Annotated in this window: 495 protein-coding genes, 2 tRNA genes, 1 other RNA gene, 3 pseudogenes, 2 riboswitches and 3 other annotated features (1 of these 506 running past the window's edge); of the genes and pseudogenes, 123 read left to right on the forward strand and 378 right to left on the reverse strand. The window is 48.1% G+C overall.

From position 1 onward, the window contains the following. Positions 1 to 539: 539 nt before the first annotated feature. Positions 540 to 635, reverse strand: a pseudogene (locus ACHA8N_RS06495) (hypothetical protein); the annotation flags it as partial. 260 nt (positions 636 to 895) lie between these two features. Between ACHA8N_RS06495 and ACHA8N_RS06500 the strand changes: the two are divergent. Together ACHA8N_RS06500 and ACHA8N_RS06505 are read left to right on the forward strand one after the other, a co-directional pair. Beyond that, positions 896 to 1135 carry a hypothetical protein gene (locus ACHA8N_RS06500; RefSeq protein WP_393965154.1) on the forward strand — a complete coding sequence of 80 codons (240 nt, stop codon included), beginning with the start codon at positions 896 to 898 and terminating at the stop codon, positions 1133 to 1135. Positions 1136 to 1150: 15 nt separating this feature from the next. Further along, positions 1151 to 2068, forward strand: coding sequence for a DMT family transporter (locus tag ACHA8N_RS06505; protein ID WP_393965155.1), 918 nt, complete (start codon positions 1151 to 1153; stop codon positions 2066 to 2068). 329 nt (positions 2069 to 2397) lie between these two features. On the opposite strand, the gene ACHA8N_RS06510 is transcribed toward ACHA8N_RS06505, so the two are convergent. Genes ACHA8N_RS06510 through ACHA8N_RS06525 form a run of 4 tightly spaced genes read right to left on the reverse strand, consistent with a single transcriptional unit; the run spans position 2398 to position 4171 of the window. Next, entirely contained in the window at positions 2398 to 2949 is a 552-nt protein-coding gene (locus tag ACHA8N_RS06510) for a hypothetical protein (protein WP_393965156.1), read from the reverse strand. 17 nt (positions 2950 to 2966) lie between these two features. Next, entirely contained in the window at positions 2967 to 3374 is a 408-nt protein-coding gene (locus tag ACHA8N_RS06515; protein ID WP_393965157.1) for a cytidine deaminase, read from the reverse strand. Next, a complete protein-coding gene (locus ACHA8N_RS06520; protein WP_393965158.1) occupies positions 3371 to 3844 on the reverse strand; it encodes a GNAT family N-acetyltransferase in 474 nt (157 codons plus the stop codon). The genes ACHA8N_RS06515 and ACHA8N_RS06520 overlap by 4 nt, the downstream gene beginning before the upstream one ends. Positions 3845 to 3883: 39 nt before the next feature. Continuing rightward, positions 3884 to 4171 carry a hypothetical protein gene (locus tag ACHA8N_RS06525; protein ID WP_393965159.1) on the reverse strand — a complete coding sequence of 96 codons (288 nt, stop codon included), beginning with the start codon at positions 4169 to 4171 and terminating at the stop codon, positions 3884 to 3886. A gap of 176 nt (positions 4172 to 4347) precedes the next feature. On the opposite strand from ACHA8N_RS06525, the gene ACHA8N_RS06530 reads away from it, so the two are divergent. Next, positions 4348 to 4584 (forward strand): hypothetical protein, encoded by a 237-nt coding sequence (locus ACHA8N_RS06530; RefSeq protein WP_393965160.1) that lies wholly within the window; start codon positions 4348 to 4350, stop codon positions 4582 to 4584. 52 nt (positions 4585 to 4636) lie between these two features. On the opposite strand, the gene ACHA8N_RS06535 is transcribed toward ACHA8N_RS06530, so the two are convergent. After that, a complete protein-coding gene (locus tag ACHA8N_RS06535; protein ID WP_393965161.1) occupies positions 4637 to 4921 on the reverse strand; it encodes a hypothetical protein in 285 nt (94 codons plus the stop codon). A 708-nt stretch (positions 4922 to 5629) separates the two neighbouring features. On the opposite strand from ACHA8N_RS06535, the gene ACHA8N_RS06540 reads away from it, so the two are divergent. Beyond that, the gene (locus ACHA8N_RS06540) at positions 5630 to 5998 is read left to right on the forward strand and encodes a DUF3784 domain-containing protein (protein ID WP_393965162.1); all 369 of its coding nucleotides are present in this window, start codon (positions 5630 to 5632) and stop codon (positions 5996 to 5998) included. A 378-nt stretch (positions 5999 to 6376) separates the two neighbouring features. Then, complete coding sequence (locus tag ACHA8N_RS06545; RefSeq protein WP_393965163.1) at positions 6377 to 6580, forward strand: hypothetical protein; 204 nt, start codon at positions 6377 to 6379, stop codon at positions 6578 to 6580. 224 nt (positions 6581 to 6804) lie between these two features. Here ACHA8N_RS06545 and ACHA8N_RS06550 read toward each other — a convergent pair whose 3' ends face one another. The 55 genes from ACHA8N_RS06550 to ACHA8N_RS06820 all read right to left on the reverse strand — a co-directional run bounded on the left by ACHA8N_RS06550 (position 6805) and on the right by ACHA8N_RS06820 (position 41090). Beyond that, positions 6805 to 7737 carry a M15 family metallopeptidase gene (locus tag ACHA8N_RS06550; RefSeq protein ID WP_393965164.1) on the reverse strand — a complete coding sequence of 311 codons (933 nt, stop codon included), beginning with the start codon at positions 7735 to 7737 and terminating at the stop codon, positions 6805 to 6807. 13 nt (positions 7738 to 7750) lie between these two features. After that, positions 7751 to 8233: a phage holin family protein gene (locus ACHA8N_RS06555; protein ID WP_393965165.1), complete on the reverse strand. Its 483-nt coding sequence runs from the start codon at positions 8231 to 8233 to the stop codon at positions 7751 to 7753. A gap of 65 nt (positions 8234 to 8298) precedes the next feature. Further along, the gene (locus ACHA8N_RS06560; RefSeq protein WP_393965166.1) at positions 8299 to 8436 is read right to left on the reverse strand and encodes a hypothetical protein; all 138 of its coding nucleotides are present in this window, start codon (positions 8434 to 8436) and stop codon (positions 8299 to 8301) included. Between the two features lie 61 nt (positions 8437 to 8497). After that, on the reverse strand, positions 8498 to 8644 hold the full coding sequence (locus tag ACHA8N_RS06565) for a hypothetical protein (RefSeq protein ID WP_393965167.1): 147 nt from the start codon (positions 8642 to 8644) through the stop codon (positions 8498 to 8500). 59 nt (positions 8645 to 8703) lie between these two features. Beyond that, the gene (locus tag ACHA8N_RS06570; protein WP_393965168.1) at positions 8704 to 8871 is read right to left on the reverse strand and encodes a hypothetical protein; all 168 of its coding nucleotides are present in this window, start codon (positions 8869 to 8871) and stop codon (positions 8704 to 8706) included. Continuing rightward, the gene (locus ACHA8N_RS06575) at positions 8872 to 10512 is read right to left on the reverse strand and encodes an Ig-like domain-containing protein (RefSeq protein WP_393965169.1); all 1641 of its coding nucleotides are present in this window, start codon (positions 10510 to 10512) and stop codon (positions 8872 to 8874) included. It lies immediately after the preceding gene. Positions 10513 to 10516: 4 nt separating this feature from the next. Next, positions 10517 to 11605, reverse strand: coding sequence for a reverse transcriptase domain-containing protein (locus ACHA8N_RS06580; protein ID WP_393965170.1), 1089 nt, complete (start codon positions 11603 to 11605; stop codon positions 10517 to 10519). A 240-nt stretch (positions 11606 to 11845) separates the two neighbouring features. After that, positions 11846 to 12202, reverse strand: coding sequence for a diversity-generating retroelement protein Avd (avd, locus tag ACHA8N_RS06585; protein WP_393965171.1), 357 nt, complete (start codon positions 12200 to 12202; stop codon positions 11846 to 11848). A gap of 34 nt (positions 12203 to 12236) precedes the next feature. After that, the gene (locus ACHA8N_RS06590) at positions 12237 to 12545 is read right to left on the reverse strand and encodes a hypothetical protein (protein ID WP_393965172.1); all 309 of its coding nucleotides are present in this window, start codon (positions 12543 to 12545) and stop codon (positions 12237 to 12239) included. Next, positions 12542 to 12823 carry a hypothetical protein gene (locus tag ACHA8N_RS06595; RefSeq protein ID WP_393965173.1) on the reverse strand — a complete coding sequence of 94 codons (282 nt, stop codon included), beginning with the start codon at positions 12821 to 12823 and terminating at the stop codon, positions 12542 to 12544. The genes ACHA8N_RS06590 and ACHA8N_RS06595 overlap by 4 nt, the downstream gene beginning before the upstream one ends. Continuing rightward, positions 12820 to 13401: a putative phage tail protein gene (locus tag ACHA8N_RS06600; RefSeq protein ID WP_393965174.1), complete on the reverse strand. Its 582-nt coding sequence runs from the start codon at positions 13399 to 13401 to the stop codon at positions 12820 to 12822. The genes ACHA8N_RS06595 and ACHA8N_RS06600 overlap by 4 nt, the downstream gene beginning before the upstream one ends. After that, positions 13394 to 14551: a baseplate J/gp47 family protein gene (locus tag ACHA8N_RS06605; protein WP_393965175.1), complete on the reverse strand. Its 1158-nt coding sequence runs from the start codon at positions 14549 to 14551 to the stop codon at positions 13394 to 13396. Before ACHA8N_RS06605 ends, ACHA8N_RS06600 begins: the two co-directional genes overlap by 8 nt. Continuing rightward, positions 14526 to 15020 carry a DUF2634 domain-containing protein gene (locus ACHA8N_RS06610; RefSeq protein WP_393965176.1) on the reverse strand — a complete coding sequence of 165 codons (495 nt, stop codon included), beginning with the start codon at positions 15018 to 15020 and terminating at the stop codon, positions 14526 to 14528. The genes ACHA8N_RS06605 and ACHA8N_RS06610 overlap by 26 nt, the downstream gene beginning before the upstream one ends. After that, on the reverse strand, positions 15008 to 15427 hold the full coding sequence (locus ACHA8N_RS06615; protein ID WP_393965177.1) for a hypothetical protein: 420 nt from the start codon (positions 15425 to 15427) through the stop codon (positions 15008 to 15010). Before ACHA8N_RS06615 ends, ACHA8N_RS06610 begins: the two co-directional genes overlap by 13 nt. A gap of 11 nt (positions 15428 to 15438) precedes the next feature. Further along, positions 15439 to 17301: an XkdQ/YqbQ family protein gene (locus ACHA8N_RS06620; RefSeq protein WP_393965178.1), complete on the reverse strand. Its 1863-nt coding sequence runs from the start codon at positions 17299 to 17301 to the stop codon at positions 15439 to 15441. Further along, on the reverse strand, positions 17294 to 17947 hold the full coding sequence (locus ACHA8N_RS06625; RefSeq protein WP_393965179.1) for a LysM peptidoglycan-binding domain-containing protein: 654 nt from the start codon (positions 17945 to 17947) through the stop codon (positions 17294 to 17296). The genes ACHA8N_RS06620 and ACHA8N_RS06625 overlap by 8 nt, the downstream gene beginning before the upstream one ends. Then, the gene (locus ACHA8N_RS06630) at positions 17944 to 21003 is read right to left on the reverse strand and encodes a phage tail tape measure protein (RefSeq protein WP_393965180.1); all 3060 of its coding nucleotides are present in this window, start codon (positions 21001 to 21003) and stop codon (positions 17944 to 17946) included. The genes ACHA8N_RS06625 and ACHA8N_RS06630 overlap by 4 nt, the downstream gene beginning before the upstream one ends. Positions 21004 to 21007: 4 nt before the next feature. Next, positions 21008 to 21139: a hypothetical protein gene (locus ACHA8N_RS06635; RefSeq protein WP_393965181.1), complete on the reverse strand. Its 132-nt coding sequence runs from the start codon at positions 21137 to 21139 to the stop codon at positions 21008 to 21010. Positions 21140 to 21189: 50 nt separating this feature from the next. Then, complete coding sequence (locus ACHA8N_RS06640; RefSeq protein ID WP_393965182.1) at positions 21190 to 21684, reverse strand: phage tail assembly chaperone; 495 nt, start codon at positions 21682 to 21684, stop codon at positions 21190 to 21192. Between the two features lie 58 nt (positions 21685 to 21742). After that, a complete protein-coding gene (locus ACHA8N_RS06645) occupies positions 21743 to 22180 on the reverse strand; it encodes a phage tail tube protein (RefSeq protein WP_393965183.1) in 438 nt (145 codons plus the stop codon). A gap of 39 nt (positions 22181 to 22219) precedes the next feature. Then, positions 22220 to 23656, reverse strand: coding sequence for a phage tail sheath N-terminal beta-sandwich domain-containing protein (locus tag ACHA8N_RS06650; protein WP_393965184.1), 1437 nt, complete (start codon positions 23654 to 23656; stop codon positions 22220 to 22222). A 3-nt stretch (positions 23657 to 23659) separates the two neighbouring features. After that, positions 23660 to 23860, reverse strand: coding sequence for a YqzN/YkzM domain-containing protein (locus ACHA8N_RS06655; RefSeq protein WP_393965185.1), 201 nt, complete (start codon positions 23858 to 23860; stop codon positions 23660 to 23662). Further along, positions 23850 to 24341 (reverse strand): hypothetical protein, encoded by a 492-nt coding sequence (locus ACHA8N_RS06660; RefSeq protein WP_393965186.1) that lies wholly within the window; start codon positions 24339 to 24341, stop codon positions 23850 to 23852. The genes ACHA8N_RS06655 and ACHA8N_RS06660 overlap by 11 nt, the downstream gene beginning before the upstream one ends. Further along, positions 24328 to 24822 (reverse strand): HK97 gp10 family phage protein, encoded by a 495-nt coding sequence (locus tag ACHA8N_RS06665; RefSeq protein ID WP_393965187.1) that lies wholly within the window; start codon positions 24820 to 24822, stop codon positions 24328 to 24330. Before ACHA8N_RS06665 ends, ACHA8N_RS06660 begins: the two co-directional genes overlap by 14 nt. After that, positions 24819 to 25178: a hypothetical protein gene (locus ACHA8N_RS06670; RefSeq protein WP_393965188.1), complete on the reverse strand. Its 360-nt coding sequence runs from the start codon at positions 25176 to 25178 to the stop codon at positions 24819 to 24821. The genes ACHA8N_RS06665 and ACHA8N_RS06670 overlap by 4 nt, the downstream gene beginning before the upstream one ends. Then, the gene (locus ACHA8N_RS06675) at positions 25175 to 25522 is read right to left on the reverse strand and encodes a hypothetical protein (protein WP_393965189.1); all 348 of its coding nucleotides are present in this window, start codon (positions 25520 to 25522) and stop codon (positions 25175 to 25177) included. Before ACHA8N_RS06675 ends, ACHA8N_RS06670 begins: the two co-directional genes overlap by 4 nt. After that, positions 25470 to 25661: a DUF7210 family protein gene (locus tag ACHA8N_RS06680; RefSeq protein ID WP_393965190.1), complete on the reverse strand. Its 192-nt coding sequence runs from the start codon at positions 25659 to 25661 to the stop codon at positions 25470 to 25472. Before ACHA8N_RS06680 ends, ACHA8N_RS06675 begins: the two co-directional genes overlap by 53 nt. A 37-nt stretch (positions 25662 to 25698) precedes the next feature. Then, positions 25699 to 26706, reverse strand: coding sequence for a major capsid protein (locus ACHA8N_RS06685; protein ID WP_393965191.1), 1008 nt, complete (start codon positions 26704 to 26706; stop codon positions 25699 to 25701). A 33-nt stretch (positions 26707 to 26739) separates the two neighbouring features. Continuing rightward, a complete protein-coding gene (locus tag ACHA8N_RS06690) occupies positions 26740 to 27084 on the reverse strand; it encodes a hypothetical protein (protein WP_393965192.1) in 345 nt (114 codons plus the stop codon). Between the two features lie 24 nt (positions 27085 to 27108). Further along, positions 27109 to 27744, reverse strand: coding sequence for a phage scaffolding protein (locus ACHA8N_RS06695; protein ID WP_393965193.1), 636 nt, complete (start codon positions 27742 to 27744; stop codon positions 27109 to 27111). A gap of 13 nt (positions 27745 to 27757) precedes the next feature. Continuing rightward, entirely contained in the window at positions 27758 to 28759 is a 1002-nt protein-coding gene (locus tag ACHA8N_RS06700; RefSeq protein WP_393965194.1) for a minor capsid protein, read from the reverse strand. A gap of 3 nt (positions 28760 to 28762) precedes the next feature. Further along, positions 28763 to 30283 carry a phage portal protein gene (locus tag ACHA8N_RS06705; protein WP_393965195.1) on the reverse strand — a complete coding sequence of 507 codons (1521 nt, stop codon included), beginning with the start codon at positions 30281 to 30283 and terminating at the stop codon, positions 28763 to 28765. Positions 30284 to 30354: 71 nt separating this feature from the next. Then, positions 30355 to 31779, reverse strand: coding sequence for a DEAD/DEAH box helicase family protein (locus tag ACHA8N_RS06710; RefSeq protein ID WP_393965196.1), 1425 nt, complete (start codon positions 31777 to 31779; stop codon positions 30355 to 30357). Continuing rightward, complete coding sequence (gene terS, locus ACHA8N_RS06715; RefSeq protein ID WP_393965197.1) at positions 31776 to 32540, reverse strand: phage terminase small subunit; 765 nt, start codon at positions 32538 to 32540, stop codon at positions 31776 to 31778. The genes ACHA8N_RS06710 and terS overlap by 4 nt, the downstream gene beginning before the upstream one ends. A 427-nt stretch (positions 32541 to 32967) precedes the next feature. Further along, positions 32968 to 33456: a hypothetical protein gene (locus tag ACHA8N_RS06720; protein ID WP_393965198.1), complete on the reverse strand. Its 489-nt coding sequence runs from the start codon at positions 33454 to 33456 to the stop codon at positions 32968 to 32970. 173 nt (positions 33457 to 33629) lie between these two features. Next, a complete protein-coding gene (locus tag ACHA8N_RS06725; RefSeq protein WP_393965199.1) occupies positions 33630 to 33767 on the reverse strand; it encodes a hypothetical protein in 138 nt (45 codons plus the stop codon). 303 nt (positions 33768 to 34070) lie between these two features. Next, complete coding sequence (locus ACHA8N_RS06730) at positions 34071 to 34661, reverse strand: 3'-5' exonuclease (protein WP_393965200.1); 591 nt, start codon at positions 34659 to 34661, stop codon at positions 34071 to 34073. Between the two features lie 142 nt (positions 34662 to 34803). Further along, positions 34804 to 34998, reverse strand: a complete 195-nt coding sequence (locus tag ACHA8N_RS06735) for a hypothetical protein (protein WP_393965201.1) — start codon at positions 34996 to 34998, stop codon at positions 34804 to 34806. A 190-nt stretch (positions 34999 to 35188) separates the two neighbouring features. Continuing rightward, a complete protein-coding gene (locus ACHA8N_RS06740) occupies positions 35189 to 35557 on the reverse strand; it encodes a YopX family protein (RefSeq protein WP_393965202.1) in 369 nt (122 codons plus the stop codon). Between the two features lie 27 nt (positions 35558 to 35584). Continuing rightward, positions 35585 to 35785 carry a hypothetical protein gene (locus ACHA8N_RS06745; RefSeq protein ID WP_393965203.1) on the reverse strand — a complete coding sequence of 67 codons (201 nt, stop codon included), beginning with the start codon at positions 35783 to 35785 and terminating at the stop codon, positions 35585 to 35587. A 21-nt stretch (positions 35786 to 35806) separates the two neighbouring features. After that, the gene (locus ACHA8N_RS06750; RefSeq protein ID WP_393965204.1) at positions 35807 to 35953 is read right to left on the reverse strand and encodes a hypothetical protein; all 147 of its coding nucleotides are present in this window, start codon (positions 35951 to 35953) and stop codon (positions 35807 to 35809) included. Next, a complete protein-coding gene (locus ACHA8N_RS06755) occupies positions 35953 to 36474 on the reverse strand; it encodes a dUTP diphosphatase (protein WP_393965554.1) in 522 nt (173 codons plus the stop codon). The genes ACHA8N_RS06750 and ACHA8N_RS06755 overlap by 1 nt, the downstream gene beginning before the upstream one ends. Continuing rightward, entirely contained in the window at positions 36369 to 36890 is a 522-nt protein-coding gene (locus tag ACHA8N_RS06760; protein WP_393965205.1) for a hypothetical protein, read from the reverse strand. Before ACHA8N_RS06760 ends, ACHA8N_RS06755 begins: the two co-directional genes overlap by 106 nt. After that, positions 36865 to 37113, reverse strand: coding sequence for a hypothetical protein (locus ACHA8N_RS06765; RefSeq protein ID WP_393965206.1), 249 nt, complete (start codon positions 37111 to 37113; stop codon positions 36865 to 36867). Before ACHA8N_RS06765 ends, ACHA8N_RS06760 begins: the two co-directional genes overlap by 26 nt. 165 nt (positions 37114 to 37278) lie before the next feature. Continuing rightward, positions 37279 to 37992 (reverse strand): hypothetical protein, encoded by a 714-nt coding sequence (locus tag ACHA8N_RS06770; protein ID WP_393965207.1) that lies wholly within the window; start codon positions 37990 to 37992, stop codon positions 37279 to 37281. 27 nt (positions 37993 to 38019) lie between these two features. Continuing rightward, a complete protein-coding gene (locus ACHA8N_RS06775; protein WP_393965208.1) occupies positions 38020 to 38367 on the reverse strand; it encodes a RyR domain-containing protein in 348 nt (115 codons plus the stop codon). A gap of 32 nt (positions 38368 to 38399) precedes the next feature. Further along, positions 38400 to 38822 carry a replication terminator protein gene (locus tag ACHA8N_RS06780; protein ID WP_393965209.1) on the reverse strand — a complete coding sequence of 141 codons (423 nt, stop codon included), beginning with the start codon at positions 38820 to 38822 and terminating at the stop codon, positions 38400 to 38402. Then, positions 38809 to 39135 carry a phage antirepressor KilAC domain-containing protein gene (locus ACHA8N_RS06785; protein ID WP_393965210.1) on the reverse strand — a complete coding sequence of 109 codons (327 nt, stop codon included), beginning with the start codon at positions 39133 to 39135 and terminating at the stop codon, positions 38809 to 38811. Before ACHA8N_RS06785 ends, ACHA8N_RS06780 begins: the two co-directional genes overlap by 14 nt. Before the next feature lie 4 nt (positions 39136 to 39139). After that, entirely contained in the window at positions 39140 to 39313 is a 174-nt protein-coding gene (locus ACHA8N_RS06790) for a DUF6011 domain-containing protein (RefSeq protein WP_393965211.1), read from the reverse strand. 1 nt (position 39314) lies between these two features. Continuing rightward, a complete protein-coding gene (locus ACHA8N_RS06795; RefSeq protein WP_393965212.1) occupies positions 39315 to 39596 on the reverse strand; it encodes a hypothetical protein in 282 nt (93 codons plus the stop codon). A 36-nt stretch (positions 39597 to 39632) separates the two neighbouring features. Further along, complete coding sequence (locus ACHA8N_RS06800) at positions 39633 to 40136, reverse strand: Holliday junction resolvase RecU (RefSeq protein ID WP_393965213.1); 504 nt, start codon at positions 40134 to 40136, stop codon at positions 39633 to 39635. After that, positions 40063 to 40251, reverse strand: a complete 189-nt coding sequence (locus tag ACHA8N_RS06805; RefSeq protein WP_393965214.1) for a hypothetical protein — start codon at positions 40249 to 40251, stop codon at positions 40063 to 40065. Before ACHA8N_RS06805 ends, ACHA8N_RS06800 begins: the two co-directional genes overlap by 74 nt. 1 nt (position 40252) lies before the next feature. Beyond that, positions 40253 to 40690 carry a hypothetical protein gene (locus ACHA8N_RS06810; protein ID WP_393965215.1) on the reverse strand — a complete coding sequence of 146 codons (438 nt, stop codon included), beginning with the start codon at positions 40688 to 40690 and terminating at the stop codon, positions 40253 to 40255. A 23-nt stretch (positions 40691 to 40713) separates the two neighbouring features. Further along, complete coding sequence (locus ACHA8N_RS06815; protein WP_393965216.1) at positions 40714 to 40872, reverse strand: hypothetical protein; 159 nt, start codon at positions 40870 to 40872, stop codon at positions 40714 to 40716. Further along, complete coding sequence (locus ACHA8N_RS06820) at positions 40848 to 41090, reverse strand: hypothetical protein (protein WP_393965217.1); 243 nt, start codon at positions 41088 to 41090, stop codon at positions 40848 to 40850. Before ACHA8N_RS06820 ends, ACHA8N_RS06815 begins: the two co-directional genes overlap by 25 nt. An 84-nt stretch (positions 41091 to 41174) precedes the next feature. On the opposite strand from ACHA8N_RS06820, the gene ACHA8N_RS06825 reads away from it, so the two are divergent. Then, a complete protein-coding gene (locus ACHA8N_RS06825) occupies positions 41175 to 41414 on the forward strand; it encodes a hypothetical protein (RefSeq protein ID WP_393965218.1) in 240 nt (79 codons plus the stop codon). Positions 41415 to 41461: 47 nt separating this feature from the next. On the opposite strand, the gene ACHA8N_RS06830 is transcribed toward ACHA8N_RS06825, so the two are convergent. The 7 genes from ACHA8N_RS06830 to ACHA8N_RS06860 form a co-directional block, all read right to left on the reverse strand. Further along, positions 41462 to 42433 (reverse strand): DnaD domain protein, encoded by a 972-nt coding sequence (locus ACHA8N_RS06830; protein WP_393965219.1) that lies wholly within the window; start codon positions 42431 to 42433, stop codon positions 41462 to 41464. 5 nt (positions 42434 to 42438) lie between these two features. After that, entirely contained in the window at positions 42439 to 42669 is a 231-nt protein-coding gene (locus ACHA8N_RS06835; protein WP_393965220.1) for a hypothetical protein, read from the reverse strand. Positions 42670 to 42730: 61 nt separating this feature from the next. Further along, positions 42731 to 42874: a hypothetical protein gene (locus ACHA8N_RS06840; protein ID WP_393965221.1), complete on the reverse strand. Its 144-nt coding sequence runs from the start codon at positions 42872 to 42874 to the stop codon at positions 42731 to 42733. Between the two features lie 102 nt (positions 42875 to 42976). Continuing rightward, positions 42977 to 43276: a hypothetical protein gene (locus ACHA8N_RS06845; RefSeq protein WP_393965222.1), complete on the reverse strand. Its 300-nt coding sequence runs from the start codon at positions 43274 to 43276 to the stop codon at positions 42977 to 42979. Positions 43277 to 43301: 25 nt separating this feature from the next. Beyond that, the gene (locus ACHA8N_RS06850; protein ID WP_393965223.1) at positions 43302 to 43574 is read right to left on the reverse strand and encodes a hypothetical protein; all 273 of its coding nucleotides are present in this window, start codon (positions 43572 to 43574) and stop codon (positions 43302 to 43304) included. A gap of 13 nt (positions 43575 to 43587) precedes the next feature. Then, positions 43588 to 44265, reverse strand: coding sequence for a BRO family protein (locus ACHA8N_RS06855; protein ID WP_393965224.1), 678 nt, complete (start codon positions 44263 to 44265; stop codon positions 43588 to 43590). Positions 44266 to 44399: 134 nt separating this feature from the next. Then, positions 44400 to 44606, reverse strand: coding sequence for a helix-turn-helix transcriptional regulator (locus tag ACHA8N_RS06860; protein WP_393965225.1), 207 nt, complete (start codon positions 44604 to 44606; stop codon positions 44400 to 44402). Between the two features lie 183 nt (positions 44607 to 44789). Here ACHA8N_RS06860 and ACHA8N_RS06865 point away from each other — a divergent pair, with 183 nt between their 5' ends. After that, the gene (locus ACHA8N_RS06865) at positions 44790 to 45200 is read left to right on the forward strand and encodes a helix-turn-helix domain-containing protein (protein WP_393965226.1); all 411 of its coding nucleotides are present in this window, start codon (positions 44790 to 44792) and stop codon (positions 45198 to 45200) included. 14 nt (positions 45201 to 45214) lie between these two features. Here the strand turns inward: ACHA8N_RS06865 and ACHA8N_RS06870 are convergent, their stop codons facing one another. After that, positions 45215 to 45406: a hypothetical protein gene (locus ACHA8N_RS06870; protein ID WP_393965227.1), complete on the reverse strand. Its 192-nt coding sequence runs from the start codon at positions 45404 to 45406 to the stop codon at positions 45215 to 45217. A gap of 255 nt (positions 45407 to 45661) precedes the next feature. Between ACHA8N_RS06870 and ACHA8N_RS06875 the strand changes: the two genes are divergently transcribed. Then, positions 45662 to 46621 (forward strand): helix-turn-helix domain-containing protein, encoded by a 960-nt coding sequence (locus tag ACHA8N_RS06875; RefSeq protein ID WP_393965228.1) that lies wholly within the window; start codon positions 45662 to 45664, stop codon positions 46619 to 46621. 114 nt (positions 46622 to 46735) lie between these two features. Continuing rightward, positions 46736 to 47374, forward strand: coding sequence for a hypothetical protein (locus tag ACHA8N_RS06880; RefSeq protein WP_393965229.1), 639 nt, complete (start codon positions 46736 to 46738; stop codon positions 47372 to 47374). Positions 47375 to 47498: 124 nt separating this feature from the next. On the opposite strand, the gene ACHA8N_RS06885 is transcribed toward ACHA8N_RS06880, so the two are convergent. Then, positions 47499 to 47690, reverse strand: a complete 192-nt coding sequence (locus ACHA8N_RS06885; protein ID WP_393965230.1) for a hypothetical protein — start codon at positions 47688 to 47690, stop codon at positions 47499 to 47501. Positions 47691 to 47958: 268 nt separating this feature from the next. Here ACHA8N_RS06885 and ACHA8N_RS06890 point away from each other — a divergent pair, with 268 nt between their 5' ends. Beyond that, entirely contained in the window at positions 47959 to 49107 is a 1149-nt protein-coding gene (locus tag ACHA8N_RS06890) for a tyrosine-type recombinase/integrase (protein ID WP_393965231.1), read from the forward strand. A gap of 71 nt (positions 49108 to 49178) precedes the next feature. Here ACHA8N_RS06890 and ACHA8N_RS06895 read toward each other — a convergent pair whose 3' ends face one another. Both ACHA8N_RS06895 and rnpB read right to left on the reverse strand, forming a co-directional pair. Beyond that, positions 49179 to 50324, reverse strand: a complete 1146-nt coding sequence (locus ACHA8N_RS06895) for a THUMP domain-containing class I SAM-dependent RNA methyltransferase (RefSeq protein ID WP_393965232.1) — start codon at positions 50322 to 50324, stop codon at positions 49179 to 49181. Between the two features lie 109 nt (positions 50325 to 50433). Continuing rightward, positions 50434 to 50807: RNase P RNA component class B (gene rnpB, locus ACHA8N_RS06900), an RNA gene on the reverse strand. 134 nt (positions 50808 to 50941) lie between these two features. On the opposite strand from rnpB, the gene ACHA8N_RS06905 reads away from it, so the two are divergent. Then, positions 50942 to 51385, forward strand: a complete 444-nt coding sequence (locus tag ACHA8N_RS06905; RefSeq protein WP_393965233.1) for a hypothetical protein — start codon at positions 50942 to 50944, stop codon at positions 51383 to 51385. 54 nt (positions 51386 to 51439) lie between these two features. Here the strand turns inward: ACHA8N_RS06905 and ACHA8N_RS06910 are convergent, their stop codons facing one another. The 4 genes from ACHA8N_RS06910 to ACHA8N_RS06925 all read right to left on the reverse strand — a co-directional run bounded on the left by ACHA8N_RS06910 (position 51440) and on the right by ACHA8N_RS06925 (position 55076). After that, positions 51440 to 52783 (reverse strand): S8 family peptidase, encoded by a 1344-nt coding sequence (locus ACHA8N_RS06910; RefSeq protein ID WP_147511356.1) that lies wholly within the window; start codon positions 52781 to 52783, stop codon positions 51440 to 51442. A gap of 61 nt (positions 52784 to 52844) precedes the next feature. Then, entirely contained in the window at positions 52845 to 53261 is a 417-nt protein-coding gene (locus tag ACHA8N_RS06915) for a hypothetical protein (protein ID WP_147511357.1), read from the reverse strand. A 59-nt stretch (positions 53262 to 53320) separates the two neighbouring features. Next, entirely contained in the window at positions 53321 to 54013 is a 693-nt protein-coding gene (locus ACHA8N_RS06920; RefSeq protein ID WP_147511358.1) for a hypothetical protein, read from the reverse strand. A gap of 67 nt (positions 54014 to 54080) precedes the next feature. Then, positions 54081 to 55076, reverse strand: coding sequence for a potassium channel family protein (locus tag ACHA8N_RS06925; RefSeq protein ID WP_393965234.1), 996 nt, complete (start codon positions 55074 to 55076; stop codon positions 54081 to 54083). A 67-nt stretch (positions 55077 to 55143) separates the two neighbouring features. Between ACHA8N_RS06925 and ACHA8N_RS06930 the strand changes: the two genes are divergently transcribed. The 3 genes from ACHA8N_RS06930 to ACHA8N_RS06940 all read left to right on the forward strand — a co-directional run bounded on the left by ACHA8N_RS06930 (position 55144) and on the right by ACHA8N_RS06940 (position 56606). Beyond that, positions 55144 to 55371, forward strand: a complete 228-nt coding sequence (locus ACHA8N_RS06930; protein WP_147511360.1) for a DUF1659 domain-containing protein — start codon at positions 55144 to 55146, stop codon at positions 55369 to 55371. 33 nt (positions 55372 to 55404) lie between these two features. Continuing rightward, complete coding sequence (locus ACHA8N_RS06935; RefSeq protein ID WP_393965235.1) at positions 55405 to 55611, forward strand: DUF2922 domain-containing protein; 207 nt, start codon at positions 55405 to 55407, stop codon at positions 55609 to 55611. 95 nt (positions 55612 to 55706) lie between these two features. Continuing rightward, complete coding sequence (locus ACHA8N_RS06940; RefSeq protein WP_393965236.1) at positions 55707 to 56606, forward strand: hypothetical protein; 900 nt, start codon at positions 55707 to 55709, stop codon at positions 56604 to 56606. A gap of 148 nt (positions 56607 to 56754) precedes the next feature. Here ACHA8N_RS06940 and ACHA8N_RS06945 read toward each other — a convergent pair whose 3' ends face one another. Further along, the gene (locus tag ACHA8N_RS06945) at positions 56755 to 57177 is read right to left on the reverse strand and encodes a hypothetical protein (protein WP_147511363.1); all 423 of its coding nucleotides are present in this window, start codon (positions 57175 to 57177) and stop codon (positions 56755 to 56757) included. 344 nt (positions 57178 to 57521) lie between these two features. Here ACHA8N_RS06945 and ACHA8N_RS06950 point away from each other — a divergent pair, with 344 nt between their 5' ends. The 3 genes from ACHA8N_RS06950 to ACHA8N_RS06960 all read left to right on the forward strand — a co-directional run bounded on the left by ACHA8N_RS06950 (position 57522) and on the right by ACHA8N_RS06960 (position 59138). Further along, positions 57522 to 58205 (forward strand): lytic transglycosylase domain-containing protein, encoded by a 684-nt coding sequence (locus ACHA8N_RS06950; RefSeq protein ID WP_393965237.1) that lies wholly within the window; start codon positions 57522 to 57524, stop codon positions 58203 to 58205. 14 nt (positions 58206 to 58219) lie between these two features. Next, positions 58220 to 58804: a DUF1643 domain-containing protein gene (locus tag ACHA8N_RS06955; RefSeq protein ID WP_393965238.1), complete on the forward strand. Its 585-nt coding sequence runs from the start codon at positions 58220 to 58222 to the stop codon at positions 58802 to 58804. A gap of 130 nt (positions 58805 to 58934) precedes the next feature. Next, the gene (locus ACHA8N_RS06960) at positions 58935 to 59138 is read left to right on the forward strand and encodes a hypothetical protein (protein WP_393965239.1); all 204 of its coding nucleotides are present in this window, start codon (positions 58935 to 58937) and stop codon (positions 59136 to 59138) included. Between the two features lie 142 nt (positions 59139 to 59280). Here ACHA8N_RS06960 and ACHA8N_RS06965 read toward each other — a convergent pair whose 3' ends face one another. From ACHA8N_RS06965 to ACHA8N_RS06995, 7 genes are all read right to left on the reverse strand, one after another. Further along, a complete protein-coding gene (locus ACHA8N_RS06965) occupies positions 59281 to 61656 on the reverse strand; it encodes a glycoside hydrolase family 31 protein (protein WP_393965240.1) in 2376 nt (791 codons plus the stop codon). Positions 61657 to 61811: 155 nt separating this feature from the next. Next, positions 61812 to 63335: a cardiolipin synthase gene (locus ACHA8N_RS06970; RefSeq protein WP_147511368.1), complete on the reverse strand. Its 1524-nt coding sequence runs from the start codon at positions 63333 to 63335 to the stop codon at positions 61812 to 61814. A gap of 103 nt (positions 63336 to 63438) precedes the next feature. Next, a complete protein-coding gene (locus ACHA8N_RS06975; protein ID WP_393965241.1) occupies positions 63439 to 64563 on the reverse strand; it encodes a GTP-binding protein in 1125 nt (374 codons plus the stop codon). A gap of 163 nt (positions 64564 to 64726) precedes the next feature. Beyond that, entirely contained in the window at positions 64727 to 65596 is an 870-nt protein-coding gene (locus tag ACHA8N_RS06980; RefSeq protein ID WP_147511370.1) for an alpha/beta fold hydrolase, read from the reverse strand. Between the two features lie 12 nt (positions 65597 to 65608). Beyond that, on the reverse strand, positions 65609 to 66055 hold the full coding sequence (locus tag ACHA8N_RS06985; RefSeq protein WP_147511371.1) for a DinB family protein: 447 nt from the start codon (positions 66053 to 66055) through the stop codon (positions 65609 to 65611). After that, complete coding sequence (locus tag ACHA8N_RS06990) at positions 66048 to 66563, reverse strand: GrpB family protein (RefSeq protein WP_393965242.1); 516 nt, start codon at positions 66561 to 66563, stop codon at positions 66048 to 66050. The genes ACHA8N_RS06985 and ACHA8N_RS06990 overlap by 8 nt, the downstream gene beginning before the upstream one ends. Positions 66564 to 66647: 84 nt before the next feature. Then, positions 66648 to 69365 carry a bifunctional 2',3'-cyclic-nucleotide 2'-phosphodiesterase/3'-nucleotidase gene (locus ACHA8N_RS06995; RefSeq protein ID WP_393965243.1) on the reverse strand — a complete coding sequence of 906 codons (2718 nt, stop codon included), beginning with the start codon at positions 69363 to 69365 and terminating at the stop codon, positions 66648 to 66650. 308 nt (positions 69366 to 69673) lie between these two features. Here ACHA8N_RS06995 and ACHA8N_RS07000 point away from each other — a divergent pair, with 308 nt between their 5' ends. Further along, the gene (locus ACHA8N_RS07000; RefSeq protein ID WP_147511374.1) at positions 69674 to 70099 is read left to right on the forward strand and encodes a hypothetical protein; all 426 of its coding nucleotides are present in this window, start codon (positions 69674 to 69676) and stop codon (positions 70097 to 70099) included. An 82-nt stretch (positions 70100 to 70181) separates the two neighbouring features. On the opposite strand, the gene ACHA8N_RS07005 is transcribed toward ACHA8N_RS07000, so the two are convergent. Further along, positions 70182 to 71579: a hypothetical protein gene (locus ACHA8N_RS07005; RefSeq protein ID WP_393965244.1), complete on the reverse strand. Its 1398-nt coding sequence runs from the start codon at positions 71577 to 71579 to the stop codon at positions 70182 to 70184. 162 nt (positions 71580 to 71741) lie between these two features. On the opposite strand from ACHA8N_RS07005, the gene ACHA8N_RS07010 reads away from it, so the two are divergent. The 3 genes from ACHA8N_RS07010 to ACHA8N_RS07020 are packed head-to-tail and all read left to right on the forward strand — an operon-like array spanning position 71742 to position 73743. After that, entirely contained in the window at positions 71742 to 72779 is a 1038-nt protein-coding gene (locus ACHA8N_RS07010) for a phosphotransferase (RefSeq protein WP_393965245.1), read from the forward strand. Between the two features lie 15 nt (positions 72780 to 72794). Then, positions 72795 to 73244, forward strand: a complete 450-nt coding sequence (locus ACHA8N_RS07015; protein WP_393965246.1) for a hypothetical protein — start codon at positions 72795 to 72797, stop codon at positions 73242 to 73244. A 19-nt stretch (positions 73245 to 73263) separates the two neighbouring features. Then, a complete protein-coding gene (locus ACHA8N_RS07020; protein WP_393965247.1) occupies positions 73264 to 73743 on the forward strand; it encodes an SMI1/KNR4 family protein in 480 nt (159 codons plus the stop codon). Positions 73744 to 73898: 155 nt separating this feature from the next. On the opposite strand, the gene adhE is transcribed toward ACHA8N_RS07020, so the two are convergent. After that, entirely contained in the window at positions 73899 to 76493 is a 2595-nt protein-coding gene (gene adhE, locus ACHA8N_RS07025; protein WP_393965248.1) for a bifunctional acetaldehyde-CoA/alcohol dehydrogenase, read from the reverse strand. Between the two features lie 333 nt (positions 76494 to 76826). Between adhE and ACHA8N_RS07030 the strand changes: the two genes are divergently transcribed. The 5 genes from ACHA8N_RS07030 to ACHA8N_RS07050 all read left to right on the forward strand — a co-directional run bounded on the left by ACHA8N_RS07030 (position 76827) and on the right by ACHA8N_RS07050 (position 82141). After that, positions 76827 to 77378 (forward strand): beta-class carbonic anhydrase, encoded by a 552-nt coding sequence (locus tag ACHA8N_RS07030; RefSeq protein WP_393965249.1) that lies wholly within the window; start codon positions 76827 to 76829, stop codon positions 77376 to 77378. A gap of 148 nt (positions 77379 to 77526) precedes the next feature. Beyond that, on the forward strand, positions 77527 to 78849 hold the full coding sequence (locus ACHA8N_RS07035) for a Na+/H+ antiporter family protein (RefSeq protein WP_147511377.1): 1323 nt from the start codon (positions 77527 to 77529) through the stop codon (positions 78847 to 78849). 217 nt (positions 78850 to 79066) lie between these two features. Then, positions 79067 to 79660 carry an undecaprenyl phosphate transporter UptA gene (gene uptA / locus ACHA8N_RS07040; protein ID WP_147511378.1) on the forward strand — a complete coding sequence of 198 codons (594 nt, stop codon included), beginning with the start codon at positions 79067 to 79069 and terminating at the stop codon, positions 79658 to 79660. 58 nt (positions 79661 to 79718) lie between these two features. Continuing rightward, positions 79719 to 80588, forward strand: coding sequence for a hypothetical protein (locus ACHA8N_RS07045; protein WP_393965250.1), 870 nt, complete (start codon positions 79719 to 79721; stop codon positions 80586 to 80588). A 191-nt stretch (positions 80589 to 80779) separates the two neighbouring features. Further along, positions 80780 to 82141: an amino acid permease gene (locus tag ACHA8N_RS07050; RefSeq protein ID WP_393965251.1), complete on the forward strand. Its 1362-nt coding sequence runs from the start codon at positions 80780 to 80782 to the stop codon at positions 82139 to 82141. Between the two features lie 189 nt (positions 82142 to 82330). On the opposite strand, the gene ACHA8N_RS07055 is transcribed toward ACHA8N_RS07050, so the two are convergent. The 6 genes from ACHA8N_RS07055 to ACHA8N_RS07080 form a co-directional block, all read right to left on the reverse strand. Beyond that, positions 82331 to 83305, reverse strand: coding sequence for a hypothetical protein (locus tag ACHA8N_RS07055; RefSeq protein WP_393965252.1), 975 nt, complete (start codon positions 83303 to 83305; stop codon positions 82331 to 82333). Beyond that, positions 83302 to 84531: a glycosyltransferase family 2 protein gene (locus tag ACHA8N_RS07060; protein ID WP_393965253.1), complete on the reverse strand. Its 1230-nt coding sequence runs from the start codon at positions 84529 to 84531 to the stop codon at positions 83302 to 83304. The genes ACHA8N_RS07055 and ACHA8N_RS07060 overlap by 4 nt, the downstream gene beginning before the upstream one ends. Further along, complete coding sequence (locus tag ACHA8N_RS07065; RefSeq protein ID WP_393965254.1) at positions 84528 to 85301, reverse strand: hypothetical protein; 774 nt, start codon at positions 85299 to 85301, stop codon at positions 84528 to 84530. The genes ACHA8N_RS07060 and ACHA8N_RS07065 overlap by 4 nt, the downstream gene beginning before the upstream one ends. Positions 85302 to 85411: 110 nt before the next feature. Next, entirely contained in the window at positions 85412 to 86179 is a 768-nt protein-coding gene (locus tag ACHA8N_RS07070; protein WP_393965255.1) for an ABC transporter permease, read from the reverse strand. Between the two features lies 1 nt (position 86180). Beyond that, a complete protein-coding gene (locus ACHA8N_RS07075) occupies positions 86181 to 87128 on the reverse strand; it encodes an ATP-binding cassette domain-containing protein (protein WP_393965256.1) in 948 nt (315 codons plus the stop codon). 92 nt (positions 87129 to 87220) lie between these two features. Then, complete coding sequence (locus ACHA8N_RS07080) at positions 87221 to 88042, reverse strand: transporter substrate-binding domain-containing protein (protein WP_393965257.1); 822 nt, start codon at positions 88040 to 88042, stop codon at positions 87221 to 87223. A gap of 202 nt (positions 88043 to 88244) precedes the next feature. Between ACHA8N_RS07080 and ACHA8N_RS07085 the strand changes: the two genes are divergently transcribed. Continuing rightward, positions 88245 to 88886: an SDR family oxidoreductase gene (locus ACHA8N_RS07085; protein ID WP_393965258.1), complete on the forward strand. Its 642-nt coding sequence runs from the start codon at positions 88245 to 88247 to the stop codon at positions 88884 to 88886. A gap of 42 nt (positions 88887 to 88928) precedes the next feature. Here the strand turns inward: ACHA8N_RS07085 and ACHA8N_RS07090 are convergent, their stop codons facing one another. The 3 genes from ACHA8N_RS07090 to ACHA8N_RS07100 all read right to left on the reverse strand — a co-directional run bounded on the left by ACHA8N_RS07090 (position 88929) and on the right by ACHA8N_RS07100 (position 91327). After that, complete coding sequence (locus ACHA8N_RS07090; RefSeq protein WP_393965259.1) at positions 88929 to 89957, reverse strand: YhgE/Pip domain-containing protein; 1029 nt, start codon at positions 89955 to 89957, stop codon at positions 88929 to 88931. Positions 89958 to 90031: 74 nt separating this feature from the next. Further along, entirely contained in the window at positions 90032 to 90454 is a 423-nt protein-coding gene (locus ACHA8N_RS07095) for a MarR family winged helix-turn-helix transcriptional regulator (protein ID WP_147511395.1), read from the reverse strand. A gap of 138 nt (positions 90455 to 90592) precedes the next feature. Beyond that, complete coding sequence (locus ACHA8N_RS07100; RefSeq protein ID WP_393965260.1) at positions 90593 to 91327, reverse strand: nuclease-related domain-containing protein; 735 nt, start codon at positions 91325 to 91327, stop codon at positions 90593 to 90595. Between the two features lie 128 nt (positions 91328 to 91455). Here ACHA8N_RS07100 and ACHA8N_RS07105 point away from each other — a divergent pair, with 128 nt between their 5' ends. Further along, a complete protein-coding gene (locus ACHA8N_RS07105) occupies positions 91456 to 91773 on the forward strand; it encodes a hypothetical protein (protein ID WP_393965261.1) in 318 nt (105 codons plus the stop codon). Positions 91774 to 91822: 49 nt separating this feature from the next. Here the strand turns inward: ACHA8N_RS07105 and ACHA8N_RS07110 are convergent, their stop codons facing one another. The 19 genes from ACHA8N_RS07110 to ACHA8N_RS07200 form a co-directional block, all read right to left on the reverse strand. Further along, on the reverse strand, positions 91823 to 92455 hold the full coding sequence (locus ACHA8N_RS07110; RefSeq protein ID WP_393965262.1) for an ABC transporter ATP-binding protein: 633 nt from the start codon (positions 92453 to 92455) through the stop codon (positions 91823 to 91825). A gap of 12 nt (positions 92456 to 92467) precedes the next feature. Beyond that, positions 92468 to 93886, reverse strand: a complete 1419-nt coding sequence (locus ACHA8N_RS07115; protein WP_393965263.1) for a hypothetical protein — start codon at positions 93884 to 93886, stop codon at positions 92468 to 92470. Further along, a complete protein-coding gene (locus ACHA8N_RS07120) occupies positions 93883 to 94641 on the reverse strand; it encodes an ABC transporter permease (RefSeq protein ID WP_393965264.1) in 759 nt (252 codons plus the stop codon). Before ACHA8N_RS07120 ends, ACHA8N_RS07115 begins: the two co-directional genes overlap by 4 nt. An 18-nt stretch (positions 94642 to 94659) precedes the next feature. Next, the gene (locus ACHA8N_RS07125) at positions 94660 to 95415 is read right to left on the reverse strand and encodes a permease prefix domain 1-containing protein (protein ID WP_393965265.1); all 756 of its coding nucleotides are present in this window, start codon (positions 95413 to 95415) and stop codon (positions 94660 to 94662) included. Further along, complete coding sequence (locus tag ACHA8N_RS07130) at positions 95405 to 95749, reverse strand: PadR family transcriptional regulator (RefSeq protein WP_014970164.1); 345 nt, start codon at positions 95747 to 95749, stop codon at positions 95405 to 95407. The genes ACHA8N_RS07125 and ACHA8N_RS07130 overlap by 11 nt, the downstream gene beginning before the upstream one ends. Before the next feature lie 145 nt (positions 95750 to 95894). Further along, on the reverse strand, positions 95895 to 96284 hold the full coding sequence (locus ACHA8N_RS07135) for a thiol-disulfide oxidoreductase DCC family protein (RefSeq protein WP_393965266.1): 390 nt from the start codon (positions 96282 to 96284) through the stop codon (positions 95895 to 95897). Between the two features lie 30 nt (positions 96285 to 96314). Beyond that, positions 96315 to 97052, reverse strand: coding sequence for a Bax inhibitor-1/YccA family protein (locus ACHA8N_RS07140; RefSeq protein WP_393965267.1), 738 nt, complete (start codon positions 97050 to 97052; stop codon positions 96315 to 96317). Positions 97053 to 97111: 59 nt separating this feature from the next. After that, complete coding sequence (locus tag ACHA8N_RS07145; protein WP_393965268.1) at positions 97112 to 97903, reverse strand: AAC(3) family N-acetyltransferase; 792 nt, start codon at positions 97901 to 97903, stop codon at positions 97112 to 97114. 10 nt (positions 97904 to 97913) lie between these two features. Further along, positions 97914 to 100922: an AAA family ATPase gene (locus ACHA8N_RS07150; protein ID WP_393965269.1), complete on the reverse strand. Its 3009-nt coding sequence runs from the start codon at positions 100920 to 100922 to the stop codon at positions 97914 to 97916. Beyond that, positions 100904 to 102025 (reverse strand): exonuclease SbcCD subunit D, encoded by a 1122-nt coding sequence (locus ACHA8N_RS07155; protein ID WP_393965270.1) that lies wholly within the window; start codon positions 102023 to 102025, stop codon positions 100904 to 100906. Before ACHA8N_RS07155 ends, ACHA8N_RS07150 begins: the two co-directional genes overlap by 19 nt. A 147-nt stretch (positions 102026 to 102172) precedes the next feature. Beyond that, on the reverse strand, positions 102173 to 102385 hold the full coding sequence (locus ACHA8N_RS07160) for a helix-hairpin-helix domain-containing protein (RefSeq protein ID WP_393965271.1): 213 nt from the start codon (positions 102383 to 102385) through the stop codon (positions 102173 to 102175). A 79-nt stretch (positions 102386 to 102464) separates the two neighbouring features. Further along, positions 102465 to 102854, reverse strand: coding sequence for a hypothetical protein (locus ACHA8N_RS07165; protein ID WP_147511403.1), 390 nt, complete (start codon positions 102852 to 102854; stop codon positions 102465 to 102467). Between the two features lie 127 nt (positions 102855 to 102981). Next, positions 102982 to 103992 carry a ThiF family adenylyltransferase gene (locus tag ACHA8N_RS07170; RefSeq protein ID WP_393965272.1) on the reverse strand — a complete coding sequence of 337 codons (1011 nt, stop codon included), beginning with the start codon at positions 103990 to 103992 and terminating at the stop codon, positions 102982 to 102984. After that, the gene (locus tag ACHA8N_RS07175) at positions 103989 to 104756 is read right to left on the reverse strand and encodes a thiazole synthase (RefSeq protein ID WP_393965273.1); all 768 of its coding nucleotides are present in this window, start codon (positions 104754 to 104756) and stop codon (positions 103989 to 103991) included. The genes ACHA8N_RS07170 and ACHA8N_RS07175 overlap by 4 nt, the downstream gene beginning before the upstream one ends. A 1-nt stretch (position 104757) precedes the next feature. Beyond that, complete coding sequence (thiS, locus tag ACHA8N_RS07180) at positions 104758 to 104961, reverse strand: sulfur carrier protein ThiS (RefSeq protein WP_028106563.1); 204 nt, start codon at positions 104959 to 104961, stop codon at positions 104758 to 104760. Further along, positions 104946 to 106037 (reverse strand): NAD(P)/FAD-dependent oxidoreductase, encoded by a 1092-nt coding sequence (locus ACHA8N_RS07185; protein WP_393965274.1) that lies wholly within the window; start codon positions 106035 to 106037, stop codon positions 104946 to 104948. Before ACHA8N_RS07185 ends, thiS begins: the two co-directional genes overlap by 16 nt. Then, positions 105947 to 106543 carry a thiamine phosphate synthase gene (locus tag ACHA8N_RS07190; RefSeq protein WP_393965275.1) on the reverse strand — a complete coding sequence of 199 codons (597 nt, stop codon included), beginning with the start codon at positions 106541 to 106543 and terminating at the stop codon, positions 105947 to 105949. Before ACHA8N_RS07190 ends, ACHA8N_RS07185 begins: the two co-directional genes overlap by 91 nt. Before the next feature lie 91 nt (positions 106544 to 106634). Continuing rightward, positions 106635 to 106737: riboswitch (TPP riboswitch) on the reverse strand. A 59-nt stretch (positions 106738 to 106796) separates the two neighbouring features. Then, a complete protein-coding gene (gene nagZ, locus ACHA8N_RS07195) occupies positions 106797 to 108044 on the reverse strand; it encodes a beta-N-acetylhexosaminidase (RefSeq protein WP_393965276.1) in 1248 nt (415 codons plus the stop codon). Beyond that, complete coding sequence (locus tag ACHA8N_RS07200) at positions 108041 to 108466, reverse strand: OsmC family protein (RefSeq protein WP_393965277.1); 426 nt, start codon at positions 108464 to 108466, stop codon at positions 108041 to 108043. Before ACHA8N_RS07200 ends, nagZ begins: the two co-directional genes overlap by 4 nt. 197 nt (positions 108467 to 108663) lie before the next feature. On the opposite strand from ACHA8N_RS07200, the gene ACHA8N_RS07205 reads away from it, so the two are divergent. Together ACHA8N_RS07205 and ACHA8N_RS07210 are read left to right on the forward strand one after the other, a co-directional pair. Continuing rightward, positions 108664 to 109857 (forward strand): MFS transporter, encoded by a 1194-nt coding sequence (locus ACHA8N_RS07205; protein WP_393965278.1) that lies wholly within the window; start codon positions 108664 to 108666, stop codon positions 109855 to 109857. A gap of 221 nt (positions 109858 to 110078) precedes the next feature. After that, the gene (locus ACHA8N_RS07210) at positions 110079 to 110576 is read left to right on the forward strand and encodes a C40 family peptidase (RefSeq protein ID WP_393965279.1); all 498 of its coding nucleotides are present in this window, start codon (positions 110079 to 110081) and stop codon (positions 110574 to 110576) included. Between the two features lie 75 nt (positions 110577 to 110651). On the opposite strand, the gene ACHA8N_RS07215 is transcribed toward ACHA8N_RS07210, so the two are convergent. The 8 genes from ACHA8N_RS07215 to ACHA8N_RS07250 all read right to left on the reverse strand — a co-directional run bounded on the left by ACHA8N_RS07215 (position 110652) and on the right by ACHA8N_RS07250 (position 115977). Then, the gene (locus ACHA8N_RS07215) at positions 110652 to 111731 is read right to left on the reverse strand and encodes a hypothetical protein (protein ID WP_393965280.1); all 1080 of its coding nucleotides are present in this window, start codon (positions 111729 to 111731) and stop codon (positions 110652 to 110654) included. Between the two features lie 10 nt (positions 111732 to 111741). Then, positions 111742 to 112551, reverse strand: coding sequence for a hypothetical protein (locus tag ACHA8N_RS07220; RefSeq protein ID WP_393965281.1), 810 nt, complete (start codon positions 112549 to 112551; stop codon positions 111742 to 111744). Beyond that, complete coding sequence (locus ACHA8N_RS07225; RefSeq protein WP_393965282.1) at positions 112548 to 113228, reverse strand: ATP-binding cassette domain-containing protein; 681 nt, start codon at positions 113226 to 113228, stop codon at positions 112548 to 112550. Before ACHA8N_RS07225 ends, ACHA8N_RS07220 begins: the two co-directional genes overlap by 4 nt. Beyond that, complete coding sequence (locus ACHA8N_RS07230; protein ID WP_147511416.1) at positions 113221 to 113601, reverse strand: GntR family transcriptional regulator; 381 nt, start codon at positions 113599 to 113601, stop codon at positions 113221 to 113223. The genes ACHA8N_RS07225 and ACHA8N_RS07230 overlap by 8 nt, the downstream gene beginning before the upstream one ends. A gap of 141 nt (positions 113602 to 113742) precedes the next feature. Then, a complete protein-coding gene (locus tag ACHA8N_RS07235; protein ID WP_147511417.1) occupies positions 113743 to 114033 on the reverse strand; it encodes a hypothetical protein in 291 nt (96 codons plus the stop codon). Between the two features lie 134 nt (positions 114034 to 114167). Continuing rightward, positions 114168 to 114356, reverse strand: coding sequence for a hypothetical protein (locus tag ACHA8N_RS07240; RefSeq protein ID WP_393965283.1), 189 nt, complete (start codon positions 114354 to 114356; stop codon positions 114168 to 114170). Between the two features lie 13 nt (positions 114357 to 114369). Continuing rightward, complete coding sequence (locus tag ACHA8N_RS07245) at positions 114370 to 115245, reverse strand: SDR family oxidoreductase (RefSeq protein ID WP_393965284.1); 876 nt, start codon at positions 115243 to 115245, stop codon at positions 114370 to 114372. 261 nt (positions 115246 to 115506) lie between these two features. Further along, a complete protein-coding gene (locus tag ACHA8N_RS07250; RefSeq protein ID WP_393965285.1) occupies positions 115507 to 115977 on the reverse strand; it encodes an NUDIX hydrolase in 471 nt (156 codons plus the stop codon). Between the two features lie 354 nt (positions 115978 to 116331). Here ACHA8N_RS07250 and ACHA8N_RS07255 point away from each other — a divergent pair, with 354 nt between their 5' ends. Both ACHA8N_RS07255 and ACHA8N_RS07260 read left to right on the forward strand, forming a co-directional pair. Further along, the gene (locus tag ACHA8N_RS07255) at positions 116332 to 117066 is read left to right on the forward strand and encodes a peptidoglycan DD-metalloendopeptidase family protein (RefSeq protein ID WP_393965286.1); all 735 of its coding nucleotides are present in this window, start codon (positions 116332 to 116334) and stop codon (positions 117064 to 117066) included. Between the two features lie 234 nt (positions 117067 to 117300). After that, positions 117301 to 118488, forward strand: a complete 1188-nt coding sequence (locus ACHA8N_RS07260; RefSeq protein WP_393965287.1) for an ISL3 family transposase — start codon at positions 117301 to 117303, stop codon at positions 118486 to 118488. A 537-nt stretch (positions 118489 to 119025) separates the two neighbouring features. On the opposite strand, the gene ACHA8N_RS07265 is transcribed toward ACHA8N_RS07260, so the two are convergent. Next, a complete protein-coding gene (locus ACHA8N_RS07265) occupies positions 119026 to 120150 on the reverse strand; it encodes an FAD/NAD(P)-binding protein (protein WP_393965288.1) in 1125 nt (374 codons plus the stop codon). A 275-nt stretch (positions 120151 to 120425) separates the two neighbouring features. Here ACHA8N_RS07265 and ACHA8N_RS07270 point away from each other — a divergent pair, with 275 nt between their 5' ends. After that, positions 120426 to 120857, forward strand: coding sequence for a hypothetical protein (locus ACHA8N_RS07270; protein WP_393965289.1), 432 nt, complete (start codon positions 120426 to 120428; stop codon positions 120855 to 120857). Between the two features lie 175 nt (positions 120858 to 121032). Here the strand turns inward: ACHA8N_RS07270 and ACHA8N_RS07275 are convergent, their stop codons facing one another. The 10 genes from ACHA8N_RS07275 to ACHA8N_RS07320 form a co-directional block, all read right to left on the reverse strand. Continuing rightward, entirely contained in the window at positions 121033 to 121449 is a 417-nt protein-coding gene (locus tag ACHA8N_RS07275; RefSeq protein WP_393965290.1) for a hypothetical protein, read from the reverse strand. A gap of 477 nt (positions 121450 to 121926) precedes the next feature. Further along, complete coding sequence (locus ACHA8N_RS07280) at positions 121927 to 123039, reverse strand: glycerol dehydrogenase (protein WP_028106580.1); 1113 nt, start codon at positions 123037 to 123039, stop codon at positions 121927 to 121929. Between the two features lie 99 nt (positions 123040 to 123138). Further along, on the reverse strand, positions 123139 to 123966 hold the full coding sequence (locus ACHA8N_RS07285; RefSeq protein WP_393965291.1) for a sugar phosphate isomerase/epimerase family protein: 828 nt from the start codon (positions 123964 to 123966) through the stop codon (positions 123139 to 123141). Continuing rightward, positions 123911 to 124912, reverse strand: a complete 1002-nt coding sequence (locus ACHA8N_RS07290; protein WP_393965292.1) for a DUF6005 family protein — start codon at positions 124910 to 124912, stop codon at positions 123911 to 123913. The genes ACHA8N_RS07285 and ACHA8N_RS07290 overlap by 56 nt, the downstream gene beginning before the upstream one ends. Next, on the reverse strand, positions 124912 to 125166 hold the full coding sequence (locus ACHA8N_RS07295) for a phosphopantetheine-binding protein (RefSeq protein WP_147511426.1): 255 nt from the start codon (positions 125164 to 125166) through the stop codon (positions 124912 to 124914). Before ACHA8N_RS07295 ends, ACHA8N_RS07290 begins: the two co-directional genes overlap by 1 nt. Continuing rightward, positions 125163 to 126371 carry an AMP-binding protein gene (locus tag ACHA8N_RS07300; protein WP_393965293.1) on the reverse strand — a complete coding sequence of 403 codons (1209 nt, stop codon included), beginning with the start codon at positions 126369 to 126371 and terminating at the stop codon, positions 125163 to 125165. Before ACHA8N_RS07300 ends, ACHA8N_RS07295 begins: the two co-directional genes overlap by 4 nt. Continuing rightward, the gene (locus ACHA8N_RS07305) at positions 126358 to 128004 is read right to left on the reverse strand and encodes an IucA/IucC family protein (protein WP_393965294.1); all 1647 of its coding nucleotides are present in this window, start codon (positions 128002 to 128004) and stop codon (positions 126358 to 126360) included. Before ACHA8N_RS07305 ends, ACHA8N_RS07300 begins: the two co-directional genes overlap by 14 nt. Further along, positions 127961 to 129688 (reverse strand): IucA/IucC family protein, encoded by a 1728-nt coding sequence (locus ACHA8N_RS07310; RefSeq protein WP_393965295.1) that lies wholly within the window; start codon positions 129686 to 129688, stop codon positions 127961 to 127963. The genes ACHA8N_RS07305 and ACHA8N_RS07310 overlap by 44 nt, the downstream gene beginning before the upstream one ends. A gap of 94 nt (positions 129689 to 129782) precedes the next feature. Further along, positions 129783 to 130700 carry an ABC transporter substrate-binding protein gene (locus ACHA8N_RS07315; protein WP_393965296.1) on the reverse strand — a complete coding sequence of 306 codons (918 nt, stop codon included), beginning with the start codon at positions 130698 to 130700 and terminating at the stop codon, positions 129783 to 129785. An 88-nt stretch (positions 130701 to 130788) separates the two neighbouring features. Beyond that, positions 130789 to 132273, reverse strand: a complete 1485-nt coding sequence (locus ACHA8N_RS07320) for a helix-turn-helix domain-containing protein (protein ID WP_393965297.1) — start codon at positions 132271 to 132273, stop codon at positions 130789 to 130791. Positions 132274 to 132377: 104 nt separating this feature from the next. Between ACHA8N_RS07320 and ACHA8N_RS07325 the strand changes: the two genes are divergently transcribed. Both ACHA8N_RS07325 and ACHA8N_RS07330 read left to right on the forward strand, forming a co-directional pair. After that, positions 132378 to 133385: a FecCD family ABC transporter permease gene (locus ACHA8N_RS07325; protein WP_034774575.1), complete on the forward strand. Its 1008-nt coding sequence runs from the start codon at positions 132378 to 132380 to the stop codon at positions 133383 to 133385. After that, entirely contained in the window at positions 133385 to 134380 is a 996-nt protein-coding gene (locus ACHA8N_RS07330; protein WP_393965298.1) for a FecCD family ABC transporter permease, read from the forward strand. The genes ACHA8N_RS07325 and ACHA8N_RS07330 overlap by 1 nt, the downstream gene beginning before the upstream one ends. 42 nt (positions 134381 to 134422) lie before the next feature. Here ACHA8N_RS07330 and ACHA8N_RS07335 read toward each other — a convergent pair whose 3' ends face one another. Then, complete coding sequence (locus tag ACHA8N_RS07335) at positions 134423 to 134740, reverse strand: antibiotic biosynthesis monooxygenase (RefSeq protein ID WP_147511503.1); 318 nt, start codon at positions 134738 to 134740, stop codon at positions 134423 to 134425. Between the two features lie 181 nt (positions 134741 to 134921). Continuing rightward, positions 134922 to 136262, reverse strand: coding sequence for a branched-chain amino acid transport system II carrier protein (brnQ, locus tag ACHA8N_RS07340; RefSeq protein ID WP_147511434.1), 1341 nt, complete (start codon positions 136260 to 136262; stop codon positions 134922 to 134924). A gap of 294 nt (positions 136263 to 136556) precedes the next feature. Here brnQ and ACHA8N_RS07345 point away from each other — a divergent pair, with 294 nt between their 5' ends. Further along, on the forward strand, positions 136557 to 137501 hold the full coding sequence (locus ACHA8N_RS07345; RefSeq protein WP_393965299.1) for a DUF2268 domain-containing putative Zn-dependent protease: 945 nt from the start codon (positions 136557 to 136559) through the stop codon (positions 137499 to 137501). 95 nt (positions 137502 to 137596) lie between these two features. Here ACHA8N_RS07345 and ACHA8N_RS07350 read toward each other — a convergent pair whose 3' ends face one another. The 9 genes and pseudogenes from ACHA8N_RS07350 to ACHA8N_RS07390 all read right to left on the reverse strand — a co-directional run. Further along, positions 137597 to 138415 carry a MetQ/NlpA family ABC transporter substrate-binding protein gene (locus ACHA8N_RS07350; protein ID WP_393965300.1) on the reverse strand — a complete coding sequence of 273 codons (819 nt, stop codon included), beginning with the start codon at positions 138413 to 138415 and terminating at the stop codon, positions 137597 to 137599. Between the two features lie 18 nt (positions 138416 to 138433). Further along, a complete protein-coding gene (locus ACHA8N_RS07355; protein WP_393965301.1) occupies positions 138434 to 139096 on the reverse strand; it encodes a methionine ABC transporter permease in 663 nt (220 codons plus the stop codon). After that, on the reverse strand, positions 139089 to 139835 hold the full coding sequence (locus tag ACHA8N_RS07360; RefSeq protein ID WP_393965302.1) for a methionine ABC transporter ATP-binding protein: 747 nt from the start codon (positions 139833 to 139835) through the stop codon (positions 139089 to 139091). Before ACHA8N_RS07360 ends, ACHA8N_RS07355 begins: the two co-directional genes overlap by 8 nt. 192 nt (positions 139836 to 140027) lie before the next feature. Beyond that, positions 140028 to 141218, reverse strand: a complete 1191-nt coding sequence (locus ACHA8N_RS07365; protein ID WP_393965303.1) for an acetyl-CoA C-acetyltransferase — start codon at positions 141216 to 141218, stop codon at positions 140028 to 140030. A 13-nt stretch (positions 141219 to 141231) separates the two neighbouring features. Then, positions 141232 to 142008 carry a 3-hydroxybutyrate dehydrogenase gene (locus ACHA8N_RS07370; protein WP_147511440.1) on the reverse strand — a complete coding sequence of 259 codons (777 nt, stop codon included), beginning with the start codon at positions 142006 to 142008 and terminating at the stop codon, positions 141232 to 141234. Between the two features lie 5 nt (positions 142009 to 142013). Further along, positions 142014 to 142676, reverse strand: coding sequence for a 3-oxoacid CoA-transferase subunit B (locus tag ACHA8N_RS07375; protein ID WP_026833328.1), 663 nt, complete (start codon positions 142674 to 142676; stop codon positions 142014 to 142016). 12 nt (positions 142677 to 142688) lie between these two features. Then, on the reverse strand, positions 142689 to 143390 hold the full coding sequence (locus tag ACHA8N_RS07380; protein ID WP_026833329.1) for a CoA transferase subunit A: 702 nt from the start codon (positions 143388 to 143390) through the stop codon (positions 142689 to 142691). A gap of 31 nt (positions 143391 to 143421) precedes the next feature. Beyond that, positions 143422 to 144129, reverse strand: a pseudogene (locus ACHA8N_RS07385) (GntP family permease); the annotation flags it as partial. 86 nt (positions 144130 to 144215) lie between these two features. Continuing rightward, positions 144216 to 144861, reverse strand: a pseudogene (locus ACHA8N_RS07390) (GntP family permease); the annotation flags it as partial. A 251-nt stretch (positions 144862 to 145112) separates the two neighbouring features. On the opposite strand from ACHA8N_RS07390, the gene ACHA8N_RS07395 reads away from it, so the two are divergent. The 3 genes from ACHA8N_RS07395 to ACHA8N_RS07405 are packed head-to-tail and all read left to right on the forward strand — an operon-like array spanning position 145113 to position 146883. Next, positions 145113 to 146234: a GGDEF domain-containing protein gene (locus tag ACHA8N_RS07395; RefSeq protein ID WP_147511442.1), complete on the forward strand. Its 1122-nt coding sequence runs from the start codon at positions 145113 to 145115 to the stop codon at positions 146232 to 146234. Between the two features lie 55 nt (positions 146235 to 146289). Then, the gene (locus tag ACHA8N_RS07400) at positions 146290 to 146466 is read left to right on the forward strand and encodes a hypothetical protein (protein ID WP_167498357.1); all 177 of its coding nucleotides are present in this window, start codon (positions 146290 to 146292) and stop codon (positions 146464 to 146466) included. A gap of 12 nt (positions 146467 to 146478) precedes the next feature. Beyond that, on the forward strand, positions 146479 to 146883 hold the full coding sequence (locus tag ACHA8N_RS07405) for a DUF350 domain-containing protein (protein ID WP_012370068.1): 405 nt from the start codon (positions 146479 to 146481) through the stop codon (positions 146881 to 146883). A 41-nt stretch (positions 146884 to 146924) separates the two neighbouring features. Here the strand turns inward: ACHA8N_RS07405 and ACHA8N_RS07410 are convergent, their stop codons facing one another. The 4 genes from ACHA8N_RS07410 to trhA form a co-directional block, all read right to left on the reverse strand. After that, on the reverse strand, positions 146925 to 147182 hold the full coding sequence (locus ACHA8N_RS07410; protein WP_393965304.1) for a hypothetical protein: 258 nt from the start codon (positions 147180 to 147182) through the stop codon (positions 146925 to 146927). Between the two features lie 30 nt (positions 147183 to 147212). Then, positions 147213 to 147911, reverse strand: a complete 699-nt coding sequence (gene rpiA, locus ACHA8N_RS07415) for a ribose-5-phosphate isomerase RpiA (RefSeq protein ID WP_393965305.1) — start codon at positions 147909 to 147911, stop codon at positions 147213 to 147215. 46 nt (positions 147912 to 147957) lie between these two features. Next, positions 147958 to 149685 (reverse strand): M3 family oligoendopeptidase, encoded by a 1728-nt coding sequence (locus ACHA8N_RS07420; RefSeq protein WP_393965306.1) that lies wholly within the window; start codon positions 149683 to 149685, stop codon positions 147958 to 147960. 127 nt (positions 149686 to 149812) lie between these two features. After that, a complete protein-coding gene (gene trhA / locus ACHA8N_RS07425) occupies positions 149813 to 150460 on the reverse strand; it encodes a PAQR family membrane homeostasis protein TrhA (RefSeq protein ID WP_026833335.1) in 648 nt (215 codons plus the stop codon). 113 nt (positions 150461 to 150573) lie between these two features. Here trhA and ACHA8N_RS07430 point away from each other — a divergent pair, with 113 nt between their 5' ends. Beyond that, positions 150574 to 151095 carry a DUF1836 domain-containing protein gene (locus ACHA8N_RS07430; RefSeq protein WP_393965307.1) on the forward strand — a complete coding sequence of 174 codons (522 nt, stop codon included), beginning with the start codon at positions 150574 to 150576 and terminating at the stop codon, positions 151093 to 151095. A 54-nt stretch (positions 151096 to 151149) separates the two neighbouring features. Then, positions 151150 to 152124: a DUF4003 family protein gene (locus ACHA8N_RS07435; protein ID WP_393965308.1), complete on the forward strand. Its 975-nt coding sequence runs from the start codon at positions 151150 to 151152 to the stop codon at positions 152122 to 152124. A gap of 46 nt (positions 152125 to 152170) precedes the next feature. Here ACHA8N_RS07435 and ACHA8N_RS07440 read toward each other — a convergent pair whose 3' ends face one another. From ACHA8N_RS07440 to ACHA8N_RS07455, 4 genes are all read right to left on the reverse strand, one after another. Next, positions 152171 to 152455 carry a hypothetical protein gene (locus ACHA8N_RS07440; RefSeq protein WP_393965309.1) on the reverse strand — a complete coding sequence of 95 codons (285 nt, stop codon included), beginning with the start codon at positions 152453 to 152455 and terminating at the stop codon, positions 152171 to 152173. Positions 152456 to 152507: 52 nt separating this feature from the next. Beyond that, positions 152508 to 154253, reverse strand: a complete 1746-nt coding sequence (locus tag ACHA8N_RS07445; protein WP_393965555.1) for a sensor domain-containing diguanylate cyclase — start codon at positions 154251 to 154253, stop codon at positions 152508 to 152510. Positions 154254 to 154283: 30 nt separating this feature from the next. Next, entirely contained in the window at positions 154284 to 155936 is a 1653-nt protein-coding gene (locus ACHA8N_RS07450; protein ID WP_393965310.1) for a sensor histidine kinase, read from the reverse strand. Positions 155937 to 156010: 74 nt separating this feature from the next. Continuing rightward, the gene (locus ACHA8N_RS07455; RefSeq protein ID WP_393965311.1) at positions 156011 to 156445 is read right to left on the reverse strand and encodes a YaiI/YqxD family protein; all 435 of its coding nucleotides are present in this window, start codon (positions 156443 to 156445) and stop codon (positions 156011 to 156013) included. 130 nt (positions 156446 to 156575) lie between these two features. Between ACHA8N_RS07455 and ACHA8N_RS07460 the strand changes: the two genes are divergently transcribed. Both ACHA8N_RS07460 and ACHA8N_RS07465 read left to right on the forward strand, forming a co-directional pair. Further along, positions 156576 to 158324, forward strand: coding sequence for an ABC transporter ATP-binding protein (locus ACHA8N_RS07460; RefSeq protein ID WP_393965312.1), 1749 nt, complete (start codon positions 156576 to 156578; stop codon positions 158322 to 158324). After that, positions 158321 to 159202 (forward strand): NAD(P)-dependent oxidoreductase, encoded by an 882-nt coding sequence (locus ACHA8N_RS07465; RefSeq protein WP_393965313.1) that lies wholly within the window; start codon positions 158321 to 158323, stop codon positions 159200 to 159202. The genes ACHA8N_RS07460 and ACHA8N_RS07465 overlap by 4 nt, the downstream gene beginning before the upstream one ends. Before the next feature lie 60 nt (positions 159203 to 159262). On the opposite strand, the gene ACHA8N_RS07470 is transcribed toward ACHA8N_RS07465, so the two are convergent. The 10 genes from ACHA8N_RS07470 to acnA all read right to left on the reverse strand — a co-directional run bounded on the left by ACHA8N_RS07470 (position 159263) and on the right by acnA (position 170708). Next, positions 159263 to 159901: a DUF975 family protein gene (locus ACHA8N_RS07470; RefSeq protein ID WP_147511451.1), complete on the reverse strand. Its 639-nt coding sequence runs from the start codon at positions 159899 to 159901 to the stop codon at positions 159263 to 159265. Positions 159902 to 160340: 439 nt separating this feature from the next. Continuing rightward, positions 160341 to 161006: a copper homeostasis protein CutC gene (locus tag ACHA8N_RS07475; RefSeq protein WP_393965314.1), complete on the reverse strand. Its 666-nt coding sequence runs from the start codon at positions 161004 to 161006 to the stop codon at positions 160341 to 160343. Positions 161007 to 161031: 25 nt separating this feature from the next. Next, positions 161032 to 161796: a DeoR/GlpR family DNA-binding transcription regulator gene (locus tag ACHA8N_RS07480; protein ID WP_147512421.1), complete on the reverse strand. Its 765-nt coding sequence runs from the start codon at positions 161794 to 161796 to the stop codon at positions 161032 to 161034. 224 nt (positions 161797 to 162020) lie between these two features. Continuing rightward, positions 162021 to 162641, reverse strand: a complete 621-nt coding sequence (gene plsY / locus ACHA8N_RS07485) for a glycerol-3-phosphate 1-O-acyltransferase PlsY (protein ID WP_147512422.1) — start codon at positions 162639 to 162641, stop codon at positions 162021 to 162023. 17 nt (positions 162642 to 162658) lie between these two features. After that, positions 162659 to 163690 carry a M15 family metallopeptidase gene (locus ACHA8N_RS07490; RefSeq protein WP_393965315.1) on the reverse strand — a complete coding sequence of 344 codons (1032 nt, stop codon included), beginning with the start codon at positions 163688 to 163690 and terminating at the stop codon, positions 162659 to 162661. A 95-nt stretch (positions 163691 to 163785) separates the two neighbouring features. Then, a complete protein-coding gene (locus ACHA8N_RS07495) occupies positions 163786 to 164220 on the reverse strand; it encodes an acyl-CoA thioesterase (protein WP_214722195.1) in 435 nt (144 codons plus the stop codon). 12 nt (positions 164221 to 164232) lie between these two features. Then, entirely contained in the window at positions 164233 to 166476 is a 2244-nt protein-coding gene (locus ACHA8N_RS07500) for an AAA family ATPase (RefSeq protein ID WP_393965316.1), read from the reverse strand. A gap of 74 nt (positions 166477 to 166550) precedes the next feature. Further along, positions 166551 to 167258 carry a hypothetical protein gene (locus tag ACHA8N_RS07505; protein ID WP_393965317.1) on the reverse strand — a complete coding sequence of 236 codons (708 nt, stop codon included), beginning with the start codon at positions 167256 to 167258 and terminating at the stop codon, positions 166551 to 166553. A 195-nt stretch (positions 167259 to 167453) separates the two neighbouring features. Beyond that, positions 167454 to 167918, reverse strand: coding sequence for a DUF3939 domain-containing protein (locus ACHA8N_RS07510; protein ID WP_393965318.1), 465 nt, complete (start codon positions 167916 to 167918; stop codon positions 167454 to 167456). Positions 167919 to 167984: 66 nt separating this feature from the next. Beyond that, positions 167985 to 170708, reverse strand: a complete 2724-nt coding sequence (acnA, locus tag ACHA8N_RS07515) for an aconitate hydratase AcnA (protein WP_393965319.1) — start codon at positions 170706 to 170708, stop codon at positions 167985 to 167987. Positions 170709 to 170963: 255 nt separating this feature from the next. Between acnA and ACHA8N_RS07520 the strand changes: the two genes are divergently transcribed. Further along, positions 170964 to 171461, forward strand: a complete 498-nt coding sequence (locus ACHA8N_RS07520; protein ID WP_147512429.1) for a hypothetical protein — start codon at positions 170964 to 170966, stop codon at positions 171459 to 171461. A gap of 69 nt (positions 171462 to 171530) precedes the next feature. Here ACHA8N_RS07520 and ACHA8N_RS07525 read toward each other — a convergent pair whose 3' ends face one another. Then, entirely contained in the window at positions 171531 to 172427 is an 897-nt protein-coding gene (locus ACHA8N_RS07525) for an IS3 family transposase (protein ID WP_483867443.1), read from the reverse strand. After that, entirely contained in the window at positions 172370 to 172879 is a 510-nt protein-coding gene (locus ACHA8N_RS17570; protein WP_483867441.1) for a transposase, read from the reverse strand. Before ACHA8N_RS17570 ends, ACHA8N_RS07525 begins: the two co-directional genes overlap by 58 nt. 459 nt (positions 172880 to 173338) lie before the next feature. Here ACHA8N_RS17570 and ACHA8N_RS07530 point away from each other — a divergent pair, with 459 nt between their 5' ends. Further along, positions 173339 to 174742 (forward strand): CAP domain-containing protein, encoded by a 1404-nt coding sequence (locus ACHA8N_RS07530; RefSeq protein WP_393965321.1) that lies wholly within the window; start codon positions 173339 to 173341, stop codon positions 174740 to 174742. Between the two features lie 215 nt (positions 174743 to 174957). Here ACHA8N_RS07530 and ACHA8N_RS07535 read toward each other — a convergent pair whose 3' ends face one another. Next, entirely contained in the window at positions 174958 to 175209 is a 252-nt protein-coding gene (locus ACHA8N_RS07535) for a hypothetical protein (protein WP_393965322.1), read from the reverse strand. Between the two features lie 258 nt (positions 175210 to 175467). Between ACHA8N_RS07535 and ACHA8N_RS07540 the strand changes: the two genes are divergently transcribed. The 5 genes from ACHA8N_RS07540 to ACHA8N_RS07560 all read left to right on the forward strand — a co-directional run bounded on the left by ACHA8N_RS07540 (position 175468) and on the right by ACHA8N_RS07560 (position 178894). After that, positions 175468 to 175830 carry a hypothetical protein gene (locus ACHA8N_RS07540; RefSeq protein ID WP_393965323.1) on the forward strand — a complete coding sequence of 121 codons (363 nt, stop codon included), beginning with the start codon at positions 175468 to 175470 and terminating at the stop codon, positions 175828 to 175830. A gap of 50 nt (positions 175831 to 175880) precedes the next feature. Next, positions 175881 to 176618 carry an alpha/beta hydrolase gene (locus ACHA8N_RS07545; protein ID WP_393965324.1) on the forward strand — a complete coding sequence of 246 codons (738 nt, stop codon included), beginning with the start codon at positions 175881 to 175883 and terminating at the stop codon, positions 176616 to 176618. A gap of 179 nt (positions 176619 to 176797) precedes the next feature. After that, entirely contained in the window at positions 176798 to 177232 is a 435-nt protein-coding gene (locus ACHA8N_RS07550; RefSeq protein WP_393965325.1) for a MarR family winged helix-turn-helix transcriptional regulator, read from the forward strand. 57 nt (positions 177233 to 177289) lie between these two features. After that, on the forward strand, positions 177290 to 178273 hold the full coding sequence (locus ACHA8N_RS07555; protein ID WP_393965326.1) for a ring-cleaving dioxygenase: 984 nt from the start codon (positions 177290 to 177292) through the stop codon (positions 178271 to 178273). 78 nt (positions 178274 to 178351) lie between these two features. Beyond that, positions 178352 to 178894, forward strand: coding sequence for an NADPH-dependent FMN reductase (locus ACHA8N_RS07560; RefSeq protein ID WP_028106618.1), 543 nt, complete (start codon positions 178352 to 178354; stop codon positions 178892 to 178894). An 88-nt stretch (positions 178895 to 178982) separates the two neighbouring features. On the opposite strand, the gene ACHA8N_RS07565 is transcribed toward ACHA8N_RS07560, so the two are convergent. Both ACHA8N_RS07565 and ACHA8N_RS07570 read right to left on the reverse strand, forming a co-directional pair. After that, entirely contained in the window at positions 178983 to 179744 is a 762-nt protein-coding gene (locus ACHA8N_RS07565) for a hypothetical protein (RefSeq protein ID WP_393965327.1), read from the reverse strand. Between the two features lie 23 nt (positions 179745 to 179767). Continuing rightward, positions 179768 to 180265: a cysteine hydrolase family protein gene (locus ACHA8N_RS07570; protein ID WP_393965328.1), complete on the reverse strand. Its 498-nt coding sequence runs from the start codon at positions 180263 to 180265 to the stop codon at positions 179768 to 179770. Positions 180266 to 180379: 114 nt separating this feature from the next. On the opposite strand from ACHA8N_RS07570, the gene ACHA8N_RS07575 reads away from it, so the two are divergent. Next, a complete protein-coding gene (locus ACHA8N_RS07575; RefSeq protein WP_393965329.1) occupies positions 180380 to 180871 on the forward strand; it encodes a GNAT family N-acetyltransferase in 492 nt (163 codons plus the stop codon). Between the two features lie 109 nt (positions 180872 to 180980). Here the strand turns inward: ACHA8N_RS07575 and ACHA8N_RS07580 are convergent, their stop codons facing one another. Both ACHA8N_RS07580 and ACHA8N_RS07585 read right to left on the reverse strand, forming a co-directional pair. Next, a complete protein-coding gene (locus ACHA8N_RS07580; RefSeq protein ID WP_393965330.1) occupies positions 180981 to 182171 on the reverse strand; it encodes an RtcB family protein in 1191 nt (396 codons plus the stop codon). Between the two features lie 75 nt (positions 182172 to 182246). Beyond that, entirely contained in the window at positions 182247 to 183059 is an 813-nt protein-coding gene (locus ACHA8N_RS07585) for a LysR family transcriptional regulator (protein WP_012370021.1), read from the reverse strand. 106 nt (positions 183060 to 183165) lie between these two features. On the opposite strand from ACHA8N_RS07585, the gene ACHA8N_RS07590 reads away from it, so the two are divergent. After that, positions 183166 to 184404, forward strand: coding sequence for a purine/pyrimidine permease (locus ACHA8N_RS07590; protein WP_393965331.1), 1239 nt, complete (start codon positions 183166 to 183168; stop codon positions 184402 to 184404). A gap of 190 nt (positions 184405 to 184594) precedes the next feature. Here the strand turns inward: ACHA8N_RS07590 and ACHA8N_RS07595 are convergent, their stop codons facing one another. From ACHA8N_RS07595 to ACHA8N_RS07605, 3 genes are all read right to left on the reverse strand, one after another. Next, positions 184595 to 185680 (reverse strand): MBL fold metallo-hydrolase, encoded by a 1086-nt coding sequence (locus ACHA8N_RS07595; RefSeq protein ID WP_393965332.1) that lies wholly within the window; start codon positions 185678 to 185680, stop codon positions 184595 to 184597. A gap of 121 nt (positions 185681 to 185801) precedes the next feature. Continuing rightward, positions 185802 to 186266 carry a hypothetical protein gene (locus ACHA8N_RS07600; RefSeq protein ID WP_393965333.1) on the reverse strand — a complete coding sequence of 155 codons (465 nt, stop codon included), beginning with the start codon at positions 186264 to 186266 and terminating at the stop codon, positions 185802 to 185804. Between the two features lie 125 nt (positions 186267 to 186391). Then, a complete protein-coding gene (locus ACHA8N_RS07605) occupies positions 186392 to 187978 on the reverse strand; it encodes a peptide chain release factor 3 (RefSeq protein ID WP_026833367.1) in 1587 nt (528 codons plus the stop codon). Positions 187979 to 188390: 412 nt separating this feature from the next. Between ACHA8N_RS07605 and ACHA8N_RS07610 the strand changes: the two genes are divergently transcribed. Next, positions 188391 to 189638, forward strand: a complete 1248-nt coding sequence (locus tag ACHA8N_RS07610; protein ID WP_026833368.1) for an MDR family MFS transporter — start codon at positions 188391 to 188393, stop codon at positions 189636 to 189638. Between the two features lie 87 nt (positions 189639 to 189725). Here the strand turns inward: ACHA8N_RS07610 and ACHA8N_RS07615 are convergent, their stop codons facing one another. Further along, entirely contained in the window at positions 189726 to 190343 is a 618-nt protein-coding gene (locus ACHA8N_RS07615) for a histidine phosphatase family protein (RefSeq protein ID WP_393965334.1), read from the reverse strand. 115 nt (positions 190344 to 190458) lie between these two features. Continuing rightward, complete coding sequence (locus ACHA8N_RS07620) at positions 190459 to 191259, reverse strand: globin family protein (RefSeq protein ID WP_393965335.1); 801 nt, start codon at positions 191257 to 191259, stop codon at positions 190459 to 190461. 140 nt (positions 191260 to 191399) lie between these two features. On the opposite strand from ACHA8N_RS07620, the gene ACHA8N_RS07625 reads away from it, so the two are divergent. The 3 genes from ACHA8N_RS07625 (at position 191400) to ACHA8N_RS07635 (ending at position 194269) form a co-directional block, all read left to right on the forward strand. Continuing rightward, complete coding sequence (locus tag ACHA8N_RS07625; protein ID WP_147512443.1) at positions 191400 to 191840, forward strand: RrF2 family transcriptional regulator; 441 nt, start codon at positions 191400 to 191402, stop codon at positions 191838 to 191840. 91 nt (positions 191841 to 191931) lie between these two features. Then, the gene (locus ACHA8N_RS07630; RefSeq protein WP_393965336.1) at positions 191932 to 192945 is read left to right on the forward strand and encodes a hypothetical protein; all 1014 of its coding nucleotides are present in this window, start codon (positions 191932 to 191934) and stop codon (positions 192943 to 192945) included. A 25-nt stretch (positions 192946 to 192970) separates the two neighbouring features. Then, entirely contained in the window at positions 192971 to 194269 is a 1299-nt protein-coding gene (locus tag ACHA8N_RS07635; RefSeq protein WP_393965337.1) for a VOC family protein, read from the forward strand. Between the two features lie 38 nt (positions 194270 to 194307). Here ACHA8N_RS07635 and ACHA8N_RS07640 read toward each other — a convergent pair whose 3' ends face one another. Beyond that, positions 194308 to 194631, reverse strand: coding sequence for a hypothetical protein (locus tag ACHA8N_RS07640; protein WP_147512446.1), 324 nt, complete (start codon positions 194629 to 194631; stop codon positions 194308 to 194310). Between the two features lie 92 nt (positions 194632 to 194723). Here ACHA8N_RS07640 and ACHA8N_RS07645 point away from each other — a divergent pair, with 92 nt between their 5' ends. Further along, positions 194724 to 195149, forward strand: a complete 426-nt coding sequence (locus ACHA8N_RS07645; protein ID WP_147512447.1) for a DUF2621 family protein — start codon at positions 194724 to 194726, stop codon at positions 195147 to 195149. A 32-nt stretch (positions 195150 to 195181) separates the two neighbouring features. Here ACHA8N_RS07645 and ACHA8N_RS07650 read toward each other — a convergent pair whose 3' ends face one another. Together ACHA8N_RS07650 and ACHA8N_RS07655 are read right to left on the reverse strand one after the other, a co-directional pair. Further along, the gene (locus tag ACHA8N_RS07650) at positions 195182 to 195664 is read right to left on the reverse strand and encodes a CcdC family protein (RefSeq protein ID WP_147512448.1); all 483 of its coding nucleotides are present in this window, start codon (positions 195662 to 195664) and stop codon (positions 195182 to 195184) included. A 15-nt stretch (positions 195665 to 195679) separates the two neighbouring features. Next, the gene (locus ACHA8N_RS07655; RefSeq protein WP_147512449.1) at positions 195680 to 196378 is read right to left on the reverse strand and encodes a cytochrome c biogenesis CcdA family protein; all 699 of its coding nucleotides are present in this window, start codon (positions 196376 to 196378) and stop codon (positions 195680 to 195682) included. Positions 196379 to 196591: 213 nt separating this feature from the next. Here ACHA8N_RS07655 and ACHA8N_RS07660 point away from each other — a divergent pair, with 213 nt between their 5' ends. After that, complete coding sequence (locus ACHA8N_RS07660) at positions 196592 to 196786, forward strand: Spo0E family sporulation regulatory protein-aspartic acid phosphatase (protein ID WP_393965338.1); 195 nt, start codon at positions 196592 to 196594, stop codon at positions 196784 to 196786. 18 nt (positions 196787 to 196804) lie between these two features. Here the strand turns inward: ACHA8N_RS07660 and ACHA8N_RS07665 are convergent, their stop codons facing one another. Then, positions 196805 to 197080, reverse strand: coding sequence for a hypothetical protein (locus ACHA8N_RS07665; protein WP_393965339.1), 276 nt, complete (start codon positions 197078 to 197080; stop codon positions 196805 to 196807). Between the two features lie 137 nt (positions 197081 to 197217). Between ACHA8N_RS07665 and ACHA8N_RS07670 the strand changes: the two genes are divergently transcribed. Continuing rightward, positions 197218 to 198105 carry an SH3 domain-containing protein gene (locus tag ACHA8N_RS07670; RefSeq protein ID WP_147512451.1) on the forward strand — a complete coding sequence of 296 codons (888 nt, stop codon included), beginning with the start codon at positions 197218 to 197220 and terminating at the stop codon, positions 198103 to 198105. A 52-nt stretch (positions 198106 to 198157) separates the two neighbouring features. On the opposite strand, the gene ACHA8N_RS07675 is transcribed toward ACHA8N_RS07670, so the two are convergent. From ACHA8N_RS07675 to yneA, 7 genes are all read right to left on the reverse strand, one after another. Beyond that, positions 198158 to 199924: an ABC transporter ATP-binding protein gene (locus ACHA8N_RS07675; RefSeq protein WP_393965340.1), complete on the reverse strand. Its 1767-nt coding sequence runs from the start codon at positions 199922 to 199924 to the stop codon at positions 198158 to 198160. Continuing rightward, complete coding sequence (locus ACHA8N_RS07680; protein ID WP_393965341.1) at positions 199914 to 201671, reverse strand: ABC transporter transmembrane domain-containing protein; 1758 nt, start codon at positions 201669 to 201671, stop codon at positions 199914 to 199916. Before ACHA8N_RS07680 ends, ACHA8N_RS07675 begins: the two co-directional genes overlap by 11 nt. Before the next feature lie 120 nt (positions 201672 to 201791). Next, positions 201792 to 202022 carry a YneF family protein gene (locus ACHA8N_RS07685; protein ID WP_012370001.1) on the reverse strand — a complete coding sequence of 77 codons (231 nt, stop codon included), beginning with the start codon at positions 202020 to 202022 and terminating at the stop codon, positions 201792 to 201794. Positions 202023 to 202130: 108 nt separating this feature from the next. Continuing rightward, on the reverse strand, positions 202131 to 204101 hold the full coding sequence (gene tkt, locus ACHA8N_RS07690) for a transketolase (RefSeq protein ID WP_393965342.1): 1971 nt from the start codon (positions 204099 to 204101) through the stop codon (positions 202131 to 202133). A gap of 212 nt (positions 204102 to 204313) precedes the next feature. Next, positions 204314 to 204550: a DUF896 domain-containing protein gene (locus ACHA8N_RS07695; RefSeq protein WP_012369999.1), complete on the reverse strand. Its 237-nt coding sequence runs from the start codon at positions 204548 to 204550 to the stop codon at positions 204314 to 204316. Positions 204551 to 204659: 109 nt separating this feature from the next. Further along, positions 204660 to 205316 (reverse strand): YneB family resolvase-like protein, encoded by a 657-nt coding sequence (locus ACHA8N_RS07700; protein ID WP_147512454.1) that lies wholly within the window; start codon positions 205314 to 205316, stop codon positions 204660 to 204662. 45 nt (positions 205317 to 205361) lie between these two features. Continuing rightward, a complete protein-coding gene (gene yneA / locus ACHA8N_RS07705) occupies positions 205362 to 205649 on the reverse strand; it encodes a cell division suppressor protein YneA (protein WP_014970072.1) in 288 nt (95 codons plus the stop codon). Between the two features lie 209 nt (positions 205650 to 205858). Between yneA and lexA the strand changes: the two genes are divergently transcribed. The 4 genes from lexA (at position 205859) to glpK (ending at position 209422) form a co-directional block, all read left to right on the forward strand. Further along, positions 205859 to 206473, forward strand: coding sequence for a transcriptional repressor LexA (lexA, locus tag ACHA8N_RS07710; RefSeq protein WP_147512455.1), 615 nt, complete (start codon positions 205859 to 205861; stop codon positions 206471 to 206473). A 30-nt stretch (positions 206474 to 206503) separates the two neighbouring features. Further along, on the forward strand, positions 206504 to 206974 hold the full coding sequence (locus tag ACHA8N_RS07715) for a metal-binding protein (protein ID WP_147512456.1): 471 nt from the start codon (positions 206504 to 206506) through the stop codon (positions 206972 to 206974). Positions 206975 to 207160: 186 nt separating this feature from the next. Then, the gene (locus ACHA8N_RS07720; RefSeq protein WP_147512457.1) at positions 207161 to 207865 is read left to right on the forward strand and encodes an MIP/aquaporin family protein; all 705 of its coding nucleotides are present in this window, start codon (positions 207161 to 207163) and stop codon (positions 207863 to 207865) included. A 39-nt stretch (positions 207866 to 207904) separates the two neighbouring features. Continuing rightward, complete coding sequence (gene glpK, locus ACHA8N_RS07725; RefSeq protein ID WP_147512458.1) at positions 207905 to 209422, forward strand: glycerol kinase GlpK; 1518 nt, start codon at positions 207905 to 207907, stop codon at positions 209420 to 209422. 110 nt (positions 209423 to 209532) lie between these two features. Here glpK and dhaM read toward each other — a convergent pair whose 3' ends face one another. The 3 genes from dhaM to dhaK are packed head-to-tail and all read right to left on the reverse strand — an operon-like array spanning position 209533 to position 211482. Then, positions 209533 to 209898, reverse strand: coding sequence for a dihydroxyacetone kinase phosphoryl donor subunit DhaM (dhaM, locus tag ACHA8N_RS07730; protein ID WP_393965343.1), 366 nt, complete (start codon positions 209896 to 209898; stop codon positions 209533 to 209535). Further along, complete coding sequence (gene dhaL / locus ACHA8N_RS07735) at positions 209895 to 210494, reverse strand: dihydroxyacetone kinase subunit DhaL (RefSeq protein WP_393965344.1); 600 nt, start codon at positions 210492 to 210494, stop codon at positions 209895 to 209897. The genes dhaM and dhaL overlap by 4 nt, the downstream gene beginning before the upstream one ends. A 19-nt stretch (positions 210495 to 210513) precedes the next feature. Continuing rightward, positions 210514 to 211482: a dihydroxyacetone kinase subunit DhaK gene (gene dhaK / locus ACHA8N_RS07740; protein ID WP_026833391.1), complete on the reverse strand. Its 969-nt coding sequence runs from the start codon at positions 211480 to 211482 to the stop codon at positions 210514 to 210516. 167 nt (positions 211483 to 211649) lie between these two features. Here dhaK and ACHA8N_RS07745 point away from each other — a divergent pair, with 167 nt between their 5' ends. After that, complete coding sequence (locus tag ACHA8N_RS07745) at positions 211650 to 212345, forward strand: AzlC family ABC transporter permease (protein WP_393965345.1); 696 nt, start codon at positions 211650 to 211652, stop codon at positions 212343 to 212345. After that, the gene (locus ACHA8N_RS07750; RefSeq protein ID WP_393965346.1) at positions 212330 to 212656 is read left to right on the forward strand and encodes an AzlD domain-containing protein; all 327 of its coding nucleotides are present in this window, start codon (positions 212330 to 212332) and stop codon (positions 212654 to 212656) included. The genes ACHA8N_RS07745 and ACHA8N_RS07750 overlap by 16 nt, the downstream gene beginning before the upstream one ends. Positions 212657 to 212753: 97 nt before the next feature. On the opposite strand, the gene ACHA8N_RS07755 is transcribed toward ACHA8N_RS07750, so the two are convergent. From ACHA8N_RS07755 to hflX, 7 genes are all read right to left on the reverse strand, one after another. Next, entirely contained in the window at positions 212754 to 213026 is a 273-nt protein-coding gene (locus ACHA8N_RS07755; RefSeq protein WP_393965347.1) for a GNAT family N-acetyltransferase, read from the reverse strand. Further along, positions 213026 to 213238, reverse strand: coding sequence for a (4Fe-4S)-binding protein (locus tag ACHA8N_RS07760; RefSeq protein WP_393965348.1), 213 nt, complete (start codon positions 213236 to 213238; stop codon positions 213026 to 213028). Before ACHA8N_RS07760 ends, ACHA8N_RS07755 begins: the two co-directional genes overlap by 1 nt. 62 nt (positions 213239 to 213300) lie before the next feature. Further along, a complete protein-coding gene (locus ACHA8N_RS07765; protein ID WP_393965349.1) occupies positions 213301 to 213747 on the reverse strand; it encodes a hypothetical protein in 447 nt (148 codons plus the stop codon). A gap of 125 nt (positions 213748 to 213872) precedes the next feature. Beyond that, a complete protein-coding gene (glnA, locus tag ACHA8N_RS07770) occupies positions 213873 to 215219 on the reverse strand; it encodes a type I glutamate--ammonia ligase (RefSeq protein WP_393965350.1) in 1347 nt (448 codons plus the stop codon). Between the two features lie 45 nt (positions 215220 to 215264). Beyond that, positions 215265 to 215663: a MerR family transcriptional regulator gene (locus tag ACHA8N_RS07775; protein ID WP_147512465.1), complete on the reverse strand. Its 399-nt coding sequence runs from the start codon at positions 215661 to 215663 to the stop codon at positions 215265 to 215267. 140 nt (positions 215664 to 215803) lie between these two features. Continuing rightward, positions 215804 to 217081: a methionine gamma-lyase family protein gene (locus tag ACHA8N_RS07780; RefSeq protein ID WP_393965351.1), complete on the reverse strand. Its 1278-nt coding sequence runs from the start codon at positions 217079 to 217081 to the stop codon at positions 215804 to 215806. Between the two features lie 2 nt (positions 217082 to 217083). Then, positions 217084 to 218325, reverse strand: coding sequence for a GTPase HflX (hflX, locus tag ACHA8N_RS07785; RefSeq protein ID WP_026828750.1), 1242 nt, complete (start codon positions 218323 to 218325; stop codon positions 217084 to 217086). A 137-nt stretch (positions 218326 to 218462) separates the two neighbouring features. Here hflX and ACHA8N_RS07790 point away from each other — a divergent pair, with 137 nt between their 5' ends. Further along, positions 218463 to 219437, forward strand: a complete 975-nt coding sequence (locus ACHA8N_RS07790) for a tyrosine-type recombinase/integrase (RefSeq protein ID WP_147512467.1) — start codon at positions 218463 to 218465, stop codon at positions 219435 to 219437. A 63-nt stretch (positions 219438 to 219500) separates the two neighbouring features. Here the strand turns inward: ACHA8N_RS07790 and hfq are convergent, their stop codons facing one another. The 4 genes from hfq to ACHA8N_RS07810 form a co-directional block, all read right to left on the reverse strand. After that, positions 219501 to 219752, reverse strand: coding sequence for an RNA chaperone Hfq (hfq, locus tag ACHA8N_RS07795; RefSeq protein WP_012369981.1), 252 nt, complete (start codon positions 219750 to 219752; stop codon positions 219501 to 219503). Positions 219753 to 220203: 451 nt separating this feature from the next. After that, positions 220204 to 221136 (reverse strand): tRNA (adenosine(37)-N6)-dimethylallyltransferase MiaA, encoded by a 933-nt coding sequence (gene miaA / locus ACHA8N_RS07800; protein ID WP_393965352.1) that lies wholly within the window; start codon positions 221134 to 221136, stop codon positions 220204 to 220206. Positions 221137 to 221588: 452 nt separating this feature from the next. Further along, positions 221589 to 222587, reverse strand: coding sequence for an ABC transporter permease (locus ACHA8N_RS07805; RefSeq protein WP_147512469.1), 999 nt, complete (start codon positions 222585 to 222587; stop codon positions 221589 to 221591). Next, the gene (locus ACHA8N_RS07810; RefSeq protein ID WP_026828755.1) at positions 222580 to 223500 is read right to left on the reverse strand and encodes an ABC transporter ATP-binding protein; all 921 of its coding nucleotides are present in this window, start codon (positions 223498 to 223500) and stop codon (positions 222580 to 222582) included. Before ACHA8N_RS07810 ends, ACHA8N_RS07805 begins: the two co-directional genes overlap by 8 nt. Positions 223501 to 223626: 126 nt before the next feature. Between ACHA8N_RS07810 and ACHA8N_RS07815 the strand changes: the two genes are divergently transcribed. Further along, positions 223627 to 224391, forward strand: a complete 765-nt coding sequence (locus ACHA8N_RS07815; protein ID WP_147512470.1) for an SGNH/GDSL hydrolase family protein — start codon at positions 223627 to 223629, stop codon at positions 224389 to 224391. Between the two features lie 66 nt (positions 224392 to 224457). Here ACHA8N_RS07815 and ACHA8N_RS07820 read toward each other — a convergent pair whose 3' ends face one another. After that, complete coding sequence (locus ACHA8N_RS07820; RefSeq protein ID WP_393965353.1) at positions 224458 to 224814, reverse strand: DoxX family protein; 357 nt, start codon at positions 224812 to 224814, stop codon at positions 224458 to 224460. A gap of 209 nt (positions 224815 to 225023) precedes the next feature. Here ACHA8N_RS07820 and ACHA8N_RS07825 point away from each other — a divergent pair, with 209 nt between their 5' ends. Then, entirely contained in the window at positions 225024 to 226154 is a 1131-nt protein-coding gene (locus ACHA8N_RS07825) for a S1C family serine protease (protein ID WP_393965354.1), read from the forward strand. Positions 226155 to 226232: 78 nt separating this feature from the next. After that, positions 226233 to 227480, forward strand: coding sequence for a lysine N(6)-hydroxylase/L-ornithine N(5)-oxygenase family protein (locus ACHA8N_RS07830; RefSeq protein WP_393965355.1), 1248 nt, complete (start codon positions 226233 to 226235; stop codon positions 227478 to 227480). A 62-nt stretch (positions 227481 to 227542) separates the two neighbouring features. Here ACHA8N_RS07830 and ACHA8N_RS07835 read toward each other — a convergent pair whose 3' ends face one another. Together ACHA8N_RS07835 and ACHA8N_RS07840 are read right to left on the reverse strand one after the other, a co-directional pair. Next, complete coding sequence (locus tag ACHA8N_RS07835) at positions 227543 to 228403, reverse strand: DUF4003 family protein (RefSeq protein ID WP_393965356.1); 861 nt, start codon at positions 228401 to 228403, stop codon at positions 227543 to 227545. Positions 228404 to 228528: 125 nt separating this feature from the next. Further along, positions 228529 to 230241, reverse strand: a complete 1713-nt coding sequence (locus ACHA8N_RS07840; RefSeq protein ID WP_393965357.1) for an ABC transporter ATP-binding protein — start codon at positions 230239 to 230241, stop codon at positions 228529 to 228531. A 216-nt stretch (positions 230242 to 230457) separates the two neighbouring features. On the opposite strand from ACHA8N_RS07840, the gene ACHA8N_RS07845 reads away from it, so the two are divergent. Continuing rightward, complete coding sequence (locus ACHA8N_RS07845) at positions 230458 to 231888, forward strand: C40 family peptidase (protein WP_393965358.1); 1431 nt, start codon at positions 230458 to 230460, stop codon at positions 231886 to 231888. 42 nt (positions 231889 to 231930) lie between these two features. Here the strand turns inward: ACHA8N_RS07845 and ACHA8N_RS07850 are convergent, their stop codons facing one another. Then, positions 231931 to 233109 carry a helix-turn-helix domain-containing protein gene (locus tag ACHA8N_RS07850; RefSeq protein WP_393965359.1) on the reverse strand — a complete coding sequence of 393 codons (1179 nt, stop codon included), beginning with the start codon at positions 233107 to 233109 and terminating at the stop codon, positions 231931 to 231933. Positions 233110 to 233229: 120 nt separating this feature from the next. Here ACHA8N_RS07850 and ACHA8N_RS07855 point away from each other — a divergent pair, with 120 nt between their 5' ends. After that, positions 233230 to 234498 carry an MFS transporter gene (locus tag ACHA8N_RS07855; protein WP_393965360.1) on the forward strand — a complete coding sequence of 423 codons (1269 nt, stop codon included), beginning with the start codon at positions 233230 to 233232 and terminating at the stop codon, positions 234496 to 234498. Between the two features lie 18 nt (positions 234499 to 234516). Here ACHA8N_RS07855 and ACHA8N_RS07860 read toward each other — a convergent pair whose 3' ends face one another. After that, positions 234517 to 235530 carry an LLM class flavin-dependent oxidoreductase gene (locus ACHA8N_RS07860; protein WP_028106648.1) on the reverse strand — a complete coding sequence of 338 codons (1014 nt, stop codon included), beginning with the start codon at positions 235528 to 235530 and terminating at the stop codon, positions 234517 to 234519. Between the two features lie 162 nt (positions 235531 to 235692). On the opposite strand from ACHA8N_RS07860, the gene ACHA8N_RS07865 reads away from it, so the two are divergent. The 3 genes from ACHA8N_RS07865 (at position 235693) to ACHA8N_RS07875 (ending at position 237567) form a co-directional block, all read left to right on the forward strand. Then, entirely contained in the window at positions 235693 to 236181 is a 489-nt protein-coding gene (locus ACHA8N_RS07865; protein ID WP_026833413.1) for a pyridoxamine 5'-phosphate oxidase family protein, read from the forward strand. A 130-nt stretch (positions 236182 to 236311) separates the two neighbouring features. Next, positions 236312 to 237283: a cation diffusion facilitator family transporter gene (locus ACHA8N_RS07870; RefSeq protein ID WP_393965361.1), complete on the forward strand. Its 972-nt coding sequence runs from the start codon at positions 236312 to 236314 to the stop codon at positions 237281 to 237283. Beyond that, positions 237280 to 237567, forward strand: coding sequence for an MGMT family protein (locus tag ACHA8N_RS07875; protein WP_026833415.1), 288 nt, complete (start codon positions 237280 to 237282; stop codon positions 237565 to 237567). The genes ACHA8N_RS07870 and ACHA8N_RS07875 overlap by 4 nt, the downstream gene beginning before the upstream one ends. A 48-nt stretch (positions 237568 to 237615) precedes the next feature. Here the strand turns inward: ACHA8N_RS07875 and ACHA8N_RS07880 are convergent, their stop codons facing one another. The 9 genes from ACHA8N_RS07880 to ACHA8N_RS07920 all read right to left on the reverse strand — a co-directional run bounded on the left by ACHA8N_RS07880 (position 237616) and on the right by ACHA8N_RS07920 (position 248684). Beyond that, positions 237616 to 238128: a pyrophosphohydrolase domain-containing protein gene (locus ACHA8N_RS07880; RefSeq protein ID WP_147512416.1), complete on the reverse strand. Its 513-nt coding sequence runs from the start codon at positions 238126 to 238128 to the stop codon at positions 237616 to 237618. An 83-nt stretch (positions 238129 to 238211) separates the two neighbouring features. Then, positions 238212 to 239858: an aromatic amino acid hydroxylase gene (locus ACHA8N_RS07885; RefSeq protein ID WP_393965362.1), complete on the reverse strand. Its 1647-nt coding sequence runs from the start codon at positions 239856 to 239858 to the stop codon at positions 238212 to 238214. A gap of 61 nt (positions 239859 to 239919) precedes the next feature. After that, positions 239920 to 240123, reverse strand: a binding site (T-box leader). Positions 240124 to 240187: 64 nt separating this feature from the next. Next, the gene (locus tag ACHA8N_RS07890; RefSeq protein WP_147512414.1) at positions 240188 to 241333 is read right to left on the reverse strand and encodes an FUSC family protein; all 1146 of its coding nucleotides are present in this window, start codon (positions 241331 to 241333) and stop codon (positions 240188 to 240190) included. 116 nt (positions 241334 to 241449) lie between these two features. Then, positions 241450 to 243384, reverse strand: coding sequence for a PTS fructose transporter subunit IIABC (locus ACHA8N_RS07895; protein ID WP_147512413.1), 1935 nt, complete (start codon positions 243382 to 243384; stop codon positions 241450 to 241452). 16 nt (positions 243385 to 243400) lie between these two features. Further along, complete coding sequence (pfkB, locus tag ACHA8N_RS07900) at positions 243401 to 244321, reverse strand: 1-phosphofructokinase (protein ID WP_393965363.1); 921 nt, start codon at positions 244319 to 244321, stop codon at positions 243401 to 243403. After that, positions 244318 to 245064, reverse strand: coding sequence for a DeoR/GlpR family DNA-binding transcription regulator (locus tag ACHA8N_RS07905; protein WP_393965364.1), 747 nt, complete (start codon positions 245062 to 245064; stop codon positions 244318 to 244320). The genes pfkB and ACHA8N_RS07905 overlap by 4 nt, the downstream gene beginning before the upstream one ends. Before the next feature lie 230 nt (positions 245065 to 245294). Beyond that, entirely contained in the window at positions 245295 to 246122 is an 828-nt protein-coding gene (locus tag ACHA8N_RS07910; RefSeq protein ID WP_393965365.1) for a fumarylacetoacetate hydrolase family protein, read from the reverse strand. A 136-nt stretch (positions 246123 to 246258) separates the two neighbouring features. Then, positions 246259 to 247704: a SulP family inorganic anion transporter gene (locus ACHA8N_RS07915; protein WP_393965366.1), complete on the reverse strand. Its 1446-nt coding sequence runs from the start codon at positions 247702 to 247704 to the stop codon at positions 246259 to 246261. 74 nt (positions 247705 to 247778) lie between these two features. Next, complete coding sequence (locus tag ACHA8N_RS07920) at positions 247779 to 248684, reverse strand: TetR/AcrR family transcriptional regulator (protein ID WP_393965367.1); 906 nt, start codon at positions 248682 to 248684, stop codon at positions 247779 to 247781. 166 nt (positions 248685 to 248850) lie between these two features. Between ACHA8N_RS07920 and ACHA8N_RS07925 the strand changes: the two genes are divergently transcribed. Next, positions 248851 to 250326 (forward strand): DHA2 family efflux MFS transporter permease subunit, encoded by a 1476-nt coding sequence (locus ACHA8N_RS07925; protein WP_147512407.1) that lies wholly within the window; start codon positions 248851 to 248853, stop codon positions 250324 to 250326. 53 nt (positions 250327 to 250379) lie between these two features. Here the strand turns inward: ACHA8N_RS07925 and nrdG are convergent, their stop codons facing one another. From nrdG to ACHA8N_RS07995, 14 genes are all read right to left on the reverse strand, one after another. After that, positions 250380 to 250838 (reverse strand): anaerobic ribonucleoside-triphosphate reductase activating protein, encoded by a 459-nt coding sequence (gene nrdG / locus ACHA8N_RS07930; protein ID WP_393965368.1) that lies wholly within the window; start codon positions 250836 to 250838, stop codon positions 250380 to 250382. Continuing rightward, positions 250813 to 252654, reverse strand: a complete 1842-nt coding sequence (locus tag ACHA8N_RS07935; RefSeq protein WP_393965556.1) for an anaerobic ribonucleoside triphosphate reductase — start codon at positions 252652 to 252654, stop codon at positions 250813 to 250815. Before ACHA8N_RS07935 ends, nrdG begins: the two co-directional genes overlap by 26 nt. Positions 252655 to 252931: 277 nt before the next feature. Further along, positions 252932 to 254971 (reverse strand): ATP-binding protein, encoded by a 2040-nt coding sequence (locus tag ACHA8N_RS07940; protein ID WP_393965369.1) that lies wholly within the window; start codon positions 254969 to 254971, stop codon positions 252932 to 252934. 117 nt (positions 254972 to 255088) lie between these two features. Then, on the reverse strand, positions 255089 to 255616 hold the full coding sequence (locus ACHA8N_RS07945) for an AAA family ATPase (RefSeq protein ID WP_393965370.1): 528 nt from the start codon (positions 255614 to 255616) through the stop codon (positions 255089 to 255091). 43 nt (positions 255617 to 255659) lie between these two features. Next, a complete protein-coding gene (locus tag ACHA8N_RS07950) occupies positions 255660 to 256340 on the reverse strand; it encodes an LrgB family protein (protein ID WP_393965371.1) in 681 nt (226 codons plus the stop codon). Next, the gene (locus ACHA8N_RS07955; RefSeq protein WP_393965372.1) at positions 256333 to 256722 is read right to left on the reverse strand and encodes a CidA/LrgA family protein; all 390 of its coding nucleotides are present in this window, start codon (positions 256720 to 256722) and stop codon (positions 256333 to 256335) included. The genes ACHA8N_RS07950 and ACHA8N_RS07955 overlap by 8 nt, the downstream gene beginning before the upstream one ends. A gap of 174 nt (positions 256723 to 256896) precedes the next feature. Continuing rightward, on the reverse strand, positions 256897 to 258720 hold the full coding sequence (gene mutL, locus ACHA8N_RS07960) for a DNA mismatch repair endonuclease MutL (protein ID WP_393965373.1): 1824 nt from the start codon (positions 258718 to 258720) through the stop codon (positions 256897 to 256899). Positions 258721 to 258733: 13 nt separating this feature from the next. After that, a complete protein-coding gene (gene mutS / locus ACHA8N_RS07965; protein ID WP_393965374.1) occupies positions 258734 to 261265 on the reverse strand; it encodes a DNA mismatch repair protein MutS in 2532 nt (843 codons plus the stop codon). Between the two features lie 66 nt (positions 261266 to 261331). Next, on the reverse strand, positions 261332 to 261769 hold the full coding sequence (locus ACHA8N_RS07970) for a YlbF/YmcA family competence regulator (protein WP_026828786.1): 438 nt from the start codon (positions 261767 to 261769) through the stop codon (positions 261332 to 261334). A gap of 115 nt (positions 261770 to 261884) precedes the next feature. Next, positions 261885 to 262706 (reverse strand): DNA-3-methyladenine glycosylase family protein, encoded by an 822-nt coding sequence (locus ACHA8N_RS07975; protein WP_393965375.1) that lies wholly within the window; start codon positions 262704 to 262706, stop codon positions 261885 to 261887. Positions 262707 to 262718: 12 nt separating this feature from the next. Next, entirely contained in the window at positions 262719 to 263987 is a 1269-nt protein-coding gene (locus ACHA8N_RS07980) for a DUF445 domain-containing protein (protein WP_393965376.1), read from the reverse strand. A gap of 116 nt (positions 263988 to 264103) precedes the next feature. Next, positions 264104 to 264391 carry a hypothetical protein gene (locus ACHA8N_RS07985; protein WP_393965377.1) on the reverse strand — a complete coding sequence of 96 codons (288 nt, stop codon included), beginning with the start codon at positions 264389 to 264391 and terminating at the stop codon, positions 264104 to 264106. 129 nt (positions 264392 to 264520) lie between these two features. Next, complete coding sequence (locus ACHA8N_RS07990) at positions 264521 to 265978, reverse strand: phytoene desaturase family protein (protein ID WP_393965378.1); 1458 nt, start codon at positions 265976 to 265978, stop codon at positions 264521 to 264523. Beyond that, positions 265975 to 267591 (reverse strand): DUF3153 domain-containing protein, encoded by a 1617-nt coding sequence (locus ACHA8N_RS07995; RefSeq protein ID WP_483867442.1) that lies wholly within the window; start codon positions 267589 to 267591, stop codon positions 265975 to 265977. Before ACHA8N_RS07995 ends, ACHA8N_RS07990 begins: the two co-directional genes overlap by 4 nt. 540 nt (positions 267592 to 268131) lie before the next feature. Here ACHA8N_RS07995 and ACHA8N_RS08000 point away from each other — a divergent pair. The 4 genes from ACHA8N_RS08000 to ACHA8N_RS08015 are packed head-to-tail and all read left to right on the forward strand — an operon-like array spanning position 268132 to position 271963. Next, the gene (locus tag ACHA8N_RS08000; RefSeq protein ID WP_393965380.1) at positions 268132 to 269130 is read left to right on the forward strand and encodes a siderophore ABC transporter substrate-binding protein; all 999 of its coding nucleotides are present in this window, start codon (positions 268132 to 268134) and stop codon (positions 269128 to 269130) included. Beyond that, positions 269131 to 270150 carry an ABC transporter permease gene (locus ACHA8N_RS08005; RefSeq protein WP_393965381.1) on the forward strand — a complete coding sequence of 340 codons (1020 nt, stop codon included), beginning with the start codon at positions 269131 to 269133 and terminating at the stop codon, positions 270148 to 270150. It begins immediately after the preceding gene. A gap of 8 nt (positions 270151 to 270158) precedes the next feature. After that, entirely contained in the window at positions 270159 to 271214 is a 1056-nt protein-coding gene (locus ACHA8N_RS08010; protein ID WP_393965557.1) for an iron chelate uptake ABC transporter family permease subunit, read from the forward strand. Continuing rightward, positions 271211 to 271963, forward strand: a complete 753-nt coding sequence (locus ACHA8N_RS08015) for an iron ABC transporter ATP-binding protein (RefSeq protein WP_147512392.1) — start codon at positions 271211 to 271213, stop codon at positions 271961 to 271963. The genes ACHA8N_RS08010 and ACHA8N_RS08015 overlap by 4 nt, the downstream gene beginning before the upstream one ends. 83 nt (positions 271964 to 272046) lie before the next feature. On the opposite strand, the gene ACHA8N_RS08020 is transcribed toward ACHA8N_RS08015, so the two are convergent. The 24 genes from ACHA8N_RS08020 to ACHA8N_RS08135 form a co-directional block, all read right to left on the reverse strand. Next, a complete protein-coding gene (locus ACHA8N_RS08020; protein WP_026833442.1) occupies positions 272047 to 273219 on the reverse strand; it encodes a glycine C-acetyltransferase in 1173 nt (390 codons plus the stop codon). Then, positions 273219 to 274307 (reverse strand): L-threonine 3-dehydrogenase, encoded by a 1089-nt coding sequence (tdh, locus tag ACHA8N_RS08025; RefSeq protein ID WP_393965382.1) that lies wholly within the window; start codon positions 274305 to 274307, stop codon positions 273219 to 273221. Before tdh ends, ACHA8N_RS08020 begins: the two co-directional genes overlap by 1 nt. A gap of 98 nt (positions 274308 to 274405) precedes the next feature. Next, a complete protein-coding gene (locus ACHA8N_RS08030; protein ID WP_147512390.1) occupies positions 274406 to 275272 on the reverse strand; it encodes a 2-oxoacid:ferredoxin oxidoreductase subunit beta in 867 nt (288 codons plus the stop codon). Continuing rightward, positions 275259 to 277010 (reverse strand): 2-oxoacid:acceptor oxidoreductase subunit alpha, encoded by a 1752-nt coding sequence (locus tag ACHA8N_RS08035; RefSeq protein ID WP_393965383.1) that lies wholly within the window; start codon positions 277008 to 277010, stop codon positions 275259 to 275261. The genes ACHA8N_RS08030 and ACHA8N_RS08035 overlap by 14 nt, the downstream gene beginning before the upstream one ends. A 191-nt stretch (positions 277011 to 277201) precedes the next feature. Continuing rightward, entirely contained in the window at positions 277202 to 277462 is a 261-nt protein-coding gene (locus tag ACHA8N_RS08040) for a stage V sporulation protein S (RefSeq protein WP_026833446.1), read from the reverse strand. Positions 277463 to 277491: 29 nt separating this feature from the next. Beyond that, on the reverse strand, positions 277492 to 278286 hold the full coding sequence (locus ACHA8N_RS08045; protein ID WP_147512388.1) for a TIGR00282 family metallophosphoesterase: 795 nt from the start codon (positions 278284 to 278286) through the stop codon (positions 277492 to 277494). 50 nt (positions 278287 to 278336) lie between these two features. Next, a complete protein-coding gene (gene rny, locus ACHA8N_RS08050) occupies positions 278337 to 279899 on the reverse strand; it encodes a ribonuclease Y (protein WP_147512387.1) in 1563 nt (520 codons plus the stop codon). Between the two features lie 194 nt (positions 279900 to 280093). Continuing rightward, complete coding sequence (gene recA / locus ACHA8N_RS08055) at positions 280094 to 281137, reverse strand: recombinase RecA (protein ID WP_147512386.1); 1044 nt, start codon at positions 281135 to 281137, stop codon at positions 280094 to 280096. A gap of 101 nt (positions 281138 to 281238) precedes the next feature. Next, complete coding sequence (locus ACHA8N_RS08060; protein WP_147512385.1) at positions 281239 to 282483, reverse strand: competence/damage-inducible protein A; 1245 nt, start codon at positions 282481 to 282483, stop codon at positions 281239 to 281241. A 70-nt stretch (positions 282484 to 282553) separates the two neighbouring features. Beyond that, the gene (gene pgsA, locus ACHA8N_RS08065; RefSeq protein ID WP_147512384.1) at positions 282554 to 283132 is read right to left on the reverse strand and encodes a CDP-diacylglycerol--glycerol-3-phosphate 3-phosphatidyltransferase; all 579 of its coding nucleotides are present in this window, start codon (positions 283130 to 283132) and stop codon (positions 282554 to 282556) included. 61 nt (positions 283133 to 283193) lie between these two features. Further along, positions 283194 to 284090 carry a helix-turn-helix domain-containing protein gene (locus ACHA8N_RS08070; protein ID WP_393965384.1) on the reverse strand — a complete coding sequence of 299 codons (897 nt, stop codon included), beginning with the start codon at positions 284088 to 284090 and terminating at the stop codon, positions 283194 to 283196. A gap of 27 nt (positions 284091 to 284117) precedes the next feature. Further along, on the reverse strand, positions 284118 to 284900 hold the full coding sequence (locus tag ACHA8N_RS08075; RefSeq protein ID WP_147512382.1) for a DUF3388 domain-containing protein: 783 nt from the start codon (positions 284898 to 284900) through the stop codon (positions 284118 to 284120). A gap of 93 nt (positions 284901 to 284993) precedes the next feature. Beyond that, on the reverse strand, positions 284994 to 285698 hold the full coding sequence (gene ymfI / locus ACHA8N_RS08080) for an elongation factor P 5-aminopentanone reductase (protein WP_147512381.1): 705 nt from the start codon (positions 285696 to 285698) through the stop codon (positions 284994 to 284996). Between the two features lie 3 nt (positions 285699 to 285701). Beyond that, entirely contained in the window at positions 285702 to 286970 is a 1269-nt protein-coding gene (gene yfmH, locus ACHA8N_RS08085) for an EF-P 5-aminopentanol modification-associated protein YfmH (protein ID WP_393965385.1), read from the reverse strand. Beyond that, positions 286970 to 288223 (reverse strand): EF-P 5-aminopentanol modification-associated protein YfmF, encoded by a 1254-nt coding sequence (yfmF, locus tag ACHA8N_RS08090; RefSeq protein WP_393965386.1) that lies wholly within the window; start codon positions 288221 to 288223, stop codon positions 286970 to 286972. The genes yfmH and yfmF overlap by 1 nt, the downstream gene beginning before the upstream one ends. After that, positions 288220 to 288771, reverse strand: coding sequence for a cob(I)yrinic acid a,c-diamide adenosyltransferase (locus tag ACHA8N_RS08095; protein ID WP_147512378.1), 552 nt, complete (start codon positions 288769 to 288771; stop codon positions 288220 to 288222). The genes yfmF and ACHA8N_RS08095 overlap by 4 nt, the downstream gene beginning before the upstream one ends. A 31-nt stretch (positions 288772 to 288802) precedes the next feature. Next, positions 288803 to 290530, reverse strand: coding sequence for a sensor histidine kinase (locus ACHA8N_RS08100; RefSeq protein ID WP_147512418.1), 1728 nt, complete (start codon positions 290528 to 290530; stop codon positions 288803 to 288805). Positions 290531 to 290532: 2 nt separating this feature from the next. Beyond that, complete coding sequence (locus ACHA8N_RS08105; RefSeq protein WP_026828807.1) at positions 290533 to 291249, reverse strand: response regulator transcription factor; 717 nt, start codon at positions 291247 to 291249, stop codon at positions 290533 to 290535. A gap of 179 nt (positions 291250 to 291428) precedes the next feature. Further along, positions 291429 to 292595, reverse strand: a complete 1167-nt coding sequence (ccsB, locus tag ACHA8N_RS08110) for a c-type cytochrome biogenesis protein CcsB (protein WP_147512377.1) — start codon at positions 292593 to 292595, stop codon at positions 291429 to 291431. After that, on the reverse strand, positions 292592 to 294133 hold the full coding sequence (resB, locus tag ACHA8N_RS08115; RefSeq protein WP_393965387.1) for a cytochrome c biogenesis protein ResB: 1542 nt from the start codon (positions 294131 to 294133) through the stop codon (positions 292592 to 292594). The genes ccsB and resB overlap by 4 nt, the downstream gene beginning before the upstream one ends. 21 nt (positions 294134 to 294154) lie before the next feature. Then, positions 294155 to 294745, reverse strand: coding sequence for a redoxin domain-containing protein (locus tag ACHA8N_RS08120; RefSeq protein WP_147512375.1), 591 nt, complete (start codon positions 294743 to 294745; stop codon positions 294155 to 294157). Positions 294746 to 294871: 126 nt separating this feature from the next. Then, positions 294872 to 295633, reverse strand: coding sequence for a pseudouridine synthase (locus tag ACHA8N_RS08125; protein WP_014969990.1), 762 nt, complete (start codon positions 295631 to 295633; stop codon positions 294872 to 294874). After that, positions 295633 to 296205 (reverse strand): SMC-Scp complex subunit ScpB, encoded by a 573-nt coding sequence (gene scpB / locus ACHA8N_RS08130; protein ID WP_147512374.1) that lies wholly within the window; start codon positions 296203 to 296205, stop codon positions 295633 to 295635. The genes ACHA8N_RS08125 and scpB overlap by 1 nt, the downstream gene beginning before the upstream one ends. Further along, positions 296195 to 296950, reverse strand: a complete 756-nt coding sequence (locus ACHA8N_RS08135) for a segregation/condensation protein A (protein WP_393965388.1) — start codon at positions 296948 to 296950, stop codon at positions 296195 to 296197. Before ACHA8N_RS08135 ends, scpB begins: the two co-directional genes overlap by 11 nt. Before the next feature lie 94 nt (positions 296951 to 297044). Between ACHA8N_RS08135 and ACHA8N_RS08140 the strand changes: the two genes are divergently transcribed. After that, on the forward strand, positions 297045 to 297509 hold the full coding sequence (locus ACHA8N_RS08140) for a DUF309 domain-containing protein (RefSeq protein ID WP_393965389.1): 465 nt from the start codon (positions 297045 to 297047) through the stop codon (positions 297507 to 297509). A 31-nt stretch (positions 297510 to 297540) separates the two neighbouring features. Here ACHA8N_RS08140 and ACHA8N_RS08145 read toward each other — a convergent pair whose 3' ends face one another. From ACHA8N_RS08145 to ACHA8N_RS08195, 11 genes are all read right to left on the reverse strand, one after another. Beyond that, a complete protein-coding gene (locus ACHA8N_RS08145) occupies positions 297541 to 297867 on the reverse strand; it encodes a GNAT family N-acetyltransferase (protein ID WP_393965390.1) in 327 nt (108 codons plus the stop codon). 221 nt (positions 297868 to 298088) lie between these two features. Then, complete coding sequence (locus ACHA8N_RS08150; RefSeq protein ID WP_147512417.1) at positions 298089 to 298616, reverse strand: type 1 glutamine amidotransferase domain-containing protein; 528 nt, start codon at positions 298614 to 298616, stop codon at positions 298089 to 298091. 97 nt (positions 298617 to 298713) lie between these two features. Continuing rightward, entirely contained in the window at positions 298714 to 299151 is a 438-nt protein-coding gene (locus tag ACHA8N_RS08155; protein ID WP_012369909.1) for a peptidylprolyl isomerase, read from the reverse strand. Between the two features lie 103 nt (positions 299152 to 299254). Next, positions 299255 to 300259 carry a S66 family peptidase gene (locus tag ACHA8N_RS08160; protein ID WP_393965391.1) on the reverse strand — a complete coding sequence of 335 codons (1005 nt, stop codon included), beginning with the start codon at positions 300257 to 300259 and terminating at the stop codon, positions 299255 to 299257. 83 nt (positions 300260 to 300342) lie between these two features. Next, positions 300343 to 301002, reverse strand: a complete 660-nt coding sequence (locus ACHA8N_RS08165) for a hypothetical protein (protein WP_393965392.1) — start codon at positions 301000 to 301002, stop codon at positions 300343 to 300345. Between the two features lie 108 nt (positions 301003 to 301110). After that, positions 301111 to 302412 carry a pyrimidine-nucleoside phosphorylase gene (locus ACHA8N_RS08170; RefSeq protein WP_147512368.1) on the reverse strand — a complete coding sequence of 434 codons (1302 nt, stop codon included), beginning with the start codon at positions 302410 to 302412 and terminating at the stop codon, positions 301111 to 301113. Positions 302413 to 302468: 56 nt separating this feature from the next. Then, positions 302469 to 303281 (reverse strand): purine-nucleoside phosphorylase, encoded by an 813-nt coding sequence (locus tag ACHA8N_RS08175; protein ID WP_026833469.1) that lies wholly within the window; start codon positions 303279 to 303281, stop codon positions 302469 to 302471. 18 nt (positions 303282 to 303299) lie between these two features. Beyond that, positions 303300 to 304472 (reverse strand): phosphopentomutase, encoded by a 1173-nt coding sequence (gene deoB, locus ACHA8N_RS08180; RefSeq protein ID WP_147512367.1) that lies wholly within the window; start codon positions 304470 to 304472, stop codon positions 303300 to 303302. Between the two features lie 121 nt (positions 304473 to 304593). Beyond that, positions 304594 to 305478, reverse strand: coding sequence for a site-specific tyrosine recombinase XerD (gene xerD, locus ACHA8N_RS08185; RefSeq protein ID WP_147512366.1), 885 nt, complete (start codon positions 305476 to 305478; stop codon positions 304594 to 304596). Between the two features lie 125 nt (positions 305479 to 305603). After that, positions 305604 to 306086 (reverse strand): ferric iron uptake transcriptional regulator, encoded by a 483-nt coding sequence (gene fur, locus ACHA8N_RS08190; RefSeq protein ID WP_147512365.1) that lies wholly within the window; start codon positions 306084 to 306086, stop codon positions 305604 to 305606. 96 nt (positions 306087 to 306182) lie between these two features. Further along, positions 306183 to 306719 carry an NUDIX domain-containing protein gene (locus ACHA8N_RS08195; RefSeq protein ID WP_393965393.1) on the reverse strand — a complete coding sequence of 179 codons (537 nt, stop codon included), beginning with the start codon at positions 306717 to 306719 and terminating at the stop codon, positions 306183 to 306185. Positions 306720 to 306899: 180 nt separating this feature from the next. On the opposite strand from ACHA8N_RS08195, the gene ACHA8N_RS08200 reads away from it, so the two are divergent. Together ACHA8N_RS08200 and ACHA8N_RS08205 are read left to right on the forward strand one after the other, a co-directional pair. Then, positions 306900 to 307754 (forward strand): aldo/keto reductase, encoded by an 855-nt coding sequence (locus tag ACHA8N_RS08200; protein ID WP_147512363.1) that lies wholly within the window; start codon positions 306900 to 306902, stop codon positions 307752 to 307754. Positions 307755 to 307821: 67 nt separating this feature from the next. Next, positions 307822 to 308478, forward strand: coding sequence for a type 1 glutamine amidotransferase domain-containing protein (locus ACHA8N_RS08205; RefSeq protein WP_147512362.1), 657 nt, complete (start codon positions 307822 to 307824; stop codon positions 308476 to 308478). 80 nt (positions 308479 to 308558) lie between these two features. Here ACHA8N_RS08205 and ACHA8N_RS08210 read toward each other — a convergent pair whose 3' ends face one another. The 11 genes from ACHA8N_RS08210 to ACHA8N_RS08260 all read right to left on the reverse strand — a co-directional run bounded on the left by ACHA8N_RS08210 (position 308559) and on the right by ACHA8N_RS08260 (position 318069). Continuing rightward, a complete protein-coding gene (locus tag ACHA8N_RS08210; RefSeq protein ID WP_147512361.1) occupies positions 308559 to 309182 on the reverse strand; it encodes a hypothetical protein in 624 nt (207 codons plus the stop codon). A 133-nt stretch (positions 309183 to 309315) separates the two neighbouring features. Further along, positions 309316 to 309852 (reverse strand): PadR family transcriptional regulator, encoded by a 537-nt coding sequence (locus ACHA8N_RS08215; protein ID WP_147512360.1) that lies wholly within the window; start codon positions 309850 to 309852, stop codon positions 309316 to 309318. Between the two features lie 140 nt (positions 309853 to 309992). Further along, positions 309993 to 310580, reverse strand: a complete 588-nt coding sequence (locus ACHA8N_RS08220; protein ID WP_393965394.1) for an NUDIX hydrolase — start codon at positions 310578 to 310580, stop codon at positions 309993 to 309995. After that, on the reverse strand, positions 310577 to 311158 hold the full coding sequence (locus ACHA8N_RS08225) for a CDP-alcohol phosphatidyltransferase family protein (protein WP_028106692.1): 582 nt from the start codon (positions 311156 to 311158) through the stop codon (positions 310577 to 310579). The genes ACHA8N_RS08220 and ACHA8N_RS08225 overlap by 4 nt, the downstream gene beginning before the upstream one ends. A 1-nt stretch (position 311159) precedes the next feature. After that, positions 311160 to 312050 carry an ABC transporter ATP-binding protein gene (locus ACHA8N_RS08230; RefSeq protein ID WP_393965395.1) on the reverse strand — a complete coding sequence of 297 codons (891 nt, stop codon included), beginning with the start codon at positions 312048 to 312050 and terminating at the stop codon, positions 311160 to 311162. Further along, entirely contained in the window at positions 311986 to 312768 is a 783-nt protein-coding gene (locus tag ACHA8N_RS08235; RefSeq protein WP_393965396.1) for an ABC transporter permease subunit, read from the reverse strand. Before ACHA8N_RS08235 ends, ACHA8N_RS08230 begins: the two co-directional genes overlap by 65 nt. Beyond that, positions 312765 to 313529 (reverse strand): ABC transporter permease, encoded by a 765-nt coding sequence (locus ACHA8N_RS08240; protein WP_393965397.1) that lies wholly within the window; start codon positions 313527 to 313529, stop codon positions 312765 to 312767. Before ACHA8N_RS08240 ends, ACHA8N_RS08235 begins: the two co-directional genes overlap by 4 nt. Continuing rightward, positions 313516 to 314712 carry an ABC transporter substrate-binding protein gene (locus ACHA8N_RS08245; protein WP_393965398.1) on the reverse strand — a complete coding sequence of 399 codons (1197 nt, stop codon included), beginning with the start codon at positions 314710 to 314712 and terminating at the stop codon, positions 313516 to 313518. The genes ACHA8N_RS08240 and ACHA8N_RS08245 overlap by 14 nt, the downstream gene beginning before the upstream one ends. 16 nt (positions 314713 to 314728) lie before the next feature. Further along, positions 314729 to 315487 carry an SDR family NAD(P)-dependent oxidoreductase gene (locus tag ACHA8N_RS08250; protein ID WP_393965399.1) on the reverse strand — a complete coding sequence of 253 codons (759 nt, stop codon included), beginning with the start codon at positions 315485 to 315487 and terminating at the stop codon, positions 314729 to 314731. Continuing rightward, a complete protein-coding gene (locus tag ACHA8N_RS08255; protein ID WP_393965400.1) occupies positions 315484 to 316458 on the reverse strand; it encodes an MBL fold metallo-hydrolase in 975 nt (324 codons plus the stop codon). The genes ACHA8N_RS08250 and ACHA8N_RS08255 overlap by 4 nt, the downstream gene beginning before the upstream one ends. 171 nt (positions 316459 to 316629) lie before the next feature. Further along, positions 316630 to 318069, reverse strand: a complete 1440-nt coding sequence (locus tag ACHA8N_RS08260) for an NADP-dependent glyceraldehyde-3-phosphate dehydrogenase (RefSeq protein WP_393965401.1) — start codon at positions 318067 to 318069, stop codon at positions 316630 to 316632. Positions 318070 to 318284: 215 nt separating this feature from the next. Between ACHA8N_RS08260 and ACHA8N_RS08265 the strand changes: the two genes are divergently transcribed. Then, on the forward strand, positions 318285 to 319163 hold the full coding sequence (locus ACHA8N_RS08265) for a chemotaxis protein CheV (protein ID WP_147512352.1): 879 nt from the start codon (positions 318285 to 318287) through the stop codon (positions 319161 to 319163). 81 nt (positions 319164 to 319244) lie between these two features. Here ACHA8N_RS08265 and ACHA8N_RS08270 read toward each other — a convergent pair whose 3' ends face one another. After that, positions 319245 to 319613, reverse strand: coding sequence for an Hpt domain-containing protein (locus ACHA8N_RS08270; RefSeq protein ID WP_147512351.1), 369 nt, complete (start codon positions 319611 to 319613; stop codon positions 319245 to 319247). A 121-nt stretch (positions 319614 to 319734) separates the two neighbouring features. Here ACHA8N_RS08270 and ACHA8N_RS08275 point away from each other — a divergent pair, with 121 nt between their 5' ends. Continuing rightward, entirely contained in the window at positions 319735 to 320670 is a 936-nt protein-coding gene (locus tag ACHA8N_RS08275; protein ID WP_147512350.1) for a magnesium transporter CorA family protein, read from the forward strand. Positions 320671 to 320779: 109 nt separating this feature from the next. Here ACHA8N_RS08275 and ACHA8N_RS08280 read toward each other — a convergent pair whose 3' ends face one another. After that, positions 320780 to 321883: a PP2C family protein-serine/threonine phosphatase gene (locus ACHA8N_RS08280; protein ID WP_393965402.1), complete on the reverse strand. Its 1104-nt coding sequence runs from the start codon at positions 321881 to 321883 to the stop codon at positions 320780 to 320782. A 123-nt stretch (positions 321884 to 322006) separates the two neighbouring features. Between ACHA8N_RS08280 and ytzI the strand changes: the two genes are divergently transcribed. Further along, complete coding sequence (gene ytzI, locus ACHA8N_RS08285; protein WP_393965403.1) at positions 322007 to 322177, forward strand: YtzI protein; 171 nt, start codon at positions 322007 to 322009, stop codon at positions 322175 to 322177. Between the two features lie 131 nt (positions 322178 to 322308). Next, positions 322309 to 322851, forward strand: a complete 543-nt coding sequence (locus ACHA8N_RS08290) for a hypothetical protein (RefSeq protein ID WP_393965404.1) — start codon at positions 322309 to 322311, stop codon at positions 322849 to 322851. 40 nt (positions 322852 to 322891) lie between these two features. Here ACHA8N_RS08290 and ACHA8N_RS08295 read toward each other — a convergent pair whose 3' ends face one another. After that, a complete protein-coding gene (locus tag ACHA8N_RS08295) occupies positions 322892 to 323446 on the reverse strand; it encodes a YdcF family protein (protein ID WP_393965405.1) in 555 nt (184 codons plus the stop codon). 217 nt (positions 323447 to 323663) lie between these two features. Continuing rightward, a complete protein-coding gene (locus ACHA8N_RS08300; protein ID WP_393965406.1) occupies positions 323664 to 324485 on the reverse strand; it encodes an endonuclease I family protein in 822 nt (273 codons plus the stop codon). Between the two features lie 332 nt (positions 324486 to 324817). Here ACHA8N_RS08300 and amyS point away from each other — a divergent pair, with 332 nt between their 5' ends. Continuing rightward, positions 324818 to 326359 (forward strand): alpha-amylase, encoded by a 1542-nt coding sequence (gene amyS, locus ACHA8N_RS08305; protein ID WP_393965407.1) that lies wholly within the window; start codon positions 324818 to 324820, stop codon positions 326357 to 326359. Between the two features lie 75 nt (positions 326360 to 326434). Here the strand turns inward: amyS and ACHA8N_RS08310 are convergent, their stop codons facing one another. Continuing rightward, complete coding sequence (locus ACHA8N_RS08310; protein ID WP_393965408.1) at positions 326435 to 327049, reverse strand: NAD(P)-dependent oxidoreductase; 615 nt, start codon at positions 327047 to 327049, stop codon at positions 326435 to 326437. Between the two features lie 252 nt (positions 327050 to 327301). Between ACHA8N_RS08310 and ACHA8N_RS08315 the strand changes: the two genes are divergently transcribed. The 9 genes from ACHA8N_RS08315 (at position 327302) to ACHA8N_RS08355 (ending at position 336419) form a co-directional block, all read left to right on the forward strand. After that, a complete protein-coding gene (locus ACHA8N_RS08315) occupies positions 327302 to 328225 on the forward strand; it encodes an AAA family ATPase (RefSeq protein WP_026833494.1) in 924 nt (307 codons plus the stop codon). Positions 328226 to 328229: 4 nt separating this feature from the next. Continuing rightward, entirely contained in the window at positions 328230 to 329297 is a 1068-nt protein-coding gene (locus ACHA8N_RS08320) for a DUF58 domain-containing protein (RefSeq protein WP_393965409.1), read from the forward strand. 25 nt (positions 329298 to 329322) lie between these two features. Next, positions 329323 to 330189, forward strand: a complete 867-nt coding sequence (locus tag ACHA8N_RS08325) for an ABC transporter permease subunit (RefSeq protein WP_393965410.1) — start codon at positions 329323 to 329325, stop codon at positions 330187 to 330189. Continuing rightward, a complete protein-coding gene (locus ACHA8N_RS08330; protein WP_393965411.1) occupies positions 330186 to 331208 on the forward strand; it encodes an ABC transporter permease in 1023 nt (340 codons plus the stop codon). The genes ACHA8N_RS08325 and ACHA8N_RS08330 overlap by 4 nt, the downstream gene beginning before the upstream one ends. An 8-nt stretch (positions 331209 to 331216) precedes the next feature. Next, complete coding sequence (locus ACHA8N_RS08335; RefSeq protein WP_393965412.1) at positions 331217 to 332644, forward strand: FAD-binding oxidoreductase; 1428 nt, start codon at positions 331217 to 331219, stop codon at positions 332642 to 332644. A gap of 10 nt (positions 332645 to 332654) precedes the next feature. Then, complete coding sequence (locus ACHA8N_RS08340) at positions 332655 to 333197, forward strand: MFS transporter (protein ID WP_393965558.1); 543 nt, start codon at positions 332655 to 332657, stop codon at positions 333195 to 333197. 69 nt (positions 333198 to 333266) lie between these two features. After that, entirely contained in the window at positions 333267 to 333968 is a 702-nt protein-coding gene (locus ACHA8N_RS08345; protein ID WP_393965413.1) for an ABC transporter ATP-binding protein, read from the forward strand. Further along, positions 333968 to 335098: an ABC transporter permease gene (locus ACHA8N_RS08350; protein ID WP_393965414.1), complete on the forward strand. Its 1131-nt coding sequence runs from the start codon at positions 333968 to 333970 to the stop codon at positions 335096 to 335098. The genes ACHA8N_RS08345 and ACHA8N_RS08350 overlap by 1 nt, the downstream gene beginning before the upstream one ends. A 142-nt stretch (positions 335099 to 335240) precedes the next feature. Then, positions 335241 to 336419, forward strand: a complete 1179-nt coding sequence (locus ACHA8N_RS08355; RefSeq protein WP_393965415.1) for an MFS transporter — start codon at positions 335241 to 335243, stop codon at positions 336417 to 336419. 351 nt (positions 336420 to 336770) lie between these two features. Here the strand turns inward: ACHA8N_RS08355 and ACHA8N_RS08360 are convergent, their stop codons facing one another. The 5 genes from ACHA8N_RS08360 to ACHA8N_RS08380 form a co-directional block, all read right to left on the reverse strand. After that, complete coding sequence (locus tag ACHA8N_RS08360; RefSeq protein WP_393965416.1) at positions 336771 to 337907, reverse strand: MFS transporter; 1137 nt, start codon at positions 337905 to 337907, stop codon at positions 336771 to 336773. Positions 337908 to 338083: 176 nt separating this feature from the next. Next, positions 338084 to 340672, reverse strand: coding sequence for an ATP-binding protein (locus tag ACHA8N_RS08365; RefSeq protein ID WP_393965417.1), 2589 nt, complete (start codon positions 340670 to 340672; stop codon positions 338084 to 338086). Between the two features lie 233 nt (positions 340673 to 340905). After that, positions 340906 to 341445: a hypothetical protein gene (locus ACHA8N_RS08370; protein ID WP_393965418.1), complete on the reverse strand. Its 540-nt coding sequence runs from the start codon at positions 341443 to 341445 to the stop codon at positions 340906 to 340908. Positions 341446 to 341516: 71 nt separating this feature from the next. Then, entirely contained in the window at positions 341517 to 341933 is a 417-nt protein-coding gene (locus tag ACHA8N_RS08375; protein WP_393965419.1) for a hypothetical protein, read from the reverse strand. Next, entirely contained in the window at positions 341933 to 344050 is a 2118-nt protein-coding gene (locus ACHA8N_RS08380; protein WP_393965420.1) for a DNA topoisomerase III, read from the reverse strand. Before ACHA8N_RS08380 ends, ACHA8N_RS08375 begins: the two co-directional genes overlap by 1 nt. 43 nt (positions 344051 to 344093) lie before the next feature. Here ACHA8N_RS08380 and ACHA8N_RS08385 point away from each other — a divergent pair, with 43 nt between their 5' ends. Beyond that, a complete protein-coding gene (locus tag ACHA8N_RS08385) occupies positions 344094 to 344996 on the forward strand; it encodes a DMT family transporter (RefSeq protein WP_393965421.1) in 903 nt (300 codons plus the stop codon). Between the two features lie 47 nt (positions 344997 to 345043). Here ACHA8N_RS08385 and ACHA8N_RS08390 read toward each other — a convergent pair whose 3' ends face one another. After that, complete coding sequence (locus ACHA8N_RS08390) at positions 345044 to 346504, reverse strand: MDR family MFS transporter (RefSeq protein WP_393965422.1); 1461 nt, start codon at positions 346502 to 346504, stop codon at positions 345044 to 345046. 157 nt (positions 346505 to 346661) lie between these two features. Between ACHA8N_RS08390 and ACHA8N_RS08395 the strand changes: the two genes are divergently transcribed. Then, positions 346662 to 347471, forward strand: coding sequence for an SDR family NAD(P)-dependent oxidoreductase (locus tag ACHA8N_RS08395; RefSeq protein ID WP_393965423.1), 810 nt, complete (start codon positions 346662 to 346664; stop codon positions 347469 to 347471). A 63-nt stretch (positions 347472 to 347534) separates the two neighbouring features. Here ACHA8N_RS08395 and ACHA8N_RS08400 read toward each other — a convergent pair whose 3' ends face one another. Genes ACHA8N_RS08400 through rnz form a run of 7 tightly spaced genes read right to left on the reverse strand, consistent with a single transcriptional unit; the run spans position 347535 to position 352317 of the window. Beyond that, positions 347535 to 347912 carry a hypothetical protein gene (locus tag ACHA8N_RS08400; RefSeq protein WP_393965424.1) on the reverse strand — a complete coding sequence of 126 codons (378 nt, stop codon included), beginning with the start codon at positions 347910 to 347912 and terminating at the stop codon, positions 347535 to 347537. Between the two features lie 31 nt (positions 347913 to 347943). Next, positions 347944 to 348510: an ECF transporter S component gene (locus ACHA8N_RS08405; RefSeq protein ID WP_393965425.1), complete on the reverse strand. Its 567-nt coding sequence runs from the start codon at positions 348508 to 348510 to the stop codon at positions 347944 to 347946. Then, positions 348501 to 349466: an ATP-binding cassette domain-containing protein gene (locus ACHA8N_RS08410; protein ID WP_393965426.1), complete on the reverse strand. Its 966-nt coding sequence runs from the start codon at positions 349464 to 349466 to the stop codon at positions 348501 to 348503. The genes ACHA8N_RS08405 and ACHA8N_RS08410 overlap by 10 nt, the downstream gene beginning before the upstream one ends. Continuing rightward, complete coding sequence (locus ACHA8N_RS08415) at positions 349429 to 350121, reverse strand: hypothetical protein (protein ID WP_393965427.1); 693 nt, start codon at positions 350119 to 350121, stop codon at positions 349429 to 349431. The genes ACHA8N_RS08410 and ACHA8N_RS08415 overlap by 38 nt, the downstream gene beginning before the upstream one ends. Beyond that, complete coding sequence (locus tag ACHA8N_RS08420; protein WP_393965428.1) at positions 350099 to 350512, reverse strand: DUF4430 domain-containing protein; 414 nt, start codon at positions 350510 to 350512, stop codon at positions 350099 to 350101. The genes ACHA8N_RS08415 and ACHA8N_RS08420 overlap by 23 nt, the downstream gene beginning before the upstream one ends. Further along, entirely contained in the window at positions 350509 to 351405 is an 897-nt protein-coding gene (locus ACHA8N_RS08425; protein ID WP_147511778.1) for a hypothetical protein, read from the reverse strand. The genes ACHA8N_RS08420 and ACHA8N_RS08425 overlap by 4 nt, the downstream gene beginning before the upstream one ends. 6 nt (positions 351406 to 351411) lie before the next feature. Next, a complete protein-coding gene (rnz, locus tag ACHA8N_RS08430) occupies positions 351412 to 352317 on the reverse strand; it encodes a ribonuclease Z (protein ID WP_393965429.1) in 906 nt (301 codons plus the stop codon). Between the two features lie 107 nt (positions 352318 to 352424). Here rnz and ACHA8N_RS08435 point away from each other — a divergent pair, with 107 nt between their 5' ends. Continuing rightward, a complete protein-coding gene (locus ACHA8N_RS08435) occupies positions 352425 to 352604 on the forward strand; it encodes a hypothetical protein (RefSeq protein ID WP_147511780.1) in 180 nt (59 codons plus the stop codon). A gap of 58 nt (positions 352605 to 352662) precedes the next feature. On the opposite strand, the gene ACHA8N_RS08440 is transcribed toward ACHA8N_RS08435, so the two are convergent. Both ACHA8N_RS08440 and ACHA8N_RS08445 read right to left on the reverse strand, forming a co-directional pair. After that, positions 352663 to 353787: a M20/M25/M40 family metallo-hydrolase gene (locus ACHA8N_RS08440; RefSeq protein ID WP_147511781.1), complete on the reverse strand. Its 1125-nt coding sequence runs from the start codon at positions 353785 to 353787 to the stop codon at positions 352663 to 352665. A 227-nt stretch (positions 353788 to 354014) separates the two neighbouring features. After that, the gene (locus ACHA8N_RS08445) at positions 354015 to 354968 is read right to left on the reverse strand and encodes an aromatic acid exporter family protein (protein ID WP_393965430.1); all 954 of its coding nucleotides are present in this window, start codon (positions 354966 to 354968) and stop codon (positions 354015 to 354017) included. Between the two features lie 78 nt (positions 354969 to 355046). Between ACHA8N_RS08445 and ACHA8N_RS08450 the strand changes: the two genes are divergently transcribed. From ACHA8N_RS08450 to ACHA8N_RS08465, 4 genes are all read left to right on the forward strand, one after another. Further along, the gene (locus ACHA8N_RS08450) at positions 355047 to 356132 is read left to right on the forward strand and encodes an N-acetylglucosaminidase (RefSeq protein WP_393965431.1); all 1086 of its coding nucleotides are present in this window, start codon (positions 355047 to 355049) and stop codon (positions 356130 to 356132) included. Between the two features lie 55 nt (positions 356133 to 356187). Beyond that, positions 356188 to 357123 carry a manganese-dependent inorganic pyrophosphatase gene (locus ACHA8N_RS08455; RefSeq protein ID WP_147511784.1) on the forward strand — a complete coding sequence of 312 codons (936 nt, stop codon included), beginning with the start codon at positions 356188 to 356190 and terminating at the stop codon, positions 357121 to 357123. 89 nt (positions 357124 to 357212) lie between these two features. Further along, positions 357213 to 357977 (forward strand): 2,4-dienoyl-CoA reductase, encoded by a 765-nt coding sequence (fadH, locus tag ACHA8N_RS08460; protein ID WP_393965432.1) that lies wholly within the window; start codon positions 357213 to 357215, stop codon positions 357975 to 357977. A 141-nt stretch (positions 357978 to 358118) separates the two neighbouring features. Continuing rightward, positions 358119 to 358832 (forward strand): ZIP family metal transporter, encoded by a 714-nt coding sequence (locus ACHA8N_RS08465; protein ID WP_147511786.1) that lies wholly within the window; start codon positions 358119 to 358121, stop codon positions 358830 to 358832. 39 nt (positions 358833 to 358871) lie between these two features. Here the strand turns inward: ACHA8N_RS08465 and ACHA8N_RS08470 are convergent, their stop codons facing one another. The 6 genes from ACHA8N_RS08470 to ACHA8N_RS08495 all read right to left on the reverse strand — a co-directional run bounded on the left by ACHA8N_RS08470 (position 358872) and on the right by ACHA8N_RS08495 (position 363718). Continuing rightward, the gene (locus ACHA8N_RS08470; RefSeq protein WP_167498378.1) at positions 358872 to 359486 is read right to left on the reverse strand and encodes an HD domain-containing protein; all 615 of its coding nucleotides are present in this window, start codon (positions 359484 to 359486) and stop codon (positions 358872 to 358874) included. Positions 359487 to 359536: 50 nt separating this feature from the next. Then, complete coding sequence (locus tag ACHA8N_RS08475; protein ID WP_393965559.1) at positions 359537 to 360259, reverse strand: amino acid ABC transporter ATP-binding protein; 723 nt, start codon at positions 360257 to 360259, stop codon at positions 359537 to 359539. 13 nt (positions 360260 to 360272) lie between these two features. Further along, the gene (locus ACHA8N_RS08480) at positions 360273 to 360929 is read right to left on the reverse strand and encodes an amino acid ABC transporter permease (protein WP_026833524.1); all 657 of its coding nucleotides are present in this window, start codon (positions 360927 to 360929) and stop codon (positions 360273 to 360275) included. A 60-nt stretch (positions 360930 to 360989) separates the two neighbouring features. Continuing rightward, the gene (locus tag ACHA8N_RS08485; protein ID WP_393965433.1) at positions 360990 to 361763 is read right to left on the reverse strand and encodes a transporter substrate-binding domain-containing protein; all 774 of its coding nucleotides are present in this window, start codon (positions 361761 to 361763) and stop codon (positions 360990 to 360992) included. Between the two features lie 310 nt (positions 361764 to 362073). Further along, entirely contained in the window at positions 362074 to 362499 is a 426-nt protein-coding gene (locus ACHA8N_RS08490) for a BrxA/BrxB family bacilliredoxin (protein ID WP_028106732.1), read from the reverse strand. Positions 362500 to 362533: 34 nt separating this feature from the next. Continuing rightward, on the reverse strand, positions 362534 to 363718 hold the full coding sequence (locus tag ACHA8N_RS08495; RefSeq protein WP_028106733.1) for a class I SAM-dependent methyltransferase: 1185 nt from the start codon (positions 363716 to 363718) through the stop codon (positions 362534 to 362536). 119 nt (positions 363719 to 363837) lie between these two features. On the opposite strand from ACHA8N_RS08495, the gene ACHA8N_RS08500 reads away from it, so the two are divergent. Beyond that, positions 363838 to 364611: a sporulation protein gene (locus ACHA8N_RS08500; RefSeq protein ID WP_026833528.1), complete on the forward strand. Its 774-nt coding sequence runs from the start codon at positions 363838 to 363840 to the stop codon at positions 364609 to 364611. Between the two features lie 73 nt (positions 364612 to 364684). Here the strand turns inward: ACHA8N_RS08500 and tenA are convergent, their stop codons facing one another. After that, positions 364685 to 365380 (reverse strand): thiaminase II, encoded by a 696-nt coding sequence (tenA, locus tag ACHA8N_RS08505; protein ID WP_393965434.1) that lies wholly within the window; start codon positions 365378 to 365380, stop codon positions 364685 to 364687. A 73-nt stretch (positions 365381 to 365453) separates the two neighbouring features. After that, positions 365454 to 365559, reverse strand: a riboswitch (TPP riboswitch). Positions 365560 to 365749: 190 nt separating this feature from the next. On the opposite strand from tenA, the gene ACHA8N_RS08510 reads away from it, so the two are divergent. The 6 genes from ACHA8N_RS08510 (at position 365750) to ACHA8N_RS08535 (ending at position 374633) form a co-directional block, all read left to right on the forward strand. Continuing rightward, complete coding sequence (locus ACHA8N_RS08510) at positions 365750 to 366631, forward strand: DUF1002 domain-containing protein (RefSeq protein ID WP_026833530.1); 882 nt, start codon at positions 365750 to 365752, stop codon at positions 366629 to 366631. 278 nt (positions 366632 to 366909) lie between these two features. Further along, positions 366910 to 368769 carry a ribosomal protection-like ABC-F family protein gene (gene abc-f / locus ACHA8N_RS08515; RefSeq protein WP_393965435.1) on the forward strand — a complete coding sequence of 620 codons (1860 nt, stop codon included), beginning with the start codon at positions 366910 to 366912 and terminating at the stop codon, positions 368767 to 368769. 220 nt (positions 368770 to 368989) lie between these two features. Next, entirely contained in the window at positions 368990 to 370465 is a 1476-nt protein-coding gene (locus ACHA8N_RS08520; protein WP_393965436.1) for an alanine/glycine:cation symporter family protein, read from the forward strand. A 120-nt stretch (positions 370466 to 370585) separates the two neighbouring features. Next, the gene (locus ACHA8N_RS08525) at positions 370586 to 371476 is read left to right on the forward strand and encodes a diacylglycerol/lipid kinase family protein (RefSeq protein WP_393965437.1); all 891 of its coding nucleotides are present in this window, start codon (positions 370586 to 370588) and stop codon (positions 371474 to 371476) included. A 326-nt stretch (positions 371477 to 371802) separates the two neighbouring features. Continuing rightward, on the forward strand, positions 371803 to 372519 hold the full coding sequence (locus ACHA8N_RS08530; protein WP_147511793.1) for a peptidoglycan DD-metalloendopeptidase family protein: 717 nt from the start codon (positions 371803 to 371805) through the stop codon (positions 372517 to 372519). A gap of 125 nt (positions 372520 to 372644) precedes the next feature. Continuing rightward, on the forward strand, positions 372645 to 374633 hold the full coding sequence (locus ACHA8N_RS08535; RefSeq protein WP_393965438.1) for a penicillin-binding transpeptidase domain-containing protein: 1989 nt from the start codon (positions 372645 to 372647) through the stop codon (positions 374631 to 374633). A 95-nt stretch (positions 374634 to 374728) separates the two neighbouring features. Here ACHA8N_RS08535 and trpA read toward each other — a convergent pair whose 3' ends face one another. From trpA to ACHA8N_RS08610, 15 genes are all read right to left on the reverse strand, one after another. Then, positions 374729 to 375508: a tryptophan synthase subunit alpha gene (gene trpA, locus ACHA8N_RS08540; RefSeq protein ID WP_393965439.1), complete on the reverse strand. Its 780-nt coding sequence runs from the start codon at positions 375506 to 375508 to the stop codon at positions 374729 to 374731. After that, complete coding sequence (gene trpB / locus ACHA8N_RS08545) at positions 375508 to 376707, reverse strand: tryptophan synthase subunit beta (RefSeq protein ID WP_026833537.1); 1200 nt, start codon at positions 376705 to 376707, stop codon at positions 375508 to 375510. Before trpB ends, trpA begins: the two co-directional genes overlap by 1 nt. Beyond that, positions 376704 to 377282 (reverse strand): phosphoribosylanthranilate isomerase, encoded by a 579-nt coding sequence (locus ACHA8N_RS08550; protein ID WP_393965440.1) that lies wholly within the window; start codon positions 377280 to 377282, stop codon positions 376704 to 376706. The genes trpB and ACHA8N_RS08550 overlap by 4 nt, the downstream gene beginning before the upstream one ends. Next, positions 377269 to 378045, reverse strand: a complete 777-nt coding sequence (gene trpC / locus ACHA8N_RS08555) for an indole-3-glycerol phosphate synthase TrpC (protein ID WP_393965441.1) — start codon at positions 378043 to 378045, stop codon at positions 377269 to 377271. Before trpC ends, ACHA8N_RS08550 begins: the two co-directional genes overlap by 14 nt. Next, positions 378042 to 379061 (reverse strand): anthranilate phosphoribosyltransferase, encoded by a 1020-nt coding sequence (gene trpD / locus ACHA8N_RS08560; RefSeq protein ID WP_026833540.1) that lies wholly within the window; start codon positions 379059 to 379061, stop codon positions 378042 to 378044. Before trpD ends, trpC begins: the two co-directional genes overlap by 4 nt. Positions 379062 to 379066: 5 nt before the next feature. Continuing rightward, entirely contained in the window at positions 379067 to 379633 is a 567-nt protein-coding gene (locus ACHA8N_RS08565; protein WP_393965442.1) for an anthranilate synthase component II, read from the reverse strand. Then, positions 379630 to 381024 carry an anthranilate synthase component I gene (gene trpE, locus ACHA8N_RS08570; protein WP_393965443.1) on the reverse strand — a complete coding sequence of 465 codons (1395 nt, stop codon included), beginning with the start codon at positions 381022 to 381024 and terminating at the stop codon, positions 379630 to 379632. Before trpE ends, ACHA8N_RS08565 begins: the two co-directional genes overlap by 4 nt. A 52-nt stretch (positions 381025 to 381076) precedes the next feature. Beyond that, positions 381077 to 381319: a binding site (T-box leader), on the reverse strand. Positions 381320 to 381366: 47 nt separating this feature from the next. Then, positions 381367 to 381599 (reverse strand) — a binding site (T-box leader). A 61-nt stretch (positions 381600 to 381660) separates the two neighbouring features. Beyond that, positions 381661 to 382953, reverse strand: coding sequence for a dihydrolipoamide acetyltransferase family protein (locus ACHA8N_RS08575; protein WP_393965444.1), 1293 nt, complete (start codon positions 382951 to 382953; stop codon positions 381661 to 381663). Between the two features lie 13 nt (positions 382954 to 382966). After that, complete coding sequence (locus tag ACHA8N_RS08580; RefSeq protein ID WP_028106745.1) at positions 382967 to 383950, reverse strand: alpha-ketoacid dehydrogenase subunit beta; 984 nt, start codon at positions 383948 to 383950, stop codon at positions 382967 to 382969. Then, complete coding sequence (locus tag ACHA8N_RS08585) at positions 383947 to 384960, reverse strand: thiamine pyrophosphate-dependent dehydrogenase E1 component subunit alpha (RefSeq protein ID WP_147511801.1); 1014 nt, start codon at positions 384958 to 384960, stop codon at positions 383947 to 383949. Before ACHA8N_RS08585 ends, ACHA8N_RS08580 begins: the two co-directional genes overlap by 4 nt. Before the next feature lie 13 nt (positions 384961 to 384973). After that, entirely contained in the window at positions 384974 to 386395 is a 1422-nt protein-coding gene (lpdA, locus tag ACHA8N_RS08590; RefSeq protein ID WP_147511802.1) for a dihydrolipoyl dehydrogenase, read from the reverse strand. Beyond that, positions 386365 to 387468, reverse strand: a complete 1104-nt coding sequence (buk, locus tag ACHA8N_RS08595) for a butyrate kinase (protein ID WP_147511803.1) — start codon at positions 387466 to 387468, stop codon at positions 386365 to 386367. The genes lpdA and buk overlap by 31 nt, the downstream gene beginning before the upstream one ends. A gap of 17 nt (positions 387469 to 387485) precedes the next feature. Beyond that, the gene (locus ACHA8N_RS08600; RefSeq protein WP_393965445.1) at positions 387486 to 388610 is read right to left on the reverse strand and encodes a Glu/Leu/Phe/Val family dehydrogenase; all 1125 of its coding nucleotides are present in this window, start codon (positions 388608 to 388610) and stop codon (positions 387486 to 387488) included. A 13-nt stretch (positions 388611 to 388623) separates the two neighbouring features. Next, the gene (gene yqiS, locus ACHA8N_RS08605; RefSeq protein ID WP_147511805.1) at positions 388624 to 389544 is read right to left on the reverse strand and encodes a phosphate butyryltransferase; all 921 of its coding nucleotides are present in this window, start codon (positions 389542 to 389544) and stop codon (positions 388624 to 388626) included. A gap of 142 nt (positions 389545 to 389686) precedes the next feature. Beyond that, entirely contained in the window at positions 389687 to 391345 is a 1659-nt protein-coding gene (locus ACHA8N_RS08610; protein WP_393965446.1) for a sigma 54-interacting transcriptional regulator, read from the reverse strand. Positions 391346 to 391466: 121 nt separating this feature from the next. On the opposite strand from ACHA8N_RS08610, the gene ACHA8N_RS08615 reads away from it, so the two are divergent. Further along, entirely contained in the window at positions 391467 to 391721 is a 255-nt protein-coding gene (locus ACHA8N_RS08615; protein WP_147511807.1) for a DUF2627 domain-containing protein, read from the forward strand. A 736-nt stretch (positions 391722 to 392457) separates the two neighbouring features. Here ACHA8N_RS08615 and spo0A read toward each other — a convergent pair. The 15 genes from spo0A to aroQ all read right to left on the reverse strand — a co-directional run bounded on the left by spo0A (position 392458) and on the right by aroQ (position 406255). Further along, positions 392458 to 393171 carry a sporulation transcription factor Spo0A gene (gene spo0A, locus ACHA8N_RS08620; RefSeq protein ID WP_147511808.1) on the reverse strand — a complete coding sequence of 238 codons (714 nt, stop codon included), beginning with the start codon at positions 393169 to 393171 and terminating at the stop codon, positions 392458 to 392460. A gap of 3 nt (positions 393172 to 393174) precedes the next feature. Beyond that, complete coding sequence (recN, locus tag ACHA8N_RS08625; protein ID WP_147511809.1) at positions 393175 to 394881, reverse strand: DNA repair protein RecN; 1707 nt, start codon at positions 394879 to 394881, stop codon at positions 393175 to 393177. A gap of 12 nt (positions 394882 to 394893) precedes the next feature. Further along, positions 394894 to 395343, reverse strand: coding sequence for a transcriptional regulator AhrC/ArgR (ahrC, locus tag ACHA8N_RS08630; protein ID WP_147511810.1), 450 nt, complete (start codon positions 395341 to 395343; stop codon positions 394894 to 394896). Positions 395344 to 395472: 129 nt separating this feature from the next. Further along, entirely contained in the window at positions 395473 to 396279 is an 807-nt protein-coding gene (locus tag ACHA8N_RS08635) for a TlyA family RNA methyltransferase (protein ID WP_147511811.1), read from the reverse strand. 6 nt (positions 396280 to 396285) lie between these two features. Next, positions 396286 to 398172, reverse strand: coding sequence for a 1-deoxy-D-xylulose-5-phosphate synthase (gene dxs, locus ACHA8N_RS08640; RefSeq protein ID WP_147511812.1), 1887 nt, complete (start codon positions 398170 to 398172; stop codon positions 396286 to 396288). Positions 398173 to 398293: 121 nt separating this feature from the next. Beyond that, on the reverse strand, positions 398294 to 399163 hold the full coding sequence (locus ACHA8N_RS08645) for a polyprenyl synthetase family protein (RefSeq protein ID WP_147511813.1): 870 nt from the start codon (positions 399161 to 399163) through the stop codon (positions 398294 to 398296). Beyond that, positions 399160 to 399381, reverse strand: a complete 222-nt coding sequence (gene xseB, locus ACHA8N_RS08650) for an exodeoxyribonuclease VII small subunit (RefSeq protein WP_147511814.1) — start codon at positions 399379 to 399381, stop codon at positions 399160 to 399162. The genes ACHA8N_RS08645 and xseB overlap by 4 nt, the downstream gene beginning before the upstream one ends. Next, positions 399359 to 400702, reverse strand: a complete 1344-nt coding sequence (xseA, locus tag ACHA8N_RS08655) for an exodeoxyribonuclease VII large subunit (RefSeq protein WP_393965447.1) — start codon at positions 400700 to 400702, stop codon at positions 399359 to 399361. The genes xseB and xseA overlap by 23 nt, the downstream gene beginning before the upstream one ends. Then, entirely contained in the window at positions 400699 to 401532 is an 834-nt protein-coding gene (gene folD / locus ACHA8N_RS08660) for a bifunctional methylenetetrahydrofolate dehydrogenase/methenyltetrahydrofolate cyclohydrolase FolD (protein WP_393965448.1), read from the reverse strand. The genes xseA and folD overlap by 4 nt, the downstream gene beginning before the upstream one ends. Before the next feature lie 66 nt (positions 401533 to 401598). Further along, entirely contained in the window at positions 401599 to 402024 is a 426-nt protein-coding gene (gene nusB, locus ACHA8N_RS08665; RefSeq protein ID WP_147511817.1) for a transcription antitermination factor NusB, read from the reverse strand. 118 nt (positions 402025 to 402142) lie between these two features. Then, a complete protein-coding gene (gene accC / locus ACHA8N_RS08670) occupies positions 402143 to 403495 on the reverse strand; it encodes an acetyl-CoA carboxylase biotin carboxylase subunit (RefSeq protein WP_147511818.1) in 1353 nt (450 codons plus the stop codon). Between the two features lie 14 nt (positions 403496 to 403509). Next, the gene (gene accB / locus ACHA8N_RS08675; protein WP_393965449.1) at positions 403510 to 403965 is read right to left on the reverse strand and encodes an acetyl-CoA carboxylase biotin carboxyl carrier protein; all 456 of its coding nucleotides are present in this window, start codon (positions 403963 to 403965) and stop codon (positions 403510 to 403512) included. Between the two features lie 182 nt (positions 403966 to 404147). Continuing rightward, the gene (gene efp, locus ACHA8N_RS08680) at positions 404148 to 404714 is read right to left on the reverse strand and encodes an elongation factor P (RefSeq protein ID WP_147511820.1); all 567 of its coding nucleotides are present in this window, start codon (positions 404712 to 404714) and stop codon (positions 404148 to 404150) included. A gap of 34 nt (positions 404715 to 404748) precedes the next feature. Continuing rightward, on the reverse strand, positions 404749 to 405813 hold the full coding sequence (locus ACHA8N_RS08685) for a M24 family metallopeptidase (RefSeq protein ID WP_147511821.1): 1065 nt from the start codon (positions 405811 to 405813) through the stop codon (positions 404749 to 404751). A 19-nt stretch (positions 405814 to 405832) separates the two neighbouring features. Next, a complete protein-coding gene (gene aroQ / locus ACHA8N_RS08690; protein ID WP_147511822.1) occupies positions 405833 to 406255 on the reverse strand; it encodes a type II 3-dehydroquinate dehydratase in 423 nt (140 codons plus the stop codon). 157 nt (positions 406256 to 406412) lie between these two features. On the opposite strand from aroQ, the gene ACHA8N_RS08695 reads away from it, so the two are divergent. Continuing rightward, positions 406413 to 407345 carry a DUF1385 domain-containing protein gene (locus ACHA8N_RS08695; protein WP_393965450.1) on the forward strand — a complete coding sequence of 311 codons (933 nt, stop codon included), beginning with the start codon at positions 406413 to 406415 and terminating at the stop codon, positions 407343 to 407345. A 20-nt stretch (positions 407346 to 407365) separates the two neighbouring features. After that, positions 407366 to 407770, forward strand: coding sequence for an SA1362 family protein (locus ACHA8N_RS08700; RefSeq protein ID WP_147511824.1), 405 nt, complete (start codon positions 407366 to 407368; stop codon positions 407768 to 407770). A gap of 47 nt (positions 407771 to 407817) precedes the next feature. Here ACHA8N_RS08700 and hpt read toward each other — a convergent pair whose 3' ends face one another. From hpt to ACHA8N_RS08715, 3 genes are all read right to left on the reverse strand, one after another. Continuing rightward, the gene (gene hpt, locus ACHA8N_RS08705; protein WP_147511825.1) at positions 407818 to 408345 is read right to left on the reverse strand and encodes a hypoxanthine phosphoribosyltransferase; all 528 of its coding nucleotides are present in this window, start codon (positions 408343 to 408345) and stop codon (positions 407818 to 407820) included. A gap of 142 nt (positions 408346 to 408487) precedes the next feature. Then, positions 408488 to 408910, reverse strand: coding sequence for a transcriptional regulator MntR (mntR, locus tag ACHA8N_RS08710; protein ID WP_147511826.1), 423 nt, complete (start codon positions 408908 to 408910; stop codon positions 408488 to 408490). Between the two features lie 24 nt (positions 408911 to 408934). Then, on the reverse strand, positions 408935 to 409765 hold the full coding sequence (locus ACHA8N_RS08715) for a lipoate--protein ligase family protein (protein WP_147511827.1): 831 nt from the start codon (positions 409763 to 409765) through the stop codon (positions 408935 to 408937). A 138-nt stretch (positions 409766 to 409903) separates the two neighbouring features. On the opposite strand from ACHA8N_RS08715, the gene ACHA8N_RS08720 reads away from it, so the two are divergent. Then, a complete protein-coding gene (locus tag ACHA8N_RS08720) occupies positions 409904 to 410284 on the forward strand; it encodes a rhodanese-like domain-containing protein (protein ID WP_147511828.1) in 381 nt (126 codons plus the stop codon). A gap of 56 nt (positions 410285 to 410340) precedes the next feature. Here the strand turns inward: ACHA8N_RS08720 and gcvPB are convergent, their stop codons facing one another. From gcvPB to ACHA8N_RS08785, 13 genes are all read right to left on the reverse strand, one after another. Then, positions 410341 to 411819 carry an aminomethyl-transferring glycine dehydrogenase subunit GcvPB gene (gene gcvPB / locus ACHA8N_RS08725; protein WP_393965451.1) on the reverse strand — a complete coding sequence of 493 codons (1479 nt, stop codon included), beginning with the start codon at positions 411817 to 411819 and terminating at the stop codon, positions 410341 to 410343. Next, positions 411812 to 413158, reverse strand: coding sequence for an aminomethyl-transferring glycine dehydrogenase subunit GcvPA (gcvPA, locus tag ACHA8N_RS08730; RefSeq protein WP_393965452.1), 1347 nt, complete (start codon positions 413156 to 413158; stop codon positions 411812 to 411814). Before gcvPA ends, gcvPB begins: the two co-directional genes overlap by 8 nt. Before the next feature lie 14 nt (positions 413159 to 413172). Further along, positions 413173 to 414255, reverse strand: coding sequence for a glycine cleavage system aminomethyltransferase GcvT (gcvT, locus tag ACHA8N_RS08735; protein WP_393965453.1), 1083 nt, complete (start codon positions 414253 to 414255; stop codon positions 413173 to 413175). Positions 414256 to 414437: 182 nt separating this feature from the next. After that, positions 414438 to 414752 carry a hypothetical protein gene (locus ACHA8N_RS08740; protein ID WP_393965454.1) on the reverse strand — a complete coding sequence of 105 codons (315 nt, stop codon included), beginning with the start codon at positions 414750 to 414752 and terminating at the stop codon, positions 414438 to 414440. Continuing rightward, positions 414749 to 415231 (reverse strand): shikimate kinase, encoded by a 483-nt coding sequence (locus ACHA8N_RS08745; protein WP_147511833.1) that lies wholly within the window; start codon positions 415229 to 415231, stop codon positions 414749 to 414751. Before ACHA8N_RS08745 ends, ACHA8N_RS08740 begins: the two co-directional genes overlap by 4 nt. Further along, positions 415224 to 415517, reverse strand: a complete 294-nt coding sequence (locus ACHA8N_RS08750; protein WP_147511834.1) for a hypothetical protein — start codon at positions 415515 to 415517, stop codon at positions 415224 to 415226. The genes ACHA8N_RS08745 and ACHA8N_RS08750 overlap by 8 nt, the downstream gene beginning before the upstream one ends. After that, the gene (locus tag ACHA8N_RS08755; RefSeq protein WP_393965455.1) at positions 415493 to 415870 is read right to left on the reverse strand and encodes a hypothetical protein; all 378 of its coding nucleotides are present in this window, start codon (positions 415868 to 415870) and stop codon (positions 415493 to 415495) included. The genes ACHA8N_RS08750 and ACHA8N_RS08755 overlap by 25 nt, the downstream gene beginning before the upstream one ends. Beyond that, positions 415836 to 416144 carry a prepilin-type N-terminal cleavage/methylation domain-containing protein gene (locus tag ACHA8N_RS08760; RefSeq protein WP_393965456.1) on the reverse strand — a complete coding sequence of 103 codons (309 nt, stop codon included), beginning with the start codon at positions 416142 to 416144 and terminating at the stop codon, positions 415836 to 415838. Before ACHA8N_RS08760 ends, ACHA8N_RS08755 begins: the two co-directional genes overlap by 35 nt. Before the next feature lie 4 nt (positions 416145 to 416148). Continuing rightward, on the reverse strand, positions 416149 to 416616 hold the full coding sequence (locus ACHA8N_RS08765; RefSeq protein WP_147511836.1) for a prepilin-type N-terminal cleavage/methylation domain-containing protein: 468 nt from the start codon (positions 416614 to 416616) through the stop codon (positions 416149 to 416151). Continuing rightward, positions 416579 to 416896, reverse strand: a complete 318-nt coding sequence (locus tag ACHA8N_RS08770; protein ID WP_147511837.1) for a competence type IV pilus major pilin ComGC — start codon at positions 416894 to 416896, stop codon at positions 416579 to 416581. The genes ACHA8N_RS08765 and ACHA8N_RS08770 overlap by 38 nt, the downstream gene beginning before the upstream one ends. 21 nt (positions 416897 to 416917) lie before the next feature. Further along, positions 416918 to 417877: a type II secretion system F family protein gene (locus ACHA8N_RS08775; protein ID WP_147511838.1), complete on the reverse strand. Its 960-nt coding sequence runs from the start codon at positions 417875 to 417877 to the stop codon at positions 416918 to 416920. Next, the gene (locus ACHA8N_RS08780; protein ID WP_147511839.1) at positions 417874 to 418716 is read right to left on the reverse strand and encodes an ATPase, T2SS/T4P/T4SS family; all 843 of its coding nucleotides are present in this window, start codon (positions 418714 to 418716) and stop codon (positions 417874 to 417876) included. Before ACHA8N_RS08780 ends, ACHA8N_RS08775 begins: the two co-directional genes overlap by 4 nt. Positions 418717 to 418775: 59 nt before the next feature. Continuing rightward, on the reverse strand, positions 418776 to 419162 hold the full coding sequence (locus ACHA8N_RS08785) for a Spx/MgsR family RNA polymerase-binding regulatory protein (RefSeq protein ID WP_026833585.1): 387 nt from the start codon (positions 419160 to 419162) through the stop codon (positions 418776 to 418778). Between the two features lie 225 nt (positions 419163 to 419387). Here ACHA8N_RS08785 and ACHA8N_RS08790 point away from each other — a divergent pair, with 225 nt between their 5' ends. After that, positions 419388 to 419651 (forward strand): DUF2626 family protein, encoded by a 264-nt coding sequence (locus ACHA8N_RS08790; RefSeq protein WP_012369782.1) that lies wholly within the window; start codon positions 419388 to 419390, stop codon positions 419649 to 419651. 51 nt (positions 419652 to 419702) lie between these two features. On the opposite strand, the gene ACHA8N_RS08795 is transcribed toward ACHA8N_RS08790, so the two are convergent. Next, positions 419703 to 420320, reverse strand: coding sequence for an MBL fold metallo-hydrolase (locus ACHA8N_RS08795; protein WP_147511840.1), 618 nt, complete (start codon positions 420318 to 420320; stop codon positions 419703 to 419705). 166 nt (positions 420321 to 420486) lie between these two features. On the opposite strand from ACHA8N_RS08795, the gene ACHA8N_RS08800 reads away from it, so the two are divergent. Further along, on the forward strand, positions 420487 to 420666 hold the full coding sequence (locus tag ACHA8N_RS08800; protein ID WP_014969856.1) for a DUF2759 domain-containing protein: 180 nt from the start codon (positions 420487 to 420489) through the stop codon (positions 420664 to 420666). Positions 420667 to 420767: 101 nt separating this feature from the next. Here ACHA8N_RS08800 and ACHA8N_RS08805 read toward each other — a convergent pair whose 3' ends face one another. From ACHA8N_RS08805 to ACHA8N_RS08910, 22 genes are all read right to left on the reverse strand, one after another. Continuing rightward, the gene (locus ACHA8N_RS08805; RefSeq protein WP_393965457.1) at positions 420768 to 422693 is read right to left on the reverse strand and encodes an LTA synthase family protein; all 1926 of its coding nucleotides are present in this window, start codon (positions 422691 to 422693) and stop codon (positions 420768 to 420770) included. Between the two features lie 219 nt (positions 422694 to 422912). Further along, complete coding sequence (locus ACHA8N_RS08810; protein ID WP_147511842.1) at positions 422913 to 423869, reverse strand: ROK family glucokinase; 957 nt, start codon at positions 423867 to 423869, stop codon at positions 422913 to 422915. Between the two features lie 78 nt (positions 423870 to 423947). Further along, positions 423948 to 424145: a YqgQ family protein gene (locus ACHA8N_RS08815; RefSeq protein WP_147511843.1), complete on the reverse strand. Its 198-nt coding sequence runs from the start codon at positions 424143 to 424145 to the stop codon at positions 423948 to 423950. Then, the gene (locus tag ACHA8N_RS08820; RefSeq protein WP_147511844.1) at positions 424129 to 425166 is read right to left on the reverse strand and encodes a M42 family metallopeptidase; all 1038 of its coding nucleotides are present in this window, start codon (positions 425164 to 425166) and stop codon (positions 424129 to 424131) included. The genes ACHA8N_RS08815 and ACHA8N_RS08820 overlap by 17 nt, the downstream gene beginning before the upstream one ends. A gap of 189 nt (positions 425167 to 425355) precedes the next feature. Next, positions 425356 to 425865 (reverse strand): GNAT family N-acetyltransferase, encoded by a 510-nt coding sequence (locus ACHA8N_RS08825; protein WP_147511845.1) that lies wholly within the window; start codon positions 425863 to 425865, stop codon positions 425356 to 425358. 169 nt (positions 425866 to 426034) lie between these two features. Continuing rightward, entirely contained in the window at positions 426035 to 426988 is a 954-nt protein-coding gene (locus ACHA8N_RS08830; RefSeq protein ID WP_147511846.1) for an L-lactate dehydrogenase, read from the reverse strand. A gap of 166 nt (positions 426989 to 427154) precedes the next feature. Beyond that, positions 427155 to 427934, reverse strand: a complete 780-nt coding sequence (locus ACHA8N_RS08835) for a DUF92 domain-containing protein (protein ID WP_393965458.1) — start codon at positions 427932 to 427934, stop codon at positions 427155 to 427157. Continuing rightward, positions 427925 to 428473, reverse strand: a complete 549-nt coding sequence (locus tag ACHA8N_RS08840) for a 5-formyltetrahydrofolate cyclo-ligase (protein WP_393965459.1) — start codon at positions 428471 to 428473, stop codon at positions 427925 to 427927. The genes ACHA8N_RS08835 and ACHA8N_RS08840 overlap by 10 nt, the downstream gene beginning before the upstream one ends. Before the next feature lie 61 nt (positions 428474 to 428534). Further along, on the reverse strand, positions 428535 to 428684 hold the full coding sequence (rpmG, locus tag ACHA8N_RS08845; RefSeq protein WP_012369771.1) for a 50S ribosomal protein L33: 150 nt from the start codon (positions 428682 to 428684) through the stop codon (positions 428535 to 428537). Positions 428685 to 428788: 104 nt separating this feature from the next. Further along, positions 428789 to 430975: a glycoside hydrolase family 57 protein gene (locus ACHA8N_RS08850; RefSeq protein ID WP_393965460.1), complete on the reverse strand. Its 2187-nt coding sequence runs from the start codon at positions 430973 to 430975 to the stop codon at positions 428789 to 428791. A gap of 39 nt (positions 430976 to 431014) precedes the next feature. Then, the gene (locus tag ACHA8N_RS08855; RefSeq protein ID WP_147511850.1) at positions 431015 to 431749 is read right to left on the reverse strand and encodes a DUF4912 domain-containing protein; all 735 of its coding nucleotides are present in this window, start codon (positions 431747 to 431749) and stop codon (positions 431015 to 431017) included. A 109-nt stretch (positions 431750 to 431858) separates the two neighbouring features. Further along, the gene (gene phoU, locus ACHA8N_RS08860; RefSeq protein WP_393965461.1) at positions 431859 to 432521 is read right to left on the reverse strand and encodes a phosphate signaling complex protein PhoU; all 663 of its coding nucleotides are present in this window, start codon (positions 432519 to 432521) and stop codon (positions 431859 to 431861) included. A 16-nt stretch (positions 432522 to 432537) separates the two neighbouring features. Further along, positions 432538 to 433314 carry a phosphate ABC transporter ATP-binding protein PstB gene (pstB, locus tag ACHA8N_RS08865; RefSeq protein ID WP_393965560.1) on the reverse strand — a complete coding sequence of 259 codons (777 nt, stop codon included), beginning with the start codon at positions 433312 to 433314 and terminating at the stop codon, positions 432538 to 432540. Positions 433315 to 433419: 105 nt separating this feature from the next. Next, the gene (gene pstA / locus ACHA8N_RS08870) at positions 433420 to 434328 is read right to left on the reverse strand and encodes a phosphate ABC transporter permease PstA (protein ID WP_147511853.1); all 909 of its coding nucleotides are present in this window, start codon (positions 434326 to 434328) and stop codon (positions 433420 to 433422) included. 1 nt (position 434329) lies between these two features. Then, a complete protein-coding gene (gene pstC / locus ACHA8N_RS08875) occupies positions 434330 to 435271 on the reverse strand; it encodes a phosphate ABC transporter permease subunit PstC (protein WP_147511854.1) in 942 nt (313 codons plus the stop codon). A gap of 94 nt (positions 435272 to 435365) precedes the next feature. After that, complete coding sequence (locus ACHA8N_RS08880) at positions 435366 to 436310, reverse strand: PstS family phosphate ABC transporter substrate-binding protein (protein ID WP_147511855.1); 945 nt, start codon at positions 436308 to 436310, stop codon at positions 435366 to 435368. A 225-nt stretch (positions 436311 to 436535) separates the two neighbouring features. Beyond that, on the reverse strand, positions 436536 to 438608 hold the full coding sequence (locus ACHA8N_RS08885) for a peptidoglycan D,D-transpeptidase FtsI family protein (RefSeq protein WP_147511856.1): 2073 nt from the start codon (positions 438606 to 438608) through the stop codon (positions 436536 to 436538). Between the two features lie 140 nt (positions 438609 to 438748). After that, positions 438749 to 439357 carry a superoxide dismutase gene (locus tag ACHA8N_RS08890; protein WP_393965462.1) on the reverse strand — a complete coding sequence of 203 codons (609 nt, stop codon included), beginning with the start codon at positions 439355 to 439357 and terminating at the stop codon, positions 438749 to 438751. A gap of 93 nt (positions 439358 to 439450) precedes the next feature. Next, on the reverse strand, positions 439451 to 440911 hold the full coding sequence (locus ACHA8N_RS08895) for an alpha-amylase (RefSeq protein WP_393965463.1): 1461 nt from the start codon (positions 440909 to 440911) through the stop codon (positions 439451 to 439453). 129 nt (positions 440912 to 441040) lie between these two features. Further along, positions 441041 to 441114 (reverse strand) — tRNA-Ile (locus ACHA8N_RS08900). 11 nt (positions 441115 to 441125) lie between these two features. After that, positions 441126 to 441199, reverse strand: a tRNA-Met gene (locus ACHA8N_RS08905). 125 nt (positions 441200 to 441324) lie between these two features. Next, positions 441325 to 442965: a Na/Pi cotransporter family protein gene (locus tag ACHA8N_RS08910; protein WP_393965464.1), complete on the reverse strand. Its 1641-nt coding sequence runs from the start codon at positions 442963 to 442965 to the stop codon at positions 441325 to 441327. A gap of 211 nt (positions 442966 to 443176) precedes the next feature. Between ACHA8N_RS08910 and ACHA8N_RS08915 the strand changes: the two genes are divergently transcribed. From ACHA8N_RS08915 to ACHA8N_RS08930, 4 genes are all read left to right on the forward strand, one after another. Continuing rightward, complete coding sequence (locus ACHA8N_RS08915) at positions 443177 to 443659, forward strand: hypothetical protein (protein ID WP_147511860.1); 483 nt, start codon at positions 443177 to 443179, stop codon at positions 443657 to 443659. A 188-nt stretch (positions 443660 to 443847) separates the two neighbouring features. Then, positions 443848 to 444969 carry a flavodoxin-dependent (E)-4-hydroxy-3-methylbut-2-enyl-diphosphate synthase gene (gene ispG, locus ACHA8N_RS08920; RefSeq protein WP_393965465.1) on the forward strand — a complete coding sequence of 374 codons (1122 nt, stop codon included), beginning with the start codon at positions 443848 to 443850 and terminating at the stop codon, positions 444967 to 444969. Between the two features lie 99 nt (positions 444970 to 445068). Then, the gene (locus tag ACHA8N_RS08925) at positions 445069 to 445638 is read left to right on the forward strand and encodes a 5' nucleotidase, NT5C type (protein ID WP_081776048.1); all 570 of its coding nucleotides are present in this window, start codon (positions 445069 to 445071) and stop codon (positions 445636 to 445638) included. Positions 445639 to 446171: 533 nt separating this feature from the next. Beyond that, on the forward strand, positions 446172 to 447248 hold the full coding sequence (locus ACHA8N_RS08930; RefSeq protein WP_393965466.1) for a GGDEF domain-containing protein: 1077 nt from the start codon (positions 446172 to 446174) through the stop codon (positions 447246 to 447248). A gap of 49 nt (positions 447249 to 447297) precedes the next feature. Here ACHA8N_RS08930 and ACHA8N_RS08935 read toward each other — a convergent pair whose 3' ends face one another. The 5 genes from ACHA8N_RS08935 to ACHA8N_RS08955 all read right to left on the reverse strand — a co-directional run bounded on the left by ACHA8N_RS08935 (position 447298) and on the right by ACHA8N_RS08955 (position 452869). Then, a complete protein-coding gene (locus tag ACHA8N_RS08935; protein WP_393965467.1) occupies positions 447298 to 449142 on the reverse strand; it encodes a GGDEF domain-containing phosphodiesterase in 1845 nt (614 codons plus the stop codon). A gap of 152 nt (positions 449143 to 449294) precedes the next feature. Next, positions 449295 to 450740 carry an NAD(P)H-hydrate dehydratase gene (locus tag ACHA8N_RS08940; protein ID WP_393965468.1) on the reverse strand — a complete coding sequence of 482 codons (1446 nt, stop codon included), beginning with the start codon at positions 450738 to 450740 and terminating at the stop codon, positions 449295 to 449297. Between the two features lie 101 nt (positions 450741 to 450841). Continuing rightward, complete coding sequence (locus tag ACHA8N_RS08945) at positions 450842 to 451264, reverse strand: Fur family transcriptional regulator (protein WP_393965469.1); 423 nt, start codon at positions 451262 to 451264, stop codon at positions 450842 to 450844. Continuing rightward, the gene (locus ACHA8N_RS08950) at positions 451236 to 452105 is read right to left on the reverse strand and encodes a metal ABC transporter permease (RefSeq protein WP_147511864.1); all 870 of its coding nucleotides are present in this window, start codon (positions 452103 to 452105) and stop codon (positions 451236 to 451238) included. Before ACHA8N_RS08950 ends, ACHA8N_RS08945 begins: the two co-directional genes overlap by 29 nt. Then, the gene (locus ACHA8N_RS08955; RefSeq protein ID WP_393965470.1) at positions 452102 to 452869 is read right to left on the reverse strand and encodes a metal ABC transporter ATP-binding protein; all 768 of its coding nucleotides are present in this window, start codon (positions 452867 to 452869) and stop codon (positions 452102 to 452104) included. The genes ACHA8N_RS08950 and ACHA8N_RS08955 overlap by 4 nt, the downstream gene beginning before the upstream one ends. Before the next feature lie 222 nt (positions 452870 to 453091). On the opposite strand from ACHA8N_RS08955, the gene ACHA8N_RS08960 reads away from it, so the two are divergent. From ACHA8N_RS08960 to ACHA8N_RS08970, 3 genes are all read left to right on the forward strand, one after another. Continuing rightward, the gene (locus ACHA8N_RS08960) at positions 453092 to 454636 is read left to right on the forward strand and encodes a Ppx/GppA phosphatase family protein (RefSeq protein ID WP_393965471.1); all 1545 of its coding nucleotides are present in this window, start codon (positions 453092 to 453094) and stop codon (positions 454634 to 454636) included. Continuing rightward, the gene (locus tag ACHA8N_RS08965) at positions 454633 to 456792 is read left to right on the forward strand and encodes an RNA degradosome polyphosphate kinase (RefSeq protein ID WP_393965472.1); all 2160 of its coding nucleotides are present in this window, start codon (positions 454633 to 454635) and stop codon (positions 456790 to 456792) included. Before ACHA8N_RS08960 ends, ACHA8N_RS08965 begins: the two co-directional genes overlap by 4 nt. 74 nt (positions 456793 to 456866) lie before the next feature. Next, the gene (locus ACHA8N_RS08970) at positions 456867 to 457040 is read left to right on the forward strand and encodes a XapX domain-containing protein (RefSeq protein ID WP_071498528.1); all 174 of its coding nucleotides are present in this window, start codon (positions 456867 to 456869) and stop codon (positions 457038 to 457040) included. Positions 457041 to 457093: 53 nt separating this feature from the next. Here the strand turns inward: ACHA8N_RS08970 and ACHA8N_RS08975 are convergent, their stop codons facing one another. The 4 genes from ACHA8N_RS08975 to ACHA8N_RS08990 all read right to left on the reverse strand — a co-directional run. Further along, positions 457094 to 457276: a FeoB-associated Cys-rich membrane protein gene (locus ACHA8N_RS08975; protein WP_147511868.1), complete on the reverse strand. Its 183-nt coding sequence runs from the start codon at positions 457274 to 457276 to the stop codon at positions 457094 to 457096. A gap of 15 nt (positions 457277 to 457291) precedes the next feature. Next, on the reverse strand, positions 457292 to 459274 hold the full coding sequence (gene feoB / locus ACHA8N_RS08980; RefSeq protein WP_393965473.1) for a ferrous iron transport protein B: 1983 nt from the start codon (positions 459272 to 459274) through the stop codon (positions 457292 to 457294). Continuing rightward, positions 459271 to 459507: a FeoA family protein gene (locus ACHA8N_RS08985; protein ID WP_147511870.1), complete on the reverse strand. Its 237-nt coding sequence runs from the start codon at positions 459505 to 459507 to the stop codon at positions 459271 to 459273. The genes feoB and ACHA8N_RS08985 overlap by 4 nt, the downstream gene beginning before the upstream one ends. A 113-nt stretch (positions 459508 to 459620) precedes the next feature. After that, positions 459621 to 460100, reverse strand: the 3' portion of a protein-coding gene (locus tag ACHA8N_RS08990; RefSeq protein ID WP_147511871.1) for an HNH endonuclease. 147 nt of this gene lie beyond the right edge of the window; the window shows 480 of its 627 coding nt (coding positions 148-627); its start codon lies off the right edge, out of view; its stop codon occupies positions 459621 to 459623.

The raw sequence follows: 460100 nt of genomic DNA on the forward strand, positions 1-460100 counted from the left end.
TCAATCTTTTTTCTATTGCTTAAAATAAAAATCCCTCCTAATTCGCTTATTGCTTAGAATATGTCTACTCTTTTGTAATAGTTTTTATCATGAAGGGGTCGATACTATTTTTTTAACTTTATTTGATGATACATACTTGACACTCCGACGATTAAAACCGCGGGATTCTGAAGTGCTTGTGCGAGCGCAGTCCGTTTCTGTTTTGCCCAAACCTTCAGATGAGGGTGTGCCATCATCCTTCTTGAGACAGACCGTATAGGTTCTCAGGCTGGTTGACTGTTAGCATCAACCACAGGTTGTTGATGTGTCCACCTGATGTTTTAGCGTCTTTTGCATGACGACAGACATCGTTTTACCCATTATATAGTTTCGTGACCGAACCGTATACGATTATCAAAGGACGATGGACACAGACGTTTTATAGACTCGTACTTGTCTATAGGTCACTTGTACCCGAATGTCGGATGTGAAGAACATCCGAACTCACTTTCATCCATGTCTAAAGACGAGCTACGTGGATTGTCAACGTCAATACTAACCTAGACAATTTTCTTAAGAAATGCTTGTTTGCAACGGACAGGACTTTGATAATCTAACGTGCCGTTTATGCGAAGATAGTTGAACCAATGAACGTAATCTTGTGGGAATTAAGAAGGCAGTATCAAAAAAGCATCATCGTCTATGTGAAACGTGAAATGATCAATAATGAAACTCAGCAGAAGCTAACAAATGAGCTATCGATTAGAAGTATAGGAAGCTTCCTTGGAAGAAATTTTCCTAAACTTAGATCTTGAAGTACGCACTGCTTGAGCTGCCATTCACTATAAAATCTAGATGTTGCCATTTTTTAGTGGAAATGTATAATGAAACATGAATCTAAACTGGAGTTGATTATATGCAAAAAACCTTGTTTTACCTTTCCATACTAAACAGCATCTATATCGTAACCAACTCATTCACGTATTCCGACAGTTTTTTCAATGCGCCGATTGGCTTAACGACGCTGTTTGCTGTCGTTTTAATGGTTCTTAATGACAAAGCGAAGAAAACGGGAAAATCAACTTATACCAAAACAACGGATGTCCTCAGTTTTATCAACATCCTGATTGGATTTTCGCTGATTGTCTTGATCTAGGAGTGGAAAATACCGATGACGATTTTTATGTACATGTTTTGTTTGTTGATCTGGGGACTTAATTTCATTGCCGTCAAGATTCAAGGGACGCCGGTCAGCTTAGAGTTATCGTTGACCTATCGCTTATTCCTGACAGCGATTTTGTTTAGTAGTCTGGTCTGGATCATGAAACCAAAAGGAAAACCTTCGAAAGAGGATCTTCCTTATCTCCTGGTGTTTGGTATCTGTAACTTCGCACTCAGCTATCTGTGTCTCTATTACGCGACCATGTTCAGTTCAGCCGCGATCGTCACGTTGATTTTTTCATTGAAAGTCATCTTCACGCCCGTTGCTTTACGAATCTTTTTAAAAGAGCATTTACATATCCGCATCCTGATCGGGGGCATATTAGGTGTGCTGGGCGTTTTGATTTTACTGTATCCAACTTTACACGACATACATGTGAATGATGTAAAAGGAATCATGCTTGCCCTACTCGGTACTGCTATTACAGCAATCGGCGACGCCAGTTCAGCACGGAACGCGAAGAAACAAGTCGATCCGATTTATGCGAATGCAATCGGATTTATCGCAGGCGGTGTGCTTCTCGGCACAGTCGTCGTATTGCAGGGGCAAGACATCCGTCTACCGTCCTCTATTTCTTACTTATCCGCGCTTCTCTACCTCACGCTGCTTGCTTCGTTTGGAGCATGGCTCTTTTACTTAAAGCTGGTCGAGAAAATCGGCGGTGCCAAAAGCGGCTACATGGTGGCGCTGTTTCCAGCGATCGGAGGTATCGCTTCCGTCCTGATCGGTGAATCCGGTCCATCGATGTACTTAATACTCGGTTGCTTGTCGAGCTGTATCGGTGCCGCTGTTGCGTTAGGTGCAGGAACTTATTTCCGAAAGACTTTATCGCAAAAGAAACTTCCGGTTCGTGCTAGATTGAAATAATCGTTTGTATCAACCGAAAAATCAAGATGAGCGTACACATGAAACTCATGTACGCTCATCTTTTTGTAATTAAACACGCTGATATTCGTTTAATTATGGAAGGCCCTTCATCTGGACGGTCATTTCTTCAAAATCTTCTTGAGGATGTAGACCCCAAGAGCAATCAGACCACATGTAATACCCAAAATCACCGCAATGAACATGGAGAGATTTAACATAACGAGCACCACCTTTTGAAAACGAATCACCTAATGTAAATATCTGGATGATTTCTATCTTCATGCTAACACAGTTGTTTCTTGACCTCAACAGATCCTATTTCAATCATTTCAACCATCGATGATTTCCCGTTCTTGAAACGGATGCTCCGTAAAGTTCGCTACAAAATCAAAACCCGCAGCATCGTGGGAAATCATCAGATAGTAAATATCCTTCGAAGGAATTGAAAAATCAAATTCAAATAGCAGCCAGTCCTCCGGATCATTGATGATCGAAACGTCTTCTTCCGTCGTAATCAAAACATTTTGTCCGTTATATGCGTCAAAATACGCCATCGGGAGATACTGTTCGACTTCTTCGAGCGAACGTAGTTCAAGCAGATGATGATACCGTCCTCTTGATAACTTTGTCGTTTTCCCCACTTTTGAAAGGCTGATCTCTGAACCGCCACTAAAAACATGCACGTAGAGCGAATATCGTCCAAGTCCCAAGACGAAGTTCTTAAGTAAAGAAAACTCCCCATTTCGGTATTCGTCGTCTTCAGGAGTCGCAGACTTATCATCTGTCCCATCAAAAAAGGCGTAGAATTGTGTATCGCCCTTAATGGACGTTTTCCATTTAAACGTATCGTCTAATCCTCCCGGTTCACGGTACAAAATCATTGACTACACCCTTTCACTTACGACTCGGTTTGATACGCTTTTAACCAATGGTACGGTTGCAACTCATGGAGTGCTTTAAAGACTAGTGCTTGCTCGGGATTCGTGACGGCTGCTTTGACGTCCGCACCAAAGTAAAACAGACGCTCCTGGCAGACACCGCATGGACTCAAAATCTTGAACGGTGCCTGTTCATCGTCCCGCACGACACAAATTGTATGTGTGATCCGACAATTCAACTTGTGTGCTTCGAGTATGGCACCGGTCTCGATACACAATTCGGTCGACGCGTTCACGACTTCCGGTGCGACACTCGTCAAGATCCGTCCGTTATCGGTCGCCATCGCTGCCGCTCCGCCCCATCCGTTCGGATACCTCGTTTCGATTAATTCTTTTGCCGCCTCAAATAACTGCTGTTCGATATTCATTTCATCACTCCTGTATGCAGACGCATTTTGACGAATTCATAGCTTCCACCGTTCGTTGCCTGCTGAAACTGTTCAACCGGTTCAAAACCGCTTTTAGTATACAGTCGGATTGCCCGTTCATTAAACGTCGCAACGGCTAATTCAATGCGACGTGGTTGATACTGCTTGATCGCAAAGGCAAGACCGGATTCCAAAAAAGCCGTTCCGTTTCCTCGTCCCATCAAATCCGGCCGCATCCCTAACGCCAATTCAAGGCTGCCCTGTCCGGGTTCAAACACAAAAAATCCGATCAGTTGTGTACCGTCCATCACAGCATAGTAATGTTCCGTCCGTTGATCGGGATCGAGAAATTCTGCCAGGTCCTCTTGATCATTCGGCATATCGTAGAACGAAAAGTCACCCTCGTATTTCCAGTCATACGCAATCTGTTCCGCCTGACGTTGTGTCAGTAGTAAATAGGTATAGGTCATTGCAAGCGACCTCCTTTTCAAAATGAATTTATGTATCAATCAAGATCGGTTTTTTCTGTATTCGAGTAACAGTGGTGTTAGATTCAGTCCAATCGACACAATCGTTAAGAACCACCAGGCGCGTTCCATTCCGGGAACAACGTCTGCCAAGGCCGCCCAATCTTCGGCTTCGACCCAGCTTGCGATCTGACTGTATTCTGCGCACAGCGTGAGCGCCGTAAGCGATAACCCGGCAGCCATTGCCAGATTATAGTCCTTGCCGATGAAGTACAAAATCAGATTCACCGCCGTTGCGAAGATGGCAAGTATTCCAAACAGTAACCACATAGCATTTCCTCCTGTTTTCCGCTAGTCTGTCTTTCGACAACTGATGAATCATTATCTTTTCAAAAGAGCTCTTCATCTTCAATAACTTATATTTTACATTTTTTACAAATCATTTGATAAGCTAAATGAAAATACATAAGCAAATTATTACGCTTAGTATTAAAGGAGGAGTTCATATGAGAAAAAAATTGGGTTGGATATCTGTCGCGCTGTTCATTTTAACCTTTGCTCAAATATATCTGTTACCTGTAAATGGTTTTTGGGGAAGCATTATCTTTTGGGGCGGTTTAGCAGCAGCACTTGTGACCGCTCTGTTCAGCACTAGAGGTGCCGGAAAAGTAATTGCCTTTATTTTATTATCAGGCTTTTTGGTTTATTTCGTTTACGGTGTATATATCATGATTGGATTTTGATGATGAAACTAAAAATTTCTCAAGTCGAGCAGTTTTTTAAGGGCACAACTACTCACTTTAAATCTTTTATTCGCAGGCGTTCCAATTCTTTTTCCTGATTTTTTTGAAACACTTCTCGCCCGTGCAACCATTCTGCCATCAGACAAAACAAACCGATCCCTATAATCATCAGTTGAGCTTTTACGCTCACGGTATCCACAGTCAGGTACCGCCACGACATACCTGCTACAAAAATCAAAGGAACCACCACACCGAGATATACATTCTTTTGACTGGATAACACATAGTGAATTAAGAGCATACCTGTAAAAAGCATTACCTTTAGAAAAAAGTCCATTTGTTTTTCCTCCTGTTTTTGAATATTTTTCTATCGTCAGCTGACATGAATAATTTACCATATTATTTCAGTAATTGATTCCAGATTTCTGATAATTACAAAAATGTAAGAGTGAACCTAATTTATGTTAAAAAATATTTATCAAAATCAGTCGAGAATACTCCCACTTCTAAACGTTCAGGGCGAAGCCCTAGTGCAAGTGGGAGATGCATCGTCTTCGGGCAAGGCGTGTCTTGCGACACGTCAATTGCCCGATACTCTTGGTTTGAAAGCAATTAACATCAGGAATAAAAAAAGAGTCATGTTCTTTGAAAACTGAAGATATAGGGTTGTGACAGGAAGTTCGTCTGTCACGTAAAATCTTCAACGTTCACCTTGCGGATGACCGAAGTAGCGAAAACCAAGCAGAGTAGGCATCCGCATAAAAAGAAACGGACAAGATCAACGTTCAACCGTCGGGACGACGGAGTTAGCCTGATAAATTTTTGACCGCTCGGTTGAATAACTCAGGAATCCTCCACCTCTGAGCGAAGCGTAGGTGGAGGTAGTTCAATGTATCATTAATTTAAGTCAGACGATGCAGAGTATGACAAAGGATTGTACTCTTTTCAAATGTAGCTATAAGTAAAAGGATTGTGGAGTATTGACCATTCCCATTGAATGCAAACTATGACTCATTCAGAACATATAAAAAAGGAGATACTTGTTGTGAACGGAGCGATTATTAATCTTATTATCCTGATCCCCTTTTTAATTTTCGCCATCTTCCTCTCAAAAGGGAAAGGCGCATCATTACTTGCAGGATATAATACAATGTCTAACAGTGAAAAAGCTAAATATGACGAAGCAGCTTTGTGCAAATTCATGGGGAAAATCATGTTTGGTATTAGCTTTAGCATCTTTTTATTTGCATTAAGTGAATGGTTAGAAAACCAATTTTTGTTTGCTATTGGTCTTGTTCTACTTTTAACCCTTATTATTTTTGGATTGGTTTACTCAAATACAAGAGACCGATTCAAAAAAAAAAATTTTAGCAACCATAGACAGAGGACTTCACCTTTTAAAATTCTAAATTAATTACATCAACAATATGACCAAAAATTGACTAAAAAACGTATTACCACTATCTTTCGGCAGACACAAAAAAACCGCCCATTCGCATGAGCGGTTGCTGCGACTTACGCTTGCGGACGCTTCCGGCGCAAACCGTAGTATTGATAAAACTGTATGTTATTTTTTTTACGTGTACTCACGTATATTCTAATAGCCGGAGAGGGCTACTTATGTCACTGATGATATGCCGATTATATTCATAACTGTGCAATGGACTGTGCAATACACGAAAAGCCTCGCCCCTGTGCAATTCCCACGTTTTCAAGTAATGAGTACGTGGTAAATACTCATAAAATCAGTTAATGTGCAGCTGCTCGTCGTGGGAACGGGAGGTTAGCAACGATGAAAATTTTACTACTCGGAGATAATCAGTTGGCGATCACTGGGGACATGTTCGAGATCCGACGCGTCATGGAACAACTGACGACTGGGAACCAAGTCGATTTATTATTGCGTACAGAATGCATGACCAAAATAAATGTCGTCTTGTCCCGTACTGAACAAGCATCCACAGTAAACGAGCAGGTCGTGCTGAGTTTAGATTAACCATCCATACAACGGGAAAGGGGAGGTCCCCTTTCGCGAATTCCAGTCGCCCTTCCACTTTGACTTCGCCCGACCTCTCCCTGAATTCCCTTATGGGGAGCCTCAATTATAGCATTTAAATCCCTTATTTACCCATTTAAAAAAACAAATAAATTCGACGCGAGTGTCCTGACAGGCACTCTTTTTACGCAACAAAAAAGCCCACCAGTAAAGGCGGGCATGTTTCAAAATAATTGATTCCAAGTGTCTCGTCCGACGACGCCATCTGCCTTGAGCTTCTTTCGTTTTTGATAGGCTTCGACACCTTTTTCAGTGGCCATATCATATTTGCCAGTAACAGATGCTCCGACAGCACGTTGGATTCGCTCAATATCCTTTTTAACCATGCCTTCCGCGCCTTTGTAGAGCGGGTTACCCGGATACGGGACGATTGCTTTTCCGTCACCTTGCGCCGGCTTCGGTTTAGCTGCAGGTTTTGCCGCCGGCTTTTTCACGATCAGTTCCTTGCCCTTAATGATGACCGTCCCTTTGAGCCCATTCCATTTTTGGAGCTCATCGACAGATGCTCCATATTTCTTCGCGATGCCGATTAAGGTATCGCCATCGACGATTTTATGTGTGGGCGCCTTTCCGGTAACAGGAACACTTGTTACTGGTTTCGCGGTACCATTTTTGGTATTCGGCGGCTTGTGTCCTGCTCGGAGCTGGGCAATCGACAGCCCGAACGTGTACTCGAGGTGAGGTGCGTCGCGGAATCCCCGCCAGTCGCCACCCCATTCGAATCCGAGTTTCTTGGCAATCTTGACGATTTCTTTCCAGTCTACTTCTCCGTCCCGATCGTAATCCGCTGACTCAGACCATGTGACTTCCTTACCGCTCGGCGTGTACAGCGCGAAGTCAATGGCCAGTCCATAGTTGTGATTGGAATAGCCGCCCGGTGCATTGGTCACAATTGCGCCGGCTTTCGTGCGACCTTGTGCATATAACGCGTCTTGCTCCGCTTTCGATCGATAGGCTTGCGTGATGCAGACGGGTACGCCTTGGGCATGCGCGAGTTTGACGAGTTGTTTCCCCATCTCGCGGACGACCGGGTTGAGTCCCGGTTCGTCGAGTTTACGGTTTGCTTTTTCCTGTACGAATTGAAGTGATATGGTCATGGATGCGTCCTCCTTATAATGCCTTATCGTGTTCTTTGTCATCCTTGACCTCAGCGATGCTCAGCTCACTCGAAATCGGTTTGACCTGTTCTTCTTGCGTGGCTGCCGTCTCAATGATCGTATCGACAGCACGCGGTTCTTTCTCGCCTTGCAGCTGTGTCAATGCATCGACCATTTGTTGTGGCATCGGTACATTTAAAAGTGCCAGATTCTCTGTGACAGACAATCCTTCACGAGCGATGTAGTAATACAATGCAAGCGTCCGGACAATCGGCAAGCCTCCATTGATCAATTCATCGAGCAGGACAGCAATGATGATGACGATAAAGACGATGCCCTTTCGGATGCCGCCCCAGAACATCACGTCACTATTGACGCGCTTGTGTTTATAGGCCGCTAAAAAACCGGTTAAATAATCTACAATCATCAGAAACACTAAAATTTTCAAAGCAGCGTCCCAACCTCCGAATAATGCCGTCACCACGGTGCCCAGCACCGCGAATACACCCTCGATAAAATGATGCGTCCTCAATATGTCTCACCTCAACTTTTCTTTATTGGTTATTCCGTCGGTAAAGATAGGATGATTTGCAGTTGCTCCTCACTGATCCATCCCCATGCATGTACTAATCTGATCGTCGATTCAGGCATGTAGCCCATCACCCATAACGCCGTCAAAATGATTACTAACTGCCTCATCCGCTGCTCCTCCATGAAAAAAGGACCGTATCACTACGGTCCCTGCTTCTTTCTGTTTTACTTACGCTTGCGCTGCTTCTTCAACTGCTAAGTACCCCAGTCCGCTTTCTTCCAAGATTGCTTTGACTGCTGGTTTCAGTGTGTTAGGGACATCTTTATAAGCTGTTTTCTCCAAAATTACACGTTGCGCGAAAAACATGGCCATCATTTCCTCACCCCCTTTCCCGTATGACATCAAACACAAAAATCGTATAAACAAAGAGCGGATCACGAGTAGAGCTGCATCGCCATCTCAGCAATACACTCCTCCATGAAATCCGCTCGTTCGCTCAATGATTTATTCTTCGCATTCAACATGTGATTTTCTTTTTCGAGCGATTCCAACCGTTCGTTTTCCTCGCTGTTCGTCTGCTCGTTCGTCAGATAGGTTCTCATTTAGCTCACTCCTACGCCGATGGCATTGACTTTGATGTTTCCGATTGCTGTGTTTGCCTTGATGACGACACGGACCGATACCGCCCAGTCTGCATTGACCTTCACCGCATTCACGAACGAATACGGAGAGCCACTCAACACTTGAGCGGTACACTCTTCCCACGTCGGAGTCGCATCCAACGCATTGTTGGTGACGAATACCTGCAGTGTCGCTAACAGGTCCACATCCTTTTGCAGTAAGACCATTACCTTTTTAGGCTGGAAACTGACGATGTCCGGGAAGGTCTTGATGTCCAGTTGATCGCCAATCTTGATTACGATACTCGTCGAAGGAGCGGCGACACCCGACCCGCTATCGGACGATACAATCCGGGCATAACGCACGACATTCAACGGTAGCCCGGCGCTCAATTTCACACGCGCTGTCTTCCCACTCATTGCATTGGTCGCTGATGTCAGCGGAATCCACGTCGTCCCTGTTGAATTCAGTTCAAAGCCTGTCGTCTGCTCGACCAAGCCTGTCGTAAATGCAGCATCATTGGCAATTTGGACTTTAAATGTTTGCGTATCTCCCTCTGCATCGCTTGCAATCGTGAATTCGATTGTCGGTTGCGCAATCGTCCGTTGATTGTTACTCGGCTTCGTGATGGTCGGCGCTGTAGCCGGGCTGTTCGTTTTTACAAACGTCCATGTTCGGGTCGACGCGGCTCCTACTGCATCCGTCGCTGTGACAGTCAACGTATGTGTTCCGAGTGCAAGGCCTGACCAGTCTGGCGTCAGGTCATACGAAAACGAACCATTGACTTGATTCGTAAGTGACGATTTCGTCACGCCGTTGAGTTTGACAACAACGCTGAAGGTATTCCCAGCATCAGGATCAGTCACCGTAAAGCTTTGAACGAATGGAGCCGCCTTGTTACCCAAACTGCTATCCGAGCCAGAGATCACAGGGGCAGCGTTCAGAACTTCAAGGACGGGGCGCCACCCGACGCTCGAAAACCGATACGAAGCGGAAGTGACGCCCCAGTTGCGGGCGGAATTGAAGCCGCGGTTGGAGCGGTAGGCGCTGTCACTTGTATATATTTCTTGCGTCCAGGAATAAACGCCAAGCCAGTTCCAAAATTGATTGTGCGTCGAGTTTTTATCTGTCGCGTTTTGCGTCGTGTCAAGATCGGTTGCGACAGGGAGAGGTAGACCGGCAAAGTTCGACTCATTGGTGATGATTCGATCCCATTCATTTGTTGACGGACTACCTCCGGAGTAAGCATCTGAACCAGAACGATAGTTTGATCCACCCGTCATCGAGCGGACGAGATATTGTTGTCCATTGATCGTAATGGTTTTTCCGGTAATCAAGTTTTGGGCGTTCAAATCATTCCAACTGATATTGACGAGCAGGTTGCGGTCTGCGACCAACAATTTCTTCGACCCATCTGTCACTTCGCGCCAATAGATTTGGTCCGCTTCCGTCGCTGAGGTGTCACGAATTTCAAGCGTCGCTCCTGCAGTAAAATTACTGATGTTCCCATTCCCTGCTCCGGTGTAAGGTTGCCCTGCGTTATCCCACGGGATGGTCGGACGAATGACTTTCGTTCCGCCCATGTAAAGCGTGCCTAATTTGACTAAATCGCCGTTTGCCATATGTTCACACCTTTCCTAAAAAGAAATGCTCCCCTTCTACGCGAATGTAGGGATAGGGAGCAAAGATTTTCCGCGCTAAGTTGTAGCTGTTCGAATGTCGCGCGTGACCGAGCCAGGCATTCACGGACTGGACGACGTCACGCTCTTCAATCAATCCGGCCTTCAATTTACGGTCCATCGCCTTCATGCGTCGTTTCATGCGCCGTTTGCTATCGTCTCGTACCAGTCGATGTGTCGTATAGATTTTGAACCCATACGCGTTGACACCTTGTTGCAGCGGGAAGAATTGTGATTTCTTCGGATGTGCTTCAAGCTTCAATCGTTTTCGCATGAACAGTTTCAAATCGAAAAGCAGTTGTTGCGCCGCTTCTCGTGTCGGTACGACGGCGATGATATCGTCCATGTAGCGGCAATACCATTTGATGCCGAGGTATCGTTTCGCATACTGGTCAATCTCATTCAGATAGACATTCGCGAGGTCTTGGCTCGTCACGTTGCCGAGTGGCAATCCTTTTTCTCCTTCTGGACTGGAGTCGATGATCGTACAAAGCAAGCGGTAGGTCGCGTCATCGAACTCGTACTTCAAAAGAATCCGTTTAAGGATGTCCCGATCAATACTGTAAAAGAACTTTGAAGCATCTACCTTCACGATCCATCCGGTACCGTTCTTTTGCTCGCATTGTCGAAGCATCCGCTGCACATGATCGACCGCTGCTTGCGTCCCTCGTTCATCAATACAGCCGAAGCTTGAGGAAATCCATTTCGTTCGTAGATGTTCATGGATTTGCCGATGGACCGCGAACTGAACGATTTTGTCTCGTATCCGAGGAGCAGAGACCCACCGTTCTTTCGGTTCGTACACCCGAAAGCGTAGGTATTCTCCTGGCATGTATCGTTCGTGTTTCAAATCATTCCACAGTTGCAACATATTTATTTGTTTTGCGATGTCAAAGACGATATTGTCTTTCCGATATTTTCGATACCCACGCATCTGTTGCGTGTAGGCAGATTCTAAGTTTTGATAATCGACAATCTTGTCATATAAAAATACCAACAGGGCATCTCCTTTGGGCTTGGCCTGCTGACCATTCATGTGTTTACCGCGGAGCGGATGGATTACGACTCCCTTGAAAGTATCAAAGCCTGTCGCGGAAGCCGTGACAACCACGATCAAAAGGCATTTATTCTACGTCTTAACAAGTCGGGGCGCCACCCGATGTTCGAATTCCGATTCGAAGCGGAATTGTTGTTCCAGTTGCGGGCGGAATTGTTGCCGCGGTTGGAGCGGTTGGCGCCAAACAGTCGTAACCCAGTGTCTCTAAATACGGTCAGATTAGTTCGAACGCATCCATCCTCCAAGGATTCGTCCGATTTCGACGATCTTCAGTTGGATGACCGCATGTTTTTTCTGTGTGATGTACCGTTGTTTGAGCGAGATGTTAAACAAGACCAGTAGTAACTTCACTTCTGCGTCTGCTTCTTCTTGGTGTAACCGACGTCTGCTCCGGACGTTGTTTGCGAGTGAAATCGCCTTGAGCAAACTGAAGAACGAATTCTTGATTTCCTGACAGAGTGAGAACTTTTCCGCTTTCGGGTAATTCTTGAGCAGCGGGTACACGATTTCGTTCAGCAAGACCTCCGTTTTCTTATAGATCAAAAGTTCGTTGGGCGCCGTTGATTTGTTTTCCATGTGACTGATCGACTCCTATTGACGATGATAGATTTTACAGTTGGATGCCGCCGGAAGCATAGTAACCCGTCGTGACATCGACACTGTTCGCGGCAGTGATCTGATCGACGAAGACGTGTTTCATCCCTTGAACACTCGCAACGTTCGTAATGGCCAATTGGAATGTCAATTTCGTCAGGTCCCCGACGATGTTCGACAGCTTGGAATCCGTCTCGTTCGTGACTTGAACCCGAAGTGCTTCGATTTGTTGATGCGCAGCCAATATGCCATTTTCCCATCGATTGAGGTCGTATTCCGTGACCGGATCATTGCCCTGCCAATTGGTCTTTGCCGTGTAACTCATGCCTTCACCTCCCACGTGAACACGAAATCAATCAGTTGGTCTGCAGCAATCGCAACATCGACGGTTTTCGCGTTGATCAAGTTCTGATTTTCGTCGTACGATTTGATTGAGGTGATGCGAGAAATGCCACTTAAACTATGCGCCTTGACCGTGACCCACGCGCCCGCTGTCGTAATGCTGTCCTTTTGAACGACGACCGTATCATTAATCTTGATGACTTGTATTCTTGCGGCTAAGTCCGTGGCGACTCGAGACAGATAACTCGTTTGGACGGTCATACGATCACCTCACTTTCCGATTTCAGGACCGCTTGGCCCACTCGCCATTCGTTGACCTTTCGATACGTCCGGGCGTTGATTCGGACGCGGTCAACGATCTGCAGGCTCTCTGCTGATGTCAGCTTCAATACCATTTCAAGATGCGCCGGTCTTGCCTTTTGGAGCGCACGCAGCATCGCATCGTAGTTTTTCATTTTTTCGACCGGTACCATGACCCAGTAGGCATATTGATCCGGAATATTTTCGACTCGTGAGACGACTTCATCAAGGTAGCTATCAACAATCGTTTCGATCAATCGCTCATTCGGTGTCGCACCTTGACCCATTTTCGATTTCAGGCGTCGACGTCGTTCGTCAAATGTCTCAGCATTGTTGACGATCCGGTAATCCTGTTCCCATAACGCCAGTGCCCAGGTAGCCCGCTCCAAGTCCAGCTGCGCTTCCAAATCTTCTTGGATCATCTCGATGAGGGCGAGTTCTTTCGCTTGCGCTCCATAAATGGATTGCCAGACGAGCGACTCTTTATAGATCGGATAGACATGCTCAAACAGCCGTCCTTTGAGTTCTTCTTCATTCATCGAACGTCACCATGCCTTGTCGTACCACTTGATCACCCGGAACCGTGACATTCGCTGTCGTTCCATTCAGGGTTAACCCGCTGTAATCCATCACACCTTCAATGTCGATCAGTAAGGCGCCGATTTTGGAGTAGTTGACGCGGAAATCGATGACGTCTATGGTCTCCCACGCCCGCTGGTTCAGTTCTTCGAGATAGACGGCCAACTTTTCGTTAAAAGCTGCAGTCGCGGTCGCAAGTGAGATGCCTTGCAGTTGCAGAGTCGCCTCGATATTCAGCTGAAACTCTTCCGAACCGAACACGGTCACGGTCGCACCGATCGGCGCATCTCCTTTTCCGCGTCCTTCTCCACTCACAGGATCAATTTTTTCTTTGACTGCAGTAATGACTTCCGGCGTCGGTTTTTCATAGGTGATGGTCGTGATCAACACTTTGACCGTCCCTCGTCCGGCCCAAAGCGGAATGACTTTGACCTTCCCGACGCCTTCGACGCCAAGTGCCCATGCGACATAATCCCCATCGTTACCGCCTCCCCGCTCTTCTGAAACGAATGCGAAGTAACGAGACCGATAGCTATCATCATCTTCTTCCTCAGCGCCTAGCGTCGCAGGAGTAGGGTTCGTGACCGTATTGATACCGACGTCAGATGCCAACTGGATGGCGCCTGTCGGTACTCGTCCGACTTCCCCCGCTTCGATGGCTACGACTTCAAGCGTCATCTCACCGGATGGTGGAATCGTATGGTCCAGTTGATCCAAAATCTCAAACTCGATGGCTTCTTCATCTTCACGCAGGACAACGGTCGAGAAAATCGTGTCGAACGGGATGAGGTTGCCCGGTGTTCCGGTAATCACGACTTCTGCTCGAGCCGGCTGTGCTTCGATGCGGGATAAGGTGGGCACTCGGTTCAGGATGACGCGATCCAAATCGTCCCCTTCCGCCATGCTAGCGAACGAAGCACGCATGATATTTTGCATGTAGAGCCGCTGCATGGCAAGCTGGTTCGCGACAGGAGCTTGCGCATCATAGATATATGAGCCTTCCCGCCGGTCCCATTTCGGGTCCGTCATGCTGAGCATACGTTCTAAGATGACTTCTTCATCTTCTTGGAGCGGTGCCGGTAAATCAGGTAGATCCAATAAGTTCGCCATCCTGTCCCTCCTCTTCTAAATTATTCAGCGTCGTCGTTTCTCCGATGATCGTGTTCATATTGATGGTCGCTTCAAAGCGTCGGTCAACCTTGATGACATCCACTTCATCGATGGAGACGATACGGTCATCGTATTGGATGGCGTCAACGAGGCTATCTGCGATAAACAATCGTTTGACATCATCTGAGACATCCAGTCGCATGTCGTCCTTTGCCTCACACCCATAATCCTCCGAATAAATCGGTAAGGCGCCGCGGACGGTGAGAATAGTCTTGGAGATGACATTCTTCAATCCTTCGATGCCGTCGTCCACCAACAGTTCATCATTCGATCCTTTGACGAATTCACCGGTCTCAAAATCAAAGAGCGGCGTCATCATGCCCATGTCCGGCTCGTTCTCTTCTTCGCTGTAGACATCATCCAAATCGACTTCAGGCAATAAACCATCCGCTTCTTCTATGTTCTCCATTTCGTCACCACCGTCCATCGTTCATTCGTGTTTCTCGTCGGTATTAACAGGACATGATCACCCGGAACACAGGATAATTCGTCGAACACGTCCGCTGCTTCAAATGACTGCCCGCTTATCGACCATCCGGAAACGGTCCGACGCCCGATGTATCCACCTTGCCGCAATGGCTGCAACACCCACTGGGCGCCACTTGCCCCGGTATCACTGATGCTGTACAAGACGACGAGCTCACCTTTTGAAAAGATATGAGCATCCATCACGAAAGCATCCGCATCCCGCTCCCCGACGCCGGAAACGGAGATGACGAGCGGTTCTGTTTGAGCGACCGTTCCGAGCAAGACGTGTTCTTGCGGCGATTGCGGCGTCATGAATAAGTTCGCCAGGCGTTTCGTCGGATCTTTCATGCTCGTCCCTCCTAGAATTTAATATACGTATGCGGGTTGACGGCGTTAGTTTTGCTGTAATTCCAACGACCGCGATGTAATTCGAAATGAAGATGTGGCCAGTCCGACCAACCCGTGTTACCGACGTAACCGATCGTCGTTCCTGCCGTCACTTTCTGCCCGACTTTTACTTTTGGCTTGGCATGGATATGGGCATAGACACTTTCCCACGTCTGACCATTGACTTGATGCATGATATAGACGACCCAACCGTACGAACTGGACCACCCGGAACGTGTCACGACACCGTCAGCAATCGGATGCAATCGAACCTTGCCCGTTTTCGAGCGGTCGATCAATACATCAATCCCAAAATGTCCAGCAGGGGTCTTGAATTGCTTCCGACCCATCCAACCACCAGCCATCGGGCGCACGAACGCTTTGGATGACGGCTTGCTTTTGGTAACTCCTGCCTTGATGCGATTCCGGTAATGCGATTGGATTTTACTCCACTCACCCGCTTTCTGACGGGCATCCGCTCGTCCTAAGCCTTTTTCGAGGATGCTGATCTCAATGTCGCGACGACCGAACGGAATACATTCTTTTGCCGGCAATCCCATATCAATCCGTTTGCCTTTGATGGCACCTCCGACGTCTTCAGCGAGGTAGATGCCGCTGTATTCCGGCTTCGCTCGACACTTGATGTAGACGACCGATCCCATCGGTATGAGTTTCGGGTCGACGGCGATACTCCGCTTCGTTTTAAACTTGTTGCCGGACGCTGTCGTCCCCGTCCCATTGATGCCACCGAGCGCGGGGTTGTATGCCGTCGCCACCCAACCTTTGCTGAATTTCAACGCGATACCTTTGACGGATTCCGTCGTGTTCCCCAGCGCGTCTGTGTTTTTTTGGACATCTGGCTTTTCATAGGAAATCGACGGCAATGAGGTACTGACGACCGCATCGGCATCCATGACGACATGATTCGGATAGATGTCGTACTTCACGTTGTCCATGTAATAGCCATGTGCAATGACACTATCTTTTGATTTGATGTAGGCGTAATCCCCGGAAAAGAAACGCTGTGCCGAGGTCGAGACGACGTGACGGAATGTTCGCGTCACCTTCGCCTTGTTGTTTTTATCAAGTGTCGCCTTTGCCTCTTTTCGGGCATCGGTATCATTCGTCGCATCACTTTTGATGTAGGTCGAGAGACGCCCATATTTCTTGATGCTGGATGAACTCTTGGCCACTCCGTCAGCTCGCCGCTCTCGGTTGCGTGCCCGGACATAGTTCTTTCGGTCTTCATTCGAAATCTCGACCTGTGCGTCCGTCACACCTTCACTGAGGACGGGTACGTTCTTCGGGCGACTCCGCTCGTAAATCCGTAATCCGTTGTCGTAGCGGATCCAATAGGACTTCTTCGTTTTCTTGCGGTCTTCCGTCAACAAGGAAGCGAGAACCGAGTAGTAGCTGTCGTATTTATCCGCTCGATAGTCCAACGCTCGTTTATGCGTGTACTTTCCATTCGGCAGCACTTTCGGTTTGATTCCGGCTTTTCGACAGACCGTATCCACTGCTTTCCGAGTCGTCGTCCCTTTTTTAAAGTAAAAGTCATCCTTGTTCTTCACGAGATAGAGCAGCGGATCGTAAGCGGTCAGGCTGATGACACGGTCCTTCTTCTTGATGACGAAGATATGGCCAAAGAACCAAATCCGCTTGCCTTGCCGCACGGAGATATGTGCCCCGTCGAAGTTTGGGAGGTCCGCGACCCGCATCAAGTCGAGTGACAGTTTGACCGAAGCTTGCGCCACGCTGTCCTCGAGCTTGATCGGGATGATGACGGCATGGCTGATGTCATACTTCGAATCGATATAGACGCGGAGATCAGCCATAATACAACACCATCCCCGGATAAAGTCGGTTCGGGTTCTTCCCGATGGCCTTCTTGTTACGGGTATACAGCGTCCGCCAGTTGACCTTCAATCGTTGCGCGATGACCGTCAACGAGTCGTTCCGCTTCACGACGTACTTCTTTGGTTTCTTTCTCGTCGACTTCGAACTGGACTTCTTCGAGGACTTCGGACGCGTCGAGGAGCCTTTCCCCTTTTTCTTTAGTTTGCTGATTTTAGGATAGGCGTACTCCTCGAACGTGACTTCGAATTCAAGATCCGCTTGCTTGGCGCTTCTGCCTTGCTTCGGTTTGTCTTGCCAGGAACGATAGGACAACACCCGGCACCGCATCGTCTGCTTCGTGTCCGTGATGGCTAAGGTGACGACCTCTTGCTTGGCTTGCACCCGTCGCAACGTACTGTCAAGCGTGTTCGGCAACACGAACTTACCGGTCTGATAGGTCCGCTTGGTACCGGGGAAATGGCTTGCTAACGAAAAGGTCTTCAAACCCGTCGCCGTGATGAACGAGTAGGTCCGTCCGCGGATACCATCATGTGTTTCGGTCTTCTTATCGCCTCCGGACAATCCGAGCCCGGGAGGCGTGACCGGGAACGTCATCGTTCCTTTACTATGCTTGATCGTAATCAATCCAACATCGCCTCCAAGTTATGCTGCGGTAAGTTCCGGTTCAAATCTTCCATCTTGTCTGCGATAAACGTCATAAACGTCAATCCCATCTGCTCGAGCTTCGCTGGATCATCGCCTAAAGCACCTAAATCTTCCGGGCGGATATGCACGTTGAAGACATTTTGCGCTTGAGCGTTTTGTGATTGATCGAGTTTGTTGGTCGTACTTTTCGTATTGAGTGTCGGTGGCAGTGGCTGGCGGGATTGTGTCCGGAATGGTGTGATGACCCCTTGACTGATGACCGTCTGTGTCATCCGTTGCAAGGCAGGAATCCGCTGTTTCATCCCCACTTCATGCCCTTCGACCGTTGATGCACCAATCGGGATGATCGTTCTAGCCGGTGAGTTGACTTGGAGTCCTTTGCTGAACCATGACGGAATCAAATCCGTTAATTCAGATACCTTGTCAGAGACCCATGTGAACCCGCTCGCCATACCATCTACCAATCCACGAATGATGTTCTTCCCGATCTTGCCTAGATCAATGTCTTTTAAGAACTTGACCGCGTCGTCCCATCCCGCTCTTACTGCTTTAGACACTGCAGCCATGGCATCGTCAACTGTCTTACCAAAATTACCGAAGACTTTCGTCACGATGCCTTTGATGATGTCTGAAGCAGTCCGGAAGGTGTTCCGAATTGCCGACCATGTCGTTTCAATCAATTTCCCCGCAGTTCGCATGACCGTGGTAATGATCGTTGAAACTAGATTGAAGCCAGTCTTCACAGCCGACCAGATCAATTTGACAGCTCCTTGGACGATAGAGACATAGCCTTTAAACATATTCCCGATGAATCCGCGGGTCGCTGAGAGAACATTCGAGATGTTTGATTTTACGTAATTAAAGCCACTTGCAACGGTCGCTTTGATGCTTGCAATCCCACCGCTGAAGAATGCTTTAATCGCTCCCCAGAATCCGGTGATGATACTTTTCCCGCTCGTCGCCAGTAATCTGAATCCGCCAAGAACTCGACCGACGAGTAGAAGGTTAACGTAGTTCCAAATGAATTGGATAGCACCGAAGAATGCCTGTTTGACGCCTTCCCACATCTTTTTAAAATCGCCCGTGAACAATCCGGAGAAGATTTTAACAACACCCAAGATGACGTTCAGTGCTCCTTGGATGACGCCTTTGATGTTCCCCCATATGCCTTTAATGATGAATAGGATAACCGGCATGATGAACTGGATGACGCTCCAAATGCCTTGGAAGACATTCCGGACCGCTTGCATCAACTGCGCTCCATCGCTTTGCCAAAAGGCGCGGATCTTCGAGAAGACGGATTTAGCGAGATTGACAATGGCGCTGAACGCACTTGATAAAACCGCTCTAATTTTTCCGGTAATCGTGAAAATTTGCAAAATCACGGCCGGGCTGAGACCTATTCGATTTAAAATACTGGCTGAAGCTCCGTTATTTCCGACCAACGACGCAAAGACACCTTTGATCAAGGTGCCGACTTGCTTGAATTTTTCTCCCACACTTTTAGCGGAGGCTTGTAAGGATAAAATCCTATCGCGAAAGGCATCGATTTGTTCGTGATTGAAGTTTGCGCTGATCATGATTTTCCGCGCCTTGACGAAGTCTCCTGACAACATGGCTTTCAATCCTTGGATTCCACCACGGAACTTATCAGAATAGGTCCATGCCGCTTTAAACCCGGCGACCAGTAAGGCAAGTGACCCTACGACAACACCAATCGTTACGGCGACAGGCGCAATAAAGGGAGCGACGAGCGCGAATCCCTCGATAAGCATCGGTAGCAATCCGACAAGGATGGCAATCCCGCCACCTAAAATCAAGACAGCGGCTAACGTTGCCGCACTGACAGCAATCATCGTCTTCATCGATTGGGGCAACATATTAAATGCATTGACCAATCCGGTCACCAATGTCGCCGCTGATCGGATCGGACCTTTCAGTCCATCTCCTAAAGCAATCTGAGCGGATTCCGCTGCACCGGTCATCTCTTCTAACGCGCCTTTCAAGTTATCCTTCATCTTGTCCGCCGCTTCTTTCGAGGCACCGGCGCTGTTCTCTAACGACTTTGTCATCTTGTTGATTCCAGAAGGACCTGCCTTCATCAACGTTAAGAATCCAGACGCCGATTCTGTTCCAACCAATTGAGCGAGAGAGGCTAGTTTCTGCGCATTCGTCATACCTTCAAAAGAACTTTTCAGATTCTTGACCAATCCTGCCATTCCTACAAATTCACCTGATGCGTCGGTCAAATTGATACCTAACGTCTGCATCAACTTTCCTGTTTCCTCAGATGGCTTAAGCAGGGCAAGTAATCCACCCCGTAAGGTCGTACCTGCTTGTTCACCTTTCATGCCAGCATTCGTCAACAGTCCAATCGAAGCGGCCGTTTCTTCCAAACTGATACCTAGAGCAGCTGCCGGTGGTCCTGCGTATTTCAGGGCATATTGCATATCTGTGATGTCCGCTGCAGTACGGTTAGCGGTCTCGGCCAGAATATCCGATACACGACTCGCTTCTGTCGCCTTCATGCCCCATACGTTCAAGGCTGATGCTACGACCTCTGCTGTTTGTGCCATGTCTGCACCCGATGCTTCTGACGCACTGATGACTCCTGGCATCGCAGAAAGAATCTCTTTCGTCGTCATCCCGAGCGCGGCTAATTTTTCTTGTCCGGCAGAAACCTCAGTCGCACTCTTCGAGGTAGCTGCACCTAACTCAAGTGCGGATTGACGTAGGCGATCTAATTCACTACTCGATGCACCCGCAATAGCACCGACACGACTCATCTGTGCGTCAAAATCGACTCCTGTCTTGACCGCTGCGCCTAATCCTGCCGCTACTCCGATACCCATAAGACTCGCCGCTCCGCCTACTGCCATCAGTGACCCGGAGGCACCCTGCATGCGCTCGAACGTCGTTTGGGTCTGTCTTGCCTCGTCCTGCATCCCTCTCATCGAGCGGCTGACGCGGTCCGAGACCTCGGTGAACATGTCTCGTAAGATAATCGATGCAGTCAACGTTTGGTTACTCGCCACCTCGTCATCCCTCCTCGTTGTTTTGTTGCTCTTGCTCCGCTTCCATGACGATTTGTTCAGAAGCCATCAAGAAGAGCTTGACGTTATAGGACGCATTCCAAAACGCTTCCGGATGCACTTGTTTCCGCTGCCACAAGACATGCGCCCATTTTAGATCGGAGTCCTCCCCGTCCAGGATGCTGGCCTTTACTTTCCCAGCGCACCATCCGGCTCATCGAGTCCTGATAAGGAGATGACCTCACGGGAAGCATCCGCGACGCTGATCGTCGCAAAGAGTTTCGGGATGATCATCTCCGGAGCGGCGACAGGGAGACCTAGTTTTGATGCCAATTCCATGCTACGGAACGACATAGCTGTCCGGCGGGAATCGAGTGCCTTGTCAATAATCAGACAGTTGTATTTCAATTCATCGAGTTCTTCCGTGATTTGTCCGCGTGGTCCGTTGAGTTTGCGAATCGCTTGTTTCCGGATTTTGCTTTCCTCGTCTGCATCGAGTGCGTTGATCGGAATGTCGAACCATTTCCCATCGATCGCCATCATCTTGACGCTACCGGCTCGTCGGTTTGTGACGTCGATATCGAGTAGATCCGCTAGCGTGACGAACTCGTTTGATGTACCCGCTACTGTTTCTTGTGTCCCTGCTTCATCCACTTCGTGGTCATATCGGTTTTGTTCATTCATCTATGTGTCCCCCTCGAGTTAAAACGAAAAAAGGAGACCGAAGTCTCCCGCTCGTTTTTTATAAAAATTTGTAATCGTCTGCCGTGAAGGCTAAATCCGTGTCGCCAGTGTCTTTGACCTTGAAGCCAATCAAGTCGACCTCATCGAACGTAACGCCCATGACTGCAACCTTTTCTCCTGGAAGGTCTGGGTCACGATGTTCGAAGATGAGCGTACGCGGAGCATCCGGATCGTTCAGGATACTACGACGAAACTTTGCGATTTCCGCTGTCCAGTGCATCTTGATCTTTCCGCTGATCTCAGAACCCATCGTCCGGTTTCCATCCGCCTTCGCATTTCCACGCTCGACTTTCTTCTTGTTGAATTTGACCTTTACTTCTGCTTCCGTGACTTCTACCATTGCTCGTCCGGTTTCGTCGTATACCTGCCCATACTTGCCGCGGAGTACTTTCCGCGGATCCAGTACCGGTAACTTGTCATCATAGGCTTGAGACATGTAGTTCCCTCCTGTTTGCGTTCATTTTATTTAGAAGACTTATGACGCTGTGTTATTTGCATAGATTTGAGTAGCTGTCCCGTAGACCGTGAACGCCGTCTTAAAGTAAGCTTCCGTCTTGTACGCCTGTTCCGTCGCCGTCTCACCATGGTAGCGGCTATCCGGAACGCAATCGTAGACCGGTTCGATGACTTCGATGTTCGAACTTGCGAGTGGTTCGAGGACCAGTTGTTTAATCTTCTCGGCCACAGCATCCCGCTTGGATGGACTGTTCGACTGCGAGCGGAAGTACTTCTTAAAGACGATTTCCTGTTCTTCCGTGATGAGATCAAAGACGTTGATGGTCTGAATCTGTTGCAAATCACGTAAAGCGGCATCTGGGTCCGCTTCCGCATCGATGCCGATCAAGGCGTCAAGACGAGAAAAGTCCGTCATCGAGTTGATTGGTGCATTGTAGACGACGTCCTTGCCTTCCGCTTTTAGCAACAGGTACCCTTCTTCGATTTTCTGATTCGCGTCGACATCCGATAACTTTTCAAGGTCATCGAAAATCGTCCGATGTCCCGCTAACGAGCGGTTGACCGGAATCGAGATGGCAGCGGCTAACGCCAAAACGGCTTGTTGTGCCGGCGAGTACTCGACACCATCCTTGTATGCCTTTTGCATCGTCGAGATGGCACCGTAGTAGTTGACGTCCGCTGATGCCAATCCACCGAGCGCTGTCTTCACGAATTGACCGTTCGGACGTTGTGTCCGGACGAAATCCAAGAACATTGCTTGAATCGCGCTATCCGAGACCCCGTCATGAATAATCGCATTCGCATATTCGGTTTTTGCGATTTCAAGAAATTCACCGTAATCGAGTGCCGTCAATGTTTCTCCGGAATGTCCAGTCGTCAACAGTTGCGCGACGACGTTCGCCGGGAGTGCATCGGTCACTTTCTCAATGCGGATGTACTTCGAGTTCGCTGCAAGCGCAACAAGATCGTCGTTCGATGCGAAGGTCAGCTTTTCGAGCTGCAGGGCATTTTCCGTCAACAGTAATTCTTTCTTGCTACTGTCTCCTATAACGGGACGGACCGTCACGGCGAACTGATTACCGCGTGCGCCTTTATAGCGGGCTTTGACCTTGATGGATGTCAAGTCCAGTACCGCTTCTTTCGCCGCTGTCGCCGCTAGACGATAGACCTTGATTTCTTTAAGAGAGACGACATTCGTACCATCTTCCCGTGCAAAGGCACTGTTCAAAAATGCATCTTGCAAGAGATAAGAGGATTGTCCGCTGCCGAATGTTAATTTCGCTTCATCCGCCGAGCGGACGGTCACGATTTGATTGATAGGACCCCAGTCAGCGCGGATGGGCATGAGGAGTGTCCCTCGTGCCGTTGATTCGACACCGGATGTCGTGGCGATATTAAACCGGACATACACGTCCGCTTGACGTTCATGACGTCCAGGAATCATTGCTTTTGCCATGGATCATTGCACCTCTTTCTGTTTAAATGCTTCGATGCGTTCAATAGCATCGGATTGCGACATCTCTGGCTGACCGAATAAGGCACCAACGACGAGATGACGTGGATAACCGAGTGCAGCATGCGCCCCAATCAGTTCTTCTATCGGATAAATCGGTTCTTCTGAAGCAATTGTTCCCGCTTCGATGGCTTGTTTACGTGCCATTCGTGTTCAACTCCTTGTTAAATAGTGCGGTATCGAGGGATGGCAGTTCGACCTCTCGCTCTGACACGTACCGCTGACCGATGATTTGAAAGTTCAAGGCATCGTCAGCAATCAACGTATTCAGAAACTCGCAGTCGTCCAGCTTCCCGTCCGCTTCAATCCAGTTCCCCTCAGCGTCGACGCTGATCAACGGGATCTCTTGGCAGCCGACCATGAGTAGGGTCGCAATCCGTGAGACGAACTCTTGCATCTTGTAAGGGTCGTCCACGAACAGCGTACCGAGAATCATCGGTTTGTAACGATACCAACCTGCGCTAAAAATCTCAGGTGTCCCCCGCGGTGGAGCCAAGACGAAGAAGGGACGTTCTGCCCCTTGCTCGACTGGCCGGTCATACCCGCGGATGCCTGTGGTGTCCTGCACGAACTTAAGCACGGATCGTACGTCTTGGACACCTAACTGATCACTATCAAAGTAGCTCATCGAAAAATGCCTCCAATTCACGATTAATAAAATTCTGACCGTCGCTCTCAAATGAATGCCAGGCGTTTTTAAAGAAATGTTTTCCCATGACGGTCATCGGCGTCAACCACATGCCGCCATCATGGTCCGGACGATATTCGAACTTGTCATTCTTCCATTCACCGGGGATAAATCGCCGGGATTGCCGGTGACCGTTCTCGACCCAATCGGCATATTCGACGTTCGTGCCGAACACCAGTTGTATTCCTTTGATTTTTTGCACTTTAAAGATTGCATCTCCGCTGTTCGAACCGCTTGCAGCGGCGACCAGTGAATTGCGTAACCGTCCGTCCATGACCGGAGCGACAGCGGACACACGATCGAGAAAAGCGAACGCGGTCAGTTTCCCGATCCGCTCCAACTCGCCATCGAACTGGTCACGCTGTGCATTGAACCGCTCAAACAGACGGTGGTCATCCAACTTAAACTCAAAATCACTCATGCGCTATCCACGGCCTCGACTGGGATTTCATAATGATGAATGCCCACGTGGTCATGAACCGCATACGGACGCCCACAGGTGAACGTCCCGTATGCATGCAATCGATCATTCGAGTAGATTTGCAGTTCATCGCCGGCTAACAGCAGCACTTTCGTATGAACCAAAAAGCGGCGATTCAATTCATTCTGCTGATAGGACATGCTCAAACGGTTCTCTTGCTCCGCTAAGCCGACCGGAACATCATGCAAGACTTCCGTCCGCTTCGACGTCGCATTGTACTTTGCGGTCGATTGCGTCATCCGGAAGACGTCTGCTCGTTGAAACAAGAGTGAATCGTACGGATCAAACGGGTTCATAGGAACACCACACCCGACGACTCTGGTTCCGGTTCGAACGGATTGAGGTACGGTTCAAGAAAGAGCAATGCCTTGTTCAGGTATTGATTTGACGTCTCCCGTGTTTCCTTGTAATCCGATCGTTCGACACTCTTAAGTTTTGGGACGGCCTCGTCCATGACGAGATAGCAGACCACTAACTTAATGGGTTCCGGTACAGGGAGCGGCAATGGAATCCGTTTGACTAAAAAACGCTGCTCGACCTCGATGATGGCTCGGGTCAAGGCAGCGGCTAATTCTGTTTCGGGCAGATTACTTAAGGTCGGCAGTTTCGCCATCGCTTCCGTCGTTGTCATCACGATCATCTTCGGCACCTCCGCCTAGTGGTTCGATGGCTCCAATCGCTAACAATTCCTTCGCAATCGCATTAGTGACGTCCAGCTTCGAACCCGCTTTAAAAACCTTACCTTTGTGTTTGACGTTCATAAGAGTTGTTACTTTCATGTGTTCTCACTTCCTTTCGATTCGAGTGGCGTAAAAATCAAACGTTGATGTGGTAGATGGCATTCGGACGTTGGAGCGCTGGGAACGCCGCTTCACCAACTTCGATGATTTCGTCTTTCGTCTCTTGTTTTTCCCATGGATTGACGAAGATACCCGGTTCACCGTTCCGTTCAATGGTCGGCCCTTGTGCCGTATAACCGAGTTGGTTGTCCGTTGCTGTTCCGATCAGGACGATTCGACGTTCCGGAAGATAGCGTTTCGTTGTTGCTCCGTCCGGCATCGTCACGACCTGGTCGTTCGTCTTGATGCCTGGTAACATGTTGGCTTGCAAATAATCGTCGATGTCTCGCGGAAGCACATTTCCACCTGCTACACCTTTGATGGCGTCGACCGTACTTTTCGCTTTCATGATTTCACGAAGCTGCGCAAACGGCATATGGATTTCAAGCGGCATCTGCCCAGCATTTTTTTCCTTGAAAGCAAGGGAAGCTTCAATCAAGTCTTCGAGCGGGTTCGCCGTATCGAATTGATCCCACTTATCCGCTCCAGTCAGCGCCAATTTGTTTTCCGCTGGGATACCAAAATCGATATCCAGTTTGACGCCCTCGTAATCGTAGACCAGTTTCCCTTCGTAAATGGCAGCGGCACGGAGTAGTTCTTCCGTGTACTCCACACCGAGGCGGAGATCCGCGACGTTCGTCAAAGCACGTACGAGGACCGCTTGTTTCTCACGATCGTTTCGTGCGTTCGTATATTCGAGCTGATCGCGCTCGCTGAAGCGGATACGGTGTTGGATCTTCGCAACTTCACCCATCGCTTGAGCGAGTTTCTTTTTGTCGCGGAACGGTGCAGGTGCTCCGAACTCACTGAGAGCGGCAGCAGTCACACGTGTCGCGTCCATGATGTCGTACATGAAGTTCGTTGAGTACATCGGTTCGAGCGGTAAGAAGGAACGTAGGACCGGTGTGAACGGCACCTCACGATTTTCGACGAGACCGAGCAACGTTTGAGGCTTGAATTCTTGCAGTGTTAAGAATGTTGGCATGTTGGGTTCAACCCTTTCTATTTTTCAGATGAATTACTGGAATGAAATCATTTTAGCGGCTGTTTTGAAACCTGCCGTGATACCGGTGCATTTCGCTTCGTTGAGGTATCCGCCGATATAGCCGATCCCGACGACATCCGCGCCTTCGAGGACAAGCTCTCGACCGAGGACAGCGGCTTTCCCAGTAGCGGCTTTCGCGTCATCCCACGGCTCCGCTTTCTTCGTTGCTGTCACGACAAGCAGTGCTGCCCCTGCTTCAAGGCGTCCTGTCGGGAATTTCGTCACATCTAACGTGACGTTGATGGTTTTGGATCCGACTGTATCCGCAAGAATTTCTTTCCCTGCTGAATAGTTCTTTGTAACGGGCGTCAGTTTCATGTTTGTGTCATCCTCTCAATTTCGTTATCGTTTGTTCTTTCCGTTCAAGCTGTCCGCCAAAGACTTCCCAAGGTCGTAGCCTTCCTTCGGTGCTGGTGGGTTCCCTCCACCCGGAGGCGTCGGTGGATGTGTCGTCGATTGTTTGATGAGGTGCGGCTTCGCTGCCTTCAAGGCTTCGAGTGCTTCTTTGATGCCGGTCACATTCCCCTCTTCGTCCACTTCGATTGCTGTGCGGTCGAGGAAGACTTTCGCATCCGATGGGTCGATGAATTGCATCTCGTTCGCCAAGACTTTGACTTCCGCATTGATGATGCGTTGATTCGCCTTGTCGTTCGCAGCCTTGATTTGTTGTTCGACGTCGCTGTTCTCATCAATCCCGAGTTCTTTTTTCAAAACGGCAATCAACTTATCTTTGTCTTCCGACTTGGTTTTGGCATTCGTGCGGTGTTGAGCCGCTTCTTTGCGTAGTTTTGCAATCAGCTTGTCCTTTTCGTCCACTGGTGGGTCGACTTTCGGCGGATCATTTGGTGGGTCACCAGCCGGTGGGTCAGCTAGCGGCGGGTCCCCTGCAGGTGGATCATCAAGTGGCGGATCTTCCGCGAAGAACTGAATCGGGAGTTTCAAACGATAGGTCGGTTTCCATGGTTTTGCTGTTTGCATGAGCGTTACCCTCCTAATTTGCGGCACGTGCCTGACGTTCCGCTTCATACGTCCGTCGGTACTCCTGGTACGTCGGGATGTTGAATTTTTGTTGATACTGCGCATAGTTGTCGATGTCCTGTGCGATACCGGTCGACGTCCGTCCATTGTCCAAGTAGATACGGACATTTCGACGGCTGACTTGCTGAAAGCCTTTGACGACCGGTGTATAGGTGACGCGGCAATTCGGGTGCTCGATGTCCGGCGCATCACTGATGGACTTCATCGGGTAAACCCGGCCATCACCGGCACGACAGATGGCACATGTCTTTCGGTCGAGTGTCTCGAGACGTTTCATACCTTCGATGCCGTCCGCTCCATGATCCGTAATAAAATCTTGGACGGATTTCTTCTTCGCGGCATTCCCGGCAGCGATAATCTCAGAACGTACCAGACGTTCCGCCTTATAGGCATCGGTCTCGAGCAACTCTTTCAAACGCCGTGTCGTCTTCGCAACCGATTCACCGCGCATCATCGACGCAAGCAATTCCTGCTGCAGTTGTTTGCCTAACCGTGCCGTGTTGTCCCAGATGCGATTCGAGAATCGTTTTCCGGACCAGTCTCGATTGACGAGGGACTGGATGCTTTCTTTATCGAGCAATGGCAAGACGGGGAACCTGCCCTCTCCTTGCATCGTCAACAGATATCCGCTGAAGGCATACTCCTGCATGGTGACGGCATGTAAGATACTGTCTGTCATCGCGACAGTCGTACGGGCTAATTCCTCGATGTGGACATTGGTCTGAGCAAGCAAGGCTTGGATGCGGGCTTGTTGGCTGTTGAGCTTTGCCCAGTCCCACACGAGTTGGTCTTCTCCGGAGACGTCGATGGCCAGTGAGGCAATCTCTCCTTTGAGTTGACGCAAGAGTGCCGCATAGCCACGGAGTAGGACCTTGATTTCCTTGTCCTTGATTTTGATCAATCGTTTTTGCTGATCGATGACCATTTGATCGAGTTGTTCCGCTGTCAGTAACATGGCTTATTCCTCGTCATCGTTCGTCGAGCGGGTTTGAATCTTCTTATCCGCTCCATTGAGGTAGCCATCGATGTCTTCCAAGTCCGCTTGTTTCCGGTCCGCTTGCTGACGATCCAACCGCTCTTTTTCTTCGGCCGCATTTTCGACCAGTGGATTCAGCTGCAGGAGCGTTTCATCCGAGATGAAGTCTTTCAAGCCGGTCAACATCTTGACGTACTCGTTGACGTTGATTGGAAGATTGCGATGAACCGTCCAATAAATCCAGCGCCAGTTGTAGATCGTACTGACATCTTGTGATTCGGCGATACGTTGCCACTCACTGACGGTGTCCTTCTGCTCGATCATCCATTCTTTCGCTTGGATGCCGTAGGTCAGAAGCATGTTCTTGCGACGATAAAACTCATCGAAATGAATCTCTCGGGCATTCGTCGCAATCTCAAGCGGTGCATACATCTGTTGGATGGCGACACCCGATAGATTTCCGCTTGCTGTATCCTTGTAAATCTTCGGGAGTTGGGCGACGTCGAATAACCGGTCCGTCAGCTCCTTCAAGTGAGCGACGACCGGCTTTTCATCAATCGGTGGTGCCAAGTAATCGATGGCTGCACTCGGGTTTTTAGATCCGACTGCCCGAGAAGAACGCATCTTCGACATGTCTTCCGCTTTTGGGATTTCGCCGATGAACTTGAGGAACGGATCGTTGAAAACGTCCATCTTATTCGAGTTATCGCTTAAGGCTCGGTTGATCTCGTCGATGATCGTGATGCTCGGTTCATCAATGGCGGAGACACCCACCGGAATATTCGATGTGGATGGTGTCTGGGCTTCGTCACCGCGGAACCAAGCGATTGGTACCATCGGGAACTGATGATACGCGATCGGGACTTCCTTACGTGTGTCCGTGACCAGTTCGGTACCGTCTCGTTTGAGGTAGTAGATATGCGTGTCGTCATACCATTCGACGTATTCGACCGTCATCGTTTTTCCTTTTTCCACTTCTTCTTTGGTATAGCGGTGAACCGCTCCAATGATGTCCCCGTACTCATTGACGACCGGGAACAAACGATTGAGCGGGTAAGGCCGGTACCGCAGATTGAGTTGCTGATCAAAGTAAAACAGAACACCCGAACCGCCTGCAGTCAAACCGTTCCGGACCGTCGTGAAATCCACATGATGGTCGCTATTCTCTTCTTGGACATCCTCAAGCATTGTCCGGAAGGTTTGTAGCCGGTTGATGTCCGCTCCATATTTATCCGCTGCACTGTCCGGGACTTCCGTACTGACTGCTTTTCCGACCATGTAATCGGTTGGGAGATTGACGATCAGCTTAGCGTAGTTGATGACCAATCGATGGTTCGGGTCATCCGCTCGTTTCGGTTCTCTCAGCAAGACGGAATGTTTCCCATCGTAGTAGGCTTGTTGCTTCACGATCGTTTGCAGGATACTGTCGTGCTGGGCGATGAAAAGGTTCAGCCCTTCCCATTTGTTCTTCATCAGGACTTCTGTCGTACTCGTCATGTCCATGTCACTCCCTCCTTTCTTGAATAATGAGCGTAACCATTCGATGAACGAATGCCACATTAGGTTCACCTCGCTTAAAATGTACGTTCGAAGGCACTGAAGCCTTTCCCGCCGTCCGGCTCGTAAAAGCACAAGGCCAGTGCGTCCGCGCGGTCAGGCGAAGCCAAGCCCCGCTTTTTCATTTTCTCTTTAGGTTCGACCTTGATGACGCCTTTGCTGAGTACCCGATACTTCCGTGTCGTCAGTTGGGAGACAAGCTTATCGTCCTCGAGCAATTCGATGGTCGGTTCCTCACCAAGCATGCGACGTCTGAAGTTTGTCTCGAGTAAATCACGCAGATTGCCCCATAATTGATCACCCAGTTTGTCATAGACATCCGGATCATCCGCTCTCGATCCATTGTTAATGCCATGAACCTCGAACTTCTGCATGTTATGGGTGTCCACCCACTCCTCAAGACCATCCGTGACGCCACCACCGACGCCGGTATCATCGACCTTGAATAACACTTTAGGTGAATGCGGATAGCGGTTGAGTGTGTTGCGAGCAAAACGGATGGCTTCACCTGTCGTTTCGGTCGTTCCTTTTTTGCTATGGGTATGACGCCCGACAACCTTGTTCCCAACGCGGGCATACATAACGGTCTCATCATCCCCGTAGCGGGCGACGTCAATCCCGATGTGGAGATCCGCGTATTTGACGGGTGTCACCGTGACGCCCATCGCTTGATCCGTGAATTCGAGCGGGATGTAGGCATCTGCCTCCGCTTTCGGAAAATCACCCAGGACGCGGACCCGGTACACATCGGAATCCTCGTTGTACTTTTGTTTGAGCATCTCGATTGTGTCCCGGGATGTCCGCGGACTATCGAGTGAACTGACCTTGTGCGTACTCCATAGATGCTTGTCACGATTATGAGAATCAAAAAAGACCCCACTCGTTCGAGTCGGGTTACCACACATCAAGATTTTGTTCTCGTCCCCGGTCAATGTCCCGAGGATCGCTTCCATAATCGGATCAGCAACACCAGATGCCTCATCGACGATGAAGAGCATGTAGTCTTCGTGAAAGCCCTGCATGTTTTCCGGTTTCGTAGCGGTACGAGCGGTCGCGAACCACCGTTCTTCACTCCCGATCATGTAGATTTTCGTCTTCGTCCACTTCAGTAGCCGTTTCAATAGTTCGGATTTCTCCATCCACTTGGCAATCTCTGCCCAAAGGACGGTGAACAACTGATCCTTCGTCGGAGCGGTCGCGATGACTTTCGGATTTGGTCGGCACGTCAGGTACCAGAGCGTCACGACGGCTTCAAGCCCCGTCTTCCCGACACCCTGCCCGGAGCGGACGCTGACCTTGTTCTTCTTCGATAGATCGTCAAGCACGCTACGCTGCCATTCGTCCGGATAGAATCCGAGGATGTCTTCCGCGAATGCCGCGGGATCGTCCCAATAGACGTCGATTACACTGGCGAGTACGTTATACGGCTTCGTCTGCTTCATGGCGTTTCCACCTGTTGCTTGCGACGTCGTTCGGCAGCGGCAAGGACGCCGTCTTTCCAGTCGATCGTCGTCTCGTCATCTGTATCCGTATTCTTCAGCTGTTCGACTTCGAGTTTCAACTTCTCTAGCTTCAGGACGCGTTCCTCGTCCCCCTTGGTCAACTTCTCATAGGAGCGGATCATCGCATCTAGTCGTCCCATCGCCGTAGCAAGGGAAGACATGAACGTCGCTTGTTTCTCGTAGGCGAAGCGGATTTCCCACTCGTCCTTCGATTCCCCGCTCGCACTCAATTCTTTCGACATGTCGTCGGTGTCGCTGACATACATGATATTCAAAGAATTGATGATGTTCGCATGCATCAGCTGGATTTGGTCCCAGAGTAAATCAGCGGGATTCCGTTCCTGCGTGCCGTGCATGATTTCGAGGATGGATTCCGGTATGTACTGACGGAACAGACCATGGAGCAGCGCGTTCTTATTCCCTTCCGGAGCACCGCCCCAGTTACCAGCGGCGTTCTTGTTCCCCTTTGGTGCGCCACTCTTGCGTCGTTTAGGAGCGCTCTCTTTCAGTTTAGGAGCGCTCCCTTTGCCGTCCGTTTCTTCATCATCCCAGCGGTCCGTCGATTTCCACTTGCGAATCGCGCTCGGGGAGACATCCATCTCCTTCGCCAGGTCGACCAATTTATATGTCGGATCCTGTTTGATGGCGATGCGCCACTTCTCGCGAGCCTCATCCCGCCGGGGGTCTCTTGGTCTCGCCACGCTCCCACCGCCTTCCTAATTACTGGATTGTGTTGTTTTTCAGGACGACCGACGACCTCTCTTATGCCGCTCTTTCATCATTCGATGCGTCTGACGCTTCGTTCCTGATGCGATAAGGCGATTCACATGCCAAGACGTATCCCGCTCGTAGCGTGCCGTATAGCAGTGCTGAGGGACATCCGCTCCTAGATCAGTACGTATCATCTTTCGGAGATTGTCTCCAACTCTTCGCAGAATTTCTTTCACCATGTTCCATGCACGTTCGACGAAACTTATCACTACTGTTTTAAGCGCTTCTCGAATCGCTTCTACATTCGTCTCTGTCATGGTCTCCCTCCTCTCTTATGCTCTCCAACGAACCGACTAGGTCGATGCCCGTCCGCTCGTTGCAAGGCACAAAAAAAGCAACCCGAAGGATGCTTGGTGATTAATTTTCTTGTGCTAATTCATCGATTGCTCCAGTAATCTTTTTGCCTAAATCACTTAAATCGTTGCCAAATGCAGCAATATAGGAAAGTCGCGTTAAAAGTTCTGTTAAGGTTCTCTTTTTCCCTTCTTGCGATGGTTCCGTATCAATCATCTGTTGAACAGTAAAACGAATGAGCGCATCCCTTTGTTCAATTGCGTTATCACTACCTTCGAGTAATTTTAATAGAATTTGATTTTGTTCCCTCAGAATTGCGATATGTTCGTCGTGCCTTCTTAAACTTTCGGCTTCTTTATAACTGGAATGTTCTAGCATTTCATTCATTGATGCTTCACCCTGCAAGCTCATTGTCTCCATAAATAATTCATTCTCTTTTGTCAGATTGTAGTCTAATTCTTTTCTTAAATTGTAGATTCCCAACTCTTCGAAAATTGAGACAGGGATTATCGACTCACCTTTTTTACTTTCAATCGAATTATCCTTAGTCATTCTTACACCCCCATACATAGTATTAAAACTATTATAAAGGTATCTAAAACGCATGTCTCGTTTATCTAAATTCCACTTATCCTGCAAACAACGTACGACTACTCCGCCCTCACGCTTCATGGCTTACTTCACGTTTTTTCTGGCTGCGTCATACGTTGTTGGCAAGAAGCGAATCACTTCATGCGCTTGGTTTCCTGTTTCCAGAGATACTTCAACCAGTCACTTTGAGGAATCTTCGTGACGGGACCTGTCCGTCGATCTTTACGACGCGGACTCACTTTCCAGTGCATCACGTATGGTTTGTCTTTCATGCAATCACTCCTTATATGTACAAACATCCGGATGAGACCGATCATTGCAAGCATCTGGGGGAATGACATGGAATCGACCGATAGGCTGACTAAGGGAGGTCAAATTCACTCATCCGGATATTTCTGCATACAAAAAGCGCCCTGTCCGTTACAAGGCGCTTGGTATGTGAGTAATGCTTATGTCCTGTAGAACAATGCAACCGTCGTCGCACCCGCTTCGTCTACATGGAAAGAATATCACGTATTTGACAAGTTTTTGTATCAAGATTGTATCAAAAGAGTATTAAAAATGTATCATGTTTTTCAGTTGTAAGACTCTGTTTTTGGACTCGGCAGACGCTTGAACAGCTCGACCAGTGCGTGGAATGTCATCTGTGCATCACCTAGTGCATGATGCCGCTGTGTCTGCTCGATATCGAGTGAGACGAGTACGGCATCCAATCCGAGGTTATCCGTTTTGAGGTGCCCTGTCAGATTCAGGAACGCCGTGATGCTCATCAAGTCGATGTAACGGTGACTCACGAGTGACCGGTAACGTTTCGAATGTCCAGTTCGTTCGACCGCTGCTTCGAGGAATTGTTTGTCGAAAATCGTGTTCTGACCGAAGAAGACGACCCGCTCATTCGGTAACCGGAGATGGTCCAAGAAGTTGAGCATGTCTTCAATGGCTTCAGCTGCAGGTAACGCTGTTTCATCATGTTCGTTCAAATCGATGCCATTGATTTCGAGTGCGCGATCCGTCACTTGGTACTTTTCATGCTTCAGCCACCATTCATGGCCGGCGATGATTTCCATGTTCCGTGTCACGATCATGGCGACCGTCAGCAATGAATGGTTTTCTGGATCCAGTCCGCCTGTCTCCGTATCGATGACAACGATTGTTTCGTTCCTCATATTTTGCCTCCTAGTTGTTTGGTTAATTTCACTTATGTTTTTCAGAACAACCAAAGTATCGCTTTTGCCGTCAATGCCATTACTACCGCTGCGCCACATCATAGAATGATATAGGCGAATATCTCACCCGCTCGTTTGTTGTTCACTCTTCTTCCTCCTCCGTCATGAACTCTTGTGTGATGATGGCATCAGCCATCTTCAGTAGCGCGAAGACTTCAGCATATTTCAAATCATTCGTGATGACGTGAACCTGTTCGCCTCTGGTCTCGGCGATGATGACCACCCGTTCGGTTTCGCCGGCGTGATCCTTTATGAAATTTGCTAGTGTTTGATGCATCTTGCTTCGAGTGATTTTCCGTTCTCTTGCCACGATTCGACCGCCTCCGCTCCTCATCCAATATTCGTCGCTCGAGGATGTGCGCCAGTCCCAAAATCACAACTGGCATCCCGACACCAATCACGAGTCCAATCCATACTGCAGTAACAATCATTCCGAACATGCAATTCCCTCCGTAGAAATTAAACTTTTATCGATTTAACAATTCTGGATTTTCGTAGATGTTACCGATGACTTCAATTGGATTTAAAGAACCCATACTCCATAATTCGCTGACTGCATCTTTTAAAAAGAAACCGGATGATTCTTCGACAAACAAAACTTGAAATGTTCCGTCGTAGCCGAATTGACTTTTTATTACAATATCTCCTTCGTAAATCTCAACGTCGTTTTTATCTTTGATTCCGGTGTATTGCATTGGATAGGCGATATATCCCATTACCGAATCCCAAATATCACCTTCATCATCTTGCAATGTAATGTCTTCTCCACCAATACTGATAACCTTTGCCATTTCTTCTTTTTCACTATCCCACGCCCGAAACTTAATTTCTCTCACGTCTCTCTTCCTCCTAAAATCAAACTTTTATTGGTTAAAACGATTTCTATACTTTTCTTCTTCAATTCCAAGTTCTTTGATTGTTTTTGGTTTAGGACATTCTTCTAGTGGTTTAGGAAAACCGTCCCTCTTTAATTCATTTCGAATTTCAAAACCTAATTCGCATTTGTACTGATTGTCGTAAGAGTGTCCATCCAATGCCCTACAACCGCCACAAGTTTTCTTCACTTCATCATCTCCCTATAAAATTTACTGTTTAGTCGCTGGATAACTCTCAACATTCAGCAAGACGCCACCCAGATCCTCAGCAAGCTTTTCGCACTCCGCTTTATTGGCCGCCCAGGTGACGCATGTCTCTTTGGCGCCACCTTTTTCGTAGTAAATCCGAACCCACATCAGTAATTCGTCAGGATACGCTCGAGATTCGTTTCTGTCTTGGCATCGAACGCTTCGATGATTTCCTGTTCCGTCACGTTGAGATGTTCTGCAATGAGTAACAGTGCACCGAATGACCGGCGGATCGTCGCGGCATCGACGGCCGAAAAACAGAGCCGCTTCATTTCATCGTTTTTTCGAACGTGGTGCGTATAGGCGCGATGGATCATGGCGTGATAGCCGATCGGTCCACCACTCACGAGATCGATAGCGGCGATACCGGCGAGGAACTTCAGAGCATCGACCAGTTCTTCAACGAATTGTTTCCGCTGCGGTTCCTTGACGGTCCACCATTTCCACGCCCCTTTCAGTTCATTGATGCATTCCGCTGCTTCGACGCGGTAAGCAGTCGTCCGTTCCCAAATAGGAACACCAGTCAGCTTGTATTGTTCGAGTACGTGTTGATCGAATTGGGCTTGCTTCTCGCAAAGCAGGAGCCATGTTCCGACTTGTAAAATGATGCTTGTTCCTCCTCTACTAATTTCTTTCGTTCGGCAGGTGTTTTGAGTTTGTGTTCCTTGAACCAGTTATGAACGGTCGTCGCACTGCATCCTTTCAGGCGTCCGATTGCCGCGAGGGACATGCCACGTTTTTCGACCAGTTGATCCAGTTCCTCACGGGGCGGGCTGAGTACGCGCGGCGGGATGACCGGTGGTTCCGGTTTCTTCGGTCGCCACTCTTCAGCGGATGGGCGTTCCCGGTCTTCTGGCGGTTGCGGAGCGACCGTCTCGTCTCCATAGCCTGGACACGGTACCCATTCGTTGTTGATGCGATAGGCCATGCCGTAAGGATGATGAAAATAGCGTTTCGGTTCTTCCGGTGGACAAGGTGTCTTGCGATTGACAAGTTCGATGCATGAGTTGTGCGACATTTTATTGATCAGCTGCGTGTGACCCATCGTTCGTTTCCTCCTGTGACTGGTTAGTGGTGTAATCTTCTGTTTGGTAGGACGGATAATGAATCGCTTCGTGTGTCGAGCGGTTGTTTTTCGCGTTCGGTGGTTGCTGTTGGAACGTACGCTTGATGTCGTGCCGTTTCACTTCCGTCTCTTGCCGCAGCCGGGTAAACGTTTCTTCGAATGCCCGGTCATTCTTTTGATCTTGCTTTGATTTCCGCTGCATTTTTTGACCTTTCAATCCTTTTAAGAAAAGGAGTAGCAGTAAGGAAAATAAAAGTACTAAGCTGATGATTGTGAGCCATTGTGATAAATACATATTGAAATCCTACTTTCTAAGCGTTGAGTTAAAACGGCCAGGACGGTGCCTGGCCTGTTCGATTGTGTTGTCTTACGCGATGATCGTGAGTTTTTCTGTTTCGTTAAATTCGGAAAGTGCTTCCATCAGGTAGTCTTCGATGTTCCGGATGGCTTCATTCTTCCAAGCGCCGCCGTCCGCTTCGAACAAGGCGACACGTGGACCGTTTTGCATCCGGAGGACGAACTTGCTTTCTGGTTGATCGACCTCGACGAACGTCCGGTACGGTGCGAGTGTGACCGGGTTTACGACCTTGACGTCAGCGACAGTAGCGACGCCCGTCTTCATCGTGACCGCTTGCGAGATACCGTCATCCCCAGCCGTCCGGACATTGTCTTCTTTGATGTTGCCGACGATTTTCAGAATCAACGCTTGATCCGGATTCGGGACGAACACGGACTGGAGCTTGATGTTGACATCTTCTGCGTCGTAGTACGAGTCGAAGCGGAACGATGGGATGTAGGCTTGCGCCTCGATGTAATGGTTGCGGTTTTGGTCCCCGTTGAGCTTGCTCATGACCGTGACCGTCTCCGGATCCTTGATGTGGACGAGCAGCGGCTCGTTCGTGTCAAACTCACTCTTGATGTACTCGACGAGTGCTGTGAGTGTGTGGACTTTCAAGGCGCTTGCGATTGGCGCTTTGATGGCATGGAGGTCACGGTCTGAAACCGTGCGACCGTGTACCTCTGCTGTTTGGAATTGACCGTGATCCTTGATCCAACTGAATGCGTCTTTGAGTAATGACATGAATGAACCCTCTTTTCGAATTAGTTTTTAGTTTTTGAATGAATCGACAACGGATTTGAATAGTGCGTCTTTCGTGCGTTGGAACTTCGGCAACTCCTCGTAACGTTTCATGCATGGATGCGTCTTGAGTTCGGCATCCTTTTCTTTTCCGTAGACCCAACCTTCTTTGAGTTTTTGCTTCAACCAGTTCTCGTGCGACATCTCTGGTGTGACGTCGTTTTCCAAGTGATACTCAACACCGAGAATCGCACTCGTTTGTTGCCATTCCGGCGCATCTTCCCACGTTGGTTGCGAAAAATCATTCACACTTTCGCAATATGCCTTGTTGACGTTATGACACGTCTTGGCGATGAGTTCGATTGTTAACTTATCCATCTTTCATTCCTCCAGTCGTTTTTTTGTAAGTTTTAAGCTTTCGCGGAACGGTTGCTGCGGAAATCGATGAGTTTATCGTCGTTCAGTACCGGTTCGTCGACGATTGGGACACCGACGTCGTTCGCGATGTCGCCGCTCTCCGTGATCATCATCTGACCCGGCGAATTCGACTTGAGTTCTTGACCGACAGCGTTCCCATCGAAGTCGACGTCGATGATGATTTTCGAACCGATGGCACGTGCTGGCGTCAGCGTCGTCTTGACGCTGATGTCGACCATCGCAAGGTCACGCTGTTCGTCCGCTGATAAGGTCATCGAGATCGTCACCTTCCGCTTCTTCGTCGGATCCGTGTTGAGATCTGCGATGTTGGCATAGACTTCCTTCAAGGCATTGTTGACACGTTCGGCAAATGCGCCGTCCGCGAATTCGTTAAGGTTGATTTTAGGTTGTGGCATGTGATTCCCTCCGATTAGTTGATTGTGATAGGACGATGTCGTGGATCAGGAGCCGACCGATCGGCGTCCACTTCATCGTGATCGTGCAGTCCATGCTGCCATTGCGGTGCATGAACGGGTATTCGTTGAACGTTACGAGTCCGCGTTTGTGATGCGCCGTGCAGAGCTCCCAGTTTCCGTTCACCTTGCGCTGGATGCCCGCCGCTTCGAGCAGTTGATTCAGACGTCTTGCTGACATCCGGTAGCCTTTAGCGACTTGTGTCGTCGTCATCGAGCGTTTGTCGGATAAGATGCGTTCGAGTTCCGGATCCATACAGTCACCCTCTCCCTTTGAGTTCTAACTGCAGCTGAGCTCCGACATCCGTCCGGCGACGGAGCCAATTTGCTTTGCATGTAGGACCGATACCATCACGCTGACTGGCTTTCGTCTTCAAGCGTCTTCCGCAAATTGGGCAGTAGCCGGTCCGGTCTTTCGGAATGTCCGGATGCATCTCAAGCCACCGGACTTTTCAATGTCTCGACGAATTTCATCAAGTCTTTGATCGTGTACCGCTCCGTCAGGAAACGCGGACCCGGCATGGCTTCGAGTCGTTTCTGCCACTCAATCATCACGCTGTCGATGACGTCCTGACCGTCCGTTTCCTCGTTGATGTCATCACGACGTGCGTCAAGCTTGCTGAGCATGTCGATGAGGATTACCCGCTGGCCAGAACTGCCGCGTGCGCCGAGCAAATGATACTCGTCCTCTACTTGCCGATAAATTTTCTTGAACATGTTTTGTCCGTCCATGTGTTTCGCCCCATTTCATGATTAGTAGTGTTGTGCCGTGATACTCAGATAGTCGAGTAAGACACCGTCCTTCGAGACGACCTCGCTCGTCTGTTCCTCGAACCAACTCAGCGGGATTGACTTGCGTTCTCGTTGATTCGCCCAGTCCAGTGCGTCTCCGCTTGAGAGATAGAACGTCTTGCCGATTTTTTCGAAGTGGATCAACAGGAAGGACATACCTCCGAAGTCCTCGATACGCCGGAGTTCATCGAATTGATGTGTCTCGATGTTGACGAGCGGAAAAGATGTCGTACTCTTCGTTGATTTCGCATCGAACGACAGGTACCGTCCCTCATACATGCCGGCGAAGTCCAGACCGCCCGATTTCTCGAACCAATACTTCCGGACCTTGCCTTCCTTGTCGAGTAGAAACTTCGCTTCCGGATGGGTCTTGCGGACATGTGCGATTTTCTTAAGTCTGTAATGTCGGTTCGACATTTCGAGCATCGTCTCGAAGCGTTTGCCGCGGTTGGCGTGATGTCGCATCCTGTCCCTCCTTCCGGAATGGATTTGGTGTACGTTCTGCAAGAAATAGCGCGACGCTTCGTGGTCGGGCTTGTGTGACCCGCTCATAGCGGTATCGTTTGTAGTCGATGATCATGTCAGTCCTCCCAAACGCCGAAGCGATCAGCGACGATACCGAGTAGTTTGTCTTTCGCTTCGTAGTAGGTGTTGCGATTGCCGTAGCGCATCATCTCGATGACGACGTTGTCGGTGTATTTAAATTTTGGTCGGTACCGGAGATTCCAGATCTCATTCAAATCCGGGTCAGTCTCGTCCAGTTCTTCACGGATCCGGAGCAAGAGGCGTTGTTCCGCTTCCGCTTGCCGGAGTTGTTCGAGCAACATGACCGCTTTTTCAACGCTGCTCGATGGTCGACTGTTCCGTTGCACCTCACTCGGTTGGTAACCGGCCGTGACCGAGGGAGCTGATCGAGCCTTGAGCGATTCGATGCGGGCAGGTAACGTATACAGGCTTTTCAGTTTGTTCTCCACGAGAACGCGTTGTGCTTTCGTCAGCTTATGTGCGATAAATTCCATCCTGTGCCGTCTTCCCTTTCATGTTAGAGTCGGAGCGGTCGCCATCCGTCCTTGATCAGTCGTTGCGTCTCGTGTTGTGTTGCATCTGGGATGTACAGCACTATGTACTGTTTCTCTTCGTAACGATTGAACAGGCGGGGCTGCGTTCCGCGGTATTTTATTCGTCGAGTCGGTCGGGCCATCGCCGTGTCACCTCATGTCTATCGAGTGCGCGACCTTCGAGCGTCCACTCTTTTCGTTCCCTCGACAGCATGACGGCGATACCGATCGGTCGGAGTCCGTTTTCGACTTTGACCAATCGCCCGTCCACCAAGGTGTGCCGACGAATCTGATTCGAGATGAGCAAGATTTCTTCTCGGTCCTGCCACTCGTGTTTCTTCCGGAAGACGAGAGTGTTCATCCATCCTCACCTCCTTCACGTTCATCTTGATCAAGCCAGCGGATGTCTCCGGCGGCGATTCCTTTCATGGCGTCGAAGGTGTTCATGCCCTTTCAGTCCCCTTTCGTCCAAACAGTTGTTGAAGTGCTGGATCGACATGCGTTTGCCGTACAGTTGCTTCGCCGCTTCGTAGGTCACGGTGTAGATGACACATCCGCCCTCACGAGACGCGCAGGTGGCGATGCCGAGTCGACACATCCACTCCCAGTCCGCATTTTCTTGCATCGACCGGTAGTAATTGCGCCACGGCTTCCGGCGTTTGTTCAACCCGAGGGCATATCGTAGCTTCCGGACTTGTTCCGTGTTCAGACCAGCGATGATATACGGAACACTCAGCCCCTTTCCGTCGCTTCGAGCGATTGCAGGAGAGCTGCGACTTCCGCGTCGTCCGGTACGTTCGATGTGAGGGTTACCTTTTGTTCTGCTTCGTAGGCTTGTTGTTTTTCCTTCTCCTTCGCAAGCCAGTCCGGCGCTTTCATGCCGGACGAACCCTGGCGCCGATTACCACCACGTGTGCGCTGTCGTTCCCGGAACTCGTTCGTTTGGTGATGCGCTTGCTCGACGGTCTTGATGCCGGCTTGTGCCCACGTCTTTAGGATTCCTGTGACATAGCTGTACTTCCGGACGTTTGAGAGTGTTGCGGTTTCGATGGCGAATTGCACCAGTTCGATGCCGTAACTCTCGACGTCATCCAAAATCTTTTCGATCGTAAAGGGTGGAGCGAGTGGTTCAATGTTTGCTTTGTAAAAGGCGATGAGTTTCGTCAGTGGATCCTGTTCCGCGCCCGCGTCTACTACTACTTCTTTTAGTAACTTTGGTTCTTTAGTACCTTCAATACTTAGTAGTGTTCGATTTTCCACTATTGGTTTTTCCACTTTTGGAAAATCGGATTCTGGTGGAACCACTTTCCGGTTTTCGGATTCTGGTGGATTCGGTTTCGGCTGTTCCGGTGGATCGACAGAATTCGGTTCGTCCTCCGATTCACTTGGTTCCTCTTTCGGTTTGACGTCGAACACCGGACGTTCATGGACGACAAACTCCCATTCCTTGAACTTGCCCTTCTCTCGAACAGCGACCCGCTTGATGTACCCGGCGTCCGTTAGTTCCTTGATGGCTGATCGTGTGCTTGCTCTTCCGTCACTCGATCGATTGACAAGATCCGATTCTTGCACCTTCCAGTCGTCCGGCAACCCCATCAGGTAACTGTGCAGCCCCTTTGCCTTCCAACTTAGTTCTCTGTTGTTTAATGTCGTCTTATCGATGACGACGTAGTTGTCTTCTTTCTTGATGCGTATGATGGACATGCAATTCACCCCAATGCTTTCTGTGACACATTACGTGTTCGTTCATTTGCTTCCGTGATACGAGTGGCTGCTGCATGAATCGCATGCATCACACTCCATGCTGGCGTTCCCTCAGGTATCGCATCCGGAAAGAGTTCGTCCAGTTGTTCGACGAAGTAGCGGATCGTTTCCGCTTCCTCCTTGATGACTTCATGCGGATCTTCCGCACGTTTTCGATTCACTTGTATGATGTTCATGGTTTTCCTCCTGTCCGGAGCGTGATACACTTAAGGTCCTAGTCAAAAGTGGTCATCGCTCTCATGAGTGGTGGCTTTTTTCTTTATCTGCCTGTTCTCGTTCCAATTCGCGTTCTTCCCGACCTTCAAGGATGAAGAGTGGTACGACGATGAAAAGCGAGACGATCCAGACCGTCCCCAGCATGACGAATGCTTCCGGTGACATGTGCTCACCCCCTTCCCTTGCGAATCTCCCGCTCATCCCACCACCAACCGCCGAAAGCGATGGCACAAGCGGTCAAAGCGAAACCATAGATGACATATGCGTTCATTTCAGCTTGACTGGAGGATCCATTCGGAGCAGATGCATATCGAACGTGTCTTCCATAAGATGCAGAACGTGTTTTTTGTTGATGGCGTCAATCACGATAATCGGATCATTTTTGACCATCTGCTTGAAATGAACCAAGGCATCTTGCTCCGATTCTTCGACCATCTCCCGGGTCACATCAACGAGGATGTTTGAGACGACGTCCTCGACGTTGATCAAGGGTTGAAGTGTTGGGTTTTCATGGAACCGATCCACGAGCGTGTTGGCTAAGACATCAAGATTTTTATAGAGTGGCATGTGATTCATCCTTTCGTGTGTGGTTTTATTTCCAGACTTCGCCCCGACCCCAGGCATCGAGGTCGACCGTGTTGTACAGTTTCAACTTCGAGTTGCGCGGCGTGTGATACGGTATGCCGTCGCGGATCGTGTATTTATCCAGTGTCACGGCATCAATGCCAAGGTATGAAGCAGCTACCGGCCGTTGCAACCACCGGGCTTGCTGATCGGACAACTTTTGGACGGCACGATTCGCACTTTCCTCGAGCAATTGTTCGAGTTGTATTTTAGAGAGTGTAACGATTTCAATCGGGTTCATGACGAACCTCCTTTCAAACGAGCGCCGGACGCCAGTGTGTGACATACGAGAGTGCTTCATCGAATTGGTTCTGTCGGATGTCCCGGTAGGATGCGACAGCGAAGGCACGCTTGATGTCGCTGCCAAAACGTCCGTACAACTTCCCTTTCGTGTCGTATAAATCGGACGGCTGCGCATCGAACTCTTGCCACAACTGCTCTGCCCGCTTCTTCTTGGCTCGTTCGATGGCCAACTGTTGTCCATAATCGAGTGTCATGCGTAAATCAACCTTTTCCGTGAGTTCCGTGATCGCCGCTTCTGTTTTTCCTTGGCTCTCAAGTAGCTGAGCCGTCGCAGTGAACAATTCGGCAAATGGGATACCTTTTGGCACTTCGTACGATCCGGTACTACGAATCGATGGAAGCACGTCTTCCATCACCCAGTTTTCAAAATCTTCCGCTGCAGGTAACTTAGAATTGATAACTAAGCGATAGACATCAGATTCTCGAAGGACACGTATTTCTCGGATTCGACCAAGCGAGTCGGTGATACCCCGTTTCAGGGCAACACCCTTGCAGTGACGATTGACTGCATTATTTGGTTTTTGATAACCAAGAACCATCGCTACATCAGTTGCCACGAAAAGTGGTGTTCCATTTTCCTCGATCAATCTGATTTCCTTACCTTCAAACACTTTTGTAAGTTGATTCACTATTTTCACTCCTGTTTTTTTATTGGTAGATCAAATTAATTCAGTAAATCTTCAAATGAGAAAAGTTAAACAGTGAAATTTAACAACTATTAATTTATAATTCAATTAATAATTGATTTTAATTCCAAAAAAAATCACACTTCATCTTTGAACAATTTTTCTACGGTTGTTTGAAGAGCATTAGCTAATAAAATAGCTTGTTTGACATTTACCCCCTGTTTACCACGTTCAATTTGACTCAGAGTGCTGAAAGAAATACCTGCTTTATTGGCAATGAATTTTTGACTGTGCCCCAGTTCTTCTCTGCGAAGAATCAACGTAAGCCTTGGCGTGTTTCTCAAGCGTTTCACCTCCTTCTCATATTTCTTACCCTTACAATAAATCAATATTTTATTGATGTCAACGATATTTATCAATTATCTGATTATTATTTTCGATTATTAGACGATTGAATCAATTTTAGATAGAATAAAGGGTGCAACCAGCACTTCTCGCCTTTACTCTATATTAAGGAGAGATAGGTAATGGATATGACTTATGGGGATGAGGTAAATCAAATGAACATTATTGGTGAGCGAATTGCGAAGCTAGAACAAATGAGTGGAATGACTGGGAAAGCAATCTCAGAAAAAATAGGTGTTTCACAGCAAAGGTACAGCGCTTGGAAAAAAGGTAAGAATGAGCCAAGCTCAGAATATCTCGAGAAAATTGTTGATCTACATGAATCTACTCTAGATTATGTTTACGGAAGAACTGATAACCCAAAAATGAGTTTACAAGAATATAAAACTCATGAAATGGCAAAATTGAATATCTTGAAATTTCACGGCCTTACACAGGAAGATATTGAATCTATTTCAAAAAAAGATTTCGATATGCTCATGGCAATGATCAAGACGATGAAAGAGCAAAAAGAAAAAGGCGCTTCCGAATAAGGAAGCGCCTTTGCTTATTTTAAGTTTCTATTTATTTTACTTTTAAGTAAATCTTTTGCTGTGAAACTGAATGCCGCTAAAGTTCCATCATCTAACTTCAGACTAACCGCTATTTTTCCTTTTTCTCGCATAATTGATTCAAGGGAACGCATTTCTGACTTTTGACGATGAACTGCCACTTCACCCATTAAATTACCTTCTTTCACTAGTTCGAAAAAAAATACGAACATTCATTCTTATCCTTTCTATATATTAAGACTATTTTCCAAACCTTACAAGACCTATTTGAAAAATAATACCACCCTGGTAAATATTTTCTCTCGACATAATTGTCGAAAATTGTCATGCGAATACAATCCTCCCCATCCATTACTCTCCTATTTTCGTAATAAACAACCCTACATCCCACCCTAGAATTGATAAACTAATGACGATAACTAAAACTATAGGATGGTGAAAAAATGAAGGATGCATCAGAAATATTCAGGGATCGATTCGAAGAAGAAATGAAAAAGAGCGGCTTGAACAAGGCGAGCATCGCTGAAACGATCGGCGTGAGCAAATCGACGATATCCAGATACTATGATGGGTCGATTGGTCCTCATGCTACATCCATCGCCAAACTATCTTTATTGTTCGGTTGCAGTTCAGACTATCTACTCGGACTATCAGAAGAGCGGAATCCGCAAGATCGTGCGACAACACATCTGAAAGGAATCCACGATGCAACAGCGACGTTGACGGAGAAATCTTTCCGTGGTGATCGACTAAGAGAACTACGTGCGCAGCGTGGATGGCAGCAGGATGAGACCGCTTCGAAGTTTGGCATGACACCCGCGACACTATCTCGATTCGAGAACGGGAAACGTCAACCCGATCCGTCGACGCTTGTTTTACTAGCGGACGCGTTCGATGTCAGCGCAGACTTTCTGCTGGGAAGAGTTGAGCGTCCTGAAGCTACTCCGAGCAGATACGATGGACATGCGTCTAAGACGAACGATCGAATCCACCTTTCTGAGCAAGGACACACCACTCTCGTTCATGAGAAGAGATTCCAAAACGAACGGCTGAGAAAATGGCGACTAAAGAAAGGGATGCAGCAAGACGAATTGGCAATGCGAGTGAAGACGAATACCAGTACGCTGTCACGGATCGAGAACGGGAAGAAACAACCTGATCCGGAGATGATTATCCTGATCGCGGAACTGTTCAATGTATCAACCGACTATTTGCTAGGGCTGACCGACGACCCTAGTGCGTCTCCTGGTGATCGCACGAACGCGATGAGTGAGAAACAGAAACGGATCAGCGACGTATTTTCTCAAGAAGTATTAGACGGACTCTCGCCAGAGCGCCTCAGCAACATCACGACGTACGTCAGCGAGCAATATACGTTGTCCCAGCTGGATGGTAAAAAGTGAAGTCAAAGACTCCCAAAGAAAATTGGATTATGTTTTCCAAAATAAAATCAATATGCATACTTTATGGTAAAATATGTAACGATAAAGCACATATATATCAAGGGAGGTCTTTTTATGAAAAGAATGATCATTGGTACTTCGTTAACGGCAGCACTTCTCTTAGCTGGATGCGGCGAGGAATCCGCTGTCACGACGAAGGAAGACAAAACAACTGTCAAAGCAGACGACAAAACTAAGACAGCAGCAAAAGAAGCGCCTAAAGAAAAAGAAGAGAGCGCTGATGGAAATAAAGTCGAAAAGAGTGAACTCGGTGAAAAACGTTCACATTTCACCAATAAGAATTTGAATGTGAGCACCAAACTCGGACCGATCAATTTTAAAATCAATAAAGTTCAAACGTCCGTCTTCAAACCGGTAGCAGACTATAAAGAGATGTTCGACAACAAAGATGAAGTAACATTGATTGCTTTTGAGGTAGAAGCAGAAAACACAAGTGATGCCACAATCAATTTTCACCCAAATCAGGCAAAATTAACGACTAATACAGGTGAGCAAATCGATGCTTCTATGGTACTTTCAGAAGATGTAGGTGGAGAATTCATCGGTAAGGTGAAAAAGAAAGGAAACGTTATCTTCTTAGCTGAATCAGCTCCTGACAAAATTACCGCTGTCAAATTTATTGCAGATGGTCCGAACGACGAAAATTTCGAATCGTTAGCTGATCGATACACTGTTGACGTCAAAACAAAATAAAAACAAATGATATCACAGACTAGACTGGTGCAGTCACTTTTAACATGTAATCGTGATAGTAGTAATAGAAATCGGATCAATAAAAAAGACGTTGCAGTTTTGGCAACGTCTTTTTTATGCACATTCAAATTTTCCCGTTTTGAAGAGCGTCGAACCAAGGACTTTGAGTAATTGTATTCTTAAGAGGTTCCGATTTTTCGTTCAAACGCTGATTAAATCGTTTTTGTGCTGATTCACGAAAATCATTGAATTGCTTATCGACTGTTTCACTGTATTGGTCAAAGTCTTTCTTTTCCTTTTCGTAACGTTTTATCAAATTCATTCCCTCCGTTATCTACTGTAATTAATATGCATTCATTTGATTATGTCCTAATGAAATAATTATATCACTTTACTGTTTTTTTCTCCCTTATTTTGTTAGGTTTGTATATAATGGTAAAAGAAGTAGTTAATCGTTGTTATGAATTACAAAGCGCTGAAAGCCTATAGAAACGGGTATCATTAAAGCACCCTCTCCGGTGCTTTTTTGCACGATTCAAAACGAACGTACGTTCTAATACAGAAATGAACTGGGGGCCATAACGATGGCAAATATCAAGAAGAATGAAAAAACAGGACTGTGGTGGGTCCGCTTGTCATTAGGGACGGATGAATGCGGCAAGCGAATCCAAGCCTACTATTCCAACAAACGGAAACAAGAGGTCGAGTTTTGGATTGCGGAACAAGTCGCCGCCCGCAAGGACGGTTCGATCCGCAAGGTCATCCAGATTCGGACGATGGAACAACTCTTTGCAGTTTGGCTTGAGGATCATGTCCGGCTGACAAAGGCAACCACGACCTATCATTCCTACCAATCGATTCTCAATCGCGTACCCAAATGGTTCCTGCAGCTGCACGTCGATCGCGTCGAACCGACCCACGCCCAGCGCCTGTTGGCCGACTGGCATCGGGATGGACTAAAAGCCTCAACCATCAATTCACGACGAGCCATTTTCGTCGGTATGTTCAGTTGGGCGATCCGGATGAATAATTACAAGGGCACGAACCCCTTCTCTGCCGTCTCGAAGCTGAACGAAGGATTGAAGGAGATGGAGACCTATTCCGTCGAAGAACTGGCCACGTATCTCCGGACGGCACAGGACGTCATGACGACTGGCAACTATGCAGCGATCATGCTGATCAGCTATGCTGGTCTGCGCGCCCGAGAAGCGACGGCACTCCGCTGGTCCGATGTCGACTTGGAACGGATGGTCATCATGATCAAACGGACGGCGATCGAGGTCAAGGGTGGCTACTCCTTCTCGAACACAAAAGGAAAAAAGGTCCGCGTCGTGACGATTTCGGAGCACGTCGCAGAAGAGTTACGGCGGATTCGTATCGAACAGCGGTATGACAGCTTACGAATGGGATGGCGGAACGAAGAGGACTTGATCTGTTTAGGTGTGTCCGGTGCTTATCTTTGGCATTCCGGTCTCCGGCGACGCCACATCGAGACCATCAAAGCCGCTTCGCTCCCGAAAATCACCCTGCACGGCTTACGGCACACGCATGCTTCACTCTTGATGGAAATGGGCGTCCATGCCAAGGTCATCCAGGAACGACTCGGTCATGCTGATGCGACGTTGACGATGGATACGTACGCTCACGTATTGCACACTTTGCAATCCGATACAGCAACGCAATTCGAACAGCTTTTGAAACGCAAAAAAACCGCTCAACAGAGCGGTTCGTAAGAAAAATTCTGATTTTCACACCAAGTGTGCAATGGATGTGCAATGGGATTTTCTAAAAGGCTAGAAATGGCTTAAGAATGCGGTCTTTTCCGACGTAAACCATAATATTGATAAAACTGAACTTCGATATTCCCGTTGTAAAGCTTACGGCGTTTCGTCGCCGGACGACCGAAGGCTTTTTCGAACTCGACGTATGACGTGATCATGTAGACACTGTAGTACGGGAATTCACGGAACGCATTACCGATCTTCCGGTACAGCTGATGGACTTCACGGGCGTCCTCGAGACGTTCCCCGTACGGCGGGTTCCCGATAATGACACCAAAGTCTTCCTTCGGCTTGAAATCGGCTGCGTCGCGTTGCATGACGTTGATTGCATCCCGGACGTCAGCGAGCTCGGCATTTTGTTTTGCAAGCTTGACCATCTCCGGATCCGTATCATTAGCATAGATTTTGAGTGGTTTGTCCCACTCGGCTTTGTCATTTGCTTCCTTGATTGCATCAAACCAGGCTTTTTTCGGAATACAGGCCCATTCTTGTGAGGCGAATTCCCGGTTGATACCAGGTGCGATATTCCGTCCAATCATCGCGGCTTCGATGGCCAGTGTTCCGGAACCCGTAAAGACGTCGTACAGCGGCATATCCGGCTTCCAGTTCGTCAGCATCAGCATTGCTGCGGCCATCGTCTCTTTCAGTGGTGCCGCCGAGTGGAACTCCCGGTAGCCGCGTTTATGGAGCGCATCGCCTGACGTGTCGATCGTCAGCGTCGCGATGTCTTTTAAGAGCGCGACTTCAATTGGGAAGCTGGCACCGGTTTTCGGTAACCACTCGTCACCCATGTTGTACGCTTCCTGCATGTGCGAGACGATCGCTTTTTCGGTGATCTTCTGACAGTCACGGATCGAGAACAACTTCGATTTGACCGAGCGGCCGTTGACGACATAGTTCGCTTCCCACGGCAACAGTTCGCTCCACGGGAGGTCTTTGACCTGATCAAATAATTTTTCGAATGATGTCGCTTTAAATTCTGCGACGACGAGTTTGACACGGTCCGCCGTCCGTAACCAGAGATTGAGACGGGGAATGTCCTCGAGCTCACAATCGATGTAGACTTTTCCGTCCTCGACCGTACATTCGTATCCTAAATCGCGGACTTCCTTGGCGACGAGGGCTTCGATTCCCATTGCCGCCGTCGCGATGACTAAACGTTTTGCCATGATTGTTCACGCTCCTACCTGTTTTTAAGATTTCCAAAATCATTTCAATAAAAAAAGAGCCCAGTTGGACCTGGACTCTCGTTCAAAGTAAAAATAACAGCCTATGTGGTCCTGTAAGCCATGTTCTGTTCCCTAGTGTTGCAAACGGTTTGACCCTCACACGCGGGCGACAATCATCTATCTCCGTATTTACATACGCTCTCCTTCGCGTTCAGTTCCGCTCCGGAAATTCCCCTACCAAATTTGGGTTTCTCGCTCGTGGGGTTTACCTCGTTCCACCCTTACTGTTTCCAGTAAGGCTCCGTCACTGTGGCACTTTCAAGAAGTTTCGGCCCTATCCGAAGACTTAGGCGTTCCTTCTGCCGTCAGCACGACGCTGCCTACACTTATCTTTTCGTGTAGCACGATCACTACAACCATCGCAGGTTGTGCGAGCATGGACTTTCCTCAAAGCACCGGAGTGCCCCGCAATTGTCCGAACCAACATAGTCACTGCTTAACAGTGTAGCGCACGTCGCCGATTCTAGCAAGAGGTAATTCTCAATCAATGGGCGGAAAAGTTGCGTTTTCCTGTGATTTTGCGGTATAGTACAATGGTTCAGAAGGGGGCATGTACTATGAAAAAACGACGCTCTGGTACGAACCAGCGTACCGTCCGGAAATTGACGTTCTTGATCGAGATTGATGAAATCAAGGCACTTCATCTCCGCAACGGCATTTTTGCCTTTTATCGCAAGGGTGAACTCATCCATGCGTTCGAGCCATTTAATGTAAAACAACCTGATGCGTTATCGAAACGGAGTTACCATTTCGACCAGCATGATATTTTATTGATGAACGAACGATTCCCGCAACAAATCCCGCTGTACGATGAAGCGATGACGCTACGCTCTTGGGCGGATCAAGTCGAATACGGCTTGTACCAACTGATCGACTCCGGTCGCTTATCATTTGTCCACGAGGACGATACCGGCTATAAAATGGAAGCGATGATCCAATGGACAGGCGAGGTGCTTGATGTCCCGACGCCGGTCTATAAAAAAGGAAAAGACCCAAAGTAAACACTTTGAGTCGTCCACAGCTGTTTCCCCTTCCGGGAGACGGCTTTTTTTATATTATTTTACGGTAATGACCCGTTCCGTCACCCGCGTATGACGTCCGGCCGATGTCGCGAAGACAAGTTTGTATGTTCCTTTTTCTTTCAAAGCATACGTATACTTGTGCGTGCCGTTTCGAAGGCGTTCGTTCGTAAACGTCTTGACGACCTTTCCGTCCTTGTAAATACGGGTCAACGTCTTGGCATTGGAATACTCATCAAAGTAAAAAGAGAACGTTTGATTTGGCTTTAAAACAGAAGGAACGGTTACCTTCGAAATCGGTGCGGGAATCGTCGCAAGCATTCCGGCATTCAAACGACCTGTTCCGTAGTGTAACGTTGTATCTCCCTTTTTCTTCGCCGCGGCGGCATACAGCTTATCTCGTAAGGTATTATTTGAAATAAACGGATTTTTTGATTTTGCCAGCGCGATGACACCACTGACGACCGGAGTCGCCATTGATGTTCCGTCAAGATAACCGTATTTGTTGCCGACAATCGTCGAGTACAATCCTTCCCCAGGCGCCATGATGTTTAATCCTTTTCCGTAATTGGAGAAGGTCGAAGCACGCCCGAGCATCCCGACTGAACCAACGGAAATGACCGATTTCATCGAAGAAGGAAATAGCAGTTTGTTGCGCCCGTCGTTTCCTGCGGCACTGACGACCATGATGTTTTTGGCTTCTGCTTTTTTAATGGCTTCTTCCATATACGGATCGGGTTCATATTGTCCGAGAGACAAGTTGATCACATCCGCCCCTTGCGCAATCGCATATAAAATACCGTCCCCGATATCAATTGATTCCGCAATATCACCATCAAAGACGTCAGCGCCAATCAGTTTGACACCGGACGCGACACCGACGATTCCTTTACCGTCTTCTGCCGCTGCAACGATTCCGGCGACGTGAGTCCCGTGATCATCCGGTTTCCGGATACCGGAAATCGTCGTCGTTTTATAAATGACATTCTTAAATTCCGAATGCTTCACATCGATGGCATCATCAATGATCGCGACACGGATATCCGATTTACCACGGCTGTATTTCCAGTAAGTAGGAATACGTGATTGATCGAGATATGTCTGTTGCAATTGAGCGGAATCCATCGCTTTTTCAGCGACGTTGACCGGAATTAACTCTGCTTCCACATCGGATTCATCGAGGTGCGGCAATGGTTCGACGAGTGAAAAACCGTCTTGTTTCAATTCCCGCACTTCCTGAAGTCCCTGCTCCGAAAGCCACGTTTGTTTTTGTTGTTCCGTAAATGTCGGATCATACTGCACATATTGAGAATTAGCGAACGCAGAAGTAGGTAACCCTACAGCGATAGCAAATGTGAGTAGTGCAAGTTTATTTTTCAATGTGGACCCTGCCCTTCTCTTTACATGCCGATTCGAATGATGTGCTGACCCAAAAAACGGACTAGAAAAACGGTACGGTCCCGTCGGACTCTTCGCTGACTTCAAATGGAATGATTTTTCCGATCGTGACATAAGAATAATACCGGACGAGAACAGCACGCCAACGCTTGGCATCAATTCCGGTCAGATCTTCTCCGAGCGGCGAACCGTCAAACGTTTCAAACTGTTGGCAGAAAAAAGCTTCTTCCGCCTCGCTCCACGTCACGGCTTCCCCGATGAATCCGGTGGAAAACCGTACAAAATCAGCAATCGATGGACCAATCACTTCGGATGGCAGACGTTCGCTCATCCGACCGACCAATTCATATCGATCCCGCTCCGCCTGGTCGGCCTCCTCGAGTGAGTGGCACAACAAGACTTCCCGGTTGATTTCAACCAAAACGACATAATCACCTTGCGGCAAATTGACGTGTATCATCCCTACACCCCTTGAATTGAATTCGTGTAGTATCTAGATGTCACTTTCTATGGGTTAATTTATAATGTCCATTTTCGATCAAACATCAATTCTATCGGTTCGTTATCCTTAGACTTTAACACACGGACACGCGTCGTATCAATTTGATCGAGCAAATCCGCATCTCCTAGCGACCGGACGGCCGGTGCATCCGCCTGCTCGATCCGGTCCCGGAACGGTGTCAATAAATCCTGTTGACCACTTGCGAGCGCGTACCAAGCAAGACGCGCAAACGGCTCATCCTTCGCCGTTTCCAAGGCATAACTCTCAAATATATCTGGTAAGTAACTGGCAAATTGATCGAGGGCGTCAATTCGTTCCGCCAAGTCGAGAATGGTTAACCAACTCGGCAGTGATAATAACGATTCACTTGACCACCAATCGATCAAATCAATATGTTCTTTAAACAACTGCTGGGCTTCCGGACGATCGATGAAATAATGCATCGTCTGAATCAATTCATTCCAGGCAATCGTCCAGTATTCTTCCGACGGATTGGCGGAGATGAAAAACTGCCGGTAAACCGTCAACAGTTCCGATACTTCTTGTAACCGTTCGACTTCGAGCCGTTGATTTAATCGGCTAACTGCTTTTGTGAAATAACTTGGTTCCAATGTTAACGCCATATACAGTAATTTCGGGACATCTTTTAATTCTCCTTGATCGACCGTCTCAAACAATTCCTGAATCCATTCTGGCTGTGGGTTTGTCATACTCTTTTCTCCTCTGCATAGTAAATTTATTTACTATACCCGAAAAAGAATTAGCTTAATCCTTTTTTCAAACGGCACCGATCCGAAATGCCGTCTCTTCACTGCACATGACGATAAATGTCGTATTGGACGGGATCGTTTCGTCGAGCCGTTGGTTCAAATCGAGTCGTTTTCCATCCGACAGTAAGGTTACGCCATCCTCAAGCAACGCATGAAACGCATCCCGAAATGTCACCCACTCCGGTTTGGCAGCCATTGAAAACATGCCGTCCCCGTCTTTCGTCAAGAGATTGGTCACGATTTTCGTCACACCCGGGTGATGGGCGGCTAGAATCGCCATCCGAGCAACCGTCTCGTCTCCGAGCAACACTTCATCTACCTTGACCTGTTCAAAACTGTCGAGGTGCTCAGCAAGCATCATCTCGACAATCGTATAGATGTTTGGATTCGCCCGTTCAAGACTGGCTGCGATCAATAACGTCCGGCCGTCGGCAAGTGCCGGCGGAATCGAATGATCGGCAAGGACAATCGCCCGGGTCGCTTTCTTGATATTCGCCCGCTGCAAGGTCGAATCGAGCGCCGGATCCCCGCTGACATAATGAAAACGGGGATGACTGAACGGTTCCCGTTCCAGATCATCAATCAAAATCACATCGGTCGTTTCCAACAATTCGTCAATGACGTGTTTTGAGCGCCGGCTGTAACCAAACACTAACGTATGTCCCGTCTCTTTCACTTGTAGTAACCCTCTTTCCTTTTGATTGCGAATCAGTTGGACACCATCGACGAGTTTGGAAATCAAACCGCCGACGATGCCGATTCCGAAGATAAAAACGAAAATCGTCATGAAGCGCCCGAAGTCTGTATTCGGGAAAAAGTCCCCGTAGCCGACTGTCACGACCGTCGTCATCGTCCAGTAGACGGCCCGGAAATACGAACCGAACGTATCCGGTTCCGCGAGATACATGATGAACGCCACCCCGAACACAAAAACAAACGATGCATATGCCAATGTGCGCATCCTTAAAAAGGACATCCGCCGTAAAAAACGTAACCACACCATCTTTTTTCATCCTTTCCGAACAATTCCTGTTTTTCTCCTGTCAATAAGGGCGAAGGAGGTGATACACATGACACAAGCCGAAGAAATCAAAACGAGTTTAGTTGTGGTCTTTGAACGAAAGGACAAAGTGACACCGAACGGAGACGCGGTTCTCGCCCGCCGCCGTTTCAATGGTCTGCGTGCCGACTTGGAGCCACAAGTCGCAGCTTCGATCGGTCAAGCGATTGGACAATTGCTTGCCGGCTCGTACACGCATACGGAAATCAGCCGTGATTTCGCTTTACTTAACGCTTAATCCCGTTACTCACCATGTTAAAGGAGGAATTTGATGGAACACACGATTGTATTAACATTCGAGACGTCGCTGAAAAAACCGTATCGTCTCCGTTTGCCAGGCGCAAAGGCCGAGACATCTGTCGCGGAAATCAAAGCACTCGGCCAACTGATCGTCGATCACGATCCGTTTCATAACGGTATCGTGAAGTTAAGCCAGGCCGAGCTGCAAAACAGTTCGGAATCGGCTTACGCCATCTGACCGAAGAAAAGTTCCGTCATCATCACCCGTAGAGGTGGTGGTGACTTTTTTTTGGTATACTGAAATCATCAAGCAATTGGAAAGGAAGTCAATTTATGGCCAAACGCCCTCTTACGCCCCGCGAATGTGAACTTGTCGTCAGCAGCCTCTACGTGATGGAGCTGATTCCATTCGAGGGAATCATGGAACGACTCGAATCGATCACCTTACGCGACATCATTGGACCGGTCGCTGCCGGTGAGATGACCCGGGATCAGGCCGCGGACGCTCTCGATCAATACATCAAAGTACGCCGCCGCCGCTTCCGAAACGTTCCACCGGAGCATTTGTGGTCCCTTGACGACCGGATGGAGCAGGAAGCGTTACGGATGATCCGTAAACGTGCACCATTGACGGCCGGTGAAAAACTACAGCCGAAAGCGATTCCGTTCGAGATGGGCGATACGGTCGAAATGATGGTGACCGAAGTTCAAGAACGTAATGGAAAAGTCAACGTTATCGGAAAAGTCGGTCAAGTGACAGCGAAATTACCGGTCGCGAATCGTCAGGCCGTTAAAAGCAGTAAAACGATGACGGCATGGATCACCGGCATCGAAAAGAAACCAGCCTTGATTCATCTGTCGACGTCCGATTACGGGAAACATCAACCATCTGCGGACGTTACGGAAGCCTATGTCACGGCCGTTGCCGCACTCCGGGAATATTTTGAGACGATGACGGAACCGACGACGGAAGAAGTCGATCTCGCGAAATCATTGTTCCAACGGATGATTCGCCGTGATCAAAATGACTGGTTCACCGTCTATGTCGCAATGGGCCGCCCTCAGCTCGATCATGTCCGGCGCTGGGTCAAAGTCATTCAAATGCTCGGAAAATCATTGCGTGGTGACGAAGAAGCGACGCGTCTGCTTGCGTCCCAGGAAGATCGTTTCTTTAAAGATGCTTTGCTCCGGGCATGCCGGGCGGCTGAAAAAAACTTTTCGACTCCTATGTAAGGCTTTCGACTAGAAGGACGTCTTTTCCTCGTTTATGTTCCCATCATTTTTTAATAACAGTCCCGTTCATCTTTTTTTATGATGGAACGGGACTGTTGTCGTTTCGGCACAAAAAAAGACGGGCGGCATCTGCCGTCCGTCTTCCGAATTATGCGATATCCACTGTTGATTCTAAAGCACGACAGGTCCGGCGCACGGTCGGAAGGAAATCCGTCCGTTTGGCGACTCCGCCTTCAATCAAAAAGTGCTGGACACCTTTCGTCCGCTGGATCGCGGTCAAAACCGTGACCAGCTCGATGAACCAGTTCGAAATCAATTCCACGACCTGTTCATCAAATGCTGCAGCTCCATACACATCATACCCGTTCTCGCAGAGATGGTTCGGGAAACGTTCCTTGAACCGAAAAATCAGTGTAGCCGTCGTCGGAATGTAAAAGTGATCGAAGGCGATCCGTTGTTCTTGATCTGTTTCTTTCTCCGTCAGTCCATCCATCATCAACTTCGGTTGACTCCCGATATTAAGAGTCCAACTTGTTTTCTTTCGTTCACCGGTGGAAGTGATCGTTCGCATGGTTTCGTCCATCTCCTTTGATGTGTAAGCGTTTACCTCTTCATTTTACAAGTCATTCGACGATTCCTGCAACCGTCAATTTCTTAAAAATGAACGATGACTTCATCTGACGTTCAGTCTATCAAATTTTAACCGGTTTGACGATGTCAGTAATTAACAAGCCCGTTGCCAGTTCGAAGCCAATTCGACGGCAATCCCCCTTCCTTTTTTGAAACCGGTCAGCGTTCCGTCTTGTGGTGAGACCGCTCTCATCATTGCCCGAGAACAGACTTTACGAAAAAACTATTAGCAGCTAACGAAATGTGATACCATTCAGTGGAATCACAGAAAGAGGAGAGAACAATATGCGAAAAGTTTTTCGATTAAGCATCTTGTTCGTATTGATCGTCCTCATCGGTAGTAGCATCATCTACTGGCAAAACCGGGAACGTGTCCAAAATGAATTGTACCGCACCTATTATGGACAATCCGGTGTCCCAGCCGAGAACATCGACATCTACGAACAAGCCGGTGACCGGTACGGGGTCGATTGGAAGTTGCTTGCCGCGATTCACCGCGTCGAGACGATCTTCTCGAAATCGTCCGCCATGCAGTCTTCGGTCGGCGCAATCGGTCCGTTCCAATTCATGCCAAAAACATGGGTCGGATGGGGATACGAAGGCGGCACGTCACTTGGTGACATCGAGCACGACGGAATCGACCTGACGGATCCGGACGCCATCAAACAATACGGTGGTCTTGGCGTTGATGCAAATGGAGACGGCAAAGCCGATCCGACGGATTTGACGGACAGCGCCCATACGGCAGCCAAGTACCTCAATCAGCATGACGTCACGAAAAGTTCCGATCGAGCGACGCTTGAATCTGCCCTGTTTGAATACAATCGCAGTGAACAGTATGTCAGCGACGTCCTCGACCAATACGATGACTATCAACAACAAATCGAGCCGATTGATGTGAACGCGCTCGATTTCAAGAAACAGACACTTGCCCAACTCCTTCGCATCAGCTTACGTTTGACCAACTAAAAGGAGGCACCACCATGACACAACCCGATCGTTCGACATTGACGATTGAGGAATCGTCGATTCGCGTCCAAACGACGTTTGACGACGCAAAAACGAAACGCTATTTACGGAGTTACATTTTTGATGATGTTGAAGACGGCACTCATGTCGCCGCTTTGATTTACACGCCGCGGACGACGGATGCCTTTTTATCCGGAACGACGACCCAGCGTGCTTACAACCTGATGAAAAAATACGTCGAGGGTCCGGTCCGTCAGTACGACATCATCAGTTTAATGCCCGATTTGCTCGTCAGTGAGGATTTACCGTTTGCCCAGGCGAGTTTTGATGAACTCAATTACGAGTTCGTCGAACAGACGTTGCGTCACGTCAAGGAAAAGAACGGTGTCGTCTTATGCGGTTGGGGATCACCCGGGCGCTTGATGCACCATTTGCCGGCTTACGAAAAGCTGTTTGAGCAGTATGCCGATATCCTCTATTGTTCCGGCATCACCTCAAAAGGTGAACCGAACCACCTTCGTTTGACCGTCGACGACAGTCCGATGATCACGTATCAGGACATGAAGTTAAAAGCGAAGAAGTTAAAGCGTAGTAAATAATTCTGCTCGGCAGGTGTTCTTCCCGTATGATTGTTGCGGAAGAACACCTTTTTTTGTAGACTGTCTACTTTTTCTCCTATCTCACAAAGATACCGTCACTTAAATACGACTAGAAGGAAAGTTAGGCACTTTGTCATTTTGGAATGAAGAGGATGAATTTATCGCCCCTGCTTTACTTGAATCGGACATCCACCGGATTCAGCACGAAATTGTCGGTCGTTTTCAAGGCTACCTCGAAAAATTATCAGAACAACACGGAGGATCTGTCGTTTGTAATGCTGCCTCAATAGATTTTGAAAACACGTGGTCAAGAACCGAAACGATTAGTACGTGAATTGATGTTTGCATCAAAAAGAAGCGATGGACGTGTCCACCGCTTCTTTTTTATTTTCGTGAGTTTCACTACTCTTCACCCGGCTCCTACAGAGAAAAGCGGATGAAAAGAGCGTGAGATGTTGCACGATCTTGCTTTGTTTTTAGAACAACATGATTTCAAGCAGGCAGTCGACAAGATCCTTTTCCAGATCAAACGCCTGAAGCTGATGCATCAAGTTGACCGGTTCCAAACGCTGCGACAACAACCGGTACAAGCGGTCCTTCAGATCATAGCCGATCTCCGCCTGATCGAGAAACGTATACAACCGCTCCATCCGGTTATCATTCGTCGACATATCGACTTGAAGCGACAGGACTTGCGTCTCCCCGAGTTCACCAAGTTCAACCGACAACGATTGGGTCTGGTGATCATAACGGCTCGGCAGGACTTCCCCATCTCGGGAAACGTGTCCTTCATTAACACCGCGCAGAATCAGTGTCACCTTACGTTTTTCCGGCAACAGTTCCCGTTTGCCGAATGGTGTTGCGATCGTCAGGGTCCGTGACGCCCAGTCCAGCTCAAATGCTGTTTCGACATTTTCTCCATCCCGGTGTGCGACACCGACGTTATCATCTTCAAATAACGTGAAGCGGTTCGACGCACCCGGGAAGACAAGCAATTCAAGATGATCCGGATTGTGCAGCGCGTTCGAATGTTCAAGGTGTTGACCAAGCGGAACGATTGCCCCGGCCTTTGCCAGAACTCCTTGATCTTCGAGTTTGCGGAACAACCGCATCTGTTTGCCACCCGTATAGCGGTGACCGGTGAAGAAATCAAACCATTCGCCGTCCGGTAACCAGGCAGTCGTCGCTGCGACATGCAAGTTCGGATTCATCGGTTCGACGATCGGCGTGACCATCAATTCCGTTCCGAAGTAATATTGGTTCGGAACGGCATACGCCAGTTCCTCTTCCGGATGCTCATAGTACATCGGTGAGACGAGCGGCAGACCGTCAAAGTGATTCCGGGCATTCATCGTATAGATGTACGGGACAAGTTGGTGCCGCAGACGCAGGTATTTCTTCATCACTTGTTCCGACTCGACCGAGTACCGCCACGGCTCTTTCCCATTAAAGATACTCATCGTACTGTGGAGACGCATAATCGGGCTGAAGACACCGTACTGGAGCCAACGCGTCGACAGTTCGTCGTCCTTCTCGCCACGCTGGTGTCCCCCGATATCATGACTCCACCAGCCGTAGCCGATGTTTGATGCCGTCGCCGTGAAATACGGTTGGAATTTCAGTGATGCCCACGAAATCAACGTATCTCCTGAGAAACCGACCGGATAGCGGTGACTGCCGGGTCCGGCATACCGTGAGAAGATCAACGGACGGTTGCCGTCCCGCGCGATGTCAAGGGCATGATAATGATTGAGCATCCATAGCGGATCAAGCCCCTTCATCTTCGAGTTCGCGCCTTGCTGCCAGTCGATCCACCAGAAATCAACGCCGTCGGCTTCATGCGGGTGATGCAGTTTCGTAAAATAGTTTTCAATGAAATCGCGATCTGAAAAGTCGAACGGAATCCGGTCTTCCGTATCCGGATCGACCCCCATCGCAACGGCCATCGCCTCATACGCTTCCTCGAATCCACGGACGCCGTCCGCCGGGTGCAGGTTAAGTGTCACCATCCGGTCGTCGTCTTTCAGCCATTGCAGGAATCCTTTTGGATCCGGGAACAGATCGCGGTTCCACGTGTAGCCCGTCCAACCGCTGCCGTACTTCTCCGGAATGTCCGTCACGTGCCAGTCCATGTCGATGACACTGACCGAAAACGGAACGTCTTCCGCTTTGAAACGGTTCATTAAATCCTTGTATTCTTTTTCGTTATAACGCCAGTAGCGGCTCCACCAGTTCCCGAGCACTTGCCGCGGCAACATCGGAGTCGGACCGGTCAACCGGTAAAAGTCTTTTAACGCCTGTTTGTAGTCGTGCCCGTAGCCAAAGTAATAGATGTCTTGTGCACCTTCTTGACGCGGTTCAACGAAGTGATCGTCCGTCAAGACGAACGAGGCGGAGTCATCAATTGCCGCGTATCCTTGGCGGGAGATGATTCCTTCTTCCAGCGGAATCGCCCCGTCAGCGTGGTCAAGCGTCCGCGCTGTTCCTTTTAAAGTCCGGAGCGGTCCGCCGTACGTGTAGCGGCTGTAATACGTACTGAAGTTCCCAAGGACGTCGATGTACAGCGTGTTCGACGCAAACGGACCTTTCGTATAGTGCAGGTGGACGTGTTCCGTAATGATTTGCAGTTCGGTTTCGTCTTCGACGATCCGGTAAGAAGGAACCGGAAAATCACGGTACCACACGGTTTGGGTTGGTCGATCCTCGAATTGTCCGTCCGCTGCGTACTCGAGTCGGATGAGACGACTTGTTAAAACGGTGAAGCGATACGTGTCGCCTTGGACAATCGCTTCTGGTCGTGCCACTGGTTTCATGTCTCGGGTATAGAAATGGGATTCGTCAATTGTGCGCATACGGGATCAGGACGCGAACGCCCTTGTCACTTCCTTCCAAAAATGAATGTGCAACCGATTACACTAGTAGTGTATAAAACTTGTTGTTCCCGTTTCAAGTGACAGCTAATCAAAAAGCACCGCCCCCTACAGAAATGAGGACGATGCTGTGAACATTATAACAACGGTGAAATCAGACGCGAAAACGATTCGAAGATTCGGAACCGCATCGGTCGCTTCACATAATTCGCCGAAGACAGCTGGATTGAAACGTCAAAATCATCAATAAAGTCACGCTCAAGCCGGGCGGCACTCTCGGAATCATACATAAATGCCATCAATTCGTAGTTCAAGACGAAACTCCGGATATCCATGTTCGCCGTTCCGACGACGGCAATCTTTCCGTCGACGAGAAACAGTTTGGCATGGACGAAATGACGGTTATACGTATAAATCTTGACACCGTCATTCAACAACGGGCCAAAATAGGATCGCGTGCCGTAGTAAGATGTGAAACTGTCACCTTTGCCCGGCGTCAGAATCCGGACATCCAACCCGGCGCGTGCCGCGAGACGAAGTAATGTCATCGTTTCGTTATCCGGAATCAAGTACGGCGTCGAGATCCAAATTGACCGTTGAGCCGAAATGATGGCGGCAATCAGAGCATTCCGGATCGCCGGATCTTTAGATGTCGGTCCGCTCGTCACGACCTGTACCGCACCGTCCGACTCGACATCATGTTTCGGGAAGTAATGGTGTATCGCTTCGTCACCGGCAAACGTCTCCCACGTGTCATTGCCTTCGAGGTGCGCATACAACCAATCATCGAGGAACGTCGCCTGCAATTCCTTGACCGCCCGCCCTTCCAAACGGAGATGCGTGTCACGCCAAAAACCAAACTTCTTACTTTTGCCATCGTATTCATCACCGACGTTTAGTCCACCGGTAAAGCCTACTTTCCCGTCGACGACGACGATTTTCCGGTGATTGCGGAAGTTGGCCGTAAAGATGAACAACGGACTCGAAATCGGGTCATACGCCGCAATCTTCGCCCCGGCTTCCCGGAGCGGTTTCAAAAACCCTTCTCCGAGCATATAGCTGCCGAGTCCGTCAAACATGAACCGGACTTCGACGCCGGCGTTCAAACGCTCGATCAATGCTTCCCGGATCGCTTGACCGGTCTCGTCGTTGCGGTAAATGTAGTACTGAATGTGGACATGATGTTCGGCAGAACGAATCGCCCGAAGGATTTCCGGAAACGTCTCGCTACCGTTCGTCAGGATTTGACTCGCCGTGTGGACATCCACCCCGCCGCCACCGAAGTTGCGGATCGTGTTGGCAAGTTTCAAATGATTTGGTGGCAACTCGCTGACGGCAAGCGACCGGACCGGACGAATCGCCTGTTTCAGCAAGGTCCGCTCGTCATGCGACCGCCGGTTCCGGCGCCGGCGACGCGGATTTCGCCCAAACATCATCCAGATGATGACACCTAGAATCGGTAAGAAGATCAAAACTAAAAACCAGGCAATCGTCGATTCCGCTGTCCGGTTCTCGATGAAGATGATCATGATGACGGCAAGTGGTACGACGGTCGCGGAAATCGTCAGGACATAAAACAGGTAGCCTAATTGATATAGCCCCCAAATGATTCCCCCTGCGACTAAAAACACGAGCGCGAACTGTAAAATCCGATTGCGCACTAGACTTCCTCCTCTGCAACGTACTCTATTGTTCTATTTCCCTGTCTCCTTTAAAAATATAGCAAAAAAAGAAACCACGGATGTGATTTCTTTAAAAGTTGACCTATTTTGAAAAATTCATGTCGTACATCTCGCGACCCGGAATCGGATCACTCAAGCTGGCCCAATCCGTTTCGTCTTTCTGGACGAGGCAGGCGTCGAACTTCGCTTCGAGTATCTGTTGATCAAAACCGATGCCGATCAAGACCAGTTCCGTCCGGCGATCGTTGATACTTTCGAAACGACCGGCATATTCCATGTTCGACGCATATCCCGCTTGATGGAACAGCAAAGCGATTTCCGGACGGGTCGCCAGATACAAAAAGCCTTTGGCGCGGACAACTTCTTCCGGCCACGCCTCAATCAAGGCCAGCAACCGTTCCGGGTGAAACGGAACATCCCGTTTGTAAACGAACGAACTGATTCCGTACTCTTCCGTTTCCGGAATATGTTCCTCGGCATTCAGCTCGCGAATCCAACCGGCACTCGCCGCCGCCTGTTCGAAATCAAACAGATCGACGTCCAGAATCTCGGCCGGATCAACCTGCCCGTGTGTCGTCTCGATCAGTTTGGCAATCGGATTCAATGCCTTCAAATAGCCGATGACATCGTGCTTTTCGTCCTCCGTCAACCGGTCGATCTTATTCAATAAAATGATATCGGCGAACTCGACCTGATCGACCAGCAGATCCACGACTTCACGGACGTCCGTCTCGTCGACCGCCTGTTGCCGTTCAATCAGGGATTCGCCGGATTCAAAGTCCTTCAAGAACCGATAGCCGTCGATGACCGTCACCATCGCATTGATTTTCGTCGTTTCCGTCAAATCAATCTGACTGTCTTCATCGAGGTATGTAAAGGTTTGCGCAACCGGAATCGGCTCCGAGATGCCGCTCGATTCGATGACGATGCCGTCGATATTACCTTGATCGACCAGACGCCGGACTTCTAGCAATAAATCATCTCGTAACGTACAGCAGATGCAACCGTTCGATAACGTGACAAACGATTCTTCTGTGCGCGAGAAACCGCCTTGCTCGATCAATGTTGCATCGATATTGACTTCGCTCATATCGTTGACGATGATGGCAAGTTTTCGCCCTTGTCGGTTGTTCAGTAAATGGTTCAATACCGTTGTCTTACCGGAACCGAGATAACCGGACAGAACAGTGATGGGAATCGGATGCATAGAAAAAACTCCTTTTTAGTCAAATCGTAATCATTACGTTTTAAATAGTAATCGTTCCGATTTATCCTGTCAACTGATTTTGTCCCGATAAAAAAGCTTTCCCCGTTCCGGTCTGTGATACCGGGTCGGAAAAAGCCTATCGTGTAATGATGATTTGTGTCGCTTACTCAAAAAACGAGGTCCGCATCAACCGGACGATTGTTCCCGCCGCCTCCTGAGAAAATCCGGCAATCGTATAATGATTCGTTTTTGGAATCACATGGAACATTGCATTCGGTAAACTGCGGGCAAACCGTTCATGCGCGGCATTGATCCGTTTCGTCAGCTCCGGATGCAACCATTTCTCCGGCATTCCGCCGGCCCAGTCCGATGCCGATAACACCAGGACCGGCGGCGTAATATGCTCAACGACCTCTAAGACGTGCTGATTGTTTGCCTCAACCGCCTGCCATTCGTCCAGTGTCCCCCGCCAATGATTTTTCCGAGCCATGTTCCGCCACATCGGCACCCGGTCCGCTTCCGGCAGACTCGTGAACATCCGCGCGCCGAGATTATCGGGGATCAACCAAGCGATGGGTCGAACATGACTGAGTCCATACAAAAAGCGGTTCCATTCCTCTTGCGTCCGTTCGTACCAGTTTGGCAATTCCGCATCGACTTCCGGATGCGACGGGTCCAGTAAAACAATCCCTGCTGTGTCGTCCGGTCGACGGCGTCCGAGTTCAAGTGAGATGTATGCGCCGAGTGAGTGTCCGATGAAGACGAACGGTCCGCGAATCGCCAGCAGATCAAGGACCCGCTCCAGTTCGTCCGCTTGTTGCGTAAATAATCGTTTCGTTTTACCGCGCGTCGATTTTCCGTACCCGAGCCGCGAGTATTCAAAGACCCGTCCCTGTTTTAACAGTTCTCCGCGGAGCCATCCCCATTGATAATGGCTCGACATCATGCCGTGATCAAGGATGAACGTCACATTTCCCGTCCCCGTTAATCGTGTATCAAATCGCCCGTCCGCTGTATCCACAATTCTTTCCATTTCAATCCTCTCCTATTCAAACAAATCCAACTTGATGTCATAACCAAGCAGGTTTAAGTAATCAAACAATTGTGACCGGTGATGATACAAATGAACGGCTGCTTCCAGTAACCAGCCGGTCGAGCTGTCAGTCACTCCCCAATAGGTCGTTTTCGTTGAGAAACCGGTCGCAGATCGGTCTTGATAATACTGCCACGATTGTTCCAGCCGGTCGACAAGTTGGTCAGGCGGTACCGGGATGGCATAAAATTGAGCCATTTCGTCTGCCGTCCCTCCCGTTGCTATCCGTAGATCGGCTTCGAGCAAAACCGCCAGATGGACCGCCACTTCATACACCGACCGCTTCCCGGGAACCGGTCGTTTGTCCCAGTCCTCCGACCGAATTAATCGGATCAGACTACGTGTCGTCCGGACCCCGACACGAACATGCCGGTCAAGTGCCTCCTGCCAGTCATTCATGCAACCACCAGGCAAATGCCCGTTGCTCCATCTCTTTAACAAAAGTGTCCTTTCCGGCAATGTAGGCACTGATGTCTTCCGGATGATGGTTCGCCAGTTCCTCTTTGATTGTACTGTATGCTTCGACTTCCTGCGGGTGTTCCCGCAAGTAATCACGAAAGACAACGTGACGGGTAATTTCCGGATTCCCGCTCGCATAAAGATGAACATGATGTGTCCGGTGATCTCCGCCTTTGCGGTAATACCGACGACCCGGCATTCCGAATTCGCCTTTGACTTCGTAACCGATGGCTTCCATTGCCGCATTATAGGTTTCGATGCCTTCGAGCGAGTCGACGACCGGCAGGATATCCAAAATCGGTTTTGCTGACAATCCCGGAACCGACGTGCTGCCGATATGGTGAACCGTGAGCAGACGTTCCGCGAAGATTGTTTCCAGCCGGTCCGCTTCCTGCTTAAACGCTTCCGACCACGATGCTTGATACGGTGTGACGATGACTTGTCTCATTCAAATCTCTCCCCTCGTCTGTAGTATGCCAGTTTTTTCCCAAAAACTAAAACGACTCCTCATATGAGAAGCCGTTTTACTGCATTATTTTTTCGTGATGAAGTAACGTGATTGATCGAGACGGTCAGATGCTGTATAGATATTCATCTTGTATGAACCCGTCGCAAGACCGGTCCGCATCTTCAAGACATAGTTACCGTGGTTGTCGGCAACGTCTTGCGCAATCAATTTGTAGCCGTTGCTTGTTTTTTCGAACAAACGGACGATTTGACGTTTTTCGACTTTACCCGTCAACGTCTTTTTGCCTGTCCATTGTTTGACCGGATACGTATTTTTGATCGTAAACGATGCTTTTTTCGTAAATTTGTTTGAGATATCTGTCGACTTCACCGTATACGTACCGATCTTCAAGCCGTCTTTAACCGGAATCTTGAAGCCGCTTGCCGTCGTCTTCGCTTTGGCGATTTTCGTCGAACCTTTGTAAAGCGTGACATCCAGCCCTTCTGTTGCTTTTCCTGTTAGGACTGTCGAACCGTAAACAGCTGACTTTTTATCGATGGCAGGTGTCGCGACGACGCCCGTTCCGACCGTAATCGTTTTTTCAGTTTTCATGAATCCGAGTTCTGAAACGACTGTCAGCTTGTCACGCAGTTTGACCGGACGAACCGTGACCGCATACTTGCCCTTTTGATCCGTTGTCGCTGTACCGAGGACCGTCGTCCCGCGTTTCACCGTCACTTTTGCACCTGCGACGGCTGTTCCTGTCACTGTTTTTGCTCCCGGTTTGACGGCACTGACACTAACGTTGAAGTTTTTCATTGGCACGTCTAACTTAAATTTCAAGAATGAACCTGTCTCACCAGCCCGTTTGACACCTGTGTTCGTGATGCCTTCATACCGTTTCGTATAGTCCGCTGCTGCTTCTGCTGAATCAAAGTCGACCGTGACCGGTTTGCTCGCGACAAGTGACCAGTTATCATCCGCTTGATAGTTGACCGGTTGTTTTGCTTTGATGAAGTCCGAGATAACGTTTCGCGTTTCATACGCTGACTTGTAGACGATGTTCTTTCCGCCGCCGAGACCCGGGAAGCTGGCGCTGCCGGCACGGTAGTTGTTGGTTGCGACGAGGAATTCTTGATCGTTTTTGATTGCCTTGCCTTGGTACTTGATGTTTTGGACACGATTCGCCGTTTCATTAACGACGACGCCGTTGAAGTCATACTTCGCCGGTTTCGTGATATCGATTTCGTACGTCAAGCCGTCCAAAATATCAAAGTTATAGCTGCGGAAGTCTTTGTTCAGCAAGTCTGTTTTTGCATCCGTCACTTCATTGAATTGACCGGCTGACATTTCGAGCCAGTTCTTGACGTCAGATCCTGTGACTTTGACGACTTCAAGCGTGTTCGGATAAACATAAAGATCGGCAACATTCTTCAAGGCAATCGGACCTTTTTTGATTAACGTATAGTCAGACGCATTGACTTGGTTCCGGCCGCCTGTTTTGAACGGTGCACCGGCAGACAGGAGTGGCAAATCTTTATACTGTGCGAGATCCGCATTGTCTTTTAGTTGTTTCTCGACGTACCATTTTTGCGCGTTCGTGACAAACTGGACAGAATCATCATCTTTGACGAGGGCAAAGAAGCTTTGGATATCGTCGTTGATCGTTCCGACTTGCTGACGGATGTAGGCGAGTGTTCCGGCATGCGCCTTTTCAATCAACTTGACGGCACCGGCATCTGCTGTCGTCTCTTTTGTGACGTCCGCCAGTTTCGCAGCCGATGTATCCACGACCCATTTATCGCCGTCTTGTTTTAACTGCAAATCGATCACACCGACGTTTTTCCCTTGCGTGTTCGCCATGACGACCGGTTTGCCGTTGATGAGACCGTTTGCTGCATCGACGTTCGGCAATTTATTAAATGCCGAATCTGTTGCCGGGAACTTTCCGTGCTGGTGACCGGTCATCAAAACATCGATGTCGGCGATTTTCGTCAGCGCATAACCCACGTTCTCGTCGCCGTCTTTTTGGTCCGTCGTATCCCCGATTCCCGTGTGTCCGAGTGCGACGACGACGTCTGCACCGGCGTCTTTTAATTTCTTCGCTGTTGCTTTGGCCGTCGGAATGATATCTTCGGCCGTGACTTTCCCGGTCAGGTTGCCGGCATCCCACGCCATGATTTGTGGTGTGACGACTCCAAAGACACCCACCTTGACCGTTTTCATCTGACCGTTTTGATCCTTGACTTGGCGTTCGATGATTTGATAATCTTTGCCGTCTTCATTGTAGTCCGAGACGATCGGTTTTTTCGTGACGGCATCGAGGACGTTCGAGTTCACGAACTTAATTTCGCCTTTAGACGCACCCATCGCATTTTTCAAGAAGTCGAGTCCGAAGTTGAACTCGTGGTTCCCGAGGGTGACGGCGTCATAACCGAGGTATTCCATCAACTCATACATCGGATGTTTGCCTTTGTTGCCTTTGTCGTATTCGTTTTTGACGTAGTCGCCAAACGGTGTCCCTTGCAGTGTATCTCCGTTATCAAACAGGAAGCTGTTTGATTCCCCGACGACGTTCTGCTCTTGTTTGATGACGGTCGCTGCTTTGACAAGTCCAATCGACTCATCCTGCGCATCCTTGAAATAATCGTAGTTCATTGAGTTTGTATGTAAATCAGTGGTCTCTAAAAAACGAAGTTTGACGACGCTGTTGTCGGCGGCGAGTGTCTTGACTTGAATGACGGGCGCAAGCATCGGTGCGATCAACGTGCTGGCAATGACGATTTTCGTGACTTGTTTCATCTGATTTCCCCCTAAGTATAAATGACTGCTCAACTAATTTAACACGCTTTCATTGTAGCTTATAGTCTCATCGAATAGGTCGGACATCCGTCTTATTTAATCTACTTAAATAATTCCAAATACTGGCTTTACAAACTTCATTTAGACTTAATCTTTTTAAAAGAATCATCGTATTTTTTGCAGTGAACAGCAGTTTTCCTCTCTATTTGAAAAATAAAACAACTTACGCCATACTTCTGTTAGGAAATGACAACTCACTTCAGTACATATCAGATATATTAAGATTCTCGGCGAAGGAGATTTCAATTATGAAAAATACTCAGCTTCATCCATCCATTCCCCAATTAGAACGGGATATCGAACGTATGGATCAACATATCCTTGATTTGACCGCGCACATAGAGACGCTGGAAAATCTTTTAATGAGGATGATCGAGCAAAAAGCATATACTCCGGATCTACTCACCTCTATTGACTATGTGATGCTCAAACGCAACGCTTCTTCCACAGCAGTTTTACAACTTCCTTTGTTTTTAATACGGATTCAAAAAGACTATCAATTTTCAGGCATCATTCCCACCTTGACTCATTTCCATTCTGAGTTGCTAACCACTTTATCGATTGATGAAAAGGAACAAGAGAACTATCCGATTGAGATTTCAAAACAATTGATTCATGAGAAATTGAAATCAGGAGTATTTGATGTCGGAGAAAAAATTCTGAACAATCAATAGGTCGAAACTAAAAAAAGAGCACAGATTCTTTCGACTGTGCCCTTCTCATTACATAGCTATTCTTAAACCGATCATTCTTTGTTTATGAAACAGTTGGTTTTCGTTTGATGACAAAGCCGATTAATCCGGCAATCAACGCCATACCGGCTGCATAGAGCGGTGTCAGTCCAACCGGTTGTTGCGTAAACTGCAGTAAGGCTTCATTCCGCCAGGCGACCGTAAAGTTTGCCGTCGTCGCTTGAGCGACAAGGAAACTCGTGACGCCGACCAGAACCGCAAAGACAATCGGATCAAGAATCGTCCGGAACGCACGGATACTGACGAGTAGATACAAAACAAACGGAATCAAGATCAAGACCCAGTAAGCACTTTCCGAATCAATCGGCTCCGGTACGGATCCGGCTGATTCCGCATCGAGCGCCTGAATCGTCTGGCGGGCAATGCCGTAATCAACCGGTTCAAGATTCAGTTGGGTATCCGACAAATCGGGTCGTTCGCCGCCGAGGATCGTCAGCAGTTGTTCCGTCACCCGGTCGGTATCCACTTCCGCCAGGACATCCTCAATCGATTGATTTAATTTGCCGGTTGATGTCTCCCCGTTCAGCATCGTCACCGGTACATCGACATCTGCTCCGAGAACATTCGCTTTATAGGAAATCTGTCCGCCGTGCAACAACTCGTACATGCCGCCGCTTCCGGCATCGAGACTCGCGACCGTCAAAGCCGTCCGAAGCATTGAATCTCCGTTGTATTTGGTTTCATCCGTCACGACGAGATACAGTTGGAGACAACTCGCAAATACCAATACGAGCAGGCTGCCCCGGGCTGCCGCCGACAAACCGGATAACCCTTGCGGATAGAGCGCCAGAAAACTTAAACCAATCACGATCCCAAGTGCCAGCAAGCCTTGTGTCAACACACCGCCTTGGAACGATAAAAAGGAAATCGATTCACTGCGCTGGACAAGAAAGAACCAGCCGATCCAGACCGTCACCAAAAAACTGACGGATCGGACTGTCCATCCGAGCCGGTTTGCTTTGATCCGCATCATTAAAAAGAGAATAAAAACAAATACGATCCCAAACACCGACAACAACAGTGATCCATAGGTGGCGTCGAATGTCAGCGGGGACAAGACTTGATTCAAATCAATCCCAAAGATCGATAACACATCTCCGGCTGAACTCGCCCCGAGCACTTGGTTGATGATTGCTTCCCGGACGGCACCCGGCATCGTCACGTCCAGTCCACCGACGAATAACAGCATCAGCGTGACCGTCACGTCACTGCTGCCCCAGGTGACACCTGCATCCTGCATTTGCTCGACGAGCGACTGGTAATCACCCGAGGATTCGATTTGTCCGGTCACGAGTGTCATCAGACCATATAAGACGGCAAAGAAAATTAGACCAAATCCAATCCCGAACACGAGATCCATAATCGAAAAGCGCCGGTTGCGCCGCTCTTGTCGTTGCTCCATCCTCAACCCCTCCTTTTCCTTTGTTTGATTATTCCTTTTCTATGCCGTTCAGAAACGCCGGTCGCCTAATTTCAATGACTTCTGGTCATTTCTGTACGATATACTCTAATTATAACCAAAACTGTATGGAAGAGGGATTTTGATTCCATGAGGAGGAACGACGTGACAACAGAACCAAATCAAACGCTCTTTGAGAACATCAGCAGACAGGCAAAACTTGGTCAGCTGCTTACGAAACCGACAGTACTGTCCGGTGGTCTTTTGCATCAGATGAATCAAATTCAGACAACGACCGGAACATATGCAGTAAAGTTGTTGAATCCATCCATCCTTTCTCGTCCGACCGCACGACAAAACTTCATCGATTCGGAACGGATTGTCAACGCTTTAGCAGGCAAAGTCTTCGCTCTGCCTGCCTTGACGATTGATGGATCTGCCTTGCAACAAATCGGTACACACTATTACCTTGTCTTCCCTTGGGTGGACGGTTCGATCTTGCCGATTAGCCAAGTCACACCGAGCCACGCTGAACTGATCGGTGAACAGTTGGCGCAGATTCATGCTGCGGACCTGTCCTCGCTGAAGGTTAAACAAACCGCTGCATCACCAGAGTCTCCGGTTCCATGGGACACATTCGCAGAAAAAATCCGTCAGCAAGGACTCACAGTGCTCGAACCTTATTGGACGGATTTAAAAAGAATCAAACGTTGGGACAGCGAAGCGTCTTCTGCCCTAAAACAACTGCAAGGAACATCGGTCCTCAGTCACCGCGATTTGGATGCCAAAAACGTATTGTGGAAGTCCGGTGCACCGATTCTCATCGACTGGGAATCGGCCGGTACGATTCATCCGATGCATGATTTTTTAGAAACGGTCCTCTATTGGTCGCTCGATGAGCAAAATCATGTGCGACAAGACCATTTTAAAGCCTTCTTCAAGGGGTATCATGCGGCAGGCGGTCGACTTGACTATCCAATTGAGCCGGCTCTGTCCGCTGGATATGCGAGTAAACTCGGATGGCTTGCCTATAGTCTGTCCAAAGCTCTTCATCTTGAACCCGTAACTGAAAAGAAGCAACAAGTTGCCGTTCAACAGGTGCACGAGACGTTAAAAGCGCTTAAAGACTACGAAGCGCTTTGTCCGGTGATTAGAAAGTGGTGGCGTGACAGTCAAAAGAACACGACTCGTACTTTTCAATAAGGAGTTGGATCCTCAATGTCCATCGATTACACTTACCTCATGACACTGATTAAAATGAATCAATTCAGCAAGGCAAAAATCTTATTTGAGACGTATGAAATCGATGAAATCAGTGAAAAAATCATCGGGGACGCCTTTGATCACGAGACAGATATTTTGTATCAGTTCGTCCGTTATCTGATTGAACAAAAAGAAACAGTCAAACTGCACGATTTAGCGTTTGATTTATTGGTCCATCCTTTTTGTCATTATAACCGCGCCTACTACCGAGCGTATGACCATGTTCAGCGAACAGTTGCCCTGACCCATCGTCAAGACGTCGCCTGCCTGGAGTGTTTGTTATTTTTAGCGGAAGTACCCGATCAAGTCACACCAAAACAGGAAGCCCTTGCTGTGGCGAATGAAATCTTACGGATGGAACCAAAGAATCGAGTCGCAAAAGACTTTTTGAAGGGGATGAAATAGACACATGCATCAGGTAGGGATGGAAACATTACTTCAATTACAAGCCCGCTTAATCAACGGTCAGCTCGAAGTGCAAAAGGAAAAAGGGTATGTCGAGGTCGAGTCGTTCACCTTCCACTCAGGCGCCAGCCCCGAAGAATTGGCTCGACTCCCAAAAGACACACCAAAAGAAATCGTACACTTTTTACGTGTTCATAATGGCGCTCGCCTTTATTTTACGCCGGACGGTGGCGGTGGTTTCGAGTTGTTTTCGATTGATGATATTTTGACTTACCTCCCGATTTGGGAATGTCCACCGGGCTTCATTCCGATTGGTGCCGGACCTGACGGCGAATGGCTCGTTTGCGAATCAATCAGTGAAGGCGACAATCGGATCTGGACCGGTGAATTCCTGACGTACGAAGATCCTGACTTCGAACGTCTCCCGTTCTCCTTCGATAAGTGGCTTGATTATCTGATTGTTGCGCAAGGGACGATGTATTGGGACTGGTTTCGGTAATCTTTTATGTATACATATACCTCTACTTCAGGAAAGCAAAGACAGGAATCCACCTGATTTTCACCTCATCTTACATGATCAAAAACGCACGAAAGCCTTGCCTCCGTTAACCGGAAGCAAGGCTCTTTTCAATTGCCATGATGTTTTTCTCTCTATTAGATACCTTCGTAAGCAAATTCCATGATTTGACGGAGTTCCGTCACGAGCGGCATTTTCGGATTCGCCGTTGTACATTGATCCTCAAACGCGTCGACGGCCATCTTGTCGAGTTTCGCTTCAAAGTCGGCTTTTTTGATGCCTTGGGCTTTAAACGACATCTTGATGTTGAGGCGTTGTCCGAGCTCACTGACGGCTTGGATAAACGACTCGACACCTTGTTCCGTCGTTGCTGCCGGCAGACCGAGGTATCGCGCGATTTCGGCATAACGTTCATCCGCAATAAACGATTCGTATTTCGGGAAGGCTGCCAGTTTTGTTGGTTTTGTTGCATTGTATCGGATGACGTGCGGCATCAGAATCGCATTTGTCCGACCGTGTGGTGTGTGGAACTCCCCACCGATTTTGTGCGCGATCGAGTGGTTGATGCCGAGGAAGGCATTCGCAAACGCCATTCCGGCCATCGTTGAGGCATTGTGGACTTTTTCGCGTGCTTCGGCATCTGAACCGTTATCGTAAGCACGTGGCAAGTACTCAAAGATTATCTTGATTGCTTTTAACGCCAGTCCATCCGTATAGTCGTTCGCAAGGACAGAGACGAACGCTTCTGTTGCGTGTGTCAAAACGTCCATCCCTGTATCCGCCGTGATCGAGGCAGGCACCGTCATGACGAACTCCGGATCGACGATGGCAACGTCTGGTGTCAATGCATAGTCAGCAATCGGATACTTCACGTTTTTCTCTTTGTCGGTGATGACGGTGAACGGTGTGACTTCTGATCCCGTACCGGATGTTGTCGGAATGGCAACGAATTTCGCTTTGTTGCCGAGTTCCGGGAATTTATAGGCCCGTTTGCGGATATCCATGAACTTTTGACGGAGGTTCGAGAACGTTTCGTTTGGCTGCTCGTAGAATAACCACATGCCTTTCGCAGCATCCATCGCCGATCCGCCACCGAGGGCGATAATCAAGTCCGGTTTAAAATCACGCATTGCTTGGGCACCGACTTGAACAGTCGTCACGGATGGATCCGGTTCGACTTGGTCAAAGATCCGGTAGCTGACGCCGGCCGGCAAGTTACGGATGACTTTGTCGGCATAACCGAACTCAACCATCGATTGATCGGTGACAATCAACGCCCGTGAGACATTTTGAATCGATTTCAAGTATTGAACCGAGTTTTTTTCAAAGAAAATCTTTTCCGGTACTTTGAACCACTGCATGTTCACGCGTCGTCTCGCCACCTTCTTGACATTGAGTAGATGTTTCGCCGTTACGTTTTCTGAAACCGAGTTTTTACCGTATGATCCGCAACCGAGTGTCAACGATGGTGTCAATTCGTTGTAGAGATCGCCGATTCCGCCGTGTGCCGATGGACTGTTGACGAGAATCCGGCAGGCTTTCATCCGGAGACCAAATGCCGTCATCAACTCATCGTTTGTTGTATGAATGACGGCCGTATGACCAAGTCCGCCGATTTCAAGCATGCGTTCTGCGACGTGGAAAGCATCATTCGTTGAAGCTACACTGTACGCACCGAGGACAGGACTTAATTTTTCGTGTGACAACGGCTCTTCCGCCCCGACTTTCTCAAGTTCCGCAACGAGCATGACGGTGTTGCTCGGAACGTCGATGCCGGCTTTTGCTGCGATCCAGGTCGCTGGTTTCCCGACGATGTCCGCATTGACGGCACATGTATCGGTTTTGATGACCAGTGCCTCCAGACGTTTTTTCTCGTCCGGTGTACAGAAGTAGCAACCGAGTGCTTCCATTTCTGCCCGCACTTCGGCATAAATCTCTTGATCGACGATGACCGCTTGCTCGGACGCACAAATCATTCCGTTATCAAATGTTTTTGAGAGAACCAAATCACTGACGGCGCGTTTGATTTTAGCTGTTTTTTCGATGTAACACGGTACGTTACCCGGTCCGACACCAAGCGCTGGTTTTCCGGTCGAGTACGCCGATTTGACCATGCCGGCTCCGCCTGTCGCGAGGACCATCGCGATATCGGTGTGATTCATCAAGACTTTCGTTGCTTCGAGTGACGGTTGTTCGACCCACTGGATACAATCTTTTGGTGCACCCGCTTTGACGGCCGCATCGCGTAATGTTTTCGCTGCTTCGAGTGAACAGTTTTGTGCGGACGGATGGAAGGCGAAGACGATCGGGTTACGCGTCTTGATCGCGATCAATGCTTTAAACATCGTCGTTGATGTCGGATTCGTCACTGGTGTGACGCCACAGACGACACCGACCGGTTCCGCGATATAGGTGATGCCATTTTGGACGTCTTCTTCTAAAATCCCGACCGTTTTTTCATTCCGAAGACTATTATAGATGTATTCAGTAGCGAACATGTTTTTGATCATTTTATCTTCAAAGACACCGCGTCCTGTCTCTTCGACCGCGAGACGAGCCAGTTCGACGTGACGTTCCAGACCGGCGAGCGCCATGTCCCGAACGATCGTATCGATTTTCGTTTGATCAAATGTCAGTAATTCTTGAAGTGCCGTTTGACCTTTCGCGACGATTTGATTGATTGCTTGTTCGACAGGTGAGACATCTTGTTTGATTTTTTCTTTGACAGCCATGTTAGGTTTCCTCCCTATTTTGGAACGAATCTGAGTCTGCATTTCCCTACAGCATGTTAGGAATGCCAAGCTGATTTCGAATAGTTTGTGCTTTCCTTCACAAATCAATCATACCGTCTTTTTCTCCATTTGTGCATGACTATCCTGTGAACTATTTCACACCAATGAGAGCGTTTTCAACGAATCCATCCGTTCTGACGCAAGGATTCTCTTTTTTGTCCCACTCCTGTGACAACTGTCACAGCAAATCATGAATCTGCTTGTCTGACCAATCGTTCATCGTGTACGCTAGAAATAGTTCCATCATTCATTTGTCTTAAAGGAGGAAGTATCATGTCAGTCGTTAATCAAATGCTTGCGTTTAATCAACAGTTCGTCGAAGAGAAACAATACGAACCATTCATCTCGGATAAGTTCCCGGATAAGAAGGTTGTGATTCTGACCTGTATGGATGCACGTTTGACGGAGCTCCTTCCCCACGCGCTTGGTCTGAAAAACGGTGATGCCAAAATCATCAAGAATGCCGGGGCCGTCCTGTCCCATCCATTCGGATCCGTCATGCGGTCAATTCTCGTCGCTCTCTACGCCCTCGGCGCGGAAGAAGTCATTGTCATCGGACATCATGACTGCGGCATGAGTACGATCGATCCGGCGAAGATGATTGCGGAGATGCAAGACCGTGGCATCAACGAACTAGTCCTGCACACACTCGATGCTTCCGGCGTCGACTTGAAGCAATGGTTACGCGGCTTCACATCCGTCGAAGAAAACGTCGGTCACTCGGTTGGATTGATCAAAAACCACCCGTTGTTGCCACCAGGTACGGAAGTGCACGGACTCGTCATCGATCCGGGAACAGGAAAACTTGATCAAGTCGATTGCTGAATCGCTCTTTAATGTAGAAGAAAGGTATGACCTGCCTCGATTTGACGCCGGTCATACCTTTTTGTGTTTTTTTCTTGACAGTCAAAAGAACGGTCTGTATGATACTTTAGTATAGTACAGTGATACCAAAAGAAAGTGTGGTTTTAAAATGTTTAATGCAGTCATTATTGCCGTTGTTTTATTATTTGCTTTAGCGATCTTCCGCGTCCATATCGTACTCGCGATGGTCCTGAGTGCCATCGTCGGTGGAGTGGTCGGCGGACTCAGTTTAACGAAGACGATCGAGACGTTTGCCGGCGGGCTCGGCGCTGGAGCCGAAATCGCCCTCAGCTATGCCTTGCTTGGTGCATTCGCCGTCGCCTTGTCGAAAACCGGTTTGCCGGATGCATTGGCTCATGCCTTAATCACCCGTTCGAAGCGAACGGCTGACGCCGCATCGGTCAAAAAATTAAAAGGGTTCATCACCTTCGCGATTTTGTTACTGGCGATCAGTTCACAAAACGTCTTGCCGATCCACATCGCCTTCATCCCGATCATCATTCCACCGTTACTCGGCTTGTTTAATGAAATGAAGATTGACCGTCGTTTGATGGCAATCGTCATGACATTTGGTCTCGTCACACCGTACATGTTCTTGCCGGTCGGATTCGGGGATATCTTCTTGAATCAGATTTTGTTAAAGAACATCGAAGATAACGGAATGAATATCGCCGGTGCTTCCGTCATCCAAGCGATGGCGATTCCTGCACTCGGAATGCTCGTTGGTCTGTTGATCGGTCTTTATAACTACCGTAAGCCGCGGGAGTACGAAATGCGCAACATCGCACCGGACGATTACGAAATTCCGGTCATCACGAAAACGAAGTTGTTCCTCAGCGGACTCGTCGTTCTCGCGACACTGGCTGTCCAACTGACGACCGAATCAATGATCATTGCGGCAACGACAGGACTTGTCTTGTTCCTCGTCCTTCGCCTTGTCCGCTTCAGTGAAGCAGACGATGTCATCACACGCGGTATGCGGATGATGTCATTTATCGGTTTCGTCATGATTTCAGCAAACGGATTCTCCAATGTCCTGCGCGAGACGGGTGACATCAACCCGCTCGTCGAGAATTCCAAATCGTTAATGGGGGATTCGCAACTCGTTGCCGCCTTCGTCATGCTGTTGATTGGTCTCCTCGTCACGATGGGGATCGGCTCAAGCTTCTCGACGGTTCCGGTCATCGCTGCCATCTTCGTGCCACTCTGCATGCAGTACGGATTCAGCTTGGAAGCGACGATCGCCATCATCGGAACAGCCGGTGCGCTCGGAGATGCCGGAAGCCCGGCTTCCGACTCAACGCTTGGTCCGACAAGCGGATTGAATGCGGATGGTCAACACGATCACATGCGTGAAACGGTCATCCCGACGTTCCTGCACTACAACATTCCACTGTTAATTTTCGGAACGATTGCTGCCGTCGTCTTGTAAGCGATCAAAAAAACGATCAAGAACCAACGTCTCGACGGGCGTTGGTTCTTTTTTTAGCGCGAGGTCGTTTGTCTCAAATCATTGTGGGACGCTTGTTCACGTGTATTCAAAGATGCGACTGGCATATTTGTTTAATCCGTTTGATGAATTGTTCTTCCATTTTCCGACTTTCTTCTCTAATATAAAAGAATGAAGTGCAGTTGAAGGAGTGTTCCATGTGTTATCTCAAGTTGTCAATAACGTTTTATTGTATCTCGCTGATTTAGGTTATTTCGGAATCGCGCTAGGGTTGATGATTGAAATCATTCCGAGTGAAATCGTTTTGTCCTATGGCGGATTTATGATTTCCCAAGGAACAATCAATTGGCCGCTCGCTATTGTTGCTGCCGTCATTGGTGGTCTATTCTCACAATTATTTTTATACTGGTTCGCCCGTTACGGAGGTCGACCATTAATTTTGAAATATGGAAAGTACGTTTTGATTACGGAACACCATCTCGATCTCGCAGAACGCTGGTTTTTGAAATATGGACAAGGTGTCATTTTTGGTGCCCGTTTCATTCCAGTCGTCCGTCATGCCATTTCAATTCCGGCTGGTCTTGCGAAAATGGATCAAACGAAATTTTCACTCTATACCATTCTCGCTATCATTCCGTGGTCAATCCTTTTCCTATACCTCGGAGAAACGCTTGGCACGAATTGGCGTTCCATCAAAGAGGTCGCCGCCCCATATACGAACGGTGTATTAATTGCTGCTGTCGTCATGATTATTTTGTATGTCGTCCTAAAAAAACGTCAACGCACCACTTAATTCAAGCTTTGCAGTCTGCCCACCGCGGCAGACTCTTTTTAAAAAGGAGCGACTTATCTTGGATACTTCCAACACATTAAAAATTCACCTAGATCGCGTTACCGCATCTCAAGTTACCGGAAAACACGTTGCCACCGGATTGACGATTTCAGGACAAATCATGATGATTGAAGAAATTTACGATATAAAACGCCATCGAAATGTTCTGCATGTTCATCGCCTGCACGACCAATGGCGGACAACAACAATCGTCGCTCAAGCCGAAACGGACTTCAGTTATGTCGACTCATTTTCCGACGGACGGATTTTGCTCGTCGCTTCCCGTTGTGATGACGACATCGACGGCTCTTGGTTACCAAACGCGTTCATTTACGATCAATCCGGTCTTCTCCTCGACAGTTATTGTCTTGATGACGGAATTCAAAACGTCCATATTGATGAAAAAAATCAGATTTGGGTCAGTTACTTTGATGAAGGTGTGTTTGCCGATCTGGCGACGAATTCAATTGGTTCCTTTGGACTTGCTGTATTTAATGAGTTTGGACAAGTGGTCTTTAAGAACAAAGAGTATCCGATCGATGATTGTTATGCGCTGAATGTCTGTGCGTCAGACGATGCCTGGTTCTTTTACCATCCGGATTACCGGATCGTTCACTTTTATAAAGGCAACAGCACAAGTTACCAAGTCCCACTGCGCCACTTCTCGGACTTCATCGTGCAAGGCGGATCTTTGATTTCAACAGACAATGAACATACGTATTTGTTACAGCAAGAAGGAGATACGTATGTCGAGAAAGCCCGCATCTTATTTGAATCGGAAAAAGGATCGTTGCTTCAAGGTACCATCAAAATGCGTCAGAACCGAATCGTCCTCTCTACCGATACCCGTCTTTATGCCGGAACGTTCTCGGATTTCATTCCAGAATAACCAATCGCCGAACCCCTTCATTTTGAAGCGGTTCTTTTTTCATTTCCTTTCATTTTCAGCAAAAAAAACAATGACATTTTCAGAAAAAGCTTTCTATTCTCTTTTTTAAGATAGTATACTCATGTTTATAGCATTTCGAACTTGTCTGACAAGTTCAGGATTTATTCATTTTTTGGTACATGGGGGTACTTATGGAATCGAACTTAAAGCGGGAACTGACAGCACGACAAGTACAAATGATTGCCTTAGGGGGAACCATCGGAGTGGGTCTATTTCTTGGATCGTCGAGTACGATTGCTTGGACCGGACCATCCGTCATTTTGGCCTACATGTTGGCAGGTGTCTTCATCTTTTTGATCATGCGGGCTTTAGGCGAGATGGTCTACACCCATCCACATACAGGATCGTATGCCAAGTTTGCCAATGATTACATTCATCCGGCAGCCGGCTTCATGACAGCGAGCAGCAATATCTTCAACTGGGTCATCGTCGGCATGAGTGAAGTCATTGCCGTCGGTGCCTACATGCGGTTTTGGTGGCCGGATTTACCGACTTGGATTCCGGGAGTCGTCGTCATCGTCATCTTGACACTAGCAAATCTTGCATCGGTCAAAATGTTCGGTGAACTCGAGTTTTGGTTTGCATCCGTCAAAGTCATTACGATTATTCTGATGATCATTGCCGGTCTCGGAATCATCCTGTTTGGTTTCGGGAACGACGGGACGCCTATCGGTTTCTCAAATCTTTGGTCGCACGGCGGCTTCTTCACGAACGGCTTCAGCGGCTTCTTCTTTGCCCTTTCGATCGTCTTTGCATCCTATATCGGTGTCGAGTTGATCGGCGTAACCGCCGGGGAGACAAAGGATCCGGAAACGAATATCACCCGCGCCATCAACGGTGTTATTTGGCGGATCTTAATTTTCTATGTCGGAGCGATTTTCATCATCGTCACCGTCTATCCGTGGGATCAGCTCGCGGATATCGGCAGTCCATTTGTTGCGACGTTCGCTAAAGTCGGAATTACAGCAGCTGCTGCTATCATCAACGTTGTCGTCATCACCGCGGCAATGTCCGGTTGTAACTCGGGAATTTTCAGCTCGAGCCGGATGATTTATACGCTCGCGGAAAAAGGACAGATGCCGTCTATTTTCTTAAAAGTCAACAAAAACGGGATTCCTCTATATACGGTCCTTGCCGTATCAGCCGGGATCTTCATCGGGGTCATCCTTGATATCGTTCTGCCGTTGTTACTCGGGAAAGACACGAATATCTTCGTCTATGTTTACAGTGCCTCGGTCTTGCCGGGAATGGTACCATGGTTCGCCATCTTGATCAGCCATATTCAGTACCGGAAGATGGAAGCGGACCGGATTACCGATCATCCGTTTAAGATGCCGGGAGCACCCTATACGAACTACATCACGGTTGTCGTACTCTTGACGGTTTTAGTCGGGATGTTGTTTAACGATGAGACACGTGTCTCGATTTTAATCGGAATCGTTTTCTTGATTCTCAGCGCTCTTTATTATGGATTCAAGGTTAAAAAGTCTTGATAATCGATTAAAAGCGATCCTCAGCACATAGACTTTCTTCTTTTCTCTTATTTTTAAGTAGTCGCTCGCTAAAAAACATCACGAATTAAATAAGACACGAATAGGGAGGCGGATTTTATGATCCGACCTCCCTCTTGTAGTATGCAGACTACATTTCAAACCGACTTCATGTTCAGCTGTTAAATAGAATTACTTTTGAGTCGAGGTTTGCACCTGCATAATCGCTTCATTTAAAAAATCGAAGACATGTGTCGTCTTGGCATTTGTCAAATCAATCTGATTTAGCCGCTCCGTCATTTTGCGCTGGATGTCTTTCGAGACATACGGTAACAATAAGGCATACACGGAACTGGATTCGTCATCAGATCGGGGAGCTGCGGTTGAGCGGTCATACCGTGCATACAGCTTCCCTTTTCCCATTTCTTGATAAACAAACGCATAAAATGCTTCATCTTGTTTCCCGGTCAATTCCTCTGAGACGATTGCAATCAAGGCTTGGTCAATCATATTGACTTCTTTTTTGTCGGCCATTTTGTATTGCTTGTCTTCCGGAAGATAGATTTCATGGAAAAAAGGACCGGACCGAGGAGCCGCTTGAAGGACTTCCTGCACCGGTTCGACCAAGTTCAGTCTTTTCAGTGCGGTCGCATCGAGATAATTGAGACGAAGTTCATTCGTTTGCATCTTCAGGTTCCAATCATAAAAATCGATGGGAATACCAGATACCTTCATGTGTTCTATGATTCCGTCGTCAATTCGTCGACTCAATTGTTGGTAGGTAGGTTCATCAAATCGTTTCGCTGCAGCAATTAGCGCATTACTGATCCGAAAATCATCCACGATGGCATTCGTCGCTGTTTTCGGTGTCAACTCCCATTTAATGAAGTCCACTTCCTCTGAAGTGACTAGAAACTGTTTGCGTAGAATGTCCACTTGTTCTGCAAATCGTTGGGCGTCTCCGATTTCAAGGAGATACATCATGTATTGACCCAAACTTTCCGACAGGCGTTGGGCATCGTTTCGATCATATGCCTGGATGAGACCGTCCTTCATATAAACGGTTTCGATTTGCTCAATAACAGGATCTTGCTGACGGGTCATAAACACAATCAGACCTCCTAATGCGATAAAAATCAAAATGCCGATCAAAAGTTTTTTTCTCATGATTGCTCAATCTTAACCCGCTTGGTTTTATCCCAAACGATGGTTTCCTTCCGAATTTTACTTTTAATGTAGGCAAACATACCACGGAACAGCAGAATGACGAACAGCTGGGCATAGGTGAAATACATGATCAGTCCAATTAAGACGTTCCTCGGAGTCGCTGTTTTTTCCAGCTCTTGCGCGGCTAATATTTGAATCGTATAAACAAGATACGTCATGAACCAGAACATGATCAACGGCGTCGTCGCCTCATCAAACGCATAACCAAATAACCCTAAAATCAAGACGATGTCAGAAATCAGCAGCAAAAAGATAAACAACAGATAGGTCATGATGTGTTGAAGCGAGTGAACGAGCGTCCGTCCCCGCCAGAAATCACGGGTCAGAAACGCTTTTTCCAACAAGTAGATATTCCCGAGCATCCATCGGGTCCGCTGTTTCATATACACCTTCATCGATTCCGGCTCCTGCTCCCATGTCTCCGCCGTATAGACGACCGGTAAGGTATAGCCGAGTGCCGTCACCCGCATCGTCAACTCCGCGTCTTCCGCTAATGCGTAAGGATCATATCCGCCTAGTTCTTCAATCACACTGCGCTTCAATAACATATTGGTTCCAGCCAGTGAACCTGTCTTAAAGGCCCGCCAGCGTCCGCTTTGCATGATGAGTTGGAACACTTGGAATTCAATCGCAATCATCCGCGTCAATGTATTCGTTTCAGCATTAATCGTTTTGACGACCCCTACCGCCCCACATGCGTTTTTCGTCGTGACCGCTTGTTCAACGAGCTTCGTCACCGCATCCGGTTTCGGTTGATTGTCGGCATCGTAGATCAAAAAATACTCCGAGTCTGTGATTGTTAACCCGTAATTCAAGACACGTGATTTGCCAATCGGTTCCCCTTTGGGCACTTTTATATAATGAATCCGACTAAACAATGTCGTAAATTCACGGGCAATCTGATTCGTCTCATCCTGCGATTGATCATCCAACAAAAAGACATCAAGTTGCCCCGGGTACTCGATTGCCATCATCGCCTCTAAAGTCTGTTGCATGACGACCCCTTCATTATGTGCCGGAATCAGAATGGCGACTGACGGATAATATTCAAGGCTCGGACGTTTTTGTTTAGAATAGCGATCGATGATTCCGGCAAGTGTCAAGAAATAATAATACAGTAACATCAGCCAAAAAATCGCCATGATTCCGTTTAAGATAAGGTTCATCGAACAGCCTCCTCATCATGATGTCGTATCGTGGCTTCGACTGACTGTTTAACCGGTAATACTTCGGCAGTAAATGGATACTGAATGGATGTGATTTGCGAGCGTAATTCACTTAAAAACCGTTCACATGCAATGTTCGCTCCTGCTGCATCTGTATTTTGAAGAAACACGATGAATTCGAATTTGTTTCGTTGTGACATGACGTCATAGTGTACACGGAACACACGAAGACCGGCAACGGTCAGTACTTGCATGATGCTTTTTTTGTTGAGCGCTGTCGGCTTTAATCGTAAATGAATCAAATAGTTGGTTTCATTACGGCGGTTTGCACCTGCCATCAAAAAGTCTGTACGATCTAAAAATTCACTGTAACTCAAGAGTTGAGGCGTCTCAGAATAACCTTCTAACGTCCGGACCCGTTCTTTCAAATAGTGATTTTCTTCAAAAATGATTCGAAGGTGACGCAGTAACAACCAATATAAGAAAATCAGTAATGAGGAGAGGAGATGTTGCTCGATATAAAGAAGTTGTGTTTCATTTGAGGATTCGGTGTACCAGGACAAAACAAGATAGAAAAACCCCAGTCCAAGCGTATAGGCAATCAGAAGTAAAAAGTTTTTTCGACCGTTTAAAAATGTCATCATCAGTAGTAATGGAAGGATTATGAAGACGGACAGGATCGGTGTCGAACGTTCCAGTAAGGAAAGTCCATAACCAGCCGTCCCGAAAAGTACCAGTAATAAGAATAAAGAGCCATTGTATCGCCTCATTCTACTCCCCCGTTCTTTTCCATTGATTTCTTCCATTTTATGATTCCCGTTTTTAAATGTCCAGTAACTGGTTTTTTTAAACTTTATTGACAAATCAGACTTACACTTTTCTATTTTTTCAATGCTCCTCTTGCATTAAGTGCCGCAAACACGACCATCGCAATACTGAGGATAGCAGCGACAAGCACCCCTTGCGTATAAACACTCCAGTCAATCGTCTCACGTAACAACACGGCCCGCATGCCTTCCATGATGTACGTCGTCGGATTAAGTGTCGCTGCAATTTTTAACCACTCCGCCTCGATCAACTCTTTCGGGACGAACGTCGTTGATAAAAAAATCAACGGGAAGAACAACAACGTTCCGGCTTGGGCCGCTTGGGCGTTCCGGGTTTTCAGGGCAACACCGACCGAATAACCGGCAAAGGCGAGACCAAAACCAAGTGCGAGAACAATCGTCAGGAAAAATCCGGCACTGCCGGCTGGAATCGACAGCCCGAGTAAAAAGCCCATGCCGAAGATCAACAACGTCTGGACAAACAGTTGCAACATCCCGGCAAGCATTGGTCCGAGGACGATGGCCGTCCGGGAAACCGGTGTCAGCAGCAACCGGGCGAAATAGCCGCTTTCGATATCTTTGACGAGCGCCTGCCCCGCTCCACCGGCTCCTCCGACCGCACCGGAAACAATTGAAACCGGCAAGATGAAGTTCAAGTAGTCGACGCCGCCGAACTGGGGTAGACTCGAGATGCCGGACAATCCGCTTGTATAGACGAGCAGGAAAAAGACGCTGATGATTAGATTCGGGATGAATGAGAATGGGTTCCGTAACGTCACGAGTAAACTGCGTTTGGTCAAAATCATCGTTTCACGCCACATGTCATTTGTCCTCCTTATATGCTTGACCCGTCAACTGGATGAAAACATCATCGAGTGACGGTTGTTTGACGACAAGCGACCGAGCTGTCAACTGATGTTCATCCAAATAACGGACAACTTGTTTGAGCGTTTCTGTTCCAGCAGACGGCAAAACAATCAAATCTTTCTCGATCCGACCGTCAAACGCCTGACTAAAAGCTTCCATCAATTGGTCCTCTTCGAGGATCACTTCAATCCGTTCTTTTCCGTTCAGTGCTTTCAGCTCTGCCGCTGTTCCTTCGGCAATCAATTTGCCGTCATTGATGATCGCGATCCGGTCAGCCAGCTGATCCGCTTCTTCCAAGTACTGTGTCGTCAAAAAAATCGTCGTCCCGTATTCTTCATTCAATCGTCGGACCTCTGTCCAAATCTGTAACCGGCTTGCCGGATCAAGACCCGTCGTTGGTTCATCCAAAAACAGCACGGTCGGTTGGTGAACAAGCGTCAGTGCCAAGTCAAGCCGCCGCTTCATCCCGCCGGAATACGTCCCGGACCGGCGTTTGCCGTCTGCAGCTAAACCAACAAGCTCCAATAATTCATGTGCTCGTTCGACCGCTTTCTCTTGGGAAAAACCGAACAACTTTCCTTGCAGTACGAGCAACTCCTGTCCGGTCAAATCATTATCGATGCCTGTTTCTTGCAGGGCGACCCCAATCTGAAGCCGGACGTTTTTTTGGTCGCGTTCGATATCGTATTGATTAATCGTCGCATGACCGGATGAGACGGCAATCAATGTCGTCAGCATTTGAACCGTCGTCGATTTCCCGGCTCCGTTCGGTCCCAAAAACGCAAAAATCTCGCCTTTTTTCACGTGAAACGAAATCTGATCAACTACTTTCTTCCCGTTGTACTCCTTCGTCAACTGCTCTACTTCAATCACGGTCATCCGTCCTTTCTGCGTTAAGGTCATCCTGTTTGTTGCTTCATTACCTTTACCCCCTTTTGCTCTCTTTGCACAACAACGGGCAAACCCAAGATGGATTTGCCCGTTGATTTTATCCGTCACACCGCGTCGTGTACGACCGAAGCGACACACCACTTCTCTTTTAATTGCTCAATCCGTTCTTTTCCTTCATAGGAGTTCATCCAAAGATTCATGACATCCAAGACTTCCGTTTGCCGATCTTGAATGAGATAACTTTTTTCGGCCGGAATCCATTTTTCCTTTATTTTCGGGGCACCTAATCGCACATCAAGCGATGCGTAATAGATCGCTTCGACGGTATCCGTAATCATGACATCCACTTCTCCTGTCGCGACGGCTGCCGGAATTGCTAAATTATCCGCATACATGACGATATGCGCCTGATCAAACGTCTGCCGGACAAACTGTTCATTTGTGCCGCCGGGATTCAAGCCGATTGTCACATCCGGACGATTGATCGCTGCAATCGACGTCAATAAATCAAGATCCGAAGCGCGGACAAGAGGTGTCTTTTGGAACGACAAATAGCTTTTCGTGAAGTCACCGACGATTTCCCGTTCGATATTCTTCGTGACGCCGCCTACGACCATATGAAATTTCCCGGCACGTAAGTCACGTGTCAGCGTCCCCCATGTCGTCGGGACGAATTCGACTTCTAGTCCGGCTTTCTCGGCAAACGAGCGGATGACGTCAATGTCGAACCCTTCATATTGATTCGTCTGACGGTTCAAGTACGTAAACGGTTTATAATCTCCGGTCGTCCCGACGACGATCTTTTTCGTCGTGAAGACGTTTTGTTTCCCGACACTGAACGAACCGGTCACATCTTTTAATCGTGTTGCTGCCAAAAGACCAGAAAGCAACAGACTTCCTCCAAGTGCTAATCCTCTTTTATTCACTCTGCTCGCTTCCTCTCTCTGTCTGACGCTTTTTTCTGTATAATACTCAAAACAGTATCATATTGTTTTATGTTATCCAAGAGTTTTTTGATTATTTCGTCAAAACGGGACGATGTTCGATTGCTGAGCCCTCTTGATTGCAGGAACCGCCTCTTTTCTTCCATACTGAAAAAGAATTCACAAGGAATGGGAGGAATGGAAGATGAGTAACGTATTTATTATTGGGGCGAACGGAAAAGTCGGTCGGCACGTAACGAAACAATTGAGCGGTTCGGTGCACGATGTGCGGGTTGGTTTACGTTCACCGGAACAGTTCGCAGATTTCGAAGCACTTGGGGCGACACCTGTCCTGCTTGATCTCGAACAGGATGTCTCGTCGATCACAGACGCCATCAAGAACAGTGATATCATCATCTTTACGGCAGGATCCGGTGGTCATACGGGTGCCGATAAGACCATTCTAATCGACTTGGATGGCGCAGCAAAATCGATTGCGGCCGCAGAACACATTCAAGCGAAACAATTCATCATGGTCAGCGCGTTAAATGCCGATTCGCCGGAAACTTGGTCGGACAGCATGAAACCGTATTATGTCGCGAAACACTATGCCGATCGCCTGCTTCGGGATAGTTCCCTCGCCTATACGATCTTGCGCCCGGGTGGCTTGACGGACGATGCAGGGATTGGTGCCGTGACGACAGATCCCGCATCAACGGACAAGACGACGATCGCCCGTGAAGATGTCGCGCGTGTCGCCATCGCTGCGATTGAACAGGAATCGGCGTATCACCAAACGATTCCCCTGCTTGAAGGAACGACACCGATTTCTGATATTTTTGTATAATGTCAAAATGAGCTCAATCCATTTGGATTGGGCTCATTTTTTTTAGGAAGCTCGCTTCATTTCAACGATATGCACCTGATCCCGACGAATAGCCGTCAAAATCAATGTAACGGCAACCGTGACCAGCAAGATGACCGTCAGACGAAGGACAAATGACGAGATATCTCCGTCAAAGTAAATCAATCGGGTCAGTCCACCGACCGCATTCGGTACCGGCAAATAATGACCGATTGTTTGATAAAACGGGGCAAGCATCGAAGACGGGACGATATTTCCTGCGGTCATTAACTGGAACGGGATCAAGGCGACGTTAACGAGCGGCGCAATCGGACCAAAAATCGCAAAATTCATCTGCGTCACACTGATACACGTTGCCGTCAGCAACAACTGGAACGCCCACACTTTAAAAAAGGATGTCTCAATATCCGCAAAGGCAAAGGCAAGCGACACCATAACGAGCGGGACGACGAGCAGAACAATGCCGTGCAACAACTGTTTGCTCCAAAAAAGTGACCATTTCGAAAAACGTTTTTGGAGAATTTGCGTCACGAGATTAAATTGAATTCCCATCGTCATGACGGCAATATAAATCACGAACCCAAGTAACAGTGGCAACATCGACATCGAGAAATCAGATACTTGGTGTTCGATGATGATGTCAGAACTTATAGCCGGTTGTCCGTTTATCCCCTGTGTAATTTCAGATGTCGCTTGTTTCAGAATGCCGTTCGCAAACTCGGCATTCGCTTGGTTGACGTAAAACGTCATCTTTTTTTTGTCGATTAAATCTGCAACAAGCACCATCTCGACTTCACCGGCATCCAGTTGCTTCATACCTTCCGTTTCCGACGAGACCGCTTTGAGCGAAAATGGACTGTCAGACTGCAGCTTTTTATACAATTCTGTCGTCGTCTCATCTTTCACGACAGCAATCCGTAACTGATCCAGCCGGTCCGTTGCGCCATGATAGCCGGTCATCCAAACGACGAGGAATAAGACCGGGACAATCAAGGCAAACATCAATCCCACTTTTGTTTGCGTGATTGACCATACTTCTTTAAAACTTTTCATTTGATTTGCTCTCCTTTTTATATGCATTACTTATAATAGCATATGCAACTATTAATCCAAAAAAGAGAAACCAGTTACGTCACGTTTTGGTAAATGGCTTCAAGTGTCTTGATAAATTGTTTGATTTCTTTTTTCGACAATCCGGAAAAAGCTTGCTGTTGCAGTTGATCGAGCGTCGGTTCCAACAGTCGGATGACCTGGACGCCTTCTTTTGTCGTCAATAAGATGAAGGCCCGCCGGTCACGTGGATCCGCCGAACGGATGACAAGTCCTTTTTTGACAAGCTTATCAAGGATTTTCCCGACCGTCGTTTGGTCCCGTTCCGTCAACAGCGCCAATTGTTTTTGCGAGATCCCCTCTTGTTTATGAAGCTCGCTCAAAACCGAGAACTGTTCCGGTGTCAGACCGTGTTCTTCCATCCGCTTGGTGGCGGCACGTTTAAAGGAATGATAGCTGCGTGACAGTTGCATACCAAGTGACCAATCCGTTTCTTTCACTGGAATTCCCCACCTCAAGAATAATAGTTGCACTACTTATTAATTGAACTTATTTACTATATGCCGGATGAGGTAGTTTGTCAAACGTCTTAATCAATGATTCTTGTGTTAAAAATTATACAAACTAAGACATTTGATTCACGACGTAAACGATTTTATCGCTTCGATATGCGCGTCCTTGATCTCTTGGTCGACTTGCGACTGTTGTTTAAGCTGTTCATAGACGGCATCGACTTGTAATGGTGTCAGCCGTTTGACTGTCGCTAGCCGCTGGATTGTCCGGCGTAACTCATTTCGTTTGATGACATGGACGTGACTGGACTCGATTGTAATCTTTTTCAGCTCACAACGTTCGCTGAAGACGATGACCGATTGGAACACCTGTTGTTCCACCGTTCCCGTCAAAAACTGCGCCATGCTTTTCAAGTGCTGCTCGTTTTGTTTGATCGGGTTGTAAAATCGTTGTTTGTACCGGTTTTTAAACATTTGCGTCCATTGCCGATCCGCTTCTTTTCCAAAAATCCATCCGCTGTAATTTTTCGACTCGAGAACGTAAATACCACTCTCATGAATGAACGTGACATCGATTTCCGTCATCCCCTTGCCCCGTGCTTTTGGTAAATAGGTATTGATGACGAACTTTCCGTATCCTCCGACTTTTTCAAGCTGACGGGTCGTCAAGTATTCGCCCCAGATTCCTTTATCGCGGACCGCCTTTAGAAAACGTTCCTGCGTGACCTGCTTATATGTACTCTTTTCAAACGATCGGCGACGGAAGTAAAACAAACTGCCGAGCGTGACGGCAAACCCGACGAACATGACACTTCCGATGAGAAGTAACGCCGGAATCAATGCAGCTAACAAATCTTCCACTCATTTCATTCCTTTCTTTTTCAAACCCTTAATTTTCCACTATTCCAGAATAAACGGAATTCTTTTCAATTTCCACTAATTGTTACATTCATTTTACTGTGGTACGGTAAAGAAAAGGAGGGGTATGGATGTTTGACTCATTTTTCTCAATTTGGTTGCCATTGATCCTGCTGATCATCGTGTGGCAATCTGTTTCACAACAACTCGCAAAACTTCGTATGACCCAACAGCAAACACTACGTGAACTGACACGTCTTCAAGAACATCTTGGCATGACTGATGCCGCAAGCAGTCACACCTTACTGAATGAACAGGTTGAGCAACTTCTGTCTGACCATCAGACGGTGGAAGCGATTAAACTAGTTCGGGAAACTCTCGGGTATCCATTACTTGAAGCCAAACAATATGTCGACGCGATCAAAGAAGCATCGTCAGACAGGCGTTGAACGAACAACAGGCAAGTCTTCCGAGAGGAGGACTTGCCTGCCTTGATGTTTAACGGACCTTCTCCAGTCGCGCCGCTTGAATTTGATACACTTCGTCACACAGTAAATCGATGTCCTGCTGATGGTGACTGGTCAGGAAAATCGTCCGCCCTTCTTCTTTATACTGCACGAGCAGTGTCCGGATCCGTTCGACACTATCCGTATCAAGGGCATTAAACGGTTCGTCGAGTAACAAGACTTGTTGATTTTCCATGATGGCTTGGGCAATCCCTAGTTTTTGTTTCATCCCAAGCGAATAGTGTTTGACCTTTTGCGTCAAATTCGGCGCCAGTCCGACTTGTTCCATCGCCCGGCGAATCGCCGCATCATCGACTTTATTTTGAATCCGGGCCAGTTCCTTTAAATTCGTGAATCCGTCCAGTTGACCGATGTAACCCGGTCGTTCGATTAAGATGCCGAAGTCTTTCGGAAAGCGGTGTTTCCCCGTCAAGGTTTGTCCGTCGACTGCAATCGTTCCCGCGTCCGGAAAGACAAACCCGCACAGCATCTTGAATAACACCGATTTGCCGGACCCGTTGATACCGGTAATGCCGTAAATCTTTCCCGGTCCGAACGAGACGTTCATGTCGTGAAACAGTTCATGCCCTTTATATTGTTTGCTGACGTTCGTTAATGTAATCATCGTCTTGCCTCCTTAATGATTTGTTCGGACATGTTTTCGGAAAACGACTTGGATGACGATATAAACGAAGAGGCTTGCTCCAACCAATTGCAGACTGATTGCGTAAACGGAATGATCAAGCAGCTGAACCGTTCCATTTCGTCCAATCGGAATCCAGTCCTGTTGAACGAGCGGCAACAGTGCAACCATTCCGCCGCCAATCCAGTAAATACCTTGGACGGCTTCGCGCGTCCAGTACAAGACGAGAAACAGAATCAGACCGTACACGATGAGTTGGAGTGTCCCGTTGACGATTGTCTGGTAAAGAATCGTCTCGAGATCAACCGACAAACCGTTCACCTCTGTCGTCCACGCGACGCCCCGTAAAAATGCAAACAATGTCGCTAAACTGATGAGACCGATGACCGTCCCGGTTGCTGTCACAACAAGCCGAGCCAATTGTTTTGAAAACCATCGATTCAACGAATGGTGCCGGATGATGTGATAGAGTCCTTGATCGATGACGTCTCGTTCATATCGTTGCGTCAGCAGGTAGGTATAGCCAAAAAATAAGACGGCATGATTCAAATATGCCTGCAGCGTAAAACCATCAGACCGGACGCCGCTGAATACGGTCAGTAAGTAATCACCATACGTTTGTCCCGATGGCTGAGCGAACAAAATCAACAGGCAACATGCGATGTAAATACTGATTGCAATAAACTGCCGCGGGAAGCGGAACCGACGATCCAACAACACGACAACAGTTGTCAACAGAACAATACATCCTAGCCAGTAACTCAATTTTTGATTTTCCAGTACGTTCGGTAACGACAAGACCAGAAACAAATTGAGATAAAGACCTGACGTAAACGATAACAGCGTACCGATAAAGGAACTACTCGCAACGATATACACCAGTTTTACGCGTCTTGTCAGCACATACACCAGACCGAGCATCAGATAAATCAGCAAACCTCCGACAAATAAAAATCCAAGTTGCAGACAATGGGCAAGCAGCGGCGAAATGTTCAGAAATACCGAGTCTTTTGAGATATAAAATACCTGTCCGGCCCGTGCCGCAAGACTCCAATTCGTTTCAGTCGTTGCCTGCAGTGCAAACAGGTATCCGGCAATCGCATACACTGATAACCCTACTCCCCACGATTTAGCGAACCGTCCGGTACTATGTATCAACGCACTCCGTGTATTCCGGAAGCGGATCAACCGGAAATCCGTTAAGTCCCTTTGTATTCGAACAACCGATAACAGGAGAACAAGCAGCAAAATATCGTACATCAACAAATAGGTATTCATCGTCACTGCCGTCATTAAATCCCATTGATTAAATACGATTCCTTTACTAAGCGCTTCCTGTTGATCTTGATACATCCAGATACCCGCAAAAAGCGTCACTTGAAGCCAACAAACCGCATAGACGATCCGGCTCACAGTTCCCACTCCGTCCGCTTCATCCCCGTGATCATCAGTCCGAGCAACATCAATCCTAGGACACTGAACGGAACAAATATCGTCCACAACGGCATCGCGATAATGTTAAACGGAAAAATCGTGCTGACGGGTGAAAATTGCGGGGCACTGAGCAGACCAGTCGCAAAGTTCAATAAGTGATAAAACAAAAACGGGAGACCGACTGCCAGAAATAAATTCCCGGACAACACCAACAACAAGTAAGCGATTGTTGCATATACCATCGCATTGAGTCCAATCCATCCCGCATAAGCGAACATATACATACCATCCGTCGTGAAGGCTTGGGTGAACGTCGTCAATGATTCCCGACCCTGTTCATATGTCATCCAGTTCAAGCTCGGCTCTACGAACCGTAAAAACAGCATCCAGCCGAGCATCGTCACAAAAAAGACGATAAATGTGATCAAGGCGTTGACGACTCCTTTGGCAATGAGATAGTCCTTTAGCGAAACACGGGTCCGCGCGTACCGGATGAACTGATGATCGATTTCACGAGCGACCGTTGGCAGGTACAGCACACAACAGAGTAACGGAAACGCGACGGCGATAATCGTTCCGGCAGATTCTTCAAACACCCCCTGCCACGTCAAAAATAGGTATCCGGTCCGAACCTGGTTAAACTGTAACAGGATAATCAGCGGGAGCAGCAAAGCCAGACATAACGTCCGACGTGTCATGCTTCGTTTTAATTCTGTCCAGATAATCGATTGCAACGGCTTCTCCTCCTTTGGTTATGGTCGTTTTTTTGTGACGAAATACAACAAGATGCTGAGGGCGGGAATCACGATCGACAAGACGGTCGTCGTTCGCGACAGCCGATCCGTCCGGTGCCGCTGAATGATGACCCAGATTGCAAACAAGACATGTGCCGCCGATAATCCGAGCAAGGCGAGTGCTAATCCAATGATAACCGTATCAATCTCATCAAATTCGACTTCCCACCCTTTGTCCGGTGCACCGCTAAAAGATGGTGACATGAACGGTTGAAAAACAGAGAGTACGCTTTTTCCATAGCTTTGTTCAAGCGTCACTCGCCCGCCTTCAGTCGACGTACTGTATATCCGGGCTGCCGTGACCATCCACTCTTCTTCGACAACTGTCTTCAGCGGAGCGGAATCCGTTGCCTGCCATTCCTCCCCTAGTTGATATCGAATACCGCTTTCCGAGATATCCGATGTACTTCGTACGATGAAACCACTGAAACCAAACATCAGACTCAACACCAATACGATAATCCCAGCACGTAAAATCCGTTTTGCAAACAACTTTTGGATCAGTTGCAATTCATAGATCAATGCCTGCGACTGTTCTTCACCGCCAAACCGATTGATGGCGATTTTCATCGCTGCCTGTTCCGAGTACCCGTCAAACACCAGCTCGGCGACGGTTTCCTCCAAGTGTTGCCGCGTTTCATCTTTCAGTTCCTTTGTTTCCGGCAAATCCGGATCAGCCGAACGGTACATCCGGTCCACATATTCATTGATCATCCGTGTCCCCTCCTAAAAATTGATTCATTAATCGTTTGACGACCTGCCACTCCAGCCGCTTCGTCCGTAGTAACGTTTGTCCGGCATCTGTCAGGTGGTAATACTTGCGGCGTGCTCCCCCCGCTGCCTCATCACTCCAGTAAGACAGGACGGCTTCTTTTTTTTCAAGTCGTTTCAGCGATAAATACAGTGTTCCTTCTTTCAGTTCGAAGGCATCGGCGCTTTTTTCGCGGACTTCTTTGGCAATTTCATATCCGTACCGATCCTTGTCGACCAGCAGAGCCAATATCAAGGTGTCGATATGTCCTTTTAACAGCTCTTTATCAATTTCCATCTTCTCCCACCACCTCTTACATACAATGTAAAACAATGTACTCTATAATGCAAGGTACTTTAATAAAAAAAGACTCCTTCATTTCCTAAATTAAGAAAATGAGGGATCCTTTTTATGTTCATCCTGCATATATCATACAAACCTCTTAATCATGAAACCGCGCTCGAGTCTTCGGATCCGGCAACAGACACTGCTGTTTTTGTCCGAACCATTCATGCCGGTGCTTGGCAACGAAATCATATACGACATCCCGTAACGATCGCGGCAACCATCGAAAACTCGTCAGGAGTGGCCAGGCACTGTTTAAATGCTTCGTAATCTGAAGTGCCGCATCTGATTTGACGTACGGCACGCCCTGTTCGATGACGACGACACTATTTAAATCCGGCGACAGCCGGTGTTTTTGAATCATCTGTTGACCAAGTGTTCCTTGCAACGAAGCAAAGTCATAATAACCTTGATCGCGTTTTAAGATGAACTGGACACTGGCATCACACAAATTGCAGTCCCCATCAAATAAAATCAGTGGTTTCATGTCTATTTTCTCCTCACAGATGAATCTAGATCAATCGCGTGCGGCCAAACGATACAACAGATCAAGCATTTCGATATACAACCAGATGATCGTGACAATCAAACCAAACGCTGCGACCCACTCCATCGATTTTGGTGCCCGTGCCTGTACTTGTTGCGAGATGAAATCAAAGTCCATCACCAGTGACAGCGAGGCAACGATGACGATGACAAACTGAATGCCGATCGCAAGCGGTGAGCTGCCCGTCATGAACGGTAAGCTGATGCCGAACAACGTCAAGAGTAAATTGACTCCGTACAAGACGAGGATCGACAGGATGGCCGCCGTGACAGCCGAACGGAATCGTTGCGTCACTTTAATCATACCGGTCGAATAGACGAACCACATCGCAAACGAGACGACGAAGGTCGCGAGAACCGCCTTGCCGACTAACCCTGGATACATGCTTTCGAACATCAGTGAAATCGCTCCGACGGCGACCCCTTCGACAATTGCGTAGACCGGTGAAAGTACCGGAGCGGTCCGTGGTTTAAAGGTGATGATCAGGGCGAGAATCAATCCGAGGACAACTCCGCCAATTAATGCAGGAATTAAGAATTGCAGGTTTGCGGCCAAGAAGAACCAGGTCCCGCCGGCTGCTGCCGTGACGAGGGCAAGTAAGAGGAAAATCTTGCTCATCGTCCCTGCTTTTGTCATCGGCCGTTCGCCGGCACGCGCCGTCTCAAAACCACGGCGTAGGGCAGGATTAACTTTAAATCGTGTTGCCATCTTGCGTTCACTCCTTCTATTTTATCTATGTCTTATTACGGTTGATTCCCGGAAAAGTTTCAGCTTAACCAACTATTTAAGGCATTCAACTGAAACATGACGACAGGAATCGATTCCTTTGCCGAGACGAGGTGCGACGTCGCTTGCCCGACTTTGCCTGTCGTCACGAAGGGCTCATCCGTCAACCCTTCACCGATCGGTCCAAACGGATCACTGTCGATCATCCGGTGACGGTACGTGATGAAGACCTCTTGACCGGCCTGATTGACTTTACAGCCCGACTCTTCATCCGGGCGGTCAATCCCATATTCGGCATAATGCCAAACGGTTGTCGCATCCCACGGTGAACCGAGATGAAGAATCTGACCGTCCGCTTCAATGAATTTCTCAAGCGGTGAACCCGGACCAAATCCATTTTCAATCGTATGTCCGGCAACAAATGCCGCTGCCTCGTTTCCCCATGCCGTGACCGACCACATCGGATGCGCACTTCGTTTGACGTCCGGGAACGTCCGGAAAAGTTCCGGGACTTTCCCGATGGCACGTGTCGGTGTCTTCGCCGGATTGTACGCCGGCATTTCCTGACGGATCGTCTCCCACCAGTCTTCCGGCACGGCGGGACGACTCCAGTTTTTCGGGTCTGAATTATCGGTGCTTTGTGCCGCCATCATAATCAGACCGTCTGCTGTGACGACCTCTTGCAACGCTTCGATGATCGATTGTGCGCCGCCCGGAATCCAACCGATTTCCTTCATCGAGCTGTGGACGAACACTTTCATGCCCGGTGTCACACCAAGCTGTTTTAAATCTGTGATCAACTTTGATTTCGTGACCATTTGTCTTGTTTCCATTTCGCACCCCTCACTCGACGACAAGGCGAATCGTCGATCCTGTTTTACCTTGCGTCACTTCAATTTTCGCATCGACCCGTGATTTCAGTTCTTGGACGTGGCTGATGATTCCCACCATCCGACCGCTTGCCTGAATCGACAACAATGTTTCGATCGCCTGTTCAAGCGATTCCGGATCGAGTGTGCCGAATCCTTCATCGATGAACATCGTCTCAAGCGACACGCCGCCGCTTGCTTCCTGCACGACTTCCGACAGACCAAGCGCCAAGGCGAGCGAGGCCTTGAAACTTTCCCCGCCGGACAACGTTTTGACGTGCCGCGTCTGCGACGTATAGGCATCAAAGACGTTTAAGTCGAGTCCGTATTTTTTCAAGCCCTTTCCGGCTTCCGTCTTCCGTTCAAGCAAGAAACGGCCCGACGTCATCCCGTGCAGATGCCGGTTCGCGGCTTGTAGGATCTCGTCGAAATAGGCGGTTTGGACATACGTCTCAAACGTCATCCGTTGCGCATTTTCACCGACCCCGACCCGTGCCAACTCACCAATGATGCCATAGCGTGTATCTTCTGCCTCGATTTGTTGTTGTAACGTCGACCAGGCATCGACCAATTGCTTGACGTGGAGCCGTTCTTTTTCGGCACCGATCCTCTGGTCCGTCGCTTCAGTCAATTCGGCTTCCGCCTGCTCGACAGACAATCGTATCGTCGCTAAGTCCGGTCGGTCCTGCGCTTTTACAATCTGACGGATCCGCTCCAGTCCGCTCTCGACGTCCTGACGTTTCCGCCGGTCGGCTTCCAGTTGTTCTGCCAATTGGGCAATATCTTGCCGTGTCATCCGTGCCTGTTCAAACTGTTCGATCGTCGCAAACCGTTCTTCCTGCAGGCTCCGTTCGAACGTTGCTTTCGCTTCCATCCACTTCGATGTCCGCTCCGTCAAGTCTGTTTGAATGTGCTCCAACCGATCGCGCCGCACCGCGACGTCTTGATCCAGTTGTTGTTTCTGATTGTGGGCTCCCGTCCGTGCCGCTTCAAACGACGCCAACCGTTTACTCAACGTCTGCTGTTCCGTCTCTAATTCACGGCGCGACGGCGCATCCGGATTCCGGGTCAACATACCCTCGAGCCGGGCCAGTTCCAGCTGCAGCTTCGACTGGCGATCCGACTCTTCCTCAATCTGACGGTCCAATCGTTCCAGTGCTGTCTCGATTGTGCGCAATTGCTGCTCGAGCTGTTGTTTTTGCTCCTGTTGCCGTTGCAACGCGGTTTCCTGTGCCTGTAAAGACTCGATTTCTGTCCGGATCACGGTTAGATCAGTCGGAATCTCCTTACCTTGACCAAGCGTCGTGATGTCGTGTTCGAGTTGCCGTTTCCGTTCCGCGACCGTCCGGTACGTTGCCTGCAGTTCCTGATGCGCCGTCTGGGCTGTTAAATAAACTTGATGTAAGGCTTCGACATCCAGCGATTCCGCTTTGACCGCAAGTTGCGGATGCGACGTGCTTCCACAGACCGGGCAGGCGTCTCCGTCATGCAAGTGCGCCGCCAGTTCTGCTGCCAGTTGACGGCGTTCGTTTTGCCGCCCTGTCGTATAGGCAAGTTCCGCCTGCTCTTTTTCCTGTTTGACCCGCGTTCCCTGTTCGATCAATCGGAGCCGTTCCGCTTCATTTCGTTGCCATTCCTGCTGTTTTTGCTCAGCATTCTGTAAGAGGAAACGCCGTTCCTGAATCGTCAGACGGTTGCTTGAATCGTCCGTCATCGCACCGACTCTTGTTTGAAGGGTCGTCCGTTCGTTGCGTTTCTGATCACGTTCCTTGCGCAGAGCTTCCGGATTCAGTTCAGCAATCGCCCGGATTAACTGCTGTTGTTGTGTTAACAGCTGTTCTTGATCCTGCAAACGCTGCAGTTCTTCTTCGATTTGCTCCAGGCGGCGTGCTGCCTCACGCATTTCCGGTTCCTGCGCCGCCAGCCGCTCGACGTCTTGATTCACCTGATCAAGCCGCTGCAACAACTGCTCCAGTTCTGACGAGACGTGTTGTTTCGTAGCCGTCAACTGCTGGACCGTCTGTTGCTCCGATTGGAACGTCTCAAAGACTCCGCTGATTGCCGCCGCCCGCGTCGCCGCGTCATACCGTTCCGTCTGACGTTTCGTTTCCGGCAATGTCACCGCCAGTTGTTGTTCAAGTCGCAGCAACTCGTCGTACTCGACAAAGGTTTGTTCAAGTTGCTCGGCCTGACGCAGACGTTCCGTCACGCGTTGTACGGTCTCGCGGATCGCCTGTTCCGTGACTGCAGCGTCAGTGATTTTTTCGTCAAGTGACTTCAGCAGCTGATCCGTCTCTTGACGAATCGTCGTTTCCGACGCCTCTGCCCAGTTCAGCTCAAGCGGCAGTTCTTCGAGTTTCGACAACTGCTTCGTCTTCGTTTCTTTGATCGCTGCGGCAAGATCCAGTGCTTTGCGGTGCAAACGTTGTTGAAACTCCCCGTAGTGTTCCGTCTTGAACAGTTGCTTGAGAATCTGTAACTTGTCTTTTGACTCTGCCATCAGCAATTCCCGGAATTTATTTTGCGGGAGCAATAAGATCTGTGAAAACTGTTTATGGTCAAGTTGCAACAGCTCTTGGACTTGTTGGCGGATTTCCGGAATCTTCAGTGCAAGAGGCTTCCAGGTCGTGCCGTCATGTCGGGCGAACTCGGCTTCATGCCCATAATCCGTCTTATTGACCGGATGGGGCTGGCTCGGTTGCCGGATGATCCGGTACCGTTCCCCTTTTAACAGAAATTCGAGTTCGACTTCCGTCTTTTGGTCCGGTTTGGCGAAATGACTGCGCAGATCGCTCATTTCCCGTTCCCCGCCTGATGTTTCCCCGTATAAGGCAAACGTCAACGCATCAAAAATCGTCGTTTTACCGGCACCGGTATTGCCGGAGATGACGAACATCGTCCGCCCCCCGAGTTCGCGAAAATCAATCGTCTGTTCATCGGCAAATGGTCCGAAGGCACGTAAGGTCAATCGTTCTGGACGCATGCAGCTTCCTCCTCTAACACGGATTGCATCGCATCCGTTGGTTGTTTTTCACGAACCGCTTCATAAAATTCACGGAACAGATCGGTCAACGTCGCCGCCTGGACTTGATCGCGGGATGCTTGCACCGATCGTGTACTCTCGCGTGTAAAGCCGGTCCGCTCGAGATGAAGAATGTTCGGGTAGATTTTCTTCAGTTTCCCCATCGGATCGATCAACGCTTCGGCATCCGTCAAATTGATTTTGATATAATCGTCCGTTGTTTGGGTCGCGACAAAGACCGGATCCGTCAATTCAGCAAGGCTGCCCGTCAGTTCACGCAGGTCGCGTTTAGCGTTCAATGGTTCAAAACGGCGGTCAAACGTCCCCGCATCGTTGAGCGTCAAGATGTCGACGCCTTTCACGTGATGTGCTTCCGAGAACGAATATTTTAATAACGAACCGCTGTAACGGATCGTGTCTGATTTGATCGCAAGTGGATTATGCAAATGCCCGAGTGCCGTGTACGTAAACGGAGCAAAGGCACTGGCACTGACCTGTCCTGCCGTTCCGACCGACAACTGGCGTTCGGAATCCGTTTCCAGTCCGCCGATGACAAAGGCATGCCCGACGAGAACACTTGGTCCATCGATGTCCAGCGTTTTGATGATTTTTCGCATCGCGTCATCATGGGTCCGGATCGAGTCATCTTGATGGATATAGCGGACGGTAGCCGGATCCGCGAACGGGACCGGGTAAAAACGGACACCTTGAATCTCGATCGGTTCAATGGTTGGTGTTAACTTTCCGGCCAGATGAAGACCTGCCCGTTGTAATAATGTCGTTCCGAAGCTCAGTCGTTCCGCTGAATCATGGTTGCCGCTGATCGCGACGACCGGAATCTTCCGTTCGAGCACGATTTCGGCTAAGACGGTATCCAGCAGTTCGACGGCTTCCGTCGGTGGAACAGCCCGGTCATACAAATCACCGGCAATGATCACCGCGTCCGGTTGTTCCCGGTCAAGCAACCGGATAAAATCGTCGAGAACGGCGCGTTGGTTTTCAAGCATCGATTCCCCGTGAACGATTTTCCCTAAATGCCAATCGGCAGTATGAATCCATTTCATCTTTGATCACGCTCACTTTTCTTCTATAATATCCTTATTTTAGCATGACTTGATTGCTTCTGCTGAAGCTCCTGCCGATTCCAAACCAAACAAAACCCATCAATCGAGCAGGGATTCCCCCGGTCAATCAATGGGTCTCGTGTTGATTCATGACTTAAATGCCAATCCATGATCTGCTAATGCCTGTTTCAACTTCGGTATCGACGAAGGACCGATTCCGTGCCACCTTAGCACCTCGTCTTCCCGATACATTGATAAGCCGGTCAGGGACATCACTCTATGCGCGTTCAATGCCCGTTGTACAGGTTTACCGAGTGAAGAAAACACCTCGGATTTAGATTCATTGGATTGCATTGCCATCCCCTCCTGTTTTCCTAAACAAAAAACCGCCTCCTCATTTAAAAGGAAACGGTTCTTCACAACATGTTAGAGGTCATCCTCAGTGGGTCCGACGCTTTTGACGAAATCGCTTCACCGATGTGAAGATGGATACGGATCCTCCGATGATTGCTCCGACGACAATCCCAGTCGTAAATTTTCCTCCGGGATTTTTGGCAGAACCTGGTTCAGTTGCTGTTATATGCTCTTCCTGTTTCTGCTCGAATAACTGTTGGAGAGGGGAGGATGTAGGCTCGACTTCGACAATCCGGTCAACTTCCTGTTGACGCTCTACCCGGCTTTCGACGCTGCAAGGTGACAGATAGAACGGATTCAGATTCGTCCGATACCGGTCTGGATTCCAATTCGCCTGCTGAACGGCTTCAGCTGCGTGGTCTGTCCGCTTCGTCTGATCCAATGACTGGATCGATTGATCGAATTCTTGTTTCATCGTAATCACTCCTCTTCACATTCAATTCCACCTAAAAAGCTCCGACTTACGTCTGAAGTCTTATTTACCTCTTTTTTAAACATCTAAAACATGTATCGAAAAAAAATGTTTGCTTTTTTGTGAACGCTTATTTGAAATACGTTGCGTACATCTGTTTTGCCTGTTCCGGATCCGCTTCCCCGTGAATCAAGATCCGCCCGTCGGCAAAGGCGACAATCCGGTGCTGCTCCGTCTCGAACATCAGCAAATACGGGTTCCGTTGACTTTTCATCCCGCGTGCCAGTATCTCGTTTTCCAGCCGAACCAAATCCCGTTTCCCTTCTCCCCGGACTTGCACCGTGTCCCGACCGCACAACGTGATGAATTGGAGCGGCGTTCCGTTGAGATAAGGATAGACGGCAGCGTCGCCGCACGAAGGACAGGCTGCTTGTTTTAAGGACGTGACATCAATCTGACTCTGCTGATTCGTCCAAAGATCAAACGACAACAACGTCCGACGCAGTGCAGCTTTCGCACCCGTCAACAGTTTCAGCGTTTCTGTTACTTGATGCGAGGCGACCAGTTGGACGGCCGGACTGATGATGCCCCGAGTATCGCACGTATCCTGTTGCTGCGGCAGATGATTCAGCAGACAATGCAGACAAGGCGTCTCCTTCGGTAAAACGGTGTATGTCATACCGTAACTGGCGACACACGCTCCGTAAATCCAAGGGATCTCCCGTTGCACTGCGACATCATTGATCAGCATCCGGATCGCAAAATTATCTGTCGCATCCATGATCAAATCCGCCTGCGCAACGAGTCGTTCAATGTTCGTCGCCGTCACATCTTCCACAATCGCTTCGATCGTCACCGTCGAATTGACTTCGCAAAGCCGTTGTTTGGCTGCGACTGCTTTCGGCAACCGTTCCCGGGCATCCTGTTCCGTGTACAATTGTTGCCGTTGAAGATTACTCCACTCGACGTAATCGCGATCAATCAAGGTCACCCGTCCGACACCGGCCCGGACGAGCTGTTCCGCACTGGCTGTTCCGAGCGCACCGAGACCGATGATGACGACGCGGCGCTCAGCCAGTTGATCTTGTCCGCCCTGGCCGATTGGACGGAAGCGGATTTGGCGGCTGTAGCGGTCCGTCATGGACGGCTGATTCCAGTCGTCGGACTGCTTGCCGTCGCATACCGTTTTTTCTCGATCCGTCCCGCTTCGAAACCGAGACGCCCGGCTTCAACCGCTAGTTTCATTGCCTGTGCCATCTTGATCGGATCGTTGGCGTGGGCGACCGCAGAATTCAGCAAGACACCGTCGGCACCGAGCTCCATCGCGTAAGCCGCGTCAGCCGGTGAACCAATCCCCGCATCAACGATGACCGGGACCGTCATCTGTTCCATGATGAAACTGAGCGCAAGCGGATTTAAGATCCCTTGACCCGAACCGATTGGTGACGCTGCCGGCATGATCGCGTGACAGCCCAGTTCCTCGAGCCGACGGGCGAGCAACAAATCATCCGATGTATACGGCAAGACGATGAAACCGTCCTTGATTAATTCCTCTGCCGCCCGTAAGGTTTCGATCGGATCCGGCAATAACGTCTTGTCGCAACCGATCACCTCGACTTTGACCATGTCACACATGCCGGATGCCCGGGCGAGCCGGGCCAGCCGGACGGCTTCTTCCGCCGTTTTTGCGCCCGCCGTATTCGGCAACAGATCATAACGACTTAAGTCGAGTGCCGCAAGTGGATTCGTCTGTTCCTTCGCAAAGACATCGAGACGCCGGACGGAAAACGTTAAAATGTTCGTTTCCGATGCTTCGACCGCTTGTTGTTGCGTCTCAGCGTCCGGGTATTTTCCCGTTCCGAGTAATAATCGTGATGCAAATGTTTTTCCGCCAATTTCTAACATGTTATCCGCCTCCTACAAAATGAACGATTTCAACGACATCACCGGATTGGACGTTCGTGTCCATATACCGGGACCGGTCGATGATTTGATGATTTTGTTCGATGATGACAACCTCTTCATCGATGTTCAACTGCTGAATCAAGTCGTGTAACGTCTTCGTTTGTTCCGCCAGGGGATAGTCTTTCCCATTTAATCGGATCTGCATATATTTTCCTCCTTGTGTCGTCTGCAACAAAACGCCTCCAGCGCGACTTCCGGTTTTCGGTTCATGACACAATCGGCGAGGACTTGCGCTGTCACCGGAGCGAGCAAGATGCCGTGCCGGTGATGTCCCGTCGCGACCAACAAACCGTCAATCCCTTTGACCCGTCCAAGATACGGTAACCCGTCACGGGTCTGTGGCCGGACACCGGACCAGATGTCAACCAGTGTCGCATCACGGATCGGCGGATACACGTCAATTGCTGCCGCCAACAGGTCCGAGACGCTGCCCGCGTTGACCGTCGTCGATTCCTCACCAACGTATTCCGTTGCGCCGATGATAATCCGTCCGTCTGCTTTCGGGACGAGATACACTGTCTCATGAAACAAGGTCTGCTCCAGTCGACCGGTTGCGAGACGGACAGACAAACACTCGCCTTTGACCGGAAGTGTGTCAATCGGAATCCCGATCGTTTGCAACAACGATTCCGACCCTCGTCCGCCTGCGATGACGACCTGCTGTCCAACCTGTTGTCCCCGGCTTGTCTCCACCCCGGTTACCGTCTCGTTGTCCCGCAGAAGACGCAAGACACTTACCTGTTCTTCAATCACGCCACCCCGCTGTTCAATCGCTTGCCGTAACGCGCGGACGAGCAACGGAGGATCGACTTGACCGACCCGTTCAAATTGGACGGTTTGCTTTGCCTGGCGCAGCTGAAACGGCAGTTCGAGATAGCCGCTCGTCAATCCGGTCTCGTCGAACAATTGGCGGACAAGCTGCGGATACAGGACGCGGCTGACTGCCGCTAACGCATGTAGCGGTTCCGACAGTTCTTCGTCCGTCGCGAGCATCCCCGCTGCTGCCCGTGTCGCGCCTTGTCCGACTGCCGACTGATCGAGCATGTGAACACTTTGCCCCCGCTGTAGCAACTCATACGCGAGCGTCAAACCGATGACACCGGCACCGACGATCAATACATCCGGTTGCTTCATCGTCCAATCACCGCCCGGAACCGTCCGGTTGCTTCCGCCGGATCGGCTTGTCCCAAAATTCCGGACAGGACGGCAACACCGCTGCACCCAGTCGTTAAGACATCAGACAGATTTTCCGGTTTGATTCCGCCGATGGCGATGACCGGGATCGATGTCCAGTCGACGACTTGCTGTAATGCATCGAGCCCCCGTGGCGCCACACCGGGTTTCGAATCCGTCTCAAAAATATGACCGTACATCACGTAATCGGCGCCGGCTTGTTCCGCCACCATCGCTTCGGTCAGCGAGTGAACCGATTGACCGATGGAAATCGTCGGAAACTGTGCCCGGACACGCTCGACCGACAGACTGCGGCGTGTCAACTGGACGGTCGTGCCGGTAACGAGTGCAGCATCGAGCCGGTCATGGACAACCAACTGGTCTGCGCGGACTCCTTGGTCGAGCAACGTATCAATGCAGGAAACCAATTCCCGGACTGACCAGGTTGGCTCCCGTAAGTGGATGCGATCGACGGACAGTGCGAGCTGCGGAAGGGTCTGTTCCAGCACTTCCTTACTGTCGCGTCCGGTTGTAATCAGGTGTAAATGTGACATCGTTCCCCCTCCTTTCCACACGAAAAAGGACCACCCCATGAACTGATGGAGTGGTCCTACGAAAAGGGCGACGCTTGGCGTTCCCTCGATAGATGATCGGATACCACTTCCCTCCGCTAGTACGAACTAGATCAGGTTCAAAGGGTCCGGATACTTCCGTCTCAGTCTGCTGCGAGACTCCCCTAGTGTAGATATTTATTTGTGTGGTACGTCTGTAGTCTACCACGGGTAGTCCGATTAGTTCTACCCTTGATTAGTGTCGCATGTTCGATTCGACCGCTTTGACCTGCTCAATCAAGCGTTGGTATTCGTCGACACGTTTCGTTTGTGACAAGTCATACGTTTGTTTTAAGCGTAAGACCCGCATGACTTTCTGGTTGAGATCGGCTGCCGACAATTTCCCTTGTTTGATCCGCGCCATGATTTCCTTGTGAACGGACGCGTACGCTCCGGGTGTCGAGAACATCGCCATATCCGCGCCGTTTTCGAGAGCAAGACTGGCAGCCTGCGCCAAACCGTATTGCTCGGTGATCGCCCCCATCACAAGATCATCCGTGATGATGACACCGTCAAACTTCAGTTCCTCCCGTAATACATCGTTCATGACGTTTTCGGACAACGAGGACGGAAGGTGTTTGTCGAGTGCCGGAAACAGAATATGCGCCACCATCACCATCTCCGCCCCGGCCTTGACGGCTTGTTGAAATGGGACCAGCTCCGTCTGCTCAAGTTCCGCTTTCGTCGCATCGACCCGCGGCAGACCGACATGCGAGTCGACGGTCGTATCCCCGTGTCCCGGAAAATGTTTGACGACCGGGACGACATCTTCCGCTTTCATCCCCTGCATCAATGGCACACCGAGTCGTGCCACTTGTTTTGGATCCGCACTGAGCGACCGGTCGCCGATGATCGGATTCGCCGGATTACTGTTGACGTCAAGGACCGGTGCAAAATCCATGTTGAATCCGTAAAAACGGGAAATGGAGCCAAGCGTCTGCCCGACGTCTTCCATTAATTCCGGATCATTTTTTTGACCATATGTCAGGCTCGGCGACAGTTTGAGTTGTACGTCCGGAACCCGGCTGACCCGTCCGCCTTCTTCGTCAAAACCGACGAATGCCCGTTGATCCGATGTTTGCGCTTCGGTGATGTCAGCCGTCAACGCCTTCAGTTGGTCGGATGACGTGATATTACCGCCGAGTAACAACACCCCACCCAGCGCATGTTGCTGCAACAGCCGGCGATCCGCTTCCGTCAATACCGTTCCGGCCACACCGATGTAGAGCAGTTGATCGATTTTGTCTGCCGTCGACATCTGAGAGACCGTCTGCTTAAGTTCATTTTCCGCTTGTTCCCGGGCGGACGGTTGCTCCGGTTTTTGTGGTTTCGGCTGTTTTGTTTCTTCGGCTTGCTTCGGTGCCGGTTCGTCCGGTTTCGCGGTCTCGTCGGCACAACCGGACAGCAGGACAGTTGCTAAGACAACAGGGAAAAACAGCTTCAAATCGGTTCCTCGTTTCGGACGCCGTTGATTGAATAGTAGACTTCAATTTCTGCGTTCAACGATTGGGAGACGGAGCAGTATTTGTCTTTTGACAACGAAATCGCCCGACGGACCTTGTCTTCCGGTAAGTCGCCTTCGAGCCGGTAATGAATCGAAATCGTCGTGAAGCGGCGCGGATGCTCGTCTGCCCGTTCCCCTTCGATGTCCATTTCAAATGACGTCAACGTCAAACGCATCTTCTCTAAAATCGAGACGATATCGATGCCGGTACAGCCGGCAACGGCGTGGAGTAACAGCTCCGTCGGTCGTGGTGCTTGATTGTCGCCTCCGTTGTCCGGTGCCGCGTCCATCGCTAAGTGATGTCCGGATTCGGTTTCGCCGCTAAATCCCATCTTGTGGTTCCAAGTAATTGTTGCTTGCATGTTCCGTCACGTCCTTTACTCGTTTTTTAGTCGTCTTTACCTTTTCAGTATACCCGAATCTCTACCAAGTGAAATTGACATGCTATTCGCAATAATGCTTCTTTTCCTTCTTCCTCTAAATCCGGTTTTCGCCCGGTGCAAATCATGCTATTCTGATAAACGATAGTTTTTTTGCGCACAGGCGCCAGAAGTGAGGAATGTATATGTCATCATCATCGACTCGTTTGAGTCAAACCGACTGGCTGTTGATCGCAACGTTATCCATGTTGACCTTTGTCCTGGGAACAAGCGAATTCGTCATCGTCGGTATTTTATCCGAAATCGCAGACGGTCTGAACATTACGATCGCGAAAGCCGGGACGCTTGTCTCTGCCTTTGCCATCGCCTTTGCCATCGGGACACCGATTACAATGTCCTTGACTGGACATCTCGAACGGCGCAAATTAATGCTTGGCTTGATTTTCGTCTGGATTTTGCTGAATGTTTGCAGCGGTATCGCACCGAACTATGAAGTCTTATTGCTGACCCGGATCGTGACGGCTGTTTTGACGGGCGTCTTGATTTCGCTTGCGATGGTTGTCGCCAGTGACAGTGTCCCGATTGCGAAACGCGGGGTCGCCGTGTCGTTCATCTTCGGCGGTTTTACCCTTGCGAATGTCTTCGGTGTTCCAATCGGTACTTTCATCGGTCAGCATGCCGGGTACGCTGCCACATTTTGGCTGACGAGCAGTCTTGGCGTCATTGCGTTACTCGGTGTCTTCAAAGTCGTTCCGATCCAGAAATCATCAGCGACCAGCTCGATTCGCGATCAACTTCGCCTACTCGCCAATCCGCGGATCATGATCGCCTTTTTCATCCCGTCATTTGGATTCGGTGCGACGTACGTCGTCTATACGTACCTCGTTCCGGTTTTGGAGCTGGAATTGAAATTGCCGTCGACGTGGATCAGTCCAATTTTACTCGCGTACGGAGTTGTCTCGATTTTCAGTAACATCTTAGCCGGGAAAATCGCCAGCCGGAACCCAATCGGTCGTCTCCGCTTCGTCTTCATCGTTCAGGCGATCGTACTCGCCGCCCTGTATGTGACGACGGCGTCCGTTTCGCTCGGTCTGATCAATATTGCCTTAATGTCCTTGATGTCGATTTTATTGACGACATCAACACAAATTTATTTGATCGACCTGGCAGAGAAGTTTAACCCGGAAGCAAAAGGACTGGCCGCGTCCTTGATGCCGGTCGCAAGCAATGTCGGGATTGCCTTCGGTTCTGCTTTAGGTGGACTCGTCTATGCGAACGGTCCGATCATGAATATCGCGCTTGTTGGCGGTGCCGTCGCCTTACTCGCAGCTGCTTTGACCGCTGTCAGTCACCGGCTTGATCAGCGGACGTAACCGCAAAAAAGACTCCTGTTCCAGTTGTGTTCTCAAAATGAGGCACGCGGAACGGGAGTCTTTTCTTCTTCAAGGACGTACAGACTTGAAGCCGATGTTCCCTCAGACCGAACCTTACAAGAATGTTAGGTGAACGTATCCAATTTGTTGCTTATTTTGTCATTTCGTATGGTACGGTAAGAACAGCTTATCCATCCCAACTACTTAAAGGAGTTTTGATTATGAAATCGTATTACGCTCTTCCATTAACCGCTTTGTTGCTGACAGCGACGGTCAGTCCGGTCACAACATCTGCAGCGACACCAACAAAAGTTGAAACGAAAAAACCGTTGTCGGAAAAAGCACTCGCGAAAAAGAAAGCAGCGATCGCTAAACTGGCGACATCATTAATCGGGACGCCGTATAAAGAAGGCGGCACGACAACAAAAGGGTTTGATGCTTCGGGCTTCACGCAATATGTTTATCAAAAGAGTGGTCTGACACTCGAGCGGACGATTGCGAAACAAGCCGCAATGCCGCTCAAAACCGTCACACTCAAAAAAGCAATGCCGGGCGACTTGTTATTCGTCCAAGCAAAAAAAGCAAAGACACCGAACTTCGTCGGGATCTATACCGGCAAAAACAAGTTCGTTGCCGTAACGACGAAAAAGGTCGAATCACAAGACCTGACGTGGAGTTACTACACGAAACAAGATATCCTCATCAAATCGTATCAGTGAAACAAAGAGTCATCCGGAACTCATGCGAGTTCCGGATGACTCTTTGTTGAACATTGAGATACTTATGACTGCCAATCAATTAAAAACAAGTGAATTTAACGTCGGTTCTGTTCGTTTGAGTTTGTCTTTGATGTTTCCTTCATACATTACACGTTCTGATAACGCATTGATGACAAGGACATTGAAAACACCTTTACCAGTTCGGTTCGCCGTATAAATCAGATCATCTTTCAGTTCGGTATACTCACCTAATCCAGACTCATCTTTTATTAACGGGATACTTATCTTATGTTTTGTCGATTTCTTTGATGCTAGATCGTAAACAGTCCAGTTTAATTTTTGGGGTTCACGTTCAAGCATGATCAGTTTCGTTCCATCCGTACTTAGTTCAGTTTCTCCATTACCGAACGATTTAAATCCCTTTAAACGCTGAGATTTTTTGCCGTCACTAAGGTACAGTGTCTGCTTTTCATCGCCTGAATCTTCAACGATTTCCGTCGTATAATAAACAATTGTCTCATTGTGGATACCTAGAAGACTTATCTCACCTTTCGTAGTAACGGGTAAAGTGATTTTTTGAATCGTATCGTTTTTCAAATCAATTTTGTATAATAACGTTTCTGAATCGTTTTGAATGTCTTGTGCAAGAACGTATAAATTGTTCCCAATCCGTCTATCTGGATTGAGTTGGGTTTCACCTAACTTCCGAGCTTCAGCAGGTGCTGGAAATATTTTTTTAACGACACGTTGTTCTCCCTTCTTCCAGTACTGCAATTCCCATTTATTATTGTCCTTTGTACCCATCGCATACGTCGTGCCTTGCTGATCGAACGTAAGCACGTAATCGGAACGGATGAAGCGCCGGAAGTCCGCTGGTGCCCCATTCTCATTATATGGACCTTCAAACATGCCACTAATCCAATTATCTTTCGTTTTTTCGACTCGACCGTCCAGTCCAACGTTGTAATCGATCTTTTTTAATCCTTCATCATAAAGCTCTGCTTGAACAGACCGGACAGCTAGTTGTTTCGGATCGCCTTTGACTGTCTCAACGGTAAAGTCCGATTCATCAATCGAACGAATGAACAAAGTGTATATTCCTATCGTCAAGAAACTGACGACAGCCAGGATAAGTAAAAATTTAAATTTTCGCATGACGTCCTCCTCAGACCGAAATTTTCCATTTTAATAAACGCAGGCTTCTCCAAATCGTATAAGCAAAATACAGCACAAAAATCGCCACCATGATTGCTGATATTTCTTGTGACAAAAAGAAATCCAGCTTTTCAATCACATACATACCTCCGACCGTAATGATAAAAAAAGCGACGACTTCAAGAACGATGAACAATAGTCCTTTCACTTTACGGTAAGACCGTTCCAGTAGAACGAGCATAAACAGGAAACTTACAATAAAAAGCGATAAAATCACAAATATTAGCATATCTATCACATTCATTGTATACAGCTGTTTTAATTCAATCGGGACATTAAAAGATGACGTACGATAATCATCTTTAATCAACCAGTTAAATACGGCATAACTGAGTTGGATGACAACCCATTGCACCCCTATGAAACTGATAATGACAAGTGCTAATGATGTAAATTTCGCAAAAAATATTTTTGCACGGCTACCTGGTAATAGCAATAAACGATATATGTACTTAGACTCACCAAGCCAGTCACGGTACCAGATTTGAACAGCATACAAAATAACGAGGACGACCCCGATCAAAACGATATAGCTGAAATACGAACTGGCCTGTTCAAACGATAACTTTCCAAATGAACGCAGGGCTTCTGATTCAGTCACTTTCGCGTTACTCATATAGTTTCGAACCTGTCGTTCTTGGTAGATGACCCGTCCAACGATGGTCAGGATTTCAATACTCGCCATTGCCAAAATGACCGAGACAATCATTTTCCAGCTTCGTTTTAACTCTTCATTCGTTAACATCAGATATTGTTTCATCGTTGATAGACCTCCCGCATCCGGTCCTGGACCGATTTTCCGTATACTTCGCGCATCTCTTCCGTATCGTGTTCATCAATGATACGACCGTCCTGTAAAAAGACGACCCGATCAATCAAATGTTCGATTTCAATGATTTCATGTGTCGTCATCAAAATGCCGCGTCCTTCCATGTAATGACTCGAAAAGATCCAGGCAATCTGTTCCTTCGTAAATAAATCAATTCCGGCAAATGGTTCGTCGAGCAACAGGTACGGACGGTCGAGTGCAAAACCAAGCACTAAACTGAACTTCGCCTGATTCCCTTTCGACAGTTCCAAGATTTTATCAGTCGTCAATAATTTGAACAACCCCATCAATTCTTCGGCGACTTTCGGATTCCAGTCCGGATAATAATCACTCATATACGTCAACGCATCGCCAATCGTCATATAACCGGGCATCGTCTGCAAATCCGGAACAAAGGCGATTTTTTCGCGTGAGACTTCTCCGTCGACCAACACTGTTCCAGCATCGACCGGGACAAGACCCATAATCGCTTTTAAGATTGTCGATTTTCCTTCGCCGTTTAAACCGATCAAACAGGTGATACTGTCCGGACGTACTGAAAAGGAAACACCTTCAAGGATCGGTTTCTTCCGACCGTATCGTTTTTTTAAGCCATGGACTTCAAGCATCGACCTTCCTCCGTTCCGTTGATTGATATACCGTCTCGACTTTCGTGACGACTTCGCCTAGTGGAATCTGAATCGCATGGACCGCCTCGATGAATTGCGCGACTGCTTCGTCGAGCATCTCCGTCCGGACTTTTTTGACAATTTCTTGATCCATCGTGATCTTACTCGGTACGTTTCGTTCTGTCGTAATCAATTGCTGGTCCTCCATTTCTTTGTACGCTTTTTGTGCTGTATTCGGATTAATTCCGAGTTGCGCAGCGATTTCCCGGCGCGATGGAATTTCCTGCCCGCATTTGAGTTCTTCCGTCGCGATTTGTTCCTTGAACCATCGGACGACCTGAAGATACACCGGGCTTCTTTGGTCAAATTGCATCGTGGTCTTGACCTCCCTTTCCCGTTCATTGTATTAAAACAGTAATACACTTTCTTTCTGTATCATACGCGTAGTACAGTTGACTGTCAATCCATTTCCAAAAAAAATACCGCTCTCCGAAGGGAGGCGGTATGAGTAATCTTATTTTTGGAATTCTAAAATGGTTTGTTGGACGGGAATACCTGACATCGGAACCGTTCGCTCAACGAACACATACCGTTTCCCGTTTACTAAAAAGCGGCGGTTGCCTAAATATTCGACAAGTTTTCCGTCTTGTTTGAGTTTATGTTCAATCGCTTTGACGTGTTCATCCAATGTGTAAAACCGATCATCGAATGTCATTGTGATGTTTTTGTTTCGATATCCGAGTAAGTAACTGTAGAAAAACCAAAATCCCGCCCCTAGTGCCAAAAATGCTAATAGAAAGTCCATGAGTAATTCCCCCTTTTGATATCTTATTTTACGTTCAAGATAATGTAAGGGTTCCCAAATTATTTGAAAATTATCAAAAATCATTGGAATAAAAAAGCTGACTCTGAACGATGTCCAGAATCAGCCTGTCTTGTTTAGTAGGGTGTTGGATCTTCTTGTGGTGTATCCGGAATTTCCGTTGGTTCCGGGAACGTGTCCGGCTCCGGTTGACGGATTGGATCTTCCTGCGGCGCCTCCGGAATTTCTGACGGAGGTGTCGTCGGAATCTCGTCCGGTTGTTGATTCGGTTCGTGTTCTGGGACTTCATTCGGATTTTTCTTCATGATTATTTCCCCCTTATGATGTGATGTAGTCGCCGCCGTTGATATGAATCGTTTGACCGGTGACGTAACTTGAGTCGCGTGACGCCAGGTAGACGTATGCCGGTGCGTTTTCAGACGGTTGCCCGCGGCGTTTCATCGGTGTGTCTTCCCCGTGTGCTTCCACCTTTTCTTTTGTGAACGTTGCCGGGATGAGCGGCGTCCAAATCGGACCCGGTGCGACGGCATTGACGCGAATCCCTTTTTCAATCAAGTTTGACGCCAGCGAACGCGTCAAAGTCGTGATTGCCCCTTTGGTTGCCGAGTAATCAATCAGTGATGGTGCCCCGCGATACGCCGTGACGGACGATGTATTGATAATTGAATCTTCCTTGTTCAAATGCGGTAACGCAGCCTGCGTCAGATAGAACATCGAAAAGAGATTCGTTTCGAACGTCTCTTTTAACTGATTCGGTGTGATCGCCAAAAAGTCGTCTTGCGGGAACTGTTTTCCGGCATTGTTGACCAGAATATTCAATTGACCAAACTCTTGAATGACCTGATCAATGATCGGTTGAGCATTCTCCGGTTGACTGACATCTTTCGCAAACGCCAACGCCTTGACACCATACCCTTCGATCAATTGTTTCGTTTTTTCTGCATCTCGTCCCTCATTTAAGTACACGATGGCGACGTTTGCGCCCTCTTTGGCATAGGCAATCGCGACGGCACGCCCAATGCCACTGTCTCCGCCGGTTATCAACGCCACTTTACCTTTCAACTTACCTGATCCCACATATTCCGGGTCGTCGTACACCGGTTCAGGATTCATTTCGGATTCGATTCCCGGTTGCTGATCCTGTGTTTGTCCCCGTGCTTGTTGATGCATCTGCTCTAATTCTTCCTCGCGCATATGACCCAACCCCTTTTCACTATTTAATGACTACCTTCATTAACATTCCCTTGCTATATATCAATAAACGTCGTCAGTAAAAAAAATCATTTTATTAAAGTCTTTGTTGAACCTTCAAGTTATTTTTATCGCTGCAGAAGAATTAATAGGTTTAATCTAAGCCTTCAAAGCAAACGACTGATGGTCGGATGCAGAGCACCATATCATCTCGGAAATCAAAAAAAGAGCCGGCGCATACTGTAGCGCCAGCTCTTCTGCCTATTAGGATGTCTTCTCCTTATTCCGGAATAACCGATCCCACTTCCCTGCTTCAAGCATCGTCTGCAACTGAACAGGATAGAGGGTGACCGTCGATAACTCTTCAAGCGGAATAAACCGATACATTAATTCTTGTCCTTCCACCCCAAAAAATTCTTCGGTCGTGACCGTCATGTCCTCCAACACGGTGACTTCATAATAAAAGCCGACTTCATGGAAAGAAACTTCATCGTATGTAAAAAAGTTTTCGTGAACCGATAGAAAACGGCTGACCTCTGCCGCAAGACCCAACTCTTCTTTGATTTCGCGGATGACCGCCGCTTCCCCGGGCTCCATCAAACGAATCCGTCCACCCGGCAATGCCCAAAAATCATCCCGGACATTTCGATGAATCAACAAATGCCCGTCCTTAATGATCACAGCAGCTGCACGGTGGTTAAATCGCTGGTTCTCCACTCTGAAATTGATATCCATCGTTTTTCACTCCTTCTTTTTTTGCTATCGACCCATACTTTTTCACATTTTCCCATATTCGTGAATATTTCAAAAAACACGGTTTTTGTTACAAACGAATAGGTTGGTATGCCTGCGTTTCAGAATTATCCTAAACAATAGATTACAATATAACTTATTTAAGTATAATTCAGAAATCAAACTGAAATGTTATTTTCAAAACACCCGATGCTATACTCGGTTTATTCAATTCACCACTACAACGCAGTATTCATATACAGCCTACACATATACGTCATATCCAACAGACAGACCGTGAACTGTCATCCCCTTTCATCAACCGTCACTTTTTTCAACATCAGGAGGAATTACAACATGAAACGTATTTTGACAACAGTAACAATGAGCGCACTCGTCGTTTCAGGATTTGCTAGCACGGGTACAGGTAAAGTTGAAGCCGCTAGCTCTTCTTCTTATAAAGTAAAGATCATGGCAGACGGCTTACGTGTCCGGACAGGTCCATCGACTAAGTATAGAATTGTCGCTGGTGTCAACGCTGGACAAACTTTTAAGTATCAAGGAAAAACAGGCAACTGGACGAAAATTTCATACGGTGGTAAAAAGCGGTATGTCTATTCTGGTTATGTTAAACGATACAGCACAAGTAAAAAAGCGACCGCTAAAAAAGCTTCGTTCTCAACAGGCTTTCTGCGTCCGACAAACGGACCGGTCACCCAAGGATACGGAAGTGCGAGCGGCCGCTACGGATATACGTTCCATAACGGCATCGATATCGCAGCAGCGACAGGGACAACGGTCCGTGCGACTGCTTCCGGAAAGGTCATTCAGTCCGGTTATCAAGGCGCATACGGCAACTATGTCATGATGACACATAAAGTGAACGGTCTTACGTACACAAGTGTTTATGCGCATCTCAGCAGTCGCTCGGTCTACGCCGGTCAATCGATTGCAAAAGGAACAAAAATCGGAAACGTCGGCAGCACCGGAAATTCAACGGGTTCACACCTTCACTTTGAACTTCACCGTGGTGGTTACGTCTACAGTGGCTCTTCGGCTGCAAACAGCATCAACCCGCTTAACGTCTTATAAGTAAAAAAACGTCTTTTCATTAGCATACCCCACAGTAGGAAAACAGATGAAATAATCAATCTGTCTTTCTGCTGATGGGGTATTTTTTGACAAAAGTCCCCCTTCCATTGTGCGATTTTTACCATATATGAAACATTTTTATGGCTCATCACCATAAGGTGTAGTTGACACATAAAATCCATCGGATTTTGAATCGAACATAGAAAAAAAGCGAAAACCCCGGTATCGTAATTGTTGTCTAGACAAACCACGATTGGAGTTTTCGCCTTGTCCCAAAAGTTTATCAAATTACTGCTTCCACTTCCAGCCCTTTTTCAAATCCAGATGTCGTCAGATGAAGAACCGCACGTATTTCCTGTCATTCCGGATACACATGACATCCCTTGTCCGCTATGCGAAAAGAAGACCATCCTGCATTCAAAAAAGCGTCGTCGTTTTCGACACGGTCATGCATGGGGAGTCGGTACCTTGTGGATGAAGCTGGATGTCCCACGTCAAAGATGCCTCTCTTGTGACTTAACGTTCGTGTATGATTACGGACTCGGACTCGTCCGTACTTCTACCGAAGTGTTCCGAAAAGGCATCACAGAACGGTGTCACGGACGGACGATTTCAGATGTCGCACGTGAATATGAACTCCCTTATACGACCGTAGAACGTTGGTTTTATCAGTACGCTTCAGCTGAGATAAAGAAGCATACGAAGCACATCCTCGTCGATGAGTTTGCCACAAGAAAAGGGCATCACTACGCGACAATCGTTCTTGATGCAAAAAATGGGCGTCTTCTGTCTGTCGTCCCGGGTCGGGACGTGGCGTCGATCACGGCTGCGCTTCAAGGTGTACTGGGAGATGTTCGTTCGGTCGTCAGCGATTTTGCACCTGCGATGGCGAAGGCAGTCACTTCTGTCTTTCCGGATGCAACGCATGTGCTGGATCGTTTTCATCTCATCCAGTTCTTCACGGATGCTCTTCGCCGACGGCGTCGTTTTTTGAACGAGGCAAGACGCCATCATCATGTTCGTGTGATTGATCGTGCCCTCGCTTGTCGTCCGGAAGTATTGGCTCTTGAAGACCGAGAGGTCGCCCGTTCTTGTCTTCTGGAAGACTCCTTTACTCGGAATCTCTACCAAGGGCTTCAACATATCCGATATGTGTTGAAAGCAACGTGCGACATGCAGGCCAACCGAAGACTGACGGACTGGCTAGAGCGTTTTCAATTCCATCCGTGCGGACCTCTTGCGAAAATCGCGAAAGCGATCAGTGGTCGTAAAGAAGCGATGCGTCAAACCATTGTGTCGGCGCTCTCAAACGGGAAAATGGAAGGAACGAACAATAAGATTAAGCTCATCAAACGTCGTGCTTATGGTTACCGAAACCTCGAGCGATTCTTTTTGAGATTGCGTCTTGAGCTTGGTCGTTAAAATAGCAACCACGTGTTATGGTGATGAACCATTTTTATCAAAATTAGACGAGAATACTCCCACTTCTAAACGTTCAGGGCGAAGCCCTAGTGCAAGTGGGAGATGAATCGTCTTCAGGCAAGGCGTATCTTGCGACACGTCAATTGTCCGACACTCTTGGTTTGAAAACAATTAAAATCAGGAATAAAAAAAGAGTCATGTTCTTTGAAAACTGAAGATATGGGGTTGTGACAGGAAGTTCGTCTGTCACGTAAAATCTTCAACGTTCACCTTGCGGATGACCGAAGTAGCGAAAACCAAGCAGAGTAGGCATCCGTATAAAAGAAACGGACAAGATCAACGTTCAACCGTCGGGACGACGGGGTTAGCCTGATAAATTTTTGACCGCTAGGTTGAATAACTCAGGAATCCTCCACCTCTTAGCGAAGCGTAGGTGGAGGTAGTTCAATACAGTGACACCTATTTTTAGGATGAAAGATCTATTTTAACCCTTACAAAACATGTAAAACAGGTCAAGTAAATTTTTTTCGTTGTATTTCATACAACTGCTGTCACAATCGCTCTTGCTGCGACCTGTCCACCGTAGATGGATCGTGCGAACGGACCCACCGTTAAATCGGCAAGACTTCCTGTCGCATAGAGTCCTTCCCCCCACTCAAACGTTTCCTCATTCAGGACGGGCGTTCCACAAGGGGATAACGGCAAGTCAAACTGTCGTTGGACGCTTTCGAGCCAGGAACCTTGAATCGTCAACGGTCGGATTCCGGTCGCACACACGATCGTCGTCCCTTTCAGATCCGATCCGTCCGTCAGCATCACACCACCCGTCGTCTGTTGCTTGACCTCACCGATTTGATGAATGACGTGACCGCTTCGAATGAGATGGCGCATCCGCTGGATCAATTCCTGTGGTGCGGTCCCTGGTTTCCGTTCAGCTGCAATCAGCTGTCTCCGTTCACGCAGTGACAGCGATTTGAATGGGGTCAGTCCTTTAGGTCCCATGAATTTCCGATCCGCATCAAAGGCACTTTGCTCCAGCGAACGTTTCGTAATCAACGTTACTTGTCCCGGAAACTTTTTGGCACAACGGATTGTATAATGAATGGCGCTGATTCCTCCCCCGATGACAAGAACAGGTGGTGTTTCTTCACGTTCTTCAAAGACATGTTGTGTAGCATCCGCCCAGTCTGGGAGATGAAGACGTTCCGACTGCCCTAAAGCCAAGACGACCCGGTTCGCTCGAAAGATCCGGCTTGATGTCTTGATCTGCCAGCACTCTCCTGATTTGCTTAACCCTGATACGTCCGCTTGAAACCAGCTCTCATCAGCCCCATTTTGTTTTGCCAACTTTATCGCATGGTCGTTGAACAGTTCCAGTGAAGGACGACCATATGTATCTTTAAAGGCTTGAGACGTATACTCTTGTTCATCGGCAAATCGGCGCAAGCTCGTTGGATTTGTCGATGTATGATGTACACGTGTCGAACGCAGATAAGGCATCTCAATTCGTGCCGTCTGTCGTTGCCAGTTCGCTAACGGCGTCGCATGTCGATCGATGATGGCGATGTTTTTTTGTTTGACGCCACGTTCAAGTAAAGCATGGAATACGGTCATCCCGTGGACTCCTCCACCGATGATAAGCCATTCGTATGGTTGGTTCATCTCTAAATCCTCCGTTACAGTTATTAAATCGTAATCATTACGTTTTAATAACTGTAACGATTTTTGCTCAACAATTCAACCCCTCCTCGCCGGTAAAATGCTTAAACTGCGACAACCATCACGACAGGATTACCCTGATTTATTTTTGATCGTGAAGTTGAATCACTTAGGACTCCTCCCTCTCTAATCGTAGCCTAGAAGAGAAAATTCAAGTATGATAATACAAAAGAAGTTTAAATTGTGTGAATTTTATAATTATAGTAGGAGGTGTCTTGTTGAACAACATAAATCTTGATTTTTTACTCAGTATTGAAGACTACGAATTGGAATTGGATACGATGTCATTGAAAGGAAATGACCATTACGCGATCGATTTATACTTTTATGGAGCTGACGATGTGTCAAAGTTAATCATAGGTGATCCTTCGCGAGACTATTTTTTAATGCGCTTCGAAAAGTATGCTGTGTTTATGGGAACTCTTCAAGAGCATGGAATCCTTGATGACGGACTCAGAAATCCCTATCCGGTCGTGAAGCTAAAAGATTCGATATTTGGTGAGTTTGCCGAGAAATATATGAAAACAAAAGAAATCTACACCGAACGTGGTGAACTAAATTTATTTGTCATCAGGACGTTTGAACAGGAGTTTTACATTCTCTCGTACAGTGATCCGATCGTCATAAACAATATCGCGAAAAGCGAGTAGAAGAATTATGAAAAGTGATGATTACTCACCTCTTTTGTGCTTGCTGCTACACTTTCATCTTCTTTACAAAGAATTTCATTTCAGGTAACTCAAAAAAAAGCCATCCATATAAAAAATGATGACTTCAAATCGAAGATAAAAAACGAGTATTCTTTAAAATATTCATTTGAACAGATTACAATTGATCAAATACCATGTTCTTTTTTAAATGCTTGCTAATGTTAGATTTTACGCCTTGTTTTAACATTGAATCAAACATTTCTTCAATTAATCCACTTGTTTCTACATCCAATATCTTTTTAAAAGTATTCATAACCTCTATGTAATTCAATTCTCCGTTCTCATCAAGAATCGATTCTGCTTCTAATTCCTTTATCACTCTAATATGTCTGTCTGTTGTTTTCCCCTTTATTACTTCAGAAAGTACTATAAGAAATAAATTAATCGACGATCTTTGTGTTGAAGTGATTCCTGATGTCACTAAAAAATTATAATAAGGAAATTCATCGTTTGTTACTTTACAAATACTTAAAAGTCTAACCTGCTCTTTTAAAGTGTTCAATTGTTCTTCCAATACTTCTATTTTCCCCATGATAATAACTCCTTGTGAATGAGATAAAAGGCATACCATTTATGCAAAACGAAATTTCTAAAGTAAGTATTTTCCATACACAGTATACCATTTTTGATTTCTAATCTACCTAACAAACAAGAAGAGTTGCTGAAGCTGATTATTATGTTTTTTAGTAGTTACGCAACACGCCATTAACTAATTTATCGAGTCTTCATATTTATTGTTGCCGTAAAACGTTGCTTCAATCTGCTTTCATGGGCTCCTCCTTCTTTTCACGACCATCTCTAGCTCTATTGTACAAAGTTTTACATTCCTCAGATATGTGCCAGAATACAGTGAACGAGAAAAATAAGTACAAAAATGGCCGATGAACCTATTAAAAGGATCATCGGCCATTTGATTGATATCGGACGGAAACATATATCCCCTCGACTCCTGTGGAAAGGAAGGGCAATTGCTGATTTCAAAGCTACTCCTGAATCAGACCGGACCGTTTTAAGATTTAGCCCGTTTCGCTTGATAAGCTTTGGAATAACGGTCCGCCGCAATGATTGCGTCCGCTACTTCATCAGCAGTGACATCAAATCCGCTATGGATCGTCTCCCCGTCTGCCGTCGCCGCCTGTCCGACTTTGAGGATGTCTTCGCGTGACGCATCTTTTAATTTAACGTCTTCAAGTGTGACCGGCAGACCAAGATCCATATAAAACGCAATATACCGCTCAATCTCTTCTTGCGGATGTTCTTCGAGGGCCAGTTGGACAAGTGTCCCGAACGCAACCTTTTCACCGTGCGTCAAGTGGTGGATGTCCCCGTCGAGTGCCGTGAAGCCGTTATGGATGGCGTGCGCTGCCGCAAGCCCCCCGCTCTCAAAACCAAGACCGCTGAGCAAGGTGTTCGCTTCGACGACGGCTTCGAGGGCCGGCGTGACGACTTTCGCCTGAACCGACTCGTAGGCGAGGCGTCCGTGCTCAAACAAGACCTCTTCACACCGTTTCGCGATGGCTTCCGCCGCAATCGTCGGGCGTCCCCCGGCCATCGTCGATCCGCCAAAAGCAATGACGCTCCGCACTTCGACCCATGTCGCCAGTGCGTCGGCGATGCCCGAGGCAAAGAAGCGTGCCGGTGCTTCCGAGATCAACTTCGTGTCGACCAGGACAAGATCCGGATTTTTGTTGTAGAATCGATAACTCTCAAAAATTCCTTCATCGGAATAAATGACCGATAAGGCACTGGTCGGTGCATCGGTCGACGCGATGGTCGGGACGATGACGACCGGCAGATGGAGTTCGTCGGAAACGGCTTTCGCTGTATCAAGCGTTTTCCCGCCGCCTACACCCATGACGAACTTAACACCGACGTCTTTCGCTTGCGTCGCAATCCGTTCGACCTCATGCTTTGAGGCTTCTCCGCTGAAATCTGCTTTTTCGATTTTGATTCCTTCGTTTGAAAATGAAGCTTGGACACGTTCCTCGACGATTCCCCAGACGACATCATCCGCGATGACGAGGGCCACGTCACCGATCGGGCTCACGTATGTACCGAGCCGATCAATGACATTTTTTCCTTGGACGTACTTTGCCGGACTAATGAAAACACGTTCTGACATGTTCAACATCCTTTCTTTTTCAACGAGACCATCAACAATGACTTACATTCTATTGCTTTCCTTTTCGTCCGGTCCTCTAAACTCCTTGAGCCGTGAACATTAGGTGAATTGCAGAACCGGTCGTGCCAAACGTTGACGTACCAATCGTCCGTCCGTCGCCAATCGTTCATCCGGATGCTCGCCGAACCATTCGAGACTCGCCGTTTTCGCAACCAGTGCCGATTTAAGTTCGTCAAAAAATCGGTCGTAATCAACGATGCCGTCAAATAGCGGCACCATGCCGTCCCGCGAGCCGCTTGCCGCATACACATTGGCCGGTTCAAAGACGTCGAATTGATCGGCTCGTGCAACCGTCTTCAAGTGAAGGTGTTCGATGACCGGTTCGAGCCGGCGGTAAGCCGCGACCGGATCGGCGCCGGATTCGACGACATGAAGGACGTCGAAGTTCACGCGGCAGGCTGGATGATTAACCTCATGCAATAACCGTTCCGTCGACTCGATCGTGTCGGCCGCTGTATTCGGATGGATTTCAAGCAACACCAACTGCTTCGCTTGATCCAAGACTTTGCAGACACCGCTCAATTGATAGACGAGTCGTGCCCGTTCCGCCTCCGTCAATTGGTGACTCGCCTTGTGACCGGCAAAAATCCGGATCCGCCGGGTTCCGAGCCGCTGGGCGAGACGAGATAAGGCTTTCGTTTGTTCAAGCAAGACGGACAGTGGAGCGTCAAACGACAGGTAATAGCTGAGCATGCTGACATGAACTCCGCTGTTTTGTAACAAGGCGAGGTCTGCTTCCTGTAGATGCTTCGCATGAACACCCCACACATCCATCGCCTCAAACTCGTTTGCTGCGGCAAACCTCACCAACTCATCGAATGACCGTAGATGATGCCGGTAGCTGATCGTACAAAGTGCGAGTTGCATCCGTTTCCCCTTCTTTCTGTTGAAATCGGCTGAACAAATCGACGAGCTGCCGTTTGATGTCATCTTCGAGCGTCGTTTGTGCGACGAGCCATTGTTGGATGTCCTGTAAATCTGCCCGATCGCGGGTCATGCTGTATTTGATCGCCCGGTGTTGAATGATCGTGTATTGATTGACCAATTGTTCGATTTTGTCACACCAGTCGTCAAAATCGGACGCCGCTAAATCAATGCCCAAGCGTTCATAAAAATAGGCAAAGGCATGCTCATAAGCATATTTGCGGATGGCGATGACGGGCAGTTGCTTTAACGCCTCCGGCAACTTTTCCGGTCTCGACGCATGGTGTAAGATGACCTGTTCGACCGCTTCCGTCAATGGATGGTGCCGCTTGAGACCGCTCATGAAATACGCGGAGACGGTTTCCGTGTCCGGCAGTTTGACCTGACTCCCGTCAAACCAAAAGCCACCGGCGACAGTCGGCTGATCGATGGCCTGAAGAATCCGTGTCCGATCAAATTCGCCTTCATACCGGAAGTCCGGATCAAGCATCTGCCACCGGTCTTCATCATCCGTGGGTTCGAGCATCACGTAATGCGGAAAGACCTCGTGATGGAATTTGTTCTCCCGCTCCGGTAACCGGGCAAGGTCGAGCATGACGATGACGGACTGTTCCGGTCGTTTTGTTTTCATGAACTGTTCCAGAACGGTGAGGTTCGCCGCTTTCGAGCGGGACGGATCGTACCAGGAATGAACGGTGATTCCATACAGCAAGCGGTACCAATCGAGCATCGCTTCATGACTGATATGCGCCGCATGGTGGGACAGGACAAACTCAGACGTCAACGCAAAGTCAGCGTCCCAGATGCCAAAGTAGTACGGACGATGGTCGGCGGACGATCGTTTGATTACTTCACACACACAACTGACGAGACAGTGGACTTTAATCATCAGACGACCTCCTTTCGTGCCAACGATTGCAGCAACTGATCGACCGTCATTTGCGGCAATTGAGCAAGTTGTTCATCAGCCAGGACATACCCGTGTTCGAGTTCCAGATGAACGAGCAATTGCAGCAACCGCATCGAATCCAGTTGCAGATCGTCCCGGAGCAATTCCTGCCCCGTCACCTCTTGTCGCAAGGTGATCTCAAGCTGTTCCTCGACAATCTGACAAAATGACGTGTAATCAAGGAGTGGACTCATGACGTCACCCCCAGACGAACACGACTGATTTTCCCGTTTGGCAGCTTTTCAATAGCCGGCACAAACGCCCAATCCGACGGACATTGATGTGGTGCAAGCTGTTCCCGACAATAGGTCCGCAACGCGTCTTCCGTCACCGAGCTGACGACTTGAACACAAACACGTTCACCCTGCAGACGATCCGTCCGTTTGAAGACGACGGCCTCTTCGACATCATCATGACGGAGTAATACATCCTCAACATCCGCCGGATACACCGACAGACCGGACACATTGATCATTTCGTCGAGACGACTGAAGAACCGCAATTCGCCGGTACTCGTCTGTCCCATTAAATCTTTGGTTCCGATCCACGCGTCTCCTGTCTTCACCTTTAACTCAGCCGGCTCGTCGATGGTGCCGGTCTGGATTGTCAGATGCGGCAACGGATAGCCGATCGCTTGAGCTGATTTCGGAGCAGGATGTAAGGCGATGCAGCCGATTTCCGAACAGCCGTACTGTTGCAACAGATGATCCGTTACATCCCGGATCGCTTCAAACCAGACGGTCGGCAAAGTCATTCCGGAAATCATCACCGCAAACAGCCGTTGCTTAAATTGGCTGAGTAAATAGACGAGTCCCGGTCCAGCATACAAAATGGCGTTCGGATGCGCCTGACAGACATGCAAAATATGCTTCGGTGACAGGTTTTCCAAGATAATCGGTGTCGCTCCGCGCTCAAGTGTCGCCAAGACCCCGCAAATCAATCCGAAGGAATGCGACGTCGGGCAAGCCACGATGGTTCCGGTCGTCGCTGTTAACGGAAAACGTTGACCATAGGCTGCCAGTTCCTCGTCAATCGAGGCCCACGTCCGGTGAATGACTTTCGCGTCGCCGGTCGTGCCGGAGCTGAACTGGATCAATCCGCCCGGTCGAACCGTTGACACTGCCAAACGGATCGGCTGTTGAAAATCGGCATAGACCAAATAATCACATCCCGCTTGTTCCGCGAGACGTCTTGCCCCGGCTTCCGGCAAATCCGGATGGAGTGGTACGACCGTCCCGTGCATCTGTTTCATATAGAGGCAAAACGCGATCCATGCCGCTGTGTCCTTGACGCAGACGGCAACGACGGTCTGTGCGGGATCCGTGAGCCAATTGAGTCGACAGACCGGATGATCGATCAGCATCTGTTTCGTGTAAAACGTGTCTTCAATATATAACATGCGTTTCGCTTCCTTTCGGTGTTCGTATCTGAAGTGGATTGCGGACAAGATGCCGGCACTGCGTCGTGTTGAATTTACGCGCGAAAAGCGACTCCGTATAAATCGTCGGCGTATCGAGCTGTAACGTTTCCAGACGAGCCGGTGGCAAATTCAGTCCAGCGAGTATGTCAGCGGTCCATTTAAAAAAGGTGGTCTCGTCGAGCTGATGTGTTTCCTTCAGCTGATGCGACAACTCCGTCAGATGAAAGACAAACACCGTATCGACGACCAGCTCGCGTAACGCTTCGACCTGGTCCATCTCATAATACAGATTAGTCGTTGAGCGAAAGGCCGGATGCAGCGTGTCAAACATCGGAATCTTTTCCGGACGTCGGACAAAGGAACGGACAAATTCAACGCTGTCATGAAAATCCCGTAACATCAGCCGTGTCGGCCAACCGTCCTTCAAGACCAACAAAGCATTTTGGGCATGCGCCTCCACCGCGATTCCTTCTTCAACGAGCAGCTGGAAGACCGGTTCCAGATAGACGGTCAGAAACTGTTTCAGCCACCGCTCGTGTCCGTAGGTCTTGAACCACGGATCAAGGAACAGGGTCTCATTCCCTTCGCGGAGGGCAAGTGCCGTCAACGGGATGACCGTTTCGTCTGGCAAAAGATCTGCCAGAACATTGTCCCGGTACAAACAGCCGATTCGTCCCGACAAGTCTCCGTCTGTCGTCTCGACGACTTGACTCGCGAATTCCCGGAGTATAGTCACCGGCAGTTCTTGCGTCCGATCGACCAACCAGTCGGACAAAACAGGTGCCGCGACGATGTTCGGAACAGTGAATGTCCGTCGCGAGGACGTCTGCATCAAATCGAGCGGCAGCTTGATGTGTGGAACAGTCGGCGCGTCCGGTTGAAAGACGGTCCGGATCGACTGCGTTGCTTGAAACAAGGGACCGGCTTCTCCAAGATCGATGCCGCCGGAAGCGCGGACGTCCGCTTCGACGTGTTGCCATTGCCAGGGGTGGACCGGCAAAACGTGATAACAGGTCGGAACGTCGACTGCAAAACTTAACTTTTCCTGCAACCGGAGATACGTCTCGTGCCCAAACGTCTGCTCCATCACCCCGTTCATACGTTGTTGATGAACGATTGATACCGGGAGGGCTACAAAGTGCAATCGGAAACGTTGTCCTGCTTCCGGTCCATAGCGCGAGTGATCGTCACGCGAAAAACCGATCCGGGACTTGAAACACGGGTGGTACGGGTGCCCTTCGACCAATGCTTGTTCCAGTTGTTCGTAAGTGAGATGCGTCCGCGGCTCGGGATATGTCGGACACGCTTCAGCAAACTGAACCGTCTGCCGCAGTTCCAACCGCAGCGACTCCGCGAGTTGAAAACAGTCCATGATATGCTCAAGCGTCGGCAATTGCGCGTGATTTCCCCGCGTCAAGACTACCGTCTCGATGTCGAGCCAAACGCGGTCAAACGCTCCCCGTCGGCCGTCGACTGTCAGTTCATACGGCGGACGGACAAAACGAAACGTCGTCTGTCCCTGTCGCCAGTGTTCGATGAACGGTTCGATCCGTTCAAACAGGATGGCTTCAAGAAGTTGTTTGCAGACACGTCGTTCGTTCGTCGTTCGCATGGCGGACCTCCCGGTGTAATGGATTGTCGATTTCGATGAAGATCACCCGCTCGCCGCTGACTTCGAGTTCGTCGAGCGCATGGAGCCGTGTCAACAAGTTCGCTTTATACGGTAACGTCGGCCGTGAACGGACATATTCGAGCCAGTCCTTGCCGCGTCCCGATAACATCTGACTTTTTTGATCGCACCACGTTCCAACCCACTCGAGCATCGTTGATTCCGCAAGCAAGCCGTCCCGGTCAAACCGATGGATCAGACCGGCCAAGTGATTCCAGATCATGTAATACGTCAACCGCTCCTGAATCGTCGTCTCGTCGTAAAACAATTCCGGTGCTCCTGCCAGTGCGGCTTCGAGATGGATTAACTGGTTTTTATTCGAACGGGCGAGATAATAACCTTGATTATCACGAAACTGGTAACTGACAGGACGTCCTTGTTCAAACCGGATTAAACTGTTTTGCTGGTGCGCTTCGAGCGCAATCCCGTAGTCTTCATACAACTCGACCAAGGCCCCGAGTGTCAGTTCGATATATGTCTCGAACCAGTCCCGGGCCGCTTGAGGCAGCGATTGATCCGCTCGCTTTGACTTCCAGACGAGCGATGTCAAGACAGACGGTTCTCGATCAAGCGGTTCCTGAACGAGTGCCGCGACGTTGATCGCATCATCCTGGGCTTCGCGGTAGATGACTTCAAAACCGGACTCGTCTGCACCGGTCTGAACCGTTGCATATGCCGGATCATGAGTGATCGAAAAGCCGTCCGGAAACGAAATCTGTTCGGCGAGACGCCGCATGACGAGACCCGCAGCCAGTTCATGCCGTTTATTGACCCGGCGCGAATTGGTGACTTGGACTGGAATCGAAAACTTCAGCATGTGCGACCGATCCGCTTGCAGGACCGTCCGGATCGAGGATGTCGCAAAGTACGTCGGACCTAGTCGGCCGAGATGGCGGAGTTGGTTCGTCGCAAGCAACTGTTGTACGGTCGGTTGCAACAAAAGATATTGCGCCTGCAAAGGATGCGCGGGTAACAGGCGTTCTGACGCCGACAGTGCTACCGCTGATCCGACTTGCTGCCGCATCTGTTCACTGATCCGTTGATCCGTCGCACTGGCTTCCGTCAGCAGTGACTCCTCAACCGCAAAATAATCGAGTTGGAACCCGTTCCTGAATTCCGGTGCATACGCGACTTGTTCCCAGTCGTGCATCCCGACCCGGCTTTTCGGAGTCGGGTGGAACCAATGTCCGAACCGGACCGTCTGCTCGTGTTCAAGAAACGTCTCAGCGCAAACCGGTTCGTTCAACTCATGCGCGATGACGTGACACATACCCCGGTGACTGTCGAGAACCCGGTACAATAAATCCGTTACGCCGGGAGCAAGGCGTTGCAGATGTTGACAACAGGCAATGATGAAGGTCAATGGTGCTTCCTCCGTCCATCCGCTAATCGTTTGCCGGTAAATCCGTCCAATTTCGTGACGCCCGATCTGCGAACGTTTGCGTATTTCAAGGACGTATACGGTCCCGACGTCGATCCGGCAAGCGGTATCGCCGAATCGGACGTTTTCCTCGTCTGTTGGAATGAACCATTCAATCATGTCGATTTCACGGAGGTAGCTGTTGCCGAATGCTTGGAGCGTTGCACGGGTTGCAATCTCTTCAGTTCGTTCTGTTCGTGTCGTCATGACTGACACACTCCTTTTAATAATTGATAATCATTCTCACTCGTAAAAAAGAGAAAAACGGGTTTCCCCGTTCGCTCTCCTGCTCTTCATTTGGTCATTTCAATAAGACGTCTTCCAGTTCCGTTAATCCCTTTTTCCGTTCGATTGGATCCCAGAAGCCCCACGTCGTCGACAATTGGTGCACTTGATCTTGTTTGACTGCTGTCAGTCCTTTCCAGACCTTGCCGTTCGTCACTTCATCGTAGTACGGTCCACTGTTGAAGTACGACAAATCAATGATGTGGTCGGGATTGTATTTCGCCAGTCCTTCGATCGAAATGTTTTCTCCGAAGTCTTTTGGGAGACCTTTTGTCGGCGTCAGCCCGATATCATCAAACAACAGCGAGTTCGTCGCGTGGTTCGTCAGACCATAGACGCGGATATCTTTTTTGTTGACCGAAACCGCCATGAACGTCTCGTCCTTGACGTTTTCCTTGATCCGTTGACCGATATCTTTTGCTTCTTTGGCCAAGTCATCGATGACTGCTTGTCCTTCTTCTTTTTTATTGACCGCTTCCGCGACCTTCAGGTGATCCTCTTTCCAGTCACCACCCACCTCGACGGCGACCGTCGGGATCGTTTTTGCCAGTTTGTCATACAACGGTTTGTAACGGTCACTGATGATCAACAGATCCGGATTCAGTTTGACGATTTCTTCCGGATTGATTTCATCCGCGTACGGCAAAGCCTTCGTTCCTTTGAGTTCTTTCGTCAAATGTGGTGGAAACTCATTATCGTACGCCATCACGGCATACGGTTTAACACCGACGGAGACGAGCGACCCTTCCCATGAGACGTGCGACAGCACAACCACTTTTTTCGGATCATTCGGAACTTCCGTCTTTCCAAAAATATGTTCAACGGTGTGGACGGCGGCTGCTTTTTTTGTCGGTTGTTCGCTTGCCTCGCCTCCACAGGCGGCTAATACAACACACGTCGCGAGGACGGATGTGACACTGATGATTTTTTTCATGTGGTTCTTTTTCCCCTCTCACTCTCGTTCTTCATTAGTAATGATAATCATTATCACTAAAGAGTGACATGGACGAACCGATCAACTTTCATGGACAAATCAAACGTGGCGCATTTTCGATATAGTCTAACAATTGTTTCAGCATGTGGATGCGCCCGAGTGGTCCCCAGGGATCCCAATCGACGCTGTCCGGATAATGGACTTGATGGTGCTGGACCGCCTGTAAGCTCTGCCACGCCGCCTCTTGCTGAATCCGCTCGACATCAACCGGCTGACTCCACAAGATCAACAGGTTTTCGGGATTGACTCGTTGTAACGTCTCCAGCGTGACACTATCATAAATGGCTTCCGGTAATCCCGGTGCCGGTGTCAGACCCAAATCATGAAATAAAAAATCGAGCATCGTATGTTGCTTGGTGCCGTATAACCGCACCTCGTCCGGTCGAATCCAGACGACGGCCCATGTTCCGGTCTTGTTCCACGCCAAACGTTCCTTGACCGTTTGTTCGAGCGCCGTAATCTGCGCGACGATCGGCTCGAGCCGGTCTTCCCGATTCGTCGCGACGGCAATCAGTCGGAGATAATCACTCCAACAGGTTTGATGCGGCAGTTCAAGAACATGGTCCGCCGGCAACCAGCTGATATCCTGACCCTTCTCTAAACTTGGTGTCTTGATAATCAAATCCAGTGCCGTCGTCTCGAACCATTCCCGCTCAAGCGGTTGATTGGCGTCGTACAACCGGGTTCCGTCCAGTCCGGTCAAAAACACGGGTAATCCGCTTGCTCCGTATTCCGTCGGATAACTCGGTGCGAGGATCGGTTGCAGACCAAGTGCCAACAGATGATCCTGCAACAAGAGGCGGCTCGCAATGCCGATCCGGGGTGTAATCCGTTGTAAAAAATGGGTCGGCGATAGACCAGTCCGCTTTTTGAAGAGACGGCTGAAATAAAATTCATCCTGCAGTCCCACTTTTTGCGCGATTTGCGCCAACGTCATCTCGTGTGAAGCGAGCATCCATTCCTTTGCCGTGCGGATCCGCAATTGCGTCACATATTCTTTTGGTGTTGCGTGATACCGCTCTTTGAACAGCCGGTTAAATGTTGGTACCGACATTCCGAGATCAAGCGCAAGGTCAGACACGGACCGTTGCGTCGACAAGTCCTTCAGCCACGAAGCGACCACTTCCTCAAAGACGTGACTCTCCTGTTCGCGGCTCAATGTCTCAAGCAATTGATACAGAATTCGTAGTTGAGTCAACCCTTCCTGTTCCGAAGTCGGGCTGACATGGAGTTGCCGTAACCAGTCATGCAGGATGTCTGCGTCTTGCCGGTACAGCGCACACCGGTGCCCCGTCAACGTCAGGTGATAGAACAAACAGGTCTCTTTCGCAGCCGCCAACACCTCGTCGATTTGTTCAATCCAGACGGCATCACCCGGGTATAACCGGTGCCGGTTGCTGTATAAAAATCCGCTCCCCGCAACGACGATGACCAGTCCCGGCTTGACGTCCCGCCGGTCTCCTTCAAGTAACCAATGCTTCTCGATTGGTAACGGTTTGATCTGTAACTCCATCCTGCCCACTCCCTAAAAAAACATTTGACAAAAAATTGGTCTTCGATGTACGTTTAATCGCGTTGATAATGAATCTGATTCTCAATTAAAAAGGAGAGACGTCTATGACTACATCCGTTCGACCACGCTCAATCCTGACGATTGTTGTTCTCACGGTTGGACTGCTCACGCTACTGAGTACACTGTCCTTGTTTTATGGTGCCGTGCCGATTTCCCGGGCGACCGTCCTCGCCTCGTTTCATGCCTTTGACGCCGGTAATCTGCAACATCAGCTCGTCCAAGAAGTCCGGCTCCCGCGTCTGATTTGCGCCGGGCTTGTCGGCATTGCACTGGCGCTGTCGGGGACAATGATGCAAGGGTTGACCCGGAATGCGCTGGCTGATCCCTCCCTGCTTGGCATCACCCACGGCGCAGGACTTGGAGTCGCCTTGTCGCTGGCCTTTGTCTCGGAGCATTCATTTGTGACTTCGCTTGCCTTTTCGTTTGGCGGCGCTGCACTTGGAACAGCCGTCATTCTGCTGATCACGGTGTTTGCTCGCGGTCGCTTTTCACCGGTCACGTTGACCGTAGCCGGTGCGGCACTGAGTGCTTTATTCAGCGCCCTGTCGACTGGTATCACTCTGTTTCACCAAGTCGCCCAAGATCTCAGTTTTTGGTATGCCGGCGGATTATCCGGGGCAAAATGGGCGCACGTATTCGTCTTGCTTCCGGTCGTCCTGCTTGGACTCCTCATTTCCTTACATATCGCCCGCAGCATGACCGTCCTCTCGCTCGGAGAAGATGTTGCGACCGGGCTCGGTTCCTCGTTGACGAAAGTCCGGCTGCTTGGATTTTGCAGCATCGTCCTGCTTGCCGGTGTTGCCGTGTCGGTCGCCGGTGTCATTGGCTTTGTCGGCTTGATCATTCCTCATATCAGCCGCTTTTTGGTCGGGACGAACTATTACCTGTTGCTGCCGGTCAGCGCCCTGTTCGGCATGACGTTATTGATCGCTTCCGATTTGCTGGCACGCATGATCAATCCGCCGTTCGAAACCCCGCTTGGAGCCGTCACCGCCCTGGTCGGGGTACCCTACTTCCTTTATCTCGCCCGCCGAAAGGAGTTGTCCGTCTGATGGATGTCTGGCATGCCGTAAAACAGGCGCGATTGACGCTGTTTTGTTTATGTAGTCTGCTCATTTTGACATTCGTGTACAGTCTGTCGACCGGGATTCTTCCCGTTTCGTTTGGTGCGATCGCCCGAACGTTGATCGGACAAGGGACGGAAGCGGAACGATTGATTCTCATCGATCTCCGGCTACCGCGGATGCTGCTCGCCTTGTTGATTGGTGCCGGACTGGCTGTCTCCGGGACATTACTCCAAGGGATGTCACGCAATGCCCTCGCCGATCCCGGCATTCTCGGTATCAATGCCGGTGCCGGACTGTTCGTCGTCTTGACGCTGTTTTTCTTTCGCTCCGCTACACATCAACTTCCGGTTCTGCCGTTCGTCGCTTTTTTCGGTGCGACGCTTGTCGCCTGGACGATTTACCGGTTGGCGGGAAAAGCGGTCCAACCGGGACGTCTGTTGTTGGTCGGGGTCGGAATCAACGCCCTATGCGGCGCTCTCTTGATCATTTTTCAGTTGAAGATGGATCCGCGCGATTTTCAGCAGGCGACGGTCTGGTTGACCGGAAGCATCTGGCAGGCGGATTGGTCATCCGTCTTGACGCTTGCCCCCTGGATCATCTGTTTGATGCCGCTTGCCTTTTTACACAGCCGGTCGTTGAATCTGTTGCAACTGAGCGGCTCGCTCCCGCAGACGTTAGGTCTTCGAGTCGAACAGACACGGAAACGGATTTTATTGATCGCTGCCGCACTTGCCGGGTCGTGTGTCGCTGCCGGCGGCGGAATTTCCTTTATCGGATTACTCGCCCCGCATATCGCCCGGCGTCTCGTCGGACCGAATCATTACAGTCTGATTCCGGTTGCCGCCCTACTCGGCAGCCTGCTCGTGTTGCTCGCCGACTTGATCGGGAAAAACCTGCTTGCTCCTGCCGACATTCCGGTCGGGATTGTCATCGCAATTCTTGGAGCACCTTATTTCATCGTGTTATTGTTCCGAAAATAAAGGCAGACCGATTCGCCGCAAGTGGACGGATCGGTCTTTTTCTCAGCGTTTGCCTTTTTGACCCAAAACTTCGTAATACTGCTGGTCACTTCCTAAAATAAACGAAGGTGCCGGTTGACCACGACGCGCGCGGTGACCTGCAAGATGGACGTCACTCGTCTCCCACGTTTTCCAGTCCTGTTCCGATTCCCAGCGAATCAAGACGATGACTTCTTCCTCGCCCCGCGTTCGTTTTTTTTGCAGGACACTGAGATCGATGAAGCCGGGTTGTTGTTCGATGATGCCTTCGCCTGCGAACCGTTCAATCATCGACTCGGCATGACCGGTTTCCACGCGAATTGTTTTAAGTTGAATAAACAGAAAAACCACTCCCCTTTAATTGATAATGAATCTCATTTGCAACACTACTATATCATCGATCCTGTTCCCTTTGTCAATACCATTCCAATTTGTTTCCATCGATAATGGTTGGAAAGACAGCAAAAAAGCTGCTTCGATTCGAGATCGAAACAGCTTTAACGCTACACACTTCAGATGTTATTCAGGCAACGCGTGATTGTTCCGTACGGTCGGCTGTTTTCCGCCCGAATAATCCGCCTAAGACGGCACCGAGGATGGCGGGTACGACCCAACCGAGGCCGACGGAGAAAAACGGCAACACGTTTTCAAACACGCGCAAGACCGGTCCGACCGGTGCTTCTGCCGCCTTCAGTCCGTCAAACAGACTGACAGCAAACGTCATCCACATCGCTCCCTGATAGACAGCCGGTTTTCCTTTAAAGACGGAATGTAAAAACGTCAGGAAAATCAGACAGATTGCCAGTGGATAAAGTGTCAGCAGAACCGGTTTCGAAATCGCAATCAACTGCGTCAGACCGATGTTGGCAACGAGCGCACTGAAGATCGACAGTCCAATCGTCCACTTGACGTATGAAATCCGTGGCAACAAGAGGGAAAAGAATGATGCACAGGCAGTAATCAGCCCGACACTCGTCGTCAGACACGCAACCGTGATCATCAAACCGAGCAAGATTGAACCGTACGAACCGAAATAATAATCGGAGACGGCAGACAAGATTTCTGCTCCGTTCTTCAACGGACCGATTTTGGCAACACTGGAAGCGCCCATGAACGCAAGAGCCGAATAGGTGATGGCCAGTAAACTCGCCGCAATCAAAGCGGCTTTCGAACAAATGATGAGCAGTTGTTTTTTCGACGTGACACCTTTGTCTTTAATCGCCGAGATGATGATGATGCCGAAGACAAACGCGCCGAGCGCATCCAGTGTCAAATACCCTTCCTGAAAACCATTAAAAAAGGCATTGTGTTGATACGTCGTCAAAGGATTCTGAAAACTTCCGATGGGTTTGATGACGGCGACGAGGATCAACAGTCCGATGAATGTAATCTTGATCGGCGTCAAAATCTTCCCGACGACGTCAACGATTTTTGTCGGATTCAGCGACAACAGACAAGCAACCGTATAAAACAGAATCGAAAAAATCAACAGTGGTGTTGATGACGCCGACTCTCCGAAGAATGGTTTGATCCCGATTTCATAAGAAACGGTTCCGGCACGCGGAATCGCAAAAAACGGACCAATCGCTAAGTACAAAATGATGGCAAAAACCAAACCAAAGATGGGATGGACACGAGACGCCATCGCCCGTAAATCCGCTTCCCCGGAATAGGCGAACGCTAAGATGGCGAGCAACGGCAAACCGACGCCTGTGACAAGGAACCCGGCATTGGCGACCCAGACTTGCTCCCCTGCCATCTGACCGAGCATCGGCGGAAAAATCAGATTGCCTGCTCCGAAAAACAAGGCAAACAGCATCATACCGATGACGACAATAAAGGATGTTGGAACTGTTTTAGACATAAGAAACCCCCACGATTAAGTTACGACCTGATTGTTTTGATCGATCAATCAGGTACTTCGTTCGAAAGGATAACATAGGTCTGTGATCTCATGCTAGGAGTTTATCTGGTGAATATTCTGAAAATTTAACCGAAAACGTTCTCGTTTCCATGGAAGCCGAATCATTCAGCTTTTTTTCCAGGAACCTTGTAATCGGTAACATAAGTTCATCTGATTGAATTCAAATAGCGGAACTTTTTCCAACAACTCTCCGTATGGATAATTATGGGTTATTTAGACAAAGGAGGAATCTGAATGAAACGACTTTTACTTGCCGTTACGCTTACCGGTCTGCTCGCCGGCTGCTCCGACGCACCGGAAGCCGAAAAAGCCGAGCCACAGAAATTGACCTTCAAACAAGACAATCAGACGATTCAAATCATTCCGCTTTACGATGCGTATCAGTCGTATGTCGATGCAACATTAAAAGAGCCGACCGAGAACGGGGCTCTATTTGAAAAACACGTTTTAGAAGCGAAAGATAAGTGGATCGAGAAGGAAAAACTGACACCTATTTATACAGACCGACGCATTTTAGAAATTCCTACCGACAATGCAGAAGAACTGAACAAAACGATTGCCTATTTAAAAAAACACCAGGATTCCATTCATCAACAGATTAAAAAAAGCCTTCAGACCTCAATCAAAGCACTGCCAAGAACAGATAAGCTGACAGTCTTCGTCGCGCCTTATAATGTCCATAATACAGCTGATATTCAACGTCAAGGCGGTGCTTCCGGTTTTGCCTCCGGGACAAACATGTTCACCCTTTACTTGGCAAAAGATTTTTCAAAAGACACACTGGCGAATACCGTCGCCCACGAATATCATCATACCGTTGCTTTCGAAAGCAACACGCACGACTCGATGTTCAACGGTATCCTCTTGGAAGGTGAAGCGGAACTGTTTGCTGCGCAGCTGTATCCTAAAGGTAAGTCGGAAGCGACCGAACCGTTGCTCGACCATACATTAGAAAATCTGTTGACACATATCAACAACTTTAACGTGAACGCGTACGATTTACGATACGGAAACTACGACAAGCAAATTCCTGCGCTTGCCCAGTATTCGCTTGGCTATATGATCATGACGGACTTCATTCAGAAAAATCCTGATGTTCCCGTTGCCAAGTGGACCCAGATGCCGACAACTAATATTTTGGAGAAAACCGGCTATACGAAGAAGTTGACAATCCGTTAGGCAAAATTCCGATAAACTGATTCCAAAAAAACCACGGATCGCGTGCCTCTGAAGCAGACAGGCGAACCGTGGTTTTGATTTTTTAAACCGCACACTCATTTAAAGGCAGGAATCGCCGTTTCGTCATAATTGTCTTCGAGGAATTTTTTGACTTTCGGACTTGTCATTGCTTTCGCAAGCTTTTGAACCGCTTCCGAATCCTGATTGTCCTTCCGGGCAACGAGTGTAATCGCAAAGTCATTTTCGACCCCTTCCGTCACGAGCGCATCCTTCTTCGGAGTCAGTCCGAGCGGTGAAGCATAAGCCGGCGTCATAATGACTGCATCCGCATCATCATAAAGACGGGCGAGCATCAGCAAATCAACTTCCTTGAATTTAAAGTCGCGTTTGTTTTCCGTGATGTCTTTCATCGTGTAATACGGACCTGTTTTCTTCTTCAACTGGATGGCATCATGTTGCGCGAGTAATGCCAGCGACCGGTCAATGTTCGAGACGTCGTTCGCGATCGCGATGACGCCACCCTTCGGCAATTGTTTCAACTCTTTGTATTCTTTCGAATAGAGACCGTAGTTCGCGAAGTAAATCGGTTTGATTGGTACCAGGTTGGCTTTGTTGTTGCGGTTGAATCCTTCCATGTACGGCACGTGCTGGAAGAAGTTCGCATCGACTTCTTTTGCCGCGAGGGCACTGTTCGGCTGCACGTTGTCACTGAGAACGACGACTTCCAAATTAATGCCCTCTTTTTTCAGTTCCGGTTTGACGAGGTCTAGAATTTCCGTCATCGGTTTGATTAGTGACGCGACTTTTAACGTCTCTGTTTTTGACGCCGATTCTTGTTCATCTTTTTTGTCCGCGTTTCCGCATCCGGCTAATGCCAACACAAAAACGCTGAGTACTATCATGATTTTTTTCATTTAAATTCCTACTTTCGATTAACGTTTATCGAGCAAGCGTGCTACGGTCGTCCCGGTAAACTGAATCAGTTGCACCAGGATGACCATAATTAAAATCATATAAAGCATCAATTCCGTCTGAAACTGCTGGTAGCCGTACCGGACGGCAAAGTCGCCGATCCCCCCACCTCCGACAACCCCCATGATGGTCGAATACGAAATGAAGCTGACGATCGACGTCGTCAGACCAAGCACAAGACCGGACCGGGCTTCAACGAATAAAAACTTCAGGACGACTTTACGTGTCGAGGCTCCCATCGAGACCGCCGCCTCGATGACACCTTTCGGCACTTCAAGCAGCGATTGTTCGACGAGCCGTGAGTAATGGGCAATGGCAATAATCGCAAGTGGAACCGTCGCCGCCGCTGTTCCGATCGCCGTTCCGATGATGAGTCGCGTAAACGGAATCAGGAAAACGACGAGCAACAAGAACGGAAACGAGCGAATCGTGTTGACCAGCAGATTTAAAGCCGAGAACAACCAGCGATTCGCCAGCAACTGATCTTTTCGTGATAAAAACAGCAAGGTGCCGAGCGGGAGCCCGAGAAGAATTGCAGCAAGAATCGACATGCCGACCATCACGAACGTTTGTCCGATGGCCAGCCGGATTTCTGCGGCATACGTAATCAAGATCTCAGGCATGCGTCTCCCCCCGTTCGGTCAATTGTGTCAGGAACCAGCCGGCATCACTTTCGATTTCGGTCACTCCGGTCGGTTCCGTCGCAACAGTCTTGCGAATCCGTCCGTCTTCCATGATCGTGACCCGGCGGCAAATACTCTGAATCACATTCATTTCATGGCTGACGATGACAATCGTGACGCCTAATGTTTGATTGATGTTTTGCAGGACCCGTAAAATTTCCGACGTCGTGCTCGGATCAAGCGATGAGGTCGGTTCGTCACATAGAAGAACGCGTGGCCGGTTCGCAAGCGCCCGGGCAATCGCAACACGCTGTTTCTGACCACCACTCAACTCGGCCGGGTACTTGCCGGAAAAACTGGCCAAGCCGACAAATCGCAGACATTCCTCGATCCGGGCAATACGGTCTTTCTTTTTGACGCCTGCCAGATCAAGCGAGACGGCGATGTTCTGCTCGACGGTCTTGTTTGCGACGAGATGAAAATCTTGAAAAATCATGCCCATATCTTGCCGGATCTGCCGGAGCTTCCGTTTCGGCAAAATCGTCAAGTCGGTCCCGTCAAACTCGACGATCCCCGCATCCGGTCGTTCCAACAGGTTCATCAGTCGGAGCAGTGTGGATTTGCCGGCTCCGCTTGCTCCGATGATGCCATGAATCTCCCCCTGCTCAACCGAGAGGGTGACGGACTGAATAACGGGTTGTTTGGAAAAACTTTTTTCGACGTTTCGTAATGAAATCATGTGGCACCCTCCCTTACAACGTGTTTCATTTTACCGTAAGCTGTCCATTTTTGTCATGTTGAATGCTTTTTTTCTTTCCCGCGTCATTTCACTAATTAACTAAACGATTTAATACTAAAAAGACAAAAAACCCTGAACAGGAGGCATAAATCAGGCTCCGGTATTCAGGGTGTGGTGCGGTTGTGTATTCGATTATCCTTCGTACTTCTTAACGATCGTCGCAATCCCTTGACCGCCGCCGATACAGAGTGTCGCGAGACCATGGCTTTCGCCGGTCCGTAACATTTCGTGGATCAACGTCACCATGATTCGGGTTCCGCTGGCGCCAATCGGGTGACCGAGGGCAATCGCCCCGCCGTTTCGGTTCAACTTCGCCGGATCAAATTGGAGTTCTGCGTCGACTGCAAGCGACTGGGCGGCAAATGCTTCGTTTGCTTCGATGACATCAATCGCGTCCAGGCTCAGACCGGCTTTTTGCAACGCCTGACCGACTGCTTTGACGGGACCGATCCCCATGATACTCGGGTCGACGCCGGACGTCCCGTTTGCAACGATCTCGACGAGTGGTATCAGACCAAGTTCTTTTGCCTTGCGAGCCGACATGACGACGACTGCGGCCGCTCCGTCATTAATCCCGGATGCATTGCCGGCTGTGACCGTACCGTCTTTCTTGAAAGCCGGACGCAAGCGTGCGAGTGACTCCGCTGTCGTTCCGGCACGCGGGAACTCATCTTCGGCGAAGACAACCGGATCACCTTTGCGCTGTGGAATTTCAACTGGTGTGATTTCCGCTTGGAAACGATCCGCTTCAATGGCTTGGCTTGCTTTTTGTTGACTGGTCACTGCAAACTGGTCTTGCGCCTCCCGGGAAATCGTATATTGCTCGGCTAAATTTTCCGCTGTGATGCCCATGTGGTAGTCGTTAAAGGCACACTCCAGACCGTCCTTGATGATTGTATCGACAAGCGGCTGGTCGCCCATCCGTAAGCCGGTCCGGGCTCCGCTTAACACATACGGTGCCTGACTCATGTTTTCCATCCCGCCGGCGACGATGATCTCCGCCTCGCCTGACTTGATTGCTTGAAACGCGAGGTGAATCGCCTTTAAGCCGGAACCACAGACTTTATTGATCGTCATCGCCGGGACCGATTCCGGGAGACCGGCGAGGAGACTGGCCTGCCGTGCCGGATTTTGTCCGAGTCCCGCCTGCAGGACGTTGCCCATGATGACTTCCTCGACGAGCTCTGGTGCGACATTCGCCTGTGCGAGTGCCGCTTCGATGACCGTTGCGCCAAGTTTTGTTGCCGGAACATCCTTTAAACTGCCGTTAAAACTGCCGATTGCCGTACGTGTCGCACTGACGATGACCACTTGCTCACTCATCCTGACTTCCCCCTTATTGAATCGTATATCCGCCGTCTAAGACATTGGCCTGTCCCGTGATGCCTTTCGCTTTTCGACTGGCAAGGAATAAGGCATAGTCAGCGATTTCCTCGACCGCAAGCAACCGTTTTTGCGGAACGAGCGGATAAATCACGTCTTCAAGAACCTTTTCCAGTTCGACCTGGCGTGTCTTCGCAAGATCCGCCATCTGATTGCGGACGAGCGGCGTGTCAACGTAGCCCGGGCATAAGGCATTGACCGTGATCCCGTGTTCCGCCCCTTCGAGTGCTGCCACTTTCGTTAAGCCGAGGAGTCCGTGTTTCGCGGAATTGTAGGCCGCTTTTCCGGCAAAGCCGATCAGCCCGTTGATTGATGCCATGTTGATGATCCGACCGTATCCTTGTTCCTTCATGATCGGGAAAACATGCTTGATCGCCATAAACGGTGCCGTCAACATGATTTTGATCATCAACTCAAACTTCTCCGTCGGAAAATCTTCGATGGGTGAGACATGCTGCAGACCGGCGTTGTTGATCAATACATCAATCCGACCGTACTGTTTCATCGTTTCGACAAACACAGACTGGACTTGCGCTTCATCCGTCACGTTCAGCGTCAGACCAATCACGTCATGTCCCGCTTCCTGCAACGTCTGGGCTGCTGTTTGTGCCGCTTCTGTGTTGACGTCCGTAATGACGACCTTCGCTCCTGCTTCTGCGAACGCCTTTGAGATTTCAAGACCAATCCCGCTTCCTGCTCCCGTCACGAGGACGATATCTCCGTTGATCATCTGACTCACTCCCCTACTGGCATACGTTCAAGTTCCGGGCTGACCGTGAAGTTCGCTTCCGTCACGGCACGGATGTCTTCGACCGTCAGTCCGCCGAGCGTCTCGATCAAGACCATTCCGGCATCCGTGAAATCAAAAACAGCTTTGTCGGTGATCAACCGGTGGACGACTTGACTCCCCGTCAACGGTAACGTACAGCTCGACTTCACTTTCGATTCGCCGTACTTATTGACGTGCTCCATGATGATGACGACCCGTTTCGCTCCGTTGACGAGATCCATCGCTCCGCCCATTCCTTTGACCATCTTGCCGGGAATCATCCAGTTCGCGAGGTCCCCGTTTTCGGCGACTTCCATCCCGCCTAAAATCGCGAGGTCGATATGACCACCACGGATCATCGCAAACGATTCGGCACTGTCGAAATAGGACGCGCCTTTTTGTGCCGTGACGGTCTCTTTGCCGGCATTGATTTCGTCGGCATCGACTTCGTGTTCGAGCGGATACGGTCCGATGCCGAGCAAGCCGTTTTCCGATTGCAGCATGACATGCCGATCGTTCGGAATCGCATTGGCGATCAGTGTCGGAATCCCGATGCCGAGATTGACGTACATCCCGTCCTCGATTTCCTGCAGTGCACGATTGATGATGATGTCTCTAGACGTTGCCATAGTATCTCCCCCTTATGCTTCCCGGACTGTCCGGCGTTCGATGCGTTTTTCATAGTCCGTCCCGACGATGATGCGCTGGACGTAAACCGCTGGTGTATGAATCTCGTTTGGATCCAGTTCACCGACTTCAACCAGTTCTTCGACCTCGACGATCGTCACTTTCCCGGCCGTCGCGACGAGTGGATTGAAGTTGCGTGACGTTTTACGGAAGACAAGATTGCCAAGTTTATCCGCTTTCCAGGCTTTGACGAGTGCAAAATCACCGACAATTCCTTCTTCAAGCAAATATGTTTTTCCATCGAATTGTTTTTGTTCCTTGCCTTCCGCGATTGGTGTTCCGACACCGGTCGGCGTATAGAAGCCGGGAATGCCCGCGCCGCCGGCCCGAATCCGCTCCGCAAGTGTCCCCTGCGGTACGAGATCGACTTCAATCTCGCCACTTAAATACTGTTGCTCAAACGTCTTATTTTCCCCGACGTACGACGAGACCATCTTCTTGATCTGGCGTGATTGTAATAAGATGCCGAGTCCGAAATCGTCGACACCACAGTTGTTGCTGACGACCGTCAACTCCTTGACGCCTTGTTCCTGTAAGGCGGCAATTGATTTTTCCGGAATTCCGCACAGACCGAACCCGCCGACGACGAGTGTCGCCCCGTCAAAAATATCTGCTGTCGCTTCCGTAAATGAATCGTAGATTTTCCCCTGTTGCATCGTTCATTTCCCCCTTTATACGTACAGTTGTTTAATAAAGACCCGTCAGGTTATACAGACCGATCATCAAGAAGACCGTTACCGTCTTTAAAATCGTGATCATAAAGATGTCACGGTACGACTGACGGTGCGTCAATCCGGTGACGGCAAGCAAGGTGATGACGGCCCCGTTGTGCGGGAGCGTATCCATTCCGCCGGATGCCATCGAGATGACCCGGTGCATGACTTCCGGCGGGACACCGCCTGATGTGATCGCTTGCGTATACTTATCTGACATTGCACTGAGCGCGATGCCCATGCCGCCGGATGCTGAACCGGTCACACCGGCAAGTGCCGTCGTCGTGACCGCACCGTTGACGAGTGGATCGGTGAACGTCGTCGAGATACCGTTTGAGACGGTTTTGAAGCCCGGTAAGGCGGCGATGACGCCACCAAATCCATACTCGGCTCCCGTATTCATGACGGCAAGTAAGGCACCGCCGATACTGACGTTCAGACCGGCTTGGAAGTTCGTCCGGACTTTTTTGAAGTCATAGAGCATCGCCGAGATGATCCCGATGATCAAGGCCATCTGGACCGACCAGATCGCGAGCACGGCCGGCGTCTCGATTTTGCCGAACGCTTCTAGACCAATCGCCGCGAAGTCAAAACCTTCCGGATACCAGTTCGGAATCGCGAGCGTAAAGTACTTGTTCATGACGGCGACTAAAATCAAGGGAACAAAGGCCAACACTTGACGGTAAACCGGCTGTTGCGCTGTCTCAAGCGTCAGTTCCGGCTCGTTTTTCAACTCCATCTGCGGAGCAGAACTGGCTGCCGTCGCTTCGAATCCGGCGTAACCTTCCCCTTCCTGATGGGCTTTACGTTTACGGGATTCGAGGTAGAACATCCCGACAGTCAAGATGATCAATCCACCGAGCGTTCCCATGATCGGGGCGGCATAGATGTCTGTCTTGAAGAACGTCGTTGGAATGACGTTTTGAATTTGTGGTGTCCCCGGTAAAGCATCCATTGTGAACGTAAATGCTCCGAGGGCAATCGTTCCCGGAATCAATCGTTTCGGGATGTTCGCTTCGCGGAACAAGTTTGCCGCAAACGGATAGACGGCGAAGACGACGACAAACAGGCTGACCCCGCTGTACGTCAAAATCGCTCCAAGCAGGACGATGGCGAGAATCGCCCGTTTCGCCCCAATCATTCGGATGATCGATTTGGCAATCGATTCGGCGATCCCCGACATCTCAACGACTTTCCCGAAGATGGCTCCGAGTAAGAAGACCGGGAAGTAGGCTTTGATGAAGCCGACCATCTTTTCCATGAAGATATTGGAGAAGAACGGCAAGACCCAGTCAGGGTTCGTCAATAGAACGGCGAACAAGGCACAGATCGGGGCAAACAAGATGACTGAAAAGCCACGGTACGCTACGAACATGAGTAAAGATAAGGCAAGAAGAATGATGATCAGTTCCATGAGGATCTCCTTTAAATTTTTAGTAAGCGCTTTCAATTGCTTCTTCCCCATTTAACAATTGAATCGGAGAACGGTCAATCAAAATCCAACAACCTATAAGTACAGCTTATAGTGTCTATAACTTCACATTATAGACACATTTTTATTTTTGATGCTTTTTGGAGAAATCTTTTGAACGAACAGGACTTTTTGCATGTGTTGGCGTATTCTAACGATAGAATGAATTGTTGATGAAAGTAAGGTGAATCGGTTTGAAATCGATCTTGTATGACGTGCTCCATAACCTGACTTTATTAATGAGCGGGTTTTATCTGCTCGGAAAACTATCTCCTCATCCGATTACAATTGAATCCAAACGGTCCATCCGGATTATATACGGAATCGGTTTAAGTATCCTATCGCTTCTATTGATGCAGTTGACGATCGAACCGGTCCCGGGTGTCCTCGTGGATTTGCGACACATCCCGGTCATCGTCGCCGCCTATTTCGCCGGTCCCCTGCCAACGTGTATTGTGACGATCGTCATTATCGTCTACCGCTTCAGCGTCAATACGAACGCGGCTGCTTTTACGGCCTGTCTGTTCATTTTACTGGTTGCCGGCGGGACGTCGATGATCGTCAGGTGGTTACCGCTTTATTCCCGGAAAACATTTACTGTCGTCACGGTGTATGCGACCGTTTTACATGGACTCGTCTTGACCTATGTGTTGTTCGATACCGGGGTTGTCCTCGATATTTTGAGTGTCGTTCTCCCGGCCTCCTTTGCCAGCAGTTGGCTTGCCCTCGTCATCATCCGCGACATTCGTCTGACGAAACAGGCGATGCAGACCTTACAACAGACGGCACGCCATGATTTTTTGACGGGTCTGCATAATTTCCGTGCTTTTACCGATCATTTGGAAGACTTGAAGCAACAAACGATCCTTCATTCACGGGAAGTTGCTTTAATCATGGTCGACATTGACCATTTTAAACAGGTCAACGATACGTTTGGTCACGAAGCAGGTGATGAGGTTTTACGGCAGTTCGCGAAACGTCTGCATGACGGAGTGACGGATTCCGGTTACGTCTCCCGAAACGGCGGCGAAGAATTTTCGATTCTCGTGGAGCAGCTGACAGTCGTCAAGGTGCTGGCACTCGCGGAACAGTTGCGGGAACGAATCGCCGCTGCTCCGTTCATATTGTCCTCCGGTACTCCGCTTCATTTGACGGCGTCATTTGGTATCGCCAGTTTTCCGGAAACGACCGAACAAATCCAACATATCGTGACGGATGCGGATGCCGCTCTCTACCACTCCAAACAAAACGGGCGTAATCGCGTCACGCTGTTTTCGGATCAAAAAGAAGTCGCATCGACCCATCAATCCAATTAGGGATGGACGAATCCGGTAAAATCGGCTACGTTTGATAGTGAGGTAGGTGAGTGTTATGAAATTGACAAAAGGACCGTACATTTTAATTGGTCTTGTCCTCGGTCTCCTGTTCGGCTTCATCGGCGATAATTTTTATCTGTATGTCTCGGCCGGTATTTTAGTCGGCGCGATGCTCGAAGGCTATGTCTCGTGGCAACAACGGAAAGAACAAAAAAAATCAAATCATTCCTAAGGGGGAATCAGTGTGGGCTTCAGCGAACTGTTTTTATCAACGCTCGCGTATATCGGCGTCGCGACGCTCCTGCTTGCGATCGGTGTCGTCTTATTTGAAGTGACGACCAAATCAAAAGAGATGGAGTTGATCCGTCAAGGCAAAAAAGCGGCCGTCTATGCATTTGGCGGACGGATTTTGGGTCTTGCAATCGTCCTCTATTCAAGTATTACGAACTCGGTCAGTATTCTTGATATGGTCTTATGGGGCGCTCTTGCGATCGTCTTCCAAATCGTCCTGTTCTACTTGGCTGATTTAATCATTCCGCGTCTCAGCATGACAAAAGAGATTGATGCCAACAACGAAGCCGTCGGTTTACTGCTTCTGTTCCTCTCGATTTCAATCGGATTGATCATCGCCGGTTCCCTTACATATTAAAAAGAATGCCAGCATCCCGGACGTCGGAGTGCTGGCATTCTTCATTTTTCCAAGTCTTCGAGTTCTTTTTGGGAACGGGGATACCCGTTCGCCTGCCAATCAGACCGATAAATCGAATCAAGTTTTGTCAACCCGATTTCATCCGAATCTTTATCGGCATCCGGACTTGCGTCTTGATCCAAGTGAGTCAAATACTCTTTTAACGGATCCATATTTCGTTTGTCCTTGTTCTTTATCAAGAGCAGACCGGCACCGGCCAAGACGCTTGCTCCAAACACATACCGTTTTCGTAATCGCATCGGTTCCCCTTCTTTCTGTCAGAACACAGCTTAGACAAGTCCTCCCCCGTCCCGAAGATTCGGGTGGGCCAACTGTCGGACTTTTCCCTGTTCGACGGTCAGGACGTGATCCGGTTGTCGTTCGAAATAACCGGTTTCGAGCACCCCGGTCAAACTTTTTAGTTCCTGAGCAAAATGACGCACATCCTGAACCCGCTCGAGATCCACATCCAAAATCAAATGTCCGCCATCCGTCACGAACGGTTTACCGTCGTGTTCCCGCAATGTCACGTCCAGCTGCTTATCCCGCAGATAACGCTCGACATACGGTCTCGCAAACGCATCGATTTCGACCGGTAACGGTCCGGTTAAATGATGCACGAATTTCGAGGCGTCCGCTAAGTAGAGGATTTCCCGGCTCATCAGCGCGACGACTTTTTCCCGGAATAACGCGCCTCCGCCGCCTTTGAGCACATGGAACCGTGAATCGATTTGATCGATCCCGTCGATGACGAGATCGATATGGGTCGCTTCTTCGAGTGACAGGAGTGGAATGTTCAATCGTTTCGCTTGTTCAACCGTCTCATTGGATGTCGCGACCCCTTGCACTTCACCGCCCGCTTTGACCCATTCACCTAAGGCATCGATGAAACTCCGGGTCGTCGAACCGGTCCCAAGACCGAGGACCATGTCGTTCTTGACCTGCTTGATTGCCGCTTCCGCCAGCATCTTCTTCTCCTGCTCATACATCAGTACCCCTCCTTCGTTAGTTATCTATTCCCGGTTGACGCGAACTTCAATCGACGAGTCCTGCCGTCTCTTGCAAATAGAGCTCGATTGCTGAAAGAAGCGGTTCGAGTGCTTCTTGCCAAAAAGCGACCGAATCCGGTTCTCCGTCCAGGTACTGTTCCATCAACTCTTCGATTGAAGACCGGCCCGATGCCCGTAACAGCGGTTCAAATTGATCGCTGAACGCCGCTTTGGATTGTTTGACCGTCGTATACAACTGATTGCTCAACAAGTAGCCGATCGTATAGGGAATATTGTAAAATGCCTTGCCGGTGTCATAAAAATGACTGACATAGATCCATTTAAACGGAGCCGCCTCGTCCAACAGATCACCGTAAAATCCGGCTTCTTCTTCCCGCATCAATGCTGCGATCCGTGCGCTTGAGATCGGCCCCTGCTTCCGCTCGGAATAAAAACGTTGCTCAAATCGGAACATGTTCGGCACGGTCCCGACGTATTTTAAGCCTTCGTTGATCTTGGTCTCAAGCATCGCCAATTTTTCTTCACCTGCCGACTGTTCGATGACGGCGTCGAGGACCAGATTTTCCATGAACGTCGAGGCGGTCTCGGCGATACTCGTCCCTTTGATTTGCTCGAGGAACGGCAAATCGTGCATCAACGAATTATGATAGGCGTGACCGATTTCATGGGCAAGTGTGACGACATCCTGATACGTCTCGCGGTACGTCATGAAGATGCGGCTTTCTTTAAGGACCGGAAAGGAGGCACAGAATCCTCCTTCCGCTTTATTGGGACGGTTTTCGGCATCGACCCATCCTGCTTCGAATACGTGTTTCGTAAAGGTGGCTAACCGAGGATGCAGGCGTTCAAATTGTTTCAAGATAATCGTTTGTGCTGTCGCATACGAGACAGCACGGTCCGATTTGAAGGTGTTTGCCTCTAAATCGTGCCACTCCGGTTCCGTAATTTGGGCGAGACGCAATTTCCGTTTGTAATACGACTGGAACAACGGACGATTTTGATTAATCGCCGTCAGCATCGCTTCGATCGTTGGTCGTTTGATCCGATTTTGTTCGCAGAGTTCGGTCAAAAGATCATCCCAGCCACGTTTGGCATACACCTGTAATCGAAATCCAGCAATCCGGTTCAGAATCATCGCAAAATCATCCTGTTCAGCGGCGCAAGTCGTCGCAATAGCGGCGGCTGCCGTTTGACGGTCAATTCGTGTCGTGCCGTGGACCGCTTGATGCCAGGCTTGTCCGATCGTGACCGCTGCTCCATTCAAGGGAAGTCGTAATCTAGTCAAACGTTGTTCATACAACTGTTCCCAGGCAGAAAATCCGTCGACTGCCAATGCCTGAATCAACTGTTCCTGCTCCGCCGGCAGACGCCGTTCCATAATGGCACGGCGTTCCGTCAGGTAATAGGACGCCTCTTCGTTCTGTAACGCTGTCCACTTGTCGTTTGACAACGTCCGCAGTCGTCCCTCGAAGAGAGTTTCACCCGTCTGAAGACCCGCTTGCAACCTATCCGTCTGCTCGAGCAGATCAAGGACCTCTTGACGCGACACGTCTTCTGCATACAGGCAATAGACAAAATCACTGAGCTCTTCGACCTGACACATGAGCTGCTCAAGTGTCACTAATTGCGACCGGATCGGTGCTTGAACGGTTTGGAACCGGTCAAGTTCCTGCTGTAACATCTCTAACTTTTGTTTGACCTCTTCCGTTGTATAGCTGGCGTTCAGCTGCCAACGCGATGTCATGGTCGACATACCCATTCCTCCTTTTCAGCCTTTTCTGTCCCTCCCTTCATTCGTTTCCGTTTAAGGCAAGTCCTGTTTTTCTAGTTATTTCCACAAAAAAACACCCTTTCACTTGATGGAAAGGATGTCGGAACCATTAAATGACGAAGAAATAGACGCAGAGGAAATGAGCAAGACTTCCGAGTAACACGAACACGTGGAAAATCTCATGGAAACCAAGATGCTTAAACGACAGAATGTTTGGCTTCAAACCGTAGATGACTCCACCAATCGTATAGAAAATGCCCCCGAGAAACAGCAGTGCAATCCCCATCGGTGATAAGACGGCTGCGAGCGGTGTGATCGCAAAGACCATGATCCAACCCATCCCGATGTAAAGTGTCGTCGACAACCAGCGTGGGCTGTTGAACCAGACGAGTTTAAAGGTGATGCCGAAGACGGCAATCAACATGACGATACTGAACATGACCCACCCCGTCGGTCCGTTCAGACTGATCAGACAAAACGGTGCATAGGACCCGGCAATCAATAAATAAATCATCGAGTGATCAAGTCGTCTCCAGGTCGCAATCGCGCGGTCACTCGCCAGTACCATATGATAGGTCGCCGAGACGGAATACAGTGCCATCATACTGACACCAAAGATGATCGCAGCGACGATCGGCAAGCCGGCGCCTCGTTCCAGTGATGCCTTAATGACCAGTGCCAGCAATCCGATAAAGGCGAAGACTGCTCCTCCCAGATGGGTCAAGCCGTTGATTGGTTCTCTCATGTACGTTCTCATAATTTCCCTCCGTTGTTATGTAGTTTTCAATACTACATGGCGTTATATGAACATTCTATCATACACTAGAGAAATAGGAAGTCATTCCGGATTATTTTTTTGGAGGTTTTTTTATGACACAAGCAGATCAACCAAAACCAATACTCGATCGACAATTGGAACTCACGGATATTCCGAACATCGATCTCTACATGGATCAAGTCATCCAACTGTTTGAACGGACGTTCGAGGAGACGACCCGCGCAAAAGGCGAGACGATTCTGACGAAGACGATGATCAACAATTATGCCAAAAAGAAACTGTTTTTCCCGGTGACGAATAAGAAATACACGAAAGACCATCTCATCTTGATCAGTCTGATCTATCAGCTTAAAGGAACCTTTTCAATCAACGACATCAAAACGATTCTGACGGATTTAAATGCGGGCGTCACCAGTCAGTCAATCGAGCTTGAAGCGTTTTATCAGACCTACCTCGACACGACAGCAGCCAATCAGACCCGTTTTGAAGCACAACAGCAACTCCCGGACGAATCGGATTCTCTCGAGCAGTTGCAACTGATTTTATCACTTGCCCATATGAGTAACTTGTATCGTCGGGCAGCCGAACGGTTAATTGATCAATTAGAAGATTAACTTTCTGAGTCATCTCATGGTAAAATAGGGAAAATGAAGAGCGAGGTGGATCAGATGGAGATCGGGCAACGTTTTTTGGCGCAACTGGAAGAAACCGGACAGTATTTCGTGAATTATCAGGATGGCATTTTGATTGAACTGGCGTTTGATGCGACTGTCGGAAAACAGTCACCGGCATTCTCTGATCTTGAACACACGGCGGCCTATCTCGAGGAACATCTCCGTTCCCATCAGACGCAAGCCCTGTTGCTCGCTTCAAAAGTCCATGCCTATGACGCTTCACCCGTCGAACGGATTACGCAAATGATTTCCATCCACAGTTTCTTTTCGTCTCATCGACTTGTTCATCCGCTGAACGCCTATTCCACCGCCCTGTTGATCAGCCGACTAGACGCGACGGATCCACAACTACAACGGACGGTCGAGCTGTATCAGCTTGCCAAAAAGTCTCATCGCTTCATCGTCTCTCCGCTCTTAGTATCGTTTTTGTTTCTGAACGCCTTGCGTCGCGGAGAAATGTCGATGATTCACGCACGGATCGAGGCAACGTATGACATCCTGAAGAAACGGTTTGGCCGTTCGCAGCAAACATACGTCACCGCTTTGCTGCTCGCTTTGTTGCCGGAAGACGATCAGGCGACGTATATTGAGCAGGTCGTCCAGTCCCGAAACGTGTACCGAAAACATGGGATTCCCTTGTCATTTCACGGTTTACTTGCTTTACTAGGTGACCCGAGGGTGCATCAAGCGGCGTTAGAGGGGTTGACGGACCAGTTCCGGAAAAACGCTCACTTCAAGTATCGCAAAGACCTGGTGTTTTTGACGGCGGTCCGGCTGTACTTGGCCGATCATCCGACGCTGCATCACCTGTTCGCGCCGTTTTCGCCTTCTACGCTCGACGATACGTCCAGCCTGTTACCGGTTTATCTGTTTCCGGTCGATCTGACTGATACGTCCCATGCCACGGACGGCGGTATGGCGGATGGTGGATTTGACGGGGGTGACAGCGGCGGAGGTGTCGGTGATTAAGAATTTACAAAAAAAACCTTCCTGCAGAAGCAGAAGGTTTTTTTGATTAACGCTCTTGGTTATCGTCATCAGAAGGTGTTACATCTGATGCGTCATCGGATGCATGTGACAAATCCGGTGCTTCTTCATCCGTTGATGGATTTTCATCCGAGACATCCTCTGATTGTTGTTGCGTATCCGTTGACTCCTCTTTCGAGTCCGTGTGTTTGTCTGTATCTTGTTTAGCTTTTGGTTTCTCGGTATGTGACTCGTCGCGTCCTGCGATTTCGTCGTTCGTCATTCGATTGCCCGAAGTAATTGGATCTGTTTCTTTGTCGTGTTGCTGTGCCATGAAAAATCCCCCTCAATCTGTGATGTTAAGAGTATTCCCTCACCTGCACAGCTTAAACATCAAGCGTATGGCTGGTTTTTGAAAAATCAGCAATCAAATTCGCAATCGGCTGCGGATGATGAAGGTAATGTCCTTGGACATATAACTTTTCACCAAGTAATGTGATTTGACGAAATTGGGAAACCGTCTCGACTTCTTGGATGACCAGTGCGATGTTCAGTGCTTGTGTCAGAGCATAAACGGACTGCAACATCGACTGTTCGAGCTGATTTTGTGCCAGTCGCCGCGTGAAGATCGGATCCAGCTTCACCGATTGTACCGGTAGACGGAGCAAGGAATTCAACGATGCATAGTGACTGCCAAAATGATCAACACTCAAACGATAACCGACCTGACGCAACGATTCGAGTCGGCTAATCGCCTTGCGCCGTCCCGTCTGCAACACTTCCTCACGAATTTCAAGGACAATCCGGTCCCGTTTGAATAACGGTTGGTTCGCAATTGTCAATAAGTCAGCGAGCATCTCATCGGACTGAAACTGGCTCGCCGATAGATTAATGGAAATCGTGACCGGGTGACCCAATTCTTGTTCCAGACGGACACTGTCCGTGATGGCCTGACAAACCGTAAATCGCCCGATTTGACCGAAACTGCCCATCCGTTCAGCGACTGGAATGAAGTCTGCCGGACTGACGAAGCCGAGAATTGGATGGTTCCAACGTAATAATGCTTCGACCGCCACCGTATGACCAAGCTTGGCATTGAAAATCCGCTGGTAATACAATTCAAATTGTCCTCTTGCGAGAGCCTGCCCGAGTTCTTTTTCCAAAACGTGCTCAAACGGGTGTTGCTCGAGTGCACGATTTTGTGTAACAAATAAGGTGCCGGCCTTCCCGTCCAACTTGACTTGTTGCATCAATGCTTCTGCTGCATAAACTTGTGTTTGACGGTTCATATAATCCCCGGTCAACAGGCTGACCCCGGATGAAGCGGTGACACGGATTGGTTCATGGCTGACTCCTTCGATCGGACGTTCAATTGCCTCAATAATCCAGTTCGCATACGTATTGCCATGTTCCATGAACTCTGCTTCGTCGATGGGTGCCAGCACAATAAATTCGTTCCCGTCCATTCGTCCGACGACATGGTCGATGATCGGCACGTATTTTAAGCGGGACGCAATTTCCTGCAACACCTTATTGCCAATCCGGTAACCGTACGTCGCATTGATGGCATGAAAATTATCGAGATTCAGGACCATTAGAAACGTCGACTGATTCGTCACACTGGAAATCAAACGGTTCATGTAGCGTTCATTATAGACGTCGGTTAAGGCATCCTTGATGACGTACGTTTCCACACTGATCGATTTACTGATGATATTAGCATAGTTCTCAACCAACTCGATGTCCTTTGCGTCGAAATCATACGGTTTGTCATCGAATGCACACAATGTCCCGATTTTTTCGTTTTCCGCATTTTTAATGGCCACACCTAAGAAACTACCGTTTCCAAGCGATTTCGTGACCGGGTGGTTACTCGTATGGGGATCCGCCAACAACTCGTTGATTTGAATCTTTCCGTCCGTTTCATCGATGACAAGCTTACAAAGGACGTGCTGATAGACATGGGTCGTCCCCTCGCCGATCAGTTCTTTTTCCTGGTTAATCGCCTTGACGATGAAGTTACTGTTTAAATCATTTAACGCAAAAAACAGTGTGTTAACACCGATCTCTTCACTTAACTTTTTTAAAATCTCTTCAACGAGCGGATGCAGTGCTTCATACCGCATTTGCATATTATCCACGAATCACCCCTCCTTTCCGCCTCACTCCGGCACCATTTCAACGGGAAACTGTACTGTAAACGCACTACCGACGCCTTCTTCCGAATGTACATCAATTGATCCGTCATGATCTTTGACGATCATTTGACAGATCGCGAGACCAAGACCCGTGCCACCGATTTTCCGGGTATCTGAATTGTCGGCCCGGTAAAACTTATCAAAAATAAACGGAACCGATTTTTCCGGAATCCCGATTCCTTCATCTTCAATCGTCAACCGGATCGAGTGCTCCTGCACGATACCTTTAATCTGAATCTGTCCACCGTCCGGCGAGTATTTGATCGCATTCATGATCAGGTTCGTGAGCAGTTGTTTCATTTTTTCTTCGCTCGCTGTCACCTCGTAACGACCTGGTTCAAAGGAGACACGAATCCGGTGTTTACTGCTCGCCAAATCAAACATCGGCCGCATTTCAAACACCAGTTTCTTTAAGTCCATTCGTTTTTTGATCGTACCTTGCGTCAAATCTTCACCTTTTTGAATCTCGAGTATGTCATCAATCAATTCCGCCAACCGTACGGTCTCGGAATAGATCGTTTCCAGATACTTTTTCTGACGCGGACCATCGAGTGTCCGACGCATCAACAGTTCGGTGAAGCCCATGATCGAGGAAAGCGGCGTCCGTAATTCGTGCGACACGATCGAAACAAACTCGGATTGTTTTAAATCGAGCTCCTTTTCCTTCGTCACGTCGCGCAAGACAAGCATCATCCCCCACTCGACATTGGCAATCGCAATCCGTTCTGCGTAGGCACTGAGCAGTAAATTTCCACGAAACGCCGACAATTCAATCGTCTCGCCCGGGATTTCCCCGTTCATCAACTGACCGATGTAGTCGTGCAGAGCATCCGCTTGGTCGATATGTTCAAATAACGAGGTCGCCCGTTCGTAGGCATGGCGGAACCCTTGCGCCTGATTAACCAGTTTCGGTGGGAACATGTTCAGCAAAGCCTGATTGGCATAAATCTGTTCGCCGCTGCTTTCAATATAGAGAACCGCTTCGCGGATCGAATCGAGTAATTGATACGTTTTGATTTTTTCGTGTTCCATCTGATGGAACAACAAATGGCGTTCGAGCGTCATGCCTAATTTGCGCGACAGGTCTAGAATGTCTCCGACTTGTTCCAGATTAAACTGTTCAAACGGATGTTTGAGATAGATGATCCCGACGACTCCTCCATTACTTGGGGATTGAACGGGAATGGCTGATTCATACATCGCTTCCGCCAATGGAAGCTGGACGGATTTACGCATGACAAAAGAGCGGCGTAACACCGAATATTGATCCAAATCTTTTTCAATCAATTCAATGTCTTCGACGCCTTGCGTCACGAGATGGCTGAGTTGCTCACGTCGGTACAACAGGATGGCACCGGCTTCCAAATCCACGAGGTGAAGTAGTTTGACAAGCAATGTCTCACACGCTGACTCGACATTTTGAGTCGCTAACGCTTCCATGATCTCATTTCGATGCTTCAATTTGTGTTCCACTTCGACAAGATCCTGTGTCAATTGACCGATTCTCTGCTGATCCGTCGTCATAGGTGCTTTCCCTTCATTTAATGGAAAAGGACCGGTCTTTAAACGGTACGGTCTGACTTTTTTTTCGGGACGGTAACGCACGACTTTTTTCAATGAGTTTCCTCCTTCCGGTTCCTGAATTCATGTCTAAAATTATAGCACGGGCGACGGCAACTGAAACAGAAAATTCAATCCGTCGTTTCGGTCAACAAACGGCTGAAGGACTGCTCAAAAGACATGTCTTCCTGGCGTGTCCGTTTTTTTGGACCTTTCGTTCGCCCGCCGGCCCGACGAATTTCCTGTCCAACATGCCGGGTATGTAGTAGAAAATCAATATTCTCGTTCGTAAAGACTCGACCATTCTGATCAATCGCCCGTCCTTTACGTGCCAATGCCAGCGCTGCAAGACCATAATCCTGAGTCACGACGACATCCCCCGGTGCCATCCGGTTGACGATGGCAAAATCAACCGCATCATGCCCCTGTCCGATTGTGATCGTCGTTGCACCGGGGCGGTTGAATTGATGGGCCGTGTCACAAACTAAAAACACCTCATATCCTTTGCTGAGCCGAATCGTCAAATCCACGACCGGACACCCGTCGGCATCAATCCATATGTTCATATCACGTCACTCCTTATTTCCGTTCACTTCTTTTAGTGTCCGTGACGACAGGAATGACTGTCAAGTGAATCGTTCCAAGTTGACCATACTCCCCATAAAACAGACAATAGACAGGAAAGGATGTGCCGAAGTGAAATCTGCTACATTTAAATCATTTTTATCATTACTCAAAAAAAGCGAACCACCGATCGGACTGCTGTCGGCTGCCGTGACGGTTTCCATCATTCAGGCACTCGCTGCCTTGATGATTCCTTGGTTCTTAAAGTCTTTGATTGACAACTTCTCCGTCGATCGCCTGACACCTGGTTTGATCACCCTGTTCATCGTGATCTTCATCGTTCAAATGATCAGCAATGCGTTTTCGATCTATTGGCTGCACATTGCCGGACAACGGATTGTCGCGAATCTTCGGACGATGTTATGGAAACACCTGCTAGCTTTACCCATTCCATTTTACGACGAAACGAAATCCGGTGAACTCGTCTCGCGTCTCAATAATGATGCGACGACGCTACAACAGTTATTATCCGAGCAACTCGTTCGTCTGTTGACATCCATCGTCTCGATCGTCGGTGCCGTCACGATTTTATTTTTCCTCGACTGGCAGATGACGCTTGTGATGGTAATTGCCGTGCCGATTACGTTATTGATCATCATCCCGCTCGTTCGAAAGCTTCACCAGATTTCCCGCGAGACGCAAAAAGAACTGGCCGGCTTATCGGGATTTTTTGCCGAAATGTTAGGTGAAGTGCGCCTGATCAAATCGCAGGCGACGGAAGAGTATGAGATGGACCGGGGACAGACCCGGATTGAAAATCTGTTTGGTTTTGGTGTCAAGGAAGGGAAAGTCCAAGCGATCTTGTTGCCGGTCTTCAACGTCGCCTTGACCTCGATGTTGATCATCATCATCAGCTTCGGTGCCTACCGCGTCTCGACGAATCAGATTACAGCCGGTGAGCTCGTCGCCTTCTCGTTATACCTGTTCCAAATCATGACTCCGCTCGTGACGATGACCGAATTCGTTTCAAAACTGCAAAAAGCACGGGGAGCGACGGAACGGATCTCCGAATTGCTCGAAGAACAGCCGGAAACCGATGGAACACGTCAGGTCGAGCGCCCGTTCGCAGCAGTTCATTTTAATCACCTGTCGTTCGGTTATGATGATACGACACTGTTGCACGACGTCACCTTCTCCTTGCCACGTGGTCAAACGACGGCAATCGTCGGACCAAGCGGCTCCGGAAAATCGACGTTGTTCGCCCTGCTCGAACGCTTTTATCAACCGACAGCCGGTCAGATCGAACTCGGTCCACACGCCATCAATGAGTTTGAACTGGCGAGCTGGCGTAATTCAATCGGTTACGTCGCTCAGGATTCGCCGGTCTTGTCCGGGACGATCCGCGACAATCTGTTATATGGATTAACGGGTGACGTCACAGAGCAACAAATCCGGGAAGCGGCCGAGATGGCCAATGCCGACGAATTCATCCGTTCGTTCGCAAACGGATACGAAACCGAGATCGGCGAACGGGGCGTTAAACTGTCCGGCGGTCAGCGGCAACGGATTGCCATCGCCCGCGCCCTCCTGCGTGATCCGGAGCTGTTACTGCTTGACGAAGCGACATCGAGTCTTGACTCCGAGTCAGAACGTGTCGTTCAAGAAGCGCTCGAACGGCTAATGGAAGGTCGGACGACATTCGTCATCGCCCACCGTCTCGCGACCGTCCGGCATGCTGATCAAATCGTCGTCCTCGAACAAGGACGTGTTTCCGGCATCGGGACACATGACACGCTCGTCGCGTCGAATGTTTTGTATAATAAACTCGTAACGCAACAATTCATCGGTCAAACCGAAACGACCAGGGGGAGTAACAGATGACAAAAACAATTGGTTTCATCGGACTGGGTGTCATGGGTCAAGGCATGGTCCGCAATTTATTAAAAGCCGGCTTTTCCGTCAAAGGCTATAACCGGACAAAAGAAAAAGGGCTGCCGCTCGAACAGGACGGCGCCGTAATCGTCGATACGATTCAGGAAGCCGTGACGGATGTCGACGTCGTCATCTCGATCGTCGGATATCCGCAGGACGTGAAAGAGATTTATTTGGCGGAAGACGGCATTTTAGCATCGGCAAACCCGGGGACGATCGTCATTGACATGACGACATCGAGTCCCGCACTCGCGATCCGGATTGCGGAGCAAGCTGCTCAAAAAGGACTTCACGCCCTCGATGCACCGGTCACAGGCGGCGATCTCGGTGCAAAAAACGGGACACTCGCGATTCTCGTCGGCGGCGAAGAAGCAGCTTTTGACACGGTGAAACCATTGTTCGAGGCGATGGGCAAATCAATCGCCCGCTTTGGTGGTCCGGGACAAGGTCAGTCGGCTAAACTCGCCAATCAAATCGCGATTGCCGGGTCGATGATTGGAACCGCGGAAATGTTGCTGTTCGTCACGAAATCCGGCATCGATCCGACACAGTTCGTCGAGACGATCAAAAGCGGCTCGGCCGGCAGCTGGTCGCTCGAGAATTTGATTCCGCGTGTCATCACGGAAAACTATTCACCTGGCTTCTTCGTCAAACATTTCATCAAAGACATGCGTTTGGCACTCGAACGTGCGGATGAGATGGGCATTTCGACACCGGGACTAGCTCTCGTCAAAGACTTGTATGAGGAACTGGCCGCGTCCGGTCATGCCGAATCCGGAACGCAAGCCCTCTACTTGCTGTTAAAAGAAAAAACACCGTCACGTTAAGCGACGAAACGACAAAACGAGTCTGACCTGCCCGATGAAGGGTGGATCAGACTCGTTTTTTTATGCCGAACGTGTCGCTGGCTGTTGTTCTTTTTTTAATTGCTCGTAAAAATGTGCCATCGTCGTATCGAAATACGGTGTCAACAAGACAACCCCGACGGTACTGAGTAAGGCGAGAATGCCCCAGATGATGAAGCTGAGATACAGCTTCACGAGACGCCACTTATGACCATGCATCATCCGTCGGCTTTCCCCGAGTACTTGGAAAAACGACAGATCCGGTCGGTCAATCAACAAAAACGGAACCAGTCGATACATCAAGTAAAAATAGATCGCCGGTACGATCAAAAAAGAACCCAAGTAGACGAGCAACGTGACAACCGTATAGGCAGCCATTACTTTCAAATAAAAGCGGATCGATGAAAATCCTTCGAATAATGTGCCAATCCCTGCCGTCTCACCACGGACGAGACGTAAGTAGGAAATCGTCCGTCCAACCGTAACCGGTGCGAGGACAATCGTCACGACGATATTCAAGGCGACGAAGCGAAGCATGCTGTCGAGATTGTCTTGATCAAACGACATCCGACTTGCAGCCAGCGCAAAGATTAAGAAATAAACGATCGAAATACTGAGCGCTGTCAGCCATTTTCCTTTCAGCGTCGCGAGTGCAGCTTGTTTGTACTGTAGATTTGTCATGATGAACTCCTTTACCTTTCAACTTTCCTGTTATAGTTTACCGTAGTCTGTCCTGAAAAAATAGCAATCCCTGTCTTGATTCCTTCAAGATGTGTCGATTTTTGGACAGCTGACTCTAATAAGACTTTGTTCTTTCAGTAAGCATTTCTTGTCGGAAATGAGAGAAGCGAAATACCTATCAAAATGAAATAATGGATCGAATCGTTCTTTTCACAAAAAATAGGGAGACGGATTTGAAAGTCCGCCTCCCTACATTCGTTTCGAAGAAATGATTCGCTTCATGAGACTCCTACAGGAAAAAGCGCATTTTTTTTGCGCTGTCAGAGACAAACAAGACCCGCTTCCCTGACCATAAGGGCAGGGAAACTGGCTTGTGTCTCGCCTGAGGAAAGCGAGTGAGAAGCAGAATGATTTCTTCTTCAAACCCTAAAGCTCTTTTTTAACGTGCAAGCAGCTGTTTCAGCGCCGCGACTTTATCAGCATCAACTTGACCGTCGACGAGGACGGCTGATCCGACGTGCAATTCTGTCGCCTGGGTTGCCTTAAGTAATTCTTCCGCCCGCTCGACCGTGATGCCGGAACCCGGCAAGACGATCAAGTCGGGATTTTGCTCAATCAACTGGGCGATGACGCCTTGACCTTCAAGGGCCGTCGCGTGTCCGCCTGACGTTAAGATCCGGTCGACCTCGGGAAAATCAGCCAATACTTCAGCTGCTTCCAAGATGTCACGACTGCTGTCGATCGCCCGGTGGAACGTCAGCGACAAATCGCCCTTATGTTTGATGATTCGTCCAAGGAATCCTTCGTCGACACGTCCGTCTGCCGTCAAAGATCCGACAACAATTCCGGCTGCTCCGAGTTCCCGGATCAAATCAATGTCCGTAATGATCGTTTCCTGATCGGCTTTCGAATAGACAAACGATTTGCTGTGCGGTCGCACGAGGACATGGACCGGAATCTCGACTGAAGACAAGACTTGCCGGATCAACCCGTAACTCGGTGTTAATCCACCTTCTGACAAGGCCGAGACGAGTTCAAGCCGGTCGGCTCCCGCCCGCTCAGCGGCTGTTGCTTCTTCTACTGTTGCTGCAATGATTTCTAACATGATGCATCCCTCCCGCCCTAGTGTATCATGAGACGACGGTCCAGTTCACCCGTTCATTAAACAGCTTCATCTCCCACGACGGGGGATAGGTCGAGGGACTGAGAACGATTTTAGCGCGGCGGAATTCCGCGACCTTATATTTCCGGTTGCCTTCAAATTCGTCACACGCTAAAAAGGCATAGACATCCTTCGTCCGACCGATGATGGCTTTTTGAATCAACGATGATTCGATGTCATCACTGACGAATCCCCGTTCGATTTCCGCACCGTCGAATGTCAAAAATGATGCATCAAAGGCATATGCGTCCAGTGCCTGTAAGACTTCGACCCCGACCGTCTGTCCAAATGAATCGACGGTTCCGCCGAGCAACCGAATTTCACCGTGAAATGGTCCTGTTTCCCGGCACTGTTCGAGATGACTGGCAATCGATAAAGAATTCGTGACGATTGTCGCTCCACCGTTCAAATACGGTAAAAGATGCTCGACCGGTTCGCCTCTGCCTAAAAAGATACAGGAATAGTCCGCAAGCCAGCCTTTTGCGTACCGTGCCAGCCGACGGGACAATTGATCGGTTCGTCTGGAAATCGACGACTCTTGTTTTCCACCTTGATAGATGGCTCCACCGTAAACCCGCTTCAGTTGACGTTCCCGTTCCAGTTCTTCGAGATACCGCCGGACGGTCTCCCCGGAAACATCCAGACGATCAATCAAATCCTTCGTCATGACTTTCCCTTCCTCTTCAAGCCATTGCATGATTCGTGATTTTCGTTCCTCTCCTAATAACGACACATGATCTTCCCCCTTCACAGACAAGTACTACTTCTAGTGTAGCGAACGTCTGTAAAGGTCTTGTAAATCCGGTGTAAAAAAACGTGTAATTCCTATGAAATGTTGTTGAATTCGTTTATTTTTCAGAAAGAGCGCCGGCATGCTGAATCGTTTGTCTGATTTACGGCAAAAAACCGGTCCAACTCCCGCTTCCTGAAAGGAAGGAGGACATGGACCGGTTCGCATCAATCGATTTCTTTTTTGTCTTTCGCGAACATATTGATCTTCGATTCCGTCCCTTGACGGATCCGACTGATATTTTCGCGGTGCTTGAAAATCACGAATAAAGCGAGGATCGTAAAGAACGTCGGTACGATCCAGTCCTGCTCGATGATGCCGATCGTAATCGAAACAACGATGCCGATGCTTGCCGCAACGATTGAGCTGAGTGAGACCATTCGGCTGAGTCGTAACGTCGTCAAAAACGAGACGAGCAAAAAGAGGAACAGAATCGGACTCGTCACGAGCAACATGCCGCCCGACGTCGCAACCGCCTTGCCACCCTTGAACTTGGCGAAAACCGGATAGATATGCCCGATGACGGCCGCTAGTCCGGCAAACAACGGATGTAACTCCGAAGCGAGTAAGATCGGAACGAGGCTGGCTACTGCTCCCTTACCGAGATCACCGATCAAGACGATGATACCCGCCTTTTTTCCTAACACCCGAAACGTGTTTGTCGTCCCTAAGTTTCCACTACCGTGTTGGCGGATATCAATCCCGTGCCCCCACTTTCCGACTAGCAAGGCAAACGGAATCGATCCGAGTACATAGCCTAAAATTAAAATCCCGATGATTTCAATCATGGTCAACCTCCAACTTATTAGTGACCGACCTTCATATATTCTTCGAGAGTCTGTCCATTATTTTTAATTTGTGTGGCTGGACCGACACCGACATAACGAATGTGCCATGGCTCGTACGTGTATCCGGTCCGTGCTTGGAATCCACGATCGTACCGGACGATAAATCCATACTTCGCCGCGTTGTTCGCAATCCATTTTCCTTCTTTTGTATCGCCAAGTGATGCTGTCAAACCATTACCGACGCTTGGTGCCGAGATATCAAACACGAGTCCGGTCTGGTGCTCACTGTGACCGGGACGGGCCGAATATTGGTCTGCTGCCGCTTTTCCATCACGGGCGACATAGTTGTTGTAGAGGACCGTCTGACGTGAACCGGAGCGGAATCCGCTGACCGCGTTTAATGTCACGCCGGCGGCTTTCGCATCCGCAAACATTTTTTCCATTTGCTTCGCTGCCGGTGCGCGCATGTAACTTTGTTCAAGCACGCCTGAATACGAGAAACTGACGTTCGGAACGACTAAATCAGACGGCTTGTAATCAATCGGCAAGCTGTATTTCTTATTGACGACGACAAGATTTCCAAGACCCAAGTCGGCTTTTGTATCTGATTTATTTGTCTCCGGTGTTTCCGACTCCGGTTTTGATGGTTTAGACGGTTCCGGATCCTGTGCAGAATCGGTTTTCCCGTCATCTTTTTTGTCTTCTGTTGTCTCATCTTTTTTGTCTTCTGTTGCCGGTTCATCCGCCTTGTCTTCAGCTGATTTTTTATCCGCTGCTGCTTTTTCTTCCGCAGCTTTTTTGTCGGCGGCTGCCTGCTCTTCTGCTTTTTTCTCAGCTGCTGCTTGTGCCTCGGCTTCTTTTTTCGCTTCGGCTGCTTCTTTTTCTTTTGCTACTTCGGCGTCACTTTTTTCATTATCTTGTGCAACCTTTTCGTCTGCGTTTTGATTCGCCTGTTCTTCTGTTTTGGTGTCTTTTTCCGCTTCCTGATCCCCAGGATTACAACCTGCAAGGAGGAGCGCCAATGTACTGACTGCTACGATTTTTTTCATTTTTAATTCCCCACTTCCTTGGTGCTATTCTATGTTACCTCTAATCGACCGATTAGAAAAGCCCTCACGCAAGAAATCCTGCTGAGGGCTGAGGGTTAATTCGAGATGAGTACGGCGTCATCGGCAAGCATCTGTTCATAGATGGCATGCCAGTTTGGAAAGACTTTCGGCAGACGGATTGGCCGGAAGTTTTCTTTTTTGACGACGACGTGTGTCGTCTTCGCCGACACGGCCAGTTGACCGTCGGCATTCTTCACTTCGTAGCCGTAAATCGTCCGTAAGCCGTCATAATGGTCGATCCAGACAGAGACGTGTGCTACGTCGCCATATGTCAACGACCGTTTGTAGTCGAGGTTGACGTTCGTGACGGGTGAGACATATCCTTCTTCTTCCATTTCCTTATAGTCGAGTCCGATCGACTTGATCATTTCTGTCCGTGCAATCTCGAGGTACACGAGATAATTGGAATGATAGACAATCCCCATCATATCGGTTTCAGCGTAACGAACTGGTATTTCAATCGTGTGCATGCAACTTCCCCCTTAAAAATCCTCTTTTTCAAGATAGGACCATTCTGAACCGGTTAAGCTAAGTTTGTCAATTAATCGGACGGATTGTTTGGCAATCGCCCGTTCGACAATCGTAATCGCGGCGCGAGCATTTCCGTTCGGTACGGTCTCAATCATTTGCTCGAGCGCCTGTTTCGCATCATCCGTCAACTGATACCCATATTGCGCAGCATAGTTGATGATGATTTCGATTAGCTCGTCCTTCGCGTAGTTCGGGAAGTGGAACTCGCGTTTAAACCGGGATTTCAGTCCGGGATTACTGGCGAGTAACGCTTGCATCGGTTGCTCGTAACCGGCAAGGACGACGACCAGATTATCGGCATGTTTCGTCATCTCGTCGACGAGCGTATCGATTGCTTCCTTGCCGAAGTCGTTTGCTCCGCCGTTCAGCGCATAGGCTTCATCGATGAACAAGACACCGCCGAGTGCGTCACGGATTACATCCCGCGTCTGTTGCGCCGTCTGACCGACATAACCCGAGACGAGATCGGCACGACTGACAACTTTTAGATGCCCCCGTTTCAAGTAACCACACTCGCGTAAAACATCCGCATAAAGCGCCGCGACCGTCGTTTTTCCGGTCCCGCTGTTTCCGCTGAAGACGGCATGCAGTTCGACCGGCAAGACTTTATAACCCGCCTCCTGCCGACGTTTTTGCATCGACAACAAGGCTTGGATCTGTTTGATTTCTGCTTTGAGCGGCTGAAGTCCGACCAGTTGATTCAGCCGTTCTTCGACCGTACTGTCGTCTGACGCGACAAGTTCGAAATCGGCTTGTTCGAGCAGCGCAAAATCCTCATGACTGGCACTTTCACCGAGGCTTGCCCCTTTTTTAAAGATCGCGTCGAGGACGATGTTGCGGACCGCCCGTCCGTTTCCGAAACTGGCGTCGACCCGTTCCCGTTCGAGCCGGGACAGCAACGCTCGTTCTGCCTGTTCCGTCAGGACATAATCATTCGCAGTCGCGATTGAGCGTCCGATTTCAAGCAATTCCGTATCGGTATAGTCCGCGAGCAGATAATGGTTCGATTCCGGGAACCGGCTTCGCAGACCGGGATTGGCCTTCAAGAAGTCCCGCATTTCTTCCGGATAACCGGCGAGGACAACGGCGAACCGTCCCGCATATTCACCGCTCGTCATTGCGGCAACAAGTGTATCGATCGCTGCTTGTCCATAATCGTTGCCGCTTTGACCGGCCCGTTTTAAGGCGTATGCTTCATCAATGAACAAGACACCGCCGACCGCTTCCCGAACTTTACTCATGACCTGTTCTTCCGTCTGTCCGACAAACGCTCCGACAAGAGACGACCGGTCCGTCTCCACGACTTCCGGCCGTTCGAGCAGTCCAAGCTCATGGTAAATCTTCGCCATCAACCGGGCGAGCGTCGTCTTCCCGGTTCCGGGATTCCCCATGAAGATCATGTGGAGCGACGGTTGATCACTCGAACGGTAGCCGTCCGACGTCCGTTTTTGTTGGTACTTTAAAAAACGGTACATCTGATGGACCCGAAGTTTGATATCCTCCAGTCCGATCATCGCGTCGAGTTCCTCAAGCGCCGACCGCTCGACCTGTTTGATCTCTGCCGGCAACAAGGACACGACACGACGTAAGTCTTGAATTGCCGTCGCCTTCAGCTCCGTCATCTCCCGGAAGGCATCGCGGGAATAAAACCGTTCCTGTAAGCTGTCGAGAAACTCCGTCGCAATCTGTTCGAGCGTCGCGCTCGACAGCAGCAAGGCTTTGCCGGCTTCAAACAATTCCGACCAACGCACGGCATCCATCCGGCGCAACCGTTCCGTTTGTTCGACGACCTGCTCCGTTTCATGCAGGATTTGTCCCGCCTGTTGGATCAATTCTTTTGTCGCCGAGCGTTTGGCATTGGCATTGTCCGTTTCCCGAATCGTCGGGAATGTATTAGCGACCAGCAACTGGTAGCTGCTTTGCAACTGTTGCTCGATTAGCAACTGTTCCAGCCGTTCCGGCAGACGGTCGTGTTGACGGATTTCCTGCATCCAGCTTTCTGCCAACGCATCGATTCGTCCGGTCATGATATACCGGTGCTCGACCAGTAACGCTAAAATCCGGACGAGTGCCCCGGTTTCCTGCAACAGACGACTGCTTTGCGCATAGCGTAAGGCCAGGACTTCCTCGACTTTCGCGCCGCCTTCCCACGCCTCGATTTGTTTGAACATCTCCTCTTTTGAGAACGTCTCCATCTTCGTTAATCCCTCCTACTTCTCGAAAAAACCGACTTTGACCGTCACGATGTGACGCTCCAGTCGGTTTCTCATCATTTAGCTTTTAACCAGTTCGGATCGAATGTATCCAGTGTCTCGAGTTTTTTCATCTTGACGGAATAAAACAGCTTTCCGTTGTTGCGTGACTCGGCTCCCAGTACTTTCGAACGGTCGGACGCGACATAATACGTCGCTTCTTCTGCATTGTTATCCTTATCGAAGAAGGATGGATACTGCTTGATCCATTCTTTCGGCACCGTACTCGACGGCTCTTTTTTGACGAAGACGTCGGCTGCGTTTCCGGCGATGTCCGCTTCCCCTTCAACTTGACCAAAGTCACCGTCTTCGATGAACTTGATGATCTGTTCATTGAACCCGCGTGACAAGAATGGACGCGGTGCGCTGACGCTCTTCGATGCCTTCGTCTCGTTCAACAATTTACCGGTAGCGTCGTATTCCCGAAACATCTTCCCGTCCCAGATGGCCATCGTTCCTTTTGATGGACCGTCGATGACTTCTGTCCGGAAATGTCCTTTATCATCAAAAACGACTTCATACGTCCGTGTTTCGAGTGCATCTTCCGTCGTCGACAATTTCTTTTCGACATACTGGATGCGCGACATCGTATAAAACGGTTTGACCGGTGCAGCTTTATCTTCATTAGCGGTCTGTGTCTTATTCAAAAGGTAAAAATTATAGGCAAGGAGTATCGCCATTGCCACGATTGCGACTGCAATCCATGTGCTCGTTCGTTTCGTCATGCCATGTACACCATCCTAAATTTGTCTCGTTTCATGTTAATGGTATCGGTTTTAGGCTTAGAATACAAAGGGTTTGTCCAAGATTCACGCATTTCCGAGAAAATACGTCAGACTTTTGAACAATTGCTCTTGTTTTCGAAAGACAGGTATCTGTGCACAAAAAACGGACTGCTGATGAACGGCAGTCCGGTAAGCTTAATCCATTTTCGGTTCGAGTGAGACAATCATCGATTCATCGACGAGGTAATACGTGTGATGGGGCAACTCGCGTAAATAACCTTGTTCAAACAATTTGGCACAGTCAACTTGAAATGTCTTCGAGTACGGTTTGAGGGGTAACTTGCGCTCTTTGTCAAAATACCGGTCGACCGCGACCTGAACATAATCCATCTCGTAAACTGTCGCGCGGTCTTTCGCTTCCATGATCGCAAACGTCTCGCGTGACATATAGAAGACCTGCGTCGTGCGGACACCCAAGTGCGGTGCCAGTCGCGCCATATCGATCCGTTGTTCCTGATCGAGTAAAATCGTCCGGTTCGTTCCTTTGGGCAACGCCAGTTCAAAATCGTGTGTCGCCCGTTTGACTTCATCGAGCGTGACATCGCGAACGGGCAACGGCGGTTCTTCTTTTGCTTGAAACCATTTTTTAAAGCGGTTCACGTTCTCGCCCCTTTCTGCATCAAAAAAGGTGGGGTTGCCCCCACCTCAAACGTTAATGTAAACGGTTTAGTTTTGCAAGCGTTCGCGAAGAACCATCGGTAAGATTCCGCCGTGACGGTAGTAATCGATATCGACTTCTGAATCGAAACGAGCAATCGCTTCGAACTTCGTGACTTTTCCGTCTGCAGCTGTTGCTGTGACTTCGACGACGTCACGCGGACGAACTGATTCGTCAATCGCGATGCTGATTGCTTCTTCGCCTGTTAAGCCGAGCGATTCAGCCGATGTGCCGGCCGCGTATTGGAGCGGCAAGACACCCATCATGACGAGGTTCGAACGGTGAATCCGCTCAAAGCTCTCAGCGATGACGGCTTTGACACCAAGAAGGTTTGTTCCTTTTGCTGCCCAGTCACGTGATGAACCCATCCCGTAATCTTTACCAGCGAGGATGACAAGACCTGTGCCATCTTCTTTGTACTTCATTGCAGCATCGTACATTGCCATCGTTTCGCCTGTTGGCCAGTACGTCGTGAAGCCGCCTTCTGTACCTGGAGCGACTTGGTTACGGATCCGGATGTTCGCGAATGTTCCGCGCATCATGATCTCGTGGTTACCACGGCGTGAACCGTAGGAGTTGAAGTCTTTTGGTGCGACCCCTTTGCTGACAAGGTATTGTCCGGCTGGTGTCGTTTTCGAGAATGAACCGGCTGGTGAGATGTGGTCCGTCGTGACAGAATCCGCAAACTTACCGAAGACACGGAGGTCGTTCAATGCTTCGACATGACCGGCTTCTTTCGCCAAGTTCTCGAAGAACGGCGGGTTTTGGATGTATGTCGACGCTTCGTCGAAGTCATACTGATCGCCTGTCGGCACGTCAAGGTTGTTCCAACGTTCATTTCCTGTGAAGACTGAATCGTACTCCGCACGGAAGCTTTCCGGTGTGACGACCGTGTTGATGATTGTTTGGATCTCGTCACGTGACGGCCAGATGTCCGCGAAGAAGACTTCTTGTCCGTCTTTGCCTGTTCCGAGTGGCGCGTTCATGATGTCCACGTCAACCGTTCCGGCAATCGCATACGCGACGACGAGTGGTGGTGATGCCAAGTAGTTGGCTTTCACGAGCGGGTGAACCCGTCCTTCGAAGTTCCGGTTTCCTGAGAGGACAGACGAGACGAGCAGGTCTGATCCGAGGATCGCGTTTTCGACGGCAAGGTCAAGTGGACCCGAGTTTCCGATACATGTCGTACAACCGTAACCAACTGTGTTGAAGCCGAGTTGATCGAGGTACGGCTGAAGTCCTGATTTCTCAAGGTAATCCGTAACGACTTTTGATCCCGGTGCAAGTGATGTCTTAACGTATTTCGGAACCGTCAATCCAAGATCGATCGCTTTTTTCGCAACGAGTCCAGCACCGATCATGACGTACGGGTTCGATGTGTTCGTACAGCTCGTGATTGCTGCGATCGCCAAGTCTCCCGTACGCATTTCAACCGCTTCGTCTTTAAATTGAACGACAGCGACTTTGCTTGCTTCTTCTTCAGCAAGACCAAAACCAGCGTTTCCTTGTGGTGCTGTCAACGCTTTTTGGAATGACGTGTGCACGTCCGTCAAATCAATCCGGTCTTGTGGACGTTTTGGTCCGGCAAGGGCAGGAACGATTGTCGACAGATCAAGTTCAACCGTCTTCGTGAACGTTGGATCTTCGTTTTGCGGCGTGTAGAACAAACCGTTTGCTTTTGAGTAGTTTTCGACTTTTTCGATCAACGCTTCTTCGCGACCTGTCAAACGGAGGTACGTCAACGTTTCCGTATCCACCGGGAAGAATCCGCATGTCGCACCGTATTCAGGCGCCATGTTAGCAATCGTCGCGCGGTCAGACAATGACATCAGGTGAAGTGATGGTCCGAAGAACTCAACGAATTTCCCGACAACGTTTTGTTGACGCAACATTTCCGTCACGCGAAGGGCGACGTCCGTTGCTGTTGTTCCAGGGTGCATTTCACCTGTGATGCGGACACCGATGACTTCAGGAACCGGGAAGAATGACGGTTGTCCGAGCATGCCGGCTTCCGCTTCGATTCCACCAACTCCCCAACCAAGGACACCCAGTCCGTTGATCATCGTCGTGTGAGAATCCGTTCCGACGAGTGTATCCGGATAGACATCAACCGAACCGTCTGCTGTTTCTTTTTCAAGAACGACAGATGCCAAGTACTCGAGGTTTACTTGGTGGACGATTCCTGTTGCCGGCGGTACAGCACGGTAATTATCAAATGCCGTTGTTGCCCAGCGTAACAATTTGTAACGCTCTTCGTTCCGCTCGAACTCAAGATCCATGTTTTCAGCGAGTGCACCGGCGAATCCGTAAGAATCAACTTGAACCGAGTGGTCGACGACGAGGTCAACCGGGACTTCCGGGTTGATGACCGATGGATCGCCACCGAGGTCTTGCATCGCTTTACGGAGTGACGCGAGATCGACGACCGTCGGAACACCCGTGAAATCTTGTAAGATGACGCGTGACGGTTTGAACGGCACATCGATATCATTCGATACTTGGGCAGTTCCCCATTTCGCCAAGTTTTCGACATGTTCTTGTGTGATCGAACGACCGTCTTGTTGACGAAGGACGGATTCAAGCAGCACACGGATGGAATATGGAAGGCGTTTGACTTCCGTCAGACCGAGTTCTTCCAATTTTTCAAGGCTATAATAGTTGTAATTTTTACCGTTTGCTTCAAACGAACGGCGTGCACCAAACACGTCTTGCGTTGGTTGCGTTTGCTTCATGCTGATTCCCCCTTTAAGTGTTGACGACATCAAGCCCCTGATACCGCTTACTTGTACAGCTCTATCATAGTATAATATGAGCCCCGTTACAATTTGAAAGAACAAAAGACCTTCAATAAGTTTTACTTATCGGCTAATTGAGAAGCTATATCAATCATATGCTTATAACGACGTCCCGTTTCTAGTTTTTAATGGTTCTGTTACGGGTACTACTAAATTGTAGAACGATATCAGAACTTTCTGGAGGCGGAAATTATGGCACAATATAAAAACAATGAGGCAACACACGTCGTCACGACGATCGTTTTTCATGATTTGGAAAAGGCAAAAACCGGTTTTGAAATGATTAAGGATCTCGAAGCGATCAAAGAGATTGAAATGGAACAGATGGTCCTCGCCGAACGTAATGAGACGGACGGCTTCTCGTTCATCGATGCGATCGACTTCACGCAGCAGGATCAATCGTTTAAAGGCTCGTTGATCGGAATGGCGGTCGGTGTGGTCGGCGGACCATTCGGCATGCTCGTCGGTTCCGTCGCCGGATACCTGATCGGGGCGAACCGTGACGAAAAAAACGAACGCGATTCGTTTGATTTGTTTAACCGGACACTCAACCAGATTAATCCCGACCATTATGGCGTCATCATCATCAGTGAGGTCAACGAGGATTCGGAAGCGATCAACGCGATTGCGGCGGAACTCGGAGCGACCGTGCGCCGGACCGGTGAAACGTTTACGGATGAGACGGTTTAATTAAAAAAATGTTGTTGCTTCGTCCCCGTTTTTGAACTGAACCAAAAAAGTTAGACAATAAATGATTCGTCAGGCGACCTTGAGGACCTGAGTCCGGTATTCCACCGGGCTCAGGTTTTTTAGTCGTCTCTTGATACGACGATGGTTATAGTACTCGATATAACGCTCGAGCTCACATTTGAAGTGGTCCATGTCATCGAACTCCTTGAGATACAGGAGCTCTGACTTGAGCACGGCGAAGAAGCTTTCGATGGCTGCGTTGTCGAGGCAGTTGCCCTTACGGGACATGCTTTGCGTGATGCCGTGCTCGTGGAGCGTACCGACGAACGCTCGATACTGATAATGCCAACCTTGGTCGGAATGCAGAATCGGTCGGGCTTTCCCATCGAGCTTCCCGATTGCTTGGTCCAACATTTCGCCAACGAATCGATATGTAGGGCGGTCCGATATGGTATAGGCAATGATCTCACGGTTTCCCAAGTCCATCATTGGCGAGAGGTAGAGCTTCTCCCCGAACAGGTGAAACTCAGTGACGTCAGTCACCCATTTCTGGTTCAGACCGGTGGTCTTGAAGTCCCATTGGAGAAGATTCGGTGCGACCTCTCCGACTCGTCCTTTATAGGAGCGGTATCGCTTCATGCGGACGAGACATTTGAGACCGAGCTCGTTCATGAGACGGCGCACGGTCTTCGGATCGTGCCGGAAGCCTTGGCGTTCGAGAAGTGCGTGGATGCGACGATAGCCACATCGTCCCTCGTGTTCGTGGAAGAGGGTATGGATGGCTGCCTTCACCTCCGCATACTTGTCCTCGCCCGTCAGGCGCGTCCACCAATAGTAATAGACGCTCCGCGCCATACCGAGCACGCGGAGGAGTCCCGGAACGGGATAGATTGACCGCAATTCGTCGATTACTTGTGCCTTGATCCGGTTCGTCGCGCATTCTCTTCTTGAACCAAGGCTTTCAATTTTTTTAACGCAGCGTTCTCCATCTCGAGATACTCGATCCGCTCTTTGAGCTTCTCGACTTCTGTCATCTCTTCAAAATCCTTCTTCTTGCGTCTCGCCATCGGGGCACGTCCTTTCGGTTTGGCGACCAGACCTGCGGTCCCTTCCCGTTCATACGTCGATCGCCATCTCGAGATCGTCCCTGGGGAGGAAATTCGGTATTTTACGGCCGCCTCTCTATTGGACAACCTGTTGGTCGCCATGTCGTTTAATACCTCCAGTTTAAATGCCGGCGAGTGGGTTGTATAGGAAGGATCGAAGATCGTTTCCCCCCAACGCTCATAGAGACGCGACCACTCACGGATCAGTTCACGCGCTATACCGAATTCTTTCGCCACACCTCGGTATCCGTCTCGTCCCGTCAGATAACGCTCAGCGACCTGGACTTTAAACGCCTTCGTATATTTGACCATAAAAAACACCCCATAAAAGTTGGATTTTCATGTCCAACTTTTATGGGGCAGTTCATTTTTCAGGGACGTTTTCGTTTTTTATAAGCAAGTTCATCTTCAGTCCAAATAATCTGCTTTTTATCATAACATCTTTCACAAATTTGAAAATATCTCCTCTCCTGAAAGAGGACGTCATGAGTTACTTCATCAAATTCGTCCGACCTTTTCGCTTCAGAAACGGACCTAATCCAGCAAAACGATCAACTGCTCTTCCAGTCGCAGTGCTGAACTTTTCAACCATGACTTCACGCTCGGGGCATATCTGTCATGATGCCATCAATGCGGTCTTCCCTTTCTTCAAATTGCTGAAAGATCACGAAAACTTATTCCCATGATTTGGAGATACGGACGATTCTGGTGACGTGACAGCCCGTATAATGGGTGAAGGAAGAACTACACCCGAAAGATGGAGGTCGTCACATGAAACAGAAATATACGCCATTGGTCCTCTCAGCGCTGCTGCTGTCTGGAGTCCCGGTCCTACTCGCGGACCAGCCGATCAAGGTCCAGGCAGCGGATTATAAGTACGATAAGTATCAAACAGATTTATTAGCGCAGTTGAATTTCGAACGAAAAATGGTTGGTCTGAATCCGGTATCTTTGCATCCTTTGTTGGTAAAGTCAGCCGAAAATCATTCAAACTATCTGAAATTAAATGGTTATGCGTATGCTCATGACGAGGTAAAAGGAGATAAAGGATTTACGGGTAGAGAATATGAAGATAGGTTAAAAGCAGTTGGTATAAATGTATCTGATTACGGTGGGGGTTTTGAGACAATTTCTGGTTCAGGTGAAAGTTACACAACTCAAATGAGGTTACTTATTCAGACAGCTCCTTATCATAGAGTAGCTTTACTTACTCCCTCCACTCAATATGTTGGTTTTGGGTACACGAAAGGTGGGGCAGTTGTCACAAATGCTTTAGATAGTGTAAATGAAAGTAACGACATGGTAACATACTACCCGTACAATAATCAAACCAACTTAGAAACAACATATTATGGAAATGAAGACCCTGACCCACTTCAAGGAACTGGTCTAGAGAAATCAGGAACAATTCTAACTTTCACTCCTTCAAATTACTATTATGCAGGTACGGAAAAAGCAACTCTCACAAATTCTAGAGGAGAGAAAGTACCTGTTCTTGTAGAGTCAGGGGGTATTGGTCCACTTCTCATCATTCCAAAATCGCCTTTAGAGTATAATACGCGATACACAGCTTCAATTAGTGTCGTCGATGAAGACACTGGGCGAAAAGCATCTAAAACATGGTCATTTACGACTAAGGAAGACCCAGATGTATTAAAACGGGCGAATATGTATAAAGACTATAACAAGTCTGAGTATTGGGCGCAGGGGTTACTTTGGGCAGTAGAAAAGAAATACCTTGCTTCTCAGTCTGTTAAAAATACAAAGACTGGTAAGACAGAGTTATACTTGAAACCATCAACAAAACTAACAGAAGGTGATTTAGTCACTGCACTTACAAAGTATTACTATTCGTCTGAGTACAGTAAAACAAAACCTGCCGATAAGAATTGGAAACACTCTGTCGGGTATCAGGTGGCTAAAAAGCACAAGTTGCCGACGATGGCGACGATGGACAACCGGAAGAAGGCGACCGTCCTCGTGACGAAGGGAGACATGCTACGGGTGCTGGCTGCTGCCCACCTGAGGAAACCGGTATCCGAGCAGGTGGCCTTCGACACGCTGAAGGGGCTCGGGGTAGTGAAGGATCGCTCGCTCACGGCATACGGACCGAAGTCCGCGGCCAGTAGAGCCCACATCGCGACCTACCTGTACCGATATATGAGCTCGAAATGAGACGGATGAGTAGAGGGGCATGCCCTTCTACTCTTTTTTTGCGGCATCGGAGATATCCTTCAAACATCACATTCTCTCTTTTCATCTTTTAGATCAAAAATATCCTCACTGCAATATGTAAGCGATACTGCTCCTCAGTGACTCCGCTTCAATCTTTTGCTTTATTTAGAAACAGGTGACTTCCCAAACTTTGATCAGAATTATGCATACCGGCATTATCCCTCTTTCTCCATTTCACCGAATGATTCTGCCGGCCGAATGGTTATCTTTTTTTCTGCAGCATGGATTGAAATGACGCAATCCCATGTTGGTTTCAATTGAAGGACTCCTTCTTCATCCACCCATAGCACAGCATTTAATTCTATAAAGCCACCCATTACTACCATTTTTTTAGCATTCTCATCAATGACGGCATGGAGTTCCTCACTTAAACTGACTTCCCAGTCTAAAAATGTATTGGTTCTCATATAAAATCTCCTTTTTTACGTCTTTTTTTAACAGAACAAGAAACCTCTCGCGTGACAGATAAACGTTAAACAAACGTTAATGCATGTCGATGTAACACCTCACGTAACCAATCATCTGAAAGCTCCATCGGTGCCAAGTCGTGTAGGTAACTGCATATCATCGACACCTCCAACTCATTTCAGTTCAGGAAATTTCAACATCCCCTGCGGTAACCATTGGTAAATTGATACAATATTATCATATGCAATCAAAGGAGGATGAGTTCAGATATGTCAGATAAAAATTATACCTATTTGATAGAAGAAATCGAAAAGCTGAAATTTCACAATCGTACGTTGTTGACTTTACTCGGAAATTTACATCCGGATGCAATGGAAGATACGACGATACACGAAGCGGTCATCCTATTCGATCTCTCAAAAAATGATTTACGCGAGTTAAAAGACTTAATAATCAATTATGATCAAAATCGCTTCGCTTTTGAACAAAAAGCACTACTGATTAATCCCGTTTTCAGCAAAGATAACTTACTTTTCTTAGTAAACTCTTTTGTTAACTCAGACATGCTTACTACTGTCGGAAATACAATCTTATCTGATTACGAAGTGAAAACGAAATAACGTAAATCCATAAAAAAGAGACAGACTACGAAATGAGGAATTCCTTTTCCATGAGACTATTACCTCCAAAGCCGTTTTATTATGAAGGTGGAGAAAAAGCTGCTCTGCTCTTACATTCTTTCACCAGCAATCCGAATGATATGAAAAAGCTCGGGAGCTATCTGCAACAAAATCAGTATTCCTGCTACGCCCCGACACTCAGTGGACATGGTCTGCCGGCAGAAGAACTTCTGAACTACGGACCAGCTGACTGGTGGCAGGATGTTCTTGACGGTTACCAGCTACTGAAAGACAAAGGATTTGAACATATAGCAGTCGTCGGTCTCTCACTGGGTAGTGTTCTTGCTTTAAAAGCGGCACAGGAGTTGCAGATCAACGGGGTAATCACCCTATCCGTCCCGATGGATAAGGAAGCAGCCGTTCTAAAAGAACGAATATTTTATTATGCCCGGCGGTATAAACAACTCGAAGGGAAAGAGGAGCAACAGATTGAGTCTGAAATGACTGAACTTCATCACCTTCCCTTTGATTCGCTAGCCGATTTTGAACAACTCATTAACCGGACGAGAGACCAGTTGGCACGGGTCGTCTCGCCTGTTTGCGTCATGTATGGGGAAATGGATGGCCCCTCGTACAAGACGAGTGCCGAGAAGATTTTCCAAAGCGTAACTTCGGATCAAAAAACGATTAAAGGATTTGCGCATTCCAAACACCTGATGACATTAGGCAAAGATATGAACGAAATCAACCAAGATATTCTTACCTTTTTAAATGAACTGAAATGGTGAAGTATTCCCCCACCCTAAAGGCAACCCGTACTATAAGGGCTGTCTCTTTTTATATTACTGTATGGATTTCGGCTCCTGTAATCAGAAACCAATCAAAACAATTGACGCCATGAATAACAGATGGTATATTTATCTCAAATTAAAGATATATGAATTAAAGATAAAAAGAGGTGAATGAAATGGAACAGCCGAATCCGAACTTAAAAGCACTGACAGTCATGGTCCGCGCAGTCGATGCGCTTCATGAAGTCATCAAACAGGATGTTGCGAAGTCCGGACTAAATCCGACTGATTTTTCCGTACTCGAGTTGTTGTATCACAAAGGAAGGCAACCGATTCAGCTGATTGGGAAAAAAGTATTGATTACGAGCGGCAGCATCACCTACGTCATCGATAAACTCGAAAAAAAGAACTACGTCGCCCGCCAAGCCTGTCCGGAGGATCGGCGTGTGACATTTGCGGAACTCACCCCAGAAGGTCAAACGTTAATGGATACGATTTTTCCGGAACATGAACAAGCCATTAATCAGGTTTTCCAAGGGATTGACCAGGCGGAAATTGAATTGTTCATTAAGACTGCTAAAAAAATAGGCTACCAAGCCCAAAATAAGTAAATTTTTTTACCTATATATCTCGAATTCGAGATAATAACGATTAAGGGAGCGATTTAGATGAATGAATTAAAAGGAATCCACCACGTAACGGCCATCACGAGCAGTGCCGAGAAAAATTATGAGTTCTTCACAAACGTCTTAGGGATGCGTTTGGTCAAAAAAACTGTTAACCAGGACGATATTCAGACCTATCATTTATTCTTCGCTGATGATAAAGGTTCAGCCGGTACCGATATGACGTTCTTTGACTTCCCGGGCATTCCAAAAGGAACACACGGAACAAATGAAATCTTTAAAACCGCTTTCCGCGTGCCGACGGACGAAGCGCTCCACTACTGGATCAAACGATTCGATAAATACGACGTGAAGCATCGCGGCATTAAAGAACAGTTCGGTAAGAAGACCCTCTCGTTCGTCGATTTCGATGACCAGCAGTACATGCTGATTTCAGACGAGCATAACGAAGGCATTACCTCCGGAACTCCGTGGCAAAACGGTCCTGTTCCATTAGAATTCGCCATCACCGGTTTAGGTCCAATCCACATCCGGATTGCCGAATTTGACCGGTTAAAAGAAGTGTTGGAAAAAGCGATGCTGATGCGAGAAATTGATCAAGCAGGATCACTGCATTTGTTTGAAATGGGTCAAGGCGGAAACGGCGCGCAAGTCATCGTCGAACATAACCTCCTTCTTCCAAGTGGACAGCAAGGATTCGGTACCGTTCACCATGTTGCGTTCCGGGTCGAAGATACGGCCGCTTTAAATGAATGGATCAGCTGGATGCAAAACTTACGATTTAACACATCCGGCTACGTGGATCGTTTCTTCTTCGAATCATTGTATGCACGTGTCGCCCAAGGCATTCTGTTCGAATGGGCAACAGATGGTCCCGGTTTCATGGGAGATGAGCCGTACGAAACAGTCGGAGAAAAATTATCGTTACCACCGTTCCTCGAATCGCAACGTCAACAGATTGAACAAATGGTCCGTCCGATTGATACCGTCCGAAGCTCGCGGACGATTGAAAAAGAATACCTATAAAACGGAGGAATTCACTTGAGTCTATTCAGTAAATTATTTGGTTCAAAGGAAACACCACAACAAGAGGAGGAAACGAACATGACAAAGTTAAACATTGGGATTATCTTAGGATCAACACGTGAAGGCCGCTTAAGCCCACAGGTCGGGAACTGGGTCAAAGAACTGGCGGACAAACGTGGAGACGCCAACTATACGATCATTGACATCGCCGACTACAAATTGCCGCTGCTCGGTGAAAAAGACGGCGATGCATCCGGTGCAGCTGCCTGGTCTGAAGCAATCGCCGCTCAGGATGGATTTGTGTTCATCACACAGGAATACAACCACTCGATTGCCGCTTCCTTAAAAAATGCCCTCGATTATCTCCGTGTCGAGTGGAACAACAAAGCAGCAGGTATCGTCTCGTACGGTTCGGTCGGCGGCGCACGCGCAGCAGAACACTTACGCGGTATTTTAGGCGAATTGTTGATCGCAGACGTCCGGGTTCACCCTGCCCTTTCCTTATTCACTGATTTTGAGAATGGAGCCGTGTTAAAAGCAGCACCGGTTCAAGCAGATTCAGTTAATCAAATGCTCGATCAAGTCATCCCTTGGGCTGGCGCTTTAAAAACAATTCGTTGATTATTCAATCGCGTTTAATGATGTTGAAGAATGTTTGAATAGAGACAAAAAATGAGAGAGCTCCTTCATGGCGGAGTTCTCTCATTTTTCATTTATTGTCTTCCGTCCACGTATCGACATACGAAACCACGTACTCTTTTTTCGTTCGACTGTACTTCGTTTCGAAGTAATAGAGGACATTCTCTTTCTGATTCAAAACGGAATACGAATACGTCTTGTACGCCTTTGGAAAAACAGGCTGTTTTTTACCGGCTTGCTTTCCGACTTTTGAATAGTCGATATACGCGACTCTCTCATGTTTCCCGATTCCTGTTCCCGTCAGCACGTCATCCAACTGTTTTTTCGTCATCCCTTTTTTAATCTTTTGATCGTTATAGACACGTTTGGAATTGACAGCAGATGAGTCAAACCAATGTTTTTCGACGAGTTTTAACTGCTTACTGTGTTCTTTTGATTTAAATACGAGCAACATGCGGACGGTTTGGAACGTCACTTCATCCGGATTGTCCGATTCACTCGATACCTTTGCATCTGGGTACAGATAGAACTCATACTTCAAATATTTCAGCTTTCCGCTTTTATCGTATGTGTTGGAATCGTTCAATTCACCACTGCACAAAAGATTAACTTTTACCTCATCTTCCGGGCGGTCACACAGGTGTTTTTTGTAGTTCTTGCCATACATGACTTTCGCAACACTGGTCATCGAGGCATTCATTTTCAGCTTTTTAAAGGTGTCATGTTGTGTTTCCTTTTTCGTTTTCGCCACGGCTTCGTTTGACGGAAAACCTGTCAACATCAGACCTAATGAGACGGACAAAACAACCAGTGACTTGATGACGTTTTTCATTTTAACAACCTCCTTCAACACTGTTAATCAACCGAAAGTAAATCATTGAACTGAACGATGTTGCTGCCCTTTTTCGCATAGTATTCAATCATCTCCGGAAGTTTCTTTTTATTGTAACTTGTGATGCCGTCCGTAATCACCGTCACGTCGTAATCCAGTTTACGTAAGTTAAAGCAAGTCGATTTGACACAAGCCGTCGCGTCTCCACCGGTCAGATAAAAGTCGGTGATGTCGTTTTGCTCAATGAATGCTGCGAACGCTTCACTTGTTAAAGCATTCCCCTTATATTTTGTGAATACATGATTTGAAACGATGTTCAAATCAGGTGCTAACTCGGCACCACGCGTCCCGGTTTTAAACGTTCTGGTTCCGGCCGATAAATTCTCGTGCCGGATGTAGACCACATGCATATCCTGTTCAACTGCCCAATCGATTGCCTGATTGATTGTACCGATGACTTCTTTGTAGTTTTTTGTCATGTCGTTTTGAATATCAATGACGACTAAGGCTTTCTTTTGCATGTAAACTCCTCCTGAATTAATGAACGAATTTTTAGTTTTGATGATGTTTTGCTTCCGATTCGGATCGGATAACGTACACTTGAGGTAAGAAGCAAATTCAAGGAGGCATGCCCCGTGAAAGAAAAATACTACTTTGACGTCTTTCCTGAACTGACGAGCGAACGGCTCTTCTTAAGAGAAATCCGGTTAAGCGAAGCGAACCACATGATTGAAATTACGGTCTACGATGGTCACCAGGCACAGAACAGCCGGGATGTCATCCGGATTTTGAGTCAGATTGCCCTCGATTACCTGAATGGAGACGGCATTACGTGGGGACTGTATTTAAAATCGACCGGTGAATTTATCGGGAACTGCTGTTTTTGCAGAGGCTATCAAAATAACATCGCTGAGATTGGGTATGTACTAAAACCGGACTTTCGGGGTTACGGCTATATGACAGAAGCCGTTAAAACAGTTACCCGGTTCGGACTGCAGGACATGAAGGTCACACAGGTTTGCGCCTATGCCGAGCTTGAAAATCACGCCTCACAATCTGTGCTTCTAAAAGCCGGATTCGTAAAGAGTACGCATGACGAAGACACGTATAAGTTCATTTCTCCCTGACTCCGCTTGTGAAAGCAAACACCTCGCAACCTTCTGATTCATTTCCAATCAAAAGGTTGCATTTTGGTATGTCTACTTTTTTAAAAACGTTCACTCCGGCTTCCGCCAATTACTTCGCCTTAAAGTTATAGAGCGGCTTGATGACTTTGAGTAACTCGACCGTATCCATTGTGTTCCGGATGATTTCTTCCATCGGCTTGTAGACGAACGGTGACTCATCACGCGTCGATTCGACGACCGAGCTCGACCAGACGTCCTGCATCGCCGCTTCAAACGCTTTCAGATCAACGGATTTAAACGCCTTCGAACGGGACATGATCCGTCCTGCCCCATGTGGTGCCGAATAGTTCCAGTCCGGATTTCCTTTTCCTTTGACGATCAGTGAACCGTCGCGCATGTTCATCGGAATGATGGCGACTTCACCGGCTTGCGCCGAAATCGCACCTTTCCGGAGAATCATCTGCTCGAGATCGATGTAGTTATGGATCGTATCGAACTGTTCCATGACCGACCAGCCCATCGCTTCAACAATGACGTCGGTCATCGCTTGACGGTTCAGCGCCGAGTAGCGTTGGGCGATTTTTAAGTCATGCAGGTAGTTGTCCATATCGGAACCGGACACGTACGCCAAATCTTTATTCGTTTCATTGAACTGACTCTTCAACTCGACCAGAGTCGATTGGATGTCTTGTTCACGTCCCTGTTCTTTCAGCGATGCGACGACCGACGCCGTATCGACGGTGAATTGTGAGCTTTCCGCCAGCTTTTGATAATGTTCGGCAATCGTTTTTCCGAGGTTCCGGCTGCCGGAATGAATCACGAGGTAGAGATTGTCTTCCTCGTCTGTATTCAATTCGATGAAATGATTGCCGCCGCCTAACGTACCAATCGACAATCGGGCCCGCGTTTCGTTGAACGGTGCCAACACTTGATCAAACGGAATCTGTTCCGCCAACCGGTGCGGCTGATTGCGGACGGACATGCCGCTCGGAACCAGTGCCTGAATCGCAGCATCCAACTTCTCATAATCGACACCAGCTGTTCCTTCACGGTTGATTTGTGTACATAACATCCCGCAGCCGATGTCGACACCGACGAGATTCGGAACCACCTTATCGTGAATCCGCATCGTCGTGCCGATGACCGAGCCCTTGCCAGCGTGACAATCGGGCATGATGCGGACATTGCCGTCGACAGCAATGTTTTCATTCAGCATCCCTGTCACCTGTTCAATCGTCATGTCATCGACGTTGTGGGTAAAAATCTTCGCTTCGCCGTATTTTCCGTGAATCGTCTTCATTTCATCCTCCCCCTTACCTTCCTGCCTGTCTCTTGTTCAAGTATCCTATAAAATCCCTTTTTTAACAATTCGTTCTTACTCGTGGACAATCGAGACCCATTGTTGGGTCAGCGCCGATTGACCGTCTTCCGTCAACCAGACAAGAGCCGTCGTACTCGTCGCGTCCGGTAACCTTTCCCGCACCAGTCCCGTCATGTCGAGCTCGCGGAGCGTACTTTCCGGTAGCAGTGTCACCGCTTGTCCACTGCGGACAAGTCCAATCAAGGTCAAGACGTCGGAACAGGTTTCCTGCGAGACGACCCCGAACTGCTGGCTGAGCGTCTGAAAGACACCAAGTCCTTCCTGACTCGGAATGATGACGTCGGCATCCGGAAAATCAGGATGATGGATCTGATAAAACGGTTCTTCTTCCATCCACTCGATCGTGACACCTTGTGCCTCAATCGGCAGCCGGACGAGTGCCACGTCGATCGCATGATCCTTCAAACGATCAATCAAGGCAGCGGACTCGCCCTGATGAATTTGCAACGTGATCCGGGGATGGCGTCGTTTCATCTCTTGTACCCATCCCGTCAATCGACCGGCGGACAACGTATTGACGCCGATCCGTAAGATGCCGGTCCGTCCTTCCTTGATGTCACTGACTTCAATCCGGGTTTCCGCTTCATACCGCAACAACGAGACGGCGCGTTCATACAGCCGCTCACCGCTGGCCGTGATCCGGATACCGCGTCCCGCCCGTTCAATCAGCCGTACACCAAGCAACTCTTCCATCTTTCGAATTTGTTGGGTCAAAGCAGGTTGTGCCATCCGCAGTCGTTCCGCCGCCCGTGTGACGGATTGCTCTTCGACGACCGCGCAAAAATACCGATATTGGCGTAAATCCATATTCATCATCTCTTTCATATGTTTTCAGTAATAAATATGTATGAATCATAACATCAATCATATGATACGATGCTGAAATCAGCGATTTTTAAAGGAGACGATTTTTGTGAAACGTACGACGTCCACGGTCCAGTGGATTATTTTCTTATTAGCCAATACGATTGCCTTGCCAATCGTCGTCGCGAGCCTGTTTGATCTCTCGAGTGTCGAGACGGCCGCACTTGTCCAACGCTCCTTCTTTGTCGGAGGGATTGCCTGTTTTCTCCATGGATTGTTTGGTCACCGTTTACCAATCGTGTCCGGTCCTGCCGGCTCATGGGTCAGCATCTTTGTCGTCATCGCCGCATTGCCGGTCGATTCAAAGACGGCCTTCACGATTGCGATGGCCGCTGTCGTCATTGCCGGCGTCGTCTTGATTTTCCTCGGGTTGACGGGATGGACCCGCTTTTTATTACCGGTCTTTACGCCGCTCGTCAGCGGAACGTTTTTGCTTTTATTATGTATTCAACTGACCGGCGTCATGCTTGGTGCCGTTCTCGCCGTCGAAGCAACACGTCTTGCCGGCATTCTGACATTCCTGCTTGTCCTCGGACTCAGTCAATTTGGTCCGACCCGCCTCCGTCCGTTCGCTTTGATGATTGGCATTGTCGTCGGCTGGTTGGTCAGCCGTCCGTCGTTACCGGAAGCGTCCGGTGTCTTCGCCGTTCCGACCGCCTTACCGTTCGGAATGCCGCAATTTGACGGCAGTGCTTTTCTGGTCGCGATTCCGTTTGCGATTCTTTTGATCGTCAACTTGATTGCCGCGTTAAGCGCCGTCGAAGCGACGATTCAGAAAAAAGGGGCCTTGAATCAGGGGTTGACGGTCGAAGGGATCATTCACTTGATAGCGGCGACGTTCTCGACGCTCGTTCCGGTCCCCTTGCCGATCACCAGTGGTTTCATCGCCCAGACGGGAAGTAAGGAACGCCGTCCGTTTTTGATTGCCTCACTTGTCATCGCCTTGGTCGGGTTTTTCCCGAGTATCATCGGCATCATCGCGACGTTACCGCGCAGTGTCGCCAGTGCCGCTCTGCTCGCAACGTTACCGCATATGTTCCTGATTGCCTGGCAGTCCGCTGAAAGCAGCATGACGACCAGCCGTCGCAAACATGCCTTTGCGATTTGTGCAGTAATCGGGATCAGCATTCTGTTGCAATCGACGGTTCTGGCGGAAATCCTGCCGCTGACGTTACGTCCGTTCTTCAGTAACGGCTTATTAATTGGGACGATGCTTGTGCTCGGGTTTGAAGTCATCGAACGGTTCCGTTCACGACGTGAAGCTAAATCAGAACGACTTGCCAGTTAATCTTTATGTTAAAGTAAAATCCCCACTTTCTCGCAAAACGCGACAGAGTGGGGATTTTGTGTTTGAAATCATATGAAAGCCGTTCATTAAACTCGTATTCTTCCCATGTCTCGCCTGAGTAAAGCACGGAAAAAGAAGACGAGTTTCACTTCACTTCACTTCACTTCACTTCACTTCACTTCACTTAACTTCACCGTACCTCACGCCACCATCTGCGTGTCTCACTGGCAACAGTGACACTTTCGCCGATCATCGGTGTCACGACCGACACCTCATGTTTTACGGCTTCTTTCAGCAAACGTTCGACCGGTTCGTACCACGGATGAAACGCCAGCGTAAACGCCGACCAGTGGACCGGAATCAGCACGTCCCCTCTGACATCGAGATGCGCAGCGAGTGTCTGTTCCGGCAACATGTGTGAACTCGACCACCGGGTATCGTATTGACCACATTCCATGATGGTTACATCAAACGGACCATACTGTTCCCCGATCGCCTTGAAGTGTGGACCGTAGCCACTGTCTCCGCTGAAGAAGACTTTCTTCGATCCCTCAATTACCCATGACGCCCAAAGCGTCGAAAATTGATCAAGACCATTTCGCCCCGAGTAGTGCCGGGCTGGTGTTGCCGTCAAACGAAGACCGTTCGTCTCGACCGATTCGTGCCAATCGAGTTCCGTAATCCGGTCCGGATCTACCCCCCAGCCTTTTAGGCGGCTTGCCACACCAAGCGGGACGATGAATCGACCGACCCGGTCTTTTAACGCCAAAATCGAATGATAATCCAAGTGATCGTAATGATCATGCGAATAGATGACCAGATCGATCGGCGGCAACGCATCGAGATCGACCGGTGCCGTCGTCTGAAAACGCCCGCCCCCGAGTTTCGGGAACGGTGACGGCGCACGACCGAGCATCGGATCAAAGAAAATCGTCTGTTGATCGAGTTCAAGCAGGAACGCCGAATGTCCGAACCAGGTCACGCGCGGCTCAGTTCCGTCCGTCCGTCGTTCAAACGGTACGACCGGTAACGGCTTGACCGGTTTTAACGATGGTAATTCCCGACCGTAATCTTTTAAAATACTTTTCATTGTCTCCCATTCCATCTTCAGTTGGAACGGTAATTCATTTTGAAACTTTCCGTTCGAAAACTGACGCGAACGCGTATACTGCTGTTGATCTGCTTTTGACGGCCGGCGACCGAATAACGGATAACGGGTCATGAAGACCGCTCCAAGGACGCCGAGTCCGGCTAATGCTGCTACTGTTTTTTTCATTTCTCTTCACCTCTTTGATACGTCCAGTATAGCATCGGTGATTTTTAAAGCGGTAATGAACAAACTTCACTTTCCCTAAAAAAAGACGTAAAACTGAGTATCTCAGCTTTACGTCTAGGATTTAGTCTAAATCGTCCGCTTTCCATTTCGAACGGTCGCTTTTATCGTGATCGGATTCATGCTCCGACTCATAATCGTTGACGCCCGGATTTTCAACTTTTCCATCATGCCGGTGCCCTTCTTCGTGCAGGTGGTCGCGTGAGTGATCATGATTATGTCCATGGTCATGATCGTCATGTCGGTCTTTTGCGAACAGCGCGATTCCGCCCCGCTCGACTTCTTGATAATGTTGTTCTGCCTCTTGATCGGAATGCCCCACCCGCTTCAATGTTTCACGTAGTGGCGGTTCGTGACTGAATTTTGATTTGATCTGGTCGATCCATGACGCACCGGATGCCTCATCCGCCGCTTCGTCCCGTCCAACCACTGAAAAATCGGAGTCCTTGTGACCTTGCTCTTTTAACGCTTGCATTTTCTGATGTAAGCTCGACTCATCATGAAAAATCCCGATAAATTTCTTTGCCATCGTCAACACCATTCCTCTCAAAGAGATATGAATTTACAGACTCCACTTTTTACCCTTATTTTGTCATCTCAAAACGAAAAAAAGACGTGTCTTCCGCTGAATCGGAAAAACACGTCCCACTTCAATTAATCTTTGAGTAACTGTGGTGAATCAACAAGCGTGATGACACCGTCATTTTTCTGAACGAATCGTTCGTAAACGAAATCGTTGGCAAACAACAGAACCGGATTTTCCCAACGGTCGTAGACAAGAACAGTCCGTGAATCCGTCAATTTCTTGACTTCACTGATTTCCGTTACCTTGACCCACTTCGCGACTTGGAAGTTCGCCGCATCTTTTAAGATGTCAACGCCGTACTCTCCTTTAAGGCGGTGTTCGAAGACTTCAAACTGAAGTTGTCCGATCGCGCCGAGGATGATCTCGTTGTATTCCGTCTTGTAGACCTGAATCGCTCCTTCTTGCGCGAGCTGTTCGACACCTTTTTGAAACTGTTTTGATTTCAGTGCGTTTTTCGTAAAGACTTTGAGGAACAATTCCGGTGCAAACGTCGGCAATGCTTCGTACTGAAGACTCGGATCACCGTTCGTGATCGTGTCGCCGATTTGATAGTTGCCGGAATCATACAGACCGATGACATCTCCCGCAAACGCTTCGTTGACCGTTTCCCGCTCGTCTGCCATGAACTGCGTCGATTGGGATAACTTCATTTTTTTGCCGGTCCGCGTCAGGACGACTTCCATACCGCGGTCGAATTTCCCGGTACAGATCCGCACGAAGGCAATCCGGTCGCGGTGATTCGGGTTCATGTTCGCTTGAATCTTGAAGACAAAGCCGCTGAAGAATTCTTGTGCCGGCTCGATTTGTCCTTTGTTCGACTCACGTGGTGTCGGCGACGGTGATAAGTTGAGGTAATGCTCAAGCAACGGTGTAATTCCGAAGTCGACCAGGGCAGAACCGAAGAAGACCGGTGTCAATTCACCTTTCGCAATCAACTCTTCGTCATACGCATTTCCCGCTCCGTCGAGCAGATCGACTTCATCCACCAATGTATCGTACATCTCGTTGTTGATCGTTGACGCCAGCTGATCGTTCGCGAGTCCTTCTTCGCCGAGATCAATCGTCAGACGGTCGTTCTTGAAGCAATGGAACTTCTCGTTGACGCGGTCATAGACGCCTTCAAACTGTTGACCTGATCCGGCCGGCCATGTGACAGCGACTGATGGAATGCCGAGGACTTCCTCGAGTTCTTCCATCAATTCGAGTGGATCACGCGCTTGGCGGTCCATCTTGTTGATGAACGTAAAGATCGGAATCCCGCGCATCCGACAGACTTGGAATAGTTTTTTCGTTTGCGACTCGATCCCTTTTGCGGCATCGATGACCATGATCGCCGAGTCGACGGCTGTCAGGATCCGGTACGTATCTTCCCCGAAATCGGAGTGACCCGGTGTATCCATGATTGAGACGATTTTTTTGTCATACTCAAATTGCATGACGGATGATGTAACGGAGATTCCCCGTTGTTTTTCGATCTCCATCCAGTCGGATTTCGCAAATTTCGAGTTTTTCCGCGCTTTGACCGATCCAGCTTCACGAATCGCGCCACCGTGGAGTAAGAATTTTTCAGTTAATGTCGTTTTCCCGGCATCCGGGTGGGAAATAATTCCGAAGATCCGGCGTTTCTCGACTTCGGTTTGGAGTAATTTTGTCATGTAGGGTAATTCCTTTCACCTATATATTAAAAATCTTCTTCAAAAGTGGTTACCTCGCTCATTTTCGCAACTAGTCTATCATACCGAATTTTCGCAGTCTCGTCCATTTCACTTTGTTGACTTAATTTTCAGATTTCAGGTTGACAACTCCGCTCGATCTTCTATACGATGACGAGGAAGTTACTATGACAAGAAGGAGGAGACGTACAATGTCACAATCATTTAATCAGCAACCATCGATTTACGTATTGGCTACAACTGTACGTCACCCAATCGTTTAATTTTTAATTAAGCAGGGTGTACGTATGCGTATACGTACATGCTGCCCTCTTATATCAGGACGGGTATGCCCATATTTGTGCGTATCCGTCTTTTTTATGGTCTAAAAACGGAAGTATAAGGGGTTTTGTTTATGTTTACTGCATTAAAACAGCTTGACCGCAACATCTGGATCCGGTTCGTCGGGGAAACGATTACCGGAGTCATGATGTTCATGATTGCACCATTTCTTGTTTTGTATTATTCCGAACAACTCGATTCGTACTTTTTGGTTGGTCTCATCATGGCGACCGGACCGATCACTTCATTGTTCGGTTCCTTCCTCGGCGGGTATCTCGCCGACTTGTATGGCCGTAAACCGCTCATGGTCATCTCGATTGTCGGCGATGTCGTCGCCTTGATCGGTTTCTCGTTCGCCGATTCGTTTTGGCCGTTATTGTTAATGAATGCCTTACTCGGTCTGACGAACTCCTTGTTCCACCCGGCTGCCAGTGCGATGGTCGCCGATGTCACACCGCCGGAACGACTCAACGAATCGTTTGGGCTCCTGCGGATGGGGCATAATGTCGGGGCTGCTTTTGGTCCGCTGATCGGAAGTGCCGTTTTGTTCGTCGATCGAACGTTGATTTTCTACGCTGCGGCCGCTGTCTTTTTCGTGTATGCACTCGTCTTGTTGATCTTCATCCAAGAAACAAAACCGGATCAGATCGAACATACCGGTGACGAACCGAAGTTATCCGCCTTCACCGTCCTGCGCAAAGACAATGTCTTCTTAATTTTCATCGCAGCCGGTGTCTTCATCTCAATGGGCTTTGCCCTCGTCGAAAGCATGTTGCCGGTTTTCCTGAAAGAAGCCTTGCCCGGTCTGCCGAACGACAAAAACCCATTCCCGTACTTGATGGGCTTAAACGGGATCATGGTCGTCTTGTTCCAGTTCCCGATCGCCGCCCGCTTGTCCGGAAAAGCATTCGGAAAGGTCATGTTGCTCGGAGCCTGTATTTTTGGAATCGGCATGATTTTACTCGCCTTCATTCCGTCGTATCTTTTCTCACTCGGAACGGAGTATCTGGTGCTCGTGACGGTGTTACTGGTCATCTACGCCCTCTATACCCTCGGTGAGATGATCATGTCCCCGGTTCAAATGACGTTCATCGCCTTGATTGCACCGGAACACTTGCGCGGAACCTATAACGGTGCTGCCAGCATCCAGTGGTTGATCGGTGGTGTCACGGCGCCGCTTCTCGGATCCCTGTTCCTTGATTCCGGAAACGGACAATATGCGCTCGCCGGTGTCGGGGTCGCCTGTTGTTTGTCCGGTCTTGTTTACCTGGCACTCGACCGGTCAATCCGGCGGGCAAAACGGTTATCGCAATCCGCTTGATCGTGCGGGATTCATATCAGATAAACCCCCGGATCAGACACTTGTTGTAAGTGTCGGTCCGGGGGTTTTGTATGTACAGAATGAAGATCACGCTTCCTGCTTCGCGTGTGTCATATCGCCTTCAAGCAGAACCACGTCTCCCTGATCCGTTGACTCGACAATCGTCAGACTGGTCCCGTGAATGAAGGAAGACGTCCACAAGTGCTCCATGGCAGTCCCTTTGAAATGAGATAACAGCACTTTAATCGCAATACCGTGTGTGACAATTAAAACCGTTTCTTCTCGATGTTTCACTTGTATCGCTTTTAAAAATTCAAGGAGACGATTCTTTAACACATCAAAACTCTCCCCCGTCTTTGAAACGTACAGGTGAGGTGTCTCCCAAAACGCCGTATAGGCTTCCAGGTCATTCTGTTTTAAGAAATCATGTGTCTTGCCTTCCCACTCGCCCATGTGAATTTCTTTTAACCGGGCATCGGTCTGAATCGGTGTCGTCCGTCCGTCACAAATCAATTGCGCCGTCTGAAATGCACGTTCACTCGGACTCGAGTAGACGGCTTGAAACGGGATGTCTTGCAAGTGTTGCCCTAATTTTTCGGCATAACGTTGCCCTTTTGCAGTTAACGGAGAGTTTTTCCACCCTTGCAATCTGTTTTCGATATTCCATTCCGTCTCACCGTGACGAGTCAAATAAATCATCGGCATCCATTGTCCCTCTTTTCCTCATGCGTGAAATATCCATTATTTTACCATTAAGGATACGTTCACGACAAACAGGACTTCTGCGTTCTTCTGAAGTCATCTCACCATTTGAGTTCCGTCAAGAAGGCAAGATCCCGTCTGCGACGAATGGACTAAATATGACCGGTAACGGTTCCAACGTCCGTTGTACTTCGGTAATGAACCGGCTGGATCCACTCGCAAAGGTAATCGGGTCGCCGATCGAGATTAGCTCCAAGAACTGTTCGAGTTGCTCGTCCCATTCCTCTGTCTGCATGCTGTGAAAAATTAATCCCTGCTTCGTCAGAACGTTCAACGTCATCATTAGTTTTTTAGAAGACGGTTTTTGATTTCGCACGTGAAGAATCGTCGTTTTCCGCCCACTCGTCAGCGCATAGCGGGCTTCATCCAGAATAGCTCCCAAATGATGATTTTCCGCAACCAATAAGACGTCAAGACGTGCCCAGTTCCCTTGCGTTTTATATTTATAAAAATGACGGCACGTCTCGACGAGTTGATGATGGACGGTCTCCCAGGCAACTATGACAGGGTCCGATTCCTCTAACTCGAGCTCCGTTCGAATGGCTGCAAGCAGTTCTTCACTGACGATCTCGGGATACGTCATCAGAAAGGATTTCGTCTGATTGATTTCATTTAATAAAATCAATTTAAACAGTTCGCTGGATTCGTTTTGATCCGTCACATGTTTTAATAGTTGTGTAAGTCGTAAAATCCGCAGCTCCACACTTTGTGCTGAAATCGTTCGACTTTTAAATTCTTCCAAGATCACGCTATACTTATCTTCCAATTGTTTATAAAAACGGCTTGCAATCCGTAATCCCTTTTGTTCCATCTCTGGCCCAACCGTCTGCAACAGGTGTAACGCTTGATCAAAATGCATGATATGACCTACCTTCCCACGTTAATTATGGCAAAATCTTATTCTAAATTCAATCTATAAAATGCATCTTTGATTTGGCACATTTAAACTTGTACTTCCATAAATAGTTCTCTAGGATTGTTGTTAAGTAGGTGATAAAAATGCGCATGACACGTTATACGGACTATGCAATCAGATCCCTGTTGTTTGCAGGGGCACACTCTGATCGGCTCGTCCGAATTCAGGAAGTAGCGGATTGTTACGACATCTCAAAAAATCATCTGATGAAAGTCGTCTATCGTTTAGGACAAAGTGGTTTGATCCATTCTGTTCGTGGTCGCGGTGGTGGATTTCGCTTAGCGAGTCCCCCGGATGAAATTTATATCGGTGACGTTGTGCAGCTATTCGAACCAACGATTCATTTTTTAGATCCACTTGAAGGTGCAGCAGAGCTGCCCTCGCTTGACCCCGCACGTGAAGCTTTTGATGACGCAATTGCCGCGTTTCATCAAGTCCTGAATAGCTACACGATTAGCGATTTACTTCATCCAACAAACGCAACACACCGACAGATCCTTGAAATGATTCCGAACCGCGATTAATCGTGGGCGGAATCATTTTTTTGTTCCTTGACCTCAAAAGCAACTTCTGCCGGCGTGCGTGGTATACTTATATAAGAAAGGAGGGGGACAGATGAACCCTCATGAAGAATTAAACAGCTTATATCTGCGTCTGAAGGAAGCCGACCCGTCAATCGAACGTGGTGAATCGCTTTGGACCATCTTTGAAGATACAACCGATGCTACACTCCGTCCCCTTGCTTTATGGACCTTTTCCCAAAATCAGTTTGACTTGGGTCATTTCCGTTCCTTTTTAGTTTCGTTTTCGTTATTGATGGACTGGATCCGTAAAGACGAATTAACGTTGACACCGAAACAGGAACTTGACCTGTACTGGAATTATAAATCGTATTTGATTTACGCGGCAGAGCAGGAAGATATGCCGGTCGCTTTACTCGAAGAAGACTTCGACCGTTTCGTTGATTTTTGTGACGCTCATGGCTTTGTGCGGACCCGTGACTATATCGGATTCATGATTTACAGCAAACTCGGGGATGAAGAGCAAGCCGATCATTACTTGGCGGAATGGGTCGAGGCGAAACCCGACGAACTAAGTGATTGTCCGTCTTGTGAAGGCTTCAGCCGGATGATTTATGCCATTGAACGTGGCTTTGAAGACCGGGCCTTACTGCTGTATGCAGCAATCCGACATGAACGCGGATGCTCGCGGATGCCGGATCAAGCCCATCCTTACATTCTTCCATTGTTCATCAGCCGGAAAAAAGACCGATTCGACTGGACGGAACAACTGATTCAGGAAATCAAGCGTGTCAAACCTCTCTTCACCGGCGGAGACGAGCCTTATCACTTGTATGCAGAAATGTATTACGACGCCGATTACGTCTGGTCGATGGAAGAGAAAAAACAACTGATTCCTCTGTTGACCGACCGAGGATATTTACAGTTTTTACTTGCTCATTATGCTGCTTCCCACCGGGCAGCTCGTCACGCAGAAGTTGCTTATCTCAGCGTACTCCGCTCGAATATCTACGAAGTCGCACAAGAGTTGGACCGACGGATCGATGGACACTTTTATTTAAACTTCGTCGAACGGGAACTAAAGCGCGTCACGGAGTTCATCGTTTAATTTTAATGGGAGAGGACGTGCTCGAATGTTGGATCATGTACAGCTAGCTGCCCCTAAAAACTCAGAAGCACAGGCTCGGGCTTTTTATGCCGGGCTTTTACATATGAAAGAAGTCGAAAAACCGGTCGGTGTTCGGGCAAGCGGTGGTGTGTGGTTTGAATCACACGCTGCCGCTCTTCACATCGGGATCGAAGAACCGTTCCGTCCTGCAACAAAGGCCCATCCCGGTCTGACCTTCGCCCGTCTGGATGAAGTCGCGAGCCGGCTTCAATCTGCCGGATACCCGGTTCAGTTCGACGATCGACTGGCACCGCGCCGCCGATTTTTTACAGACGATCCGTTCGGAAACCGGGTTGAATGCATCGAACAGACTCTGCCGACACTTGTTCCAAACCGTCTCACCCACGGTTCACACGTCCGTCTGCTGGCGCCGGCCTCAAGCCTTGCGTCCGTTTCGGTAAAAATTGTCGACGATGCCATCCGGGTGTTGGAATCACTCGGCTTGCATGTATCCATCAGTCAACATGCCCGCTCGCTGAATCCTTTCGGCTCTAGCGATCCGGCTGATCGGCTGGAAGATTTGCATACGGCATTTGCCGATCCGACGGTGGATGCCATCCTTTGTGTCCGAGGCGGCTTCAGTTCCAATGAGCTGCTCGACGATCTAAACTACGATTTAATCCGTCAGAATCCAAAAATTCTATGTGGTTTTTCGGATATCACAGCGTTAAGTCATGCGATTTTCACAAAGACGGGACTCATCACCTATTCCGGACCGATGTTACGGGCGCTCGCATCGCGGGATGCCTACACGTTGACGTCTTTCCGTACGATGTTATTTGACGGCGAAACGGCAATCAAACCTAGCCAAAACTGGCAGGATGATTTTGAAGGAAAAGAGATGACTCACGCTAATCCGGGTCATGTCATCCTGTCTTCCGGTCTGGCCGAAGGACGTTTACTCGGCGGTAATCTCTGTACGTTGAATTTATTGCAAGGCACTTCCTATTTTCCGGACTTGCGTGACACCATCCTGTTTCTTGAGGATGATTATGAAGTCCACCCGGCGACATTCGCTCGTGACTTCGCCTCCTTGATGGCACAGCCTGGAGCCGATCAAATCCGCGGTATCGTCTTCGGACGTTTTCAACTCGCGACACAGATGACGGATGAACACCTTCGTTATTTAGTGGATTTGTATCCTGCTTTATCTTCCATTCCTGTCATCTCCGGAGCAGATTTCGGGCATACGATGCCGCTGTTCACATTCCCGATTGGCGGTCAGGCAACAATCAAGGACGATATCATTTCGATTAGTCATTAAAAAAAGAAGGAGTCGCGGCGATCCGCACCTCCTTCTTTTTAATAGTCGAGCAATCTCGAAGCATCAATTTGACGCTTCGATCCATCCGCGAACATCTCAAGTGTCGCGAGAATGGTGTGATCCGTCAAGTCATACCGTAACAACGTAAAATCTTCCAGTGTCGAGATCGTTTTAAACGTTTTTCCGACCGTGAATGCCCGCTTACGGCTCGCATCTTGAGACGGAATCGTCACGAACACGACTGTAATGTCTGTTCCGCTCGTATCATAATAAAATTCGACGACACGACCATCCGCCGTCTCCGGTAACAACCCTTTTTGAGGTCGTCCGGAATCATCCAATTGTACATATGGTTGTAACATCGTTCCGCCTCACTTTCTCCGTCATTTATCATAGCATGACCGAAAAAATTATGCTAATCTATAAGTGATGTTGAAAGGGGGATGGGTCACGGATGGCATGGTTCATGAACGGAATTTTGCTCTGGGGCTTCATCATGATCACATTGATGGCGATTGGTGGTTTCTTCATGTTCCGGAAGTTCCTAAAGAAACTTCCGAAAGAAGATGGCAAATCGATGATGGACTGGGAAGATGAATACATCGATCAGACCCGCCATTTATGGACGGATGAGACACTTGATTTATTAAACGCACTGGTCATGCCGGTTCCGACAGCTTTTCGGGATGTGGCACGGCGAAAAATAGCAGGACGGATCGGACAGTATGCGCTGGAAGAACGCGCTTCTGAGATGACATCCGAACTTGTCGTCAAAGGATATATTTCAGCGACACCGAAACGCGATCATAAATTCCTGAAAAAAGCGCTCCGTGAACACGCCATCGATTGGCGCGATTACGAACTTTATTTCCAAAACTAAACGGAAGGGTTCTCTAGTGAGAATCCTTCCGTTTAGTTTTGCGGTAAATGTTCGACTGGAACAATTCCCGACTTGACCTGTTTGTATTTCAGATACATGGCAATCCGCCACGGGACAATCATTCCGAACGCGACAAGATAGAAAATCCCTCCGGTTTCAAAGATATCAATCTGTCCCCCGATGACAAACTTCGCAACCGTCCGGACAATCAAGATACCAAATAAGACGATAAAAAAGGCTTTCGAACGTTGTAAATAAATTTGTCCTTCGGCTTCATAAAAGTTGGACGTCTTGATCAAAAAAATACTGAAGATTGCCCCGATCAGTAACGCTTCCGCCACTTCTGTCCACGTCAAACGAGACGCCGGATACAAAAATTGCAACATGCCGGTCGACATGGCGAAGGGCGGAATCAAAATCTTTTTAGCATTCGTCGGTTTTGCTGACGCTTTGACACGAATAAAGCTGATCAGCAACCCCATGACAAGTGCCACCCCTGTTGATATCCAAATCATCTCATCACTTCCTCATTAAAATCCAGTGAATCCGACAAGATCACTCATCCATGCTGCAAAGGCGCTGAGTCCGTCAAAGTAAAGGACAATCCCAAACAACATCATCAAAGCTCCGCCGAATTTCGTCATTTTTAAGCTGTATTTGACAAAAAGTCTTGAACGGCCGACGAAAAATGCCATCAATAAAAATGGAATCGAAAAACCTAAGACATAAAACATCATATACAACATCCCTTGACTCGGGTTTGTTGCTGCAAGTGCAATGACTCCTGCCAAAATCGGACCGGTACACGGTGTCCATCCGGCAGCAAAACCGATTCCGACGAGGACTGTTCCGATGTAACCGCCCTTGCGTTCTCCTAAATCGAGCTTTTTTTCGCGCATTAAAAATGTCGGTTGCCACAAACCAAGCAGGACGACTCCAAATATGAAGATGACCAATGCACCAATCATCCGTAACGTGTCACGATACGTAATGAACACATCCGCTATAAGCGAAGTAGACAATCCAAGAACCGCGAAGACCATCGCAAAACCAATCAAAAACGCTAATGTATGCAACAACGAACGTTTTTCCCTGACTCCCTTTTCCTTCAAATCCGTTACAGAAACACCGGTGATGTAGGAAAGAAACACCGGATACAACGGAAGTGTACATGGTGAGACAAACGATAATAACCCTGCACCAAACGCTAACCAAAGCGAGAGCTCCATTTCAGCAGCTCCTTTCTAATAAGAAGAAGTTCCTTCTCTATTTTGCCAAACTAATCGACATTTAGCACCTATTATCTTCCGAAAGATAAAAAAGTTTCGTGACTATTGAAATGACAAAAAAATTACATTTCCATAAAACAGATGAAATTTTGTTGTGCTCGGTAAATCCACTTGCTAGAATATGGATATGTCACCAATGTAAGGGAGGATGCTATGACAAGCCCACATCTATTGACTTTAGCAATTGAAGCAAAGCGAAGTGAACTGTATCATCAGGCCGATCGGTCTAGTTTCACCTCCCCGCATGTTTTAAAGCTGAGTCACGAATTGGATTTATTACTTCTTGAGTATTCACGATTCGTCCAAAAGTACACGTATCCGGGTACAAACGAAACGGTTTTGGGATAATTCATATTTTATCGTTTTTTAAGGACGGTCTTTTTGCTCCACATAGATGATGTATAAAAACCGCTGACGTTCATCAAACGTCGGCGGTTTTTTCGTGTTTCTTCTATATATAGCTTTTTTAGAGTTGTTTTTGATTGGAACTTTTAAAAAAACATTAGAAATAGCTTTACTTTTATTTTCAGAGTCGTTTTTTGAGTCTTTAGTTAGAAGAATAATTAGAATATTCCCTCTACCACATGCCAAAAGACCTATTTTACCAGAGTTTTTCCATGTATTATGACCTACTGGTGACAAAATCCGTGTTTTTGCAATCTGTTTGTCATACTCTGCTTGTTTGTAACTTGAATGACTCTGACCTGTAAACGCACAAACCGGAATTGCCGTGTAAAGTAGGAACAGTAAACACAGCACATGTCAGGAGGACATCAATAATGAAAAAAGCAGTTTTCGCTGCAGGTCTTGCAGCAACGGCTCTATCAGTAGGATTCGCCCAAGAGACAGAGGCTGCCTCAGAGACGGTAACAGTAAATACAGCGGTATTAAATGTACGCACAGCACCTACAACGGCATCAGCGGATGTAGGTAACGTATATAAAGGTCAAAAATTAAATGTCGAAGGACGTTCTGGTGCATGGATCAAAACAAACATCAATGGCCAAAAACGTTATGTACACGGCGCATACACTTCTGCCGGTTCTTCATTCGACTTTAAAAAAGCTACAGTCACTACGGCAGTATTAAACGTTCGGACGCAACCAACAACTAACTCTAAAGACGTAGGCAACCTGTACAAAGGTCAATCCGTTAACGTGGAAAGCAAAGTCGGTGCTTGGATCAAAACAACAATTGACGGCAAAACACGTTATGTACACAGCGACTATACGACTCTAGCAGGATCAACAGCTAAAGCACCAGCGGCTAAAGCAGCTCCTGCAGCAAAAGAAGCTCCAAAAGCGGCAGCTAAACCTGCAGCAGCAACAAAACAAACAACAGCAGCAAAATCAGGTACAAAAGTAACGATGAACGTTACCGCGTACACAAACGATCCATCGAACAACGGCAGTCAGCTTTACAACGGCCGTGCCCTTACTGCCAGCGGTTATGATGTGACAAATACGATCACGTACAACGGTATGCGTATCGTTGCTGCATCAGCACAATACCCGATTGGTACACGCATGCACATTGAAGGTATCGGCGAAGCCATCGTACTTGACCGTGGCGGCGCAATCCAAGGGAACAAATTGGATCTTCTCGTTGGTTCACAACAAGAAGCACTCAACTGGGGACGTCAAAACGTCACTGTCACTGTCTACTAATTTAAAACACGAACAACCTGCCGGGCGAGATCGCCTGGCAGGCTTTTTTGTGTCATGAAACAGATGAGACATGTCCCGACTGTAATTCATACATCTTTTTATACAGCCCGTTCTTTTCAATCAACGTCTGATGATTCCCTTGTTCAACAACCTCTCCTTGATGCAGGACCAAAATCAAATCGGCATCTTGGATGGTCGACAGACGGTGGGCAATCGCAATCGTCGTACGTCCCTGCCGCATTCGTTTTAAGGCGACTTGGACTTTTTCTTCGGTTTCCGTATCAATCGAACTCGTTGCTTCATCTAGAATCAAGACTTTCGGGTCACGGGCCATCGTTCGGGCGAATGAGACCAGCTGACGTTCCCCGGCAGAGAACGTCGCTCCCCGCTCGGCGACCGGACTGTCGTACCGATCATCCAACTGATTGATGAAGCCGTCCGCCTGAACGAATCGTGCTGCCTCTTCGACCTTTTGGAATGGGATCGACGGATCAAACAGTCGGATGTTATCAGCGACACTCCCCGTAAAGAGGAACGAATCTTGTAACACCAGACCGACATGACGTCGCAATTCGTCTTCCGGCAACTGTTCCAGCGGTTGTCCATCGATCAAGATCCGACCGGACTGATACGAATAAAACCGCATCAAGATGTTGATGATCGAACTTTTCCCGCTGCCGGTCTGACCGACGAGAGCAACCGTCTGACCTTTTTTCGCTTCGAACGAAATCCCTTTCAGGACTTCTTTTTCCCCGTCGTAACTAAAGCGGACATTGTCAAAGACGATATGGCCTTCGGATACAGACGCTTCCCCTGCCAATGTTTTTGAAGGTTCCGGCTCATCGGTATCAAGGACTTTAAAGACGCGGTCTGCGGAAACGACCGCCTGTTGGAACTCCGACAACCGTTGCATGATTTGTTGGACCGGCTGAAAAATCCGTTCCATATAACTGATGAACGCATAAACGACACCGACTTGGACCGTTTGTGAGAACGACAAGATTCCAAAATAGGTGATCAAGGAAGCAATCGTCAAGGCAAGCATCAATTCAATGATCGGACGCAGTAACCAACTGTCGAGTTTCAAGTTCTTGTAGCGACCGTTCTGGTGGGCGATATTCGTTTCCTCAAATTCCGCCATCAATCGTTTTTCTTGGCGGAACTGTTGAATGATCGCCATTCCGTTGATCGACTCATTCAATTGACCGTTAATCTTCGACAACAGATCCCGAACTTCGGCATAATATTTTGTCGAATAACGGCGGTAAATCCAGATAATGAAATAAAACAGCGGCAACAACACTAAGGCAATCGTCGCAAGACGTGGTTCCAGCAGGTAAAGGAATAGATACGTCCCGATCAACTGAACCCCGCTTTGAACAAAGGTCGACAAGACGCCGATATACAGCTCTTTGATGGCTTCCGTATCATTCGTGATCCGCGAGACGAGCACGCCAGCCGGTGTCCGGTCGAAGTAGCCGAGTCTCAGATGCATGACGTGACGAAATACATCAATCCGAAGACGCTGAATGACCTTCAAGGCAATCTTTTGAAACTCAAAGGCTTGTAAATAGTCGACGACGATCCCGGTCGTATGCAGCAGCAGATAAACGCCGAACAATAAGGCGACTTCCTGAACCGGATAGTTCCCGACCGCGACATAGTCATCGATGAAGATTTTGACGAGATACGGTCCGCCAAGTTTCGCTCCGGTCGTCACGAGTAACAAGAAAAAGGCGACCATCACTTGTTTTTTAAACGGTTTGACGAATCCGAGCAATCGTTTCAGGACCGCTTTTTCATTAATATCATGATTCAAACGCTCCACCTCCCTGTTCGACGAGTGACTCCAGCTGTTGCCGGTCATACGTCTCCTTGTACCAGCCGTCTTGACGGAGCAATTCGTCGTGCGTTCCGCGTTCGATGATCCGTCCGGCGTCAAGGACGATGATTTCATCCGTATGCGAAACGGCAGACAGCCGGTGCGCGACGATGATTTGCGACTGCTGATTATCAGCCGTGCGGAAGTGTTCGATGATTGCTTCTTCCGTCTTGGCGTCCACCGCAGACAACGCATCATCGAGGACAAGAATCGGACAATCCGCCAGCAACGCGCGGGCAATCGAAATCCGTTGTTTCTGACCACCGGATAACGTCACACCCCGCTCCCCGACCATCGTCGCATATCCTTCCGTAAAGCCGAGAATATCTTCATGAACCGCAGCGACCCGTGCGGCTTCCATGATCTGTTCCATCGAAGCATCCGGTTTTGCAAAGGCGATATTATCCGCAATCGAAGCGGAAAACAGGAAATGATCCTGCGGAACGATCGCAACTTGCTTTCGGACGGTCTCCCGCATCAATTGTTTGATGTCTTGACCGCCAATTGACACCGAGCCGTATTTGACATCGTATTCCCGGGACAACAACCGGACGAACGTCGATTTCCCCGCCCCGGTCCGACCGACGATTCCGAGCGTCTGCCCCGGTCGTAACGTCACATCGATATCTTGTAAGACCGGTTGCGTGTCATAGATAAATCGGTCAATCGCGACATGCAGATCGGATGACGTGACCGTCGTCGCCGCTTCCTTCGCATCCTTGATTTCCGGTTCAACCGCCAGCATCCGTTCGATCCGGTCGTATGATGCCCGTCCCCGTTCGACGATGTTGAACAACCACCCGAACGCAAGCATCGGCCATGTCAGTAAACCTAAGTATGTAGTGAATGAAACGATGTCTCCGATCCGGATTTCGCCTTGTTGCAGTAAATAGGCACCGTATCCGACCGCAATGATGTACGATAAACCGACCAATCCGAAAATCGTCGGATCAAACAAGGCATCGATTTTTGCGACCCGACGGTTTTTTTGAACGACATCGTCCGATAACGAGGTAAACGTCCCGACATCAGATTCGACTTCCCCTGTTGCTTTTAAGACCCGGACCCCACTGACACTTTCCGCGACCTTATCATTTAAATCGGAAAACGCTTCTTGCGCATCATGGAACCGCGAATGTAACATCTTCCCGTAGCGTGAGGTCAAATAAACCATCAGCGGCATCGGCAACAGCGAAACGAGCGTCAGTTTCCAGCTGATCGTCGTGACCATCGTAATGATGACGAAACTTCCCATCGTCACCGAATCGACGAGCGTTAAAATACCGGCTCCTGCCGTCATTGAGACAGCTTGCACATCATTTGTCGCGTGTGCCATCAAGTCCCCGCTCCGATACTTTTTATAGAACGATTGATCCAAATCGGAGAAATGACCATACAATTGACTGCGTAACAGTCGTCCGAGGCGAATCGATGCCCCGAAGATAAAGAACCGCCAAAAATAGCGAATCACATACGTGGAGACACCAATTAACAACAAGGTGCCGACGAGTCGCATCAAGTCATCCTTCGTCAAACTGCCTTCACTCAGTCCGTTGACCGTCGTACCGATTACTTTCGGCGGAATCAATTCCAGTCCGGCTACAAAAATCAACGCAATGATGCCTAAGCTGTACGCTTTCCATTCGAGTCGGAAAAACCAACTCAGTTTCTTGAAGACTCCCATACAAGTCCCCCCTTTTTTCAAATCGATTGAGTATTTCTAATAGTCTCACATTTTAGATTAGCCATCTTCCTAAAAAATAGCAAACAAAAGGAGACCAAAGCGGTCTCCTTTTACAAGTCATTATTTTTTTGGTGATTTCATTGAACCACTCATTGAACGCATCACTTGGTTGACTTTCTTTTGTGATGGCTTTTGACCCATTTGCATCATCAATGTCTTAATCATATCTTCGTTGATTGGTGGGTTTTGCTCCAAATAGTTCATCATGTATCGGCGAGCGATATAGAAACCAAGGGCGACACCAGCTACCAAGCAAAGAAGGGCAATTAAAATCCAAATCCATGTAGCCAAGTTGCTTCCTCCTCTAACTTCAAACGTCGCTTTTTACTATACTATAATTTAAAGCCTTTGCATAGATAATGCAAAAAAAAGGTGCGCGCGTTTGCGCACCTTTCTTCATTAACCGAGTTGCTTGACTGTGTTCAAGACATTTTCAACAGACATGCCGTACTCTTTTAAGAGAAGATCTCCAGGAGCAGAAGCACCAAAGCGATCGATTCCGATGACTTGACCTTCTGTTCCTACATATTTGTACCATCCGAGTGAAGCACCGGCTTCAATCGCAAGACGCTTCGTGATGCGTTTTGGCAAGACCGATTCTTTGTATTCTGCTGATTGGGCTTCGAACAATTCCCATGATGGAAGTGAGACGACAGCTGCCGTTTCGCCGAGTTCTTTTTGTGCTTCGACTAACAGATGCACTTCAGAGCCTGTTCCCATTAAAATCGTATCCGCTGTTTCGATGTTACCCGCGATGACGTATCCGCCTTTTTCAGCACCTTCGACTGTTGTGCCTTCGAGTTCAGGCAACCCTTGACGTGTCATGACGAGAAGTGTCGGTTTGTTTTTCGATTGAACCGCTGTTTTCCATGCTGCGATTGTCTCTTTTCCGTCTGCCGGACGATAGACCGTTAAGTTCGGCATCGCGCGGAAACTCATCAAGTGTTCAACCGGCTCGTGTGTCGGACCATCTTCACCGACTGCGATTGAGTCATGTGTCAAGACGAAGATTGACTGGATTCCCATCAACGCTGCTAAACGGACAGCCGGACGCAAGTAATCCGAGAAGACGAAGAATGTTGCACCGTAAGGGATGACACCACCGTGTAACGCCATACCGTTGACCGCTGCTGCCATCGCGAACTCACGGACACCAAACCAGATGTTACGACCGCTTGGATCGATGTCGAAGTCCGCTTCCCCTTTAAGCATCGTGTTGTTTGAACCTGCTAAGTCAGCTGATCCACCGAAGATCGTCGGGACGTTTTTCGCAAGTGCGTTCAAGACTTCTCCACTTGTTTGACGTGTTGCTTTTTTCGATGTCAAATCGTATGTCGGAAGGTCTGCTTCCCAGTTGCTTGGAAGTTCGTTTGCGATGGCGCGGACGAGTTCTTCATGCAATTCCGGATGTGATGTTTTGTATTGCTCCATCTTTTCAGCCCATGCTGCTTCTGTGTCAGCGCCACGTTTGACGATCCGCTCTTCGAACAAGTCTTTAACTTCGTCCGGCACATAGAATTCTTCGTGATCCCAGACGTAGCTTGCTTTCGTCAACTTGATTTCTGCATCTCCGAGTGGTGCACCGTGCGAAGCCGATTTTCCTGATTTGTTTGGTGAACCAAATCCGATGACCGTTTTGACTTCGATCAACGTCGGTTTTGTCGTTTCGGCTTTCGCTGCTTCGATCGCTTTTGAAATCGAATCAAGATCCGTTCCGTCTTCCACGCGAATGACTTGCCAGTTGTATGCTTCAAAACGTTGTTGGACGTTTTCAGAGAATGATTTATCGAGATCACCGTCGAGTGAGATGTCATTTGAATCATACAGAACGACCAGTTTACCAAGACCTAAATGTCCTGCAAGTGATGCCGCTTCTGCTGAAACACCTTCCATTAAGTCGCCGTCTCCGCAAATGCCGTATGTGAAGTGATCGACGACGTTTAACTCGTCACGGTTGTATTTCGCTTCCAAGTGACGTTCTGCCATCGCCATCCCGACAGCCATCGCGATGCCTTGTCCGAGTGGACCAGTCGTCGCATCAACACCTGCCGTGTGACGGTATTCCGGATGACCCGGTGTTTTTGAGTTCCATTGGCGGAATGACTTCAAGTCATCCATCGCAAGATCATAGCCTGATAAATGGAGGAGTGAGTAGAGAAGCATTGAACCGTGTCCTGCTGAAAGTACAAAACGGTCACGGTTGAACCATTCTGGATTTTTAGGGTTGTGGTTCATATGATCCGCCCATAATGTAAATGCCATCGGTGCTGCACCCATCGGCATTCCCGGGTGACCCGAGTTCGCTTTTTGTACTGCATCAATTGATAATGTACGAATCGTATTTACTGCTAATAGTTCTACTGTTGTCATGTTCGTCAAAACAATCATCCTCTCTCTTTTTCACAAATTCTTTATCATTTTAGCACACCCGGAAATGTGATACAACTTTTCTAAATAGTATGTCACATTGAAATGAATGCGCTCTCTATTGCCGTTTTCTTAACACTTTTGTGATACACATTACGAACTTTTTATCAAAAAAAGCTATCCCACTCGTCCATTGAGTGACATAGCTTTTTCGGTTATTGTTTGTTGCGCTCTTCTTCCTGCGCTTGCTTTAATTTTTCCGGTGTAACGTCGGTTCCTTCTTCATCGACGATTTTGATTCCCATCATCTGATTTTTGAATGAACCGCGGAATGCTTCTAAATACGCTGTTCTTAATTCTTTTTGTTCCGCTGTTTCCGCATCCGTCAACGGCTCGACTTTTGATTTATTGGCTAATTCATTAATCCGGTCCAGTTGTTCTTGTGATAACATAATATCCCTCTTTCTGTTGACTCGACATCGAGCTTTCAATAGTAACCTTACTTTAAAAGACACGAACAGAAAAAGCAAGTGTGGCGCGCTTCTCGCACACCCACCTGCTTCATTGTTCATACGTATTGACGACTTCCTTATATTCGAGATAACGACGGTTGACGGTCGCCTTTGAAATGTCATGCCCCATCCCTCTTAAGGTAACGGCGATATCAGCAAATGTCAGACCCAAGTCACGTAATCGGACGATTTCTTCAATCGGGACTTCTTTCCGGCTGCGTCCGGCATTCTCACCTTGCCGGTTAAGGTTCTGTTCGGGACGGAAACCATTTTCAACTGCCCGTCGCATACCGCGGGCAATTTTTGCATTATGCAATTTCCGCTGGTATTCCTCGACGAGCGAGACGATTTCAAGGACCATCGCCTCGGCATCAGCCAATTTATATTCGCCGTCTGATTCCATCGTCATCAGTTGGACCTGATGCTTTTGGAACGTGTGTAAAATCGCGATTTTGGCATTTCCACGCCCGATGCGGGTATCATCCGTCACGAGGACGGCATCCACTGCCTGGCGGGTGACGTAATCGAGGACGGACAACATGCCCTCCCGATCGACATCGTAACCACTTTCTTTTTCCGTGATGATATCCACGACTTCAAATCCTTTTGTTGCAGCGAGTCCCGACAGTTCTGATCTTTGCCGCTCAAGCGAGCTATCCTGTGCTTCTTTTTCCGTCGAGACGCGACAGTAGATTACGACTCTCATACTACTTCACACCCCTGTTCGTTCAATGACAACTTTTACATTTTGTCATTGTTGCGCGATTGGTACAACGATTTTGTTTTTCGAAATGACATGAGTCGTCTTCAGTTCATTGTTCTCAATCAACCATTCGACATATTCTTGATCAGTCATCGAACCGTCATTGTAGACTTCAGCGACTTGTTCAACTGTCGCATTTTGATCGACCGTAACAGAAGCGGTCAGGAGTTGATCGACCTTTTCATCCGGCCGGGGTGTTAAGAGGAAAAGAATGAAAGCAAGGCTAAGCGTATAAAAAACAATGGAAAAGGCATGGGTACGAATCGTATGCATCATGATAAATCCCTCCAATTAAAAATGATTTAGAATAGATGTTCTCGGAACAATTGTTCGCATAACTCATCTTAAACCAAGAACCAGTGTTCGGTCAACATAAAATGTCGAACAATTGTTTGTACGCTCATTTGTTCTATGTTATAGTGAATTTAGAAACATGTATTCCTATAACCTTCAAAAAACCATTCCGAAAAGAGGTGGCAATTCATATGCGGAAAATGTCGAAACGACAACAAGAAATCCTTGACTACATCGTTGCTCAAGTGAAACTGAAAGGGTATCCACCTTCAGTTCGTGAAATCGGTGAAGCTGTTGGTCTTGCTTCAAGCTCAACGGTACACGGTCATTTGGATCGTCTAGAAAAACGCGGACTGATTCGCCGTGACCCGACAAAGCCACGTGCGATTGAGATATTGCTTGATAAACCTGACGAAAATCACGAAGCCATCGTGCATATCCCTGTTATGGGGAAAGTCACTGCTGGTTTTCCAATCACTGCCATCGAAAATATCGAAGAGCACTTCCCTCTCCCGGCACACTACGTCGGGAATGAAAATGTCTTCATGTTAACGATTGACGGAGAATCGATGATCAATGCAGGTATTCTAGATGGTGACCGAGTCATCGTTCGTCAGCAAAATACAGCAGAGAATGGTGAAATTGTCGTTGCTATGACCGAAGATAGCGAAGCGACGGTAAAACGGTTCTTCTTAGAAGATCAACGAGTACGTCTTCAACCCGAAAATGATTCGATGGACCCGATGTATTTCGATAATGTCTCGATTCTTGGCAAGGTCATCGGCGTGTATCGGACGATTCACTAAGCGAGGGACCAGCTCTGCTGGTCTTTTTTTATGCCTTCCGGAAATGTACATGATACAGTCAATACCGTTGCTTTAGCCGGCTATGTTGCGTATTCGGTCGCAACGCAGCAAACGGATTGGCTTCCTACTGCCGTCGGTATTGCCGTCGGCACGCTCTGGCTTTCACCAGACCTCGACTTGAAGTCTGAACCTTATTATCGGCACGGACCGTTACGCGTCCTGTGGATGCCCTATGTCAAAATCATGCCGCACCGTTCCATCTGGTCGCACGGGCTGATTATCGGTGATATCATCCGACTGTTGTATAGTGCTGCTTTTGTAATCCCGCTTTTATTTTTAGCACTCTACACGAAAATTATTGAATCCAGTACGGTCGATTCATGGTTTGCAGCGATGCCTGCCTTTGTCATCGGCATCATGGTTGCCAGTACGATCCATATCGTTCTCGATCATTCCAGCAGCTTCTTTCGAACAAAAAAGAAGCGAAAAAAGCGTCGCTGAAAACCCTTCGTTCATCGTAAAAATGAACAAAGGGTTTTTTAATATCCAGCTTTCATTTTTTTAAACATAAATTAAGGAAAATTTAATTTGAAGATTTGAATTATTTGTATTGAAAACGTTATCAATTAGATGTAGGTTTAAATGGAAAGGCCAATATCTGCTTCAATCCAAAGGGAGGGTTTTTGCATGAGTAATTTTACTAGTGAGCTGATTGGAACCATGATTCTGATTTTGCTCGGGGATGGAGTCGTTGCAGGGGTTGTCTTGAAAAAGACGAAATCTGAGAACAGCGGCTGGATCGTCATCACATTTGCTTGGGGTCTCGCCGTCATGACTGCAGCCTACATCGCAGCAGCCAGTGGCGCACACCTAAATCCTGCATTGACATTGGCGCTTGCCATGAATTCCGATTTACCGTGGGCTGATGTACCTGTCTACATCGCCGGTCAATTGATCGGGGCATTCATCGGTGCCGTACTTGTTTGGCTTCATTATATGAAACATTTTGAAGCGACTGATGATCAAGCAGCAAAATTAGGCGTGTTTGCAACGGGACCTGCGATTCGTCACACACCTTCAAACTTGATTTCGGAAATCATCGGTACATTCGTCTTGGTATTCGGAATTCTGTCATTTGGTCTGACGACGTTTGGTGACGGTCTTAAACCATTGATCGTCGGTCTACTCGTCGTTGTCATCGGTCTCTCACTTGGTGGTACAACAGGGTATGCCATCAACCCGGCCCGTGACCTTGGACCGCGGATTGCCCATGCCATTTTACCGATTCCAAACAAAGGATCATCTGATTGGAGCTACTCGTGGATTCCGATTGTTGGTCCAATCGTCGGCGGCGGAGTTGCCGTTCTCCTTTATCAACTGTTACAAAACTGATTCTAGCGTTGACACCTATATCTCAAGGGGGATTTTACAATGGAAAACAAGTATATCTTAGCACTCGACCAAGGAACGACCAGCTCACGTGCCATCATCTTTGATCACGATGGTCAAATCGTCAACTCGGCACAACGGGAGTTCAAACAATACTTCCCGCAACCAGGCTGGGTAGAGCATGATGCCAATGAAATCTGGGGTTCGATCCTCGCTGTCATGGCTGACGCCCTCGGAACGGCTGATATTAAACCAAGTGAAATCGCTAGTATCGGAATTACGAACCAGCGTGAAACGACGGTCGTTTGGAACAAAGAAACAGGTAAGCCGGTCTATCACGCGCTCGTCTGGCAATCCCGTCAAACATCCGGTATCTGTGATGAGTTGAATGCACAAGGGCTCAATCAGAAATTCCGCGATAAAACAGGTTTATTGATCGATGCGTACTTCTCGGGAACAAAAGTCAAATGGATTCTCGATAACGTCGAAGGCGCACGTGAACAAGCAGAAAACGGAGAACTTCTCTTCGGTACAATCGATACGTGGCTCGTCTGGAAACTGTCCGGCGGCAAAACGCATATCACGGACTATACCAACGCATCACGAACGCTGATGTATAACATTTACGAGCAAAAATGGGATGACGAGTTGCTTGAAATCCTGACAGTTCCAAAATCGATGTTGCCGGAAGTACGTCAATCGAGCGAAGTGTATGACAATACGGTTCCGTACCACTTCTTCGGCTTTGAAGTCCCCATCGCTGGTATTGCCGGTGACCAACAAGCTGCCCTCTTCGGTCAAACATGTTTCGAACCAGGTGAAGGAAAAAACACATACGGTACAGGTTGCTTCATGCTGATGAACACCGGTGAAAAGGCTGTTTCTTCTGACCACGGTCTACTGACGACAATCGCTTGGGGTGTTGACGGTAAAGTCGAATATGCACTCGAAGGATCGATCTTCGTTGCCGGATCAGCAATTCAGTGGTTGCGCGATGGCTTACGGATGTTAAAAAACGCGAAGGATTCAGAAGGCTATGCGTTAAAAGTTGATTCAACAGAAGGCGTTTATGTCGTCCCTGCCTTCGTCGGACTCGGTGCCCCTTACTGGGATAGCGACGTTCGCGGAGCCATCTTCGGCTTAACACGTGGAACGGATAAAGAACATTTCGTCCGCGCGACACTCGAGTCACTCGCTTATCAGACACGTGATGTCTTGACAGCGATGGAAAAAGATTCAGGCATCGAACTAAAAACATTGCGTGTTGATGGTGGTGCGGTTTCAAACGACTTCTTGATGCAGTTCCAGTCAGATATTCTGGGCGTCCCAGTCGATCGTCCGGAAATCAACGAAACAACTGCCCTCGGTGCTGCTTACCTCGCAGGCTTAGCGGTTGGCTACTGGAAAGATAAAGCGGAAATCAAAAAGCAATGGAAACTCAACCGTCAGTTCAAACCAGAGATGGAAGAAAATGATCGTGAACAACGTTATGCCGGTTGGCAAAAAGCGGTGGAAGCGACGATGGCGTTTAAACCAAGCAAAAAAGAAGTTAATGCGTAACTCGATATTCCTGACGTTCCCCTAGCGGAACGTCAGTTTTTTATACTCCATGAAACAAGCGTGCTCCGTCGTTCTGGAGCACGCTTGTTTTGACCCTCTATAAAAAACGTTCATCCAAATTCAGACTTCACGCCGGTGGCGATTTCATCTAACGACTTGGATTGTCCGCTTAAGACTGCTGCTAAAAAAGCACCCTCGACAAGTGGGGCCTCGACGAACTGCACACTCCGGTCCCCACTGTACAACTCGAGCGCAAGTTCTGCGTTCATCGTCGCTGAACCGATATCCGTTAAAATCAATCCGTCATCGGTCAGTTCATTCATCGTTTCTTCGATTCGTGATGCATCGGTCCCGATACTGCCATCTGCAAGCCCTGCTGCGAGCAATACCGGCGTATCCGGTGCCATCTCAGCCAATAATTCTTTTAGACCAGCAGCTAACTTCTCGCTGTGGGAAACCAAAATCAAGTTAATCATCGAAGCACCTCCACGATCGCACGTAATAACAAAGCACTGGACAGTGAACCGGGATCTTGAACACCAACCGTCGCCTCACCAAAATAAGAAGCCCGTCCTTTTGTTGCGACCCGTTCTTTTGTATCTGTCAATGCTTGATCCAGCGTTTGATTTAAATCAGTTTGTTGCTCGAGCGCTTCATAAAATGGTGTCCAGATATCGACCATCGTCTTTTGCCCGAACTCCGATTTTCCGCGCATCTTAATCCCGTCCGTCGCTTCTTTGAAAGCAGCTGCCAACTCATCGCCTTCCGCTTCGGTTTTTCCTTTGAAGGCTCCGGCAAACTTGACGAATGCCGTCCCATAGAGCGGTCCGGAAGCGCCTCCGACCGTCTTGATCAACGTCATCCCAACTTGTTTGGATAACGCGCCGAGATCTTCATACTCTGTCTGCGCCTCGAGTTCCTTCTCAACCGCTTGGAAGCCGCGGGACATGTTGATGCCATGATCGCCGTCACCGATTTCCCGGTCGAGATCCGTTAATTCGTCTTTATGCTGCTCGATTTGTTTTGCAGCTTCGAGTAATGCCTCTCGAAATGTTTCCGTTGATAACTTCATCTGTCTGCACCTCTTCTAGTTAGAATCCAATCGCGTTTGTTTTGGCGTCCAAGTAGCCGACCAGTTCGTCGTCCACCGGAAGCAAGGTGATCGAGAAACCATGCATTTCAAGCGATGTCATATAATTACCGACGAATGGTCGGACGATGTCATATCCTTTCGCCTGCAATTGTTCCGCAACATACTTGTACGTGATATACAGTTCCGAAACCGGCGTTCCACCCATTCCATTCACCATCACCGCGACTTTTTTGTCCGATACTTCCGCTGTCAGCCGATCCAGTAATTCCGTCACGATCGCTTCGACGGAGGCAATCGGTTTCCGTTCGAGTCCTTTTTCCCCGTGAATCCCAATCCCGATTTCCATCTCGTCTTCGTGAAGATCAAAGCCTGGTTTTCCGCTCTCCGGCATATAACAAGGTGATAATGCCATTCCGATTGAGCGAACGCCAGCAATCACTTTTTCCGCGACCGCTTTGACTTCCGCCAGCGACTTGCCTTCTGCCGCTGCTGCTCCGGCAATCTTATGAACAAAAATCGTCCCGGCGACACCTCGGCGGTCCTCTTCTTTTTTGATGGCGATATCATCGTTGACAATGACCGTCTCGACTTCGATGTCTTCGAGTTCCGCCAACTCTTTCGCCATATCAAAGTTCATGACGTCACCGGAATAGTTTTTGACGACGAGCAGAACCCCTTTTCCACCGTCTGCTGCCTTGATTCCTTCTAGGACCATATCCGGTGTCGGGGAAGTGAAGACTTCGCCGCAAACGGCTGCTGCCAGCATCCCGTCACCGATAAATCCGGCATGGGCCGGTTCGTGACCACTTCCTCCCCCGGACACAAGGGCCACTTTTCCGTTTAATGGTTCTTTCCGTTTGATGACATTGACTCCGTCGACTTTCGCATAAAGATCGGGATGTGCTAAAACGAGACCATCGACCATATCCGAGACAAACCGATTCGCATCTTGCATTAATTTATCCATCTTGAACGCCCCTTCGTCTAACGAATTTTTGCCGTACCACTTACCCTTTACCACCAATCGGGTCGACTTATGTCAAGGAAACATATGAAAATATTGACCACTTTGTTTCCAATCAGTTTTCAGAATGCTATGCTGATAACACACTACACCGAAAGGAGTCCTGTCACATGACCAGCTCGTTTCAAGCAGGGATCAAAGCCTGTCTTCCGACCGTTCTCGGTTATCTTGGAATCGGTTTTTCCGCCGGCATCGTCGGGCGCGCCGCCGGACTCAGTCCGCTTGAAATCGGCTTGATGTCCATCTTGATTTATGCCGGTGCCGCTCAGTTCATCATTACAAGTCTGTTACTGTTAAACAGTCCCTTTTCTGCCATCATCTTGACGACCTTTATCGTCAATTCCAGGCATCTTCTGATGAGTATGACACTCGCTCCGCGTGTCGCAAGCCGAAACCGGTTCGACCAGTTCGGAATCGGCGCCCTGCTGACCGATGAATCATTTGCCGTTGCCATGAATACTTCTTTAAAACAACAAATCGATGCTAAATTCATGCACGGATTGAATCTGACCGCTTACTTCAGTTGGATTGCCTCGACCGTCCTCGGTGCGCTCGTCGGCAGTTGGTTCCCGAATCCGGAACGGTTCGGACTGGACTTTGCTTTGACGGCGATGTTTATTGGCTTGCTCTACCTGCAGCTTGAAAGTGAACGGTCACGTGTTGCCGTAAACGGAATTTTACTGGTACTCGTTTTCTTGTTGTTGTACATATCGATGCGCTACCTCACACCGGAACTCGCTGTTTTGTTTTCGACGATGGTAGCCGCCAGCATAGGAGTGGTGATCTCACGATGGAAATCCGCTTAGAGCTCTTACTTCTTTTCGCCGCCTGTGGTCTTGTCACATTGATTCCACGGATTTTGCCGTTTCTGCTGATGCATGGATTGACATTGCCCAGCCTGTTGACCGAGTGGTTATCGTTCATCCCAATCTGCCTGCTCAGCGCTTTGTTTTTTCAGAACCTGCTGCTTGCTCAAAGCGATGATTATCCCACACTGTCTTCTCTCCACCTCGCAGCATCGGTACCGACAGTCCTTGTCGCACTGACCAGCAAAAGTCTTTCCTTCACGGTCATCACCGGTGTCGTGTCGATGGCACTGATCCGCTTTTTTCTGTAGGAGTAGAAGCGAACGATACTTTTGAAACAAGACAAGGGCAGTGGATGTAAACCCACTGCCCTCGCCTTTCTATAAATGAGTGTTTGTATCGATTTCTTTATTCAGCGGATACATCCTCATAATCCGGTGTCTGCTCAAACTCCCGTTTTGCAAACGGACAAAGCGGCAACAACTTGACCTTTTCTTCCCGCGCCCACTCGACAATCGCTTTGACCAGTTGTTCGCCAATTTGTTGGTTCCGGTGCTTCGGGTCGACATACGTGTGGTCAATGATCCATTTACCGCCTCTTGTATCACTGTACGTGATCTCTCCAACAGCTTGATTATCTAGATAGGCTTCAATCTTTTGGTCTCCTCGTTTTAATTCCATTAAGCTTCCCTCCGTTCGTAAGATAAGGCGCCGCTCGGACATCCGTCGACGACCCGCATGACATCTTCGACTGGTGCCCCGTCCGCTTCAATCCACGGACGTTTTTTGACATCAAAGACCGTCGGCAGACTCTTCACACAATGACCGGAATGTACGCAGATGTCGGCATCAAAATAGACCGTGATACCTGTTCCTTCATACCTCTTTTTCATTTAAAACGCCTCCTTAATCTGTATCTCTTTCGATTCGCCGTTCTTGTCACCAATCCTGCCGTTTAGTTTTCTTGACGACGAATTATTTCACGCAACCGCAGTATATATTCGCACATGTAGAAGGAACCTGCGGGAAACACACAGAACGCGAAGACTCTCAGAAAAACACCTTCATCTAGGATATCCGGATACAAATTCCATCCCATAACTGTAAGAATCGTCAGACTGCCCGCGAGCACATGCAAAGCGAATGACCATCTAACAGGGCGCTTTACTGATCGAACAAGACGATCGATTAATAATGAGAATGGAACACCAATCATCAGGAACAGCACAGTCATATAAAACGACAGCGTCACGACCAACGTAAACGCTGAATAGATGGTCTCAAACAGATTACGTTCCCAGATTTTTAAGTCATCATCAGGATACATGAGCAAATATATAATGACGAGCGGCGGACTCGTCATGAAACTAACCAGTACTTTTCGTTTGACGACTTCTTTCATGACAGCCTCTCCTTTCCCTCTTTCCAGTTCCTCTTATTTTCTTTTCAATGAAATAACTGAAGTTTCCTGTCCAATCAGCAAAAAAAAGCCTCCAGATCGAAGTCTGGAAGCCTTTTTTAGATGGATTAGAACAAGACCATATACTGATCGCGTTCCCATTCCGTAACTTGCGTCCGGAACATATCCCATTCGATTTCTTTGAGTTCGATGAAGTGCTCTGCAATATGATCGCCGAGTGCGTGCATGACGACGTCATCCGCTTTCAAGACTTCAAGTGCGTGGCTGAGTGTTGACGGAAGATCGTCAATCCCGTTTGCGACACGTTCCGGTTTGTCCATCACGTAGATGTTACGGTCGATCGGAGCCGGTGCTTTCAAGTTGTTCTTGATTCCATCAAGACCTGAAGCGAGCAATGTCGCAAGTGCCAAGTACGGGTTTGCTGCCGGGTCAACTGAACGAACTTCGATCCGTGTTGAGAGACCGCGGGCTGCCGGTACACGAACGAGTGGTGAACGGTTACGTGCTGACCATGCGACGTAGCAAGGTGCTTCATAACCAGGCACAAGACGCTTGTACGAGTTGACTGTCGGGTTACAGACAGCTGTGAAGGCACGGGCGTGCTTCAAGATACCTGCTGTGAACGAACGGGCATCATCCGAAAGTTGCATGTTGCTGTTACCTTCGTCGAAGAAGACGTTTTCTTTGCCTTTAAAGAGAGACATGTTAGCATGCATCCCTGAACCGTTGACCCCGTAAAGCGGCTTCGGCATGAATGTTGCGTGAAGATTATGTTTCGCCGCAATCGTTTTGACGACGAGTTTGAACGTTTGGATATTATCCGCCGTCGTGATGGCATCTGCATATTTGAAGTCGATTTCATGTTGTCCTGGTGCGACTTCATGGTGAGATGCTTCGATTTCAAAGCCCATGTTCTCAAGCTCGATTACGATTTCTTTACGGCAGTTTTCGCCGAGGTCGACTGGTGCGAGGTCGAAGTAACCACCTTGGTCATTTAACTCAAGTGTCGGACGACCGTTCGCATCCTTCTTGAACAAGAAGAATTCCGGCTCAGGACCAACATTGAATGAAGAGAAACCAAGCTCTTCCATTTCTTTAAGTACCCGTTTGAGTTGACCACGCGGATCTCCAGCAAACGGTGTGCCATCTGGATTGTAGATGTCACAGATGAGTCGTGCAACTTTACCCGTTCCGTCTTCTGTCCATGGGAAGACGACCCATGTGTTGAGGTCTGGGAAGAGATACATATCTGATTCTTCAATGCGAACAAATCCTTCGATTGATGAACCATCGAACATCATTTTGTTATCAAGTGCTTTTTCCAGTTGACTGACTGGAATTTCAACGTTCTTGATTGTACCGAGGATATCTGTGAATTGTAGACGAATAAAACGTACATCCTCAGCTTTAGCGATTTTCATAATGTCTTCTCGTGTAATGTTGCGACGTGTCATGTGACAAATCCCCTCTCCGGCTCTTTTTTATATGGTAACAGGCACTTACTTGAAAAACCGTCCGAGCTCACCTTGGATGAGTGACGTTTTTCCATGTCGCCCTGCTTCCTGCAATTCGTTTTTCAGGAGTTTATATAATTCGCCATCAGATAATTCCGGACGGGTCGTGACAACCTTCTCCGCAACTCGTTCCCGTTTGACGAGATCATTGTCAAAAATCATCTTGATCCCTGCGATATTGAGCCCTTGATCCAAATATTCCTTGATCGACAACAAGCGATCCACATCGTTAAACGAATAGAGGCGACGCTTCGTCTCTGTCCGCTCCGGCTTGATCAATCCCTGTTCTTCGTAATATCGGATTTGTCGGGCAGATAACGCGGTCAACTCTTGAACGACTCCGATGGGGAATAGTGGCTTGGACTGTCGTGATAAGTCTGCCATTTCGTTCCTCCTTTTTCCTTACCTCATGAGAATAAACCTCTGTAAGGCAAGTTGTCAAGAGATGTAAGGAAAGTTAACATCACTTTCTTACAAGTCAGACGTCCTGCGTAACAGAGGTCTTTTCACATCAAGCAATTATTTTAAACCTGTTGTGTTTGAATCAGTTGTTGTTCCATTAATTGATTGACGGCCGAGACGATGGCGATTTTGACGTGACTGTACGTCAGCCCGCCCTGGACATATGCTGTATACGGCGCCCGGATCGGACCATCTGCCGATAACTCAATCGACGATCCTTGAATGAACGTCCCGGCAGCCATGATGACATCATCGGCATATCCGGGCATATAGTCCGGAATCGGCAAGGCTTGCGCATTGACGGGAGATGCCGCTTGAATCGCCTGACAAAAGGCAATCATCGGCTCCGGTGCATGGAAGGAGACCGATTGAATCAAGTCCGTTCGTTCAGCGGCGTAATGCGGAGCCGTATCGAAGCCGAACTGTTCCATCATGCTCGAGGTGAACATCGCTCCCATCAACGCCTGACTGACCGTATGCGGTGCCATGAAGAAACCTTGGTACATGTCTTGGAGCGAATAGAGCGAGGGACCTGCCTCCGCCCCAATTCCCGGTGTCGTCATCCGGAACGACGCCCGTTCGATCAAATCACGGCGTCCGACGAGATAACCACCCGTCTTCGCAAGACCACCGCCCGGATTCTTGATCAGTGACCCCGCCATTAAATCGGCACCGACATGGGTCGGTTCAATCGTCTCGACGAATTCTCCGTAACAATTGTCGACGAAGATGATGACGTGGGGATATTTTGCTTTGATCGCTGTGATGGCTTCACCAATCTCGGCGACCGGTAAACTGCGACGCGTCGCGTATCCTTTTGAACGCTGAATCCCGACGACTTTTGTCTTGTCCGTAATTCGGGCGAGGACCGCCTCAAGATCAATCGTTTCCGCCTGCTTCATCTCGACGACGTCATAGGTGACACCGAGTTCTTTTAAGGAGCCGCGTCCGTCACCGCGGATACCGACGATTTCTTCGAGTGTATCGTACGGTTTTCCGGTGATATACAACAGTTCATCCCCCGGCAACAATAAACCGAACAAGGCGATGCCGATCGCATGGGTCCCGCTGATGATCTGCGCCCGGCACAGACCGGCTTCCGCACCGAAGACCGATGCGTAAATCCGCTCGAGATTATCGCGTCCATCGTCGTTGTAACCGTAACCGGTCGACGGCATGAAGTGGAAATCACTCACTTTGTGCTCTCGAAACGCATTCAGGACACGGAACTGGTTGTGTTCCGCGACTTGCTGCGCCTTGCGGATTCCCGGTGCGATTTTTTCTTCCGCCTGCTCGACGAACGGACGGATTGTTTCATAATGCGTTAACTCTGTAAACATGCTTACACCTCGTATTGTTTCAATGTCGAGTAAAGGCGCGTATCCTTGCGTAAATAGCCTTTTAAGGTCACGGAGCCGTCCTCTTCATATTGTTCTGTTAAATTCATCATCACTTCTTTGGCCGGATTGTAATGCGCAAACGCATTGACTGGAATCCGGATTTCGAGATATTCGAGAATCTCACTGATTGCTTTTTCGATTTCGACGGTCAGCCGCTCGATATCCGCCGGATCAAGAGCGGAAATCAGCAATTTTCCGCCCGTGAACAAGTCCGTCAACTGGTCTTTTTTATTAAAGACTTCGAGTTGTGGGATGTCACCGGCACCAAGTTCGTCGAGCACATCATTTGTCGTCTGCATCTGATTGAGATAATGCTCGCTTGATGCATCGATGACGTGAATGATCAAATCGGCTTCGAGCACTTCTTCGAGTGTCGAGCGGAACGCGGCAATCAATTTCGTCGGCAGGTCCTGAATGAATCCGACCGTGTCGGTCAGCAGAATCTGTCCGCCTTCCGGTAAGTCAAACTGACGTGTCAACGGATCAAGTGTCGCGAACAATTCGTTTTTCTCGTAAGTGTCGGCATTCGTCAACCGATTGAAAATCGTTGATTTCCCGGCATTCGTATATCCGACCAGTGCGATTTGGAACGTCTGGTTTTCTTTCCGGCGTTCCCGGTACCGGGCGCGGTGGGCGACGGATGTTTCGAGTTGCTTCTTGATTTCATCCACACGACGGCGGATGTGCCGACGGTCGGTCTCAAGTTTCGATTCACCCGGACCACGTGTCCCGATTCCGCCGCCGAGCCGCGACAGTTGTGTGCCCTGACCGCTTAAACGCGGCAACAGGTAACTCATCTGAGCGAGTTCGACTTGCAACTTCCCTTCGCGTGACTGGGCACGTCCGGCGAAGATGTCGAGAATCAATTGTGTCCGGTCGATCAATTTGATCGATTCCGGATCTTCAAGAGCAATCCGGATGTTTTTCATCTGACCCGGTGTGACTTCTGCATTAAAAATAATCAAATCCGGTTCGAGTTCCTGCGCTAACGCGACAAGTTCCTCGACCTTCCCTTTTCCGATAAACGTCCGGCGGTCGATCGATTGACGCTTTTGATCGAGTCGCCCTACCACGACGGCGTGCGCAGTCGTAACGAGTGCTTCAAGCTCCGCGACCGATTCTTCATAGATATGATCCGGTACACCGGGGAGCTGACAACCGACGACGATGACGCGTTCTGACATATAATCATTCCTTTCAAAATAACAAACCTTCTGCGTCCCTAATCATACCACATGCACCCTGTCCTCTGAACTATTTTGGACAGGAAACATCCGTTCGGTTTATCATAAAGAAAAGTACTAAAAATAGGAGGTCCGTTATGGCACGAGAACGACTCGATTATACTTTGCCGGAATTCATCGAACGGTATCTGTTTTTCCTGAGCGCAAGCGGCCGACAGGATTCGACGATCCGTCGGTACCGCTACGATTTGATTGAAATCCACCGCTACATGACCGAAGTCGACCAACCACTCGAGACGATCGACGACTTCAAGGCGATTCCGATTGAGACGTGGAAAACGTTCATCAACGAGTATTTAATCGAGGAGAAACTGTACCAACAGGCGACCGTCGCCCGAATCGTCAGTGTCCTCAACCAGGTCAACTATCAAATCCGTCAGACAAAATCAAAACTGATCGAATACGCCCAGCCGACGCACGAGCTGACGCCGCAACATGTCGCGTCCCTTGCTGAATACGAACAATTGATCCGGACGAACCGGTCGGACCGCGGACTGACGGATCACCAACTCGTCGCCCGTCCCTACTTGATCGACCGCAACGAATTGATTTTACGGCTCTTTTACCGGTACGGTCTTCGGGTTCACCATATCATCGGTCTGAAGATGCAGGACTTGAATTTTGCGCAACGCGAGATGACGGTCCACGACCGGCTCGGCAATGCGTACCTGCTCCACCTCGAACGTGACGATCAGGACCTGATGCTCACGTATTTAAAGACGATACCGGAACCGGTCCGTCCGCGGTACCACTCGACCGATCCGTTTTTTGTCGCCTTTGATTTCTCACGGATGACATTCCGCTGGGTCTACAGCAAAAATGCCCCGAAACAATTGTCGATCGTCATGATCACGAAGATGATGCGCCAGTTGAATGAACGGTCGGACAATAAACGGATCATTACCCCGTCTATGTTACGCAACAGCTTCATCCTCGGAACGTATCTCGAGGAGTTGACGAAAGAGGAACGGTTGACGAAGACGTGCCTCTATAAAGAAGTTTCACTGAGACGGTATGCGGAAGCGGTCGACGAGCTGAAAGATTTGTTGTAACAAAAAAAGGAGCAACGCCGCAGCGTTGCTCCATCAAGTAGGCGGCCCCCCGGCCGTCTTTTTTTAACGTGTGACTTCTTCCGTTTCCGTCTCTTGTTCATACAACGTCACGTTACGTGCCGGTGCGAACGTCGAGATCGCGTGTTTGTAAATCAATTGCTGTTTACCTTCCGATTCTAAAATGACCGTGAAGTTATCAAACGATTTAATCAATCCCCGTAACTGATACCCACTGATTAAAAACACTGTCGTCGGAACCGAATCTTTTCGTAACTGATTTAAAAAATAGTCTTGAATGTTGTACGTCGCTTTCATAAGCCCCCGTGCCCCCTCTTTTTATCAAAATTAGGCGAGAATACTCTCACCTCTAAGCGTCTCGGGCGAAGCCCAGCGTAGGTTTGAGATGAATCACCTTCGGACAAGGCGTGTCTTACGACACGTCAATTGTCCGACGTTCTCGGTTTGAAAACACTTAAAACCAGGAATAAATAATATGTCGTGTTCTTTGAAAACTGAAGGTATAGGGTTGTGACAGGAAGTTCGTCTGTCACGTAAAATCTTCAACGTTCAGCTTGCGGATGACTGAAGTAGCGAAAACCAAGCAGAGTAGGCGTCCGCACAAAAGAAACTGACAAGATTAAAATCCAACCGTCGGGACGACGGGGTTAGCCTGATAAATTTCCGACCAATAGGTCGGATAACTCAGGAATCCCTCACCTCTTAGCATAGCGTAGGTGGAGGTAGTTCAACTGTTTTTCTCTTCAGGCTACTCCGATTTAACCGCTTTCAGGAACCCTACTGTTCTATCATAGATAATTTTGAAGTTTTCTTCAAATGAAAGCCTTCCCATTTCAACCCAATTTCCGTCAAATTGATGACGGAACCACGTCAATTGACGCTTCGCAAAGCGGCGGGTATTCCGCTTTAATGCGTCGACAGCCGGCTCAAGCGGCGCGCCGTCGAGCACAGGCATGATTTCCTTATAGCCGATTGCCTGCATCGCTTTCGTCTCCTTGTAACCGGCTGCGACCAGTTGCTCGACTTCCGTCAGCAGTCCTTGTTCGAGCATCAGGTCGACACGCTGGTCGATCCGGGCATACAATTGGTCCCGGTCCGCCATATGTAGGACAAACAACAGACTGTCGTACAAACTCGGTTCGCTGCCTGAGACTTGTGTTTGCCCGCTCATCGCGACTTCAATCGCCCGGACGACCCGTTGGACATTGTTCGGATGAATCGCATCTGCCCGGGTTGCATCCAGCTGCCGTAACCGATTATGGAGGGCTTGCGCGCCCTCATCTTTGGCGAACTGTTCCAACTCCTGCCGTAATGCCTTATCTTCCGCCTGAACTGTAAATTGATAATCATACAAAATCGCCCGGATATAAAGCCCTGTCCCGCCGACGATGATCGGCAACTTGCCTTTTGCCGCGATCTCATCGATTGCAGCTCGCGCCAACGTCTGAAAACGGGCGACACTCATCTCGTCGTCCGGATCCACCAGATCGAGCAAATGATGCGGAATCCCTTCCATTTCTTCATGCGTCACCTTCGCTGATCCGATGTCCATCTGTTTGTAGACTTGAACGGAGTCACCCGAAATGATTTCGCCGTTTAATTTTTTTGCTAATTCAATCCCTGTCTTCGTTTTTCCGACGGCGGTCGGTCCAACGATGACGATGACGGGTTGTTTACTCATGACATCACCATTCCTAGCTTATACGTGTTTGTAGTCAGTGTATCATATCTGCCTCCAGCTCAGACACGACAAAAAAACCGCCGCCTTATGAAAGGAGACGGTTCAATGAGTTCTGTTACACACGGCGGATGAAATCGTCGTATACCGCACTAAATACACACCATCCACAAATGACTAAACCTGTCAGCATAATTCCCCAATCAGCCATTTTTGGCACCTCCTCTGTCGTCTTTACATACCTTTTGACAAATCCGGGCGTTCGTAAACCCTTTCAAGCAGGTTTGACACCAATTACTGGAATCGCTATGATAAAAGTACGATTGTTACGTAGCGCAGAAGCTGACCTGCATCGGCTTCTTTGAAGAGGGATTCCCCTCTTGATTCCACGCAGATGCCCGACATCTGCAAAAAGCCCCTTTTCCGTTATGGAGAAGGGGCTTTCTTGTCGTGTATCAGTACATATCTTTTTGCGTGAAGTTCCAGAACGCCACGATCAACGCACCGATTGTCCAACAGAGTAAGACAGCGAGCGAGAACGGTAACGTCATTCCTTCAATCGGTGGTGCTTGTCCATCAAGATAGTTGATTAACCCAAAGTTCACATTGACGAGATATTTCGAACTCGTCCAGCTTGAACCAAGTGTCGTCAACAATGTTCCGGAAATCAAGACAGCCATCATGATTCCGATACCGGTTGCTGTGTTCTTGACCAGAACCGACACCATTAAGGCGATTGTCGCAACGACGGCTGTGACGATCCAGGCGAGACCGATTGCCATCAACAGATATTCCCACATCGGAATCGTATGCACGAATTCGGTCGAGAACGTTCCGCTCGGTGAGGCTTGGAAACCGGTCAGTATCGGCGCGGTCCACCCGTCATATCCAAGGACGATTCCGGAGATCGCATAACAGACGGCGGCGGTCAGGGCCATCAGCATCGATGTATACAACAACGTTGTCAGCCATTTCGCCATCAAAATTTTCCAACGCCGGACGGGACGCGACAGTAAGGTCTTGATCGTTCCGTCATTTTGCTCCCCGCTGACGATATCCGCCATGATGACGATGATGAAGAGCGGGAGAATCAGCGTCAATCCTTGGGAGAAGAAGATCCGGATGAAGGTTGGTGCCCCCGGATAGTTCGGATTGATGTCATTGTCGAGATAGTATTGATTTTGTTTTAAGTCAAACTCAAGAAACTGACGAAACTCGTCTTGAATGCTGCTTGAGGCCAAACGGTTTTGCGTATCGACGATATCTTGTTGCAATTCGACACGCCAGTCGAGTGTGCCTTGTTTCTTGATTTGCTCTTGAATGTCCCGGTACTGGGCATACGTAAACATCGAGACGAGGACAACTAAGATGATGGCGACGACGGCAAACCGTTTTTTCGAGGCAATCTTCATGACTTCGTTTCGGATCAGTCCGAGCATGTTCGGATTACGCAATGTGATCTCCTCCTGTCAATGTGATGAAGAGATCTTCGAGCGTCTGGACTTTCCGTTCGATCGTCCACACTTCGACGCCCGCTTCAAACAATTGTTTATTGAGCGTTGGTGTCTTGCTGGCGTCCATTAACGTATGGACAGTGTTCGCATCAACAATTTCCGAGACTTGGACGTCAGGAGACGCCGACAGGATCTCGTTCGCCTTAAAGGCATCATCGACACGCCAGTCAACACCCGGTGCAAGCGATTCAACCAGTTCCTTGACCGTTCCGACTTGAACGATTTTCCCGTAACTCATGATGGCGACACGATCCGCCAACATCTCAATTTCCGCCAGGATATGGCTCGAGACGAGGACCGATAATCCGGTCTCATCCACTAACTTCCGGATGAACTGACGTAAATCACGGATTCCCATCGGATCGAGTCCGTTCGTCGGTTCGTCAAGAATCAAGACATCCGGACGGCCAAGCAAGGCTTGGGCAATCCCGAGACGCTGACGCATCCCAAGGGAATACGTCCGGACTTGATCGTCGACCCGCGCTGTCAAATCGACCAAGTCGATGACTTCTTGAATCCGGGCCTCATCGACGTTTGGTAACATCCGTGAAAAGACTTGCAGATTTTCGCGCCCCGTTAAATATTTATAGAGCTCCGGGTTTTCAACGATCGAACCGATTCGTTGCATCGCTTGCACAAATTGTTTGCGCACATCAAAGTCGCACACGGTAATTTTTCCTGATGTCGGTTTAATCAGACCGACGAGCATCCGGATGGTCGTCGTCTTCCCGGCACCGTTTGGTCCGAGGAATCCAAAGACTTCACCTGGGAAGATTTCAAATGAAATATTATCGATGATTGTCTTTTTTCCAATGACCTTTGTGACTGATTCTAATTTTACAGTTGGTTTCACGTCTCTCACCTCTTAGTATCTATTCTAGCGGAATAATGAATGATTTACCTTATTGGAACACTTCAAAACCGCACATTTCGAAAAGTTTTGCTACAATCATAGTAACAGCAAAAGGAGGAACGGTTCATGAAACGATATGTTTGGCCACTTTTTTTAGTAGTTTCTCTTATTCTAACGGCAGTCTTCGGGTACGGTTTCGCCAGTGCCTATAACGATGTCGTCAATCCACCAAAACGAGCCGTCTTGACTCCAACCAAGGAAGAACCGGTCAAAAAAGGCGGGACGTATGTCGCGCTGGGTGACTCCCTGACACGTGGTGTCGGTGCCTCAAACGGAAACAGTTATGCCGCCATCGTCGGTCGCGATCTTGTCAAAAACGATCGTGTCGAACGTTTCCAAAATCTAGCCGTCAGCGGAGCACGGACGGAGGATCTCTTAAAACAACTCGAGCAAAAAGAAGTCCGTCGGACATTGTCGCAAGCAAAAGTCATCTCGGTGACAATCGGCGGGAATGATTTGTTTAACCGCGGTGAAGGTGTCGCAAACTTTGATGCCAAAAAAACAGCAGCCACGATTGAGACTGCTCAAAACAATCTGGCAAAAACCTTCAGCATCTTACGGGAAGAAAATCCGGATGCCGTCATCTTCTATGTCGGACTGTATAATCCTTTCCGCGCAAGCGAAAATGGAGAAGCGTTTGACGCCATCGTTCAAGAGTGGAACGCTAAATCACGGACACTCGGTCTCAAACATGATATTGAAATCATCGATACGTTTAACCTCGTACGTGATGTCAAACGTGATCTATCAAGCGACCAGTTCCATCCAAACGATGCCACATATGAAGACATCGCCAACGCAGCCATTCTTGCTGTCGAAAAACGTTTTTAAACAAAAAGGGTTACCTGGAGCGGCATCTGTGCTCCGGTAACCCTTTTTTTATAGAATCAATACTCTTTATTTCAAACGTTTAGCAAGTGCAATCAACACCCACTGCAACGGCAGGCGTGTCCATAAAGCCCAGCCCGGCAATGTTTTCCCGTTGATTGGTTTTGGATTAACCGCCATGTTGATGTTTGCCGGCAAGACGGCATAGAGGAAGCCCGGTAATGTCTTGCGGACGATGTCGACGCCGCGACCTGACAGTAACATCAGCCCGTACAATACTTCGATGACCCCTGTCAGTTGTACGAAAAAGCGTTTAAACGGGATGAAAGCGGGCATAATCTTAACAAATCCCTTTTCATTTCGAAAATGACCGATCCCGGCGAACAGCAAGCCGCCACCATACAACACACGCAGTACATACTTCATCTGAAACATCTCCCTTTGTGACTAAGTTTGTTACTAAGTACGAAACACACTCAGTGTACCGAACTCCCCGCCTTCGCTCAACTGTTTGAGATTGTCGTCAAATTGTGGGGAATGATGAGTCATTTCGGAAAAACGACCGTAATTTCATTTCCCGCAGATGAATCTGATACATTAAGGACAGAACAACACACACGAAAGGATTGATTTTGATGGCAGGAAAAACGAGACAACTTTTACCGGGACTGACCGGAGGCATCATCGGTGCCGTACTTACCGCAACGGTCGCCTTTCCGATTTTGATGGATCAAGAACAACAAGTCGCTGACACGCCTTTATCAAACGGGATGCCAAAACAAATTTCGACGACAACGAGTGATCCGGTAACGAATGCGGTCGCAACAGCACAAAAATCCGTCGTGACGGTCACGAACTATCAGTCAGGCAATTCGATGAGTCAGGAAGAAGCGGCAGCAGGATCCGGATCAGGCGTCATTTATAAAAAATCAGACGGCAAAGCTTACATCATCACCAATCATCACGTCGTCGACGGCGCTTCGAAACTGGATGTGACTTTAAACAACGGAAAAACGATCAGTGCCAAACTATTGGGCAGTGACGAGACGTATGACCTCGCAGTCCTCGAAGTCGAGGCAAAAGATGTCCCGTCCGTCATCACACTCGGAAAATCAGCAGACTTAAAAGCCGGACAAACGGTCCTCGCCATCGGGAACCCGCTTGGTGAGTTCCAAAACTCCGTCACCCGAGGAATTGTCAGCTCAAACGACCGGACCGTACCTGTTGATACGAATAAGGATGGACAGGATGACTTCAATACGACGGTCATCCAAACAGATGCCGCCATCAACCCCGGGAATTCCGGTGGAGCGTTAATCAATGAACAAGGTCAACTGGTCGGGATCAACTCAATGAAAATTGCCGAAACCGGTGTTGAAGGCGTTGGTTTCAGTATCCCGATTGATGATGCACTGCCGATTTTAAAACAGCTCGAGACCGACGGCGAAGTGAAACACCCGACGCTCGGCGTCGCGCTCCAGGATGTGTCGGCATTCCCGGCCGGTTACCTGCTCGATCAAGTCCAGTTGCCGGAATCACAAAAAACAGGTGTCGTCGTCATGTCGGTTGAACCAAACAGTCCTGCCGCCTCGGCTAAACTTAAAACCGGCGACGTCATCACAAAAATCAACAACGAAGACATTAAAAGCTTTGTCGACATCAAAACCGCCCTCATCAAATCGGATGGAAATGTCACACTGACAATCATCCGAGACGGTAAAAAAATAACGGTCTCAACGAAAACAACGACGACCGATCAACTGTAAGCAATTGACATGGTACGTTTCAACCCCCTCCTATATCGGGTATTGTTTTAGAACAATATCGATTGGGAGGCTTTTTTTATGTATGATTTGATTGGGGTAGGAATCGGACCAATGAATTTAGGGTTAAGTGCTCTGGCTCATCCGACACCTTTACGCACGTTATTTTTTGATGAAAGCGAACAATTTTCATGGCATCCCGGGATGATGATTAAGGACTCGATGATGCAGACGAGCTTCATTTCGGATCTTGTCACACTCGCCGATCCAACGAGTCCTTTTACGTACTTAAACTACTTGCGATCCATCAACCGTTTGCATACCTTTTATTTTTATGAAAAATTATTGATTTCCCGTCAGGAGTACAATGCCTATTTGAAATGGGTCTCAACGCAGCTCGAAGATCTGCATTTTTCAACTCGTGTCATCGATATTCAGGATACCGGTGACAGTTATGAAGTCTTGGTCGAAGAAGTCGCGACCGGTAAACGGACGACTTACGAAACGCGGAATGTCGTACTCGGCACCGGCTCCAAACCATCGATTCCAGAAAGCTTTGACTCAGGTGTCATCCACAACACTCAATATGTCATGCAAAAAGACACCATTCTGCAACAGGAAAAACTCAGCATCGTCGGCTCCGGTCAAAGCGCAGCCGAAATTTTCCTCGACCTGTTGACGAGTGACCGTCCGGAAACCTTCGAACTCGAATGGATTTCCCGCTCAACGATTTTCGAAACGCTCGAGACCGGAAAACTGGGGGAAGAAATTTTTTCTCCGAGTTACGTTCGTTATTTCAACAGTCTGCCGTTAACAACCCGTCAAGAAGCCGTTGCCAAATTCACTCGGTCGCAAAATGGAATCAGTCCGGAGACGTTACAAGCGATTTACGAACATTTATACGACTTGGCACCGGATGAAGAAGCCCGCGTCCACATCCGCGCAAATCTTGAGGTCGATGCCATCACACGTGATTCACATTTCACGATCAACATGCGGCATACGGAACTGAACGATCAACGGACTTCAAAAACCGGAGCCGTCGTGGCAGCGACCGGTTTCATTCCCTCTCTGCCCCGCTTCATCAGCCGTCTCGATATCGCATTTGAGGCAGAAAATGCTTGGAAGGTCGATGCCAACTACCGTATCAGCCGAACCGTTTCCACAAACCATCACTTGTATGCGACGACGAATCTTGAACTGTCACACGGACCGGCTGCCGATAACCTCGGAATGTCCGTCTCACGCAATCAGTTGATTTTAAATGATGTGGCCGGCAAAGAATTGTATCCGGTGGAACAGCATGCGACATTCACGACGTTTACTTGATTGTCAGAAATCTCAAATGATCCTCAGCCAACTCGCTGAGGATCATTTTCATCTGGATTACATCATGGTTTTTTTGTCAATTCGAGTGTTGCCAAAATCAATAAAGCCGACTGCAGACGACTGTTCCCTGATTTCGCCAGCAACAAATGAAAGGCAATCAGCCAGTTGACTTCATCTGAAAACCGGTTCCGTGACCGTTCCCGATCAACAATCCGGGTCACATAAATCATGTCGACCCGCTCGGTCGTCTCAAGTAACGCAAGGAGTGGAAAAATCCGGTCCCAAATTCGGATTTCACGCTCTTCAAGCATTTCACACCAAATCTGGATCCGCTTTTTTTGATTTGACAATGATGAAGACGCTGCAAGAATCTGTGCCGTCATTAAGCGTTCACTCGACGGCGCCATCCATCGTTCAAGCCACCGCTCCGCTTCGTCGACTACTTCGATAAAATCCGGCGGCAAGCTCCCTGTCTCCATCAACGTTGATGTCACCACGTATTGTTTGGCAAGATTGAGGACAGGTCGCGTTTCACGCAGCCGCTCGACGATCGGAAAGGCATCGATTCCTTGTTCACGATTTAACACTTCCCCGAGTGCAAAAAAAGGACGCACGGCCTTTTCTTTGATGAAACGTCGTTTAATATGCCGTTCTGCTTCAATCACACGTTCAAGCAATCGTTCCGGTTCAACACTGTTCAATTGAATATGTGAAATCAACAGTGGCGTGTAACGGCTTCGGAGCGCTGAAAAACGGGTTGTCTTCTTCTTGATGATTTGTATCATTCGGTCGTACGATGCTTGATTAAATCCGGTCTCATGAATCGTATACGACAACGCAAAGAAACGGTGAAAGTCATGCGATGATTCGCCGTGCAGCGTCGCATACGTCTCATTATAATTTTCGCAAAACAGCCCATACATATGCCTGCCCTCCCTTCCCTTATATGTTCCCGCTTCTTGTAAAATCATTCCGCTTTTCTTCTGTAGCGGACAGACAACTAAAGGGAAACCAGATTCGCTTTCAGGCGATCCGGTTTCCCTTTAGGTTAAACACGTTGCTTTTCAAGAAGGCGTGAGAAGTATCCGCCGTTTTCGACTAATTCTTCATGTGTTCCGTCTTCGACGATCCCGTCTTTCGTGACAACTAAAATGCGGTCCGCTTGACGAATTGTCGCCAAACGGTGGGCAATGATCAATGTCGTACGATCTTTTGATAATTCAGCGAGCGACTCTTGGATGATGGCTTCCGTCTCGGTATCGAGGGCCGACGTCGCTTCATCTAAAATCAAAATTGGTGGATTTTTTAAGAACATCCGGGCAATTGCCAACCGCTGTTTTTGTCCGCCGGATAACTTCAAGCCCCGCTCCCCGATTTGCGTATCGTACCCCTCCGGTAAATCGGCAATCATCTGTCCGAGATGTGCCCGTTCCGCTGCCTCAATGACATCGGAACGACTTGCCGTCAAATCTCCATACGAGATATTTTCGGCAATTGTACCGGAAAACAAAAAGACATCTTGTTGAACGATTCCGATTTGTTGCCGGAGTGAAGCTTTCGTCATGTGACGGATATCAATTCCATCGATCGTAATCGCTCCGTCGAGTACATCGTAAAATCGCGGAATTAAAGAACAAATCGTTGTTTTCCCCGCACCCGATGTCCCGACAAAGGCAATCGTCTGTCCCGGTTCAACGGTCAGACTGATGTCTTTTAAAATCAGACGCTCGGCTTCGTAACCAAAGCTGACATCATCAAACCGAATCGCACCACGTAATGTTGATACATGAATCGCATCCGGGGCATCTTTCAGTTCTTCATCATGATCAATCATTTCCAGAAAACGTTTAAATCCGGCCATTCCTTTTGGATATAACTCCAGCAGGGCTGTAATCTTATCAATCGGTTTGAGTAGAATATTCATATAGAGGATAAATCCGACAAGTTCCCCGTAACTGAGTTTTTTGGTGTAACTGAGGTAAGCACCGACGACCAGCACGGCAAGGGTCATCAGACGTGTCGTCAAGTAAATACCCGACAAACTCGTGCTCATGACTTTATACGCATTAATCTTTGACTGCCGGAACGTCGTGTTGTCTTGTTCAAAACGTGCTACTTCGTGAGCTTCGTTCGTAAAGGACTGCACGACACGAATGCCGGACACACTATCCTCGACCCGGGAGTTGACTTCAGCGATATTGCCATACATCCGGTCCCACGATCGGTTCATCCGGACATTGGCATAACTGATCAGCCAAATCAAGAATGGCACGGCAATGATCGTGACGAGTGCGAGTGGCACGTTAATCGTCAGCATGATCGAAAAAGCACCAAGCAGCGTCATGACGGCAATGAAGGCATCTTCCGGACCATGGTGGGCCAGTTCGCCAATATCGAACAGATCATTCGTAATCCGGCTCATGATGTGACCGGTCTTTGTATTGTCAAAAAAACGGAACGACTGTTTTTGAACGTGACCAAATAATTGCCGCCGCATATCCGTCTCGATGTTGATGCCGAGTTTATGACCAAAGTAGTTGACGACGAACTGCATCAGCGTACTGATCACATACAATCCGAGTAATCCGACACTAATGAGAATGATCCAGTTTAATTCGCCTTTCGGTAACAACGAATCAATGAACCATTTGACGGCGAGTGGAAATGCCAGTTCCAACAATCCGACGAACAAGGCCGATGAAAAATCGAGCCAAAACAAGCGTTTGTGCGGAATATAGTAATGATAAAACCGTTTTAACATATAAGTCCTCCTTCTGATCTCTTTCTTAGTGTACAAGATAATCGTCCGCTGTTCCTGTTTTCATTTCTTATTGTTTTCATCGTGCGGTTAGAAAATCTAACCCTAAAAATATATTTTAAAAATAGGTAAATTCCACTATTTATATGACAAACTAGTAACAATGATTCGAATAAGATTTAAACTAGAATCACTATCTTTGGAAGGGAGCTACACTACGTGAAAAAGACTTTTCTTACTTTGACGACTCTTGCGCTGATCAGTTCAGCAACCGGCGTCGAAGCTGCATCCACGACACTCATCTTGACAGATAACGTCAATATCCGCACTGCTGCCACAACTTCCGCACCTGTGATTACGACTCTCAAAAAAGGGACGACCGTCACAGCCGTCAAAAAGACTGGATCCTGGTATGAAATTCGTCATCAATCTAAAAAAGCATTCATCACAGCTGCTTACGTCAAGGCTGTTCCGGCTAAACCAACGACATCTACGACTTACATAACGAACACCTCGGCCGTCAATGTACGTGAGAAAGCGACAACGACTTCGAAATCGCTTGGTAAACTCGCTAAAAACGTCAGTTTAACTGTCAAAAAGAAGACCGGTGACTGGTACGAAATCCAGTACAACAACAAATCAGCTTATGTTCATACAACGCTCGTCACGGCAAAAACCTCGACGGTTGCGACAGGTTCTAAACCGGCTGCTACAACTCCCGTCACACTTCCGGTATCAACAGCCGTCAAAGCGGTCGATACGTCGAAGCAGTATGAAGTCAATGCGAAAGAAGGCTTAAACGCTCGTCTGTCCGCATCGGCGACTGCATCTATTTATAAAACACTGGCACACAAAACTGTCCTGAAAGTAACTGGCGCCGTTGATTCCTGGTACCAAGTTCAGCTCGATGGAAAAAATGTCTACGTGGCATCGAATTACGTTCTCGCAACAACAAAAGAAGCACCCACCGCACCGGGCGTCTCCGTTACTCCGGTCGATCAAACGAAAACTTACACGGTTAATGCACCGACCGGATTAAATGTCCGGACAGCTCCGTCTACGGCATCCACTGTCTTTACCCAACTTGCACACGGATCTACGGTTCAAGTTTCGGGTGAAACGACGGGTACATCCGCGGGGTGGTATCAGATTAAAATTGGTACGGCTTATTACTACATTGCGAAGAGTTACATCACGACAGGCTCCGTCACCGCTCCGGTGACACCGCCGGTTACGCCGCCAAAGCCAACAATTCCAGCATCGGATATTATGGAAAAAGCGATCTCCATCGGACAACAATATCTCGGAACACCATATGTATGGGGTTCAAGTAGTCCGGTCAACGGTGGATTTGATTGTTCCGGTTTCATCAACTATGCATTAAATACATCCGGCTACAAAGTGGCCCGGACAAATGTCAACGGCTATTGGAACAACGACGGCTATCTCGGTCAAAAGTTATCGAAATTGCGTCAACCGGTCCGCGGCGACATCATTTTCTTTGAAAATACGTACGCAGCAGGTCCGACCCACATTGGCATCATGTTGAACAACGATCAGTTCATTCATGCCAATACACCGTCACTCGGCATCAGCCGTCTGTCTGAGCGCTACTGGACACAAAAATTACTTGGTTTTAAAGCGCTTTGATTTGAAAACTTCGCCCGGAAAACTGTTCCGGACGGAGTTTTTTTAGATTTTTGCTAATAGCTGCTCAATTTCCCCCTTGAAGTAACCTCGTGAGAGTGGCGCCGTCATCCGTTCGATTTCGTCCCGGTGTTCAAGGCCGGTGCCTTTCGTCATCGCAAGGGCTAGCGTCCGTAACATTTCCGACAGATCATATTCGCTCGCGACCCGCCAAATATGTACATTATCCCAGATTTTTTTTACGGCGTCCTGCAAATCAAATGTCGAGTTATCCTTTTGCCATAGACAAAGATAAACTTCAAATTGTCCGATGTAATGGTAACTGGCTTCGATATCGACTTCTACCAAGCGTTCTCGGGCATAACGAATGCCGGCATAGTCTTTTTGATGAATCGCGATGCTTCCTTTCGTCAATTCGACGAGAAGACGCTCATACACGTTCGCTTCGGTAAATAAAAAGAAATGATTCAATTTGTCGAGTTCAGTTTTTGCCGACGCATAGTCCCCGGTCAGACTCAAGAAAAGTGCCAGCAAACGGTGATAGGAAATGACCTCAATATAAACCCCTTTCTCTCGCATGTAGGCAATTCCTTCCCGCAATAAGACGATGGACTCGGTCCAGTTGTCCTCTTTCACACTGACCCGAAGTGCTTGTAACATCTGATAATCAAGAAACGTCTCATGCGAAAGCGGAATATCCTGAATGACCATCATTGAATCAATCAATTGATAGGCCTCTTCATACCGACGCAGGAAAAACAGGAAATAGACTTTTGAAATTTGCACTTCGATTTGTTGATCCCGTAGATCAAGATTTTTAAAAATATCAAATGCCAATTCAAAATAACGAAGACCTTCCTCCGGATTCAAAAACCGTAAAGCAAAACCGTATTTATGATAGATCTGCCCCTGCCAATAGGAAGGAACGGCCGGATCAAGATATGGACTTAACATCTCAATGACCTGTTGTTCACTGTAATACTCACTTTTCGGCGACTCAATTTGTTCCAAAAGTTGCTTCATTTCTGTCACACGCGGATCAAGCAGGAGTTCGTCCACCGAGACATGCAACCGTTCAGCAATCCGTTGCAGCGCCGGCAAGGACGGTGTTGCTTTTCCATTCTCGATCATGCTGAGCATCGATTTGGTCATGATACCTTCAGCGACTTCCGACTGTGTCATTTTTTGCGTTTTTCGTAATGTTTTGATTCGTGTTCCCAGCATCTTGTCACCCTCACCCGAACATAAAGTTCAATTTAATTTAACTTTTATATTTACAATTCTTCCCTGTTCCTCTAGTATAAAGGAAAGTTCAATTTAATTGAACAAAAAGGAGGAATTATGATGTCAAAAAATTTACAACGACTGTTATTCGGTAAGTTCTGTTCGTTATTCGCCGCCAGTCTTTTTACGTTCGTCGCCGGTTTGACTGTTTTGCGTGAAACGTCATCTGGGCTTCAGTTCGCTTTAGTTCTCATAGCGGGAACTGTACCGCGGATTATACTGTCTCCAGTTGCCGGTGTCCTCGCCGACCGCTGGAATCGTAAAAAAATCATTGTCTTGACGGAGACATTCAGTGCGTTGACGCTAACAGTATTCGCAGGTTACGCCTTCTTTTTCCCGATTCACACACTTCACTACATGATTGTCAGCGCAATCCTTACTTCCTTGTCGACCTTCCTGTCCGTGACGTTGATGAGTTCCTTAACCCGATTGCTTGAAGAAACAGAACTTCAACGCGGCAATTCCTTGATTTCAACCATCAGCTCCATCTCTTCGATCGGTGCACCGATGCTCGCCGGATTTTTATTATCGTTTGCTCCAATTGATCTCTTTTCCCTCCTGCCGTTAACGTTATTCGCCTTGGCGGCGATCTGGAATACACGTCTGACTTTCCGGGTACTCCCATCATCTGCTGAAACCACTGCTTCATTTTTGACAGATTTCCGCGACGGTTACCGTTATGTATTCAAACAACGTCTCTTGACGACATTAATCATGATGGCACTGGTCTTAAATTTCTTTTTTATTGCCTTTGAAGTCATGTATCCGATCATACTACTGGATCGTCTGTCGTTCTCACCGTTTCAATTTGGAGTGATCGAAGCTGTGTTAGGGGTCGGACTGTTAATTTCCTCCCTGCTGCTTGCCTTACCCCGTTTCACCATCAAACGTCCGTTGCTGACAGTCTTTCAATCACTTACTTTACTTGGTGTGTTTTTTATCATCCCAATTTTGCCGTTACTTGGTCTCATCCCGGTCAGCTGGTCGTTTGCTTACTTTTTCCTCTTTTCTTTTATTGAAGGCTTTCTTGTTTTACGGGCCAACATCCCGCTCCAATTAATCGTACAACGCCGGACGGACCCTGCTTACTTAGGGCGCGTCATCGGCGTCATGGAATCACTCGCGATGGGAATCATGCCGCTCGGTATGTTACTGTTCGGTTATTTGAGCGATTATGTCTCGCTCAGTCTGTTGTTTAGCATCAGCTCATTTGGTCTGTTGCTGACGGTCGGCAGCGGAATGTTCGTCCTGCGGCGTGATCTCCAAGCAGAACGTTCAGAAGAAAACCTGTCGCTTGAAACAGAAAAAACGTCCACCTCAGCGAGCTGAGATGAACGTCTCTATTTTTTAAACCGCTGCTTTGACTGCGTCCATGATCAGACGGAGTGATTGTTGTTTCGCTTCCTTGTCGGCAATCATCGAAGCAATCATCACTTCATCGGTTCCATATGAATCGGCAAGCTCTTGCAATTGTTTCGCAACAGATTCTGGGTTACCGACGATCATCCGTTTCCGGTTTTCCGCAATCCGGAACTGATCTTGGAACGAGTACTGGTAAGCCGCGGCTTCTTCCGGTGTCGGTGTACCTGTTGATGAGACACCTTTCTCAAGCAGGAGCAATGACAAATCAAGACTCGAAGCCAATCGTTCCGCTTCTTCCGTTGTCTCGGCACATGTCACGAAAATCGAGACGAGTGTCTGCGGCGTCTCATTAAACGACGTCGCCATGAAGTTATGACGGTAATAATCCATCACTTCTTGACCACCCTGCCCGTTGATGAAGTGGGCAAAGGCGAAACCGAATCCGCGCTGCGCCGCATTTAAGGCACTGCCGCCGCTTGACCCAAGCAACCAGGCTTCCGGTGTCGTGTCGATTTCCGGTGTCGCAACAAGGCCTGCGAAACGGTGATCAGCCGGGGCACCGTCTTTTAAATAATCGACGAGATCATCGAGTTGTGCGCCGTAATCGGCTCCTCCGAATCGTGGGGACGATCCTTCCTGAAGGGCGCGGGTGGCGAGTGGCATGCCGCCCGGTGCCCGACCGAGACCTAAATCGATCCGGTTTGGTGCGAGTCCTTCCAGGACACGGAAGTTCTCGGCGACTTTATACGGGCTGTAATGCGGTAACATGACGCCCCCTGAACCAAGACGGATCTGTTTTGTGACGGCTGCCATGTAGGCGATCAGAACTTCCGGACTTGATCCGGCAAGTGTCTTCGCAAAGTGGTGTTCCGACACCCATAATCGTGTATACCCGAGTTCATCAGCGATTTTTGCAAGTTCAACCGTTTCGTGTAAGGCTTCTGACGGTGTTTGTCCTTTTGAGACCGGTGATTGGTCTAAAATACTTAATTTCAATATAATCTCTCCTCTAGTGTTGACTTCATGTCTAAACTGTACGCCTGTCGGATAATTGAATGCAATAAAACTGCCTGTTTACCGGATGGCGACGTTTTCAATTTGAAAATCAGGGAACATTCCTAGAGTAGCCGCAACAAAAACTCAAAGGATGAGGTGTTTTTCATGTCAACGAATCATACATCAAACCAAGAAGCAGTCGAAACGGTCAAAAAATTAATCGATAAAATCGAAACGGCGATGCTGACGACCGTCTCTGATGAAGGTCTTGTCTCACGCCCAATGCAAACTCAGGATATCGAGTTCGATGGCGATCTCTGGTTCCTTACATCAAAAGAAACAGGCAAATATAACGAAATTCTTAAAAATCCGAACGTCAACGTCGCGTATGTCGACAAATCATATGTCTCGATCCGCGGGAAAGCAGAATTCGTCGAAGACATCAATCGTAAAAAAGAACTGTGGAGCCCACGATACGAAGCGTATCTCGGTACGACATACGAAGATCCAAAAGTCGTCTTAATCAAGGTGAATACGGAAGGCGCCGAATACTGGGAAACCGGAAATACGACAAAATCCGTAAAACAACTCTTGAAAAAAGCGGTCGGTAACGATGACTCGAACGAAATCAACAAAAAAGTGGACCTTTCTTGATCCGTTCCCTTTTAGACCATGTCGCCGTTTGGTGACATGGTCTTTTTTTGTTCAAATTGGTTTTAATCACGTCATTTGGTGTAACATACTACTATTAGTAATCAAGTTTGTTAGCTAAAGGAGACGCATCATGGGAGAATTCATTACATTATTAAAACGGGGCAATCGTTCTGCTCTGACGGCCGGCATCGTCAACTCGGTCATCGCCATCATCAAAGCCGTCGCTTATGTCTTAACCGGTAACGTCGCAATGTTTGCGGAAATGATGCACACGATTGGGGACGCCGCCAATCAATTTTTTGTTTTCATCGGCTCTGCCCTCAGTAAAAAGGCACCAACAAAACGATTCCCGAACGGGTTTGGCCGTCTCGTCAATCTCGTTTTGCTCGGCGCCATCTTATTCGTCGGCATCATGGCATATGAAACGATTCATGAAGGGATTGCCCACATCATCAAACCGACGGAATCGACCGGCTTCTGGATCACGCTGTCCGTTTTGTTTGTCGGTGTCGTGCTCGAAAGTGGTGTCTTTTATAAAGCGATGCAAGAAATCGCTCACGATGCCCGCTTGACGTCAAAGGGTCCAAAGCTGATTCTCGACAGTTTTCGGGCCTTGAAACAGGCGAAACCGGCAACTCGGCTCGTGTTCCTCGAAGATTTGGTCGCAACGGCGGGGGGGCTCGTCGCGATGATTGCCGTCATCATTTCGCACCTGACACCGTTTCATCAGGCGGAAGGGATTGCTTCCATCATCATTGGTTTCATGATGTTTTACGTCGTCGGTAACGTCTTTTTACAAAATGCGGCCGGTGCACTTGGAGAAGCGGATGAGACGATGGCAGCACGTATCGGAGGCATCATCATGCGCGATCCGGATGTCCGGGATATCAGTAAACTTGAAGTCATCAAGGAAGGCGATCATTTCCATGTCGAAGTCGAAATCGAAGTCGATCCGACGTTGACCATTGCCCAGGCCGATGACATCAAGGACCGGCTTGAACTTCAAATCCGTCTGCAACAAGGCATCATCGATGTGACCATCGGATTTGATGAAGACGACAACATCCAACAGTACATCGTCTCGACAAACGAAACACGATGAATCCGTTTACGCTGAAAGTCGTTCAAATCATCCGTTCGATTCCACCAGGGCGGGTCATGACCTATGGACAAGTTGCCCGCCTCGCCGGTAATCCGCGGGCAGCACGACAAGTCGCCCGTATTCTCCACAGCCTGAGTCGAACGGAACAGTTACCATGGCACCGCGTCTTGAATGCTAAAGGAGAAATCTCCCTTGAGGGGGAGGAGCAACAATTGGCACTCGAAGCAGAAGGTGTTGTCTTTGACCGGGCGGGAAAACTTTCTTTATCCCGTTATCAGGTCTGAACAAAAAGGAAGCGAACCGCATCTCTCGATGCGATCCGCTTCTTTTTTTTAAGCTTTTTGCTTCATTTGGCGTAAGACTTCTGCCTCCAGTTGTGGTTCCGGCGGCAGCCAGCCTTCCGGTTTCATGACCTTTTGGTCCGATTCCCGGAAGATCGGTTGACCATTTGGACCGAGTTTTGCCATATTGGCTTGTTGAACGATCTCAAACAATGGACCGGGTTCAAGTCCCGCTTCAACGAAACTGCCCATGATGAAGTACAGCGCGTCCGTCAACGCATCCCCTTGACCAACAAGTTGTTCCACTTCCGTCGTCGGATACGTCTCACGTAACGATTTTTCAACTGCCCGATCAAGCCCCGTCTTAAAGGTCTCGATTGCTGCTAAAAATTCGTTTTCATCACGCGAGGATTGGTGCAGAAACTCAACGACAGCTTCTTCCGCCGTCCAGGTCGCCCGCTTGATTCCGCGTTCCAGTGGAATCGGTGTCGGGTGGTCTGCACCCGGATGATGGAACGTCTGATGGAACTGTTTGACGTCTTGATAATAATTTGGTTGTTTCAAATCGATCACTCCCCTGTTCCGTTTCACTCTCGAACGGTTTTCATTCTAACAGACTTCGGGAGATTTCTCGATGTGTTCATCGGTTATCGGACGCGATCCACCAACCGGATTCCCCGGCTAATCAATTCCTCACGTTCTTTTGACGTCTGCTTGAGACGGTCGAGATCAGCTAGCAGTCGGGGTTGATCCACTTCATCCGCCAGTTCTAACAATTCAAGGCGCAGTAACCAGGCGTCCGGCAGTTGACTGAGCGTCTGATCAATCAGTTGTGGCAACAATTGACGGTCCGCTCGTCCTTCGCGCATTTCCCGAACGGCTTCAAAAATTGGATCAGCGGCTGTCAACGGACGTTCAATCCGGTCGAATTCGACCGTCTCCGGAATCGGTTTTAACGCTTCGACTTCTGTTCCCGGGAAGGCTGACGTGATGGCACCGACAATTAACTCCATCCGGCTCATCGTAGTCGTTTCTCCGTCTTTTGTTAACTGAGCGTCTTCCAAAATGACGAGTGCACGGTGGCCGTTGACGTTTTGGATTGCTGAAATCCGTCCTGTGATATGCACCGTACCTTCTGTCCAATCCAGTTGTTCGCCGACCTTGACCTGCATCAGGACTTCGTTCAGTTCCTGTCCGTGAAGGAGTGTAAAACCTTCCGGATGATCGGCAAGTCCTTGTCCAGTTAGGACTTCTCCATTCGCTGCAAGCGCCGTCGGACCGGTCAGCTTGACGAGGTGCAGTGATTCATGAATTTCCTGTGTTTCCGGTACACCGACGAGGGAGACGCCACTTTCAAAGACGAGCGTCGACAAGTTGCCCGATTCAACGGCTTTCGTCAGACCGTGGATACCGCCGCGGACGTATGACATCGTCTGCGCAAATTCTTCTAACGCATCCCGGAGCTGCTCAAACGATTCGCAGACAAACAGTTCCTTTTGCATACTCGTCACGTCATGTTTTGTCGCCAGTGCTTTCGCGAGTGAAAACGGATGTTTTGTGACGGCATCCGTCAAGCAGTGACGGCTTTCGCCGACCGATGACAGAAGACCGGCACCGTAGATTTGTGGATTATTGATGTCGCCGATGAGACCAAACTCGACGGTCCACCAAAACAGACGTGAAATTTCATTGGCTTCGGAAATACCGGTCACATGGGTCCGGGTTTCAGCGAGCGCAACTTCTGCCTGCTCGATATCTGCGGGCGTCGAGAACGGACTTTCTTTGACAATCGTCAGTTTCTTCAGTGCCTTGAAGACATCATGCTCAGCTTTATGGTTAAAGGCGTGTGCTCCGATTTCACCGAATCGGCGAACGAATTCCGCGTACGTCGGATTCATCAAGATCGGCGCGTGACCTGCCGCCTCGTGTAAGATGTCCGGTGCAGGTGTGTAGAGTATATTGTCAACTTTTCGAATATCGGTTGCAATCGGCAACAAACCGTGACCTTGGAAGTCAAAAAACGCGACGCCTGGAATCAAGCCGTCAACAGCAACCGTTCCCCAACCGCCTCGACTTAAGTTCGCCGTCATTTCGCGGACATCCGGAATCCGTTCTGGACTGATACCGGATGCAGCCAACCCTTCAAGGTATGCCGGATGTGCCGTATCTTGTAATGTATTTAAATTCAGTCGCATGACGTAACGCCAAACAGCGTGATCCGTCGGCGTGTAATCTTCGTAGTGCTGCGGTGCGACGTGTGGTTGTAAGTGACTTGGAATGATTGGTGTAGACATATGAATTTCCCCCTTAAAAGTAGATGAACAACAAAAAAATCCCTGCCGAACAAAGATGTTCGACAGGGACGACGAAAGGCCGCGGTACCACCCTGATAATCTACATAGATATAGATCGCTTCATTACGGGATAACGGTTTTCTCCGCTTGCGTGGCAAGAGACTCGGAAACTGTAATTCGACCCAATCTGTGTACACGTTCGCAGCGCCACGTGCTCTCTGAAACAGGGAGATTGTTTCTACTTCGGTTTCGTCTTCGTCTAACTTCTTTCATTCTGTTATGCTGTTATGCTGTTAGCAACTAAAGTGTTGTTAAGGAGGACTATACGCTTACTTTTTACTTTCGTCAATCGCTTTTTTTCGTTTAAAGCGATTAAATGTTTTATCCCGGACGGATTTCTGTTCGATCGACAGCGATGTCACATGGCGTCGAAGCGCACCATTAAGCCGTTTTTCGAACAGTTCCAGTTCCTGGATCCATTCATTCATCGCGACGACGATTGGCAAAATTTCCATGATCAATTCTTCTTCGAGTTCATCCCGATCAAGGAAAGAATGTTTAACGAAAGCGATATTTTCTTTGACGAGATCTTCCATTGCGAGCGGTTCTTCCGTCAGTAACAGATCATACGTCAACAAGACCTTTTCCTGACGCTGGGCAATGTGCATCAGATGATAAAACAGCTCACTCCGTAACTCATCTGCAATCGAATTCAGTGCCTTTTCCCGCTCCCGGAACCGTTCTGCCGTCGCGACACCCCGTTCCAGGCACGCCTGCATGTGTTGCAGGATGATCAAGTTACGCAGTAACGAGACATGCCGTTGCCGTGACCCGCGAATTTCTTCCCGGTGCAGATTAAACAGTGTCTTTGTCTCAAGCATCGAACGGCTCATTTTGTCGATTGCTGACCGGTATGGTGTGACTTTTCCTTCAAAGGCGATTGCCCGTGTGACGACGAGCAACTTTTCAAACAGTTTCGAGGCTTTCTGGTAATAGACGTTCCCGTAACGCGGCGGGAAGATCAAGGCATTGACACCAAGCGCACAACCAATCCCGAGCATAACGAGTAAGTAACGGATCAAGACGATTTGCCATAACGGATCCGTCGCCCCTTCGACACTCTCCAAAATGACGATAATCATCAAGACGACATGAGGAATCGTCCGGCCGAAGCCAAACGCGAGCAAAATCGAGATCGCTGCCATGATGACGATTCCGATTGCCAGTGGATTGGCCGGATTGTCACCTAAAATCCAGAGTGAGACGAGCGTTAAGAAGGCACCGATTAAGTTGGCTTCTGCTTCCTCAAGAAATTGTTTCCATGTCTGATAAACGGACGGCAACAAGGTGGTCGCCGCTGAAATCGCAGGTAGGATTGGGCTTAAATTAAACAGATCACTGATGATCAAGGCCAAGATGACCGCAAGTCCTGTTTTGATGGTACGTGGTCCGATTTGTAGAGATTGACCGCCCATATACGAACCTCCTTCATATTGTAGATACGTCCCCTATTCTTGCTCTAATACCCGAAAAACGCAATTAAAAAATCACTCCAAGACGATCTGGAGTGATTTTAGAGAACAGTTTATTCTTATGATGCTTTTGTACCGGTGCCTGAAGTCATTTCTTTTTTCGCGACTTCTTGATCGACGAGCGGTTTTTTCAAGATCGAGAGGATGGCGGCTCCGACGAGTGCTCCGATTAAGATCGCACCAGCGTAGCTGAGGACTGCCATCAATGTGCCCGATGGTCCGTCAAGTAATGGGAAGACGAACACACCGCCGTGTGGTGCCGGAAGCAACACACCGAAGACGATTGTCAAGGCACCAGCGATTGCTGAACCGATGACACTTGACGGGATGACACGAAGTGGATCTGCTGCTGCGAATGGGATTGCGCCTTCTGTGACAAATGATGCCCCCATTGCGTAAGCCGCGATACCAGCTTCGCGTTCTTGTGGTGTAAATTTCTTACGTGCGAACAACGTAGACGAGAATGCGACGAGAAGCGGTGGAACCATACCACCTGCCATGACGGCTGCCATGACTTCCGTGTTTCCTGCTGTTAATGCGGCTGTTCCGAAAACGTAAGCTGTTTTATTGATTGGACCACCCATATCGATCGCCATCATCGCTGCGACGAGCATACCGAGCAGGATCGCGTTACCGCCACTGAGACCGTTGAGTGAATCCGTCAACCATGTCATGAAGGCAGCAATTGGTTCGTTGATGACAAGCAACATAATCATACCTGTGATGAATGAACCGAATAACGGATAAAGCAAGACCGGCTTGATACCTTCCAGTGCTTTCGGAAGACCTTGTAAGACTTTGATCAATAAGAGGACGACATAACCAGCAAGGAAACCGGCGATCAATCCACCGAGGAATCCAGCGTTCCCTTGGCTTGCAAGGAAACCGGCAATCAAACCTGGTGCGAGACCTGGTTTATCGGCGATTGACATCGCGATGAATCCAGCAAGAATTGGAATTAAGAGACCAAAGGCTGCTTTACCAATCGACATCAACTGGGCGGCAAATTCGTTGTACGAAGGATCTTCAGGGTTCGCTGAGTTGATGCCCCAGAAGAAGCTGATCGCGATCAACAGACCACCGGCGACGACGAGTGGCAACATCGCGGAAACCCCGCTCATCAAGTGTTTATAGAAACCACCACGTGCTGGTTTCGAGCTATCGCTTGATCCACTGCCTTTATAAACCGGTGCATCTTGTTTGACGGCACGATCAATCAATTCTTTTGGTTTACGAATTCCTTGAGCGACTGGAACTTCAACAACGTGTTTCCCGTTGAATCGATCCATTTCGACGGCTTTATCCGCAGCGACGATGATTGCTGTCGCTTCTTGGATGTCTTGACTCGTCAGACCGTTTTTGACGCCGGTCGAACCGTTTGTCTCAACTTTGATCCGTACACCCATTTCTTCCGCTTTTTGACGAAGGGAATCGGCTGCCATATACGTGTGGGCAATGCCGGTCGGACATGCTGTAACGGCGAGAATGTATGGTGCGTCTTTTGCGACGTTTGAAGACGAGACATCGACTGGACCTTCTTCTTCCCGTTCTTTTGCTTCAATCGCAGCAATCACTTCATCTTCCGAACGGGCGGAGAGAATCGTATCGCGGAACTTCATGTCCATCAGATAGACCGACAGTTTGGATAACGTTTCAAGGTGAGCGTTATCGGCATTTTCGCCAGCTGCAATCATGAAGAACAAACGGCTTGGTTGTCCGTCGAGTGCTTCGTAATCGATGCCTGTCGAACGTCCGAAGGCGATAGCCGGTGATTTGACGGCTGCCGTCTTTGCGTGCGGAATCGCGATTCCTTCACCGAGTCCTGTCGTGCTTTGAGCTTCCCGCGCCAGGATAGCTTCGCGGTAAGCCGAGCGGTCATTTAATTTTCCAGCGCGATCGAGTACGTCCACCAATTCATCAATGACGGCCGCTTTGTTCGACGAACGTAAATCGAGTTGGATCGTATCACGTGTTAACAGATCTGTAATTTTCATGAGTTTGTCACTCCTTTTAGGATTGAATGAGTTCAACGACTTGGACATCGGTCAATAAACGGTCAATATCTTCTTTTGTACATAAACCAAACGAGTACGCAGATGCACTGCCAGTCGTGACGGCATACCGGAATGCTTCTTCCGGTGGTCGCCCGAGGGCATAACTGGCGACGAATCCAGCGACAAGGGAATCACCAGCACCGACTGAGTTGATCAACTTACCGGCCGGTGTGTTCGCCGTGTAGGCGCCTTGCTTGTTGACGAGCAACGCTCCGTCTCCTGCGAAAGAGATGATGACGTTCTCCGCACCGCGCTCAACCAGTTGTTGGGCATACGGAACCGCCATTTCTTTTGATGTGATATCGACATCAAAGATTTCACCGAGTTCGTGATGGTTCGGTTTGATCATGAACGGACCGAGCGGTAAGACTTCAAGCATCGCTTCCTTCGTCGTATCGACGGCGAATTTGACACCACGCTTCGTTAATACTTGTGCAATCTTCCGGTACAGATCTTGCGGCAAGCTGCTTGGGATGCTGCCGGCAAAGACGACGATATCGCCTGCTTGCATTGTCTCGAATGCTGCCAGTAACGCGTTTAATTCATCTTCTTGAATTTTCGGTCCCGCTGCATTGAGTTCTGATTCCTGATCGGCACGAATTTTAACGTTGATCCGTGTCTCATCGGCAATCGGCGTAAAGGCTGTCAAAACCCCTTGTTTCTCCAGTTCATTGCGAATGAATTGTCCCGTGCTGCCGCCTAAAAATCCAAGAGCTTCCGTCTCGACATCGTAATTTCTTAAGACAAGTGAGACATTGATTCCTTTCCCGCCTGCTACTTTTTCCGCTTGTTCCACACGATTGACTTGTCCGGCCTCAAATACGGGCAGCGTGACGTAATAGTCGATCGATGGATTGAGTGTTAGTGTATAAATCATTTCGCGTTCACCACCTCTGTATATTGACTGTATTTCGCTTCTTGTTCGCTCGATGTCGTCGTGATGATCGTTGCCGCTCGCAATGAAGCGACCCGGCTAAAACTGATTTCATCCAACTTCGTCTCATCTACTAATACGTAAGACTTTTTTGCCAACTCAATCGCTGTCTTCTTGACGAGTGCCTCTTCCGGATCCGGCGTCGTGAATCCTTGTGTCGGATGAACACCGTTCATCCCAAGAAATGCGACATCAAAATGGTAAATCAACATTCCTTCACGTGCGTTGTAACCAACTAGTGCTTGCGTCGAATGCTTGAGTTGCCCTCCGACGACAAACGTCGGGATACGGTGATAGAGTAACGTATTCGCTAGAGGAAGACTGTTCGTTACGACTGTAATCGCCTTTTGTTCGAGGTAAGGGACGATGGCTAGTGTCGTCGTCCCTGCATCGAGATACACGTACATTCCGTCTTCAATCAAGTCGGCCGCTGCTTGCGCGATTCGATCCTTCTCTTCAACGAAACGGTCACTTTTCTCGAAATAACTCGGTTCATCAATCTGCATATGGTTGGCGGTTGCTCCACCGTGAACCCGCCGTAAGTGACCGGCCGATTCAAGTTGTGATAAGTCCCGGCGAATCGTTGACTCACTGGCTCCCGTCTGATCAACAATGGTTTGCATTTTGACGACTTCCTCTCGGGCGAGTAGCTCGAGAATCAGTTGATGGCGTTTTTTCGTTAACATGAGTTTCCCTCCACATCCTTAATATAAAGCGTTTACATTCAAAAATCAATCAAAAACATTCATTTTTTTATGTTTTTCATTAAAAAACCTTCAAAATACGACTTTATTCGACAATAACATCCTGTTATACGTCCATTATACATCAAAAACGGTCACAAAATGACCGTTTACAAAAAAAACCGCTCATTTTGTGAGCGGTTTTAAAAAATACGGTCATCCAGTATTTAATTTTAGGATTTGACGTGATTTTGCAAATGTCCGATTCCTTCAATCGAAACATCCACGACATCTCCGTCCTGAAGATACGTCGGCGGTTTCATACCGTGTCCGACGCCGGCCGGTGTGCCTGTTGCGATGATATCCCCTGCTTCAAGTGTCATGCCGCGGGAGACTTCCGTCAGGATCGTCACGACATCACGGAGCATCAATTTCGTCGACCCCGATTGACGGAGCTGACCGTTTACCCGTGTCTCGACCAACACATCCGTCGGGTCAAAGCTTTCTTCCGTCACAATGACCGGACCAAATGGACAAAATCCGTCGAGTGATTTACCGCGGAAAAACTGCACGTGTTCTTTTTGCAAATCACGTGCCGTCACATCATTGACGATACTGTAACCAAAAACATGATCCAAGGCGTTCTCCGGCGTCAAATCCCGACCGGTCGTTCCGATGATGATGGCAAGTTCTCCTTCATAATCCAATTGCTCGGTCAAATCAGCATGCCGTTCAATGGGTTCAAACGGACCGACGATTGAACTGGGCGCCTTCGTGAACAAAACAAACTTCCCTGCCCCCGCCGTATCCATTTCTTTGATATGATCCGCATAGTTTTTCCCGACACAAATGACATTCCGGGATGGTATGTAAGGTGCCAGCAATCGGACAGAATCCTGCAGACGAGGTGCCACGTCCAAATCCAAATCCATCTCAAATCCCCGGACGATGACTTCGAGTAATGAATCAGTATAGACTTGTTCGGTCACATCATACCGTTCCTGCTCCACCTCGACACCGATTCGTGCACGACCTTCTTGCTCAAAACGAAACCATTTCATGTGTACTCCCCCTTTTTTCCCAGTATACCGAAAAAATCTGCGATACAGTTTGCTTTTCCACCAAAAAAGGTTGCCGGATGTGATATCCGCCAACCTTGTCCGTCCTAAGATAAATGTTAAATCAGTCTGTTTATCGTCAAGCAATCCGACGTGCCAACCGGTCAACCAGCGCTTGCGATTCTTCATTTAAAGAAACGAGCTCTGTCTTGATCCCGGCTGCTTGATATTTCAAGACCACGGTTTCGATCGCTTCCGTCGCCGAATCATCAAACAGATGTGCCGCGGTGAAGTCGAGGGTGACCTGCTTAAACGAAGCATCTGCCGTCAGATCAAATCGTTCAACGAACACCGTCGTCGAAGCGAAGAAGATCGGACCGTTGATCGCGTAGACGACGGTTGTCCCCTCTTCGCGCCGTTTGATATCGATTCGTGAAATCTTCGAGGCAAACAAAATCGCGGCCAGTAATATCCCGACGAGGACACCCATCGACAAGTCATCCGTCAACACGGTCACAAACACCGTCGCCAGCATGACAGCGGAGTCGCTTTTTGGTGAATCCTTCAGCATCTTAAATGATCCCCAATCGAACGTCGCATATGAAACGAAGAACATCACCCCGACGAGAGCCCCCATCGGAATCGTCATCAGCAGATCGTTCATCGTCACCATTAACAGCATCAAGAAGGCACCGGCCGTAAACGTCGACAGACGTCCCCGTCCACCAGATGTCACGTTGATGACCGATTGACCGATCATCGCACACCCCGGCATTCCACCGAAGAAGCCGGCGATGATATTGGCAATCCCTTGTCCGCGCGACTCGATCGCTTTGTTCGACGTCGTATCCGTCATCTCGTCGACAATCCGTGCCGTCAACAACGACTCAATCAATCCGACAAACGCCAGTGATAAGGCATACGGGAAAATGATTTGCAGCGTCTCGAGAGAGAACGGAACGTTTGGTAAGAAGAAGCTCGGAAGAGAAGCAGAAATTTGTCCCATATCCCCGATGACACGTGTATCGAGCGACAAGGCGACCGTCAGGACCGTCATGATCGTAATCGCGACGAGTGGTGCCGGAATCACTTTCGTGAACCGTGGAAAAATCAAAATGATGGCAAGTGACGCCGCGACCATCGCGTACATGATCCAGTTCTGTCCTGCAAACTGCGGCAGTTGAGCGGAAAAAATCAAGATCGCCAAGGCATTGACGAACCCGACCATGACCGCCCGCGGAATGAAGCGCAGTAACTTCGCAACGCCGAGCACCCCTAATAAAATTTGAAACACACCGGCGAGAATACCGGCTGCTAATAAATAATCGACGCCGTGATCTTTAACAAGCTGTACGACAACGAGCGCCATCGCCCCAGTCGCGGCTGAAATCATCCCCGGTCGTCCACCGGCAATCGAGATCACAATCGCGATGATGACCGAAGCATACAAACCGACCATCGGATTGACACCGGCAATCAACGAGAAGGCGATTGCTTCCGGAACAAGTGCTAACGCGACGACAATCCCGGACAGGATGTCGGCTTTGGGTTGCAACACCCATTCTTTCCTCCATTGTGAAAACATACCATTCCTCATTTCATTTCGTTCTGACACATTTTGTTATCTTATTCCCTTTTGCCGGTTTCGACAAGTTGTTATTAGACACGCGTCCGAATATGAGCGATTTCGTCGACCATGCCTTGATACCGTGTCATGATTTCCTGCCCTGTGAAGATCGGATCTTCCGCCAGTGTCTCGAGTGCACGACGCAACAAATGAATTTTCGGTTTCTTTCGTTCGAGCAACTCTTCATAGATGAAATCGAGCACTTCATCATGTGCTTCCTTCGATTCTTCTGAAATCGGCGACAGTGTAATCAGCCGTTTCATGTGGGCATTGGTTTTTTCGAACAGTTCTTTGCGGATGACGACTTCGTCTTGCGGCCGATCGAGCCAGACCGACAAAAAGCGTGGCGGAATCAGCTGTTCTTCCGTCCGGCTGACATCTTCGACGAGATGGGTCAGACGGTTGAAGACGTAGCGGACAACCCGTTCCGGCTGCGTGTTCGGTTCCGACTGCCGGAAGAAGTACATCGCGTACTGCAACATCCCGGTATAGATGACGGCAAGATCAAGCAAATACGGTGTTTTCGCTTCCCCAAACAGATCACGCAGACGGTGATACGTCCATTCGATTTCGAGCAGACGGTTATTTTCCATGAAGGCTTTTAACTCTTTTTCATTGGAAGCAATCGCTTCTTCGAACAAGGTGTACAGTTTGTATTTTTGCATCAGTTCCAGATAACAATTTCCTTGTTGGATAAAGGTTTCGTAATCCGAGACATCCCGCCCGACCAAGATTTCCTTTCGCGCATTACGCATTTTTTCAAAAACCGTGTTGAAGACATCGATGAAGAGTTCATTTTTCGAGGAGAAATAGTTGTAGAAGGTCCCTTTTGAGACGACACTTTGATCCAAGATATCCTGGATCGAGGTCGACTGGTAGCCTTTTTCGACAAACAGTTGGTAGGCAGCATCAAGGAGCTGTTTCTTTTTTGGGTTCATAATCGTATCCTTTTCTTTAAATATGGTCTATTTTCCAAAAATCGATCATATACTTTAGTGTATAAAGCAAATAATTTGTAATCCGTTGCTTCAGACGGTAAGATGGCTAAGTTGTAGAATCAGTGTATAACAAATTAGACTTACTGTACAAAAGGAGCATAACGAAATGCAAGCAACCAAGCAATCATCTCGACTTTATTTAATTTTAGCGGTCTTAATGGCCGGTGCATTCGTCGCCGTCCTCAATTCAACGCTGTTAAATATTGCTTTACCATCCATCATGAAATCATTCAACATCGAAGCCAGTACAGCACAATGGCTGACAACAGGCTACATGCTGGTCAACGGAATCATGATTCCGACGTCAGCGTTTCTTGTCCAAAAGTTCTCGACCCGTCAATTGTTCTTAACGGCAATGGGGCTGTTCTCAATCGGGACGATCGTCGCCGGTCAAGCGGATCTGTTCCCGCTCCTGCTCGGCTCGCGGATGTTACAGGCGTCCGGCTCTGCCATCATGATGCCACTCTTGATGAACGTGCTGTTGAACGGCTTCCCGATTGAGAAACGGGGACAAGCCATGGGGATCTTCGGTCTCGTCATCACGTTCGCTCCAGCCATCGGTCCGACCTTATCCGGGTGGGTTTTAGAACATTACGAATGGCGAATGTTGTTCCATATCGTCACACCGATTTCCCTGCTTGTTCTCGTCATCGGTTTCTTCTTATTAAAGAAAGAAGTCGTCACGAGTACACTTCGTCTCGAAAAACTTTCACTTGTCTTGTCGAGCTTTGGATTCGGTGGATTACTGTACGGTTTCAGTTCAGCCGGTTCTGCCGGTTGGGGATCTTGGACAGTGATCGGCGCTCTTGCCATCGGTGTGATCAGTCTCGCTTCGTTCATTATACGCCAATTCCGGTTGGATGAACCGATGCTTGAGTTCCGGATCTTTAAATACCCGATGTTTGCCTTGTCTCAAGGGATTTCAATGGTCTTGAACATGTCGATGTTCTCAGCGATGATCCTCATGCCGATTTACGTCCAGACGATTCGCGGCATCTCACCATTCCATTCCGGATTGTTGATGCTGCCGGGTGCACTCGTCATGGCCTTCATGTCCCCGATCACCGGTCGTCTGTTCGACCGGTTCGGCGCCCGCATTCTGGCCATGATCGGATTGTCGTTGACCGTGTTGACGACATTCTTCTTCAGTCGTCTGACAGCGGATACCGCGTATTCGTTCCTCGTCATCATGTATACGTTACGCTTCCTCGGCATCTCGATGGTCATGATGCCGGTCATGACAAACGGATTGAACCATATCCCGCAACATTTGACACCGCACGGAACAGCGCTCAACAATACGTTGTCGCAAGTCTCAGGTGCGATTGGTTCAGGACTGCTCGTCACCGTCATGACATCACGGACTGCTGATTATGCAAAAGAACTGACGGCAACCGCCACGCCCGGAACGAATCCACAAACGATCATTACTCAATCAATGGTCGAAGGAATCAACGATACGTTTTTCATCGCCACTTTGCTGGCATTGCTTGCCCTGGGTTTGTCTTTCTTCATCAAAAAACGGAAGGTCGATCAAGAAATCGTCCAAGTCGAACCAGTACGTGAAAAAAAATACGCATAACGCCGCATAGACCGTTTTCTTCTGTTATTCGACAGAGGAAACGGTCTCTTTTTTTACGACAGATAGGTTTTCAGCGCATCGGCTTTCAAGATGCGTTGGTTCGTGCTTCCCCGAATCAGTAAGGAGTGGTCCGGGAGCGCCTGAACGTAACGTCCGTCAATCAGACAATCGATGCGGGCTAACACCCCTCTCACCTGCTCGTCCCGCACCAGGTGTTCCACTTTGTATCCCGTAAAGAGATAAATGTCATAACCCGCCAAGGCTGCGACCAATTCCGCTAAAGAAGCCGGTTGAAAAAACGGCTCTCCGCCGGAAATCGTAATCCGGCGCGATCCGATCTGCTCAATCTGTTGCATCACTTGATCAACGGTGTAGTCCTCTCCACCGTCGCTTGCCCATGAATCCGGATTGTGGCAGCCGGGACAGTGGTGGGGACAACCGGCAAAAAAGATTACGGTCCGTAAGCCCGGACCATCGACGACCGAGTCAGCGAGAATCTGGAGCAGTCGCATGTCGCACCCGATTCTGTTCTTCCGCCCGCTTCGCATCGTTCCACCGGTCCATCGTTCCGACCAGGTAACCGGTAATCCGGCGAATCCGTTCGATGTCTTCTCCACCACAGACGGGACAAGCCTGCTCCATCGTTTGTTCCGTCCGACACGATAAACACCGGTCAATCGGATGATTGATGGATCCGTACCCGATTCCGGCCCCCGCCATCAAACGGACGATGTCTTCAATCGCTTCGGGATTTTCAGCGAGCGCTCCGTCCGTCTCGACATACGTGATGTGTCCGCCGTTACATAAAGCATGAAACGGTGCTTCCAACCGGATTTTTTCACGGATTGTGACTAGTGCCTCGACTGGGAGGTGGAACGAGTTTGTATAATATCCTTTGTCGGTCACGCGATGGATACGTCCAAATTGTTGGACGTCCGCAGCCGTAAACTTGCCTGATAAACCTTCCGCCGGTGTCGCGAGCAAGGAAAAATTCAACCCCGTCTTCTCACCGTATTGATCGACGACCGTCCGCATGGTCTGAATCAAAGCCTGACCGATTCGATGGGCCAGTTCCGACTCGCCGTGGTGTTGACCGGTCAGTACAATCAATGCTTCCGCCAACCCAATGAAACCGACCGACAACGTTCCCTGCCGTAAGACCGGTTCGACGCGGTCTGACGCGGTCAGTGTCTGCCCATCCCGCCATATGTGTTTATACAAAAAGGCGAACTCCTCCGCTGTCCGGTCCGCCTGATACTGATACCGTTCCAGTAATTGCTCACAGATCCGTCCGGTATAGGTCGCGACCGCTTCGAACATCCGGTCGAGACTTTGCGTCGTCAACGCCAAACGAACGAGATTCAGACTCGTAAAGGACAGGTTGCCACGCCCGATGACCGTAGCCGGACCCTGCCGGTTTTCAAGGACACGTGTCCGGCAACCCATGTAGGCCACTTCTGCTTCCGGTCCGTCCTGCGACGAACGGTTAAACGGCGCATCGAGAAATGCAAAATTCGGAAACAACCGTTTTCCGGTCACTTCTGCCGCCAGTTGAAACAAATCATAGTTCGGATCAGCCGGATGCAGCGTGACACCTGCCTTGATCTTAAAAATCTGAATCGGAAAAATCGGCGTTTCGCCTTTTCCAAGCCCGGCTTTTGTGGCGTTCAGCAAGGCCCGGGTCAACAGCCGTCCGAACTCGGATGTATCGGTGCCGTAATTGATCGAGATGAACGGGACTTGTCCCCCGCCCCGCGAGTGCATCGAGTTCGTGTTATGAATAAATGCTTCACAGGCTTGATAGGTCATTTCATACGTTTCTGACAGCGCATACGTCCGTTTTTGCCGATTCGACCATTTCGGAATCAACGCACGGATTTTCTTGAGTTGCCGTTGGTAAGTTTTCTCGACGAACGGTGCGAGATCGTAATCGAACATCGGATAAGATTGTCCCCCGTGCTGCATGTTTTGATTCGCCTGCATGATGATCGCAGCAAGTGCCAGCGCTGACCGGATGTCTTGCGCCGGACGAATCGTCCCGTGTGCCATGTCGAATCCTTCTGTCAACAAACGACCAAGCGGTAATTGGACACAGGTCGTCGTCCCCGTCACGTAGTAATCCGCATCATGGATATAGATGAGGTTCGCGGCAACGGCTTGTTTTGTCTCCTCTGACAACAACAGCTCCTGCATCATTTGTTTTGCTGCCACACCCGCAATCCGGTTCAGCTTGGCAAGCGGAGATTTTCCGTCTACATTCGCATTTTCCTGGACTTCATCCGCTGACGGATTGCGGACGACCTCCTCGTATAAGGTGCTCAATTCCATGTTCATCTCTCCCTCGATTTCGTGATGATGGTCTCTTCGCCTACTATAGCGAGCACACCATCTGACCGGCAATCCCTGCATATCTGAAACGATTTGCAAGCAAAACCGTCACTTCGTCACGAAATGTTTCGAGAAATTCATCCCCATCCCGTCGAGTCGGCTTTTCTCCCATTCAAATCCGATATGAGAAAACTCACTTTACATCAGGCGATCAAAAAAAAAACAGAACCTGACAGACGGTTCTCACTTCCGTCTGTCCGGCCCCGCCTTTTCATATTCAGTCCATTTCAATCAACGTATCCGATACGCTCGGCAGGAGAACTGTAAAGACCGTTCCTTCGCCTAAAATCGATTCGACATCAATATTTCCGTCATGCGCCCGAACGATTTCTTTACAAATCGAGAGACCGAGACCGGTTCCGCCGATTTTCCGGCTGTCCGAATTATCGACCCGATAAAACTTGCTGAACAAGTGTGGCATCGCACTGCTTGGAATCCCCAAGCCGAAATCCCGGACACTCAATTCAATTTGATTGTGGTGATGGGTCAAGGAGACAACAACATCGCCGCCATCCGGTGAATATTTGATCGCATTGTTTAATAAGTTTCCAATCAACTGTTTCATACTGTTTTTATCCGCATTAATCAGAAATTCATGTGTTTCATCCACATCAAGTTGTAAACGATGTTGTTCCGTCGCTGCCTGATAAAAACGTGTCTGTTCCGTCAAAACATCAATCAGATCAAACACTTCTTTATCGTACGACTGTTTGCCGGACTCCATTCGTTGGACATTCAAGAAGTCACTGACCAAATCCGTCAGACGTTTTGATTCGTCATGAATCGTCTGGAGATACCGTTTATTCCGTTCTGGATCCAGCTCTCGTTTCAGCATCAGTTCGGTAAACCCGTAAATCGACGAAAGCGGTGTCCGCAGTTCATGGGAGACGGTGGACACGAGTTCTGATTTCATCCGGTCGATTTCAGTCTCCGCCGTGACATCGCGGAAAACGAGGATCGTTCCTTTCGCCTGTTCACCCTGAGTGATTTCTTCCGCATAAACCTGAATGAAGTATTCTCCTTGATCAATCGATAACGAGAACATTCCCTCCGGAATCTGACCGGACAAGACTTCTTCAAAATACGCTTCGAATGCCTCTTTTTGATCCACCTGCTCAAACATCGTCTCGGGTCGTACTTCAAGGAAGGTCATCGAATCATTGTCTTCTTCAATTTGCAAGGATTCGAAGATATCAAATAAGGCTTTGTTTCCGAGAATCGTTTTTTCATCATGTTTGATGTATAAAATCGCTTCCCGGACAGAATTGAGGAGCTGGGCCGTTTCCTTGCGTTCATACTCCATCTGCTCATACAGCGACATCCGCATCAAGGAAATCGCAATCTGTTTCGAGAACGATTCCAGTTCGTTTAATTCCTTTTTATTAAAGGCTTGATCGAATCGCGCCAAGTAGAGACATGCAATCAACTCTTCTTTTGCCGGATCCATGATGGGAATGACCCCTTCATAGATATAATAAGGAAAGCCAATCAATGTATCATTGGCTACTTTTTTCGACGAATTTGCCATCTCTTTTGAAATCATCACTCGTTTGAGCAACAAAGATTCTGTTTTCAAACTTTCTTGTTGTTCCTCCGTCATCTCTTTTGGAACAACAGAAGAAATTTCATTATTCTTGATGAGTAACAATGCGCCGAACTCGGTTTTCGTCAAACGCACAATTGTACTGATGACCGAAGAGTAGTCAAACAGACTCTCCTTCGAAGCCAACGTCTCAATCAATTCGTTTCGGTCTTGCAGATGCAGTTCGTTCGAACGTGTCACTTCCAGTGCCCGTTCAAGCTCATTTTGTTTTTCTTTCAGCGTTTCCTGATTTTGTTCCATCAGTTGATTTTTACGGGATAATTCCGTATGTTGTGAAGAAATTGAACGCGCCATTTGATAAAAGGATCGTGTTAACTGACCCACTTCGTTTTCAATCGGAATGTCGTGTTCGAGCGAAATCGATTTTCCTTCCGCCAAACGCTGACTTTTGATATTCAATTCGTGTAACTGCATTGTCGACCGATGAACAAGCGGCCGGACAATGAACAATAAACATAAAAGAAAAATCAATAAGTTCAAAAACCAAAACCATTGTGTTTGTTGCAACTGGTCAAGAACCTGTTCTTTCGTCTGACCCGCCGCATTGTCGACATACAGATAACTGACAACAGACGTCATCACACCCAGTGCGAAGACGCTGTAAAAAATCGCCATCAACTGTCTCCCTAATTTTTCAGTCATCCATTGTTTCATATTCATAAAAGCCTCCTACTAAAACTAAAAAAATAAAGATCTGATACGAGACTTGCATGCCGCATCACATCTTTATTTCCCTCAATCATTTGGTTTCAATCCTTCTATTCCCAACACTTAACCAGGTGGCGACAGCGGAATGTCACACAATAGACCAATTACATCGACGATTTGTTGTTTTGACAAATCATCCGTATCGACATGGTGGGAAAAAACCGGATGTGCCAAGGCACACAACCGTTCAGCCGCCTGTTGCCCTCCCCATGATTGTGCGCGTTCAAAACGACTTCTCAAACGACGCCGGATCGTTTTTGGACTTGCCATCAGCGTCACGTGTTGTACCTGATGCCCCTTGTTTCTTAAGCTACCGATGATTTCGTCAAAATAATCCAGATTGGTCAGCGTCATCGGTACGATGATGACGGCTGACGGCTGGTCCACTTGTTCCAGTAACATCAGATTCAACTGACGCCAAAGCGGTTCATCTTGAAAATCATCTGTCTGCGTCTCGCGCGGGAGTTGCTGTCGTAACAGCTGACCTGTTAACTCAGGATCAAAGAGATGTGATCCTTTGATGCGTTGTTGCAACCCACGGGCTGCAGTCGTCTTTCCGACACCAAACGTTCCATTAATCCAAATAATCATTGTCCAGATGTACCACCTTTGTTTCCCTTGGAATTATTTCCCTTTAATATACCATTTGAATAATCCACGGTGCAAGGACACTGGCTAGGATAGCCGTCAACACCATCGTCAGCAGACCAACCGCCCCTTCACGCTGATCGAGACTCATCGATTTCGTCGCCCCCATGACATGGGCGATCGAGGCCAAACCGACGCCGCGGCTAGCGAAATGTCGAATCTTCAGACCGGTCATCAGTCGTGGACCGACGATTGAACCAACAAGCCCTGTCACAAGAACAAATGTCGCCGTCAAGGCGAGTGTTCCGCCGGACCGTTCCGAAATCGCCAAGGCGACAGGTAACGTGACCGACTTCGGCAACAAGGCCAGATTCGTCGTCCGTTCAAGATGCAACAGCAGTCCGAGCATTACATCCGACGTCAACGCAATCAGCGTTCCGATACCGACACCAAGCAAGATCTCCGGAATGAAACGACGGACGTGATGACGGACATGGTAAAGCGGAATCGCGAATGCCGTAATCGCCGGACCCAACATCTTCGATAAATACTGTCCACCTGACATGTAAACAGTATGTGATGTCCCGCTCAGCGCTAAGATGACAATGACGGCAGCCGTCACCGTCAAAATCGGCAACATCCAGATAAACGGATATTTCTGATACAACCAGAAGGCTCCGGCAAACAGCAGAATCGTCAACATGAACCAAAACAGTGCTTCACTCATGAACGGTCGCCTCCTCTTTCCGGCGTGCCAGACGGTCGACGATGTACGCCGATCCGGTCAAGGTCAGCAAACTGCTGATGACCAGAATCACAAGCACTTGCAGACCCGATTGACGCATAAAATCGGTATAGTCCATGATGCCGGATAACGCCGGGACAAAAAACAGCGGCATGACCAGCAATAAGAGTTTTCCCCCGCGCTCCACATGTTCGATTTGCAACAGACGGCTCTTTAATGCCAGATACAATAAAATCAATCCAATGATGTTTCCCGGTAACGGCAAATGGAAGGTCAGACTGATCCAGTCGCCGATCATGGCAAAACATGAAATCAGGACGATTTGTAAGATAACGGTCACACCAAGTAAAGTTTTTGAACGCATAATGATTTCCCCTTGTTTAACGTATTCGGGATTCATTATCCGCCTCACTTTGTGAACAATCAATGAAATGAGCTAGATTTGTTGAAGTAACCGTTCTCACAGGTGGAGAACCGTTTTTCTGTCACAATACAGAGAAAAACAAACCCATCTGTTCAAAAACAGATGGGTCCTTCTTTACATGACACGCTTAAACAGTTTTTCCAGCTCATAATTCGTCCATTCGATGATGACCGGTCGACCGTGTGGGCAGGTGAACGGCATCTCGGTTTTCGCAAGATCGGCAATCAATTGGCGCATCATCTCGTGATTAAGAGGATGATTCGCTTTAATCGATTTTTTACATGCCATCATGATGGCGGCGTCCTCGCGGTAACTTTCGAGATCCACCTTCCGTTTCATCAAGGCTTCATCCATCAATTCCTGAATCGTCTCCTCTTGACGATGGGACGGGAACCACGTCGGAACTTCACGAACGATGAAACTTTGTGGACCAAACGATTCCAGTTCGATCCCGACGTCACGCAACAACGGCAGGACTTCATCCATCCGTCGCATGTCATCGCTTGCGATCTCAAACGTGTACGGCAACAACAGTTGCTGCCGTTGTTCAAGCGGGCGGCCGAACATGACTTTATACGTCTCATATTTAATCCGTTCCTGGGCGGCATGTTGATCAATCAAATACATACCATCTGCTCCGGCACAAACGATATACGAGGAATGGAGCTGCCCGATGACATCGAGATGCGGAAACTTCGGACCGGTCGCGACCGGCTCGTCTACTAGTTCCGGTTGTGGCTGTGCTTGCGGCTCGATTGATGGCTCCAACGCCCTAGTTCCGCTTGGTGTCACCGTCCGGTCGTCCCCCGCCTCCGGTCGTTTCGGAATCGGATAGTTCCAGACCGACCGTGATGACAGCTCCTCAATCGGTTCCGCCACGTAAGAAAACTCTAATTTTTCCTGTGCACTCGGATCTTTTTTCGGTTTCGGCGGGGTCACTTTCGGAATCAACGTCTGGCGGCTGAGTGTCAACCGAATCGTTTCCTGAATCAATTGACCCAGTTCTGCTTCTTTTGACAGGCGGACTTCCCGTTTTGCCGGATGGACATTGACATCTATCAACAAGGGATCCATCGTCACTTCAATTACAGCAATCGGAAAACGACCGATCGGCAACAGTGTATGATATCCATTTAAGACCGCTTGCGTCAGCGCGAAGTTTTTGACCGAACGTCCGTTTAGAATCAGCGTGATATAGTTTTTCGAAGCCCGTGTCACTTCCGGTTTGACGAGATGACACGTCAGCTGGTAATCCGCTGTCGAGCCGGTCGCGACGAGTGTGCCTTGAATCGTCTGATGTCCGTAGACGCTGGCCAGTGCCTGCCGGACGTCTCCGGATCCGTTCGTCTGAATCAAGACTTTCCCTTCATGGACGGCGTACAGTTTGACGTCCGGATGGGCAAAGGCGACCCGGTTCAGGATATCCGTGATGGCTGCCAGTTCCGTATGCGTCGTCTTGAGGTACTTCAGTCGGGCCGGTGTATTAAAGAACAATTGCTCGACCGTCAGTTCCGTTCCGCGGTTCATCGCAATCGCCGAACGCTCCGTTAATGTCCCGTAATCAAGTGTCAGCTGGACCCCTTCCTGGTCTTCCCGCTTCGTCTTCAGCGTCACTTTACTGACGGACGCAATCGACGCCAAGGCCTCTCCCCGGAAACCAAGTGTCTTGATCCGGAACAAATCGTGTTCGTCCTTGATTTTACTTGTCGCATGACGGACGAAGGCTAGTTCGGCATCCTCCGGATAAAAGCCGTGACCGTTGTCACGGATTGTCATTCGTTTCATTCCCGCTTCTTCCAGTTCGACATCGATTTGCGTCGCACCCGCATCGAGTGCATTTTCGACCAATTCCTTGACGACCGAAGCGGGGCGTTCGACGACCTCACCTGCTGCAATCCGGTTCGCTAATGAATCCGATAGTTCCCGAATGATTCCCATGTGTTACGCCTCCTTACTTTCTTGCTTCTGCCTGCAGACGATACAACGTATTTAATGCTTCAAGCGGTGTCATGTTAATCAGATCAAGCGTCTGAATCATTTCCCGCATCGGATCGGGCTCGGCAAAGAGACTCAGTTGATCGACGGGTTCCGCCTGAACAACCGGTTGTTTTGGTGACTCAGGCGTTTGTTTTTCCGTCTGTTCAAATTCAGACAACAATACTTCCGCCCGGTCAATCAAGGAATCCGGCAGATCCGCTAACCGCGCGACATGAATCCCGTAAGATTGATCGGCTTTTCCGTCGCGGACTTCATGCAGGAAGACGACTCGTCCATCCTGCTCGACCGCCCGGACATGGACGTTCGCGAGCCGCGGCATCGATTCCTCAAGAACGGTCAGCTCATGATAGTGCGTCGAGAACAATGTTTTTGCTCCGACGTGGTCGGCGATATGTTCGACGATGGCTTGCGCGAGCGCCATTCCGTCATATGTCGATGTTCCGCGACCGATCTCATCGAGCAGAATCAACGATTGGTCCGTTGCCCGGGTCAAGGCTTCTTGTGTCTCGACCATCTCGACCATGAACGTCGATTGTCCGCTGACCAAGTCGTCGGCTGCTCCGATCCGCGTAAAGATTTGATCAAAGACCGGTAACTCGGCCCGGCTTGCCGGTACAAACGATCCAATCTGATGCAGCAAGGCAATCAAAGCAAATTGACGCATGTACGTCGATTTACCGGACATGTTTGGTCCCGTGATCAACAGCATTTCCCGATCCTCGTGTAAGGCGATTCCGTTCGCGACATAGTCCCCGCGCGGCAGGACCGTCTCGATGACCGGGTGACGTCCGTTCTCGATCGTCACGTTCCGTCCTGTAATCGTTAGCGGTCGGACATAGTCATGACGTTCTGCGATTTCCGCCAAGGCGACGAGAACATCCAGTTCGGCAATCCGCCGACTGACCCGTTGCAGGCTTTCAATCTGTGTTTTGACTTGATCCCGGACTTGGCAGAACAGTTCGTATTCGAGAGTAATGCTTTTTTCTTCCGCCCCGAGAATCAACGCTTCCTTCTCTTTCAGTTCCGGCGTGACATACCGCTCGGCGTTCGCAAGCGTCTGCTTACGCTCATACCGTCCTTCCGGCAACAGTTTGGCATTGGCTCGTGAGACTTCGATATAATACCCGAATACCCGGTTATAACCGATCTTCAGCGTCTTGATCCCGGTCGCCTGCCGTTCACTTGCTTCAAGTGTCGCCAGCCATGTCTTTCCGTCTTTCGACGCCATGAGCAGTTCATCCAGTGCAGGGTCGAAGCCCGATTGGATCATCCCACCTTCTTTCGTCGAGATCGGCGGGGCCTCGACAAACGCACGGTCCAGCAAGTCGGTCAGTTCCTCATGGGGATCGAGTCCGAGTGCCAGTTGTCCCAAGCGGTCACTCAACAGTTCTTCAAGCGCAGCCTGAATACGCGGAATCAAGCGGAGCGTCGATTTCAATTGGACGAGATCACGGGCAGAAGCCGTCCCGTATCCGACTTTCGCGACCAATCGTTCCAAATCGTATACTTCCCGCAACGTATCCTTCAACTGTTGCCGCTCAAAATAATGCGCCAACAATTCTTCGACGGCGTCGAGCCGTTCTGTAATCGTTCGTTCCGACAACAATGGTTTTTCGAGCCAGCGTTTCAGCATCCGTCCGCCCATCGCTGTTCCGGTCACATCCAGCAGACCGAGCAATGACCCTTTTTTATCGCCGGTCCGAGCAGAACGGACCAGTTCCAGATTCTTGACGGTATTCGGCTCCAGTTGCATGAAATCGGCCGCTTCATAGACCAGTGCCGGCTGTAAATGCGCCAGCGACCGTTTTTGCGTATCATGCATATACGCGTACAAGACAGCAAAGGCATCTGCTTGTGCCGCATCGATCGCCCGGTCACCGTGCGGATGACTTTCCCGGCGTGTACTTTCTGTCAGCGGAATCTGCAGATGACTGAGTGCCGCTTCATGTTCATGCGTTGTGATGATGATTTCGCGCGGTAAGATGATACTCAGTTCCTTAGCGACGGCATCGATTGTCGCAACACTCGTCAAGGCACTCTCTCCGGTCGAAACATCACCGCGGGCGATACCGAATCGTCCGTCCTGTTCGACAACCGCAACGAGATAGCGGTTTTCTTTTTCCGTCAACGACGACATCATGGTCCCCGGCGTGATGACTTGGACGACTTCGCGTTTGACGAGTCCTTTCGTCAACTTCGGATCTTCGACCTGATCGCACAAAGCAACTTTATAACCGCGTTCGATCAATTGTTCAATGTAGCCGTTTGCTGCATGGTGCGGCACACCGCACATCGGAATCGGATGTTCCGCATTCTTGCCGTTTTTTGCCGTCAGTGTCAATTCCAGTTCATGTGCCACTTGTTTGGCATCCTCAAAAAATAACTCATAAAAATCACCTAAACGATAAAACAAAAAGGCATCGGGATAATCCGCCTTAATGGAAAAATATTGTTTCATCATCGGTGTGTTGTGGACTGCTTCCATGATTTTCACCTCATTCGCGTAAAAAGCCGACGGGAATCCGTCGGCTTTTCCAATTCAGTTCATTGATTAATAGCCGCAACCGCCGCTTTTATTTTCTGCTTCCATGCCACTGCCTGTTTTCCCCGCCAGCACATCACCGTCTGTTGCTTCGATGATTTGATCCGTGATCCCGTTCGAGATCGTCACGGTGACATATTGCAAGAGACCGTTCACTTCTTCTTGTGACTCTTGGAATTGTTGAACGACCGGCATCTCATCAAGTTCTGCAAATAATTTATCCAGTTTTGCTTCGACACGTGCCAATGCTTCTGTCTTCCCGTAATGTTGGCAGTTGACTGCTTCTTTTTGCAGGAACTTGATTTGTTTCATCATCTTTTGGACTTTTTCGTTCCCGTTGATGTTGGCTTCAGCGGCTTTGAACCGTTCCACCTCTGACGTCTCAGAAATCATTTTCGCGATTTCATTTGCCTTTTCGATGATTTGTTCATCTGTATACATAAACATTCGTCCCCTCTATCGGAAGCGGTGATCCCGCTACGCTTATCATGTCTACGAACGATGACTCGTTCTTATCGCATTTATTATACCGTTCTCTTCAAGGGGTGACAAGAATAGTTCCTTATTCAATCGATCGCCACAACAAATAGGCGGCGTGACTCCGGTATGGCGCAAATTCCTCCGCTAACAGGACTGCTTCTTCGACAGTCGGACGACTGCCATGTAGCCGTTCAAACGCCCGTAAAATGCCGATGTCGGACGCCGGAAACAAATCTTCCCGTCCATAACCGAACATCAAGACGTTTTGCACCGTCCACGGACCCACACCCTTTAAGGCAATCAACGTTTCGGCAATTGCCGCATCCGGCGCCGTCATCAACTGTTCAAAATCAATCGAGGCTCGGGCCGCACCGAGCAGATAATCGACCTTTCTTCCGGACAGTTGAAGTGTTCGAAGTTGCTCCGGTTCAAGGTCTCGTAATGCTTCAGCCGTCGGTGGAAAAATGATTCCATCCTTCTCCGTTCCAAACGTCCGGCAAACCCGTTCCATCAAGACTTGCGCAAAGGACAGATTGATTTGTTGATGGATGATCGACCGAATCAAGGCCGTGAAGGGAGTAATATCGAGCACAAGCCGCTCCGCTCCGAATGTCTTCACGACTTCGGCAAGTGAGGTGTCCGATAACTGATGACTTAGACTCACCGTATCCAGACGAAACCGACGGCGCAATTGTTGCACCATCGGTTCTTTTGGACCTTCACCGGATAAGAGAAGTGTCCGGGGACCGGTTGCTTCGATCTGACCGATAAACTTTCCTTCTGGTAATAAGAGCGGAACAAACAATCGACCGTCCTGTTCAACCTGCAACCGGTCACCGCGAAGCCGCTTCCGTATACCGGCAAAGTCATATACGTCTTCTAAAACCAGTTTTTCCTGCCACATACTATCCCTCCCTCAGCCAATGAATAGTTTGATTCCACCAAGAATCAGCCCGATGAAGAATCCGCAAATCGCACCGTTGACCCGAATCCACTGCAAGTCGTTCCCGACTTTATCCTCAATCATATGAATTAATGTTTCGGTATCAAAACGATTCAAGTTTTCGCGCACCAGTCCACCAATCTTTTGGTGATTTTGATCAACAAACCGGACGAGTTGATCTTTCATCCACCGGTCGCTTTCTTCTTTAAACGTCGGATGTTGATCCCATTCGTCAAGTGCTTGGTTCATCAACGGCAAAGCTCGGTCCTCCCAAAACGAATCAGATGCCAGATACGTCTTCAATTCCTCGACGCCCGCGGTGTACGCGCGGTTCAAGAGCGGTTGGAGATCAAAACGATCAACTTCCGCTGCTTTCCAGTGGTCGATTTTCGCAAGACGTTCCTCATCCTGAGTCAACTGAGCCAGGTTACGGCGCAGATGATCGAGAATCGCCAGACGGTTCGGATGATGGACCTGTTTCATATCTTGAATCACACTGAGCAGGACCGATTGAATGACGAGACTCAACCGTTCTTCCGAATAGACTTTTTGCACCGTCTTTGCCGTAACACGTAAAAAGGTGTTTTTCTCCTGATCAATCATCGCGTGATAAGCGAGACGACCAATCTGATCGCGAATGACGGGGTCTTCGAGCAAGCGTTGACCATATCCGAGCAACTGATCGATCGCCAACTCATCAAGCCGGCGTTCGTCATTCAGCTCCATCAATCGTTCAGCCAATCGTTTGGACGGATAGGCTTTGACGGTATCGGAAATCCGGTCATCGACGACTTTCAGAATCGCTTCGCGCGGTAATTTGTGTAAAATACCGGTCAACAACTCCATGACCGTCGAACGAAACGCCGGCAACAGGACAATCGAACGTAATAGTTTGATAAAGCGGTCGGCAAGCGTCATATGCCGTAATTTCTCAACGATACTTTCTTTATTGAGCAAGTCCTTCTCGAGCATTTGGACGATCGACTCGATGACCCGCTCCCGGTTTTTCGGCAACAGGTTTGTATGGGGAATTTTTAAACCAAGTGGATGTCGGAACAAGGCTGTAATGGCGAACCAGTCCGCAATTCCACCGACAAGGCCTGCTTCAAAGCCGCTTTGCAGCCAGAATACCCAATCGTTTTCTTTAAACGGCAAGGAGGCGATAAAGCCGACTGCCATAAAAATTAAGGACACGGTTGCCAAACGGCGTGTCGATGATTTGAGTTTTGTTTGTTGTTGCAAGATGGTTCCTCCTTCTCGCTGCGTTTTTTTGTCCTACCTTGTATACGTTTCAACACGTATTCAAGTTTCGACATGAAAGAGTCCCAGCCTCATCCGGACTGGGACTCATTATGTAGTTAAAACGTAAATTCACCAAAATTGTCGCCGTCCCATGTTGCCGTGGCCGTTGATACAAAGTATACAAGTCCGTTTCCAAATGTGTTTTCCATCAACGAAACGATTTGGTGACCTGCCGTTTGTTCCACAAACGCCAACCGGACTTCTTCTTTTCCTAAGTAAATCCGCTCATAAACACTTAATCCGCGGGCATTGATAAACGTACGCGCATTCGTGAAAATCAATGGTCCCACTTCCGGGCGCCGTTCTTGAATAAATTGTTGGCACTTGTCCTCAAACTGATTCACTCTCGTCCACTCCTTCTCTCTCTTTTTTTGCTCATAAATACCTACTTCCCGTCTCGCCTCAATCATAATCCTGTTCTCAAAAAAAAGCGACCATTCGGCCGCTTCTTTCATCATTTCCCAAACTCTTTTCTAAATCTTCACACCCAACTGTCGGGCGACATGGATTGCTGACGTCGTCGCCCCGATTGTTCCGGCACCCGGAAATACCGTGTCTCCGATCACATACAGGTCAGCAATACCGGTACGGAAGGATGCCGCCCGAAACAGACTCGTCGACGGCAGTTGCGGATATCCGCCGACGCCACCATCCGGACGTGAGGTATAGCGGACCCAGGCGCCCGGTCCACCGGGATGTCGTTCAATGACATGATCCTGAAATCCAGGAAACTCCCGTTCTAAAATTGTTTCGAATTTTTCCTGCATCGCTTCGACTTGTCGGTCGTACATCCTCCGGTCATCACGCGTGAACTGACCAAGTGGAATATGGCACGACATCGTCAGTGTCCGACATCCTTCCGGCGCCCGCGTTAAGTCGCCCGCCTGAGATAAAGAGATGAAGGCATGACCCGACGGTAAAATCGGATCATGGATTTGTCGAAACGCCTGCTCGTCTTTAATGATCGTCTCAGGTATAGCAGCATAATACGTAAATGTCGCCCATTGAGACAAGTTCATTTGGCGCTTGTATGTCCGGCGTAATACCGATCGCAGCGATGGTCCCACCAATTGTTGCATCGCTTCGATTGGAACGGCCCCGATAACGGTATCCGCAAGCAAAAGTCGGCCCCGCCGGTCTTCAAGTAAAAATCCATCTGCTGTTTGACGAACGGAAGTGATTTTACGACCGAGTAACACCGTTGCTCCATCCGCTTCAGCAGACGCTTTGAGACGTTCTGCGACCTGAAACAGGCCGCCCGGAACATAGTACGCCCCGTCATGATAAATCGATAGCGCGACGGCGCCAAGCAATGCCGATGCTTCCGTTCCCGTCTGCATGCTGTCGAGTAAGATCCCGTCAATCAATTGTGCAAAAACTGTTCCGTCCAACTGATGTTTCCGGAGAAGATCACCGATTGTCCGGTTCAAATAAGGCAGTAACGGCAGACTTGATTTCGTTTCTTTAACAATCATCCGAGCATCACGCAACGTCTTAAGCGGTAACGCCGGTAACGCCTGCATCAACGGTCGGACGTGCCGTTCGATCCGCTCCAATTCGTCAAAAAAGCCTTGAATCGAGTCTGCCTGATCGCAGAACTGTTCCTTCAGATGTGCGATGAAACGGTCACGGTCACGGTGATAGAGGATGTCGTATCCTGCCAACTTGATCGTCATGACGGTTTCGAGCAGCTGGACAGGCTGTTCAATTTTCAGATGCCGTAGTACCCGGTCATGAATTCCCCCGGATTCAAAGCCCATTCCGAGCGTCGCACCGACCGGATAGGTGAAGTCTCTACGGGTAAACTTGCCCGCTGATCCCCCCCATTCACGGCTCCCTTCACACAACACCACGTCATACCCGTTTCGAGCAAGTAAGGCTGCCGCGGTGACACCCGCTATTCCACCCCCGATGATGACAATCCGTTTCATGACGGCTCCTCCTCTGTGACTAGATTTTCTTTAAATAAAAAATTACGGACTTCCTTGAAAACCGGTTCCCGGCGATGGATTGTAAAGTGGTCATATTTGTAAGACTTCGTTTTGATGTTATCCGTATACCCCTCGAGCGCAAAGGAGCTTTTCAGCGGAATTAAATTGAAGTCGCCGCCTTTCGCTCCGAATGAATAGACAAGAACGTCACGCGGCCACGTGTCCAAACGGTCCTTTAAATTTTTCATCGCCGCTGAATTTTCAGCCAAATCTTGTATCGCTGGACTGTTCGTATTCGTCCCGAACGGAGCAAGCGTCAGTCCGAGCGTCGCATAATCCGAACCACTGATTGGTGCATCGAGCGTGACCACTTTTCGCACATGATACGGGATGTCTTCTTTTAACGTGTAGGCGACGACATCCACCCCGCCCATACTGTGACCGACCAGTTGAATATCTGTGAAGGTCGCCTGTTGCTTTCGGTCATATTGTTCAATCGCTGCACTGAGCCATTTTTGTTGGTTGGCAAGACTTGCTTCATCGTCTTCAAAGACGATGCGGACAAGCGGGTATCCGGTCATAGATGGTTTGACTTTGCAAACCACTTTCCCTTTACGCGAGACATCACACCGACCGCCGTCATCCGCGAGCTTTTTTTCCGTGAAATTATCAATCATCGGCAAAAAGGTTCGTTCCGTCCCGAACAGTCCATGGACCATGAACGTCGGTGTGATTTCCCCGACCTGTTGCGTGACAATTTGTTTTGTCGGCGGCGGTGCACTTGAGGTCTCGTCGGCAAAGAACCACCAGACGCTTCCTCCGACAAGCAGACAGACGAGCAGCGAGATGCCGATTCCCTGAAGCTGTTTGCGGCGTAATTTCCGGACGTGATGAACAATCCAAAAGACAAGCAAACAAAGACCAATCAACAACACGATACCGGTGATGATCCAACCGGTTGGATTCGGAACATACGCAATCAGTTGTAACTGGTTGGCTTTTGTCCCGTACAGTTTCCACGAGACATTATTGTGATTCGCCCAGTCGATTTTTTCACCGTTTTGCAGACCAATCACTTTTGGTCCGTGAAGATTAATTTCAATATCCGCTTGCCGAAGATAACGATCAGCCAGCTTTTTTACTTGTCCTGTCGGTTGATAGCCTTTGATATTCAAGCGGTCGATACTCAAATCGATGTTTGTATCCAAGCGATACGTATTAAACCAAAATCCTTTTTTCTGTTTTACTTCATACGTCGTGTCCGGTGGAATAAGTATACCGCCGATTCCCGTTTTCCATTCATCTTTAATCGTCGCCAAATCTTCGAATTTCGCAAACTTCTTTTCCATCCTTATGCCTTCATAATCATCCTGCGTTTTGAACGTCTCTGCCGCATATCCATTCTTCTCAGCCTGTTTCACATACGTGTTCCAGTCTGGATTCAAATTAAGTAGTCGAGCTACAGGATGCTCTTTTGCGGCATATGTCGTTTTCAAGGTTACACTTTGATCCGTGTGGACTGTCGCATCATATTGGATACGGATACATCCTCCAAGTACCATTGCCATCAAAGCGAACGACAAGACAATAAGTTTTTTTCGTTTGCTGATCAAACCGTCACACGCCCTTTCTCTCTAGTATCGGCTTGTTTTCTTTTCCCTAACTCGTAAGTCCTCATGCTTAAAAATAAAATTGTCCCAAAAAATGTAACAGATTTTGAATGGTAACTCTTTATACGACAGAACACAACGAGACCGTTTCAATTTGATTTATCTACTTTTCCGCAAAAATATTTGATGGTCCAAACGATTGATGACGGATGAATTTACTCCACATCCAATGGTTTATAATCCATTGTTTTATTGATTATATCAGCTGTTTTGACGGTTATCAGCAAGTGTTTTCTGCTTATACAGAATACGATCTTAGATTTTTTTATTTTTGTATAGTTTATAGGAATAAAAAAATCAGAAGACTTATAAAACTGAAATTGTCATTGCATATCCAATTTTTGTTTGCTATCATTCATTTTGGATATGACAATGATAATCATTATCAATAATAATCGTGAATGCTCTTATACCTATTTATTTATGGTTCACGAACACGATTGCTATGAGGCATTGCTCACACAAAAAAGGAGATGAATCATCATGGGAACATTAAAAACATCACTGATCATGAGCTCACTTGCCGTTTTGCTCGCTGCATGCGGCACCGCGAACGAAACGAAGACGACGGACAGTAAAAAATCCGCAGCCTCTAAAACGGTCGAAATCACTGATGCACACGGTACAATCAAGGTACCTGTAAAGCCGAAGAAAGTAGTGGCACTTGATAACCGGACGTTCGAGACACTCGCTGCCTGGGACGTTGAAATCGTTGCTGCTCCGGTCGGACTGTTGCCGGCTGAATCACCTTACGCCAAGGACAAGGACATCGTCGACGTCGGGATGCACTTCGAGCCGAACCTCGAAGCGATTGCCGGGGTTGATCCGGATGTCGTCATCGTCGGTCAACGTTTCGCAGATTACTACGACGAAATCAAAAAGTTGGTCCCGGAAGCAGCTGTCATCGATCTCGACATCGCGTTACCTGAAGATTCCGGAACGCCGGGTGAACTTTTAGTCAAAGGTCTTGAAGATACGACACAGACACTGGGTCAAATTTTTGCCAAGGAACAAGAAGCCGACCGACTCGTCACGACCTTCGAACAATCCATTCAGGATGTGAAAAAATCCTATAACGGAAAAGACAGTGTCATGTCCGTCATCGTCTCAGGTGGAGATATCGGTTTTTCCGCTCCGATGAGCGGTCGTGTCTTTGGACCGATGTATGATATCTTCGGATGGAAACCCGCACTTGAAGTGAAGCAAAAATCGGGCAACGATCAGGGAGACGAGGTTTCTGTCGAAGCCATCGCTCAAAGCAATCCGGACCGGTTACTTGTCTTAGACCGTGACGCTCCGCTCGGAGACGCAAAGGATGCGGTTCCGGCGGAAGATGTCATCGATCGTGCACCGGCGCTCCAAAAGACAACAGCCGTCAAAGAAGACCGGATCGTGTATACGCCAAAGGATATGTACTTGAACGAATCGATTCAAACCTATTCGGAATTTTTCCAAAGCATATCGAAAGCGTTTGTGAAGTAAATGGGACAGATTAAGCCGCAACAAGTGAATGGAAGCGTTGAGCCGAGTGCTCGACCTTCCTTTTCTGTTGTTTGGACGCCGCCGTTTATCATCGCACTGCTGATCATCTGCCTGCTTGCCGTTACTTCTCTGTTCACCGGGGTCTACGAGCTCGGCGGAACCGCGAATGACTTTGACATGTTTTGGATTACACGTGTTCCGAGAACCATCGCCTTGATGCTGACAGGTGCAGCGATGGCGATGGCGGGACTCGTCATGCAACTGATTACACAAAACCGGCTCGTCGAACCGACAACAACCGGCACGATTGAATGGGCGGGACTAGGGCTTTTGACCGTTTATCTGCTCGTCCCGGCACCGACACTGATGATGCGCATGACCGGTGCGATCGTTTTCGCCTTTATCGGCACGATGGTGTTCTTTTGGTTCCTCCGTTCAGTCCAGTTACGCTCTTCACTGATCGTGCCCATCATCGGACTCATGCTCGGTGCTGTCATCTCAGCCATTTCAACTTTCCTAGGTTTGTTTTTCCGAGCGAGTCAGGCACTTGAAGGATGGTTCGTCGGATCGTTTTCATCCGTCCAAATCGGCCGGTATGAGTACTTGTGGGTTATTGTCGGTGTCACGATATGTATTTTCTTTCTCGCTAATCGTTTGACATTAGTTGGTCTCGGTGAAGATATCGCGACCAGTCTCGGCATTCATTACAATCGACTTATGATGATTGCGACGGGTTTGATTGCTTTGTCCGTCGGTATCGTCGCCACGGTCATCGGAAATTTACCGTTTCTCGGTCTGATCGTACCAAACCTTGTTTCGATGATGCGCGGGGATGACTTACGCAGTAACTTGCCTTGGGTGTGCGTCATCGGGATGGGGACGATTCTCGCCAGTGATTTGATTTCACGGACGTTGATTCAACCCTTTGAACTGCCTGTCTCACTGATTCTCGGAACGGTCGGTGCAGCGGTCTTCATTCTCATCCTATTGCGGCAACGAAAAAGAGGAGGTATTCGATGAGTACAGTCATGCATTCAAAACCGAAACCATGCCCACGAGAACAGCCGACGTTCCATACAAGTGACCGAAACGCTTCCGCTTTCCCTTCCAAACGGCTCGTCCGCCGTTACTGGATCTTGCTGTGCCTGTTTCTGTTCGGTGGACTGCTCTGTTCCCTTGGTCTCCTCTTCTACAACAATCCGGTGCCGTTTCAGTCATCGTCCTTTTGGCCGGTCGTCGAACGCCGGATCACGGCTATCGTGACAATGGCGATCGCCGCACTCTGCCAAAGCCTTGCCACCGTTGCCTTTCATTCCGTCACGAGTAACAGGATTATCACACCGTCCCTGCTTGGATTCGATGCGCTGTACTCAACGATTCAAACATCGATGATCTTTTTCTTCGGTGCGGGGGCACTGATTGGTTTCTCAGGGACCGGCGCATTTTTGACGCAAGTCGGTCTTATGCTTGTGATGAGCCTGCTGTTGTACGGGTGGTTGTTATCCGGAAAATATGCCGATTTACAGCTCATGTTGCTCGTCGGTATCATCCTCGGCACCGGTCTGAATTCTCTTTCAAGCTTCATGAGACGGATGCTCGACCCGTCTGAGTTCGATATTCTTCAGGCACGACTGTTTGGTTCGGTCACGAATGCCGATGCTGCCTACTTTCCAATCGTGATTCCGGTCGTCATCGTCGTCAGTGTCTTGTTGTTCCTGTCGGCGAATCGACTCAATGTCATCGCCCTCGGAAAAGACGTCGCGACGTCGTTCGGCATCAATCACCGTAGAAGCGTCATCTATATACTGGTTCTCATTTCTCTGCTCATGTCTATGTCGACGGCACTGATTGGACCACTGACATTTTTCGGTTTTTTGGTCGCCACGCTCAGTTATCAGGTCGCTTCCACGTATGACCATAAGTACGTGTTGCCGATGGCATTTTCGATTGGTTTTCTCGTTCTGACGAGTGCCTATTTCTTCATGTATCATATTTTCAATGCACCGAGCGTCGTTTCCGTCATCATTGAACTTTTTGGCGGTCTGATTTTCTTAACGGTGTTATTACGAAAGAGGTCCTTATGATTAAACTCACGCAAGTCAAAAAATCGTATACCGATCATGTCCAAATCGGTCCGCTTGAGCTTGAAATCCCGAAAGCAGGTCTGACGGCGCTGATCGGTCCGAATGGAGCGGGTAAATCGACGACTCTGATGATGATTGGTCGTCTGTTACACCTCGACGAAGGACAGATTCAGGTCGCTGGACTCGATGTATCGAGTACAAAGTCAAAAGATTTGGCAAAAATCATTACGATTCTTCGCCAAGAAAATCACTTTGTGACCCGGCTGACGGTTCGCCAATTGGTCGGATTCGGTCGTTTCCCCTACTCGCGAGGACGAATGACTTCGGAAGACGAAGCCATCACGTCAAAATATATCGACTTCCTTGACCTGACACCGCTTGAGAACCGTTATCTCGACGAACTGTCAGGCGGACAACGCCAACGGGCTTATGTGGCCATGGTCTTGTGTCAGGAGACGGACTACGTGTTGCTCGATGAACCGCTCAACAATCTCGATATCGCCCGTTCTGTCCAAATGATGGGCTATCTTCGGCATGTCGCGGATGAGCTCGGACGAACCATCATTACCGTTTTACACGACATCAATTTCGCAGCGAAATATGCAGATCATATTTGTGCCATGAAGCATGGACAAATCGCTGCCTTTGGTACGGTCAAAGAAATCATGGTCGCCGAAACGCTTTCGGATATCTTCGAGACCCCGCTCGAAATCATCGACGGACCCTATGGACCGATTGCTGTTTATTAATCGAACGCCATGAGTGAAGAACATTAAAAAGGGACGGCGCATCGGAAGATGTGCCGTCCCTTTTATCGTTTCGTACCTTTTGGTTAAATCAATTTTAATTCTTGACCCACTTGTTTAAACGCTTCGAGCGCTTGCTCCAAGTCTTCTCGTGTATGTTCCGCTGTGACGATGGTCCGGACACGTGCTTTGCCTTTTGCAACAGTCGGGAAGGCAATGCCTTGTGCAAAGACACCGTGTTGACGCAGACGGTCTGACAGCTGATGGCATAACGCTTCGTCGCCGACGATGACAGGTGTGATCGGTGTCGTTGACGTGCCGATATCAAAACCGAGTTCCCGTAATCCGTGTTTGAAGAACTCCGTGTTTTCCCACAGGCGGTCAAACAGTTCCCCTTCTTCTTCCATGACGCGGAGTGCTTCCCGGTTCGCTTCGACGACTGCCGGCGGATGCGACGTCGAGAATAAGAATGGACGACCTTTATGGATCAGATAGTCTTTGACGTGTTGTTCACACGCGACATACCCGCCGAGGACACCAATCGCTTTTGATAACGTCCCGACTTGCAACGCGACCCGTCCATCGAGTCCAAAATGATTGACGGTTCCGCGGCCGCTTTTTCCGAGTACACCTGACGCATGGGCATCATCGACCATGACGAGGGCATCGTATTTTTCAGCCAATTCAACGATTTCCGGAAGCGGTGCAATGTTTCCGTCCATCGAGAAGACGCCGTCCGTTACGACGAGACGTGTCCGCGCGTCCTGTGTTTCTTGCAAGGCAGCTTCCAAGTCCGCAAGATCCACGTGGTTGTAGATACGACGTTTGGCTTTCGTCAGACGAATCCCGTCGATGATGGAGGCATGATTCAGCGCATCGGAAATGACGACGTCTTCCGGTCCGAGTAAAGCGGATAGTACGCCGAGGTTCGTTGCGAAGCCCGACTGGAAGACAAGTGCGGCTTCCGTATGCTTAAACGTCGCCAGTTCCCGCTCAAAGGCTTGGTGCATCTCGAGTGTTCCGGCAATTGTCCGGACCGAACCAGTTCCGGCACCAAATTCGAGTGCTGCGTCGGCTGCCCGTTTCGCGAGACGCGGGTGCGCTGCGAGTCCGAGATAGTTGTTCGACGATAATTGAATCAATTCTTTTCCGTCAACCGTCACCCGGTTGTGCTGGGCACTTTCAAGCGCCACGAGTTCGCGGAACGTCCCCGCTTGTTTCATCTCTTCCAATTCTGTCCGTAAATGCTCAAAACCCATCAATTCGTCCCCCTTGGTTGTAGTACGACCTTTCCACATTTCCCTTGTCGCATCAATTCGAATCCTTCTTCAAACCGTTCAAGTGGCAACGTGTGCGTGATCAACGGCTTCACATCAACTTTTCCGCTCGACAAGAAGGCGGATACCTGACTCCATGTCTCATACATCTTCCGTCCGGTAATCCCCTGAACGCGGGCTCCTTTAAAGACGACATGGTTCGTCAAATCGATTTCGACCGGTTTGACCGGCAGACTCAAGATATTGACATCCCCGCCTGCCGTCACCATCTCAAATGCTTGACTGATGGCGACCGGATGACCGCTCATTTCGCAGACGACATCAATGCCGTCGCCGTCAGTCATCATACGGATGCGTTCAAGAACATCTTCATGACGGGAGTCGATGACGACATCCGCGCCCATCGTCTTCGCGAGTTCGAGCCGGTATGGATTGACATCAATCGCCACGACTTCTGCCGCCCCTGCCGCTTTCGCGACGGATACGGCCATCAATCCGATTGGACCGCAACCGACGATGGCCACCGTCTTGGCACTGACGTCACTGGCAAGGACCGTATGAACGGCATTGCCCATCGGCTCTTGAATCGACGCGATGCCGGCCGGCATATCTTCCGGATTGACCCAGAGGTTTTCTTCCGGCATGACGACATACTCGGCGAAACAGCCTTGCGTATCGACGCCGATGATTTTTGTGTTTTTACAGATATGGTATTGTCCCCGCAGACATTGTTTACATTGGTGACAAACGATATGTGTTTCCGCCGAGACCCGGTCACCGAGCTTCAGACGTTTTGTCCCTTCCCCCAGTTCCACAACTTCGCCTGAAAACTCATGTCCGAAGACATATGGCGGATTGACACGAGACGCTGCCCAGGCATCCCATTCATAAATATGGACGTCTGTCCCGCAAATCGATGTCGCCTCGACACGAATCAACACTTCGCCCCGATTCGGTGTTGGGACGGCTACTTCTTTTAAGACCGCACCAAATCCACGTTCTTCCTTGACGAGCGCCCGCATCGTCTTTACTTTCGTCGTATCCTCTACAGCTGTCACTAATTTTGTCATGTCTCCCCGACTCCTTCATGGGTCTTACCTGTTTCTCTAATCGGTAATGACCAAGTGTTGAGCATCCCCAAATAATCAAACAATCATTCTACTCTAGTTTACATGAATTCAGCAGCAAGTTTATCAAATGTTTCTTCATTCATGTCGAGATCGGCAAAAGTCAGTCCGTTTTCGGCATATCCGTCAATTTGAGACTGATAATCCGGACGCGAATCGTCTTGATAAATCAAGCCCATGACGAGCCCGTTATGTTCATGGACCACTCGTTTGGCAACGTCTAAATCAGTCGCGTCATAGTTTTCAAGATCGTCCAGTTTCGTCAAGTTCTGCTTGAACCAGTCGTACGTGTTGACTTTGTTAAACGTGACACAAGGACTGAAAACATTGATGAAGGCAAATCCTTTATGTTGTGTCGCCTGTTCGATCAGACTCGTCAATCCTTTTAAATCATTCGAAAAACTTTGGGCGACAAACGTCGCGCCTGCCGTCAAAGCCAGTTCCACCGGCGAGACACTTTTTTCGATGGATCCTTTTGGTGTTGATTTCGTCTTGAATCCAAGCGCCGACGTCGGTGACGTCTGTCCCTTCGTCAAACCATAAATCTGATTGTCCATGACGATATACGTCATGTCGACATTCCGTTTGAAGGCGTGGATCGTATGTCCCATCCCGATCGCAAACCCGTCACCGTCTCCTCCGGAAGCGATGACCGTCAATTCCCGGTTCGCCATCTTGACGCCTTGGGCAATCGGTAACGAGCGACCATGGACCCCGTGGAAGCCATAGGTGTTGATGTAGCCGGAAATCCGTCCCGAACAGCCGATACCGGAAATCAAAGCGAGTTCTTCCGGCTCCAGTCCGACGTTTGCGACCGCCCGTTGAATGGCCGCTTGAATCGAAAAGTCACCGCAGCCCGGACACCAGTTGGGTTTCACATCGTTTCTGAAATCTTTAAATGTTGCCATGGAAAACCCCTCCTGCGACGACTTGTTCCACCACTTCCGCCGGATAGAACGGGTCGCCGTTGAATTTTAGAATGTGTTCAATTTTTTCCGCAAAACCACAGTTCATCTGAATCAGTTTTGCCAGTTGCCCCGTCGCATTGTATTCAACGACGACAACTTGTTTGGCCCGTTCGAGATGCGGACGGACCAGTTCGCTCGGGAACGGATGCATCTGCCGGATGTGGAGATGATCGACATGAATTCCCTGTTCCTCAAGACGCGGCATCACTTCTTCAATCGTACCGCGCGTCGAGTTGAAGCCGACAAACAAGATGTCCGGTGTCGCATGCTGTTCTGTCACAAGGACCGCATCCTTCATCCGGAATTGGTTCAGCTTTCTTAATCGTTTCGTCATTTGATCGACCCGGTTCTTCGTCGCTTCCGACGGACGGCCTTCTTCGTTATGTTCGACCCCGGTCACGTGGTGAATTCCGTGTTTCGTTCCTGGGACGACACGTGGACTGACACCGTCTTCCGTGACTTCATAACGTTTAAAGTACGCTTTGCCCTCGAGTTCCGGCAAATCACCTGAGATCAGTTTCCCGCGACGGATTTCAACCCGATTGACATCAAGCGGTTCGACGGACTGTTTTCCAAGCGACAGCATCAAGTCCGTCAAGAGAATGACCGGACACTGATACTCTTCCGCGATGTTAAAGGCTTCCGCCGCATCGTAAAAGGCTTCTTCGACGGTCGACGGCGCCAGGACGACTTTTGGAATCTCGCCATGGGTGCTGTAAATCATCGCCATCAAATCCGACTGTTCCTGTTTCGTCGGTAATCCGGTTGACGGTCCTCCGCGCTGGGTATCGATGATGACGAGTGGTGTTTCCGTCATGCCGGACAGACCAATCGCTTCTGCCATCAAAGACAGACCCGGTCCGGCTGATGCCGTCAAGGCACGGACACCGGCGTAGTTGGCACCGATTGCCATCGTCACGGCTGCGAGCTCATCTTCCGTCTGGACGACCGTTCCGCCGAATTGCGGTAATTTTTTAATTAAGTACTCCATGATTTCCGATGACGGCGTGATCGGATAAGCAGCCATCAGACGGGCGCCTCCTGCAACCGCACCAAGCGCAATCGCATCATTTCCAATCATGAACATCCGTTGCTGACCGTCGGCAGAATCCAGGATAAACCGTTCCGCTGTTCCGGCCATCGCTTCAAACGCAGCCGCCCCTTCACGAATCGCCGATAAGTTTTTCTCGACCATCTCCGGTCCTTTCCGTCCAAAAATCTGCTCGACGACCGCCTGAAACCGTTCCGGGTGAATGCCGAGAATGGCGCTCGACGCACCGATTGCGACCATGTTCTTCATCAAGGATGTGCCGAGTCCTGCCGCAATTTCCGTAAAGGGAATCGGATAGAGGACGGCCCGTGCTTGATCCGGGTTCGTCGGATTAAACTTTGCATCGGCAATGATGATCGCCCCTTGACGTAACTCATGGAAGTTGACGTCAATCGTTTCTTGATCAAACGCGACCAAGATATCTAAGTCATCGGCAACCGTCCGGACTTCATGTGTCGCGACCCGGATTTTATTGTTGGTATGTCCACCTTTGATCCGCGATGAAAAATGACGGTATCCATATAAGTAATAACCTAGACGGTTCAAGGCAATGGCGAAGATTTCACCAGTCGATTCAATCCCCTCACCCTGCTGACCGCCTACTTTCCATGACAATTGATTGTACATCGACGTTCGCTCCTTCTATCCCCTGAAATGATTGAAGCTGTCTGCTTCACTATCCTCCCCCATGATACCGATTTCCGGATAGTTGCACAATCCTCCTGCAGGGAATCGAGTGAAAAATTAACCGAAAAAAAGACCATCTACTCCAACGAGTAAATGGTCTACCTTTGTTAGGACCTATGTCCAATGATGCATCATCGTGGTTCAATGATGAGTTTGATTGCCGTCCGTTCTTCTCCATCAATCATGATGTCGGTAAATGCCGGGATACAGATCAGGTCCATCCCTGCCGGTGCGACAAATCCTCGGGCGATTGCAACCGCTTTGATGGATTGATTGAGTGCACCTGCACCGATTGCCTGAATCTCGACAGAACCCTTCTCTCGAAGTACACCCGCAAGCGCCCCTGCGACCGCATTCGGATTCGATTTAGCTGATACTTTCAGGACGTCCATGCACGTACCTCCCAATCAAAAATCAACACTCAATCAAAGAAAATCGATTGATCCGTTAAATGAATGCGTTCAATTTTCGTAGCTTTTTTCGATACATCATCAATATGAATCAAGACTCCATTTAACTGTTCCCGTCCTTCTGCAACTTCAAACCGGGTTGGGAGTTGTGTTTTGAATTTCCGCAAGACATCTTCCTTGCGCATACCGAGGACACCGTCCAGCGGTCCTGTCATCCCGACATCCGTGATATAGGCGGTTCCCCCTTCGAGAATCCGTTCATCTGCCGTCTGGACGTGTGTATGCGTTCCGACGACGGCCTGGACACGACCTGCCAGATGATAACCCATGGCAATCTTTTCACTTGTCGCTTCCGCATGAACATCGACGAAGATCGCATCGACCTCACCCTCGACTTCAGCAATCAATTCATCGACCGTCCGGAATGGATCGCCGAGTGGTGGTAAGAAAACAGTTCCTTGCACGTTGATGACGGCGATTTTTTTGTTGCCGACTTTTAAGACCATCATGCCGCGTCCGGGTGTCCCTTCCGGATAGTTAGCAGGACGGACGATCCGGTCCGCATCATCAATCCAATCAAAGATGTCGCGGTTATCAAATGTATGATTCCCCATCGTGACACCGTGGAACCCAAGCTCAAGCAACTGATGGTAGATTGATTTCGTGATCCCCCGACCGTGTGCAGCGTTTTCTCCATTCACCAGCATGACCGTCGGATTATACTTCGATTTGATGCGTGATGTGAACTGTTGCAGGATATGCCGACCCGGTGCCCCGACGACGTCACCAATAAATAAGATTTTCAAAAAAATTTCCTCCAATCATTAAAAAAAGTGGCGGTCGCCCGCCACTCTGCTTATTTTGCGTATTCGACTGCCCGTGTTTCCCGAATGACCGTGACTTTGATGTGACCCGGATAATCGAGTTCTTCTTCGATTTTTTTCCGGATATCACTTGCCATTTTATAGGCAAGGACATCGTCGACGACATCAGGACGAACGATGATCCGAACTTCACGACCGGCTTGGATCGCAAAGGACTTCTCAACACCGTCAAATGATTCTGAGATTTCTTCCAGACGTTCAAGACGTCGGATGTAGCTTTCAAGTGTTTCTTGGCGTGCACCTGGGCGTGCGGCAGATAAAGCATCGGCTGCTGCGACCAAAACAGAAATGACAGATGTCGCTTCCGTATCCCCGTGGTGGGAAGCAATCGCATTGATGACGGTTGGGTGCTCTTTGTACTTCGTACCGAGCTCAACCCCGATCTCAACGTGACTTCCTTCGACTTCATGGTCAATCGCTTTCCCGATATCGTGCAGAAGACCGGCCCGCTTCGCAAGCGTTACATCTTCTCCAAGCTCCGCTGCCATCATGCCGGCAAGATGCGCGACTTCAAGCGAGTGGAACAGGACGTTTTGACCGTAACTCGTCCGGTATTTCAAGCGGCCGAGAATTTTGACAAGATCCGGGTGAATCCCGTGAATTCCGACGTCATACGTCGCTTCTTCACCGATTTCACGAATCCGTTCATCCATTTCACGGCGAGACTTGTCAACCATCTCTTCAATCCGAGCCGGGTGAATCCGACCGTCTTGAACCAGTTTCTCAAGCGCCATCTTCGCTACTTCGCGGCGAATTGGATCAAATCCGGACAAGATAACCGCTTCCGGTGTATCATCGATGATTAAATCGATCCCCGTCAATGTTTCAAGCGTCCGGATGTTTCGTCCTTCACGACCGATGATCCGACCCTTCATCTCGTCATTCGGCAAGTTGACGACAGAAACCGTCGTCTCCGCGATATGTTCTGCGGCGAACCGTTGAATCGCGAGTGAAAGAATATTTCGTGCTTTTTTGTCCGCTTCTTCTTTTGCTTTTTGTTCGATTTCTTTTTGAAGAATTGCCGCGTCATGCATTGCAGCTTGTTTCGTCTCATCCATGATGATAGCTCTGGCTTCGTCTTGCGAAAGATTCGCAACACGTACGAGCTCTTGGCGTCCCTGTTCATACAGGTCCTCTACTTTTCGTTCTAACTCTTCAGCTTGATGCTTCCGTTTCGCGATCTCTGCATCCCGCGTATTGATTTGTTCTTCCTTACGGTCGATGGAATCAACACGGCGATCGAGTGTCTCTTCTTTTTGGAGCAATCGTCCTTCTTGTTTCGTTAACTCTTGACGACGTTCACGAAGCTCTTTTTCGACTTCTGTCCGAAGTTTAAAAGCTTCATCTTTCGCTTCGAGTAATGCTTCTTTTTTCGTTGCTTCCGCTGATACTTGCGCACGTTCCACGATTTTCGTCGCTTCTGTTTCCGCGCCTTGAATCTTCGCTTCTGCAATCGATTTCCGCAAGAAGTAGCCTACGATGAATGCGATCAGTATTGCGAGGAGAAGTATGACAATCCAAGTTGTTGTACCCATGGGTTCACCTCCCCTTTACAAGGTGTTTCTTAGTTCATTTCGGTTATTCATCGAAGCTGTCTAAAAAACGTACATCTATATTGTAAGGATAGCACTCGTTCATTGTCAACGAACGGGCGGGAAAGAATTCCTGTGATTTCCTCTTTTCAACAAAAAAAGAGTGAAATCTCAATCGATTCCACTCTTTTTCCCGCTTATTCCGCAAACATATCTTCTGCTTGACCTTCTTCGAAATCAACAGGTTCCTTGCGATCGACAAGACCATGATGCTCACGAATCAAGCGTTCAACTTCATCTGCGACATCCGGATGTTCCATCATGTATTGTTTGGCGTTTTCACGCCCTTGCCCAAGACGTTCTGAGTTGTATGAATACCAAGCACCGCTCTTTTGAACGATATCGAGATCCGTTCCAAGATCAATCAACTCACCAAACTTAGAGATTCCTTGTCCGTACATGATGTCAACTTCCGCCTGTTTAAATGGCGGAGCGATTTTGTTTTTAACGACTTTCAACTTCGTCCGGTTTCCGACGATGTCTGTCCCGTTTTTCAGTGCTTCCGCACGACGGACTTCAAGACGGACAGATGAATAGAACTTCAGCGCACGCCCACCAGGTGTCGTTTCCGGGTTACCGAACATCACACCTATCTTCTCACGGATTTGGTTGATGAAGATGACGATTGTTTTAGATTTATTTGTCGCACCCGACAGCTTACGTAAAGCTTGGCTCATCAAACGGGCTTGAAGACCCATGTGTGAGTCACCCATTTCACCTTCGATTTCGGCTTTTGGTACAAGCGCGGCTACGGAGTCGACGACCAAGATATCAACTGCACCTGAACGGACCAGTGCTTCTGCGATTTCGAGTGCTTGTTCTCCTGTATCCGGTTGTGATAATAATAACTCGTCAATATCTACCCCGAGTTTACTTGCATATGCCGGATCGAGTGCATGCTCGGCATCGATAAATGCCGCTTGTCCGCCTTGTTTTTGAACTTCAGCGATGGCATGAAGTGAGACTGTCGTTTTACCAGAAGATTCTGGACCATAAACTTCAATTACCCGTCCACGTGGATATCCACCTGCACCAAGCGCTATATCTAATGTGATCGATCCAGAAGAGATAACCGAGACTCTCTGATCTGCACTTTCACCTAGTTTCATGATTGAACCTTTACCAAATTGTTTCTCAATCTGACGTAATGCCATTTCAAGTGCTGCTTTACGATCACTCACGTAGCAGGCCTCCTTTTATTTATCTTACTGAGATTATTGTACTTCTTTTGAGACCAAATAACAAGCTTTTTACGAACATTTATTCGCATACTTGAAAGAATTCAACTTTTACCCATTTTGTCTGTCGACACGCTATTTTGGATGAGCAGGAAGTAAGCATCCTTTACAGAACGCAATCTAATCATACCACGGTCAAAGGCCGGATATGTCAGTTCAAGCACTTCCGTACCCCTTTCCTGAGCGAGGGCGCAGTAGACAGTCCCAACGTTCCGACCGCTGTTACTGGTCGGTCCCGCCTCACCGGTCAAGGCGATTGCAAGATCTGTTTGATAGAGTCTTCTTGCTCCTTCAGCCATCGCAATGGCTGCTTCACGGCTGACAGCTGTATGCGCGTCAAGCAGTTCTTGAGGTACACCTAGAACATTAACTTTTGCCGCATCGTCATACACGACGGCACTGCCCCGGAAAACGTCACTTGCACCGGCAATGTCCGTCAATGCGCTTCCAAAAGCTCCTCCTGATAAGGATTCAGCTGCTGACAAGGTCAAGCCGGCTGCCCGACACCGATCAAGAACGACTTCCGGTAAACTCGTTTCCCCGTAACCGTAAAAATGAAGGCCTACTTCATCGAGAATCTGCCGTTCTAATGTATCAAGCATCTGAAGCGCAACGTGTTCGTCAAGTGCCTTTGCGGTCAAACGAAGACGCACTTCCGCCAGTTCTGCGTAAGGTGCAACGGACGGGTTGCGGGCCGTCCGGATCAAGTCTGCCAATCGATCGTTCAAAGCGGATTCACCGATTCCGAAAAAGCGTAATGTTCTTGATTTAATCGTTTCTTTACCAAGCAGATGATCAAAATGATCCGCAATGATCCGTTTCATCTCCCGCGGTACGCCGGGCAGCAAGATATACTGGTGCTCCGATGTATGCACTGACATACCCGGTGCAAGACCCGCCTCATTCGTCAAAACATCTGCCCCTTCGATGACTAAAGCTTGTTTTTTCTCATTGTCTGTCATCTGTCGTCCGCGTGTTTTTAAAAATGCTTCAATCCGGTGATAAGCCGGTTGATCGACATATAACGGACGACTGAGTAACTCTGCTACAACTTCTTTTGTTAAGTCATCTTCTGTCGGACCAAGTCCTCCGGTAATGACAATCAGTTCCGTCCGTTCCTGAGCACGGGTGACGACCTCAATCATCCGCTCCCGGTTATCGCCAACGACGGTATGATAATGGACATCAATTCCACACGTTGCAAGCCACTCCGACAAGTACTGGGCATTCGTATTTGCAATCTCTCCTAGTAATAATTCACTTCCGACAGCAATGATTTCTGCTTTCATCCTGCATCCCTGCTTTCCTAAGTATAAGAAAAGACTGTTCGATTTGACGAACAGTCTTGTTTAATGTAACTTACATCGATTTCGTGATTAACTTAATGTTTTTCGAGAAGTATTCAACACCTGAATAGATCGTTAAGATCAAAGCGAGCCACATCGTGATTTCAGCAAACGGAATATTAAATAAAGCAAATCCGATATCGTGTAATAAAAACGCGATGATCGAGGTCAACTGGACCCACGTCTTCGCTTTACCGGAATTTCCGGCTGCTAGGACGATTCCTTCGTCTGAGGCGACGAGACGTAGACCCGTCACAGCAAATTCACGGCATAAAATAATGACGACGACCCAGGCAGCAACGAAATCCAGTTCAACTAAATAGACGAGTGCAGCGGCGACGAGCATCTTATCGGCAAGCGGATCCATGAATTTACCAAAATTCGTGACCAATTTGTTTTTCCGTGCAATATATCCGTCGAGCCAGTCGGTGATGGCAGCGACGGAAAAGATCATCGCCGCGACGAAATGGGCAACAGGAAGTTCTGCACCTAAGACATCCCATTGTCCCCAGTCTGGATTAACAGCCAAGACAGCAACAAACACGGGAATCAACAAGACGCGTAAGACCGTCAATTGATTGGGCAAGTTCATACTCGTATCCCTCCTTTTTAGATTATGTATGCCAGCAACGCTGGCATGAAGAAGACACGCCTTATGGCGTGGCTACTTTCTTCAAGTAAATATTTTGAACGAGGAGGGAGCGGTTAAGCTTAAGCTCCTGATCATTGACAAGAATCTTGTCGATTCCTTTAATAGAGCCGATCCGAATTCGGATGACATCCGTTTTCGCATTTTTGACGACGATCGGATTAGGATCGGACGCATTGATATGATCCGGTGCGAGTGCTTTTCCTTCAAGCGATGTGTCACGAATTCCGACGAACGGTGACGGCGACGCATCTTTTTTGATTTGGATTGACACGCTCATCGTATCATCTGCCGGTACTTCATAGGTGATGTCTTGTCCGGCCGTCGTTTTGACAGCCAATGGTTTTTTCTCTTCTTTTTTTGCAGGTTCTTCTTCTTTTTCTGGTTCTGCAGGCTCTTCTTTTGGTTCTTCTGAAGGAGTATTTGTCTCCTTACTCGGCGCATCGCCTTCGTCAATCGTGACTTCACTTTGTTTCGGTGTAGCCGTCTTTGTGCCGTCTCCGTCTTGGAATGCTTGGAATCCGTAATACAGCGCAACACCAATCGCAAAGATTAAGGCGATGATAATGATATTTGGAATCCAGCGCTTCGCGACACTTTTCTTCGGTGCCGCTGATTTCGAGTACGTCGCACGCCGTGACAGTTCAACAACCGGCTGTGCTTCCGGTTCCGGTAAATCCCGTTTATAGGTAGCAAATACTTCATCCACATCCAGACCAAGTGCTTCCGCGTACGTTTTGATGAAAGCCCGGGCATAAAAAGCTCCCGGCAATTGTTTGTAATCGCCTTCTTCAATAGCGAGGATGTAACGTTTTTGAATTTTTGTCGTGCTTTGAATTTGTTCAAGAGAGATGCCTAGCGTCTCCCGCTGTTCTTTTAAGTAGGTTCCGAGCTCAGTCATCGGTAACACACCTTCCATTTTCAATACTTATTCGAAATTGAACCATTCGTTCCCGCCATGGGCACGAGGTGGCTCGGTGACAATGATTTCTTCCGTCGTGTTGCGCAGTTCAATGATGTAATCAAAATCATCCCACGTGTATTCGCTCGATTTAACAAAAGCATCCGGATGTTCGACGATTTTCGTAGCCGGTAGTCGCATGACTTCACGTAAGATCTGCCAGTGTCGTTCATCAAAGTGACGTTGCGACACAAGAGCATCGATGATATAGACGTAATCACCCGTCCGCTCATCGTCAAACAAGGAAGTCCGGACAGTCTGCTTGATTAACGTAGATGAAAGGAACAACCATTTTTTATTGGCACTGACACTTGCCGCAACAATCGATTCCGTTTTCCCGACGCGTGGCATACCACGGACACCAATCAACAGATGGCCCTCTTGTTTACAGAGTTCCGCCATGAAGTCGACGAGAATACCGAGGTCTTCCCGGACAAAACGAAACGTCTTGATTTCTCCACTGCTGTGATCAATGTAGCGTCCGTGACGAATCGCAATCCGGTCGCGTAATTTCGGTTTACGCAACTTGATCACGTCAATGGCCGGCATCGTCTTTAAGATGGCTGCGAGCCGCGGGATTTGATCCGGCTGCTTCGTTTGAAGCAACATGCCGCGACGTTGGTGATCGACACCATTAATCGTGACAATCGAAATATGTAGCATCCCCATGAGTGACGCGATGTCCCCCAAAATTCCGGGACGGTTGACGTTCAATTCATACTCCAGATACCACTGTTCGAATTCACTCACGCGCACATCCTCCTCTTAAAATCGGTTATCCATCCCTCATGTTAAATGATTTTTTGAAAAATGAAAAGCATTCCCCGGTCAAATTTCACCGGATCACATCCAACCTCCATCAATTTTAAGCACGGCACCGTTTACATATCCTGATGCGTCATCCATTAAATACGTGATAGCAGAGGCGACCTCTTCGACCCGACCAAAACGACCGGCCGGAATTTCAGCGTATGCCTGTTCTCGTTCGGATTCTGTGAAGACCGCATTCATCGGTGTGTCAATCCATCCTGGTGTAACGGCATTTACCCGCCCGTTCATCGCGCCGAGTTCCTTACTGTAGGATTTGACGAAGCCAAGTTGCGCCGCTTTACAGGTGGAGTAGACGACTTCTCCGGCGACACCGAACTCTCCGAGCACACTGCTGACGACGACAATCGAGAGCGGTACTGAAAAGTCTTTCTTTTGTGTCAACGCTTGACTGATTCGAATTAACGATTCGACATGCAACGTCATCATCGATTCAATCGAGGCATAGGATTGATCGACGAGTAATCCACTGAAACTCGTACCGGCAATATGCACGAATCCATCAACAGCAGGCAATGCCCCGCAGAACGTCGTCAAGCGCTCCCGGTCAGACAGATCGCCTGTGACGATTTCCGTCGTCACAGGCAACTGTTGCACCATTTGTTCCAGTTCGTGCTGCCGTTGGTGAGTGTGGAGAACAAGTTCATGCCCTTTCGCCGCTAATTGCCTGACGGTCGCCAGACCGATTGCTCCGCTTGCGCCCGTGATTAAAATGCGCATCGGTCAAGCGTACGGTTTGACGATCGAAATCGCACGGTTTTCAAGAGCGAACAGTTCGTCGAATCGTGCTTCGATTTCTTCTTTAGTAATCGAGGCAATCAATGTTGGTAACGTGAACAGGTTTGTTCCTGCAAGCGCATGGCGTGAAAACTGATTGGCAATGAATTCAGGTGAATTGAGCGAACGTAAAAACTTACCTTGCATCATGTTTCGTTTCCGGACGACTTCTGTTTCTTCGAAATCCGGGCGGTTGGCCAGCAGCTTTTCATAAGCCGCGATGAAACGTTCCGGATCTTCCGTCTCCATACCGAATGTCGCAAATGCAAATTCCTCTTCACTCGAATAATCAAAGCTGAATGTATCGTCAATTAAACCGTCTTCATACAGTTCAAGGTACGTCGATGAAGTCTGATCGAATAACAGGTGTAGCAACAGTTCACTTGTCAGTTCGCGACGTAATTGTTCTTGACCGCCGAGTGAACTGTCTTTATAACCAATCAAGACTTTTGGTGTTTTCACATCGAGTTCAAGTTCAAATCGCGGCTTCGCGACACGCGGAGGCTCGACTCCGTAATCCCGTTCAATAGCCGGACGGTCGGTGTAGTCTTTTTTCGCCTGATTCGCTTTGATTAAAGCAAGCGTCTCTGCCGGATCAATGTTTCCGACGACGAACAGGACCATATTTGACGGATGATAAAACGTTCGGTAACACGTATACAAATCGTCGGCCGTGATTTGATCAATTGATTCCGGTGTTCCGGCGATATCAATCCGGACCGGATGCTTCGCATACATTGATTCAATCAGACCAAAGAATAAACGCCAGCCCGGATTGTCTTGATACATCTGAATTTCTTGTGTGATGATGCCTTTTTCTTTTTCAACACTTTCCGGCGTGAAGTACGGATCCTGTACAAAATCAATTAAAGTTTCTAAATTTTGTTCAATCAGTGACGTCGCGGAAAACAGATATGCTGTCCGGGAAAAAGAAGTGAACGCATTTGCCGACGCTCCGAGTCGTCCAAATTCTTGGAAAACATCGCCCTGCTCCGACTCAAACATCTTGTGCTCGAGGAAATGCGCGATACCGTCCGGAACATTGACCCAGTCCCCGTCCTTCTTAAAGCGGTTGTCGATTGATCCATAACGTGTTGTGAACGTCGCATACGTCTTTTCGTACCCTTTTTTCTGAAGTAAATAAACAGCGAGTCCATTATCGAGCTGTTCAAAAAATACGGTTTCATCTGTATCGTGATATGTCAATTGTTCCATTATTCTTCACCTCGCAATAGATAAACTGCTTCGAGTTCGATGGTCGCTGCCAAACGGACGACATCTTCGCGTGTCGCTGTCTCGATAATATGAATTTCATCTTCGAGTGTTAATCCGCGCATCTTCGATCCATTCAACCAACCGATCAATTGGCCCGGCTGATCGAGAATTTGACGGCGTGCGTTAATGAGCATCGCTTTCGTCTGTGTCAATTCTTCAGCAGTAAACTCACCCGCTTTAAGATCTTTCAGTTGTTCACCGATAATCGTTTCAGCACGTTCCGCCTGTTTCGTTTCCACTCCGGCATAGACGTAAAGAGCGCTGTTCAGCGCTGCGTAACGGGACGCGGCATAATAGGCGAGACTTTCTTTTTCACGGACGTTCATAAATAGTTTCGAGTGCGGGAATCCTCCGAATAGACCATTCACGATTTGCATCCGAATCGAATCAACGGACGTCGGATCGACACTGACACGATAGCCTAAATGTAACTTCCCTTGTTTGATCGGTTGCGTCTCTGACGAACGTTTCACGCCCACCACCTGTTTTTGAGCCGGAATGTAATGACTCGCTTTTTCGTTATGGGAGGGCAGGAAGGACAACGCATCTTCCATTTCATCCTGCGTGACATGTCCGACGACAAACACATCAATCCGGTCGTCTTTCACCATCGAACGGTATGTATCACGCAGGGAAGACGATGTGATTTGTTCGAGTGCTTCCAGCGTACCGAGTGACGACATCGAGACCGCTTCTCCCGGTGCCATCAATTCGAGCAGACGTTGTTGCGCGAAACGCATTTTATCGTCATACAACGAACTGATCCGTAAAGCATGCAAGCGTTTCTCTTGTTTGACGAACTGTTCCCGGAATCCGCCTTCCGTCAAGTCTGGATAAAATATCATCTGTTCGAGTAGATCAAGTGCCTCCTGAAGCAACGTCTCATGTCGGACAAGGTCGCCGCGAACAACATCGAGTTGGAACGAGATAACATGTTCTTCGCCGAATTTCGAGGCATCGGCATATAGACCCGCATCATATAGTGTCTCAAGAGGTTCCCGTAAAGCTTTCATTGACGGATAAGCTGCCGTCGACTTCTCCATGATATACGGTAACAAGGCACGGCTTGTCAGCGTCTTTTCTTCGAGTGGTGCCGAAAACGTCACGAGAACCGTCGTTGTCTTGAATTTATCGGTCGGAACAAGATGAAATGTCGTTCCCTGTTTGTTCCACGTTTGAAATGACTGACTCATACTTCTTCATCCTTTCGTTTAAATACATGGGCACTGCGTAAATATTCGATATCCGCTTTTTGATTGACAGCATTTTCATACCGCGCTGCCGTAAAGAAGAAATCGCTTAATCGGTTGATGAACGGCAATAAATGATGTGCCTGTTCGACATCAATCATCGCCCGTTCGACACGACGGCAGACCGTTCGGGCAACGTGCAGACAAGCCGCTGCTTCCGTACCGCCTGGTAAAATAAATTTATCGAGCGGCGGTGACAGTTCCGTTAAACTGTCGATCCAACTTTCCAAATCTTCCGTGGCTGTTGCGCTCAGACGGGAAGCCTTTGGTTTAACGTACATCAAATCGCTCCCACAATCGAATAAGACGTGCTGAATAACCGTCAATTGTTCTTTGACTTCGATTGAAGTTGCTTTTGTCCGGGCGAGACCAACAAAACTGTTCAGTTCGTCCAGTTCTCCCATTAACGTAATCCGGACATCATTTTTTTTGACACGTCCACCGACGAGGGACGTATCCCCCTCATCACCTGATTTAGTGTAAATTTTCAAACGACTCACTCCTATAGCGAAAGGAAGCGAATCATAAAGTTCGCTTCCTTTGTTTTTTTGGTAATTGAATTCGGAAAACGGATCCTTTGCCCAGTTCACTTTCAACTTGAACTTCCCCATCATGTGAGCGGACGACGTTTGCGACAATCGCAAGACCAATCCCTGTCCCCGTCTTCCCGCGTGTCCGTGCCTTGTCCGCCTTGTAAAAACGGTCAAACACGAACGGGACATCTTCTTCCGGAATGCCGTCCCCTGAATCAATTACAGATAAAGATATAGTTTCCCTATCTTCCGTAATTTCAATCTTGATTTGTCCATCTTCCGTATACCGCAACGCATTTCCAAGCAAGTTTGTCATTACTTGGTCCATTTGATCCGGATCGGCTTCAAACTGAACGTCCGGACCAATCACTTCAAATGAGACCCGCTTTTCAAGTCCCATCTGTTTGAACTTCTTGGTCATCCGTTTCGCAAACGGAACGGCATCAATCGGTTCAATCCGTTTTTCCTGATACCCGGCTTCCATCCTTGCCAGATCCAGTAAATCATTGACGAGACGCGACAGTCGTTGCGATTCGTCGTAGATGATAGACGCAAACTCTTTTGTCGCTTCGTCGCTTTCCGTCATTCCGTCGACAATCGCTTCCGAATATCCTTGCAACATGACAAGCGGCGTCCGGAGTTCATGACTGACATTCGCAACAAAATCGGCACGCATCTTCTCGAGTTGCTGGGCTTCCGTCATATCCCGCAAGACAGCGACGGCGCCAATCTGTTCTTCTTGCTCGAGCAACGGACTGACAATGATGATGTAGAACCGTCCTTCCCGTTCAAAGGACACCGTCATCTCTTTTTCTTTGCGCATGACCGTTTGGAACAATTCAATCAGCTCATCCGGGACCGGTGCACCGGCCAAAAAAGCTTCCGCCGGTGGATTGGTCGCGAGTAACTCACCCGAGTCTGAGAACGTCAACACGCCGTCCGCCATACATTTTAAAATCGACGACAAGAGATGCCGCTCTTTATCAAGATCCGTCACGTATTGATTGAGCTGACTGCTCATCTCGTTAAATGCCAGTGCCAGATCACCGATTTCGTCGCGTGAGCGTTGCGTCAGACTTTGATCAAACTTTCCTTCACCGGCCTCGACGACCGCTTGACGAATCGTCCGGAGCGGTGCTGTGATGCGTGTTGAAAGGAAGAAGGCAAAGACGGTCGTCCCGATGATCGCAAGCAGGACACACAGCTGAATGATTTGTCGTGCGCCTTCATTCGCCTGTTCGATGTTCGTCAACTGTTCGATCAGATACATCGTCCCGCTGCCGCTCTCCGTAATGAACGGAGCGCGGTACGCGAGTGCTGCCTTCCCATTAAACGTCTCGTAGTTACCGATTGCCGTCTCCCCTTCTTCACCGTCAACGGCCTTCCAGTTCTGACGCTCAAGTTCCTTAATGATGCGTGTTGCCTTTTCTTCCGAGATGTTTGTTTCGACCGTATCGTCCTTTGTCGTCGCAATCAAAGTTGCCCCATAAATATCCGTAATCTCAATCGCGGTCGCCGACCCTTCTTCAAGTCCGCTGTGCGCTTGAAAAACCGTTTCGACCTGCTGACCGAGTTTTGCGAGATGTCCCCGCTCTTGTTCGATATGGAATGAGTTAAAAAATTCAAGTAATAAAATCGTCAACGCAATCAAGACGACGGAAACGAGTAATAAAATCGTCCCCCATAGTTTAATGACGACACTCTGTAACCATTTCATCGTCAAGCAGGATTATTCTCGAACTTGTAGCCGACGCCCCAGACCGTTGTGATCATTTGGGCCGCACTTGGTGACAAGCGGTTTAGTTTTTCACGCAACCGTTTGACGTGGGTATCGACTGTTCGTAAGTCACCAAAAAACTCATAGTTCCAGACTTCTTTCAGCAATTGTTCCCGCGAAAAGACTTTATCCGTCTGCTTGGCAAGGAAATACAGCAGTTCGTATTCTTTCGGCGTCAAATTGACTTCCTGTGATTCGACGGTCACGCGGTGAGCATCGTTGTCGATCGTCAAATGCGGGAAGACGATGACATCTTTTGTTTTCGCATCTGTATGCAGGAACTTCGTTGCACTGGCACGACGCAGAATCGCTTTGACACGAAGAACAACCTCACGCGGGCTGAACGGTTTGACGATATAATCATCTGCTCCCATCTCAAAGCCGTGGACCCGGTTTGTCTCTTCTCCTTTTGCGGTCAGCATGACAATCGGTGTCGCTTTCGTTTTCCGCAATTCTTCACATACCTGCATGCCATCAAGCTTCGGCATCATCAAATCAAGTAGAATCACATCATATTCCGTTTCAAGTGCCATCTCGAGAGCCGTTTCACCGTTATCGGCTTCTTCAATCGTAAAATTCTCACGTTCGAGATACATTTTTAATAAACGCCGAATCCGTTCTTCATCATCGACGACTAAAATACGCGCTTCTTCTGACATCAGTTGATTCCTCCCATAAACTAATCTGTCTCACTTTATCCTACTACTCTTCTAGTATACTATGAAACAAAAGAAATAGCGTCTCTGACCGGCGAAATCCCTTTCCCCCAACAAAAAAAGGATGAACAACGGAAACTTTCGTCCGTCGTCCATCCTGAATGAGTGACTCTGCTATCCCATCATGCGTATGAGTGTAAACCGGCAACGACCAAGTTGACGAACACGAGGTTGAACATGATGACGGCAAATCCACCGACACATAACCACGCTGACTTTTTCCCGATCCAGCCACGCTGAATCCGCATGTGGAGATAAAATACATAGAAGAGCATCGTGATCAAAGCCCATACTTCTTTTGGATCCCAACCCCAGTAACGGCTCCAAGCCATCTGTGCCCAAATCATCGCGAAAATCAATCCACCGAGAATGAAGATCGGTAAACCGATCGCAATCGCACGGTAACTGATTTCATCTGCTGTCTCGAGATCAATTTTACGGGCGATCGGTTTGAGGCTTTCTGCCAAACGTTTCCGTAAAATGACGAAGCGAAGCAGGATGTACAAGACTAAACCACCAATCAATGACCATAAGACCGTATTGACTTTATTGGCATTGAGGAAGTTCGGTAATTCAACGACGGCACTTGAACCTGAAATGATTTTTCCATTTTCAGGACCGGTCAAGACCGGCATCGTATAATCATGTTGCATCGTCGCACCGTTTTTCGCGACATATTCAATCGTCGAGTTCGTTCCGAGTGCGTTAAACAACAATCCGACCACGATATAACCGACGACACAAGCGAGTGAAAACATGACAACTTCAAGCCATGTCCGTGTTTTTGATTCTTTACTGAAATCCGTCGCATGGATCAAATACAACAATCCGGTCGCGAAGCTGACAGCAAGAATTCCTTCTCCGAGTGCTGCTGTCGTAACGTGGATTTTCAACCAGACACTTTGAAGTGCCGGAATCAACGGTTGAACTTCATCCGGGAACATTGATGCATAGGCGATGACAAGCAACGCAACCGGCATCGCGACAAGTCCGAGGACGTTATTGCGGTAAATGCCATAGACGATCAGGAAGCCAAGAACCATCATCATTCCGAAGAATGTCGTGTACTCATATAAGTTCGAAACCGGAACGTGTCCGGCTCCTGCCCATCGCGTGAAGAAATAACCGAGTTGCGCCACAAATCCAAGGATTGCGAGTGAAAAAGCAATCTTACCGGAACGGGTCGGTCCCTTTTTACCACTGGTCGCTACTGCAAAGAATCCAGTGCTGATCAGATATAAGATAAAAGATGTCAGCAATAAATTGCTGCTCAAACTAAGCAGATTCATTTCGATTCCCCCTCTTCTCGCAACTTCTGCCGGTCTTCCAGTTGCGGAAGTCCCACTTCAGTCAAGGCGAGATTGACTTCTTTTTGAAGTCCAAGTGCGTTTTTGTTCGTAAAGCCGGCAATGTTAATCTGCCCGTTCGTTTCTTTTAACCAAATTCTACGGTGTGGCCAGTACATGCCGAGTAACAGCCCGACCATAAAGATGATACCGCCTGCAAACAAGAACGGCAGTGTCAAATCCTTTTTAATGCGGACACCGGAGATGTTCGACAATTCTGTTCCGGCGAAGCCCATTTTGTATTGGTTCTCATCGCCGCCGACATTTAATTTAATCCCGATCAGACTGCGTTCTCCTTTTGGGTGTTCCGGCGACTTAATGGTAAAGACGAAAGCCGGATTAACCGGACGAGACGAGTTCGTCGTCGGTTTTCCGTCTTTGACGACGAAATCAGGTAGGAAGTCTTTCAGTTCGACTTCATAGCCTTCTTTTAATTTGTAGGTTTCTTGCGGGTTACGCAAATCCACTTTGATGGTGTCTACGACTTTACCCGTTTTTTGATTCTCAATGTTGAATGACATCGTCTTGAATTCCGGATCTGCCGCATATTGCTCCTGGAAGACTTGATAACTTCCGAACTCAAACGGTTGGTTGACGGCGGTTTCACCGGATTTGACTTTTTCAAGTTCCGGTTTAAAATTATCCGTCATCCCGGTTTTTTTATACAGTGTCATCTGTGTATCGTAGTTTTTCGGCACACTTCCGCCGGCCCGCTTTAAAGCCTCCCTGAATTTCTCAGGTTCTTTTGCCGGGTCATAAAACTCGATGTTAAAAGAATTATTCTCGAGATAATACTGATTGTCTGTCGCTTCGACCGGTAACGTCTCTCCTTCACGAATCCAAAGCAATTCATCCTCATGCATCCCCGGAACGATCCGTAACATTGCTCCGCCGAAGAACAGGACGAGCCCGATATGGTTGATGTAAGGACCCCAGCGGCCAAAACGTTGTTTCTCAGCAAGCAGTGCACCGTCTTGACGACGGACTTTATACCCTTTTTTCTTGAACAAGGGTTCGATGGCATCAATCTGTTCAACCGTCCCAGTCGCTTCAGCGCCAAATCGCTGACCGCCCATAAAACGGTCGGACTGGATGACCGGTTGTTTCTTCAACGCACGATACAGCGGGAAGAAACGGTCGATCGACACAATAATGATGGATAACAGTAATAACGTGATCAGTCCGATATACCACCAGGATTCGAACAAGTTGTGAAAGCCGAGAGCATAATAGATTTCACCGGCTGTCCCGTATTCTTTTCCGTAAAACTCTTCTGGCGGAACTGCCTGCGGAATGTACATTTCCTGCGGGAAAATGGTTCCGACTCCACTTGCGATGATGATTAAGCCAATCAGCCACAGTCCGACCTTGACGGATGAAAAGAAGGTCCATGTCCGGTCGATCCACGACTGATTTTTTCGTTTTGACCGAAGTTCGGCTTCCTCATAACGCATATCCAGTTGTTTGTATTCCTGCTGCATCATAAATTCCCCCTCGATGCGTTACTCGTTTGCTTTTTTAATCATTTCTTCCAACTTCGCTTGGTCAATCTCACCTTCATACTTTTCAACAACTTTACCTTCTTTGTTGATGATGAACGTCACAGGTAAGTTGTAAATTCCGTACGCTTTCTCAACGGCACTGTTCGTGTCCATCAAGACCGGATAATTAGTTCCACCGATTTCCTTGATGAAGCTTGACACTCGGACCGGTGTCTCCCCGACGTTGACTGCCGCAAAATTAACGCCTTCTTTTTGCATCATGTCATAATTATCGTTGATCAACGGCATTTCTTTTTTACACGGCTCGCAGAATGTACCCCAGAAATTGAGTAAAAGTCCTTTGCCTTTGTACTCGTCCATCGTATGTTGTTTTTCCCCATACAAATCGACAAGCGCGAATCCCGGCGCGTCATCTCCTGCAAGAACACGTCCGTCTTTGTCACGTGTCGCCTGATCGACAAATTGCATAATAACGACCGCACCGGCGAATAGCACCATCGTCATGATCATCAATCGCCAAAATGAACGTTTTTTCTTCTTTTGCTTTGCGGCTGCCAGCCGCTCATCCGGATTTTGATTCGTTTTTTTCATGTTGCACCGCCTCCACCCATATTGTACTTGAAATCGCTTAATTGTTGACAGAATGTGAAATACGTTAATCGTTTTGTCACAAACAAAGAAAACTCAACCCGCAGGCTGAGCTTCTCGCTTTACAAATTAACGTTTTTTTGTGTTCTTACGTCTTTTCGTAGGGGGAGCAACAGGATCCGCCAGCTCACGCAATTGATTAACTTCTTTTTTCGAAAGTTCACGCCAGTCACCTGATGTCAGTCCAGCCAGTGTCAAGAAACCGAATTGTTCCCGCTTCAGCTTAATCACTTCTGCCCCAAGTGTTTCGACCATTTGTCGGACTTGGCGGTTGTGGCCTTCATAAATGACCATTTCCAAGATTGCCGTGTTTTTCTTCTTATCGACATCCCGCATCTCGACACGTGCTTTACCGGTTTTGAAGCCATCCGGTAAGACGACACCTTTTTCGAGACCTTTCACATGATAATAATCCGGCACACCTTTGATTTTGACAATATAGCGTTTCGGTACTTTGTATTTCGGATGAAGTAAAAGATTCGAAAACTCACCATCGTTCGTCAAGAGAAGCAATCCGCTTGTATTGTAGTCGAGACGACCGACCGGGAACACACGGTGACCCGGTGGAACGAGATCAACAACCGTTTTGCGGCCTTTGTCATCTTCCACTGTCGAAACGACACCTGTTGGCTTGTAAAGCATGTAGTAGACGTGTTCTTCGCGTTCGAGTTTGACACCGTCCACTTCGACTTCTGCACGTCCGCCAACTTTTGTCCCGAGTTCCGTGATGACTTTCCCGTTGACTTTAACGCGTCCTTCTGTAATCAGTTCTTCCGCCTTGCGTCGTGATGCGACACCGGCTTGGGCAATAATTTTTTGTAGACGTTCCATTAATTTATTCTCTCCTCTAGTGACGGTTCATTCCGGAAAAACAAATCCCCATCCGCTTCCAATGTTTCTTCAAACTCAAGCGGCGGCAATTCTTCGATACTGTTCAGTCCGAAGTGATCCAAAAAATGATCCGTCGTTTTATACAATTTTGCACGCCCGACGCCTTTGGCGCGCCCGGCTTCATCAATTAATCCTTTGGCACTCAACGTGTGGATGACACGCTCCGTCTTGACACCGCGAATGACTTCGATGTCCGCACGGGTAACCGGCTGTTTGTAGGCAATGATGACAAGCGTCTCCATTGCGGCACGCGATAGACTGTCTTCCGCCAAGGAACCGGCGTAAGCCTGTACATACGGTGACATTTCTTTTCGGGTGACCATCTTAAACACACCACCGGACTCGACGATTTGCAATACCCGTTCATCCGCTTCGAATGTCTGTTGAAGCGCATGCAGTTGTTCCCGTGCCGCCGCCTCACTGATTTCAAGAACTTGACTCAGACCACGCGGATCAATCCCATCATCTCCGACGACGAACAATAAACTTTCAATGATTCGATCAAACGCCAATCTGATTCTCCTCCTTTACTAAGGCACGCAACAGAATATCGTTACTCATCTGTTCACAAACGATGACCCGTTGCTTGACAAGTTCGAGTACTGCCAGAAAACTGACGACCAATTCTTCGACGGTCGGTTGTTCCGTGAAGAATCCAAAAAATGTCGTCCCTTTATTGCCGAGCACATATTCAGAAACTTGAATCATCTGTTGTTCAAGCGTCCGCTCTTCCCGTTTGACCGTTTTCGAACGGCGCACTTTCCAGGCAGCGCGTTGCCGCATCTTTTCATACGCGCGCAACAAGTCGCTGAAAGACAGGTTTCCATTATAATCCTGTGTCTCCGTATCCAGATAAGCCAACAAATCTTCCGGTTGCTTTGAAAAAAGTTCAAGCCGTGCTTCTTCTTTTTCCTTTAAAACAAGTGCGGCTTCCTTGTATGCTTTATATTCAATCAGTTGCTGAATCAACCCTTCACGTGTCGGATCCTCTTCAAAATCAGGAACTTCTTCGAAATCCGTCTGTTCGACAGGTAACAGTTGTTTACTTTTTAATTGCAAGAGTGTCGCGGCCATGACAAGATATTCACTGGCAACATCAAGTTCCAGATGTTGCATCGCCCGGATATAGGACACATATTGATCCGTCACGATTGATACGGAAATATCATACAGGTCAATCTCAAGTTTTCCAATCAAATGCAACAACAAATCCAACGGGCCTTCAAACGCATCCATCTTTACACTGTATGATTCCATGATTCTCCCTGCCCATCAACGTTTTTTGCGCCTTAGTATACCACACATCACAGGACTTCGACTATGCTATATTAAAAGGAAAGGAGATCACCCCATGCATCCGATCGAACAATTTGCATATGAATTTAATGTACAGCATGACTATTTTGAATGCCATGAAGTACTTGAAGAACTATGGCAGGCTGGACAACGGCAAGATGAATCGCTCGTCGCATTGATTCAGCTCGCCGTCGCCCGCTATCATCACCGACGAGGCAATTCAGCAGGTGCCATGCGGACCTATCCAAAAGCGTTCCAAAAACTTGAGTACCATGCCGGTTCACTTTCCACTCAAGGCATCGATGTTCATCGTCTGCTTGCCTTACAACCGGTATTCATGCAGACCGACTACGAGCATATTCCGTTGCCGCTCACACCCGACTTGGAACAACAAATCAACAATCTGCCGATTGAACGGTTGCAGGACTTGTCGTTTTTACGACATAAACATGTGCTGCGAGATCGACAGGATGTCATCACGGCCCGACAGATAGCACTTACAGCGCGGCAAAAAAAATGAAAAACCGGTCCGTAATTACATGGACCGGTTTTTATTGGTTTTTCCATTTCTCAACAAGCAGACGCGTTTCGTCCGTTGCACCTGAAATCTCCATCCGCAACATCTTTTCCGCTTCATCGAGCAACAGATATGACATGCGTTCCCCGCGAAAAGACGGGGACAAGGCGATATGTTTCAATTCAGCGTGGCCATCCACCAATTGAAACCCGATGACACCGATAAAGTCTTCTTCCTGTTTATAGAGATACAACTGTTGATTCTCATCTTGTTCATAGGTTTGAACCGTTTCAAGCAAATACTTTGGATCCTTCACTTCGCACGAATAAGCGATTAACCCCATCGCGGTCCGTTCATTCAACTTTTTATATTTTACGAGCATCTGATTCTACACCTTCCTAGTTTCAACAACTCTCAGGAATATGATCGACTGAGACTTGTTTATTCTACACCTTCTCGACTCGAAATGCTTCATTTTTCGTCAAATCAACTAAAAAATGCAAGCTGAACCGGTATCCCCGATCCAAAACGATGCCTCCCTGTCACGTGACAGGGAGGGATATTCGAACGGTCAAGTTGTGCTTAATTTTTCCCTTCAAGTACCTTGATGAATTCGCGCATGTAATCCGGTAAATCGGGTGGACGACGGCTCGAAATGATATGGCCGTCAACGACGACCGCTTCATCGTGCCACGTTGCTCCGGCGTTTGTCATATCATCCTTGATTCCTGGTGTACTCGTGACATGGACACCATTCAAGACACCTGCAGAAATCAAGACCCATCCTGCGTGACAAATCTGACCGATCGGTTGTTTCGTTTCATCAAAATGGCGGACCATGGCGAGGACGGAATCAAACCGGCGTAATAGATCCGGTGACCAGCCTCCCGGTACAAGAATCGCATCATACTCAGACGGTGTGATGTCGTCAAACGCTTTATCCGAGACGATCGGCACACCGTACTTTCCGATGTATTTTTCACCGGCCTTTTCTCCGACGATCTCAACAATCGCCCCTTCTTCCCGCAAGCGGTGGACCGGGTACCACAGTTCTAGATCTTCAAAATCATTGCTGACAAGTTGGATAATTTTTTTCCCTGCTAAACGCATCATGAATCGCTCCTTCATTTTTCAGTTCTTGTTCTCATTTCCCGTATTCAACGAAAAAAAAACTTCCCTTCTTTGATCAAAGAAGGGAAGGAATCACTTACGCTTCGACACGAATTTCTTTAATGCCAGCGCCTTGTTTCATTTTTGTAGCGTGCTCAAGACCAGACGTCACTTGTCCGAAGACTGTGTGAACGCCGTCGAGGTGTGGTTGTGGCTCATGAACGACGAAGAATTGGCTTGATCCCGTGTTGCGACCAGCATGTGCCATTGAAAGTGAACCGGCTTTATGCTTGTGCGGGTATGATGTTGACGTTTCACACGGAATCGTCTTACCTGATCCGCCTGTACCGTTTCCGATTGGGCAGCCGCCTTGTGAGACGAAACCAGGAATGACACGGTGGAAGTTCAATCCGTCGTAGAAGTTCGAGTTCGCAAGGTTCTCGAAGTTTTCTGTTGTGATTGGTGCATCGTCGTTAAACAATTCAAACTCAATTTTATTTCCGTCTTCTAATAAGATATATCCAGTTTTTTGCATCGTATACCAACCTTTCGCGCTTTTCAGCTATGGTGTTCGCCACGACATTCGCGGCTCCGTTACCTAGTGTATCAAATCTTCACGCAAAACGCAGGTTTTTTACTCATTCGACAGCGGATTCGAGAATTTCGAGCACAACCGTTTCACCCGCGGTCACCGACGCCTGAATACCGTTGGGTAACGGGAAGACCGGATCGGTATGTCCGAAGTCTGCATCAAGTACAATCGGGAAGTCATATCCACGGGTCGCCCGCAGGAGAATGTCCTTCAGCTGGAAATCAGGATCAAACTCGACTTTTCCGTGAAAACGTCCGACGACAATCGCCGAAATCTTTTCATATGCCCCGAGATGACGGAGTTGTGTAAAGTATCGGTCGATCGTCGCCGGTGTCTCACTTTCGTCATCTTCAAGCATTAAAACAGCACCGTCGAGCGACGGCATGTACGGTGTCCCGGCAAGCAACAGCAGTGTCCCGAGATTGCCGGCGATGATCGGTCCTGTCCCTTCTCCTGCGCGGGCGACGACGTATCCCTCATTGACGACGTGCGTCCGTCTCCGGTCATCGTTGATGTCCCAGCGCAAACCTTCATCCGTCCATTCATCCGATGCTTCAATTTGACCGATTGGCTCCGTCTGCATGAGCGTTTTTTCGAACCATTTTTTTGTATACTCATCGAGACCATGCAGTTGACCAAATTGCGGTAAAATAGCAGGTCCGACGAACGTCGTCAAACCGGTTTTCGTATGAATGCCGGACAGAAGAGCCGTAATATCACTGTAGCCCATGAAGATTTTTGGATTGTTGCGGATTAAATCGTAGTCGATTTCATCGAGCAACTGATGTGAGTTAAAGCCGCCAATCGTTGAAATGATTGCTTTGACGTCTGGATTTTGAAATGCCATATGTAAATCTTGAATCCGTTCCCCGATTGTGCCTGCCGTATGACTGTGAATCGCTGTCGTGTTCGGCATCACGATGACCTGAAAACCCATCCGTTCAAGTGTCTCGATCCCCCGTTGCAGACGACGCGGTACATACGCTGCGACCGCTGATGCCGGCGAGAGAATCGCTATCGTATCGCCTTTTTGTAAGCGCAGTGGTTTCATGAAAGTTCCCCCTTTTCCATTACAAGTATTTCCAGTATAACAAATCGAATGGTAAGCGAACACTCTCGTTTTTCAATCCATTTTTATAATGTGACGAATAGTGAATTTCCGTTCTCAAGCAATTCACCCTTTTTCGAAACATAGTCTATCTTGACCGTCATATGTCGAAGGATCTTTTGCTCGCGTAGCGACTTTGCCCACGCCGTGATCAGCGCTTTATCCTGTTCGTGTCGCCTGCGTGGCACGTCAATTAAAATCGTCGGTGCCACGTCAGCACGCAAATAGGCGTTTGAGTCAAAACGATCGGCACCAAGCTGTTGGATCTCATCGTTATCATAAAGAACCCGCACAATCAACTCCTCATCCAACCTTTCGAGAGTAGGCGACGTGATGCTTCGTTCTAAGCGATCTTCCCAGAGTGACGCATGATACGAATCAACGAATGTCCCCGATTCTTCAGTCTGATAGATTAAAAATTCCGTATTCGTTTTTTCATAAACAGCTAGAGCTGCGTATTCAAACGAAAAATTCCCCATACTATCGTAAACACTACCGGTCACCCGCGCGTCTGGAAGGTACTTCTGCTTCTCTAAGTAAATCTTGGCTTCGCTTTTTATTTTCTCTTCTTGTGCTACGTCTGGCTTCGCATCTTGCCAAAAGGCAAAAACCAGTATTACAACTCCACATCCGATGACTCCGATTAGACTGAAGATCACGATGACCAAACGCTTCATAAGTTTCAATAAAAACCCTCCTCGTTTTTGGAATACCAATTTTTTACACTTTCGATTTTACCATAAAAAAAGAGTAGCGGACGAAGTCCGCTACTCAGGCACTATTTATATGATTGATTACTGAATGACAGCATGAACGAGCGGACGTGCTTCCGGCTTCGTCTCACTGATGTGGTACGCATGATCCATTTTTTCAATTGCTTGGTCGAGTGTTTCTTTGTTCGAACGGAGTGTCGCGATGACATCACCGACTTCGACTTTGTCGCCGACCTTTTTGAATAATGTAACGCTTGCTGCGTGATCGATGACATCTGTCTTCGTCGCACGGCCTGCACCGAGAATCATCGCCGCGACACCGACTTCATCCGCGATGATTTCTGAGACGTATCCTGCTTTAGACGCCACGAAATCTTTTTCGAACTTCGTTTCGAGTGCTTTTGACATATCGTCAACGAGTGACGCGTCGCCGCCTTGCGCTGCGATGAACTTCTTGAAGACGTCGAGTGCTGCTCCGTTTGCGAGACGTGTCTCGAGATCCGCGTATGCTTCGTCAAACGTCGGGTAGAACTCACCAAGGACTGCCATGTGCGAAGCAATCGTCAACGCGATGACTTTCAGATCGCGAACGTCTTTGCCTTGGAGCACTTCGATCGCTTCCTTGACTTCGTTTGCATTCCCGATTTCGTTTCCGAGCGGCTGATCCATGTCCGTGATGACGGCGATCGTCTTCCGGTTAACACTTTTCCCGATCGATACCATTTCCGTCGCAAGCGCTTTTGCGTCTTCAAATGACTTCATGAAGGCACCTGAACCCGTTTTAACGTCAAGGACGATGCTGTCCGCACCGGCTGCGATTTTTTTCGACATGATGGAGCTTGCGATCAACGGAATCGAGTTGACCGTCGCCGTCACGTCACGTAACGCATACAATTTTTTATCGGCTGGTGTCAGGTTACCCGTTTGACCGATGATTGCCATCTTGATGTCGTTGACTTGAGAAACGAACGCTTCTTCCGTCAATTCCACGTCGAATCCAGGGAATGCTTCGAGCTTATCGATCGTTCCACCTGTGTGGCCAAGACCACGTCCGCTCATCTTCGCAACAGGAATTCCGATTGATGCGACCAGTGGTGCGACAATCAGACTGATCTTATCGCCGACTCCGCCTGTTGAGTGTTTGTCGACTTTTTTACCGTGGATGCGTGATAAATCAATCACGTCACCTGATTCGACCATTGCCATCGTTAAATCCGCGATCTCGCGGTCCGACATGCCTTGATAGAAAATTGCCATCGACATGGCTGACATTTGGTAATCCGGGATGTCACCGTTCGTGAATCCTTCAACCATCGCTTTAATATCGGCTGTTGGTAACTCGCCACCGTCTCGTTTTGTTGCAATCAAATCTACCATACGCATAATAAGTTCCTCCTCAAGGGGTCGTTCGTATTTTTATCAGGCTTAAATTTAAATTCTTACATTTTTTTGATCGAACCACGGACAAGTGACAGGAAGTGCGCACGGACACGTTCCGTCGTTTCCATGACTTCGTCGTGGTGAAGCGGCTGATCGAGAATGCCGGCTGCCATGTTCGAGACACATGAAATACCAAGCACGCGCATATCCGAGTGGCGGGCGACGATGACTTCCGGAACCGTCGACATTCCGACGACATCTCCACCGAGCAACCGGGCGAGTTTTACTTCCGCCGGTGTTTCGTACGTTGGACCTGTATTGCCGAAGTAAACGCCTTGACGCACTTGAATACCAAGTTCGTCTGCTGTTTCTTGGGCAAGACGCAACAATTCTGCATCATACGGCTTCGACATATCCGGGAAACGTGGTCCCATCTCATCAACGTTTTTCCCGATCAACGGGTTTGTGCCGAAGAAGTTGATATGATCCGTGATCAACATCAAATCTCCCGGTTCAAAGGCTTCGTTGCAAGCGCCGGCTGCGTTCGTGACAATCAGTGTTTCAACACCAATCGCTTTCATGACACGGACAGGGAATGTGACCATCTCCATCGAGTATCCTTCATAGAAATGGAAACGTCCTTGCATCGCAACGACTTGTTTCCCTTCGAGCGTTCCAAATACGAGTTGCCCGGCATGACCTTCAACCGTCGAGACGGGGAAGTTCGGGATATCGCTGTAAGGAATCGCAATCGGATTTTCGATATCATCCGCCAGGACACCGAGTCCTGAACCGAGAATCAAACCGATTTCCGGTTTCGCCTGCATCTTGCTTTCTAAATACGACCGTGTTTCATTCCAATTGACTGTCATCTGAATCGCTCCCTTAAATTAAAGTTCTGACAAGAAACTCTTACCGTGCGCCGGCAACTTCACATTGAAGTTATCGGCAACCGTCGCCCCAAGATCGGCAAACGTCGAACGGATTCCCAAATCGTTTGCGACACCATTTTTGCGGTAAGCAAGTAATGGCACATACTCGCGTGTGTGATCCGTCCCTGGATGAACGGGATCATTTCCGTGGTCCGCTGTAATGATCAACAAATCATCTTCTTGAAGACGTTCAAAAACTTCCGGCAGACGAGCATCAAATTCCTCGAGTGCCTGACCATACCCTTGCGGATCACGACGGTGACCAAACAACGCGTCGAAATCGACGAGGTTCAAGAAGCAAAGTCCTGTAAAATCACGGTCGAGCTGGTTGACGAGTTGGTCCATACCATCCATGTTCGATTTCGTACGGATGGCGTCCGTCACGCCTTCGCCGTCGAAGATATCAGCAATTTTCCCGAGAGAAATGACATCGAGGCCGGCTGTCTCGAGTTCGTTCATGACAGTCCGGTCAAACGGTTTCAACGCATAGTCATGACGGTTAGACGTCCGGACCCATGCGCCTTGTTCTCCGAGGAATGGGCGGGCGATGATTCGACCGAGCATGTACGGGTCATCACGCGTGATGTCACGAGCGTACTCACAAATCCGGTACAATTCTTCGAGCGGAACCACTTCTTCGTGTGCTGCGATCTGAAGTACCGAGTCTGCCGACGTATAGACAATCAATGCACCGGTCTCGACATGTTCTTGTCCGAGCTCATCCAAAATTTCCGTTCCTGACGCTGGTTTGTTGCCAATGATTTTCCGACCCGAAAACGTTTCGAGACGACCGATTAAATCTTCCGGGAACTTCTCAAACACACGGAACGGCGTATCGATTCGCAGACCCATGATTTCCCAGTGCCCTGTCATCGTATCTTTGCCGGCCGATACTTCTTCCATTTTTCCATACGCTGCGAGCGGTGCTGCTTCTGCTGAAACACCTTGAATCGGTGCGATGTGCGAAAGACCGAGTTTTGCCATGTGCGGCATGTTCAGACCATTACGCTGCTCTGCAATATGTCCGAGCGTATGGGCTCCAAGATCCCCAAACTGTTCGGCATCCGGTGCTTCTCCGATTCCCACTGAATCCATGACGACTAAAAATACACGTTTAAATGGTTGAGCCATATTAAAATTCCTCCTATTGACATAATGCTGACGACAAGTAAATCCCGTTTTAATTTTCCCACAAACGGACTAGACAAAACACCCTATTTGTCTGAAGTCAGACCTTTTTACGTTAAAACCATCACGCCCGCGGATGATGGTTCTTATAAACATCATGCAGTCTTGCTTTATTGACATGCGTGTACATCTGAGTCGTTGACAAATCCGCATGTCCGAGCATTTCTTGAACGACGCGTAAATCCGCCCCATTCTCCAGCAAGTGCGTCGCAAACGAGTGCCGCAAGACATGAGGCGTAATCTCTTTTTCGATCCCCGCATCTTTCGCCCGGCGTTTAATCATCTTCCAAAACCCTTGCCGTGATAGACGATTCCCACGGCTGTTGAGAAAAACATAATCGGTTTGTAAACCACCCAGGCTGTTACGTGCCAGTTCCAAATACGTCGTGACACTGTCGATTGCCGTTTGGCTGATCGGGATGATCCGGGTTTTATTTCCTTTTCCGAGACAAGAGAGATAACCAAGCTCGAGTTGCAAATCATTCAGCGTCAATTGCAACAGCTCACTGACACGCATTCCGGTTCCATAAAGCAATTCCAGCATCGCTGCATCGCGTCGGACGAGCGGATCGTTTCCGACGACGGAATCAAGCAATCGTACGATATCGGTCTGACTCCAAACAACCGGTAATTTTTTATCGGGCTTGGGTAGGTCGAGATGGCGCGAAGGGTCATGCCGGACAATCTGCCGTTCCACTAAAAATTGATGAAACGACCGGATCGAGCTGGTCGATCGTCGGACCGTCGAACGCGATTTTTGAGCCTGTAACAAGGATTCGATGTGAAGAACGATATGGTGGCGTGTCACTTCATCGGCAGAAGAAATTCCTTCCCGTTCAAGCGTCGTCACGTACTGGTTTAAATCATTTCGATACGCAGCTGCCGTATTCGCCGACATCTGCCGTTCAATTACTAAATAGTCGATAAATGTCTCCAGTTGTTGCCTCACTGAACTCATCCTCTATCATTAAGAAATCGCTTACTTTCCCATCATATCAAAGGTGTAAACCGTTGTGAAGAGGTCTGACCTATATTTTTCAAAAAGAAAAACTGTCCTCTATTTGAAGAGGACAGTCAGACGGTTTGCGTTTGTGATTGATCCAATGCTTCCTGCGCATGCCGCTCCTGGCACACCCGGCATACACCATGAAACGTCAAACGATGATCCTTGATTTTAAATTGAAACCGTGTGACGATTTCTTTTTCAACTTCTTCTAACATATCATCTAAAATCTCTTCAACGGATCCACATTCGATACAAACGAGATGGTGATGCGAGTGACTCGCTCCTTCTTGCCGTAAATCAAAGCGGGATACGCCGTCTCCGAAATTGACTTTATCAACGACTTCCAGCTCCGTCAATAATTCAAGCGTCCGGTAGACTGTTGCTAAACCGATATCCGAGTTTTTTTCTTTCACCAATAGAAAAACATTTTCCGCACTCAGATGGTCCGACTCATGTTCCAGTAAAATTCGTACGGTCGCTTCACGTTGGGGAGTCAGCTTATATCCTTTACCGCTCAGCTGTTTTTTAATGCGTTCAACACGACTTTCCATCATAGCGCCCCCTTTGGTCGAAACTGATGGTTTTATCATAGCTGATAATCAGTCCTTTTTCAAATTAAAATGATTATCAACTGAAAATCACTCACTTTATAATGATTTTAATGTACGAATGTGCCAATGCTGAATCGCCATGATCGTTTTGGCATCCACGATTGTTCCGTCTGCAACAAGTTCAAGTGCCCGTTCAAGCGTCAATGTCTGGTTTTCCAAAAATTCATCGGCATCCAGTTGCCGCGGACCAGCTGTTAATCCAGTTGCCTCATAAATATGTACCCGTTCGCTGCAAAATCCCGGCGCACCGTAGAAATCAAAGACATGCGAGAGCTTGCTTGCTGCATATCCCGTTTCTTCTTTCAGCTCGCGTCCGGCACAGTCGATCGGGTCTTCATCTTTTTCAAGTTTTCCAGCCGGAATCTCAATCGATAATTGTTCAAAGGCTTTACGGTACTGCTCGACGACGAGTAAATCACCTTTTTCATCAAAAGCAACGATAGCAACAGCTCCATTATGATAAACCAACTCGCGGACGGATGTATTACCGTTCGGTAGACTAACGACATGCTTTTCGACGTTAAATACTTTTCCTTCATAAATGACTTCCCGCTCCAACGTTTTTTCTTCCATCGTAGACACCTCTTCTAATCGAATTTCTTCTCTTTCACAGTATGCCTGTTTTAGGATTGTCGATGCAAGTCTGTTTCACCTCATGGATTGCCCACTTCCTGCAAATCCGCCTGAGAACACCTTCATCAAATATGCTAAACTGTTAAACAGTAGCACAGTTGAAAGAAATGAGGGATTGAAATGACATTAGGACTAGGTACGATGACGATTTTAAAACGCGGTCAAGAAGAAGCAACAGAAATTCTGCGGACAGCATTAGATGAAGGAATCGTCCATTTTGATACGGCAGATGTTTATGCAAATGGCGCTGTCGAGTCACTGATCGGTCAAACTTTTTCGCAAGAAGACCGTAGCCGGTTATTTTTAGCTTCAAAAGGCGGAAACCGGATGAACGATACCGGTACAGGCTGGACGTGGGATCCGAGTTACGACTACTTGAAACAGGCTTGTTTTGAAAGTCTGAACCGACTTGAAACGCCCTACCTTGATCTCTATTATGTTCATGGCGGAACGATGGATGATGATCTCGACGCGTCCATCCGTGCCATGAAGGACCTGCAGGAAGAAGGACGCATTAAAGAATACGGCTTATCGTCGCTCCGTCCAAACGTCATCAATTATTGGCTCGAGAACAGTGATTTCACTTATCTGATGACTCCCTATTCTTTACTGGACCGTCGGATCGAAGAACTGCTGCCCCGTCTTCAGGAACGTAATATCAAAATCGTCGCCCGTGGACCACTTGCAAAAGGTCTTCTGACGACAGAAAGCATGTCGCGCCTGCAATCGGTTGACCGCTTTGAACAATATGACAAAGAACAACTCGAACATGTTTTGACTACCCTGCAGGATTATCCGCTTCCGGCACTGGCGCTGCAAGCGATTGATCAGCAAGCAAGTATCGTCCTCCCCGGTGCTTCGAGCGTCTCGCAATTAAAATCCAACTTGCAAGCGATGCGGGAACCGTTGACCGCTGAACAGATTGCGCACGTCTTATCAGTTCTTCCCGTTCATATGTATACCGAACACCGGTAAGGTTTGAATTTTTTCGGACAAGGGAATCTCCTTCTTTGTAACGTTATTACAGAGGAGGAGTTTTTTTATGTCAAAAATTTTAATCGTATCTACAAGTGCCGACGAAATGAATGGTCACAAAACAGGATTATGGTTTGAAGAATTTGCTGCACCGTTTAATCTGTTTAAAGAAGCTGGTCATGACGTCACGGTCGTTTCTGTTAAAGGCGGCGACGTTCCGATCGATAAAGCATCAATGGTCAAAGAAATTCTACCTAAATTCCAAGAAGCACGCCGTGCATTACACGACACGACACCGCTTGCTGATGTAGAGGCTGCTTCGTTTGATGCTGTCTATTTCCCGGGCGGCCACGGTGCAGTCGTTGACTTCCCGAACAACCCGCTCGTCGCAGGCGCTATCGAAGCGATGGTCAAAAAAGACGGCATCGTTGCATCAGTTTGCCATGGTCCCGCTGCTTTTGCACATGTCACGATTGATGGAAAACCGTTCGTATCAGGTCGTCAAATCAACGGTTTTACGGATGAAGAGGAAAAATCAACAGGACTCGAAGACAAAGTCCCGTTCTTGCTTGAAACAACATTACGCGGTGAAGGCGCAACGTTCCTGACTTCAGATGCAGGAAAAGAATTTGCTGTCATCGACGGTAATGTCATCACAGGTCAAAATCCTGCATCAAGCGAAGCCGTTGCAAAACTCGTGATCGCTAAACTGGCAACTGTCTAAACCAATACTGTACACGAAACCCCCTTTCCGATGTTCTCATCGAAAAGGGGGTTGTTGTGTTGTCTGCCGAAAAATCTGATTTATTGTAAAACCCGCTCATACGCTGCGATTTCAAGGCTTAGTTCCTCTAACTTCTGTTTTTGTGTTTTATATTGTGGTGTCAGCTCGAGATGTTCCTGCTCCAAACTCGTTTGTTCCGCTGGAGTAAAGGCACGGGGAATGACGCGTTCCCGCCGGTACCACCGTTTTGGAATGATCGTCGGTTCCGGACCCGACTTCAAGAGACGATCGACTTGAACATACGCCAACTGGACTTCTTCAAACTGATCTTTGACAGACGGATGCTCCTGACGCAATTGTTCAAGTCGCTTTACGACGAACGGTTGCGACTTCAACACCAGCTGCTGTTTGATCGATTGCTTCAAAATCTGTTTGACTTGTGACCGTTGCACATCTGATTCTGCTTCGTCCGCTACGATTTCAAGATTAAGCTCTCCTGCTTCGTCTAAAATCTGCTCCATTTCTTCGAACGATAACCAGACCATCTGTTGTGTGACAAACCGGTCAATCAGTCCGGACTCTTCATAATAGTCACCGATTTCTCCACCTAATTTTAATTCAGCAACGGCATAATGCACTTGATGTTCAATCATCTCATCCGTCACTTCGTCTAACCACTCTTCATAATCTGTAAATACACTCACGTTCTGTCTACCTCCTCTAATCCCATTACAATTCATTTACTGTACCACAACGTCTAATCCGAATGCGCTTTTGACGACACAAAAAGATCAATCCCTTGTTCTGACAAGTGGATTGATCAAATGGATACATCGCTTAAACATTTGTCTGACTTTTTTTGATTTCTTCGATTGCCCAGTCGCACCAATCGAGATAATTCAACATCATCCGCAAGCCGTATTCACTCGTCAAGGTTTCCCCAAGTGTTGCCCCGTTCTCAAGATGATCTTTTCGCCACACCCGCATCAAGTCAACCGCAAACTGATGATGCCGTTTGGACTCTTCCAGGTACAGGACCGCTTCATCCGGAGGAAGCAAATGCAACAAAGACACCCGCATCAGATTCTCATCCTTCATCTTCGGTTTGAATTCACTCGGCGCCCGCAGCCAGGCAACAAGTGCCGTTTGTCCTTGTTCCGTGATCGAATAGACTTTTTTATCGGGTAAGTCTTCTTGAACGATATAGACACTTGTCACCAGTTGATCGTCTTCCATCTTTAATAATTCACGATAAATTTGTGTATGATGCGCCGTCCAAAAATGCGTCATCTGTTTTTTGAACGTCGTACTTAAATCGTATCCGGTCGCTTCTCCCTGAGTTAGCAGTCCGAGCAATGCAAATCGTAACGCCACTGGCTGCACCTTCTTTCATCAAATGTATATATTGTTAATTATCTCAGAGAAATGTTTATTATGCTACTTTCTGCCTAGCTTTCGGTCAAAAAGAAAAAGAACCGCTGCGTTTTCTACGCTAGTCAGTCCTTTTGTTGCGTTCACCGTACACCATAAGCTTGTATCCCTGCATAAACCGTCTTCCAGTAGTCGGGCGGATGCGGCACGAATTGATTGCGTTGGATGGTTTCACCTTCGACCGTTGTTAAGACCGTCGTTTCTTCTTCCGCCAACCGTGCGAACTCAGCGAACGAAAAAGCGAGGAGCCGGCGGACTTCCGTCGTCTGCAACGAATAGCCGCTCAGTGGTTGGACCGAGTCCGTCAAGAAAAGATGAATCCGTTCCCGATCGATGAAACCCGGTAAGAGTAGTTCTTCTTGATACACACCAAGTCCGTACAGTTCTTCAAAAGACTTGACGAGTCCGATTTCTTCTTCAAGTTCCCGGACTCCGTCAGCAACTGACTCGCCGGCCAACAGATGACCGGCCGCCGTGATATCCAGCATCCCGGGAAAGTCTTTTTTCTGATCCGCTCGTTGCTGTAACACGACCTGCTGTTTTATGCTGTCGATGACAAAACAATGAAACGTCTCATGCCACAGACCTTGCGTATGCACGTCTTGCCGCGTTGCCGTATACAAAGGATGTCCGGCTTCATCCACCACCATCAGCTGTTCCGATTCACTCATCGTAACACTTTCGAGGCTTGATAAAACCGTTCGCCGACTGTATATAATTCAGCGATTAAAAAGACGAGCGCAATCCAAATGATTGCACTTGGGAACAGTAACATCGCGGTCAAAAAGAGGAAGCCTTCCGTCCGTTCAACCAATCCCGGTTGATACTGAAACGACTTGAACCCATAATTCTCGCTGACTGCTCCAATCGCGAGAAACATCGTCATCCCAATCACAAAGGAAGCGATTAAAAATAAGATGACGACTTGTGTCTCCGGAAAGCGGAGCGCAAGTCCAAGCAAGACGGACAGTTCGACGATTCGATCGAGCACCAAATCAAGAATCGTTCCGATCGGCGTCGTTTTCTCACGCCGCGCCATCGTGCCGTCCACGACGTCTAACATACCAGAAATCCATAATAGTAAAATGGCAATACCCATCATATCATTGTATACAAAAAAACCTGTTGCACCCCCGATGATTCCGGAAATGATAGTCACTTGGTTCGCTGAAAGTCCCATTTTCTTTAATAAGGTCGCTACCTGTTCAAAAAGGGGCTGGACAACTTTTCTGGCCCGCGTATCTAACATATTACCCCTCCTTCCTGACGATATAAGCTGTCATTGCTTCAGAAAACGTCTCACTCGTCTGAACGATCAGACGCTCCCCTGCTTCGCGTTCGACTTCATAAAATCGGACGCCGTACTGGATCAGCTCTTTCGTAATCGTAACACGTTCAAAACTTTCCTTCGTCGGTCTTAAGACCAACTTCACATCGGACAAGGAGTACCATTCACCGTTCAGATGAACTCCGTCCCCGAAAAACGGACTCGTCTCCGCCAGCCGGACCGGATTGCCTTGATCAATAATCCATCCCTGTTCCATGACGTAGACATAATCCGCCATCGCCATCGCTTCTTCCCGGTCATGCGTCACAAGTAATGTCGTGACGCCTTCTGCTTCCGTCAGCCGTCGGATCAGCGTCCGCAGTTCCCGGCGCCGTGGCAAATCAAGGCTTGAGAACGGTTCGTCCAGTAACAGGAAGTTTGGTTCACTGGCCAGCGCCCGGGCAAGACTTGCCCGTTGTTGCTCTCCGCCGGACAGTTCATGGACAAATGACTCCGCCCGCCCGGTCAAACCGACGCGCTCCAGCCATTCGTTCACATCCTGCCGGCTCCCTTTTTTCATTGCCAACCGAACATTTTGTCCGACGGTCAGATGCGGGAACAGTAACGGACGCTGAAACAACATCGTGACGCCCCGTTCGTTCGGCGCGACACGTGTCATCTCCGTCGATCCGAAGTGAATCGTTCCGCTCGAGACACGCTCCAGTCCGGCGATCAAACGGAGTAAAGTGGTTTTCCCGCTACCGCTTGGTCCGACGAGGGCAACACACTTACCGGAGGAAATCGTCAAATCAATGTCTTGTAACACTTTTTTCTTTCCAAATGTCTTCGTTACGTGCTGGATCATTACGTCCATCTAACAGCCTCCGAACAAGTCGAACCCACGATGAGAACACCATGAGTTGAACAAAATAAATCAAAAAGGGTAAAGCAATCAACCAAATCGTCGCTTCTTTCGCCGCAACCAACGAATTTCCCGTATAGAGCGGAAAGGCTTCGAGGGCGATCATCCGGACGACACCACCACCGATCAGTGCGACGAGTGCGTACTGACTTAACGCAATCACCGTCACGAGTAAGGTGACGGACTGTAACGATGACCGCATCATCGGACCGGTCAGGAAAAAGAACCGTTTGAAGCGGTTCGGTTGGATGAGAATCATCTGTTCCATCATCTGTTCACCGAGTGCTTGAAATCCGTTCGTATAGATACGGATCGTGTACGGCAACGTCGGCAACAGCAACACCAACAAGACGCCTAAAAATTGATCAGCGAGCCCCAGTCGAATCCATGTCAGGTACAAGCCGAACGATAACAACAAGACGGGCAGAAACAGCGGCAAGCTGATCAACAGTTCCATCAACCGAATCAATCTGCCGGTGCGAAACGCAATCGCTTTTCCAGCTGCATAGCCAATCAGGTGATTCAGCAGCGTCACTGCGACAATCATCAGGACGGTCGTCGTCACCGTGTCCAGTAAACGCGGGTTCCACGTCCAGATCGTCGGGATGACACCGATCAAAGGCAGGACGATAAGACCAATCAACAGACTTTTCACAAGGGTTGGCCTCATTCCACTCGCCCCTTACTGATCCGTTCCGTCAAAGGTCTGACGAAACGCGTGAATGTCAATAACACAACCAACAAACTGACGGTCAGTACGACACTGATGGCGAAAGCTGCCGGTTGGCTCGATAAATCGCCTTGTGTGTATAAATCAAAGGCGTAAACCCCAATCATCTTCGGATAGGTGACGCCGAGTAACGCCGGCACCTCGTAAGCGAACAACGTAAAGGCGAAAACGATGAATGCCGCTTCAAGCATCGGAAATAACAGAAACACACCTTTTCCGTGCCAAAACCGCCGTATCCGCGACAGACCTAACATCAAGCCCAATTCTTCATAACGGTGATCGAGACGTCGATATACCGGCAGAAGATAAAAGAAGACGAACGGCACTTCCTTATAAAGATAAGTCAAGATGATACTGAGGTGATTCGCTTCATGCGGTCCGATGACGGGCAGGTCACTTAAATACAGAATCGACAGGTACGCTGCACCGAGGTGCGGGATGAACAACGGCAATGCCAACAGTTGTTCCGTAAAACCCGTTTGTCTCGCAAAATAATCCGCAAGTATCGCCCCGACCAGCACGGACAAAACCGTACTGCTCAATGCGACGTAGAGGCTGATGCCGATACTTTCCCAAAAGACGGCGTCAGACACGAGAAGGCTGTAGTCATTCCAGGTCGTCATCGACAGACTGACGAAGAGACCATACACCACCATACCGGCAATCAGAAGTGTCGCCGGCCAGGCATTACCTCGCCACACGTTCCGGCCAGTCCTTCCGGATCAGATCAAACAGTTCCGGGTCGAGCTCCGCCCGAACTTTTCCGTTAAAGTCAGCCGGCTTCGGCGTCGAGGCTGCCGCCGGGACATCGGCGAACGCCGCTTGTTCCTGCTGATTGAGCTTCGAAAGATCGAGGCTTGTTCCGTCGCCCCAATAGGTCGCATCAAACTTCTTCAGTTGCGCTTCTGCCGACAACAGTTGATTGATTGTCACGAGAGCACCGTTTGGATTAGGCGCATTAAATGGAATTGTCAAAAAGTGTGTCGAGGCAATCGAACCCTCTTCTAAAATCAAAGGACGTGTCTGCTTCGGAAACGTACCTGTTTTCACTTCTTGCTCCGCCCGTCGTTCGTTGAAGCCCATCGTAAACGAGACATCGCCTTTCGCATACAATTGGTCCAGTTGCGCCAATGTCTTCGGATACGTTTTTCCTTCTTTCCACAAATACGGTTTGAGTTCGTTCAGATAAGCCCATGTTTTCTTGAAATCGGCTTTCGGATCTTGTAGCGTCTCTTTCGATTCAACACCGTACATGACGTGACGGACAAACGCATTTCCCGTAAAGTCTGTTACTTCCGGATAAGTGAACTTACCCGGATTCTGTTTGACCCAACTCTTCAGCGTCTTGAGATCTTTTGGTGGATTCGCGACACTCGCCTGATCGTAGTGGAACGTATACTGGACTTTTCCCCATGCGGCTTCCAGCTCGTCAGTCGGCGTCCCGCTGTCTGAACCTTGTGCTTGTGGATCCACGTACTTCATATTCGGCAGCACCTTCGTGATTTCACCGTACAATAAGCCGTCTTTTTTCGCGTTTCGGAAGTTATCTCCATTGATCCAAATGACATCGATGACACCCGTCTCTTTGCCGGCTTTTTTCTCGGCCCGTAACTTTTGAATGATGTCTGCTGTCTCAATCGGCACACGCTCTAGTGTAATCTGATGCTCTTTTTTCAAGCGGGGTGTCAGGTACTCATCGATATAGGCATTGATCCCGTCATCGCCGCCCCACATATACATCCGGACCGTCGTGTCAGCCGCTTCTTTTTCAATCGTCGTATACGAAGAACCGAGTACTTTATTTTGTGTCGGCGCTGCCGGAGTATTGCCGCAACCAGCCAGTACGAGACCCGCTGCCGCTATTCCGATTATTTGTTTTCTCATCCGCAAAAATCCCCTTTTATTTTTTATCAAAACCTGATTTCCCGAACCACTCGATCATCCTTGGAAACAGCGCATACGCTTTGGCGGAACCTTCCATCCAGAAAGGAGCGTTGACTTCCCGCTTTTTTTTGCCCATCGCCCGGACGATTGTTTGCGCCAATTTCTCTTTTGATAAGAGAATGTTCGCCACGTTTTTTTCGTATTTCCGGCTGATATCCGCACGAACGAAAAATTCCGTTGCGATGGGTCCCGGATTGACGGTCATGACATGCATTCCTTTTGGCTTGAGTTCCAGACGCAAGGCGTTTGAGAACTGCAACAAGGCGGCCTTCGTCATGCAGTAGATCGTCGACTTCGGTGTCGGCAACTTGCCTGCCTGACTGGCGACGTTGATGACCATCCCGTTTGGACGGAACAGACGCAGGCACGCTTTTGTCAGTCGAATCGGACTGAGGACGTTAATCCGCGTCATCGATTCGATCGTCTCGATTGTCGTATCTTCCAAAAAACTAAACTCCCCGAATCCTGCATTGTTGATCAGTACATCAATCATGCCATACCGTTCTGCGATCTGTTCTGCAAGAAGCTCCGGTGAATGTTCTAAGTCATATACAAAATACTCGGCATTCAAGTCTTTTGCCAGTTGACGTAACCGATCTTCCCGCCTCGCCACTAAAATCAAGTTTGCCCCGTGCCGATTCAGTTCACGCGCAAGTGCCTCGCCGAGACCACTCGAGGCACCGGTCAAGACGACGACTTTATTCAGTAGATTCATAACGATTCACCTTTTTTGGCGTAATACAAAATCCCGTCTCGTTTGACGACAGTAATCTGTCTACTGGCGACAAGGTAGTCGAGACGTGCCTTCATCTCACTCATGACAAGCGGAAATGATTTTTTTAACCGGTTTCCGTATGTCATACGAGCCAATTCGAACAGTGTCTGTTCTCCTTCTATGTGCTTCAGCAACTGTTCCCCTCTTGCCTTGCGTTGTAATAACCGTTCTTCAATCAAGGACGGAACATCGCGAATCGGTTCACCGTGACCGGTGTAGGCCATCTCGATCTGTTCTCCCTGTAATTTCCGAAGCGAACGCATATAGGCCAAGACAGGACGTTTCGCGTCCGACGTATCGCCGCTCTGCGGTTGCTCAAGCAGCGGGTTGGGTTCGACTCGGGCCAACAGATGGTCGGCTGCAAACAGAACACCGGATTGACTTAAAATACCGATTTGATCACTCGCATGTCCCGGTAGCTCGAGGACTCGGTATGTACCGGACTCACAAATCGAATCCCCCTCTTGCAAGACATGATCCAACCGTCCTTTTCCGAGCCATTTCAAGGCGGACATATAACTAGGCAGAAGCGTCCGGATTTCTTCCGGTACACCAAACGAAATCGCCAAACGTTGTAAGAAATCGTCCCCTTGGCTCAAAAAAGTCTCGTCTTGTTCCAGATATGGACGTAATCGGGCATGTCCGTAAATCGGAATCCCTTGGTCCGAGAAACGGTACGCCATGCCTGCATGATCCGCATGATGGTGCGTCACGATCACTTTATCGAGCATGGAAACGGTTAAGCCGATGTGTGCCAAGCCTTTTTGCATAGCCTGCCAAGCCTGTTCCGTATCCGGACCACAATCGATCAGGATTGTTTCTGTTTTTGTCCGTAAGACGTAACAGTTCACATCACCGACTGGAAACGGTGTCGGTATAGGTAATACGAAGATTTCATCTTCTTGTGACATGGGCAAACCCCTCTTTTCTCTCCATCGTTTCCTTCATTATAGAGAGAAAGGAGTGACAGCGGCAAATTTTGTCTGCTGTCATCGAATATTCAGGTAAACAGCATACGTCCCTAAGCGGCATTTGGATGCAAAAAAACGACCTTTCCGCAGATTGAAAGGTCGTTTTACTGCTTATTTTAAGTTGAGGACGGTTAATTTATCGCGTGTCATCGAAGCTAAGCTTCGTCCGACGCCTTGTACGCCGAGACCTGAAGATTTCACACCGATGAACGGGAAGTGATCGGGACCACGTTCCGTCCGACCATTGATTTGAACCGAACCGGTTTCGAGCGCGTCAGCTACGCTGAACGCTGCGTCGATGTTTTCTGTAAAGACACTTGCTTGAAGACCGTATTCCGATTCATTCGCAAAGGCAATCATCTCTTCGACCGAGTTGACACGAATGATTGGTAAGACCGGTCCGAACGGTTCTTCCCATGCAATCCGCATATCGCGTGTGACATGGTCAAACAACGTTGGTTCGATCAAGTTCGCTGTCCGGTTTCCACCTGTGACGAGCGTAGCCCCTTTTTCGTTCGCATCCGTAATCAGACCTTCGACGAAATCAGCTGACTTCGCATCGATCAATGGGACGACAACACTTTCATCTTCCGGTGAACCGACTGTCAATTTCGCGATCCGGGCAGAAAGTTCTGCGACGAGCGCGTCTGCCTGAGGTTCGAGAACGAATACACGTTTAATGGCTGTACACCGTTGTCCGGAATACGAAAACGCACCGCTGATGATGTGATCTGCCGCGAGCGAGAGATCCGCATCCTCAAGAACGAGGGCCGGGTCTTTCCCGCCAAGCTCAAGGACAAGTGGAATCATCGACGATTGACGCGAGAGATGTTGTCCCGTCGCCGTACCGCCTGTGAACGTAATCATGTTGATGCCGGGATGAGCTGTCAAATAATCACCGATGACCGATCCGCGACCAGTTACGAGATTGACGAGTCCTGCCGGCAGACCTGCTGCGACAAGAGCTTCTACCATCAAGATACCGCTGATTGACCCTTGTGTCGCCGGTTTGAAGACGACAGCATTTCCTGTCATCAAGGCTGGTGCAAGTTTCGCCGCTGCCAGGTTGACCGGATAGTTAAACGGTGAAATTGCCAGTACGACGCCGAGTGGTGCTTTTTTAATGACAGCGATTTTTTTAGCGCTTCCGCCCGGGAACGAATCCCCTTGCATCATCTGTCCATCAAAACGAAGACCTTCTTCCGCTGTATAACGAATGATTTCAGCTGTCCGTTTTACTTCCTTGATCCCGTCCGCAAGTCCTTTACCGACTTCACGCATGATGACTTGCCCGATTTCATCCGCTCGTTTCTCAAGTTCAGTTGCCCAAGCATGGAGTAATTCCGCCCGTTTGTTGGCCGGTACTTTTGCCCACGCAGCTTGCGCTGTTTTGGCTGAAGCGATTGCACGGTCGACTTCTGATTTTGTCATGGCCTGAACACGGCCTACTACGTCTTCTTTATAGGGAGAAGAAATCTCAATCGTTTCATTGGATTCACTTTCATGCCATTGCCCATCTAATAAGTATGTGTATGTTGTTGCTGTCGTCATTCCACTCGACCTCCATTTATTTTTTCTCTCTCACTTCAGTGTGTGGCTGCATAGCTTATTGTAATCAATTGGTCAGACAAATGCCAAACTTTTTGCTTAACATAATATGAAAGCGATTACAACAATTTTTTTATTCTTTTTCATATGTAATTTTTTACGTTATCTGCCGATAACTAGTCAGAAGTGCAGTGCAGGATTGAAAGGAGCTCGATAGCGTGTACAATCAACACGATATTTTATTAGAAGCCGGAACAAATGAATTGGAAATTGTTATTTTCCACTGTGGTCCGTATACGTTTGGTATCAATGTCATGAAAGTCCGGGAAATCATCGTCCCGTTACCGATGACCCCACTACCGGGAACGCCGGATGCCGTCAAAGGATTAATTGAATTACGCGGTGAAGTGATGACCGTGATCGACTTACCGACAGTCATCGGCGTAGCGCATGACGAAGCGACCGAAGACCGATTGATCATCTGTGAATTTAACGGAGAGAAAAGTGTTCTACGCGTCGATTCCGTTACCGAAATTCGTCGTATTTCGTGGGAGCAGATCGATACACCAAATGAACTTGCCCGCGGAATCGAAGGTTTGACGAATGGTGTCGTCAAAACGGGCGATAAAATGATCATCCTGCTCGATTATGAAAAAATCGCACTTGAACTTTCAAGAAAAGATATTTTTGCCCGCGAAGAAGGCCGCCGTGTGTTACCGCGTAACCGGTCCAACAAAACGATTTGGATTGCGGAAGACTCGGAAATGTTACGGACCCTCATCATCGAGACGCTCGAAGAAGCAGGCTATCACGGACTGAAATGGTTCATCAACGGAAAAGATGCTCTAGATGCATTTGAAGCCGGAAGCGACTGTGACCTCTTGATCACGGATATCGAGATGCCGAAAATGGACGGGCTCCATCTGACAAAACGTCTGCGGGAAGATGACCGGTATACCGATTTGCCGATTATCGTGTTCTCGTCTCTGATTTCCGACGACCTCCGTCATAAAGGAGACTCGGTTGGAGTCAATGCTCAGATTACAAAGCCTGAAATCGGTCGACTGATTGAAACGGTGGATACATACGTCCTTTAACCTTAGATCACGAAAAAACCGTTTTCCGGAACACTCGGAAGACGGTTTTTCTGATTCGCCGGAAACGAATTCACTCTATTTTCATTGGACCGAATCAGGATTTTTGCCGAGAAAGACATCCAGCCACACTTTCCTGAAATCGACCATACATTGCTCGACCCGGTGTAAGATATCGGGGGCAGTCGTTAACGAACCAGTTTCCGCCTCACGCTCTAGAAGTTCAAAATCATCTGCTAAGTCATCCGCTGCAACGGAATAGGAGGCGCCTTTCAGTAAGTGAGCCAATTTTTCAGTCTGCACCGCATCATTTGCTGCGACTGCGTCTTTCAATTCTGGAAACTTGCGATCGAATTGAGCGATATAGGTCTCGCCGATTTTTTGTAGAAACACTTCATCGCCACCCGCAATCATACGCAATTCTTCTAATTTTTTTGTATTGAAAAAAGGCATCGTATTCCCTCCCTTGTTTGTATTTTATCATTAATCATTTCAAAAAAAAATCTGAGAATCATTTACACGCCCTCTATAGTGTTCCTATAATAAAAAAGTGAAGAGCAGGAGGGATAGACAAATGTTGACGATTTATCGAAGCGATGTGACGGGGGCAGTCAACGAAATTCAAGAATTCACGAAAGGTTCTTGGATTCATCTTGTCAATCCGACAAAAGACGAAGCCGATCAAGTTATCGCTGCCACAAAAATTCCTGAGGATTTTATTTACGATCCACTGGATGTCGAGGAAAAACCTCGTTTCGAGAAAGATGATGAAGGGTTATTGATGATCGTCGATGTACCCTACATTGAAGAGGAATCATCTGGACGACGTTATAATACGATTCCACTCGGTATCATCGTAACTTCGAGACATTTCATCACCGTCTGTTCGCAACAGCTTGATGTGTTGACTTTGTTCTCAAGCGGAAAACTCCGCACGTTCCGGACGAACTACCGCTCACGGTTCGTCTTTCAAATCTTATATAAAGTCAGTTCTTCGTATCTCCGGTTCTTGCGGCAGATTGACCGCCGGATGGATGAACTCGAAGAAGAGTTACAACGTTCGATGCGAAATCAAGAAATCTTTCAATTGATGAACCTACAAAAATCGCTTGTTTATTTCATGACTTCTTTAAAGTCAAATGACGGAGTCCTCGATCGTATCATCAAGACACCAAGTCTTGAAAAACATGAGGATGATGAAGACTTGCTGGAAGATGTTTTTGTCGAACACCGTCAAGCGATGGAGATGGCCCAAATCTACAAAGACATCATCAGTTCGACGATGGATACGTTTGGTTCCGTCATCTCGAACAATGTCAACTTCGTCATGAAGTTTTTGGCGTCCATCACGATTGTCATTTCGATTCCGACGATGATTTCCGGAATGTTCGGGATGAACGTCCACGTCCCGTGGGAAGGCGAAGTCATCGGATTTTGGATCGTCTTCGGCATGATGATTTTCTTTTCCGGTTTAGCTGCCTTTATTTTATGGCGCCGGCGATTCTTCTAGCAAACAAAAAAACCACCCGCTTTTCGAGACGTTCGCAGAAATGGAAGAACGGACAGCTGTCCGCTCTACATCCCATCTAAACGACTCTTGAAGGTGAGTGGTTTTTTCTTTAATTGATTTCAACCGTGACGAGACATAAATCGTCCGCATCATCGCTCTGATCCGGTTGAATGAGCTGGTGAATGCCCGGCCCTTGTTGCTGGATCAATTCACGAATCGCGCTGATCCCCTCATCAATTCCTTTGCTGTACAATTCCATGAAACCATCTGTATACAAGTAGACACATCCAGGCGAAACGAGGTCAATCGTATGGCTCGTATACTCGGAATCCTCGAACATCCCAACCGGAAGCCCTGTGTTCTCAAGCGGAATGATTTGATTGCCCATCCGTAATAAACCGGGTGGGTGTCCCGCATTGGCGTAACTAAGTTTCATTTCGTCGAGTTCAATATACAAGTAGACGGCCGTAAAATAGATCTCCGTCTCATCTCCAGGAAACAGCCGACTCATCTGCTTATTTAATTCTTCGAGCACTTTTGCCGGATCCCCGATGCGGTGAACGAGTTCAAATAAAATCGAACTCATTCCCATCGTGATTAAGGCGGACGATACACCATGTCCCATCACGTCAAATAAAATAATGCCGTATTTCTGAGGAGAAATCCGGTACCAGGCATACATATCCCCCGCCAATTTTTTGGAAGGGATGTATGTCGCCATAATCCGAATATCTTCGTCCTCAATATTTGCACTCAAGACACTTTGTTGAAGCTTTTGAGCTAAATCAAAGTCTTCTTGCAATGCTTTTTCGTAACGTTTTCGGGCGTCAATGGCCTGTTTAAGCGACATCGCATTACGGACACGGGCAAGCAGTTCCGTTTTCCGAATCGGTTTCGTCGTATAATCAGATGCACCGGCATCCAGACCGTCCGCGATATCTTCTTCGTTTGACCTACCGGATACGATGACGATCGGAAGTTCGTCGAGACCAAATCGTTTTCGAATCAGACGTGTCGCATCGATTCCGCTGATTCCCGGCATTTCGACATCAAGTAATACGACATCAAGCGTCTCCATGAACAATGGATCTTCCATCAGCTCCATTGCCTCTTCCCCACTCATTGCCTTGACTACATCGTACCCTTCATTCTCAAGCAAGCGTTCTAAAATCATTAAATTCGTAAACTCATCGTCTACCACCAATATACTCATGTCCGTCACCTCACTCTATCCACATATTCATTTAAAATAGTTTAGCACATAATTTACATTTTCGTTTAGACGAACGGCGCTTTTTCCGTCATACTAAATAAAGAATGAAAGGGGGAATGGATCATGTGGCTTTATGTTGTCTCCATTCTAATCATCGTCTTCGTCCTGTTCGCTTCAATTCTCGTGATTTCAAAAGGTTACGGATACAAAGGCAATAAAGATGACATCGAAATCGATTACGATGAAATCAACCGTAAATTAACTGAAAAACACGATGACGAGCAGCGACCGTAAGACAATCAGACCGTCTCAGACCATCATATCATTGGATGGTCTTTTTGTTGTATTACAAATGCATGTTTTTAGTTATGAGATAAGGGTATATTCCTATCATGATCAAATCATAATTTAGGGGAGTGTCAATCATGCAACCAAACTTACCAAACGATCCACATGCTGTACATGCCGAAAACCCGAATCGCCAGTTCGATCAGGAAACTTCATCTGGTCGTCAAGTCAGTTTACTTACAGGAATGCTGCTAGGTGCAGTCGTCGGTGGTCTCCTGACGTTACTCAGCTCTTCTAGCCGTCAAAATACGAAGCAAAGCCTGCGAGGTGCTAAAGACTCCGTATCGACGCTCGCGTCATCGATTAAGGAAGATCCGTCAGGTAAAGCGTCACAAGTCATCAACCAAGTGAAGAGTGCTTCAAGCATCATTCAAGAAGTCGCATCAGACGTTCAAAACGTCTATGACAAAGTCAATACGGAACTCGAGACGGTCAAAACGGATGCTTCGTCTGTGAAAGACACAGTGAACGAAGCAAAAGGTGATCTCAATTCGATCAGCACTAAAGTGGTCGAAGCCAAAGACGTCGCGCTCGGGAAAGAAGAAGCCCAAGCTGAGCATCAACCTAAAAATACACAACAAAGCGGTTCACAGCAAAACGATTCACAGCAAAATAAATAAGTGACTGACACCTTCACAGTTCAACTGTGAAGGTGTTTTTTCATTGAAAATACTTCACGATGATCGCGATACGTTCGCGCATCCCGTAACGCAATACACCCGACAGTGGCGTCTCAGCCGGAATCGCATCGGTTGTTAAGTTCATCTGCTCGGCTTCCTTTCGTGCCCGATACAAATGAAAATCTGACGTGACGATTGAAACACGGGTTTCAGATTCCGGTAACAACCGTTTCGAAAATGTCAGGTTTTCCGTAGTTGACGTTGATTGATCTTCGAGTAGCAAACGATTCTCGGCAATACCCGCTTCAATCATTCCCCGTCGCATCGCTTCGGCTTCGGAAATCGCCTCACCTTCCCCTTGCCCGCCACTCAAAATGAATGTCGTATCCGGAAACTGTTTGCCGTAACGGGCTGCCGCTTCAATCCGGTTACTTAAAATCAACGACGGAGTCTCTCCTTTGACACCGGCTCCGAGCACGATGACATACGGATGTTTTCCATTTGCCAACGGTCGTTCTCCTTTAGCGACGAACACACCCATGCTGAACCAAAACACGACCAGCATCGAGATGATACCGAAACCAACTTTATACATACGCTTTACACGAAATTTCATACGATTCATCTTCAACAACGTTCCCCTCAGTGCCGATCACTTTTTTGATCTTTCATCATTTTTACACTTCTGTATATACGCCCGTCGACGAAAAAGGTTTCATGACTGGTTTCTTAAAAGAAGTCTTCATTTGGATGACCGACAAAAAAGATACATCCCGAAAGTATGGGATGTATCTCGCATTCATACCGTTGATTCAATTTCCCCAAATTGACGTCACGTATTCCGGATGATCGATGAAGGGATTCCGGTTTTTTTGCCATTTCTCGAAGATGAGATCGTTCCGTCTTTTTTCGATCGCATCGACCGGGTCCAGCTTGTTCCATGCTTTTAACGTCGAGAGTTTGCCATGGAGTGGATTTGTACCGTTGCTGACATTTTCTGATGCTTCCAAATCGATTTCACCGCCGCCTTCATAGCGAACCGCCATGTAGAAGATCATCCGCGCGATGTCGCCTTTGACACGTGTCGGAGGCTCCCAAGAATCACCATCGCGGTAACAGTCACAACCGGCATACTTCGTCCCGCCGTTGTCAAAATCAAGATTTCCCCGTGCACTGTTGACGACAACATCTTCCGGACGAAGGTGGTGTAAGTCTGTTCCCGGCCCGTTACTTGTTCCGAAGTCCCCGTGTGATTTTGCCCAGACATGCTCCCGGTTCCATTGACCAACGTTCCCACCGTTATTACTTTTCGCAATCGATTTACCGGTATAGAGTTCAATGACGTTATTCGCATTGTTTGGATCTTGGTCTGTTTCCTTGAGGGCTGTCCAGACAGTATCATACGACACTTGTGTATGGTTATCGATGATGTCGTGTAACGATGCCTTTAACGCTGCTCCGGTTTTTCCTGACGCTGGTAAATAATAAGTATCGATCGTTGATTGTGACGTGACCATCTGTGGTCCGGCAACAATTTTGGTTGGTTCTGTTTTAGCAATGACTGGTGTAAACGAAATTGACCCAAGTGCCAGTGCCGCGACAAGCGCACCACTGATTTTCGACTTCCAATTCATACTGTTTCCCCCTTGATCGCATATGTACGTGCTGGCGTTACATCCTCATTTTCACACCTCGTTTCGGATCTGAGAAGCTGGACAAAAGACCTTTAAATTCACGACCTTAAACTGAATCAAAATTCACTCCGATGTTCAAGAGTCAGAAGGTCCTGTTTTTTTCTCAATATCAGATCAATTTCGCAATCATTCTTCATCCAAAAAAATATTCTAGGGTCAAAAGTCACGAAAACAAGATGTTTGCAAATAAGCGCAGCGGTTGATACACCGGCGCCGTCTAGTTGATATACTAGAAATGCAAACGCTTTCATAAACTCATAGGAGGTTCTTTCATGAAACAAAAACGCTTGATTGTCGCAACACTTGCGACAGCTACTTTTTTAGCGCCACTTGTGCAACCGATTGCAGTCGGAGCGACGGCGGACAATGGAACGATGATGCAGTACTTTGAATGGTACTTGCCAAACGACGGCAACCATTGGAACCGCTTGAGCAGTGACACGACGAAACTGGATCAGCTCGGGATTACCTCGGTCTGGATTCCACCCGCTTACAAAGGAACGAGTCAAAATGATGTCGGATACGGTGCGTATGATTTGTACGATCTCGGGGAATTTAATCAAAAAGGAACTGTCCGGACCAAATATGGAACGAAAGCACAGCTGAAATCGGCCATCAATCAACTGCATACGGCCGGGATTGATGTCTATGGTGATGTCGTCATGAACCATAAAGGCGGCGCTGATTTCACGGAATCGGTGACAGCTGTTGAAGTCAACGGCGGCAACCGCAATCAGGAAATTTCGGGAGATTATCAGATTCAAGCTTGGACCGGCTTTAATTTCGCCACACGTAACAATGCGTATTCGAACTTCAAGTGGAAGTGGTATCACTTTGACGGAACAGACTGGGATCAGTCACGTTCCAAAAGTGCCATCTATAAGTTCCGGGGGACAGGAAAAGCCTGGGATACCGATGTATCCACGGAAAATGGGAATTATGATTACTTAATGTATGCTGATGTCGATTTTGATCATCCGGAAGTCCAACAGGAAATGAAGAACTGGGGTAAATGGTACGTCAATGAGCTTGGTCTCGACGGATTCCGACTCGATGCCGTCAAACATATTAAACACGGTTATCTCGCGGATTGGCTTGCCAACGTCCGGCAAACAACCGGCAAACCGTTATTTACGGTAGCCGAATACTGGCAAAATGACCTCGGCACGCTGAAAAACTATCTCAGCCGGACGAACTATCAGCAGTCGGTCTTCGATGCCCCACTGCATTACAAGTTCGAGCAGGCGAGTAAAGGTGGCGGGTATTATGACATGCGGACAATCTTTAACGGAACTGTCGTCCAAGACAATCCGACGCTTGCCGTCACACTTGTCGAAAACCACGATTCACAACCCGGTCAATCGCTCGAATCAACGGTCCAGCCTTGGTTCAAACCGCTCGCTTACGCAATGATCTTAACGCGTGAACAAGGGTATCCGTCGGTCTTTTACGGGGATTACTACGGGACAAAAGGTGCTTCAACTCGGGAAATTCCAGCACTGGGCTCTAAAATCGATCCCCTCTTAAAAGCCCGGAAAGACTTTGCCTATGGAAAACAAAACGATTATCTCGACAATGCCGATGTCATCGGTTGGACACGCGAAGGGGTAACGGATCGCGCAAAATCAGGTCTCGCGACCATCCTTTCCGATGGACCGGGCGGCAGCAAGTGGATGTACGTCGGAACACAAAACAAAGGTGAGGTTTGGACAGATATCACCGGCAACAACTCGGCATCTGTCACGATTAACCAAGACGGTTACGGTCAGTTCTTCGTCAATGGCGGATCCGTCTCCGTTTACCGGCAACAGTAATGACCTAATCAAAAAAAAGCATGATAAAAGCCGATTTTCAGGGACCATAATGAGGTCCATGAAAATCGGCTTTTCTTATTCCGCGAGTCCAATGCTCCCCCGGACGTGTTCGTCCTGCTCGATTGCTTCGAGTAAAAAGTGAGCGACATCGGCACGATTGATTTGTTTCGCTTGTTCCGGTACACCGGTATCGGCTTGCCGGTACAGTCCGGTCAACGGACCGTTCATGAGACGCAGCGGTCGTGCCACCGTATAGGCGACATCCGCTTGTTTCAACAGTTCGATGGCCTGACGATGATCTTTTAACGGGTTCTTCAGGATTTGCTGGGCCAGTAAGCCTTGGGCACCCGGCAGTTCCTGATCCACTCCCGCCGAAGCGACATACCCGATTCGTTCGACGCCATTAACCTTCATCGCATTGATGATTCGCAGAAGACTGCGTTCTAAAAATCCGCTGTACGCCAGACTTTCGGTTCCGAGGGCCGTCAATACTGCGTCTTGTCCCTGCACGGCTTGATTTACCGCTTCTTGGTTAAGTACGTCCCCTTTTATAATCTGCAGTTTCTCGTCTGTCAACTCGAGTTTATCTGGACTGCGGACAAAAGCCGTCACGGTATGCCCATGGGCGATTGCTTGTTTGACTAATTCTTGTCCCGTTTGACCGGTTGCTCCGAAAATAATCAGCTTCATCAAAAATTCCTCCTCTGGCGTGTTCTTTAATTGATGTACCCTTCCTTTTCTATCATTAATCGTGTTAGCTTTTTCATATTTTCAGAAAATGGTTCCTTCTCAATTTCATTTTGTGCTAAAATTCAGTTAATAATATTGGGTATTTTTTCCTTATCCTGTTCTTTTTATGGAGATCCGTCATCGCCATGCGCTTCAAATCTCCCAAAAATGGCTGTCATTCGAATTCAAATTAACTGATACGGAGGGAATTTTATGAAACTGCAACAACTGAAGGATCAATTAAATACGATTTATCTCGGGAAAGCTGATGTCATCGATTTGTGTCTGACAGCATTAATCGCAGAAGGTCATATCTTGCTCGAAGATGTACCCGGTACCGGGAAAACGATGCTTGCTAAAGCACTCGCCAACAGTTTTGACAGTGCCTTTTCTCGGATCCAATTCACGGCCGATCTCCTGCCGTCAGACGTCATCGGTTCTGACTTCTTTAACCTGAAGACGCAAGAGTTTGAAAACAAAAGGGGTCCCCTCTTTGCCAACGTCGTCTTGATTGATGAAATCAATCGGGCCGTCCCCCGGACCCAGTCCGCGCTACTCGAAGCGATGGAAGAGCGTCAAGTTTCGATCGGCGGCACGACGTATCAGATGCCGGCCCCGTTTTTTGTCATCGCGACACAAAATCCGATTGAATCCGCCGGCACGTTCCCGCTGCCCGATGCCCAGCTCGACCGGTTCATGGTAGCGATTGAAGTCGGCTATCCGGATCTTGAGCATGAACGCCAATTATTGATTGAAGTGTTGGCGAACGTCCGGAAACAAGCCGTCGGAATCGCGACGGGCGGTGACTTGATTACTTGGCAGGAAGCAGCACGGCGGGTCCACGCTTCACAGGACGTCCTCGATTATCTGCTTGCAATCGTTCAGGCGACCCGTCATCATGCTTTGGTCGAAGTTGGCGTCAGTCCCCGTGGTGCGATTGCGTTACTGCGGGCTTCTCAAAGTTACGCCTTCCTCAACGGACGTGACTTCATCATTCCGGAAGACATCAAATACCTGGCTAAACATGTCTTGTCCCACCGCTTGACGCTTACACTCGAAGGCGGTATCAAAACGACGAAAGCCGATCTTTTGGTGCATTTGCTCGACGACATTCCTGTTCCGGTCGAAATGGGGTGACACGATGCAGATTGAGCGTTCTGTCCCATTTTGGCTCGAATCGCGGTTGTTCCCCGTTTACATCATTCTGACATTCGTCTTCTTGTTCATACCGGGATTATCGTTACTCGGTTTCGGCTTCGCATCGCTTGCGACGGTTCATTACGTCGTCGGTCGGACGGAAAAACAATTGATGACGACCATTGCCTTGGAATGGAAACATTATGAGCCGCTCATGTTCAATCATGAGTCGACGACGTTACGGTTGCAGTTGTTTGGTCTTGAGGCTCTCCAAAAACTGGGTCTCAAGACGACGCTTCGTCTGCATACCGACGAGGGGCTGGTCTTTCCGGACATGGATCCGCTTCATCCCCATACGTACCATGCCGTCATCGGGACGCATGAGCAACTGGATATTCCGATCCGGACGACCCGCCGGGGACCGTCCGCATTTGACGAAATCACCTTGACGATCAAACTGCCCTGGCGGATGGGTGTCTACTTGTTCACCTTTGATGCCTTTCCCCGATTCACGGTTCTCCCCTCATTGACGGCACAAGCGACACCGCTTTTGTTGCATCGTCTTCGGATCGGGGACCGTGCCGATCGGTACTCTCCGCTTAAAAATAAACTGGTGCAACTCGGGGCAAAACCTTACACGGCCGAACCGTCGAAAGAAATCGATTGGTATGCGACGGCGAAAACCGGACGACTGCAGGCAAAGGTTTTTGAAACGAGTAACCAAGATACGTTCACACTTGCTTTGAATCTTTCCGGACCAAGCGGTTACGGACTCCATATGAACTTCGAGACTTTCATTGATCAAACGGCGTTTCTGGTCAGTGAACTGATCAAAGAAGGCTGCAAAATCGAACTGTTCTTAAATCGTCTGGATGCGAATAATCAGATGACCCATCTGAAACTGAAGGAAGGACAACCCCAACTCAAACAGATCCTGCTGACACTGTCGACACTGTCGACGCGGGACGACTATATCGCGACCGGTCAATTCGAACGGTATGTCATGCGTCGGAAAAACCGCAACGGCCAGTTGATTCAAATTGGTAATGACAACATTCAAGCCATCGGATAAACCGGTGGCGTACAGGAGGGAAAACATGCAGTCATTTGTCATCCGCAAGACCATTCAACTCATTATGGCCCTACTCGTCCTGCTCGGCGTCAGTGCCTTACCCAGTCTGATCGTCCAAATGCGACCGGACTTTTCCAAATACTTCAAGACGGTCGAACAGCAACTCAACCTGCTGACGGCGTGGGACACCATCACATATTATAATGCGACGGCTGCGGAAAACAGATTGTTGTTTCCGGATCTCGAACCATTTATACAGGAAACGCTTCTAATCTTCAGCAGTGCCTTGATCTGCTCGGCAGTCGCGGCTTTACTGTATGCCTTTTTGTTTTATCAAGCCGGTCCCAAGATTCGTTCGCTCTTGACGCAAGTGACACGGACGCTGGAAATGGTTCCAGATCTGTTTTGGGTCATCTTTTCACAGTGTATCGTCATCATTTTATTTAAGACGACCGGATTCAACCGAATCGAAATCGCCGGTGGAGCTGACGATCACGTTCGTTTTTTACCCATTTTGACGTTATCGTTGACGACGGTCTTTTTCTTCATCAAGTGGTTGACCGGACGCATTCAGGAAGAACAAGGGGCAAGTTACCTCGAACTCGCCCGTGCCAAGGGTATCCAATCGCCCCGTCTGTTTTGGCAACATTTGCTGCCGAACCTGTTTTACCGGTTTTATTTGTTTTTCCGGACGAATATCATTACGATTCTTTCAAGCCTTGTCGTCATCGAATATACCTTTAACGTTCAGGGGATGTTCCGGTTCATTTTGATCAATCAAGATTTTTCGATTCTGCTTGTTTTACTGCTCTTGATTTATGTTCCCTTTTTCATTTTTGATACTGTTGTGGAACTTTGTATTCCCCGCTCGTGGAAAGGAGGAATTTCATGAGACGTGTCTTGATACGAGATCCACTCTTCTGGATTGGTTTGCTCCTGTTCGCTGCGTTGATGACGCTCAGTGTCGGCAATACACTTTTTCGAGATGGTCAAGTCGATCAAATCACGAATCTTTATTCGGCCGATGGAACGCTGCTTGCGACCTCTCCACTCGAACCGTCGAGTGAGCACTGGCTCGGAACGGATCGTGCCGGGAACGATTTGTTGCAATTGCTGATTGAGGGCGCCAAGTGGACGATCGGCGTTTGTTTCACGGTCGCCTTTGTCCGGATTGCTCTCGCTTTGTTGATTGGTGTTCCGCTTGCTTTCCGCGGAAAACGCCTCTACACCGGTCTGCGACTCCTGTTGGACGGCTTTTTGATCATCCCGATCTCATTGCTCGCATTGTTTATTTTATTGCCTGCTTTATTGTTGACCGATCCGGCCTTGATTCCGTCCATGTCATCCCGGGTCTTGCTCGAAGTAAGCGTCCTGACGTTACTCGGTTTACCCGCCCTGTTGCTTTACTTAATTAGTGAAACCCGGCAGTTGCGCGCGCAAGAGTTCATGCTCGTTGCCCGGACGCTCGGCGGCAGTCCATTTTACCAATTCCGGACACACATCTGGCCGCATTTGTTGCCGACGTTGACGATCGTCTTCATGCAACAATTCGTCCAGACTTTGATGGTCTTGATTCACATTTCCTTGTTTGGTGTTTTCTTTGGTGGATCCCTTCTTTTATTTGGTGACGGGGTCGCGCCGACCATTTTCGAATGGGCGTCCCAGTTCGGTTATTATTTCCTGCAATTCACAGCGCTCTCCTGGATCAATCACATGTTCCTGGTCCCAGCCATCGCGTTAGCCTTGCTTGTGTTCTTCGCCAACCTATTGACGAGTCGGCTGGAACGCGCGTACCGCTTGCGCCGGCAACAATTGGTCCATGCTCCCATGCAGGAACTTGCCGAGGCCGAAGCAGCAGCGACGCAACTGTCTGATCCATTTGAACCTATCCGCATCTCGACGAAACCTTAGGAGGCTGTATGAAACGAATCATCATTTTTCCCGTCATAGTTCTATATATGGCGGCTTTTTCTTGGTCGGTCTGGCAGTATCAACATCCAAAACCGATCAGCTCGGACCAGTCCAAGCTCTTACCGACCCGAATCAAACAGGTCCGTTCCGCTCAATCGCCGGATGAACTGACGGACTGGATACGGCAGGCAAAACGGAATCACGAAACGATTTCGATTGCCGGACTTCAACACAGCCAAGGCGGACATACTTACTTGGCCGACGCGACGGTCCTTGATATGACGAACTATGACATGATTTTGGACTATGCCCCAAAACAGCGGCGAATCACGGTCCAAAGCGGAATTACATGGGCCGAGATTCAAGAACGGATTCAGCCGGACGGACTTGCGATCCAAGTCATGCAGTCGCAAAACATCTTCACAGTCGGAGGAGCGCTCAGCGTTAATGTCCACGGACGTGATATCCGATACGGTTCGTTGCTCGACACGGTCGAATCGTTTCGTCTGCTGAACGCCGACGGTCACATCATTAACGTCAGCCGGACGGAGCATCCTGATTTATTCCGGTTGGTCCCAGGAGGATATGGTCTGTTTGGTGTCATATTGGATGTCACCTTCAAACTGACCGAAGACGAGTGGTATACGGAGCAGACTATCGCGTTGGATTACCGTGAGTATCCAAGCTATTTTCAACAACACGTGCTTGATGATGCAGATGTCAGGATGCACATCGGACGGATTTCTGTTGCACCGGACGGCTTTTTCAAAGAGATGTATGTAACGAATTACCGCAAAACTGACCGGACGATCCCGATTGAAGACGAAACGCTCAAGCAGGAAACCATCATCGCCTTACCGAAGGCCTTGCTTGGTCTCTCCCGTTACAGCGAATTCGGGAAAAATCAATTATGGTCGTTCCAGAAATCCTATTTCCTGAAACAAAGTGGTACGTTTCAATCCCGTAACAACGTCATGCGCTCCGATAGTGCCTTTATGGACTATACGAGTCCCAGTCGAACCGAACTGTTGCAGGAATACTTTGTTCCGGTCGAATCTTTTGTTCCGTACATCGATCAGCTCCGGTCGATTTTGACGACGGAGGAACTGAATGTTTTAAACATCACGATCCGCTACGTTGAACGGGATGAATCGGCTGTGCTGTCCTATGCGAAACAAGATATGTTCGCCCTGGTCTGGCTGATCAACACGGAGACCGATGCCGCTTCCATCCGGCAGACGAAACGAATCGTCCAAAAATTGATTGATGCGACAATTGATCATCACGGCAGTTATTACCTGCCGTATTATCCGTTTGCGACACGCGCCCAGTTTCAACAGGCGTATCCGAAAGCTGCCTCCTTCCAAGCAGCGAAACAGCAGTATGATCCGGAAGCGATTTTCATGAACCAGTTTTATATTGACTATTTCAAGTGAGGCGACGATGATGCACTATCCTCTTTTTATCCGCATTCAAAGTATGATTTTAATGAGCAGCAGCGTCATTTTTCCTTTTTATCTGCTGCTGGTTCGTCAAATTGGCGACTCCTATGCCCAGTTCGGTCTTGCTTACGGACTGTTCACCTTGACTTCCGCCTTCGCCTATCTCGGAATCGGTCGCCTCAGTGACCGGTTTGGCGACCGTTTTCTGCTGATGATCCATGCCTTTGGCATGGCATTGATTTTGTTATACGTTCCAATCGTGACGGAAATCAGCCACGTCTATCTGATTCAAATCATCATGGGGGTGCTAGGTGCTCTCCAAAAAAACACTGAAAAAACCGTTCTTGCCCGGCAAGACATGGCTCCGACGACCATCGGACGTACCGTTGGTCACTATCATTTTAAGACGTCGCTTTGGTCTGCTTTTGGTATCATCGCGGCAGGTTACCTGATTGATTTCCTGACAATCGGAAGCCTGTTTTACCTCATTTCCGCCTGTTATTTTTATGTCACCTTGCGTTTATGGTTCAGCCGGCCCAGACCTTAAAAAAAATGACGTGATGGTTCACCGACCGGTCTTGAATCGGGTATAGGAAAAGAGAAGGGATGTGACGATATGATCGACGTAATGAATTATTCCCAACAGTTCGGAAAAATCAAGGTCCTGACAGATGTACAGTTTACGATCGGGCATGGGGAAATCGTCGGCTTGATTGGACCAAGCGGATCGGGAAAAACGACCTTGATCAAATCCTTGATCGGGCTTCAGCAACCGACGAAAGGAACAGTGACCGTCCTCGGAGCGAAACAACCCTCATTGGAACAGGCAGAACAGATCGGCTATATGGCTCAAGCCGATGCTTTATACGAAGACTTGACGGCGCGCGGCAACCTCCGTTACTTCGGAAAGCTGTATGGTCTGAAAAAAGCCCGGCTTCGTGCACGAATCGAGACGGTGCTTCAGTTCGTTGATTTAAAGAACGATGCTGACCGTCCGATTCATCAATTCTCAGGCGGCATGAAACGGCGGCTCAGCCTTGCCATCGCCTTGATTCATGAACCCAGTTTACTGTTGCTTGATGAACCGACGGTCGGAATTGATCCCGCCCTCAAAAAAACTTTTTGGCACGAATTTGAACAATTACGCCGGTCGGGCGTGACCATCCTTGTTACGACACACGTCATGGATGAAGCCGAACGGTGTGACCGGTTGTTATTGATTCAGCATGGTCGTCTGATTGATGCCGGAACCCCAGCCGAACTGGTGCAACGCTTCGGCTCCATCGACGAAGCGTTTATTCAAAAGGAGCGAGCCTGATGCAAACACTTACGGTAGCTGAACGTGTCATCTCCCAAATTTTTCGGGACAAACGAACGATTGCGATGATGTTCCTTGCTCCGTTGTTTGTCCTCTTTTTACTGTCGACGATTCTCGGCTCAAGTTCCGACGACGTGACGATCGGAATGGTTGATGTACCGTCTGCCTTTGCAGACACGTTGACTTCCAAAACCGAGACAGCGTCTTTTAAAACGGAAGCCGAGGGCAGGGACGCACTCGATGATCAACGGATTGAAGCCTTGATCACCTATCAGAACGGTCAACCGGAGATTTTGATAGAAGGTGGCGATGTCTCGAAAAATGCCACGGCACTTCAAGTCATTCAAGAGACGTTGATCACGATTCAGGGGCAACAGGCCACCGCGACGAACACCAAACTTTTGGAGACCGTCAAGCAGTTGCAACAACGACTCACCGCGTTGACGAACCAGACGTTCGACGCTCCGTCCCCTGTCGTGCCTGTGACCGCTAAACCGGACATCCAGTTTTTGTACGGTAGTCCGGATGCGGAATTGTTTGATCAAATCGCGCCTGCCTTGATGGGGTTCTTCATCTTCTTGTTTGTTTTTATCATTGCCGGTGTCAGCTTTTTGCGGGAACGGTCCAGCGGGACACTTGAACGAACGCTTGCGACTCCCCTTAAACGGTCGAGCATCGTCTTCGGTTATTTCGTCGGATTTTTCTTGTTCGTGACGATTCAGACGATCCTCATCCAATTGTTTATCGTCAACGTTCTGGACGTGACGCAGGAAGGAAACTATTTCCTGCTCTTGTTCGTGAATCTTTTGACGGCCAGCGTTGCCTTATCACTCGGTTTACTGTTGTCGAGTTTTTCCCGGACGGAATTTCAACTGATTCAGTTCATCCCGCTCGCCATCGTTCCGCAGATTTTTTTCAGTGGACTTTTTGACTTGAGCGATGCTCCGACCTGGGTGGAAGTCATCAATCGTTTGATGCCGTTGACCTACGCGGCAGACGCCTTGCAAAACATCATGATTCGAGGCGCCGGTTTCACGGATATTTGGATGGATTTAATCGTTTTGACCGGTTTCATGACTCTGTTCGTTTTGCTCAATATGCGGGCGTTAAAAAAACAACGACCGGTCTAAAACCTCGAGAGCATCCGTGATAACGTTGACAATCCATTATTTTCCTTATACAATCAAAAAAAAGCGAAATGAGGGCGACCGATGTAAATCCATCTATTGATCCATCCACCAACTAAATACGAACGATGTGGAGGTTTTTTAGATGAACCGATTTACAACTTTACTGGTCAGCCAGTGGGTAGCGAATGCGGGAGATGCGCTCTACATCGCCGCGCTCATCGCTACCCTTTACCAACAAACGGGTCAAGCCAGTACAGCTGCCTTGTTTCCGATTGCCGTGACAGCCGGCATGACCATGAGCGGATTTTTCTTTGCTTCTCTTGCACGACGCTTTCGACATGCCTCCTTGCTGTTGTTCAGCCAACTGATTAAAACCATCACATTGGGACTGATCGTTTTTCTTGATCTTCCTCTTGCTTCTCTTCTCGTGTGCGTCGTTTGGATTGCGTTCCTCGATGGTTTTGCACGTCCCATCGAGAGTGCCTTCCTGCCCCGTATCACCGATGATTTGCAAAAAGCCAACAGTTTGGTCCAAGGAACCAATCAAGTCGTCCAACTCGTGATGTGGCCGCTTGGAGCCATTTTCGTCAGTGTTGGTTCGCCGCATCTTGTTTTGATGATTTCCTTCGGCTTGTTTATCGGAGCGACCCTTTGGACAACGTTGTTTCATCATCAAGTGCGGCATCTGGCTGATCCGGTCGAAGATTCGGACGAATCGCCGACTTTCCAATCGAGTTTTCGGTATACCCGCACGCATCCAGCGGCCCGTCTCAATACGACGTTACTCGGCATCGATGCGTTTGCGAGCACTGCCTGGATTTCAGCGTTGTTTCTTGTTTATATCGATACGCACCTCGCGCTGTCCGGCAGTTGGTGGGGCATTCTCAATGCCTTTTACCTGCTGAGCATGATCGGTGGCAGTTACTATATGCTCCGTCGCACGAAACGGACACCCTTGTTGCTGAGCAGTGTCGTGTTATCGATTGGTGCGACGGTTCTCTTCGCCTCGGCACCGCATGTCGTGTTTGCCATCGTTGCCTGTATCGTACAAGGAGCAGCCAGTCAATTACGGGCCATTGACATGAACACGCGGTTGCAGGAAGCCACACCAATCGCCCGGTTACCTTATGTGTACAGCATGCAGCAAACCGTCTACACCCTCAGTTTTTGTCTTGGCAGTTTACTGTTTGGTCTGCTTGCGGACCGCTTGAACATCGAAATCGTGTACTGGATTGCCGCTGTCATCGCGCTGTTGATGCTTCCTTCGGCACGGCGGCTTCAACAATCCGTCCCCGCCTCTGCGGAACGCCACGTTTCATAATTGATCCACGTTTTGAATACGATCCATGAACATGAGGCTGACTTAAACGTCAATCTCGACACAGATGAGGGTGGCAGATTATAATCTGCCACCCTCATCTCGTAAAAAAAGAATTACTCGCTTCACGCAACTCCTACAGGAAAAAGCGCATTTTTGCGCTGTCAGAGACAAACAAGACCCGATTTCCTGCCTGAATGAGGCAGGAAAACTGGCTTGTGTCTCGCCTGAGGAAAGGGCGTGAAAAGACGAGTAATTCTTTTTTGAATCAGCCCCATTTTGTTTGACAGGAATTACTCGCTTCACGCAACTCTTTCAGCAAAAAGTAGGCATTCTAAAATCCGAATTGGATTATCAACCCCTTATCCGCAAGACAAACATCATTCCGAGTCCCAGCAACAGACCGGTCAGACCGAGGTAAAAGTACGCCCCGTTTAAACCGATCGCCTGGCTGATGTGTCCGAAACCGAGTCCCGCTGCCATCGTCGCGAGACTCTCGACGAACGAGACCGTCGAACTGCCGGTCGCCCGACGTTCATCCGGCAAACAGTCTTGCAACAACGTCGTCAAAACAGGTTCCGACCACCCGTAGATCAAAAAAATACCGATCAGCAGCAATACCGACCAACTGCCTTCCATCACGGCGAGCAGAATGACTCCACTCGTATACAACAGCAACAAATAACACAGAACCTTATACGGACGTGTTGGCTTCGGTAACAGATTACCAATTCCCTGAGCCGTCATCAAGCTGATCAGAATGATACCAAACCATGAAACGGCAATCCCCTGATCCCGGACATACAGTTGCCAAAACTCATCTAAAAAGGTGATCGTCGTACCAAACATGACGGTAAACAAGACAATCCGGACAAGCGCCGGGATTTTCAAGAGACGATTCCATCCACTGTCATTCGTTCGTTCGGTCGCCGGCCGTGCACTGTGTGTGTCCGACAAAAGACAACTCGCCAGTACCGCACAGACCAAAAAACCGAAGGAAAGATAATAATGGGTAATCAAATCAAACGATTGTGCGAGCCACGCTCCCAACAGAGCGGCCTCGCCTGCCGTCCCAAGACCAACCGCGTTCATTCGCCCGACCGTCTGCTCAAACCGATCACTTGCCCCCGTCTGTTGCATCGACTCGTACAACAATGCGTCTTCCGTCCCGCTGATGGCAGCTGTTCCGATTCCCGCCAGCACCATTGCGAATAAAAAGGACGGCAGACTAAAGGCATGCAGCAGAACAAGAAACGAGAAACACTCAAACGACGTACCGATGATCATGCCCATCTTACGACCAAACCGGTCAACTATCAGACCAAACGGAATTTCCAACACGACCAGCGTCAACGCAAAAACGATTTCCGCGTAGATGACATCTTGAATCGTCATTCCGCGTTGCTCCCAAAACAACCGCTCGATGACATAGGCCGGAATACAAGCTGTCGCAAAACGAATCAAGTAAAGAATCCGGATATTTCGACGCAACCCGACTTAACAAGGAGGACGGACAGGGTTCATTTAAAACAACTCCTTTTTTTGAATAGAGTGAGTGCTTTCTTACCCATCATTTTCCCGTTTCCATCGCCTTACAATCCACTTTCGTTGTCCAAAACAAAAGACAGTGTGTTCCGGGGAACCCACTGTCTTTGCTGTACGCATCATTATTTGTGTTTTCGAAGATGGTCATTTGATGATAAAGACGCCTCCACGATTTCTTCAAGCGATACCTCTGCTTGAACGAACGGCAGCTCGACTGTAAAGACCGAACCCTTTCCTTCCGTCGATTCCACATGGATCAACCCTTCATGCGCCCGGACGATTTCTTGACAAATCGCCAAGCCAAGACCGGTTCCGCCGATTTTCCGGCTGTCGGAGTTATCGACCCGATAAAACTTACCAAACAACTCCGGTAACGCCTGACGCGGAATACCGATGCCTTCGTCCGAAACCGTGACCCGTAACCGGTCATCTAATTCCTCGAGTCGTAACTCCACCTGTCCGCCGTCCGGTGAATACTTGATGGCGTTATTGATGAGGTTTCCAAACAGTTGCCGCATCTTCGCTTCGTCCGCCTCGACCGGTCGTACTGGTGCATCGCCCGTCTCGAGACTCAATTGGTGATGTGTCGCAGAACCGGCTTGGAATTCGGCTACTTCTTGGATCAAGTTCGCTAGGTCAAGCTCCTTGAAATGATACTGCTGTTGGCTCGATTCCATCCGCTGAACGTCGAGGAAATCATTCACGAGACTCGTCAGACGTTGTGTCTCGGTATGAATCGTCGTCAAGTAGCGTTGTTGCCGATCCGCCGGCAAATCTTTCGCCAGCATCAATTCCGTGTAGCCAAAGATTGAGGCGAGTGGTGTCCGCAGTTCATGGGAAACCGTCGATACGAATTCCGACTTCATCCGATCGATTCCCGTCTCAATCGTCACATCACGTAAGACGAGCATGGTTCCGCGGAATCGTCCGCCGTAATCGATGCCTTCCGCATAGACATGGACGAACCGTTCTTCTTTATTCAGAGATAATGACAGCCCTTCCGTCGGGATCTCATGACTGCACACACGGTCCATATAATCCAAGAACGCTTCATGTTGGTCGACTTGAACGGCCAACTCTTCGATCTTGACATCAAGCGTCATCAAACCGTCATCGTTGAACTGATCATGTGCCGGGTGGTGGAACAACGCCAATAACGGTTTATTGGCAAAGATTTTCCCGCCCTCGATGTAGATGACGGCTTCCCGGATCGAGTGCAACAGTTTCGACGTTTTCTCTCGTTCCCGTTCGATTTCATCAAATACCCGCATCCGCAGAAGCGACAATGCCAATTGACGTGAGAACGACCAAATTTCTTCCGTCTGATCGTCATTAAACTGATCACGGTAACGAACAAGATAAATGCTTGCAATCATCGTATTTGTCGTCGGATCCATGACCGGGACGACCGTTTCATACATGCTGTATGGATACGGAAGCGGATGATCACTCGTGACCTGTTTCGTCGACCGGACAGCCCGTTTGTGCATGCGCGCCCGCTCGAGCAAGGACATCGAGGACGTCAAGAGTTTACGTTCCTGATCAACAGTCATCCCGTAAGAGACGATATCCGTATAGCGGTCTTCCTCAAGGAAGACGATTGCCCCCAATTCGGCATCCGTGATTGTAATCAACTTCTCGATGATCGCCGGATAGGCCGTCAATGTTTCGCGTGACGCGAGGGTTTCCGTCAGTTCGTTCCGGTAACGTAAATGGGTTTCATTCCGTAACGTGATATCAAGGGCTTCTTCCAGCTCTTCTTGTTGGGTTTGCAACTCTTCTTGTTGCGCGACCAATTCTTCCTGCTGAATTTGCAGTTCGTCGTTACTGGAGACAAGTTGCATTTTTTGGGTGGAAATCGCCGCCGCCATTTGATTAAACGTCGTCGTCAATTCCCCGATTTCATCTCGTTCGTTCACGACAGGGATTGGTGTAGCGTCTTCCCCTTTGGCCAATCGACTGCTTTCGCGGTTCAGTTGGCGCAACTGTCCCGTCAACTTCGACACGAACGGGCGAACGAGTAAAGCAATGATGAGTAACAGAACTGCTAGATTAATGAAGCCCAGCACCTGAGACGCATTCACTTGTTTTCCGAGTTTGTCTTGTGCTGCCAACTCTTGTTGATTTAATGAATTCCGATAATCTGTAAAGACCGTTTCCATGTCGACGATGCTCGAGCTCATATCAGCTGCACTTTTCGTCTTGATGTTGAATTTCCGGTCCGGATCCAATTGCGGTGCCTGTGTCACTTTTCCGAGCGTCGCCATCTGCAGAAATGGTTCCGTGACATCACCGTCTTTTTTGGCGGCAACATAGTTCGTCAGGCTCGGCATGACGCGTTCCGTATAGGCACTATAAAGCGCCCGGGCATCCGTTGCGTATTGTTCTTCTTCTTTATAACGCGCATTTTTTTCGAACCACGTCGTCTGACGATTGATGGCGTCTTTTTTCCGTTCGATTTCTTCAAGCATTGCCTCATCACCTAGCAGGACGAATCCACGCATCTCATATTGAAGACTCTGCCAGGATTCGTATAAGTTCGTCGCTCGTGTGCGATGATCATTCAACGTCAACAGTTCCTGACGCGAATCCTGCACTTGATTTTTCGTATAAAAGTAAACACCGGCTGAGGTCAGCACGAGTGTCAGAATAATCATATAGAAGGCGAACATAATTTGGCGTCCAATCGTACGATTAAGCCATGATTTCATCTATTGATCCCCCTCTATCGTGTCATTTATACACAATTTTTTCGTTTCTAAACTCTATTTTAAAGCTTTTTTATTGAATTCCACTAAATATGCTCAAAAAAGACCGCTTTTCATCTAACTTTAATCTAAACGGTTGTATGTTACAAACAGATGTCGAAAAAGCGGTATTTTGTTCCTCAAATGAATAGATTTCATATAAAAAGTCCACTCCGTTGAACGAAGTGGACAATGAGTTAAATATTCGAATGATTGGAACTTTGATGATCTGCCTGATGCTGATCGATATGCATCTGATGATGATCGTGTGCGCTCGAATGACGACGGACCGGCTGCTCATCCGCTAATGGATCACCTTCAAGCAGACCAAGCCGTGCATATTGCGTCAGAATGTCTTGTTTTGTTGTTTCTTCGATTAAATCCGTCTGTTGAATCAGCATCAAAATTCCTTTTGCGAGACGAACCGGTTCCAAATTCGTCTTTTCAACCGGAAATACCGGCAAGGAACGGATATATGTCAAATAGTCTCGGGCACCCGATTCCGATGGTGTCACGAGTTGTGACGCATGATGCCGGAGTGATGTCGTGATTCCATTCGTCGAAATTCCTTTTGAGGCTGATGAAATCAATGAAATCACGATAACAGAAAGTATCAGAACAAAAAAGATGACCATGAAAACCGGCATTCCGGCAAAAAAACCATCCCCGCCTTCTTCGAATGTCATGTCGTCGATTTCCGACAGCGATGCAAAGGTATGGATTCCAAATTCTCTCATTCAAGTTTCCCTCCTGTTTGATTTGATTAACTTACTTATGCAAATCAAACAGTCCAGGTTCCGGTATCGAATTAGTTTTCCAGTAATACTTCCGCATTAAACCAATCTTCCACAAACAACGAACCGTTCGGCACATCAATCTGATAGGAATAAAGGACAGCAAAATCACCGTCTGTCATCATTGGCAACGTCAGTTCACGTAAAACCGCTTTGACTTCCTCGGTCATCTCGGTGTCGTAACGGACAAATCCATCCTCCCGGGTTTCCTGTTCCGTCAAATACGGCATCAATAAGGTTTTACCAAACGATTGTGGGTCATCAATGACTTCTGCTGTCACACCAAATAACTCTTCCGCCTCCAAAATCAACTCATCCGCCGGTCCGACCGTCACTTCGTTTGGAAACCAGACGGTCAAGCGTGTCCCTTCCTTCAAGAATCGTTCAAACATCGGGATAAACGTTTGGTTCTCCATCAAATCGTAATACATCAGGCTTCTCCCTTCACGAATTCAAATTTCAGCTGGTTTTGTTCGAGATATAACATCGCCCGGAACGTTCGTCCGTTCTTTTTCATGTCCAATGGTTTCGTTTTTTCATGTGCCAACACCTTTTTCAGTTCCGCTTGCGTCAGGCGGGCACCGAGAATTGTTTTCGGTAACGTAAAACCACAGTTCTTTTTCTGATAGGCACTGCAGCCGTAGAATTTTCCGCGATCGAGTAATTCCGCCTGACAGACCGGACAGATCCCAACAGGACGGTTTGTCGCACCCCGTGCCCGCTTCGCCGGCACTTGCGTCGGATCCACTTCGAGTTGTTCGACACGTGTTTTGGCGTCTTCGACGAGATGTTGTGACAACTTTTTAGCCTGTTCGACGAACTGCGCTGCCGAGGCCTCACCTTTCCCGATTTGGTCGAGCCGGCTTTCCCATTTTGCGGTCATCTCTGGCGAGGCAAGGATACTTCCGCTGACGGCTTCAATTAAAATCCGTCCCTTCGCCGTCGGGTGAATTTCTTTTTTCTTGACCTGAATGTACTCACGTCGCTTCAGCCCGTCAATGATGCCGGCTCGGGTCGCCTCTGTTCCCAGCCCTTCGATTTCCTTCATGATTGCTTGCAGTTCATTTTCGAGGACCTTCCCGGCTGTTTTCATGCCGAGAATCAACGTCCCTTCGGTATACCGTTTAGGCGGTTCCGTTTGTTTCTCAAGCAACTTCGCACTTTTGATCGGCACCTGTTGTCCGATTTCGACCGCCGGTAAATCCAGTTCCTTCGCTTCGATCTGCAGCACACGTTTGAATCCGAGTTCCAGCGACCGGCTGCCTTTTGTGATGAACCGGTCCTGCTCCCGCTGCGTAACGATCTCCGTTTTCTCGGAACGGGCATCCGGGGCAAAGGCGGCTAGAAAACGGCGAACGATCAAATCATAGACCTGTGCATCACGGCCCGACAATTTAGCGACTGCTCCGGCTTCTTCCGTCGGAATGATTGCATAGTGGTCACTGACTTTCGCCGAGTTGACATACCGTTTATTCGTCGCCGGGTTTTTGGTCAGGACGTCGGTCAGTTCCGCATACTCCGGTTGTTTAAGAAGACGTTTTAAGATCGACGGAAACTGGCTGGCTTCGTCTTTTGAGACAAATGATGAGTCCGTCCGGGGATAACTGATCCAGCCTCGGATATAGAGTTTTTGGGCGATGTCGAGTGTTTCCTTTGCCCCTAGTCCGAAGCGTCGGCTCGCTTCCGTCTGTAATAAAGACAGACTGAACCAGAACGGCGGCTTTTCGACTTGTTCCGACTTGTCGACCGTTGCTACGACACCTGTCCCTGTTGTTCGGGCGACGATCGCTTCTGCCAGTTCACGTTCTGTAATCTTCGTCTGTTTTTTCGCATTGATGTACTTGCCTTTGTATCGCGTAAAATCCGCTTCGACTTCAAAAAACGTTTCCGGTCGGAAGTGTTCAATCTGTTTTTCACGTTCGACGATCAAGGATAACGTCGGGGTCTGAACCCGCCCTAACGAAAAGACATCGGCAATCCCTTTTTTCTTGAGCAAGGTCGTATAGGCACGCGAAGCATTCATCCCAATCAACCAGTCGGCACAGGCCCGGCTCATCGCTTCATGAAACAGATTTTCCGTTTCTTTTCCATCGAGCAGATTGGCAAATCCATGATCGACGGCTTGTGGGGTCAGACTTGATATCCAGAGTCGTTGGAGTGGCTTGGCATTATTCGCGAGGCGAAGAATCAGCCGGACAATTGCCTCTCCCTCTCGCTCGGCATCCGATGCTATAATGATGGAAGTTGTCGTCCGCTCATTTAACAATTTCTTGATCACTTGGAATGCCTTGCTTTTCCCACGCGACAGGCGGTAATCAAACCGTTCGGGAATGATCGGAAGATGGTCATAGTTCCACCGTTTCCACTTGGCATCATAATGCGCCGGTTCCTGCAGTTCACATAAATGTCCGACCGCGTACGCCAGTTTGGCACCCGCCGGGAAACGATCGCACGGCTTAATTTCAATGTATCCGTCCCGCTTGACCGATGGATATGGCGCTGCGAGTTTTTCAGCTTGTTTTGGTTTTTCCGCAATGATTAATTGCATCGTTTCACCCTCATTTCCTTACTTCAGACACGCGGAGGTTCACATGCCCTATTTCACTTTATTCATGGCGCTCTTTTTTATCTCGACATCTGCAATTTTTGTTAAATGGGCCGAAACCCCGATTGAAGCCGTTGCTTTTTTCCGGATGCTGTTTTCAACGTTGCTGTTGCTTCCGTTGATCCACTTAAAAGAATTGCTCAGCCTCAGTTCGACAACGATTCGCCATATGATTTTGAGCGGCATTCTGTTAGCCGGTCACTTCTGGCTGTGGTTTTTGTCTCTTGATTATACGACAGTTGCCAGCTCGACGCTCTTCGTAACGGCAAGTCCGATTTTTGTCTTGATCGGAAACGCCGTCTTCTTTAAACAACATCCGTCAAAAAAGGCGCTCTTTTTTGTTGGTGTCGCCCTTCTTGGCGGCGGGCTCGTCGCTTACGGTGACATCGCGGTAGGTCTGCGTGCCTTAATCGGCGACGGACTGGCGTTGCTGGCAACGATTCTTGTCGCCGGTTACTGGTTGCTCGGTCAACATGTCCGAACAAGCGTTTCGACGAATACCTATTCATTTGGTGTGTACGCCGTTTCTTCCGTCGTTCTGTTGCTGTTTTCACTCATCCAATCGGTCAACCTCGTCGCTGCGTTTCAAGTCGACTGGCGTATCTATGTTCTACTCGCAGTGTTCCCGACACTGCTCGGTCATAACTTGTTCAACTGGGCCTTGTCTCGTGTCAGTGCCAGCATCGTCAGCATCACGATTCTCGGTGAAGCCGTCTGGGGAATGATTTTTGGTTACTTCTTGTTTCAGGAATCGTTGACGTGGATCCAGATTTCCGGAGCCACACTGTTACTGGTCGGGATTGGTCTGTTTCTCCGACGCAATGAACGTGACATACGGGAACAATTCGCTCAACAAAACGCCGCCACGACGTCCGAATCCGAACGTTAACGCCAACTGGATGCCCTTGATTCAAAGGACATCCAGCTGGTGTTTTTTTAGTTGGTCGGATCTTCCGGACGCACTTTCGGCAGACGAAACGTCATCAAAAAGGCGAGCACGGCACAGACTAATCCCCCGATAAAGACGAGATGTAACCCGTTTGCCAGCGCCTGTTCAGCTGCCGACTGGACTTCCGTTCCGTACCGTCCCGCTGTGTCCGACTGGAAAAACGGATCGATTGTATACGTGGACAGCAACGGCGAATCACTGAAGGCTTGAATGATCGAAACGTTGAACAACGTGCCGAAAATCGCAACACCAAGCGTCTGTCCTGTTGTGCTTAAAAAAGAATTGACGGCGGTTGCGGATCCCCGGAGTGACCAGTCGACGGATGTCTGAAGCACGACCATGAAAACAGGTTGGGCGAGACCAAAGCCGATTCCGATCAAGGAGACGGCAAGGTAGATGAAGACATCACTCGACGCCCGGTCAATGAAGGTCAAGATGATCATGCCGACAACCAGCAACCCCATTCCGGTCATCGTCCGGTAACGCGGCGAAGCAATTCCAATCGTCCGGCCGCCGATGATTGCAGTAATCGTCCAGAACAACGACAACGGCATCAGCATGAATCCAGCTTCGGTCGGACTTTTCCCGAGTACGCCCTGTGCGAAAATTGGAATGTAGGCGGACATCGAAACGAGGACCCAGGCGGAAAAGAAGACGGCCAGATTAATGACGAGAATGACCGGATGACGAATCACGGCCGGCGGCAACAACGGATCCGCCGCTTTCTTTTCGACCCGGTAAAACCAAAACAGCAAACCGGCGCTGACACCAAAACTGATCAAGATGACCGGACGTAAAAACGTCTCGGACTCACTGCCCGACAATAAGGCATACAGCAACGCACTCATTCCAACGGCAAATAAGACGGCTCCCCGGTAATCAATTTTCCGGGTCGTGGCTTTAACAGTTTCCTTGTAATACACGACGATCATGATAAACGAAATCAAGGCAAACGGAACGTTGAGTAAAAAGATGTAGCGCCACGATAACGTTTCGACTAAAAATCCGCCGACGAGTGGTCCCGCCACACCGGAAATTCCCCAGACCGCACTGAGGACACCTTGGATCTTCCCTCGTTCTTCGTATGTATAAAGATCTCCGATGATGGTCATCGCAATCGGTAAAACCGCTCCGGCGCCAATGCCTTGGACGGCACGGAAGATGATTAAGGATTCCATTGTCTGAGCAAGCCCGCAGGCTAACGAGGCGAGTGTAAATACGCCGATTCCGAACAACAAGACACGTTTGCGTCCGTACAGGTCGGCCATCTTGCCATAAATCGGGGTCGAAACCGCCATAAACAGCAGGAATCCTGCAAAAATCCAGCTGACGAGTTTGGCCCCGTTCAACTCACTGGCCATGACCGGTGTTGCCGTCGCGACGATCGTTCCCTCAATCGCGGCTAAAAATGTGGCTAACAATAAGGCAATCGTGACGTTTTTTCTCACGCTGTTCAACTCGCTTTCTGTGAATGTTCCACTGTCCTTATCATACCGATGATCGTCCGACTTCCAAAAGGAGATGCTTACGGAGCAGGAATCGGGGGAACAATAGGGAATGATAAACAATAGAGATTGATTTACCAACCGAATGGAGGATTTTATTATGTTACGAAAAACCGCTTTGATCACAGGTGCTTCTGGAGGCATCGGTCTTGATTTAGCCGTCCTCGCAGCACGCGATGGTTTTGATTGTGTCCTGATCGCCCGCAACGAGAAGAAACTCACTGAACTGAAACACGTTCTTGAAAAACGTTATCAAATTAAAGCATACACGTTTGCTGCTGACCTGTCGCAGGCGGACAGCGTCTCCCGTGTCATTGATTATCTCGACGAACATGAACTGACAGTCGATTTATTGTTCAACAATGCCGGCTTTGCCACGTCGGGACGTTTTGCGGAAATCGATCCATCAGAAGATATCAACTCGATTCACGTCAACGTCGTCGCTCTGACGGATCTGACGAAACGCTTGGTTCCGGGGATGATCGACCGTGGATTTGGTCGCATCCTCAATGTCGCTTCGGTCGCCGCCTTTATGCCGGGTCCGTACATGAGCGTCTATTATGCAACAAAGGCGTACGTCTTGTCGTTCTCAGAAGCGCTGGCGTCAGAACTCGACGGATCCGGTGTCACGGTCACGTGTCTCTGTCCGGGACCAACGGATACGAACTTCTTTGACCGGGCTAAAATCACGTTACCGTTCAAAAGTATGCCGTCTCATCTCGTCGCATTCGCCGGCTACCGCGGCACATTAAAAGGAAAACGGGTCGTCGTGCCGGGTGCAAGCAACCGTGCCATGGTGACCGTCGCGAAATTCCTGCCACGCCGTCTCTTGACGGAAGTGACGGGCCGCATTCAAAATCCGGATCAGCAACAAGATGCGCCGGAAGAGGAATTCAGCTTCTCCAACTGATCAGTCAGACAAGAAAAGACGTTCGTCGCGTCCCTGCTGGGAATCGACGGACGTCTTTTTGGATTAGTGCATCTGATTCGGACGGTGAATATGATCCGTCCACCATTTTTGAAGCGTTCGCGGCAGTGCGGTATATCGATACACATACCGGAACGTGACCATTGCCGTCACCATCGTCATATAACCGGTTGAGAGAATCAATAACCAGGCAACGATCGATAAAAATAAATCGGTTTCAAAAAACAAATGTCCGATCAGTCCCCCTTCGACTGATGTGATCATCATCGCGGCCGGAAAAATAGCAGCTGCCAGTAAATAAAAGCCGGCATACCGCCCCCGAACCGTTCGCTTCAGCAATAAGAGACTTCCAAATAACAGACCAAACGCTGCAATAAGTACTAACAACAACAGAGACGTTATGGATAGCGCTGAACCAATCATGATACTTCACTCCAGTCTCATGGGATTACTTCTATTTACCCGTTTTCCCGTCAAACGAGTGCAAAATCCGTAAAAAAATCGGATGCAGCAGCCAGATGAACACCGCGTTCGACACCCCGTGCAACAAATCAAACACACCGCCTGTCAGCAACAAAGTCACAAACGCTTCAGGCGAAAAACCGGTAAAAATCAAAAATCCTAAATTACTGATCCACCCATACAAAAAACCGGCCATTGCGCCATAGATCGATAACAGGACCCGTGATTTCATCCCCGGCAATACACAAAAGAGACTGATCGCAGCATAGGCGATGATTTGAAACAGGACAAACGGTCCGCTTCCTAAAAACAGACTGGTCAGCACAACGACGAGCATCCCGGCAATGGCCCCGATGATCGGACTGACGCACGCAGCAAGCAACAAGACAAGCGCCGTGGCCGGTTGAACATTCGGGACACCGGCAAACAGGAGCCGACCGACAATCGCCGCTGCCGTGACCAAAGCGATGAAACGCAGCATCGATTCCGAAACGGGACGGTATTCAAACCGGAGCACGATCAAACTGATCAGAACGACGGCAACGAGAATCAATTCCATTCGTAGACCCTGCTTTGCTCGATAAAGGCGGCCCCCGGACCGTCATAGGCGACTTCTCCCTGGACGAGATAAATGACGCGGGTCGCATGGACGATTACGTCCGGATCATGTGTGGCGATGACGATTAATTTTTGCGGATGCGCAAACAACGCATCGATGAAGGCCGTGCGGTGTTGATTCGATAAACCGGCCGTCGGTTCATCAAAGTAGTACGCGTCTTTTGACCACGTTATCCGAGCCAGCACCTGTTGCTTTTGTTCGGCAAAGGTCAAGTTTTCACCGGCAAGAGCCGGCGCGAGTGCCGGATGAGCCGGGATATACCGCTTGTCTCCTGTCCGTTTGACTTTGCCATAAAGCGGCCGGTCGACCCCTAACAGTAAACGTAGAAGAGTTGATTTCCCGCTTCCGTTCGCTCCAATTAATGCGACCCGTTCTCCGGACCGAAATGAGATCTGACTGACTGCTAAAGCGTACTTCGCTTGTAACGGGTAACGGTGTTCGACGCGAATCATCTCGTCGATGACCGGACCAATCGATGTCTCTGGAAACGCTGTTCGTTGCACACGATGCTGAGGTGTCACCGAGTACGTGACGTGACACGTAAAACGCTGTTCGATTTCAGCTAATAAGGATTGCAGACGTGACTTACGTGTTTGATCCAAAAATAAAAACGGTTCTGCCAAAAAAATCGACTTTGGCAGTGACGCCAACGTGTAGCCGAGTGAGACAAGTTGTTGTTCACCGGACGACAATTCACTGGTTTCCCGGTCAAAAAAGGCTTCCAGTCCCAGCAAGGTTGCCAGTTCACCGGCAACAAATAAACTCGTCGTCGACAGTAAATCACGGACACGTCCATGCAACAACCGATCGGGTCGGATGACTTCCGTCCCCTCGGATCGTGCCAAACGTTCCAACATCTCAAGCGAGCCGGTTTCGTCGGTAATGATAGTAGGCATCACGCAACCCTCCTTTTGAGAAAATCAACAGTAATGGTAAAAGAAAAGCGGCTCCGAGTGCGAATGACGTCGTCAATCCATAAAAGGCACCACCAATCAACAAACCTTTCAGCACATCCCGCTGCGTCATGCGTTGCAGGCGACTGGGCACGGCATCGATCGGCAGCAGATGATACAGCGCAATTCGTTCCAGCTTGACTTCAAGCGACTGTTTCGGATGACTCATCTTCACTTCCGGCCATGTTCGAAGCAGCGATGGCACAATCGCCAGGACCATCCCGGTCAGCCGTGTCAGTCGGGGCAGGACCCGAAAGAGCGGACCCATCTGTTCCAGACGAACGAGCGTAAAGACAAGCTGACTGGACGTGACGAAGACCGCGACGGTCAACCCTGTCATCCAAATTCCGTAAGCATCGATCGAGGCTCCCACGAGCAGCGGAGCATACATCAAACCGACATACAGCAGTGGAAGCAAGAGGTAACGAAAGACCGTCCATTCGCGGATCCCAATAAAGAACAACAGATGAAAAACCAGAAGAACGGTCAGGTGAGTTGTCAGAAAGAACGGGACCGATAACATCGCCACTAAAAAAAGAGCGACATTCAGCGGATGAAGTCGCTCCCGTTCTGCCTTACTGAAAATAAGCCATTGCATCTTTTTCAAACCGCCACTCCAGGCGGTCGCCGTCTTTTAACTCATACGCGCCAGCGCCGACCTGTCCCGGTTTATCGTTGACACCAAATACCCAGCCACTACTTGCGCCGGCTGATTTTTCCCGGATACCGTCTACGGCAGTGACATAACTCATGTCGCCTTTACCGGTCTTGACGACCGCTAAATCCGTCTCTTCCAACGCATCCAGTGCGGTTTCCGATTTCGTCAAACACATTTCGTCCTCGAACAAGGTTTTTTTGTCGGCATGATTGACAACAGATACTTCGACCGATCGGTCACAGGCTTTAGCACTTTCACCATCCGTTGTTTTCGTTTGTTCCGCGCAACCCGCCAATACTACGAGACTGCTGATGAGAATCCATTTTTTCATCGTACGACTCCTTTTCGTCTTGAAGTTTCAAAACTGTAATTGTATAAAAGAATTTTTTTATCTTGTAACGATTGACCGTCCGATCGGAAATACGTTAATCGAATCGCATTGGCGAGCACGTCTTCTCCCGTGTTGACATAGGGAATCAGTTTACCTTGATCATCCACCAGTAAAACGGTCGCATCTTGCAGACTGAACGTTTCATACAGACCGTCGAGATCCATTTCGACATACGGGGTTTTTGATTCATGCAAAATCTGTTTGATCGATAGCGTCTTTAACATCGTAAAGGACGTCGAGGCATCAATCAGTTTTTGATAATACGACTCCAATGACCGCGTCAATACTTCTTCCCGCGGACGATAGGTCAACGTCCCCGTCACTTCCTGGTACGAGACCTCATAACGAACAAACCGGGTTGGTGTTTTCGCGATCAATTCAAACGTCGCATTCCGCAGATTACCGCCTTGATCAAACAATAATTGACTTTGCTCCAAGCGTAACGAATCATCGCCAATCCGCCGATCGATATGATCCATAAAGATTTCAAACGAATCATCCGTGATCGTGACCTGTCCCATCTGTTGGGTTTCTTCGCGAAGAGTGATCGTATCAAACGGACCCAACACTAGCTGCAGCAGGAAAAACAGAAATCCGAACAATGCCATGTACCGTTTGTATCTCGAATTTTTCTTAGGGTGTAAGACAATCAAAAATAGAATGATGCCAAGCGGCAGTTGAATGTCATAAACGGGAAAGGACACCGCCCCTAAGCAGGCGTAAAAGACAAATTTTAAATATAAATACTGTTCTTTTTCGGTTCGCTTCTCTAAAAAGAAGCCAAGGATGATGGCAGCTAACAAAAAAAGTGACCATTGGATGAGAAAGTCCATATTGTTTTATCCCTTCATCACGACAGATTGATGATCCATCATGAGGTATGACTCTGGAAATACTTCTCGCGCCTCCGTTTCCAAGCGTTGTTCCTGATCGACGTAGCGCGCTGAAATGTGCGTCAACAACAGTTTTTTCGCTTGCGCCTGGACAGCGATCTCAGCCGCTTGCCTCGCCGTCGAATGTCCGAAACGTCCGGCATGGTCCTGCTCGGAATCGGCAAATGTCGCCTCATGAATCAAAAGATCGACCTGATCGGCCAAGCGGATGCTGTTGTCACAAGGAACCGTATCGCCTAACACGGCGATCTTGACGCCCGGTTTAGGTGCCCCTAGAAAATCAGCAGATTGATATTTGGTTCCCTCAAAAACAAACGTCGGTTCCTGCTTGATCTGTCGATACAATGGACCGGAAGGAATACCTAACTGCTTTAATTCATCCACTAATAGGGCACCTTTCTCTTCTTCTCCTTCAATTCGGTAACCGAAGGCAGGAAAACGATGTTCCAACTCTTCGACGGTGATCCGGAAGCCTTCATGTTGATAGGTTCGGCTTGCCTCAACTTCAATGATGTCGAGTGGATACCGCAGATATGTCCCGGTAACGCGTAATGTCGCCTCGAGCCACTCTTTTAATCCTTTTGGTCCATAAATCGTCAACAACGTCGTCCCTTCAAGTGCAGCCCGGGTGCTGATAAAACCTGGCAGTCCAAAGATATGGTCGCCGTGCAGGTGCGTGATGAAAATCGTACTGACCTTACGCGGTTTGATCGGACTGTGCAACATCTGATGTTGCGTTGCTTCGCCACAATCAAATAACCAGGTCATCTTCGGATGTAACAGTGCGATGGATGAGACATTCCGTTGTTTGGACGGCATTCCCGCGCCTGTTCCTAAAAAATAAAATTCCATCTTTTTCCCCTTTTCGTAAAATTAGTAATTTTTATACACAAAATACACCTTTCTCGAGCGGAAGCATGATAAACTGTACCCATACTGATTCGAAAGGCGGGTTTTCCATGACCAAAATCGAACGGACTTATGCACGAATCGTACAAAGTGCCCGGATGTTAAACGAGAACTATCGGCAACAGTATGGGAAATCGATCAAAATTCAAGACATTGCAACAACCTTACTATGTACGGAAGAACTTGTTCTTGAGTCAATGGAATATTTCGAACGTCCACAATTAACTTAATCGTACAACGACAAAGAGTGTACCGCAACGTTGCGGTACACTCTTTTTTAGCTTGGCATCACTTATTCGTGATGTAATCCACTAACGTCACACATAATTCTGCTGTCTTAACGAGCTCTTCAATCGGCATTCTTTCGTTTGTCGTATGAATGTCTTCGTAACCAACAGCCAAGTTGACCGTCGGAATACCAAAACCGGCAATCACGTTGGCATCTGATCCCCCACCAGAATGCAACAAGCGTGGTGTCCGACCTAGTTGCGTGATCGCTGCTTTCGCGACTTCCACTACTTGATCTCCGGCTTCGAATTTAAAGCCTGGGTACATGACCTTGACTTCCACTTCCGCACGTCCACCGAGTTCTGCTGCGACATCTTCGAAAGCTGCTTTCATTTTCGCCGTCTGTGCTTCCATTTTCGGTGCGACGAGAGAACGGGCTTCTGCAAAAATCTCAACATAATCACAAACGATGTTCGTTGACGGACCGCCGCCGCTGAAACGTCCGATGTTTGCCGTTGTCTCTTCGTCAATCCGGCCAAGCGGCATTTTAGCGATTGCTTTTGCAGCAATTGTAATCGCAGAGACGCCTTTTTCTGGAGCAACACCCGCATGGGCCGTTTTTCCATAGATTTTAGCATTCACTTTCGCTTGCGTTGGAGCTGCCGTGATGATATCACCGACTTTTCCATCCGAATCGAGTGCAAATCCATAATCGGCGTCGATTTTAGAACGGTCCAAGACCATTGCCCCGACCAAACCAGATTCTTCACCGACCGTAATGACGAATTGAATTTTTCCGTGCGGTTGGTTCGTTTCGTTTAAAACGTGGACCAATTCGATTAAAGAAGCAAGTCCCGCTTTATCGTCCGCTCCAAGAATCGTTGTTCCATCGGTTTTCACATATCCGTCCTCGATGATGGGCTTAATTCCTTGTCCGGGAAAAACAGTATCCATATGGGAAGTGAAATAAATCTTATCAACCCCATCTTTTGTTGCTGGCAGTGTGACAATTAAATTATTTCCTTTATGCTCGGTTTTGGACGAAGCATCGTCTTCAAACACGTCACATCCAAGAGCCGTAAACGTCTCTTTCAAATGGGCACAAATGCGGGCCTCTTCTCTTGATTCCGAATCGATCTGGACCAATTCCAAAAAAGTATCAAGTACACGTTGCTCATTGACCATGTGGCATTCCTCCTCGATTTTTCAGTTCATCTAGCGCTTTTTTAGTATACCATTTACAAGCAAATTTGCACTTCAGAAGCGTTGTTTGTACAATGGCTGTAATCAAGTGATTTTGAAAGGAGCGGCTTAACTGTGGCAAAACCATCAAAACAACAACGCATCATCAAATGGACGACAATTACGATTTTAACGATTTTCCTGCTCGGAACGTTTGCTTCAACAATGTTTTATCTGTTCTGATCGACAAACCGTTGTTTTAACCGTAAATACTGTTCCGCTTCTTGCAACATATGCAGTAGGGCGGAACGAACTTCAAATTCATCCCGTGTCTTCGGCAACGGGGATTCACGGAACGCTGCAAGCAACTGTTCCAGTTCCGTCAAAAATAACGTCGCGTCGGCATCGGGTCGGACATTGTCGCCAATCGTCCGAAACAGGCCGGCGACTTTTTTACTTTCTTCTACGACAAGGACGAGATCATCCACATGTCGAACAATTCCGGTCAACAGTTCAAACTGTTGTTCCCGCATGCGGAAATACAAATAATCTTCGTCGTCATTTCGCCGGCCGATTGCATTACCCGTCCGTTTCAGCGACGCATCCTTCCCTTCTTTTAAAAGCCGTTCCGTCTCATGTAAGGTCAAGGAATGATGATTGACTCGTCCGGTCTCGATAGCAGCAGCGACTTCAAAGAACAAGGCGGCAATCCGTTGATCGATTTGCTTCCTGCGCTCGGCAATCGTCCGGTCTAGACTCGGCATGTACATATTGACGAGCAATCCGACACCGACACCGATCAAAAGCAGGTAAACTTCATTTAGGAAGATCGTCAGATTTAATTGCCGTGCGACGTACAGGTGGGTCAAAATGACGACACTTGTGATAAAACCGTCCTGCAGACGGAGGCGTTGCGTGAGCGGAAGAAATACAATGAAATAAAGCGCGATTGCAATCGGCCGATAGCCGATGACTTCAAATAAGATGAAACCGAGTCCGATTGCAAGCAAAGACGCCATGACGCGTTCATAGGACGCCCGAAATGATTTTTTTCTCGTCGCCTGAATACTGAGAATGGCGATGATGGCAGCAAACACATAATAATCCAGTTGCATGTTCTCGGCGATCCACATGGCGAGAGCCGCTGCAACCGCGGTCTTTAAGGTACGATAACCAATAAACATGGATTCCTCTCCCTTCTTTGTTAGGTTACCGATTTTCACACCGCATTGTCGATTGATTTTTTCAAAGGACGTGATTTTTTGACCAACCGCACCATCCGCCCGACCCGTCCTGTCCGCCGAACAGGTTCTTGGAAAGGGCTTGTCTTTTTTTTCTTGCTCGGCAGCCTGTTGTTTTTTTTATTACGTGAATCTCCTAAAACCGTGCTCCCCCCCGCCTCTCCATTTGTCGCTGAACTTTACGAAAACGGGAAGGTCACTGAAGAACAAGAATTTGATTCCTTCGACGCAGCTAAATCGTTTGTCGGTGACCGCCGGGGTGCTGTCAAACGAACGGACGACAACCGGTATATTTATTTAACCGGAAGTGGTATCGGCATCGTTCGTGCGAATGACACGTTAAATATTTACGCAGACCGAGCCTTGAAAAAGCGTCAGACGTATGTCGCACCCGGTAGCCGGCTCACTGTCCTGTCCTATGCGGATCAAGTCAGCCGGGTGGAAATCGCCGGTCTGACAGGTTATGTCGCAACCAACCGTTTGACACTCTACCCGGTCGAACAATCCAGCAACCGATCGTACTATGAAAAAAAGGGCGACCGCTTGTTGCATTATATCGTCGCTGACAGAGGTCTTGGTGGACTGATTACTGCGGGTGAGGCACCTGAAACGCTTGGACAGCGCACGACGCAGTATATTGAGTCGAAGACCCTAACACAAGATTTACGGAAGCCGACCACACTGTCGGCAAAACAGTTGGATGCTTTTATCCGAAAAAATGCTCCGGACAGCCCATTGATCGGTACCGGCAAGACGTTTAAACAGGTGGAACGCGACCACAACATCAATGCCGCCTATCTGCTCGCGCACGCCATCCACGAATCCAATTACGGACGGTCGGAGATCGCGCGGGATAAGTTCAACTTGTTTGGAGTGAATGCGACCGATATCGCACCAGGTCAAAATGCGACGTCCTACACATCGTTTGAAGACTCGATCCGGAAAACCGGCAAGTTCATCGCACGGGATTACTTGAAAAAAAACGGAAAGTATTACCGCGGACCATTTCTCGGAAACAAAGCCCGCGGGATGAATGTCTTTTATGCCTCGGACCCGTACTGGAGCGAAAAAATCGCCGGTATCCTATTGAAAATGAACGCCGTCTAAATCGACTTATGGTACACTAGTGGGCGAGACATCAATCATTTAGGAGTGAATGAACATGGAAAAAGTATTAGTATTTGGTCATAAAAATCCGGACACGGATACGATTGCCTCAGCAATTGCTTATGCAGAATTAAAAAAGGAACTCGGCATCCATGCAGAAGCCGTTCGTCTAGGCGAAATCAACGGTGAAACACAATTCGCACTCGATTACTTCAAAGTTGCCCGTCCGCGTCTTGTGACAGAAGTGTCAAAAGAAGCGCAACAGGTCATTCTCGTGGATCATAACGAACGTCAGCAAAGCGCTGATGATATCGACGCCGTCAAAGTGATGGAAGTCATCGATCATCACCGGATTGCCAACTTCGAGACAACTGATCCTATCTATTACCGTGCAGAACCTGTTGGTTGTACGACAACAATCTTAAACAAAATGTACAAGGAACACGGTGTCGCCATTAAACCAGAAATCGCCGGTTTGATGTTGTCGGCGATCGTTTCTGACTCTTTATTGTTCAAATCTCCGACATGCACGGAGCAAGACGTCCTCGCAGCACGCGAACTTGCAATGATTGCCGGCGTCGATGCCAACGTCTATGGTCTTGATATGTTAAAAGCAGGTGCTGACTTATCGAAGAAAACCATCGACGAGCTAATCGCACTTGATGCTAAAGAGTTTTCAATGGGATCATTTAAGGTCGAGATCGCTCAAGCGAATACGGTTGATACGGCAGAAGTCTTGCTCCGTCAAGCAGAGCTCGAAACACGCATCGACTCATTGATTGCTGAAAAAGATTTAGATTTATACATGTTGCTCGTCACGGATATTTTAACGAACAATTCGGTTGCTCTCGTCCTCGGACCTGAAGCTTCCCTTGTTGAACGTGCTTTCGGACTTGAGGCGACGAACCACCTCCTCTACCTAGAAGGAGTCGTCTCCCGGAAAAAACAAGTCGTTCCGGTCTTAACGAACACAGCTGCTGCTGTCGAATAAGTTCTGTTAAAAAGAAGGAGTTTACTCCTTCTTTTTTGAATACTTATATTGAATGGCTATTCATTCATTTATTAAGGGGGAATATCGAGATGACAAAAACAGTACTGATAACAGGCGGAACCAGTGGGATGGGAAAAGCCATGGCACTTGCCTTAAAGGAAGCCGGATGGAACGTCGTCGTCACCGGTCGTGATGCAGAACGCTTACAACAAACCGATCATGAACTTCAAAGCATCAACGGACAACATCTCGTCATCCAAATGGATGTCCGCGATCCGGAAGCGTGTTTGGCTGCCGTCAACCAAACACGTCAGCAATTTGGGCAACTAGAAGCTTTAATCAACAATGCGGCGGGTAATTTCCTCTGTCCGACCGATGAGCTGTCACCTAACGGATGGCGTACCGTCATCGACATCGTCTTGAACGGAACGTTCAACTGTTCGCACGCTCTCGTCAAAGGATGGCAGGAAGATCACGTGACGGGTGGACAAATCCTCAATATCGTCGCCTCCTATGCTTGGCAGGCAGGTGCCGGTGTCGCACCGAGTGCCGCCGCAAAAGCCGGTGTGCTGAACTTGACGCGAACACTTGCTGTCGAATGGGGGTACAAGTACCAGGCCCGTATCAATGCCATCAGTCCGGGACCAATCGAACGAACCGGGGGTGCTGATAAACTGGCGATGTCTCCGGAACATGCAGAACGGATTCGGCGGAACGTCCCGCTCGGACGATTCGGAACACCGGAAGAAATCGCCGGCCTTGCGACATGGATGCTGTCCGATCAAGCTAGTTACTTAAATGGAGAATGTATCGCACTGGATGGTGGTCATTGGTTAAACAAACAACCATTCTGATACTTTACTGCGTCTCTCGTCTTTCAGGCGGGAGTTTTTTGAATGGATTCCTCAGCTTCTTTTCGAATTAGCTATGTTTATCAATCATTTTTTCAGGAAAATAGTAATACAGGTAGTTGAATGAGGAAGGAGGAAACTTAAATGGGAATCGCTTTTATGTGGGGCGCAATCGCCGGTGGGGCGGTCGTGATCGGCGCGTTAATTGGTCTGTTTCTCCCACTTAAACAACGATTGATTGGATATGTCATGTCATTTGGAACGGGAATTTTGATTGGCGCGGCCACTTTTGAATTACTGGACGAGGCTCTGAACAAATCGACGACGATGGTTGTCGGTCTTTCGTTCATCGTCGGTTCGTTGGTTTTCACCGCTTTTGATATGTTCGTTTCTTCCCGTGGTGCAAGTAAACGAAAACGGTCGTCCGGCGGTAACGAAGGCACAGGAACCGCCATCTTCTTCGGAACAATTCTGGACGCAATTCCAGAATCCATCATGATCGGGGCAAGTTTATTATCAGGAAATGTCAGTGCTGCCCTTGTTGCGGCCATTTTCGTCAGTAATATCCCGGAAGGACTTTCGAGTACGACCGGCTTACAAAAAGACGGCTTTTCGAAGAAAAAGATTCTCGTCATGTGGGGGATCGTCTGGTTGATTTCGGCTCTCGCGTCTCTTGCCGGATACTCGATTCTCTCCGAGTTGCCCGATATGCAATTTGCGATGATCGGTGCCTTTGCGAGTGGCGGCATCATTGCGATGCTCGCTTCGACGATGATGCCGGAAGCCCATGAGGAAGGCGGTGCCATCGTCGGCCTGTTTGCTTCACTTGGTCTGATCACAGCTGTCATCTTAAGTTAACGAAACAGGGATCCGTTCCACTTGGAGCGGATCCTTTCGTTACGATGAACGGTCTTCCCATTCCTGTTTGAACCGTTCGACAAACTCCATCATATACCGGTGGCGGTCTTCGGCAATGACTTTTGCTGTCTTCGTGTTCATCAAATCTTTTAACCGGAACAATTTTTCATCGAAATGGTGCAAGGCACTCGTCGTCCCTGTCCGGTCACCCGGCTCGCGGGGAACGAGCCCTGGCACGTACATCGGCTCCTTGAATTGACCGGCAAATTGAAACGTTCGGGCGATGCCGATCGCACCAATCGCATCCAACCGATCCGCATCCTGAACGATTTTTCCTTCAAGCGTCTTCATCGGCGGACGATTGCCCCCCTTAAACGACAAGCTGTTGATGATCTCAAGGATATGCAGACGATCCGACTCGGATACACGTGATAGAAGATGCCGATCGACGCGTTCACTCGTTCCGCCAAGTTTACTGTCAGCTACATCATGCAGTAGCGCTGCAAGTTCGATGATACGAAGATCGCCTCCCTCAGCTGCCGCAATCCGTAATGCCATCCTCCGTACACGTTCGATATGGGCATAATCATGTCCGGAAAAATCAGTCGCATGGAATGCTTGGACAAACTGTTCTGTTTCTTCGATCAATATGATACCTCCCTTTTAAAAAGCGCGGACTCATCTAATCGAGTCCGCGCTTTTTGTCATAATACTTTTTCCAGGAATTTTTTTGCCCGATCCGTTTTCGGATGATCAAATAATTCGACCGGACTGCCTTCTTCCATCAAAATCCCTTCGTCAAGGAACAACACACGATCGGCTACTTCTTTCGCGAAGCCCATCTCGTGCGTGACGATGACCATCGTCATCCCGCTTTCTGCAAGCTGCTTCATGACGTCCAGCACTTCATTGACCATTTCCGGATCGAGCGCCGACGTCGGCTCATCAAACAACATGACGTTTGGTTCCATCGCGAGGGCACGGGCAATCGCGACCCGTTGCTTTTGACCACCGGACAGCTGATTCGGGAAGTTGTCCCGCTTCTCTGCCAATCCGACACGCTCGAGTAACACTTCCGCCCGTTTGACGGCTGCGTCTTTCGAAAGACCCAGTACGTTGATTGGCGCATAAATTAAGTTATCGAGGACTGACTTATGCGGGAAGAGATTAAATTGTTGAAAAACCATCCCGATATTTTGACGGGCTTTGGCGATGTTTGCTTTGGGTTTCGTCAATTCAAAACCATCAACATTAATCGTCCCGCCGGTCGGTTGTTCCAATAAATTGATACACCGTAAAAACGTTGACTTTCCGGATCCCGACGGTCCGATGACGGCCACGACTTCGCCCCGTCCGACAGTCGTCGTGATGCCTTTTAAAACTTCTAATTTTCCGAACTGCTTATACAGATCAGTCACTTGAATCATAGGTTCCATCTGATTACCCACTCTTTCTCATAGCTTTTTCGACTTGTTGACCAATCAAGGACAATCCCATCACAAGCACGAAGTAGACGAATCCGGCAAACAACAACGGTTCGAAGTATAATGCCTTTTCTCCGCCGACGACCTGCGCCCGGCGCATGACATCGAGCACACCGACCGTCGAAATCAACGCCGACTCTTTCGTCAACGTAATCATTTCGTTCATGAGTGCCGGCAGGATGTTTTTAAAGGCTTGCGGCAAGATGATTGACCGCAGTTGTTTCATGTACGGAATTCCGAGTGCATCGGCCGCTTCCCATTGTCCGCGGTCGACAGCTTGAATTCCGGCCCGGATGATCTCCGAGATGTACGCACCCGAATTTAAGGAAAAGGCGATGATTGCCGATTGATAACCGGTTGTGACGTACCCCGTCAATTGCGGTAAACCAAAGTGAATGATCGCTAGCTGTAAAATCAACGGTGTTCCGCGGAACACAGCCGTATAGGCATGACCGATGAACCGAACGAATCCGTTTTTCGTGATTTTCAGGGCGGCGACCACGATTCCGATAAGCATCCCGGCAATTGCCGCGACGACCACGACTTGGAACAGGACCGGAATCCCTTGCAGGATGTATGGGATTGAATCTTGAATCTTTGTAAAGTCTATCATAACCAATCTCCTAACGTCGCACAAAAGGGATGAGGTTACCCCCACCCCTATGCACTACTCTTATTTTGCTTCTTTTTGGAACCATTCTTCTGCAAGTTTGTCGATGTCACCATTGTCAATCATCTTTTTCAACTCTTTGTTGAAATCGTCACGCATCTTGTCCCCTTTTTTGAAGGCGACAGCAGAACCGGTTGGTCCATCTTCTTTAATTTCATACGTTTTTAATGCCTTGTCTTGATTCATGTATTTGACGGCGACGGCATCCTCAATGATCAATGCGTCAATCCGGCCTGTGTTCAATTCTTGAATGATTTCGGGAATCTTGTTTAACGAGACCGCTTCACTGTCTTTATAGCGATCTTTTGCTAATGCTTCCTGGATTGATCCAAGCTGGACTCCAAGTTTTTTACCTTTTAATTCGTCATCCGAAGCGATTGCTTTGTCCTTCGTCATGACAAGGTTTTTGGACTGGAAGTAAATATCCGTAAAATCAGCGTTCTTTTTCCGTTCGTCGGTCGGTGTCATTCCCGCCATGACGAAATCGACACGTCCCGAGCTGAGCGCTCCGAGCAGACTACCAAACTCCATATCCTCGATTTTTAAATCATATCCGAGATTTTTCGTAACTTCTTTCGCGATTGCGACATCAAATCCAACGATTTCGTCACCTTTCGCCGTGTCGATGTATTCAAATGGGAAATAATCCGCTGACGTTCCCATCGTCAATACTTTGTCACTTGTATTCTTCTCGCCTGTCGATTCCTCCGATGCACCACATGCTGCCATCGTGACTGCGAGAATGCCTGCCATTGCCGTTGCTGCTAATTTTTTCATGAATAAATTCCCCTTCCAACGCTCAATTGTCAGAACTTTAACAATAGTATGACTTATGTTTTTTTCTAATTCAATACTAAAAAGCCTGACCTGATTTATTGTTTTTAGAATATACGAATATTTATTCATTGTAAAGCATAAAAATATTGAAATAATGCATAAAATTCTTTTTTATTCATCATTTTTGATTAACCAACCTTTTTTGTTAACGCTTACATTTATTTTTAGACAGCTCTTTCTGGTCTGATTAAAATCTATCCGAGCAAAAAAAAGAGACCGACAGTCGAGTCGGTCCCTTCTTCATTACGGATTAGGCGTAGATTTCAATCAGTGATTCTAATTTCTCGACGACTTCTTCCGCCGAGAAGGATTCGATGTCGAATCGTTCGACCATCGACAAGATGTTTCCGTCTTGCATCAATGCGAATGATGGTGATGACGGCGGATACCCTTCGAAGTATTCACGTGCCCGGTCTGTTGCTTCCCGGTCTTGTCCTGCGAATACCGTGACGAAATGATCCGGTTTGACGCCTTCCATCCGGTTGATGTAAGCGGCTGCCGGACGCGCGATGCCGCCGGCACATCCACAAACCGAGTTGACGAGGACAAGTGTCAGTCCCTCACGTTTCATCGCCTCATCGACACTCTCGACCGTCGTTAGTTCTTCAAAGCCGGCTGCTGCCGCTTCTTTACGTGCCGTCTGAACTACATCTTCAAAATACATTTGGAAATCCATTGTATTTGTTCCCCCTTTAAAATCGTTGTCTTCTTTATTGTACGAGTTTCGATGAAATCTGTCCAAGTCTGCCGCTCAATTCACGTTCTAAAAACGGTTTTGCCTGCAAGAGATCTCGGAATGCCACGTAACGCTCAATCTTTTCGTCAGTCGGTTGTTTTTGACTTTTATAAGCTCGAATCAACACGTTTTTTGGTGTATGTTCCAGATCGATGAACTCAAGTAGCTGCGTATCGTAGCCGACGAGTGACAACAACTCGGCACGGATCGAATCCGTTGCGAGTGAGGCGAACTTTTCCTTGATCAAGCCGTGCTGGAGCATCACGTCGAGCGGTGAACAATCCAGCTGACGGTTCAGTTCCTTTTGACAACACGGGACACTGAGAATGACTGAGGCATTCCAATCGACTGCCCGAGCGAGGGCGACGTCGGTGGCGACGTCACAGGCATGCAGTGTCACCATCAAATCGACTTCTGTTTCCTGATCGTAATCATGGACATCGCCGACTCGGAACGTCAAATCGTCATATCCAAGATCGGCGGCAATCGCCGTACACTCTTCGATGACTTCTTTTTTGAGATCAAGACCGGTGATGTTTAAATCAAACCCTTTGACGACTTTCAGATAATGATACAAAGCGAATGTCAGATACGACTTCCCGCATCCAAAATCTAAAATCCGTAACGTCCGTCCTTTTGGCAAAACCGCGATACTGTCTTCGACGAATTCCAGGAATCGATTAATCTGTTTGAACTTGTCGTATTTTTGCCGTTTGACTTGTCCGTCTTCCGTCATGACACCAAGCCGAATCAGGAAAGGAACCGGAATGCCGTCTTCGAGCAGATGACTCTTTTTCCGGTTATGCGACAATTCGGCCTGCACCGGTTCTTTAACCGTCGTCTTCAGCGAGACTTTCATCTTCTTCGACAGTTGGAATTGAAGTTCTTCCGTCTCGAAACGGAATAAAAATTGACGAAATTCATTAAAATAATCGTCCATTCGCAAAATAAATTCTTCTATACTTAAATTCTCATGCTTAATAATCCGTTCATGTTGAAACTCTAACTGGATTGCATACGTATCTCTAAGTAGAATCGGTTTTAACTTGATTCGACGCAGATCGTTTGATTTTTGGCGCGGACCGCTAATCGTCGCGTGTATGAGTGAAGTTGCCTGTAGTTTTTTGATAAGCAGGTCTTTTAATTGGTCTAGTTCCACGTATCGTCCCGTCCTTTTTTGTTTGGTCTTTCGAAACTGTAGCAAATTCACCCGCGTTCGACAAGCAAGCAAGCTTTATCGTTCAGTGCTCATACTTCATTTTTTAGGAGGAAAACAACATGTTCAAAAAAATTCTTTCACAAATTGGCATCGGTGCCGCAACGGTCGATACACGACTCGAACAAGATCACTGTGAACCCGGTGGAACGATCACGGGCGTCGTCCACATCAAAGGCGGAAGCGTCGATCAGGAAATCGCCCGGATTTATCTCGCCTTTAATACCCAATACAAACAAGAAGTCGGCGACAGTACGGCATTCACGACATTCACACTGGATCGGTTTGCGTTAAACGAAGCCCCGTTTACGATCGAGGCAGGTGTCGAACGCGAAATTCCGTTCACGCTCCAAGTACCGTTCAATACGCCGCTCTCTGTCAGCCAATCGAAGTCATGGATCGAGACGGGTCTTGATATCGCGCAGGCGGTTGACCCTTCTGACCATGATGCTGTCGTCGTCAAAGCTAATGACTACCAATCGGTCATCCTTGAAGCGATGGAAGACCTCGGATTCCGCTTAAAGAAAGCCGATACAGAGAAATTACCGGGCCGCTTCCGGAAAGATTTGCCGATCGCGCAAGAACTCGAGTATTCAGCACGTGGCACCCATTATGCCCATAAACTGGACGAAATCGAAGTCATCCTGTTACAAGACCGGTCCGGCATCGACATCGTCGTCCAGATCGACCGCCGTGCCCACAGCCTTGGTTCACTGTTCAGTGAAATGGCCGGTACGGACGAGACGATGACAAAACTTTCGTTATCCAATCAGGATTTAACCAATCCGACTGCCGTCAAACAACGTCTGGCGGATTTGATTGAACGACACAGCTGAGTTATTTTTTAGACAACAAACACCGGATCCGATTGTCGTCGGACCCGGTGTTTGTTGATTTAAACGTTTTTCCTTACTTGGATGATGTGATTTTCATCGTCTGCATGTACTGCTTTTCAAACGTCTCTTCCGTCCAGCCCATCTGCCAAAACATCAATTCATAATAACAACTTTTGACAAAATGTTGTTTCATCCGTTCCCTTTCTTCGGCACTTGCCCGCTCCGCCAAATCATTCAGACGATCAACTTGTTCAAATACGACCCGTTCAAACCATTCGGAACTGTATGTCGCAATCCATTGCGCATAGATTGGAGAATCCGGCGTACAGCCTTGTAACTGCTGTCCGACTTCATAGTAAAGCCAGTAACACGGTAAAATGGCAGCAATCGTCTCCCCCAGTGTCCCTTCACTCGCATGATGCATGTGCGACACATAAGCATAAGCCGTTGGTGCCGGTTCGAACTCAGCCAGCGTCTCGCTTGAGATCCCAAGCGGTTCAAAAAACGATTGGTGCAGACTGAGTTCTGCAGCATACGTCGATGTCGCATGCTCCGCCAGTTCAGCAATCGTCGCAAAATCATCGGCTTTCGAAGCAGCACGGGCCTGGATTTTCGCAAAATGTTTTAAGTAATAGGCGTCTTGCAGGACGTAATGACGGAACTTCGCTAGCGGCAAAGTGCCGTCTCCGATCCCTGTGACGAACGGATGGCTAAAGCTGCTGTCCCAATACTGTTGTGCCGCTTGCCGGATTTCTTCACTGAATGTCATGTCGTTTCCCCCTTTGTTAATCAAAAAACGCCACACCCGATGTCAGGCATGACGTGAAAAGACCATAAAAAGAGGATCGTCCACGCCACTTCCCTCCGTAAGTCCAAACTTAATCAGGTTCAAAGGGTCCGAACGTCTTCGTCGTCTCAGTCAGCCTACTGACTCCCCTAGTGGTCGCTATTTGATTTGTTTTGAGTTTATCATGATTTGATGTGGAATTGACCCTTTCTCGTCATTTCGCTCATTTTTTTTGTACAATGGAACATGACGGAAGGTGGATGACGGCTCGTCCTTGAGACCGATTCTCTTCTGTCGCCGGTCGATTAGACTAAATTTAGTACCTGATACTTAACTTATGGAGGAACTTTTATGAATAAAACAATCACATGGACGGCATCTGCTTTACTTGCTACTACTTTACTGCTACCGACGGCCGCATCTGCTGAACAAGTGGTCGACAAAACAATCGTCACCCTTGGCGAATCCCTTGGGGCAAAGGATAAATCGTGGGTCTTGTCCCGCTTGAATGCACCGGAAGGTATCACCCCGATTATCGCAACATCTGCCGATGAAGAAAAATATCTCGGGAAAAACATTCCCCAATCACAACGGGGCGGCGGCATGTACTCTTCCGCTAAAATTGAGTTGGCGGAAAAAGGCGATGGATTATCTGTCGCGACCGAAAACATCACCTGGGTCACAAAAGACATGTACCTCAACGCCCTTGTCACGGCGGGTGTAACGGATGCGGACATTACGATCACGTCCCCTTATAAGGTAACCGGAACTTCGGCTTTGACCGGGATCATGAAAGCGTACGATCAAACATCTGCCGAGACCGGCATCAAACTGACGGATGAACGAAAAGACCTTGCCCAGCAAGAACTCTCTGTAACATCCGATGTCGGGAAAACGGTCGGGACGGATAAGGTCGCCGACTTGATGAATGAAATCAAAGCGGAAATCGCGAAACAACAACCGGAAACGAAGGTGGAGATTGAAAACGTCATCGTCCAAGTCATCCAAAACAATAACATCAATTTATCCGATGCTCAGATGGACCGGTTGACCGGCCTGTTTAATCAAATGGAACAAGCGGACCTGAACTGGGGTCAAATCGAGAGTGGTCTAAAAGATGCCGGACAAGATATCCAGGCCTTTGCGACTTCAGAAGAGACAAAAGGATTTTTTGCGAAGTTGTTTGATGGTCTCAGTGCGTTCTTCAACTCGATTGCCGGCTTGTTCAAATAAAGATTAACGTTTTCTTTTCTGTCAGGCATGGTAAAATAGATGTATTGAATCGGAAAAGGTGGTGTGGAGACATGGGTTTTGCTGCGTGTAAGCATTGGTTGATGGAACAACTGTATCTGTTGCGCGCGATTTTTCATGGAATGGCGTTCTAAGGGACTAGTCTGCCCTTTTTTAACGAACCCAATACCTGAAAAATAAAGCAAAGCGCATCTTCCACGAGTCAAGGAGAGTGCTGTTTGCGCTCTCCTTTTTTTGATGCGCCAGAGAGGACATTTCATATGATGATCTGCGACATCCAACACCTGACAAAACAATTCGGAGGCGACGATATCTTAACGGACGTCTCCCTCTTTATCGAGCACCAAGACCGGATCGGCTTGATCGGCCGAAACGGAAGCGGTAAAACGACGCTCTTACGTTTGATTGCCCGCCTTGATTCCGAAGACAGCGGAACGATTTATCAAAAAAGTGGGCTCTCCATCGGTTATTTGGCACAACTTCCCGTGTTCGACCACGTAATGACGGGGCGTGATGTCCTGTGGACTGCCTTCGCCACGCTTGTCGATTTACAACGCTCCCTGCAACAAACCGAACGGGACATGGCGACAAAAACGGATCAGATCGAACAGTTGCTCGAACGCTACACGCAAGAGACGGAAGCTTTTGAACGCCAAGGCGGGTATTTGCTGGATTCCAAAATCGACCGGATGATTAACGGCTTGCAGTTGCACGCCCTTTTGGACCGTCCGTTTGAGCAGCTCAGCGGCGGCGAACAGACAAAAATCTGCCTCGGACGGATGTTGTTGACCGAGCCGGAATTGTTGATCCTCGACGAACCGACGAACCATCTGGATTTAGACGCCGTCGAGTGGCTGGAATCCTTTTTAGCCGATTATGCCGGGGCTGTCCTGATCGTCTCCCACGATCGTGTGTTTCTTGATGCGGTCGTGACGCGCATCGCTGAACTGGAGGAAGGTCAGATTCAGCTGTATCAGGGAAATTACACGTTTTACGTGAAGGAAAAAGAACGCCTTCTACTTGAACAATTCCATGCTTATCAGGAACAACAGAAAAAGATCAAGCAGATGAAGGAAGCGATCCGCCGTCTGCGGCAATGGGCAAACGAAGCGTCACCACCAAGCGAAAAACTGTTTCGAAAAGCAAAATCGATGGAACGGGCACTTGCACGGATCGAACGGATTAAACGCCCGAAGCTTGACGCCGAAACCCCCGATCTTGCGTTTGCAGCACATGGAAAAACGAGCCGGATGGTTTACCGCGTCGAGAATGTCAGCATCGCCTTCTCCGAGCAACCGTTGTTTCATTCATTAAACTTTGAGATTTCGGCAAAAGATCGAATCGCCATCGTCGGCGCAAACGGCAGCGGAAAATCCACACTATTGCATCTCCTGTTAGGCCATCTCGAGCCGACAAGTGGTCTGATTACGCGTGGACCGTCAGTGAAAATCGGCTACCTGTCGCAACGTATTGACTTCCCGCCCGGTGAACGTCTGATCGACGTTTTTCGCGCGACCGTTGATCTCGATGAAGGAACGGCGCGACAGCGTCTCGCCCAGTTCTTGTTTTTTGGACCCCGGGTCTTCTTACCGGTCGAGGCGTTAAGTGGTGGTGAACGTATGCGACTGATGCTTGCGGTTCTGGTCCACTCCGATTTGAACGTACTGATTTTGGATGAGCCGACCAATCATCTCGACATCGAATCACGTGATGCGCTCGAAGAAGCACTCGAATCATTTGACGGAACGTTGATCGCCGTTTCGCACGACCGCTATTTCTTGAACCGGCTGTTCACGAAGACTCTTTGGCTCGATCAGACGATGGAACTGTTTCCCGGTCCTTATGCCTATGCGTCAACCAAACGGCAAACACAGCCCCCTGTCGCCAAAATACCGAAGAACGTCGTTTCCGCCAAAAAACGATCTTCTCCTTCTCTTCCAGTACAGACAACACGTCACGTAGAAGAGACGATCGAACGATTGGAACAGGAACTGACGATGCTTGATCGGCAACTTGCTAAAACGACGGATTATGAAGAGTTGATGAAACTTTTTTCTGTTCGTGAACAACTTGTCCAACAGCTCGATGCACAATACGAACAATTTTTAGCTTCGGAATGAGTCATTCCTCCTAAATGATGTGATGTTAAGACCTGTCGATTTCGTCGGCAGGTCTCTTTTATTTTTCAAAAACAGACCTAATTTTCTACATTCTAAATAGTTAACCGTGTTAATTTTTGAAAAAAAGTTTTAAAATTTATCTTGCATATTATCTGAAAATTCGTATAATTCAACGTATAACTATTTTTACTACTACAAAACTTTAGGAGGAATTTTTCAAATGGATGCCTTTCAGCAAGCAATACAATCAGGAGTCGATTTTGCCAACAACATCTTATGGTCTTATATCTTAATCGCAGCACTGATCGGGGTCGGCATCTATTTCACGATTCGGACGAAGTTCATTCAGTTCCGGTACTTAAAAGAAATGTTCCGAGTGACGCTCGATAAAAATGAAAAAACGACAGATGATGGAGGAGAAAGCATTACATCGCTTCAATCGTTCTTCATCGGTGCCGCTACACGAATCGGAACCGGTAACCTGGCTGGTGTTACCATCGCCATCACGCTTGGTGGTGCAGGTGCCGTCTTCTGGATGTGGATGGTCGCTTTACTCGGAGGTGCTACTGCCTTAATCGAAAGTACACTGGCTCAAGTCTATAAAGTCCGCGATGCAAAAAACAATGCTTACCGCGGAGGTCCAGCCTACTACATTGAAAAAGGACTAAAAAACCGTGCCCTTGGAATCGTCTTCGCGATTTTAATCGCCGTCACATTCGGTTTGATCTTCAACTCGGTTCAATCGAACACAATCGCCGCAGCCTTTGATAATGCGTTCGGAATCAACAAAGCTGTCATCGGTGGTATCTTGGTCGTCTTGACAGGACTCGTCATCTTCGGTGGTGTTCACCGCGTCGCGAAATTCTCAGCCATCGTCGTTCCTGTCATGGCAGGTCTTTATTTAATCGCCGCTCTCTTCGTCGTCGTCACGAATCTCACGGAACTTCCTGGCGTCTTCGCGATGATCTTCAAGAGCGCGTTCGGAATTGAACAAGCATTTGGCGGATCCGTCGGAGCTGCCATCTCACTCGGAGTAAAACGTGGTCTGTTCTCAAACGAAGCCGGTATGGGATCTGCACCAAACGCAGCTGCTGCTGCGGAAGTCTCCCACCCTGCAAAACAAGGTTTCTTGCAGACACTCGGTGTTTTCCTTGATACGTTGATCGTCTGTACGGCAACTGCTGCCATCGTTCTTCTCAGTGACAGTTATGCGACAGGTAACGGCGAAGGAATCGCGATGTTACAGAACGCATTAGGTGAACAACTGGGTGCCATCGCTCCTGCCTTCATCGCAATCTGTGTCTTCTTATTCGCTTTCAGTTCAATCGTCGGCAGTTACTACTACGGTGAAACGAACATCGAATTCATCAAAAAGAGTCCAGCCGCTGTGTTCGGATTCCGAATCGCAACGATGGCTTTCGTCTTCATCGGTTCTGTCTTAAGCCTCGGTATGGTATGGAGTTTCGCCGACCTCTTCATGGCCGGTATGACCTTAATCAACTTGACAGCAATCTCGCTCTTAGGCGGCATCGCCCTCAAAGTCATCAACGATTATCAGGAACAACGGAAAAAAGGACTTGATCCGGTCTTCTCGGCAAAAGCACTCGGCATTGAAAACACAGAGTGTTGGGATGAAGAAGAAGCCGTCCGTCCTGCAGCAGGGGAAGCATCACCGCCTCCGATCGCGCGTCGCTAATTGTATGTCTCGCCTTGGACGTTACGTCTTCCGTAATGTCCAAGGTTTTTTTCTGTCCAGGATTACGTTTACGAAATCTTGGGAAAATAGGAACAGGTAGAATCAAAGGAGGAATCATCTGTGTCAAAAGTCATGCTCATCATCAATCCGTCATCCGGTAAAGAACTTGGCAAAAAACATGCCGAACTCGCAGAAGGAACGTTAACGCAACGTTTTACGGAAGTTGATGTTCGCTTTACGGAAAAAGAACGCGATGCAACAGAATTCGCGAAAGAAGCGGCAAGTAAACAGTACGATGCCGTCGTCGCCATGGGAGGAGACGGGACGGTCAATGAAGTCATCACCGGGATTGCCGAACAAGATCATCGGCCGACACTTGGAATCGTTCCACTCGGCACGGTAAACGATTTGGCCCGTGCTTTAAATATTCCGACAGATGCAGAAGAGGCGATCCGCGTTTTGGAAGACGCCCCTTCCCGTCCACTCGACATCGGCAAGTATGACGATCACTACTTCATGAATGTCATTGCTGTCGGCTTAATCGCCGAAGCGGTCGAGGAAGTGAGTGTCGAGCAAAAAACGTCCCTCGGTTCTGTCGCTTACTTCATTGAAGGATTAAAAGCGTTTAAAGACCACAGCCCTTACCCGATCCAATTGACAGCCGAGGAAAAATCGTTTGACGGTGAAACGCCGCTTCTGATTATCTCCTTGACCAATTCGGTTGGCGGTTTCGAATCGTTCGCCAAGGACGCCCGCGTTGATGACGGACTGTTGCATGTGTTCATCGTCAAACAGCTTGGTTTCTTCGATGCGTTACAAGCCTTGCCAAAACTCTTGACTGGAAACATCTCCGATGCCGATCAAGTCGAATACTTTACGACATCTCAAGTCCATATCGATTCGAAAGAACGACTTCCCATCAACGCGGATGGAGATACAGCTGGTCATCTTCCAGTCACCGTTCAGGTTTTGCCCCAACATTTGACGGTCTTTGCACCTGTTTCCAGTTGATGTTTATACTCTATCAAACGTGACGATGTCTCATTCACATCGTTACGTTTTTTGTTGTTTTATTAAAAAACAATACTTTTTTTCTATTTAACAAATTATTTATTCAATTAAAAAATGCAAAATTATCCATTACAATATATGTTATATAACTATAATCTTGCAACAAAACTGAAATATTTCTGTGTTATTTACGATGCTATAATCATTCTAGTAAGAAAATATTTATACAGTTTACATACATATGCTTCATACCTTACAACTTTGAAAGGGAATTCTCCCTTACATTAATCGTCCGTCGTCTTTCACACACTAGGGGGAACTTCTACATGAAACGCATGATTACAACTATGACAATGACAGCTCTGATGGTTTCAGGTTTTGCTACAACGGGTACAGAAAAGGTCGAAGCAGCAACAACATACAAAGTAAAAGTAACAGCAGACGGTTTGCGTGTCCGGACCGGTCCGTCGACTGCATATAAAGTCGTCGGTAGTGTCAATTCCGGTCAAACTTTTAATTATCTTGGTGTTTCCGGATCTTGGACAAAAATTTCTTATAACGGTGCATCCCGTTATATCTCATCTACATATGCTAAAAAATACAGTGTCACGACATCATCAAAAGCATCAAGTGGTTTTTCACGGCCGGCCAGTGGTCGGATTGCTCAAGGGTACGGTGCAGCCAGCGGTGTTTATGGCTATACGTTCCATAATGGCATCGATATCGCGGCTCCAACGGGAACACCGGTTTACGCATCGGCTTCCGGAACAGTCATCACATCACGTTACTACGGCGCGTACGGCAACCATATCATGATGAAACATACCGTAAACGGTCTTTCGTATACGACAGTTTACGCTCACTTAAGCAGCCGTGCAGTGTCTGTTGGTCAAACGATCGCCAAAGGTTCACGCATCGGTAACATCGGCAACACCGGTAACTCATTCGGGTCACACCTGCATTTCGAAATGCACCGTGGAAACTACGTCTACAGTGCTTCATCTGCTGCGAACAGCGTCAACCCGCTGAACTACTTTAATTAAGAACGGAACTTTCCTCACGCGAAGCTTTGTCTTCGCGTGATTTTTTTGTCGTTCGTTCGAGATGAAATCCTGCGTAAAGCATGATACGGTTGTAAGACATACTTATCGTAAAAGGAGGATTTCCCTTGAAGAAGACGCTCCCGCTTATCCTTTCGACCAGCTTCGCGCTGACGATCCTTGCTGGTTGCCAGGATCAACCGACCCCTGAAGAACGACTAGATGCCTATATTAAATTATGGGAGAAACAAGATTATGACAAGATGTATGCCGATTACACCAGTGAACAAACGAAACAAACATACGGTAAAAAAGAGTTCATTGAACGAACCAAAAAATTAACCGACTCGTTGGACATCAAAGAATTGTCCGTCAAACGCCTGAAGTCACCAGAAAACGATGATCAAGACAAGGCCGCTCTCCCTGTCGAAATCTCCTTCGAGACGACGGCAGGACCAGTCTCTTATGAAAAACAAGTCCCGTTAACGTTTGAGAAACAAGGAGACGCGGAAAACTGGTACATCAACTGGGATTCGTCGTTTGTCTTGAAGGATTTCAAGAAAGAGGACCGGGTCCAGTTAACGACAATCGAAGCAAAACGCGGTGACCTGCTCGACTCAAACAACCGTCCCCTGGCAACGACGGGTACCGGTTATCAAGTCGGTGCCACGGCAGGACAGGTCAACGATCTCTCGACACTTGCCAAACTGCTCGACCGTCCCGTCTCTGCCATCGAAGATGCACTCGGCGCCAGTTGGGTCAAGGATGGACAATTTGTCCCCTTGAAGACACTTGCAGCGGATGACAGCTCACAACTTACTCGACTCAAACAAGTCGATGGTGTCACTGTCAAAGAAACGGAAGCCCGCACGTATCCGTTCGGTAAAGCAACGTCACACTTGATCGGCTACATCGGTTCGGCGACAGCTGACGACATCAAACAATCCAAGGAAACGATTCAACCCGGAGAACAAGTCGGAAAACGGGGACTCGAACAAGTACTCGATGAGACGTTGCGCGGCAAGTCCGGTGCCCGAATCGAAATCATCAAACCGGATGATTCGATCGTTAACGTAGCAGAAACCGAAGCAAAGGATGGACAGGACATCCAACTGACAATTGACGGAACGTTGCAACAGCAGACATATAACGCGATGAAAGAAGATCCGGGGACTGCAGCTGCAATCGATCCACGGACCGGCGAGACCCGGGTTCTTCTTAGTTCGCCCGGCTTCGATCCGTCCGAATTTACGAACGGAATTTCGCAAGCACGACTCGATGCGCTGACAAACAATCCCGATCAACCGCTCTTGAACCGGTTTACGAGTGCCTTCGCACCCGGCTCGACCCAAAAGCCGTTGACGGCAGCAGTCGGCTTAAAGAGCGGAACGCTTGATCCGGAACAAGCGTATACGATTGACGGGTTAAAAACCAAAGTCGACGGTTTTAATGTCACCCGAATCCACGAGACACCCGATCCGGTTAATCTGCACAATGCACTCGTTTACTCGGATAATGTCTATTTTGCGAAATCGACACTCGAGCAGCTCGGAAAAGAAACGTTTACGTCAGGTCTTCAGGCATTGGGCTATGGAGAAAAGATTCCCTTTACCTATCCGATGCGGGCATCACAAATTTCAAACGACGGCTCGATTGCTTCTGACGGTCAGCTGATGGACACGTCTTACGGACAGGGACAGATGTTGACGAACATTCTCCATCTCGCTTCGATGTACGAAATCTTCCTGACAGACGGCACGATCTACCGACCGACATTATTGACGGATGAAAAAACCAAGCAAGTCTGGAAAAAAGACCTGCTTGATGCAAAAGACGCCGCGATGGTCCGGGACAATCTCTATGACGTCGTTCATGCCGGTTTCCCGCTCCCGGCCGACATTCCGGAAGTGAAAGTCGCCGGCAAGACCGGAACGGCAGAGCTGAAAAAAGCAGGCGAAGAAAATGGACAAGAAAACGGCTTTTTCGTCGGCTACGATGATGACAAAAAAGATTTGCTCGTCGCCATCATGATCGAATCGGTCGAGCAAGAAGACCGGGGCAGCCCGTATGTATCGGGTCTCGTCGCCGACGTCTTGAAAAGTCACGCCAAAAAATAAGACTGACTTCAAAAAGGGTTGCCGGATTATTACATCCGGGCAACCCTTTTTTGTTCCGACGACTGACATGTCAGTCCGTCATTTTTCTGATCCACTTATACCGTCACATCCGGTAACCGGGCCGCCATCAATTTTTCGATTGCCGCTTCATCCCCTTGTTGCAGCAATTCGACGATTTTACTGCCGACGATGACACCGGCGACGCTTGCACTCAATTGACGGACGTGCGCTGGTGTACTGATCCCGAAACCGGCTAAAACCGGAACCGGACTGAGTTGTGCCACGTTCGCCAAGTGTTGCTCGAGTGCATCATCGAAGTTCGTCTGTCCCCCTGTCGTTCCGTTGACCGTCACGGCGTAGAGGAATCCTTCACTGTGCGTCGCGATTTTTTCAATCCGTTCCATCGGACTTGTCAGCGACACGAGTTGAACCAGCGCGATGTCCTGTTTGTTGCGACCGGCAAAAAACTGATCGCTTTGTTCGAGTGGTAAGTCCGGAATGATCAGCCCGTCGACACCAACTTCGCGGCAGGTTGCGAGAAACGAATCAATGCCGAACCGGAAAATCGGGTTCAAGTACGTCATGACGACGATTGGAACGCTTGTCGACTGACGCGCAATCCGGATCGCTTCCAGCACATCCTTCAAACTGATCTGTTGTGCCAACGCCCGGAGTCCCGCTTCTTGAATGACCGGACCATCGGCGACCGGATCAGAAAACGGTACACCAACTTCGATCGCTGTCGCGCCGGAGCGTTCGAGGAACGCTAAGATGTCCGGTAAACGGTCGATGCCTCCGTCGCCTCCCATGACATACGGGATAAAGGCTTTTTCACCACGTTCGTTGACTGTACGGATCGCTTGTTCTAATCGCATCATGCTTCCCCCTTTAAGGCGTTTCTGACGGTCATGACATCTTTATCGCCGCGTCCGGAGAGACAGATGACAACGACTTCTTCCGGTTGCATCCCTCTTGCAAGTTCCGTCGCCTGCGCGACCGCATGGGCCGACTCCAGTGCCGGAATGATGCCTTCTTTTTGACAGAGCAGTTGCAAGGCATCGAGTGCCTGTTGGTCCGTCACGGCCTCATACTGAACACGACCGATGTCTTTTAACAGACTGTGTTCCGGTCCGACTCCCGGGTAATCCAATCCGGCCGAAATCGAATGGGCTTCCGTGACTTGACCATGATCATCTTGCAACAGGTACATCATCGATCCGTGCAGGACACCCACCTCACCTTTTGACATCGTAGCGGCGTGTTTTTCCGTGTCGAGTCCGCTTCCGGCTGCCTCGATGCCGTATAACGCCACTTCCTCATCATCGATGAATGGATGGAACATGCCGATCGCGTTACTCCCGCCTCCGACACAGGCGACGATGGCTTCCGGTAACTTGCCCTCTTTTTCAAGGATTTGCGCCCGTGTCTCTTGACCGATGATGGCTTGGAAATCACGGACAATTTCCGGGAACGGGTGTGGTCCGAGAACCGATCCCATCAAGTAGTGCGTATCGTCGACATGTTTGACCCAGTAACGCAACGCTTCATTGACAGCGTCTTTTAACGTCCGGCTCCCTTGGGTTACAGAAATGACTTTGGCACCAAGTAACTCCATCCGGAAGACGTTGAGCTCTTGCCGGCGGATGTCTTCTTCACCCATGAAGATGACACATTCGAGATCAAGCAAGGCACAGACGGTCGCTGTCGCCACACCGTGTTGTCCTGCACCGGTCTCCGCGACGATTTTTCGTTTCCCCATCCGTTCAGCAAGCAGGGCTTGACCAATCGTATTGTTGATTTTATGTGCGCCGGTATGGTTCAAATCTTCACGTTTCAGGTAAATTTTGGCGCCGCCGATCGCCCGCGTCAAATGTTCGGCATAATAAAGCGGTGTTTTGCGACCGACGTAGTTTTCGAGTAAATCATTCATCCGTTCGTGAAATGCCGGATCTTCTTTCACCTCGGCATAGGCTTGTTCGAGCTCAAGGACGGCTTGCATCAACGTTTCCGGGATATAACGGCCTCCGTAGATTCCGTATTGTCCCAGTGCATCCGGTTGTGAATAACGTGTCATTTAAAAGTCTCCTTTACGGCATCATGAAATGCCTGCATTTTTTTCGTATCTTTTTGACCATTCGTTTCAATACCACTCGAGACATCGACGGCAAACGGTTCATAACGTTCAATCGCTTGTTTGACGTTGTCCGCCTGCAGACCACCTGCGACGAATATCGGTTGATCCGCTTGTAAGTCCGTCGTCCAATCAAACGGTTGCCCGCTACCCGCTTCGGGTGCATCAAACAAGACAAAATCCGCTTTCGGATGAATCGCATCGATGGCATCCGCCGGGAGCGCCTGAATGATCGGCACCCGTTTCTCGCGGTACAGCTCGTCCGCAACCGGTCCGTGGAGCTGGATCATGTCAAGCCCGACCTGCTCAACCGCTTCCTCGATCTCTTGTTGCGTCGGCGAGACGAACACACCCACGACTTGAATCGTTTCGGGAATCTTTGACCGGAGCGTCGCTGCTTCCGCCAGTGTCACTTGACGTTTGCTCGGTGCAAAGACAAACCCGATATAGTCGGCCCGGTCAACCGCGTAGTGCACATCTTCCATTCGTTTCAGCCCACAAAATTTAATGCGTGTCATGTTTGGCTCCACTGACAGCTTGAATGAAATCAGCCGGATCTTCCGCCCGCATCAAGGTTTCGCCGATTAAAATCCCATCCGCTCCCGCTGCGTGCAACATTTTCGCTTCCTCGACCGTCTTGATCCCACTTTCGCTGATATACCGGACATCCGGTGACTTCGTCTTCAGCAACGCAAGCGACGTGTCGAGACTTACTTCGAATTTCTTCAAGTTCCGATTGTTGATGCCAATGATTTTTGCCTGCAACCGTTCCGCTCGCTCGAGCTCCGTCGCATCATGCACTTCGACCAAGACTTCAAGCCCGCTTGCATAAGCATAGTCATACAGATCGTGTAGTGTGTCATCATCGAGTGCCGCGACAATCAACAGAATCAAACTTGCGCCGTGTGCTTTCGCCAGATCAATTTGAATTCGGTCAACCATAAAATCTTTGCAGAGGACAGGCACATCGACGGCTGCGGTGACGGCTGCCAGATCTTCCATACTCCCTTTAAAATACGTCTGGTCCGTCAAGACCGAGATGACGGTCGCGCCGCTGGCGGCATACCGTTTCGCCTGCGCCACCGGATCGACGTTTAATGAGATGTCGCCTTTTGACGGTGAGGCGCGTTTGATTTCCGCGATGACGGATAAATCGGTCCCGCCAAGTGATTGATGGATTGATGGATTTAACGGACGATGCTCCGCCGAAGGAACCCCGGTCATTTTCAATTGTGCGACTTCCAGTCGTTTCGTATCGATGATACGGTCTAAGATATTCATCCGATTGCCTCCTCTTGTTTCATCCGTTGCAAGTATTGTAATTTTTCAAGTGCCCGACCGGAGTCGATGCTCTCTGCCGACCGTTCGATTCCTTCCCGAATCGTTTGAACGCGTCCTTCAGCGAACAAGGCGATTCCGGCATTGAGTAACACCGTATCGCGGTATGGACCGGCTTCTCCCTGCAAGACCCGTAAGAGAATGTCCGCGTTTTCCGCAGCTGTTCCGCCGCGGATGGCTTCGATCGGCGCGACCGATAAACCCACTTCCTCCGGATGGAGACTGAAGCGGATCAATTCGCCTTGGTCGAGCAGGACCAGTTGGTTCGTTCCGGCTAGTGACGCCTCATCCATCCCACAGGCTCCGTGAAGCACGATCGCACGTTTTCGTCCGAGTCGATGCAGTGTCAAGGCCATCGTTTCGAGCAAGTCTTCCCGATAAATGCCGAGTAACTGTGTCTTTAGCGGCACCGGATTCGTCAACGGTCCAATCAGATTAAAAATCGTTGGAATCCGTAAGTCGCGGCGTACTTTCATGATTTGTTTGACACGGGGATGCATCCGTTGAGCGAATAAGAAAGCGATCCCGTTCGTCTCAAGCAATGCCGCCAGTTCTTCCGGTGTCTCATCTAACTTCACACCGAGTGCTTCGAGCACATCGGCACTGCCGGTTTTACTGGAAACACTCCGGTTTCCGTGTTTCGCGACCTTCGCTCCGGCGCCGGCTAGTACAAATGCAGCCGTCGTGCTGATGTTAAACGACTGGGAGCCGTCGCCCCCCGTACCGCAGTTGTCGATGAAATCCGTTCCCGTCACCGGAATGTCGAGTGCGACTTCACGCATGATCGAGGCCAGACCTGCTAATTCTTCTGCGGTTTCCCCTTTGGCTTTTAAGGCGACGAGAAAAGCGGCGATTTCGCTGTCCGTGACATCCGTCGCAAACAATTGGCGCGCAGCCTGTTGCATTTCTTCATAACGGAGATGGTTGGCATTCGTTAACTTCGTCAATACGTCCTTCATTCCTGTCACTCCTTCGTCAGTTCGATAAATCGTTGAATCATCTGTTGCCCGAGTGGTGTTCCGATCGATTCCGGGTGAAATTGAATCCCGTAAGTCGGATGGTCACGGTGTTCAAGCGCCATGATCGTTCCGTCTTCTGTCGTGGCGGTGATGTCCAAGACGTCCGGTAAAGTGGTCCGCTCGACGATCAAGGAATGATACCGCATGACGTCCAGTTGTTCCGGCAACCCTTCAAACAACCGTCCCGTTTGTCGGATGCTCGATGTTTTACCATGGCGGATTTCTGCTGCTTCAACGACGCTTCCACCAAATGCTTGCCCGATGGCTTGATGTCCGAGACAAACACCGAGAATCGGAATTTTCCCGGAATACGTCCGGATGACGTCAAGACATATCCCGGCGTCGTTCGGGTTTCCCGGTCCCGGTGATAAGATGATGCCTGCCGGATGTAATGCGGCAATTGCACTCACCTCAATCGCATCATTGCGGATGACTTGTATTTCATCATACGCCGCAGCGTATTGATACAGGTTATAGGTAAAGGAATCATAATTATCGATCAGTACAATCATTTCCAAACCTCCAGTAAGGATTTCGCTTTATGCAAGGTCTCCTCGAATTCCAGGACAGGATCGGAATCATAGACTATACCCGCTCCAGCTTGAACGTACGCTTTTCCGTCTTGGATGACCATCGTCCGGATCGCCAGAGCAAAGTCTAAATTCCCGCTGACATCAAAATAGCCAACCGCCCCGGCATACACTTCCCGTTTTTTCGTTTCGTATTGATTGATCAACTGCATCGCACGAATCTTCGGAGCACCCGAGACCGTTCCGGCCGGTAAGCAGGCGACGAGCGCATCGGCTCCCGTTTTTCCTTCGGCGAGTGTCCCTTCGACGACAGAAACGAGATGCATGACATTTTTGAAGCGTTCAATCTCCATTTCCCGTGACACATGGATGCTTCCGACCTGACATACTTGACCTAAATCATTTCGTCCTAAGTCGACGAGCATCCGGTGCTCGGCTTGTTCTTTTTCATCGTGTAGCAATTCGTTGGCGAGTGCTTGATCCGCCTGTTTCGTTTTTCCACGCGGTCGTGTTCCGGCAATCGGATTTGTCGTCACGTGCCGTCCTTTGACTTGAATCAAACTTTCCGGCGACGCACCCAGCACGATCACTTCTCCTAAATCGATGTAAAAGAGGTACGGACTCGGGTTGTCCTGCCGGAGTTTCCGGTAAAAGTGGAACGGATCGCCGACGAAAGTCGCATCGAGTCGTTGCGATAACACGAGTTGGAACACATCCCCTTGCCGGATATGTTGTTTCGCCTGTTCAACCAACGAAAGAAACGCCTCTTTTTCGATTTGCGGTTGGTAGACGATATTTTCAAGCGGACGCTCCATCCGTGTCCGTTCACCGGTACGTTCCAGCTGTGCTTTACGTTCATGGAGTCGCCGGGACATCTCTTTCCGGTCCGTCAGTCCTCCGAGTGACGTCTGGATCAAGTGGACCCGGTGTTCCAAATGATCATACAAGATGATTTCGTCATACACGGCAAGCAAGGCATCCGGCAAGTTCCGGTCACTGTCCGGCACGGCACCGATGTTCTCATAGGCGCGAATCGCATCATAACCGACATAGCCGATGGCGCCACTCAGGAACGGGAAATCTGTTTCGGTAGCCGGACGGGTGACTGCTTGTTGTAAGAGTTGAACGGGGTTCCCCGTCATCGCATGCGTCTCTCGTGTGTGAAGATTTTGCCGTGTCACCTGATTCCCTTCCGCCCGAAGCAATTCGACCGGGTTGACCCCGATGATCGAGTAGCGGCCGTTGTCTGCGCTCGCCGAGCTTTCAAGCAGACATTTCCGGTCCCCTTCGAGATGTAAAAAAATCGAAATCGGTGTCAGTTCATCTCCGTTCATCTCCAGTTGTTCCATTATCAATTGTTCTGTCTCGATCATCCTGTTTCGCCTCCTGATATAAAAAAAGTCCTCCATACAGCAAATATGCCGTATGGAGGACGATAGACTCGCGGTGCCACCTCACAATTGGAACAAACTCTGTTCCCTCTCTTCCGATGCGTCTTGACGAGACATCGTAGCCTAAGATAACGGGGGCTTCCGTCATGACCTACTTACCGTTCAGTCCTGCTCTCATGAGACCATTCATCAGACATCGTTGTACGGAAGTCCCACCTCTCTCCCGCTCTCTGGAACAACGATTCGTCTAATTACTTAACTCATTCATCGATTTACTTATTTAATTGAATACGAAAAGGGTCTTCTCGCCCATTCATGCTAAACATGAAGGACGGGAAGACCCGCGGTACCACCTTCGTTGACTATTACTAGTCCCCTCGAACGAACCGGTTGCCCTGATTCGTCGTCCTCGATAACGGGAGGTAACCGTCAGAGCCTACTGTAAGTTCGGTCTGATGCTCAGAAGCCCATTCACCTGTTTCCCGATACTGATTCGCACCACCCATCAGCTCTCTTGAATCGTTTCATAGGTTACTTTTCTTCGTCATTGCGTCTGTTTTCTTTAATTGTTTTTTATGTTACGTGGGAAACCGTTTTCTGTCAATAGATTTGTATCGATCAATATAAAGACAACTGATTCGGATCAATCGATTCAAGTGACTGTTTGACCGTCTGCAGGAATTGCCCCGCAACGAGTCCGTCAAGCACCCGGTGATCAATTGACATACAGAGATTGACCATGTCGCGTGCTGCAAACATGCCATTGACCCAGACAGGACGTTTGACGATCGATTCGACTGACAAAATCGCCGCTTGTGGGAAGTTCAAAATCGGTGCTGACTGAATCGATCCGAATGATCCAGTGTTGTTGACCGTAAATGTTCCACCCTGCATCTCGCTTGACGACAACTGGCCGGCTTGCGCCCGTTTGCCAAAGTCATCGATTGCCCGGGCCAGTCCTTTAATGCTGAGCTCGTCGGCATTTTTAACGACCGGTACGAATAACGCTTCTTGCGTCGCGACAGCCAGTGACAAGTTGATCGCTTTTTTCTGGATGATCTTGTCGCCTGCCCAAGTTGAATTCATGATTGGATGTTTTTTTAGACCTTCGACCGTCGCTTTCATGAAGAACGGCAAGAATGTTAATTTGACACCTTCTTGTTTAAAGAAGGCATCTTTATGACGGTTCCGGGCTTCGACCAGATTTGTCACGTCGACTTCAATCATCAACCAGGCATGCGGTGCTTCCTGTTTCGAGCGAACCATGTTCGTTGCAATGGCCTGACGGACACCAGCCGTCGGAATTTCGATATCTCCGGCTTCTGTCGTGCTCGTCATCGGTTTAGCTGTTTGAGGCCGCGCGACTTGCGTCTGTTCTTGTCGTTCCGGTTGAACTTCCGTTTTTGCTGCCGGAACCGATTGAATCGTCGGCGCTTCGACGGTATCCGGCTGACGCGTTTGTCCCGTTTCAATCACTTTCAAGATATCTTTTCGGGTAATCCGTCCACCGGCTCCTGTCCCCGTCACTTGTTCGAGATCAATCGCATGTTCAGCTGATAACTTCAACACAGCAGGTGAATAGCGTTTTTTCATCGATTGGTCACTTGAGACCGGTGTTTCTGCAACCGCCGGAATGGCTTCTTCCGTCGCCGCGACTTCTGTCGATCCGCCGCTGACCTGCAGGGTGACGATCGCTTCTCCGACTTGCAGCGTGTCCCCTTCTTCTGCGAGAAGTTGATCGATGACACCGTCAAACGACGACGGAACTTCCGCCGTGACTTTATCAGTAATGACTTCTGCAATCGGATCATATTTTTTGACCGTATCGCCTGGTTTGACGAGCCAGAGGGAAATCGTCCCTTCCGTTACACTCTCACCAAGTTGTGGCATCGTTAATGTTTCGGTTTTCATTGACGTTTCCCCCTTAGTACGCGTGTAGCGTCCGGATTTTATCTTCAATTTTTTCACTCGAGACGTTAAAGAATTTCTCCATCGTCGGTGCGTATGGCATCGCCGGTACATCCGGACCACACAATCGTTCGATTGGCGCGTCGAGATCAAACAACGCTTCTTCCGCAATGATCGCTGACACTTCACTCATGACACTGCCTTCTTTATTGTCCTCTGTCACGAGTAAGACTTTCCCCGTTTTCCGGGCTGCTGCGACGACCGCTTCCCGGTCAATCGGATAAACGGTCCGTAAATCCAAGATATGGACATCAATGCCGTCTTTCTCAAGGCGTGCTGCCGCGTCAAGGGCGAACTGGACGCAAAGACCGTACGTGATGACGGTCAAATCTTCACCTTCCCGCTTCACATCGGCTTTGCCGATTTCGACGATGTAATCCTCTTCCGGAACTTCGCCTTTCAAGAGACGGTATCCGCGTTTATGTTCAAAGAACAAGACCGGATCATTCGAACGGATGGCTGCCTTCAGCAATCCTTTTGCATCGTATGGATTAGACGGAATGACAATTTTTAAGCCCGGTGTCGAATTGAACATCGCTTCGACAGATTGCGAGTGGTAGAGTGCACCGTGAATTCCGCCGCCGAATGGTGCCCGGATAACAATCGGACATGACCAGTCATTGTTCGAACGGTAACGGATTTTTGCCGCTTCACTGACGATTTGGTTGACAGCCGGCATGATGAAATCAGCGAACTGCATTTCAGCAATCGGTCGCATCCCGTACATCGCAGCACCAATTCCGACACCGGCGATTGCACTCTCAGCGAGCGGTGCGTCGATGACGCGTGCTTCACCGAACTGTTCGAGTAAGCCTTGTGTCGCCCGGAAAACACCGCCGCGGACGCCGACGTCTTCTCCGAGAACGAAAACCGATTCATCGCGTTCCATCTCTTCCTTGATTGCGCTGTTGATTGCTTCGATTAAACTTAACGTCGTCATTTCGTTTCCCCCTCATCGTACACGTAACGGAGTGTGTTTTCAGCTGTATCGTAGGCTGCTGCTTCCGCATAAGCCGTCGCTTCATCGACTTCTTGCTCAAGTTTCGACTCGATGTCTTGTGCCGTTTCTTCCGTCAAGACACCCATTTGAATCAATTTTTCACGGAACAGTTTGACCCCGTCACGTGTTTTTAGTTCAGCCAATTCTTCCGCTGAACGATACGATTTATCATCATCATCCGATGAATGGGGTACAAGCCGTTCGACTTCAACCTCAATCAACGTCGGACCTTCACCACGAAGACCACGTTCACGGGCTTCCTTGACGGCTTTATAGACAGCAAGCGGATCAATACCGTCAATCGTCACACCCGGCATACCGTAACCGATTGCCCGGTCGGCGACGTGCTTCGCCGATAATTGTTTCGAGAGCGGCGTCGAAATTGCATATTTGTTGTTTTCACAGAACAGGATGACCGGCAGTTTATGAATGCCGGCAAAATTTGCGCCTTCATGGAAGTCGCCTTGGTTCGACGAACCTTCCCCAAACGAGACATAGGCTACAAGCGGTTCTTGACGCATCTTCGCAGCTAGGGCAATCCCAACGGCATGCGGGACTTGCGTCGTCACCGGGCTAGATCCCGTGACGATGTTGAGGGCACGTGACCCGTAATGGCCAGGCATTTGACGTCCGCCTGAGTTCGGATCTTCCGCTTTGGCGAATGCTGACAACATGATGTCCCGCGACGTCTGACCAAAATGTAAGACGACACCAAGATCGCGGTAGTACGGCAAGATGTAATCTGTTCCTTTTTCAAGGGCGTACGCCGCACCGACTTGTGCCGCTTCCTGTCCTTGACAGGAAACGAGAAACGGAATTTTTCCCGCTCGGTTCAATTTCCACATCCGTTCGTCAATCTTCCGTGCCCGGACCATCGTTTCAAACATTTGAATCGCGTCTTGCTCCGTCAAACCCAATTCGACGAGTTCTTTGAATTCTATTTTTTCCATCTGTTTTTCCTCCTTAGGCGTGAACCGCTAATCCGTCAACTGCGAGTGCTGCCTCACCGAATGCTTCTGAAAGTGCCGGGTGTGGGTGGACAAGCTGTCCGACTTCCCATGCCGTGGCATTCAGGACAAGTGCCAAACCACCTTCACTGATTAATTCAGTCGCTTTTGGTCCAACAATATGGACCCCGACCAAATCGTCCGTTTTCGCATCGGAAACAAGTTTAATGAATCCTGCTGCTTCGCCTTCAATCCGCGCTTTTCCGAGACCGTTAAACGAGAACATTCCCGTTTTGACATCGAGCCCGGCCGCCTGTGCTTCCGCTTCTGTCAAACCGACGGAAGCCGCTTCCGGTACACTGTAGATACAACGGGGCACAAACGCATAGTTGAGTGGCGTCGTCGAACCGTTGACAATCGTCTCGACCGCTTTTGCACCTTCTGCCGACGCGACGTGCGCCAGTTGCAAGCGCCCGATGACATCACCAATCGCAAAGATATGGTTATCCTTCGTCCGGAATTCATCATCCACTTGGATGAAGCCGTTCTCAACGACGATGTTCGTGTTTTCAAGTCCGATGCCCTCAACATTCGCCATCCGACCGATCGCGACCAACAACTTATCTGCAGCAAGCGTCGTCTTGTCGCCATTACGGTCGACATCAATCGTCACACCGGACTCGGTCAGTTGGAAACTGTCGCTTTGTGCCGCTGCGCTCGTCATAATCTTGACACCACGCTTTTTGAGCTGACGGGCAACTTCCCGGCTGACAGCTTGATCTTCCGTCGGTAAAATCCGCTCGCTGAATTCGACGACTGTGACAGCAACGTCAAAGTCCGTCAACATCGATGCCCATTCAATCCCGATCACACCCCCACCGATGATGACGATCGATTTGGGTAAGGCGTTCATATCGAGTGCCTCATCTGAACTGAGCACATACTCGGAATCAAATGCCAGACCTTTCAACGGACGTGGGCGTGAACCGGTCGCGACAATCAGCTGGCGCGGTAAAATCAACTCTCCGTCGCCTTCTTCCGGCTCCACGCTGATCGTTCCCGGCATCGGTGAAAAGATGCTTGGTCCAAGAATCGAACCGCGACCATGAAAGACTTCAATTTTTCCTTTTTTCATCAGATGATGTATCCCGGATTCGAGACCATCGATGATGTCTTGTTTCCGTTGTTTGACCTGTTCGAACCGTAAAAACGATTCCGGTACGTCGACGCCATATGTAGCGGCGTGTTTAACTGTCTGATAGACTGCGGCCGACTTTAAAAATGCTTTGGATGGAATACATCCACGATGCAGACAGGTTCCCCCGAGTTTTCCTTGTTCTACGATTGCTACCGTCTTCCCGGCTTGGGCAGCACGAATTGCTGCGACATACCCACCGGGACCACCACCTAGGACAACGACGTCGAATTCTCTAGCCATGTTAGTTCGCCTCCATATTCCTTCACTTGTTCCTCTTGACGCAGGACACGTAACACGCCTTCTGCGAGCGCACGTAACTCATCTTCCCCCGGTATCCGGATGACAGATCCGAGATGTGCAATCCGTTCTTCAATCGCTTTTGTTAATCGGTCACTGTATGCGAGTCCACCCGTTAAGATGACAGCATCGACTTGACCATATAAAACAGCACTTTGGGCCGCGATTTCTTTTGCAACTCGATACGCCATTGCGTCATATAATAAAGCAGCTTTTTCGTCGCCATCGTCAATTCGGCGTTCGATTTCAACCGCATCATATGTGCCTAAGTGCGCGACAAGTCCGCCTGATCCAACGACCAGACGCTTCATATCTTCGAGTTTATACTTGGTACTATAACATAGTTCTACTAGTTGACCAACAGGCAGAGATCCGCTTCGTTCCGGTGAAAAAGCACCTTCTCCGTCCAGTCCGTTGTTCACATCGATCACACGTCCATTCAGATGGGCGCCAACTGTGATCCCACCGCCCATATGAGCAACAATCAGCCGCAATTGCTCGTACGGCGTCCCAATCTCTTTCGCATACCGCTTCGCGACTGCTTTTTGATTCAAGGCATGGAAAATACTTTTTCGTTCGAGTTCAGGTAAGCCTGTAAGGCGGGCAATCGGCTCCAGTTCATCTACGACGACTGGGTCGACGATGAATGCCGGAATCGAGAGTGTCTGACCAATCTCATCGGCGAGCAGACCACCGAGATTTGAAGCATGAACGCCAAACGTTCCGTTCAACAAATCCTCACGCATTTCTTGATTGACCCGATACGTCCCGCTGACGAGTGGACGAAGCAAGCCGCCGCGACCGACGATAGCCGTAAGCGCTTTCAATTCAATCTGTTCTTGTGCCAATACATCAAGTACGACTTGGCGTCTGATGTTCAGCTGATCTGAAAGCGGTCCTCCGACCGCTTCAGCTGAATGGCGCAACGTTTTTGTAAACACTTGCTCTGTTCCATCAAAGATTCCAATTTTCGTTGAGGTTGAACCCGGATTGATGGTTAAAATACGTTCGCTCATTAAAATCCTCCTCTAATTTAACCGCGTGATCCCAAAATGTTTTTATCGCGACGTAAAAACTGGCTGCGGGCACTGCCCATTGTCGCAATCCGTTCTTCCGCCATCTTTTCAGCTGCCCGGTACGTCGGCAGATGATCACGTTTTGCAATCTCAATGACTTTTGCTACGGCATCATAGACCAGTTCAACTTTTTTCATCGCGCGCTCACGGTTGTATCCGTCGAGTTCGTCCGCAACATTGATGACACCACCTGCGTTGATGACGAAGTCCGGTGTATAAAGAATGCCGCGTTCTTGGAGCATGTCACCATGACGGTCTTCTTTCAGTTGGTTGTTTGCAGCACCGGCGATGATTTTGACTTTTAGTTGTGGAATCGTCTCGTCATTTAATGTAGCGCCTAAAGCACACGGTGCAAAGATATCAGCATCGACGCTGTAGATTTCATCCGGTCCGACAACGAGTGCACCGAATGCTTCTTCCGCACGACGTAACGCATCTTGGTTGATGTCTGTCACGATTAATTTTGCGCCTTCTTCGTGCAGGTGGCGGCATAAGTTAAAGGCAACATTACCAACGCCTTGAATCGCGATCGTTTTTCCACTGAGCGAATCGGTACCATACACTTCTTTCGCTGCTGCCTTCATCCCGCGGTAAACGCCGTATGCCGTAACAGGTGACGGATTACCACTTGATCCGAATGCCGGACTGACTCCTGTTACAAAATCCGTTTCCATATGGATATAATCCATATCGGCGACTGTCGTGTTGACGTCTTCCGCTGTGATGTAACGTCCGTTTAACGACTGGACATAACGACCGAACGCACGGAATAACGCTTCTGATTTTTGAGTCTTCGCATCACCGATGATGACTGCTTTCCCGCCGCCCAAGTTGAGACCGGCTGCCGCATTTTTATACGTCATGCCTTTTGCCAATCGCAGGGCATCAATCAGTGCTTCTTCGTCAGACGCATAGTTCCACATACGGAGTCCACCGAGTGCCGGGCCGAGTGTCGTATCATGAATCGCGATGATGGCTTTTAAACCGGAGACTTTATCGTGACAAAAAACGACTTGTTCGTAATCTTCCATTGTCATCGTTTCAAAAATACTGAATCGTGCTTCTACATTTGTTTCTACCATTATGAGTTCCCCCTTAGATTGTTTGTTTCACACGTTTTGTAGGCTGAGCATTGAGTAAAGCAAATGCCAGTGAATACAACTTTGCTTCTGCCGTATCGGCTCGGCTCGTTAAGACAACAGGCGCTTTGGCCCCGACCAAGATAGCGGCAACCGAAGCTTGCGCAAAATACATCAATGATTTATAAATTACGTTTCCGACCTCAATTTGTGGCACGACGAGAAGATCCGCTGCCCCCGCAACGTCTCCTGTCAGTCCTTTTTGTTTCGCGGCTTGTAAATTAACGGCATTATCCAGTGCAAGCGGACCGTCTACAAGGCAATCCTTGATTTGACCGCGCCGGTTCATCTGCGTTAATAAAGCCGCATCAATGGTCGCCTGCATCGTCGGATTCACGACTTCAACGGCTGCAAGTACTGCAACTTTCGGCAAAGTATAGCCGATTGCTCGAAGTGCAGTCACCCCGTTCTCAATGATATGAACTTTATCCTCGAGCGTCGGAGCGATGTGAATCGCCGCATCCGTCAATCCAATTGCCGTCTCCCGTCCTGGCACTTCAAACAGTGCGACATGAGACAACACATTTCCTGACCGTAAACCCATTTCCTTGTTTAAAACGGCTTTCATGAATGTCGCCGTCGGAACAAGGCCCTTCATCAAGACATCCGCATCTCCTTTACGGACAGCATAAGCGGCTCGCTCTGCTGCTTCTTGCGGTGTCGCGGTATGCGTGATTACAAACTGTGACTCACTTAAGCATCGTTCTTGAATCATTTTTTGAATCCGTGTCGCATCCCCGAACAAATGAAAACGTGCTAAATCGTTTTCCATTGCCAACGCCACGGCATCCATCACTTCTGCATCATCTGCCGATGCGATTGCAACGACCGCGTCCTCAAGTTGTGCGGCTTGTTGAATCATTTGCTCAAACCTCAAGTGATTACCCCCTTACCTGTCGTTCTCTTTTTTAATAGCAATTTTCATGCCAGTTTTAGACTCACGTCGTACCAACATCTTTCCTTTTAATTTTGCATGGAACTGCATTTTTTGCAATATTTTGCACGCAATAAATTGCAAATCAACAACGAATATTAAATCGTTCGACTTTATAGTACAGAGCGCGTAAGGAAATTCCGAGCTGTTTGGCAGCTTCCGTCTTGTTTCCGTTCACAACATCAAGCGCTTCGCGAATCAACTGTTCTTCCACGTAAGACATCTCGTCTGACAAATGTTTAATTTCTTTTTTGGGGCGTGCCGATCGTTTGATTGGAGACGTCGGAACAACCAATTGCAGATGACCTTTTCGCAATACTTGTTCCGTTTTATCCGTAAAGATCAATGCCCGTCCAATGACATTCTCCAGTTCCCGGACGTTGCCTTTCCACGCTTGTTTTCGGATCGCCTCCAGCGCATCTTCCGAAATACGTTCCACGGACCTTCCATAACTTTGATTCAGTTTACGGAGCAGATGTGTTGCTAACGGCGACAGATCGTCCGGACGCTCACGCAAGGCCGGGATGTGAATCGGCAATCGATTAATCCGGTAGTATAAGTCTTCTCTGAATTCACCGGTAATGATTTTTTGTTCCAGATTTGCATTTGTCGCGGCGATAATGCGGACATCCACCGGGACGGCTTTCGTTCCGCCGACCCGAACAACTTCGTTTTCCTGCAAAACCCGTAACAATTTAGCCTGCACATCAAGCGGCAATTCACCAATTTCATCTAAAAATAACGATCCGCCGTGCGCCTCTTCAAAATACCCTCTTTTCCCGCCGCGGCGTGCTCCTGAAAAGGCCCCGTCTTCATATCCGAATAATTCGCTCTCAAGTAAACTTGGAGCAATCGCTGCACAGTTGACGCGGACAAATTGTTCATATTTCCGGTCACTCGCCGCATGGATTGCATGGGCAAATAATTCTTTTCCCGTCCCCGATTCACCGCGGATTAACACATTGACCGGCATCGTCGCAGCCAGCTTTGCCTGATCGACGACAAAACGCATCGACTCACTTTCAGCAATAATGTCATCAAATGTATATTTCGCTTCAAGCGTCCGGATTTTTTGTTTCGCTGCTTTTAATTCTTTAGTTAATGCTTTCATTTCCGAAATATCACGAATGACACCAACTGATCCACGGACTCGTCCGTCGACAACGACGGGAGCCGCATTCACAATAATATCCCGTCGGTCTTGACCAATCTTCATCCGGGCATCCCGGACGCTTTCGCCCGTCTCAAGCACACGTAAATGAACCGACTCCTGCATTCCAATGTCAGCACTTGCAGGTTTACCGATGACGTCATCCTCTGTATATCCAGTCATTCGGGTATAAGCGGGATTAATCAACATCGTTTCACCTGCCTGGTCGGCGACTGAAATGGCTTCGCTTGTACAATGAATGATGGCTTCGAGCATCCGTTCCTTTTCGGCCAGACGTTCAAGTAAGACACGGACAAATTCTCCCGGTAAAACCGCTGCTTCCGGAAAATAATGGATCAACTGTTCCAGCACACCGTGTTCTCCGGTGGCGTCAATAATAAAATCAATGGCTGTACCTTGAAAAGCCGTCCAAGTCTTTTCGACACGGATCTGCCCGCGCTTTGCAAGATGAACGCCAACTGCGTCTTCATCTGGATCAACTACCCCGATAACCGTCAATAAAGGCGAGCGTTGAAAAGCATGCAACACTTCTGTCCCGCCGCGCCCCGCACCAACAATCAAAAGATGATGCATTCTGATTCCCCCTTTGAAACTGCTTACATTTCTATCCTACCCGTATTAAAACAGGAGGGCAAATCCAATTCGCAGTCTTATTCATTTTCTGATACAATACGCTTGGAAAGGGGTCACAGTCATGCGAATCATCGGTTTATTATCTTTATTCATTCCAGGTGTCATCGGCGCCATTGGCATCAAGTTGATGCGGGACAGTGTTTTCCTAAAAGCTCAGTTCCCCTTCCGGTATCTAGGGGATTCTGCCTATGTATATGTACTGCAAGGGTTCACCGGCTTAATCTTAGCCATCGGCGGGATCGGCTTCGTCGCCGGCTATGTCTTTTATCGTGATCGGAAACGAGGCAAGGTTTCCGAACGGTATCAAAAAAAATAAGCACACAAAAAGGTCCCCATCTCTTGAACTCATTTCAAGCGCGGGACCTTTTATTCATATAAAGTTGGTTTCACTTACGGATGAACTCCTCTCATAGTAGAACTATTCGTGTACTTCAAAACCATAGGTTGTCCTCTTAATGAAGAGGTTGAAAGAAATCAGATTTGGCTATCGAGCGATCGATAGAAAGATGAAGCTACTCCATTATCTGACTTTACTTGGACCTAGGTGAAGCATAATGTCATCCGCTTGACGCAGTCGATCATTCGGTTGCTAACATTCACTGCTAGACAACACTCCTTTTCACGAACTGTACTTATTGCTTGGTCTTGCTTGGTCTTGCTTGGTCTTGCTTGGTCTTGCTTGGTCTTGCTTTGGACACTTTTACGTTACCCCTTCACTTTTCCCTTGCTTCGAAATCGTGAAGTCTCACATCAGTTTAAGATCACCGATCTAAAAAAGATATGAATCGCCCTGATAAGAAATCTATCAAGAGAATGTTGTCCATCATTCTTGAGCCGTTTACAGGTGGCGACCTGAGATGAAATTTGTTGAACGGTTTTCCGGGAACCAATTCGACTCGACGTTCATCTGACGTCTTTCCAAATCATTTGGTACCTTTATTATAACAAACATTTTAGTTTATGCAACATTTATTTAATGAATATTTAGTATTTTCTATATAAAAAGACAGACGGCTCGGTACTATGTACTCCGAGCTATCCGTCTTTTTTGTTTACGATCCATTCATGTGGTTGGAAACATAGGAAATAAATTCTGAGTTTTTCGGACTTTTTTGTTGTTCAATCCGACCAGTGAACAAGTTGTGTTCACTCATGCCTTCTTTCCACGCTGACTTAATCGCGTGACGCATCGCCCGTTCGACACGTGAAGAGGTTGTCTGATGTTTTTTTGCAATCATCGGATATAACTCTTTTGTGATCAGACCTAATAAATCTTCCCGTTCCAACACCATCAAGACCGCATCTTTTAAATACGTAAACCCTTTGATATGCGGAGCGATTCCGATTTCCCGTAATGTCGTTCCGACCTTTGTTTCGACCGGCTCCACTTGATTCGTCTGCACTCCATGAACGACAAGACGAATTTTATTAACGAGCTGATCAAGGCTGAACGGTTTTAATAAAAAGTAAGCAGCCCCGAGTGAAACAGCTTGTTGCGATACTTCATCTTTACCAAAAGCACTTAACATGATAACAGCCGGGCTGTTCTCATGATTCATCAAAGCCTCTAAAACTCCCAGTCCGTCAAGATGCGGCATGATGATGTCGAGCAACAAAACGTCTGTCTCGACGTGTTGCAATTTCTCAAGACAACTTTCGCCGTTATAAGCGACACATACTACTTCCATATCTTCCTGAAGAGATAGATGTTGGCGAATCAATTCGACCATTTCTCGGTTATCATCTGCAATCCCGACTCTAATCAATTGTTACACCCCATTTTTAAGCGACTCTTTCATACTCATTGCCTGCTCCATCAGCTCTGTTGCATGACGTAGTGTCAAATCTGTCATATGTGTTCCGGAGATCATCCGCCCGAGTTCATTGCCACGTTCCGAATCCGTCAAGACATTGACTTGTGTCGTCGTCCGGTCTGTTTCTTCGATTTTACGGATGTATAAATGTTGATCTGCAATTGATGCCACTTGCGGCAGATGCGTAATGCACAGCACCTGGCTGTCGATCGACAGACGGTAAATCTTTTCTGCCATCGCTTGCGCGACGCGTCCGGATACCCCTGTATCGACCTCATCAAAGATGATCGACGCCACACCGACCGAGCGGGAGAAAATCGATTTCAGCCCTAGCATAATCCGGGACAGTTCTCCACCTGATGCGACTTTCCCCAGTGATTTAAACGGTTCGCCAGCATTCGTCATAATATAAAATTCGACGAAATCAATTCCATTCCGGCGTAAGACCGGTGCTTTGCCGTCCTGTAAAAATCTAATTTCGAACCGGGCTTTTTCCATGTACAGCTGACGCAGTTCTTGATGGATTGCTTCTCCTAACAGATGCGCCGCTTTGCGCCGAACCTGAGACAACTCTCCACCGATATCAAACAGTTCGCTTTCGAGCTGTTCGACTTCCAATTTCAACTTTTCAATCCGCTCGTCCCGGTTTGTCATCGTATCCAACTCAACACCGATTTTTTCCCCGTACGCAATGACTTCTTCAATCGTCGCTCCGTATTTTCGTTTCAACTGCTGGAAAACAGATAACCGCAGTTCAATCTCATCCAGCCGGTTCGAATCGAACTCCAGCGTCTCGAGTTGGTCACGAATCGCATAGCCAACTTCTTCGAGCACATAAAAAGCGTTGGCCAGTGTGTCACTTTGTCCGGAAAACTCCTCATCGATGCTGGATGCCTGCTGTAACTCGCGCATCGCGTCTCCGACCGAATCAATTCCCCGTCGTTCGTCATGTAACGCGTCATAAGCAGCACTCAGCGAAGCATGCAGTTTTTCAAAGTTTGCCAATCGATTTCGTTCGCTCAATAAATCTTCTTCTTCGCCTTTTCGGAGTTTGGCACTATCAATCTCTTCCGTTTGGAATGATAGCAGATCGATTCGTTGTGCCAGCTCCTGCTCACTTTGTGCCAGCGCCTGCAAAGCGTCCCGTTTTTCTTCATACAGTTGGAAACGGGTTTGATACCGTGTGAGAATCGGCGTAATGGTTTCTTGACCAAAATCATCTAAAATCGTCTGATGATACGTGCTCTCCATTAGATGCTGATGTTCGTGCTGACCGTGTAAATCCACCAATGCACGCCCGAATTCGCGTAGAATCGTCAAGGTGACGAGCTTGTGATTGACCCGGCAGACACTTTTTCCAGAAGCGAACAAGTCACGACGCAGAATGATCATCCCGTCTTCCATATCAATCCCGTATTCTTCCGCCAACGTATACGCCATGTGACCGTCTTCAATCATGAACAGCCCTTCCAGTTCGGCTTTATCTTCCCCGTACCGAACGAACTCTGCCGATCCACGGCCTCCAATCAACAGTCCGATGGCATCGAGGACAATCGATTTCCCGGCCCCGGTTTCTCCGGTCAGGACAGTCATTCCTTTTTTGAAGTCGATTTGTAATTGATCAATGATTGCAAATTGTTTTATTGATAATTCAGCTAACATCGTGTCAACTCCTTAAAGCATCCCTAAGATACGTTCCTTCACTTCTTCCGCTGTCTCTTCACTTCGTGCAATCATCAGTATCGTATCATCCCCGCAGACCGTTCCGAGAAGTTCTGTCCAACTCAAATGATCGAGCAGTACGCCTAGTGCGTTTGCATTTCCCGGCAGCACATGCATGACGATCAAATTTTGAGCGGAATCAATCGAGATAAAGCTGTCCCCGAGCAAGCGACGTAGCTTCCCTAGTGGATTAAAACGCTGATCAGCCGGCAGGCTGTATTTATAACGACCGTCGTTGAGCGGCACTTTGACAAGGTGGAGTTCCTTGATGTCGCGCGAAACAGTCGCTTGCGTAACTTTATATCCTGCATTTCGAAGTTCTTCCACCAATTCATCCTGTGTCTCGATTTCCGACTGCGTAATGATTTCCCGAATCTTGATTAACCGTTGCCCCTTTGTCATCCTTGCACCTCACAGTTTTTCTTCACTGATACTATTGTAATCCAATAATTCGATAAAAGTCCATGCCTGCCCTGTTATTCAGCCAAAATCAAAAGCAGACTTCATCTGACGACGAAGTCTGCTTTCCCGTTATAAGGCCGCATGGGCCAATCGGACTGTTTCGAGCGGATCGACTGTTTCATCCATTCCTGCCGCCTTGAGTTGGGCATGAAGCAGAAACTCGATGTTGCCTTCTCCGCCGGTAATCGGTGAAAAATCAAGCTGCTTTACATAAAATCCTTCGCGGACGAAGAAATCGACCATTTCCTTTAAAACCCGCTCATGAATCCGTTCATCGCGGACGATCCCTTTTTTCCCGACATCATCCCGTCCTGCCTCAAACTGCGGTTTAACAAGAGCAATGACATCACCATCCGGTTGTAAAATCGCCTTCAATGGCGGCAAAATCAACTTTAGGGAAATAAAAGAGACATCAATCGTCGCGAAGCTTGGAGCGACTGGAAACATATCTGGTGTCGCATGACGAAAATTCGTTTTCTCCATCGCTGTCACTCGATCATCCGAACGTAATTTCCAATCCAGTTGGTTCGAACCGACATCAAGAGCATACATATGAGCGGCACCGTTTTGAAGCGCACAGTCCGTAAATCCACCGGTTGAAGATCCGATGTCGAGCCCCGTCCGTTCAGATACATTGATGTCAAAGATATCAAGCGCCTTCTCCATCTTGAATCCGCCGCGCCCGACATATGGCATGACTTGACCTTTGACCGTCAAATCAATATCAGACTTTACTTTTTCTCCGGCTTTTTCCAACCGTTCCGTTCCGCTGAATACAAGACCTGCCATGATAGTTCGTTTTGCTTTTTCACGTGTTTCACATAAACCACGCTCGACGAGTAAGACGTCGAGGCGGATTTTTTTTACAGTTTCCATCAATCGTTACACACTCTGTTTCTTTCCTTGATTGACAAACGAACGGACTTCTTCCGCAATTTGTCCAGGTAATAATCCGATTTCTTCTAACAATTCGTTGACACCGCCGTGTTCGATATACCAATCTGGAATACCAAACCGTTTGACACGCGGGAACGCTTCCTGTTCGTTGGCATGTTCAAGAACTGCGGAACCAAATCCACCTTTCAGGACAGCCTCTTCGAGTGTCACGAGCGGAATCCCTTCTGCATATAACGCATCCAACATTTTTTCATCCAGCGGTTTGATCGTCCGGGCGTTAATGACACGGACTGATAGGTCGCCTTCAAGAAGTTCTGCGATTTTCAATGCATCTTGCACTTGCGGACCAAACGCCATGATGGCGACATCGGTTCCTTCGCGTTCCACTTCCCATGTATCCAGTGAGATCTCATGGAGTGTTTCGTCCATCGTGACACCGATTCCTTCACCACGCGGGAAACGTACGGCAATCGGACCTTCGTATTTGACAGCGGAATACAGTAAATGCTGCAATTCATTTTCATCCTTCGCCATGACGATGCGAATGTTTGGTACGTGACGCATGAAGGCAATATCAAAGACACCTTGGTGTGTCTCACCGTCAGCACCCACAAGTCCTGAACGGTCGATTGTGAAGGTCACGTCAAGATTTTGACGGGCCACATCGTGGACCAATTGATCATAGGCGCGTTGGAAGAATGTTGAATAGATCGACACGACCGGCTTCATGCCTTGTGTGGCTTGCCCGGCAGCAAACGTGACTGCATGTTGTTCCGCAATCCCGACATCAAACATTCGGTCCGGGAATTCTTTTTCGAAACAATCGAGTTTCGATCCGACGCTCATCGCCGGTGTGATCAATGTCAGCTTTTCATCCTCACGTGCCATCTTTGTCAGCGTATCTGCTACCGTGAACGAATAGCTTGGTGCTTTCGATTTTCCTTTGATGACTTCTCCGGACTCGATCTTATACGGTCCAAGACCATGCCACGTGCCGACTCCGTCGTACTCGGCAGGACGGTATCCTTTTCCTTTTTTCGTGATGACATGAAGCAGGACAGGTCCTTCTTCTTTTTTGACGTAGTTCAACTGTTCAATCAAATCATTTAAATCATGACCGTCGACCGGTCCGTAATAGTTGAAACCAAGCTCTTCAAAGAACATCCCGGGAACAAGCGCCCCTTTAACAGCTTCTTTGATTTTTTCTCCACCTTTTTCAAGTTTTCCGCCAATCAACGGAATTTTTTTGATTAAAGTTTCCAGCTCATCCTGCGCGTAGCGTACTTTACGCGACGACCGGATCCGACCTAACATCTGATGCATCGCGCCAACGTTCGGTGCAATCGACATCTCGTTGTCGTTTAGGATCACGATGACATTTTGTTGTTCCGCCCCGATATGGTTGAGTGCTTCAAGCGCCATACCGCCTGTCAAAGCACCATCACCGATGATGGCAATCGCCCGATCATCGTTCCCTTTTAATTCATTGGAAACGGCAATCCCCATTGCAGCTGATAGCGACGTTGAACTGTGACCAGTTTCCCAGACATCATGGATACTTTCATTACGTTTCGGGAAACCACATAGTCCTTTATGTTGACGCAACGTATCAAATTGTCCTGCACGTCCGGTCAAGATTTTATGCACATACGCTTGATGCCCGACATCCCAAACGAATTTGTCGTTTGGACTATCAAATTCCCGATGCAGCGCTAACGTCAGTTCAACGACACCCAGGTTAGGTGCCAAATGTCCACCCGTAGTTGCTAACTCTTCAATCAAAAAGCGTCGAATATCGCCCGCAAATACTTCTAATTCCGAGACTGACATGCGCTTTAAAAATGACGGATCCTGTATTTCTGTCAACTTCATACCTTACCGCCTCTTTCCCTTACATTCTTATATGGTTTGTACCCTACATTGTACTAGAACAATCTTTCGAACGCTACATTACCGGCACATAAAAAAAAGACGGCGCATGGCGCCGTCCATCTTAATGGTCGCGCTTGACGACAAAGTCGAGTAGTTCTTTAAGCGGCGTTGCTTCAACGGAAAGAGCTTCAATCGCTTCATTCGCCGCCGCCACTTGTGCTGCAAGCGCCCGCTTTGCACCATCGAGACCAAGTAACTTCGGATAAGTCGCTTTATCGTTTCCTTCATCGCTCCCGACAGGCTTTCCGATTTTTTCTGCATCTCCGGTCACATCGAGGATGTCATCTTGAATTTGGAACGCAATCCCGAGATGACGTCCATATCGTTTCAAATGGGTAATATCCGTGTCCGTGACTTGGGCCAAAATCCCGCCTGCTTCCACTGCGAAGATCAACAATGCGCCTGTTTTCCGGCGATGGATCGACTCTAATTCCTGAGCATCATTAATGCCACCGCGTTCGCCGAGCATATCGTCGAGTTGTCCGCCCACCATTCCAGCAGCACCTGCTGCTGTTGCCAGGCGTTCAACGAGCTTCACTTTGACTTCTGCCGATGCCTGCGTTTCTAGTAAACATGTAAAAGCGTTTGTCAGCAAGGCATCGCCTGCAAGAATCGCCGTTGCTTCGTCAAACTGGATGTGATTGGTTGGTCGACCACGTCGCATATCATCATCATCCATCGCTGGTAAGTCATCGTGGATCAGCGAGTATGTATGAATCATCTCAAGTGCTGCGGCTGTCGCATCCCCGTTTTTTCGATCTATTCCGTATGCGTCAAGAACGGCATAAATCAACGCCGGACGAACACGTTTCCCGCCGGCATCAAGCGAATAGCGCATCGCTTCCCGTAAACGATCCGGTGCTTCGAGACGATTCATAAAGGTTTCCAGTGCTTGTTCGACTTGCGTTTTCCACTCTGTTAAGACAATCATTGTGATCCCCCTTTTTCTCGTAACGTGCCATCTTGCTCTAATATTTGATCGAGTCGTTGTTCGGCTGTCGACAACTTTCCTTGGCAGAATGCAGTCAATTTTACACCTTCCTCGTATAACTTCATCGCTTGTTCCAACGGTGCTTCGCCTTCCTCAAGCAATTCGACGATTTCTTCCAGCCGCTCTAATGCTGATTCAAAGGATTGTTCCGTTTCCATTTTCTTCATCCTCTCGTTTCGCTAGGATACTTCCGTCATGAAACTGAATTCGGAAGGTCTGATCTGATAATTCAGCAACAGAACGAACCAGTTGTCCATCCTGCTCGACATATGTATATCCCCGAAGCAATACTTGCGTCGGACTGACCGAGTCGAGACGGGCAATCATTTGATGAAGCCGTTCCTGTTTCGAATGCACCACGCTGTGAATCCGTTCGAGCTGCTTGCGTGTACGAAGTACCTGGCGTGTTTGTTCAGCCAAGCGTTCATGCATCGTTATCCGCAACAAACGTTTTGTCCCATCGGTCACTGCCTGTCGTTTAGTCTGAAGATTTTGTTTGCTGACCCGGCTCAACTGCATCTCTGCACGATCTAGCCGTTCTTGTTTTAAACCTAACAGGACGCGGGGGGATTTCAAACCGTAACTTGTCGCCAGACGGTGGACCTGTTCTTTTTGCTCCTTGATGTACTGAGCATAGTTCCGCGTCAGGCGGCGATTCAGTTCATGAACACGCTTCTCAAGTTCTGCTGCTTCCGGTGTCACGAGTTCTGCCGCAGCTGTCGGAGTCGCCGCCCGGACATCCGCAACGAAATCAGCAATCGTAAAGTCCGTTTCATGACCGACGGCGGAAACAATCGGAATCCGGGATTGATAAATGGCCGTTACGACCGGCATTTCGTTAAACGCCCACAATTCTTCAATCGATCCGCCGCCACGCCCGATAATCATGACATCACATGCTTGATGTTCATTCATTGCTTCGATGGCACGAACGATTTGGGGCGCTGCGTCTTTCCCTTGAACCAATACAGGGGCAAAGACGATGGCAGCCTGTGGATAGCGCCGTCGTAAAGTCGTCGCGATATCGTGCAGAGCAGCTCCCTTTGGAGACGTCACGATTCCGATTTTTCGGGGAAACGCTGGTAACGCCTGTTTCCGTTCGGCGTCAAACCATCCCTTTTCCTCCACCGCTTCTTTTAATTGTACGTAAGCCTCATACAGCGCACCGACTCCGTCTTCCACCATCCGTTCGACATACAGTTGCATTTCACCGGATGCGACATAGACTGAAAGACGAGCCGTGATAACGACACGTGCTCCATCACGGATATCTGTTTTGACACGTCCCGCATCCCGGGCAAACATGACCGCTTTCATCCGCGATTGTTCGTCCTTCAACGTAAAATACAGGTGACCGGAAGAGTGTCGTTTAAAGTTCGACACTTCTCCCACCACCTGAACTTGTTGGAGCAACGAGTCGTTCTCGAGTTCCCGTTTGACGTAATGGACGAGTTCGGAAACTTGGAGCGGATTCGTCATTTCGCCGCCTCAATCGTATTGTGAAGCAACATCGTGATCGTCATCGGTCCGACCCCACCAGGAACTGGTGTAATCATCGAAGCGACTTCTTTCACAGCTTCAAACTCGACATCTCCGACCAACTTCCCGTCTACCCGGTTGACACCGACATCAATGACGACCGCATCCGGCTTGACCATATCGGCCGTAATCAGTTTTGGTACACCGACAGCGACAATCAGAATGTCCGCCAGACGGGTCATTGCACCCAGATCAGCAGTCTTCGAGTGACAATACGTCACCGTCGCTGATTCATTCAAAAACAGCATGCCGACCGGCTTACCGACGATTTGGCTTCGACCGACGACAACGACATGGCGACCGGCAATCGGTACATTCATCTCCTTGACAAGATGGAGAATTCCGTTTGGTGTACACGGCAAAAAGGTCGGTTCCCCAATCATCATTTTCCCGACGGAAACCGGGTGGAATCCATCAACATCCTTTTCCGGTGAGATGGCGAAAATGACCTTACTCTCATCAATATGCTTTGGCAAAGGTAATTGAACAAGAATACCGTGTATACTCGCATCAGCATTTAGACGGTCGATCAAGTGAAGCAACTCCGATTCCTTCGTCTCTTCCGGTAGTCGAATCAAGTCAGAATCCATCCCAATCTCTTGTGCCGCTTTTTCTTTCCCGCGGACATACGATTGACTCGCTGGATCTTCACCGATTAAGATGACGGTCAGTTTCGGTTGAATACGTTGTTCTTTCAGACGTGCGACTTCTTCTTTCAGTTTCAAACGATACGATTGTGCCACTTGTTTCCCATCGATTACGACTGCCATGATTTTGTCCACTCCCCCAAAAATATTCACTTCACTCTTTGCCTGATCACATTTCTCTCTTTAAAGTCAGTTGCTTTGCGGATTTTCTTTCAAACCGTTTTGTTCAACCTCTTGTGCCACTTTTCCTAATACACCATTGACGATTTTTGTTGCTTCTTCATCGGCAAAAGCTTTCGTTAATTCAATCGCTTCGTTGATCGTTACCCGGACTGGAATTTTAGCTTCAAACAACAGTTCATACACAGCGAGACGAAGAATCGTCCGTTCGATGTTTCCGAGACGTTCAAATGACCAGTTAACGAGCGCGGCACGTAACTTTTGATCGATTTCCGGTTTGTTTGCTTCGACACCTTCAACCAATCGTGTTACGAATGCGTCATATTCTTTACCTTCTACTGCGAATTCAATGGCTTCTTGTGCAGACAGATCCGAGAGTTCCATTTGGAACAAAGACTGTACTGCCAGTTCGCGTGCCATATGTCTTTTCATCATGATTTTACGTGCTCCTTTTTTTATCGTTCTCAATCAATTAGTTTAGCACATTCTTTTTTTAAAAAACATAGAGAACGCCAAAAAGACGGGAGTTAATACAATCTTCTCCCGTCTACGATCACTTCACGATTTCTGCTTTTAACTCGCGTTCCGTAAACTTCGTTGTGAAGGTTCCACGGCGAAATACAGGATGAGCCAAGACTTTTTGATGGAACGGAATCGTCGTTTTAACCCCTTCAATCCAAAACTCGGATAGTGCCCGTTCCATCTTCGCACATGCTTCTTCCCGCGTTTCGGCGTGCACGATCAATTTCGCGACCATCGAATCATAATACGGAGGAATCATGTAACCGGGATAAACCGCACTGTCGATTCGAACTCCCATACCGCCCGGAGCCACGTACTGGGTCACTCGTCCGGCGTGCGGACGGAAGTCATGATCCGGATCTTCCGCATTGATCCGGCATTCAATCGAGTGGCCATGGAATTGGATGTCTTTTTGACGAACCGCTAACGGATGATCAAGCGCCACTTGAAGTTGCGCCTGAACGAGATCAAAACCTGTGATCATCTCTGTCACCGGGTGCTCCACCTGAATCCGGGTATTCATTTCCATGAAGAAAAATTCGTTTGTCTCTTCAACAAAGATAAACTCGATTGTTCCTGCTCCTGTATAATCGATGGCTTTTGCCGCCTTGACGGCCGCTTCCCCCATCTTCAAGCGCGTTTCCGGACTGACGGCAGGAGACGGCGCTTCCTCGATCAATTTTTGCATCCGCCGTTGGACGGTACAATCCCGTTCCCCAAGGTGAATGACATTGCCATGACGGTCCGCGAGCACTTGCACTTCGACATGACGGAATTCTTCGATGAAACGTTCAAGATAGACATCACTGTTTCCAAACGCTTGTTTCGCTTCACGGCGTGTTTCATCCAGTCCGACAATCAGTTCTTCTTGTGAACGGGCCACTCGAATCCCTCGACCGCCGCCACCGGCAGTTGCTTTGATGATGACCGGATAGCCGATTTCATCTGCCAACTGTAACGCTTCCTCATCCGTAACCGTCCCGTCCGAACCAGGTACGACCGGTACACCACAGGCAATCATCGTTTGTTTCGCAACATCTTTAATCCCCATCTGTCGGATGGCAGCTGATGTCGGTCCGACGAATTTAATCCCACATGCTTCACACATCTCGGCAAAATCGACATTTTCGGCTAAAAAACCATACCCCGGATGAATCATCGTGACTTTCCGATTGGTCGCAACAGCCAGTATATTCGTAACATTCAAGTACGAGGCAGTCGAACTGACATCTCCAATACAATATGCTTCATCTGCTAAACGGACGTGCAAGGCATCCCGATCCGCTGTCGAATAAACAGCAACCGTCTGGATTCCAAGTTCTTTCGCAGCCCGAATAATCCGGACCGCAATCTCGCCTCGGTTTGCTATTAAAAGTTTTTCCATTGCCATCACCCCGCTTACGGACGAATCCGGAAGAGAGGTTGTCCGAATTCAACAAGGTCTCCGTCTGCGACGAGAATCTCGACGACCGTTCCGGCTACTTCCGAGTTTAGATTGTTAAATAATTTCATTGCTTCAAGAACACAAACGACTTGACCGACTTCGATCTGATCGCCGACTTTGACGAAAGACGGTTTATCCGGGTTCGGACGGGAATAAAACGTCCCAACCATCAACGCATTAATCGTTACTGTGTCTGTCTCAGAAGCTTGCTCTTCAGGTGCTGCTTCCGCGACCGGTGCGGCGGCAGGTTGAGCCGGAGCCGCGATTGGTGCCGGCGCTTGATGCGAAACGACGATGCTATCATTTTGTTTTTTTAATTTTAACTTATACGTATCGGTTTCAAGAGAAAGTTCATTGACGCTCGACTGATCTAACATTTCGAGTACTTGCTTTAACTGATCAATTTTCATTTATCATTCATCCCCTATCTCAACATTCACCTGTAACATTATACTTTAATATTATACCAGGTGCTAATGCCTACTCAAATATTAATATTAACTGGTCATACCAAAGGACGCAAGTCGAGGCAAAATGAAAAAAAACGCCCGTTGATTCAATCCGAAGATGAACGGGCGTTGTTTGAGCTGAATTATCCGTTGTAACGCCCTGTAAAATCACCAGTACGTGTATCAACTGTTACTTTTTCTCCTGCTTCGATGAAGAGTGGTACATGAATGATATGTCCTGTCTCAACCGTTGCATTTTTCTTAACGTTCGAAGCCGTATCGCCTTTGACGCCCGGTTCTGCTTCAACAATCGTCATGACGATCGTATTTGGCAACTCGATTCCGAGGATTTCACCATTGTAGACAGCGATTTGAACTTCCATGTTTTCAAGAAGGAACGGGAGCGCCGCTTCGACTTGTGCTGTCGTTAATTCCAGTTGCTCATATGACTCTGTATCCATGAAGACGTATGTTTCGCCCATTGGATAGAGATATTGCATCTTGTTACGCTCGATGTGGGCACGCTCGACACGTTCCCCGCCGCGGAACGTCATCTCTTGGATGCTTCCGTTACGGATGTTACGCATTTTCGTACGGACGAATGCCGCACCTTTACCCGGTTTAACGTGTTGGAATTCAAGAACCTGCCAAATCATTCCGTCTGATGTTTTAATTGTAAGCCCTGTTTTTAAATCGTTTACTGATACCATATAAAGTTCCTCCTAAATGTTGATCTTACCTTGTTTACAATGTAATGAGTTCTTTTGGTGAAGACGAAAGAATTTCACGACCTGATTCAGTGATCAAGACGTCATCCTCAATCCGACATCCTCCGACTTGTGGTACATAAATGCCCGGTTCAACCGTAACAATCATACCCGGTTGGAGTTTCGTTTCGGAACGGAACGATAATCCTGGTCCTTCATGTACCTCTAAACCAATTCCGTGACCCGTTGAATGACCGAAATATTCCCCATATCCTGCATCCTTAATGATGTCACGCGTCAAAGCATCCGCTTCGATTCCGGTAATGCCCGGACGCAATCCGTCAACACCCGCAAGTTGCGCTTTGAGGACCGTATCGTAAATCGTCTGTAACTCTGGACTGATCGGTCCGATCGCAACAGTACGTGTGATATCCGAGACGTATCCATTCAGAAGCGCACCAAAATCAAGCGTCACGAGTTCACCTGACTGAATCACTTTCGAACTGGCGACACCGTGTGGTAACGCCGAACGATAACCGGATGCAACAATCGTATCGAACGAAGAAGATGTTGCGCCCTGTTTACGCATGAAGAATTCGAGTTCGTTTGAAACTTCAAGTTCTGTTCGCCCGGCTTGAATATACGTCAAGATGTGGTGGAACGTCGCATCTGCTAAATCCACCGCTTCCTTAATCATCTTAATCTCTGATGAATCCTTAATCAAGCGTAGGTTTTCAACGATTCCTGTCGTCGGAACCAATTCCACAGAGGATGCCTGATCGAATGCCTCGAACGAGCCGAGTGTCATGGCATCTTTTTCGACACCCACTGCACGCACACGGGCTCCAACCATCAACTCACCCATCGTTTCAGGAATCGACCGTTCAATCTGAACGATTTCCATCCCCTTCACTTGGTCAGCTGCTTGTTCCGTGTAACGGAAATCCGTCACGAAATAGGCCTGTTCTACCGTCACGAGACATGCGCCGCTTGATCCGGTGAATCCAGAAATATAGCGGATGTTTTCTGCCTTTGTGACGAGAAGACCTGGTAAATCCCGTTCCTTAAGAGCCGTTTGAAGTGCTTCGATACGATGTTTCATGTCTGTTTTCCCCCTTTTATTATGTAGACGGTTGAATCAATGCCTCAATCGCAAGCAGATACCCCATCATCCCTAAGCCGCTGATGACACCTCGGCAAACCGGCGCAAGCACCGAATGATGCCGAAATACTTCACGTGCATGAACGTTTGATAGATGAACTTCGATTGTCGGTACGTTAATTGCTGCAATCGCATCGCGCAACGCAATGCTTGTATGCGTGTAAGCCGCTGCATTTAAAACGATTCCGTCATATCCGCGTGCTCCATGTAGATAATCAATCAATTCTCCCTCATGATTCGATTGGGCGAACTGAAAATCAATATTTTCAAAACGATTTTTTATCAGACGTTCCAAATCCGATAAAGTTTGCATCCCATATGTATCCGGTTCGCGTGTTCCAAGCAAATTCAAGTTCGGCCCATTCAAGACGAATATCCGCATTTCATCACCTCCAGATTATCCCCGTTATTGTATCATAAGTCGTTTTCCGTCTCCTAAATTTTCGACCGTCATCGACAGCTGAGCATAGTGTTTTTTTCATAAATCAAGTAAAATGACGGTACACGATATTTTAATTCAAGATGGGATGCGTTGTTTTATGAAAACTGCTCAAGCGCCCGTCGGTGGACAAGCCATCGTCGAGGGTGTCATGTTCCAAAATGCCACACATGCCGTCTCAGCCATTCGTCGAAATGACGACACGATTGAAACATTCGAACAAAAAAAGCCGATTCGACCGCGGATTGCTGTCGGTAAAAAAATCCCTCTGATCCGTGGATTGTTCGCATTAGTCGAATCTTCAGCAAACGGAGCGAGCCATATGAATTTTGCCAGCGACCGGTACGGTGTTGTTCCGGGTGAAGAGGAACCGGAAGAAGCTCCGCAAGGACAACTGACAAAGTGGCTTGGTGTCGCTGTTCTGGGTGTCTTGTCGTTCTTTTTTGGGAAACTGTTGTTTACATTGCTCCCGGCTTTTTTAGCATCACTTTTCAGCTATTTCCCGGAATTATCCGGACATTTGATTCAAAACGTACTGGAAGCTTTAATTAAATTGACCCTGCTGTTCAGTTATCTCTATCTGATTTCATTGACTCCGCTTGTCAAACGATTGTTTCAATATCACGGCGCAGAGCATAAAGTCATCAATTGTGTCGAGAGCGGGAAAAACTTGACGGTCGAAAACGTCCGTACCAGCAGTCGCCTGCATTATCGTTGCGGTTCAAGTTTCTTGATTTTTACCGTCATCGTCGGCTTTTTTGTTTATTTGATCGTCCCGACTGACCCACTTTGGTTGCGTCTCGTGTGTCGAATCGCTTTGTTGCCGGTCGTAATCGGTTTATCTTTTGAAGTTTTACAATTAACGAATAAAGCACAAAATATTAAAGGTTTACGTGTCATCGCCTTGCCTGGCCTGTGGTTACAGTACTTGACGACAAAGGAACCGGATGATTCTCAAATCGAGGTCGCGATTTATGCGTTTGAAGCACTCGAAAAACAGGAACATAACTTACATGAGAATGCACTTGGTTAATTGATAACAGGGGTGATAATATGATCAGACAACGGATTGGCTCTACATTCGCACTTGTCGTGTTGTTGTTTGCGTTCGTCGGCTTTGGATATACACTGGCAAATGATCCCGGTAAACTCTTTTCTCAACTTCTGTTTTTTGCAATCACAGCCGGAATTATCTTCCTGCTGTTTAAATTCTTGACACGAAATAGTGGTGCTTCGAGCGGAGCAAACTCCCAGTACCGAAAATCTGTCGCCCAGTCCAAAAAAATGTACGCCAAACGGGATCAACCGTCTCGACGTACAGAGTTTAAGAAGAAACCTGTCAAATCAACAAAAACACCCTCTTCCAATAAAGTCCGTCCATTGCGTGATCGTTCAAAAGCTCCACATTTAACGGTCATTGAAGGAAAAAAAGGGAAAAAGAAAAAACGGGCTTTTTAAACAGATAGCAACAGCCGCTCTTCCTTTTCGGAAGAGCGGCTGTTTGTTTAATCGGTTTCGACCCATCCGATATACGGTAAGTTACGATATTCTTCCGCACAGTCGATACCATAGCCGACTACAAAATAATCGGGAATTTCAAATCCGACATAGTCAGCTGTCAACGGTACTTCACGTCGCGCCGGCTTATCAAGTAAAGTACAAATCTTTAAGACACCCGGTTTATGCAACTTCATATGTTCGCATAAAAAACTTAACGTATGTCCGGTATCAATAATGTCCTCAACGACGACAACATATTTTCCTTCTACATCCAAATCCAAATCTTTTTTCAGCTGGACACGTCCTGATGAAACGGTTTTTGCACCATAAGAGGAACAAGCGACCGTATCGATTTGAACGCTCCCTTTGATTTCACGCATCAAATCAGCAGCAAAGACCATCGATCCTTTTAAGACGACAACCAATACAATCTGACGTCCATCTGCATCTCGTTCGATTTCTGCCGCAAGTTCTTGGACTTTTCCAGCAAGTTCCGATTCCGTGACCAACTTTTCTTTAATGACGATTTCCATAATCGGGTGGAACCCACCCGTCACCCCCTTCGATGATTTCACGGTCAGTATAGCATACCCACAACCAAATGACGTACTATATCAAACGAAAAATAATAATTGTTCGGTTTTAGATTACATTTCAATAAAAAAACAAGTACACTCACTCTTCAGGGTGTACTTGTTGATATTTTCGAAATTCTTTTTGTAATTCGGGACGATCGGCAAAAAACTGAATCATCCCATTGATTTTATCCAATGCTTCGATGCTGATGTGGTGTTCAATACCTTCGACGTCTTTATAGATTAAAGATTCGTCCACTCCGATAAGTCGTAAAAAATCTTCTAACAGCGCATGACGTTCAACAAGACGTTTGCCAATTTTACGTCCTTTTGCCGTCAACATCAGACCCCGGTATTTTTCGTAAACCAAATATTCTTCCCGGTCTAATTTTTGAACCATCTTCGTCACGGACGATGGGTGAACCCCAAGTAGTTCCGCTATATCAGAGACACGGGCATATCCTTTTTCTTCGATCAACATATAAATTTGTTCCAAATAATCTTCCATGCTAGGAGTCGGCACGACATCACCTTCCAATCCATCTCTTTAGCGCTTCCAGTTCCATTCATCACTCCGGTATTTCTCTGCTAATCGTTCGATTTCCTGCCATTGCTGTTCCGTGAACTTGAGTGGCGTAAACGTTAACTGAAGGGCGTCTTCGAATCCTTTCAAAAAAGCGACACGGACTTCTTCAAATGAAACAGACCGTCCTGCCAATTCATTTAAGGCAACCGCCTTGCCGGCAAAACGTGCTTTCATCCGTTCACGAATCGACTCATCTTCATAGATGAAGCAGTCAAACAGTTCACCTTCATCCACTGAGAGCGGAACCGAACCGTGTTGTAAGACGACACCTTGGTGCCGGACTTGCGCACTTCCAGCCACTTTTCGTTTTCCGACCGCAAGTTCATAATACGACGCCGCGTCAAAGCACACTGCCGATTTAGGTTTACGTAATTCTTCTTTTTCTTCTTCTGTCATCGGCACTGAAAATTCAACGGGAATTCCTAAATGATGATATCCTTTTCGAATTCCTTCTGTCAGCATCCGGTAACTTTCAATGACGGTTTTTGGTACCCCTTCCATCTGTTCGGGTAGAATAACACTGTACGTTAATTCATCTGCGTGTAAAACAGCCCGTCCCCCGGTCATCCGCCGAACAATCGGAATACCTAATTCTTCGATCCGCTTCCGGTCAATATCTTTTACAGCCCGCTGAAAATGACCTACACTCAATCCTCTCGGTTCCCATGAGTAAAAGCGAAGTGTTGGTGCTACTTCGCCGCGGCCAACAAAATGAATCAAAGCTTCATCAATCGCCATGTTCAATGCCGGTTCCATTCCTTCAGTCGTCAACACTTGCCATTCCCTGATCAAGCGAACACCCCCAAAACGTTTCCGTATTAGTGTATCAGACCCATTCTATCCAGTGCAACGACGAGTCGATTGCCGAAATCGATTTCGTTTACTATAATGATAAGGATGTTATATGAACGAAGGGGTTGGAAGTTCGATATGGAAATCAGTACAATTATCACGATCGTCTTATGGGTAGCCTTGATTGCTTACATCGCATGGCGTTTTATGCCTGTCAAAGGTATCACCAAACTGTCACAAGAAGAATTTCGGGCCAATTACCGGAAAGCACAGATCGTGGACGTCCGCGAAACGCAAGAATTCAAAGGTGGTCACATCATCGGTGCTCGTAATATTCCGGTCAGCCAAATGAAAATGCGTTCAAAAGAATTGCGTAAAGATATGCCGATCTACTTGTACTGCCAAGGCAACATGCGTTCATCGCAAGCTGCCAAAGTCTTAAAAAAAGCCGGCTACACAAACTTATATCAACTTAAAGGCGGATTTAAGCAGTGGACGGGAAAAGTCAAACGCAGCTGATTCGAACCACATGAAAAACCCCATTCTTCGTCATTACGACGAGAATGGGGTTTTGATTATACATGGACTTCTTGTTTCGGTTGATAGCGTAAAATCGGTTTCCGTGCAGCCAACGTTTCGTCCATTCGTTTGACGACCGTCGTATGCGGCGCATTCAAGACGACATCTGGTGTCTCTTCGACTTCTTTTGCGATTTGAAGCATGGCATCGCAAAATGCATCCAATGTTTCCTTCGATTCCGTTTCTGTCGGTTCAATCATGATACATTCTTCAACATTTAACGGGAAGTAGATGGTCGGTGGATGATACCCGAAATCAAGCAGACGTTTGGCGATATCGAGTGTCCGGACACCAAGCGCTTTTTGGCGACGACCGGATAAAACGAATTCATGTTTGCAGTACACGTCGTACGGCGCATCGTATGCCCCTTTTAGACGCGCCAACATGTAATTAGCATTCAGCACAGCTTCTTTTGAAACACGGGCGAGTCCTGCGCCTCCCATCGTCCGGATGTAGCTGTATGCCCGGACGTTAATGCCGAAGTTTCCGTAAAACGGTTTAACGCGTCCGATCGATTCCGGACGGTCATAATCAAGTACGAATCCATTCGCTGTTTTCGCAACAATCGGTTTCGGCAGATACGGAATTAAATCTTGTTTGACACCGACTGGACCTGAACCGGGACCACCGCCACCGTGAGGTCCCGTAAACGTCTTGTGGAGATTCAAGTGGACGACATCAAATCCCATGTCTCCCGGACGTGCAATCCCCATGATGGCGTTTGAGTTTGCACCGTCATAATACAATTTCCCACCGGCTTCATGAACTGCTTTCGCAATCTCCACGATATCCGATTCGAACAATCCGAGTGTGTTCGGGTTCGTCAACATCAACGCTGCCGTATCGTCCCCGACTTTACTCTTCAAATCTTCTAAATCAACGAGTCCGCGCTCATCCGACAAGACAGTGACGGTATCAAATCCTGCAACGGATGCCGATGCCGGATTTGTTCCGTGAGCCGAATCCGGTACAAGAACTTTTGTCCGTTTAAAGTCTCCTCGTGCATGATGGTATGCCTTGATCAACATCAAGCCTGTCCATTCCCCGTGAGCACCTGCTGCCGGTTGTAACGTCACTTCATCCATTCCGGTAATCACAGCGAGTTTTTCTTGTAAATCGTACATCAACCCGAGCGCACCTTGTACGCTCTCAACAGGCTGCAACGGGTGGATATGAGCAAAGCCTGGAAGGCGTGCCATATCTTCATTGATTTTCGGATTGTACTTCATCGTACATGAACCAAGCGGATAGAAGCCTGAGTCGACCCCGTGGTTTCGATTCGATAAGGCCGTATAGTGACGGACGAGATCCAGTTCCGATACTTCCGGCAATTCCACTTCTTCTTGACGGAGCAGGTTCGCCGGCAATAATTCTTCCGGTGCTACTTCTTCCACAGTAGGAAGCGGTAAGCTGTAGGCAATCCGTCCCGCTTTTGAGATTTCAAAAATTAATGTCTGTTCACTCGTTTTATGCATGAGTCAGTCCCCCTAGCGCAGTCACGAATTGATCCAATTCTTCTTTTGTCCGTAATTCCGTCGCACATACCAGCATCTGATGGGTCCGGCTATCATCAAACGTACCGAGCGGCAAACCGCCGATAATTCCAGCTTTCAACAATTGTTTGCCGGCTTGCGTCGCGTCAATCGGCAGTTCAACGACAAATTCGTTGAAGCTTGGTCCGTCATCGACAATTCGGAAACCTGCTTGAATCAATGATTTTTTCAAAGCATAAGCTGTTTGGAGATTACGGGTCGCAAGCTCCCGGATTCCTCGTTTTCCAAGTGCACTCATCGCGATGGAAGCCGCTAACGCGTTTAATGCCTGATTCGAACAGATATTTGAGGTCGCTTTGTCACGGCGAATATGTTGTTCACGCGCCTGTAATGTCAAGACGAATCCACGTTTCCCCTCTTCATCTACCGTCTGACCGACAAGACGTCCCGGAATTTTACGCATCAGGGCTTTTGTCGTCGTAAAGTATCCACACGTCGGACCACCGAAACTTTGTGGGATACCAAACGGTTGGCAGTCACCAATCGTAATGTCTGCTCCAAGCTTACCCGGTGCTTCTAACAAACCGAGTGCGAGCGGATTTGCCGAAACGATGAACAGACCGCCCTTCGCATGCGTCGCATCTGCTAACGCCTGCAAATCTTCGACGCGTCCGTAAAAGTTCGGGTACTGGACGATGACACAGGCAACGTCATCCAATGCTTCGAGTTGCGACATTGCCGTCTCACCATTTTCGAGTGGTAACGTCTCTACCTCAAGTCCCGGTCCGTTCGCATATGTCCGGACAACATCATGTGCTTCTGGGTGAACCCCATCCGACAAGACGATCGTTTTTTTCTTTTTATGGGCACAAGCAAGCATCGCTGCCTCAGCAAGTGCGGTAATTCCGTCATACATCGAAGAGTTGGCGACATCCATTCCTGTCAATTCACAAATCATCGTCTGATATTCAAAGATTGCCTGTAATTCTCCCTGTGAGATTTCAGGCTGGTACGGTGTGTAAGCCGTATAAAACTCAGACCGGAGTAACATATGGTTGACGACAGCAGGTGCATAATGATCATAAATACCTGCACCAAGGAATGACGGATAATGTTTCGTATTCATGTTTTGATCCGCGAGTTTCGACAACGTCCGGATTAAATCTGTTTCCGGCAACGGTACCCCTACCGCTTCCAATGTGCCTTGATCACGGACGCTCGCTGGAATATCTGCCAGCAAGTCTTCGATTGATTCAGCACCAATCGTCTGTAACATTTGTTGTTCATCTTCTTGCGTCATCGGTAAATAACGAAAATCCATCTTATATGTCCCCCTTATTTGTTCCGGCGATAGAATGGTGTATTAATCCGCTTGGCTGCTAATTTCTTTCCGCGCACTTCGATTTCAAACGACTCTTTCGTCGCATGTTCCGTTGGTACGAGTGCCAAAGCGATAGCTTTGCCGATCGTTGGTGGCAACGTCCCTGTCGTAACGAATCCAATCGGCGTCCCGTCCAGAAGCACAGGTGCATCTTGACGGGCGATTCCTTTGTCCAATAGTTCAAGGCCAATCAACTGACGTTGTGGTCCTTCTTCTTTTTGTTTCAATAAGACCGCTGACCCGACAAATGATTTCACCTCCGGCTTGACGGCAAACTTCATGCCGGCCTCGATCGGTGAAATCGTTGATGACAGCTCGTGTCCGTATAAAGGTAGACACGCTTCAAACCGTAAAGTATCGCGGGCACCAAGCCCACACGGTACGACTCCTGCTTCTAGCAACGTGTTCCACACGATGACAGCATCTGGTGCCGCCATGTATAATTCAAAACCGTCTTCCCCCGTATAACCACTTCGTGATACCAACATCTCGACTCCAGCAAGTTCACCTTGCGCGAATCGGAAAAACTTGATTGCATCCAATTCAAGCGTTGTCATTTCTTGCAACAGTCTGACGGCTTCCGGACCTTGGACAGCGATCTGTCCATACGCATCCGATTGATTCTCAAGCGTCACATCTCCTGTCAGGTAATTGCGTAGGTGCGCTTCATCTTTTTCAATGTTCGATGCGTTGACGACAAGTAGATAGTCCTGTTCCGCCAAACGGTAAACGAGTAAATCGTCGACAGTTCCCCCGTCTTCTTGGCAAAGAACGTTGTATTGTGCTTGTCCAATCGCAATCTTCGAGATATCGTTCGATAAGGTTTGTTGTAAAAACGGTAACGCATCCGGACCGGAAACGAACAACTCTCCCATATGAGACACATCAAACATTCCGACCCGTTCCCGGACGGCTACGTGTTCTTCCTTGATTGATGAAAACAGAACCGGCATTTCAAACCCTGCAAAATCGACCATTTTCCCCGTTGGTGCAATCGCGTCGAACAATGGTGTTCTCTTCAATGTCGTCTGACTCATACTTTTCCCCCTAATTACGAACATTTTTACTTCCTTTTCTCTTTATTGTTCAACTTTCAATTACATTCTACCAATTCAAAATTCTTTTTTCTAGGTTTATTCGGAAAATGAACAAAATGAAAGAGAGAAAGGACTAAGTCCCTTCTCTCCTATTGTTTCATATTCAGCCGATGAAAGCCATTTCAAAATGGTTTAATTCCAGCAGTTCGTTCCACTTCGGTTTTGAGGCGTTGACCTTCTGCAAAAAGTTGACGTCCGCCTTGCTCGACGCGCTTCCCTTCTGCTACCACATGATCAATATTCCCCTTGATCTGATCAATCCGACTCGTCGTATGATCAATACCTGTTTGTAACGTCTGCTGACGAATTGAAAAACGCTCCATCAGTTGTTTTACAGTCACCACGTCTTTCGAAATTTTCTTTTTATAAAGACCTACACCGTAAATCGCCAATCCGATGATGGTCAAAACAACAATCCCCAAGTTGATCCAAATCATTTGTTCTCCTCCAATATCAGTTCGATTTCTTTCACCAGCTGACGAACAGACTTCGTACCGTCCAGGCGGACATCCGAACTTTCAGCATACAACGGACGCCGACGGCGAAATAATTTTTCTACCGTAGCACGTGATTTCACAAGCGGACGAGAAGGATCAGTTTTTATCCGATTCCAAACGATAGGAAACGGTGTATCAATCCAAACTACCGTTCCACTCCCTTTCAGGAATGCACGATTTTCAGGACGCTCGATGATGCCGCCGCCTGTCACAATAATCTGCGACTCACTGTTTCGAATCAATTCGATTTCTTTGTCACGAAATCTTTGTTCTCCGTACTGCTCGAAAAATGCAGAGATTAGACCATGTTCTTGAACGAACCGTTCATCCAATTCATCGACATCGTAACGTGTCTTTAAACTGCGACCGATCGCTGTTTTACCAGTTCCCATAAACCCAATCAAATAAACCTTATCCATTCGAAACGACCGCCTCGATTCTTTGTCCCGTATCTAGTATTGCTTCCATTCTAAAGCCTTTATCCGTTTGTGTACAGACCACTCGTCCGATCGGATAACGGACTGTTTCGGTTTTCCGGCAATCCGTTGTCGCTGCACGGACGAGAGATTCTAATTGTAAGGCTTCTTGTTCCAGCTGCAGTTGTTTTACTGTCTCATCCAGCTGATGACATCCAAGCAGGATCGCAACACCGATTCCGATTAAAAGAAGTAAGGTTTGAATCAGAACGAAACCTTCCTCTTGCACTGAACGATACGTTGACGCTGATTGAGTTCGAAGACAAGTGTCTGTCCATTTTGTTGGACTTGATAACTTTTTATGTCGTGGGCATAAGTCAATTCGCCTCCAAATTCTTTTTTTAGACGGATTTGATTCTGAACACGAACGAGCCGCCATTTCACTGGTTCTTCTTCCGGATCGACGTCAATTCCGTGCACTTCTTCCCCCACTTTTTCACACGAGATACTGCGCCACATCAATCGCTCAATCGTATGAAAAAATAACTCCTCTTCCATCCGTTGTTCCGGATAAGGTTGACTCACGACCTGCGTCAGTGCAATCAGACTAATTAACAGGAGTGGACTCAGCCAAAGGACCAATGAAACTTCGAGGAGCGTCGTTCCGGATTGCGCTCGCCAAACAGAGTCCTTCAATGCACCACATCCCTTCTTTGATGATATATCCCTCTCTGCTGTCCGCCACTTGATCGGACGCCATCTTTTCCAAACGGTGCGTTTCTAACATCATGTGATTTTTCTGCTTTTGAACGGATAGGACGGGATCGATGGCAAGTACGAGGAAGACTGCAATCGCAGCTAGCGATAAGATGACTTCAAGCAAGGTGAACCCATCTTCCTGATCTATTCGCTTCACTCATTCACCTCATTTTTTGAATCACCATTTGATAATTCCCGAGTAAGAATTTAATTTCATACAATTTTGACGCGGATTGACAATTCCATGTGGCGGCATACGTCGAATGGTAACTTTTAAAATAAATCGTCCGTCCGGTTAAAGGAACGACACACATATGACCAGGTTGGAAGACACGTTGCCACAATAAGCGGTCGTTGGCCATGACAAGATAACCTGTTCCATCACTTCTCCATCGAAATTGTATTTGACTCTGATCACTCGTTTTCGAATATTGAAGCAGACGCAACGTTTGGATATCTTGTTTGAGCATCGCGATATCCTGTTCCAGCGTATACAGGGCTGGTCGATGATTGACGACAGTCGGCAATAAAAAGAGTAATAACATACCAATCATGACTAAAACCACTGTCAATTCGAGTAAGGTAAATCCGTTATTTGACTTTCGTAAGTTCTCCGGTCTTCGCATCATACGTATAGGTCTCCTGATCGCAAGCCAGCTCATTTGGTTTTTCTGCTGTTCCCCGGTTGATGGTCTGAAGTGATTCTGGATATTTTTTCTCCCTCGCGTAGTGGAGATTCACTTCAGAACGTACCACCCGGACATTCGCTTCACAACTGACACCTTTCGCTTGATCTTTGCCGCTTGTCATCGTTGGGATCAAGACAAGCAGTAATAAAGAGATAATTAAAAGAACGGCTGCCATTTCAAGCAAAGTAAAACCGCGTTGATTGTTGATAAATCGTTTCACGTCACCGACTCCTCGTCTTTTTTAAAATGGAAGTTGCTGAATGGCAAGTTGGATAGGGTAATACAAAATCAGAAATAACGTTCCGGTCATAACTGTCAAACCGCCATATAAGGCCGGTTCAACCAACAGTAATTTCTTTTCCACTTCGTCTTCAATCGCTTCGTGTAATAAAGTGGCCTGTTCTAACAACAAAGGACCTAAATCTCCACTTTCTCTTGCAATATGAACCAATCCGACCGTTTCGACATCGATAATTTTTTCATCCCGCATCGCATCCGACAAAGGTTGTCCCCTTTGTTGTCGTTGATGCAAGACACGATACATCTGTTTCTTTTTTCCGGTTTGCCCCTTCTCCAAAGCACGGAAAGCTTCTTCTAGCGAAAAACCAGCATCGATGAAAGAACCTACTTCGATCGTAAACAAGTAACTGTAATACAAACGAACTATTTTTTGAACCATCTTCAGTTGTACCAGCCGTTCAATCGGAAGATGACGAAAGAGGAGAGTCAAAACAAGTACACCGGCAAAGGGAAGAAAAGCTATTCCGTATTTAGCATTAGGATGGGATAAGGGACGGACGAAGCCAGGCAGTGTGTCCGGATTCGAGAGTTCGAGCAACGAAGGGAACACGTAGAGGGAGTAAAACATAAACAACAACATCAGGCTCACGGCAAGCACGATCGGATAACGCGCCATCTTCCAAAACTTCTTTTTCATCTGACTCTCAAGATCAAGCAGTCGGATGACTTGCTTCAAAATCATCAGGGGGCGTTCCGTCTCATCCCCTACCTTCAGTAATTGCTGTAGAGCGATTGGGAGATTCAGCGGTTCAAGCGCTGTAGATAGTCGATGTCCGTCTTGTAAACGAGTTTGAATTTCGTGAACAACAGGAATGAGTAACGGTTCCTCGAAACGAATTAAAATGTCGAGTGCTTCTTTAGTCGAAATCCCTTTTTCTAACAGACGATGAAATCGATTCAAGAACCGGCATTTACTTGCGCTAGTAAGTTGTCGACGGTACAGCGAACGACTCCCTCCTTTCGATACAAGTGAATGATTTTTTTGCAGACAGACAGTTCTTCATTCGTGATACCGAAAGTCTTTAAGCGGAGCAGGACTTCGTCAATTGAGCCTGCATGCAGGGTGAACAGTACGACATGACCGCTTAACGCTGCATTGATGGTCAACCGGGCTGCTTCTGCCGTGCGTACTTCACCGAAAACAATCCAGTCCGGATCTGCCCGTAAAATTTCTTCAAAACAATGGTTGACGTTAAATCCTGCTTTCTCATTCAATTCGAGTTGTAAAATACCCGGCACGGTGCATTCGACCGGATCTTCGACCGAGATGATTCGTTTTCCTTCCATCGAAGCCATCAAGGAATAAAGCATCGTTGTCTTGCCGGCTCCGGTCGTCCCTGAAATGACGATACAACCGTGTGTCTGTTGCCGCAGCCAGGATAAGTCGCGTTCAGGATCAAGTAAGGAAGAGGCGATTTCATGAGAGACGACCGCGCGGTAAAAACGCCAGGACATGGCATCACCAAATCGGCTTGGTAAAATGGAGACACGCATCCCATGTTCGTCAAGCGGATACAACCCACTTTGCGGAATTCGCTCGTTTTGTTCCTTTAAGTTGGCTTCATAGCGGATATGACTGACAATGGCACGATACTTCTCAATTGGTAAAGAGGATTGTTCTGTTAATCCATCACTTGCACGACAGATGACTTGTGCCAACCGTTCACCCGGCAGGAAGTGGACATCCGTTGCCCCCATCGCTTCACTTTGACAAATCAATTGACCAATCTGTTCTCTCAATTCAGCACCTCCTTAAACAAAAAGTACACAAAAAAAGAAGCCGAAACAAATCGGCTTCTTTAAGATACTTGGGCAACAATTCGGTTTTTACGCTTCGCAAGTGTCTCGAGTCCTGGTTTATCATACCCGATTACAAGTTGTTTGCCGTCAGTGATGATTGGACGACGTAATAATTTTGGATTGTCGCTCATTAAACGAAGCAATTCACTCAATTTCATGTCATCGACATCGATTCCTAAATCTTTGAATGCTTGGCTACGTGTTGCCAGTAAACTTTCGATTCCATCCGTCGACAGTTTGAGCAATTCCATTAATTCGTCTACTGTTGGAGCATTTCTGAACAGATGACGTTCCTCTACATCAACATGTTCCTCTTTTAACCATGATTTCGTTTTACGACAAGATGTACAGCTTGGATATGTGAAAAATATCAACTCATTCGCCATTATTGCTCCTCCTCTCAAAATATGCGCTTCTCATTACAGAAACTATAGCATGCTTTTTTACCTTTGTACACCTTTTGTACAACTATTGTACAAGTTTTTTTTAAACTTCATCTTTTGTTCACAGTTATTCCTTAACAAACACTAGAACATGATGGACGGATGATTGTTTGCTTGGTAAAATAAGTACGTATATTGACTATCTGTCGGATTTAGGGGGTTATATGAATGGGGAGAATGTACCGCGTACTCGGATTTTGGACTGGCATCATTGCAGTCATGGCATTTATCGGCGCTCTAGGTGGAGACGCTAGCTCAAGTGAGCATACGGATTCATTTTTAGTTATGGGCTTTGTCTTCTTGGCACAAACAGTATTCTTTGCAGCATTAGGCTATCTTCGCCTGACTGAAAAAACGTATGTCTACATTTTTGCAGCGTACTTAACAGTATTCTTCATCGTCTTCACATATTGGTCCAACTTCCAAATGTGAATGAAAAATCCCTCGCCTTCAAAAGAAGGTGAGGGATTTTTGTATCTATTCTTAAAAGAATGGATTCTGTTTAATTTCCTGACGTAAGGTCGTTTGCGGTCCATGACCAGGATAAAATGTCGTATCATGTGGTATTTCAGCAATGATCCGGTCGATCGAATGCATCAGGACATCCTGATCTCCACCTTCTAAGTCTGTCCGACCCACGCTCTGTTTAAAAATTAAATCACCGGCAAACGCCACTTTTTCTTGTTTGAAATAAAACGTCACACTTCCCGGCGAGTGACCCGGTGTTTCAAGAACATGCAGTTGAAACGATCCGATTGTCAGTGGTCCGGATTGTAACGTATGTTCAGCGGGTTTCACTTTAAGAGGCGGCATATTAAATTTAATGGATCCGTTTAAATTCGGATTCGACAGCCACTTCATTTCGTTAGGATGAAGGTAGGCAGGGGCGGATGTAAAGCGGCGCAACATATCGACGCCACCAATATGGTCGAAATGGGCATGCGTTAAGAGAATCGCCTCGACTTTTGCGTTACGCCGCTCGATTTCATCAAAAAAGCGCATATCTTCAGTTCCTGGATCGATAACGATACATTTCCCTTCTTTAAAAAGCAGATAACCATTTTCTGACGCCATACCTGAAGTAATACTTACGATTTCCATCTCATCAAACTCCTTTTTAGATCATTCCCCTTTACTATACACGAAATTGTCGAAAGTTCCCGTTCCCCCCTCTCGACTTTATCCGCTCAGTCAGCTAAACTAAAAAGTGAGATTTAAGTGAAATCTTCGTGAACTTCATAACGTGATTTTTAAGGGGGAGTACGTCATGCATTTGGATCAACCAATCGGTTGGCTTTTCTTTATCGTTGCACTCGTCGGTGTTTGGGCCGTCTTGCGTTCACTTAAGAAACGTCAAATGTTTCCACTCGTATTTGCTGCGCTGACTGTAATCTTATTCGGTTGGTTTGGTATTGCGACATTGATTTTCGGTGGAATTCCGGCATAATCATTTTTTTACAAAAAAAGGTCAGCCTTCCGTTTTGGAAAGCTGACCTTTTTGCGTACTAAAAGCAGGTACAGGGACGATTCTTCATCGTCCCTGACTGTTTATTTGGATGTCTGTAAGAAACGCAACAAGTCTCCATAAATGACTTTGTCGGATAATCCAAGTTCTTTTTCCGATTGTTTCACCGACTCTTTACAAATAGCACCGTCTTTTTCATCTGTGACTTCCTCACCGGTTTTCCGGTCGTAACACGTTTCTTGCGTGTAGACCGTTTTATCGGTGATGACTGATCCATCACGGAACAGTGCGTAATCTTTGTGTTCTTTCGAGAACAAGTCTGTTCCGAACAAGACTTCGTCTTCAAAATTGTGACCCAACAGATTCAACAGCGTCGGTTTGATGTCGATTTGACTTGCAACATCATCATGTTTCACGCCTTTCTCTTGTCCAGGTAAGTGAACGACAAACGGTACACGTTGCAATTGCGCAACATCGTACGGTGTCAACTCATCTTTTTTCATCAATTCTGCCATTGCGGCATTATGGTTTGTTGAAATACCATAGTGATCGCCGTACAGCATGAAGATCGTGTCATCCCATGTACCGTCTTTCTTTAATCCTTCAATAAACTTACCAAGTGCCATGTCTTGATACGCAAGCGCTTGAACATAGTGGTTCAAGGTTGTCGAACTCGTTTCAAGTGGTGGAACGAGTTCATGTTCAGGTTTCGGCATTTCAAACGGATAATGGTTCGTCAACGTAATGAATTTCGAATAGAATGGGCGCGGAAGATCTTTCAGCATCGGTAACGACTGCTCAAAGAACTTGTCGTCCAGCAATCCCCACTCTGTTAAATCTTCCGGATTACCTAAATCGTAATCTGTTTCAGAGAAGAAACGATCGACTCCAAAGCTGTTGTATACGATATCCCGATTCCAGAATGATTTATTGTTCGCATGGAAAACAGCCGAATAATAACCGTCTTCTTTTAGCATCTCCGGTGTTGCACGGAATTCATTTTCTCCGTTTGTGAAGAATGCTGAACCACGACCAAGTGGATAAATCGAGTTTTCAAGAATAAATTCCGCATCGGCGGTTTTCCCCTGACCTGTGTTGTGGTAGAAGTTATCCCAGTAATGCGACTCTTTGATTAATTTGTTGAGATTCGGTGTGATTTCTTGACCATTTGGTGCTTTTAAGCCAACCGCAAATGATTGAGCAGACTCAAACGATACTACGATGACGTTTTTCCCTTCGTACTTGCCGAACATCGCCGGATTCGGTTTAGCATACTTCGAATCAACAAAACCTTGGACTTCAGACAGTTCTGAACTATCTGCCATCGCTTTTTGCGCCGATGTTTTTGACTGAATCAAGGCATCGTACATATGGAAGTTAAATGTCCCGATGTTTTTGACGAGCAACTCGCGGTCAAATGCACGTGTCAGTAATTCCGGACGCTCTGTTTCAGCAAGCGCCAAGTTCCCAAGGAAAACGACCGTTGCCGCAACAAAAGCAAGAATCGCACGACCACGCGAAGCGATATTTTTTGACATATCCATTTTCCGTAAGAAAAACGGAAGAATCAATAAGTCACCGACAATCAAGAGATCCGCCCAAGTTAACAATGAGCCGAGTGAAGCGGAAACTGTTTCTGCGTTCGATGTTTGGAACAGAACCGGTAGTGTCAGATAATCGTTGAAGAAACGGAAGAAAATGATATCCGCATATAAGACGAGTGTCGCTACGACAAGTGTCCCGTAGATGAACCATTTTTGGACGTTTCCACGGAAGAAGAAACTGAATCCAAACATAAACAATGCCGAACTGATTGGATTAATCAGAAGGATGAACGCTTGTGCCGAGTTTGTAACCGGCACGTTGAAAAACAGTGTATACGCTAAATACGTTTTTAACCAAATCAAAAGTGTCGCAATCCAAAAGACTTTGTGCTCTTTATAGGTGCTGCGAACACTTTGTCCCATCTTTAGTCGCATACGCGACCAGATGCCAGAGTCTTGCTGCATAAAAACCTGCCTCCTAATATACGTGTGTCCTTTAAACCGAACTTTTACACGACTTACATAACTTATCTATTTATACCCGTATCACGTGAAAATTCTACGCCTACTTTTACAAAAATGCAACCAGAATCCGGTCGATACTTAACAATCACATACTTTTATTACGTTTGTAAATAAAAAAAAGATTCGAACTTTCGAATCTTTTTTTAAAACTTCGTGTAATTATTTTTTAAGAAACATTTGCTTCGCAAGCCATGCACAACCGATGACTCCTGCATCGTTACCGAGTTCTGCGATTTTAAACGTTGTCGATTGGAAGACCCGCGGCAAAGCAAAACGTTCAAATGTCTCTTTCAACGGAGCGAGTAGCGCATCGCCCGCTTTTGAGACACCACCACCGATGACGATGATTTCCGGATTAAAACTGTTTGCCAAATTCGAAATAGCCAGTCCGAGATGGAACGTCACTTCTTCCACCACTTCTGTTGCTACAGCGTCTCCTTTTGAATAGGCGGCAAATACATCTTTCGCTGTAACGGCCTTGATTTCATTTAACGAGGAAACCCGACCTTTACGTTTTTCAAGACCTAGCCGTGCGACACCGGTTGCGGAAGCAATTGTTTCCAAACACCCCTTGCGTCCGCATCCACACATGACTCCGCCTTCCGGCAACATCGTGATATGACCGATCTCACCTGCCATCCCGACTGTTCCGTGAACGATTTGTCCATTCGTGATTAAACCACCACCAACACCAGTTCCGAGAGTGACGGCAAGAAGCTCTGTCGCACCACTTCCCGCCCCTTTCCACATCTCGCCGATAGCCGCTGCATTCGCATCATTTTCAATGACAGCCGGCAAACCCGTTAACCGCTCGAACTCTCCGACCAATTCAAAGTTATTCCAACCGATGTTGACTGCTTTTTCAACGACACCTGTATTGAAGTCGATGAATCCTGGCGCACCGATTCCGGCTCCTACAAAATCCTCGACTCGTTTATTGCTTTCTTGGCATTTCTCAAAAAAAGACCGGGCAATGTCACCGGGAATTTGTTGCCCGTCATTTAAGATCACCGTTTCAATTTCCCATTTTTCCACGATTATACCTTGAAGATCCAAAATTGCCATTTTGACCGTCGTTCCACCGATATCCACACCGAGTAACCACTTCATCATCATTGCTCCCTTATCCTAAAAAATTTCACTCCCCTTATTTTAGCCGATTGATCCGTCTATGCAAAGGGTTGCACAATGTTTTCAGTCTTTTCTCGATTGTTGCAATTCATATCTTAAAATAAGCTTTGCGGAATCATATTGCTTTTTCTCCAGTACACCTGCCTGTTCCAGTTCATCCAGTTCAAGCATCATCATCGCAATATCGGATTCCCGATCGCCGAGGTAAACAATGGTTCCGTAGGATTTAAGCAACTGCTGAACGTCATAAAGTGTTTTCATCGTTCATCGGCTCCCTTACAAAGGCATCAAGTAAATCATACGTGGCTTGAAGCGATGTCTCATGTGTCCGTTCATAAGAATGACTGGATTCAATTCCCGGCCCAAGCAATCCGTGCCGGACATCATGACCGGCATGGACGGCAGCCGAAGCATCCGAGCTGTAATACGGATAAATATCGACTTTATAAGGAATTGATTGTTGTTGGGCCAATCGTGTGAATTGATGACGCAAGGCCAAATCGTATGGTCCCGACCCGTCTTTTGCACAAATCGATACCGTGTATTCGTCTGAATGTTGCCCCTCTCCGAGCGCCCCCATATCTACAGCAATGTATTCTGCGACGTCTTTCGAAAAACCGGCGTTCCCGCCGAATCCCACTTCTTCATAATTTGAGATCAGAATATGGACAGGATATGGCAAGTCGATCGTTTTCCACGTTTTGATCAGTTCGAGTAATAATGCAACGGACGCTTTATCGTCGAGATGACGTGATTTGACGAATCCTGTCTCCGTATGCACAAATCGGGGATCGAATGTAACGACATCCCCTACTTCAATCCCTGCAACCCGTGTCTCTTCTGCCGTCGTTGACCGGATGTCGAGCCGAACCTCGATATTCGTCGCGCTCCGTTCTTCCGTGTTTGTCACGCGTGACGTATGAACGCTTGAATGATGGAAGACAATCGTTCCTGATACGGTTTGACCGTCCATCTTATGAACCAAGCAGTTTTCACCTTCAATCGCCGTCCAAGCGTAACCTCCGAGCTGTGAAAGACTGAGACGCCCTGTTGGCAGGATTTCCTTCACCATCGCCCCCAGGGTATCGACATGAGCCGTTAAGAGACGGATTCGTGATGATTTTCCGGGTATCATCGCAAGTAATGCGCCTTTTTCGAGTTTTTTATAATCGACCCCTTCTTCTTTGAATCGATTTTCGACATATGTAAGAGCATGAACGGTAAATCCGGTCGGACTAGGAATTTCTACTAAATCACGAATCGTTTGTACAACTGCCTGCATGTCTTCCACTCCTTTTAATTTCGAATGTTTTCCCTTCTACATGATAACAAAAGATGGAACATGCGGGTATATATTCGTCCATGCGACGGATCAAGCACGGTTGCCCCATAATAAAAAGTCGTAGATTCAATTCACATTGACCCTACGACTTTTCACGCGTCTAACGACCTCATCTTGATTCAGTTTAGGTTAGACGTATTTTTTCATCCAAATGTCGTCCCGGTATGTTCCGTCTTCTAGCTTTACCGAATCCGGATCTTCTGCATAGACTTCAAAACCTAACGATTCATACAGACTTTGTGCCGCCTCATTTCCAGACAACACTGCCAAGATGACTTGTTCGACATCCGGAATTTGTTTTGCTTCTTCAATTAAAGCTTCCATCAATGCCCGACCTGTCCCGCCCCGGTAATCCGGTGAGATATAAACGGCAGAAATCATCGCCTTATGCGATTCGCGCGATAATTCATACGGCTTGACTTGACCAAAACCAAACAACTTTTCACCGTCGAACATCCCAAGCCATACTTCATCTGAGTCCGGATCGCCCTCAAGTCCTTCTTGCACGTCCTTGATGGGTGTTTGTTGTTCATCATCAAACGAATGACCAAACGCATCCGGATGGTTTTTCAATCCTTCCAGTCGAAGACTCCAATACCGTTCTGCATCTTCTTTCGTTAACTTCCGAAATGTATACATGACTGTCTTTCTCCCCTTTATGCGTTTTTCTTACTGGATACGATGACATGAAAACTCTTCTATCTTTAACATAACCTTTTTCTAGTAAAATAAAACCTAGTTTTAATCGAGAATTTTTTAGACAAAAAACCGCTCCCTTTTGATGAGTCAAAAGAGAACGGTTTTTACATCAGCGAAGAACCGGTTCCATCGTTTGGCGCAACACTTCCGCTGAATGATGGAATTTTTTAAATTCTTCTTCCGTCAATGAAAATTCAATGATTTCCCGGACACCTTGCCGATTGATGATCGCCGGAACACCAATATGGATTCCTGAAATTCCGTATTGTCCATCGACATGGGCACCAACGGTCAATATACAGTTTTCGTTACCAAGGATGGCCCGCACAATCCGAACGAGACCAAGTCCAATCGCATAATAGGTTGCCCCTTTACGTTCGATGATATGATAAGCGGCATCGCGGACATTGATATAGATCTGATCGAGGTCTTGTTGGGAATAACGATCATCTTCTGCCAATAATTCGTCAATCGTCTTTCCGTAGATGCGTGAGTTGCTCCAAGCCGCAAATTCTGTATCACCATGTTCCCCTAAGATATAGGCATGGGCGTTTCGAGAATCGATATGGAAATATTCACCCAGCATTTGACGTAACCGCGCCGTATCAAGAACCGTTCCAGAACCAAAGACACGTGATTTCGGCAGACCAGAATACTTCCAAGCTAAATGAGCCATGATATCGACTGGGTTAGAAGCAACGACGATGATCCCATCAAAACCAGACTCCATGATTTGCCGCATCATCTCTTTCATGATCAAAGCATTTTTCGCTACTAAGTCGAGTCGTGTCTCGCCTGGCTTTTGTGGCGCACCGGCAGTGATGACAATCACTTCCGAATCTTTACAATCGGAATAATCTCCAGCCCAAATGCGCATCGGCGAAGAACTGAACGGTGTTCCATGATTTAAATCCATCGCTTCCCCTTCAGCTTTCGCTTTGTTGACATCAATGATGACTAATTCTTCACATAAACCCGCTGTCGTCATTTGATAAGCAAAACTCGATCCAACAGCTCCCGCTCCCACCAACGCAACACGTGTCACTTTCGCATGTAATTCCATCCTCTATGTCCACCCTTCCAAACTAATTTAAAAGTTTGTTAACTACCTCACAAATAGATTGTAACATCTTTCACAAAGTCGCGAACATTGTGAAAACGTTCACATTTTGTCTAAATTGTGTCATTAATATCCTAACATAAGGAAAAATTACATCTACAGTTTCCACTTACCACATTCGATACACAACAAAACCAATCCATCCTGCCAAAGCGCTTGATAAAAAGTTGACCCCGTCATTTCCGAGCCATTTCCATCCTTTTACATAAATCGTAGGTAAGTTATGATGAATCCGCTTTTCTGTTTCTTTCGAGCAGACCGTACAACGAAACTTCCGCTGAATCGTACCGCCAAATAACGTATCGAACAAACTTCCGGCGATCCCGCCAGCGGTCACGAGCAACCATGTCTCGTTTGGTAACGTAAACAACAGATCACCGGCAGTCGCGATAAATAAAGCTCCGACCACTGTCGCTGATGTGCCGAGGACTGAAACCGCTCCACTCGTTCCGGCCGGAACACGATGTCCCGTGAAGAGAAACGGTTTTTTTTGCGAAAGCGGACCAATTTCAGAAGCCCATGTATCCGCATTCGAAGCAGCGAGCACAATTAAAAATAATACGAGAAACGCCGTTTGTTCCGTCCATAAAAAGCCGACCGAAGCAAAGGCGGCGACACCACCGTTGGCAAGGACTTGCCAGCCGTCACGCGCTCCATCTTTTTCAACGATTTGATTCACCGTCTGTTTTCTTCGTTTGCCAAGTTTGGATAATAGACTCGAACTCCCAAAAAAGAGCATCAATAAGATTAGTCCACTGTATCCAAACCCATAAATGACGACCGTTCCGACGACAATCGTCCAGACGGCACCGCTGATCGTCAACAGCTGTAACCGATAACCGATGTAGCCGAGTAAAAAACAAAATAGGATGCCATACATCACCGACATAAGATGACCTCGGACTCTGTCACGATTTGATCGACCGGTCGATCAAAGGATTCGACGGCAAATGCAGAAACAAGTTGGCACTCGAACGCAACTGCTAACGTATTCCCCTGATATTCAACTAGTGCCCGGTCGTAAAAGCCCCCTCCCCATCCAACACGAAATCCACTTCGCATGAAGGCACGGCCGGGAACCAAACAAAGATCGATTGTATCCAATGACCGTTCCAATGCCGTATCGTCGGGTTCCCGAATTCCCATCTTTGTCTCCACCAACCGGCTGTCCGGCAGATACTCAAAAAACTTCATCTCACGTTGCACCACTTTCGGAATCACCACCTGTTTTCCGAGTTCCCATGCTTTTTCGATGACAGGATTGGTCGGACACTCATTTCGAAACGATAAGGTGACGGCAATCGAACGGGCATTTTCCCATGCCGGAACGGTGAAGAGTCGATCATAAATCTGCTGTTCGCGTTGTTGCCGATGATCCAGCGCATCTAATTGATGCGTAATGAACTGTCGGATTTCCTGCTTTTCCATCCTGTAAGTCCCCCTTATTCAACAAAAAAGCCATCACACGAGGTGACGGCTTCCATCTCAATTATTTTACTTCACGGTGAAGTGTGTGCTTACGGAGACGTGGGTTGTATTTCTTCAACTCAAGACGCTCTGGGTTGTTACGCTTGTTCTTCTTAGTGATATAAGTACGGTCACCAGTTTCAGTGCAAGCCAAAGTAATTTTAACGCGCATGGGATTCCCTCCTATCTAGCTCTCGATGTATCAAGTGTTTTTGCTTTACATAAGGTTAAGCATACTCAAGTATCGTACCAAGAAAGGAAGTGAATTGCAACTGTTCATCCGTTCTTTTTCGGAATCATTACATGCTGATATGGATTTTCAAGGTCCACTTGGAATGTCCGTAGTTCTTTTTCGACATGATAATCGTGTTCAATTCCGTCGCGCGCTTCTTCCCGCTCGAGATAAACCACGTCCGAATGTCGCAGTGCTTCCCCTTCAAGTCGTTTGATGGCAACGACGAGTCCGCCTGTTCCGCCCGGAGAACGTTCACCTTCCAAGTCATACACATTGCTCACAAGTGGCAACTCATTCACTTCAGCAAACGATTGTGCAGCTGAAGACGTCTCCATATTAAAGTTGTGAACAAGACGGAACTCAACGATTTTATTTAATGCCTGTGCTTGACGCAAGATGGCAAGATTCAAACCAGCCAATTGATTGTACGTCTGAACGAGCGGTAAACCGTTGACCTCAACATGGTAGACATGGACACCGTCTTGGTGTTGATACCCAGCCGACGCGCCTGATGTGATGACATAAACATTTTCACCAGAAGCTGCGAGACGTTTCGCAAACGCTGCAATTGGTCGGTTCGGATCATCATATTGACTCGTTACAAGCAGAATGGCTTCCTGATTCCAAGAGGTGTCCCGCTGAACTGCCACATAGTAATCATGAGGCGTCAAGAATACATCCGGTTCAATGTCTGTGTCTTCCAAAAATGGATATTCGGCATAACGTTCGTCCAGCCAATCCAGCGACAACTCATGTGCATCCAAGCGCCGCTCCGTCTCTTCAAAGCGCTTGATATGTTCGCGGAACCGGTTTGCTGCATACTGCGCTGTCGTCTGTCCATCAAGAATAAACGGCCAGTCACTCGAGACAGCAAGAAGATATTCCCGAATCAACTGACGTTTGGCTTTAACCGTCAACTCATCCTGATGACGATTACGGGCAACAATACCTGCCAATCGTTTTTCGAGTTGGTGCAGGTGGCGGATCATCCAATCATTCCGTTCATTGATCCAGACATCAGCATATCCTTTACGTCCCCATGTGCCCATTGCAACATGCACGGTCTCGATATCTTGGAAATGGCGCTCAAGGAACGTCGCCGGCGAGATGGATTCGATTCCGTAATCTTCAAATCGCTCCATTGCCTTTCCGAGGAAGTCTGGACCTTCAAACCACCAATGTCCAAACAACTCCGCATCAAATGGTGCGGTTACAAGAAACGGTGGGAAATCTTGTCCGCTCTGCTCATCTAAATGATTGGCAAGTGCTTCAGCAAAATCAGTTGCATGAACATCCGTCCGTTTCCAAGCCCAATCACGAACATAATACTCTTTTTGGTCTGATTCGCCCGTCACTCGGTGCAACTTTAAGCCTGTATCGTAACGAAGCCCTTCCGGATGCATGAATTCGGCAATTTGATCCCATTCCCGGTCATACGCGAGATCGCGGTAAAACTCACGGTAATCCGGATGTCCCGGATAACCGATAACGGAACTCCAAATGCGACCCGAGATGATTTGATCACGTGGGAACAACGCGACGCCATGTGGAGAATAAACAGGTGCCCCGATACCGTGTTGTGGTGTCGGATCCGCATTGAGAATCGAATGTTCATCAACGAATGTATAACGAATTCCTTCCTCGTACATGATTTTGTCAAGACCCGGCGTATAGGCACACTCCGGCATCCAAAGACCAGTCGGGCGATATCCATAATGCCGTTCAAAACAATTCAGTCCCGTCTGAATTTCAGAGCGTGCTGCTTGTTCCGACAGCATGTGTGGACTGAATCCATGTGTTGCGGTACATGTCATCAACTCAAGATAGCCCTTTTCTTTATAATGACGGAATGCTCCGTTTAGATTACGGCCCCAATACTCAAACGTGACTTTTAAGTCATGATACCGTTCTTTATAAAACAACAGCGCATCTCGCTCTTCCTTCACCAAGTCACGTTTCAGTTCTTGATCAATCAACCGTAACGTATCTTCCAGATGTTCCACGTAACGAGTTTGGATCAAAGAATCAGCCAACATCTCGATGACCGGAGGTGAAATACTGATCGTCCACCCGAGCGGACGTTCTAAACGGTCAATTTCCCACAGTAATGGAATGTAGGTTTCTGAAATCGCCTCGTACATCCATCGCTCTTCAAGTCGATGAGCTTCCTGATGGCGGATATAGGGTAAATGGGCGTGCAGGACTAATGAAAAATAACCTTTGCGCATGTTTGTTCTTCCTCTCCTTATGCTTTCTATCTCTCAGATTTAACGGATGCGGTCAAAATAAGAATACGGGCGTAAAACTTCCACCCATTCCGGTTGTTCTGCTTCTCCGTACTGCCAACGGGTCACAACTTCTGCAAAACGTCCTTCTGCAACAGGTTCGTCCCGCGGTGTCTCAACCGGTTTTGAACGCAGAACCGGCAGGAAGTCGCCGTCAATCGTTTGAATACCCCATTCGATGATGTATGTAGTATTTGGCATCAACGGACGGACAAACCACATATTTGTCATTTCCGGCAACTCGAATTGATACGTACGGTTCGCTTCACCTTTTTCATAATTCAGCAACGTGACGTCGGTAATCCGCATTTCTTTTCGGAAAGAGTCAAACGATGCATGATAATGTGTCTCGAGCATCTTTCGAGATAATTCTGATAATTCCCAATACACATAGACAGCTGTCGGGGATTGAACGATGGCATGGATGATGTCATCTTCATAATGCGTCGCCATTCCAAAAGCATCTCGTTCCAATGAAGGGATGGCCGTCAAAGCTGGCACTATATCATTTTCTTTTGCCGCACTCACACCTGACTCCGCCTTCCTTTTGTTCGGTTTTGCACTCTCGGCCGCCTCCGGCTTTGATGTGGAGTTTGTCAGTGACTTCCGGTATTTACTCCAGGCATATTTAACCTTGCCTTCCGTCGATTCTATTTCTTCCGCGATTTGTTTAATGGTCAGTCCTTGTTCTTTTAATTTTATGATTTTTTCAAGCATTACCTATCACCTCTTTCTCTTTATTCACTTCTTTCTTATTCTACAAACTTGTTTTAAAATCCTTTACAAAAAAAAGCAGGCTCGAGGATCTCCCTCCAGCCTACTGCACTTAACTGTTTAAATCATAGTGTTTTCCTTTTTCGAGATAGATCAGATGTTCGCCGACATTGGTCAAGTGATCACCCATTCGTTCGATGTACCGGCAAATATTCGTAAACTGCATGATTTCATCGACAACAATCGGCTGCAACGACATATGACGCATATATTGACGTAACGCCTTGTACGTCGTCTCGTCGATGATATTGTCGAGTTCCGACAGTGCTTTGGCTTTCTCAACATCGCCATCCCGGTACGCAACGATTGCGGTTTCCGTCATGTCGAGCAATGTTTCGAATGCCTCTTTTAATAACGAGATGTCGATGACGTACGGGAACGTTTCGACACGTAAGACGGCTTTCGAGATATTCCCTGCATAATCCGCAATCCGTTCTAAATCGGTTGCAATTTTCATCGCTGTAACGAGCCGTCGCAAATCGGTTGCAACGGGTTGTTGTTTCGCAATCAGTAAGATCGCATCATCATTAATCTCGAGTTCCAGTGCATCGAGTTCACTGTCATTCTCGATAACTTTGAGCGCAATCTCACGGTCGTATTTTTCTAACGCTTCCGCCGTTGTCGCAATCTGTTGCATCGTCTTACGGGCTAACAAAAATACTTTTTGATCAAGTACTGCTAGGTTTTCTCCAAAAATCGTCCGGTTCGCTGCCATTGAAAGTTCCTCCTCGTTATCCGAATCGTCCTGAGATATAGTCTTCTGTCCGTTTGTCACTTGGATTCGAGAAGATTCGGTCCGTTTGATCGAATTCAACGACTTCACCGTTCAAGAAAAAGGCTGTTTTATCCGAGACACGTGCTGCTTGTTGCATGTTGTGCGTGACGATGATGATTGAGTAATCTTTTTTTAATTCTTGAACAAGTTCTTCGACTTTCAACGTCGAGATCGGGTCAAGTGCCGAGGTCGGTTCATCCATCAAGATGACATCCGGCTCAATTGCGAGGCAACGGGCGATACAGAGACGTTGTTGCTGTCCACCGGATAAGCCGTACGCATTCTCGTTCAATCGATCCTTGACCTCGTCCCAAATCGCTGCACCACGTAAACTCCGTTCAACGATTTCGTCTAAGATTTTCTTGTTCTTAACACCGTGAACACGTGGTCCGTAAGCGATGTTGTCGTAAATCGATTTCGGGAACGGGTTCGGTTGTTGGAAGACCATCCCGACCGACGTCCGTAATTCTTCGACTTCGTAATCCTTATCAAAGATATTGCGACCGTGGTACTCGATGACACCGTTCGTGCGAACGATCGGGACAAGTTCAACCATCCGGTTCAAGGTCTTGATGAACGTTGATTTCCCGCATCCTGACGGTCCGATGATTGCCGTGACTTCATTTTGCTTGATGTCGAGATTAACATCTTTTAAGGCGTGATCATCGCCGTACCATAAGTTCAAATCATTTACACGGTAGACACTTTGTCGTGCAGCTAGTGGTTGATTCATCGTTTTTGCCCCTTCTTTGGCTGGTTTCGTCGTCAGCTTCGTATCCATCATCTGTGTTCCTCCTTCGTGGTTCAGAACGTGATTCATTTCATTATAGGTGTTTGATTAGTATCGTTTTGAGAAACGGTTCCGGATCCAAATCGCAAGTGAGTTCATCGTCAAGAGGATGACCATCAAGACAATGATTCCTGCAGCCGCAAGTCCTTGGAAATCGGCTTGTGGACGGCTTGTCCAGTTATAGATTTGAATCGGTAACGCTGTAAACTCTGAGAAAATACCTTCTGGTGCCCGGGCGATGAAGATGGCTGCACCGACCATGATGAGTGGTGCCGTCTCTCCGATTGCCCGTGATACCGCAAGGATGATCCCTGTGATGACGCCTGGAAGTGATGCCGGTAAAACAACTTTAAACGTCGTCTGCCATTTCGAGGCACCAAGAGCGAGTGACGCGTGACGCATCGCTTGAGGAACTGCTCGAATCGCTTCTTGCGACGAGACGATGACGACCGGCAAGCTCATCAGTGCCAGTGTGAGTGCTCCGGCAATCAACGTCGAGCCGAAGCCCATGTTTCGGACAAAGAACGTGAGTCCGAGTAATCCGAAGACGATTGACGGGACACCGGCTAAGTTTGAGATGTTGACTTCAATGAATGACGTCATCCGCCCTTTTTTCGCGTACTCTTCCAAATAGATCGCGGCTCCGACACCGAGGATGAAGATCATTGGAATGATCAACAACATCAGGAAAATTGAGCCCATGAGCGCAGGATAGATCCCGGCACGGTCCGGTCGGCGGGATGGCGCATTTTGAAGGAAGTCGAGTGATAACCAGGCTGCTCCGTCACGAATGACACCAGACAGAAGAATACCCAGCACGACTAAACCGAATAACAGTCCAATCAAGAAAATGATTTTTGTGATATTGTTGACGACCAAGCGTTGACTGATCGACTTTTTAACTGCAACAGGATCGATAAACTTTTTTTGTACGGGTTGTTTTTCTGGTAAGGCCATCTTAGTACTCCTCTCTGAAACGACGCGTAATCCAGTTCGCGAGTAAGTTCATCAAAAGAGTAAAGACGAACAACAACGTACCGACAGCGTAGATACTATAGTATTCAATCGTACCGAATCCAGCATCGCCAAGTGCGACCTGAACGATATAAGCAGTCATCGTTTGAACCGGTTCTAACGGGTTGACGAGAGCTGTCGGATTGGATCCACCAGCAATCGTTACGATCATCGTCTCACCAATCGCACGCGACATCCCGAGGACGATCGAAGCGATGATTCCTGAGAGTGCTGCCGGAACAACAACTTTTAAAGCGACTTCAAGACGTGTTGAACCAAGCGCGAGCGCACCGTCTCGGATTTTTTTCGGAACCGAACTCATCGCATCTTCCGAAATCGAGGCGATCATCGGGATGATCATGATTCCGACGACGATACCCGGGCTTAAGGCATTGTAGATGGCAAGACCCGGAATAAGTTTTACGAGTAATGGTGTAACGAACGTCAAGGCGAAAAATCCGAAGACGATTGTCGGAACACCGGCTAAGACTTCAAGAATGGGTTTAAGAACACGGCGTGCGCGCTCTGATGCATACTCACTTAAATAAATCGCAGAAGTGAGTCCAATCGGCACGGCAACTAGCATCGCAATCACGGTAATTTCAAGTGTTCCCACGACGAGTGGCCAAATCCCGTACTCCGGTTGAGAGTTCAGCGGGTACCAGTTCGTACTGCCGAAAAATTCTTTGATCGATACGACTTCAAAGAAGTGGCGTGTCTCAAGAACTAACGTGAGAATGATGCCGATGGTCGTAATGACTGAAACGAACGCACAAAGGAAAAGTACGATCGGCATGATCCGTTCCATAACGTTTTTTATACTAAATTTTTGTTGTCGGTTCTGTTGAATCAGCTCGCGAACCGATTTGTTTGATGATGGATTCATCCTTCTCCGCTCCCTACTTCATCATGCCTACATAAGAACGGGACCCGAAAAAAGGGAATTTCCCCTTTTTTGGGCCGTCCTCATTTGGTGATGTTTATTTCATTGCGTCTTCGATAGCTTTTGCATTTTCATCATAACGATCTTGTTTCATCTTGATATAGCCTACTTCTTCAGCTAAATCACCAGCGTTTTCGTTCGTAAATTGAACAAAATCAGCCACTTGTTTTTTATCTTTTAATGACTTGTTGTTGACGTACGTGTAGATTTCACGTGACAGCGGGTAAGACAAATCATTGATTGTTTCTGGTGTTGGATCAACCGCATCTTTTCCTTCAGCTGAGAGCGGGACTTCTTTTAACTTATCTTTGTTTTCTGCATAGTAGGCATAACCGAAGTAGCCGATCGCACCTTTTGTTCCTTCCACTCCTTTGACGAGGACGTTATCGTCTTCTGAGAGTTGAACGTCTTTACGCATATCTTTTTCGTCAAGGACTTCTTCGTCGAAGTAATCAAATGTACCTGAGTCTTTACCAGGGCTGAAGAATTTGATTGGTTCTGCCGGATAAGATGGATCAACATCTTTCCATGTTTTGACGTTTGGATCAAGCCACATTTTGTTGAGTTGATCGAGTGTCAATTCTTTGACCCATGTATTTTGTTTGCTGACTGTGACTGTCAATCCGTCGAGTGCAAGTGAGAGACGTGTAAATTCAATATTATTTTTTTCAGCTTCTGCTGCTTCTTCATCTTTGATTTCGCGTGATGCGTTCGAGAGGTCTGTTTCACCAACGACGAAACGCTTGAATCCGCCACCTGTTCCGGATACTCCGACTGTTACATCGACGTCTGGTTGTTCGATTGAGTACTCTTCACCGACTGCTTCCATGATTGGGAAGACTGTTGAAGATCCGTCTACAGCGATCTTTCCTGAAAGATCAGAAGAACTTGAAGAGCCACCTTTGTCATTTCCGCATGCCGCACCGACTACTGCGATTGACGCTACCGTTGTGATAAGAGCTGTTTTTTTCATCCAAGACATGATTAATTTTCCTCCTCGAAGTATGTCGCTGGTAACGCTACGACTTTATATCCGTTTTCCTTACAAGACTTATACTACGGATGAACTATTAAACCAAAATGAATCCAACGTAAAAGAATTGTAAAGGTGTGTATTTCTGCGTTTACAAACTCAACTCCATTAGAAAAACAGGTCAATCCATACAAAAAAAAGCGAAGATGAGTTTTCTCACCTTCGCCACACTGGTTAATTTGGCTTAGTCTGCCACGGAACATCTTTGACATTAAAATATGCTTTAACTAAATCATGACCAATTTTCGAGTTGACGGTTTCCTGCTCCATATATGGAAGGAACACAGCCCATGCCATCTCCGGATTATCATACGGGGCCCAACCGACCAAGTTCGAGTTTAGCGAGCGGACAGGTTGACCACTGCCATCCCGAAGAGCAATTCCATCTTCGCCGTAAACACTGACCTGAGCCGTTCCTGTTTTCGCCGCTGCATCGATACCGGTTTGCGCAATGACTTTTGCTGTTCCGCGTTCTCCTTTGACAACGCGGTGTAATCCTTCACGAACATGATCGATGTTCGCTTGGCTGACTTCAATCCGATTCAAATAATTCGTTTTAAAGCTGTAATCGACTTGTTTTGTTCCATCCTCAATCGAGTTCGAAGCGAGTACTTCTTTCAAGAAATGTGGTTGTACCCGATATCCACCGTTAGCGAGTGTCGAAATATACTGCGCTACTTGAAGTGGTGTAAAAGCATCGTACTGTCCGATTACCCGGTCCATCAAGAGTGTGACACGATCCGGTGTACCTTGTACCCCTTTTGCTTCATACGGAAGATCAATACCTGTCGTCACACCAAGACCAAACTGACTGTAATAGTTTTGCATGAGTGCTGCCGCTGCGTCGACACTAGCACCTGCTACACCGTTACTTGGATACTTCGCCATCCGCATGGCAATGTTAAACATGTAGACGTTTGACGAACGTTCAAGTGCCGTCAAGTCAGTAATCGGTCCCATATTGACGTACGATCCTTTTTTCGTGCCGCCAATCGTGATCGGCGCATCATTAATGACTTCGTTTTGACGGATAACGCCTTCCTCAAGTCCCATTGCGACCGTCGCCCCTTTGATCGTTGAACCGATTTGCAGGGAGGTCAAGACGTTATTGATGGCAACATCACTGAATTTATTCGTCGCCGTGTCAAGCTTCTGACCGGACATCGCCAAGATTTCACCCGTTTTCGGATTCATGACGACGGCATATCCTTCTTTGAGATAGCCACTCCCCATACCGCGTCCCATTTTGATGGCTTGTCGTAAAATTTGATCGACTTGTTTATTGTATTCCGCGTCAACGGTCAGGACGAGATCTTTACCGGATTCGCCTTCTTCCCGATTCGGTTCACCGACAGGTTCGCCGTTAAACGTTTCATAGACATCGTAAGCCGGTTTACCGCGTAATAAATCTTCATACTGTTGTTCAAGGAACGATGTCCCGACACGGTCATTCAGACTGTAGCCTTTTGCTTTAAATTCCGCCTGTTGTTCAGCTGGAATTTTGGAGTACTTCCCAAAGATATTACGGAGCGTTCCTTCATACGGATACGAACGCTCATAAAACGGCTCGACCGACACCCCTTTTAAATCTTCAAGATTCTCGTCAATGATTGCCATTTCTTTTGCACTGGCTCCTAATTTAACGAGTTGGGGATCGAGAGCGTAACCGACTTCCATATTGTGTTTGATTGCGATGATTTCCATCGTTTTGTCATCAAAATCAATATCTTTTTTTGTAATCGTATCAAGACGGATTTGATCTTGTTCCGAAATCGATAATTTATTTCGCTTTTCTACGTTCGGATAACGTTTTGTGACTGCCTCTTTATACCGTCGATCTGATTCATCACCGTTGACCGCTACCCAGTAATCCTTCATGTCTCGTTCTGTTACTTTCCAATCGTCTTTCGGCAGGTTGATGATCGCCGCAAGACGCGAGGCGATTTCAATCCGTTCATCGACTTTCGTATTTTGAGACCGGCGGTAAACAATCGAGTATTTGGAAATCGTATCGACTAACAGTCGTCCGTCTCGATCGTAAATCTTTCCGCGCGGTACTTCGTATTTCGAAGCAATCATCTCCGTTTTTTGAACTTCCCGTGAAATCTTTTCGCCATTTACAATCTGGACGACACCTAAGCGAAAGATTAAAATCGCAAACAATAAAAATACTACAAAAAACATTAAGTTCAAGCGAAGCGGCAGATGATTCCGCCGTCTTCCCTTGACCGTGATTCGTTTCGCCATGGCGTACTCCCCTATCGTTCAAAAGTCATCTTGTTTCATTATATAGAAGGAAACTTTCCATAACAACCTATCCCATCATTTTCCGCATTAAAAAAAGCACCGGATTCCCTTTCGGAAAACCGATGCTCTCATATTACTTTTTATTTTGCGTCAGCATAGAGTTTTGCTACGTGATCCCAATCAATGACGTTAAAGAACGCATTGATGTAATCCGGACGACGGTTTTGATAGTTCAAGTAATACGCGTGTTCCCAGACATCAAGTCCAAGAATCGGTGTTTTACCTTCCATGACAGGTGTATCTTGGTTTGGTGTTGAAACGACAGCCAATTTGCCACCGTCAACGATGAGCCACGCCCAACCTGAACCAAAACGTGTTGTAGCTGCTTTTGCGAACGCATCTTTGAATCCTTCGAACGAGCCGAACGATTCGTCGATTGCTGAAGCAAGATCACCCGTTGGTGTTGCTCCGTCGTTCTTTTTCAAGAGTTTCCAGAAGAACGAGTGGTTCCAATGACCGCCACCGTTGTTACGGACGGCTGTTTGAATGTTAGCAGGAAGTGAATCGAGGTTTTGAAGTAATTCTTCAAGTGATTTCCCTTCATGCTCTGACCCTTCAAGTGCCGCGTTTACGTTCGTGACATATGTGTTGTGGTGTTTTGAGTGGTGAATCTCCATCGTACGAGCGTCGATATGTGGCTCCAGCGCATCATAAGCGTAGCCGAGTTCTGGTAATTCAAATTTTGACATTTTCATGTCCCCCTTTATCCTATTTTCGGAATTTCGATACTCTTTAAGACTAGCAAAAATAGTTGGTCAGACGCAAGCAATGACCCTTAGATATTACTGTTCGTCGCGTGGAGCGAATACGGAGACGCCGCCACCCGGAACCGGGAACACACCGAATCCTTCGTCATCGATGACAACAGGTTCTTCTTGGTGATTCGTATAATCGAACCATTGTTCTCCGGCACGTGATTCGCCGACGAACATCCGCTTTTCGCACATGTCAGCGTTCGACAGCAAGACGGCACAACCCGAGTTCGGGAATTCTTCGACGCCACGACGGACCCATCCGACACAATGCGGATCGTCCAGGTAATCTTCTTGCTCACCGTAAGCTTTATGGTAACGGGCGTACAATAGGGCATCGATCATCTCTTTTTTACCTTCTACCGGATGTGGTCCTTGGACACCATAGTAGTCTCCGTAGAAGACACATGGATAACCATCTTTACGTAATAAAACAGAAGCATACGCATGCTGTTTGAACCAGTCATCAATCCATGACTCCAGCGATTCGCCTGGTTGTGAATCATGATTGTCAACAAATGTCACGGCATTCGTCGGGTGAGATTCAACGAGTGTATCCGCAAACAACGTCGTTAAATCAAAGTCCTGTCCTTGTTGCGATGCTTCGTGGAATTTATAGTGAAGCGGCACATCAAACAAATCAATCGTATAATCAACGCTGTCTAAGAATTGGCGGCAATCATCTAAATCTGATTTCCAGAACTCACCGACCATATAGAAACCGTCCGGATTGTCTCCAATCATCGATTTGGCGAACTCATTGACGAATTCGTAGTTGATATGTTTGATCGCGTCCAAACGGAAACCTTGGCAATTGATCGTTTCTTTGAACCAGTTTCCCCAGTTAATCATCTCTTCGCGGACTTCCGGGTGGTTGTAATCAATGTTGGCGAACATCAGATAATCATAGTTGCCGAATTCGTCATCCACTTGATCGTTCCAATCTTTATTTTTACCGGAAATTTTGAAAACACCTGTTTTTTCTTCACGTGCATCAAAATCGGTTCCATTGAAAAATTCGTGTGTCCAGATGAAATCAGAATATTTTCCGTTTCGACCCGGGAACGTAAATTTCGTCCACGCATCGATTTCAAATTCTTCTGAAATTTCTTGCGAACGGTCTTCCGGGTGGACTTCCACAACTTTAATCGTCTCAAGTTCATCGGCAGCCGCTTTATGGTTCATGACGACATCTGCATAAACCGCGATGTCATTTTCATGCGCGACTTGAATTGCTTCGACCAATTCATCTTTTGTCCCGTATTTTGTCCGGACCGTTCCCTTTTGATCAAATTCCCCTAAATCATAGACATCGTAAATGCCATACCCTGTATCTTCATCTGATTGCCCCTTTGATGCTGGCGGAATCCAAACAGATGTGATGCCTGCAGCACGCAGTTCCGGCGCTCTCTCTTTTAAGCGTTGCCAATGCTTTCCATCATTTTCTACATGCCACTCAAAAAACTGCATCATCGTATGGTTACGTTCCATCTCTCTTCGCTCTCCCTTAAATTGCCATAGTATGAATATTATTGTATGAACATTATTACAATATCTTTAATATTCCCCAAGCAACCAAAAATAAACGCACACTCCAAAAAAGAGTGTGCGTTTATGGAGTGGACCCTGCAGGACTCGAACCTGCGACCGGACGGTTATGAGCCGTCAGCTCTAACCAGCTGAGCTAAGGGTCCTTAAGTAATAGTAGCGGCGGAGGGAGTCGAACCCACGACCTCACGGGTATGAACCGTACGCTCTAGCCAGCTGAGCTACACCGCCATGATGAATTAAAACAGCTAATATCAGATTACTGGAAGTAGACTTGAATGTCAATAAATTATCTCACAAAAACAAAGAGGAATTTCTTTTCAGAAATTCCTCTTGTTTTATGATGGATATTCACTTCATGCTGTTCCTGATCGTTGCTCCAGTACCAAGTCCGTAATATTGACGGCATGGTCTCCGATGCGTTCCAGGTTCGACAACAGATCAACGAAGATCATTCCAGCCTGACCGGTACAATCGCCTGCATTGACACGCAAGACATGGTGTTTGCGGAATGACCGTTCGAGCGAATCCAGTTTCCCTTCGAGCTCAAGCACTTGGCGTGCCAATGAAACATCATCCAGTTCAACTGCCTTGATGGCGGTCTCAACGATTTTTTGCGTCAAGATATACATCTCATCCAGCTCTTTTTCCGCTTGTGCCGTAAATTCGATGCGGTTGACGATTTGGAAATCAACAAGTTCGATGACGTTTTCAACATGATCACCGATCCGTTCAAAGTCATTGACGGCATGCATCAAGAGTGAATGGTCATTTGATTCCCGTTCCGACAAGTCATGCGCTGCGACTTTGACAAGATAACTCGTCACTTCTGTATTCAGATGGTTGATGGCGTATTCAATCTGGTCTGCCTCCGATACATCTTTTTTATCATGCGACTGTGTGTAACGGTGCGCTTTTCCAAGCGCTTCCTTCGAGAACTCACCCATCCGTAATACTTCGAGCTTCGCTTGACTTAAGGCGAGTGACGAAGACTGGTTCAAGATGTTTTGATCCAAGTGGCGTGGTTTCGAGTCGACGGTCGTATCCGTTCCCGGCACGACCTTTTGAACAAGCCATGCAATTTGTGCGATGAACCAGCATTGAATCAAGGTGTTGACGACGTTAAACGTTCCGTGCGCAAAAGCAATCTGCATTTTTGGTTCCAGATCCAGTGCACCGGTAATCCACGTAATGAACGCTGAAAACAGTGGTAAGGCGATCAAGAAGAGAATCGTTCCGACGATATTGAAGATGACGTGCGCTGCTGCCGTCCGTTTCGCTGCAATCGACGCACCAAGTGCTGCGAGAACTGCAGTGATCGTCGTCCCGATGTTATCACCAAACAAGACTGGTAACGCTGCTTTGATATCAATCATTCCGCCGTCATACAATTCTTGTAAGATTCCGATCGTCGCAGAAGACGATTGGACTAGCATCGTAAAGATTGTTCCGACGAATACACCAAGCAATGGACTTTCCGACATCGATACCGTCAGTTCTCGGAACCATTCGCTTGACTCGAGTGGTGCCATGCCGTCTCCCATGAGGGTCAATCCATAGAAGAGCGCTCCGAAACCAAAGAAGATTTGTCCGATGTATTGAATCCGTTCTTTATTGAAGAAGAAAATCAGGAACGCTCCAAGCGCAATCGCCGGGAGTGCTGCTTCCTTGACGTTAAATCCGATGATAAAAGCCGTGATCGTCGTTCCGATGTTCGCCCCCATGACGACACCAATCGCTTGACGCAAATTCATTAAGCCGGCACTGACTAACCCAACGACGATAACGGTCGTACCGGATGACGACTGGATCAAGACCGTGACGACAATACCGGCTAAAATTCCGAAAAACGGGTTTGAGGTATATTTATCTAAAATATACCGCAGACGGTCTCCCGCTGTTTTTTGAAGACCATCTCCCATATACTTAATACCGAATAGGAAAATACCAAGTCCACCGATAAAGGTGAAAATCATTTCCTGTAAATCATAGTTCATTTTGTCATCTCCTCGTATAAAAAAGTGGAATTGATTTGTTGTTAAGAATCCATTGTTTCAACTCCCCTATTATGTAAAGGTCTAATGAACTTGTAAACAGTTTTTAAGACATTCAATTGTTAAGGTTTTATTAATCTGTACCACTACAGTAAAATGCTTATTTATAAGAATTTTATGACCTATTTTCAATTGTTATAAAACAGAAGAAAGAGTGATTATATTGCATTTTTTAAGTCAACTACTTAATTACTTACAAACCACCTTAATTCCAAATCGTCTGTTTTTGAAGACACGCCTCGCTGATGTTTCCCTTTATTTTTGTGGATTGGCATGGATTTCCTTGTGGGTGACAATCATCGACAGCATCTTTCTTGAACAATCGATTCCATTTATCGTCTGGTTCATCCTGCATTTCATCTTCATTGCGATTGCGGTGTTGTTGTATCTGCTGTTCGTTTCCTATTTGAATCGCTGGCTCATCCAGTGGATTTTGCCGAAGCCTTGGGCTTTCCGGCAAGTATTTCCTTATACAGTTGCTGCAAACATCTGGAGTTTTCCGATTGGCGTTCTGATTTATCAACTCGGAAATTCAACGTTCGGAGTCGTTGTGCTGTTAGCCGGCCACTTTTTATATTCACTGATTCCGCTTCTTTTGGCCCGGAAGAATAAAAAGCCGTCACGTGTGCGGACATGACATCTTTTACACCGATTTACAGACTGAACTGTCCGTCTGACGACGGATTGACTTCCAACCGTCTGTGTTAAACAATTGTAAATGTTCAATTTTCGTTCTTGTTTCTCGATTTTTAGGGAATAGTTCGATATGATAGTACAAGTAGTCATAAACAATCTGGCGCTATGCCACAAAAGGAGATTTTCGATATGCCGAAAATGGTCCATCGCTCTAAGACTCGTCCCGTTCGTGTTGGGGACCTTGTCATTGGTGGAAGTAATGAAGTCATCATTCAAAGTATGACGACAACAAAAACACACGACGTCGAAGCGACTGTCGCTGAAATTTTACGTCTTGAAGAAGCGGGATGCCAAATTGTCCGCGTCGCTTGTCCGGAAGAACGCGATGCACTTGCCCTCGCAGAAATCAAAAGCCGGATCAACATTCCACTCGTCGTAGACATCCATTTCAACTATAAACTGGCTCTCATGGCAATCGAAGCTGGTGTCGATAAAATCCGGATCAATCCGGGTAACATCGGACGCCGCGAGAAAGTCGAAGCTGTCGTCACGGCAGCAAAGGCCAAAAACATCCCGATTCGAATTGGAGTCAATGCCGGTTCACTGGAGAAACATATTCTCGAGAAATACGGTTACCCGACTGCCCGTGGGATGGTCGAAAGTGCGTTGCATCACATCAAAATTCTTGAGGATCTCGATTTTCACGATATCATCGTTTCCTTAAAAGCTTCCGATGTTCAGTTGGCGCTCGAAGCCTATCAGCTCGCTTCTGAGTCATTTGATTACCCACTGCACGTCGGTATCACGGAATCTGGTCCTTTACGTACCGGTTCATTAAAATCCGCTGCCGGTCTTGGCGCGATTCTATCGCGTGGTATCGGAAATACGGTCCGCGTTTCACTTTCTGCCGACCCGGTCGAAGAAGTCAAAGTCGCAAAAGAAGTCTTGAAATCATTTGGTCTTGCCGCAAACGCTGCAACATTGATTTCTTGCCCGACATGCGGACGGATTGAAATCGACTTGATGGCAATCGCCGCTGAAATCGAGGACTACATCGATAAAATCCAAGTCAACATCAAAGTGGCTGTTCTCGGTTGTGCCGTCAATGGTCCTGGTGAAGCACGCGAAGCAGACATTGGTATCGCCGGTGCCCGTAACGAAGGATTGTTGTTCCGTCATGGAGAAATCATCCGTAAAGTGCCGGAAGCGACAATGGTCGAAGAATTAAAAAAAGAAATCGACGCCATCGTGCTCGAAAAAGAAGCGGAAAAAGAAGCGGAAAAAGAAGCTGCTAAAGCAAGTCAATCGTAATAAAAAAGAGTCCTCCGACGGAGTGACTCTTTTTTTCGTGTCTGTATTTCGACTATGTTATACTAGTGGCAGAAAATTTATAGAATGTTGGTGATGTAAGTGAAAATCGGAATTGATATTGATGGAACAATCACTCATCCTTCTTCGTGCTTTAACTATATGAACAAATATTTGGGGACATCGATTGATTTTGAGATGGCTTCCGAATACGAGCTTCATACCTATACAGACATGGAGCAAATCGAATTTTGGGAGTTCATGGTCAAGTCGGGTCACGAACTCGGTATTTATCGTGAATCGATCCCGCAAGAACTCGTCAAACAACATCTGTGGGCATTACGTAAACAGTATGATCTTCACTATGTGACGGCGCGATCAGAAATCGTTCGCCCTGTGACGGAAGAATGGATCAAACAGCACGAGCTCCCACTTGATTCACTCATCATGACCGGCTCACATGATAAAGTACAAGTCGTTCGGGATTTGTCGCTCGATTTGTTCATGGAGGACCGGCTTGAAAATGCGATTCAAATTGCGGAAGATACATCGATCCCCGTCATTTTGTTTGATGCACCGTACAATCGACGTCCCCTTCCTGAAAACATCGTCCGCGTGTCTTCTTGGGATGAGGCTGTTCAAACCATTCATAAATTTGCACCGATTCGTTAAAAACAGCCGTCACGGCTGTTTTTTTATTTTATCAAAATCAGCCGAGAATACTCCCACTTCTAAACGTTCAGGGTGAAACCCTAGTGCAAGTGGGAGATGAATCGTCTTCGGGTAAAGCGTGTCTTGCGACACGTCAATTGCCCGACACTCTTGGTTTGAAAGCAATTAACATCAGGAATAAAAAAAGAGTCATGTTCTTTGAAAACTGAAGATATAGGGTTGTGACAGGAAGTTCGTCTGTCACGTAAAATCTTCAACGTTCACCTTGCGGATGACCGAAGTAGCGAAAACCAAGCAGAGTAGGCATCCGCATAAAAGAAACGGACAAGATCAACGTTCAACCGTCGGGACGACGGGGTTAGCCTGATAAATTTTTGACCGCTCGGTTGAATAACTCAGGAATCTTCTACCTCTTAGCGAAGCGTAGGTGGAGGTAGTTCAATTGTATGTTTTGATTCGAGTATCGTACACTTGTAGAGGATTCCCATATTATCTCATTTCCAATATTTTTTTGAATGTGAAAGGACTTTATTATGCTGACGACTTTAAATATTTTTTTCCTTAATATCTGCATCATTTTTCTTATCTTGTCTTTCACCTTTTATTTATTACGTAACCGGCTTCCGATTCAGCAAGATTCGAAGCTTTCGACCCGATTGTATTTTGGTTTCGCTAATGGACTAACTGGGATTTTATTGATACATAATTCCATTATAATTAACGGTGCTTTCATCGATTTGCGCCTATTACCGCTCGCCTTATCTGCTTTATACGGCGGACCGATCAGCATCGTGACGACCGGCTTTTTGCTCATGTTTTACCGGATCGTCATCGATACAGGAGAATCGATGACAGCACTACAAACTTCGATTCTCACACTGATCAGTTTTGTCATTCTCGTTCTGCTTTGCACACGCTTTATTAAACAGAAAGCGGCTCTGTTTACTGTCATCGTCACGATTGGTTCCCTGCTTGTCTTGATTCGTATGTTGATGAGTGATACTGCATTTCAGGCCTGGCAATTGATTTTTGCTCCTTATTTTTTAATTACGATTCTTGCTTCACTTCTGTTTTATCACCTGTCCCGTATGTTGCAGGATCACTTCGTCCTGTATTCCTACCAATCGTATTTGGCGACAACCGATCAGCTGACACGATTGGCCAATCGTCATGTCATCATGGATAAAGTTGCGACGTTGGAACAGGAAAGAGCACCGTGGGGTGTGATTTTATTTGATTTAGACTATTTCAAGTCAGTCAACGACCAGTACGGTCATGCCGTCGGAGATGCGGTCTTACGTCACTTCTCTGTTTTATTGACACAAGAATGCCCGCAGGATACAACAGTCGGACGTTACGGCGGGGAAGAGTTCATTGCCATCTTACCCAATACTTTGCGTGTATCACCCGACCAATTAGCGGAACAAATTGTCGCAACAGTAATGAGGACACCGTTCGTCATGCAGGATCACGCACTTGAAATCACTGTCTCGGCGGGCGTCGCCTATGCCGGGCACCAATCCGCCAGTGTGGTCTTTAAACAGGCGGATACAGCCTTGTATGCCGCAAAGCAAAATGGACGGAATCAATCCTATGTCTATACCAGTTAAATCTCCTTCATGGGTATCAAAAGCTCCAAATACACAAACGGAAGCCGCATCATTCTGCCGCTTCCGTTTGTTTGGTTTTCAATAAACAAATGATTTCTTCCAGCTTAACGGGCTTTGCAAAAAAATAACCTTGGAATAAGTGAACACCAAGATTCTTCGCAATCCGGACTTCCTCTCCCGTCTCGACACCTTCAACGATACACTCGACATGCATCGACCGACTGAGTTGAAAAATGGATTCCAAGATGGACTGGCGTTTCTCAGACTCTTCAATCTGCTCGATGAACTGTTTAGGTACTTTCAACTGACGAAGCGGCAATAACCGTTCAAGCACATGGTAAGAAGCATGACCTGTTCCAAAATCATCCAATGAAACCGGAAAATCAAGGGTTTTGATCCGGCGTAGCGCTCTTAAAATCGGCTGACTCTCAAAATCAAGTGATTGACTTTCCGTAATCTCGATTTTAATTTGTTTTGGCTTGAGGGAATACTTTAGCAACATCCGTTCAATAAACGGCATGAAGGATTCGTGCGTCAGTTGGCGGGGTGACACGTTGACCGACAGGCTGAAATCATCCGGAACAAGATCAATCAGTTGTTTCCTCGTCTTACATCCTTCTTCAAAGATCCATTCCCCCAGACGAATGATCAAATCACTTTTTTCGGCAATGGGGATGAATACTGTTGGTCGACCAGCCCCTGGAATTTTACTGTTCCAACGTACGAGGGCTTCAAGACCCACAAAGCGATCCTGATCAGAGTCGTATTGCAACTGATAGACAAGATAAAAGTCGCGATTGACGTCCGCACGGGATAACGCTTTTGCTGCTTCAACTCGAAGCGCTTGTTCCGCCCTCCACTCCCGATTCAAACACATGACTTTTTCTGCGTTGCGGATACTTTCAGGAAATGCTGATGTAATCTGTTGGACCCGTTTCGTCACAGTAGCTTGATCAACGTCACCGTCATCTATGACGATGTATAAGTTGACGTAGATCTGATGCCGATCCACTTGGTAAGGTGCAGACATCTGATGGCTGAGCCGTTCCATCTCTTCTTGACACGAGACCCCCGGTGGTTTATCCATTACGACGACAAGTGTCCCGCCTTCGACACGAACCATTTCGTAGTAAGGCGGCAACAAATTATTTAAACGTTCGACACAATCAAATAATACCTTTTCTTGAATCTCCTCACCAAAATAACGGGCAAGCTCATAGTAATTTTCAAGCTGAACACCTACCAGTAAGAGGGATTGATGCTTTTCCGCCCCAAACCTTTCTTCTAGTCCATGCATATTCAAGAGTTGTGTCTGCGCATCATGTCGGGCGGCATGATGTAACTGGTCTGCCATCATTTGAAGGTGACGTAAATGACGAAGATGCAAATGATTGATGACAAAAGCGATGCAAATAGCAATCGCAATCATCCCCAGTCTCGCGTAATGGTCGGTCGGATCAATTTCGACCGTTACTTTCGTTGCCCGAAACATCACATACCCGTTCGTCGCGACGGTAATGACGACGGCATACCATATCATAATCCGGTCATAGGCAATCAATGCAATCATTAAAAATAAAAAGCAACTTGCCCAGACGGTAACTGCAGCATATGGTAAAAGACTGATGGACGTAATCGGAATCACTAAGAACATAATAGATAATAAATGCGATTGATAACGATTCGTCAAACGACTACGGCTAATCCATAAAGTCAAAAGACCTAATGCCAACAAAATCATAACGAGCGTCGTGCGACTTAAATAGGCACTCTGCATCGTTTCATCAGTCGTCATCCAAAAAATCAACGCTCCGGCACTCATGGAAAAAAATGAAAAGTTCCCAATCCACCGCTGTTGATTGCGGACCATCTCGTTTACTGTTTTAACGGGCATCTGTCTCCTCCTTTCTAAAAAATAAAGAGTCTTAGCCGAATTGGCGTCACTTTATCATACTCCGGCTCTTCTACAACTAGCAATTATTTCCTTTAAAAAAGAATAGACATTTTCTTCTATTCCGAAGAAACATGCCTATTCCTGAATTTTCTTTACTGATCATGAATCCGTCCCAGTTCATCAATCACGTCTGTCGCAAGAATACTGCTCGGATGAACATGTCGCTCCGCCTGTTTGGATGCTTTTGCATACCAAAAAACGCCGAGGGCAATCAACCGTTCCACCGACAAGTGTTTATAATGATCGGTTTGACCAAGCAAACTTGTGATTACACCGAACAGCGTGTCGCCACTGCCGCCTTTTGCTAGTCCGCTCGATGCACCATTTACTACGTAACCTCCACCATCCGGTGTAGCAACAAGAATTATATGCGCTTTTAGGACCACAATGACTTGATGTAAACTGGCATATTCACTCGCCTGACCAAATAAATCATCTTGAATTTCTAGAATCGTCCGCCCTGTCATCCTTGCAAATTCACCAATATGAGGAGTGACGACAATGGCAGCTTTTCGCTCCGGATATTCCTGTAAAATCAATGCCCCGGCATCAAGAACAACCGGAATATCCTGTTCCAACAAAAGGGCAATCCAATCAGAAATGGATTCGGATGTTACACCAGGACCTATCCCAGCGACACTCACTTGTTGCAGCACTCCTGTAATCGTTTCCGTCGTCTGGTTCAGTAGCATCGCCTCCGGTGCATTGATCATTAATCCTACTTGAGCAGTCGAAACCGTTGATACCTGAAGCTTTCCGATACCGGTTCTAAGAGCCGCACGTGCCGCCAGTTGAATCGATCCGGGCATTGTCTGGCTTCCACCAATCAACAATGCGGTACCGTATGTCCCTTTGTGTCCATACGGATCGCGTGCTAATAAAGGTGAAATGGATTCTGATAAGACTTCCCACTCCCCCAATGCAGGTAACCCCAGATCAATTTTTTCCAATTCTCCAAAAAACGGAGCAGTTTTAATTAAAAAAGCAGTCCGCTTATAAGCATGAAGTAAAAATGTCATATCCGCTTGCAAGGCCTGTCCCTTGAAATCAACCGTATGATCGGATGGTACACCACTCGGTACATCGACGGCATATAACTTCGCTCTCTGCCGTTGCTGTTCCTTGACCCAATCAAATACTTCCACCACTGCATCCAAGCGGGATATATCAACACCCGTCCCGAACAGTGCATCAACGATAACATCATACTGTCCACACATTGTCTCCGATACAAGTCCAAATGCTTCAGCATACCGTTGATGCAAACGGGCGGTTTCTGATTTAGCATCTCCGAAAGGTGCATGTAGCGTAACATCAAAGCCATCCCGGACCAACTCTCGTCCGATGACATATCCATCGCCGCCATTATTACCCGTCCCACAAAGAATGATTATTCGATCGTTGACACTGTGTCTGTCTTTGATGCGTTTCGCCACTTCACTCCCGGCCCGTTCCATCAATACTTCCAGTGGTAAACCGGACGTTTTTGCCCATTCATCGATTTTTCTTGCCTCCTGCGCATCATAAATCATCTCCATCACCTCTGTTCGTCTATTCCCGTTTTCATTCGTTTCATGCCAAAAAAACGACAGATTGAAATCTGCCGTTTACTCAAAATACTGCGTTCAAATAGAGGTTATTATTTTTGACACGCCGCACAGCGTCCGTAGATTTCAAATTTATGATCTTCGACTTCGAAGCCTGAATCTTTAATCGGAGCCACCCATTGCATCGGACAGACGTCCAGTGTTTCTGTTTTTCCACATGTCCGGCAAATCAGATGGTGGTGATGATGTCCCGATTGACACGCTGCCCGGTACTTCATTTCTCCATCCAACTCCGTTGTCTCTAAAATCTCGATTTCCGCAAAATCGTTTAAGTTCCGGTAAATCGTATCGTAGCTGAGTGACGGGTGTGACAACCGCAATTCCTCGGCCACTTCCCGTGCACTGACATACCGGTTGGCTTCAAACAGATATGCCAACAAATCCAGACGTTTTGGCGTCATTTTAAATCCGGACGCCTTCATCCGGTCACGCGCTTGTTCGATGTTTTTTTTCATGCGTTTTTCCTCCCATCCAAAACCGCTCGATGATCATGACGAGAATCAGTTCCATCACCGCCAACATGACAATCATGCCGCCCGGTGCCAAATCAAACTGATACGCAAGAATCAAGCCGGCAATCGTCGCCACTTCTCCAAAAACAATCGCATAAAAAATCGTTGCTTTAAAGCTTTTGGCGAATCGAAGGGCTGCCGCTACAGGTAACGTAATCAGACTTGAAACGAGTAAGATACCGACGACACGCATGCTGATCGCAATGACCAAAGCGACGACAATCATGAATAAAATATGGACCAGACGTAGTCGGATCCCGGAAACCCTGGCTTGTTCCTCGTCAAACGACAAAAAGAGCAACTCTTTATAAAACGCGATGACAAATAAAATGACGACGCCTGTCACGATGAAGATCGTGTAGACATCCGTCAGCGTGACCGCTGAGACTGTTCCAAACAAAAAGGATACGAGATCCATCGAAAAACCGTTGGCGAGACTAATGAAAATTGCTCCGAGACCCATTCCCGTCGCCATGATGATCGGAATCGCCAGTTCTTGAAAGTGTTTATATTTCGCTCGAAGCCAGTCAATCGTCAATGCTGCGATGACCGACGTCACGATTCCGAGATACAGGGGATTCAAGTCCGCGAGACTCGCGACCATCCCGGAAATCAACAAACTGAGTGCTATCCCAGCCAGCGTGACGTGTGACAAGGCATCCGCAATCAAACTCATTCGGCGGACGACAACAAAGGAACCGATCAACGGCGCCGTAAATCCAATCAATACTGCGGCCACAAGCGCGTACTGTAAAAACTTCAATGTCATGAATGCTTCAATCACTGGACAACCTCCCCTTGGTGGACGAGGACACGTCCCGGGACAGGATACAATGAACGAATCGTCTGTTCATCGAGTTCCCAATATTCCTTGATGCCGCAGTTACAACCGAGTCGTCCGTCAACCAAATGAATCACATCCGTCACGAGCTTACTGACGAAATGAATATCATGTGTAACGAGAACAAAGGTCCGTTTCTTGTCACGCCGTAATTCTTCGAGAATTTCATAAAATTCCTTCACATACCGCTGGTCAACTCCGACCGTCGGCTCATCCAGAATCATCAAATCTGGATCATTGACGAGCGCTCGTGCAATGAAGACCCGTTGTTGCTGCCCACCGGATAAATCACCGACCTTTGAATCCCGGCGATCCCACATGCCGACGGTTTCAAGAGCGATCTTGACCTTTTGACGATCCAGTTTCGTCACACGGCGAAACAGTCCTTTTTTCGCATACAGTCCCATCTCGACGACCTCTGCGACCGTAACAGGAAATCCTGAATTAAAGGAAGCTGCTTTTTGCGATACATAACTGATTCGCCACCAGTCACTGAATGCAGCTTGATCCTGACCGAACAGTCGAATCGTGCCCTTCGGTTTTAGTAGACCAAGCATACATTTGATCAACGTCGATTTTCCCGATCCATTTTCTCCGACAATCGCCAGAAACTGACCTTGCTGGACCTCAAAGCTCACTTCATTTAAAACACGTCGATCCGGGTAGTCATATGTCAGTTGTTTAATTTCGATAATTGGTTCAGTCATATCTAATCTCTCCTTCCGTCTCGTTTTAAAACGGAATAATTACGCCTTATCAACTGTCTTATTATAGCGCCCGCTCTATTCCCGTGCAACCAATGTAACTTTTTTATGAATCAGCAGTTTTTCAGACAGGTACAAGGTACAATATTATTATACAAGCTGCCGTTTTCAGAGTCTTTGATTCGGGAAAAGAGGCATGGAGTACTCAAAGGGGGCGGATTTGTTTTGAAAAATGAACTGGCAGTCATCGATATTGGATCCAACTCGATTCGATATGTTATTTTTCACCCGGTCGATTCCGGCCGATATATCGAAAAAATCAACGTCAAAGTTGTCGCTCGCCTGTCCGCACATATTGACGAGGACGGTGCACTGGATGCTGTCGGCATCCGGTTGCTCTGCGAAACATTGCAACGTTTTTATGAGATCGGCGTCACCCATTTCGTTGAAGAAACGATTTGTGTCGCGACCGCTGCGATTCGAAATGCTGGTAATCGAGAGGCTATCGTTCAGGCCGTCGAACAGGAAACACCCTTTACGGTGCGTGTGCTCTCTGATGAACAGGAAGCCTACTACGGTTATTTCGCCATCATCAATTCCACCTTCTTGACGGACGGGTATTCCGTCGATATCGGCGGAGGTTCGATGGAAGTGACTTTAATCGAAAACAGGGAAATGGTCGCTTACCACAGCTTCCCGTTTGGTGCCGTCACATTGACGCGACAATTCCAGTCCGGCGAAACGATGACTTCCGGTGAACAAAAAAAGCTGGTTAAATTCTTACGGGAACAATTCGATGAAATTCCTTGGCTGAAAGGTAAAAAACTACCTTTGATCGGGGTTGGTGGATCCGCACGAAATTTCGTTAGAATACATCAGTCGACACTGGATTATCCGTTACACGGCATCCATCAGTACCAAATCCGTTCAAAAGAGCTCGGACGATTGATTGATGAGCTGGAAGATAAGCCACCCAAACAGTTGGCTAAAATCGAAGGGTTGTCAAAAGACCGCGTTGATATCTTTTTACCGGCTTTGATTGCAATTCACGAACTGGCACTACATATTGAGGCTGATCAGTTCGTGATGAGTAATTACGGATTACGGGAAGGATTGGTTTACGAATACGATTTGCATGATCAAAGTCAACGACGCGTCGAAAATGTCCGGGAAGAAAGTCTGTATCAGTTGGAAAGTGATTATAAAGTAAACCGAGATCGGATGAACTATCTCGGGACGATTGCAAAATCCATCTACCGCCAGCTCGTCACACTCGATATCATACCTGAACGGGCAGCCGATTTACGGTTATTGGATTCCGCCAGCCGTCTGCTTTATTGCGGACAGTATATCAATCCGGATACGCGTTCCAATCAAACCTTTTACCTGCTGACGCATACCGACTTAAAAGGCATGACACATAAAGATCGTTTGGCACTGGCACTCGTCAGTTCGTATTCTTCTTCAAAACGCATGCAACAACTGCTAAAACCATTCAAAGATTGGTTCACCGAAAAATCGATTGAACGATTTGATTTACTCGGCTCCATTTTGAAATTGACCGAAGCACTTGACGTTACAGAACGTCGGGCTGTTGACAGTCTTGAGCTCGTTCTGGATAAAGATAAGAAAAATGTTCGAATCATTCTGGATACCGGTGATCATGATTACGGATTTGAAGTTGAAAAAGCCGAAAAACAAAAAAAACATTTGGAACGAATCATTGATCGATCGATTCAATTGGATACTAAAGGAGGCGGACTTACATGAAGATGGACTCCCCCGAATTTTTTAATAACCGGGAAATCAGCTGGTTACAGTTCAACGAACGTGTTTTAGGAGAAGTGACGGATACGCGAAACCCGTTAATGGAACGATTTAAATTTCTAGGCATATTTAGTTCTAATTTGGATGAATTTTATATGGTTCGCGTCGGTGGACTGAAAGACGAAGTTCTAGCCGGGTTCAATAAACCGGAAAACAAGCAACAACTCACACCGAAACAACAGTTGCGGGCAATCGCTGCAAAAACAAAAGAATTGGTCGATCAGCAGTACGAAGCGTTTAAGGAAGTAACCGCTGCTTTAAAAAAAGAAGGCGTCTCTTTCTTAAAACATGACGAATTAAACGAAGTACAGTCAGAGTACGTGAAGGCGTTTTTCCGCGAACAGGTTTTTCCGGTTTTGACGCCTGTCGCGGTCGATGCGTATCGTCCGTTTCCCATGTTATCCTCCAAATCATTGAACATCGCAACAGCCCTTGAAGCTGAAGATGGCTCAAAACGTAATTTAGCGTTGGTTCAAGTTCCCGCCGTCTTACCACGCTTCGTTGATTTACCGGTTGATGACGAGGAAACGACAGCGGTAATCTTACTCGAGGACGTCATCATTTCGTTTATCGACTCATTGTTTAAAGGCTACCGTGTTTTGTCCGCCATGCCGTTTCGCATCACCCGAAACGCAGATTTACCGTTTCATGAAGAAGGAACACATGACTTATTAAAGTTAATCGAAAAAGAATTGAAGAAACGCCGGTGGGGAGTAGGCATCCGACTCGAAATTCAAAAAAATGCCATCAATACGAACTTATTAAACATGTTGCGGGATGTTCTTGATTTACAGGACCGCGATATCTATGCTGTTGATGGTCCGATTGATTTGACGTTTGCTTTTGCTTTTTATAGTCAGATTGGTGTCGAATATGATCATTTGATTTATCAAACAATCATGCCAGTCGAACCTCCAGCACTTGAAAAGTCAAAAAATCTGTTTGATCAGATTTTACAACAGGATTATTTATTGCATCATCCTTACCATACGTTTGATCCTGTCGTACGCTTCATCGTTCAAGCCGCCAATGATCCAAATGTTCTTGCCATTAAACAGACCTTATACCGCGTCTCCGGCGACTCACCTATCATCAAGGCATTAAAAACAGCTGCTGAAAACGGCAAGCAGGTCACTGTGCTCGTTGAATTAAAAGCACGTTTTGATGAAGCGAAAAATATCGAATGGGCAAAACAACTCGAAAAAGTGGGGGCTCACGTTATTTATGGATACAGTGATTTGAAGACACACTCTAAAATCACACTGATTGTCCGACTTCAGGAAGGTCGAATTCAACGTTTCGTCCACTTGGGGACAGGCAACTATAATGATTCCACAGCAAAATTATATACGGACATCGGTTTGTTGACAGCACGTGAACAAATTGCCGAAGATGCGACAAACTTCTTTAACTGGTTGTCGGGCTACGGGGAACAGCCGCAATGGAATGCTATTCATACCTCACCGAATTCCATGCTTGAGAAATTCATCGATTTGATTGACGAAGAAATCAAGTACCATAAGAAACATGGAAATGGTCGGATTGTCGCCAAAATGAACAGCTTGACTGAAAAAGATATCATCCTGAAACTGTATCAAGCGTCTAAGGCGGGTATCCAGATCGAATTGATTGTTCGCGGCGTCTGTTGTCTGCGTCCGCAAATTAAAGACATCTCAGAGAATATTCGTGTCACGTCTGTCGTCGACCGTTACCTTGAGCACTCACGAATCTTTTACTTCCACCATAACGGGGATGATCTGATTTATTGTTCAAGTGCAGATTGGATGACCCGTAACATGCGAAAACGAATTGAAATCCTTTTCCCGATCATCGATGAAGATCAAAAAAACTACATTAAAGATTGTCTGGCGTTAACATTAGCGGATAACGTCAAAGCCCGTGAACAAGACGCAAAAGGAGTATACCATTACGTCACAAAAGGGAAACAATCCTGTGAATCACAAGTGTTGATCCAGCATTATACGAACGGAAAATTAAAGTCAAAACCAACGTTTGAGCGTCCGCTTGAACATAAATGGATTCCCGTCGAACGACCAGAAGAAAAAATCGTTTTTGATTCCGCTACTCTCAAAAAATAATCGTTGTTTAACGTCAGACATCTTCATATAATAAGCATGTAAGCGGTTTTTCGATACAGAAAGGACGAGACCTCATGCTTCAACAAATTTTATTATCCTTACTTGCCGGAATCATCTGTGGTGTGGTCTTTACCGCACTCAAGCTGCCGATTCCCGCCCCACCTGTTTTTCCGGCAATTGTCGGGATCTTCGGTGTATTTCTCGGAATGAAAGTGTTTTTATTCATTGCCGACCGTTGGCCGTTTTAACAGACCGTAAAAAAGCGTTTCTCTTCTCCAATCGGAAAAGAAAAACGCTTTTTTTATTTCTTTAGTGCTTCCGCAATGACTTTGTCCCAATTGACGTCATCACAAGCTGTTTGGCACGTCGGCTCCACTTCACACGTCGCACACTTTCCTTTTTTAGCTTTTTTCGTAAAGCGTACGAGTGAGAATCCAGCATAACCAAATACGAGCAAACCAATCAAGATATCAATCATATGCATCATGATTCCTCCTTTTTACGAAAATCCAAGTGCGTGTCCAGCCTGATAAATCAAGAATGAAATACCATATGCTACGAATAAACCGTAAAGACTCGCAATCCATGTCCATTTTGCGCTTCCAACTTCTCGTCGGATGACGGCTACAGTTGCGAGGCATGGGACATACAATAAGACAAACGCCATGAAACTGTAAGCGCTGAGTGGTGTGAACTGTCCGGATAACTGTCGTCCGAGTTCTGATTCATTGACGGCATAGATGATTGCCATCGTCGAGACGACCACTTCTTTCGCCAAGAATCCGGTAATCAAAGCAGCTCCAGCTTGCCATGTCCCAAATCCAAGCGGAATCAGTAACATAGCGATCACGCCACCAATCATGGCCAGGAAGCTATCGTTCATATTGACGTCAAAACCACCTGGTCCTGTATAAGCAAGCAACCAAATGATGACCGAACCTCCAAAAATGAATGTACCCGCTTTTCGGACAAAACCTTTTCCTTTTTGCCACGTGCTGCGCCATAGCGTCAAGCCTTGCGGAACCCGGTAAGGCGGTTGCTCAACTAAAAAGAGACTCGTCGCTTCTTCAGCAGCCAATACTTTTGAAAAAACTTTGGCGGCAAGCAGCGCCAAAACGATTCCTAATATATACAGCGACAAGACAATCATTGCCTGATTACTCGCAAAAAAACTGCCTGCAAACACAGCATAAATCGGCAAACGAGCCGAACAGGACATGAATGGAGAAATGAAGATCGTAACCAAACGCTCCCGCTCTTCTTCCACGGATCGTGCTGCCATAATTCCCGGAACATTACAGCCGAATCCAATGATCATCGGAATAAAGCTTTTACCGTTTAAGCCAACCATCTGCATAAACCGATCCATGACGATAGCGACACGCGCCATATAACCGGAGTCTTCGAGAAACGAGATAAAGAAAAACAGGACAAAGATTTGCGGGACGAAGACAAGTACGCCGCCCACCCCTGCGATCACTCCATCAATCAATAAATCTTGAATGAATCCTGATGCTCCCAGCTGGTTTAAAACAAAGACGACCGCTGTCGAAAGAGGACCTTCGATGAACGCTCCAAGTAAGTCAGATAACGGAGCACCAATCCAGTTAAACGTAACGTGGAACAGAGCATATAAAACGGCAAAAAAGATGGGTAATCCAAGAATCGGATGGGTCACGACCGCATCGATACGATCGGTCCATGTCTTCCGATCAGATTTTTCTTCCATCACAGCACTTGCCCGAATAGCGATCGCCCAGTTTCTCCGGCACTCCGTGATATGCGCATGGATGAATCGACCCAGCTCTTGTTCCAGTGCTTTTCGTACTTCAGTGATTCCTGGTGCCTTCCGTTCCAAATACTCGATGAAGACACGGTTACCGGCAAGATATTGGACTGCCATCCATCGTTCGTTTTCTTGCAGGTCAGCCTGCTCGATGATCATCGCAATCGCCTGTTCTGTTTCTTGACCATAGTTAATTTTTAGCGGTAGCTGCCGTTGAACCTGATCGGGAATCGATGCCAGTAATACTTCACAACCTTCTCCTGTACGGGCGACGATTGGAAATACGGGAACGCCAAGTGCTTGTGCCAGTGCATCCGCATCAATCGTCGTCCCACGATTCCGGGCAACGTCCATCATATTTAAACCGATTTGAATCGGCTTACCGATTTCCAACAGTTGTGCCGTCAATTGCAGATTTCGTTCGAGCTGCGAAGCATCGATGATGTTGATCATGCCATCAAAGGGCTCTTCCATCAAAAAACGAGCAACAACAGCTTCGTCTGCTGACAACGGGTCTAAATCGTATACTCCGGGCAAGTCAATCAGTTGCCCCCGATTCCCATGTAACTTTCCGACCTTCTTATCCACTGTTACACCAGACCAGTTTCCCACGTGGGCATATGAACCAGTTAATCGGTTGAATAAAGAAGTTTTTCCGGTATTCGGATTGCCGAGTAACGCAATGGTTGGAGTCATGGTACAAACACTCCAATCTTTTTGGCATCATTTTTTCGAATCGCAATCATTTGATGATGATCACGTTGTTCTATCGTCAACGGACCTTGAAAGCTTGCCCGTCGTCTGACAACAACTGGACAACCTTCATAAAAACCGAGAGCTAACAACCGTCTGCGCAGTCGATCTTCTATATGATTCAAATCAGTCATTACTACGGGTTTATCAATCGGAATCATTGCTAAATCAGTCATACATGCTCCTCCAGTTACTCCAATTTCACTGATAATAATTATCAGTCTTGATTATATCATGCAGATGACTTCAAAAAAAACAGCAAGTGTCTCAGGAAAAAGTTCTGAGACACTTACTGTTCCGTAATCGTTGGGTCAGACGTCGCGGCAATATCTTGAATGACTTCGATTTGCTGGTGTGCCAAGCGGTGGCAGTTTGGACAAAGCGTTTGAAACTGACCGTGATGATCATGCCATTCCAAAAGTGAAAAATTTGTTAATCCACATCTTTCGCATGTCTTTTTTAATGGTGCGGGATGATTACGTTCCCGAAAGCGTTCCATGCGACGCTTTTTTGCCTGCTCGATCGTTGCTACGTCTGATTCGAAATGTCCTGCCTGCCATGCTTCGACAATCCTTTGGCGATGCTTTGGATCCAATCGTCCCGAATTCATCTGTAAGCTTGACAGCGGTGAACCGAGTAACGGATGGCGTAAGTCAACACTGATTAAATCCAGACAGGCATAGATGCGTTCTTGTTCATCTGCCTCCTTCATCCAGTGGGGATCTGCTGGTCGTGTCGTATACTCGCTGAACAGTACTTCGGCGTATGC

The organism is Exiguobacterium sp. S22-S28, from assembly GCF_043359615.1.
Lineage (GTDB): Bacteria > Bacillota > Bacilli > Exiguobacteriales > Exiguobacteriaceae > Exiguobacterium_A.

Coding starts and splice junctions, on each gene's coding strand:
- ACHA8N_RS08280 (WP_393965402.1), bottom strand. CDS start 321,883: ATGAGTATATTGGTGGTAGACGATGAGTTTACGAATTTAATGATTTTA.
- ACHA8N_RS07820 (WP_393965353.1), bottom strand. CDS start 224,814: ATGAAGTATGTACTGCGTGTGTTGTATGGTGGCGGCTTGCTGTTCGCC.
- ACHA8N_RS07540 (WP_393965323.1), top strand. CDS start 175,468: ATGAGTTCAGATATGTCAGATAAAAATTATACCTATTTGATAGAAGAA.
- ACHA8N_RS07150 (WP_393965269.1), bottom strand. CDS start 100,922: ATGCGTCCAGAACGATTGACCTTACGTGCCTTCGGACCATTTGCCGAT.
- ACHA8N_RS07865 (WP_026833413.1), top strand. CDS start 235,693: ATGTCAACGAATCATACATCAAACCAAGAAGCAGTCGAAACGGTCAAA.
- ytzI (WP_393965403.1), top strand. CDS start 322,007: ATGTGGCTTTATGTTGTCTCCATTCTAATCATCGTCTTCGTCCTGTTC.
- ACHA8N_RS07715 (WP_147512456.1), top strand. CDS start 206,504: ATGCCTTCCGGAAATGTACATGATACAGTCAATACCGTTGCTTTAGCC.
- ACHA8N_RS06545 (WP_393965163.1), top strand. CDS start 6,377: ATGAAAATTTTACTACTCGGAGATAATCAGTTGGCGATCACTGGGGAC.
- ACHA8N_RS07400 (WP_167498357.1), top strand. CDS start 146,290: ATGAAATTGACAAAAGGACCGTACATTTTAATTGGTCTTGTCCTCGGT.
- ACHA8N_RS07380 (WP_026833329.1), bottom strand. CDS start 143,390: ATGCAACAGGGGAAAATCTACGATTCATTTACGGAAGCGACAGCAGAT.
- ACHA8N_RS08380 (WP_393965420.1), bottom strand. CDS start 344,050: ATGCAATTAATCATTGCGGAAAAACCAAAACAAGCTGAAAAACTCGCA.
- lpdA (WP_147511802.1), bottom strand. CDS start 386,395: ATGGCTAGAGAATTCGACGTCGTTGTCCTAGGTGGTGGTCCCGGTGGG.
- ACHA8N_RS06650 (WP_393965184.1), bottom strand. CDS start 23,656: ATGGCAAAAGCAATGATTCCTGGACGTCATGAACGTCAAGCGGACGTG.
- ACHA8N_RS07330 (WP_393965298.1), top strand. CDS start 133,385: ATGGATGTCTGGCATGCCGTAAAACAGGCGCGATTGACGCTGTTTTGT.
- ACHA8N_RS08940 (WP_393965468.1), bottom strand. CDS start 450,740: ATGGAGATGATTTATGATGCGCAGGAGGCAAGAAAAATCGATGAATGG.
- ACHA8N_RS08880 (WP_147511855.1), bottom strand. CDS start 436,310: ATGTCTTGGATGAAAAAAACAGCTCTTATCACAACGGTAGCGTCAATC.
- ACHA8N_RS06850 (WP_393965223.1), bottom strand. CDS start 43,574: ATGAACCCGATTGAAATCGTTACACTCTCTAAAATACAACTCGAACAA.
- ACHA8N_RS07910 (WP_393965365.1), bottom strand. CDS start 246,122: ATGAAATGGTTTCGTTTTGAGCAAGAAGGTCGTGCACGAATCGGTGTC.
- ACHA8N_RS06565 (WP_393965167.1), bottom strand. CDS start 8,644: ATGATGGCCATGTTTTTCGCGCAACGTGTAATTTTGGAGAAAACAGCT.
- ACHA8N_RS06620 (WP_393965178.1), bottom strand. CDS start 17,301: ATGGCTGATCTCCGCGTCTATATCGATTCGAAGTATGACATCAGCCAT.
- ACHA8N_RS06865 (WP_393965226.1), top strand. CDS start 44,790: ATGGATATGACTTATGGGGATGAGGTAAATCAAATGAACATTATTGGT.
- ACHA8N_RS06560 (WP_393965166.1), bottom strand. CDS start 8,436: ATGAGGCAGTTAGTAATCATTTTGACGGCGTTATGGGTGATGGGCTAC.
- ACHA8N_RS08020 (WP_026833442.1), bottom strand. CDS start 273,219: ATGGGTTTTGAGCATTTACGGACAGAATTGGAAGAGATGAAACAAGCG.
- gcvPA (WP_393965452.1), bottom strand. CDS start 413,158: ATGGATTTTCGTTATTTACCGATGACGCAAGAAGATGAACAACAAATG.
- ACHA8N_RS08375 (WP_393965419.1), bottom strand. CDS start 341,933: ATGTATTACGATTTGATGGAGAACCAAACGTTTATCCCGATGTTTGAA.
- ACHA8N_RS08695 (WP_393965450.1), top strand. CDS start 406,413: ATGAAAACTGCTCAAGCGCCCGTCGGTGGACAAGCCATCGTCGAGGGT.
- ACHA8N_RS06935 (WP_393965235.1), top strand. CDS start 55,405: ATGGAACACACGATTGTATTAACATTCGAGACGTCGCTGAAAAAACCG.
- ACHA8N_RS07775 (WP_147512465.1), bottom strand. CDS start 215,663: ATGGCAGACTTATCACGACAGTCCAAGCCACTATTCCCCATCGGAGTC.
- ACHA8N_RS08745 (WP_147511833.1), bottom strand. CDS start 415,231: ATGGATAAGGTTTATTTGATTGGGTTTATGGGAACTGGTAAAACAGCG.
- hpt (WP_147511825.1), bottom strand. CDS start 408,345: ATGGAAATCGTCATTAAAGAAAAGTTGGTCACGGAATCGGAACTTGCT.
- ACHA8N_RS08060 (WP_147512385.1), bottom strand. CDS start 282,483: ATGAAAGCAGAAATCATTGCTGTCGGAAGTGAATTATTACTAGGAGAG.
- ACHA8N_RS06690 (WP_393965192.1), bottom strand. CDS start 27,084: ATGAAACTGACGCCCGTTACAAAGAACTATTCAGCAGGGAAAGAAATT.
- ACHA8N_RS07585 (WP_012370021.1), bottom strand. CDS start 183,059: ATGGATTTACGCCAATATCGGTATTTTTGCGCGGTCGTCGAAGAGCAA.
- ACHA8N_RS07915 (WP_393965366.1), bottom strand. CDS start 247,704: ATGTTTTCACAATGGAGGAAAGAATGGGTGTTGCAACCCAAAGCCGAC.
- ACHA8N_RS07745 (WP_393965345.1), top strand. CDS start 211,650: ATGACCAGCTCGTTTCAAGCAGGGATCAAAGCCTGTCTTCCGACCGTT.
- ACHA8N_RS06500 (WP_393965154.1), top strand. CDS start 896: ATGCAAAAAACCTTGTTTTACCTTTCCATACTAAACAGCATCTATATC.
- ACHA8N_RS08040 (WP_026833446.1), bottom strand. CDS start 277,462: ATGGACGTCCTGAAAGTATCAGCTAAATCGAATCCGAATGCGGTCGCA.
- ACHA8N_RS07465 (WP_393965313.1), top strand. CDS start 158,321: ATGACAAAAACAATTGGTTTCATCGGACTGGGTGTCATGGGTCAAGGC.
- ACHA8N_RS07830 (WP_393965355.1), top strand. CDS start 226,233: ATGTATGATTTGATTGGGGTAGGAATCGGACCAATGAATTTAGGGTTA.
- ACHA8N_RS08550 (WP_393965440.1), bottom strand. CDS start 377,282: ATGACACGCATTAAATTTTGTGGGCTGAAACGAATGGAAGATGTGCAC.
- ACHA8N_RS08800 (WP_014969856.1), top strand. CDS start 420,487: ATGCATTTGGATCAACCAATCGGTTGGCTTTTCTTTATCGTTGCACTC.
- trpB (WP_026833537.1), bottom strand. CDS start 376,707: ATGACACGTTATTCACAACCGGATGCACTGGGACAATACGGAATCTAC.
- ACHA8N_RS06785 (WP_393965210.1), bottom strand. CDS start 39,135: ATGGATCCGGAACTCGAACGCATCTTATCCGACAAACGCTCGATGACG.
- ACHA8N_RS08445 (WP_393965430.1), bottom strand. CDS start 354,968: ATGTTTATTGGTTATCGTACCTTAAAGACCGCGGTTGCAGCGGCTCTC.
- ACHA8N_RS07085 (WP_393965258.1), top strand. CDS start 88,245: ATGAGTAACGTATTTATTATTGGGGCGAACGGAAAAGTCGGTCGGCAC.
- ACHA8N_RS08295 (WP_393965405.1), bottom strand. CDS start 323,446: ATGTATAAAGTTGGTTTCGGTATCATCTCGATGCTGGTCGTGTTTTGG.
- ACHA8N_RS08910 (WP_393965464.1), bottom strand. CDS start 442,965: ATGAACTATGATTTACAGGAAATGATTTTCACCTTTATCGGTGGACTT.
- ACHA8N_RS08500 (WP_026833528.1), top strand. CDS start 363,838: ATGTTCAAAAAAATTCTTTCACAAATTGGCATCGGTGCCGCAACGGTC.
- ACHA8N_RS07950 (WP_393965371.1), bottom strand. CDS start 256,340: ATGAGTGAAGCACTGTTTTGGTTCATGTTGACGATTCTGCTGTTTGCC.
- yfmH (WP_393965385.1), bottom strand. CDS start 286,970: ATGGAACAATTGACATATCACGATACAGATGAAACCGTATTTTTTGAA.
- ACHA8N_RS07130 (WP_014970164.1), bottom strand. CDS start 95,749: ATGGAAATTGATAAAGAGCTGTTAAAAGGACATATCGACACCTTGATA.
- ACHA8N_RS07110 (WP_393965262.1), bottom strand. CDS start 92,455: ATGATTACATTAACGAACGTCAGCAAACAATATAAAGGGCATGAACTG.
- ACHA8N_RS08825 (WP_147511845.1), bottom strand. CDS start 425,865: ATGTATACATTTCGGAAGTTAACGAAAGAAGATGCAGAACGGTATTGG.
- ACHA8N_RS07355 (WP_393965301.1), bottom strand. CDS start 139,096: ATGCCTGAGATCTTGATTACGTATGCCGCAGAAATCCGGCTGGCCATC.
- trpD (WP_026833540.1), bottom strand. CDS start 379,061: ATGAAGGACGTATTGACGAAGTTAACGAATGCCAACCATCTCCGTTAT.
- ACHA8N_RS08785 (WP_026833585.1), bottom strand. CDS start 419,162: ATGGCGAATGAGTTGATATTTTTCACATATCCAAGCTGTACATCTTGT.
- ACHA8N_RS07315 (WP_393965296.1), bottom strand. CDS start 130,700: ATGAAAAAAATCATCAGTGTCACATCCGTCCTCGCGACGTGTGTTGTA.
- ACHA8N_RS08740 (WP_393965454.1), bottom strand. CDS start 414,752: ATGATTTGGATCAACTTGGGGATTGTTGTTTTGACCATCATCGGATTG.
- ACHA8N_RS06660 (WP_393965186.1), bottom strand. CDS start 24,341: ATGAGCTACTTTGATAGTGATCAGTTAGGTGTCCAAGACGTACGATCC.
- ACHA8N_RS08720 (WP_147511828.1), top strand. CDS start 409,904: ATGGAAATCAGTACAATTATCACGATCGTCTTATGGGTAGCCTTGATT.
- amyS (WP_393965407.1), top strand. CDS start 324,818: ATGAAACAAAAACGCTTGATTGTCGCAACACTTGCGACAGCTACTTTT.
- ACHA8N_RS06915 (WP_147511357.1), bottom strand. CDS start 53,261: ATGATACACGTCAATTTGCCGCAAGGTGATTATGTCGTTTTGGTTGAA.
- ACHA8N_RS06525 (WP_393965159.1), bottom strand. CDS start 4,171: ATGTGGTTACTGTTTGGAATACTTGCCATCTTCGCAACGGCGGTGAAT.
- ACHA8N_RS08415 (WP_393965427.1), bottom strand. CDS start 350,121: ATGCAATGGCTTATTTTCAGTAAGGCAGAACGGGAGCGACTTCATCCG.
- ACHA8N_RS06535 (WP_393965161.1), bottom strand. CDS start 4,921: ATGGACTTTTTTCTAAAGGTAATGCTTTTTACAGGTATGCTCTTAATT.
- ACHA8N_RS08170 (WP_147512368.1), bottom strand. CDS start 302,412: ATGCGTATGGTAGATTTGATTGCAACAAAACGAGACGGTGGCGAGTTA.
- brnQ (WP_147511434.1), bottom strand. CDS start 136,262: ATGTCTAAAACAGTTCCAACATCCTTTATTGTCGTCATCGGTATGATG.
- ACHA8N_RS07345 (WP_393965299.1), top strand. CDS start 136,557: ATGAAACGACTTTTACTTGCCGTTACGCTTACCGGTCTGCTCGCCGGC.
- ACHA8N_RS07890 (WP_147512414.1), bottom strand. CDS start 241,333: ATGGGCGGTCAATCTCTACAAATCGGACCACGTACCATCAAAACAGGA.
- ymfI (WP_147512381.1), bottom strand. CDS start 285,698: ATGCGCATTTTAATCACGGGCGCAAGCGGAGCAATCGGTCTGGCGACC.
- ACHA8N_RS07145 (WP_393965268.1), bottom strand. CDS start 97,903: ATGGAAACAAGACAAATGGTCACGAAATCAAAGTTGATCACAGATTTA.
- ACHA8N_RS08645 (WP_147511813.1), bottom strand. CDS start 399,163: ATGATTGTCTTAACAGAGTGGAAAACGCAAGTCGAACAAGCACTGGAA.
- ACHA8N_RS07615 (WP_393965334.1), bottom strand. CDS start 190,343: ATGCCGATGATTTATTTGACTCGTCACGGTGAGACGGAATGGAATATC.
- ACHA8N_RS06655 (WP_393965185.1), bottom strand. CDS start 23,860: ATGGCACGTAAACAAGCCATCGAAGCGGGAACAATTGCTTCAGAAGAA.
- folD (WP_393965448.1), bottom strand. CDS start 401,532: ATGGCAGTCGTAATCGATGGGAAACAAGTGGCACAATCGTATCGTTTG.
- ACHA8N_RS07165 (WP_147511403.1), bottom strand. CDS start 102,854: ATGAAACAAGAATTCGATCAATCGATCCAGTCATTGGATCAGACGAAG.
- avd (WP_393965171.1), bottom strand. CDS start 12,202: ATGGAAAACAAATCAACGGCGCCCAACGAACTTTTGATCTATAAGAAA.
- hfq (WP_012369981.1), bottom strand. CDS start 219,752: ATGAAAGCGACGTACAACATTCAAGACTATTTTTTAAATCAGTTACGA.
- rnz (WP_393965429.1), bottom strand. CDS start 352,317: ATGGAATTTTATTTTTTAGGAACAGGCGCGGGAATGCCGTCCAAACAA.
- ACHA8N_RS07325 (WP_034774575.1), top strand. CDS start 132,378: ATGACTACATCCGTTCGACCACGCTCAATCCTGACGATTGTTGTTCTC.
- ACHA8N_RS07750 (WP_393965346.1), top strand. CDS start 212,330: ATGGAAATCCGCTTAGAGCTCTTACTTCTTTTCGCCGCCTGTGGTCTT.
- ACHA8N_RS07720 (WP_147512457.1), top strand. CDS start 207,161: ATGAGTAATTTTACTAGTGAGCTGATTGGAACCATGATTCTGATTTTG.
- ACHA8N_RS08805 (WP_393965457.1), bottom strand. CDS start 422,693: ATGCAGCAAGACTCTGGCATCTGGTCGCGTATGCGACTAAAGATGGGA.
- ACHA8N_RS08245 (WP_393965398.1), bottom strand. CDS start 314,712: ATGAGAAAACAAATAATCGGAATAGCGGCAGCGGGTCTCGTACTGGCT.
- pgsA (WP_147512384.1), bottom strand. CDS start 283,132: ATGAACTTGCCCAATCAATTGACGGTCTTACGCGTCTTGTTGATTCCC.
- ACHA8N_RS07505 (WP_393965317.1), bottom strand. CDS start 167,258: ATGACGAAACGAACGAGCACATGGATTGCAGTCGCAATCGTGGCAATG.
- ACHA8N_RS07225 (WP_393965282.1), bottom strand. CDS start 113,228: ATGCTTGAAGTCCATGGCTTAAAAAAACGATACGGTCGGAAGAAACCG.
- ACHA8N_RS06700 (WP_393965194.1), bottom strand. CDS start 28,759: ATGTTACTGACAGCGGAACAACTCGATCAAATGGTCATCGATCAGCAA.
- dxs (WP_147511812.1), bottom strand. CDS start 398,172: ATGAAGTTGACAGAAATACAGGATCCGTCATTTTTAAAGCGCATGTCA.
- ACHA8N_RS08955 (WP_393965470.1), bottom strand. CDS start 452,869: ATGACTGAACCAATTATCGAAATTAAACAACTGACATATGACTACCCG.
- ACHA8N_RS07365 (WP_393965303.1), bottom strand. CDS start 141,218: ATGAGTGAGCAAGTGGTCATCGTCAGTGCGACACGTACGGCAATCGGC.
- ACHA8N_RS07905 (WP_393965364.1), bottom strand. CDS start 245,064: ATGTTAACGAAAAAACGCCATCAACTGATTCTCGAGCTACTCGCCCGA.
- ACHA8N_RS08840 (WP_393965459.1), bottom strand. CDS start 428,473: ATGGAAAAGCAGGAAATCCGACAGTTCATTACGCATCAATTAGATGCG.
- ACHA8N_RS07305 (WP_393965294.1), bottom strand. CDS start 128,004: ATGCGAACGACGAACGAACGACGTGTCTGCAAACAACTTCTTGAAGCC.
- ACHA8N_RS08475 (WP_393965559.1), bottom strand. CDS start 360,259: ATGATTCAAGTGACTGATCTGTATAAGCAGTTCGGAAAATTAGAAGTT.
- ACHA8N_RS08565 (WP_393965442.1), bottom strand. CDS start 379,633: ATGATTGTACTGATCGATAATTATGATTCCTTTACCTATAACCTGTAT.
- ACHA8N_RS07940 (WP_393965369.1), bottom strand. CDS start 254,971: ATGAAACAATGGATGACTGAAAAATTAGGGAGACAGTTGATGGCGATT.
- ACHA8N_RS07660 (WP_393965338.1), top strand. CDS start 196,592: ATGACAAGCCCACATCTATTGACTTTAGCAATTGAAGCAAAGCGAAGT.
- ACHA8N_RS07855 (WP_393965360.1), top strand. CDS start 233,230: ATGTCAAAAAATTTACAACGACTGTTATTCGGTAAGTTCTGTTCGTTA.
- ACHA8N_RS07570 (WP_393965328.1), bottom strand. CDS start 180,265: ATGCAAAAGAAAGCCTTAGTCGTCATTGATATTCAAAACGACATGACA.
- ACHA8N_RS08035 (WP_393965383.1), bottom strand. CDS start 277,010: ATGTACAATCAATTGTCATGGAAAGTAGGCGGTCAGCAGGGTGAGGGG.
- ACHA8N_RS07555 (WP_393965326.1), top strand. CDS start 177,290: ATGAATGAATTAAAAGGAATCCACCACGTAACGGCCATCACGAGCAGT.
- ACHA8N_RS07935 (WP_393965556.1), bottom strand. CDS start 252,654: ATGGAATTGAGCACCTTATACGAGGAGGTCGTCCGCAATCCGTCAGCG.
- nrdG (WP_393965368.1), bottom strand. CDS start 250,838: ATGCGACTGCTCCAGATTCTCGCTGACTCGGTCGTCGATGGTCCGGGC.
- ACHA8N_RS07700 (WP_147512454.1), bottom strand. CDS start 205,316: ATGAGAGTCGTAATCTACTGTCGCGTCTCGACGGAAAAAGAAGCACAG.
- ACHA8N_RS07370 (WP_147511440.1), bottom strand. CDS start 142,008: ATGATCAACGGAGATATCGTCCTCGTGACGGGAGCAGGAAGCGGGATT.
- ACHA8N_RS07495 (WP_214722195.1), bottom strand. CDS start 164,220: ATGCACACGATTGAAATACCAGTTCGTTACGCTGAAACCGATATGATG.
- ACHA8N_RS07020 (WP_393965247.1), top strand. CDS start 73,264: ATGGAAACATTACTTCAATTACAAGCCCGCTTAATCAACGGTCAGCTC.
- ACHA8N_RS06600 (WP_393965174.1), bottom strand. CDS start 13,401: ATGAATGAAGAAGAACTCAAAGGACGGCTGTTTGAGCATGTCTATCCG.
- ACHA8N_RS08275 (WP_147512350.1), top strand. CDS start 319,735: ATGTTGACGATTTATCGAAGCGATGTGACGGGGGCAGTCAACGAAATT.
- ACHA8N_RS08140 (WP_393965389.1), top strand. CDS start 297,045: ATGCATCCGATCGAACAATTTGCATATGAATTTAATGTACAGCATGAC.
- ACHA8N_RS07310 (WP_393965295.1), bottom strand. CDS start 129,688: ATGACGACACGAACAGAACGAACTGAAGAGATTGCAACCCGTGCAACG.
- ACHA8N_RS08485 (WP_393965433.1), bottom strand. CDS start 361,763: ATGAAAAAATTAGCAGCAACGGCAATGGCAGGCATTCTCGCAGTCACG.
- ACHA8N_RS07605 (WP_026833367.1), bottom strand. CDS start 187,978: ATGACAAAATTACTCCAAACCGAAGTCGAGAAACGCCGGATCTTCGGA.
- ACHA8N_RS06815 (WP_393965216.1), bottom strand. CDS start 40,872: ATGGCCCGACCGACTCGACGAATAAAATACCGCGGAACGCAGCCCCGC.
- glnA (WP_393965350.1), bottom strand. CDS start 215,219: ATGACACGTCGCAACATTACACGAGAAGACATTATGAAAATCGCTAAA.
- ACHA8N_RS07600 (WP_393965333.1), bottom strand. CDS start 186,266: ATGGCAAAGAAATTTATCGGGATTTTTCATGATGAGTCGAGCTTACAT.
- ACHA8N_RS07815 (WP_147512470.1), top strand. CDS start 223,627: ATGAAACGATATGTTTGGCCACTTTTTTTAGTAGTTTCTCTTATTCTA.
- ACHA8N_RS07280 (WP_028106580.1), bottom strand. CDS start 123,039: ATGTCAGAACGTGTTTTCATTAGTCCGGCAAAGTACGTCCAAGGAAAA.
- ACHA8N_RS06825 (WP_393965218.1), top strand. CDS start 41,175: ATGCCCTTTCAGTCCCCTTTCGTCCAAACAGTTGTTGAAGTGCTGGAT.
- ACHA8N_RS08105 (WP_026828807.1), bottom strand. CDS start 291,249: ATGTCAGAAGAAGCGCGTATTTTAGTCGTCGATGATGAAGAACGGATT.
- adhE (WP_393965248.1), bottom strand. CDS start 76,493: ATGGCTGTCAAAGAAAAAATCAAACAAGATGTCTCACCTGTCGAACAA.
- ACHA8N_RS06805 (WP_393965214.1), bottom strand. CDS start 40,251: ATGATCATCGACTACAAACGATACCGCTATGAGCGGGTCACACAAGCC.
- ACHA8N_RS08220 (WP_393965394.1), bottom strand. CDS start 310,580: ATGAGTGAATCGGAACAGCTGATGGTGGTGGATGAAGCCGGACATCCT.
- ACHA8N_RS08120 (WP_147512375.1), bottom strand. CDS start 294,745: ATGAAAAAAACGAATCAAAATCCGGATGAGCGGCTGGCAGCCGCAAAG.
- ACHA8N_RS06505 (WP_393965155.1), top strand. CDS start 1,151: ATGACGATTTTTATGTACATGTTTTGTTTGTTGATCTGGGGACTTAAT.
- ACHA8N_RS07970 (WP_026828786.1), bottom strand. CDS start 261,769: ATGTTTATGTATACAGATGAACAAATCATCGAAAAGGCAAATGAAATC.
- ACHA8N_RS08685 (WP_147511821.1), bottom strand. CDS start 405,813: ATGAAACATCGTATCGAAGCACTTCAAACGGCTCTTAAGGAACGGGAT.
- ACHA8N_RS07550 (WP_393965325.1), top strand. CDS start 176,798: ATGGAACAGCCGAATCCGAACTTAAAAGCACTGACAGTCATGGTCCGC.
- resB (WP_393965387.1), bottom strand. CDS start 294,133: ATGCAGCAGGAATACAAACAACTGGATATGCGTTATGAGGAAGCCGAA.
- ACHA8N_RS08455 (WP_147511784.1), top strand. CDS start 356,188: ATGGAAAAAGTATTAGTATTTGGTCATAAAAATCCGGACACGGATACG.
- ACHA8N_RS07250 (WP_393965285.1), bottom strand. CDS start 115,977: ATGGATATCAATTTCAGAGTGGAGAACCAGCGATTTAACCACCGTGCA.
- ACHA8N_RS06830 (WP_393965219.1), bottom strand. CDS start 42,433: ATGTCCATCATACGCATCAAGAAAGAAGACAACTACGTCGTCATCGAT.
- ACHA8N_RS08395 (WP_393965423.1), top strand. CDS start 346,662: ATGTTACGAAAAACCGCTTTGATCACAGGTGCTTCTGGAGGCATCGGT.
- ACHA8N_RS08205 (WP_147512362.1), top strand. CDS start 307,822: ATGTCAAAAATTTTAATCGTATCTACAAGTGCCGACGAAATGAATGGT.
- ACHA8N_RS07640 (WP_147512446.1), bottom strand. CDS start 194,631: ATGTTACAACCATATGTACAATTGGATGATTCCGGACGACCTCAAAAA.
- ahrC (WP_147511810.1), bottom strand. CDS start 395,343: ATGACAAAGGGGCAACGGTTAATCAAGATTCGGGAAATCATTACGCAG.
- ACHA8N_RS07240 (WP_393965283.1), bottom strand. CDS start 114,356: ATGAAGAAAAATCCGAATGAAGTCCCAGAACACGAACCGAATCAACAA.
- trpA (WP_393965439.1), bottom strand. CDS start 375,508: ATGCGATTAGAACAAGCGATCCGTACAGTCAACGAACGTGGTGAAAAA.
- ACHA8N_RS06705 (WP_393965195.1), bottom strand. CDS start 30,283: ATGGACATGACGAGTACGACAGAAGTCCTGATGAAGAACAAATGGGAA.
- ACHA8N_RS07790 (WP_147512467.1), top strand. CDS start 218,463: ATGGCACGAGAACGACTCGATTATACTTTGCCGGAATTCATCGAACGG.
- ACHA8N_RS08260 (WP_393965401.1), bottom strand. CDS start 318,069: ATGACGACAGCAACAACATACACATACTTATTAGATGGGCAATGGCAT.
- ACHA8N_RS06770 (WP_393965207.1), bottom strand. CDS start 37,992: ATGTCATTACTCAAAGACGCATTCAGTTGGATCAAGGATCACGGTCAA.
- ACHA8N_RS06950 (WP_393965237.1), top strand. CDS start 57,522: ATGCGAAAAGTTTTTCGATTAAGCATCTTGTTCGTATTGATCGTCCTC.
- ACHA8N_RS06590 (WP_393965172.1), bottom strand. CDS start 12,545: ATGAGTTACACGGCAAAGACCAATTGGCAGGGCAATGATCCGGTCACG.
- ACHA8N_RS08930 (WP_393965466.1), top strand. CDS start 446,172: ATGCTGACGACTTTAAATATTTTTTTCCTTAATATCTGCATCATTTTT.
- plsY (WP_147512422.1), bottom strand. CDS start 162,641: ATGATTGAAATCATCGGGATTTTAATTTTAGGCTATGTACTCGGATCG.
- ccsB (WP_147512377.1), bottom strand. CDS start 292,595: ATGAATCTGCTTAGTTTGAGCAGCAATTTATTGCTGACATCTTTTATC.
- ACHA8N_RS06925 (WP_393965234.1), bottom strand. CDS start 55,076: ATGGTGTGGTTACGTTTTTTACGGCGGATGTCCTTTTTAAGGATGCGC.
- ACHA8N_RS07920 (WP_393965367.1), bottom strand. CDS start 248,684: ATGAACCCAAAAAAGAAACAGCTCCTTGATGCTGCCTACCAACTGTTT.
- ACHA8N_RS08765 (WP_147511836.1), bottom strand. CDS start 416,616: ATGATGCGAAGACCGGAGAACTTACGAAAGTCAAATAACGGATTTACC.
- ACHA8N_RS07220 (WP_393965281.1), bottom strand. CDS start 112,551: ATGAAACAATATCTGATGTTAACGAATGAAGAGTTAAAACGAAGCTGG.
- mutS (WP_393965374.1), bottom strand. CDS start 261,265: ATGGAAGCAGTCCACAACACACCGATGATGAAACAATATTTTTCCATT.
- ACHA8N_RS08235 (WP_393965396.1), bottom strand. CDS start 312,768: ATGAGGCCAACCCTTGTGAAAAGTCTGTTGATTGGTCTTATCGTCCTG.
- ACHA8N_RS06845 (WP_393965222.1), bottom strand. CDS start 43,276: ATGCCACTCTATAAAAATCTTGATGTCTTAGCCAACACGCTCGTGGAT.
- dhaK (WP_026833391.1), bottom strand. CDS start 211,482: ATGGATAAATTAATGCAAGATGCGAATCGGTTTGTCTCGGATATGGTC.
- ACHA8N_RS08440 (WP_147511781.1), bottom strand. CDS start 353,787: ATGGTCAATGAGCAACGTGTACTTGATACTTTTTTGGAATTGGTCCAG.
- ACHA8N_RS07435 (WP_393965308.1), top strand. CDS start 151,150: ATGGAGATCGGGCAACGTTTTTTGGCGCAACTGGAAGAAACCGGACAG.
- ACHA8N_RS08580 (WP_028106745.1), bottom strand. CDS start 383,950: ATGACGACGTTAAGTTTAATCGAAGCAATCAACAGCGCAATCAAGGAA.
- xseB (WP_147511814.1), bottom strand. CDS start 399,381: ATGGAAACGGAACAATCCTTTGAATCAGCATTAGAGCGGCTGGAAGAA.
- ACHA8N_RS08520 (WP_393965436.1), top strand. CDS start 368,990: ATGGATGCCTTTCAGCAAGCAATACAATCAGGAGTCGATTTTGCCAAC.
- ACHA8N_RS08155 (WP_012369909.1), bottom strand. CDS start 299,151: ATGCAAAAAACTGGATATATCTTATTAGAAGACGGAAATAAAATTGAG.
- ACHA8N_RS07030 (WP_393965249.1), top strand. CDS start 76,827: ATGTCAGTCGTTAATCAAATGCTTGCGTTTAATCAACAGTTCGTCGAA.
- ACHA8N_RS07620 (WP_393965335.1), bottom strand. CDS start 191,259: ATGCATTTTGATCAAGCGTTACACCTGTTGCAGACGGTTGGGCCAGAG.
- ACHA8N_RS07825 (WP_393965354.1), top strand. CDS start 225,024: ATGGCAGGAAAAACGAGACAACTTTTACCGGGACTGACCGGAGGCATC.
- ACHA8N_RS07295 (WP_147511426.1), bottom strand. CDS start 125,166: ATGAGTCCACTCCTTGATTACACGTCATTTTGTCAGATTGTCGAGGAA.
- ACHA8N_RS06965 (WP_393965240.1), bottom strand. CDS start 61,656: ATGCGCACAATTGACGAATCCCATTTCTATACCCGAGACATGAAACCA.
- ACHA8N_RS06695 (WP_393965193.1), bottom strand. CDS start 27,744: ATGCAAACAGCAAAACCATGGAAACCGACCTATCGTTTGAAACTCCCG.
- ACHA8N_RS07105 (WP_393965261.1), top strand. CDS start 91,456: ATGTTTGACTCATTTTTCTCAATTTGGTTGCCATTGATCCTGCTGATC.
- gcvPB (WP_393965451.1), bottom strand. CDS start 411,819: ATGCATAAAACGAGTGAACAGACATTAATTTTTGAAATCTCAAAAGCG.
- ACHA8N_RS07175 (WP_393965273.1), bottom strand. CDS start 104,756: ATGTTAGAAATTGGCGGAAAAACATTTGCATCACGATTATTACTCGGA.
- ACHA8N_RS07375 (WP_026833328.1), bottom strand. CDS start 142,676: ATGGCAACGTCTAGAGACATCATCATCAATCGTGCACTGCAGGAAATC.
- ACHA8N_RS08945 (WP_393965469.1), bottom strand. CDS start 451,264: ATGAAAAAAAACATCGAACAAGCGCGTGACCGGATGAAGGCGTCCGGA.
- ACHA8N_RS08030 (WP_147512390.1), bottom strand. CDS start 275,272: ATGGCAACATTTAAAGATTTCAGAAACGATGTGAAACCCAACTGGTGT.
- ACHA8N_RS07440 (WP_393965309.1), bottom strand. CDS start 152,455: ATGGCACAGCAACACGACAAAGAAACAGATCCAATTACTTCGGGCAAT.
- ACHA8N_RS07490 (WP_393965315.1), bottom strand. CDS start 163,690: ATGAAAAAAATCGTAGCAGTCAGTACATTGGCGCTCCTCCTTGCAGGT.
- ACHA8N_RS08850 (WP_393965460.1), bottom strand. CDS start 430,975: ATGCGCAAAGGTTATTTTTCATTAGTCCTGCACGCCCATTTACCCTAT.
- trpE (WP_393965443.1), bottom strand. CDS start 381,024: ATGATCGAGACAGAACAATTGATAATGGAACAACTGGAGATGAACGGA.
- ACHA8N_RS07000 (WP_147511374.1), top strand. CDS start 69,674: ATGAAAAATACTCAGCTTCATCCATCCATTCCCCAATTAGAACGGGAT.
- ACHA8N_RS07265 (WP_393965288.1), bottom strand. CDS start 120,150: ATGAACCAACCATACGAATGGCTTATCATCGGTGGAGGAGTCCACGGG.
- ACHA8N_RS07155 (WP_393965270.1), bottom strand. CDS start 102,025: ATGAAATGGATTCATACTGCCGATTGGCATTTAGGGAAAATCGTTCAC.
- ACHA8N_RS06515 (WP_393965157.1), bottom strand. CDS start 3,374: ATGAATATCGAACAGCAGTTATTTGAGGCGGCAAAAGAATTAATCGAA.
- ACHA8N_RS07005 (WP_393965244.1), bottom strand. CDS start 71,579: ATGGAGCAACGACAAGAGCGGCGCAACCGGCGCTTTTCGATTATGGAT.
- rpmG (WP_012369771.1), bottom strand. CDS start 428,684: ATGCGCGTTAAAATTACTTTGGCTTGCACTGAAACTGGTGACCGTACT.
- ACHA8N_RS08835 (WP_393965458.1), bottom strand. CDS start 427,934: ATGTCGGTGATGTATGGCATCCTATTTTGTTTTTTACTCGGCTACATC.
- ACHA8N_RS08635 (WP_147511811.1), bottom strand. CDS start 396,279: ATGGAAACTGTAAAAAAAATCCGCCTCGACGTCTTACTCGTCGAGCGT.
- ACHA8N_RS07875 (WP_026833415.1), top strand. CDS start 237,280: ATGAATCCGTTTACGCTGAAAGTCGTTCAAATCATCCGTTCGATTCCA.
- accB (WP_393965449.1), bottom strand. CDS start 403,965: ATGAAAATTGATCAGTTAAAGCAAGTACTCGAAATGTTAGATCAGTCG.
- ACHA8N_RS08270 (WP_147512351.1), bottom strand. CDS start 319,613: ATGCCTTTTTTCAATACAAAAAAATTAGAAGAATTGCGTATGATTGCG.
- ACHA8N_RS06510 (WP_393965156.1), bottom strand. CDS start 2,949: ATGATTTTGTACCGTGAACCGGGAGGATTAGACGATACGTTTAAATGG.
- ACHA8N_RS08810 (WP_147511842.1), bottom strand. CDS start 423,869: ATGATGATGAAGTGGTTACTCGGTGTGGATATCGGTGGAACGACGGTC.
- ACHA8N_RS06835 (WP_393965220.1), bottom strand. CDS start 42,669: ATGAACATCATACAAGTGAATCGAAAACGTGCGGAAGATCCGCATGAA.
- ACHA8N_RS06530 (WP_393965160.1), top strand. CDS start 4,348: ATGAGAAAAAAATTGGGTTGGATATCTGTCGCGCTGTTCATTTTAACC.
- ACHA8N_RS07075 (WP_393965256.1), bottom strand. CDS start 87,128: ATGACCTTAACGCAGAAAGGACGGATGACCGTGATTGAAGTAGAGCAG.
- ACHA8N_RS07410 (WP_393965304.1), bottom strand. CDS start 147,182: ATGCGATTACGAAAACGGTATGTGTTTGGAGCAAGCGTCTTGGCCGGT.
- ACHA8N_RS08100 (WP_147512418.1), bottom strand. CDS start 290,530: ATGAAATGGTTACAGAGTGTCGTCATTAAACTATGGGGGACGATTTTA.
- ACHA8N_RS07650 (WP_147512448.1), bottom strand. CDS start 195,664: ATGATTTGGATATCAACAGGGGTGGCACTTGTCATGGGGTTGCTGATC.
- ACHA8N_RS07635 (WP_393965337.1), top strand. CDS start 192,971: ATGTTGGATCATGTACAGCTAGCTGCCCCTAAAAACTCAGAAGCACAG.
- ACHA8N_RS06760 (WP_393965205.1), bottom strand. CDS start 36,890: ATGGGTCACACGCAGCTGATCAATAAAATGTCGCACAACTCATGCATC.
- ACHA8N_RS06780 (WP_393965209.1), bottom strand. CDS start 38,822: ATGCCACAACCTAAAATCAACCTTAACGAATTCGCGGACGGCGCATTT.
- ACHA8N_RS08200 (WP_147512363.1), top strand. CDS start 306,900: ATGACATTAGGACTAGGTACGATGACGATTTTAAAACGCGGTCAAGAA.
- ACHA8N_RS08405 (WP_393965425.1), bottom strand. CDS start 348,510: ATGGAATTGATTCTCGTTGCCGTCGTTCTGATCAGTTTGATCGTGCTC.
- ACHA8N_RS08385 (WP_393965421.1), top strand. CDS start 344,094: ATGCCCTATTTCACTTTATTCATGGCGCTCTTTTTTATCTCGACATCT.
- ACHA8N_RS07545 (WP_393965324.1), top strand. CDS start 175,881: ATGAGACTATTACCTCCAAAGCCGTTTTATTATGAAGGTGGAGAAAAA.
- ACHA8N_RS08885 (WP_147511856.1), bottom strand. CDS start 438,608: ATGGCGAAACGAATCACGGTCAAGGGAAGACGGCGGAATCATCTGCCG.
- fur (WP_147512365.1), bottom strand. CDS start 306,086: ATGGAAAGTCGTGTTGAACGCATTAAAAAACAGCTGAGCGGTAAAGGA.
- ACHA8N_RS07035 (WP_147511377.1), top strand. CDS start 77,527: ATGTTTAATGCAGTCATTATTGCCGTTGTTTTATTATTTGCTTTAGCG.
- ACHA8N_RS08300 (WP_393965406.1), bottom strand. CDS start 324,485: ATGAATTGGAAGTCGAAAATCAGTGGTGCGCTTGTCGCGGCACTGGCA.
- ACHA8N_RS06990 (WP_393965242.1), bottom strand. CDS start 66,563: ATGAGACAAGTCATCGTCACACCGTATCAAGCATCGTGGTCGGAAGCG.
- ACHA8N_RS07925 (WP_147512407.1), top strand. CDS start 248,851: ATGCAAGCAACCAAGCAATCATCTCGACTTTATTTAATTTTAGCGGTC.
- ACHA8N_RS06790 (WP_393965211.1), bottom strand. CDS start 39,313: ATGCATCCGGACATTCCGAAAGACCGGACCGGCTACTGCCCAATTTGC.
- feoB (WP_393965473.1), bottom strand. CDS start 459,274: ATGACTCCAACCATTGCGTTACTCGGCAATCCGAATACCGGAAAAACT.
- ACHA8N_RS06795 (WP_393965212.1), bottom strand. CDS start 39,596: ATGTTCAAGAAAATTTATCGGCAAGTAGAGGACGAGTATCATTTGCTC.
- ispG (WP_393965465.1), top strand. CDS start 443,848: ATGCCGAAAATGGTCCATCGCTCTAAGACTCGTCCCGTTCGTGTTGGG.
- ACHA8N_RS08490 (WP_028106732.1), bottom strand. CDS start 362,499: ATGGATTTCCAAATGTATTTTGAAGATGTAGTTCAGACGGCACGTAAA.
- ACHA8N_RS07520 (WP_147512429.1), top strand. CDS start 170,964: ATGGCACAATATAAAAACAATGAGGCAACACACGTCGTCACGACGATC.
- ACHA8N_RS07065 (WP_393965254.1), bottom strand. CDS start 85,301: ATGAGGCGATACAATGGCTCTTTATTCTTATTACTGGTACTTTTCGGG.
- ACHA8N_RS06975 (WP_393965241.1), bottom strand. CDS start 64,563: ATGCATCCGATTCCCATCACTGTTCTGTCCGGTTATCTCGGTTCCGGT.
- dhaL (WP_393965344.1), bottom strand. CDS start 210,494: ATGAAGTTATCAACGGAAACATTTCGAGAGGCATTACTCGAAGCTGCA.
- ACHA8N_RS08465 (WP_147511786.1), top strand. CDS start 358,119: ATGGGAATCGCTTTTATGTGGGGCGCAATCGCCGGTGGGGCGGTCGTG.
- ACHA8N_RS06720 (WP_393965198.1), bottom strand. CDS start 33,456: ATGACTAAGGATAATTCGATTGAAAGTAAAAAAGGTGAGTCGATAATC.
- ACHA8N_RS07475 (WP_393965314.1), bottom strand. CDS start 161,006: ATGTTAGAAATCATTGCAGCAACAGTAGAAGAAGCAACAGCCGCTGAG.
- ACHA8N_RS08335 (WP_393965412.1), top strand. CDS start 331,217: ATGAAACGAATCATCATTTTTCCCGTCATAGTTCTATATATGGCGGCT.
- ACHA8N_RS08005 (WP_393965381.1), top strand. CDS start 269,131: ATGGGACAGATTAAGCCGCAACAAGTGAATGGAAGCGTTGAGCCGAGT.
- ACHA8N_RS06730 (WP_393965200.1), bottom strand. CDS start 34,661: ATGAGGAACGAAACAATCGTTGTCATCGATACGGAGACAGGCGGACTG.
- tkt (WP_393965342.1), bottom strand. CDS start 204,101: ATGACAACAGTAGAACTATTAGCAGTAAATACGATTCGTACATTATCA.
- ACHA8N_RS07765 (WP_393965349.1), bottom strand. CDS start 213,747: ATGAAAGAAGTCGTCAAACGAAAAGTACTGGTTAGTTTCATGACGAGT.
- ACHA8N_RS06980 (WP_147511370.1), bottom strand. CDS start 65,596: ATGGAAAGAATTGTGGATACAGCGGACGGGCGATTTGATACACGATTA.
- ACHA8N_RS08195 (WP_393965393.1), bottom strand. CDS start 306,719: ATGGAAGAAAAAACGTTGGAGCGGGAAGTCATTTATGAAGGAAAAGTA.
- ACHA8N_RS08975 (WP_147511868.1), bottom strand. CDS start 457,276: ATGCATATGATTGATATCTTGATTGGTTTGCTCGTATTTGGTTATGCT.
- ACHA8N_RS08370 (WP_393965418.1), bottom strand. CDS start 341,445: ATGAGAGAATTTGGAATCCATACCTTTGCATCGCTGTCGGAAATCGAC.
- ACHA8N_RS06820 (WP_393965217.1), bottom strand. CDS start 41,090: ATGAACACTCTCGTCTTCCGGAAGAAACACGAGTGGCAGGACCGAGAA.
- ACHA8N_RS08330 (WP_393965411.1), top strand. CDS start 330,186: ATGAGACGTGTCTTGATACGAGATCCACTCTTCTGGATTGGTTTGCTC.
- rny (WP_147512387.1), bottom strand. CDS start 279,899: ATGGGTACAACAACTTGGATTGTCATACTTCTCCTCGCAATACTGATC.
- ACHA8N_RS07300 (WP_393965293.1), bottom strand. CDS start 126,371: ATGTTATATATTGAAGACACGTTTTACACGAAACAGATGCTGATCGAT.
- ACHA8N_RS07990 (WP_393965378.1), bottom strand. CDS start 265,978: ATGAAACGGATTGTCATCATCGGGGGTGGAATAGCGGGTGTCACCGCG.
- ACHA8N_RS07160 (WP_393965271.1), bottom strand. CDS start 102,385: ATGGCAATGCAATCCAATGAATCTAAATCCGAGGTGTTTTCTTCACTC.
- ACHA8N_RS08350 (WP_393965414.1), top strand. CDS start 333,968: ATGCAAACACTTACGGTAGCTGAACGTGTCATCTCCCAAATTTTTCGG.
- ACHA8N_RS07055 (WP_393965252.1), bottom strand. CDS start 83,305: ATGAGAAAAAAACTTTTGATCGGCATTTTGATTTTTATCGCATTAGGA.
- ACHA8N_RS07655 (WP_147512449.1), bottom strand. CDS start 196,378: ATGGAGCTCTCGCTTTGGTTAGCGTTTGGTGCAGGGTTATTATCGTTT.
- ACHA8N_RS08935 (WP_393965467.1), bottom strand. CDS start 449,142: ATGCCCGTTAAAACAGTAAACGAGATGGTCCGCAATCAACAGCGGTGG.
- ACHA8N_RS07290 (WP_393965292.1), bottom strand. CDS start 124,912: ATGATTAAAGTCCACTGTCTCGTCAGTTGTGTGTGTGAAGTAATCAAA.
- tenA (WP_393965434.1), bottom strand. CDS start 365,380: ATGACATTCAGTGAAGAAATCCGGCAAGCGGCACAACAGTATTGGGAC.
- ACHA8N_RS06610 (WP_393965176.1), bottom strand. CDS start 15,020: ATGGAGAACATAGAAGAAGCGGATGGTTTATTGCCTGAAGTCGATTTG.
- ACHA8N_RS08815 (WP_147511843.1), bottom strand. CDS start 424,145: ATGAAAACACTTTATGACGTTCAGCAGTTGCTTAAATCCTACGGAACC.
- xseA (WP_393965447.1), bottom strand. CDS start 400,702: ATGACGAATCCGCTCCAAGTTTCCGAACTCGTCCATTACGTCAAACGG.
- ACHA8N_RS08250 (WP_393965399.1), bottom strand. CDS start 315,487: ATGAATCTACTGAATAAAGTCGTCGTCTTGACCGGTGCCTCGAGTGGT.
- ACHA8N_RS07140 (WP_393965267.1), bottom strand. CDS start 97,052: ATGGCAACACGATTTAAAGTTAATCCTGCCCTACGCCGTGGTTTTGAG.
- ACHA8N_RS07420 (WP_393965306.1), bottom strand. CDS start 149,685: ATGTCGACCATGACATCGCGTTGGCAGCTGAACGCCAGCTATACAACG.
- ACHA8N_RS06580 (WP_393965170.1), bottom strand. CDS start 11,605: ATGAATGGTCAGCAGGCCAAGCCCAAAGGAGATGCCCTGTTGGTATTT.
- abc-f (WP_393965435.1), top strand. CDS start 366,910: ATGATGATCTGCGACATCCAACACCTGACAAAACAATTCGGAGGCGAC.
- ACHA8N_RS06810 (WP_393965215.1), bottom strand. CDS start 40,690: ATGGAATTTATCGCACATAAGCTGACGAAAGCACAACGCGTTCTCGTG.
- ACHA8N_RS07760 (WP_393965348.1), bottom strand. CDS start 213,238: ATGAAAAAGAGGTATGAAGGAACAGGTATCACGGTCTATTTTGATGCC.
- ACHA8N_RS08855 (WP_147511850.1), bottom strand. CDS start 431,749: ATGCTTGAAAAAATCATAAAATTAAAAGAACAAGGACTGACCATTAAA.
- ACHA8N_RS07560 (WP_028106618.1), top strand. CDS start 178,352: ATGACAAAGTTAAACATTGGGATTATCTTAGGATCAACACGTGAAGGC.
- ACHA8N_RS06875 (WP_393965228.1), top strand. CDS start 45,662: ATGAAGGATGCATCAGAAATATTCAGGGATCGATTCGAAGAAGAAATG.
- tdh (WP_393965382.1), bottom strand. CDS start 274,307: ATGACAAAATTAGTGACAGCTGTAGAGGATACGACGAAAGTAAAGACG.
- ACHA8N_RS07070 (WP_393965255.1), bottom strand. CDS start 86,179: ATGTGGCGTGAAACGATGATTTTGACCAAACGCAGTTTACTCGTGACG.
- ACHA8N_RS07945 (WP_393965370.1), bottom strand. CDS start 255,616: ATGATTATTTGGATTAATGGAACGTTTGGTGTCGGAAAGACGACTGCA.
- glpK (WP_147512458.1), top strand. CDS start 207,905: ATGGAAAACAAGTATATCTTAGCACTCGACCAAGGAACGACCAGCTCA.
- ACHA8N_RS06840 (WP_393965221.1), bottom strand. CDS start 42,874: ATGTCACCGGAAGCATTCGTCATGCTGGGGACGGTCTGGATCGTCTCG.
- ACHA8N_RS08015 (WP_147512392.1), top strand. CDS start 271,211: ATGATTAAACTCACGCAAGTCAAAAAATCGTATACCGATCATGTCCAA.
- ACHA8N_RS06575 (WP_393965169.1), bottom strand. CDS start 10,512: ATGGCAAACGGCGATTTAGTCAAATTAGGCACGCTTTACATGGGCGGA.
- ACHA8N_RS08315 (WP_026833494.1), top strand. CDS start 327,302: ATGAAACTGCAACAACTGAAGGATCAATTAAATACGATTTATCTCGGG.
- mutL (WP_393965373.1), bottom strand. CDS start 258,720: ATGGGAATCATTCGGGAACTATCGGATTCATTAGCGAACCGGATTGCA.
- ACHA8N_RS06880 (WP_393965229.1), top strand. CDS start 46,736: ATGAAAAGAATGATCATTGGTACTTCGTTAACGGCAGCACTTCTCTTA.
- ACHA8N_RS06520 (WP_393965158.1), bottom strand. CDS start 3,844: ATGACCTATACCTATTTACTACTGACACAACGTCAGGCGGAACAGATT.
- ACHA8N_RS07190 (WP_393965275.1), bottom strand. CDS start 106,543: ATGTCACATTTACACCTGATTACAACCGGACGCGACAGTAAGGAAGTG.
- ACHA8N_RS07780 (WP_393965351.1), bottom strand. CDS start 217,081: ATGTTTACAGAGTTAACGCATTATGAAACAATCCGTCCGTTCGTCGAG.
- ACHA8N_RS06670 (WP_393965188.1), bottom strand. CDS start 25,178: ATGAACCCGTTTGATCCGTACGATTCACTCTTGTTTCAACGAGCAGAC.
- hflX (WP_026828750.1), bottom strand. CDS start 218,325: ATGTCAGAACGCGTCATCGTCGTCGGTTGTCAGCTCCCCGGTGTACCG.
- ACHA8N_RS06985 (WP_147511371.1), bottom strand. CDS start 66,055: ATGAATGACTGGCAGGAGGCACTTGACCGGCATGTTCGTGTCGGGGTC.
- ACHA8N_RS08615 (WP_147511807.1), top strand. CDS start 391,467: ATGCGAATCATCGGTTTATTATCTTTATTCATTCCAGGTGTCATCGGC.
- efp (WP_147511820.1), bottom strand. CDS start 404,714: ATGGTATCAGTAAACGATTTAAAAACAGGGCTTACAATTAAAACATCA.
- deoB (WP_147512367.1), bottom strand. CDS start 304,472: ATGGCTCAACCATTTAAACGTGTATTTTTAGTCGTCATGGATTCAGTG.
- ACHA8N_RS07670 (WP_147512451.1), top strand. CDS start 197,218: ATGAAAAAAGCAGTTTTCGCTGCAGGTCTTGCAGCAACGGCTCTATCA.
- ACHA8N_RS07210 (WP_393965279.1), top strand. CDS start 110,079: ATGAAATCGTATTACGCTCTTCCATTAACCGCTTTGTTGCTGACAGCG.
- ACHA8N_RS06615 (WP_393965177.1), bottom strand. CDS start 15,427: ATGAAAGATCCGACGAAACGCCTGGCGAACTTATTCATGACGCCGCAA.
- ACHA8N_RS07245 (WP_393965284.1), bottom strand. CDS start 115,245: ATGCGCGAGGAAGAATTAGAGCAGATGCATCAACAAGCACGGGGACAA.
- ACHA8N_RS07090 (WP_393965259.1), bottom strand. CDS start 89,957: ATGAAAAGTTTTAAAGAAGTATGGTCAATCACGCAAACAAAAGTGGGA.
- ACHA8N_RS07500 (WP_393965316.1), bottom strand. CDS start 166,476: ATGGAGACGTTCTCAAAAGAGGAGATGTTCAAACAAATCGAGGCGTGG.
- ACHA8N_RS06895 (WP_393965232.1), bottom strand. CDS start 50,324: ATGGCAAAACGTTTAGTCATCGCGACGGCGGCAATGGGAATCGAAGCC.
- ACHA8N_RS08435 (WP_147511780.1), top strand. CDS start 352,425: ATGACCAAAATCGAACGGACTTATGCACGAATCGTACAAAGTGCCCGG.
- ACHA8N_RS07955 (WP_393965372.1), bottom strand. CDS start 256,722: ATGCGTTCAAAAACTTTACTTGGTGTGACCGTTATCTTACAAATCGTC.
- ACHA8N_RS08510 (WP_026833530.1), top strand. CDS start 365,750: ATGAATAAAACAATCACATGGACGGCATCTGCTTTACTTGCTACTACT.
- ACHA8N_RS07595 (WP_393965332.1), bottom strand. CDS start 185,680: ATGAAAAAAACAGTAGCAGCATTAGCCGGACTCGGCGTCCTTGGAGCG.
- ACHA8N_RS06945 (WP_147511363.1), bottom strand. CDS start 57,177: ATGCGAACGATCACTTCCACCGGTGAACGAAAGAAAACAAGTTGGACT.
- nusB (WP_147511817.1), bottom strand. CDS start 402,024: ATGATGAAAAGACATATGGCACGCGAACTGGCAGTACAGTCTTTGTTC.
- ACHA8N_RS06605 (WP_393965175.1), bottom strand. CDS start 14,551: ATGGCGAACTTATTGGATCTACCTGATTTACCGGCACCGCTCCAAGAA.
- phoU (WP_393965461.1), bottom strand. CDS start 432,521: ATGGCAGCGAACCGGACGATTTTTGGAGAAAACCTAGCAGTACTTGAT.
- ACHA8N_RS07015 (WP_393965246.1), top strand. CDS start 72,795: ATGTCCATCGATTACACTTACCTCATGACACTGATTAAAATGAATCAA.
- ACHA8N_RS08255 (WP_393965400.1), bottom strand. CDS start 316,458: ATGTCACAAGAAGATGAAATCTTCGTATTACCTATACCGACACCGTTT.
- pfkB (WP_393965363.1), bottom strand. CDS start 244,321: ATGATTTATACACTAACACTCAATCCATCGATCGACTATTACGTCACG.
- ACHA8N_RS07885 (WP_393965362.1), bottom strand. CDS start 239,858: ATGTCTACACCAATCATTCCAAGTCACTTACAACCACACGTCGCACCG.
- ACHA8N_RS07610 (WP_026833368.1), top strand. CDS start 188,391: ATGTTTACTGCATTAAAACAGCTTGACCGCAACATCTGGATCCGGTTC.
- ACHA8N_RS07135 (WP_393965266.1), bottom strand. CDS start 96,284: ATGAAACCACTGATTTTATTTGATGGGGACTGCAATTTGTGTGATGCC.
- ACHA8N_RS17570 (WP_483867441.1), bottom strand. CDS start 172,879: ATGGTCAAATATACGAAGGCGTTTAAAGTCCAGGTCGCTGAGCGTTAT.
- yneA (WP_014970072.1), bottom strand. CDS start 205,649: ATGATGCATACGATTCGTACCCATGCCTTTTCCATTGTTTTTTATACG.
- ACHA8N_RS07215 (WP_393965280.1), bottom strand. CDS start 111,731: ATGCGAAAATTTAAATTTTTACTTATCCTGGCTGTCGTCAGTTTCTTG.
- ACHA8N_RS08790 (WP_012369782.1), top strand. CDS start 419,388: ATGGGGAGAATGTACCGCGTACTCGGATTTTGGACTGGCATCATTGCA.
- ACHA8N_RS07470 (WP_147511451.1), bottom strand. CDS start 159,901: ATGACAAATCTACAGTACAAACAAGCTGCACTCGCGACGCTGAAAGGA.
- lexA (WP_147512455.1), top strand. CDS start 205,859: ATGCGGAAAATGTCGAAACGACAACAAGAAATCCTTGACTACATCGTT.
- yfmF (WP_393965386.1), bottom strand. CDS start 288,223: ATGAGTCAGTCATTTCAAACGTGGAACAAACAGGGAACGACATTTCAT.
- ACHA8N_RS08290 (WP_393965404.1), top strand. CDS start 322,309: ATGCAACCAAACTTACCAAACGATCCACATGCTGTACATGCCGAAAAC.
- ACHA8N_RS08420 (WP_393965428.1), bottom strand. CDS start 350,512: ATGAAAAAATGGATTCTCATCAGCAGTCTCGTAGTATTGGCGGGTTGC.
- ACHA8N_RS07050 (WP_393965251.1), top strand. CDS start 80,780: ATGGAATCGAACTTAAAGCGGGAACTGACAGCACGACAAGTACAAATG.
- trhA (WP_026833335.1), bottom strand. CDS start 150,460: ATGAGAACGTACATGAGAGAACCAATCAACGGCTTGACCCATCTGGGA.
- ACHA8N_RS06940 (WP_393965236.1), top strand. CDS start 55,707: ATGGCCAAACGCCCTCTTACGCCCCGCGAATGTGAACTTGTCGTCAGC.
- ACHA8N_RS06735 (WP_393965201.1), bottom strand. CDS start 34,998: ATGCATCAAACACTAGCAAATTTCATAAAGGATCACGCCGGCGAAACC.
- accC (WP_147511818.1), bottom strand. CDS start 403,495: ATGGAAAAACTTTTAATAGCAAACCGAGGCGAGATTGCGGTCCGGATT.
- ACHA8N_RS08425 (WP_147511778.1), bottom strand. CDS start 351,405: ATGGACTTTCTCATCCAATGGTCACTTTTTTTGTTAGCTGCCATCATC.
- ACHA8N_RS07360 (WP_393965302.1), bottom strand. CDS start 139,835: ATGATTTCATTACGAAACGTCGAAAAAAGTTTTTCCAAACAACCCGTT.
- ACHA8N_RS08830 (WP_147511846.1), bottom strand. CDS start 426,988: ATGGAATTACATGCGAAAGTGACACGTGTTGCGTTGGTGGGAGCGGGA.
- ACHA8N_RS08355 (WP_393965415.1), top strand. CDS start 335,241: ATGAACCGATTTACAACTTTACTGGTCAGCCAGTGGGTAGCGAATGCG.
- ACHA8N_RS08985 (WP_147511870.1), bottom strand. CDS start 459,507: ATGACTGATTTAGCAATGATTCCGATTGATAAACCCGTAGTAATGACT.
- trpC (WP_393965441.1), bottom strand. CDS start 378,045: ATGAATATCTTAGACCGTATCATCGATACGAAACGACTGGAAGTCGCA.
- miaA (WP_393965352.1), bottom strand. CDS start 221,136: ATGAGTAAACAACCCGTCATCGTCATCGTTGGACCGACCGCCGTCGGA.
- ACHA8N_RS07895 (WP_147512413.1), bottom strand. CDS start 243,384: ATGAAAATTACAGATCTGTTAACACGTGATACGATCCAACTCGATTTA.
- ACHA8N_RS08610 (WP_393965446.1), bottom strand. CDS start 391,345: ATGCATCATCTTTTGATTGTTGGTGCGGGGCGCGGCGGGACAGAAGTG.
- ACHA8N_RS08795 (WP_147511840.1), bottom strand. CDS start 420,320: ATGGAAATCGTAAGTATTACTTCAGGTATGGCGTCAGAAAATGGTTAT.
- ACHA8N_RS08135 (WP_393965388.1), bottom strand. CDS start 296,950: ATGGAATCATACAGTGTAAAGATGGATGCGTTTGAAGGCCCGTTGGAT.
- ACHA8N_RS06640 (WP_393965182.1), bottom strand. CDS start 21,684: ATGAATGAACAAAACCGATATGACCACGAAGTGGATGAAGCAGGGACA.
- ACHA8N_RS08345 (WP_393965413.1), top strand. CDS start 333,267: ATGATCGACGTAATGAATTATTCCCAACAGTTCGGAAAAATCAAGGTC.
- ACHA8N_RS08175 (WP_026833469.1), bottom strand. CDS start 303,281: ATGACAGTCAATTGGAATGAAACACGGTCGTATTTAGAAAGCAAGATG.
- ACHA8N_RS06955 (WP_393965238.1), top strand. CDS start 58,220: ATGACACAACCCGATCGTTCGACATTGACGATTGAGGAATCGTCGATT.
- ACHA8N_RS07870 (WP_393965361.1), top strand. CDS start 236,312: ATGGGAGAATTCATTACATTATTAAAACGGGGCAATCGTTCTGCTCTG.
- ACHA8N_RS07430 (WP_393965307.1), top strand. CDS start 150,574: ATGACACAAGCAGATCAACCAAAACCAATACTCGATCGACAATTGGAA.
- ACHA8N_RS06750 (WP_393965204.1), bottom strand. CDS start 35,953: ATGTGGGTTCGGATTTACTACGAAAAAGGTGGCGCCAAAGAGACATGC.
- ACHA8N_RS07060 (WP_393965253.1), bottom strand. CDS start 84,531: ATGAACCTTATCTTAAACGGAATCATGGCGATTTTTTGGCTGATGTTA.
- ACHA8N_RS08070 (WP_393965384.1), bottom strand. CDS start 284,090: ATGACTGAGCTCGGAACCTACTTAAAAGAACAGCGGGAGACGCTAGGC.
- ACHA8N_RS06595 (WP_393965173.1), bottom strand. CDS start 12,823: ATGACCGTCCAAACGAGTTATCTGTCTCGAGTCGCCACGGACTTAGCC.
- ACHA8N_RS07275 (WP_393965290.1), bottom strand. CDS start 121,449: ATGGGGAAAATAGAAGTATTGGAAGAACAATTGAACACTTTAAAAGAG.
- ACHA8N_RS08530 (WP_147511793.1), top strand. CDS start 371,803: ATGAAACGCATGATTACAACTATGACAATGACAGCTCTGATGGTTTCA.
- ACHA8N_RS08150 (WP_147512417.1), bottom strand. CDS start 298,616: ATGCGTTTAGCAGGGAAAAAAATTATCCAACTTGTCAGCAATGATTTT.
- ACHA8N_RS07840 (WP_393965357.1), bottom strand. CDS start 230,241: ATGTTAAAACGGTTTTATCATTACTATATTCCGCACAAACGCTTGTTT.
- fadH (WP_393965432.1), top strand. CDS start 357,213: ATGACAAAAACAGTACTGATAACAGGCGGAACCAGTGGGATGGGAAAA.
- ACHA8N_RS08000 (WP_393965380.1), top strand. CDS start 268,132: ATGGGAACATTAAAAACATCACTGATCATGAGCTCACTTGCCGTTTTG.
- aroQ (WP_147511822.1), bottom strand. CDS start 406,255: ATGCGGATATTCGTCTTGAATGGGCCGAACTTGAATTTGCTTGGAACA.
- ACHA8N_RS08125 (WP_014969990.1), bottom strand. CDS start 295,633: ATGGAACGTCTACAAAAAATTATTGCCCAAGCCGGTGTCGCATCACGA.
- ACHA8N_RS08310 (WP_393965408.1), bottom strand. CDS start 327,049: ATGAAGCTGATTATTTTCGGAGCAACCGGTCAAACGGGACAAGAATTA.
- ACHA8N_RS07695 (WP_012369999.1), bottom strand. CDS start 204,550: ATGTTATCACAAGAACAACTGGACCGGATTAATGAATTAGCCAATAAA.
- ACHA8N_RS08965 (WP_393965472.1), top strand. CDS start 454,633: ATGAAGATGGACTCCCCCGAATTTTTTAATAACCGGGAAATCAGCTGG.
- ACHA8N_RS07445 (WP_393965555.1), bottom strand. CDS start 154,253: ATGCAAATGCGGTATGAAGCACTGCATCCGCTCGTTGAAGAGATTTTA.
- ACHA8N_RS07580 (WP_393965330.1), bottom strand. CDS start 182,171: ATGAAGACGATTCACGGAAAATACGGCGAAGCGAAGATTTTTACCCAC.
- ACHA8N_RS07255 (WP_393965286.1), top strand. CDS start 116,332: ATGAAACGTATTTTGACAACAGTAACAATGAGCGCACTCGTCGTTTCA.
- ACHA8N_RS08010 (WP_393965557.1), top strand. CDS start 270,159: ATGCATTCAAAACCGAAACCATGCCCACGAGAACAGCCGACGTTCCAT.
- ACHA8N_RS08160 (WP_393965391.1), bottom strand. CDS start 300,259: ATGAAACCACTGCGCTTACAAAAAGGCGATACGATAGCGATTCTCTCG.
- ACHA8N_RS08410 (WP_393965426.1), bottom strand. CDS start 349,466: ATGCCTACTATCATTACCGACGAAACCGGCTCGCTTGAGATGTTGGAA.
- ACHA8N_RS08340 (WP_393965558.1), top strand. CDS start 332,655: ATGCACTATCCTCTTTTTATCCGCATTCAAAGTATGATTTTAATGAGC.
- ACHA8N_RS07230 (WP_147511416.1), bottom strand. CDS start 113,601: ATGCAATTTGACCAAAGAAGCCCGGTGTATCTTCAGGTCGTCCGATGG.
- ACHA8N_RS06570 (WP_393965168.1), bottom strand. CDS start 8,871: ATGAGAACCTATCTGACGAACGAGCAGACGAACAGCGAGGAAAACGAA.
- ACHA8N_RS07645 (WP_147512447.1), top strand. CDS start 194,724: ATGGCATGGTTCATGAACGGAATTTTGCTCTGGGGCTTCATCATGATC.
- ACHA8N_RS08325 (WP_393965410.1), top strand. CDS start 329,323: ATGCAGTCATTTGTCATCCGCAAGACCATTCAACTCATTATGGCCCTA.
- gcvT (WP_393965453.1), bottom strand. CDS start 414,255: ATGAGTCAGACGACATTGAAGAGAACACCATTGTTCGACGCGATTGCA.
- ACHA8N_RS06920 (WP_147511358.1), bottom strand. CDS start 54,013: ATGACAAACCCACAGCCAGAATGGATTCAGGAATTGTTTGAGACGGTC.
- ACHA8N_RS06930 (WP_147511360.1), top strand. CDS start 55,144: ATGACACAAGCCGAAGAAATCAAAACGAGTTTAGTTGTGGTCTTTGAA.
- ACHA8N_RS07565 (WP_393965327.1), bottom strand. CDS start 179,744: ATGAAAAACGTCATCAAGTCACTGGTTGTTTTGTCCGTCTCATTAGGT.
- dhaM (WP_393965343.1), bottom strand. CDS start 209,898: ATGATTAACTTGATTTTGGTTTCCCACAGCGAGAAGTTAGCTGCTGGT.
- ACHA8N_RS07680 (WP_393965341.1), bottom strand. CDS start 201,671: ATGGGAGTCTTCAAGAAACTGAGTTGGTTTTTCCGACTCGAATGGAAA.
- ACHA8N_RS08400 (WP_393965424.1), bottom strand. CDS start 347,912: ATGATTGGTTCAGCGCTATCCATAACGTCTCTGTTGTTGTTAGTACTT.
- ACHA8N_RS07455 (WP_393965311.1), bottom strand. CDS start 156,445: ATGAACATATGGATTGATGCCGACGGGTGTCCGGTCGTGGATTTGACG.
- ACHA8N_RS07285 (WP_393965291.1), bottom strand. CDS start 123,966: ATGCAACTCGCACTTTGTACGATCAGCTACCGGCATCATCTACGGTCA.
- ACHA8N_RS08820 (WP_147511844.1), bottom strand. CDS start 425,166: ATGCAGGCAGTTGTACAAACGATTCGTGATTTAGTAGAAATTCCTAGT.
- ACHA8N_RS06775 (WP_393965208.1), bottom strand. CDS start 38,367: ATGGATAAGTTAACAATCGAACTCATCGCCAAGACGTGTCATAACGTC.
- ACHA8N_RS07835 (WP_393965356.1), bottom strand. CDS start 228,403: ATGTATGGGCTGTTTTGCGAAAATTATAATGAGACGTATGCGACGCTG.
- pstA (WP_147511853.1), bottom strand. CDS start 434,328: ATGGCCTTACCAGAAAAACAACCCGTACAAAAAAAGTTTATCGATCCT.
- ACHA8N_RS07125 (WP_393965265.1), bottom strand. CDS start 95,415: ATGATCAATGAATATGTGGACCGGATGTACCGTTCGGCTGATCCGGAT.
- pstB (WP_393965560.1), bottom strand. CDS start 433,314: ATGAATCAACCACTAGCTGCACGACAAAGTGTCTACCGTGTAAATGAT.
- ACHA8N_RS06905 (WP_393965233.1), top strand. CDS start 50,942: ATGAAAAAACGACGCTCTGGTACGAACCAGCGTACCGTCCGGAAATTG.
- ACHA8N_RS06685 (WP_393965191.1), bottom strand. CDS start 26,706: ATGCCAACATTCTTAACACTGCAAGAATTCAAGCCTCAAACGTTGCTC.
- ACHA8N_RS06890 (WP_393965231.1), top strand. CDS start 47,959: ATGGCAAATATCAAGAAGAATGAAAAAACAGGACTGTGGTGGGTCCGC.
- pstC (WP_147511854.1), bottom strand. CDS start 435,271: ATGAATCCATCATCAAACAAATCGGTTCGCGAGCTGATTCAACAGAAC.
- ACHA8N_RS06725 (WP_393965199.1), bottom strand. CDS start 33,767: ATGAAAGACAAACCATACGTGATGCACTGGAAAGTGAGTCCGCGTCGT.
- ACHA8N_RS06765 (WP_393965206.1), bottom strand. CDS start 37,113: ATGCAGCGGAAATCAAAGCAAGATCAAAAGAATGACCGGGCATTCGAA.
- ACHA8N_RS06995 (WP_393965243.1), bottom strand. CDS start 69,365: ATGAAACAAGTCACGAAAATCGTCATTGCCAGCACGTTGATCGCACCG.
- ACHA8N_RS07975 (WP_393965375.1), bottom strand. CDS start 262,706: ATGTGGCAGGAAAAACTGGTTTTAGAAGACGTATATGACTTTGCCGGT.
- ACHA8N_RS08575 (WP_393965444.1), bottom strand. CDS start 382,953: ATGAAAACCGAAACATTAACGATGCCACAACTTGGTGAGAGTGTAACG.
- ACHA8N_RS07350 (WP_393965300.1), bottom strand. CDS start 138,415: ATGAAAAAAATCATGATAGTACTCAGCGTTTTTGTGTTGGCATTAGCC.
- ACHA8N_RS07320 (WP_393965297.1), bottom strand. CDS start 132,273: ATGGAGTTACAGATCAAACCGTTACCAATCGAGAAGCATTGGTTACTT.
- recN (WP_147511809.1), bottom strand. CDS start 394,881: ATGTTAGCTGAATTATCAATAAAACAATTTGCAATCATTGATCAATTA.
- ACHA8N_RS06550 (WP_393965164.1), bottom strand. CDS start 7,737: ATGACCATATCACTTCAATTCGTACAGGAAAAAGCAAACCGTAAACTC.
- ACHA8N_RS08230 (WP_393965395.1), bottom strand. CDS start 312,050: ATGGACGTAATGATCCAGCACGTAACGAAGACATTTGGAAAGAAAAAA.
- ACHA8N_RS08890 (WP_393965462.1), bottom strand. CDS start 439,357: ATGTCAAAATTTGAATTACCAGAACTCGGCTACGCTTATGATGCGCTG.
- ACHA8N_RS08225 (WP_028106692.1), bottom strand. CDS start 311,158: ATGTTAGATACGCGGGCCAGAAAAGTTGTCCAGCCCCTTTTTGAACAG.
- ACHA8N_RS07170 (WP_393965272.1), bottom strand. CDS start 103,992: ATGACGGACCGCTACAGCCGCCAAATCCGCTTCCGTCCAATCGGCCAG.
- ACHA8N_RS06675 (WP_393965189.1), bottom strand. CDS start 25,522: ATGATCGTGATGACAACGACGGAAGCGATGGCGAAACTGCCGACCTTA.
- ACHA8N_RS07205 (WP_393965278.1), top strand. CDS start 108,664: ATGTATATGTCATCATCATCGACTCGTTTGAGTCAAACCGACTGGCTG.
- ACHA8N_RS08895 (WP_393965463.1), bottom strand. CDS start 440,911: ATGGAACGTAACCATACGATGATGCAGTTTTTTGAGTGGCATGTAGAA.
- buk (WP_147511803.1), bottom strand. CDS start 387,468: ATGAGCGAACGTATTTTAACCATCAATCCGGGTTCAACCTCAACGAAA.
- ACHA8N_RS07630 (WP_393965336.1), top strand. CDS start 191,932: ATGAACCCTCATGAAGAATTAAACAGCTTATATCTGCGTCTGAAGGAA.
- acnA (WP_393965319.1), bottom strand. CDS start 170,708: ATGAAGCAAACGCAACCAACGCAAGACGTGTTTGGTGCACGCCGTTCG.
- ACHA8N_RS06710 (WP_393965196.1), bottom strand. CDS start 31,779: ATGAAGCAGACGAAGCCGTATAACGTACTCGCCAGTGTAATCGACGTC.
- ACHA8N_RS06665 (WP_393965187.1), bottom strand. CDS start 24,822: ATGAGTGATTTTGAGTTTAAGTTGGATGACCACCGTCTGTTTGAGCGG.
- ACHA8N_RS06645 (WP_393965183.1), bottom strand. CDS start 22,180: ATGTCTCAAGCCTATGATGACAAGTTACCGGTACTGGATCCGCGGAAA.
- ACHA8N_RS08700 (WP_147511824.1), top strand. CDS start 407,366: ATGATCAGACAACGGATTGGCTCTACATTCGCACTTGTCGTGTTGTTG.
- ACHA8N_RS08480 (WP_026833524.1), bottom strand. CDS start 360,929: ATGATAGACTTTACAAAGATTCAAGATTCAATCCCATACATCCTGCAA.
- thiS (WP_028106563.1), bottom strand. CDS start 104,961: ATGCAGATCCGATTAAATGGGAAAGACTATCCCCTGGCGGAACAAACG.
- ACHA8N_RS07200 (WP_393965277.1), bottom strand. CDS start 108,466: ATGCAAGCAACAATTACTTGGAACCACAAGATGGGATTTAGCGGCGAA.
- rpiA (WP_393965305.1), bottom strand. CDS start 147,911: ATGTATGAGCAGGAGAAGAAGATGCTGGCGGAAGCGGCAATCAAGCAG.
- ACHA8N_RS08600 (WP_393965445.1), bottom strand. CDS start 388,610: ATGGTAGAAACAAATGTAGAAGCACGATTCAGTATTTTTGAAACGATG.
- ACHA8N_RS06800 (WP_393965213.1), bottom strand. CDS start 40,136: ATGCGACATCACGCCAACCGCGGCAAACGCTTCGAGACGATGCTCGAA.
- ACHA8N_RS08585 (WP_147511801.1), bottom strand. CDS start 384,960: ATGGAAAAAATAGAATTCAAAGAACTCGTCGAATTGGGTTTGACGGAG.
- ACHA8N_RS08970 (WP_071498528.1), top strand. CDS start 456,867: ATGCTTCAACAAATTTTATTATCCTTACTTGCCGGAATCATCTGTGGT.
- ACHA8N_RS06680 (WP_393965190.1), bottom strand. CDS start 25,661: ATGAAAGTAACAACTCTTATGAACGTCAAACACAAAGGTAAGGTTTTT.
- ACHA8N_RS07850 (WP_393965359.1), bottom strand. CDS start 233,109: ATGCTGGGAACACGAATCAAAACATTACGAAAAACGCAAAAAATGACA.
- ACHA8N_RS07530 (WP_393965321.1), top strand. CDS start 173,339: ATGAAACAGAAATATACGCCATTGGTCCTCTCAGCGCTGCTGCTGTCT.
- ACHA8N_RS08320 (WP_393965409.1), top strand. CDS start 328,230: ATGCAGATTGAGCGTTCTGTCCCATTTTGGCTCGAATCGCGGTTGTTC.
- ACHA8N_RS08365 (WP_393965417.1), bottom strand. CDS start 340,672: ATGAAATCATGGCTTAATCGTACGATTGGACGCCAAATTATGTTCGCC.
- ACHA8N_RS07535 (WP_393965322.1), bottom strand. CDS start 175,209: ATGAGAACCAATACATTTTTAGACTGGGAAGTCAGTTTAAGTGAGGAA.
- ACHA8N_RS07625 (WP_147512443.1), top strand. CDS start 191,400: ATGCGCATGACACGTTATACGGACTATGCAATCAGATCCCTGTTGTTT.
- ACHA8N_RS07235 (WP_147511417.1), bottom strand. CDS start 114,033: ATGGACTTTCTATTAGCATTTTTGGCACTAGGGGCGGGATTTTGGTTT.
- ACHA8N_RS07755 (WP_393965347.1), bottom strand. CDS start 213,026: ATGGAATTAAAACGAGGAGACCAAAAGATTGAAGCCTATCTAGATAAT.